Origin of the sequence: Solibacillus sp. NPDC093137, from assembly GCF_050280445.1 — a bacterium.
Lineage (GTDB): Bacteria > Bacillota > Bacilli > Bacillales_A > Planococcaceae > Solibacillus > Solibacillus isronensis_B.
In genome coordinates this window covers 57672-519044 of record NZ_JBNNVH010000001.1, presented here as the reverse complement: position 1 = coordinate 519044, position 461373 = coordinate 57672, and the positions used below count along the sequence as shown (strand labels likewise).

The 461373-nt window shown below is 38.9% G+C and carries 454 protein-coding genes, 1 tRNA gene, 1 other RNA gene, 5 riboswitches and 7 other annotated features (2 of these 468 running past the window's edge); of the genes, 89 read left to right on the top strand and 367 right to left on the bottom strand.

From position 1 onward, the window contains the following. From glpK to ACQKN3_RS02555, 5 genes are all read right to left on the bottom strand, one after another. Positions 1 to 456: the 5' end (the start) of a glycerol kinase GlpK gene (glpK, locus tag ACQKN3_RS02575; RefSeq protein WP_427709142.1), read on the bottom strand. Its footprint begins 1035 nt before the window's first position; the window shows 456 of its 1491 coding nt (coding positions 1–456); it begins with the start codon at positions 454 to 456; the stop codon falls past the left edge of the window. Continuing rightward, complete coding sequence (locus ACQKN3_RS02570) at positions 456 to 1265, bottom strand: MIP/aquaporin family protein (RefSeq protein WP_079527606.1); 810 nt, start codon at positions 1263 to 1265, stop codon at positions 456 to 458. Before ACQKN3_RS02570 ends, glpK begins: the two co-directional genes overlap by 1 nt. Before the next feature lie 18 nt (positions 1266 to 1283). Beyond that, positions 1284 to 2924, bottom strand: coding sequence for a glycerol-3-phosphate dehydrogenase/oxidase (locus ACQKN3_RS02565; protein WP_427709139.1), 1641 nt, complete (start codon positions 2922 to 2924; stop codon positions 1284 to 1286). 173 nt (positions 2925 to 3097) lie between these two features. After that, the gene (locus ACQKN3_RS02560) at positions 3098 to 3502 is read right to left on the bottom strand and encodes an Asp23/Gls24 family envelope stress response protein (RefSeq protein WP_008404246.1); all 405 of its coding nucleotides are present in this window, start codon (positions 3500 to 3502) and stop codon (positions 3098 to 3100) included. Between the two features lie 144 nt (positions 3503 to 3646). Next, positions 3647 to 4708 (bottom strand): mechanosensitive ion channel family protein, encoded by a 1062-nt coding sequence (locus ACQKN3_RS02555; RefSeq protein WP_427709136.1) that lies wholly within the window; start codon positions 4706 to 4708, stop codon positions 3647 to 3649. 115 nt (positions 4709 to 4823) lie between these two features. Between ACQKN3_RS02555 and ACQKN3_RS02550 the strand changes: the two genes are divergently transcribed. After that, on the top strand, positions 4824 to 5168 hold the full coding sequence (locus ACQKN3_RS02550) for a DUF4440 domain-containing protein (protein ID WP_427709134.1): 345 nt from the start codon (positions 4824 to 4826) through the stop codon (positions 5166 to 5168). Between the two features lie 35 nt (positions 5169 to 5203). Here the strand turns inward: ACQKN3_RS02550 and ACQKN3_RS02545 are convergent, their stop codons facing one another. The 17 genes from ACQKN3_RS02545 to ACQKN3_RS02465 all read right to left on the bottom strand — a co-directional run bounded on the left by ACQKN3_RS02545 (position 5204) and on the right by ACQKN3_RS02465 (position 19958). Beyond that, on the bottom strand, positions 5204 to 6199 hold the full coding sequence (locus ACQKN3_RS02545) for a VanW family protein (RefSeq protein WP_427709132.1): 996 nt from the start codon (positions 6197 to 6199) through the stop codon (positions 5204 to 5206). Between the two features lie 146 nt (positions 6200 to 6345). Next, positions 6346 to 7347, bottom strand: a complete 1002-nt coding sequence (locus ACQKN3_RS02540) for a M23 family metallopeptidase (protein ID WP_427709130.1) — start codon at positions 7345 to 7347, stop codon at positions 6346 to 6348. Next, entirely contained in the window at positions 7347 to 8114 is a 768-nt protein-coding gene (locus tag ACQKN3_RS02535) for a polysaccharide deacetylase family protein (protein WP_251687036.1), read from the bottom strand. The genes ACQKN3_RS02540 and ACQKN3_RS02535 overlap by 1 nt, the downstream gene beginning before the upstream one ends. Before the next feature lie 211 nt (positions 8115 to 8325). Further along, on the bottom strand, positions 8326 to 9627 hold the full coding sequence (locus ACQKN3_RS02530; protein ID WP_079527624.1) for an NCS2 family permease: 1302 nt from the start codon (positions 9625 to 9627) through the stop codon (positions 8326 to 8328). Between the two features lie 310 nt (positions 9628 to 9937). Continuing rightward, positions 9938 to 11464, bottom strand: coding sequence for an SH3 domain-containing protein (locus ACQKN3_RS02525; protein WP_427709127.1), 1527 nt, complete (start codon positions 11462 to 11464; stop codon positions 9938 to 9940). A 256-nt stretch (positions 11465 to 11720) separates the two neighbouring features. Then, positions 11721 to 13085 (bottom strand): acetyl-CoA carboxylase biotin carboxylase subunit, encoded by a 1365-nt coding sequence (gene accC, locus ACQKN3_RS02520; protein ID WP_251687032.1) that lies wholly within the window; start codon positions 13083 to 13085, stop codon positions 11721 to 11723. Between the two features lie 15 nt (positions 13086 to 13100). Continuing rightward, the gene (gene accB / locus ACQKN3_RS02515) at positions 13101 to 13604 is read right to left on the bottom strand and encodes an acetyl-CoA carboxylase biotin carboxyl carrier protein (protein ID WP_251687030.1); all 504 of its coding nucleotides are present in this window, start codon (positions 13602 to 13604) and stop codon (positions 13101 to 13103) included. A gap of 193 nt (positions 13605 to 13797) precedes the next feature. Further along, positions 13798 to 14331, bottom strand: coding sequence for a SpoIIIAH-like family protein (locus ACQKN3_RS02510; RefSeq protein WP_251687028.1), 534 nt, complete (start codon positions 14329 to 14331; stop codon positions 13798 to 13800). Further along, on the bottom strand, positions 14328 to 14705 hold the full coding sequence (locus tag ACQKN3_RS02505) for a hypothetical protein (protein WP_251687026.1): 378 nt from the start codon (positions 14703 to 14705) through the stop codon (positions 14328 to 14330). The genes ACQKN3_RS02510 and ACQKN3_RS02505 overlap by 4 nt, the downstream gene beginning before the upstream one ends. 66 nt (positions 14706 to 14771) lie before the next feature. Continuing rightward, a complete protein-coding gene (locus tag ACQKN3_RS02500; RefSeq protein ID WP_285848697.1) occupies positions 14772 to 14906 on the bottom strand; it encodes a hypothetical protein in 135 nt (44 codons plus the stop codon). Then, entirely contained in the window at positions 14903 to 15814 is a 912-nt protein-coding gene (locus ACQKN3_RS02495) for a stage III sporulation protein AE (protein ID WP_251687024.1), read from the bottom strand. Before ACQKN3_RS02495 ends, ACQKN3_RS02500 begins: the two co-directional genes overlap by 4 nt. Beyond that, entirely contained in the window at positions 15814 to 16191 is a 378-nt protein-coding gene (locus ACQKN3_RS02490) for a pyruvate formate-lyase (protein WP_251687022.1), read from the bottom strand. The genes ACQKN3_RS02495 and ACQKN3_RS02490 overlap by 1 nt, the downstream gene beginning before the upstream one ends. Before the next feature lie 4 nt (positions 16192 to 16195). Next, positions 16196 to 16402, bottom strand: a complete 207-nt coding sequence (locus ACQKN3_RS02485; RefSeq protein WP_251687019.1) for a stage III sporulation protein AC — start codon at positions 16400 to 16402, stop codon at positions 16196 to 16198. 105 nt (positions 16403 to 16507) lie between these two features. Then, a complete protein-coding gene (locus ACQKN3_RS02480) occupies positions 16508 to 17512 on the bottom strand; it encodes an NAD(P)H-dependent flavin oxidoreductase (RefSeq protein WP_427709123.1) in 1005 nt (334 codons plus the stop codon). Positions 17513 to 17671: 159 nt separating this feature from the next. Then, on the bottom strand, positions 17672 to 18229 hold the full coding sequence (gene efp / locus ACQKN3_RS02475) for an elongation factor P (protein ID WP_008404273.1): 558 nt from the start codon (positions 18227 to 18229) through the stop codon (positions 17672 to 17674). Between the two features lie 17 nt (positions 18230 to 18246). Next, positions 18247 to 19305, bottom strand: a complete 1059-nt coding sequence (locus tag ACQKN3_RS02470; protein WP_427709120.1) for a M24 family metallopeptidase — start codon at positions 19303 to 19305, stop codon at positions 18247 to 18249. A gap of 245 nt (positions 19306 to 19550) precedes the next feature. After that, complete coding sequence (locus ACQKN3_RS02465; protein ID WP_427709118.1) at positions 19551 to 19958, bottom strand: DNA helicase; 408 nt, start codon at positions 19956 to 19958, stop codon at positions 19551 to 19553. A 229-nt stretch (positions 19959 to 20187) separates the two neighbouring features. Between ACQKN3_RS02465 and ACQKN3_RS02460 the strand changes: the two genes are divergently transcribed. The 3 genes from ACQKN3_RS02460 (at position 20188) to ACQKN3_RS02450 (ending at position 24753) form a co-directional block, all read left to right on the top strand. Next, the gene (locus ACQKN3_RS02460; RefSeq protein ID WP_427711568.1) at positions 20188 to 21075 is read left to right on the top strand and encodes a DUF1385 domain-containing protein; all 888 of its coding nucleotides are present in this window, start codon (positions 20188 to 20190) and stop codon (positions 21073 to 21075) included. 166 nt (positions 21076 to 21241) lie between these two features. Next, positions 21242 to 22957, top strand: coding sequence for an ABC transporter ATP-binding protein (locus ACQKN3_RS02455; protein WP_427709116.1), 1716 nt, complete (start codon positions 21242 to 21244; stop codon positions 22955 to 22957). Continuing rightward, the gene (locus tag ACQKN3_RS02450; RefSeq protein WP_427709114.1) at positions 22957 to 24753 is read left to right on the top strand and encodes an ABC transporter ATP-binding protein; all 1797 of its coding nucleotides are present in this window, start codon (positions 22957 to 22959) and stop codon (positions 24751 to 24753) included. Before ACQKN3_RS02455 ends, ACQKN3_RS02450 begins: the two co-directional genes overlap by 1 nt. An 82-nt stretch (positions 24754 to 24835) precedes the next feature. On the opposite strand, the gene ACQKN3_RS02445 is transcribed toward ACQKN3_RS02450, so the two are convergent. Further along, positions 24836 to 25708, bottom strand: coding sequence for a CPBP family glutamic-type intramembrane protease (locus ACQKN3_RS02445; protein WP_427709112.1), 873 nt, complete (start codon positions 25706 to 25708; stop codon positions 24836 to 24838). Positions 25709 to 25869: 161 nt separating this feature from the next. Here ACQKN3_RS02445 and ACQKN3_RS02440 point away from each other — a divergent pair, with 161 nt between their 5' ends. The 4 genes from ACQKN3_RS02440 to ACQKN3_RS02425 all read left to right on the top strand — a co-directional run bounded on the left by ACQKN3_RS02440 (position 25870) and on the right by ACQKN3_RS02425 (position 29111). Next, complete coding sequence (locus ACQKN3_RS02440; protein WP_427709110.1) at positions 25870 to 26574, top strand: response regulator transcription factor; 705 nt, start codon at positions 25870 to 25872, stop codon at positions 26572 to 26574. Further along, positions 26564 to 27916, top strand: coding sequence for a sensor histidine kinase (locus ACQKN3_RS02435; RefSeq protein ID WP_427709108.1), 1353 nt, complete (start codon positions 26564 to 26566; stop codon positions 27914 to 27916). The genes ACQKN3_RS02440 and ACQKN3_RS02435 overlap by 11 nt, the downstream gene beginning before the upstream one ends. Next, a complete protein-coding gene (locus tag ACQKN3_RS02430) occupies positions 27906 to 28454 on the top strand; it encodes a PepSY domain-containing protein (RefSeq protein WP_427709106.1) in 549 nt (182 codons plus the stop codon). Before ACQKN3_RS02435 ends, ACQKN3_RS02430 begins: the two co-directional genes overlap by 11 nt. A 90-nt stretch (positions 28455 to 28544) precedes the next feature. Then, complete coding sequence (locus ACQKN3_RS02425; RefSeq protein WP_251686995.1) at positions 28545 to 29111, top strand: PepSY domain-containing protein; 567 nt, start codon at positions 28545 to 28547, stop codon at positions 29109 to 29111. A 55-nt stretch (positions 29112 to 29166) separates the two neighbouring features. Here ACQKN3_RS02425 and ACQKN3_RS02420 read toward each other — a convergent pair whose 3' ends face one another. Then, positions 29167 to 29907: a class I SAM-dependent methyltransferase gene (locus ACQKN3_RS02420; RefSeq protein WP_427709104.1), complete on the bottom strand. Its 741-nt coding sequence runs from the start codon at positions 29905 to 29907 to the stop codon at positions 29167 to 29169. A gap of 229 nt (positions 29908 to 30136) precedes the next feature. Here ACQKN3_RS02420 and ACQKN3_RS02415 point away from each other — a divergent pair, with 229 nt between their 5' ends. Together ACQKN3_RS02415 and ACQKN3_RS02410 are read left to right on the top strand one after the other, a co-directional pair. After that, complete coding sequence (locus tag ACQKN3_RS02415) at positions 30137 to 30769, top strand: heat-shock protein (protein WP_427709102.1); 633 nt, start codon at positions 30137 to 30139, stop codon at positions 30767 to 30769. Between the two features lie 14 nt (positions 30770 to 30783). After that, the gene (locus ACQKN3_RS02410; RefSeq protein ID WP_427709100.1) at positions 30784 to 31233 is read left to right on the top strand and encodes a cAMP-binding protein; all 450 of its coding nucleotides are present in this window, start codon (positions 30784 to 30786) and stop codon (positions 31231 to 31233) included. Positions 31234 to 31291: 58 nt separating this feature from the next. On the opposite strand, the gene ACQKN3_RS02405 is transcribed toward ACQKN3_RS02410, so the two are convergent. The 16 genes from ACQKN3_RS02405 to ACQKN3_RS02330 all read right to left on the bottom strand — a co-directional run bounded on the left by ACQKN3_RS02405 (position 31292) and on the right by ACQKN3_RS02330 (position 46356). Next, positions 31292 to 32773, bottom strand: coding sequence for a methyl-accepting chemotaxis protein (locus ACQKN3_RS02405; protein ID WP_251686987.1), 1482 nt, complete (start codon positions 32771 to 32773; stop codon positions 31292 to 31294). Between the two features lie 154 nt (positions 32774 to 32927). Next, positions 32928 to 33557, bottom strand: a complete 630-nt coding sequence (gene kynB, locus ACQKN3_RS02400) for an arylformamidase (RefSeq protein WP_427709098.1) — start codon at positions 33555 to 33557, stop codon at positions 32928 to 32930. A 10-nt stretch (positions 33558 to 33567) separates the two neighbouring features. Next, a complete protein-coding gene (locus ACQKN3_RS02395; RefSeq protein ID WP_251686983.1) occupies positions 33568 to 34914 on the bottom strand; it encodes a sodium-dependent transporter in 1347 nt (448 codons plus the stop codon). Between the two features lie 32 nt (positions 34915 to 34946). Beyond that, the gene (gene kynA, locus ACQKN3_RS02390) at positions 34947 to 35804 is read right to left on the bottom strand and encodes a tryptophan 2,3-dioxygenase (protein WP_251686981.1); all 858 of its coding nucleotides are present in this window, start codon (positions 35802 to 35804) and stop codon (positions 34947 to 34949) included. A gap of 11 nt (positions 35805 to 35815) precedes the next feature. Further along, positions 35816 to 37075, bottom strand: coding sequence for a kynureninase (kynU, locus tag ACQKN3_RS02385; protein WP_427709095.1), 1260 nt, complete (start codon positions 37073 to 37075; stop codon positions 35816 to 35818). A 136-nt stretch (positions 37076 to 37211) separates the two neighbouring features. Beyond that, on the bottom strand, positions 37212 to 38099 hold the full coding sequence (locus ACQKN3_RS02380; RefSeq protein WP_251686978.1) for a signal recognition particle: 888 nt from the start codon (positions 38097 to 38099) through the stop codon (positions 37212 to 37214). After that, on the bottom strand, positions 38092 to 38568 hold the full coding sequence (locus tag ACQKN3_RS02375; protein WP_427709092.1) for an RNA polymerase sigma factor: 477 nt from the start codon (positions 38566 to 38568) through the stop codon (positions 38092 to 38094). Before ACQKN3_RS02375 ends, ACQKN3_RS02380 begins: the two co-directional genes overlap by 8 nt. A gap of 117 nt (positions 38569 to 38685) precedes the next feature. Beyond that, a complete protein-coding gene (locus ACQKN3_RS02370; RefSeq protein ID WP_427709090.1) occupies positions 38686 to 39429 on the bottom strand; it encodes an SDR family NAD(P)-dependent oxidoreductase in 744 nt (247 codons plus the stop codon). A gap of 203 nt (positions 39430 to 39632) precedes the next feature. Next, positions 39633 to 39815, bottom strand: coding sequence for a hypothetical protein (locus ACQKN3_RS02365; protein WP_251686974.1), 183 nt, complete (start codon positions 39813 to 39815; stop codon positions 39633 to 39635). A gap of 130 nt (positions 39816 to 39945) precedes the next feature. Further along, on the bottom strand, positions 39946 to 40656 hold the full coding sequence (locus tag ACQKN3_RS02360) for a response regulator transcription factor (RefSeq protein WP_427709088.1): 711 nt from the start codon (positions 40654 to 40656) through the stop codon (positions 39946 to 39948). Positions 40657 to 40894: 238 nt separating this feature from the next. After that, a complete protein-coding gene (gene phoU, locus ACQKN3_RS02355; RefSeq protein WP_251686970.1) occupies positions 40895 to 41548 on the bottom strand; it encodes a phosphate signaling complex protein PhoU in 654 nt (217 codons plus the stop codon). A gap of 15 nt (positions 41549 to 41563) precedes the next feature. Beyond that, the gene (pstB, locus tag ACQKN3_RS02350; protein ID WP_427709086.1) at positions 41564 to 42376 is read right to left on the bottom strand and encodes a phosphate ABC transporter ATP-binding protein PstB; all 813 of its coding nucleotides are present in this window, start codon (positions 42374 to 42376) and stop codon (positions 41564 to 41566) included. Positions 42377 to 42392: 16 nt separating this feature from the next. Next, complete coding sequence (gene pstA / locus ACQKN3_RS02345) at positions 42393 to 43217, bottom strand: phosphate ABC transporter permease PstA (protein WP_079527682.1); 825 nt, start codon at positions 43215 to 43217, stop codon at positions 42393 to 42395. 1 nt (position 43218) lies between these two features. After that, complete coding sequence (pstC, locus tag ACQKN3_RS02340) at positions 43219 to 44133, bottom strand: phosphate ABC transporter permease subunit PstC (protein WP_251686966.1); 915 nt, start codon at positions 44131 to 44133, stop codon at positions 43219 to 43221. Positions 44134 to 44154: 21 nt separating this feature from the next. Further along, positions 44155 to 44982, bottom strand: a complete 828-nt coding sequence (locus tag ACQKN3_RS02335; RefSeq protein ID WP_427709083.1) for a phosphate ABC transporter substrate-binding protein — start codon at positions 44980 to 44982, stop codon at positions 44155 to 44157. Between the two features lie 420 nt (positions 44983 to 45402). Further along, complete coding sequence (locus ACQKN3_RS02330) at positions 45403 to 46356, bottom strand: rhodanese-related sulfurtransferase (protein WP_427709081.1); 954 nt, start codon at positions 46354 to 46356, stop codon at positions 45403 to 45405. A 184-nt stretch (positions 46357 to 46540) separates the two neighbouring features. Here ACQKN3_RS02330 and ACQKN3_RS02325 point away from each other — a divergent pair, with 184 nt between their 5' ends. Continuing rightward, positions 46541 to 46690 carry a hypothetical protein gene (locus ACQKN3_RS02325; protein ID WP_251686960.1) on the top strand — a complete coding sequence of 50 codons (150 nt, stop codon included), beginning with the start codon at positions 46541 to 46543 and terminating at the stop codon, positions 46688 to 46690. Between the two features lies 1 nt (position 46691). Here the strand turns inward: ACQKN3_RS02325 and ACQKN3_RS02320 are convergent, their stop codons facing one another. Next, positions 46692 to 47054 (bottom strand): VOC family protein, encoded by a 363-nt coding sequence (locus ACQKN3_RS02320; protein WP_427709079.1) that lies wholly within the window; start codon positions 47052 to 47054, stop codon positions 46692 to 46694. 313 nt (positions 47055 to 47367) lie between these two features. Between ACQKN3_RS02320 and ACQKN3_RS02315 the strand changes: the two genes are divergently transcribed. After that, complete coding sequence (locus ACQKN3_RS02315) at positions 47368 to 48003, top strand: 2OG-Fe(II) oxygenase (protein ID WP_427709077.1); 636 nt, start codon at positions 47368 to 47370, stop codon at positions 48001 to 48003. A gap of 55 nt (positions 48004 to 48058) precedes the next feature. Beyond that, a complete protein-coding gene (locus ACQKN3_RS02310; protein ID WP_427709075.1) occupies positions 48059 to 48835 on the top strand; it encodes a YqjF family protein in 777 nt (258 codons plus the stop codon). Between the two features lie 66 nt (positions 48836 to 48901). Here the strand turns inward: ACQKN3_RS02310 and ACQKN3_RS02305 are convergent, their stop codons facing one another. Further along, positions 48902 to 51469 carry a vitamin B12-dependent ribonucleotide reductase gene (locus ACQKN3_RS02305; protein WP_427709073.1) on the bottom strand — a complete coding sequence of 856 codons (2568 nt, stop codon included), beginning with the start codon at positions 51467 to 51469 and terminating at the stop codon, positions 48902 to 48904. Positions 51470 to 51732: 263 nt separating this feature from the next. Continuing rightward, the gene (locus ACQKN3_RS02300) at positions 51733 to 52512 is read right to left on the bottom strand and encodes a lipoate--protein ligase family protein (RefSeq protein ID WP_427711566.1); all 780 of its coding nucleotides are present in this window, start codon (positions 52510 to 52512) and stop codon (positions 51733 to 51735) included. 153 nt (positions 52513 to 52665) lie between these two features. Here ACQKN3_RS02300 and ACQKN3_RS02295 point away from each other — a divergent pair, with 153 nt between their 5' ends. Further along, the gene (locus ACQKN3_RS02295) at positions 52666 to 53049 is read left to right on the top strand and encodes a rhodanese-like domain-containing protein (protein WP_079527702.1); all 384 of its coding nucleotides are present in this window, start codon (positions 52666 to 52668) and stop codon (positions 53047 to 53049) included. 171 nt (positions 53050 to 53220) lie between these two features. On the opposite strand, the gene gcvPB is transcribed toward ACQKN3_RS02295, so the two are convergent. The 10 genes from gcvPB to comGA form a co-directional block, all read right to left on the bottom strand. Then, complete coding sequence (gene gcvPB, locus ACQKN3_RS02290) at positions 53221 to 54702, bottom strand: aminomethyl-transferring glycine dehydrogenase subunit GcvPB (RefSeq protein ID WP_427709071.1); 1482 nt, start codon at positions 54700 to 54702, stop codon at positions 53221 to 53223. Next, positions 54695 to 56041: an aminomethyl-transferring glycine dehydrogenase subunit GcvPA gene (gene gcvPA / locus ACQKN3_RS02285; RefSeq protein WP_427709069.1), complete on the bottom strand. Its 1347-nt coding sequence runs from the start codon at positions 56039 to 56041 to the stop codon at positions 54695 to 54697. Before gcvPA ends, gcvPB begins: the two co-directional genes overlap by 8 nt. A gap of 103 nt (positions 56042 to 56144) precedes the next feature. Beyond that, complete coding sequence (gcvT, locus tag ACQKN3_RS02280) at positions 56145 to 57254, bottom strand: glycine cleavage system aminomethyltransferase GcvT (protein ID WP_427709067.1); 1110 nt, start codon at positions 57252 to 57254, stop codon at positions 56145 to 56147. 160 nt (positions 57255 to 57414) lie between these two features. Next, a riboswitch (glycine riboswitch) is annotated at positions 57415 to 57524 on the bottom strand. Between the two features lie 3 nt (positions 57525 to 57527). Beyond that, a riboswitch (glycine riboswitch) is annotated at positions 57528 to 57620 on the bottom strand. Between the two features lie 126 nt (positions 57621 to 57746). Beyond that, positions 57747 to 58259 (bottom strand): shikimate kinase, encoded by a 513-nt coding sequence (locus ACQKN3_RS02275; RefSeq protein WP_251686944.1) that lies wholly within the window; start codon positions 58257 to 58259, stop codon positions 57747 to 57749. A gap of 309 nt (positions 58260 to 58568) precedes the next feature. Then, a complete protein-coding gene (gene comGF, locus ACQKN3_RS02270) occupies positions 58569 to 59024 on the bottom strand; it encodes a competence type IV pilus minor pilin ComGF (RefSeq protein WP_427709065.1) in 456 nt (151 codons plus the stop codon). Next, complete coding sequence (locus ACQKN3_RS02265; protein WP_427709063.1) at positions 59021 to 59314, bottom strand: type II secretion system protein; 294 nt, start codon at positions 59312 to 59314, stop codon at positions 59021 to 59023. The genes comGF and ACQKN3_RS02265 overlap by 4 nt, the downstream gene beginning before the upstream one ends. Beyond that, complete coding sequence (locus ACQKN3_RS02260; protein ID WP_427709061.1) at positions 59223 to 59774, bottom strand: prepilin-type N-terminal cleavage/methylation domain-containing protein; 552 nt, start codon at positions 59772 to 59774, stop codon at positions 59223 to 59225. Before ACQKN3_RS02260 ends, ACQKN3_RS02265 begins: the two co-directional genes overlap by 92 nt. A 2-nt stretch (positions 59775 to 59776) precedes the next feature. After that, entirely contained in the window at positions 59777 to 60091 is a 315-nt protein-coding gene (gene comGC / locus ACQKN3_RS02255) for a competence type IV pilus major pilin ComGC (protein ID WP_427709059.1), read from the bottom strand. A 15-nt stretch (positions 60092 to 60106) separates the two neighbouring features. Then, the gene (gene comGB, locus ACQKN3_RS02250) at positions 60107 to 61180 is read right to left on the bottom strand and encodes a competence type IV pilus assembly protein ComGB (protein WP_427709057.1); all 1074 of its coding nucleotides are present in this window, start codon (positions 61178 to 61180) and stop codon (positions 60107 to 60109) included. Then, positions 61161 to 62177, bottom strand: a complete 1017-nt coding sequence (gene comGA, locus ACQKN3_RS02245; RefSeq protein ID WP_427709055.1) for a competence type IV pilus ATPase ComGA — start codon at positions 62175 to 62177, stop codon at positions 61161 to 61163. Before comGA ends, comGB begins: the two co-directional genes overlap by 20 nt. A gap of 183 nt (positions 62178 to 62360) precedes the next feature. On the opposite strand from comGA, the gene ACQKN3_RS02240 reads away from it, so the two are divergent. Then, positions 62361 to 63059: a helix-turn-helix transcriptional regulator gene (locus ACQKN3_RS02240; protein ID WP_427709053.1), complete on the top strand. Its 699-nt coding sequence runs from the start codon at positions 62361 to 62363 to the stop codon at positions 63057 to 63059. 117 nt (positions 63060 to 63176) lie between these two features. Then, positions 63177 to 63419 carry a DUF2626 family protein gene (locus ACQKN3_RS02235; RefSeq protein ID WP_008404362.1) on the top strand — a complete coding sequence of 81 codons (243 nt, stop codon included), beginning with the start codon at positions 63177 to 63179 and terminating at the stop codon, positions 63417 to 63419. A 51-nt stretch (positions 63420 to 63470) separates the two neighbouring features. Here ACQKN3_RS02235 and ACQKN3_RS02230 read toward each other — a convergent pair whose 3' ends face one another. Further along, entirely contained in the window at positions 63471 to 64115 is a 645-nt protein-coding gene (locus tag ACQKN3_RS02230; protein WP_251686929.1) for an MBL fold metallo-hydrolase, read from the bottom strand. 172 nt (positions 64116 to 64287) lie between these two features. Here ACQKN3_RS02230 and ACQKN3_RS02225 point away from each other — a divergent pair, with 172 nt between their 5' ends. After that, a complete protein-coding gene (locus ACQKN3_RS02225; protein WP_008404364.1) occupies positions 64288 to 64464 on the top strand; it encodes a DUF2759 domain-containing protein in 177 nt (58 codons plus the stop codon). Between the two features lie 85 nt (positions 64465 to 64549). Here the strand turns inward: ACQKN3_RS02225 and ACQKN3_RS02220 are convergent, their stop codons facing one another. The 4 genes from ACQKN3_RS02220 to rpmG form a co-directional block, all read right to left on the bottom strand. After that, the gene (locus ACQKN3_RS02220; RefSeq protein WP_251686927.1) at positions 64550 to 66454 is read right to left on the bottom strand and encodes an LTA synthase family protein; all 1905 of its coding nucleotides are present in this window, start codon (positions 66452 to 66454) and stop codon (positions 64550 to 64552) included. Positions 66455 to 66765: 311 nt separating this feature from the next. Then, entirely contained in the window at positions 66766 to 66966 is a 201-nt protein-coding gene (locus ACQKN3_RS02215) for a YqgQ family protein (protein WP_251686925.1), read from the bottom strand. 17 nt (positions 66967 to 66983) lie between these two features. Continuing rightward, a complete protein-coding gene (locus ACQKN3_RS02210) occupies positions 66984 to 67547 on the bottom strand; it encodes a 5-formyltetrahydrofolate cyclo-ligase (protein WP_251686923.1) in 564 nt (187 codons plus the stop codon). A 143-nt stretch (positions 67548 to 67690) separates the two neighbouring features. After that, the gene (gene rpmG / locus ACQKN3_RS02205; RefSeq protein ID WP_008408521.1) at positions 67691 to 67840 is read right to left on the bottom strand and encodes a 50S ribosomal protein L33; all 150 of its coding nucleotides are present in this window, start codon (positions 67838 to 67840) and stop codon (positions 67691 to 67693) included. A gap of 221 nt (positions 67841 to 68061) precedes the next feature. Between rpmG and ACQKN3_RS02200 the strand changes: the two genes are divergently transcribed. The 3 genes from ACQKN3_RS02200 to ACQKN3_RS02190 all read left to right on the top strand — a co-directional run bounded on the left by ACQKN3_RS02200 (position 68062) and on the right by ACQKN3_RS02190 (position 70314). After that, entirely contained in the window at positions 68062 to 68535 is a 474-nt protein-coding gene (locus ACQKN3_RS02200) for a hypothetical protein (protein ID WP_251686921.1), read from the top strand. Beyond that, complete coding sequence (locus ACQKN3_RS02195) at positions 68532 to 69020, top strand: hypothetical protein (RefSeq protein WP_251686919.1); 489 nt, start codon at positions 68532 to 68534, stop codon at positions 69018 to 69020. The genes ACQKN3_RS02200 and ACQKN3_RS02195 overlap by 4 nt, the downstream gene beginning before the upstream one ends. An 88-nt stretch (positions 69021 to 69108) precedes the next feature. Beyond that, positions 69109 to 70314 (top strand): MFS transporter, encoded by a 1206-nt coding sequence (locus tag ACQKN3_RS02190; RefSeq protein WP_427709048.1) that lies wholly within the window; start codon positions 69109 to 69111, stop codon positions 70312 to 70314. A 19-nt stretch (positions 70315 to 70333) separates the two neighbouring features. Here the strand turns inward: ACQKN3_RS02190 and ACQKN3_RS02185 are convergent, their stop codons facing one another. Continuing rightward, a complete protein-coding gene (locus tag ACQKN3_RS02185) occupies positions 70334 to 71185 on the bottom strand; it encodes a DegV family protein (protein ID WP_251686915.1) in 852 nt (283 codons plus the stop codon). 238 nt (positions 71186 to 71423) lie between these two features. Between ACQKN3_RS02185 and ACQKN3_RS02180 the strand changes: the two genes are divergently transcribed. Next, entirely contained in the window at positions 71424 to 71894 is a 471-nt protein-coding gene (locus tag ACQKN3_RS02180) for a glutathione peroxidase (RefSeq protein ID WP_427709046.1), read from the top strand. 54 nt (positions 71895 to 71948) lie between these two features. Here the strand turns inward: ACQKN3_RS02180 and ACQKN3_RS02175 are convergent, their stop codons facing one another. From ACQKN3_RS02175 to cymR, 11 genes are all read right to left on the bottom strand, one after another. Beyond that, entirely contained in the window at positions 71949 to 72809 is an 861-nt protein-coding gene (locus ACQKN3_RS02175) for a TIGR04104 family putative zinc finger protein (protein WP_427709044.1), read from the bottom strand. Beyond that, positions 72802 to 73296: an RNA polymerase sigma factor gene (locus ACQKN3_RS02170; protein ID WP_427709042.1), complete on the bottom strand. Its 495-nt coding sequence runs from the start codon at positions 73294 to 73296 to the stop codon at positions 72802 to 72804. Before ACQKN3_RS02170 ends, ACQKN3_RS02175 begins: the two co-directional genes overlap by 8 nt. Before the next feature lie 109 nt (positions 73297 to 73405). Then, entirely contained in the window at positions 73406 to 73777 is a 372-nt protein-coding gene (locus tag ACQKN3_RS02165) for a DUF5071 domain-containing protein (protein ID WP_427709040.1), read from the bottom strand. Then, positions 73774 to 74355: an anthranilate synthase component II gene (locus ACQKN3_RS02160; protein ID WP_427709038.1), complete on the bottom strand. Its 582-nt coding sequence runs from the start codon at positions 74353 to 74355 to the stop codon at positions 73774 to 73776. The genes ACQKN3_RS02165 and ACQKN3_RS02160 overlap by 4 nt, the downstream gene beginning before the upstream one ends. Next, the gene (gene trpE / locus ACQKN3_RS02155; RefSeq protein WP_427709036.1) at positions 74352 to 75740 is read right to left on the bottom strand and encodes an anthranilate synthase component I; all 1389 of its coding nucleotides are present in this window, start codon (positions 75738 to 75740) and stop codon (positions 74352 to 74354) included. The genes ACQKN3_RS02160 and trpE overlap by 4 nt, the downstream gene beginning before the upstream one ends. A gap of 53 nt (positions 75741 to 75793) precedes the next feature. Beyond that, positions 75794 to 76002, bottom strand: a binding site (T-box leader). Positions 76003 to 76052: 50 nt separating this feature from the next. Then, a complete protein-coding gene (locus ACQKN3_RS02150; protein WP_427709034.1) occupies positions 76053 to 77420 on the bottom strand; it encodes a hypothetical protein in 1368 nt (455 codons plus the stop codon). Next, positions 77417 to 78058: an ATPase gene (locus tag ACQKN3_RS02145; RefSeq protein ID WP_427709032.1), complete on the bottom strand. Its 642-nt coding sequence runs from the start codon at positions 78056 to 78058 to the stop codon at positions 77417 to 77419. The genes ACQKN3_RS02150 and ACQKN3_RS02145 overlap by 4 nt, the downstream gene beginning before the upstream one ends. A gap of 155 nt (positions 78059 to 78213) precedes the next feature. After that, positions 78214 to 78879, bottom strand: a complete 666-nt coding sequence (locus tag ACQKN3_RS02140) for a tetratricopeptide repeat protein (RefSeq protein WP_427709030.1) — start codon at positions 78877 to 78879, stop codon at positions 78214 to 78216. Positions 78880 to 78937: 58 nt separating this feature from the next. Further along, positions 78938 to 80056: a tRNA 2-thiouridine(34) synthase MnmA gene (mnmA, locus tag ACQKN3_RS02135; protein WP_427709028.1), complete on the bottom strand. Its 1119-nt coding sequence runs from the start codon at positions 80054 to 80056 to the stop codon at positions 78938 to 78940. Positions 80057 to 80115: 59 nt separating this feature from the next. Beyond that, positions 80116 to 81261 (bottom strand): cysteine desulfurase family protein, encoded by a 1146-nt coding sequence (locus ACQKN3_RS02130; RefSeq protein WP_427709026.1) that lies wholly within the window; start codon positions 81259 to 81261, stop codon positions 80116 to 80118. A gap of 25 nt (positions 81262 to 81286) precedes the next feature. Beyond that, positions 81287 to 81706: a cysteine metabolism transcriptional regulator CymR gene (cymR, locus tag ACQKN3_RS02125; RefSeq protein ID WP_008408540.1), complete on the bottom strand. Its 420-nt coding sequence runs from the start codon at positions 81704 to 81706 to the stop codon at positions 81287 to 81289. Positions 81707 to 81844: 138 nt separating this feature from the next. Here cymR and ACQKN3_RS02120 point away from each other — a divergent pair, with 138 nt between their 5' ends. Next, positions 81845 to 83125 carry a replication-associated recombination protein A gene (locus tag ACQKN3_RS02120; protein WP_427709024.1) on the top strand — a complete coding sequence of 427 codons (1281 nt, stop codon included), beginning with the start codon at positions 81845 to 81847 and terminating at the stop codon, positions 83123 to 83125. A 68-nt stretch (positions 83126 to 83193) separates the two neighbouring features. Here the strand turns inward: ACQKN3_RS02120 and ACQKN3_RS02115 are convergent, their stop codons facing one another. The 6 genes from ACQKN3_RS02115 to hisS all read right to left on the bottom strand — a co-directional run bounded on the left by ACQKN3_RS02115 (position 83194) and on the right by hisS (position 88917). Continuing rightward, positions 83194 to 83688, bottom strand: coding sequence for a GTPase (locus ACQKN3_RS02115; RefSeq protein ID WP_427709022.1), 495 nt, complete (start codon positions 83686 to 83688; stop codon positions 83194 to 83196). A 144-nt stretch (positions 83689 to 83832) separates the two neighbouring features. After that, positions 83833 to 84237: an aminopeptidase gene (locus ACQKN3_RS02110; RefSeq protein ID WP_427709020.1), complete on the bottom strand. Its 405-nt coding sequence runs from the start codon at positions 84235 to 84237 to the stop codon at positions 83833 to 83835. A 316-nt stretch (positions 84238 to 84553) separates the two neighbouring features. After that, positions 84554 to 85315 (bottom strand): tRNA threonylcarbamoyladenosine dehydratase, encoded by a 762-nt coding sequence (locus ACQKN3_RS02105; protein ID WP_251686884.1) that lies wholly within the window; start codon positions 85313 to 85315, stop codon positions 84554 to 84556. Between the two features lie 192 nt (positions 85316 to 85507). Continuing rightward, positions 85508 to 85705, bottom strand: a non-coding RNA gene (gene ssrS, locus ACQKN3_RS02100) — 6S RNA. Positions 85706 to 85861: 156 nt separating this feature from the next. Then, positions 85862 to 87634, bottom strand: coding sequence for an aspartate--tRNA ligase (gene aspS, locus ACQKN3_RS02095; protein ID WP_427709017.1), 1773 nt, complete (start codon positions 87632 to 87634; stop codon positions 85862 to 85864). 14 nt (positions 87635 to 87648) lie between these two features. Further along, positions 87649 to 88917 carry a histidine--tRNA ligase gene (gene hisS / locus ACQKN3_RS02090; protein WP_427709015.1) on the bottom strand — a complete coding sequence of 423 codons (1269 nt, stop codon included), beginning with the start codon at positions 88915 to 88917 and terminating at the stop codon, positions 87649 to 87651. Positions 88918 to 89002: 85 nt separating this feature from the next. Further along, positions 89003 to 89238, bottom strand: a binding site (T-box leader). A 153-nt stretch (positions 89239 to 89391) separates the two neighbouring features. Here hisS and ACQKN3_RS02085 point away from each other — a divergent pair. Then, on the top strand, positions 89392 to 90996 hold the full coding sequence (locus tag ACQKN3_RS02085) for an N-acetylmuramoyl-L-alanine amidase (protein ID WP_427709013.1): 1605 nt from the start codon (positions 89392 to 89394) through the stop codon (positions 90994 to 90996). Positions 90997 to 91068: 72 nt separating this feature from the next. Here ACQKN3_RS02085 and ACQKN3_RS02080 read toward each other — a convergent pair whose 3' ends face one another. The 18 genes from ACQKN3_RS02080 to ACQKN3_RS01995 all read right to left on the bottom strand — a co-directional run bounded on the left by ACQKN3_RS02080 (position 91069) and on the right by ACQKN3_RS01995 (position 106882). After that, positions 91069 to 92268, bottom strand: a complete 1200-nt coding sequence (locus tag ACQKN3_RS02080; RefSeq protein WP_427711564.1) for an iron-containing alcohol dehydrogenase — start codon at positions 92266 to 92268, stop codon at positions 91069 to 91071. Between the two features lie 137 nt (positions 92269 to 92405). Continuing rightward, complete coding sequence (locus ACQKN3_RS02075) at positions 92406 to 93191, bottom strand: vWA domain-containing protein (protein WP_427709011.1); 786 nt, start codon at positions 93189 to 93191, stop codon at positions 92406 to 92408. A 167-nt stretch (positions 93192 to 93358) separates the two neighbouring features. After that, on the bottom strand, positions 93359 to 93580 hold the full coding sequence (locus ACQKN3_RS02070) for a phosphate-starvation-inducible protein PsiE (RefSeq protein ID WP_079527783.1): 222 nt from the start codon (positions 93578 to 93580) through the stop codon (positions 93359 to 93361). A 214-nt stretch (positions 93581 to 93794) separates the two neighbouring features. Next, complete coding sequence (locus ACQKN3_RS02065) at positions 93795 to 94358, bottom strand: NUDIX hydrolase (RefSeq protein ID WP_427709009.1); 564 nt, start codon at positions 94356 to 94358, stop codon at positions 93795 to 93797. A 115-nt stretch (positions 94359 to 94473) separates the two neighbouring features. Beyond that, positions 94474 to 94902 (bottom strand): GatB/YqeY domain-containing protein, encoded by a 429-nt coding sequence (locus ACQKN3_RS02060; protein WP_251686870.1) that lies wholly within the window; start codon positions 94900 to 94902, stop codon positions 94474 to 94476. Positions 94903 to 94985: 83 nt separating this feature from the next. Next, positions 94986 to 96206: a hypothetical protein gene (locus ACQKN3_RS02055; RefSeq protein ID WP_427709006.1), complete on the bottom strand. Its 1221-nt coding sequence runs from the start codon at positions 96204 to 96206 to the stop codon at positions 94986 to 94988. Beyond that, complete coding sequence (locus ACQKN3_RS02050) at positions 96199 to 96696, bottom strand: sigma-70 family RNA polymerase sigma factor (protein ID WP_427709005.1); 498 nt, start codon at positions 96694 to 96696, stop codon at positions 96199 to 96201. The genes ACQKN3_RS02055 and ACQKN3_RS02050 overlap by 8 nt, the downstream gene beginning before the upstream one ends. Positions 96697 to 96798: 102 nt before the next feature. Beyond that, positions 96799 to 97455, bottom strand: a complete 657-nt coding sequence (gene phoU, locus ACQKN3_RS02045; RefSeq protein ID WP_251686864.1) for a phosphate signaling complex protein PhoU — start codon at positions 97453 to 97455, stop codon at positions 96799 to 96801. 18 nt (positions 97456 to 97473) lie between these two features. Beyond that, positions 97474 to 98247, bottom strand: a complete 774-nt coding sequence (pstB, locus tag ACQKN3_RS02040; protein WP_427711562.1) for a phosphate ABC transporter ATP-binding protein PstB — start codon at positions 98245 to 98247, stop codon at positions 97474 to 97476. A 54-nt stretch (positions 98248 to 98301) separates the two neighbouring features. Beyond that, positions 98302 to 99180, bottom strand: coding sequence for a phosphate ABC transporter permease PstA (gene pstA, locus ACQKN3_RS02035; protein ID WP_427709002.1), 879 nt, complete (start codon positions 99178 to 99180; stop codon positions 98302 to 98304). A gap of 1 nt (position 99181) precedes the next feature. Further along, the gene (gene pstC, locus ACQKN3_RS02030; protein WP_427709000.1) at positions 99182 to 100126 is read right to left on the bottom strand and encodes a phosphate ABC transporter permease subunit PstC; all 945 of its coding nucleotides are present in this window, start codon (positions 100124 to 100126) and stop codon (positions 99182 to 99184) included. Between the two features lie 105 nt (positions 100127 to 100231). After that, the gene (locus ACQKN3_RS02025; RefSeq protein ID WP_350477656.1) at positions 100232 to 101203 is read right to left on the bottom strand and encodes a PstS family phosphate ABC transporter substrate-binding protein; all 972 of its coding nucleotides are present in this window, start codon (positions 101201 to 101203) and stop codon (positions 100232 to 100234) included. Positions 101204 to 101362: 159 nt separating this feature from the next. After that, on the bottom strand, positions 101363 to 101776 hold the full coding sequence (locus ACQKN3_RS02020; RefSeq protein WP_427708998.1) for a response regulator: 414 nt from the start codon (positions 101774 to 101776) through the stop codon (positions 101363 to 101365). 52 nt (positions 101777 to 101828) lie between these two features. After that, positions 101829 to 104039: a peptidoglycan D,D-transpeptidase FtsI family protein gene (locus tag ACQKN3_RS02015; RefSeq protein WP_251686855.1), complete on the bottom strand. Its 2211-nt coding sequence runs from the start codon at positions 104037 to 104039 to the stop codon at positions 101829 to 101831. A gap of 191 nt (positions 104040 to 104230) precedes the next feature. Further along, entirely contained in the window at positions 104231 to 104674 is a 444-nt protein-coding gene (locus ACQKN3_RS02010; RefSeq protein WP_251686853.1) for a universal stress protein, read from the bottom strand. A 165-nt stretch (positions 104675 to 104839) separates the two neighbouring features. Next, complete coding sequence (locus tag ACQKN3_RS02005; protein WP_251686851.1) at positions 104840 to 105277, bottom strand: DUF1801 domain-containing protein; 438 nt, start codon at positions 105275 to 105277, stop codon at positions 104840 to 104842. Positions 105278 to 105560: 283 nt separating this feature from the next. Further along, positions 105561 to 106166: a superoxide dismutase gene (locus tag ACQKN3_RS02000; RefSeq protein WP_251686849.1), complete on the bottom strand. Its 606-nt coding sequence runs from the start codon at positions 106164 to 106166 to the stop codon at positions 105561 to 105563. Positions 106167 to 106402: 236 nt separating this feature from the next. Further along, positions 106403 to 106882 carry a DUF456 domain-containing protein gene (locus ACQKN3_RS01995; RefSeq protein ID WP_251686847.1) on the bottom strand — a complete coding sequence of 160 codons (480 nt, stop codon included), beginning with the start codon at positions 106880 to 106882 and terminating at the stop codon, positions 106403 to 106405. A gap of 144 nt (positions 106883 to 107026) precedes the next feature. Here ACQKN3_RS01995 and ACQKN3_RS01990 point away from each other — a divergent pair, with 144 nt between their 5' ends. The 4 genes from ACQKN3_RS01990 (at position 107027) to ACQKN3_RS01975 (ending at position 109775) form a co-directional block, all read left to right on the top strand. Beyond that, entirely contained in the window at positions 107027 to 107533 is a 507-nt protein-coding gene (locus ACQKN3_RS01990; RefSeq protein WP_251686845.1) for a DUF1189 family protein, read from the top strand. Between the two features lie 74 nt (positions 107534 to 107607). Further along, positions 107608 to 107943, top strand: coding sequence for a hypothetical protein (locus tag ACQKN3_RS01985; protein WP_251686843.1), 336 nt, complete (start codon positions 107608 to 107610; stop codon positions 107941 to 107943). Between the two features lie 128 nt (positions 107944 to 108071). Then, a complete protein-coding gene (gene ispG, locus ACQKN3_RS01980) occupies positions 108072 to 109181 on the top strand; it encodes a flavodoxin-dependent (E)-4-hydroxy-3-methylbut-2-enyl-diphosphate synthase (protein WP_079527831.1) in 1110 nt (369 codons plus the stop codon). Positions 109182 to 109199: 18 nt separating this feature from the next. Continuing rightward, positions 109200 to 109775, top strand: coding sequence for a 5' nucleotidase, NT5C type (locus tag ACQKN3_RS01975; protein WP_251686840.1), 576 nt, complete (start codon positions 109200 to 109202; stop codon positions 109773 to 109775). 78 nt (positions 109776 to 109853) lie between these two features. On the opposite strand, the gene ACQKN3_RS01970 is transcribed toward ACQKN3_RS01975, so the two are convergent. From ACQKN3_RS01970 to ACQKN3_RS01920, 11 genes are all read right to left on the bottom strand, one after another. Beyond that, on the bottom strand, positions 109854 to 110666 hold the full coding sequence (locus tag ACQKN3_RS01970; protein WP_427708993.1) for a C40 family peptidase: 813 nt from the start codon (positions 110664 to 110666) through the stop codon (positions 109854 to 109856). Next, entirely contained in the window at positions 110663 to 111448 is a 786-nt protein-coding gene (locus ACQKN3_RS01965) for a serine hydrolase (protein WP_427708991.1), read from the bottom strand. Before ACQKN3_RS01965 ends, ACQKN3_RS01970 begins: the two co-directional genes overlap by 4 nt. A gap of 4 nt (positions 111449 to 111452) precedes the next feature. Further along, a complete protein-coding gene (locus tag ACQKN3_RS01960) occupies positions 111453 to 112391 on the bottom strand; it encodes a S66 peptidase family protein (RefSeq protein WP_251686834.1) in 939 nt (312 codons plus the stop codon). 3 nt (positions 112392 to 112394) lie between these two features. Next, on the bottom strand, positions 112395 to 113345 hold the full coding sequence (locus tag ACQKN3_RS01955) for an oligopeptide/dipeptide ABC transporter ATP-binding protein (RefSeq protein WP_427708988.1): 951 nt from the start codon (positions 113343 to 113345) through the stop codon (positions 112395 to 112397). After that, a complete protein-coding gene (locus ACQKN3_RS01950; RefSeq protein WP_427708986.1) occupies positions 113338 to 114384 on the bottom strand; it encodes an ABC transporter ATP-binding protein in 1047 nt (348 codons plus the stop codon). The genes ACQKN3_RS01955 and ACQKN3_RS01950 overlap by 8 nt, the downstream gene beginning before the upstream one ends. Before the next feature lie 15 nt (positions 114385 to 114399). Continuing rightward, positions 114400 to 115386, bottom strand: coding sequence for an ABC transporter permease (locus tag ACQKN3_RS01945; RefSeq protein WP_350477640.1), 987 nt, complete (start codon positions 115384 to 115386; stop codon positions 114400 to 114402). Then, positions 115386 to 116330, bottom strand: coding sequence for an ABC transporter permease (locus ACQKN3_RS01940; RefSeq protein WP_251686827.1), 945 nt, complete (start codon positions 116328 to 116330; stop codon positions 115386 to 115388). Before ACQKN3_RS01940 ends, ACQKN3_RS01945 begins: the two co-directional genes overlap by 1 nt. A gap of 180 nt (positions 116331 to 116510) precedes the next feature. Then, the gene (locus ACQKN3_RS01935; RefSeq protein WP_251686826.1) at positions 116511 to 118325 is read right to left on the bottom strand and encodes a peptide ABC transporter substrate-binding protein; all 1815 of its coding nucleotides are present in this window, start codon (positions 118323 to 118325) and stop codon (positions 116511 to 116513) included. 18 nt (positions 118326 to 118343) lie between these two features. Next, on the bottom strand, positions 118344 to 119429 hold the full coding sequence (locus tag ACQKN3_RS01930; RefSeq protein ID WP_427708983.1) for a dipeptide epimerase: 1086 nt from the start codon (positions 119427 to 119429) through the stop codon (positions 118344 to 118346). 13 nt (positions 119430 to 119442) lie between these two features. Beyond that, complete coding sequence (locus ACQKN3_RS01925; protein WP_427708981.1) at positions 119443 to 120237, bottom strand: M55 family metallopeptidase; 795 nt, start codon at positions 120235 to 120237, stop codon at positions 119443 to 119445. A 308-nt stretch (positions 120238 to 120545) separates the two neighbouring features. Beyond that, positions 120546 to 121592: a P1 family peptidase gene (locus ACQKN3_RS01920; RefSeq protein WP_427708979.1), complete on the bottom strand. Its 1047-nt coding sequence runs from the start codon at positions 121590 to 121592 to the stop codon at positions 120546 to 120548. 536 nt (positions 121593 to 122128) lie between these two features. On the opposite strand from ACQKN3_RS01920, the gene ACQKN3_RS01915 reads away from it, so the two are divergent. From ACQKN3_RS01915 to ACQKN3_RS01905, 3 genes are all read left to right on the top strand, one after another. Further along, positions 122129 to 122629 (top strand): 23S rRNA methyltransferase, encoded by a 501-nt coding sequence (locus ACQKN3_RS01915; RefSeq protein WP_427708977.1) that lies wholly within the window; start codon positions 122129 to 122131, stop codon positions 122627 to 122629. 80 nt (positions 122630 to 122709) lie between these two features. Then, complete coding sequence (locus ACQKN3_RS01910; RefSeq protein WP_008407565.1) at positions 122710 to 122910, top strand: CsbD family protein; 201 nt, start codon at positions 122710 to 122712, stop codon at positions 122908 to 122910. 201 nt (positions 122911 to 123111) lie between these two features. Further along, complete coding sequence (locus ACQKN3_RS01905) at positions 123112 to 125295, top strand: EAL domain-containing protein (protein ID WP_427708975.1); 2184 nt, start codon at positions 123112 to 123114, stop codon at positions 125293 to 125295. 23 nt (positions 125296 to 125318) lie between these two features. On the opposite strand, the gene ACQKN3_RS01900 is transcribed toward ACQKN3_RS01905, so the two are convergent. The 6 genes from ACQKN3_RS01900 to yneA all read right to left on the bottom strand — a co-directional run bounded on the left by ACQKN3_RS01900 (position 125319) and on the right by yneA (position 130200). Further along, a complete protein-coding gene (locus tag ACQKN3_RS01900; RefSeq protein ID WP_427708973.1) occupies positions 125319 to 125966 on the bottom strand; it encodes an alpha/beta hydrolase in 648 nt (215 codons plus the stop codon). 13 nt (positions 125967 to 125979) lie between these two features. Beyond that, entirely contained in the window at positions 125980 to 126543 is a 564-nt protein-coding gene (locus ACQKN3_RS01895) for a DNA helicase (protein WP_427708971.1), read from the bottom strand. A 231-nt stretch (positions 126544 to 126774) separates the two neighbouring features. Continuing rightward, positions 126775 to 128769 carry a transketolase gene (gene tkt, locus ACQKN3_RS01890; protein WP_251686810.1) on the bottom strand — a complete coding sequence of 665 codons (1995 nt, stop codon included), beginning with the start codon at positions 128767 to 128769 and terminating at the stop codon, positions 126775 to 126777. A gap of 139 nt (positions 128770 to 128908) precedes the next feature. Continuing rightward, entirely contained in the window at positions 128909 to 129145 is a 237-nt protein-coding gene (locus ACQKN3_RS01885; protein ID WP_079527868.1) for a DUF896 domain-containing protein, read from the bottom strand. A 64-nt stretch (positions 129146 to 129209) separates the two neighbouring features. Next, entirely contained in the window at positions 129210 to 129866 is a 657-nt protein-coding gene (locus ACQKN3_RS01880) for a YneB family resolvase-like protein (protein ID WP_251686809.1), read from the bottom strand. Then, a complete protein-coding gene (yneA, locus tag ACQKN3_RS01875; RefSeq protein ID WP_427708968.1) occupies positions 129853 to 130200 on the bottom strand; it encodes a cell division suppressor protein YneA in 348 nt (115 codons plus the stop codon). The genes ACQKN3_RS01880 and yneA overlap by 14 nt, the downstream gene beginning before the upstream one ends. A 160-nt stretch (positions 130201 to 130360) precedes the next feature. Between yneA and lexA the strand changes: the two genes are divergently transcribed. Beyond that, a complete protein-coding gene (lexA, locus tag ACQKN3_RS01870; protein ID WP_079527874.1) occupies positions 130361 to 130984 on the top strand; it encodes a transcriptional repressor LexA in 624 nt (207 codons plus the stop codon). A gap of 83 nt (positions 130985 to 131067) precedes the next feature. Here lexA and ACQKN3_RS01865 read toward each other — a convergent pair whose 3' ends face one another. The 3 genes from ACQKN3_RS01865 to ACQKN3_RS01855 all read right to left on the bottom strand — a co-directional run bounded on the left by ACQKN3_RS01865 (position 131068) and on the right by ACQKN3_RS01855 (position 133211). Next, positions 131068 to 131763: a gamma-glutamyl-gamma-aminobutyrate hydrolase family protein gene (locus ACQKN3_RS01865; RefSeq protein ID WP_427708965.1), complete on the bottom strand. Its 696-nt coding sequence runs from the start codon at positions 131761 to 131763 to the stop codon at positions 131068 to 131070. A 115-nt stretch (positions 131764 to 131878) separates the two neighbouring features. After that, positions 131879 to 132424 carry a 5' nucleotidase, NT5C type gene (locus tag ACQKN3_RS01860; protein WP_251686803.1) on the bottom strand — a complete coding sequence of 182 codons (546 nt, stop codon included), beginning with the start codon at positions 132422 to 132424 and terminating at the stop codon, positions 131879 to 131881. A gap of 79 nt (positions 132425 to 132503) precedes the next feature. Then, on the bottom strand, positions 132504 to 133211 hold the full coding sequence (locus ACQKN3_RS01855) for a DNA alkylation repair protein (RefSeq protein WP_427708963.1): 708 nt from the start codon (positions 133209 to 133211) through the stop codon (positions 132504 to 132506). Between the two features lie 258 nt (positions 133212 to 133469). Here ACQKN3_RS01855 and ACQKN3_RS01850 point away from each other — a divergent pair, with 258 nt between their 5' ends. After that, positions 133470 to 134015 carry a gamma-type small acid-soluble spore protein gene (locus ACQKN3_RS01850; protein ID WP_427708961.1) on the top strand — a complete coding sequence of 182 codons (546 nt, stop codon included), beginning with the start codon at positions 133470 to 133472 and terminating at the stop codon, positions 134013 to 134015. 122 nt (positions 134016 to 134137) lie between these two features. Here the strand turns inward: ACQKN3_RS01850 and glnA are convergent, their stop codons facing one another. The 3 genes from glnA to ACQKN3_RS01835 all read right to left on the bottom strand — a co-directional run bounded on the left by glnA (position 134138) and on the right by ACQKN3_RS01835 (position 137325). Further along, positions 134138 to 135472 carry a type I glutamate--ammonia ligase gene (glnA, locus tag ACQKN3_RS01845; protein ID WP_251686797.1) on the bottom strand — a complete coding sequence of 445 codons (1335 nt, stop codon included), beginning with the start codon at positions 135470 to 135472 and terminating at the stop codon, positions 134138 to 134140. A 62-nt stretch (positions 135473 to 135534) separates the two neighbouring features. Then, positions 135535 to 135915, bottom strand: a complete 381-nt coding sequence (locus tag ACQKN3_RS01840; RefSeq protein WP_008407589.1) for a MerR family transcriptional regulator — start codon at positions 135913 to 135915, stop codon at positions 135535 to 135537. Between the two features lie 162 nt (positions 135916 to 136077). Next, positions 136078 to 137325, bottom strand: coding sequence for an aminotransferase class I/II-fold pyridoxal phosphate-dependent enzyme (locus ACQKN3_RS01835; RefSeq protein WP_427708959.1), 1248 nt, complete (start codon positions 137323 to 137325; stop codon positions 136078 to 136080). Positions 137326 to 137442: 117 nt separating this feature from the next. Here ACQKN3_RS01835 and ACQKN3_RS01830 point away from each other — a divergent pair, with 117 nt between their 5' ends. Next, the gene (locus ACQKN3_RS01830) at positions 137443 to 138051 is read left to right on the top strand and encodes a trimeric intracellular cation channel family protein (protein ID WP_008407591.1); all 609 of its coding nucleotides are present in this window, start codon (positions 137443 to 137445) and stop codon (positions 138049 to 138051) included. A gap of 49 nt (positions 138052 to 138100) precedes the next feature. On the opposite strand, the gene ACQKN3_RS01825 is transcribed toward ACQKN3_RS01830, so the two are convergent. From ACQKN3_RS01825 to gpr, 14 genes are all read right to left on the bottom strand, one after another. Beyond that, complete coding sequence (locus ACQKN3_RS01825) at positions 138101 to 138403, bottom strand: rhodanese-like domain-containing protein (protein ID WP_014823385.1); 303 nt, start codon at positions 138401 to 138403, stop codon at positions 138101 to 138103. A gap of 79 nt (positions 138404 to 138482) precedes the next feature. After that, positions 138483 to 138707, bottom strand: a complete 225-nt coding sequence (gene hfq, locus ACQKN3_RS01820; RefSeq protein ID WP_079527893.1) for an RNA chaperone Hfq — start codon at positions 138705 to 138707, stop codon at positions 138483 to 138485. A 77-nt stretch (positions 138708 to 138784) separates the two neighbouring features. Continuing rightward, positions 138785 to 139693: a tRNA (adenosine(37)-N6)-dimethylallyltransferase MiaA gene (gene miaA, locus ACQKN3_RS01815; protein WP_427708956.1), complete on the bottom strand. Its 909-nt coding sequence runs from the start codon at positions 139691 to 139693 to the stop codon at positions 138785 to 138787. Next, entirely contained in the window at positions 139686 to 140603 is a 918-nt protein-coding gene (locus tag ACQKN3_RS01810) for an alpha/beta fold hydrolase (RefSeq protein WP_427708954.1), read from the bottom strand. The genes miaA and ACQKN3_RS01810 overlap by 8 nt, the downstream gene beginning before the upstream one ends. Before the next feature lie 22 nt (positions 140604 to 140625). Further along, complete coding sequence (gene mutL / locus ACQKN3_RS01805; protein ID WP_427708952.1) at positions 140626 to 142524, bottom strand: DNA mismatch repair endonuclease MutL; 1899 nt, start codon at positions 142522 to 142524, stop codon at positions 140626 to 140628. Positions 142525 to 142538: 14 nt separating this feature from the next. After that, the gene (gene mutS, locus ACQKN3_RS01800) at positions 142539 to 145151 is read right to left on the bottom strand and encodes a DNA mismatch repair protein MutS (RefSeq protein WP_427708950.1); all 2613 of its coding nucleotides are present in this window, start codon (positions 145149 to 145151) and stop codon (positions 142539 to 142541) included. Between the two features lie 180 nt (positions 145152 to 145331). Beyond that, positions 145332 to 145919, bottom strand: coding sequence for an outer spore coat protein CotE (gene cotE / locus ACQKN3_RS01795; protein ID WP_251686784.1), 588 nt, complete (start codon positions 145917 to 145919; stop codon positions 145332 to 145334). Between the two features lie 225 nt (positions 145920 to 146144). Next, positions 146145 to 148334 (bottom strand): EAL domain-containing protein, encoded by a 2190-nt coding sequence (locus ACQKN3_RS01790; protein WP_427708947.1) that lies wholly within the window; start codon positions 148332 to 148334, stop codon positions 146145 to 146147. Between the two features lie 154 nt (positions 148335 to 148488). Then, positions 148489 to 148926 (bottom strand): RicAFT regulatory complex protein RicA family protein, encoded by a 438-nt coding sequence (locus ACQKN3_RS01785; protein WP_251686780.1) that lies wholly within the window; start codon positions 148924 to 148926, stop codon positions 148489 to 148491. Further along, positions 148923 to 150458, bottom strand: a complete 1536-nt coding sequence (miaB, locus tag ACQKN3_RS01780; RefSeq protein WP_251686777.1) for a tRNA (N6-isopentenyl adenosine(37)-C2)-methylthiotransferase MiaB — start codon at positions 150456 to 150458, stop codon at positions 148923 to 148925. Before miaB ends, ACQKN3_RS01785 begins: the two co-directional genes overlap by 4 nt. Before the next feature lie 76 nt (positions 150459 to 150534). Next, a complete protein-coding gene (locus tag ACQKN3_RS01775) occupies positions 150535 to 150879 on the bottom strand; it encodes a hypothetical protein (protein ID WP_427708945.1) in 345 nt (114 codons plus the stop codon). Between the two features lie 90 nt (positions 150880 to 150969). Next, positions 150970 to 152799, bottom strand: coding sequence for a translation elongation factor 4 (lepA, locus tag ACQKN3_RS01770; RefSeq protein WP_251686772.1), 1830 nt, complete (start codon positions 152797 to 152799; stop codon positions 150970 to 150972). Between the two features lie 334 nt (positions 152800 to 153133). Further along, complete coding sequence (gene spoIIP / locus ACQKN3_RS01765; protein WP_251686770.1) at positions 153134 to 153955, bottom strand: stage II sporulation protein P; 822 nt, start codon at positions 153953 to 153955, stop codon at positions 153134 to 153136. Between the two features lie 84 nt (positions 153956 to 154039). Further along, positions 154040 to 155074: a GPR endopeptidase gene (gene gpr / locus ACQKN3_RS01760; protein ID WP_251686768.1), complete on the bottom strand. Its 1035-nt coding sequence runs from the start codon at positions 155072 to 155074 to the stop codon at positions 154040 to 154042. A gap of 164 nt (positions 155075 to 155238) precedes the next feature. On the opposite strand from gpr, the gene rpsT reads away from it, so the two are divergent. After that, on the top strand, positions 155239 to 155487 hold the full coding sequence (gene rpsT, locus ACQKN3_RS01755) for a 30S ribosomal protein S20 (protein ID WP_251686766.1): 249 nt from the start codon (positions 155239 to 155241) through the stop codon (positions 155485 to 155487). A gap of 71 nt (positions 155488 to 155558) precedes the next feature. On the opposite strand, the gene holA is transcribed toward rpsT, so the two are convergent. Next, entirely contained in the window at positions 155559 to 156569 is a 1011-nt protein-coding gene (gene holA / locus ACQKN3_RS01750; RefSeq protein WP_427708941.1) for a DNA polymerase III subunit delta, read from the bottom strand. Between the two features lie 245 nt (positions 156570 to 156814). Here holA and ACQKN3_RS01745 point away from each other — a divergent pair, with 245 nt between their 5' ends. Then, the gene (locus ACQKN3_RS01745; RefSeq protein WP_079527924.1) at positions 156815 to 156988 is read left to right on the top strand and encodes a YqzM family protein; all 174 of its coding nucleotides are present in this window, start codon (positions 156815 to 156817) and stop codon (positions 156986 to 156988) included. A 51-nt stretch (positions 156989 to 157039) separates the two neighbouring features. Here ACQKN3_RS01745 and ACQKN3_RS01740 read toward each other — a convergent pair whose 3' ends face one another. The 12 genes from ACQKN3_RS01740 to ACQKN3_RS01685 all read right to left on the bottom strand — a co-directional run bounded on the left by ACQKN3_RS01740 (position 157040) and on the right by ACQKN3_RS01685 (position 166767). Next, positions 157040 to 159358 carry a DNA internalization-related competence protein ComEC/Rec2 gene (locus ACQKN3_RS01740; RefSeq protein WP_427708939.1) on the bottom strand — a complete coding sequence of 773 codons (2319 nt, stop codon included), beginning with the start codon at positions 159356 to 159358 and terminating at the stop codon, positions 157040 to 157042. Beyond that, positions 159327 to 159902, bottom strand: a complete 576-nt coding sequence (locus ACQKN3_RS01735) for a ComE operon protein 2 (protein ID WP_079527928.1) — start codon at positions 159900 to 159902, stop codon at positions 159327 to 159329. The genes ACQKN3_RS01740 and ACQKN3_RS01735 overlap by 32 nt, the downstream gene beginning before the upstream one ends. 85 nt (positions 159903 to 159987) lie before the next feature. After that, complete coding sequence (locus ACQKN3_RS01730) at positions 159988 to 160635, bottom strand: helix-hairpin-helix domain-containing protein (protein WP_427708937.1); 648 nt, start codon at positions 160633 to 160635, stop codon at positions 159988 to 159990. 124 nt (positions 160636 to 160759) lie between these two features. After that, complete coding sequence (locus ACQKN3_RS01725; RefSeq protein ID WP_427708935.1) at positions 160760 to 161497, bottom strand: class I SAM-dependent DNA methyltransferase; 738 nt, start codon at positions 161495 to 161497, stop codon at positions 160760 to 160762. After that, positions 161490 to 161843: a ribosome silencing factor gene (gene rsfS / locus ACQKN3_RS01720; RefSeq protein ID WP_427708933.1), complete on the bottom strand. Its 354-nt coding sequence runs from the start codon at positions 161841 to 161843 to the stop codon at positions 161490 to 161492. Before rsfS ends, ACQKN3_RS01725 begins: the two co-directional genes overlap by 8 nt. Before the next feature lie 6 nt (positions 161844 to 161849). Next, positions 161850 to 162410 carry a bis(5'-nucleosyl)-tetraphosphatase (symmetrical) YqeK gene (gene yqeK / locus ACQKN3_RS01715; RefSeq protein ID WP_427708931.1) on the bottom strand — a complete coding sequence of 187 codons (561 nt, stop codon included), beginning with the start codon at positions 162408 to 162410 and terminating at the stop codon, positions 161850 to 161852. After that, positions 162379 to 162972 (bottom strand): nicotinate-nucleotide adenylyltransferase, encoded by a 594-nt coding sequence (locus tag ACQKN3_RS01710; protein WP_427708929.1) that lies wholly within the window; start codon positions 162970 to 162972, stop codon positions 162379 to 162381. The genes yqeK and ACQKN3_RS01710 overlap by 32 nt, the downstream gene beginning before the upstream one ends. An 11-nt stretch (positions 162973 to 162983) precedes the next feature. Further along, positions 162984 to 163289 (bottom strand): ribosome assembly RNA-binding protein YhbY, encoded by a 306-nt coding sequence (gene yhbY / locus ACQKN3_RS01705; protein WP_251686737.1) that lies wholly within the window; start codon positions 163287 to 163289, stop codon positions 162984 to 162986. Continuing rightward, the gene (aroE, locus tag ACQKN3_RS01700; protein WP_427708927.1) at positions 163276 to 164118 is read right to left on the bottom strand and encodes a shikimate dehydrogenase; all 843 of its coding nucleotides are present in this window, start codon (positions 164116 to 164118) and stop codon (positions 163276 to 163278) included. The genes yhbY and aroE overlap by 14 nt, the downstream gene beginning before the upstream one ends. Before the next feature lie 155 nt (positions 164119 to 164273). Further along, positions 164274 to 165377 carry a ribosome biogenesis GTPase YqeH gene (gene yqeH / locus ACQKN3_RS01695; protein ID WP_251686733.1) on the bottom strand — a complete coding sequence of 368 codons (1104 nt, stop codon included), beginning with the start codon at positions 165375 to 165377 and terminating at the stop codon, positions 164274 to 164276. Between the two features lie 57 nt (positions 165378 to 165434). Further along, the gene (locus ACQKN3_RS01690; protein WP_008407628.1) at positions 165435 to 165950 is read right to left on the bottom strand and encodes a YqeG family HAD IIIA-type phosphatase; all 516 of its coding nucleotides are present in this window, start codon (positions 165948 to 165950) and stop codon (positions 165435 to 165437) included. Positions 165951 to 165984: 34 nt separating this feature from the next. Next, positions 165985 to 166767, bottom strand: coding sequence for a phosphatidylserine decarboxylase (locus tag ACQKN3_RS01685; protein ID WP_251686731.1), 783 nt, complete (start codon positions 166765 to 166767; stop codon positions 165985 to 165987). Between the two features lie 311 nt (positions 166768 to 167078). Here ACQKN3_RS01685 and pssA point away from each other — a divergent pair, with 311 nt between their 5' ends. Continuing rightward, on the top strand, positions 167079 to 167618 hold the full coding sequence (gene pssA, locus ACQKN3_RS01680; protein ID WP_251686729.1) for a CDP-diacylglycerol--serine O-phosphatidyltransferase: 540 nt from the start codon (positions 167079 to 167081) through the stop codon (positions 167616 to 167618). Positions 167619 to 167703: 85 nt separating this feature from the next. Next, positions 167704 to 168405, top strand: coding sequence for an RNA polymerase sporulation sigma factor SigK (gene sigK / locus ACQKN3_RS01675; protein WP_079527948.1), 702 nt, complete (start codon positions 167704 to 167706; stop codon positions 168403 to 168405). A gap of 88 nt (positions 168406 to 168493) precedes the next feature. Here the strand turns inward: sigK and mtnN are convergent, their stop codons facing one another. The 14 genes from mtnN to ACQKN3_RS01605 form a co-directional block, all read right to left on the bottom strand. After that, positions 168494 to 169186: a 5'-methylthioadenosine/S-adenosylhomocysteine nucleosidase gene (gene mtnN, locus ACQKN3_RS01670; RefSeq protein WP_251686727.1), complete on the bottom strand. Its 693-nt coding sequence runs from the start codon at positions 169184 to 169186 to the stop codon at positions 168494 to 168496. 40 nt (positions 169187 to 169226) lie between these two features. After that, on the bottom strand, positions 169227 to 169904 hold the full coding sequence (locus tag ACQKN3_RS01665; protein ID WP_427708923.1) for a DUF1510 family protein: 678 nt from the start codon (positions 169902 to 169904) through the stop codon (positions 169227 to 169229). Positions 169905 to 170037: 133 nt separating this feature from the next. Beyond that, positions 170038 to 170523 carry a transcription elongation factor GreA gene (greA, locus tag ACQKN3_RS01660; RefSeq protein WP_251686723.1) on the bottom strand — a complete coding sequence of 162 codons (486 nt, stop codon included), beginning with the start codon at positions 170521 to 170523 and terminating at the stop codon, positions 170038 to 170040. Positions 170524 to 170788: 265 nt separating this feature from the next. Continuing rightward, positions 170789 to 171424 carry a uridine kinase gene (gene udk / locus ACQKN3_RS01655; RefSeq protein WP_251686721.1) on the bottom strand — a complete coding sequence of 212 codons (636 nt, stop codon included), beginning with the start codon at positions 171422 to 171424 and terminating at the stop codon, positions 170789 to 170791. Next, positions 171425 to 172702 (bottom strand): peptidase U32 family protein, encoded by a 1278-nt coding sequence (locus ACQKN3_RS01650; RefSeq protein WP_427708921.1) that lies wholly within the window; start codon positions 172700 to 172702, stop codon positions 171425 to 171427. Positions 172703 to 172721: 19 nt separating this feature from the next. Further along, positions 172722 to 173654, bottom strand: coding sequence for a peptidase U32 family protein (locus tag ACQKN3_RS01645; protein ID WP_427708919.1), 933 nt, complete (start codon positions 173652 to 173654; stop codon positions 172722 to 172724). A 5-nt stretch (positions 173655 to 173659) separates the two neighbouring features. After that, complete coding sequence (locus tag ACQKN3_RS01640; protein ID WP_251686715.1) at positions 173660 to 174292, bottom strand: O-methyltransferase; 633 nt, start codon at positions 174290 to 174292, stop codon at positions 173660 to 173662. A 216-nt stretch (positions 174293 to 174508) separates the two neighbouring features. Beyond that, positions 174509 to 175627, bottom strand: a complete 1119-nt coding sequence (mltG, locus tag ACQKN3_RS01635; protein WP_251686713.1) for an endolytic transglycosylase MltG — start codon at positions 175625 to 175627, stop codon at positions 174509 to 174511. Between the two features lie 187 nt (positions 175628 to 175814). Beyond that, positions 175815 to 176327, bottom strand: coding sequence for a DUF1292 domain-containing protein (locus tag ACQKN3_RS01630; RefSeq protein WP_427708917.1), 513 nt, complete (start codon positions 176325 to 176327; stop codon positions 175815 to 175817). A gap of 69 nt (positions 176328 to 176396) precedes the next feature. Next, entirely contained in the window at positions 176397 to 176687 is a 291-nt protein-coding gene (locus tag ACQKN3_RS01625; RefSeq protein ID WP_014823362.1) for a DUF1292 domain-containing protein, read from the bottom strand. 107 nt (positions 176688 to 176794) lie between these two features. Beyond that, a complete protein-coding gene (gene ruvX, locus ACQKN3_RS01620; RefSeq protein WP_251686709.1) occupies positions 176795 to 177211 on the bottom strand; it encodes a Holliday junction resolvase RuvX in 417 nt (138 codons plus the stop codon). Continuing rightward, positions 177208 to 177480, bottom strand: coding sequence for an IreB family regulatory phosphoprotein (locus tag ACQKN3_RS01615; RefSeq protein ID WP_014823361.1), 273 nt, complete (start codon positions 177478 to 177480; stop codon positions 177208 to 177210). The genes ruvX and ACQKN3_RS01615 overlap by 4 nt, the downstream gene beginning before the upstream one ends. A gap of 117 nt (positions 177481 to 177597) precedes the next feature. Beyond that, entirely contained in the window at positions 177598 to 180270 is a 2673-nt protein-coding gene (gene alaS, locus ACQKN3_RS01610) for an alanine--tRNA ligase (protein ID WP_427708914.1), read from the bottom strand. A 137-nt stretch (positions 180271 to 180407) separates the two neighbouring features. Beyond that, positions 180408 to 180615: a binding site (T-box leader), on the bottom strand. 54 nt (positions 180616 to 180669) lie between these two features. After that, on the bottom strand, positions 180670 to 181818 hold the full coding sequence (locus ACQKN3_RS01605; protein ID WP_251686705.1) for an MFS transporter: 1149 nt from the start codon (positions 181816 to 181818) through the stop codon (positions 180670 to 180672). Positions 181819 to 181921: 103 nt separating this feature from the next. On the opposite strand from ACQKN3_RS01605, the gene yeiL reads away from it, so the two are divergent. Then, on the top strand, positions 181922 to 182590 hold the full coding sequence (gene yeiL, locus ACQKN3_RS01600) for a transcriptional regulator YeiL (protein ID WP_251686703.1): 669 nt from the start codon (positions 181922 to 181924) through the stop codon (positions 182588 to 182590). A 52-nt stretch (positions 182591 to 182642) separates the two neighbouring features. On the opposite strand, the gene ACQKN3_RS01595 is transcribed toward yeiL, so the two are convergent. Then, positions 182643 to 183854 carry a NupC/NupG family nucleoside CNT transporter gene (locus ACQKN3_RS01595; RefSeq protein ID WP_251686702.1) on the bottom strand — a complete coding sequence of 404 codons (1212 nt, stop codon included), beginning with the start codon at positions 183852 to 183854 and terminating at the stop codon, positions 182643 to 182645. Positions 183855 to 184188: 334 nt separating this feature from the next. Beyond that, entirely contained in the window at positions 184189 to 186684 is a 2496-nt protein-coding gene (recD2, locus tag ACQKN3_RS01590) for an SF1B family DNA helicase RecD2 (RefSeq protein ID WP_427708911.1), read from the bottom strand. Between the two features lie 162 nt (positions 186685 to 186846). On the opposite strand from recD2, the gene hisA reads away from it, so the two are divergent. Then, entirely contained in the window at positions 186847 to 187608 is a 762-nt protein-coding gene (gene hisA / locus ACQKN3_RS01585) for a phosphoribosylformimino-5-aminoimidazole carboxamide ribotide isomerase (RefSeq protein ID WP_251686697.1), read from the top strand. Between the two features lie 100 nt (positions 187609 to 187708). Here the strand turns inward: hisA and ACQKN3_RS01580 are convergent, their stop codons facing one another. The 9 genes from ACQKN3_RS01580 to ACQKN3_RS01540 all read right to left on the bottom strand — a co-directional run bounded on the left by ACQKN3_RS01580 (position 187709) and on the right by ACQKN3_RS01540 (position 198156). Then, the gene (locus tag ACQKN3_RS01580) at positions 187709 to 188602 is read right to left on the bottom strand and encodes a manganese catalase family protein (RefSeq protein WP_251686696.1); all 894 of its coding nucleotides are present in this window, start codon (positions 188600 to 188602) and stop codon (positions 187709 to 187711) included. 65 nt (positions 188603 to 188667) lie between these two features. Continuing rightward, complete coding sequence (locus ACQKN3_RS01575; protein WP_251689991.1) at positions 188668 to 188874, bottom strand: YuzF family protein; 207 nt, start codon at positions 188872 to 188874, stop codon at positions 188668 to 188670. A gap of 70 nt (positions 188875 to 188944) precedes the next feature. After that, positions 188945 to 189391, bottom strand: coding sequence for a D-aminoacyl-tRNA deacylase (gene dtd / locus ACQKN3_RS01570; protein ID WP_427708908.1), 447 nt, complete (start codon positions 189389 to 189391; stop codon positions 188945 to 188947). 18 nt (positions 189392 to 189409) lie between these two features. Further along, positions 189410 to 191605, bottom strand: coding sequence for a RelA/SpoT family protein (locus ACQKN3_RS01565; protein ID WP_251686694.1), 2196 nt, complete (start codon positions 191603 to 191605; stop codon positions 189410 to 189412). A gap of 195 nt (positions 191606 to 191800) precedes the next feature. Continuing rightward, on the bottom strand, positions 191801 to 192313 hold the full coding sequence (locus tag ACQKN3_RS01560; protein WP_008407673.1) for an adenine phosphoribosyltransferase: 513 nt from the start codon (positions 192311 to 192313) through the stop codon (positions 191801 to 191803). Between the two features lie 16 nt (positions 192314 to 192329). Then, a complete protein-coding gene (gene recJ, locus ACQKN3_RS01555) occupies positions 192330 to 194651 on the bottom strand; it encodes a single-stranded-DNA-specific exonuclease RecJ (protein ID WP_427708905.1) in 2322 nt (773 codons plus the stop codon). A gap of 235 nt (positions 194652 to 194886) precedes the next feature. Continuing rightward, entirely contained in the window at positions 194887 to 195252 is a 366-nt protein-coding gene (locus ACQKN3_RS01550; protein ID WP_427708903.1) for a LapA family protein, read from the bottom strand. A gap of 106 nt (positions 195253 to 195358) precedes the next feature. Further along, on the bottom strand, positions 195359 to 197632 hold the full coding sequence (secDF, locus tag ACQKN3_RS01545; RefSeq protein WP_427708901.1) for a protein translocase subunit SecDF: 2274 nt from the start codon (positions 197630 to 197632) through the stop codon (positions 195359 to 195361). 215 nt (positions 197633 to 197847) lie between these two features. Beyond that, positions 197848 to 198156 (bottom strand): post-transcriptional regulator, encoded by a 309-nt coding sequence (locus tag ACQKN3_RS01540; RefSeq protein WP_251686690.1) that lies wholly within the window; start codon positions 198154 to 198156, stop codon positions 197848 to 197850. Between the two features lie 132 nt (positions 198157 to 198288). On the opposite strand from ACQKN3_RS01540, the gene ACQKN3_RS01535 reads away from it, so the two are divergent. After that, positions 198289 to 199758 carry a putative polysaccharide biosynthesis protein gene (locus ACQKN3_RS01535; protein ID WP_251686689.1) on the top strand — a complete coding sequence of 490 codons (1470 nt, stop codon included), beginning with the start codon at positions 198289 to 198291 and terminating at the stop codon, positions 199756 to 199758. Here ACQKN3_RS01535 and ACQKN3_RS01530 read toward each other — a convergent pair. The 8 genes from ACQKN3_RS01530 to ACQKN3_RS01495 form a co-directional block, all read right to left on the bottom strand. Then, positions 199738 to 200379: a DUF421 domain-containing protein gene (locus tag ACQKN3_RS01530; RefSeq protein WP_251686688.1), complete on the bottom strand. Its 642-nt coding sequence runs from the start codon at positions 200377 to 200379 to the stop codon at positions 199738 to 199740. The genes ACQKN3_RS01535 and ACQKN3_RS01530 overlap by 21 nt on opposite strands. Before the next feature lie 97 nt (positions 200380 to 200476). Next, positions 200477 to 200737, bottom strand: coding sequence for a preprotein translocase subunit YajC (gene yajC, locus ACQKN3_RS01525; protein WP_251686687.1), 261 nt, complete (start codon positions 200735 to 200737; stop codon positions 200477 to 200479). Positions 200738 to 200866: 129 nt separating this feature from the next. Continuing rightward, a complete protein-coding gene (gene tgt, locus ACQKN3_RS01520; protein WP_251686686.1) occupies positions 200867 to 202021 on the bottom strand; it encodes a tRNA guanosine(34) transglycosylase Tgt in 1155 nt (384 codons plus the stop codon). Between the two features lie 117 nt (positions 202022 to 202138). After that, entirely contained in the window at positions 202139 to 203176 is a 1038-nt protein-coding gene (gene queA, locus ACQKN3_RS01515; protein ID WP_427708897.1) for a tRNA preQ1(34) S-adenosylmethionine ribosyltransferase-isomerase QueA, read from the bottom strand. Between the two features lie 15 nt (positions 203177 to 203191). Continuing rightward, positions 203192 to 204196 (bottom strand): Holliday junction branch migration DNA helicase RuvB, encoded by a 1005-nt coding sequence (gene ruvB, locus ACQKN3_RS01510; RefSeq protein ID WP_427708895.1) that lies wholly within the window; start codon positions 204194 to 204196, stop codon positions 203192 to 203194. A 15-nt stretch (positions 204197 to 204211) separates the two neighbouring features. Further along, entirely contained in the window at positions 204212 to 204832 is a 621-nt protein-coding gene (ruvA, locus tag ACQKN3_RS01505) for a Holliday junction branch migration protein RuvA (RefSeq protein WP_427708893.1), read from the bottom strand. A gap of 153 nt (positions 204833 to 204985) precedes the next feature. Then, positions 204986 to 205768: a phosphotransferase gene (locus ACQKN3_RS01500; protein WP_251686683.1), complete on the bottom strand. Its 783-nt coding sequence runs from the start codon at positions 205766 to 205768 to the stop codon at positions 204986 to 204988. Between the two features lie 50 nt (positions 205769 to 205818). Beyond that, positions 205819 to 206976 (bottom strand): LysM peptidoglycan-binding domain-containing protein, encoded by a 1158-nt coding sequence (locus ACQKN3_RS01495; protein WP_427708891.1) that lies wholly within the window; start codon positions 206974 to 206976, stop codon positions 205819 to 205821. Positions 206977 to 207079: 103 nt separating this feature from the next. On the opposite strand from ACQKN3_RS01495, the gene ACQKN3_RS01490 reads away from it, so the two are divergent. Beyond that, a complete protein-coding gene (locus ACQKN3_RS01490) occupies positions 207080 to 207628 on the top strand; it encodes a transcription repressor NadR (RefSeq protein ID WP_427708889.1) in 549 nt (182 codons plus the stop codon). 52 nt (positions 207629 to 207680) lie between these two features. Here ACQKN3_RS01490 and ACQKN3_RS01485 read toward each other — a convergent pair whose 3' ends face one another. The 24 genes from ACQKN3_RS01485 to ACQKN3_RS01370 form a co-directional block, all read right to left on the bottom strand. Then, positions 207681 to 208973: an FtsW/RodA/SpoVE family cell cycle protein gene (locus ACQKN3_RS01485; RefSeq protein ID WP_427708887.1), complete on the bottom strand. Its 1293-nt coding sequence runs from the start codon at positions 208971 to 208973 to the stop codon at positions 207681 to 207683. Continuing rightward, on the bottom strand, positions 208963 to 209358 hold the full coding sequence (locus ACQKN3_RS01480; RefSeq protein ID WP_427708885.1) for a helix-turn-helix transcriptional regulator: 396 nt from the start codon (positions 209356 to 209358) through the stop codon (positions 208963 to 208965). The genes ACQKN3_RS01485 and ACQKN3_RS01480 overlap by 11 nt, the downstream gene beginning before the upstream one ends. Next, on the bottom strand, positions 209351 to 209896 hold the full coding sequence (locus ACQKN3_RS01475; RefSeq protein WP_427708883.1) for a sigma-70 family RNA polymerase sigma factor: 546 nt from the start codon (positions 209894 to 209896) through the stop codon (positions 209351 to 209353). Before ACQKN3_RS01475 ends, ACQKN3_RS01480 begins: the two co-directional genes overlap by 8 nt. A gap of 421 nt (positions 209897 to 210317) precedes the next feature. Then, complete coding sequence (locus ACQKN3_RS01470; protein ID WP_251686672.1) at positions 210318 to 210707, bottom strand: thiol-disulfide oxidoreductase DCC family protein; 390 nt, start codon at positions 210705 to 210707, stop codon at positions 210318 to 210320. A gap of 10 nt (positions 210708 to 210717) precedes the next feature. Further along, positions 210718 to 211590, bottom strand: a complete 873-nt coding sequence (pheA, locus tag ACQKN3_RS01465) for a prephenate dehydratase (RefSeq protein WP_427708880.1) — start codon at positions 211588 to 211590, stop codon at positions 210718 to 210720. A 175-nt stretch (positions 211591 to 211765) separates the two neighbouring features. Beyond that, the gene (locus tag ACQKN3_RS01460) at positions 211766 to 212221 is read right to left on the bottom strand and encodes an ACT domain-containing protein (protein WP_008405215.1); all 456 of its coding nucleotides are present in this window, start codon (positions 212219 to 212221) and stop codon (positions 211766 to 211768) included. 17 nt (positions 212222 to 212238) lie between these two features. Next, positions 212239 to 213528, bottom strand: coding sequence for a GTPase ObgE (obgE, locus tag ACQKN3_RS01455; RefSeq protein WP_427708878.1), 1290 nt, complete (start codon positions 213526 to 213528; stop codon positions 212239 to 212241). A gap of 12 nt (positions 213529 to 213540) precedes the next feature. Then, positions 213541 to 214056 carry a Spo0B domain-containing protein gene (locus ACQKN3_RS01450; RefSeq protein ID WP_251686665.1) on the bottom strand — a complete coding sequence of 172 codons (516 nt, stop codon included), beginning with the start codon at positions 214054 to 214056 and terminating at the stop codon, positions 213541 to 213543. A 201-nt stretch (positions 214057 to 214257) separates the two neighbouring features. Beyond that, a complete protein-coding gene (rpmA, locus tag ACQKN3_RS01445; RefSeq protein ID WP_008405208.1) occupies positions 214258 to 214554 on the bottom strand; it encodes a 50S ribosomal protein L27 in 297 nt (98 codons plus the stop codon). Between the two features lie 13 nt (positions 214555 to 214567). Next, positions 214568 to 214909 (bottom strand): ribosomal-processing cysteine protease Prp, encoded by a 342-nt coding sequence (locus ACQKN3_RS01440; RefSeq protein ID WP_008405207.1) that lies wholly within the window; start codon positions 214907 to 214909, stop codon positions 214568 to 214570. A 16-nt stretch (positions 214910 to 214925) separates the two neighbouring features. Further along, a complete protein-coding gene (gene rplU, locus ACQKN3_RS01435; protein WP_251686663.1) occupies positions 214926 to 215234 on the bottom strand; it encodes a 50S ribosomal protein L21 in 309 nt (102 codons plus the stop codon). A 14-nt stretch (positions 215235 to 215248) separates the two neighbouring features. Continuing rightward, positions 215249 to 215326: a sequence feature (ribosomal protein L21 leader region), on the bottom strand. Between the two features lie 45 nt (positions 215327 to 215371). Next, a complete protein-coding gene (locus ACQKN3_RS01430; protein WP_251686661.1) occupies positions 215372 to 215983 on the bottom strand; it encodes a site-2 protease family protein in 612 nt (203 codons plus the stop codon). Further along, positions 215984 to 216532, bottom strand: a complete 549-nt coding sequence (locus ACQKN3_RS01425; protein WP_251689990.1) for a M23 family metallopeptidase — start codon at positions 216530 to 216532, stop codon at positions 215984 to 215986. Between the two features lie 111 nt (positions 216533 to 216643). Continuing rightward, the gene (gene minD / locus ACQKN3_RS01420) at positions 216644 to 217441 is read right to left on the bottom strand and encodes a septum site-determining protein MinD (RefSeq protein WP_251689989.1); all 798 of its coding nucleotides are present in this window, start codon (positions 217439 to 217441) and stop codon (positions 216644 to 216646) included. A gap of 87 nt (positions 217442 to 217528) precedes the next feature. After that, positions 217529 to 218197 carry a septum site-determining protein MinC gene (locus tag ACQKN3_RS01415; protein WP_251686659.1) on the bottom strand — a complete coding sequence of 223 codons (669 nt, stop codon included), beginning with the start codon at positions 218195 to 218197 and terminating at the stop codon, positions 217529 to 217531. Between the two features lie 91 nt (positions 218198 to 218288). Further along, on the bottom strand, positions 218289 to 218807 hold the full coding sequence (mreD, locus tag ACQKN3_RS01410) for a rod shape-determining protein MreD (protein ID WP_251686658.1): 519 nt from the start codon (positions 218805 to 218807) through the stop codon (positions 218289 to 218291). Continuing rightward, positions 218807 to 219724, bottom strand: coding sequence for a rod shape-determining protein MreC (gene mreC, locus ACQKN3_RS01405; protein WP_251686656.1), 918 nt, complete (start codon positions 219722 to 219724; stop codon positions 218807 to 218809). Before mreC ends, mreD begins: the two co-directional genes overlap by 1 nt. A gap of 12 nt (positions 219725 to 219736) precedes the next feature. Continuing rightward, complete coding sequence (locus ACQKN3_RS01400; RefSeq protein WP_079528052.1) at positions 219737 to 220753, bottom strand: rod shape-determining protein; 1017 nt, start codon at positions 220751 to 220753, stop codon at positions 219737 to 219739. Between the two features lie 386 nt (positions 220754 to 221139). After that, positions 221140 to 221841, bottom strand: coding sequence for a RadC family protein (gene radC / locus ACQKN3_RS01395; protein WP_285848679.1), 702 nt, complete (start codon positions 221839 to 221841; stop codon positions 221140 to 221142). A gap of 11 nt (positions 221842 to 221852) precedes the next feature. Further along, positions 221853 to 222446, bottom strand: coding sequence for a Maf family protein (locus ACQKN3_RS01390; protein WP_427708872.1), 594 nt, complete (start codon positions 222444 to 222446; stop codon positions 221853 to 221855). A gap of 106 nt (positions 222447 to 222552) precedes the next feature. Continuing rightward, the gene (locus ACQKN3_RS01385) at positions 222553 to 223152 is read right to left on the bottom strand and encodes a translation initiation factor 2 (protein WP_251689987.1); all 600 of its coding nucleotides are present in this window, start codon (positions 223150 to 223152) and stop codon (positions 222553 to 222555) included. Positions 223153 to 223359: 207 nt separating this feature from the next. After that, on the bottom strand, positions 223360 to 224607 hold the full coding sequence (locus ACQKN3_RS01380) for a bifunctional folylpolyglutamate synthase/dihydrofolate synthase (RefSeq protein WP_427708870.1): 1248 nt from the start codon (positions 224605 to 224607) through the stop codon (positions 223360 to 223362). Continuing rightward, on the bottom strand, positions 224604 to 225875 hold the full coding sequence (locus tag ACQKN3_RS01375; protein ID WP_427708868.1) for a bifunctional folylpolyglutamate synthase/dihydrofolate synthase: 1272 nt from the start codon (positions 225873 to 225875) through the stop codon (positions 224604 to 224606). The genes ACQKN3_RS01380 and ACQKN3_RS01375 overlap by 4 nt, the downstream gene beginning before the upstream one ends. Positions 225876 to 225969: 94 nt before the next feature. Next, positions 225970 to 228612 (bottom strand): valine--tRNA ligase, encoded by a 2643-nt coding sequence (locus ACQKN3_RS01370; protein ID WP_427708866.1) that lies wholly within the window; start codon positions 228610 to 228612, stop codon positions 225970 to 225972. A 57-nt stretch (positions 228613 to 228669) separates the two neighbouring features. Then, positions 228670 to 228975: a binding site (T-box leader), on the bottom strand. A 117-nt stretch (positions 228976 to 229092) separates the two neighbouring features. On the opposite strand from ACQKN3_RS01370, the gene ACQKN3_RS01365 reads away from it, so the two are divergent. After that, positions 229093 to 229284: a hypothetical protein gene (locus ACQKN3_RS01365; protein ID WP_079528065.1), complete on the top strand. Its 192-nt coding sequence runs from the start codon at positions 229093 to 229095 to the stop codon at positions 229282 to 229284. Between the two features lie 52 nt (positions 229285 to 229336). Here the strand turns inward: ACQKN3_RS01365 and ACQKN3_RS01360 are convergent, their stop codons facing one another. The 16 genes from ACQKN3_RS01360 to ACQKN3_RS01285 form a co-directional block, all read right to left on the bottom strand. Then, on the bottom strand, positions 229337 to 229924 hold the full coding sequence (locus ACQKN3_RS01360; RefSeq protein ID WP_427708864.1) for an alanine racemase: 588 nt from the start codon (positions 229922 to 229924) through the stop codon (positions 229337 to 229339). A gap of 63 nt (positions 229925 to 229987) precedes the next feature. Further along, the gene (gene hemL, locus ACQKN3_RS01355; RefSeq protein WP_427708862.1) at positions 229988 to 231277 is read right to left on the bottom strand and encodes a glutamate-1-semialdehyde 2,1-aminomutase; all 1290 of its coding nucleotides are present in this window, start codon (positions 231275 to 231277) and stop codon (positions 229988 to 229990) included. A gap of 1 nt (position 231278) precedes the next feature. Next, positions 231279 to 232259 (bottom strand): porphobilinogen synthase, encoded by a 981-nt coding sequence (gene hemB, locus ACQKN3_RS01350; RefSeq protein ID WP_251686642.1) that lies wholly within the window; start codon positions 232257 to 232259, stop codon positions 231279 to 231281. Further along, on the bottom strand, positions 232256 to 232999 hold the full coding sequence (locus ACQKN3_RS01345; RefSeq protein ID WP_427708860.1) for a uroporphyrinogen-III synthase: 744 nt from the start codon (positions 232997 to 232999) through the stop codon (positions 232256 to 232258). The genes hemB and ACQKN3_RS01345 overlap by 4 nt, the downstream gene beginning before the upstream one ends. Next, positions 232989 to 233921 (bottom strand): hydroxymethylbilane synthase, encoded by a 933-nt coding sequence (gene hemC / locus ACQKN3_RS01340; protein ID WP_427708858.1) that lies wholly within the window; start codon positions 233919 to 233921, stop codon positions 232989 to 232991. The genes ACQKN3_RS01345 and hemC overlap by 11 nt, the downstream gene beginning before the upstream one ends. A 23-nt stretch (positions 233922 to 233944) precedes the next feature. Beyond that, positions 233945 to 234772, bottom strand: a complete 828-nt coding sequence (gene ccsA, locus ACQKN3_RS01335; RefSeq protein WP_251686639.1) for a cytochrome c biogenesis protein CcsA — start codon at positions 234770 to 234772, stop codon at positions 233945 to 233947. Positions 234773 to 234911: 139 nt separating this feature from the next. After that, the gene (gene hemA, locus ACQKN3_RS01330) at positions 234912 to 236267 is read right to left on the bottom strand and encodes a glutamyl-tRNA reductase (protein ID WP_427708855.1); all 1356 of its coding nucleotides are present in this window, start codon (positions 236265 to 236267) and stop codon (positions 234912 to 234914) included. A 347-nt stretch (positions 236268 to 236614) separates the two neighbouring features. After that, the gene (locus ACQKN3_RS01325) at positions 236615 to 239575 is read right to left on the bottom strand and encodes a vWA domain-containing protein (protein ID WP_427708853.1); all 2961 of its coding nucleotides are present in this window, start codon (positions 239573 to 239575) and stop codon (positions 236615 to 236617) included. Between the two features lie 12 nt (positions 239576 to 239587). Continuing rightward, entirely contained in the window at positions 239588 to 241021 is a 1434-nt protein-coding gene (locus ACQKN3_RS01320) for an S-layer homology domain-containing protein (protein WP_427708851.1), read from the bottom strand. Between the two features lie 77 nt (positions 241022 to 241098). Next, positions 241099 to 242793, bottom strand: coding sequence for a phosphate ABC transporter ATPase (locus tag ACQKN3_RS01315; RefSeq protein ID WP_427708849.1), 1695 nt, complete (start codon positions 242791 to 242793; stop codon positions 241099 to 241101). Positions 242794 to 242935: 142 nt separating this feature from the next. Further along, a complete protein-coding gene (locus ACQKN3_RS01310) occupies positions 242936 to 243109 on the bottom strand; it encodes a YjfB family protein (RefSeq protein WP_427708847.1) in 174 nt (57 codons plus the stop codon). 123 nt (positions 243110 to 243232) lie between these two features. Next, positions 243233 to 243814, bottom strand: a complete 582-nt coding sequence (gene yihA / locus ACQKN3_RS01305; RefSeq protein ID WP_079528090.1) for a ribosome biogenesis GTP-binding protein YihA/YsxC — start codon at positions 243812 to 243814, stop codon at positions 243233 to 243235. After that, positions 243814 to 246156 (bottom strand): endopeptidase La, encoded by a 2343-nt coding sequence (lon, locus tag ACQKN3_RS01300; RefSeq protein WP_427708844.1) that lies wholly within the window; start codon positions 246154 to 246156, stop codon positions 243814 to 243816. Before lon ends, yihA begins: the two co-directional genes overlap by 1 nt. Positions 246157 to 246414: 258 nt before the next feature. After that, positions 246415 to 247686, bottom strand: a complete 1272-nt coding sequence (gene clpX / locus ACQKN3_RS01295) for an ATP-dependent protease ATP-binding subunit ClpX (protein WP_251686632.1) — start codon at positions 247684 to 247686, stop codon at positions 246415 to 246417. 385 nt (positions 247687 to 248071) lie between these two features. Continuing rightward, positions 248072 to 249361 carry a trigger factor gene (gene tig, locus ACQKN3_RS01290; RefSeq protein ID WP_427708842.1) on the bottom strand — a complete coding sequence of 430 codons (1290 nt, stop codon included), beginning with the start codon at positions 249359 to 249361 and terminating at the stop codon, positions 248072 to 248074. Positions 249362 to 249470: 109 nt separating this feature from the next. Further along, a complete protein-coding gene (locus ACQKN3_RS01285; RefSeq protein ID WP_251686630.1) occupies positions 249471 to 250460 on the bottom strand; it encodes a DUF3196 family protein in 990 nt (329 codons plus the stop codon). Between the two features lie 343 nt (positions 250461 to 250803). Between ACQKN3_RS01285 and proC the strand changes: the two genes are divergently transcribed. From proC to nspC, 3 genes are all read left to right on the top strand, one after another. Beyond that, positions 250804 to 251613: a pyrroline-5-carboxylate reductase gene (gene proC / locus ACQKN3_RS01280; protein ID WP_251686629.1), complete on the top strand. Its 810-nt coding sequence runs from the start codon at positions 250804 to 250806 to the stop codon at positions 251611 to 251613. Positions 251614 to 251813: 200 nt separating this feature from the next. Further along, complete coding sequence (locus tag ACQKN3_RS01275) at positions 251814 to 253043, top strand: saccharopine dehydrogenase family protein (protein ID WP_427708839.1); 1230 nt, start codon at positions 251814 to 251816, stop codon at positions 253041 to 253043. 32 nt (positions 253044 to 253075) lie between these two features. Then, positions 253076 to 254236 carry a carboxynorspermidine decarboxylase gene (gene nspC, locus ACQKN3_RS01270; protein WP_251689986.1) on the top strand — a complete coding sequence of 387 codons (1161 nt, stop codon included), beginning with the start codon at positions 253076 to 253078 and terminating at the stop codon, positions 254234 to 254236. A gap of 131 nt (positions 254237 to 254367) precedes the next feature. Here nspC and ACQKN3_RS01265 read toward each other — a convergent pair whose 3' ends face one another. Then, positions 254368 to 255831, bottom strand: coding sequence for a protein adenylyltransferase SelO (locus ACQKN3_RS01265; protein ID WP_427708837.1), 1464 nt, complete (start codon positions 255829 to 255831; stop codon positions 254368 to 254370). A 202-nt stretch (positions 255832 to 256033) separates the two neighbouring features. Between ACQKN3_RS01265 and ACQKN3_RS01260 the strand changes: the two genes are divergently transcribed. Together ACQKN3_RS01260 and ACQKN3_RS01255 are read left to right on the top strand one after the other, a co-directional pair. After that, on the top strand, positions 256034 to 256624 hold the full coding sequence (locus tag ACQKN3_RS01260) for a biotin transporter BioY (RefSeq protein ID WP_251686625.1): 591 nt from the start codon (positions 256034 to 256036) through the stop codon (positions 256622 to 256624). A gap of 108 nt (positions 256625 to 256732) precedes the next feature. Further along, positions 256733 to 257182: a universal stress protein gene (locus ACQKN3_RS01255; RefSeq protein ID WP_251686624.1), complete on the top strand. Its 450-nt coding sequence runs from the start codon at positions 256733 to 256735 to the stop codon at positions 257180 to 257182. Positions 257183 to 257225: 43 nt separating this feature from the next. Here the strand turns inward: ACQKN3_RS01255 and ACQKN3_RS01250 are convergent, their stop codons facing one another. The 3 genes from ACQKN3_RS01250 to ACQKN3_RS01240 all read right to left on the bottom strand — a co-directional run bounded on the left by ACQKN3_RS01250 (position 257226) and on the right by ACQKN3_RS01240 (position 262187). Next, positions 257226 to 260411, bottom strand: coding sequence for a DEAD/DEAH box helicase (locus ACQKN3_RS01250; protein WP_427708834.1), 3186 nt, complete (start codon positions 260409 to 260411; stop codon positions 257226 to 257228). A gap of 196 nt (positions 260412 to 260607) precedes the next feature. After that, a complete protein-coding gene (locus tag ACQKN3_RS01245; RefSeq protein ID WP_251686622.1) occupies positions 260608 to 261651 on the bottom strand; it encodes an acyl-CoA dehydrogenase family protein in 1044 nt (347 codons plus the stop codon). A gap of 20 nt (positions 261652 to 261671) precedes the next feature. Then, positions 261672 to 262187: a DUF4242 domain-containing protein gene (locus ACQKN3_RS01240; RefSeq protein WP_251686621.1), complete on the bottom strand. Its 516-nt coding sequence runs from the start codon at positions 262185 to 262187 to the stop codon at positions 261672 to 261674. A gap of 163 nt (positions 262188 to 262350) precedes the next feature. Here ACQKN3_RS01240 and ACQKN3_RS01235 point away from each other — a divergent pair, with 163 nt between their 5' ends. Next, positions 262351 to 262779, top strand: a complete 429-nt coding sequence (locus ACQKN3_RS01235; protein ID WP_251686620.1) for a winged helix-turn-helix transcriptional regulator — start codon at positions 262351 to 262353, stop codon at positions 262777 to 262779. 15 nt (positions 262780 to 262794) lie between these two features. Here ACQKN3_RS01235 and ACQKN3_RS01230 read toward each other — a convergent pair whose 3' ends face one another. The 3 genes from ACQKN3_RS01230 to ACQKN3_RS01220 are packed head-to-tail and all read right to left on the bottom strand — an operon-like array spanning position 262795 to position 265302. Next, positions 262795 to 263556: an ABC transporter permease gene (locus tag ACQKN3_RS01230; protein ID WP_079528125.1), complete on the bottom strand. Its 762-nt coding sequence runs from the start codon at positions 263554 to 263556 to the stop codon at positions 262795 to 262797. Between the two features lie 19 nt (positions 263557 to 263575). Beyond that, on the bottom strand, positions 263576 to 264514 hold the full coding sequence (locus ACQKN3_RS01225; RefSeq protein WP_251686619.1) for an ABC transporter substrate-binding protein: 939 nt from the start codon (positions 264512 to 264514) through the stop codon (positions 263576 to 263578). A gap of 11 nt (positions 264515 to 264525) precedes the next feature. Then, the gene (locus ACQKN3_RS01220; RefSeq protein ID WP_251686618.1) at positions 264526 to 265302 is read right to left on the bottom strand and encodes an ABC transporter ATP-binding protein; all 777 of its coding nucleotides are present in this window, start codon (positions 265300 to 265302) and stop codon (positions 264526 to 264528) included. Between the two features lie 206 nt (positions 265303 to 265508). Between ACQKN3_RS01220 and ACQKN3_RS01215 the strand changes: the two genes are divergently transcribed. Then, positions 265509 to 266072: a GNAT family N-acetyltransferase gene (locus ACQKN3_RS01215; protein WP_251686617.1), complete on the top strand. Its 564-nt coding sequence runs from the start codon at positions 265509 to 265511 to the stop codon at positions 266070 to 266072. A gap of 34 nt (positions 266073 to 266106) precedes the next feature. On the opposite strand, the gene ACQKN3_RS01210 is transcribed toward ACQKN3_RS01215, so the two are convergent. After that, positions 266107 to 267900, bottom strand: a complete 1794-nt coding sequence (locus ACQKN3_RS01210) for a carbon starvation CstA family protein (protein WP_427708829.1) — start codon at positions 267898 to 267900, stop codon at positions 266107 to 266109. Positions 267901 to 268267: 367 nt separating this feature from the next. On the opposite strand from ACQKN3_RS01210, the gene ACQKN3_RS01205 reads away from it, so the two are divergent. Both ACQKN3_RS01205 and ACQKN3_RS01200 read left to right on the top strand, forming a co-directional pair. Next, positions 268268 to 268558 (top strand): KGG domain-containing protein, encoded by a 291-nt coding sequence (locus ACQKN3_RS01205; RefSeq protein ID WP_427708827.1) that lies wholly within the window; start codon positions 268268 to 268270, stop codon positions 268556 to 268558. A 282-nt stretch (positions 268559 to 268840) separates the two neighbouring features. Then, positions 268841 to 269392, top strand: coding sequence for an integrase (locus tag ACQKN3_RS01200; protein WP_251686614.1), 552 nt, complete (start codon positions 268841 to 268843; stop codon positions 269390 to 269392). 104 nt (positions 269393 to 269496) lie between these two features. Here the strand turns inward: ACQKN3_RS01200 and ACQKN3_RS01195 are convergent, their stop codons facing one another. After that, complete coding sequence (locus ACQKN3_RS01195; RefSeq protein ID WP_427708825.1) at positions 269497 to 271161, bottom strand: ribonuclease J; 1665 nt, start codon at positions 271159 to 271161, stop codon at positions 269497 to 269499. Positions 271162 to 271324: 163 nt separating this feature from the next. Between ACQKN3_RS01195 and ACQKN3_RS01190 the strand changes: the two genes are divergently transcribed. Then, positions 271325 to 272008, top strand: coding sequence for a TraR/DksA C4-type zinc finger protein (locus ACQKN3_RS01190; RefSeq protein ID WP_427708823.1), 684 nt, complete (start codon positions 271325 to 271327; stop codon positions 272006 to 272008). A 50-nt stretch (positions 272009 to 272058) separates the two neighbouring features. On the opposite strand, the gene ACQKN3_RS01185 is transcribed toward ACQKN3_RS01190, so the two are convergent. Together ACQKN3_RS01185 and ACQKN3_RS01180 are read right to left on the bottom strand one after the other, a co-directional pair. Next, positions 272059 to 273150, bottom strand: coding sequence for an NAD(P)-dependent alcohol dehydrogenase (locus tag ACQKN3_RS01185; protein ID WP_427708821.1), 1092 nt, complete (start codon positions 273148 to 273150; stop codon positions 272059 to 272061). 164 nt (positions 273151 to 273314) lie between these two features. Further along, positions 273315 to 274619 (bottom strand): protoglobin domain-containing protein, encoded by a 1305-nt coding sequence (locus ACQKN3_RS01180; RefSeq protein ID WP_427708819.1) that lies wholly within the window; start codon positions 274617 to 274619, stop codon positions 273315 to 273317. A 201-nt stretch (positions 274620 to 274820) separates the two neighbouring features. Between ACQKN3_RS01180 and ACQKN3_RS01175 the strand changes: the two genes are divergently transcribed. Further along, positions 274821 to 275813 (top strand): EAL domain-containing protein, encoded by a 993-nt coding sequence (locus ACQKN3_RS01175; protein ID WP_427708817.1) that lies wholly within the window; start codon positions 274821 to 274823, stop codon positions 275811 to 275813. An 84-nt stretch (positions 275814 to 275897) separates the two neighbouring features. On the opposite strand, the gene ACQKN3_RS01170 is transcribed toward ACQKN3_RS01175, so the two are convergent. The 9 genes from ACQKN3_RS01170 to ACQKN3_RS01130 form a co-directional block, all read right to left on the bottom strand. Next, positions 275898 to 276806, bottom strand: coding sequence for a glycine betaine ABC transporter substrate-binding protein (locus ACQKN3_RS01170; protein ID WP_427708815.1), 909 nt, complete (start codon positions 276804 to 276806; stop codon positions 275898 to 275900). 140 nt (positions 276807 to 276946) lie between these two features. Continuing rightward, positions 276947 to 277861, bottom strand: a complete 915-nt coding sequence (locus ACQKN3_RS01165; protein ID WP_427708813.1) for a glycine betaine ABC transporter substrate-binding protein — start codon at positions 277859 to 277861, stop codon at positions 276947 to 276949. 199 nt (positions 277862 to 278060) lie between these two features. Then, entirely contained in the window at positions 278061 to 280424 is a 2364-nt protein-coding gene (locus ACQKN3_RS01160; protein WP_427708811.1) for a bifunctional 2',3'-cyclic-nucleotide 2'-phosphodiesterase/3'-nucleotidase, read from the bottom strand. Between the two features lie 125 nt (positions 280425 to 280549). Further along, entirely contained in the window at positions 280550 to 281167 is a 618-nt protein-coding gene (gene thiE / locus ACQKN3_RS01155; protein ID WP_427708809.1) for a thiamine phosphate synthase, read from the bottom strand. Further along, on the bottom strand, positions 281151 to 281963 hold the full coding sequence (thiD, locus tag ACQKN3_RS01150; RefSeq protein ID WP_427708807.1) for a bifunctional hydroxymethylpyrimidine kinase/phosphomethylpyrimidine kinase: 813 nt from the start codon (positions 281961 to 281963) through the stop codon (positions 281151 to 281153). Before thiD ends, thiE begins: the two co-directional genes overlap by 17 nt. Further along, positions 281960 to 282703 (bottom strand): hydroxyethylthiazole kinase, encoded by a 744-nt coding sequence (gene thiM, locus ACQKN3_RS01145; RefSeq protein WP_427708805.1) that lies wholly within the window; start codon positions 282701 to 282703, stop codon positions 281960 to 281962. Before thiM ends, thiD begins: the two co-directional genes overlap by 4 nt. Beyond that, positions 282681 to 283373 carry a thiaminase II gene (tenA, locus tag ACQKN3_RS01140; RefSeq protein ID WP_427708803.1) on the bottom strand — a complete coding sequence of 231 codons (693 nt, stop codon included), beginning with the start codon at positions 283371 to 283373 and terminating at the stop codon, positions 282681 to 282683. The genes thiM and tenA overlap by 23 nt, the downstream gene beginning before the upstream one ends. Before the next feature lie 77 nt (positions 283374 to 283450). Next, a riboswitch (TPP riboswitch) is annotated at positions 283451 to 283549 on the bottom strand. Between the two features lie 66 nt (positions 283550 to 283615). Continuing rightward, a riboswitch (TPP riboswitch) is annotated at positions 283616 to 283714 on the bottom strand. 137 nt (positions 283715 to 283851) lie between these two features. Then, positions 283852 to 284832 carry an NAD(P)H-dependent flavin oxidoreductase gene (locus ACQKN3_RS01135; RefSeq protein ID WP_427708801.1) on the bottom strand — a complete coding sequence of 327 codons (981 nt, stop codon included), beginning with the start codon at positions 284830 to 284832 and terminating at the stop codon, positions 283852 to 283854. A gap of 122 nt (positions 284833 to 284954) precedes the next feature. Continuing rightward, a complete protein-coding gene (locus ACQKN3_RS01130; protein WP_014823223.1) occupies positions 284955 to 286211 on the bottom strand; it encodes a glycoside hydrolase family 18 protein in 1257 nt (418 codons plus the stop codon). 205 nt (positions 286212 to 286416) lie between these two features. Here ACQKN3_RS01130 and ACQKN3_RS01125 point away from each other — a divergent pair, with 205 nt between their 5' ends. Beyond that, a complete protein-coding gene (locus tag ACQKN3_RS01125) occupies positions 286417 to 286857 on the top strand; it encodes a cell wall hydrolase (protein WP_008405114.1) in 441 nt (146 codons plus the stop codon). A 78-nt stretch (positions 286858 to 286935) separates the two neighbouring features. Here ACQKN3_RS01125 and ACQKN3_RS01120 read toward each other — a convergent pair whose 3' ends face one another. Then, a complete protein-coding gene (locus tag ACQKN3_RS01120; protein WP_008405113.1) occupies positions 286936 to 287139 on the bottom strand; it encodes a hypothetical protein in 204 nt (67 codons plus the stop codon). Between the two features lie 134 nt (positions 287140 to 287273). Here ACQKN3_RS01120 and ACQKN3_RS01115 point away from each other — a divergent pair, with 134 nt between their 5' ends. Further along, entirely contained in the window at positions 287274 to 287435 is a 162-nt protein-coding gene (locus ACQKN3_RS01115) for a hypothetical protein (protein ID WP_008405112.1), read from the top strand. Positions 287436 to 287498: 63 nt separating this feature from the next. Here ACQKN3_RS01115 and ACQKN3_RS01110 read toward each other — a convergent pair whose 3' ends face one another. Further along, positions 287499 to 287651, bottom strand: coding sequence for a YpzG family protein (locus ACQKN3_RS01110; protein ID WP_008405111.1), 153 nt, complete (start codon positions 287649 to 287651; stop codon positions 287499 to 287501). Between the two features lie 196 nt (positions 287652 to 287847). Between ACQKN3_RS01110 and ACQKN3_RS01105 the strand changes: the two genes are divergently transcribed. Continuing rightward, on the top strand, positions 287848 to 288132 hold the full coding sequence (locus tag ACQKN3_RS01105; protein WP_008405110.1) for a hypothetical protein: 285 nt from the start codon (positions 287848 to 287850) through the stop codon (positions 288130 to 288132). 43 nt (positions 288133 to 288175) lie between these two features. On the opposite strand, the gene ACQKN3_RS01100 is transcribed toward ACQKN3_RS01105, so the two are convergent. Beyond that, entirely contained in the window at positions 288176 to 289366 is a 1191-nt protein-coding gene (locus tag ACQKN3_RS01100) for a M14 family metallopeptidase (RefSeq protein WP_427708797.1), read from the bottom strand. A gap of 196 nt (positions 289367 to 289562) precedes the next feature. On the opposite strand from ACQKN3_RS01100, the gene ACQKN3_RS01095 reads away from it, so the two are divergent. Further along, positions 289563 to 290192, top strand: a complete 630-nt coding sequence (locus tag ACQKN3_RS01095; protein ID WP_427708795.1) for a hypothetical protein — start codon at positions 289563 to 289565, stop codon at positions 290190 to 290192. 391 nt (positions 290193 to 290583) lie between these two features. On the opposite strand, the gene ACQKN3_RS01090 is transcribed toward ACQKN3_RS01095, so the two are convergent. The 20 genes from ACQKN3_RS01090 to ACQKN3_RS00995 all read right to left on the bottom strand — a co-directional run bounded on the left by ACQKN3_RS01090 (position 290584) and on the right by ACQKN3_RS00995 (position 312381). After that, positions 290584 to 291120: a hypothetical protein gene (locus tag ACQKN3_RS01090; RefSeq protein WP_427708793.1), complete on the bottom strand. Its 537-nt coding sequence runs from the start codon at positions 291118 to 291120 to the stop codon at positions 290584 to 290586. A 164-nt stretch (positions 291121 to 291284) separates the two neighbouring features. Further along, positions 291285 to 292154, bottom strand: a complete 870-nt coding sequence (locus ACQKN3_RS01085) for a T7SS effector LXG polymorphic toxin (protein ID WP_427711558.1) — start codon at positions 292152 to 292154, stop codon at positions 291285 to 291287. Positions 292155 to 292383: 229 nt separating this feature from the next. Continuing rightward, positions 292384 to 292848, bottom strand: a complete 465-nt coding sequence (locus tag ACQKN3_RS01080) for a DUF600 domain-containing protein (RefSeq protein WP_427708791.1) — start codon at positions 292846 to 292848, stop codon at positions 292384 to 292386. Between the two features lie 51 nt (positions 292849 to 292899). Beyond that, entirely contained in the window at positions 292900 to 293685 is a 786-nt protein-coding gene (locus ACQKN3_RS01075; protein WP_427708789.1) for an ABC transporter ATPase, read from the bottom strand. A 314-nt stretch (positions 293686 to 293999) separates the two neighbouring features. Next, positions 294000 to 295058, bottom strand: a complete 1059-nt coding sequence (locus ACQKN3_RS01070; protein WP_427708787.1) for a YkvI family membrane protein — start codon at positions 295056 to 295058, stop codon at positions 294000 to 294002. A 173-nt stretch (positions 295059 to 295231) separates the two neighbouring features. Then, positions 295232 to 295882, bottom strand: a complete 651-nt coding sequence (locus tag ACQKN3_RS01065; RefSeq protein WP_427708785.1) for an SIMPL domain-containing protein — start codon at positions 295880 to 295882, stop codon at positions 295232 to 295234. A gap of 256 nt (positions 295883 to 296138) precedes the next feature. After that, positions 296139 to 297095 carry a sensor domain-containing diguanylate cyclase gene (locus tag ACQKN3_RS01060; protein ID WP_427708783.1) on the bottom strand — a complete coding sequence of 319 codons (957 nt, stop codon included), beginning with the start codon at positions 297093 to 297095 and terminating at the stop codon, positions 296139 to 296141. 206 nt (positions 297096 to 297301) lie between these two features. Further along, the gene (locus tag ACQKN3_RS01055) at positions 297302 to 297934 is read right to left on the bottom strand and encodes a precorrin-2 dehydrogenase/sirohydrochlorin ferrochelatase family protein (protein ID WP_427708781.1); all 633 of its coding nucleotides are present in this window, start codon (positions 297932 to 297934) and stop codon (positions 297302 to 297304) included. 2 nt (positions 297935 to 297936) lie between these two features. Then, entirely contained in the window at positions 297937 to 299676 is a 1740-nt protein-coding gene (cysI, locus tag ACQKN3_RS01050) for an assimilatory sulfite reductase (NADPH) hemoprotein subunit (protein ID WP_427708779.1), read from the bottom strand. Positions 299677 to 299728: 52 nt separating this feature from the next. Continuing rightward, positions 299729 to 301552, bottom strand: a complete 1824-nt coding sequence (locus tag ACQKN3_RS01045; RefSeq protein ID WP_427708777.1) for an assimilatory sulfite reductase (NADPH) flavoprotein subunit — start codon at positions 301550 to 301552, stop codon at positions 299729 to 299731. Between the two features lie 24 nt (positions 301553 to 301576). After that, positions 301577 to 301720, bottom strand: coding sequence for a YezD family protein (locus ACQKN3_RS01040; RefSeq protein ID WP_251686585.1), 144 nt, complete (start codon positions 301718 to 301720; stop codon positions 301577 to 301579). A gap of 20 nt (positions 301721 to 301740) precedes the next feature. After that, positions 301741 to 302469, bottom strand: a complete 729-nt coding sequence (locus tag ACQKN3_RS01035) for a sirohydrochlorin chelatase (RefSeq protein ID WP_427708775.1) — start codon at positions 302467 to 302469, stop codon at positions 301741 to 301743. A gap of 21 nt (positions 302470 to 302490) precedes the next feature. After that, positions 302491 to 303270, bottom strand: a complete 780-nt coding sequence (gene cobA / locus ACQKN3_RS01030) for a uroporphyrinogen-III C-methyltransferase (RefSeq protein ID WP_251686583.1) — start codon at positions 303268 to 303270, stop codon at positions 302491 to 302493. 202 nt (positions 303271 to 303472) lie between these two features. Beyond that, positions 303473 to 304291, bottom strand: a complete 819-nt coding sequence (locus ACQKN3_RS01025) for an ABC transporter permease (RefSeq protein ID WP_427708773.1) — start codon at positions 304289 to 304291, stop codon at positions 303473 to 303475. Positions 304292 to 304325: 34 nt separating this feature from the next. Continuing rightward, positions 304326 to 305105 carry an ABC transporter ATP-binding protein gene (locus ACQKN3_RS01020; protein WP_427708771.1) on the bottom strand — a complete coding sequence of 260 codons (780 nt, stop codon included), beginning with the start codon at positions 305103 to 305105 and terminating at the stop codon, positions 304326 to 304328. A 17-nt stretch (positions 305106 to 305122) separates the two neighbouring features. Further along, on the bottom strand, positions 305123 to 306130 hold the full coding sequence (locus tag ACQKN3_RS01015) for an ABC transporter substrate-binding protein (protein ID WP_427708769.1): 1008 nt from the start codon (positions 306128 to 306130) through the stop codon (positions 305123 to 305125). Between the two features lie 62 nt (positions 306131 to 306192). Beyond that, positions 306193 to 307641 carry an aryl-sulfate sulfotransferase gene (locus ACQKN3_RS01010; protein WP_251686579.1) on the bottom strand — a complete coding sequence of 483 codons (1449 nt, stop codon included), beginning with the start codon at positions 307639 to 307641 and terminating at the stop codon, positions 306193 to 306195. 417 nt (positions 307642 to 308058) lie between these two features. Beyond that, positions 308059 to 309243, bottom strand: coding sequence for a PqqD family protein (locus ACQKN3_RS01005; RefSeq protein ID WP_427708767.1), 1185 nt, complete (start codon positions 309241 to 309243; stop codon positions 308059 to 308061). 117 nt (positions 309244 to 309360) lie between these two features. After that, positions 309361 to 310536, bottom strand: a complete 1176-nt coding sequence (locus ACQKN3_RS01000; protein ID WP_251686577.1) for an HD-GYP domain-containing protein — start codon at positions 310534 to 310536, stop codon at positions 309361 to 309363. A 393-nt stretch (positions 310537 to 310929) separates the two neighbouring features. Next, the gene (locus tag ACQKN3_RS00995) at positions 310930 to 312381 is read right to left on the bottom strand and encodes an aldehyde dehydrogenase family protein (RefSeq protein WP_427708764.1); all 1452 of its coding nucleotides are present in this window, start codon (positions 312379 to 312381) and stop codon (positions 310930 to 310932) included. A 318-nt stretch (positions 312382 to 312699) separates the two neighbouring features. Here ACQKN3_RS00995 and ACQKN3_RS00990 point away from each other — a divergent pair, with 318 nt between their 5' ends. Genes ACQKN3_RS00990 through ACQKN3_RS00980 form a run of 3 tightly spaced genes read left to right on the top strand, consistent with a single transcriptional unit; the run spans position 312700 to position 314919 of the window. Next, complete coding sequence (locus ACQKN3_RS00990; RefSeq protein ID WP_251686576.1) at positions 312700 to 313578, top strand: carbon-nitrogen hydrolase family protein; 879 nt, start codon at positions 312700 to 312702, stop codon at positions 313576 to 313578. After that, the gene (locus ACQKN3_RS00985) at positions 313568 to 314248 is read left to right on the top strand and encodes a GNAT family N-acetyltransferase (RefSeq protein WP_427708762.1); all 681 of its coding nucleotides are present in this window, start codon (positions 313568 to 313570) and stop codon (positions 314246 to 314248) included. Before ACQKN3_RS00990 ends, ACQKN3_RS00985 begins: the two co-directional genes overlap by 11 nt. Beyond that, entirely contained in the window at positions 314248 to 314919 is a 672-nt protein-coding gene (locus ACQKN3_RS00980) for a GNAT family N-acetyltransferase (protein WP_427708760.1), read from the top strand. The genes ACQKN3_RS00985 and ACQKN3_RS00980 overlap by 1 nt, the downstream gene beginning before the upstream one ends. Before the next feature lie 126 nt (positions 314920 to 315045). Here ACQKN3_RS00980 and ACQKN3_RS00975 read toward each other — a convergent pair whose 3' ends face one another. The 5 genes from ACQKN3_RS00975 to ACQKN3_RS00955 form a co-directional block, all read right to left on the bottom strand. Beyond that, positions 315046 to 316398: an LLM class flavin-dependent oxidoreductase gene (locus ACQKN3_RS00975; protein WP_427708758.1), complete on the bottom strand. Its 1353-nt coding sequence runs from the start codon at positions 316396 to 316398 to the stop codon at positions 315046 to 315048. 39 nt (positions 316399 to 316437) lie between these two features. Continuing rightward, positions 316438 to 317451, bottom strand: coding sequence for an ABC transporter substrate-binding protein (locus tag ACQKN3_RS00970; RefSeq protein ID WP_427708756.1), 1014 nt, complete (start codon positions 317449 to 317451; stop codon positions 316438 to 316440). Between the two features lie 84 nt (positions 317452 to 317535). After that, complete coding sequence (locus ACQKN3_RS00965) at positions 317536 to 318357, bottom strand: ABC transporter permease (protein ID WP_427708754.1); 822 nt, start codon at positions 318355 to 318357, stop codon at positions 317536 to 317538. Positions 318358 to 318390: 33 nt separating this feature from the next. Further along, positions 318391 to 319173: an ABC transporter ATP-binding protein gene (locus ACQKN3_RS00960; RefSeq protein WP_427708752.1), complete on the bottom strand. Its 783-nt coding sequence runs from the start codon at positions 319171 to 319173 to the stop codon at positions 318391 to 318393. 269 nt (positions 319174 to 319442) lie between these two features. Continuing rightward, complete coding sequence (locus ACQKN3_RS00955; RefSeq protein WP_251686570.1) at positions 319443 to 320519, bottom strand: aldo/keto reductase; 1077 nt, start codon at positions 320517 to 320519, stop codon at positions 319443 to 319445. Positions 320520 to 320832: 313 nt separating this feature from the next. Here ACQKN3_RS00955 and ACQKN3_RS00950 point away from each other — a divergent pair, with 313 nt between their 5' ends. After that, entirely contained in the window at positions 320833 to 321333 is a 501-nt protein-coding gene (locus tag ACQKN3_RS00950; RefSeq protein ID WP_427708749.1) for a nucleoside-diphosphate sugar epimerase, read from the top strand. A gap of 384 nt (positions 321334 to 321717) precedes the next feature. Here the strand turns inward: ACQKN3_RS00950 and ACQKN3_RS00945 are convergent, their stop codons facing one another. From ACQKN3_RS00945 to ACQKN3_RS00885, 13 genes are all read right to left on the bottom strand, one after another. Next, positions 321718 to 321861: a hypothetical protein gene (locus ACQKN3_RS00945; protein ID WP_251690054.1), complete on the bottom strand. Its 144-nt coding sequence runs from the start codon at positions 321859 to 321861 to the stop codon at positions 321718 to 321720. Positions 321862 to 322351: 490 nt separating this feature from the next. After that, entirely contained in the window at positions 322352 to 322507 is a 156-nt protein-coding gene (locus ACQKN3_RS00940; protein ID WP_427708747.1) for a hypothetical protein, read from the bottom strand. A 139-nt stretch (positions 322508 to 322646) separates the two neighbouring features. Further along, positions 322647 to 322720: transfer RNA gene (locus tag ACQKN3_RS00935), tRNA-Arg, on the bottom strand. A 172-nt stretch (positions 322721 to 322892) separates the two neighbouring features. Further along, on the bottom strand, positions 322893 to 323393 hold the full coding sequence (locus ACQKN3_RS00930) for a metallophosphoesterase family protein (protein ID WP_427708745.1): 501 nt from the start codon (positions 323391 to 323393) through the stop codon (positions 322893 to 322895). A 106-nt stretch (positions 323394 to 323499) separates the two neighbouring features. Further along, complete coding sequence (locus tag ACQKN3_RS00925; protein ID WP_427708743.1) at positions 323500 to 324093, bottom strand: XTP/dITP diphosphatase; 594 nt, start codon at positions 324091 to 324093, stop codon at positions 323500 to 323502. Next, positions 324093 to 324845: a ribonuclease PH gene (rph, locus tag ACQKN3_RS00920; RefSeq protein WP_427708741.1), complete on the bottom strand. Its 753-nt coding sequence runs from the start codon at positions 324843 to 324845 to the stop codon at positions 324093 to 324095. Before rph ends, ACQKN3_RS00925 begins: the two co-directional genes overlap by 1 nt. Positions 324846 to 324969: 124 nt before the next feature. Further along, positions 324970 to 325770: a glutamate racemase gene (racE, locus tag ACQKN3_RS00915; RefSeq protein ID WP_251686564.1), complete on the bottom strand. Its 801-nt coding sequence runs from the start codon at positions 325768 to 325770 to the stop codon at positions 324970 to 324972. 16 nt (positions 325771 to 325786) lie between these two features. Further along, positions 325787 to 326230, bottom strand: a complete 444-nt coding sequence (locus ACQKN3_RS00910) for a MarR family winged helix-turn-helix transcriptional regulator (RefSeq protein ID WP_079528245.1) — start codon at positions 326228 to 326230, stop codon at positions 325787 to 325789. Between the two features lie 73 nt (positions 326231 to 326303). Beyond that, entirely contained in the window at positions 326304 to 326525 is a 222-nt protein-coding gene (locus ACQKN3_RS00905) for a helix-turn-helix domain-containing protein (RefSeq protein ID WP_008405041.1), read from the bottom strand. Between the two features lie 69 nt (positions 326526 to 326594). After that, positions 326595 to 327038: an acyl-CoA thioesterase gene (locus ACQKN3_RS00900; protein WP_251686563.1), complete on the bottom strand. Its 444-nt coding sequence runs from the start codon at positions 327036 to 327038 to the stop codon at positions 326595 to 326597. A 141-nt stretch (positions 327039 to 327179) separates the two neighbouring features. Continuing rightward, the gene (sdhB, locus tag ACQKN3_RS00895) at positions 327180 to 327956 is read right to left on the bottom strand and encodes a succinate dehydrogenase iron-sulfur subunit (RefSeq protein WP_251686562.1); all 777 of its coding nucleotides are present in this window, start codon (positions 327954 to 327956) and stop codon (positions 327180 to 327182) included. A 16-nt stretch (positions 327957 to 327972) separates the two neighbouring features. Beyond that, a complete protein-coding gene (gene sdhA / locus ACQKN3_RS00890; protein WP_251686561.1) occupies positions 327973 to 329718 on the bottom strand; it encodes a succinate dehydrogenase flavoprotein subunit in 1746 nt (581 codons plus the stop codon). Between the two features lie 95 nt (positions 329719 to 329813). Beyond that, a complete protein-coding gene (locus tag ACQKN3_RS00885; RefSeq protein WP_079528254.1) occupies positions 329814 to 330428 on the bottom strand; it encodes a succinate dehydrogenase cytochrome b558 subunit in 615 nt (204 codons plus the stop codon). 271 nt (positions 330429 to 330699) lie between these two features. Here ACQKN3_RS00885 and ACQKN3_RS00880 point away from each other — a divergent pair, with 271 nt between their 5' ends. Next, entirely contained in the window at positions 330700 to 331116 is a 417-nt protein-coding gene (locus ACQKN3_RS00880; protein ID WP_251686560.1) for a YslB family protein, read from the top strand. Between the two features lie 95 nt (positions 331117 to 331211). On the opposite strand, the gene ACQKN3_RS00875 is transcribed toward ACQKN3_RS00880, so the two are convergent. The 13 genes from ACQKN3_RS00875 to zapA all read right to left on the bottom strand — a co-directional run bounded on the left by ACQKN3_RS00875 (position 331212) and on the right by zapA (position 346419). After that, the gene (locus tag ACQKN3_RS00875) at positions 331212 to 332444 is read right to left on the bottom strand and encodes an aspartate kinase (protein WP_427708736.1); all 1233 of its coding nucleotides are present in this window, start codon (positions 332442 to 332444) and stop codon (positions 331212 to 331214) included. An 86-nt stretch (positions 332445 to 332530) separates the two neighbouring features. After that, positions 332531 to 332709, bottom strand: a riboswitch (Lysine riboswitch). Positions 332710 to 332741: 32 nt separating this feature from the next. Then, positions 332742 to 334532, bottom strand: coding sequence for an excinuclease ABC subunit UvrC (gene uvrC, locus ACQKN3_RS00870; RefSeq protein ID WP_427708734.1), 1791 nt, complete (start codon positions 334530 to 334532; stop codon positions 332742 to 332744). Positions 334533 to 334667: 135 nt separating this feature from the next. After that, a complete protein-coding gene (gene trxA / locus ACQKN3_RS00865) occupies positions 334668 to 334982 on the bottom strand; it encodes a thioredoxin (protein WP_079528262.1) in 315 nt (104 codons plus the stop codon). 285 nt (positions 334983 to 335267) lie between these two features. Next, a complete protein-coding gene (locus tag ACQKN3_RS00860) occupies positions 335268 to 336245 on the bottom strand; it encodes an electron transfer flavoprotein subunit alpha/FixB family protein (protein ID WP_251686557.1) in 978 nt (325 codons plus the stop codon). A gap of 56 nt (positions 336246 to 336301) precedes the next feature. Continuing rightward, positions 336302 to 337075 carry an electron transfer flavoprotein subunit beta/FixA family protein gene (locus ACQKN3_RS00855; RefSeq protein WP_008405030.1) on the bottom strand — a complete coding sequence of 258 codons (774 nt, stop codon included), beginning with the start codon at positions 337073 to 337075 and terminating at the stop codon, positions 336302 to 336304. 61 nt (positions 337076 to 337136) lie between these two features. Further along, positions 337137 to 337910, bottom strand: coding sequence for an enoyl-CoA hydratase (locus tag ACQKN3_RS00850; protein ID WP_427708731.1), 774 nt, complete (start codon positions 337908 to 337910; stop codon positions 337137 to 337139). Between the two features lie 14 nt (positions 337911 to 337924). After that, on the bottom strand, positions 337925 to 338506 hold the full coding sequence (locus ACQKN3_RS00845) for a TetR/AcrR family transcriptional regulator (RefSeq protein ID WP_079528268.1): 582 nt from the start codon (positions 338504 to 338506) through the stop codon (positions 337925 to 337927). 104 nt (positions 338507 to 338610) lie between these two features. Beyond that, positions 338611 to 340302, bottom strand: a complete 1692-nt coding sequence (locus tag ACQKN3_RS00840) for a long-chain-fatty-acid--CoA ligase (protein ID WP_427708729.1) — start codon at positions 340300 to 340302, stop codon at positions 338611 to 338613. 426 nt (positions 340303 to 340728) lie between these two features. Next, positions 340729 to 341142 (bottom strand): DUF350 domain-containing protein, encoded by a 414-nt coding sequence (locus tag ACQKN3_RS00835; RefSeq protein WP_251686553.1) that lies wholly within the window; start codon positions 341140 to 341142, stop codon positions 340729 to 340731. Positions 341143 to 341212: 70 nt separating this feature from the next. Further along, positions 341213 to 343579, bottom strand: coding sequence for an endonuclease MutS2 (locus tag ACQKN3_RS00830; protein ID WP_427708727.1), 2367 nt, complete (start codon positions 343577 to 343579; stop codon positions 341213 to 341215). A gap of 109 nt (positions 343580 to 343688) precedes the next feature. Continuing rightward, positions 343689 to 345398, bottom strand: a complete 1710-nt coding sequence (gene polX, locus ACQKN3_RS00825; protein WP_427708725.1) for a DNA polymerase/3'-5' exonuclease PolX — start codon at positions 345396 to 345398, stop codon at positions 343689 to 343691. A 215-nt stretch (positions 345399 to 345613) separates the two neighbouring features. Beyond that, entirely contained in the window at positions 345614 to 346153 is a 540-nt protein-coding gene (locus ACQKN3_RS00820) for a CvpA family protein (RefSeq protein WP_251686550.1), read from the bottom strand. 5 nt (positions 346154 to 346158) lie between these two features. Further along, positions 346159 to 346419, bottom strand: coding sequence for a cell division protein ZapA (zapA, locus tag ACQKN3_RS00815; RefSeq protein WP_008405018.1), 261 nt, complete (start codon positions 346417 to 346419; stop codon positions 346159 to 346161). Between the two features lie 261 nt (positions 346420 to 346680). Between zapA and rnhC the strand changes: the two genes are divergently transcribed. Further along, positions 346681 to 347610: a ribonuclease HIII gene (rnhC, locus tag ACQKN3_RS00810; RefSeq protein ID WP_427708722.1), complete on the top strand. Its 930-nt coding sequence runs from the start codon at positions 346681 to 346683 to the stop codon at positions 347608 to 347610. Between the two features lie 37 nt (positions 347611 to 347647). Here the strand turns inward: rnhC and ACQKN3_RS00805 are convergent, their stop codons facing one another. Together ACQKN3_RS00805 and ACQKN3_RS00800 are read right to left on the bottom strand one after the other, a co-directional pair. Further along, positions 347648 to 348019 carry a VOC family protein gene (locus ACQKN3_RS00805; RefSeq protein ID WP_427708720.1) on the bottom strand — a complete coding sequence of 124 codons (372 nt, stop codon included), beginning with the start codon at positions 348017 to 348019 and terminating at the stop codon, positions 347648 to 347650. A 97-nt stretch (positions 348020 to 348116) separates the two neighbouring features. After that, entirely contained in the window at positions 348117 to 349640 is a 1524-nt protein-coding gene (locus tag ACQKN3_RS00800; protein ID WP_427708718.1) for a DHA2 family efflux MFS transporter permease subunit, read from the bottom strand. A gap of 230 nt (positions 349641 to 349870) precedes the next feature. Between ACQKN3_RS00800 and ACQKN3_RS00795 the strand changes: the two genes are divergently transcribed. Continuing rightward, positions 349871 to 350764, top strand: a complete 894-nt coding sequence (locus tag ACQKN3_RS00795) for a TetR/AcrR family transcriptional regulator (protein WP_251686546.1) — start codon at positions 349871 to 349873, stop codon at positions 350762 to 350764. Positions 350765 to 350829: 65 nt separating this feature from the next. Here ACQKN3_RS00795 and ACQKN3_RS00790 read toward each other — a convergent pair whose 3' ends face one another. Further along, complete coding sequence (locus tag ACQKN3_RS00790; protein WP_427708716.1) at positions 350830 to 352275, bottom strand: DEAD/DEAH box helicase; 1446 nt, start codon at positions 352273 to 352275, stop codon at positions 350830 to 350832. Between the two features lie 22 nt (positions 352276 to 352297). Beyond that, positions 352298 to 353191, bottom strand: coding sequence for a LysR family transcriptional regulator (locus ACQKN3_RS00785; protein ID WP_427708714.1), 894 nt, complete (start codon positions 353189 to 353191; stop codon positions 352298 to 352300). A 153-nt stretch (positions 353192 to 353344) separates the two neighbouring features. On the opposite strand from ACQKN3_RS00785, the gene ACQKN3_RS00780 reads away from it, so the two are divergent. Then, positions 353345 to 354535, top strand: coding sequence for a coenzyme F420-0:L-glutamate ligase (locus ACQKN3_RS00780; protein WP_427708712.1), 1191 nt, complete (start codon positions 353345 to 353347; stop codon positions 354533 to 354535). Positions 354536 to 354654: 119 nt separating this feature from the next. Here ACQKN3_RS00780 and ACQKN3_RS00775 read toward each other — a convergent pair whose 3' ends face one another. The 4 genes from ACQKN3_RS00775 to ACQKN3_RS00760 form a co-directional block, all read right to left on the bottom strand. Beyond that, a complete protein-coding gene (locus tag ACQKN3_RS00775; RefSeq protein WP_251686542.1) occupies positions 354655 to 355542 on the bottom strand; it encodes a glycine betaine ABC transporter substrate-binding protein in 888 nt (295 codons plus the stop codon). Position 355543: 1 nt separating this feature from the next. Beyond that, the gene (locus ACQKN3_RS00770; RefSeq protein ID WP_251686541.1) at positions 355544 to 356407 is read right to left on the bottom strand and encodes an ABC transporter permease; all 864 of its coding nucleotides are present in this window, start codon (positions 356405 to 356407) and stop codon (positions 355544 to 355546) included. Further along, entirely contained in the window at positions 356400 to 357599 is a 1200-nt protein-coding gene (locus ACQKN3_RS00765; protein ID WP_251686540.1) for a quaternary amine ABC transporter ATP-binding protein, read from the bottom strand. Before ACQKN3_RS00765 ends, ACQKN3_RS00770 begins: the two co-directional genes overlap by 8 nt. Before the next feature lie 226 nt (positions 357600 to 357825). Next, positions 357826 to 358476 carry a TrkA C-terminal domain-containing protein gene (locus ACQKN3_RS00760; RefSeq protein WP_079528304.1) on the bottom strand — a complete coding sequence of 217 codons (651 nt, stop codon included), beginning with the start codon at positions 358474 to 358476 and terminating at the stop codon, positions 357826 to 357828. 320 nt (positions 358477 to 358796) lie between these two features. On the opposite strand from ACQKN3_RS00760, the gene ACQKN3_RS00755 reads away from it, so the two are divergent. Both ACQKN3_RS00755 and ACQKN3_RS00750 read left to right on the top strand, forming a co-directional pair. Beyond that, positions 358797 to 360182 carry an amino acid permease gene (locus tag ACQKN3_RS00755; RefSeq protein WP_427708708.1) on the top strand — a complete coding sequence of 462 codons (1386 nt, stop codon included), beginning with the start codon at positions 358797 to 358799 and terminating at the stop codon, positions 360180 to 360182. Between the two features lie 227 nt (positions 360183 to 360409). Beyond that, the gene (locus ACQKN3_RS00750) at positions 360410 to 360949 is read left to right on the top strand and encodes an ECF transporter S component (RefSeq protein ID WP_251686538.1); all 540 of its coding nucleotides are present in this window, start codon (positions 360410 to 360412) and stop codon (positions 360947 to 360949) included. Positions 360950 to 361057: 108 nt separating this feature from the next. Here ACQKN3_RS00750 and ACQKN3_RS00745 read toward each other — a convergent pair whose 3' ends face one another. Continuing rightward, complete coding sequence (locus ACQKN3_RS00745; RefSeq protein ID WP_008404996.1) at positions 361058 to 361597, bottom strand: hydrolase; 540 nt, start codon at positions 361595 to 361597, stop codon at positions 361058 to 361060. A 126-nt stretch (positions 361598 to 361723) separates the two neighbouring features. Here ACQKN3_RS00745 and ACQKN3_RS00740 point away from each other — a divergent pair, with 126 nt between their 5' ends. After that, positions 361724 to 362200 (top strand): nucleoside-diphosphate sugar epimerase, encoded by a 477-nt coding sequence (locus ACQKN3_RS00740; protein WP_427708705.1) that lies wholly within the window; start codon positions 361724 to 361726, stop codon positions 362198 to 362200. A 45-nt stretch (positions 362201 to 362245) separates the two neighbouring features. On the opposite strand, the gene pheT is transcribed toward ACQKN3_RS00740, so the two are convergent. The 7 genes from pheT to ACQKN3_RS00705 form a co-directional block, all read right to left on the bottom strand. After that, positions 362246 to 364651 carry a phenylalanine--tRNA ligase subunit beta gene (pheT, locus tag ACQKN3_RS00735; RefSeq protein WP_427708703.1) on the bottom strand — a complete coding sequence of 802 codons (2406 nt, stop codon included), beginning with the start codon at positions 364649 to 364651 and terminating at the stop codon, positions 362246 to 362248. A gap of 17 nt (positions 364652 to 364668) precedes the next feature. Beyond that, the gene (gene pheS, locus ACQKN3_RS00730; RefSeq protein ID WP_014823150.1) at positions 364669 to 365706 is read right to left on the bottom strand and encodes a phenylalanine--tRNA ligase subunit alpha; all 1038 of its coding nucleotides are present in this window, start codon (positions 365704 to 365706) and stop codon (positions 364669 to 364671) included. 126 nt (positions 365707 to 365832) lie between these two features. Continuing rightward, positions 365833 to 366062, bottom strand: a binding site (T-box leader). A 68-nt stretch (positions 366063 to 366130) separates the two neighbouring features. After that, complete coding sequence (gene qoxD / locus ACQKN3_RS00725) at positions 366131 to 366412, bottom strand: cytochrome aa3 quinol oxidase subunit IV (protein ID WP_008407695.1); 282 nt, start codon at positions 366410 to 366412, stop codon at positions 366131 to 366133. A 3-nt stretch (positions 366413 to 366415) separates the two neighbouring features. Beyond that, the gene (qoxC, locus tag ACQKN3_RS00720; protein ID WP_014823149.1) at positions 366416 to 367015 is read right to left on the bottom strand and encodes a cytochrome aa3 quinol oxidase subunit III; all 600 of its coding nucleotides are present in this window, start codon (positions 367013 to 367015) and stop codon (positions 366416 to 366418) included. Further along, a complete protein-coding gene (gene qoxB, locus ACQKN3_RS00715; protein ID WP_427708700.1) occupies positions 367015 to 368979 on the bottom strand; it encodes a cytochrome aa3 quinol oxidase subunit I in 1965 nt (654 codons plus the stop codon). Before qoxB ends, qoxC begins: the two co-directional genes overlap by 1 nt. A 37-nt stretch (positions 368980 to 369016) precedes the next feature. Continuing rightward, complete coding sequence (gene qoxA, locus ACQKN3_RS00710) at positions 369017 to 369904, bottom strand: cytochrome aa3 quinol oxidase subunit II (RefSeq protein WP_251686533.1); 888 nt, start codon at positions 369902 to 369904, stop codon at positions 369017 to 369019. 603 nt (positions 369905 to 370507) lie between these two features. Next, complete coding sequence (locus ACQKN3_RS00705) at positions 370508 to 371269, bottom strand: TrmH family RNA methyltransferase (RefSeq protein ID WP_427708698.1); 762 nt, start codon at positions 371267 to 371269, stop codon at positions 370508 to 370510. A gap of 123 nt (positions 371270 to 371392) precedes the next feature. Here ACQKN3_RS00705 and sspI point away from each other — a divergent pair, with 123 nt between their 5' ends. Next, positions 371393 to 371602 (top strand): small acid-soluble spore protein SspI, encoded by a 210-nt coding sequence (gene sspI, locus ACQKN3_RS00700; protein WP_251686531.1) that lies wholly within the window; start codon positions 371393 to 371395, stop codon positions 371600 to 371602. A gap of 267 nt (positions 371603 to 371869) precedes the next feature. Here the strand turns inward: sspI and argF are convergent, their stop codons facing one another. Next, complete coding sequence (argF, locus tag ACQKN3_RS00695; RefSeq protein WP_251689983.1) at positions 371870 to 372835, bottom strand: ornithine carbamoyltransferase; 966 nt, start codon at positions 372833 to 372835, stop codon at positions 371870 to 371872. Between the two features lie 274 nt (positions 372836 to 373109). Here argF and ACQKN3_RS00690 point away from each other — a divergent pair, with 274 nt between their 5' ends. Then, positions 373110 to 373562, top strand: coding sequence for a CoxG family protein (locus ACQKN3_RS00690; protein ID WP_427708695.1), 453 nt, complete (start codon positions 373110 to 373112; stop codon positions 373560 to 373562). Between the two features lie 390 nt (positions 373563 to 373952). Here ACQKN3_RS00690 and ACQKN3_RS00685 read toward each other — a convergent pair whose 3' ends face one another. The 5 genes from ACQKN3_RS00685 to ACQKN3_RS00665 all read right to left on the bottom strand — a co-directional run bounded on the left by ACQKN3_RS00685 (position 373953) and on the right by ACQKN3_RS00665 (position 379724). Beyond that, positions 373953 to 375083 carry a Ger(x)C family spore germination protein gene (locus ACQKN3_RS00685; protein WP_427708693.1) on the bottom strand — a complete coding sequence of 377 codons (1131 nt, stop codon included), beginning with the start codon at positions 375081 to 375083 and terminating at the stop codon, positions 373953 to 373955. Beyond that, positions 375080 to 376183, bottom strand: coding sequence for a GerAB/ArcD/ProY family transporter (locus tag ACQKN3_RS00680; RefSeq protein ID WP_427711556.1), 1104 nt, complete (start codon positions 376181 to 376183; stop codon positions 375080 to 375082). The genes ACQKN3_RS00685 and ACQKN3_RS00680 overlap by 4 nt, the downstream gene beginning before the upstream one ends. A gap of 5 nt (positions 376184 to 376188) precedes the next feature. Beyond that, entirely contained in the window at positions 376189 to 377796 is a 1608-nt protein-coding gene (locus ACQKN3_RS00675; RefSeq protein WP_427708691.1) for a spore germination protein, read from the bottom strand. Positions 377797 to 378069: 273 nt separating this feature from the next. Further along, positions 378070 to 379158, bottom strand: a complete 1089-nt coding sequence (locus tag ACQKN3_RS00670) for a M42 family metallopeptidase (RefSeq protein ID WP_427708689.1) — start codon at positions 379156 to 379158, stop codon at positions 378070 to 378072. Between the two features lie 83 nt (positions 379159 to 379241). Then, positions 379242 to 379724, bottom strand: coding sequence for a dUTP diphosphatase (locus ACQKN3_RS00665; protein WP_251686525.1), 483 nt, complete (start codon positions 379722 to 379724; stop codon positions 379242 to 379244). A gap of 90 nt (positions 379725 to 379814) precedes the next feature. Between ACQKN3_RS00665 and ACQKN3_RS00660 the strand changes: the two genes are divergently transcribed. From ACQKN3_RS00660 to ACQKN3_RS00650, 3 genes are all read left to right on the top strand, one after another. Continuing rightward, complete coding sequence (locus ACQKN3_RS00660) at positions 379815 to 380195, top strand: sigma-w pathway protein ysdB (RefSeq protein ID WP_251686524.1); 381 nt, start codon at positions 379815 to 379817, stop codon at positions 380193 to 380195. Between the two features lie 91 nt (positions 380196 to 380286). Next, the gene (locus tag ACQKN3_RS00655; RefSeq protein ID WP_427708686.1) at positions 380287 to 380964 is read left to right on the top strand and encodes an ABC transporter ATP-binding protein; all 678 of its coding nucleotides are present in this window, start codon (positions 380287 to 380289) and stop codon (positions 380962 to 380964) included. 2 nt (positions 380965 to 380966) lie between these two features. Beyond that, positions 380967 to 382019, top strand: a complete 1053-nt coding sequence (locus ACQKN3_RS00650; RefSeq protein WP_427708684.1) for an ABC transporter permease — start codon at positions 380967 to 380969, stop codon at positions 382017 to 382019. 38 nt (positions 382020 to 382057) lie between these two features. Here ACQKN3_RS00650 and ACQKN3_RS00645 read toward each other — a convergent pair whose 3' ends face one another. From ACQKN3_RS00645 to infC, 5 genes are all read right to left on the bottom strand, one after another. Next, positions 382058 to 382648 (bottom strand): peroxidase-related enzyme, encoded by a 591-nt coding sequence (locus ACQKN3_RS00645; protein ID WP_427708682.1) that lies wholly within the window; start codon positions 382646 to 382648, stop codon positions 382058 to 382060. A gap of 127 nt (positions 382649 to 382775) precedes the next feature. Further along, positions 382776 to 383036 carry a DUF1294 domain-containing protein gene (locus ACQKN3_RS00640; protein ID WP_251686520.1) on the bottom strand — a complete coding sequence of 87 codons (261 nt, stop codon included), beginning with the start codon at positions 383034 to 383036 and terminating at the stop codon, positions 382776 to 382778. A gap of 70 nt (positions 383037 to 383106) precedes the next feature. Next, positions 383107 to 383466, bottom strand: coding sequence for a 50S ribosomal protein L20 (gene rplT / locus ACQKN3_RS00635; protein ID WP_251686519.1), 360 nt, complete (start codon positions 383464 to 383466; stop codon positions 383107 to 383109). A gap of 75 nt (positions 383467 to 383541) precedes the next feature. Beyond that, entirely contained in the window at positions 383542 to 383742 is a 201-nt protein-coding gene (gene rpmI / locus ACQKN3_RS00630; RefSeq protein WP_008407727.1) for a 50S ribosomal protein L35, read from the bottom strand. Positions 383743 to 383777: 35 nt separating this feature from the next. Further along, positions 383778 to 384281: a translation initiation factor IF-3 gene (gene infC / locus ACQKN3_RS00625; RefSeq protein WP_039967350.1), complete on the bottom strand. Its 504-nt coding sequence runs from the start codon at positions 384279 to 384281 to the stop codon at positions 383778 to 383780. A gap of 457 nt (positions 384282 to 384738) precedes the next feature. On the opposite strand from infC, the gene ACQKN3_RS00620 reads away from it, so the two are divergent. Beyond that, positions 384739 to 385575: a manganese catalase family protein gene (locus ACQKN3_RS00620; RefSeq protein ID WP_427708679.1), complete on the top strand. Its 837-nt coding sequence runs from the start codon at positions 384739 to 384741 to the stop codon at positions 385573 to 385575. A 64-nt stretch (positions 385576 to 385639) separates the two neighbouring features. Here ACQKN3_RS00620 and ACQKN3_RS00615 read toward each other — a convergent pair whose 3' ends face one another. The 16 genes from ACQKN3_RS00615 to ACQKN3_RS00540 all read right to left on the bottom strand — a co-directional run bounded on the left by ACQKN3_RS00615 (position 385640) and on the right by ACQKN3_RS00540 (position 407665). Further along, positions 385640 to 386464 carry a manganese catalase family protein gene (locus ACQKN3_RS00615; protein WP_427708677.1) on the bottom strand — a complete coding sequence of 275 codons (825 nt, stop codon included), beginning with the start codon at positions 386462 to 386464 and terminating at the stop codon, positions 385640 to 385642. A 130-nt stretch (positions 386465 to 386594) separates the two neighbouring features. Continuing rightward, a complete protein-coding gene (gene thrS, locus ACQKN3_RS00610; RefSeq protein WP_251686517.1) occupies positions 386595 to 388526 on the bottom strand; it encodes a threonine--tRNA ligase in 1932 nt (643 codons plus the stop codon). Between the two features lie 549 nt (positions 388527 to 389075). Then, complete coding sequence (dnaI, locus tag ACQKN3_RS00605; RefSeq protein WP_427708674.1) at positions 389076 to 390035, bottom strand: primosomal protein DnaI; 960 nt, start codon at positions 390033 to 390035, stop codon at positions 389076 to 389078. Continuing rightward, the gene (locus ACQKN3_RS00600) at positions 390028 to 392769 is read right to left on the bottom strand and encodes a DnaD domain protein (protein ID WP_427708672.1); all 2742 of its coding nucleotides are present in this window, start codon (positions 392767 to 392769) and stop codon (positions 390028 to 390030) included. The genes dnaI and ACQKN3_RS00600 overlap by 8 nt, the downstream gene beginning before the upstream one ends. Positions 392770 to 392791: 22 nt before the next feature. Next, the gene (nrdR, locus tag ACQKN3_RS00595; RefSeq protein ID WP_251686514.1) at positions 392792 to 393259 is read right to left on the bottom strand and encodes a transcriptional regulator NrdR; all 468 of its coding nucleotides are present in this window, start codon (positions 393257 to 393259) and stop codon (positions 392792 to 392794) included. A gap of 247 nt (positions 393260 to 393506) precedes the next feature. Next, a complete protein-coding gene (locus ACQKN3_RS00590) occupies positions 393507 to 394526 on the bottom strand; it encodes a glyceraldehyde-3-phosphate dehydrogenase (protein WP_427708670.1) in 1020 nt (339 codons plus the stop codon). 183 nt (positions 394527 to 394709) lie between these two features. Further along, positions 394710 to 395306 (bottom strand): dephospho-CoA kinase, encoded by a 597-nt coding sequence (coaE, locus tag ACQKN3_RS00585; protein WP_427708668.1) that lies wholly within the window; start codon positions 395304 to 395306, stop codon positions 394710 to 394712. Between the two features lie 12 nt (positions 395307 to 395318). After that, positions 395319 to 396191, bottom strand: coding sequence for a bifunctional DNA-formamidopyrimidine glycosylase/DNA-(apurinic or apyrimidinic site) lyase (mutM, locus tag ACQKN3_RS00580; RefSeq protein WP_427708666.1), 873 nt, complete (start codon positions 396189 to 396191; stop codon positions 395319 to 395321). Between the two features lie 12 nt (positions 396192 to 396203). Further along, positions 396204 to 398834 (bottom strand): DNA polymerase I, encoded by a 2631-nt coding sequence (gene polA, locus ACQKN3_RS00575; RefSeq protein WP_427708664.1) that lies wholly within the window; start codon positions 398832 to 398834, stop codon positions 396204 to 396206. A 534-nt stretch (positions 398835 to 399368) separates the two neighbouring features. Then, a complete protein-coding gene (locus ACQKN3_RS00570; protein ID WP_427708662.1) occupies positions 399369 to 401051 on the bottom strand; it encodes a methyl-accepting chemotaxis protein in 1683 nt (560 codons plus the stop codon). Positions 401052 to 401107: 56 nt separating this feature from the next. Next, on the bottom strand, positions 401108 to 402274 hold the full coding sequence (locus ACQKN3_RS00565) for an ATP-grasp domain-containing protein (RefSeq protein WP_251686509.1): 1167 nt from the start codon (positions 402272 to 402274) through the stop codon (positions 401108 to 401110). A gap of 240 nt (positions 402275 to 402514) precedes the next feature. Then, on the bottom strand, positions 402515 to 402955 hold the full coding sequence (locus tag ACQKN3_RS00560; protein WP_251686508.1) for a DNA polymerase I: 441 nt from the start codon (positions 402953 to 402955) through the stop codon (positions 402515 to 402517). Positions 402956 to 403118: 163 nt separating this feature from the next. After that, positions 403119 to 404192, bottom strand: coding sequence for a protease modulator HflC (gene hflC / locus ACQKN3_RS00555; protein ID WP_251686507.1), 1074 nt, complete (start codon positions 404190 to 404192; stop codon positions 403119 to 403121). Next, positions 404189 to 405160 (bottom strand): FtsH protease activity modulator HflK, encoded by a 972-nt coding sequence (hflK, locus tag ACQKN3_RS00550; protein ID WP_251686506.1) that lies wholly within the window; start codon positions 405158 to 405160, stop codon positions 404189 to 404191. Before hflK ends, hflC begins: the two co-directional genes overlap by 4 nt. Before the next feature lie 256 nt (positions 405161 to 405416). Next, the gene (pnpS, locus tag ACQKN3_RS00545; RefSeq protein WP_427708659.1) at positions 405417 to 406955 is read right to left on the bottom strand and encodes a two-component system histidine kinase PnpS; all 1539 of its coding nucleotides are present in this window, start codon (positions 406953 to 406955) and stop codon (positions 405417 to 405419) included. After that, a complete protein-coding gene (locus ACQKN3_RS00540; protein ID WP_427708657.1) occupies positions 406955 to 407665 on the bottom strand; it encodes a response regulator transcription factor in 711 nt (236 codons plus the stop codon). The genes pnpS and ACQKN3_RS00540 overlap by 1 nt, the downstream gene beginning before the upstream one ends. A 358-nt stretch (positions 407666 to 408023) precedes the next feature. Here ACQKN3_RS00540 and ACQKN3_RS00535 point away from each other — a divergent pair, with 358 nt between their 5' ends. Genes ACQKN3_RS00535 through ACQKN3_RS00525 form a run of 3 tightly spaced genes read left to right on the top strand, consistent with a single transcriptional unit; the run spans position 408024 to position 410535 of the window. After that, positions 408024 to 408803 (top strand): ATP-binding cassette domain-containing protein, encoded by a 780-nt coding sequence (locus tag ACQKN3_RS00535; protein ID WP_427708655.1) that lies wholly within the window; start codon positions 408024 to 408026, stop codon positions 408801 to 408803. Between the two features lie 13 nt (positions 408804 to 408816). Further along, the gene (locus tag ACQKN3_RS00530) at positions 408817 to 409755 is read left to right on the top strand and encodes a sulfonate ABC transporter substrate-binding protein (RefSeq protein WP_251686502.1); all 939 of its coding nucleotides are present in this window, start codon (positions 408817 to 408819) and stop codon (positions 409753 to 409755) included. 12 nt (positions 409756 to 409767) lie between these two features. After that, positions 409768 to 410535 (top strand): ABC transporter permease subunit, encoded by a 768-nt coding sequence (locus tag ACQKN3_RS00525; RefSeq protein WP_427708653.1) that lies wholly within the window; start codon positions 409768 to 409770, stop codon positions 410533 to 410535. Positions 410536 to 410582: 47 nt separating this feature from the next. On the opposite strand, the gene mdh is transcribed toward ACQKN3_RS00525, so the two are convergent. From mdh to citZ, 3 genes are all read right to left on the bottom strand, one after another. Continuing rightward, complete coding sequence (gene mdh / locus ACQKN3_RS00520) at positions 410583 to 411521, bottom strand: malate dehydrogenase (RefSeq protein ID WP_251686500.1); 939 nt, start codon at positions 411519 to 411521, stop codon at positions 410583 to 410585. A 211-nt stretch (positions 411522 to 411732) separates the two neighbouring features. Beyond that, the gene (gene icd / locus ACQKN3_RS00515; RefSeq protein ID WP_008407755.1) at positions 411733 to 412995 is read right to left on the bottom strand and encodes an NADP-dependent isocitrate dehydrogenase; all 1263 of its coding nucleotides are present in this window, start codon (positions 412993 to 412995) and stop codon (positions 411733 to 411735) included. A gap of 79 nt (positions 412996 to 413074) precedes the next feature. Beyond that, the gene (gene citZ, locus ACQKN3_RS00510; RefSeq protein WP_008407756.1) at positions 413075 to 414190 is read right to left on the bottom strand and encodes a citrate synthase; all 1116 of its coding nucleotides are present in this window, start codon (positions 414188 to 414190) and stop codon (positions 413075 to 413077) included. 262 nt (positions 414191 to 414452) lie between these two features. On the opposite strand from citZ, the gene ACQKN3_RS00505 reads away from it, so the two are divergent. After that, a complete protein-coding gene (locus ACQKN3_RS00505) occupies positions 414453 to 415421 on the top strand; it encodes an AI-2E family transporter (protein ID WP_427708650.1) in 969 nt (322 codons plus the stop codon). Here ACQKN3_RS00505 and ACQKN3_RS00500 read toward each other — a convergent pair. The 8 genes from ACQKN3_RS00500 to ACQKN3_RS00465 all read right to left on the bottom strand — a co-directional run bounded on the left by ACQKN3_RS00500 (position 415405) and on the right by ACQKN3_RS00465 (position 425583). Further along, complete coding sequence (locus tag ACQKN3_RS00500) at positions 415405 to 415794, bottom strand: FxsA family protein (protein WP_427708648.1); 390 nt, start codon at positions 415792 to 415794, stop codon at positions 415405 to 415407. The two genes, ACQKN3_RS00505 and ACQKN3_RS00500, sit on opposite strands and share 17 nt — an antisense overlap. Positions 415795 to 415917: 123 nt before the next feature. Next, positions 415918 to 417678, bottom strand: a complete 1761-nt coding sequence (pyk, locus tag ACQKN3_RS00495) for a pyruvate kinase (RefSeq protein WP_251686497.1) — start codon at positions 417676 to 417678, stop codon at positions 415918 to 415920. 28 nt (positions 417679 to 417706) lie between these two features. Beyond that, positions 417707 to 418666, bottom strand: a complete 960-nt coding sequence (gene pfkA, locus ACQKN3_RS00490) for a 6-phosphofructokinase (RefSeq protein ID WP_251686496.1) — start codon at positions 418664 to 418666, stop codon at positions 417707 to 417709. 155 nt (positions 418667 to 418821) lie between these two features. After that, positions 418822 to 419778: an acetyl-CoA carboxylase carboxyl transferase subunit alpha gene (gene accA / locus ACQKN3_RS00485; RefSeq protein WP_251686495.1), complete on the bottom strand. Its 957-nt coding sequence runs from the start codon at positions 419776 to 419778 to the stop codon at positions 418822 to 418824. Beyond that, positions 419771 to 420643, bottom strand: coding sequence for an acetyl-CoA carboxylase, carboxyltransferase subunit beta (gene accD, locus ACQKN3_RS00480; RefSeq protein ID WP_251686494.1), 873 nt, complete (start codon positions 420641 to 420643; stop codon positions 419771 to 419773). Before accD ends, accA begins: the two co-directional genes overlap by 8 nt. Before the next feature lie 26 nt (positions 420644 to 420669). Further along, positions 420670 to 421305: a FadR/GntR family transcriptional regulator gene (locus ACQKN3_RS00475; protein WP_251686493.1), complete on the bottom strand. Its 636-nt coding sequence runs from the start codon at positions 421303 to 421305 to the stop codon at positions 420670 to 420672. 239 nt (positions 421306 to 421544) lie between these two features. Then, positions 421545 to 424619: a DNA polymerase III subunit alpha gene (gene dnaE, locus ACQKN3_RS00470; protein WP_427708644.1), complete on the bottom strand. Its 3075-nt coding sequence runs from the start codon at positions 424617 to 424619 to the stop codon at positions 421545 to 421547. 19 nt (positions 424620 to 424638) lie between these two features. Then, complete coding sequence (locus tag ACQKN3_RS00465; protein WP_427708642.1) at positions 424639 to 425583, bottom strand: DHH family phosphoesterase; 945 nt, start codon at positions 425581 to 425583, stop codon at positions 424639 to 424641. Between the two features lie 92 nt (positions 425584 to 425675). On the opposite strand from ACQKN3_RS00465, the gene ACQKN3_RS00460 reads away from it, so the two are divergent. Next, positions 425676 to 425987 carry a YtpI family protein gene (locus tag ACQKN3_RS00460; protein ID WP_251686490.1) on the top strand — a complete coding sequence of 104 codons (312 nt, stop codon included), beginning with the start codon at positions 425676 to 425678 and terminating at the stop codon, positions 425985 to 425987. A gap of 47 nt (positions 425988 to 426034) precedes the next feature. Here ACQKN3_RS00460 and ACQKN3_RS00455 read toward each other — a convergent pair whose 3' ends face one another. The 3 genes from ACQKN3_RS00455 to ACQKN3_RS00445 form a co-directional block, all read right to left on the bottom strand. Continuing rightward, entirely contained in the window at positions 426035 to 427342 is a 1308-nt protein-coding gene (locus ACQKN3_RS00455; protein ID WP_251686489.1) for a DRTGG domain-containing protein, read from the bottom strand. A 270-nt stretch (positions 427343 to 427612) separates the two neighbouring features. Then, a complete protein-coding gene (locus tag ACQKN3_RS00450) occupies positions 427613 to 427747 on the bottom strand; it encodes a hypothetical protein (RefSeq protein WP_427708640.1) in 135 nt (44 codons plus the stop codon). Positions 427748 to 427859: 112 nt separating this feature from the next. Then, positions 427860 to 428540, bottom strand: a complete 681-nt coding sequence (locus tag ACQKN3_RS00445; protein ID WP_427708638.1) for a metal-dependent hydrolase — start codon at positions 428538 to 428540, stop codon at positions 427860 to 427862. 117 nt (positions 428541 to 428657) lie between these two features. Here ACQKN3_RS00445 and ACQKN3_RS00440 point away from each other — a divergent pair, with 117 nt between their 5' ends. Together ACQKN3_RS00440 and ACQKN3_RS00435 are read left to right on the top strand one after the other, a co-directional pair. Next, complete coding sequence (locus ACQKN3_RS00440) at positions 428658 to 429746, top strand: M24 family metallopeptidase (RefSeq protein WP_427708636.1); 1089 nt, start codon at positions 428658 to 428660, stop codon at positions 429744 to 429746. Between the two features lie 205 nt (positions 429747 to 429951). Beyond that, the gene (locus ACQKN3_RS00435; RefSeq protein ID WP_251686485.1) at positions 429952 to 430587 is read left to right on the top strand and encodes a 5,10-methylene tetrahydromethanopterin reductase; all 636 of its coding nucleotides are present in this window, start codon (positions 429952 to 429954) and stop codon (positions 430585 to 430587) included. Positions 430588 to 430658: 71 nt separating this feature from the next. On the opposite strand, the gene ald is transcribed toward ACQKN3_RS00435, so the two are convergent. Continuing rightward, a complete protein-coding gene (gene ald, locus ACQKN3_RS00430; RefSeq protein WP_413078505.1) occupies positions 430659 to 431792 on the bottom strand; it encodes an alanine dehydrogenase in 1134 nt (377 codons plus the stop codon). Between the two features lie 332 nt (positions 431793 to 432124). Between ald and ACQKN3_RS00425 the strand changes: the two genes are divergently transcribed. Beyond that, positions 432125 to 432571, top strand: a complete 447-nt coding sequence (locus ACQKN3_RS00425) for a universal stress protein (protein WP_427708633.1) — start codon at positions 432125 to 432127, stop codon at positions 432569 to 432571. Between the two features lie 108 nt (positions 432572 to 432679). Here the strand turns inward: ACQKN3_RS00425 and ACQKN3_RS00420 are convergent, their stop codons facing one another. The 9 genes from ACQKN3_RS00420 to ezrA all read right to left on the bottom strand — a co-directional run bounded on the left by ACQKN3_RS00420 (position 432680) and on the right by ezrA (position 442519). After that, on the bottom strand, positions 432680 to 433621 hold the full coding sequence (locus ACQKN3_RS00420) for a class I SAM-dependent methyltransferase (RefSeq protein WP_251686483.1): 942 nt from the start codon (positions 433619 to 433621) through the stop codon (positions 432680 to 432682). Positions 433622 to 433763: 142 nt separating this feature from the next. Further along, positions 433764 to 434270, bottom strand: coding sequence for a thiol peroxidase (gene tpx / locus ACQKN3_RS00415; protein ID WP_251686482.1), 507 nt, complete (start codon positions 434268 to 434270; stop codon positions 433764 to 433766). A gap of 189 nt (positions 434271 to 434459) precedes the next feature. Next, the gene (locus tag ACQKN3_RS00410; RefSeq protein WP_251686481.1) at positions 434460 to 434951 is read right to left on the bottom strand and encodes an RDD family protein; all 492 of its coding nucleotides are present in this window, start codon (positions 434949 to 434951) and stop codon (positions 434460 to 434462) included. A 14-nt stretch (positions 434952 to 434965) separates the two neighbouring features. Continuing rightward, on the bottom strand, positions 434966 to 435976 hold the full coding sequence (gene sppA, locus ACQKN3_RS00405) for a signal peptide peptidase SppA (protein ID WP_251686480.1): 1011 nt from the start codon (positions 435974 to 435976) through the stop codon (positions 434966 to 434968). Positions 435977 to 436225: 249 nt separating this feature from the next. Beyond that, positions 436226 to 437788: an acyl-CoA synthetase MbcS gene (gene mbcS, locus ACQKN3_RS00400; RefSeq protein WP_427708629.1), complete on the bottom strand. Its 1563-nt coding sequence runs from the start codon at positions 437786 to 437788 to the stop codon at positions 436226 to 436228. Positions 437789 to 437954: 166 nt separating this feature from the next. Next, the gene (locus ACQKN3_RS00395; protein ID WP_008407794.1) at positions 437955 to 438161 is read right to left on the bottom strand and encodes an alpha/beta-type small acid-soluble spore protein; all 207 of its coding nucleotides are present in this window, start codon (positions 438159 to 438161) and stop codon (positions 437955 to 437957) included. A 110-nt stretch (positions 438162 to 438271) separates the two neighbouring features. Beyond that, positions 438272 to 439483, bottom strand: a complete 1212-nt coding sequence (gene thiI / locus ACQKN3_RS00390; RefSeq protein ID WP_251686478.1) for a tRNA uracil 4-sulfurtransferase ThiI — start codon at positions 439481 to 439483, stop codon at positions 438272 to 438274. Next, positions 439480 to 440628: a cysteine desulfurase family protein gene (locus ACQKN3_RS00385; RefSeq protein WP_427708626.1), complete on the bottom strand. Its 1149-nt coding sequence runs from the start codon at positions 440626 to 440628 to the stop codon at positions 439480 to 439482. Before ACQKN3_RS00385 ends, thiI begins: the two co-directional genes overlap by 4 nt. Positions 440629 to 440815: 187 nt before the next feature. Continuing rightward, positions 440816 to 442519 carry a septation ring formation regulator EzrA gene (gene ezrA / locus ACQKN3_RS00380; protein WP_251686476.1) on the bottom strand — a complete coding sequence of 568 codons (1704 nt, stop codon included), beginning with the start codon at positions 442517 to 442519 and terminating at the stop codon, positions 440816 to 440818. A gap of 141 nt (positions 442520 to 442660) precedes the next feature. Between ezrA and hisJ the strand changes: the two genes are divergently transcribed. Next, the gene (gene hisJ / locus ACQKN3_RS00375) at positions 442661 to 443464 is read left to right on the top strand and encodes a histidinol-phosphatase HisJ (RefSeq protein ID WP_427708624.1); all 804 of its coding nucleotides are present in this window, start codon (positions 442661 to 442663) and stop codon (positions 443462 to 443464) included. Positions 443465 to 443476: 12 nt separating this feature from the next. Then, on the top strand, positions 443477 to 443956 hold the full coding sequence (locus ACQKN3_RS00370) for a GAF domain-containing protein (protein ID WP_427708622.1): 480 nt from the start codon (positions 443477 to 443479) through the stop codon (positions 443954 to 443956). Positions 443957 to 444003: 47 nt separating this feature from the next. On the opposite strand, the gene ACQKN3_RS00365 is transcribed toward ACQKN3_RS00370, so the two are convergent. Further along, positions 444004 to 445866 carry a sensor domain-containing diguanylate cyclase gene (locus tag ACQKN3_RS00365; protein WP_427708620.1) on the bottom strand — a complete coding sequence of 621 codons (1863 nt, stop codon included), beginning with the start codon at positions 445864 to 445866 and terminating at the stop codon, positions 444004 to 444006. Between the two features lie 485 nt (positions 445867 to 446351). Here ACQKN3_RS00365 and rpsD point away from each other — a divergent pair, with 485 nt between their 5' ends. Then, complete coding sequence (gene rpsD, locus ACQKN3_RS00360) at positions 446352 to 446954, top strand: 30S ribosomal protein S4 (protein WP_251686472.1); 603 nt, start codon at positions 446352 to 446354, stop codon at positions 446952 to 446954. A 167-nt stretch (positions 446955 to 447121) separates the two neighbouring features. Further along, entirely contained in the window at positions 447122 to 447277 is a 156-nt protein-coding gene (locus ACQKN3_RS00355; protein ID WP_251686471.1) for a YjcZ family sporulation protein, read from the top strand. A gap of 252 nt (positions 447278 to 447529) precedes the next feature. Here the strand turns inward: ACQKN3_RS00355 and ACQKN3_RS00350 are convergent, their stop codons facing one another. The 3 genes from ACQKN3_RS00350 to tyrS all read right to left on the bottom strand — a co-directional run bounded on the left by ACQKN3_RS00350 (position 447530) and on the right by tyrS (position 450774). Continuing rightward, the gene (locus tag ACQKN3_RS00350) at positions 447530 to 448141 is read right to left on the bottom strand and encodes a YIP1 family protein (RefSeq protein ID WP_427708617.1); all 612 of its coding nucleotides are present in this window, start codon (positions 448139 to 448141) and stop codon (positions 447530 to 447532) included. A 96-nt stretch (positions 448142 to 448237) separates the two neighbouring features. Further along, positions 448238 to 449410 carry a substrate-binding domain-containing protein gene (locus tag ACQKN3_RS00345; protein ID WP_427708615.1) on the bottom strand — a complete coding sequence of 391 codons (1173 nt, stop codon included), beginning with the start codon at positions 449408 to 449410 and terminating at the stop codon, positions 448238 to 448240. Between the two features lie 92 nt (positions 449411 to 449502). Then, positions 449503 to 450774 (bottom strand): tyrosine--tRNA ligase, encoded by a 1272-nt coding sequence (gene tyrS, locus ACQKN3_RS00340; protein ID WP_427708613.1) that lies wholly within the window; start codon positions 450772 to 450774, stop codon positions 449503 to 449505. 74 nt (positions 450775 to 450848) lie between these two features. Continuing rightward, positions 450849 to 451056 (bottom strand) — a binding site (T-box leader). A gap of 102 nt (positions 451057 to 451158) precedes the next feature. On the opposite strand from tyrS, the gene ACQKN3_RS00335 reads away from it, so the two are divergent. Next, entirely contained in the window at positions 451159 to 454032 is a 2874-nt protein-coding gene (locus ACQKN3_RS00335; RefSeq protein WP_427708611.1) for a transglycosylase domain-containing protein, read from the top strand. A gap of 51 nt (positions 454033 to 454083) precedes the next feature. On the opposite strand, the gene ACQKN3_RS00330 is transcribed toward ACQKN3_RS00335, so the two are convergent. The 5 genes from ACQKN3_RS00330 to acsA all read right to left on the bottom strand — a co-directional run bounded on the left by ACQKN3_RS00330 (position 454084) and on the right by acsA (position 460231). Further along, positions 454084 to 455235, bottom strand: a complete 1152-nt coding sequence (locus ACQKN3_RS00330; RefSeq protein WP_427708609.1) for an acetylornithine transaminase — start codon at positions 455233 to 455235, stop codon at positions 454084 to 454086. Then, on the bottom strand, positions 455232 to 456008 hold the full coding sequence (gene argB / locus ACQKN3_RS00325; protein ID WP_251686465.1) for an acetylglutamate kinase: 777 nt from the start codon (positions 456006 to 456008) through the stop codon (positions 455232 to 455234). The genes ACQKN3_RS00330 and argB overlap by 4 nt, the downstream gene beginning before the upstream one ends. Beyond that, the gene (gene argJ / locus ACQKN3_RS00320) at positions 455971 to 457194 is read right to left on the bottom strand and encodes a bifunctional glutamate N-acetyltransferase/amino-acid acetyltransferase ArgJ (RefSeq protein ID WP_427708607.1); all 1224 of its coding nucleotides are present in this window, start codon (positions 457192 to 457194) and stop codon (positions 455971 to 455973) included. The genes argB and argJ overlap by 38 nt, the downstream gene beginning before the upstream one ends. Positions 457195 to 457270: 76 nt before the next feature. Continuing rightward, on the bottom strand, positions 457271 to 458305 hold the full coding sequence (gene argC, locus ACQKN3_RS00315; protein ID WP_427708605.1) for an N-acetyl-gamma-glutamyl-phosphate reductase: 1035 nt from the start codon (positions 458303 to 458305) through the stop codon (positions 457271 to 457273). A gap of 198 nt (positions 458306 to 458503) precedes the next feature. Next, complete coding sequence (gene acsA / locus ACQKN3_RS00310; protein WP_427708603.1) at positions 458504 to 460231, bottom strand: acetate--CoA ligase; 1728 nt, start codon at positions 460229 to 460231, stop codon at positions 458504 to 458506. Between the two features lie 164 nt (positions 460232 to 460395). On the opposite strand from acsA, the gene ACQKN3_RS00305 reads away from it, so the two are divergent. Then, positions 460396 to 461028 (top strand): GNAT family N-acetyltransferase, encoded by a 633-nt coding sequence (locus tag ACQKN3_RS00305; RefSeq protein WP_427708601.1) that lies wholly within the window; start codon positions 460396 to 460398, stop codon positions 461026 to 461028. Positions 461029 to 461053: 25 nt separating this feature from the next. Continuing rightward, positions 461054 to 461373: the 5' portion of an acetoin utilization AcuB family protein gene (locus ACQKN3_RS00300; RefSeq protein ID WP_427708600.1), read on the top strand. 328 nt of this gene lie beyond the right edge of the window; 320 of the gene's 648 nt are visible here — the first part of the coding sequence; it begins with the start codon at positions 461054 to 461056; the stop codon falls past the right edge of the window.

The window sequence follows — 461373 nt, the reverse complement described above, 5'->3', positions numbered from 1 at the left end:
TTCTCGTGTTCCTTTTACATTGTCCAGTATCCATTTTACTTTCGTGCCAGAAAAATAAGCATCGATGAGCAAACCGGTTTTATTACGGAACAGCTCATTATGCCCTGCTTCCTTTAAAGAATCACAAATTTCCGCAGTTTGGCGTGATTGCCATACGATGGCATTATATACCGGTTCACCCGTATTTTTATCCCACACAACAGTCGTTTCGCGCTGGTTTGTAATCCCGACTCCTTCGATTTGTGACGCCTGAATATTATTTTCCGATAATACTTTTGCGATTACCGATAAAATTGAACTCCAAATTTCCTTTGCATTATGCTCAACCCAACCCGATTTCGGGAAATATTGTTTAAATTCCTGTTGTGCTGTATGAACGATATCCCCTTTTTTATTGAATAAAATGGCACGTGAACTCGTCGTACCCTGATCTAACGCCATAATATACTTGTCCATTATACGATCTCCTTTTTAGCGGATTTAGATTGTGTGATAAATGCAATGACACAAATGACAACAAATAACGTTGTAAACAACCAAAATGCCACTGAATTTTCATTTAAAAAGAATTGTTTGTAAAACAGTGCGCCTGTAACGCCACCTATAATCGGCCCGACAATTGGCACAAAGGCATAAGACCAGTCCGAATCTCGCTTACCTGGTATCGGTAAGAAGAAATGCGCGATGCGGGGTCCTAAATCACGGGCAGGGTTGATAGCATAGCCAGTAGGTCCGCCTAAGCTCATACCTATGGCGATCACAATAATACCAACAAGCAACGGATTAATACCATCCGCCAATGAATTACCACCTAATGCCAAAATTCCTAATAATAATATAAAAGTCCCTATCATTTCTGTTACCATGTTTGCCAAAGGATGACGAATGGCAGGAATTGTAGCAAAAACGGCTAATTTTGCATCTTGATCTTTCGTTTGTGACCAGTGTGGCAAATAGGCAATATATACGATAATTGCGCCGATAATTGCTCCTAATATCTGTGCAATAATATACATCGGAACATCCGCCCATGGGAAGTCACCAATTGTTGCAAATGCTATTGTCAATGCAGGGTTTAAGTGGGCACCACTTATTCCGCCTACAGTATATGCCGCGATTGCCACGGCAAAACCCCAGGCGATCGTAATTACGACCCAGCCGCTATTTTCCGCTTTGGAAAATTTCAGCAAGGAACCAGCAACAACCCCGCCTCCTAAAATAATTAAGATCATCGTTCCTACTAATTCTGCTAAAAATGTTGACATTCCCTTCGCCTCTTTTCACTAATTCATTGTTACGTCTAATAGTTCCTGTTCTAGTTGGTCTGTATGCTGCTGCTTTTCTTCTGCTGTCCAGTTTAGGTAGTCGCTCATTTCATCAATAACAAGCTGTTTATATTGTTTCACTAGGTGGATATTAAATAGTAGTGCACCGGTACGACGTACGAAAAAGTCGGACGGAGTACATGCACTTTCCTCGTTTATCGCATAGTACAGCTGACCGTAAACGATCGGCGGTAAGTTCCCTTTTGCCTGTTTAATATAATCGAATACTTTGTCAACATTAGTACCGTAGAATTTTGCTAAATAACGGCTCTTCTCTTCCGTTAACCCAAGGTCCTGACCTTTCTCCGTCCGTTTTTCAACAAACGATTCAAAAAATTTCGAGCCGCTCGTTTCCCCGCCCGAAATAGGAAGATTTTTTGTAATGGATTTGCCGTATATCATCTGATATTCGTCGTTTAATTGTTTTACGACAAGATCGACAATTTTTTCCGCCATTTTACGATAGCCTGTCAGCTTTCCTCCTGCAATCGTTATCAGTCCACTTTCCGATTGCCAAATTTCATCTTTACGTGAAATTTCCGACGGTCCCTTACCTTCTTCGTGGATAAGCGGTCTTACCCCAGCCCATGCCGATTCGATTTTATCTTCTTTCAGCTGCAGTTGAGGGAACATATAATGAATCGCATCCATAATATATTGTCGATCCTCTTTTGTTACTTTTAGGTCTGCAGGATCCCCTTCATAAAATGTATCTGTTGTTCCTACATATGCTTTGCCATCCCGCGGAATCGCAAAAATCATACGTCCATCTTTTTCGGTATCAAAATAGATCGCCTGCTGCAGCGGGAAATCATCCTCGTCGAAAACGAGATGCACACCTTTTGATAAAATAAGATGTTTATTATTAAGTTCTCCATCTAATTTTCGTACATCATCAACCCATGGACCTGCCGCATTGACGACTTTCTTTGCTCGAATTTCATATTGTTCGCCAGTGAGTTGATCTTCCACTGTCACTTTAGAAAAGGCCACGTTATTTGCTTCAATACCGACAACTTTCAAGTGATTCATTGCGATTGCCCCGTTGGCAACAGCTGCCTTCATTACTTCAATTGTCAGTCGCGCATCGTCTGTACGATATTCGACATAAACGCCGCCACCGAGTAGACCGTCCTTTTTAATAAGTGGTTCACGGGCAATCGTTTCATCTGCAGAAAGCATAAAACGTCGTTCATCCTTTTTGACATTCGCTAAAATGTCGTATACTTTCAATCCAAGCGCTGTCGAAAACGAACCAAATGTCCCTCCTTTATGGAAGGGAAGCAACATCCATACAGGTGTTGTTACATGTGGTCCGTTTTCATAAACAATTGCCCGCTCTCGACCAAGCTCGGCAACCTCTTTTATTTCGAATTGTTTTAAGTATCGCAGGCCGCCGTGCACAAGTTTTGTCGATCGGCTACTCGTTCCTTCCGCAAAGTCCTGCATTTCTGCCAACCCTACTTTCAGCCCTCGTGTTGCTGCATCAAGTGCAATCCCTGCACCTGTAATACCCCCACCAATAACAAATAGATCAAAGGTGTCTTCTATAAATGTTTTTTTCAGTCGCTCTCTTGCATTTGCAGAAAAGTTTCCCATACCGTTTTCCTCCTTACCAAATGAAGCTTTAAATCTATACCCTATTTTCACCTTGTTCATATCCTAAAATTCACAAAAATATGAAAAAACATTTTAAATTAAAGCCTTAGCTCTTTAGGAGACGAAAAAAAACCGAGCCTCAATTTAATTGAGCTCGGTTCATGTTTATACGATTATTCTGCGTCTTTTGAAGTTTCGAACTGGATCCCTGTAATGTGGATGTTCACTTCGCTTGTTTCGATGGCTGTCATATTTAAAATGGCTTGTCGAATCGTTGTTTGCACTTCTTTCGCCACTTTAGGAATGGCATAACCATATTTTACAGTGCAGAATACATCAATGACAATATTGCCTTCTTCAGACATCGCTGACTTGATGCCTTTCGAATGGACTTTTTTACCGAAACGCTCGGCAACACCTGATGCGAAATTTCCGCGTGTTGCTGCGATTCCTTCCACTTCTGTTGCAGCGATACCTGCGATAACTTCAATTACTTCTGGCGCGACTTCAATCTTCCCTAATTCTTCTTTACCAACCGGTGTTGGTTGTACGAATGCTACTTGTTGTTTCTCAGCCATTTGCGATACATCCTCTCTTATGTAAACTAATGGATTTCTAACGCTTGTTACTTTAAATCCTTATGTTCAGTATACTACAATTATAGACTGGATGTAGAACCGTTACGCCACATTTTCTAAATTTGGCACTGGTTATCCATTATTCTATGCATACTGTCCGTCATTCGGATCAACTAATTTAATGTCATACACTTCACAGTAATGTTTTGCTACAAATAATATTTCCTGACGCACTTGAAGCATAATACCGGTATCATTCGTCTCGACAAAGTATCGGATGAGAATACGACAACTTGTCGGCATCAGCTCATCCATCGCCACATGAATGATTTTTTTCGAGATTTTGGGATGTAATGAAATTTGCTCACGTACCGATTCCATAAATTTCACAATACTTCCCTCATTATTTTCATTAGAAATATGCAGGAAATGCTCCACTTTTCTTTCTGTCCGATTCGACAAATTGTAAATCGGTCGATTGACCAAATACGAGTTTGGTACATATACAGTCCCTTTATCAGATGTTTGAATGACCGTACTGCGCAAATTAATATCCTGTATCGTCCCGTCGATTTTTTCGTCACTCGACATAACCCAATCCCCGATCTGGAATGGTTTATCCAAAGCAACACTCATCCCGCCGAATATATGTGCGAGCGTGTCACGAATACCAAATGCAAGCGCAACACCAGTTAATCCAATCGCAGTTAAAAACCCGTTTAAATTAAAGTTCCACAGTGACGCAATTGTAAACATGGCAATTACCATAACCGCAACTTTACTCATCCTTAAAAAAAACGGTGTTAAAATATCCTGATCTTTCCCTGTTTCAAACCGGTGCGGATTTTTTAAATAAAAACCGAGTACATCATACAGCGCTTTAAACGCAAAAAATACATACACTGAATCGATATAAATACCGAGTTTCGCATTATCAAATAGCCATACTTCCACTAATAGGGATGCGGCCATCACAATCAGGCTGAAAATAATGGCATTACGTATTGATGGATATACACTTTTAGTAATGTCACCCAAAACCGGATGATTTTTTTTATTGAACAAATCCGCGATTTTGAATAGCAGCGGCCGGATCATGAATCGAATGCCGAGTAAACCAACGACAATTATTGCAGCAGCCGCCAGACCATCTGCTACAGTCGGTGCGGTAACAGACGGAATTAACCATTTTATCGATTCCCACATAACAATCACCTTCTTAAACCTTCTTTACAACTACAAGACAAAATCATACCATGTAAAGAAACGATTTACATCGAAAATCGTTCCACTGATAGTCAATTCGAATGGAGGGTTATTTATGACTGAACTTAACAATCAATTTCTGCTTTTAGAACAACAACTTATGTATTACAAAAAGGAGGACTTTATCAGCCTTTTGAGTGAGGATTTTATAGAATACGGATCATCCGGAGGCATTATGGAGAAACCTTTCCTACTGAATGAATTAACAGATCAAGGTATTGAAGAATGTTTATTTACAGTTACGAATTTCCAGGCAATTCCCATTGCAGAGCAGCTTGTGCAAACCCGATTCGTTACTACAAATCGCACGAATGGCAACAGTCAAAACCGCAGTTCCCTTTGGCGCAATGAAAACGGGACATGGAGGATGTTCTTTCACCAAGGCACACCAATAAAATAAAAAAACCGCCCTTATGTGTAAAGAGCAGCATTTCATTACTTTTTTAATATTTCTTTATATTGATGCGATGTTGTGATAGCGATTGTCAGAGCACCCTTACTGTAATACGATTTAATTAAAAACGGAGCCCCGCTCGTATTTTGAAACTTGAAATCGAGCGATCCGTAAGAAACTGTCGCATCCCTGCCTGTCGGGACATAACCGATATTCAATGAATGGTGATGCCTTTCTGTAATGCGAATTCCTAACTGGTCGACGGCATTAAATAATGTAGAGGACGTTTGGCAAATTCCACCACCAATCCCCATTACAAGCTCCTTATTAATAATTTCAGGTGCCGGTTGATAACCTTTTTCCATCGTTCGCTCTCCAACCATTGTGTTAAAGGAAAAATAATCTCCATCCCCAACTAATATATTATGGATGGCATTTGAGGAAAGCTCGATATTTTCACTTCTTCCGCTTTGTGCCCCATTAAAATAAGTCGTAAACGATGCAACGGTCACATCATCTAAGGAAGGAATGTCTATATCCAGATCAGTTTCCAATATATACAGCGGTAAAAAAATATGATCTCCTTTTGGTGAAGCTGTTAATATTTTGTCGACCAATTCACTTTCTTTTAATACGATACCTGGATTTCCTTCAACAATAACGTCCCCGTTCTCCCCGACTTTATGAAGCACCATTATCTGATCATAGCCGGTCCTTTCTTTAGTCCCTCCGGCTAAATCTCTCGCTATTTTTTTTACGTTAGCTTTGTACAGTTCGCCATCCGTACCGTAACCTAATAATTGTGGTGTGAACGACTTCACGATTTCCATTGTTCTCGGATCGATCAATGTAATGACAGCTGGATAGATAAGCGGATATTCTCCGACAATCGCTTCACTTTCAGGCAACGGTGCGGTAGTTGAAGCTTCAATTTGCTGTTCTTCACCGGTTACGGAATCACCAGAATACGACGCTTTTTCACACCCTGTAAGTAAACAAAGACCGATTAGTACTAAATAAATGAAGTTTTTTTTCATTTTATTTCCCCTATCTATAAAAGCAAAGATCTCATAGCTTATTCAGAAATTCAACTTCTGTTAACAGAAGCAATGCCACTAAACGTCCATGTATATTGAATATGGGATACCGTCACTTTTATAGACAGCGAGAATGGAATCCATCCTTATTGTTTTCTTTGCTTTGCTTCTTTTTCCCATCTTGCCAAGGCTGGATATGGATCAAATGCCCACTCTGTACGACCATTAAATTTATAAATTCCATAATGGAGATGTGGAGGGAATTTTCCAGCTGTTCCTTCTTTTCCGTATCCTGTGCTTCCAACATAGCCGATAATTTGTCCTGCCTCGACAATATCGCCTTCTTTGAGTCCTTTTTGGAAATAAGCGAGGTGTGCATAATAATGATACGAGTTATGGTTATCACGAATACCGACACGCCAGCCACCAAACTGATTCCAGCCCATGACTTCAATTACACCGTATGACGTTGAATAGACCGGTGTGTTGTACGGAGCAAAAATGTCTGTTCCTTCATGAATTCTTCGGCCACCCCATCCGCGATTCGCTCCCCATGTCCCTCTATAGCTGTAATCGGCATAAGTTGCTAGCGGAAATGTATGATTATCTAAATTGATTGTTCCGAATTTCTCATATAATTTTGCAATAACAAGTATTTGATTCACTGAGAGTTCATTTTTATAATAGTCCCATAATGCCAACTTAAAATTATCCTCACCATAGCCATACTGTCTTAAATATTTCGCTAATGTAAACAACACATCCCTATCATCGGATCGGTCTGCCACCCCATCTCCATTTCCATCCATACCACTTCCATGAAAATAAGCAATTGAGACCGGGGATGTATCATCGCCCGCCGGATTTAAAATACCGGACCAAAATTCATCCGAAAATTGAATGGCAATGACACTTTCCCGTTTTGGTATATCCTTTCGCACTTCCTGAATATTACGTTCAAACTGATCGACGGCAGCTAAATAATACCAGGGCAATAATATATTTTCATTCTGAATATAGTAGTCCATCCTTTTTTGCATTAGCTGTTCTTTTGTCAAGGTGGTGTCCTCTTCAGAAGAAGCATCGGCAACCGGCATAAATCCTAAGATAAAAATGGCCGACATCATCAATGCAATACGGTATTTCATCATTTTCCCTCCTCTACGATATGTTGTTTCGTATCATTTTGTAATCGGATCATTTGTGAAATTGTGATAAATCGGTAGCCTTGTTTTTTTAGTTCAGGCAAAATTTTCTCCAACGCTTGAACCGTCTGTTCACGATTGCCTCCTCCATCATGGAACAAAACAACATTTCCATTTCCAAGACCGTTCAATACCGTATTTACTATTTTATTTACACCTGGATCTTTCCAGTCTTCTGTATCCTGATGCCATGACCACATAACAATCTTATAGCCATTTTTGACGGATTCTTTAACGAGTTCATCTGTATAATAACCTTCAACCGGCCGGAATAAATTTGGTTTCACCCCTGTTATGCTGAAAATTGTATCGGATGTTTGATTAACCTCTTCTATAATGGGTGAAACTGATTTTGTAAAAGGATGTGTGTACGTATGATTGGCGATCTCATGTCCACTTTCATGCATCCGCAAAACGAGTTCGGGGCTTTTTTCAGCCAATTGCCCCACGATAAAAAACGTTCCCTTCGCCTCATATTGTTCAAGTAAATCGAGTATTTGACCGGTATATTTCGGATGCGGCCCATCATCAAATGTCAGGGCCACTACCTTTTCATCCGTTTCAATATCCCAAATAATCTGTCCTGTTTCTTCATAATAGTCCCGTCCTTTTGCTTCACCAAGACTATTGAAAACATACATAGCTGCAAATATAAATAAAAGGACTAAAAATAAAATAAAAGCAATTCTTTTCCATTTTTTTCTTTGCATTTAATCACATCCTTAATTGATTTCCTCTGCATTAGTATTTAAAGAAAAGCTAAAAAGATGTATTCAATTTAAAGTGAAAATAAACCATTTGTGTTTTTAAAATAAAAACAGAGCCTGACGCGCCACTTTTATAACTAGATAATCCTTTTTATGTACAATAGGAAGTCATTAATCAAAAAAAGTGCCGCTTCAGTAAGAAGCAGCACTTTTATTAATGTGGTAAATAGATTAACTGTAAAATAAACAGAACGGCAAAAATATATACGAGCGGATGTACTTCACGCCCACGCCCTTTTACAAGCATAATTAACGGATAGCTGATAAAACCGAGTGCAATCCCTGTAGAAATACTTGATGTAAGTGGCATTGATAAAATAACTAAAAATGCCGGGAACGATTCTTCAATTTCATCCCAATTCATATTTTTTACGACACCGATCATTAAACTACCAACGATAATTAATGCAGGTGAAGTAATAGCAGCAACACCTGACAATGAACCGACAAGCGGTCCGAAAAATGAAGCAATGATGAACAGTACGGCAACAGTTAATGCAGTTAAACCTGTACGGCCGCCAACTGCAACACCAGAACCTGATTCCAAATATGCTGTTGATGGGCTTGTCCCGAACATCGCACCAGCAGTTGTTGCAAGTGAATCGGAAACAAGTGCTTTACGTGCACGCGGCAGTTTTCCGTCCTTCAATAATCCTGCCTGCTTTGATACACCGATTAACGTCCCAGTTGTATCAAATAAAGTAACTAAAATGAATGAAAAAATCACACCGTAAAGACCGTATTCAATCACTTCAGAAATCGCAGTTATTGGATTGAATACGATCAATCCTTCCGGTAAATGCGGAAGCGCCACTACTTTATCGATTGTAAGCTGTCCTGTGAACATCGCAATAATTGCAGTCACGATCATCCCGATAAAAATTGCACCGTTCACTTTACGTGCCATTAACGCGACTGTAATGAACAACCCGATAAACGTCAATAATGGTGCCGGCTCTGAAATATTACCAAACTTAACTAAATTCGATTCATCAGCTACGACAATACCGGACATACGCAGCCCGATGAACGCGATAAATAATCCGATCCCCGCAGTAATCGCCAATTTCAGGTTTTCCGGAATGGCTGTAATGAGCTTTTCGCGGAATGGCGTTAAACTAATAATAATAAATATAATACCTGCAACAAATACTGCTGAAAAGGCAGTAGTATACGTAATCTCTCCATTTGAAGCTAATACAACAGTATAAGTAAAATATGCGTTTAATCCCATACCCGGAGCAACGGCAATCGGATAGTTCGCACAAAGCGCCATCCAGCCAGTTCCGATAACTGCTGCGATAATTGTAGCCATAAATACTTGATCGACCGGAACTCCAGCACCTGATAAAATAATCGGGTTAACAATGATGACATATGCCATCGTTAAAAATGTCGTTAATCCCGCAAATAATTCACGCTTAACTGTTGTCCCATTTTCTTTTAACTGAAACATTTGCAATCCTCTTTTCAAAACACGAACAATTTTTAAGAACTTATATATAATATTCGTTTCTATAGTAAAATGCAATCCATTCTGAGCATTTTTTTAAATAGGGAAAATTGGTTATTTTCAGAAATTTATTTTGTTGTTCTTTTAGCTCTCTCTTTGAGTTTTTTCTTCCTTTAAATAACGAGAAAAATTTCCTTTATCCTTCTGCTGAAATCTGCTCATTTCTTCTATCATACTTTACCCAAATTATGATATTTTACAGCTATAAAATAAGAAAAACGGTTGCTGAGGACGCAACCGTTTCCGATATTCATTATTTTTGCTTTTCTACAAATGATTCATATCGCTGGATAAATGCAGATATATGCGCACGAGTTAAAATATCGTTAGGCTTGAATTCTTTGATTGATGGTTGTGTAGTAAGCCCATTCTTGATAAAAAATTGAATCGCTGTGTCTTCACTTACTGCTTTCCCATAGTAGTAAGAAACCATCAACTGTGCCAGTTTCCCGCGTTTGATGCCTTGCTCCGCTAGGGCTCTTGAGGCTTTCGTTTTTTCGCTTGCCACTACAGGCATATTATACTTTTTCGCCAAGTTGTATACATTACTATTACCCCAAGATGATGTGCTCTTTACATTAGCTAATGCATCTTTTTCAGCATAACGGAAGAAGATTGTCAGGAAGTGCGCTTCTGTTAATTGTTTGTTCGGTAGTAAATGTGTTTCTAACTTATTTGTTTTTGCGTTTCGAATTGTGCTGTCACCTTGAATGTAACCTCTATCGATTGCCCAGATCATGTCATCTTTCCACCAAGCTGTAGTACTGAAATCAGCATACTGTTTGATATAAGACGAGTAGTCCGGTTTAGGCTCAACAGGAGTTACAGGTGTCGATGTCGATTCTACATAATCTAAATAACTTGATGCTACATACCCTTCTGACCCGTCACTTCTTTTCACCGGATACCAGACAAAATGGTTTTTCTTCGTTGCTACCTCATCGTAAACAAATGGACCAGTAATGGTAACCACTTCGCCTTTAGTTAAAGTACCTTTTTTAGAATCATCTCCCGTTGTAGGTCTAGATCTAAATGCAGGATTTGCTGTAGCACTTACTTTTTGACTTTTTTCAAAAGAATACTTTGATTTTGTTAAAGGTAAATCAAAGTTATAGTTCATCTCTAAAAACTTAATATTATCTCTACTGTTAGAGTCATATTGGAAAGTATCGCTTGTAAAAGGCAGCTCTTGTAAGTCGATTAATTCATACTTCTCAACAAACCCAAGAATCTTTTCCTGATATGCTTTTACATTTCTTTCACCAGTTGATTGCTCAATCGGGCTATTTACTGGCTTCGTACCATTATAAGCCATGATCGCGAAGTACCAAGATTCCAGGTCGTCTCTGTCACCACCATTGATTTTAGGTAAATCCGATCGATCAAACATTTTATCAAGAATTTTCACACCCGATTCAATATTATAAACAAGGTCGCTTTTCAATCTTTCTTCATTGTAGCCTACCTGGTTTGTAATTTGCATTAAGCCAATTCCATTATCAGCAGTTACAATTGTTTTGCCGTTGTTATCGAAATGACGCCAATTTCCACTTTCACCTTCCGCTATTGCCTTAACAATTTCAGGCGGGACATTATAATTCAGTGCTGTTTCAGTTAATAAGCAGTTCGTAGTGGCGTAATCCGGGTTTACATTTGATGCCGTATCATAGTCACATGCAGTTGCTATATCTTTCGCGAATACGTTGTTATCATTATTAATAGATAGAGTGATCGCACCAATGGCAATTGCGCCTAACAATGGTTTGAATATTTTTTTCATATGTACTTATTACACTTCCTTTTATATTTTCTAAAATTAAAAGATTCAGATATATGTTAACATATACCAAACTTTTCAGATAGGGGTAACATTCCGGTTACTATAATCCCTGAACAGCTATTTGCCTCTTTGCCTCCTCCCTTAGTCTTTTAATAGCTATCCCACCTACAGACGGTAAAACTGTAAAATAGTTTCAAAAAAATATAAAAAACCCTCTAATTTAAAATTAGAGGGTTAAATCGTGAGTAAAAGCCGATTAAGCCTTTGCTTTCACATCTAAAATATCATTCTCTTCCAGGAACTTCGTGTTGAATTTCGCTGATTTGAATACGTCGTTGTTCATTAAAGCTTGGTGGAATGGAATTGTAGTGTTAATTCCAGGTCCAGCTACTTCAAATTCCGATAACGCGCGGTTCATTTTCGCGATTGCTTCTTCACGAGTGTCAGCATGAACGATCAATTTTGCGACCATTGAATCGTAGTATGGTGGGATCGTATAACCTGCATAAACTGCAGAATCGATACGCACACCATATCCGCCTGGTACTACATACGTATCTACAGTACCTGCTGAAGGCATGAAGTTTTTGTATGCATTTTCGGCGTTAATACGGCATTCAATTGCCCAGCCGTTAATTTTGATGTCTTCTTGCTTGAACGGCAGTTCTTGACCAGAAGCGATTTTTAATTGTTGTTGTACTAAGTCAACACCTGTGATCATTTCTGTTACAGGGTGCTCAACTTGAATACGTGTGTTCATTTCCATGAAGTAGAAACGATCTTCCTGGTAATCGTAGATGAACTCGATAGTACCAGCACCTTCATAGTTACAAGCTAATGCTGCTTTAACAGCCGCTTCGCCCATTTCTGCACGGCGCTCTTCAGATAGTGCCGGAGATGGCGCTTCTTCTACAAGCTTTTGCATACGGCGTTGAACCGTACAGTCACGTTCGCCAAGGTGTACAACATTACCGTGGCTGTCCGCTAATACTTGGATCTCGCAGTGACGGAAATACTCGATGAATTTCTCTAAATATACACCAGGGTTGCCGAATGCAGCCGCTGCTTCTTTTTGAGTAATTTCGATTCCTTTTACAAGATCTTCTTCTGTGCGTGCAACACGGATCCCTTTACCGCCACCACCAGCAGTTGCTTTAATGATGACTGGGTAACCGATTTTTGCAGCCCATTCTTTACCTGTTTCGATACTTGGCACAATGCCTGTACCAGGAACTAACGGAACGTTTGCCGCTTCCATTGTGTCACGTGCAACGTCTTTAATCCCCATGATTTTAATCGCATCCGAAGAAGGACCGATAAATTTAATACCCGCGTTTTCACAAGCTTCAGCAAATGCTGCGTTTTCCGCCAAGAAACCATAACCTGGGTGGATTCCGTCAGCACCTGTTTTTTGTGCTACCCCTAAAACTGCTGGGAAACTTAAATACGAATCTTTCGATAACTTTGGTCCGATACAATATGCTTCATCCGCAAGCTTTACATGCAATGCATCCGCATCTGCTTCAGAATATACTGCGACCGTTTGAATACCTAGCTCTTTACATGCACGAATAATACGTACTGCAATTTCGCCTCGGTTTGCGATTAATACTTTTTTCATTGGTATATACGCTCCTTATTCAGCTTTTACTAAAAATAATGGTTGACCATATTCTACTAATTGGCCATCTTGAACTAAGATTTCTACGATTTCACCTTTAATTTCAGCTTCGATTTCGTTGAATAATTTCATTGCTTCTACGATACATACGATTGACTCGTCGCCTACTTTGTCGCCTACTTTTACATATGCTGGTGATTCCGGGTTTGGAGACTGATAGAATGTTCCAACCATTGGAGACGTGATTTTATGTAAATCAGCCGTGTTTTCTACTGGTGTTGCTGGTGCTTCTGCTTTAGGAGCTGGTGCTGGTGCCGCTTCCACTTGTACTGGAGCAGGTGCTGCAACTGCTGCTGCAACCGGTGCTGCTTCTTGTACTTTTTTAGGAGCCGCTACTTCTGTAACACCGTTGTTTTTCTTTAGTTTAACCTTTGCGCCGTCCGCTTCATATACAAACTCGTCGATTGATGAAGCATCTACTAATTTAATAATTTCTCGGATTTCTTGAACTTTGAACATCTTTAACTCTCCCTTTAAAAAAAGTAATAACAATACAAACCCTATTTTATAATTTTTCGGACTATTTTGAAACAAATAATTTTAAATAGCTCAAAAATAGGCATAAAGCAGAACAATCGTATATTAAGACAAAGAAAAATATTTGCAACTGCTATATAACACATTTACTGCTTTACTATAATATGACGTCCTTTTAATTAAAAGGTTCGAATTCTACGCTAACATTTACATAATCCTTAAATTCAGAGCGCACAACGTATAAAATTTCATCTGCCAATTTCTCGGATACTTCATCTGACATAACTCGTACAGCAACTTTATCTCCTTCAATACGGACAAGGGCATCTGAATAGCCGATTGATTTAATAAGCATTTCCAGCATCGCTTCCGATGATTCTAATTTGATCAGTTCATCCATTTCATTGAATGCCTCATTCTTTTCTTCTGCTGTAAATTCATCAGCAGCAATCTTTTGTGTCAGCTGTTCTTTTTGTTGGCTGCGTTTGTTTGCTAACTCTAAACGTACTTCTTGGAATAAGTTGCTTTCTGAGTTCACTGGTTGTGTCAAGTTTTGATTAACCCCTAAAATATCTGTTTCATCAATCGTTTCATCAGAGAAGATCGTTAAAATATTCGGCGTATTGTCTTCAAAAATATAGAATACAGAAATTACCGCAGCTAAACTTACTACTGTTAAGAACCATACTGTTCGCTTTTTCACTTTCACTTGTTTTCCCCCTTAATTTGCATTGGCACTACTTGAATACGATGCGACGGAATTTGCAGAACATGCCCGACTGTTTCCTTTAGCATGGTTTTCACGTCGGTGCTATTCGCTCCTTGTGCCACGATGATGACACCGGATAGCTTTTTCTGTTGTGAGACAGACAAAAATTGCTGTTCACTTTGTTGATCATAGTGAAAATAAACCTGAACTTGTCCGACTGACTGAATTTCACTTAATAATTTTGCAAGCTGTTCCTCATTCGACTTATAACTTTCTCCTTTCTCCGATGGTGATAGAAACATGAATAAAAAGATAATGAATACTACGGCAATGACAATTAATAAGATAGGACGATTCGCTTGTTTCTTTTCCACATTATTAAGCGTATACGCCCCCTTCTCTACTAGATTTCAACATAATGTATGAACGAAACAAACCGGTTATGCAAAGAATGAAAGAATTGTGCTTGCGACGAATAAATACAGTGCGAGCTTTACATATACTTGCCATTGCCGCTCATCGGCAAAGATGAGAAGACTGCTGCCCAGTAAAATAAAAAGAAATAATTGGATCACGTTTTTCCCCCCATGGACATCTGCATAAAGAAAATAAATAACAGTACGATAAACATAATTGCGAAGCCAAGCAAAAATGCAACTGCACATAATACAAACATCGTCTTTCCAACATCATCAAACAGACCGCTCATACGCATATTTGTAAACGGTTCAATAATGGCACCAATAATTTTAAACAGCAGTGCATGCAGCAAAAGCACCGTCGCCGGATAAAAAGCCGCACCCCAAATAATTGTTAAAAAGGACAGTCCGACAAAGGTTGATACGGTTGACTGGGTTTTTTGGAAAAAAGACAGTCCTTCAACAATCAAGCTGCCGATTAGCGGAATATTTTGCTCGATTAATTTTTTGATAGGAGATTTTAATGCATCATTCAGCTGAATAAAGGCGATACCGGAAAGCGTCAAAATTGAAGTCAATGCTACGACCGACGCAATCATGACGCTTAATATGGAGGAACGTATTAAATCTGCAGCTTTTGAAAAGGAAATGGCCGGATATATTTTTGTGCATACATCAAATACTAGTGCGAGGACAAGAGCAGGTATTGTTACTTTTGTACTGACAAATAAAATAACTTGGACAAATAGGATGATAATCGGGTTCCACGCAATCGCCGTAAACACGGTTTGAATCGTCAACAGCATAAATGACATAATCGGCAAAATAGCCATAAAGAAATTTTGAAGTATGGCAATGAGCTCATACAACACAACAAAGGCATCAACGACATTTTGCGCAAATACTACGATAAACAAAATAATAAATAACTGTTCAATCAACACGGTTTCATTCGGTACTAAAGCAAGTAGCAGTAAATACATCAAAATATAAATCGCTACAAGCAGCAAGGAAAACAATAAAGATTGAATAGGTTCTGTAAAAATCGAATAAATTGTCTGCATTACTGTAGCCTTTCTAATAATTGGATTAATAGCTGAAATTTCGGTTGTAGCAGATTGATCCAATATAACACTGCGGTCATGCGAATGGACAACGTAACTAATGTCGCAAAAGCTTCATATTCAAATTGATCTAATAGCTGACAGATTAATTCATTCAGCAAAAAGAGTAATGCCGTGAAAAGCAGTCCCTTACTGTATGGAACATTATTGAAAATAACTGCGAGTCGCTGCCAAAGCGGGATGAGTTGCTCTCGGACAACAAATTGGAAAAAAATAAAGAAAGCGATGACGACAATGATTGAATGCAGCTTGTCCATCGTCTGTTTCAAAATTAAAAACAGAACTAAATAAATGACACTTGCAAATAGCGCAATCATTTAGCTAGACTGCCGTCAACCATTGAAAAAATACGACAATTTCTTGAAAGAACAAGCGCAAAAATCGAATTAATTCCATCGTCATATATAGGTACGCAATGAAAAACAAGAAAAACGAAAACTCTTTTTTTCCTAAATGCTCGAAGAATAAATGAAGAAGTGCAATAATCAACCCAATCCCTGCAACACGAAGCACATCTTGTAATTCCAATAAAGCCCTCCTTCCTTAACGAAACTATATGCAATATCCAAACAAATAAGCACAAAAAAACACTAACGAGAAAGTTTTTATCCTTTGTCGTCAGTGCAAAATTTTTTACGGTAAGAGAGTTTCGATAATCTCTTTAACGGATGCTTCTTTAGCCAAATAACTATTTTCTCCCATCCAAAGAGACATATATTCACGGTTGTTTTGGCGGGCACTTTCTTTTCGGATCGGCTGTGTCAAATAATGCTGGATCGGATATGGAGCAGTAGTCGCTTCTTTTAATTGCTCGGTAAATTTATTTCTCAAACCGCGCGCATATTTGCCGGTAAATGCTTTTGTCAATGTCGTCGCTTGTTCTCCGGAATTTAAAATTGCCTCTTTATGTAGTTTTGGAGCCTCACATTCTGCAGCTGTCAATAACGCGGTACCGATTTGCACATATGATGCCCCTAACGCAAGCATGTCAGTAACTTGTGGCTTAGTCATAATTCCGCCTGCTGCAATGACAGGGATTGAAACATTTTCTTTTGCGGCTTTCAGCAGATCAGCCGTTGAATGAAGTGCCATTGGTTCTATAAATGACCCCCGGTGTCCGCCGGCTTCTTTTCCTTGGACAACGACTGCATCCAGTCCAGCCTGTTCGACTGCAATCGCTTCTTCCACTGAAGTTGCTGTGCCGATCAAGTATACGCCCTTTTGTTTAAGTGTTGATACAGTTCCGCCATCGGGTAAACCAAATGTAAAGGAGACGATCATTACATCTTCTTCAAGAATTGCCTGTACTTGGTCTTGAAAAACGTCGGTTGTTGGAATAGCTGCCGGAATATCGATGTTCAACTCCTCATAGATGGGCTGTAATGCCTCTCGTGCATATTGTAGTAATTCGGGATCTGTTTTCGGCTGTTCCGGTACAAACAGATTCACACTAAAAGGTTTTGCAGTTAATGCTTTTACTCCCTGTATAAATTGCTTCGTTTCTGCGCCGTTCAAATACCCTGCGCCAATTGAACCTAATACACCTGCCTCACAGCATGCCGCTACAAATTCAGGGGTTGTAATGCCTGCCATTGGTGCCTGTACAATCGGTTTATCAATCGGTAATTTTTCCATCAAAAACAATCCACTCCTTTCTTTGATTATACCTACCCTTCCATTAGCAAGCTATAATTTGGGATATTTTTCATTGCTTTTCTAAAGCAGCACAACAAAAAAGACAGAAATATTGTATTCCTACAATACCCCTGCCTTTTTTTCTCTTTTGTTTTAGTGCAATTATGCGCGTGAAACGTAAGTACCTTCAGTTGTGTTGATGATTAATTTGTCGCCTTGGTTAACGAAGAATGGTACGTTTACCATTAATCCAGTTTCCATTTTAGCTGGTTTTGAACCGCCTGAAGCTGTATCGCCTTTAATACCAGGCTCAGTTTCAGCAACTTCTAAAGTTACTGTATTTGGTAATTCAAGACCTAACATTTCACCTGAATATGTTTGGATATGAACTTCCATGTTCTCTAATAAGTAGTAAAGTTCGTCTTCGATTTGAGCAGCAGCTAATGTTGTTTGGTCATATGACTCTAAGTCCATGAATACGTGCTCATCACCCTGTGCATATAAATATTGCATTTTGCGGTTTTCGATCATTGCTTTTTCTACTTTTTCACCAGCACGGAAAGTTTTTTCTGTTACGTTGCCATTACGTAGGTTACGTAATTTAGAACGTACGAATGCAGCACCTTTACCTGGTTTTACGTGTTGGAATTCTAGTACGCGGAATAAGTTACCGTCAACGATAATTGTTAAACCTGTACGGAAATCGTTTACTGAGATCATGAATTATTTCCTCCAAATTATAAAATGATTAATTCTTTAGTCGAATGTGTTAGTACTTCATTACCCGTATTTGTGATTAAAATATCGTCCTCAATTCGAACGCCACCAATTCCAGGAATGTATACTCCCGGTTCAATTGTTACAACCATATTAGGCTCCAGCACTGTATTGGAACGGAATGATAACCCAGGTCCTTCATGCACTTCAAGGCCGATACCGTGACCAGTCGAGTGACCGAACGCTTCACCTAAGCCTTTTGATTTTAAATAATCTCGTGCTACAGCGTCCGCTTCGATCCCTGTCATACCCGGACCAACTTTTTCAAGCGCAAGAAGCTGAGACTCGAGCACAGCATTGTACATTTCTACCAACTTATCTGATGGTTGGCCAACAGCGATTGTACGTGTAATGTCCGAAATGTATCCATTATAGTAAGCACCAAAATCAAGTGTTACAAAATCGCCTGTTTCAATAATTTTGTTTGTCGCAACACCGTGCGGCAATGCAGAACGTAATCCGCTTGCAACAATAATATCAAACGAAGAACTTGTAGCACCTTGTTTACGCATGAAAAATTCTAATTCATTCGATACGTCAAGCTCTGTAATGCCAGGCTTGATGAAATTTAAAATATGTGTAAATGCATTGTCTGCAATTTCACATGCAACCTTAATAATATTAATCTCTTCTTCAGTCTTAATCAAGCGAATTTTTTCAATTAAACCTGAAACTGGCACGAAATCAACATTCACTGCCGAATTGTATACTTCATATGTACCATACTGCATGGCATCTTTTTCGAATGCCAATGATTTTACACCCATTGCCGTCACTTGTTTTGCCACTTCTTCATGGATCGGTCCGCTATGCTGAACTACACGGAATTCCTTTACTTGCTCTGATGCTTGTTCTGTATAGCGGAAATCTGTGATAAATACAGCATCTTGCTGTGAAACGACTGCTACACCAGACGTACCAGTGAAGCCTGTCATATAACGGCGGTTGTATTCATTCGTAATGAGTATTGCTTCGACATTGTTCTCGATTAGTGCTTGACGTAGTTTAGTAAGTTTCATCTGTTTTCATTCCCCTTTTGTTTGTTGTAAAAACTTGCAGCTGGCAATTAAATTGCCGGATCTGCAAATTTGTCCTGCCTTCATTCACAGAAACTTTGGCGTCACGCGATGCAATACTCCTATGTCTTTAAGCCCCTGAAAATACACTTTAAAAGGGACCTGAATACAAGCAGCTTCATTGTGAACGCTTCTTTTTTATACTGTCCCTATTTTATCACAGACTTTTCAGACATCAATACTTTCGACTAACGAAATAATGTGATTGTACGGTATCTGGCCGTTTCTACGATTAATCGCATCGAAGTCACAACTACAATGAAAAATGGAATCGAGAATTTTTTGAATGATGACCATTCAATAGGTAGATTTAAGATTTGCCACTCCAGTATTGCTGCAATGACAATTCCTAAAATAAGTGAAAGTAAAAAAGGCGGTACCATAACGAGCAGCTGTGTTACAACCAACAATATAAAAGCAACAATGGCTATAATTAAAAATAAAATGACCCAACGCTCGAAAGCCGTCCATTCGAACCATTCCAATTTTTTTAAAAATGAAACCGGATGCCATTTAATAAAATCAAATAAGTGCAAGCCTTTTAAGCTTACTGTCACAATAAATGATGTAAATAATGCCGTGACAAACAAATGCATGACAAAAACTCCTTTTTTTGACTCAGTATGACCGAATGTAAAAAAACTATTCGAATGGATAGTGCTTTTCTCCAAAATTTAGTACAATATGAGGGTATAACAAAGAAAAGAGATGGATAGATTCCATTCTCCCGACTAAAAATAGATTGAAATTTTATAAGAGAGTGGTGTCGAGCAAGTGAGTAATAATGCGCCAGTATATGGTGGGCAAGCGCTTTTAGAAGGTGTTATGTTCACTGGTCAAGATCATATGGTAACGGCAATCCGTCGGAATGACGATTCCATCGATTATTTCCATGTAAAAAAAGAGAAAAAGCCTATTTTTCAAAAGCTGAAGAAAATTCCGTTCGTACGCGGGGTTGTCGCATTAATCGAATCGGCAGGATTTGGGTCGCGCCATTTGCAATTTGCTTCTGACCGCTATGATGTTACACCAGGCGAAGAAGAGGAAAACAGTGGTGAAGAGCCATCGAAGTTAATGATGATTTTAGGAGTAGCCGTTATTGGTGTGCTCTCATTTTTATTCGGTAAATTTGTCTTCACATTAGTGCCGATGTTTTTGGCAGAATTTTTAAAACCTTGGTTCCCAGGCAAAATGGTTCAAATTTTTATCGAAACCGGCTTTAAATTAGTTTTGCTTCTTGCCTATTTGCAAATCATTTCGATGACGCCGTTGATTAAACGTGTTTTCCAGTACCATGGTGCCGAGCATAAAGTAATTAACTGCTATGAAGCAGGTCTTGACTTAACGGTCGAAAACGTTCAAAAACAATCACGACTTCATTATCGTTGCGGTTCAAGCTTTATTTTATTTACCGTAATTGTAGGTATGTTTACATATTTCTTCGTACCTGTTGATCCGCTTTGGGTTCGTCTTGTAAGCCGTATTTTACTAATCCCGGTTGTCATCGGTATTTCTTTTGAAGTATTACAGGCGACAAATGCCGTTCGTGAAATTCCGGTTTTACGTTACTTGGGCTATCCTGGATTATGGCTGCAACTGTTAACAACAAAAGAGCCGAAAGACGAAATGGTGGAAGTAGCAATCGCATCTTTCAACAAGCTGCATGAAGTCGAGAAAAATCCGTCCGTTGCCCAAACATTAGTACATGATTAATTGAAAACTCGGGGAGTTATGTAAAAGGAAATTCACTTTTGCGATAACTCCCCTTTTTTAATGGCTTTAATATATTTAGAGTCTCGAAATATTTTCATTGAGTTCCAATAGATGAAATGGCATAATAGAGTTAAAATTCAGTGAATTCATTATAAGGAGTTAACAAATGAAAACGATTTTTCAATTTATGAGGCGCTATAAATGGCCAGCAGCAATCGCCTTTTTTCTCATGCTATTGGAACTTGCGAGCGATCTGATCCAGCCGCTGTTCATGGCGAGAATGATTAATGAAGGCCTTCTTGAAGAAAATTTACATAATGTCGCATTTTGGGGTGGCTGTTTATTTGTTTTAGCCCTATTCTCTTTCATAAGCGGAGTACTCAACTCCTTCTTCTCTGCGCATGTCGCCCATAGTTTCGGTTTTGATTTACGCAAAGCCTTGTACAGTAAAATACAATCACTGACGATGGCGACCTACCTGACATTCCCTACTTCCGGGCTTATTACGCGCCTGACAAGCGATGTTACACAAACGATGAACATCGTCTTTATGATGCTGAGGATTGCGATGAAAGCACCTCTAATGACTGTTGGTTCGCTTATAATGGCATTTGTCATCAATGCGAAACTTGCGCTCATTTTATGTGTCAGTTTTCCGTTTCTGCTTATCTTCCTTGTATGGATGGTATCAGTCGGAATCAAGCTGTTCGCACAAGTACAGCAACGTCTTGATTTTGTGAACCGCCAGCTTCAGGAAGGATTGCAGGCTGTCCGATTGATTAAAGCATATATGCGTGGTCAGTATGAAGAAAGCCGCTTTTTATCCGTTGCAGAAAATTTGAAGTTCGATACGATCAAAGCGACTCGTGTTATGGAAATTGCATTGCCTGTTCTTCAGTTTGTTATGAATATTAGTTTGCTTATTGTCATTTGGGTTGGTGCAGATGCGATCCGTGACAATGATATTCTTGCCGGTGACTTGGCCGCTATTATTAACTATGCATTCCGTATGACAGCATCATTTTCTATTTTTTCATTTATCATTATTGCTTATGCCCGCGCCAAAGCGTCTGCTGAGCGTATCGAAGAGATTTTAAATGTCGAGGAAGGTGTCGAAGAAGTACAGAAAGATAAAGCTCCAGTCCTTGAAAATTTCTCGATTCGTTTTGACAATGTCTCATTCCATTATCCAACAACGGAGCAGTATACGCTTCAAAACTTGTCATTTTCTATTGAAAGCGGTGAAAAAATAGCCATAATGGGGGCAACCGGCTCTGGAAAATCGACTATTTTACAATTGGTTGAGCATTTTTACGAACCGAATAGTGGTGACATTTTTATTAATGATCAAAATATAAAGGATATCCCGCTGCAGCAGTTACGCCGCTCAATTTCCTATGTCCCGCAGCAATCCCTTCTGTTTTCAGGTACAATTGTGGACAATTTACGCTGGGGGCAAAATGATGCGACAATTGAGCAAATTATTGACGCGACGAAAAAAGCGCAAATTCATCACTCAATCGAAAGCTTTGATGAACAGTATGAGACGATGATTGGACAGCGTGGTATTAACTTATCCGGTGGTCAAAAACAGCGTCTAGCGATTGCCCGTGCCCTGTTAAAACCGGCATCATTATTGATATTAGATGACAGTACTTCAGCGCTCGATGTCGCGACAGAGCAGAAATTATGGGAGGCACTCGATCAGGAGGCTATCACAATGCTCGTTGTAACCCAAAAAATCCAGACAGCACAAACGGCCGATCGTATACTGCTTATTGAAGAAGGCCGGCTACATGGGTTTGGCACACATGAACAATTAATGGCAACGAACGGTCTTTACGCGAAAATTGTAGCTTCACAGCAGGAGGTGCTTGCCTAATGAAGTTTTTTAACTATGAACCGATCATTACAAAAGAACAAATCAAAAATGCAAGCGGCAAGAAGAAAAAAGGTGAACGTGCCCAAAACTGGACGTATACATTGAAGCGTATTTTCGATTTTGTAGCCGAACAGAAAATGCTCCTGTTTATCGTTCTGCTGCTTGTCGTGTTAAGTTCAGCGTTCGCGTTGATCGGACCATTCATCATCGGACGACTGATCGACCAGTTTATTGATGGCAGTTCACTTAGCCAGCTTTCCTATTGGCTATACGGGCTAGCGGTCGTATATTTACTTTATAGTTTGGCGAGCTATTTCCAAAACTATTGGATGGTCGGCATCGCCCAGCAAACTGTATTTCGAATTCGTACACAGCTATATGGTCACTTTTTCAAGCTCCCTCTTCGCTTTTTCGATAAACGAAAACACGGGGAATTAATGAGCCGTGCGACGAACGATATTGAAACAATCAGCTCGACATTAAACAGTGCCTTTATCCAGGTTGTATCAAGTATTTTGACATTAACAGGTACGGTTGCCGTTATGCTTTGGCTCAGTCCCTTATTGACACTGATCACAATGCTGATCGTACCTCTTATGTTCTACGGGATGCGCTGGATTACTAAACGCACAAGTCTGCTATTTAAACAGCAGCAGGCAGCAATCGGGGAAATGAACGGATTAATCGAAGAATCCATTACCGGTCAGCATGTCGTTAAAGCCTTTTCACAGGAAACGGAAATGCTGCGTCAATTTGACGAGAAAAATACACGCATCCGCACAGTTGGTTTTTGGGCATTAACGTATTCCGGGTTCATTCCGAAAGTGATGAACACATTAAACAGTTTAAGCTTTGCGATCGTGGCATTAGCCGGTGGTTTATTTGCCTATTACGGTCATATCTCAATCGGTACTATTATTATTTTCACGGAATATGCCCGACAGTTTACCCGTCCTTTAAATGATTTGGCCAACCAGTTCAACACCGTCCTTTCAGCATTGGCCGGAGCGGAACGTGTTTTCTTGATCATGGATGAAAATGAGGATGAAATTGAAGGGGAAAATGTGGAACTGCTCGGGAATGTGCGTTTCCAAAATGTTTCGTTCCAGTATGATGCACAAGCTTCCTCCCCTACCCTCTCAAATGTATCCTTTGAGGTGAAATCGGGGCAGTCGGTTGCACTGATCGGTCAAACTGGTGCCGGGAAAACAACGATTATGCAGCTGTTGACCGGACTTTATGAGAAAACGGACGGGAAGATTGTATTTGACGATATGGAAATAGAAGAAATTTCAAAAGCGAGTTTGCGCAGTCAAATGGCATTCGTCCTACAGGATCCGTTCCTCTTTGAAATGTCGATTAAAGAAAATATCCGCTACGGAAAGCTTGATGCAACAGATGAGGAAATTTATGAGGCTGCGAAAAAAGCGAATGCCCATACCTTTATCGATAAGCTGCCGGAAAAATACGATACGATTTTAAGTGCGGACGGCAGCCAGATCTCTCAAGGACAAAAACAGCTGTTATCGATTGCCCGTGCGTTTGTGGCAGATCCGAAAATTTTATTATTGGATGAAGCGACAAGCAGTATCGACACTGTGACGGAGCTGCATATTCAGGAAGCACTCGAGAAGCTGATGGAGGACCGTACGAGCTTCATCATCGCCCACCGCCTGAACACAATTCGCAAAGTCGACTATGTCATCGTCTTAAATCAAGGAAAAATCATCGAACAAGGAAAACGCCAACAACTAATTGAAAACCAAGGCGTGTTCGGTCAAATGCTTAACGTGTAATATTAAATAAAGTGAGAAAATAATAAATCGCCCATTTTGCCTTATTCAGCAAAATGAGCGATTTTATTTTGTATATTACTAGCTAAACCGTTTCGATATCCGTTTGTTCCTCAGGCTTCGGCGCTGGATTTTTTAACTGACGGAAGTTTTTATAGTATTTGACGAGCAAGAAAATAATTACAGCCGTCAATATGAAAAAGAACGCCACATTTATTAACAATCCTTGTCGGGCAGCTTCTGTTGTCGGTAAATCCATTTCTGTCGTTTGATTTGTATAAACAAACTGGATATATGCCAGGAAATTATTAAAACTATGTAATAACATTGGTATCACGATATTTTTAGTTTTAAGGTAAGTATAGCCAAGCACACAGCCTAATGCAAAAGCAAATACAATATTGATCGGGTTGAGGTGGATAATGCCAAATATAATAGAAGAAATAATAATACTCTTTTGCGGGCTCCATCTCAATGTGAATCGACGAAGCAAGATCCCTCTGAATAACATTTCCTCATAAATCGGTGCGAGAACGCAAATATTAATAAAAAACAGGACGTATACGAGTAGCGATGGACGCACTTCTTCCAAATCCATCATCGGAAAGAATGAAAACAGTTCCCGTATATGCTCTTCAAAAACAAGATATACAATCGTTAACAAAATCGCTGTAAACACAACAGTGATCAGTTGGAAGCATGCTGTAATCGATAAATACTTTGCCCAGCGCCCTTTTGTCATTGTAGTATGAATCGGCTGTTCATTGTATGTGAAATTCCATTTTTTTGTTTGATACATCAAATACATTAAACAGCTGACCGAAACAAAAAATGTAATCCACTCTTCACTGGCTGGGATATCGGTTACAAATAACAAGATAAAACTTGCTATGAATATACCAATCGCAAACAGTATAAAATAGCGCAGCTTGAAGTTTTTCAATTCAATATAATCCATTATTTTACACCTCCTGTAAATAGAGTAACATGAAATGGAAGTTTTATCCCAAGCATCGCTACCCCTTTTCGATCATTTTTCAACGAATAACATTTCTCCATTGCCAATACCGCCTCTTTTACAATACGATGGATACAAAACAGATAGAAGTAGGTGTTTGCATGTCTAAAATTTTAATTGTGGAAGATGAACAGCAGATTGCACGTGTATTACAGCTGGAACTGGGATTTGAAGGCTACGAAACAACTATCGCCCCTACCGGCACGGACGGCTTGCTGAAATTTCATGAAGACGAATATGATTTAATATTGCTTGATGTGATGCTTCCGGAGCTGAACGGTTTGGAAGTGCTAAAACGAATTCGCAAACATAACGAAACCGTTCCGGTCCTTTTATTGACTGCTAAAAGTAATATAGAAGATAAAGTGACAGGGCTTGATTACGGGGCAAATGACTATATAACAAAACCTTTTGAATTCGATGAACTGCTTGCACGAATTCGTGTGGCGTTGCGATTTTCACACAAATCTGCTCCTGAAGCAATAACTTCGACTGTCCACACATTTCAGGATTTATCATTAAATGAGCAAACACGTGAAGTCACAAGACAAGCACAGCAAATCGATTTGACTCCCCGTGAGTTTGACTTGCTGCTGCATTTTATGAAGCACGCGAAACTTGTGCAGTCCCGTGAGCAGCTGCTGAATGCGGTTTGGGGATTTGACTATTACGGGGATACAAATGTAGTTGACGTATATGTACGATATTTGCGTCAAAAACTAGAGGTAAATCTGAATTTACCGTCACTGCTACATACTGTTCGCGGTGTCGGCTATGTATTAAAGGAAGCGACAAATGAAACTTAATACGAAAGTGAATCTGTTTTCCATGTTATTGACTTCGGTTATATTAATCGGCAGTTTTACTGGTATTTATTATTTGTATAAAGAATTTGCCTTTTCAACAGAGGCTGAACAATTACAGGCACGGGCAAATGAATTAACGACTGCCATTAGCGCACTGGACACAACAGATGGAATCGATTCGATTTTCGGAGCATATCTTCCGACTGACGGAGCGATCATCGTTCATGACAGCGCAGGTAATACAATTAAAAGGCTTCAAAAAACATCCGAACAAATTGATTATGAACTTGATCCGTCCCAGCATTACACGGAAAAAACAATACGTGATATCCCTCATATCGCGCTTGCTACGCCTATTATTTTGCCGAATGATGAAATTGCCGAGGCAAAGCTGATCCAGCCATTGCCGACAATTACCGAAAATATGAACCGGCTGCTAATAATCTTAGTGCTGATGACACTTGTTGCACTCATTCCGATTTATTTGGCGAGTCAGCTATTTGTTCGACTGATTGTAAAACCCGTTCAGCAACTGACGACTACGATGGAAAAGAATATTCAGCAGTCCAGCTATGAGCAAATCCCGGTCCGCAAGCAATCAAACGATGAAATTGCACAAATGGCCACGACGTACAATCATTTAATGGCACAGTTGGAAGATGCCCATGACAAACAGCAGCAATTTGTCGGCAACGCTTCACATGAACTGAAAACACCATTAACCGTCATCGAAAGCTATACGAAGCTGTTAAAACGCCGCGGCACACAAGACGCGAAAATTACGGCAGAAGCATTGGAAGCAATTTTAAAAGAGACATCCAACATGAAGGCAATGATTGAACAAATGCTCGCACTGGCAAAGACGAATGAAATGACGAAGATCAATATGACGACATTTGCATTGCAGCCTTTTATCGAGCAGATTGTGCAAAGTATAAAAACCGCCTATCATCGTGAGATTCTCGTTAACATTCCTGACGTTGAAATTACAACAGATGAAGCAAAATTAAAACAGCTGCTCTTTATCTTTATCGATAATGCACGAAAATACAGTGATGATGTCATTAAAATCCACGCCTCTGTGAAAAATGATTTGCACATTTCCATTCAGGATTTTGGTGTTGGTATACCTAAAGAGGATCTTCCGAATTTGTTCCACCGCTTTTACCGGGTTGATAAAGACCGAAACCGGAAAACCGGCGGCACCGGCATTGGCCTATCGATTGCAAAGGAACTCGCAAATCGTTTAAATGCCGAGGTTTCCATCGACAGCGAACTAGGAAAAGGAACGACCATTTTACTCATTGTTCCACTTTCAGGAGGTGCACAGCATGAAAGCTAAATGGATTATACTATGCATCGCTGTCATCCTAATCGGATTTTTCATTACACTGACAGTCAAGCAATTATCAACACCGCATGAACTGAACACGAATGAACTGGAATTGAAAATTAAAGATATTTATAATGCGGAAGTCCAAACATTGGTCAAAGAAAAAGATCATTTTGTCGCTTCTTTCAATAAAGACGGTTCGATTTTTGAAGTGAATGTAAATGCCGTAACAGGGCAATTTACCGAGTTGAAGCTTATTCATAAAAATGAAAATAAACAATCCGAGGTACAAACGAATTCGGAAACATCAAAAGAGGAACAAGCCACAGCAAATAAGCCAGCTGAAAATGCTACAAAGCCGTTACTTTCAAAAGAGCAAGCTGTAGACATTGCTTTAAAGGAAGTACCTGGTGAAGTCGATTCTGTTGAGTTTATAAAAAATGCGGAAGGTGGCATTTATTTTGTGGAGATTGAACAAGAAGATGATGTTACTGTTCAAGTACATGCCATTACCGGTGAAATTATCGTGATAAAATATGATGATTAATTTTCTCATCAATTTCTAATAATTCTCTCAGACCGTTTTCATATTCGCTCGTTATACTGACATTACAAACAAGAAAAGGAGCGAGTGAATATGAATAAAAAGTTTTTAGCAATCCCTGCATTACTAGTAGCAATCGGTGGAGGTGCTGTATTCGCACAATCTGATTTATTTGCGCAAGCCGAAAACAACCCAAGTATTTCAGCTGGTGAGGCAAAGAAAATCGCGTTAAAACAATTGGACGGAGAAATTATCGGTTTTGAATATGATAGCGATGACCGCACACCACATTATGAAATCGACATCGTGAAAAACAATGAAAAAATCGAAGTTGAAGTGAATGCTGGCACAGGTAAAGCGGTAGTAACGGAACGTGAAAAAATTAGTACAGTGAAAGCAGTAAAAACAGACGATACAGTAAAAGCAACAGATTCAGTGAACAATTCTGCTATCATTACTGAAAAGCAGGCAATTGAAATTGCTCAAGCAAAAGCAAAAGGAACAGTAACAGACATTGAATTGGATGAAGATGATAACCGTCTTATCTATGAAATCGAAATCCGTAACGGTAAAATGGAATACGATTTTGAAATCGATGCAAAAACTGGAGATATTATTAAGTACGAAGAAGATCTAGACGATGACCGTTTTAATGACTAATGGAATAACAAGCAATAATTAAATGGAGCGCAGATTTATTTCTGCGCTTTATTTTTTATATTGTTTTTCTCGCCTTCACGATTAAAAAAGAAGGGCGATGCTGTTCTTTTTGTAGACTTGGTAGTAATTCGATTGCTTCGTCTGTCGGCATTGGCTCCACTATTTTCTCGATTTGCAGCCCATTAATAATTAATGTATTAATAATTGTTTCTATAGTGCGATGATACATCACGACATGATCTACGAGCCAATTTTGTGTTCGTTTCCCTTCATCCCGGTAACGAGCAACTGCAAAATGAGAGATTGTGCGCGTCTCGTCCAAAATCCATTGCTCCACACCTTTATTTGCAGTCGATATTGGATGCTCAATAGAAAATAGGAATACCCCTTCCGGACATAATGCTTGACTTACCTTTTGTATTACCCCTTCAAAATCTGCCACATAATGTAGTGCCAATGCACTTGTAATGAGATGATAATACGATTCCTCTAATTGAATGTCTTCAATTGAAATGTTTTGAAAATGGAGACGATCACTTCTATAGCGCTCTTTTGCTGCGGTAATCATGTTATCCGAAATATCGATTGCATCGACATGCTGTGCCCCATTTAAAACACAGTCAATTGCAAACTCCCCTTTTCCACATCCTAAATCTAACAATATTTTTCCTTTAAAATCCGGCATTAACACTAAAAAATTGGGCCGCTCCAGCAAATTATTATAATTGAATTTCCGGTTACGAATTTCTTCATATCCTTTAAAAAATAAGGCATTATCATAAATATTTTGCTTCATTTTTCTCCTCGTTTCACCATAACGTTATGACTTTTTTGCGCAACTTCATTATCACATGGCTGGAAAATTTTAAATAGACTTATATTTCAAATTTTAGTAAGATGTAGATAGAGGCATGTCTAGTTTTACTAATTCAACTTTTTTATAAAAACTATGCAAATTCCTTAGCGATTTGCATAGTTTTTGTTTTAATGCCTTCTTCACAATCCTTTGGAACTGGGGAAAACTTATGAAAAACAATGATTCGAAAAGCATCCTACTCTTTTTACTATTTGCTTTTATCACCAATTTAGTCTATGTCGCTTCTCAACGCATAGAAAATCTGGAGCTGCCTTTAGCGCTCGTCATATTTGCTCTATTTATATTATTTATTGTGCTTGTTTTAAAGCTCAACTTAAGAACAATTGTCATTACACTGGCAACAATCTCAGCTTTGCTCGATATTAATTCGATTTTCTATTTGGCTCTTCCTGAATTTTATACAATCGGCTTTACAATCGGAGTCCTAGTATTTCTTGGTTTTTACTTTAAAAAGTCTAAAGATGCCATACTGGCCGCGATTGGTTTTTGTATAATGAACATACTGATTAATATAGAATTTTTCATACAATGGGAATGGGTTTACCTTTTAGTGTTACATAGTATTCTATTTATCATCGCCAGCAGATTAAAATTTACGATTACGAAAAGAATCTATTTAGGATTTTTCAGTGTGACTTTCATTTTTCTCGTTATCGGAATGTTGGTTGATCACAATTATTTAGCCACATTTGGACTTCTCCTGTATTTGGCGGTACTTATTGCGATTTATTTCGTTATCCGAAAACAACTTGAACAACAACCTACTTATAAATTACATTGAGGTGAAACATCCGGATGAAAAATGTAAATCGTTTATTTCTCATTATCGCCATCATAATTCTTGTTATAATTGGCCGTTATTTTATGGCCCAAAATGAAGTGACGGTAATTCCTGACGTAACAGCAGCAACGAATGAACAGACGATTGAAACAGTTCGAGGAAGCTATTGCTGGCATTCAGCAGGTGAAGCAGAGTGTGTGGATACTGCTGCCCCGCATGAAATTATAAGTACGCGAAATACCCCTTACGTAAAAGTACAGCCAGGGGAAGAACTGGAGTTTCAATATAGTCAGAATGTAACGAGTGTATCCATACAACAATGGATTAAAGATTACGATTATAAAGAAATTGCCACATCGGCACGCTTTACTGCCCCAACGGAAAAAGGAAAATATATCATTTCCAGTATGGCTCGCTTTAGCAACGGTGATGTGACAGATAGTATTGCAATAGAAGTAGAATAACTAAAAAGGGAAGTGTCCGTTAAGTTTGGACGCTTCCCTTTTTGTTTGCGGTTTCTACTTATTGTCGCTTCGTAATTTCCGCCAATTCGCTTTGCAATTGCTGAAGTTCATTACTCGCATCTGCAATTGATTTCATCATGACATGCTCTTCATGTATTGAACTCGCGATTTCTTCAGTCATAGCGGCATTTTCTTCAGAAATAGCGGACAGATTTTCAATTTGATTCATTACTTCTTCAACAAGTTCGTTCGTATACGAAATAATCGACATGTTTTGATTAATTTTCCCTTGAATACCATTAAATGATTGCTTAATGCCATCAAATGAACCAGTAATATTGTTCAATGTGCCAACACTTGAATGGACCGCTTCTTTTCCTTCATATGCTTTTAACTGGGCAGTTGTTGCTCGTTCAAGCAGCTGCTGAGTAACAACGGTAATACTCGTTGCAATATTCGCACTCTCTTCCGCCAGTTTTTTCACTTCTTCTGCAACAACGGCAAAACCTTTCCCGTGCTCCCCTGCTCTTGCCGCTTCAATTGAGGCATTTAAAGACAGCAAATTCGTTTGATCAGCAATGGCTTTAATACCATTTAACAGGTTATTGACATTCGCAAGGCTCTCTTGCATATTGTCAATTGTCGTTGTCGTTAAATCAATAGAGTCACTTAATGTTGCCATATCCGCTGTCACATCATGTACCTGTTTCCAGCTCTGTTCAATCGCTACTTGCACTTCATCCGAATCCTTTACAGTCGATTCAGAGGACTCCTTCGTTTTCACCATATTATCATGCGATAAAATCATTTGTTCATTAATCTGCTGAATCATCCCCGCTTCATTATGAATAGCTGCTGCCATTTGATTCGAAGACTGTAAAATCGTCTCGCTCGCTACATTCAATGTACCAACATTGTCATTTACATGTGTAATGCTAGAAGCAAGCTGGTTTGAACCTTCCTCAATTTTATTTAAAATAGAGGATAAATTTTCTAACAGTTCATTCGCTTCCCGCTCTTTTTCCTGAGCATCCTTTATTAATTTGTTGCCCCATTGTGTTAATCGGTAAAGCAAAAAGTTACAGCCTGTCATACTTACAAAAATCGTAATAAATACCGAGAGATTTGCATTTACCCCTAATAAATTTTCCGGTACTGCTATGTATAATAAAATATAAGAAATACTGGCGATCAGTAAAAATATTTTAATCATTCGTTCATTAAAATACATTGCACACATAATAAATGTTACAAGCAGCATGTAATGTTTATTTATAGAATATCCATCCAGGTAAAATAATAAAAATACGACAAATGCTGGTATCAGTACAAAAATTAAACCTTTAGCGAAGTTGGATATATTCAGGAAATAATTGGCCGACGATAATAAAATGACACCGCCCCCTGCAATCACATAAGGGATTGAATTACTAAAACCATTTGCAATAACAAGCGGTGAAACAATTAAAATTGCCAATACTATCGTAATAATTAGATTGAGTTGATGAATCCAATTAACTTTTCCGTTGCGTTTCTTCAAGCTGTTTTCCTCCTAGGAACAATTGATTATTTCCATAATAGTTTATAGGTATATATTACAACCCTTTTTTATACAATACAATGGACTTTTGTATTGAGAAGGGAAAATTTTCAAAAAAAGAGCTCACGAATATTTAATCGTGAGCTTCTCATCATTATTCTGCTGAATCAACTTTTTTACGAACGACCGCACGAACAGGTGCACCGTCAGCACCTGCTATTTTTAGCGGCAGTGCGATCAGTTCATAAAGACCTTGCTGAACTTGCCTTAAATCGAGCCCTTCCAGAATATGAATGCCATGTTCGTACAACTTATGATGTGCCAATACTTCCTTGCTGTCCAACGGATCAACGGAAGGATTGTCAATGCCAAGCAATATTACACCGCGCTCTTTTAAAAATGGCACGACATCAGGAGAAATTACGGGAATGGTTCCCGGAAATTCTTCACCGAGCTGTTCCACTGTTTTAAATAGTACACGCTTTACACTATGGAAATCCATCGATGCCAAAGATTGAGCTGTAATGACTTCCTGCCCAATACAATCCACAATCACGCAGTCACCGATATACACATTTACATCCAATTGCTCGATTGTCTCAGCTTCACTGTTAAAATGAAACGGTGCATCTGCATGTGTACCCGTGTGCAGCGAAGTCGTGATTCGCCCGATATTGACCGAGCCCGTCTGTTGTTTCGTAAACCCGACTTCAAAAGAAAACGGTGTATCCCCCGGCCAGTTCGGCATCCCATTTTTCATCGTCTGTGTAATATCAATCCACATGGCTTCACCCCTAATATTGAATGACTAAATATGCAAGAACCACGACAATGACTGTCGGTACAACGAAGGTCATTAAAAAGCGATATGTTTTATAAAAGCCTTCACCCATTTTACTTCCTTGCAACAGCTCGCTTTTCACAAGATTTTTATCCATAATATGCATTATAAAAATCGCGATTAGCAAGTTGCCGACCGGTAAAATTATATTCGAAACTAAAAAGTCGGTGAAATCAAAAATATTGCGTCCAAAAATCGAAACATCACCTAATGTACTGTACGTTAATGTCGAAGGAATCGAAGCGATAAATACAAAGATACCGATGATGATTGTAATTTTTGCACGGCTAATTTTCCATTTTTCAATAATGGCAGCAACGATAATTTCATACATACTAAACGCTGACGTTAATGTTGCAAATAAAAACAGAATTAAGAATAGCGCTAAAAACAGTTCACCAAACGGCATTTGCGAGAACGCTGCAGGCAATACCATGAACAATAATGGTGGTCCGCTCGCCACTTCCATATCAAAGGCAAAAACAACCGGGAAAATCGCCAGTCCCGCCAAGAACGATACGAAAATACTTAATCCTACAACAGAACCTGCTGAATTCGGTAAGCTCACATCTTTCTTTAAATAAGAACTATATGTAACTAAACATGAGAATCCAACAGCCAGCGCAAAAAATGATTGCCCTAACGCATACAAAATTGATTCACCGGTAATGTTCGAAAAGTCCGGATACAGGAAAAACTTAATCCCTTCCATTGCTCCGTCCAATGTTACGGCTCTTACAACTAAAACGAAGAACATAATAAACAGTAACGGCATCATGAATTTATTTGCCTTTTCAATCCCGTTTTGAACACCAAGCGCAATGATTACAACATTCGCCAATGTAAACAATCCCAAACCGAGTAAAGCAATCCAAGGTGTACCTGTTACTTGTCCGAAAAATGCCCCTGGTTCCACAGTCGGCGCGATAACTTCTCCCACAACCGAAACTCCGCTGTAAACAAAAATCCAGCCGCCAACTACACTGTAAAACGATAATAATAAGAAACAGCCAATAATGCCGAGCTTACCAATCCAAGCCCAAGCCTTCGTATTCGGCGCCAATACTTTATAGGCAGTAACCGCCTCTTTTTGTGTGGCACGCCCGATAATATATTCCGATAAAAGCATTGGCAGCCCGATAATTAATGTCAGCAGCACAAAAATCAGGAAGAATGCGCCACCTCCACTTTGACCGGCTACATAAGGCATTTTCCAAATTGCCCCGAGCCCAATCGCTGCGCCCGCTGACGCTAATACAAATCCTAACTTACTTGACCACTGTCCTTTACTCTTCTCCATCTGTCTCACTCCACTCATCTGTCTAACCTAAGCTATAGTACTGTCCGCAAATCCCAAAGTTCCGGGAAAAAGCGGTGATCGAGCACTTTTCGCAAATAATTGACCCCTGATGAGCCACCTGTGCCCACTTTAAAGCCAATGATGCGCTCGACCGTTTTCATATGACGGAAACGCCACTGCTGCAAGGAATCTTCAATATCGACAAGCTTTTCACCAAGCTGGTATAAATCCCAGTATTTATCGATATTTTCATAGACGGTCTTCCATGCGGCGGCAACAGAATCGTCACCACTATATACTACCGAAAAATCACGATTTAGCAAAGCTTCAGTTATTGGCAATCCTGCTTTAGCCAATGCTTGAATCGCTACATCATAAATACTCGGCGCATCGTACGCCTCTTTAAGAACTGCGAGAATGTCCGGTTCTTTCTCATAGATTTTGAGTATATATGGTGTTTTATAGCCAAGTGCAAATTCGATTAAGCGATACTGATAGCTTTGGAACCCCGATGCTTTCCCCAGCTCATCCCGAAACTCCAAATATTCCGCCGGAGTCATCGTTGCTAATACATCCCACGCCTGAATAATCTGCATTTGGATTTTCGATACGCGTGCGAGCATTTTAAATGCTGGCTGCATTTCACCTTTTTCAATCGCTTGTATCGCACCGCGCATTTCGTGGATGATGAGCTTCATCCACAGCTCACTCACCTGGTGAATAATAATAAACAGCATCTCATCATGATGGTCGGAAAGACGATTTTGACTGTTTAAAAGAGGGGCCAGACTCAAATAATCGCTGTACGTCATTTCTTCACGGAAATCCGTATGAATCCCCTTTTCATCCTTTAGCTTGTGCTGCAAATCCGAAATTGAACGTTTATCCACTAAACCACCCCTTATGCAATGATGTCTCGTTTATTTTCGTGCTTCTCATAAGTTTTGTTTGTAATAATTTCTTTTAAAATCTGCACTGATTGCCATACTTCCTCATAGGAATTATATAGCGCAACCGGTGCCAGGCGGATGCCATTCGGTGCACGGAAATCAGGTACAACGCCGTACTCTTTTAATGTTTTACAAATTCTTGCCGCCTCGTCATGCACTAAAAACAGATGGCCGCCACGTGTGTCATCAAGCGGATTGCCGAATGTAAACGTATTTGGTAACTCCTGCTCAATACAATCCATCATAAATTGTGTCAACGCGAGTGATTTTTCACGAACCGCTTCGATGCCCGCCTCTACAAACAGTGATAGTGCGCCTTCAATCGGTGCCAAGCTTAATATATGCGGTGTACCGATCTGGTAAGCCCCTGCATGCGGTGCAGCGGTAATTGTTACATCCAGATCAAACTGTTTTTCCTTTGCCGAGCCAAACCACCCAGCCAGACCCGGTGCTGTTCCAAAATGCTTTTCATGAACGTACAATCCTGCAACTGAACCCGGTCCACCGTTCAAATGCTTATAATTGCACCAAAATGCAAAGTCCGCACCGATTTCATGAAGATGATGCGGAACGGAACCGATCGAATGGCATAGATCAAATCCGACCAATATGCCGCGTTCCTGTGCTGCTTCCGTAATCGCCTGCAGATCCAACACTTGGCCACTCCGGTATAAGACAGCAGGCAAAACCGCAACCGCCACATCATCTGTCATCGCTTCGATGATGGCTTCTGTCGTAATTGTTTGCCCGTCTTCACTTTTCACCAGCTGCATACTGCTTTCCGGCAAATTGTGCAAAGCAATTTGACTGGCAATCGCATACAAGTCCGACGGGAAGTTCAGTTCATCTGCCAAAATTTTATAGCGTGCCGCAGTCGGTTTGAAAAACGTAGCCAACAGCTGGTGCAAATTCGTTGTTGTCGAACCAGTCAGCATTACTTCTTCACTTTTGGCACCTATTAAAGGAGCGCACATCGCCGAAAGCTTTTCGGAGAAATAAAACCAAGGATGCTCCCCATTTGTCCAACCGTCAATCCCGTAATCTTTCCACGAGTTAAGCAGTGTATGCACCGACTGTTCCGCCCGCTTAGACAGCAACCCGAGCGAATTGCCGTCCAAGTATATCTGTCCTTCTTTTTTATAAAACTCATCTGCATATTTCTGCAGTCCATCCAATTCGTCAAGTTGTCTTGCTTTTTCAATCGTTGTCATGCTTCCACCCCTTCTAGTAACTTATTAATATCGTACGGGGGAGAGAATAGGTTGTCAAAGTATTCCGAAAGATAAAAATACTTAAGAACCTGGAAAATAGTCCAAAATCGCTACTTCTGTCCTAATCTGGTTGCACTTAAATTAAAGGCCATAAAAATATATAAATATAAACACCTGCATATACTTTCACCAATACAAACTGGAATATGCGCCATTTATTTTTGCCATGCTTTACTTCTAATAGGATATTAATAAGTGCTGTCAGCAACAAAAACGAGATGAGCACAAACAGATGTAGTTGTGGTGCGAAAATAAGTAAGATTAGGATTAATAATGTCAGGATTTCCACGACGCTTTGCCAATAGGTAGAATGCATCGGAATGTACCGTTTCGGATCGTCCGGGTCACGCATCTTCTTTTTCACCTTACTCGTCGCAATCATTGCAAACGTCAGGAATACTATGCCAATAATTAAAGATAATGTTCGATCAGCCGGTTCATGAAAATTGATAATTTCCTGCAATGAATTTTCACTTAATAAATATATTTCCCCCGTATCTACATTACGATAATACGTTACTTCGCTTCCTGGGTATTCCTGTATACGCATCACCTGATCATTTTTAAAGCTTAGCCTGTAGCTTTGTTGAATATATGGGTCTTCTATTTTAATATCAGTTTGCTGAAACTGTTGCAGCGCTGTTTCAATCTCTTTTAATGTTTCTTCATTTTTCACCTTTCTCACACCAGCTTGAAAGACGGACTCCGGATCCCCTTCCCATTGCATAAAATAAACCGCTTGTAATGCGCTACGATCCATATTGTCAGACGTGATTTGCTGCTGTATCGGAAATGTACCAACCAAAAACATCGTAATACACGCAATCGCTATCATTACTGCAGGGATTTGCCAGTTAAAAGATTTATTGTTGAGTCGCTGCTGAATTTTATTGAAGTCCTCTTGCTTTTTTTCCGGATCGACTTGAACCTTTTTGAGCTGACTTAACTTTTCGTCATCAAACATCCTCTTTCCCTCCTAACAGTTCCCGTAATGCTTTTAAACCGCGCGACGTATTATTCTTCACCTTCACTTCACTGCAGCTTAAGATCATTGCCGTCTCTTTTACCGAGTACTCTTCTATGTATCGCAGCACAATCACTTCACGATAATTCCATTTAATTTGCTGGAGGGCGGCATACAGATTTTCATTTTCCGCATTTCGCTCGACTACTGCTTCCGGCAAATCGTCCACTGCAACGGGTTCCGTTTTCAACTGAAAAAAACCAATAATCTTTTTCCTTCGATAATGATCGTATACAAGATTTCTGGCGATTTTTAATAAATAAGTCCGTTCATGTTCAGTATAATTTTTCTGATAAAAGCGGTAAAAGGTTTCTTGCAGTAGATCATGTGTTAAGTCTGTATCATTCGTTAAATAGCGTATATATTTATAAACAGCGTCGTAATGCGCTTCAAAAATTTCCCGTCTCACTCTATCAGCCTCCTTCCTTCTTAAAGACGATTAGCGAATGATTTGGAATCACTTTTACATAATAATATAAAAAACCCCAACATTTACATGTTAGGGCTAATCATTCTATTCTATTACTTATAAATCTGAAATCATACCGCCATCGACTACGAATTGAGCACCTGTTGAATAGCTTGAATCATCAGAAGCAAGATATACAACTAAATTTGATACTTCTACTACTTCTGCTCTTCTTCTTAATGGAATGTCTTGTTCAAGTTGTTTTAAATATTCTTCAACATCTGGCTGATCGGCCATTGGTGTTTTTATAATACCCGGGTGAACCGAATTGACACGAATATTATATTGCCCCAATTCAGTTGCAGCACCTTTTGTCATACCAGTTACTGCATGTTTTGAAGCACTATAAGCTATTGCAGTAGGAGCACTTACTAAACCATCAACGGACGAAATGTTTACAATTGAACCAATACCAGCCTTCTTCATTGAAGGAAGAACTTTTTGCATCCCCAGGAAGACACCAAGCTCATCTATTTTAAATGTCAGTTCAAAATCTTTCACTGTAAGTTCTTCCAATGGTTTGAAAATACCGATTCCGGCATTATTAACCAAAACATTGATTGGGCCAAAAGTTTCTTCTGTTTTAGCGACTACTTCAATCCAGTTGTCTTCACTTGAAACATCTAATTTAAGCGCGATTGCATTTTCACCTAATTCATCGGCCAGTTGTTTCGCACCGTCCAAATTTATATCTGTAATCGCTACTTTGGCACCTTCTTCCACGAATTTCCGAGCATGCATTGCCCCCATTCCTTGTGCAGAACCTGTAATAATTGCTACTTTTCCATCTAATTTACCCATTTAAAATTGCCCCTTTCGAAATAAAATCTATTCTAATAAAACCAGTACGTATGTTATTATGTGCTCTTTATTACAAATTAATAATACAATACAATTAAAATATCTTCAAATAGAGAGTCTTGAATTAAAGATAATTACCTGTAACTTTTTCAAATAAAAGAGACCGAAGCAACTTTTCGTTTGCTTCGGTCCCTTTCAGTGCATTACACACCCATTTTACGACGGGTATTGCTCGTTTTCTTTGATTGTTGACTCTTCATCTTTTTCGTTGATGTATCACCTTTTAAATTACCTTTGTTGCCAGCTGCATTATTTTTCTTCGCTTCCAGCTGTTGCTTCACTAATTCCTGCAGGCTTAATTTCTTTTTTTCATTTTGTTCAGACATATTCAGACCTCCTCATCAATCTACTTTTCTAAGTATAATCCGTTGCCGTTCCATTTGTAAAAGAAATGATGTAAATAACCTCATAAAAAAACATCTTGAAACTTTCACTCGCTCCAAAATGTTTTCTAATTTATGAACTGTACGTCACTTCCTGTGATGAAAGGTTGAAATAATACCCTAACCCGCTTTTTGTTTTAATCCACTTCGGTGAGCTCGGTTCTTCTTCAATTTTTTCCCGAAGCCTGCGTATATGTACATCGACTGTACGGCGATCCCCTTTTGTAAAGTCCAGTATATCAATAATTTCTTCACGCGATTTAATATTGCCCGGCTGCTCCAGCAAATGAAGCAGCAATTTAAACTCGCGCTTTGTCAAAGGAATTTCCACTTCGTCTTTATACACTTTGAACATGATTAAATCTACTCGAAACGGACCAATCAACATTTGGGAAACACGCTCTTGCTGCTGTATTTCTCTTTCGTAGCGTTTTAAATGAATCCTTAAGCGTGTCAGCATTTCTCGGAATCCAAACGGTTTTCGGATATACTCTGTCGCCCCCATTTCAAGCGCCAGTACAATATCCAATTCATCCGTTCGCGCACTAATCATGATAATCGGAAAATCATGCTCGAAGCGGACTTGACGGCAAATCTCGATTCCTTCCATATCCGGAAGCATCCAATCAAGCAGCATCGCATCCGGTTCAAACGTTGGGATTGCAGCCAATGCTTCTTTACCTGTTCGTACACTATGGACTTCATAGCTGTCCTTTACTAAATAAATATGCAGTAAATTCACTAAATTTTCGTCATCTTCAACGACTAATATTTTTTTCGTCATTAATGATTCCCCGCTTCTCTAATCAATTACGCCTCGGCGTAATTGTGTCCAGATTCGGTTTGCTTTCGCGCAAAGTATTCCTTACCGAATCTGTGACATCCGCCGGAGGCATTAACTTCTTTCAGCAGGCATTTGAACACCCGATGAAAATTGACCAAAAATTATATTAACATCTATATATATATAGATAGACTCTGTGCCTACTGCTTCGCCTAAGCATAAAATCTGCTGAAGGAAGTTAATTTAAATCAAATAGCTGCCCTTTAATAAAGTAAGCTGTTGACTCCGCCATATTGGTAATATGGTCCGCTGCTCGTTCAACAAAACGGTTAATGAACAACAATTGCAATGTTTGTTCGATCTCTTGAGGACTTTCTTTTAAATACTCAGTTAAAAGTGCATAGTTTTCATGATTATTGCGATCTACGATATCATCAAGCTCTCCTACTTCTTTCGCCAATGCGATATCCGCATCGATAAATGCTTTCATTGATTTTTTCAGCATATCCATCGCGACATCTTTCATTTCAACTAATGATGTTCTGTCTAAAATCGTTTCGGCTTTGCTGATGCGAATCGTTGCTTTTGCTGTATTTACCGCAAAGTCGGCAATTCGCTCGATATCGGACGACATTTTGATGACACTGATAATTCGGCGCATGTCGCGGGCTACCGGCTGTTCTTTCGCCATCAGCCAGATCGCCATTTGATTGATTTCATTTTCCAGATCGTCAATGTAGTTGTCCTCTTCAATGACATCCAGTGCCAACACCATATCCTGCTCCTGAAGGGCTTTGAATGCCTTTTCCATCGCAACAACCGTCATGTCGACCATTTCACCCATTTTGTCCTGCAGTTCAAGCATGTTCTTTTCGAAATTTTCGCGAATCATTCCCAAATCCCCCTCTTATCCGAATCGTCCTGTTACGTAATCTTCTGTACGCTCATCTTTTGGTGTTGAAAAAATAACATTCGTATCATCATATTCAATGACTTCCCCATTTAAGAAGAATGCCGTCTTATCGCTAATACGCGCTGCTTGTTGCATGTTGTGCGTTACAATAACAATTGTATAGTCTTTTTTCATTTGTGTAATTAGTTCTTCTACTTTCAATGTAGAAATCGGGTCAAGTGCCGAAGTCGGCTCATCCATTAAAATAACATCCGGCTTCATTGCGATTGCACGTGCGATACAAATACGTTGTTGCTGACCACCAGAAAGGCCTAATGCTGATGATTTTAGACGATCTTTTACTTCATCCCAAATTGCTGCACCGCGTAGAGACTCTTCTACAATTTCATTTAGGAGCTTTTTGCTTTTAATCCCCTGCATACGTGGACCATAGGCAACATTGTCATAGATGCTCATTGGGAACAGATTCGACTTTTGGAATACCATCCCGACTCTTGTACGGAGCTTGATGACATCGCTTGTTTCATATACATTTTCACCATCAATATGAATATTCCCGATTACGCGTACACCGTCGATTAGATCATTCATGCGGTTTAATGTGCGTAAAAATGTTGATTTACCGCAGCCTGAAGGACCGATTAATGCCGTTACTTCTTTTTCTTTAATGTCCAGATTTACATTGAACAACGCTTGCTTTTCACCATAAAACAAGTTTAAATCATTTACTTTAATTTTTGTTGGTAAAGCGCCTGTAGAAGTCGTCGTTGATTTAAAAATTGATGCTTCAGAAATAGTCATAGTCATATAGGTTTCGCTCCTTTTAATAGTCCGCTTTGTTTAGTTTTTTCGAGATATATGTTGCCGTTAAATTCAATACTAATATAATGACGATTAAAACAATTCCGATTGCTGCTGCAAGTCCGATATCGCCGGCTTCCTGTGTTACTAAATACGAGTGAACCGTCAGTGTACGGGCAGACGAGAAAATACTTGATGGCATTGCCGCTACTGTCCCTGCAGTCAGGAAGATCGCTGCCGATTCACCGACAATACGGCCGATTGATAAGATGATTCCTGATAAAATTCCAGGCATTGCACTTGGCAAAATAACTTTAATTAATGTTTGTAATTTTGTAGTACCTAATGCCAGTGAACCTTCACGATATGTTGCCGGCACTGTTTTTAATGCTTCTTCTGTCGTACGAATAATCACCGGTAATACGATAATCGTTAATGTTAAGGATGCTGAAATAATCGACATTCCCAGTTTTAAAATCACAACGAAGAACACGGCACCGAATAGACCATAAATAATCGATGGAATCCCTGTTAAACTTTCAGTCGCATAACGAATGATGCGTACAAGTCGTCCTTGTTTTGCATACTCGCGTAAATAAACAGCTGCTAAAATTCCGATTGGTGTTGCGATTAAAAGTGAAATGACAATCGTTAAAATCGTTGTAACGATCATCGGGAATATTCCGCCGCCACCTGTTGGCGAATAATCACCGAATATGAAATCAAAACTGATATATGAAAAACCTTTATAGAAAATATAGCCAACGATTACAACTAATACGGCTACTGATACGAATGCGGAACCCCAAAGTAAGCCGCGAAACATATTATCTTTAAATTGTCGCATGTTACTGAGCTCCCTTCGCTGTAATACGTGCTAATACAAAGTTTAAAATTAAGATGAATGAGAATAACACAATCCCTGTTGCAAACAGCATTTCCTGATGTGTTCCTGCTGCATAGCCCATTTCAAGTGCAATATTTGTCGTCAATGGACGTACACTGTCTGTCAGGCTTGTCGGGATAATAAGTGAGTTACCTGCAACTAAAATGACGGCCATCGTTTCACCCAATGCACGGCCTAATCCAAGAACGATTGCTGCCATAATACCTGACTTCGCAGCCGGTACAACAACTTTAAAGATTGTCCCGATTTGCGAAACACCTAAAGCAAGTGAACCTTCTCGATATGTTTTCGGCACTGCACGAATCGCTGTTTCAGCAACTGTTACAATTGTCGGTAACATCATAATCGCCAATACTAAAATGACCGCGATTAAACTTTGTCCGCGTGCTAATCCAAGATTGTCCTGTAAAAATGGAACGATAATCGCTAAACCGAATACCCCGTATAATACTGATGGAATACCGGCCAATAGCTGAATTGCCGGAGATACGATTTTAGCTACGGATTTCGGTGCAATCTCCGCCAAGAATATCGCTGTTAATAATCCGATTGGTACCCCGATTACAAGTGCTCCGATCGTTGCGTAAATCGATGCAACAATCATCGGGAAAATACCGAATTTATCTTCTGATGGTACCCAATCACTGCCAAAAAGGAAGTCGAAGAAGCTATAGCCGCCTGTTACGAATGGGTTTGCCCCTTTATAAAATACGAATCCTACAATTAGTAGTAAGCTCACTACTGAAAGAAGCGCACATGCTAAAAATAGTTTCGATGATAAGCTTTCTAAAAAGTATTTTCGCTTATTGCCTTTGCTTATTTGCTGTTCTACTTCGTTTCTGTTTTGTGTGTTCACAAATTTATCCTCCAGCACTAATTATTTCGTTAATGGAATCGCTCCTGCTTCTTCCACAATCTTTTGTCCATCAGCAGTTAAAATGAATTCCATAAACTTTGATGCTGCTTCCGGAACGCTCTCTTTATAAACAAATAGGAATGGACGAGATAATTTATAGTTGCCATCCAATACATTGCCCGCTTCTGCCTTAACGCCATTAATGTCCATCGCTGAAACTGTTTCATCGATATATTCGAATGAGATGAATCCTATCGCATGTTTGTTCATCGCAACCGTTGTTTTAATATTTCCGTTTCCGCTTGCTACGATTGCATTACGAATCAGTTGTCCAGATTCATAGCCGACGATTTCCTGGAATGCATCACGTGAACCAGATCCGTCCTCACGTGAAACAACGACGATTTCCATATCTTTTCCGCCAACTTCTTTCCAGTTAGTGATTTCCCCTGTGAAGATTTGTTTTACTTGTTCCATCGTTAAATCTTTAACTGGGTTTGATGGATGTGCAACAACTACAATCCCATCATAAGCAATAACCAACTCTTGAATACCGGAATCGATTTCTTCCTGCTTAAGATCACGAGACGACATCCCGATTTGTGAGACATCGTTGATCGCATTTGTAATCCCTGCTGATGAACCGATTTGATTTATTTCAATTTTAACGTCTTCTGTTTCTTCATATTTTGCTGCTAATTTCTCTGCTAAAGGTCCAACTGATGTAGAACCTGAAATCGTTACTAAGTCTCCGCCAGAAGAGGACTCCGTAGAATCTTCATTACTGCAAGCTGCTAATACTACCATTAGAATTGTTAACCCAATGAAGTAACGTGTTTTTTTCAACATACTTCAATCCTCCATCAACATGAATGTTTTCTACCTGCTTTAACAATACATTCATAAAATTAATATCATGTATTAAACATGTAAACCTTATGTAAATTATGAAGAAACGGTCTTTTTATTATGTAGAATTATTCAATTAAATCTGAAAATTTAAAATAATAGGGCTGAATTGTAAATATTTATGAGATTTTTTAACAAGTTAGAGGGAATTATTATGAGGATTTAAATAATTAATTTATAAAGGAAAAGGAAATATGTCGATATTATGTTCAAATCTTTATTGAACAATGTAAGAAATACAGAAAACAGACAATTTGCAATGAATATTTAGAAAAATCTATTTACATTACATTTACAAAAGGGTGTTTTGTTTACAAAAAAGAAAAATGCATCCCTATAAAGAGATGCATTTAAAATCTATTATACTGTAGCTTCAGCTTCTAATAATTCAATCGCTTGCTGTACTTGCTCTTCCGTTAGGTTATGACGGACGATATAACGATTGCGTTCATGTTTTGTACATTCGATTGTACAGCCACCTAAATGCTTCGCTTCGTTTTCCTCTGATGCAATGATTTGCTCATTACATTCAGGGTTAGCACAATTAATATAGCGTTCACATGGTGTTCCATCAAAGTGGTCACGTCCAACAATCACGTGTTCTACCTGGTTGATTGGCACTGTCAGACGCTCATCGAATACGTACATTTGACCATCCCATAGCTGACCTTTAGCAACCGGATCTTTACCGTATGTTGCAACGCCGCCATGTAATTGACCAACATCACCGAAACCTTCTCGCTTCATCCAACCTGAGAATTTCTCACAGCGGATTCCGCCTGTACAATATGTTAATACATTTTTACCTTCGAATAATTCACGGTTTTCACGTACCCATTGCGGTGTATCACGGAAATTCTTTACTTCTGGACGAATTGCGCCGCGGAAGTGACCGACATCATATTCATATGTGTTTCGTACATCGAGTACGACTGTGTTTTCATCTTGCATTTCTTCCAGGAATTGCTCCGGAGATAAATAGCGACCTGTTAATTCATGCGGGTTCACATCTTCTTCCAGGCCTAAGTGCACAAGCTCAGGACGTGGACGTACATGCATTTTTTTGAACGCATGGCCTTCTGCTGGATCAATTTTGAAAACAATCCCTTTGAATAATGGATGTGCTTCCATCATATCGATATAGCTTTGTGTTTGCTCAATCGTACCTGAAACCGTACCGTTAATCCCTTCACGGGCAACTAAAATACGACCTTTTAATCCAATTTCCTTACATGCAGCTAAATGCTCTTCTGAAAAAGCAGCCGGATCTTCAATCGTTGTGTAATGATAATACAATAATACTTGATAATTCATTTTTTTCACCTATCATTCAATATATTTGCAGGATATACCTGATAGTTTAAAACTACCTTACAATGATACGCGATTTTCGGTAAATTTACCATCATTATTTAGGTGGAGGTTTTTAGAAATAATTAACTATTCTTTTTAATATTAGTATAATAGATGTAATACTAATTTGAATGGAGGTATTTTTGTGGGCTTTTTAATTTTCGCACTACTAATCATCATTACCTTTACCGCATTGGCAATTGAAAGAATCCTAAAAGATATACGATCACAGAACAAAGAAATTATTGAGCTATTATCAAAAGCTGATGAGAATAAAAATAATAAACTGGAATAGATTAAACTGGTTGAATCATCTCCACTCTATTTCCAAAAGGGTCTCTAAACTCAAAACGTTCATAATTAGGAATGGGTACGGAGTCCAAAATCTCAATTTCATTTTCCATCAATACTTCTCTCCAATAGGTAATATCCTCAACTTCGTAGGCGAGGTGCGCTTTAGTTGTAAGCCGATTAAAGCCATCTTCTGTCCCTACGTGTACTTCCCGGCTTCCTACTTGCAGCCAAAATCCTCCTCGCCCCTTCAGTACAGAAGGTTTTGAAATTTCATTTAAACCTAAAATTTTGCAATAAAAATCTTTCCCTGCTTCCTCCGTACCTTGGGGAATTGTTATTTGTGCATGGTGTAATCCAATAATCATTCGCTTTCCTCCTCCATAGCTTCCTCTTCTACCATTATCTTACTTCAAATATGACATAAACAAAATGATAGGTTATTTATGTAAATCCATAACTTTTTCTTATCCTCCTTAAATGCTAGTTGAATTCCCCAAATACTAGCACTTAGGAATCAGCCACCAATTTTTTTTATTATTAATCCATCACTTAAATACCATTAAATTCAATTAAATGGTATAATATGTATTGGAGTAGAAATACATTCTTAACCTACATAAAAGAGTTAGAGTAATGTTTTTGTACTAACTTTGAAGGAATTGCGGAAGGATATAACATATGACAACAGAAATTTCGATTTTATCTATTCAATCTGTTTATTCAATTGACAACCGTACGATAACAGGAGAAGTTCTTCATGAAGAGCCGCTCATTGTAAAGTTTTCGAATGTTTTAAGTGATGAAGAATGTCAGAATATAATCGATTGTGCTTCTTCGCGTTTGGAAAGATCCAAATTAGCAAAAAAAGAAGTAAGTCCGATTCGTACGAGCAGTGGTATGTTTTTTGAGGAAAATGAAAATCCGCTTATTTCAGAAATCGAAAAACGGATTAGCAGCCTGATGCATCTTCCAATCGAACATGCCGAGGGTCTACAAGTTTTACATTACGAACCCGGTCAGGAATTTAAGGCACACTTTGATTTTTTCGGTCCAAATCACCCTTCAAGCAGTAATAATCGCATTAGCACGTTAGTAGTCTACTTAAATAATGTTGAAGAAGGAGGCGTTACAACGTTTCCTAATCTGGGTATCCTAACTGTACCGGAGAGGGGTTCAGCGATTTACTTTGAATATTTCTACAACGATCAAAAATTAAATGAACTTACCCTACATAGCGGTGAGCCAGTAATACGAGGCGAGAAATGGGTTGCTACCCAATGGATGAGGAAAAAGCAAATCCGCGAACGTTTTTAATCCTTTTCAAAAGGATTTATATAAAATATGATAGATGTGAAGGAAGTGACGAACTATGGTGGAACTCCTATACATACAAGAGAACAAATGGGATGACAGTCATCGTCCTTGGCCGCTGCCTAATTTGCCTTGGGGGATGAAACAAACGTGGAGTGATTTATTATTCGCCCATTATCCGGTTAAATACGAGGTTTTGCGGAAGTTAGTTCCAAATGCGTTGGAACTGGATACGTACGACGGTGTGTGCTGGGTTGGGGTTGTTCCGTTTCGCATGTCTGGTGTGAGACTTCGGGGATTGCCCCCAGTTCCAGGTACCGACGAATTTCCGGAACTTAATGTGCGCACCTATGTAACGATTGACGGAAAACCGGGCGTATACTTTTTCAGTTTGGATGCGGATAATTGGCCGGCTGTAAAAGGGGCCAGGACATTTTTCCATTTACCGTATCATTACGCTAAGATGGATATTAAAAACTTTGGCGATACAGTATTGTTTGAAAGTAAAAGACGCGATCAATCAGACATAGTTTTCGCAGCCCGTTATAAACCCGTTTCTGAACCGTTCCTTGCGATAAAAGGGACCTTTGAGGAATGGATTACCGAGCGTTACTGTTTCTACACATTAAATACTTCAGGTGTCCCGGTACGCTGTGATATTTTGCACCACCCATGGATTTTACAGGAAGCAGAAGGTGAAATCACCCTTAATACAACTCTGTCCAAACAAGGGATTATTGTGGAAAACGATCAGCCGATTCTGCATTTTTCTAAAAAAATCGATGTTCGCGCATGGCCATTAGTAAGTCCTGCTACCGGCCGATTACATTTTTAAAAAGATAAGTCTTACTTTAAAAAGCAAAAACGCAACCCATATTATATGAGTTGCGTTTTCTTTATTTTATAAACCGCATTTCAGCTGTGCACCACAGTTTGTACATGTGTTGCAGCCACCCATTTCTTCTACCGTACCTTGACGGCAAACCGGGCATGTATTGCCAACTTCCGAACCAATTGTCACATCTGTATCTGTTAACGGCTTAATTGTATCCACTAACACTACTTGACGTTTCACTTGGTCTTCTGTTTGTTTTAATTCTTCAAACTCTAATTGCTCATCCGAATTGGCTTCTTCAGCTTTTAAAGTCAGTACTTGTGTATCACGAGATCCATCGACATACACGGTACCGCCTTTCGCACCGCCGCGGTATAAACGCTCGTACACTTTTTGTACTTGCTCTACTCCATAGCCTTTTGGTGCGTTTACTGTTTTTGAAATGGATGAATCAATCCAGTTTTGAATGATGCATTGAACATCTGCATGTGCTTCAGCAGAAAGCTCCATTGATGATTTGAACCAGTCCGGTAAATTATTTTCATCCACACCCGGGTTCGCATCTAAATACTCTTTTACAATTTCAGCTTTTACTTCAATAAACTTCCCAAGACGACCTGAACGGTAGTAAGTGAAGCTGAAGTAAGGTTCAAGCCCTGTTGCAACTCCGACCATTGTACCTGTAGATCCCGTAGGTGCAACCGTCAATAAATGCGAGTTACGAATACCGTTTGCCACAATATTTTCGCGAATATGCTGCGGCATTTTTTTCATGAAGCCTGTGTTAATGAATGCTTCACGTAAACGTGCTGTTTCAGCTTCTGTTTGTCCTTCAAGGAACGGGAAGCTGCCGCGCTCTGTTGCCAGTTCAACCGACTCTTCATACGCTGCAACCGCAATCGTTTTGAAGATTTCATCAACTAGTGTATTGCCCTCTTCAGAACCGTACTCTTTCTCACAGTAAATCAACAAATCGGCAAGACCCATTACACCAAGACCAACTCGGCGTTCACCTAGTGCCTGCTTTTTGTTTTCTTCCAGGAAGTACGGTGTTGCATCAATTACATTATCCTGCATACGTACGCCAACTTTTACCGTTTTGCGTAACGCATCAAAATCAACTGTTTTCGTTTCTTTGTTTGCAAACTTCGCCAAGTTAACAGCAGCCAAGTTACAAACAGAATATGGTGCGAGTGGTTGTTCTCCGCACGGATTTGTCGCAACAACTTTCTGACCGTACGCTTTTGCGTTTGTCATGTCGTTTGCGTTATCAATGAAGAAGATACCAGGTTCTGCCGCATATGTTGCGCAGACATTGATTAAATTCCAAAGTTCTTTTGCTTTGATTGTACGATACGTACGAACTGGATAACCAAGTTTCTCCCATTCGCGAACATCGCCAACTTCATGCCACTTTTCGTTGTAATCCAGCATTTGTGCCGGAGTATAGTTTTCTACATCCGGGAAGCGTAATTCGAAGTCCTGATCGTTTTCTACAGCATCCATAAACTCTTTCGTTAATGTAACCGAGATGTTCGCACCTGTCAGGAAATCCGGATTATGGACTGAATACGTTCCACCATCGCGTAGCTTCGTTTCAGCGTCACGAATAATCGCTTCGTTAAATCCGCCGAAACCTTCAATATTTTTATAGTTCACAATACCTTGATACATCGCATCTTCCTGCTGTGTTAAAGGCTTGAATTTTAATTTTTCTTTTGCTAGACGAATAATTGATTCATCTGCTGTATTCTCGATCAGATAACGCAGAATACGCGGATTTTGCATTTTGGAAATGATAAACTCCACAATATCCGGATGCCAATCGGCCAGCATAATCATTTGAGCGCCGCGTCTCGATCCACCTTGCTCAACAAGATGTGTCAGCTTGGCAATATCATCAAGCCAGCTTACTGATCCGCTAGATTTACCGTTTACACCGCGCGCCAATGTGTTACGCGGGCGAAGTGTCGAACCGTTCGTACCAACACCACCACCACGGCTCATAATTTCCATTACTTGCTTGCGGTGATCACTGATACCTTCACGGGAATCGGCTACAAATGGCATTACATAACAGTTGAAGAATGTTACTTCAGTTTCTGAACCTGCCCCGTAAATTACTCGTCCTGCAGGGATAAAGTTCATCGACACAAGCTCTTCGTAAAACTTTCCGAACCATTCTTTGCGCTTTTCTTCTGTTTTCTCAACTGAAGCTAAACCTGTTGCATTACGTTTTGCAATTTGCTCATAAAAAATTTCGAGCGGCTTTTCAATAATATCCAATGAGCGTTCAATAATACCCGTCTCTTGTTCTTCGCCTTCCAATACATGACGGTAATCTTCATCAATTTTAATAAGAGCGGTATTCTTTTCCGGATTAATCGAATGAATAATGCCAAGTCCACGTGCCGGGAATTTCGGATCTTGTTTCACTGTCAAAACAACAAAATCCCCTGTTTTTAATGTTTTCTTTTCCGTATCTTTAAAAGAATAACGGTCAATCATAACAAGACGTGATACACCTTTATGCGTAATATGCATGTCCGGTGTAATCGGGTGCACTTGAGGAAATTGCTCAATATCTTGATTTAACTGATTGACTTGGATGGATTGCTCTAAAACACTTGCCACCGCGTAAGCCCCCCTTTGGACGATTTAATAATTTTAAGTTTCCCTTCACGAATGTAAACTAAACACATTTTATACCATATATTGTGCTAATTTCTTAAATATCATTCTATATGTTGGGTTATATAATTACACTTAAAAAAGATTACAATAAATCTTTTTTTCAAACAAGGGGTTGATTTTTTTTTCTTTTTGTTAAATCCATCTATATCAACGTTTCGGGTATAAAAATTTTTTTACAAAAAATAAAAACACACGTTCGCAATCTATTTTTTGAAATTCCATTCATCTGTTAAATATTTATTTTCCATCAATTGTTCTACATATTGGGTTTGCTGCTCTGTTAATTCATAAGGAATTAGTTCTATATCCAAAGCTACTTCAAACCCTTTAGAAAACGCGTCAACACATTGCTCGATTGTAAATGGTGTGTCGACAAACTGATTCATCGCAACTGCTTTTTCTGGCAACTTTTTTCGCATTCTTTCTTTTGCTTCAGCTGTAGCAAAATTAAATACCGATAACAGCAGTTCTTCATTCAGATCAAGTAAAATAGCGCCATGCTGCAAAATTACACCTTTTTGACGTGTTTGCGCACTGCCGGCTACTTTTTTCCCTTCAACAACTAGCTCATACCAGCTTGGCGCATCAAAACATACCGCGCTTTTCGGTTTCTTCAGATCATCCAGTTGTTCCTTCGTCTCCGGCACACTAAAATAAGCATCCAGTCCTAAAAGGCGGAACCCTTGTAAAATTCCTTCGCTAATGACACGATATGCCTCTGTAACGGTTTCCGGCATATTTGGGTAGCTCTCTGTCACTATCACTGAATATGTAAGCTCCTGGTCATGTAAAACGGCACGTCCGCCTGTAGGTCTACGGATGAAACCTAAGTTTTGCTTTTTTACAGCTTCTAAATTAATATCTTTATGTACTTGCTGGAAATAACCGATTGATAATGTTGCAGGGTTCCACTCGTAAAAACGAATAACCGGCGGAATTTCCCCTTGGCTATGCCAATCAAGCAACGCTTCATCCAGTGCCATATTATAGGCTGGGCTGCATGGGCCCGAATTTATAAAATACCATTGTTTTTTCACAATTTCTCGCCTCCACTAATTCATTTTAACAAACTCGCTCGACTAACTCTAGTTCATCTCTTATAATAGATAGTACAGATAGAAAGGGGCAATATCGCAGTGACAATTTTATATACGATACTAGTAATTTTAGTAGTAATCGTTGCTTACGTAGTAATCAACTCTATGCGCTTAAAAAAATCCGTAACAAATTTAACACAGGAGCAATTTATTGAAGGCTACCGTAAAGCACAATTAATCGATTTACGCGAACCTAAAGAATTTGAAGCGGGACACATTTTAGGTGCTCGAAACATTCCGATGACGCAACTTAATACACGTCATAAAGAAATCCGTCCGGATCTGCCTGTATACCTTTACTGCCAAAACTCTGGTCGTAGTGCACGAGCAGCGTTGACATTAAAGAAAAAAGGCTATAGCCAACTGTTCCAATTACAAGGCGGTTTCAAAACTTGGACAGGCAAAGTTAAATCGAAAAACTAATTCTAAAAGTTCTCTACATTGTAGAGGGCTTTTTAATTTTCATTCACCGGCCCTACGAATCGAAATTGTCTGATTATCAGTAGTTTCTACCATTATATAGTCACACGTAAGAAGTCTAACTTTTCTCATAGAAAAAAGGTCAGAAAACAGCTCTGACCTTTTTGTCACAATTTATGAAATTGTTACTTCTTCTTTTTTTGTATAACGTAATACAGGTGTACGTGCAGCACGTGTTTCATCTAAGCGGCTGATTACCGTAGTATGTGGTGCTTCTTGTACGATCGATGGGTTATCGATTGTTTCTTGAGCAATTTGAATCATTGCATCACAGAATGCATCCAATGTTTCTTTTGATTCTGTTTCTGTTGGCTCGATCATAATACCCTCTTCCACGTTTAACGGGAAGTATACTGTTGGTGGATGGTAGCCAAAGTCAAGAAGGCGTTTTGCGATATCCAATGTACGAACACCTAATTTTTTCTGACGACGGCCTGATAGCACGAATTCATGCTTACAGTGACGGTCGTATGGTAAATCAAAGTGCTCTTCCAAGCGGCGCATCATATAGTTTGCATTTAATACAGCATATTCTGTTACAGCCTTTAAGCCATCTGGACCCATTGAACGGATATACGTATATGCACGGACATTAATGCCGAAGTTTCCGTAGTAAGGTTTCACACGACCGATTGATTGTGGACGGTTGTAATCGAAGTGGAATGTACCATCTTCTTTTTTCACTAATACTGGTTTAGGCAGGAATGGGATTAAATCTGCTTTTACCCCTACTGGACCTGAACCCGGACCACCGCCACCGTGTGGACCTGTAAATGTTTTGTGTAAGTTTAAGTGAACACAGTCAAAGCCCATGTCGCCAGGACGTGCTTTACTCATAACAGCGTTTAAGTTTGCGCCGTCATAATAAACTTTACCGCCGACACCGTGCACGATTTCAGCCATTTCTAAAATGTTTTCTTCAAATAAACCTAAAGTGTTCGGGTTTGTCAGCATAAGCGCTGCTGTATCAGGACCGACAACACGGCGTAAATCTTCCAGATCAACTAAGCCGTCTTCACCAGATCTGATTGTAATTGTTTCAAAACCTGCCACTGTAGCAGAAGCCGGGTTTGTACCGTGAGCTGAGTCCGGTACTATTACTTTGTTACGGTGACCTTCACCATTTGCCTCATGGAATGCACGGATCATCATTAATGCTGTCCATTCACCATGTGCGCCTGCTGCCGGTTGTAATGTTACTTCATCCATACCCGTAATTTCCTGAAGTGATGTCTGCAGATCATATAATAATTCCATTGCACCTTGTACTGTCGACTCATCCTGTAATGGGTGAACATGGGCAAAACCAGCGTAACGTGCAACTGTTTCATTGACTTTCGGATTGTACTTCATCGTACATGAACCAAGTGGATAGAACCCTGAATCCACACCATGGTTACGTTTTGAAAGTGCTGTATAGTGACGCATAATATCTAATTCTGCAACTTCCGGCAGTTCAGCCGCTTCTTGACGTACTAACTCTTTCGGCAGAAGTTCTTCTAAATCAAAATCAGGAACATCCAATGGCTCTAAGTTGTAGCCGACACGACCTGGTTTTGTAATTTCGAAAATGAGTGTTTGGTTTTCGTTATGCATTGTAAGCCCCCATTTCTGCAACTAATTGCTCGATTTCTTCTTTTGTACGGATTTCCGTAACAGCAATGAGTGCATGATTTTTTAATTCAGGATAAACACGACCTAAGTCAAAACCGCCGATAATGCCTTTTTCGATTAATGCTTTGTTTAGCTCTGTCACATTATGATTTGTCTTAACGACGATTTCGTTGAAGTGTGCGCCTTGATAAACAACTTCAAAACCAGCTGCTTCAAAGGCATTTTTAGCAAAGCGTGTCTTCACGATATTTTGTTTCGCCATTTCCTGCATACCTTGCTTTCCAAGAGCTGTCATTGCTACTGAAGAAGCAAGTGCAAGCAATGCCTGGTTAGAACAAATATTAGATGTCGCTTTGTCGCGACGGATGTGCTGCTCACGCGCTTGTAATGTTAATACATAACCACGGCGACCCTCTTGGTCTACTGTTTCCCCAACAAGACGGCCAGGTACTTTACGCATTAATTTATTCGTTACGGCGAAATAGCCACAGTGTGGACCACCGAACGCTTCAGCAATTCCGAATACTTGTGCATCCCCAACTGTAATATCTGCGCCTAATTTTCCTGGTGGTGTTAAAACGCCAAGAGCTAACGGGTTCGCAGATACGATAAACAATCCTTTTGCGTCATGTGTAATGTCTGCAAGCGGCTGCAGGTTTTCAACTTGACCAAAGAAGTTCGGATATTGAACGATTACGCCGGCTGTTTGGTCATCGATCAGGCCTTTTAGTGCTTCGATGTCTGTCACACCGTCTTTTGCAGGAATTGTAACGACTTCTATTGATTGTCCTGTAGCATACATTTTCACAACATCTTGATACTCCGGATGTACAGCTCCTGAAACAAGTAACTTTCCGCGACGTGTATGACCTGCAGCAAGCATACCTGCTTCTGCCAATGCCGTACCGCCATCATACATAGAAGAGTTTGCAATATCCATGCCTGTCAGTTCTGCGATCATCGTTTGGAACTCAAAAATCGCTTGAAGTTCACCTTGTGAAATTTCCGGCTGATATGGCGTGTATGCTGTATAGAACTCCGAACGTGAAATAACGTGATCAACAATTACCGGTTTATAGTGGTTGTATACACCTGCACCTAAAAACGATACATTGCTTGCTGTATCTTTATTTTTTGAAGCAAGTTGTGCCAGTTCCTTCATTAAAGCGGCTTCTGACTTGGCAGGTTTAATATTGTAGCTTCCTTGGAAGCGAACTTTCTCAGGAATATCCTCGAAAAGCTCATCAATTGTCGCAACCCCGATACGGTCTAACATTTCTTGTTTATCTTGTTCCGTCATTGGTAAATAACGATGTTTCATTGTTAACCCTCTTTTCAAAAGTTTTATCCCGTATTAACGGGTAGTAAGCTTGGTTCAACTACCAATCTAGGGGATGAAGACCCCCACTGATTGAAGTTTCATTTTATTTTGCACGCTTGTAAAATGGAGTTTCTACAACAACTGCTTTTGCTCTATTTTTTCGTACTTCAATTTCTAATTCAGTTCCAACTTCTGTGAATTTTGCGTCAATTAAAGCTAAGCCGATATTGCGCTTTGTCATTGGTGACTGAGTTCCTGTAGTTACAAAACCAATCTCTTCACCATCTTTAAATACTTTATAGCCATGGCGGGGAATACCTTTATCAATCATCTCGATGCCTACAGATTTACGTGTTAGGCCATTTTCTTTTTGGTCAATTAATGCTTGCTGACCGATAAATTGCGGATCCTTTGCCAATTTCACCGCAAAGCCAATTCCCGCTTCCAATGGTGAAATCTCTTTTGAAATCTCTTGGCCATATAATGGTAAGCAAGCTTCAAAGCGAAGTGTATCACGTGCTCCTAAACCGGCCGCTACTACACCTTTGTCTTTTCCTGCTTCCAAAATTTTGTTCCATAGATCGACAATCGCTGCTGGTGTCCCGTAAATTTCAAATCCGTCTTCACCTGTATAGCCAGAGCGAGAAACTAGAACCGAATGACCGCCTACATCCACATTGTCCTGGAATTTAAAATATTTAATTGCCGTTAAATCTGTTGCTGTTAATGTTTGCAGAACTTCCTGAGATAATGGTCCTTGCAATGCGATTTGAGCATAGTCATCTGACACATTTGTCACTTTGACATCCCCTTCGACATGCTGCTGTAACCATTCAAAGTCCTTTTCAATATTCGCTGCATTAACACATAGTAAATAACGGTTATCTTCCAAACGGTATGTCAGTAAATCGTCAACAACACCGCCATCTTCATAACATAGTGCACTGTATTGTGCGCCGCCAACTGCAATTTTAGAAATATCGTTGGAAAGCATCTTTTGTAGATAAACTAGTGCATTCGGACCTTCTACGATAATTTCCCCCATATGGGATACATCAAAAAGTCCTGCACGGTTACGAACCGCATCATGCTCCTCTTTAATCGAAGAAAATTGTACCGGTAATTCCCAGCCGCCAAAATCAACTGTTTTTCCACCATACTTTGCATATTCATCAAAAAGTGGTGTGCGCTTTAGCTTTAATTCATTTGTCATGTTCATTTCCTCCTTTAGTTATGTATGTTCATTTTGCTTTGTAAGGGGAAACAACATTACACCTATCAAAGTGTAAATCTATCTTTTTATTAGAATCATCAGAATATTAAAAGCCGATTTCTCCACAAAAAAAGACAGACGAATCCCCTTTACCGAGATTCTCTGTCCTTGCACCTGAAAGTTACACCCAAATTTGATCCACTATCACAATTTAGGCTTTCCCCGTTGGTGGCTGTTCGCAACAATAGCTGATTACAGCACTCTCCAGAGTTGCGTCCAATACGAGTCTTTTTGCCTGAGAGATTCATAGCATAGCTATTTGCTCCTTCGGCGACGTGACATCACGTTCTCTCCCCGTACCATCATCCGCGTTAGATTATTTACTTCATGTTATTGCTCTTCTTAGCAATATCCTAACATTGAATATAATGCAAACGCAATCTTTTTTTAATTTTATTCAAAATACGAACATTAAGTGCAATTATCCAGTGATCATTCGCCTTTAAGACGTTTCACTTGAAAGCCGATGTACTCAACAATTTGTCTTAACGTTCTCCCGGCTGTCAGTACTTGTATATGGCCAGCTAGTCGATAATTCTTTCTGCGTTGGTGATACAGATTTTCCAATTCTTGCTCCGTTGATGATTGAACAATGGGACGGTTTTTGTCATTCCGAATACGCATATAAATATCTTCAAATTTTGCATCAAGAAAAAATACAAGCCCTGTCTGGCGCATAATTCTCCTGTTTTCTTCATTTACGGCTACCCCACCGCCTGTAGCGATAATGCATGCTTCATCACGAAAGTTCTTTAAAAATTCCGTCTCGATTTTTCGGAAGTGTGCTTCGCCGTATTTCTCGAAAATTTCAGGAATTGTCATACCCTGTTGTCGTACAATTTCATGATCCATATCGTAATACGGCATTTTCAAGAAAAAACTTAAACGTCTTCCAATCGCACTTTTTCCGCACCCCATAAATCCTACTAAATAAATTTTACGCATGCTGTTCACCTTCTTCTATTACGGACTACTTAATCAATTACGCCTCTACCTATTCTTTCGTTTCTATTTTGCTACTTAAACAGAAATATTTTTAGGTCAAACAAAATCGCATTATGCGACATTTTTTCGACTTTGCAAAAAGAAGTCGAACTTTAAGGTAAATTTAGTATATTTATCGTAGCACGAACGTAAATAGATTCCAATGAATTATATACTTTTATTTGCGCAAAATATGCATTTGTAAAGAAAACAGCAGCTCCGGAAACTATGAACAATAAAAATACAGCCAGCAAAAATAATGCACCCTTCTCATTTTGGAGGCAATGGTAACACGAGGTCTCTTTCTCGCTTTGTTCCATTTTTCATCACTACCCTCATATTCACATCATTTTCATCCACCGCCAACTCCCATTTCTCAACAAAAGGCAGCATAATTTCATTTCCCCCTTTATTCGACCTTTTACGCAAATGCTGTTCTGATTTATCAAAAACAAACAAACGCTCCTCGGGGTCATTTGATATTTCCAGTTGCAGCATACCAGAGCTGAGCACCATCCCAGATGCTGAATTCATATTGTATTGATGAAGATCATAAACGAACAATTCCCAGTTCACCTCATCTTTCATCGTCTCAAGCTGTTGAAGATCCCGAACCCATATAAGGATAAGCAGGCTTATTGCGGTAAAAAGTACAAATACGGTTAACTGAAACAAGCTTTCCAGTAGTGTAAAACCCCGCTCATTAAATATTTGCCACAATTTCATATACACAGTTCCTCTTCTTTTTCATTGTTGTCATAATGGACACATACTTGGTACCCATCGTAATTCCATTGAAACTGAACCCCGTCAATGTGTTGAACTCCGGCGGATTGTCCAAATCTTTTATATTTCAGCGCTCCTATAAAAGCTACTTCTGCAGCATGAGCTTGTACTTTTTGTATAGCTATTTGCTGTTGCATATTAAATGTGAGCGGAATGATTGTCGACGAAAGGAAAAATAAGATGACGACTGCTAACAGTGTTTCTACAAGAGTTAGTCCTTCCTGGCTCATTAAAAACCTCCTTTTCCAAAATCCTGGCTTTGCCGATATTCACAGAGTATTGATGGCTTGTATTCTCAAAATGATACGTTAGCCGTCCAAAGGCCTGGACATTTCCTCTCGTATTAAATAACAGCCGGTTATGCGGAGTGGATAAATACATGTCAATTGGCCGCGCTATTCGCTGGTCGTAAATAATATTAGAAGTAGTCCAATCCATTACTTGTATTCGGTGACAGTTAATAATTTCAAAGCTATGGGACGTTCCGGTCTCAATGGATAACAATTGTGTCATGCGTATTAACATCTCATTTTGATTCATTACCTGTTTTTCTGTATAATCCATTAACGGCTTTTGTGAAAGTGAGAGGATTGTTGAATTGACGACCAAAAAGATAAAGAGAACAATGAGCATTTCCATTAATGTAAAACCTTTTTCATCCGTTAACAGTAATTTTACTTTCTCTTTCATCGTTACGTTTCGCTGTTCCCCGGTCCAATGACTTTACCATCCACTATTTTAATTTCCGTATTATCCGGACATTTTAAGTCCTTTTCCACAATATACCCCTCGTCAATTAAATCCGAGACCGAAGCTGGATAATCATTTTTGTTCAGTTTATATGCTTCTACTTGTCCTTGAAGCATGAGAACATAAGCGTTACAACCTTTTTCATCGATTGATGCGAAGTGTTTTGAAACGTTGGGAATTGTAACCAATATTAAAATGGAAATGATTAATAAAACAACAAGCATCTCTACTAACGTAAATCCTTTTTCATTTTTCATCTGATCCACCTCTACTTATATAAAATCAATGACATCATACATCGGAATTAAAATACTTAAATATGCAGCAATTACGCAAATGGCAATGATCACAAATAGCAGCGGCTGAATTATCGCCAAGATTTGTTCAATTACTTTCTGAAGCTTTTCATCCAAAAGCTCGCAATATAAAATAAGCTCCCGTCCTAACAAGCCGCTCGCCTCACCGTGGGCAATAAAATGTTCAAATTTCGGATAAAAGTAGCCGACGATTTCAACTGCACGCTCCAATGAATCGCCAATAAGAATGCGTTCTTGGAGTATACCTGCAATATACGCAATGTGCTTTTGGTGATGTTGGGATTTTAAATGATCGAATGCTTTTTGGAGCGAGAAGCCGGCTAATAATAGATTGCCTAAATGGCGGGCAAATTGTCTCGTCAGAAATAGGCGCCAAAAAAGACCGATTAACGGGAGCCTAAACAGTAGATGGAGCTGCAAATCAATTCGTTTCTTACGGATTTGATAAATAAAAAGGGAGAGGACAATGCCGAGAGCAATACCAACTGCAATAATATAGTCTGGCATATGGAGGAAAAACTTCGACCACTGAATGCTGGCGGACGATCCACTTTGGACTCGGGATGTAATAACTGAAGACATATTCGGCAGAAAATATGTTCGAAAGGCTAAAAACAGTATTATTAAAAATGTAAATAAAATGAGCGGATACGACATCACTTTTATTAGTTTCATTTTCGCCTGCTGTTGAAAAACGAGCTGCTTTGCGACAAGACCAATCGCTTCACTTAACTTGCCCGTCACTTCTGCCAACTCAATTGACACTAAATATTGTTTATCAAGACAAAGCAGCTGAAAAACTTGTGTTGCACTGCCACCCCCGCGCAATATATTCGAAATTTCCTGTTGGACCGGTTCATAATGTTTTACATGATAAGGCAACAGCATTTCGATACTGTGGGCAAATGTATAGCCTTCATTTAACAGTGTGGAGATTCGTTGGAGTAATGTAGGAAGCTCAGAGGACTTTATAATAGGTTTTTTAAACAAAGCAGCTGATGTGGCATTTTTAAGGAGTGGTATATTCATAGTAATCCTCATGAAGTTTTGCGATTTGACCTGCCAATGTTTGATCAAAAGGTAATGTAAATGATTTTTCTTGGATGATGGATTCAAAGGCAAGCTGTAATTGATCATCTGTTAAAAATTCAAAAATAGCTTTATAGCCGTTATCCTCTGTTTCGATTAGACGCTGAGAAACAACAGCTCTTAGCATCTGCCGCATTTCCTCAAATGAAACCGACAAGTCATGTAGACGGTAAATACAGTTCACCGTATCCTTTGCATGTATCGTCGAAATTACGAGGTGTCCGGAAAACGCCGCTTCTATTGCGACCTTTGCTGTTTCTCTGTCCCGAATCTCTCCGAGCATGATCACTTCGGGAGAATGTCTTAAAATTGCCTTTAGACCTGCTGAATACGTCATTCCGGCTCGCTCGTTCACTTGAATTTGCAAGAGCTGTTCTTGCCTGCTTTCCACTGGATCCTCCAAAGAAATGACATGTCGAGATAAATGCTGCGAACAATATTGGAGCAATGAATATAATGTTGTTGTTTTGCCCGATCCGGTCGCACCGCTAAGTAATAATAACCCACTCTCCAGTCTGGACAATCTATACAACTGTTCAACACTTTCCCGGAAGTGACATAATGTCTGTAACGGGACGGTGTAGTTCTGCCGTAATATTCGAACTGCTAAACTTTCTTTAAAGAAACTGGAAGGTAACGTTGAAATCCTGAAGGCATACATGGACCGGTCGATAAATTTTTGGAAGGAACCACTTTGAGGCTTTCGCTTTTCACTAATATCAAGCGAAGAAAGAAATTTAAAATAGGAAATCATACGGGTAGCGAGCTCTGTAGGGAGTTCATCTTCCTTTTCAAAACGGCCGTATTTTCTCATTAACAGATCATAGCATCCTTCTCTAGGGAGTAAGTGGATGTCTGTAACGTTAAGCTGTGTTGCCTTAGATAAAAGCTCCAAACAATTTTGTTCAATGATCGATAATTGTTTTATGGTAATCACCCCTTCATCAATTAGTTAGATGTGACTCCATTATAAATGGATTGTCCAATATTTCATATAAAAACAGATAAAATTTCTTTTTAGTAGGAATTTTCTTTCAATATTAACAAATTTACTAATATTTCATGTAGAATAATATTAAAGTTAGTATATTTAAATTTTTACCGTATTGGGGGTTTACATATGATACATCCGATTAAAATTTCAAGTACTTTTGCAGATGAAACACGGTTTTCTATTTATGAATTTATGCTGCAGCAAAAGCAATTTTTATCCGTCCAGGATATTGCAGAACAATTTAAAATCCATTCCAATGTAGCACGTTTGCATCTAACTAAACTTGCAGAAATCGGCGCCATTTCCTCCGAACATTTAAAAACCGGAAAAGGCGGGCGACCTGGAAGAGTATATAAAGCAAAACAAGAAGGAATCAATTTAAGTATTCCTAGACGCGACACATCTTCATTAATTAAATGGTCACTTGAACTTATTCGCGAGCTTGGTGACGCAGCGTTGAGTAAAGCACAGGAAATCAGTTACCGTGACGGAAAACAATCGATGCTTGAACAAATGAATTCACATAAACGAAAATCTCCCTATACATTTGATGAGAAATTGGCCATGTTAACTAAAAGTGCGACATTAATAGGTTATATACCGGAAGTTATTGAAGATAATCAATCCAAATCCATTATATTCTCACTTTTTAACTGTCCCTTCCAGGAACAGTTAATGAACTACGGAGAAATTGTATGCCAACTCCATGAATCCTTTTTGTATGGACAAGTTGATACACTGTTTGAAAGTCATGAAATTACAAAAATAGAAAGTATGGTACATGACTGTGACTTCTGTAAATACAAAATTTCCGTACACAATTAATGGAAAAAACATGCGTTTGTCACAACTCTTCCATATCTCCCAGTTTACATTATCCAGAAACTTGATTTATAATGAATGAGAGACTATTCTATTTTTTTAGAAAAGGAGGGATATTTCATGAGCAATATGTATAAAGTTATGGCATTCTGGACTGCTATTTTCGCCGTTATGTTCTACCTTGGTGGTATGAACGAGGTTTCGCTATTATTCGTAGGTAATACAGGTTTATTTTTATTATTAGGCTTCTTAAATCTTTCAGAACGCATGTACATGTACATTTTTGGCGCATACTTAACTGTTTTCTTCGCCGGTTTCACCTATTACACAACATTCATACACACTCCAGGTGGAGGACATTAAAAAACGACACGCTCTTTAATAGAGAGCGGTCGTTTTTTATTTACAAGCAAGTTAAAAGCCATTTAAAAACGGGTTGGAGTCCATTTCTGCAGCAGGTGTCGTGTAGTCACCATGCCCTGGATAAATAATTGTATCTTCCGGTAATGATAAAAGCTTGTCGTGAATCGATTTCAACAAGATATTCATCGAACCACCGATTAAATCAGTCCGTCCAATGCTTTGTTCGAATAATGTATCGCCTACAATCGCAAAAGCGTCATCTTTAAAAATAAAGGATACACTTCCCGGAGAATGCCCTGGTGTATGGGCTACCGTAAAGGTAAATGCACCGATTGTCATTTCCCCTTCTTTTCGTATAATATGTTCTCCTTCAGGCTTTTTCACGATATAATTTGGCAATTCCGCATATTTGCCGGAACCATTTTTCATCGGATCAGCAAGCCAGTCCACTTCTTTTTCATGGACATACAGCGGAATATTATATATTGCCCGTATCGCATCCACTCCACCGATATGATCAAAATGTGTATGGGTTAATAAAATAGCTAATGGGTTTAAGCCATTTTTACGTAATTCATTTACAATGCGTGCCCCTTCTTCACCTGGATCGAAAATTAAGCAGTCTTTTTCTTTATTGCTGACAATGTAGCAATTCGTTTGGATCGGTCCTAGACTATATTTTCTAACATTTAACATAAATCATCACCTCAGTTTCCATTATACATTTTTTCTATCGTTCTCATAGTGAAAGTTATCGTTCAAACAAACTCCACTTTTAGTTCTCGACAAACGATTTGGAAACCTTTACAATAAAAGAGGAATATTGTTGAGACATTTTTTGGAATGTCGAAAGGAGTGTCAATTTTTTATGAACTTATTAATGGTTATTTTTGGTCTAGTTGCAATTTTTGGCGTAATTGGCATATTCCAATCAATCAAAGAGAAAAACCTTTTAGCTGCTGCCTTCAACGCTTTAGCTGCTGGTGTTTTCGGTTGGTTCGTCATTATGACGGTATTAAATCAAGGCTATCCACCAACTCATTAATTGCAACCAAAAAACGTATTGCTTTAGAAGCAATACGTTTTTTATATGGAGAAAAAAGCTGTTCCCGGATTTCTCCGGGACAGCTTTAATTTTTATAGTTCGTATCAATCAGCAAGTTCCCAGTTTCTGTATCATAGAAACGCAACAGGTCACCATTAATAATCTGATCCGAGTATTCTAGTTCTTGAGTTGCACGATCAATAAATGGCTGACATGCTTCCGTATCGATTGCTTCTCCCGTATCACGGTCGTAGCATACTTCACCTGCATACACATATTGATTTGTTACGAAGCGACCATCACGGAAAATAACGAAATCCTCATGTTCTTCCGAGAAAAGGTCAGCACCTAATTGCATATCTTTTGAAGTCTCAATACCTAACAGATGCAGTAATGTCGGACGAATATCCAACTGACCCGCTGCATTATCCATCACTTGTCCATCATTTGAACCAGGAATGTGGATATATAATGGGACAGCCTGTAAAAGCGCACTGTCATATGGTGTGATTTCTTCTTTATTTAAATATTTTGCCATTGCTTTATTATGATTTTCGGAAATTCCGTAGTGGTCCCCGTACATCACGATAATCGAATTTTCATATAAACCTTGTTCTTTTAAATCATCGAAGAATTCTTTCACCGATTCATCCAAATAGCGAACTGTTTGGAAATAGCGATTTAATGTACCTGAATTTGAATCATATTCAGGAATCATTATATCTTCCGGGTCCAAATAGAACGGATAGTGGTTTGTTAAAGTAATTAGACGGCTGTAAAACGGCTGTGGCATTTCTTTCATTAATGCTGCAGATTGTTCAAAGAATGGAATATCCTTTAATCCCCAGTTTACAGATGTTTCTTCTGTAACATTGTATGATTCGAGATCATAGAACTGATCTAATTTAAATGATTTGTAAATCATATCACGGTTCCAGAATGATTTGTTGTTCGCATGCATAACATTTGTAAAATATCCATTTTCCCCTAAGCGCTCTGCAAAGGAGTTATACGTATTTTCACCATGTGTAAAGAATACTGCACCTCGACCTAAGCCATATAACGAGTTTTCAAAAATAAACTCAGAATCCGAAGTTTTTCCTAATCCAGTCTGGTGGTAAAAATCACTGAAGTAATACGTATCTTTATCGTTTGTCAATGAATTCAGGAACGGTGTTACTACTTCCCCATTCATTTCCTCATTAATAACAAATGACTGCAATGATTCCAGGGAAACTGCAATTACATTGCGGCCTTCATACTTGCCGAACATTTCAACATTAGGTTCCGCCTGGTTTGCGCGAACGTAGTTGCTCACTTCAACAAGCTCACTGCCATCTGCCAACGCACGCTGTGCAGACGATTTCGACTGAACATATACATCGTAAAGATGATAGTTATATGTTCCGATATTTTTCACTAACAATTCACGGTCAAATGCACGTGTCAATAATTGCGGACGCTCTGTTTCTGCTAAACCTAAGTTTAAAAATAAAATAGCTGCCGTCATAACAAAGTATGCTTTTCGCGCATCTTTACGTATTGGCAGTAACTGCTCTTCCACTTTCGGTAAAAGTTTCACAGCAATAATAATCAGTAATACATCAACAAAATAGAACAAATCCATCCAGCTGATGATTGCTGCAGCTGATGTACCTAACTCTCCAAAATTACTCGTTTGGAATAAAACAGGCAATGTTACAAAGTCATTGTAGAAACGGTAAAAGGCAACATTTCCGTATAATACTAAGGCCAGTAAAATACTACTGCCGACAATATAGCGATTTCGTGCTTTTTGTGATTTCAAGAATAATGACAATCCATAGAAGAATAATAAGAAACTTAATGGATTGATAAACAAAATTAACAATTGCATTGCATTTTCTATCTTCATATCAAAGCTAGTTTCATAAACAATTACAGTTTTAATCCAGGTTGCTATTACGGCAATCGCTAATATCGAATGTTTAGGCCATTTAAAATCTTTCATATCCTATACATCCTCTCTTTACATATTCGATTTTTTTTAAATACATTGTTTTATTTGTGTAAAATCCATTCAAACAAAATCTATGTTAAAGCTTTTCAAACAAATCCGCAACAATATTTCATTTAAACAGTTTACATTCATAAAATAGCACTATTATTTAGTACGTATTAAACTTGAAAAGGTTTCGTTAAATATGAAAACAGCGGTTTATTCCCGCTGTTTCACTTAGGGTATGTTCGTCAAAAAGTTTAAAACCCTGAGTAAACAAGCATACCTCTATACGATTCATACTATTATACGCTAAATTCCAGTTATTTTCCTGCTTTAAGTCTTTGCTCTTCCTGACGCAGGATTAACAAAGCCATCTGAAAATCTTTCGTATCAATAAATTTCGATTTATATAATTCCTTAATTTCATCTTCCATTAAGTATAAATCCCCAATACGGTCCTTTGTATAAATGTAAATGCCGTATTGTTTTAAGATGCCCAGCACATCCAACATTGACTTCATTCTCGTTCCTCCACCAATTATTCGCAGATAATGCGATTTTTGTCTGTAAGTAGTATATGTACCGGAAGATCATGTGATTCTCTCGGTATTTCGTTTAACAACTGCTCCTCAAATGCTAAGGATATCCGCATTCCATTAAAGCCAACTAAATAGCGGTCATAATAGCCCCCGCCAAATCCGATGCGGTAACCGTGATGATCGAAGACAACCCCCGGCACGACCATGACATCAATTCGTTCTTTTTCGACCAGTTCCGTTCTTTCTCGTATCGGTTCTAATATATTTTGATAAGCTCGTTCGGTTTCATCAAAACTGTTAATTTTGTAAAACTCCATCGAGCGATCTTTCGGATTACATTTCGGAACTGCAACATATTTATTTAATTTCCATAATTCTTCAATAATAAACGTCGTATCCACTTCCGGCTGATTTGATAAAGTAATTGCTATAATATTTGCTTTTTGAATAGATGGTTCCTGTAATAATTGCTGAGCGATTTCCAATGAACGTTCACGATATTCCTGATCGGTCATATTGGACAACTTTTCCTGCACTTTAATACGATAGTCTCTTTTCTCCAAACAAATCCCTACTTTCAATAAAGCTGTTTTAAGTTAAACATTACTATCATAAATCAAATTCGTTGAATCATCATAGTAAAATTTAATAGGATACCAAGTAAAAAGCCAAAACCAACGAGTGGTTTTGGCTAAATGAGCGATTATTACTTTGTTTCACGGTGAAGAGTGTACTTCTTCTCGCGAGAGCAATATTTTTTAAGTTCAAGACGCTCTGGATTGTTACGCTTGTTCTTTTTTGAAATGTAGTTACGTTCGCCGCAGTCTGTGCAAGCTAAAGTAATGTTTACGCGCATCATTAACCCTCCTACTCTAAATTAAGAATAAATTTATTTGAGCATGATTTATACGACTTACCTATTATAACACACTGTTTTAAAAAATCTAGTATGATTTCTTAATAAGTTTTACTATGTTAAAATAAAGGGAATCCTGCAGTAAGAAAACGATTACTCACTTCAATTGCAAGTTTACGGTCAATACAATGACATAGATAACAAGAAATGGAGGACTTCATATGGGACTTTCTTCAATATTAATGATTGCTGGAATTGCTGTCATTATTATATCCCTATTGTTTAAAGATAAATCAGCAAAAGTTGAAAGAGATGTCGAAGATTTATCGATCAATATTTATCAGGAAACAAATGCTTTAAAACGACGCGTAAAAGCATTGGAAGAGGAACTGCTTGTAGAACCAAATTTTCAAGTACGCAAACCTTCTTCTGTCCAACAACAGCAAAATTCAGAACAGCAAGCTGCCTTTTCATCTTTCCAGCAAGTAGCAGCCCAAGTAAAAGCGGCCCAAAGCTATGGTACGGCTTCTAAGGCAGCTCCGCAAAAGAGCGCGAAACCGACGATTAACGGTATTTTAGTTAGTCAGGTGCTCGCTCTCAATAGCCAAGGCCTATCGATTGAGGAAATCAGTAAGCGTTCAACATTATCACATGCTCAAATCCAATCGATTTTAGCAAATGGAGGTCAACAATGAAATCATCGTTGCGAGCATTTGGTATCGGTCTTTTTGTGGCAGGTGCAAGCATGGCATTGTTCGACAAGTTGCCTTCTGATTCCAGTCAGAAAGAAAATGCTGCTTACGAAAAGCAATTAGACGACTATGAAAAACAGATCGCAAAATTGACAAAACAGTTAAATGAGCAAAACCCGGATTCCGCCAAGTCTAAAAAAGCGGACGTGCAAACAACTAGTACAACCGAAGAGAAAACAGCCTCTACAAAGGAAGAAAACAATTCAGACGTTGTGCAAGAGACCATTTATATTTATGAAAATGTCTCTATTTATACAATCGGTCAACAAGCGGAAGACCTAGGTATTGTCACTAACGGCCGAGAGCTTGAGCTTTATTTGGCCAAACCGGAATTTGCGCGTTCTATTCAAAAAGGCGCATTTGATCTCCGCTCCGATATGACAATCGAAGAAATTGCCCAAGTGCTAACAGGGCAACCAACCGAATAATTGTAAATTTAAATTATAGATAGCAAGCAAGCCTTCTTCCATACTAAACTACCAATTATCCAAAAGTTTTCAAGATTGAAGGGATTAAATGGACTATATAAAAAGAGGAACAAAAGCTTTTAAAATGACGAATATCGCGTTATTTGCTGCAGGTTTTATTACCTTTGCCAACCTTTATATTACGCAGCCGCTAATGCCCCAGTTTTCAAATGATTACAATGTCTCTCCTGCGGTAGCCAGTTTATCGTTATCTGCTGCTACCTCTGTTTTGGCATTTAGCCTATTACTGTTCGGTTCATTGTCGGAAGCTTGGGGGCGAAAAAAATTGATGACCGCTTCCATATTTGCGGCATCCGTTTTAACACTCGCACTGGCATTTGCTCCTAATTTTGAATCGATTCTCGCACTGCGAATCATTCAAGGTTTTGTGTTTGCCGGGGTTCCTGCCATTGCAATGGCTTATTTAGGAGAAGAAATGGAACCATCAAGCTTAGGTGTGGCAATGGGTCTTTACATAAGCGGAAATGCGATTGGCGGATTATCGGGCCGTATTATAATCGGCACGATGAGTGATTTATTCAGCTGGCAAATCGGAATGATCGTACTCGGGGTTTTAAGCATTATTATCAGTTGTTACTTCGTCTGGGCATTACCGGATTCCACACATTTCACACCACGTCCATTACAATTTCGATTACTGACTAAGACACTGTTTCAGCATATAAAAGATAGACGACTTGTTTTATTGTTCGGGATTGGGTTTACTTTAATGGGCAGCTTTGTGACAATGTATAATTATATCGGCTTCAAGCTGGTCGAATCTCCCTATAGTTTAAGCATGACATTCGTAAGTTGGCTATTTGTTGTTTATTTAGTAGGGACTTGGAGCTCCACATGGTTCGGAAGCTTGTCTGATCAATATGGCCGGCAAAATGTTCTATACAGCGGCATTATCATTATGATCTTAGGTGCAGTTCTTACCTTCCCTGTAAGTTTGCCTTTAAAAATCAGCGGACTCATTATTTTTACTTTTGGCTTTTTCGGCGCGCATTCCATTGCAAGCGGCTGGGTCAGTCATTTAGCCAAAGTCGATAAAGCCCAGGCTTCCTCATTGTATTTGTTCGCCTATTATATGGGGTCAAGTATTGGAGGAACGCTCGGCGGTATCTTTTGGATGCACTATGGTTGGACTGGCGTTGTCCTTTTCATCGGATCAGCACTCGTATTAACATCTATTTTTGCAGGCTTTATTCAATACTTTCAATCTAAATACGAAAAAATGCAGAGCGCCTAGAAAGAGGCCCTGCATTTTTTTATTCCCGTACCCAAGTCAAACCTAATGTTCCTTCTCCTGCGTGGACACCTACACAGGCAGAAAGTGGCATAGTGGTAAATTGAATGGATGGAAATTCCTTTAGTAATTCCTTTTTCCACTCGATAGCCCCTGCTTCATTATTACAGTGAATAATCGCGGCTTCTTTTACAGGTGACTTTAAAATAGCTCGCTTAAGTTTTTCTATGACGGCTTTTCTGGCACGATTATCAGCCCGCACTTTTTTTGCCACTTCAACGCCGCCTTCTTTATTGTATTCAATGACTAGTTTAATATTGAGCAAGTTGCTGAGAAACATTGCCATCCCTGAAACACGTCCGCTTTTATGCAATTGCTCCAAGCTTGCAGGAATAAAAGCAAGTTCCGCCTTGCCACGCATTGCTTCTATTTTCTCCACGATCGCTTCCGGGGCATGTCCTTGTTTTTCAAGCTCAATTCCGAGTGCCAACATGACTTGCATTGGATAGGAACCGATTTTCGCATCAATAACATAGCTTTTGAAACCCGCCTGTTCTGCAGCCATTGGAGCACTTAGTACAGTACCCGATAGTTGCTCTGAAGTATGAATCGCAATGGCACAGTCATAGCCCTGATCTTTTAATTTTTCATATAAAGCTACATGCTCTCCGAATGCAGGCTGAGATGTTTTTGGATGCATTGTTGAATTTCTTAATTTATCGTAAAATTCATCGTGCGTCATGTCCACTGTTTCACGAAGTGCGCCTTCTTCAAAAACGATGTTCAATGCAAGCACATGAATTGAGTGTTCTTTAATAAAACTTTCTGGTAATAATGCTGCAGTATCTGTAACCCATGCAATCTTTTTATTCATTATAAAACTCCTTGATGTTAAAATTTTATGTCTCCCAAGAATGTAAGCGCAATCATAGTATCGGCACAGTGACACATGTCATATTTGAACGGATAAGTTCCAGGGCCGACATCATTTCGACAACATTCGAGTTTTATTTTCATTTTCAAGTGATACCGATTATTTTACATATGGGCTTTATTTCCGTACGATAAAAGTACAAACAATTATATTAGTAGTTTCGAGGAGGAACGAAAGCATGAATATTTATGATATTCCTGTTAAGACAGAAAAAGGCGAGCAATATGAATTAGACCGCTATAAAGGCCAGGTAATGATGATTGTCAATACAGCAAGCAAGTGCGGATTTACAAATCAGTTTTCAGAGCTTGAAGAATTATATGATAAATACAAAGAGGAAGGATTTGTCGTACTCGGTTTCCCTTCTGACCAATTTAAACAGGAGTTGTCTTCCAGTGAGGAAGCTGCCGAGTTCTGCCGCCTGGATTACGGTGTCACGTTCCCGATGCACGAAATGGTGAAAGTGAACGGTTCAGAAGCACATCCTTTATTTAAACATTTATCATCTGAAGCTAAAGGTCTTTTAGGACAGTCAGTTAAGTGGAATTTCACGAAGTTTTTAGTCGACCGTGACGGTAATGTCATTAAACGTTACGCCCCACAGGATTCACCGACAAAAGCAGAAAACGATATTGCGAAATTGCTTTAAAGTATATTTTTATAATAGAAGTGAGCAGCCGAAGATTAAATTCGGCTGCTCTTTTTAATATAAAAATACTTCTTCATCTGTTACTTCCAGATATAATGGCATAACTACAAAAAACATAGTCAGTACATAAAATGTCAGACATAGAATCGTTAATAAAATCGGTAACCCAAAAGAAGAAGAGAAAATAATTGTTGGCGATGTAAGCATCGAGATTCCGCCGATTATTTGACGGTACTTTTTAGAATAAAACAATTTTTCATTGCACGTTGGACAACGCAATTCCATTCTTAATTTACATACAATTTTTATTTGCTCTTTTTTTGAATACGAATGGCGGCAATGTGGACAGCTTACCTCTCCCGTTGTATTGCGGGCAAAATAAAATAAAACTACGATTTGCAAAAGAATGACAAGTACGAAAATACAAAGATTCAGCCACTGAATGTCTACTTCAGACTTTTGGATTGCGCTCCCAATTGCATAGACGACAAATGGCGAGAGTGTGATAAGCAAATAGCGCAATCTATAAACTGTTTTACGAAGTTTATGCATTTCTATTTTTTTCCATCTTTTCATCGTAAAGAAAACTATTGTGGCGAAAACCCCATTGATAATCAGCAATAAACTGATGATGGCCACATACTTGCCTCTTCTTATAGCTTCGGCTAATTGCTCTCGTTCATTTTTTTCAACTAACGGACTGGATGCCTGATTAGGAGACAACACGATCCCATCATTAGTGAACAAGTATAGGAAAAATACTGCTGTAAAAACAAATATCGGGGCAATTATAATGGTCCAATTCGTTTGTCGTTTCGGGCGTTTCGACTGATCAATTGTTTGCTTTAACTTTGACTTCTGTTGCTCCGTTAATTGTAGTTTGCTTAACTCTTGCTGCCACTTTTCCTTAATCATTCTCCATCACCTCCATGCTTAATTTCGGCTTCAACTTCGCTCTCGCACGCTGCAAACGTGATTTAACAGTCGATACCGCCAATTCCAATAACTCAGCGATTTCAAACACGGTCATTTCCTCATAATAATAGAGTAATAATACTTCCCGATCTTTTACCGGTAATGTAAGGACCGCGGCGGTTACTTCACCATGTAACTCTTTCTCGACATAAATCTGTTCCACTCCTTTTTCATGCTGCTGAAAAAACTGGGTAATGACGAATTTCTTGTTTTTCCAGCTTCGTAAATAATCATAGCAGCGGTTAATTGTCATCTTCACTAAATAGGTTTTAATCGATGCTCTCTGTTCAAATTGTCCTGATTTATGGTAATAGTTTATAAATACGTCTTGGACGACTTCTTCAGCTGTTAAACGATCCTTCGTATAGATAAAGGCAATGCGGTACAAATAATCACTGTATGTATCAATTAATTTCTCGATTTCCACTAGCCGCCCTCCTTTCACCCTTTTAGACGGAAACAAATTTAATTTGGACGCATTTCTCGAAAAGATTATTAAAAAAATCGCCTAACCAATGTATGATTAGGCGACTCTATTATGGCTGAAAACTTAGTAACGCTTCTTGAGCAGCTTCAACATTATCTTCATTGAATGGTGTTTTCTCCATTGCGGCAATTTGTTCGACGGCATCTACCAATACGAGCTTCGAATAAAACGGCAGCTTCGGTACTATCTCAACGAGACACCAGTAAATCCACATGTCATCGTCCCCGCGTAGCACTTCATCAACAAGTGGCGTCAGCTCATTTGGATAGTGAAGCAGCAGCTCAACCATTGGCTCCGCTACAGGCCAGTTCATATCTTGCACCCATTCAAGCAACTTCGGCAGTAAAGGAATGACCGCTTCGGCTTCCGCAGTTTTCAGTTTTTCCACTGCTGCTATGTCATGTTTATCTTTCGGTATCATGCCAATACCTCCACCTTCTTTAAAAACTCGCTGATCATGGATGTACCCAGTTCTGTACCGATGGATTCAGGATGAAACTGCAACCCATATACCGGATAGTGAGCATGTTGAATAGCCATAATTTCCCCATCATCTGCACTTGTAGCAACAACTTGGAAATCTTCATGCAATGTTTGCCTTTCAATAATAAGCGAATGGTAGCGCATCACTTCGACTTCTCCTTCGAACCGTGAAAACAAACCTGTTTTTTCATATTGAAGCATGCTCGTTTTCCCATGCATAATATTTTTTGCCCGGCTCACCGTTGCACCGAACGCTTCACCAATCGACTGATGGCCAAGGCAGATTCCCAAAATCGGAATCTCTTTATAAAGCTGTCGGATCATTTCAATGACAATACCTGCATCTTTCGGTTCCCCGGGTCCCGGAGAAATAACAATCGCTTTCGGCTGCAGTGTGCGGATTTCCTCAACCGTCATGGCATCATTTCGAACAATTTTTACGTCTTCCCCAAACTGTGCGATTTGGTGATACAGATTATACGTAAAGGAATCATAATTATCGATAAGTAAAATCATTTGCGCACCTCCAGCAACGCTTTTGCTTTATTTAATGTTTCTTCATATTCCATTTCAGGGACCGAATCATAAACAATCCCTGCACCTGCCTGAACATACGCTTTTTCATCTTTAATTACCATTGTACGGATCGCAAGGGCTAAATCCATATCCCCTGATGCCGATAAATAACCAATTGCACCCGCATAAATTCCGCGCTTTCTCTGTTCCAGCTCATTAATAATCTGCATTGCACGAATTTTCGGTGCACCCGATACCGTACCGGCTGGCAGGCTTGATGCAATAACATCGACTAAGTGGGCATCGTCTCGTAATGTCCCTGTTACCTCAGAAACGATATGCATCACATATTTATACTTTTCGATTTCCATATATTTTGTAACAGCTACTGTTCCAATCTGCGCAACACGGCCAACATCATTACGTCCTAAATCAACAAGCATTTTATGCTCGGCAATTTCCTTTTCGTCTTGCAGCAATGCATTCGCGATTGCTTCATCTTCCTGTATATTCTGTCCTCGCGGCTTCGTTCCGGCGATCGGATTTGTAGTTACAAGTCCTTTTTGAACTTTCACTAGACTTTCAGGTGATGTGCCAAGTACCGTATAGTCCCCAAATTCCATAAAGAACATATATGGCGACGCATTTGACGTCCGTAATTTTCGGTAAAGCGTCAATGGGTTTTCTTTGTAATCTGCTTCAAACGTTTGAGATAAAACGACTTGGAAAATATCACCACACCTTATGTGCTGTTTTGCTGTTTCAACCATTTCAATAAAGCGTTCTTTTTTAATAGTCGGTGTGAACTGTACATCGATTTCTGGTGTTTGTTTATATGATAAAGATGACATCATCATTTGTTCGATATCATCCACTTTTTGCTGCATCAACGCCATCGTATGACCCGCCTGAAACAGATCCATTGCCACAATGGATACTTGCTGTAACAGATGATCGATGACGATAAACGTTTCGTAAAAATAAACATGAACATCCGGCATATTGTATACATCGCCTACAATTTCCCCGATTTGTTCAAAATGATAGGCTGTTTCATATCCAAAATAACCGATTGCCCCGCCAAAAAAGGCGAACGGAGCGTCTTCCTTTTGAATTGGCAATAGCTCTTTCAACAAAGTTAATACCGGTTTCTGTTCTGTCTTCAGCTCCTGATTATGGATAGAATAAGAACCGGATTCCGCATTTCCTTTCAGTTCACCAACCGGATTAAAGGCGATGAAGGAATAGCGTCCATTTTGCTTAAATTTTGCATTGGATTCGAATAATACTTTTTTCTTTCCAATAATGGATTCAAAAATCGAAATAGGCGTATAAGTATCGCCATTTACCTGTTTCATTACATATTTGTCTGTCTTTACTGCCATGCTCATCTCTCCTCAGCTTTTCTTTTCGGGAACACAAAAAGGCCCTTTCGCTTTTAAAGGACGAAAGAGCCGTGGTGCCACCTTTATTGACTAAATTAAATACATTTAGTCCACTCAAAACTCGTAACGTGAGTGCTACGGCACAGCATTTCCTCTGTGCAGCTAGAAAGTCCATTCATAAAGTACGCTTACTGACTTCCACCAACCGTCAGCTCTCTAAAAAAACGCCGCTTTACTACTATTTTTTCATCATCGCTTTTACTATACTTGCTATTGTATCGTTTCAGCCCGAATTTTACAAACTATTTTAAATTAACTGTAAATGTATAGTTGCCCGTGTGATTTAGCATAATACAGACTTGCATCGGCAAAGGCTACTAATTGTTCATATGAAACTTCTTCTTTTTTTAATTGGTCTGAATGGATAAACCCAAAATGAATCGGGATTTCTACGACTCCTGATGTCGAATGAACAGCAGTTGTTCGAAGTTTCTCCTCCAACTTCATTAACAACTTGAAAAAGTCGCTTTCGGAAATATTCTTTATAATCGCTTCTCCTTCATTTTTCGATAATACATTAACCTTTGCCTCATACTCGAAAATATTCGAATAAATCGACTCAAATAAAGTAAATAATAACTGCTCAGTAAATAAGGTGCCGAACAGCTCTTCAATTTTATCTGTGATAAAGCACCAATGAATACAGTAAATTGCCTCATTGTTCATAAGCGCATGTTCCACAAACTCGATGGTGCTCTCTTTCGAAACGACATGCGGGAATTTTACTGTAAGCGCAGTCGTTTCCTCTTCGAAAAAAAAGTCAGCATGTATGTGACGTACTTTACGTACACTGATGGGCTCATTTTTATACTTTTCAATCAGATGCTGCAATTCCTTTTTAAAACGAAACTGCTCGATTAGTCCAAAACGTAGAAGGTATCTTTCAACTACGGACAATAATACATAATTCTGTTGTTTCTCCAATTGAAAAAACGTCTGCTCAAACATTTCCAAGCTTTCATTCCCATAGCCAGCCCTATAGTTTAAAATCGCTTCCGCAAACAGTATATTCCCCGCATAGTAAGGGGGTTTGCCTTCCAGATGCTGCAAAATGTCATGCTTTATCTGATTAAACATGATGTCATTACTCGTTGAAGCATAATAATAGAGCGCTCCTAAATAACCTCTAACAATTGTTGCGTTGACAGCAGGATTTTTCCGTTTGTAATACTCCGCCAACTTTATAGCGATATGTGCATTTTGCTGTTCTTCTTTATAACGGTACTGTGCTGCCAGATTGCAATAATTAATGATAATAAGTTCATCGTTTTGCAAAAGATGCGCATATTTAAGCGATTTTTTTGCTGCTTCTATTGATTCATCATGATGTTTCGTAAAGATATGTTCAAGACTGTACAAATAGTAATAAACCATCTTATTTTCGTCTTTTCCATATGTTAAACAAAGCTTTTCATAATCATCCATGACCGCATGAAAGTTCTGATAGCTGCCTATTTCAAAATAAGTTGATGCCAAATATTCATAGCATAGTAGTGCTTCTGCATACCTTTTTTCTTCAAGTGTGATCGGCAATGTAATGGTGCTGAATTGAATCAGTTCCATATATCGCAACTCATTGAAGAGATTTCGTAAATGTTCAATCTGGTTTGAAATTTTCATGTCACTCGTCCACCCCAGTCATTGATTAATCCAAATACGGCTTCGTAAATCTCACTTGCCTCGGCAATTCCTTGTTCATATAGGTTAAGAAGAGACGTTTCAAATTCCATTACAAGCTCCTGCAATTCTTTTAATACAGTACTTTGCAATAAAGCGAGCTGTTGCGGGTAATTTTCAACTTCAATATATTTTGAATCATAATAAGGTCTTAAACTTTTACTGCTGAAGCCTTTCAACGCTTGGAAATTTGCCGCTACTTCCTCGTTTTCTGCTAATTTTTGCACGATAAACTGTTCCTGCTTTAAATAAATATAAATTGCACAAATGAACGCCAGCTTTTCGTTTTCTAATAAAGCAAGCTGAATATAGCGTCTTATTTGAAAGGTTTTAATTTTATCCAAAAAAAATTTTCGAATTGGATAAATCATCGTATTTTCCGGATTGGAAATACGATCGATTTCTTCAGTAGATAATAAATACCAAATATCAAATATGATGACTGAACGTTGGTAAGACTCCTCACTGAATGGAAGTATTAATGTGAATAGATTAAGTTCATCGATCAACTGCTGAAATCGGTACATTGTCTCATCAGAAATTAAAAACATACAATCTGCTTTATCTATTTTAGCCTGCATGCTACATACCTCACCTCAAGTAATTGTCAGTTTCATCCATCATATCATAAACTTACTGTTTTAAAGTATTTCATTTTATTATCATTTTATTATAAAAAAAGTGATGGTTGAAAATTCTCTTTTCAACACATCACTTTATATTTTCGTCTATTAGATTAATTCGAACGTTGGCAAATCATATCATATAAATACTTCGCCTGATCAAACTCAGGCTGAAGTGTATAAGCTTGTTTCAAATGATATTTTGCTTTATCTGTATCTGATGTAGCTACCGCGTAAAGTACACCTAAATTATAATGCGCATCTGCATTGTTCCAGTCCTCTTCAATAACATACTCCAGCTCTGGCTTTGCAAAATCGAACATTTCCAAAGAGCAAAGCAAAATGCCATATGATAAACGAATTTGCAGATCTTTTGGTGCAAGCTCTGCCGCACGTTGCATAAATGGCAGGGCCAACTTGAATTGCTGTTCGCGTTCAAATGATTTTGCCAGCATGTAATAGGCATCTGCCCCTTCGATCCCGTAATCGATCGATTTTTGATATAGTTTTGCGGCTTCTGTATAGCGTTCCGCTTCATAATATAAATTTGCTAATCCGTAATACGCTGTAGCAGCTTTTTCATCTACTGTGATCGCCTTTTGGAAGAAGCGTTCAGCACGTTCGATATCCCCCATCGCAGCAAGCAATGTACCGAAGTTTACATAGCCGATCGCATCGTCCGGCTGTGCCTCAATTGCCTTTGTGAAAGCTTGTGCAGCCTCTTCATAATGCTTTTCCTGAAATGCTTTAATCCCGATTTCATTATAGTTTGTATCCATTCTTTCACCTCTATAAATATGTATAGACGCTCATTTTTAAATGAACGTCTATCGTCTATTACCCTACATATGTTAACTTTTCACTATTTTTAAACACACCATCGATTGTACCGCCACCTAGGCACTCTTCGCCATCATACAGAACAACAGCTTGTCCTGGTGTAATTGCTCGAACCGGTTCTGCAAATTCAATATACGCTGTACCGTCTTCACGCATTGTCACTGTTACCGGCGAGTCTTCCTGGCGATAGCGGAATTTAGCTGTGCAGCTAAATGTGCCCGCTTTTGCTTCCCCTGTAAAGCTCATTTTTACCGCAGTCAATGCATTCGAATACAGTGCATCGTGATGGAAACCTTGGCCAACATACAATACGTTTCGTGTTAAATCTTTACCGACAACAAACCAAGGTTCGCCGTCTCCGCCGATTCCTAGACCGTGACGTTGCCCTAATGTATAGTACATTAAACCGTCGTGCGTACCTTTTACTTCACCATCAAATGTTTCCATATTGCCTGGCTGTGCAGGAAGGTACTGGCTTAAAAATTCTTTAAAGTTACGCTCACCGATGAAACAGATTCCTGTTGAATCTTTTTTCTTTGCTGTAGCCAAACCTGCTGCTTCCGCAATTTTACGAACTTCAGGCTTCGGTAAATGTCCGATTGGGAACATGACCTTTTCAAGCTGTTCTGAAGTTAACTGATTCAGGAAATATGTTTGGTCTTTATTATTATCAATGCCTCGAAGCATTTTCACACCGTTTTCGTCATGCGCTACACGTGCATAGTGGCCTGTCGCTAAATAATCCGCTCCAAGTGCCAGTGCGTGCTCCAGGAAGGCTTTAAATTTAATCTCTTTATTACACATAACATCAGGGTTCGGTGTACGGCCTGCTTTGTATTCTTCCAGGAAATACGTAAATACTTTGTCCCAATATTGTTTTTCAAAGTTGACCGCATAATATGGAATGCCGATTTGGTTGCATACTGCGATTACATCATCATAATCTTCTGTCGCTGTACATACTCCAAATTCATCTGTGTCATCCCAGTTTTTCATGAAAATACCGATTACATCATAGCCTTGCTGTTTCAATAGATACGCGGCTACTGATGAATCTACTCCTCCACTCATTCCAATAACTACTCGAATTTGAGATGGATCTCTTGTTTCTACCATTTACTATTCACCTTTTCTTAGACAAATCGCGTAAAAGGCGCGAAGTCTTTCTTATAAATTTACGAAGTTAGCCGTTTCACAATTTCAGCAGTACGCTTCCCTGCTTCCCCTACTAACTCATCTGTTAATCCTAACCCAAAACTGAAACGAATGGAACTACGAAGCTCAGGGGCGTTCTGTCCATACATCGCAACAAGTACATGGGACGGGTCAATCGAACCTGCCGTGCAAGCAGAACCGCTTGATACGAGTACTCCTGCCATATCCAAATTGATCAAAAATGATTCAACATCCGTTCCGGGGAAAGTGACATTCAATACATGCGGTAAAACGCTATTTTGATGACCATTCAGTTGAAAATCAATATTCGCCTGCTGGAACTGTTCGATTAAAATATTTTTATAACCGTTGTACTGCTCTCTACGCTGTTGTGCAGATTGTCCTGCTAATTCGGCAGCTTTTGCAAACGCAATAATCGCTGGGACATTTTCCGTTCCTGCACGACGTTTTTTTTCCTGGGAACCGCCGTATAGGATATTTGTTAATTTGACTCCTGTTTTTGCATATAAAAAGCCAATTCCTTTAGGACCGTTAATTTTATGGGCAGAAACACTTAACAAATCAACATGGAGTGCTTCTACATCCACTTTTTCCAGTCCGAATGCTTGGACAGCATCTGTATGGAATATAGCGGTATGTTCTTTTAAGATCGCTCCAATTTCTGCAATAGGCTGGATTGTGCCGACTTCATTGTTACCATACATAATCGTAACTAAAATCGTATCATCACGTAAAGCCTCTTTCACCTGTTCAGCGCGGATTCGCCCTGTTTTGTCAACGGGTAAATACGTCACCGTGAAACCTTCTTTTTCAAGCTTTTCACACGCATGTAAAACGGCATGGTGTTCAATTGCTGTTGTAATAATATGTTTTCCTTCTTTTTGGCGTGCATACGCTGTTCCAAAAATGGCCATATTATCGGCTTCTGTTCCACCGCTTGTAAAAATAATTTCAGAGGGTTTCGCATTTACTTTTGCTGCCAAACTTGCCCGAGAGTCATCCAGTGCTTTACGTGCACTACGTCCAACTGTGTGAATACTTGATGCATTACCGCTTTCCTCGGCCATTGCACGTGCCATTACATCAATTACTTCAGGGGCAATGGGTGAGGTTGCGGCATGATCAAGATAAATTGTATTTTTCAAAACAAACTAACTCCTTTAAATAACACTAAATGTAAAACATATAGCCGTCAGATACTTCATTATTTGTATATTTTGCCAAATCGTCAATCGTCGTTGTATCCAAGACATTTTTTACTGCATCGCGAATACGCATCCATAATTCACGCTGTGGCGCTTCTTCGTTTTCAATTCCCTCAACCGGCTGAATCGGCCCTTCCAAAACACGGATAACATCAGCTGCAGAAATTTCATTTGGCTTATGTGCCAACATATAGCCGCCATATGCGCCACGGACACTTTTCACAAGGCCTGCATTGCGTAGTGGTGACACTAACTGCTCTAAATACGCTTCCGATAAATCTTTATCCGCAGCAATTTGTCGCAGCGGAATCGGTCCTTCACCATAATGCTTTGCCAATTCAATCATAATCGTTAAACCGTAACGTCCTTTAGTCGATATTTTCATCGTTACACCTCTTATTTTCTAGTCCTTTAATATTATTCATTATAACACAACTCCTTTTAAACCACTCGGAAATACTTTATGATTATGATTATTAACAAAACCATTTTATTCAACTGAAAAGAAAAGGAGCGAAAAATTATGCAAAATGAACCGCTCGCCTATAAAATGAGACCACGTACAATTCGCGAAGTTGTTGGTCAGCAGCATATTATTGGACCGGCAACACCATTATTTAAAATGATTGAAAAAGGACATGTACCTTCGATGTTGCTTTATGGGCCTCCCGGGGTAGGAAAAACATCGATTGCAAATGCGATTGCCGGCAGCTCAAAAATTCCTTTCTTTGCATTAAACGCTACACATGCCGGGAAGAAAGATATTGAACAAATCGTGATGGATGCCCGAATGAGCGGTAAAGTCCTATTGTTTTTAGATGAAATCCACCGTTTTAACAAACTCCAGCAAGATACATTGCTGCCGCATGTAGAAAACGGTTCAATCGTCTTGATCGGGGCAACTACGGAAAATCCTTTCCATGATGTAAACCCTGCCATCCGTTCACGCTGCGGGGAAATATTACAATTAGAACGCTTAACAGGCGCTGATATTGTCCAATTGCTCAATCAGGCATTATCAGATAAAGAACGCGGTCTTGGACATTTAGAAATCGATATTACCGAACTGCAAATCGAAAAAATTGCTAATGCCTCAAATGGCGATGCCCGTAAAGCATTAACCCTACTAGAATCGGTATATTATGCTTCAGATGAAAAAGACGGGGTAACTATTATTAATGACAATGCGATTGATGCATTAGCAAAAAGGATCGGGGTTTTTGGGGATAAAGGCGGTTCCCATTTCTATAACTTATTGTCGGCTCTTCAAAAATCGGTACGCGGCAGTGACCCAAATGCTGCGCTATATTATTTGGCTCATTTACTCGAAAATGGGGACTTGGTTGCGGTATGTCGAAGACTGCTCGTCATGGCCTATGAAGATATTGGACTTGCGAACCCTAGTGTTGGGGCACATGTGCAGGCAGCAACAGAAGCAGCCGTGAAACTCGGGTTGCCGGAAGCGCGTATTCCACTCGCAACCGCTGTTGTTGAAATGTGTTTATCGGACAAATCAAATTCAGCCTACAAAGCTTTGGATACGGCGATTACAGCAATTCATGAGGGGAAAACCGGTGATATTCCGAATCATCTAAAGGACGCCCATTATGCAGGTGCGGCAACACTCGGCCATGTCGGATATAAATACCCGCACGACTCCCCTATCGGAACATTCGGCGGCTGGGTACAACAGCAATATTTACCGGATGAACTTGCAGGAACCGAATTTTACAAGCCCGTCATAGCAGGTGAAGAAAAAAGAATGGCTGCCATATATGAAAAGCTAAAATCTTTTAAGAAATAAGCGGCATTTATTAAGTACACAAAAAGAGTCATTTTCAACTCAATGAAAATGACTCACTCTTTTATAATTTACTTTTCGTATGACTCGGCAAATTGCTTAAATGCTTTAATACATTGTTCCACATTATCGGCAACAGTCAGTTTAATTTCTTCTTCATTTAATTGATGAATACTCTTTTGAATTTCCGAAAGTAATTCTTCATTACTTTCAATATGCGCGTTTGGAATACAGCTCGCACTTAATTCATATAGCTTAATTACATGTGCACATGCATCCGCATCATCTTTTGCTATTAAATTAGCATGCGCTAAACCCGTAAAGTATAACAGTTTTGAAGTAATATCCATATAAAGGATCCAATAAGTATTGCTTGATGGCAGTTCCCCGTTATTTCTCGCGATGTAATCATTAAAATTATTCGCTACTTTATGCAATAATTCATCAAGCTGCTCAAAAGCTTTCGACCAATTTGGTTTCGTATCGATATTTTCAAAAACGATTCTATCCATTTTCAACTGTAGACTCGGCAAATTCAATAAATCATTTTTCATTTCAATTGTCATTCTATCGTCCTCCTTGCATCCCCATGCATATTATCAATACTTTATTAACTATAGCAAAAAAAAGGAATTTTTCTGCAAAAACGAAAAAATCATTAAAATCCTGCCATATTTTTGCCATAATTAATCTCTTAATAGAATATTATGTCATTTGCTATTCAAAGATTCATCTGTCAAACGGGAAAAGTATTTTTCATATAATAACTTCTCGTTATCAATATAACCGATTTTATAAACAACCATTACACCTTGTTTATATATTTTTATTGACTGACCTGAACTATAAAAGACCCATTTAAATGATTCAATCCATCTATCTAATCTTTTTTCATCATTGCTCAAAAATAATTGCTTTTCTTTTATTACACTGGCCATTTTCCAGAAACCTTCACTCAGCTTGAAGTTTTTCGTTAAAAAATTATATTCAGGTTCAACAATATGATCCGTATCATAAATATGGATCATATTTAAATCAGCATCAATCGCAATTTCCACCGACCCGATCACATCATGTAAATTCAAACCCCGGTATTCCATTTGTTGAATTACCATTTTTTAGCTCCCTTCCTCAAACATTTTTATCATTTTACCACAATAGTAACAATCTATATTAAAAAATGAATACTCATTCATAATGTTATAGTTTTCTTAGGAAATTTTTGTATAACTAATTAAAGTATGTAATTTATTGCGCAATATAGTGACTGATGGAAAGCTAAGTTTGTTGTTTGATCAATTCCACAATAAAATAATAGATGAAAAAAAGCGTTTAAATTAGTCCTTATCAATAGCAAATATCCACTAAAAAAAGATGTGTAAAAAGGTCCGAAAACCCCTTTACACACCCTTTATTTAAAGAAGTCCTTGCTTACCCTTGAACGCGGTTAATTTGGACATCTTTTAAAATCGTATTAATTACCCAGCTTGCTGCAATTAAGCCCGCAACAGATGGTACGAATGCATTTGATGAAGGCGGTAATTGTGCTTTGCGGATTTCAGCTTCAGGTTTTCCTACATATTGTGCAACATCAGGACGCACAACAATTGGAGATTCATCTGAAAATACAACAGTTACACCTTTTTTAATGCCTTCTTTACGAAGCTTTGTACGAATTACTTTTGCCAGTGGATCTGTATGCGTTTTTGAAATGTCGGCAATTTGGAAACGTGTAGGATCCATTTTATTCGCAGCACCCATGCTTGATATAATTGGAATGTTGCGTTTTAAACATTCTTTCATAATATGGATTTTGTATATTACTGTATCGGATGCATCGATTACATAATCGATTCCTTGCGCGAAAAATTGTTCATAAGTTTCCTCTGTATAAAACATATGCATATCAATTACTTCGCACTCCGGGTTAATATCTGCAATCCGCTCTTTCATAACAGCAGATTTTGATTTTCCGACTGTTGATAGATAGGCAACCAATTGACGATTAACATTCGTAATATCCACATTATCTTTATCTACTAATATAATACGGCCAATCCCGCTGCGTGCACATGCTTCCGCTGCAAACGAGCCTACACCGCCCACACCTAAAATCGCGACTGTCGTTTCTTTAAGTTTTTCTAACCCTTCTGTTCCAATAGCTAATTCATTTCGTGAAAATTGATGTAACATCTAATTTTACCCCTCAATCTTTATCATTCTACTAGGCATTATATCGACATCAATTACGAGATGCAAGCAACAATATAATGACAGAAAGTAGCATTAATAATATTTTTGCTTCATGAATGCTTTAATCCTAGTTATGAAAGCAAAATAAAAATACTCTTCTACATGAAAGTAGAAGAGTAAAATTAGAAATGGACGAATCCCAAATATGCCGTCTTGCTACAACATCGTTTTGATCCCGCGTCTATAGCAAGGGGGTGCACTAATCGCAGCGTTAAACTTCCCGCTCCAAATGGGGCATGTTTGCTTCTACGGTAATAGTAGCTCCCAACGATTTATTGTTCGGTCAAAAGTGTTTAGTAACAAATATAGCGACGAACACTTCAGGATTCGTATTAATGATATATTAACACCAATATTCTGATTATTCAATCGAAAATATCCCATTCTTACAAATTATTAAAATTGTACTAACTTTTTAGAAATATATGGTACCTTTTTACTTTTAAAAAAGGTACTTCTTCCCGAGAGAAGAAATACCTTAACGTGTTATTTTTTGGCTGTTGCTGCGATACGTAAGCTTAACTCTTCAAGCTGTGCATCGGAAACTGCTGATGGTGCATCTGTTAATAAACAGCTTGCAGTTGCCGTTTTCGGGAATGCGATTGTATCACGTAAATTTGTACGACCAGCAAGAAGCATTACTAATCGGTCAAGACCCATTGCTAAACCGCCATGTGGAGGAACGCCGTAGTCAAATGCTTCCAGTAAGAAACCGAATTGTGCACGCGCTTCCTCTTCACTGAATCCTAGCAGTTCAAACATTTTTGCTTGTAAATCCGGCTCATAAATACGAAGTGACCCGCCGCCAAGCTCATAACCGTTTAATACGATATCATAGGCTTGAGCACGAACTTCTTTAGGGTTTGTATTCATTAACTCTAAATCTTCATCGAATGGACGAGTGAATGGATGGTGAGCCGCATAATAACGACCTTCCGCCTCATCGTATTCGAATAATGGCCAATCAACAATCCATAAGAATTCGAATTTCGACTCATCGATTAAGCCTAATTCTTTTCCTAATTTTAATCGTAATGCGCCTAGTGCGTCTGCGACTACAGAAGATTTATCTGCAACGAATAATAATAAGTCACCAGCTTGCGCTTCTGTTGCTTGGATAATTCCGTCCGCTGCTTCCCCTTCAAAGAACTTCGCGATTGGACCATTCAAGCCTTCTTCCGTCACTTTTAACCAAGCTAAACCTTTTGCTCCGTAACGGCCGGCAAATTCGCCTAATGCATCAATATCTTTACGAGAATAGTTTGCTGCCGCGCCTTTCACATTGATCGCCTTCACTTCGCCGCCATTTGCTACCGCGTTCGCAAATACACCGAAAGCAGATTCTTTCACGATGTCTGAAAGCTGTTTTAATTCCAGCCCAAAACGTACATCTGGTTTATCTGAACCGAAACGATCCATTGCTTCTTTATAGCTCATGCGTGCGAATGGTGTAACGACATCAATACCTTTTACATCTTTCATAACTTGTGTAAGAAGACGCTCATTCATTTCGATAATTTCATCCATTGATAAGAATGATGTTTCAATATCGACTTGTGTAAATTCCGGCTGACGGTCCGCACGTAAATCTTCATCACGGAAGCATCGAGCAATTTGGAAGTACTTCTCAAAGCCACCTACCATTAGAAGCTGTTTAAACAGCTGTGGTGATTGCGGCAATGCATAAAATTCGCCATCATGTACACGTGATGGCACTAGATAGTCACGTGCTCCTTCTGGTGTCGATTTCGTTAAAATTGGTGTTTCTACTTCCAGGAAGCCTTCGTTTTGTAAGAAATTACGGATTGTACGTGTTACATCAGATCGCATTTTAAATGTGTCATACATTACAGGACGACGTAAATCTAAATAACGATATTTTAGACGTAATTCTTCCGAAACTTCCGCATTGTTATCGATTGCGAATGGAGGGTTTTTAGCTTCGTTAATAATAGTCAGTTCAGAAGCTGACACTTCAATTTCGCCGGTTTTCATATTTTTATTTATTTGAGTTGCATCACGTAAAACAACTTTACCTTTTACTTCAATGACAAACTCATTACGAATCTTATTTGCAAGTTCTAATGCGTCTTTCGCTTGATCACCGAAAACTACTTGTACGATACCTTCACGGTCACGCATATCTACGAAAATTAATCCGCCTAAGTCACGACGTTTTTGTACCCAACCTTTTAATACAACTTCCTGTCCCGCTTCTGCAGCTGTTACTAAACCGCATGCATGTGTTCTTTGCGCCATTGTTATTCCTCCAACTATTTGTTTTCTAAAACGTATTGGACAAGCTGACCGAATTCCACTTTTGTCTGATCGCCTGTTTCCATTGTTTTGACGTTTACTGCTTGCTCTTCTAATTCTGACTCACCTAGTACAATGACAAATTTTGCATTTGCACGGTCGGCAGCTTTCATTTGCGCCTTCATTTTTCGGTCTAAATAATCCATATCTGCTGAAATGCCCTTTGCACGGAATGAACTTACAAGCTCCACTGCTTTTAGTTTTGCCTCTTCGCCCATTGCTACAACATACATTTCCAGATTATTACCCGTAGCAAGCTCAATATTATTAGCTTCCAGCGCTAATAATAATCGTTCAATTGATAGGGCGAATCCGATACCAGGTGATTCCGGTCCGCCAATATCTTCAACTAAACCATTATAGCGGCCGCCACCGCAAAGTGTCGTAATTGAACCGAATCCATCACCGGTAATCATAATTTCAAACGCCGTATGGTTATAGTAATCAAGACCCCGTACTAAGTTAGGGTCCACTTCATAGGAAATGCCTAGCACATCTAAATATTGTTTTACTTTTTTGAAGTATTCAGCCGAAGAATCCGTTAAATAATTTGTTAGCGCAGGAGCAGTTGCCATCGCTGGGTGTTTTGCATCTACTTTACAATCTAAAATGCGTAAAGGATTTTTCTCCAGACGGCTTTGACAATCACTGCAAAGTTCTCCAACGACCGGAGTAAAATGCTCGATTAACGCACTACGATGCGCATCACGTGTTTCTTTGTCACCTAATGAGTTAATGACTAATTTTAAATCCGTCAAGCCAAGTGTTGTATACACATCCATTGCAAGTGCCATTACTTCCGCATCAATCGCTGGATCGGCTGAGCCGATAGCCTCTACACCAAACTGAACAAATTGACGATAGCGGCCTGCCTGTTGACGTTCATAACGGAACATTGGACCTGTGTAGTAAAGCTTAACAGGCTGATCTGCCTGACCAAACATTTTATGCTCCACATATGCACGTACCGCTGAAGCTGTTCCTTCTGGACGCAATGTTAACGAACGATTTCCCTTGTCCGTAAATGTGTACATTTCTTTTTGGACGATATCCGTTGTATCGCCTACACCACGTTGAAATAGTTCTGTTGACTCAAACATTGGTGTGCGAATTTCGTTATAGCGATATTTATCACATAAATCACGAATGACACGTTCTACATACTGCCATTTTTCAGATTGACCCGGTAAAATATCCTGTGTTCCTTTAGGTACTTTAAAATTCATAAAAGCACTCCTCTCTTAGTTGACCAAACTGTTCGCGTGCTAATTAAGAAGAAAATAAAAAAAGCTCCCGCCCCTTGCAAAAACTGCAAGGGACGAAAGCTTGTATAATCTTCCGCGGTTCCACCCTAATTGATGTATGACTACATCCTCTCGAATTCGGATAACGGCCGATTCCGTCTTCCCCTACTAGAAAAAATTTTTTCGAGGAAACGCCTCTCAACTGTTGTTCACATGTTACATACTGCAGGAAAGATTCCAGCCTAAGTCTTTCCCTCTCTTTTCAGCATTGGCAACCGCTACTTGTTTGGTCATTGGCAATGTTACTTTTGTTAAATTAACACTAATCTTAATGATGTCATGACAAGTTGTCAACCATTTTCAAAAAAACGCTATATTTTTTGTCATAAATGCTTTTATAATATAGGGGTATATAGTGAAAGGTCATTTAACTAAATTATTATAAAGGAGGAAACTATGAAAAAAAATAAAATAATAATAGGTTTATCATTTTTATTATTATTCACAGCGATTGTTCCGTATTATTTTTCCGCTCGCCCTGCTCATGCCAACGGGGAACCATTATATGTAAACGCGGAAATTTTATATTTACGTGAAGGTCCAGGTCTTTCTTATCCGATTCTCGATACATTAAAAGAGGGAACTGAGATGATTTCGATTGAAAAACAAGGTGATTGGCACCATGTTCAAGTCGGACAACAAAAAGGATGGGTTGCGGCATGGCTTGTGAAAACAGCAATCGGTCAAACAGACTCGTCAACTGAAAAGACAGTCATTTCTCAAGTAAACTCTTTAAATGTTCGTGTAGCACCATCATTATCCGCTTCTGTACTGACAAAAATCTCTTCCGGGACGGAAAGTAAATTTTTAAAACAAGAACAGGATTGGATTCAAATTCAGTTCGGCGAGATGACAGGTTGGGTATTTGCGGAATATGTCACAGTCAAAGAAGCGAATACGGAAAAGCCGGCCCCCCCTTCTGATAACGGACAACAGGAACAGTCAAATGAGCCAATACAACAAATTGACCCGAATACATTTACCGTTAACGTAAATGCTGTCAACATCCGAAAAAAACCTGATTTAACATCTAAAAAATTAGGGCTTGCCACTGAAGGACAACAATTTAAAGTTGTCAGCCGAGATCATAATTGGGTTGAAATTGAATATGAAAAAGGTAAAAAAGGTTGGATATACAATTTTTATGGAACGTTTACAAAACAATTGAAACAAAATCCTTCATCTGAAAAAGAAGAAACGAAAAACTTTGTTACGATTATTTATAACGGGACAAATTTAAGGGAATCCCCTTCGACTTCTTCAAATGTTGTTGTCATTGCAGATGCTGGTCATACATATCCGATAGTGGAAAGTGAAGGCGACTGGTTTAAAATCGCAGTAAATGATCGTCAAACCGCGTACGTCGCAAACTGGGTTGTCAGTGAAAATGATTCACAAGGAACTACATCTAAAAATAATACAAGCGAGGCAGCCGAACGTAAAAAAGGTACATTAAAGGGCTTAACAATCGTACTGGATGCGGGTCACGGCGGTAACGACCGTGGTACTACCGGTGTTCGTGGAACAGACGAAAAAGAGATTAATATTATTACAGCAGAACTGCTACGTTCCAAATTACAGGCTGCCGGTGCAAATGTTGTCATGACACGTGAATCCGACATTTTTGTCGACTTGCGAAAGCGTGTTGCAGTATCTCATCAGGCAGGTGCCGATGCGTTTATCAGTATTCACTATGACGCAAATGAAGATAGTTCAGTGAGCGGCTTTACGACCTATTATACGAACGGTTATCAGCAAAAGCTTGCGGAATATGTTCATGAAGGATTGGCATCAAAAGTTAGCTTGAAAGATCGCGGACCACGCTTCGGCAACTATTTAGTACTCCGCGAAAACCGTCAAAATGCTATATTACTTGAGCTTGGCTATTTAAGTAACCCTTCTGAAGAAAGGGCAATTACTACAGATTATTATCGGGAACAAGCAACACTTGGCATTTATCAAGGGTTATTAAACTACTTCGACGACCAGCTTGAACAATAACATATAACAATAACAAACCCCGATTTTCTTTAAAAGAAAATCGGGGTTTACTTGTTTAAATAGCTCTATCCATTATTCCTGAATGATTTGGTATAAATAAAACATTTCATCTTTATTTACAATGCGCGGTACCGGGTAAAGCGGATTCGCTTCTTGTAATGCGCGCTCCACCATCAATGGCACATCACGGTTGATGATTCCTGTTATTTTTGGAGGAATTTCCATCTTGTTATTCAATTCTTCAATTGCTTCGATAAATAACTCTGCCTTTTTTTCATCACTGTCTGTTATTTTTCCGATGCCTACAATTGTCGCAAGTTCTGCTAACGGCTTTGCAGCGCTTTCCCCGTAAAATCGAAGTACATGCGGCAGGATCACCGCATTGGCAAAACCGTGCGGAACTTGATAAAATCCGCCGAGTGTATGAGCAATGGCATGGACGTAGCCTACATATGCACGAGTAAATGCAAGCCCTGCCAAATAAGAGGCGCGTTGCATTTCCGTTCTAGCTTTCATATCTGTCCCATCTTCATAGGCACGTACTAAATACTTAAAAATAAGAATAACAGCCTCGCGGGCATATTTCCTCGTCTCCTCAGTATTGCTTTTTCCAATATAAGCTTCCACTGCATGTGTCAATGCATCCATTCCTGTTGTAGATGTAATATGAGGAGGCAAATTAATTGTTAATACCGGGTCCAATACAGCATAGTGCGGTACAAGTACCGGATCCATAATGGCGAATTTCTCATGTGTTTCACTATTTGATACGACGGCGGCAATCGTCCCTTCGCTCCCCGTACCAGCCGTTGTCGGAATAGCAAAAAACGGCGGCATTTCTTTTCTTACTTTAAATAAACCTTTTAAATCAGCCAGTGATTTTTCAGGGCGTGCGATTCTTGCTGCAACCGCCTTGGCACAATCCATCGGTGACCCTCCGCCAAATGCTATAATGCCATCACAATGATGCGCATAATACAATTCCAGCGCTTCTTCAATATTTGTGAAAGTTGGGTTTGGAACCGTTTTATTATAGACCACAAATGCAATATTTTGCTCCTGTAAGCCCTCTAATAACGTATCCATAAGCCCCAGCTTGTGAATTCCTTCATCGGTAATCACTAAAAGCATATTTAAATCTAAACTTTTCACAAGTTCAGGCAATCTATCGAGGCTGTTTTCCCCTTGGAGTAATTCTGGCTTTCTCCAGTTCATAAGCTTCATACCGACACGCATGGAACTTTGGACGGTTCTGCAATAGGCTGTATACATTGAACGAAACACTCCATTTCTCTCTATTTATGTATCCTTTCTTTAAATATTCCGCATCTTCTTTTAAAATTCCTTGTTTATAACAAAATCCGCCCAATTAAAAAACGAACCCGTAACGGATTCGTTAATAAAAATCATTAATCGTTTGCAAAAAATACTTTGTCGGCAAATGCAATCGGCTGACTTTCAAAATTGGTCTCGCTCATTGCGATGACGGCCAGGTCGATATCAAGCTCCTGCATTTTTCCTGCCGTAACTTGTTGTTCAAACTTATGGAAATCGGTAAATTGATTGTCCGTAATAATCATGAGGTCCCGCTGATTATCGATATTATCTTGAGTAAAGAATTCAATCGCCTTGTCTATTGCCGGTATAATCTGGGCATCTCCAGGTAAATACTGCTGTAAAAATTGGTCGAACAATTCAATATCAATTTTTCCATTTTTAAAAAGAAGCGGTTGAGCAGGTTTATTACTAAACGGAAGAATAATTAAATCCCTCTTCTGGACAGCACATAAGTTAAATAGCGGTAATATGGTCCCTTTAGTAAAGGCTTCATACTCCTGCATGGCGTCAGATTGCTGTACGATGACAATCATCGGCGAATAACGATTTTTCATCTCATCAAACGATACATACAATACATTTCCATCTATAACCATCCGATCTTTCAGCAATTGCTTTTGTTGCTCAATCGGAAATAAATAATCTTTATCCTGTATTTTTGGCATCGTTGCTTCCACTTCTGCAATCATTTCTTCCACTGCAATTGCAATTTCGATAACCTCTATAAATAGTGGTTGTTGACCAAATTTCTCAAGAAACTGTTGCTGCTGATTTTCATCTAAAGCTTGAAAAGATGCGTTACGATATAAAAAATGAAGAATTTCATCGGTTAAAACAGTCTTATATTCATTTGTCATGTGAAACCCCTCCATCTGTTTTCAAATCAATACCGATAGTATAGCGAAAATCAATATTAAAAAGTAGTAATTTAAACTTCGCACGAATAACTCACTTTATATTCGTGTTTTTCTGCATAAAAAAAGCGGTATCTCTAGGATACCGCACCACACATAAATGTATGTAATTATAATTTTTGAGTTAAAGCGTGTAAAGTATCTTTCAAATCACGATCGTTATTTGAAAGCTCGATTAAGTTTTCTAAACGTTCGTGTAAGACAGGACGTTCAATTACTAGTTGCTCATCTAAAACTTGAACAAATAATTCAATAAGCATACGATTTTGAATTAATAATGCTTCTTCCACTCGGTCTGGGTTAATTTTATATTCTTTTACTTTTTTCGCCATTTGAAAATAGCCTCCCTTTTGTTTATACAACGTTATTTTAGCACACGGCTGTTTAATTTTGTGAAATTATTTCATTTTCAGCAATCGTTTGTGTTTTTCTGTACATCAGTCAGTTGTATCCAGAAAATCTTCGTATGAAAAAACTTCATCCCATGGCATGAAGTTTTGAAAAGCTATATTGTTAAATACCAATTTCATCAGCCGATCTTTGCGTTTAACAGCCGATTTTTTTTACCTTTTCAATAATTTTCTCATAGATTGGAATCATATGCGCTTCTGTACATTTTTCAGCAACTTCACCCAATTCGATCCAGCCGACTTCACTGTTTTCATCGAGCTTCGCCTGAAACGTTGCTTCATCTCCGACTTCAAATATATAAGTCACATTGAAATGTAAATGTGCCGCAACATATTTCCCGTTCTTCATATGTCCGATAACCGGCAGTATATCAAGCGAAATAATATCTTCCTGGATTGCATTTGCTTCTGGAAGACCTGCTTCTTCCATCAGCTCTTTTTTGGCTACATTAAATAATTCCGGATCACCGTCTGCATGACCGCCCATCCAGCCCCATGAATTATAAATATTATGATGAGCCATTAGTACGCGAGTACGGTCCGGGTTGAATACAAAAGCAGAAGCTGTAAAATGCAGAACTTCATTGTTTCGTGTCAGGACATCCGACAAAGTTGCCATTGCACGTAAAATGATGTCCCGATCCTTTGCTTCCTGTTCATTATATGGTACATACTGTTTAATCTGTTCATGTAAGGTCATTGTAATCCTCCCTATTCTAATCCTTTTAAATTGTAAAAAGTAAGTATAGAAATATAGCGAAAAGGACGTGACCGCAAAATAAATGCGGCACACCTCCTTTTCATAGATTTTCGATTTAGGAAATGAGCGTTTTGACAACTTTTGAAATTGTCGCCCCATCTGCTTTTCCATCAAGTAATGGCTTTGCAATTTTCATTGCATCTCCCATATTCATTCCTGAGGCAATACCTGCTGCCTGAAGCTCAGCTGAAATTTCTTCCTCTGTTAACTGTTTTGGTAAAAAGCTTTTCAAAATAACTAATTTTGCTTCTTCTTTTTCTATTAAGTCTGAACGTTCCGCTTGCTTAGCACCTTCCAGTGACTGGTTTGTCTGCTTAATTTCACGATTAATGACAGCAGTTTCTTCCTGTGGCGTCAATTCCGCGCCCTTTTCCTTTTCTGCAGCATCCAATGCGGACTTCACTAAAGTCAATACTCCTTTAGCTAACGCATCTTTGTTTTTCATCGCTTGCTTTAATTGGTCAAATACAATTGTTTTTAACATGCTGTCTACCCCTTTACACTTAAATAAGTACGTAACTTATTTGAATTACCTTTATTGTACCATGTACCCTTTCATTTCATAAATTATTCATAAATAAATTGTTGAAATAAAGTTAATATTTTTTTTGAAGTAGATTCCGTAAATGTGGCCAACTCTTTCTTACCAAACTGAAGGATATAAAGCAGATCTTTCTCGTTCTGCCAAACCGTATAGGATTTCCCTTCAATATGGACAATACAAAGCGGCGGCTCCAGTATTTCGATTGCCTCTTCATTTATAAGTGTAGCTTTCCCGTATATCTCGTTAAATTCTTCAAGAACTGGTTCGGTTAATGATATCTCTTTTATTTTTTGGGCGTGTTCTTTAGGCAAAAGTATTTCCAGACCATAATGAAGACCTACACCTGCGAATTCAGTTCCTATTCTGTCTTCTGAAATTACCGTTTCTTTTAAATTTACATAATCGCCTACTTGAACCGGCTTTTGCGGATCGTTTATAAACCATGCAGCAAATTTATCTACAAAAATACGAGGGGACATCTGATTATATTCGTTTGTTGTCATATTTTTAACAAATAAAAACATATTATCCTCTACCGCTACTACTGAACCAGAAGTACTTGAACTTTTATTAGCTGAAATTATAATATTATGTTGTTCTTTAAACTGATCTAATTGTGATTTATAATGTGCTTCCATGTAGGAGGATCCCATGAAATCTCCATAGGAATTAGCAATTCCCGGTAGCATTTTCGCGTAATCCTGATACATTCTCTCTTCTAACTTTTTAGCATAGGCAAACCTCTCGATTAATAGAGGGGCAATATTTTCATCAAATTTCCCTTTAGAAATATGAGCAGAAGCTGATGCCAATACCCCTGCAAAATCTCTTTCTCTCCATTTTTGTTCTAGGAGATTTTTCGCCTGCTGACGATCCTCATCTGAAATCGTAATTCCTGTACTCTTTGCATATTTAGGTATTCCTATAATCTCCACCATTTGTAAGTAAGCATTAGCACGACTAGTCTCTATATCGCCTTTATAATCCATTTCTTCAAGTGCAGTGATAAATTCAAATAAATCTTCATTCGTAGGTTGGTCAGCTTGCTTAATATCCATCATTTGCGGAATAAATAACTGCCAGGTAAAAAGGAATAGAGACACAATTACTACAGGCAATAAATAGTAGCCTATTTTTACTCTTTTGTTACGAGGCTTTTTAAGTAATAGAGCATTTTTTACAGCAGTTTCACTTTCCGTTAAATCTCCTGCAACATCCATTAATGCTTTTTTGAACTCATTCATGACGAAGCACCTCCCATTCTCCTTCCAGCACTGGCCTTAATTGTTCGCGTCCCCGTCTTAAACGGGTCTTTACAGTATTTTCGTTAATCTGCAATATGGCTGCCACTTCCAGGACACTCATTTCTTCGTAGTAATACAATATAATTGGTTCCCGGTATTTCAATGGCAGCTTTAAAATAGCTGCCCCGATATTGGAACGTTCTTCTTGCTGGATGACATGATCATGGTCCGTCGCTTTCATCCACCATTTCGTTTCAAATTGTATTTTTTTATACGCCCAGCTCTTTAAGTAATCTTTACTTTTATTAACCGTCATCTTTGTTAAATATGCTCTTAATTGACCGCTTTCCGAGTAGTCGGACTGCATAAATTTTATGTAAACATCCTGTACAATGTCTTCGGCAGCATGGCGATTTTTTGTGTAAAAGTATGCGATGCGCAATAAATGCTTACTGTATTCATCAATAATTTGCTCGATATCCTCATTCATATTACGCCGCCCCCCTTTCTTACATTGTAAACGATTGCCAATTACCCGACGTTTCAAAAAAACAAAAAAGTATAAGAAGTTTCCTCCCTATACTTTGGACATTTAATTATTCAGCTCATAATGCTTCCCTTTTACAAGGTAGAATAAATGCTCGGCAATATTTGTTGCATGGTCTGCCGCACGTTCAATACAGCGGCATACGTAGGATAAACTTGTCACTTGCGCCACATGTTCATTGGAAACAGACAGCTTCATTAAGTTACTGAGCGTATTGCCTGTTAATTCGTCGACTTCATCATCAAGATTCGCAATTTCTTTTGCCTTGATTGTATTTTCCTCTATAAATGCATCGACAATTTGGCGCAGCATTAAAATCGTTTTATGGAACATTTCCTCAATCGGTTCCACGCTTGTGACAAAAGGTGCATTCCCTATGCGTATCGATTCCTTTGCAATATTGACCGCATGATCCCCGATTCGCTCCATATCTGATGCTGCTTTGATGACAACGATTAAGCGACGCAAATCAGTCGCAACAGGCTGTTGTTTTGCAATCAGTAAAATCACACGGTCATTGATCAATTCTTCCAACCGATTAATTTTCGGATCGGTATCAATTACCTGTAGAGCTAAATCAATATCCTTTTTTAAAAAGGCTTTAAAAGACTCCTGTAATGCATGAATACTTAAATCACACAGCTCCATTAAATCTTGCTGTACCGCTATTAAATCTTGTTCAAAGCGTTCTCGAATCATCATATCATTCTCCTTTTCTCATTATCCAAAACGACCGGAAATATAGTCTTCGGTGCGCTGATCTGACGGCGTCGAGAAAATGATATCTGTTTTATCAAACTCCACGACTTCCCCGTTCAGGAAGAAGGCCGTTTTGTCGGAAATACGTGCTGCCTGCTGCATGTTATGTGTCACAATGACGATCGAATACTGTTCTTTCATCTGCTGTACAAGCTCTTCTACTTTTAATGTCGAAATCGGATCAAGCGCTGATGTCGGCTCATCCATTAAAATGACATCCGGTTCGATTGCCAGGCAGCGTGCGATACAAATACGCTGCTGCTGACCACCCGATAATCCATAGGCATTTTGGTTTAAGCGATCTTTTACTTCATCCCAAATGGCTGCACCACGTAATGACTTTTCAACAATTTCATCGAGAATTTTCTTATTTTTAATCCCATGAATGCGTGGGCCGTATGCGATATTATCGTAAATCGACTTTGGAAACGGGTTTGGCTTTTGGAATACCATACCGACTTTCGTTCGAAGTTCTTCCACTTCATAGCCGTTCGAAAAAATATTGCGGCCACGGTAATTGATCTCCCCTGATGTACGTACGATTGGCACAAGTTCAACCATCCGATTTAATGCTTTAATATAGGTCGATTTCCCGCAGCCAGAAGGCCCAATAATTGCCGTTACTTCATTTTCTTTCATGTCCAAGTTGATATCTTTTAAAGCATGGTGATTCCCATACCATAAATTAAAGTTATTCGACTGCATGACATTCGCCTGATTCGATTCGATGCCCATTGCAGGTTGACGCACATTATTTTTCGTTAATAGTTGGACCATTCCATTTCACTCCTAATATCGTTTTTGGAATTTATTTCGAATAAAGATTGCAATGGAGTTCATCGTTAACAGGAAAATCATTAATACGATGATTCCGGCAGATGCCACATACTGGAACGCTTCTTGCGGACGTTTTGCCCAGTCGAAAATCTGCATCGGCAAAGCGGTAAATGTATCGAGATAACCCGTTGGCAAAAATTGTAATATCACTGGGATTCCGATTACTACTAATGGTGCTGTTTCACCAATTGCGCGTGATAACGCTAAAATACTACCCGTTAGAATTCCCGGTATAGCAGCTGGAAGAACAACCCGAACAATCGTTTGCCATTTCGTCGCACCCATTCCGTACGAAGCTTCACGCTGTTCGTTCGGTACCGCACGGATCGCTTCTTGAGCCGCTACAATGATTACCGGTAATATAAGTAAACTCATCGTCAATCCCGCGGCCAAAATACTTTTTTCAAAGCCAAACAGTCGAACGAAAATTGTTAGTCCTAGTAAACCGAAAACAATTGAAGGAACTCCTGCCAAGTTAGAAATATTTATCCGGATAAAATCATTTAATTTGTTTTGCTTTGCATATTCCTCCAAATACAGCGCTGTACTTACCCCTAAAATAATCGAGACAGGAGCAACTACGCTCATTAGCCATAAAGATCCGACCAGCGCTGCTTTAATCCCTGCATTTTCGGGAATACGTGACGCGAAGTTTGTAATGAAATTCATATCTAAAAAACCAAGTCCCTGCGACAAAATTCGGTAAAGTAACATACCTAAAGAAACAAGGGCAAAACTCGTGGCAAGAATGAAAATGATTTTCCACAATTTATTCGAATTGAGGCGTTTATTCATCCGCTTCATTACTAAATCTTCTTGAATATAGCGCATATTAATACTCCTCTCGGAAGCGTTTTGAAATATAGGTTGCGAGTAAATTCATCGCTAATGTGAAAATAAACAATGTGAATCCAACAGCGTAAATCGAGTAGTAAATTGTTGTACCATAACCGGCATCACCTGTCGTAACTTGCACGATATAGGCGGTCATCGTTTGAATCGAATCCGTAAAGCCAAAGTCGAATTTTGGTGTAGATCCGCCTGCCAGTGAAACAATCATCGTCTCCCCTATTGCCCGGGAAATACCTAATACGACAGAAGCGACAATTCCAGATAATGCGGCTGGCAGAACAACTTTAACTGCTACTTCGAATTTTGTTGCACCTAACCCTAATGCACCTTCCCGAATCGACCTTGGAACTGAGCTCATCGCATCTTCGGACATTGAAGTGATCATTGGAAGTATCATAATTCCGACAACGATCCCAGGACTGATTGCGTTGAAAATTTTTAAATCTGGAATAACCGCCTGTAATATCGGTGTAATGAATGTTAAGGCAAAGAACCCGTAAACAATCGTCGGTACACCTGCAAGTACTTCTAAAATCGGTTTAATGATTTTTCGTACACGTTCTGATGCATATTCACTCAGATAAATGGCAGCGCCTAAACCGAATGGCACTGCTACAATAATAGCAATCAGTGTTATTTTAAATGTCCCGAATATTAATGGTAATATCCCATACAACGGCTCCTTACCTGAGAACGGCAGCCATTCTGTACCAAATAAATAATCTGTAATCGACACTCGCTTAAAGAATTCGAATGTCTCGAATATTAGTGTAAATACAATCCCAAACGTCGTAAGAACCGAAATCGTCGCTGCTAGAAATAACCCCATAGGTACTAACTTTTCGATTACTTTCTTTCCTTTGCGATTGCGCGAACGCTCGATTAATTGTTGGACACTTACTTGCTCCTGTTGTTTAAGAGCCATGTGCGAAAACTCCTTCCAGTCATCTATATAAATTAAATCAATCAATTTTCAGAATTAAAAAATGTGTGGGGCATGAGAGCCACCCCACACTATTAAACATCGAAATTATTTTAGTGTTTCCAACTCTTTTAAAGCTTCTTCATACTTTTCATCTGGCAGGCTAACATAACCTACTACTTCTGCCATTTCACCAGCGTTTTCAAGTGTGAATTTCATGAAGTCATATGTAGCTTCATTGTCTTTAACTGCACTGTTTTTCACATAAACGAATAGTGGACGTGATAATGGAGAATATTCACCTGATTCGATTGTTTCGTTTGTCGGTTCCACTCCGTCTACAGTTACAACTTGTAATTTGTCTTTATTTTCCAGGTAGTACGCATAACCGAAATAGCCGATTGCATTTTTGTCTGCTGTTACACCTTGTACTAACACGTTGTCATCTTCAGATAATGTTGCCGATTTAACAATGTCTTCACCATCTAGAATGATCTCATCGAAGTAATCATACGTACCTGAGTCAGAACCTGGTGAGTAGAATACGATTTCTTCATCCGGCCATGAAGGATCAATATCAGACCATTTTTTCGTAGAACCGTCTTCAACCCAAATCTGTTTTAATTGATCAACTGTAAGATCTTTTGCCCAAGTATTTTCAGGATGTACAACTACTGATAAACCATCGTAAGCAAGCTCAAATTCTGTATATTCTACTCCTGCATTTTTAAGCTCTTCCATTTCAGTATCTTTGATTGGACGAGAAGCGTTTGAGAAATCCGTTTCACCATTGATAAATTTTTCGAATCCGCCGCCTGTACCAGATACACCAACTGCTACGCGCACATCTTTTTGTACCGCAGCGTATTCTTCAACTAACGCTTCTGTAATTGGAGCAACTGTTGATGAACCATCGCCTACTACATTACCTGTTAATTGTGCGCTGCCAGCTTCTGCTTGTTCTGTGTTTGTTTGTGCTGAAGTTGACGTTTCATCACTATTTTCTTCTCCGCCACATGCTCCTAAAAGAATTGCTGAACCTAGTAAAGCTGTTGATGTTAAGTACTGCCACTTTTTCATTTGTAATTCCTCCGCTTGTTTAATAGATGTTTTTCTTACATTTCCAACTATAGAGAAAATTTATTAAGCTTATATAATTCAGCCGTTAATTGAATGTAAAGCTTTGTAAATAAAAAAGACAATTTACGGTAGCTCTCCGCAAATTGTCTCATTTTCTTCTTATTGAATCTTTTTTACACTTTTTATGTTAATAAGTTTAATAGAATGTTCTGTAAATGTTGGCATTTCCTTTTTTGTCTTTACTTTATGTACATAAAGTAAAATCGTTTTTGCATCTTTTGGATGGGCATAGCCTTCAAACGTCGCATTATATAACACCGAACCATCCCGCAAAGTAACCGTCGCTTTTTTAGCATCGACCAGCTCCCTCAAAAAGGGAAAGGCTTTAATATTCCGTTCACGTTCAGCACGGACTAAGCGTGGTTCCAGTATTAGCAGGAGCCCTTCAAACATAACGATATATATAACCGACATTAAGATTATGAGCCACACCGGCATGTCCATAAATGCTAAAATCGCTGCATTACTTAAGGCACCGACGATAACGACAATATGTAAGATTTTCTTTCTCATCGAATCTTCCCCTTAAAAAAATCCCGTAGCTAGACACTACGGGATCTTTATTTTATTCATTTACTGTTTCGACTTCTTCGTCCTCATCCAGCTTTTCATCAGAATGCTTAATGATTGGTTTTTCTACTTTACTTGTAGATAAGCCCTCATCCGCATATTTGTTTTTTAACTCAAAATATGAATCAACTAATTCACGAGCCGTCAAATTCGCCTGTGGTAAATAGTTATTGTTAAAGTTCGTCGTTGCCCATGGATAGATGACTGCATATGCAATCTCTGGGTCATCGTACGGAGCAAAACCTACATGGACAATGTTAATCGTGTTCGTTTTCCATTTATCACGCTGTGGTCCATAGTAAACTACCTCGGCTGTACCTGTTTTACCAGCTGCTGTATAGTCTGCCGTTTCAAATTGACGACGAGCAGATCCATTCGCACCGAAGTAAACGCGGCGTAAACCTTCTTTAACATGATCAATTTCCTGTTGGCTGTTTTCAATTTTGTTTAAAATTTTAGGTGTTACTTCTTCCACAACTTGCCCTAAATATTCTCCATCTTTAGACGGGTTGCGAATTTCCTTTAACATTCTTGGTTGGATGCGGTAACCATCATTTGCAATAGTTGAAATATATTGTGCCAATTGCATCGTTGTATACGTATCAAACTGTCCGATTGCCAAGTTTAATAGTTTTACATCGGTATCCGGGTCAGCCTGATAGCCAGTTGATTCACCAGGAAGGTCAACCCCCGTTGGTACACCTAGTCCAAACTGCGCATATTCATTTCGCATTGTTTGCAATGTACCTGATGCTAAACTAAATCGCATACCAGGTGAATACGTACGACCGCCAATACCCATCGCAATTTTGAACATATAGACGTTTGATGAACGCTCTAATGCCGTCAAATCATTCAGCATAACACTACCAGTCTTGTTGAATAGTGTATTTAAGGTAATGTTACCGATTCGCATGGGTGAATCGAGCATGACAGTTCCTGGCTTAATAACTCCTTCATTGTATCCCATTAGGACGGTTGCTGCTTTTACAGTTGACCCAGCTTCATATGCAGACGTAAATGTACCGTAAGAATAGTCAACGATATAAGGTTTGCCCGTGTCTTTATCTTTTTCAATTTTTTTACCAACTACCGATAAAAGCTCGCCGGTTTTTGGATTCATTGCAACTAAAAAGCCGCGATCCAGTAATTGGGAACCACCTTTAGCTTTCAATTCCAATAAATATTTTTCTAAAATTTCATCAGCTTTTTGCTGGAGTTCCACATCGATCGTTGTTACTAAATCTTTACCGGGCTCCCCTGCGAAAGTCGTCATCGTTTCAACCACTTGACCTTTTTTATTCGTGATGTTTTTAACGACCGATTTTTCACCTTGCAATATTTCTTCATACTGTGCTTCAAAATAACTTTCCCCAACACGGTCGTTACGAGAATAATCACGAGCTAAATAATGGTTCAGTTTCGATTTAGGCACACCTTTACTCGGTACCGTTGTTCGGCCTAATATTGCCAACGGGGATAATCGTACGCGTTTCCAATCGGTTGTCGTATTCACACCAGGCAGATCCGCCAACTGTTCTGAAACTCGGGCAAATTCTTCTGGTGTAACATTCTCACCTTTAATAATTTGCGGTGATAAATTATAGCCCGTCATCATTTCACGATAAATGGCCAGAACTTCCAGGTCAAATTCTGTAAGCTGTTCCAATTCTTTATCTGTAATCCGATCCCGAATCCGTCGATCGTATTCTTTATTGATTTCCTTCGTTTCTAAATCTTCATTTTCAAGTTGGAATTTCGTCATTTCCTTTGTTGTAACTTTTTCTTTTGCCTTTTCCGGATTCCGTAAAATCCAGAAATCTAATTTATCTCGATGGGTCACTTTTTCTGTCGGCTGCTCGATGATATGTGCAAGTTTTTCTGCAATTTCAAGCATTTCAGCGGATTTTGTCGTTTGCATTTTTGTATACGTAATCGCATTTTCCGGCTGATTATCAACTAAAATACGACCATAACGGTCAAAAATACGGCCACGGGGTACACTTGTATTCACCCGTACTTCCTCTGTACGCTCTAATGCGCGGACATAATCTTCACCTTTTACAATTTGTATATATCCTAGACGAAAAATTAGTAATGAAAACAAAACAAATATTGAAAAGAAAAGGACATTCATCCGAAAAGTTAAACTTGCCCGTTGCTTTGCCTTCGGATTTTGCTGACGATTTTGCGTAATTTTGCGCAAAGAACACTTCCCCTTCCTTACTTTATGTAGCGTGTACATGAATGTATAGTCATAGCTTTTAGTATAACACTGAAAACTCTACGAAAAAAGAGTTCAGATTTTAATTATTCATCTTTTAGACGGCTGTGCTTTTATAAAGTTTCATAAAAAAAGAAGCTTCACGAAAATAAATGTGGAGCTTCGGCATTTAATTAAGTATTTCTTACAACAAGGACGTCACAGCGGGCATTTCTTAAAATCCCTTCCGATACGGAACCTAGGAAAAAACGGGCTAATTCCCCTTTTCCTGTTACGCCGCAAATAATTAAATCAATTTCTTCCTGCTGAGGGATATCTCGTGCGATAACGTGCTTCGGTGTCCCGTATTCAATAATTTTTTTGATATTTGTAAACCCTGACTGCTGCGCTTTTTTCTCAAAAGAATCTAAAAGATCCTTTTTATTATTCGTAAACTTTTCCGCCATCTCAAAGTTATAGCCTTCTGAAAATGCAAAGGAACGAGTATCAATTACATGAACGATATACAGCTTACTTCCGACATTATTGATTGCAACTTGCACAGCTCTTCTAAAGGCAATCAGCGACTCCTTTGATTCATCCACGGCAACCAGTATATTTTTGTACGTCATGCTCATCTATTCCTCACCTCTTTATAGTTTATTCATCTGAAGTTTGGTTTAGGTGTACTTACGACTAGAAGAGAAGGAATAATCAAGAAAAAAAGCCTTGCAACCGGAGTTACAAAGCACGTCAGAAAATTTAGAACAATATTGGAGTATACTTATTTAACCAGGTACTGTTTATTTCTGCAATGCATTTTCATAGGTAGTAATCCACTGCTCCACCGTAATCTTTTTACTTAGTTCCCCGATCAATTTATATGGTATATGTTTTGTTGATGTAAAACGAATACAGCTTTTCCCCATATTCAGCTTTGTTGGAACCGCTTCGGCATAGGATTCCTGAAACCATTTGAGAAGTTCAGGATCACTGTAGATGCCCATATGATAAAGCCCAATATGGCGTTTTTGTGGAGCAAGGGCCAAAAACGGTAGTGGTGTACCCGGTGTTACATGATACCCTTTTGAATAGGTTGTTAATGGCACATTATATACGATCATATTCCGGTCAATTGATTTTTCAAACCCTGGAGGCAAGTTTTCATCAATTGTCTCCATTAATTTTATATAAGCACCGTGCCACTTCTCATCAATTTGTGCGATAAATTCATCAATCATGCACTGCACCCCAATTCTGTTTATTACTTTTGAGCGTAGCAGATTACTGTAAAAAAATACATAAAAAACGCATGGAAGTAACGAAACTTCTCATGCGTTTATGGTTAACCTATTTTGTACCTGCAGCTTCGCTTTTGGTACATAAACAATTAAATTTGAGTGTTCAAATTTAATTGTTTTGCTGCTTGGAATTTAGCTTCTACTACGTCCCAGAAGTGCTCCTGTCGCTTCGCTTTCGTCGCAAACTGGTAGTCCGTTTAGTATATAGCTACTTCTTCGCATATTACTTTGCAGCTTGGTATTTAGCTTCTACTACGTCCCAGTTCACTACGTTCCAGAATGCACCGATGTAGTCCGGACGACGGTTTTGGTAGTTTAAGTAGTATGCGTGCTCCCAAACGTCTAAGCCTAGGATTGGCGTTTTGCCTTCCATTACTGGAGAGTCTTGGTTTGGAGTTGAAGTAACAGCTACACCGTCACCATCAACGATTAACCATGCCCAACCTGAACCGAAACGAGTTGTTGCAGCTTTTGCGAATTCTTCTTTGAAAGCGTCAAATGAACCGAATTTCGCATCGATTGCAGCAGCTACTTCACCTACTGGAGTGTTAGAACCGCCTGGAGCGATTAATTCCCAGAATAATGAGTGGTTAGCATGTCCGCCACCGTTATTACGTACAGCAGTTTGTTTGTCAGCTGGTAAAGCATCGATGTTAGCGATTAACTCGTTGATGTCTTTGTCAGCGTATTCAGTACCTTCTACTGCTGCGTTTAAGTTTGTTACGTAAGTATTGTGGTGTTTAGAGTGGTGAATTTCCATTGTTTTTGCATCGATATGTGGTTCCAATGCGTCGTAAGCGTAAGTTAATTCTGGTAATTTGAATGCCATGATAATATTCCTCCCTGGAACAAGTAATTAATGTTGATTACAATACTAGGTTATCAAAAAATGATTCCTCATTCAATGAAAAAAACAGTAATATTTGCATTTCAGTCTTTTGACGGAAAGGCTCGCATTACTTGTCTTACCTGTTGTTAGTAATCTTTCCTTTACTAGTGTAAGCGATATCTATTTGATTTTACAAATATTTGCTCCTTATCAATTCAATATCCTTCAATCCTAAACTAAATGGCAATAAAAAATAAGACAATCATAACCACTTGAATAATCCCTTTTGTTACGACCGATGTTAAAAATCCTACAACTGAACCAACACCAACTTTAATTGCCTGCTGTAGATTGCTTCGTGTCACAATTAATTCACCGATGATCGCACCGATAAACGGCCCCGCGATAATACCCGCAAACGGAATAACAAATGGACCGATCAATAGACCAATCGTACTTCCCCACATCCCAGCTTTTGATCCGCCGAATTTTTTCACTCCGACGAGATTTGAGATCGTATCCGCTGCAAATAACAGTGCAACAAAGAGTAGCTCAATTACCCAGAACCACCACGGCAATTCGGTAAAACTGTAAAATAGCCCATAAACGATAAACCCGCCAAGTAAAAATAAGACGGATGGGATAATCGGATATACTAAACCGATAAACGCAATCACAAACAGCGCTATAATAAGTGTCCATGCAATAATATCCACTCATTTCACATCCTTTCAAATCTTCTTCCTATTATGTTTTCACAAATTATACGTAATGTACGAAGAAAAGATTCAATTTATTTTTCCGAGTTCAAATCAAAATTTTTTCATGTTACACTACTTTTAAAGGAGTATTCGATTATTATGAAAATTTCACATATGCAGTTATTTATACATAGTTTAACGAGCCCTAAAAAATTGGGTGCATACCGAATTCTATCAATCGGTAAAGTGATGCAGTATGCCTTTTTAATGATTACCCTCATTACCGCTTTTTCATTCGGTCAATTTATCAATACCGGTACAGCCGAGATTTTCGGCTATTCGGAAATTGAACAATATGCCAAGAATATAGAGTGGATTGTTTATCCGATTGCCATTGTATTTTTATTCGTACTGAATACGTCGATTTATTTTATTAAAGTAAGTTTATATGCACTTGCAGGTCTGTTTTTCGTTAAGCCGATGAGACGCCGCGGCGAATATCGGCAAGTATGGCGAACAGCTGTTTTTGCAAGTACTTGGGGAACATTTATAACGATGTTCGGAAATCTGTTTATATTCTCACAAACAGTTATCACAATTAGCAGTATTTTTATTACAATGCTCTTTATAATCGTTGCATTAACAAAATATCCCGTACAAAAATAATAAATTCTCCTTATGAATCATATAGTTTAACAATCTATTAACGAGTTGAACTGTAGAGATAAGGAGGATTTTTTTTGCGCTTTTTAATAGCTTCCATTGTGCTTTTGCTGTTTGCGTTTGTCATTAAAGTAGATTTACAGGAAGGTACGCTCCCATTAGCCTCCTTTTATGCTGCTCCGCAATCGTGCGAGGAAGCAGAAAAAGGAAGCTATGTAGTCGTGAAAATTCAGCAGGACGATACCATTTACAGCCTATTTTCAGCAACACCCTCACCTATTAAAACTACTTTCCCTGAAAGACTTGCCCAATTTTATCAACTTAATCCGCATTTAAATTTACAGCCACTTGTACCAGGAGATACTGTCCTAATCCCAATCATCTCGAACGTGAAGGAAAATTGTCTAAATTGACTTCAAAATGTTTCTTCCTTGTTCTTCTTTTCATACACTGATAAAATAAGGAACAGTGACGGCTTACATATCGTTATATCTATTAGGAGATGTAACACATTAAAAGCCTGAAAAGGAGAGAATTTTTCATGAGTGAAATCGTTCACCGTACGAAAACACGTCCTGTGCGTGTCGGTAACTTAACAATTGGTGGTAATAACGAAGTCGTAATCCAAAGTATGTGTACGACGAAAACACATGATGTAGAAGCAACAGTTGCCGAAATTAAACGTTTAGAAGAGGCAGGTTGTCAAATCGTACGTATTGCAGTACCAGATGAGCGTGCTGCAAATGCAATACCTGAAATAAAAAAACAAATTAATATCCCATTAGTAGCGGATATTCATTTTGATTACAAATTAGCATTAAAAGCCATTGAAGGTGGCATTGATAAAGTACGTATCAACCCAGGTAACATCGGGCGCCGCGAAAAAGTAGAGGCAGTTGTAAATGCGGCAAAAGCAAAAGGTATACCAATCCGAATCGGTGTTAACGCCGGTTCTTTAGAGCGTCATATCCTCGAAAAATACGGTTACCCTACTGCAGATGGAATGGTAGAATCTGCATTGCACCACATTAAAATTTTAGAAGACTTGGATTTCCATGACATTATCGTTTCGATGAAAGCATCAGACGTAAACTTGGCAATTGAAGCATATGAAAAAGCATCAAAAGCATTCAATTATCCACTTCATTTAGGTATTACAGAATCTGGTACATTATTTGCCGGTACTGTTAAATCAGCTGCCGGTTTAGGTGCGATTTTATCTAAAGGTATCGGGAATACTTTACGTATTTCTTTATCTGCAGATCCAGTGGAAGAAATTAAAGTAGCTCGTGAATTATTAAAATCATTCGGCTTGGCATCAAATATGGCGACATTAATTTCTTGTCCGACTTGTGGCCGTATCGAAATTGATTTAATTTCAATTGCCAACGAAGTTGAAGAATATATTTCAAAACTGAATGTTCCGTTAAAAGTAGCTGTTTTAGGCTGTGCAGTAAACGGTCCTGGTGAAGCACGTGAAGCAGATATCGGTATTGCCGGTGCACGTGGCGAAGGGCTTTTATTCATGAAAGGTAAAACAGTTCGTAAAGTTCCGGAAGAAACAATGGTGGAAGAACTGAAGAAAGAAATCGATAAATTAGCTGCTGAAATGGTGGCAAAGCGTGAAGCAGAAGCAAATGCAACTGTTTAAAGAAATGAGGTAATGGAAATGACAAACTTAAAACATCGGTTCGGCATTGATATTGACGGGACTGTTACATGTCCTGCCACATTGATTCCACATATTAATAAACAGTACAACATTAATATGACGCTACAAGATGTAACGGAATATGATTTTTTAAGTGGCTTTCCGCACCCTATAGACCGCGCACAGTTTCAGGCCTGGTTTAAAGAAAACGAGCCACGAATGTATGAAGTGAGTGAGCTTGCTGCAGATGCACACCGTATTTTAACAGCCTGGCAAAACCAGTATGAGCTTTATTATATTTCTGCACGTGGAGAAAATGTTTTCGATATTACGAAAAACTGGTTTGACCAATTTAAAGTACCTTACGACCATATCGAATGTATCGGCAGTCATAACAAAATTGCCATCGCAAAAAAACATGCAGTAGAAGCTTTTTTCGAAGATAAACATGATAATGCAGTGGAAATTGCCGAAGAGCTTAAAATCCCTGTCATTTTATTTGATACACCGTACAATCAAATGCCTGTACCGAATAACGTCATTCGCGTTAATAATTGGGTAGAAGCTAACGATTGGATCCTTAAAAACTTTTAATTGAACTAAACCAATTTCCATTGAAACTAGAAGGGCCAACTCAGTGTAATCTTGCTGAGTTGACCCTTTTTTGTTGGATTAAAAAATACTGCCGTACTCCGTAATCGTTGTGGCCAAGTCTTCACGGTAATTCTCATGCTGCAAGTTCAAGCTATTCACATTGACCTCGTTCCCGCCTAGAGAGGAATGGATATACTCGTCATTTCCAATATACATCGCTACATGGCCAGGGAAGAAAATCAGATCTCCCAGCTTTAAGTTGTCGCCTTCTATTTTCCTTAATGGGAAACCTTCCTCTATTTTCGCATCACGGTAAATGTAAGCACCGTTCAGCATATACGCCATTGATATAAGACCTGAACAGTCAATACCTATAGGCGTCTTTCCACCCCATCGGTATGGTGTCCCTATATAGCGAAAAGCTGTTTCCACGACTTGCTTGCGAAATACTTCTTCATTTGTCGTATATACTTTAATACGATCCTGAATCCAGGCTGCCCGTACATACCCTTCTTCCCCTGTAACAAGCTGCACTTTTGCCCATGTAGGATCAAGACCTGCTTCCAGTACCACTTTAATAAAGGCGCCTCGTGTCAATGTGATAATGTTTTCACTTTGTATTTTTGGTACTTTAAGGACATCGGCAAAGCTTTGTATTACGACATCATTCGCTTCATATACCCAGTTTGCAGTAGGTTCACTTCCGAGATACAAGTTGGATTTTAGTGTGTAGCCTTCGTAACGGTAAAACGTTCGTATTTTGACCCAATTTTCATCAATTTCTTCTTGTACTTCGACTGGCATCCCGTACAACGCTTCATCGATTAACTCAGAATGTCGGTCCGGTGCTGCATGTAAACTCGCAATTTTCATTTTCACAACGGCATTCAATCGATTCCCTCCTCCTGTTTTGTAAAATAGTCATAGACGATTTTAGAAATAGTACCAATCATTTGTCTCGCTTTGTCATTGTCGGTCACTTCTGTAATGAAAACTCCGATAAAATAATCGCGTTCTTTTGCAAAAATAATTCCAGTGTCATGGTCGACCGTATCGAGACCGCCTGTTTTATGCGCCATTTTCACATCATCTACGATATAGCGTTTGAGTGATTCATTACTGCGCTGCCTGCTTAAAATATCGAGTGCAACGGCATTCCACTCTTTTGTTAGTAGCGTACCTCTATATATTTGCCGGAAAAGGTGCTGCATATCCTGCGCTGTTGTTTCATTATCAAAGCCAAGCTTTTGACGTTCAAAATCCATCATTTTCCGCTGGACCCGAGTATTATGTAAGCCGATTTCTTTAAAATAGTTATTGAATCCATCCATGCCTAATAGATCGATACATACGTTTGTTGCTGTATTGTCACTCGTAATCGTCATCCAAAGTAATAGCTCGTGCAGTGTAGCTCGAGTTTTTCTCTGCTCAGTAATCACACTGAACTCGACCATGTTTTCCGGCTCAATCTCGTAAACGTGATTCATATTGCCATTCGTTTTTTGCAGATGAGCCAAAATAGCAATGAGAATCGGCACTTTGATTATACTTGCACTGCTGAAAATTTCCTCGTCCCGATTTTTCCAGACGATATCGTTAGTATTGTAATCTTCTACAATGACATGCACTTTATATGGGGACTGTGCAATAATACGATTAAGTTGTTCATGCATCAAACTAACCTACAACCCGAATTGATTTATTCGTCGCATCGATTGTGACGGTTTTACCAAGCGGCAATGACATCGTCGGCAGCACATGACCACATGTTACATCTTTTAATATTGGAATATTCAAAGGTACTAAAATTTCTTCAAATACCATATCCAAACTCAAATTATTTTCTGCGTTATTTAAATCCATTGGTCCACAATCCGTCCAACCACCCAGCAAAATACCTGACAGCTGCTGAAGTTTCCCCGACAATGACAGCTGTGTCAGCATCCGGTCGATCCGTTGCACATTTTCATCGATGTCTTCCAAAAAAAGAATCTTGCCTTTCAAATCAACCTCGTATGGTGTCCCAAGAGATGCCGCAACAAGTGTTAAATTCCCTCCAGCTAGTTCTCCTGTAGCAATACCGGGCACAACCGTGTTCATTTTCTGGCCATTTGCATTTTCCAGGAAATAATCATTCCACTCAGTATTCGTCACACTGTTGATGAAATATCCCCATGTATAGTCATCCATTTCAGGACGAATAAATTCAGTTGATGGCATCGGTGTATGGTACGTTACAAAACCGCATTGCTGATTGAAAACAATATGCAGTGCTGTCACATCACTATAGCCAGCAAATACTTTCGGGTTTTCTTTAATCATCTTCAGATCAAGCATTGGTAAAATACGTGTCGCCCCATAGCCTCCACGAATACAAAAAATACCGTCAATTTCAGGATTCCGGAACATGTCATTTAATTCTTTTGCCCTCAGTTCATCACTGCCTCCAAAATAACCGTGACGCGCTCTGCACGTTTCCCCCACAACAACACGGAAACCCAACTTCTCCACTGCCTGGATAGCACGTTCGATACGATGTTCGGGTGTTGCTCCGGATGCGCTAATTAATGCTACAGTATCGCCTTTTTTCAGTGACCTTGGAATTATCATTGCCATCGTCTACACTCCACTTCCGGCAAGCACCGTCCGATACTGTGCCTGCTCTTCTTGATTGGCCAATACGAAATGTCCTTCTTCAATTTCAACAAATTCAGGTGGATCCATTTCATACTGATGAACATTTGGATCGTACACTTGCAGCTTTTTTCTGCGCTCTTTTAGCGGGTTCGGTTCTGGAACGGCTGCCAGTAATGCTTTCGTGTAAGGATGCAGCGGATTGTTGAACAGCTTTTCCGTTTCACCCAGTTCAACGATTTTCCCCTTATAAATGACCGCCGTCCGATCTGTAATAAAGCGGACAATCGACAAGTCATGGGCGATAAATAAATACGTTAACTCACGATGTTCCTGTAAGCTGGACAATAAGTTCAAGACTTGAGCTCGAATCGAAACGTCCAGTGCAGAGATCGGTTCATCCGCTACGATAAATTCCGGTTCCATGACTAGCGCTCTGGCAATGCCGATCCGTTGACGCTGCCCGCCTGAAAATTCATGCGGGAAACGTGAAGCAAATTCCGGCAGCAGCCCGACTTCCAGTAATGCTTTTTTTACTTTATCGATCCGCTCCTGTTCATTGCTGTACCTTTTATTATTGATCAGGCCTTCCGAAACAATATAGTCAACCTTTGCCCGTTCATTCAAAGATGCGCCCGGGTCCTGGAAAATCATTTGAATCTTTTGTGTAATCTCACGGTCCCATGCACTGGAAATACGGCCATTAATCGGTTTTCCATGGAATAGAATTTCTCCGTTTGTTATCGGGTTAATACGCATAATCGCACGGCCGATTGTCGTTTTCCCGGAACCGGATTCCCCTACAAGCCCGAATGTTTCACCTTTATATATATCGAAGCTCACGTTATCTACCGCTTTGAACTGTTTTTTACCTTGTCCAAAAACGATATCAATATTTTTCACTTCAATCAGTTTTTCTTTATTAATTTTAGTCATTTGCATATTGTCTCCCTTCTGCGAAAAAGGCTTGCAACACTTCAGGCGGCTCTACTTTCGGTGCCTTTGGATCAAGCAGCCACGTGCGTGCATAATGGGTATCGGTCACTTTGAAAAAAGGCGGACGTTCAACAAAGTCGATTTTCAATGCATATTGATTCCTAGGTGCAAACGCATCCCCTTTTATTTCTTTAAACAAATTCGGCGGTGTTCCTTTGATTGAATATAATTCCTCGCCCTTATTTCCTAATTGAGGGAGTGATGAAATCAATGCCCATGTGTACGGATGTTTCGCGTTGAAAAATACTTCCTCGGTTTGTCCAACTTCAATAATATCCCCTGCATACATAACCGCAATTCTGTCCGCGACTTTTGCAACGACTCCTAAATCATGGGTAATATAAATTGTCGACAGCAAATATTTCTCCTGTAAATTGGTTAACAGCTGCAATATTTGTGCTTGTATCGTTACATCAAGTGCTGTTGTCGGCTCATCACATATTAGGATTTGCGGATTGCAGGCAACAGCAATCGCGATCACGATTCGCTGACGCATCCCCCCGGAAAATTCATGCGGGTATTGCTTATAGCGGCGCGCAACATCATGAATTCCAACATCGCGCAGCAGCTGCAATGTTTTTTCATACGCATCATTGCCCTTCAAACCTTGGTGCAGCACGACACTTTCTTCAATCTGCTTTCCGATTGTTTTCAGCGGATTAAGCGATGTCATCGGGTCTTGTGTAACCATGGCGATTTTTTTGCCGCGAACTTTCAGCCAATCTGCCTCTGTTTTAAATTTCGATAAATCATGACCGTCAAAGTGGATTTGTCCATCCGCAATATAGCCGTTTTTATCAAGCAGACCCATGATTGATTTTACTAACACTGATTTCCCTGAACCAGATTCTCCAACGATTGCAAGACTTTCTCCTTTATATAAATCGAGCGAAATATCACGGATAGCCGTCAATGTTTGTCCACGCAGTTTAAATTTTATGACAAGATTTTCGATGGATAATATTTTTTCCTGTTCCATATAACGCCCTCCTCTTTAAACATGATTTTTCGGATCTGCCGCATCTGCAAATGCATTCCCGATAATATAAAAGGCAATCGTAATGACACTCAGCACGATACTTGGGAAAATAAGCTGATAACGTAAATCCGGTGACATCATCAGTACCCGTCCTTCATTGATCAAGTTTCCTAATGATGGCTCACTAACCGGTAATCCAAGACCGATATATGTTAAAAATACTTCCGCACCAATTGCTGCCGGCACTGCTAAACTCATTCGCAGCATAATGACCGAAATTAAGTATGGGAGCAGGTTTTTCAAGATGATTTTGTAGCCGGGTGTTCCTAATGTTTTCGATGCCAGATTGTACTCACGGTCGCGCAGTATGACGATCTGATTTCGCAGGAAGCGCGCCATTTCAACCCAGCCGGTTATACACATGGCAATAATGATCGTCGATATGCCAGGCCGTAAAATATATGCCATTAAAATCAGCACAATCGTTGTCGGAATATTATCCACGATATTGTATAGCTGGGTGATCGGTACCTCGAGCTTTCTCGAATAGCCCCACAAAGCCCCAACTGTAAAGCCGATCAGAACTTCGATAATCGCCACTGCAAAACCGATAAATAAAGAAGTTCTTGTCCCTTCCCAAATTCGGGACCATAAATCCTGACCGATTGAGTTTGTCCCAAAAATATATTCATCATTTGGAGCAACATTCCGGTCCTGCATTCCTGTATCCGGATTTAAATAAATCTGAGTCGGCGATTTCTGATCTGGTAAATAAGGTTGGACAAATGTAAATGCAATCAATACGATGACAAAGACAAGCAAAAATACTGCAATTTTATTTTTACTAAAGGAGCGGAAGGTCGAACGCCAATAAGAGTAATTGGAATAAGCTGTTTCTTCCGCTTTTGCATCATCGACAGCGGCAAAGTCAAACATATGATCATGCAGCTGTTCTGTTGATTTTTCCGAAATATTCTGAATCTCTTTCGTGAAAATTCCCATTAGCGTACACTGTCCCCTTTCCCTAGTTTAATTCGAGGGTCAACAATTGCCATCAGTAAGTCCCCTAAGATTAACCCAATGATCCCTAGTGAAGAAAATACAAGCACTAAACCTTGTACGACATTATTATCCTGGCGCTGAATCGCATCTACGAGCAACCCACCCATACCTGGAATCGAAAATAATGATTCAATGTAAATCGAACCGGTAATCGTAAATAAAATTGTTGCCGGTAAATATTGAGCCATTGGTATGAAGGCGTTTCTCATCACATGGCGGAACATAATCGTACGCTCTGTCACACCTTTTGCACGTGCCAGCTTAATATAATCCTTGTTCAGCTCATCCACCATATAGCGTCGCATCCACATTGCATATGAAGCAATCGGACCAAGTGCCAAACAGATTAACGGTAAAATAAAACTCCGGGGATTGTATTCATCAAACAGCATCGGCAAATTGAGCCATTCCGAAATATACATCTGAATCATGAGGAAATAAACCATCGCCGGTACCGCTACTACAATAACGATATAGCCTGTGCCAAGCCTGTCGAGCCAGCGTCCTTTAAACTGCGCCATTAAAATGCCCAACGGTACACCAACTAGTAATGAGAGTGCTACAGCCCCTAATCCGAACAATATGGAATACATCATTTTATCTTGAATAATGTCAAGTACTGGTACATCTGTACGGTATGTAATCGATTTTCCTAAGTCGCCTTGAATAAGGTCAATGTAGAAGTTTTTTAGTTGGACTAATAACGGATCCCGTAAGCCAAGATTTGTTAAATAGATTTCCTGTTGTTCTGGCGACATTTTTTCTGCTGCCGCGCCTAAATAGCCTTCATCAGGCATTAATCGTAACAGGGAGAAAACTATTGTTACAATGATAAATAACGTCAATATGGATTGCGCGAATCGTTTCGCAATATACTTTAACAAACACGTTCCCTCCTCAGTAATTCCTCGGCGTAATGACGTCCGGTGTCTTGTTTGTCGCTTGCGCCAATTACTCTTTTAATGAATCCGTAACATCATCCGAATGAAGTATATAAAAGCAGAAAGGAGATGCAGAAACATCCTGTCATCTCCTAATCTACCTCCATTTAAAATGCCTACGTATTAATTAGAAGTGTTTGCTAATGCTTCCGCACGTTCTTTTTCCCATGCTTCTTTAGCAGACTTGAATTCTTCATTACTCATTGGCTTTTCTAGGATAGACTGACCTTTAAACTTCTCGGATGTAACACCAAATGGCGAATATTGTGATTCAAATGGATTTAATTTTGAAGCAGTATAACCACCGCCGCCTACAGCGTACGGAATAACAAATGCTTCCTCAATTAAAAATGCCTCTGCCTTTGCAAACAGCTCATAACGTACTGCCGGATCTACTTCTGCTTTTGCAGCTTCGACTAGCTTGTTGTATTCACTGTTATAACCTTCTGCCATCTCCGGCTTGTTATATGTTCCGCCTTCTGAAAATGGATCTGTATACGTTGACGGGTCAGCAAAGTCCGGACCCCAGTTTGCTTCAAGCATCGAGAACTTACCAGGGCGACGTACTTCACCAAGGAATCCCGTAGCAGGACCTGCATATAGTTCCACATCGATGTAATCTGCACCTAAAAGGTTTTCAAGCTGCTGTTCCACTACTTGTGAACGGTTTGCCCATTCAGGTGAACCTGAGTTGTAAGGTAATAATACCTTTACAGGGAATGTTGCTTTACCAGCTAACGCAGCCAATGCCGCCTCTTTATGTTCAAGAGCTAAATCTTTGTTAAATGAATCTGTTTCTGTAATTGCTTTTAATGGTTCAAGCATTGTGTAATCTACACCTTCAACATCCACAAAGTTCTTTGGTGTAATTGTATTTGACAATAAATCTTGTGGATTGTAAGGCTCAATTGTTAACATCGCGGATACACGATCAAGCGCATGATAAAGCGATTTACGGAAATCTTTATTATTGACTGCCACTTTCCAGTTTTCAGGCTCATACTCTGCATCATATTGCGGATCAAAGTTTAATGCATAGAAGTATGTGTAGAAGTTATTTGTGTTTTGGCGTACTAAATCTTTTTTGTCGTCACTGTTTAACCATTCATCCAAAATGGATGTTGGAATTAGTGCCCCATCAATTTCATCGCGTAGGAACAGTTCAGGTGCAACTGTTGCCGCTTCCTTATTGTATTTATAGCGGATACGATCGATTTTCACTGTTTCTTTATCCCAGTAAGCGTCGTTTTTCACAAGTACACGCTCATTCTGAGGTTCGAATTTATCTAAAATATATGCGCCATTATATAAAATATTCTCACGAGTTGTTCCGAACGTATCGCCTTTTTCAGCTAAGAACTCCCCGTTTACCGGGAAGAAACATACATAGTTCAGCATCGATAAAAAGTATGGCGTCGGTGCTTCCAATGTATATTCAAGCGTTGTTTCATCGATCGCTTTGATACCTACTTGCGAGAAATCCGTTACTTCGCCGTTGTAGAAGGCATCACCGTTTTTCACGACTGTTGCAATCCACGCTGTCGAAGATTCGTTTTTCGCATCAAGCACATAATTCAAACCGTCTACAAAGTCCTGTGCAACAACATTTTCTACATCTTTACCTTCATGGTCTACCCACTTTACATCATCACGAAGTTTGAATGTCCATACAGTTGCATCTTCATTGGATTCCCAGCTTTCTGCTAATCCTGGCTTAACAACACCGTATTGGTCATATTCTATTAATCCTTCTACTAAATTTGCTGATAATGCAAATTCATTTGTTTCCGCTGTTTTTAAATAGTTCAGCGTTTTAATTTCACCGGAATACACTGTTCGATATTCCGATGTTTCACCAGAATCCGATGAATCACCACAAGCTGCCAGTACGAGTACAAACATACACAGTAACGCTAACAAAGATTTTTTCAAAGTCATTTCCCCCATTTCTCTTTTCTATCTGGCTAAGAAAGCCTCTATTAATAACCCGATACCGGGAGCATCGGTCATCTGAATATTCTCCCCTTCGAAAATCGGCCCCCCTTCAATTGGATCTTCACTGCACAAACTTGGTCCATCTAAATCGACCATTGTGACATTTTTGCTGGCCGCTGCAAAATGCGCAGCTGCACTGACACTAATTTTTGTTTCAAGCATACAGCCAATCATACAAGCGACACCATTTGCCTCTGCAATGTGATTAATTTGTTGAGCTTTTGAAATACCCCCTGTTTTCATCAGCTTAATATTTATTAAATCTGCGGCCCGCTTTTCAATGACCTCGATCGCTTGCTTTGGAGAAAATACACTTTCGTCAGCCAAAATATTTGTATACGTATTGCTCGTAACATACTGCATGCCCTTCACATCGCTATAGTGTACAGGCTGTTCAACGAGTTCGATATCTGCCCCTTTATCTTCAAGCTGTCCAATGATTTTTACAGCTTCTTTTGCTGTCCATCCTTGGTTGGCATCTACTCTTAACTTAATATCAGGCCCTACTGCTTTTCGAATTGCCATAACCCGTTCCACATCTTCTACCGGATTTTTCCCGACTTTCACTTTTAAAATGGAAAAGCCCCGTTTGAGAGCTGCTAAACTGTCTTTCACCATTTCATTCGTTCCGTTCACACTAATAGTGATGTCCGTTGTTATGTTCTTTCGGTAGCCCCCTAGCAATTTATATAGGGGAGCATTGTATTGTTTCGCCCATAAATCATACAGCGCAATTTCGACCGCCGCTTTAGCACTCGTATTCTGGTAGAGACCCGCATCGACCTTTTGACAAAGCAGTGCAATTTCATCAATTTCAATTCCGATAATCGACGGTGCAATGACTTCTTCTATCGCATAGCGGATTGATGAAAGAGTCTCACCTGTAATGACATGGGTCGGTGCAGCTTCGCCCATACCGATTAGCCCATTGTCTGTATAAATAAAGACAGCGATATTTCGTATACTATTTACTGTGCGTAATGCTGTTTTAAACGGGGTAATAAGAGGTGCCTCAACAAGCCCTACCTCAACCTTTGCTATTTTCATAAATTCACCTGCTTTATGTTAAAAATTGTAACAGTCTCAACACTTCAAAATATTCGGTTGTTTCGAACTGGACTGTATTATGCGGCTTAAATGTTGCGCCCGGATAAAACGAATTCCGGTATGCTTTAATATGATCCTTGTAAATAATTTCTACGGTAAAATGCTTCGGCAATTCAATTTGAAGCTTTGTTCGATCAATCTTCATTGATTGTTCTACAAGATATTTCGTCTTTTTCAATGTCGTTTGCGGACTTACATTAATTGTTGCATGACCGACTCCTTCTTTTGTCGCGAATGTGAAAATTTGGTCATTGTAACGGGCGATATGTTCTGTCAATGCCTGATCTCCGCTTACAAAAGCAACCGGTACATCATGGAGGGCTGCTGCATATGTATTTATTAAAAACTCACTAGCATATTCACCGTTTATTTTAATATCCGCCAGTAAGCTCAATGTATGTGCAAGCGGATTCTTCTCACTGCCGCCCTCACTGTGATAGCCAATAAAAATCGCCCGGTCAAAACTGCTGTCTAATCCTGCAACCATGCACATCGGCTCTTGTGTCCAGCCGCGAATGATTTTTACATTCTCCGGCATGTTTTCAATAAGAATATTTCGGCCGGAATCATGTGCATCTTTCAATAAAATTTCAGTAGCACCACCTGCAAATGCTCCTTCAATTGCGGCAAGCACTTCTTTTGTCATTTGTTTTTGAAACTGGGCGTAATCCGGAGCGCTCAGTTCGGTTTCGCTCCATACCGTTGTGCCTGTAATTCCCTCGATATCCGCACTTATATATACTTTCATTTTTTTCGATTCTCCTTTCATTTTTATTTATTCATCAGTCCAGAATAACATTTTTGAAGATTTAGATTTTTCTGTCTTTTATTTATAATCTATAAAATACCATACTTATTTCGATTGTGGAAGTTTTTTCTAATAGTTTTCGAAATAAAATAATAAACTTATAAAGCGCTAAAACCTTTGCTAAATAGCATTATTTCAAGAAGATTTAAAACAAATTATCCCAATAGATATTATATTTTAATAAGAAAAAAGCCTTCTACATTGATGATATGTAAAAGACTCAATAAACTTACTAACGAAAGAATACATTATTCGACAAAATTATAACTTTGGACTTTGTGATTATTTCTTCCCGTTGTTGTTGTTGCTTGTGACAAAGCATTCAGTATTGCTTCTTCTGTCGCTTCGGCAGCTGCCATAAATAATGTGTTCATGACGTCATGATCTTCTCTAATCTGCCGGCGACTTTCGAGTTCTCCATCGAATTGATGTTGTATTGTACGAGCTGTTGTGAAACCAATGACAATATCTCCGCTTCCATGAGAAAAGTGGCTCCCTGTTCTCCCTAACCCTATTCCGCAACGTTTTATAACTCGTTTCAGCTGGCGGCTGCTTAATGGGGCATCTGTCGCCATTACAATAATAATAGAGCCGTCTGTAGGGCTAATGGTCGATTCACCGTTGGCAGCCGTAACGTTATACCGGTTTGTCAAAAATTCGCTTGCCTTCCCAAAGTTACTCAATACAAGGCATCCGACAGTATATTTTTGGGCAGCTTTATCTTCAACGATGCGTGAAGAGCTGCCAATTCCTCCTTTATAGCCGAAGCAAACCATACCTTTTCCTGCTCCGACCGCTCCCTCTTCTATAACATCTGTTTTAGCTTGCTGTATCGCTTCAATTGCATGTTCAGGTTTTACTGGAAAATGACGGATGGAGTTTAAATGGCTATCATTGCATTCTCCGACAATGATATTAACTGTACCAGTCGAAATTCCTATCTCTTCATTCTGTTCAAGTAAATATTGGAGTGTCCCTTGTGATACATTAGGTACCCCAAATGTATTAGTTAGCATAATTGGCGACTCGATTACACCAAGTTCGTCCACTTGAACGAGACCGGTTGTTTTTCCGAATCCGTTTAATACATAGCTGGCGGCTGTCACCTTTTCCCGGAAAAGATTGCCTTGATGAGGTAAAATAGCCGTTACTCCGGTACAGGCAGCATCACCTGAATCATTTATCGGATAATCCAAGGTCACATGCCCGACACTAACACCTTCAATATCGGTAATGCAGTTTTTATCCCCTGGAGGCAATTGTCCAATCGTTATACCCAATTCACGTACTTTCATTGTCTGTTCTCCTTTAGTTGTTTATGTATTAGTTTCATCGTAAACAACTTTTTCCAAAAAGAAAACAGAAAAAAAGACACGTCCTCCCACTAGGTCGCATCTTTTTCATCAAGTGAAATGAATTTATGTTCGATTAATACTTCTACTCACGCAAAATTATATTTCCAGAATTCCTCTTGTCCAACGATCAACAAAGCTTTCAAAAGTAATGCCATATTTGTTATACACTTCATGATAAACAAAGTAAATTCCAAGTTTGTCTAGCAATTCATCATTAATCCGCATTCTACCACTCACTTTCGATTATTTAGATGATGGACTTTTCAGCGCCAAGCGATTCCTATCTAGTTCTAATCATACCCAGAGTTGCGAACGTTATTCATGAACAGACAATGCAAACAATTTCGGAAAAGATTTTCCTTATTCAACTAATTAACGAACTGTTACAATTTATTCACAATCTGTTTCAAAATCAGTGCGAATCTTTCATCACAATTTAGTAAGATGAATGAAATAACAGCATTGGAGGGACTCTAATGAGGAGATTTAGTTTAGTATTATTTTCTGTAATTTTTTTGGCAGGATGTAGTGATACGGTATTGAATTTAAAAGAGGCGGCAGCCGGAATTAATGCAAAGGCAAATGAAGCAGCATCAGCGATTTCAATCGATGTCCATTCCATTCGAGCTACTGAAATTGAATTCGACAATCAAACTTTTACGATTAACGACTTATTTAAGACTATATTACGCGATGTCGAGTGGAATTATGACGACAGCGGTGAAACCCAGCAATTGAAAATCACAGGTACTTGGCAAGATAACGGTTTATTCGCCGAGCATTCATTTTCTGCGAACCAAAAAGAACTGTTAAAAGAAAATGGCGAAGTGAAAGTTATCGTTACATTTAACAATGGCACATTGGATGAAACAAAAACAAAAGTATCCATGATAATGGATAGTGAAACAATTATAAAAGAAGTGGGTCAGGAGATTCTTCATCACTTGTATAAAACCTACACACAAATTTTGCTCTAATCCTACTTTTTAATCCACTTTGTTTAGTATTGATAAACGAGGGAATATGATTATCATCTAAACTTTTGGGAGGTCATATTATGTCAAACGGATTTACAGATAAACTAAAAGGCGCAGGCAATAAAATTAAAGGTGAAGTAAAAGAAGAAATCGGTAAAAATACAAATGATCCTTCTTTACAAGTCGAAGGTCAGCGCGATCAGCTAAAAGGGGAAACACAGGAAAGAGTTGCTGATGTAAAAGATAAAATTACAACTAAAATCGATGAATATCGAAAATAAGGTTCACAGAAACTAGTAAATTCCATATTTACTAGTTTCTTTTTTTTGCGTTAAAGTAGTTAATATACTTTATTTTTTATTAAGTACTTTAGACTTAATTGAAAGGGATGTTTTTATATTAATATAATCTCACTTTAAATTTATAGGAATTTTGTTATACTTTAGTTAAAATACACATTACTTTTTAAAGGGGAAGTTAGAATGACCATTGATCAATTTATACCCCTATCAAAAGACCGCTTATTTAATTGGCTAAAAACCTTAAGTAACCAGCTTTCGAAAGGATCGCTCATCATTGATATAAATGATGAAAATTTACCTATTTTACATGCTAATCCACACTTTTTAAAATTTACATCATTCGAAATGAAAGAATTGCTTCATCAAAATATCAATATTTTGAATGGACACAGAACGAATGAAACCTCTATTGAAGAATTAAATTTACATTTAAAATCAGGTGTAGCGAAAAAATTTACGATTTTGCATTATACGAAAGAAGGATCCGCTTTTTGGAACACAATTATACTGCATCCGATTCGAAATGAAGACAACGTGATTCAGTATATTTTATTAACTTGCGAAGATACAACGGAAGCAGAGTTAAATAAAATGGTTTATAAATTGGAACATGAAGTTTATGAAGCGATTGATCATGAAGATAACCTGCAGTCCATTTTAAATTTAATTACCGAGAAGATTGAACTTTTCTATATTCGCGATGTGTATTGTGCCATTCACATTTTTAATGAAAATTGTGAAATTAAATCGTTAGGTACGCATTCATTGCCATTGGAAATTATTAATGAACTTAATATACTGGAAATCACACCTAACACTAGCCTGAATTCAAACGCAGTTTATTTAAAAGACTTTGCTCCCAAAGATCACCATATAGATCTTTTTAAACATTGGCATCTTAATTTTGTTCAAGGTTCATGGACAAAGCCTATTTTAACTCCTCAAAATGAAGTAAGCGGCATTTTGACCCTGTTCAATCAGGATCCAACAGAATTAAAGCAAATAGATATTAATTACTTAAATCGATTGGCCTTACTGATCCAATTAGCAATTAAGTATGCTGAACAAAAAATTGAGCTTAGCAGACTCGCCTTTTTTGATGTTGAAACAAATTTACCAAACCTGCATTATTTCAAATCTGAATTATCAGAATGGATTAATGTTGGCAACTCGGGATTAGTTGCAATTCTACATCCTACTGAATTTAATAAAGTCGTTGATTTATACGGAAGAAACGCTGGAGCCGATTTACTCCGTCAAGTCGCGGATCGTATGCAAATATATTTTCCGGAAAGTGATTCACTGATTTCACGCTTTTCAAATTCGCTTATTTTCGGAAAAGTTGACGAAAACGATTGCTTCCTTGCCTATAATCAGCAGCTTGAATCAATAACACAATTGCCATATATTATCGATGGTAAAGAAATCTATATTACATTAAAGATCGGTTATACAGTCTTTAATGAGTCGATGACAGTCGAACAGAGCATTCATCAGGCAGATATCGCCTTATCCAATGCACAGAAGCGTACTGGGACGAGCTATGCAGTATATGAAGATAATAGTACGAAACAATTGACGGAAGAAATGGATATCCTCAATCAATTGGCTTATGGGCTTCAACATGAAGAATTTGAAGTTTATTTGCAGCCTAAAATTAACTTCCAGACAATCGAAGTGGAAGGTTTTGAAGCATTATCTCGTTGGAATTCGAGCAAACTTGGTTTCATTTCACCGGTAAAATATATCCCAATCGCTGAACAAACGGGAAAAATTAAAGCGATTGATTTACTAAACTTTAAACAGATCCTTATCTGGCTACAAAATCGTATAAATGAGAATAAAAAGATTTTACCGATTGCGCTCAATATTTCGCCGGACCATTTTTACGATCCGGACTTCCTGCAAAATATAAGGGATATATTTTATCAATATAATGTCCCGCCGTATTATATAAAGCTGGAAGTAACGGAAAGCATTGAGTTGGTGGATTTTAAAAAAGCAAAAGAGATTCTAAATCAACTAAGACTTATGGGCATTGAATGTTCAATCGACGATTTTGGTATCGGCTTTTCTTCATTAAGCTATTTACCGCAGTTGCCCTTTTCTGAAATCAAAATTGACCGCAGCTTTATCAGCGCAATGGATGAACCCGGGATGTATGCAATCGTACAAACGATTATCCAATTGGCGAAAAATATTCAAATGCGCCCCATTGCCGAAGGAATTGAAACAGAAGAACAGCTGGCAATGCTTCAACAACTTGGCTGTCCTGCTGGTCAAGGCTATTATTTCTATAAACCGATGTCTATTACCGAAGCAGAACAATTGCTGGACACGAAAAAAACAGCTGACGGGAAGTAAATCACCTTCCATCAGCTGTTTTCTTAGTTTATAGTGTTCGGTAAATCTTTCGATAAGAATACGATTAAATCATGTAGATTTTGCTCGCTCACTCCATGACCTACCGGATAGGTTCTGAATGTAACGTCCGTGTCATAGTCATTGAAGAAACGAACGGCATGCTCTGCCCATTCAATCGGAAAATCATAATCATATTCCCCGTGAGAAATAAAGATTTTAGATTTATCCATCGTTTTTTTACTATATTCAAGCGCAACGAATTCCGGTAAATAACCGCTTAATGCTGCTGTTCCACGAATGGCATTGCCCATCACCATCGCAAGTGACTGTGCCATCGCTGCCCCTTGGTTGAAGCCAACAACATAAATTTGCTGTTCATCCAAATTGAATTCCCAAATAGCTTCTTTAATAAATAATTCTATACCTTTCAGCACTTTATCGAAAATGGCACGATTCGGCTTACCCTCTTCTTCAAATGTATAAAATGCATAGCCCGGACGATGTTTAATCGGTCCTTGCAAACTAAAAATATGACAATTTGTTGAAAACGAATCAACAAGTTGTAGTAAATCATTTTCATCGCTCCCTAATCCATGCAGCAAGAAAATCGCCGGTTGCTTATCTGCATCTACTTTAGGTGCTTTGTGTAAATAAATAAATGGTGTGTTCATTTTATATCTCCTTTTAAGAAAGCGTCATTTTATTGACAAGCTGGTCCGTGTAATAAGCCATGTAGCCATCCAGCAATTTGATTGTTTCCTCGATATCGCCTTCTGTTAAAATATTTGCATTTTTAGCACAGGCAACTGTCAAAAAATCAATACGGTATGCATGCTCCACGGATGCATAAGCATAATCGTAAATCACATCTTCATCCTCTACCTTTAATGCATTATATTGCTGATGGAATGCTTTCTTGTAATCGTCCATTTTCTCTCCGACACTGTTGCGGATTTGCATTTGCTGTGCCATTAATTCATTTTCGATATAAGAAACGGTTGGCACTTTTCCTGAACTGAATGTTTCCCGAACAAGATCTGTCCATGCCATTTTATTCTCCACATAATACGCAATATTTAACATTAATCGATCATAAAAATCAGTCGTTGACGTGGAGGAAGCTCTTTTTTCATCGATATTTTTTTGAAGCATTGTTTGGAATTTTTCAAGATCCGCTTTATTCGATAGGAAATAAAGTGTCTGTTCGATATATGTAGTAATTTCTTTTTGCTTATTTTCTGCTGTCATGATTCATCCACATCCTTCATCTGATACTTCCATATTTCTTTATTATCGTACCATTCCTTCAGTAAAATCGCACGTTATCCTATTATCTGTATGGGCCTATTGTATCTGAATTCAGCTCTTTTTGCCAAAGCTTTTTTCTTGTCACCTATACAATAAGTCGGGCTTCCGATTGATTTAGAAATAAAAAAATGCCACTTGCCATAGTAGACAAGTGACATTTTGAGCTTCGAATTAAAGTGCTTTTACTTTCGCAACTACATTTTCTACTGTGAAGCCGTATTCTTTTAACACAATTTTCTCTGGAGCCGATGCACCAAATTTATCGATTGCCAATACATCGCCTTCAAAGCCAACATATTTATGCCAGCCAAGTGATGCACCCATTTCAATTGCTAAACGCTTCGTCACAGCTTTTGGTAATACAGATTCTTTGTATTCCTTGGACTGTTTTTCAAAGCGGTCCATTGATGGCATTGATACAACAGATGCATCAATTCCTTCTGCAAGTAGTGCCTTTTTAGCTTCTACTGCCAAGCCAACTTCAGAACCTGTTGCAATTAACAGGGCATCCGGAGTTTCTTTAGATGAAGCTGAAACGACATAAGCACCTTTTTCAACACCATCGTATACTGTCTCTGTCGCAAGATCCAATACCGGCAAGTTTTGACGAGATAATACTAATACAGTTGGCGTTGATTTGCTCTCTACAGCTAATTTCCATGCAGCTACAGATTCATTTGCATCTGCAGGACGGATAACAGAAAGATTCGGCATTGCACGTAATGATGCTAAATGCTCAACTGGCTCATGTGTAGGACCATCTTCCCCTACTGCAATTGAGTCATGTGTAAACACATATGTTACAGGTAATCCCATTAATGCAGATAAACGAATTGCTGGACGTACATAGTCAGAGAATACAAAGAAAGTACCGCCAAATACGTTTAAACCGCCATGTAATGCCATACCGTTCAGTGCAGCGCCCATTGCAAATTCACGAACACCAAACCAAATGTTACGGCCTTCCGGAGTTTCTGCAAAGAAATCGCCAGCGCCTTTAATAGTTGTCTTGTTTGATCCTGCCAAGTCAGCAGAACCACCGAAGAATGATGGTGTTGTTTTTGCAATTGCATTGATTGCATCACCAGATGATGAACGAGTAGCTACTGCAGTACCTGCTTCATATACAGGTAACTCAGATGCAAAGTTCTCCGGTAATTTGTTTTCCATTGCGTTTACAAATTGTGCAGCCAGTTCTGGATATTCGTTTTTGTAGCTTTCGAATAATTCATTCCATGCTGCTTCTGCTTGTACACCTTGTACTTCGCTAGCTGCTTTAAATGTATCATATACTTCAGTTGGAACGAAGAATGGCTCATGTTCCCAAGCGTATGCAGCTTTTGTTAAAGTAACTTCATCAAATCCTAGTGGCGCACCATGTGAATCTGCTTTACCAGATTTGTTAGGAGAACCAAAACCGATAACAGTTTTCACTTCGATTACAGTTGGGCCGCCAGTATTTTGTTTCGCTTTTTCAATAGCTGAATTAATTTCCACGATATCTGTACCGTCTGCAACTTTTAAATAGTTCCAGCCGTATGATTCGAAACGTTTTTGGATGTTTTCCGAGAATGACTTTTCTAAATCACCATCAAGTGAAATATCATTTGAATCATATAGTACAATTAATTTATCCAATTTTAAGTGACCTGCAAGAGAAATTGCTTCTGCAGCAACACCTTCCATTAAATCACCGTCACCGCATAGTGCAAATGTATAGTGGTCTACAATGTCTTTACCTGGCTTGTTGTATGTTGCTGACAAGTGACGTTCAGCCATAGCCATACCTACTGACATTGCAATACCTTGTCCTAATGGACCAGTTGTCGCTTCTACACCAACTGTATGACCATATTCAGGATGTCCCGGTGTTTTTGAATTCCATTGACGGAAGTTTTTGATTTCTTCCAACTCTAAACCGTAGCCACCTAGATGCAATAAACTATATAAAAGCATGGATCCATGTCCAGCTGATAATACAAAACGGTCGCGGTTATACCAATTAGGATTTTGAGGGTTATGGCGTAAATGCTTCGTCCACAATGTATAGGCCATAGGTGCAGCACCCATTGGTAAACCTGGGTGACCTGAATTTGCTTTTTCAATTGCGTCGATTGATAGTGTACGGATTGCGTTAATTGCTAACTGATCCATCTGTTGTGTCATTATGTGACATCCTTTCCTCGTACGATATTTATACATTTTATAGTGTAGACAAATTTTCACAAGAAAACAATAATTTCTAAAAACGTCCTATAAAATATGTCATACTTTATATTAAATGTGACATATTAATGAAATGTTATTAGTTTAAGAATTTCTTCTGTGATTTAATTTGTTTTAATTTTTCAGGTGTCACATCATTGCCTTCTTCATCAATTACTTTTACATGCTCGATTGTATCACGCATTGTAGTACGGAAAGTATCTAAATATTCTTTGCGCAGCGCTGTACGTTCCTTCGCCTGCTCTTCCGTCAATTTACCTTCTCTCGCTAATTTAGAAAGCTCGTTAATGCGAGCTAATTTTTCTTTTGATAACATTTGAATCTCACCTTTCTTCCTACCTACTACAAAGGTATAAAAAAAACGACTTGAAAACAAGTGTTTACTCTTCAAGTCGCTCCATATATTCAATATATCTTCTATGTACGGTCGCTTTACTGATAGAAATGCCCAAGCCAGACAAAGTCGTAGCAATTTCTGCAAAGGTTAAGCCTTTCTGACGCAGTTGAACAATTTCTTCGACAGGCACTTCTTTTCGTTCACGCCCTTCAATATTACCGCGGTTTTTCAAATTATTTTGCGGCTGGTAGCCATTTTCTACAGCGCGGCGCATTCCCCGGCGGATTTTTGCATTATGCATACGACGCTGATACTCTTCGACAATCGCTAAAATTTCGAGCAGCATTGTATCCATTTCGTTTAATACGACAGGACCTGCATCATTCAATGTATATACTGTCGCTTCATATTTTTGCAGTAGGTGCAGCACTGCCATACGGGCATTCCCTCGCCCTAAACGGGTTTCATCCTGTACAAATAATGCTTTAATACCGTACTCTTTCATGTAGTCAAGCATGTCGAGTAATCCGTCTCGATCGACATCATATCCACTATGCTGGTCCATGAAAATCTCCACATCTTTATAGCCGAATGATTTTGCGTATTTTGTCAGCTCCTCCTGCTGACGCACTAGCGATGTTTCTTGTGTATTTTTATCCGTACTGACACGGCAATAGATTACTGCTTTAGTTTTTATCATTGTTCCCTCTCGCTACTTTAATCAATTGCATATCGGAGGATTCATTCAGCTGAGCAATGTATTGTGAATCTTTTTCTACAGGCACAACCAATACTTGTCCTAAAACAACTTTTTCATCCAGCATTCCGTTTTCCTTTTTTACTTCATTGATCCAATCATGCTTAGCCATTTTACCACGATATTGTTCTGCCAACGACCATAAAGTATCGCCATGCTCTATGCTTACGTGTTCGTATAATTCAATTTTATCATCCTGCATCATGAATAAAGCAATCATAAGTACAGAGAATAGTAGAAACATTGATGTGAAGCCATTTAATTTAACTCTTTTCATTTGAAAAACCCTCTTTCGAATGTATGTTCGGAATGTTTGTTCTCATAATAATACGAACGTATGTTTTTGTCAACCGTTTTTTCGAACTTATGTTTGCATTCATGTTCGCATACTGCTATACTTACTTTAAGAAAAATAGCATGATAAAGAGGTGAGTTAGTTGACACAAAAAATTTCAAAGCGGCAGCAAGCTATTCTAACTTTTATAAAAGAGGAAGTTCGTGCTAAAGGCTATCCGCCATCAGTTCGCGAAATTGGAGAAGCAGTAGGTTTAGCTTCCAGTTCAACTGTCCACGGGCATTTAGCTCGTTTAGAAAGTAAAGGGCTTATCCGCCGTGATCCTACAAAGCCGCGTGCCATTGAAATATTGGATCAGGAAGAGATGAATATCGCAAAACAAGGTGTCATTCATGTTCCGTTGATCGGTAAAGTTACAGCTGGTCTGCCTATTTCTGCAATCGAGGATATCCAGGAATATTTCCCGTTGCCGGATGCTTACGGCTCACCGGAAGAGGAATTATTTATGCTTGAGATTATGGGAGAATCCATGATTGAAGCCGGGATTTTAAATGGGGATTATGTGATCGTTAAAAAAACGTCTACTGCGAACAATGGAGAGATTGTCGTAGCAATGACGGAAGACGATGAAGCAACTGTTAAGCGCTTTTACAAAGAAAAAACTCATTTCCGTTTACAGCCTGAAAATAGCTCAATGGAGCCAATCATTGTCAACCAAGTTTCTATTTTAGGTAAAGTGGTCGGCCTCTATCGAAATATCCATTAATCATCAACTTGCCATTCTAATAGAATCGGCAAGTTTTTTATTTACAAAATAAAAAGCTCAGCCGCGAACGACTAAGCCTTTCGTTATTTATTGCATGCTTCTACAAAACTATTAAATAAGCGCTGTGCATAAACATCACCGTTCGGAGCCAATTCTTCCGGATGCCATTGCACCGCGACACAATATGGATGCGATTCATGTTCAATCCCTTCAATGATGCCGTCCTTAGCAAGTGCCGAAACAACGAGCCCTTTCCCCAGCTTTCCAACCGATTGATGATGAAATGTATTTACACGGAATGAGTCTTCTTTAAAAATCTCTTTAAATTTAGGTGTCTTTACTTCAACGGTATGTGCCAGTTCCCCTCGCTTTGAAGGCTGTTTATGTAAAATTGTGTTCGCTACTTGTGAGGGTATATCCTGAATTATCTTCCCCCCGAATGCGACATTCATAATCTGTTGTCCGCGGCAAATACCGAGAACAGGCATTTGTCTTTTATAGGCTTCATTCATCAATAAAAGATCGCTGTCATCACGTTTCCGTACAACACTTCCGATATGACGGTGCGGTTCTTCATTAAACAACAATGGATCTATATCCGCTCCACCAATTAATACGAGGCCTTCAATTAGATCTAATAACTCATTTACGTTTTCTTCTGTAGCATTCGGTATACAAATCGGTATACCTCCCGCTTGTTCAATTGAAATTAAATACGTGTTATTAATATCCAACTTCTTGTCAAAATCATACATTGTTAATCCAATAATCGGTTTCATTCTTTTTATCCCCTTATAATTTATAGATAATTCCAATAATTTAAATTATACTATTGCGTTATACGAAATGACTACAAAAATAAAAAAGGATTGCAGAATCGCAACCCTTTACTTATTAAACACTTTCCATTTGTTTTATAAAATACTGTTTAATTTCTTTCCAGTTATGAACACGCATGAAACCTTCTTCTGATCGATTGTACGGCATCGAATACAATATACCTGTCCCTTTGAATGCTGCGAGTTGGCGTGGGCTGTCATCAATTAAATAATCGGTATGTATTACCGCTTTATTTCCGCAAAACACAATGTTCTGTGTTTTAATAAAGGGTAAATGCTCCATTAACCAGTCGTATTTCGCTGTAAATGAACCCGGTACATCCATTGCAGCTGTCGCAATAAAAATTTCATAATGTTCCTGCAACTCTTGAATGACTTTAATCGCATCTTCATCCAGTACTTTTAAATCTCTGAAATAGTCAGGCTCATTTAATATTGCAAATAATTTCTTCGCATCTTCTCGAGGCAAATCGCGCTGTGTCGTCAGAAGAAACTCTTCATCTGTAAAATTTGTTCCGAAATTTTCGTTATATGTCACACGTAATTTCGAATAAAAATCAGCTAGTACCTGGTCCATATCGATAGCAATACTTTTTTTCATGTAATAAGCCTCCTTGAAATTCCCATAATTTTAGTTTATACAATTGTATTGTGAAAAAACAAGGTATAACTCTTTACAATTAACAACGTACATATTTACGTTTAAAACCGATTCGCCCTTTTTCCACCTGTTTTTCAATTTCCTCATATGCATGAAGCAAACCCGGTTTTTTCCCTTCCCGTTTCGTTTCAATTGGTCCGATCTCATTTGCAATTTGCACTGCCTCATCATGTAAAGGTTTAAATGAAACACCGACTGTCATGACAAAATTGTTCATCGCCACCTGTGTGCGCTGCGGTGCTTGACGGATATTTTGTTTTACATACTCGAGCATGTCCATTAACTTTTCCTTTGAAAATTCCTCATCTTTACGATTGCCGAGAAGCCAGCAGTAGCAATGCCACCCTGCCGACATTTTCAGATCCTCACCACTGGCAATCCACTTATCGCTTACTTCTTGCGCAATATCAGATTCCGCCAGAGTTACTGCCACAACATAATCCGAAATCATATAGAAATAGGCCTGTTCCATCCAGCGGTCATAATCTTCCTCAGTCATTGCATTCGGATCCGCAATAATTCCTGCGAAATACATAGCATCATAGTTGCCTGTAGCATAGAGCTGTTCGGCCAGTTCCTGGTCTATTTTTATTTGTTTTACATACGGTTTCATCGAGCCAATCGTTACACCGAACAACGGCTCCTTTGCCCCATTGGACATATAAATCTTTTTTGTACGCTCTTTCCCAAGTGCTTCTAACTCTTGCATCATTGTATCGAGTTTCATAATTTCCTCCTTTTTTATTATTATTTTTGTCTTATACTATTATATGATTTAATCGCCAAACATACCTAGCGTTCTTCTCAATAAGCTTGCTGGTATATATTTCATTTAAAACAGTATTTACGGGATATATACGGCGACATACACTCAAGCTTCAGTGTCCTTTTATTGTTGCCCTGTACTTTAATAAAAAAATTGGCAAATTATTTAACCGAATAATAAAACAACCTCTGAACAGAATAATCTCAGGAGGTGATATTGATGTCAAAAAATAAAAACAACATCAATAATAAAAACGTCGAATTCGGTATGGAAACGGACGTTAATCAAGTAAAACAGCAAAACCAAAAAGCTGAAGCTAAAAAGCAACAATCTTCCGGTTTGTTTGCAAACAGCGGTTTACAAAAGCAATCAAGTTCCTTGAATGCTGAATTCGGGATGGAAACTAACGTAAACCAAGTGAAGCAGCAAAACCAGCAAGCTGAAGCCAAAAAGCAACAATCTTCTGGATTGTTCGCGAATAATGGTTTACAGAAAAACTTCTCTTCCATGAACGCCGAATTTGGCATGGAAACAGATGTTAACCAAGTAAAACAGCAAAACCAGCAGGCCGAAGCCAAAAAGCAACAATCTTCCGGTTTGTTCGCAAACAGCGGTTTACAGAAGAAGCTTTCTTCAATGAGCGCTGAGTTTGGCATGGAAACAGATGTTAACCAAGTGAAACAGCAAAACCAGCAGGCCGAAGCTAAAAAACAACAAGCATCGGGTCAATTTGGTAAGAACAAATTCCAAAACGGCAATAAATAAAAAATATTGAACCGGCAATTTTTATTGCCGGTTTTTTTAGTTCAAAATTATATTGGTTATAATTTTAAATAATATGTATACATATAAAAAAAACGCTAGAATTTTAACTCCAGCGCTTTCTCTTAGTACATCTTCATATATTGGTCGCGTTCCCACTGATGGACAGTAGAACGGTACATGTCGAATTCGATTTCTTTTGCTTCTTTAAAGTTAGCATAGATGTGGTTGCCTAATGCTCGTTGAACAACTTCATCTTTTGCAAGTAAGTTTAAAGCGTCGTCTAAAGCTGCAGGCAGGTTATCAATGCCGTTTGCTTTACGCTCTTCTTCGCTCATTACATAAATGTTGCGGTTAATTGCTGGTGGTGGCGTTGATTTTTTACGAATCCCTTCCAGACCAGCCTCTAAAATTACTGCCATCGCCAAATATGGGTTAGCTGATGGATCGACCGAACGAACTTCTACACGTGTTGAAACTCCGCGAGAAGAAGGAATACGAATTAAAGGTGAACGATTTTGTGCAGACCATGCTACGTAACATGGTGCTTCATAACCTGGTACTAAACGTTTATAAGAGTTTACTGTCGGGTTTGTAATTGCAGTAAAGCCTTGAACATGATTAAGTACACCTGCCATGAATTGCATCGCTGTTTCAGAAAGACCTAATTCAGTAGACTCATCAAAAAAGGCGTTTTCTTTTCCTTTAAATAACGAAACGTTGAAGTGCATTCCTGATCCGGCTTCACCGAATAAAGGTTTTGGCATGAATGTTGCGTGTAAACCGTGTTTACGTGCAATTGTTTTAACAACTAATTTAAATGTTTGAATATTGTCGCAAGCTGTAATTGCATCCGCATATTTAAAGTCAATTTCATGTTGTCCCGGTGCAACCTCATGGTGAGATGCTTCAATTTCAAAGCCCATTTCTTCTAGTTCTAATACGATATCACGACGGCAGTTTTCACCTAAATCTGTCGGTGCTAAGTCGAAATAACCCCCGTGGTCATTAACTTCCAAGCTTGGCTCGCCTTTTGCATCCAGTTTAAATAAGAAAAACTCCGGTTCTGGCCCTAAGTTGAAATCTGTGAATCCTAGCTCTTCCATTTCCTTTAATACACGTTTCAGGTTGTTACGTGGATCTCCTGCAAATGGTGTACCGTTCGGATTGTAAATATCACAGATGAAACGTGCTACTTTCCCTTTTTCAGCAGTCCATGGGAAAATCATAAATGAATCATAATCAGGATATAAGTACATATCTGATTCTTCAATACGCACAAAACCTTCGATTGATGAACCATCAAACATCATTTTATTGTCCAATGCTTTATCTAGTTGGCTTACAGGAATTTCTACGTTTTTAATTGTTCCTAAAATATCTGTAAACTGTAAACGAATGAATTTTACTTGCTGTTCTTCTACTAGACGTTTAATATCGTCTTTTGTATATTTGCCCACTAAATTCCACACTCCTAAATTTGTTCAGTACCGATTTTACTCGATCTTTTATAATTTACACACTATTGGTAAAAGCGTGATAAATCCCCTTGTCGAATAGATGTTTTTTGCATGCGCTGTGCTTGGCGCATTTCTTCACGTAAAATTTTTCGTAAGTCCGAATCTGAAATTTCTTTGCTCGCTTGTTGGGCGGCCGGATCATTTTTCAAAGCAAACACTTTTTTGATACCTGCCATATTAATACCCTGCTCAAGCATATCTTTGATTTCAAGTAAAGTATCGACATCATTTAAAGAAAACATCCGTCGATTTCCTTCTGTCCGGTGCGGCTGAATTAAATCATGCTCTTCATAATAACGGATTTGTCTTGCTGTCAGATCCGTTAGTTGCATGACGATACTTATCGATAATAGTGGCATTGAACGTCGAATTTCACTACTCATTTAATTCACCTCCCTTATCGCTATATTACGACTTGTTATTTACAATGTCAAATGTATGTCAGAAAAACTCACATAACTTATGTAAATGAGCAAATAGTTGACAGAATAAAGCGAATTCTATGCACAATAAAAATCGCCCAATAAATGGACGATTTCTATAAACTATTTTAGTTTTTGGACAGCAGAACATATGGCATATTTTACATGTTCATATGTTAAACCGCCTTGGATAAATGCAGTATAGGGAGGGCGAATCGGACCGTCTGCTGTTAATTCAATACTTGATCCTTGGACAAATGTACCTGCCGCCATAATAACATCATCCTCATAACCAGGCATATAGGCAGGCTCCGGCGCAAAGTGAGCGTTAATAGGTGAAGCAGCTTGAATTTCACGACAGAATGCCACCATTTGTTCAGCCGTTTGGAAAGAGACTGACTGAATGAGATCTGTGCGAACATCCGTGTAATGCGGGGATGTCGTCATACCGATTTCTTCAAGCATAGCCGATGTAAAAATTGCACCTTTTAAACTTTGTGCAACAATATGCGGTGCCATGAAGAAGCCCTGATAAAAATCTGCTAACGTATTTAATGAAGCCCCTGCCTCCGCACCGATTCCCGGTGACGTCATACGATATGCACATTTTTCCACTAAATCCGCGCGACCTGCAATATATCCGCCAATTTTTGCAAAGCCCCCACCCGGATTTTTGATTAATGAACCGGCCATTAAGTCAACACCAACTTCTGTCGGCTCAAGCAACTCTACAAATTCACCGTAACAGTTATCAACAAAAATAACGGTGTTTGGTGCAATTACCCGTATTTTTTCAACCATTTCAGCAATTTGTTCAATCGTAAATGATGGGCGCGTCGCATAGCCTTTTGACCGCTGAATTGCAATCATTTTCGTATTTCCGTTTACTGCCTGTTTTACACCTTCCCAATCAATTTCCTTATTATCGATTAAATCTACATGGGAATAGCCAATTTTATAGTCCTTCAGGGAACCTGTATCCTTTTCGCCCCCGTCAACGATCGACTGAAGTGTGTCATAAGGCTTACCTGAAATATAGAGCAATTCATCACCAGGACGTAATACACCAAATAAACTTAATGTGATTGCATGTGTACCTGAAATGATTTGAGGACGGACGATAGCTGCCTCTGACCCGAAAGTTTGCGCATATACACGCTCTAAATTATCACGGCCTTCATCATCATAGCCATACCCTGTTGAAGGATGCAAATGAAAGTCGCTTACTTGATTTTCTCGAAAAGCTGCCAGCACCTTTTGCTGATTATAAAACGCACGTTCATCCACTTCCTGATGATAAGTGCGGACTTTTTCTTCCACTTTTGCTGCAAGCGTTAATGTTTCAGCTGTTAATATTGATTGAAATGCCATTTTTACTACTCCATTCTGTTCAAACTGTATCCATTATACATGAAAAAAAATAGTTTTGACGAATGTTTGAAAAACTGCTATCGTCATGGTCGAAAGGACATTAAGGGAGAGATGTTTATGGCGTGGGATGTATTTAGTTTGATCGGAACGGTTGCCTTTGCCATTTCCGGGGCAATTGTGGCAATGGAAGAAGAGTATGATTTATTTGGGGTGTACATATTAGGTATCGTTACAGCTTTTGGCGGCGGGGCTATCCGTAATATATTAATCGGTCTGCCGGTTTCGACATTATGGAACCAGGAGCTTATGTTTCAATTCGCGCTTCTTGCGATTACGGTGTTCTTTTTAATTCCGCATCATTTATTTAAACAGTGGAGTCGATGGGGATACGTTACCGACGCAATCGGATTATCCGCCTTTGCCATTCAAGGTGCAATGCATGCTGTCCACCTGGAGTTACCGATTGTAGCAGTAATTGTAGCTGCCGTTTTAACAGGTGCAGGCGGTGGGGTGGTTCGGGACTTGCTTGCCGGTAGAAGACCCATTATACTGCGTCACGAAATTTATGCCGTTTGGGCGGCCAGTGCAGGTTTCTTAATCGGCCTTGAAATTTTTAAGGGGGATTTGTTTTTATACTTTTTATTTGTTTCCATTACTGTCCTGCGGATATGTTCATACACTAAAGGCTGGAGCCTGCCATCAAAGAAAATTTATTATACAAAGTAGGATAACTAAAGGGAGTGCCGAATCAATCGGCACTCCCTTTTTTTGGAAATTATTTAAATTCTAATTCTCCATCATAGGCCATCATTCCGCCATCTAAATTCGTTACATCAAAACCTTGCTCTGCCAGATATTCGCATGCATTCGCACTGCGTACGCCGCCTTTACATACGACGATATAGGATTTTGAATTATCCAGTTCATTAGTACGTTCAGGGATTGAGCCAAGTGGAATATGTACAGCACCTGGAATCATTCCGTGTTCCACTTCAAAATCTTCACGAACATCGATTACATTTAAATCTTCATTTGCATCGAGTAAGTTGATCAGTTCATCTGTTGTCATCGTTTTCATCAAAAATCCTCCAATACTTATAGCATCTTAGTCATTATAATCAATCAGACCAAAATTCGCTACAAGTTTGGCTGTGTTGTTACTCTTCTTCCGATAAAGCTACATTTTTTGACGGTACAAAAGTAGAAATTGCATGCTTGTAAATAAGCTGCTGTTTTCCTTCCGACTCCAATAATACGGTAAAATTATCATATGATTTTATAAGTCCTTTTAATTGGAAGCCATTTAACAAAAATACCGTTACAAAAACATTATTTTTACGTAAATTGTTTAAAAAAGTATCTTGCAAATTAATCGATTTCATCGTCGTTCAATCTCCCTTACCATAAAATACATGCAATAGTTACCTATTCGTTATACGGACAAAATTTCCCTTTAATTTTAATGATTTTCAAATAAACTTTTTATTTTACTCCAATCATTTCCGATCCACGCAATATCCATTTTGTTTCGGAAATAGGTAAGCTGGCGTTTTGCATAGCGTCTGGAATTTTGTTTAATCTGTTCCACTGCTTCATCAAGTGAAACCAGTCCATCGAAATGGGCATACAATTCTTTATAGCCTATTGCTTTAATCGCCTGAACATCACGTATCCCAGCATCGTATAGCGCCCTAACTTCTTCAACAAGACCTGCTTCCACCATCAAATCCACACGTAAATTAATTCTTTCATATAACTTTTCACGGTCCATATCCAACCCGATGATTAAGTGGTTATATAGCGGAATGTCCCCTCGATTGAATTGCTCTTCCGCTCGAGAAACCCCTGCAAGTTCTGCCATTTCCAGTGCCCGAATAACACGTCTTGTATTATTCGGATGGATGGACGCTGCAGCTGCCGGGTCTATTTGCACAAGTTTTGCATGCATCGCTTCAGGACCTAAAACTTCAAGTTCTTTATAATAGTTTTCGCGTGCTGCTTCATCAACTTCCTGTTTGGCAAATTGAAAATCATACAAGACAGATTGTACATATAGCCCCGTTCCGCCAACAATAATCGGCATTTTACCTCGCGCTTGAATCTCTTCAATTTTCCCGCGAACAAGCTGCTGATATTCCGCAACCGAAAACCCTTCCGTCGGTTCTTTAATGTCGAGCAAATGATGCGGAACACCTTCCATTTCGGCTTCTGTAATTTTGGCCGTTCCAATATCCATATGACGATAAATCTGCATGGAATCTCCGTTTATTATTTCGCCGTCAATCTCTTTTGCCAAGCGGACACTTAGCGCTGTTTTTCCTGATGCTGTAGGACCGATAATGGCCACGACATCGATTTTATTATTCATCTTTTAACCACCGTACAATTATTTCTCTTACTTGTTCTTTCTTTTTTTCATTTAGAATTTCATGACGCATCCTTTCAAATATATGCACCTTCACATGTTCCACACCGGCACGTGCAAGCAGTTTCCCTACTCGAAACGCTCCTTCTGCTTCAGGTCCGGCGATCGGATCATATGTCCCGTTTGCAACGAGTATTTTTAAATCAGAGCGGATGCGCGCATTTGCATATTCATCCTCCATCTTAAGCATGCCTCCTGTTAGATCAACGAAAAATTGATTCGTCGGAATCACACCGCAAAATGGATCATCGATATATTTTTGTACTTCTTCTTCATCGGTAGTAAGCCAGTCAAAATTTGTTTTTGCATCTTTAATTTTTCGGTTAAAACTGCTAAAACTAAGATCATTCATGAGATCACTTTGGATTTGTGCTCCCTGCAGCTTTACCAGCTGCTTCGCGATAATATGCCCTGCCTTATGAAGCAATGTCGGTGATCCCGATCCCGATAAAATCAGCCGTTCAATTTTATCGCTATGCTGTTGAATAAAGCGGCGTGCTATGAACGACCCCATACTGTGACCGAATAAAATAGGCCGTTCCGTTGTTTCTTTCTTTAAAAAGGAAAGCACTTCTACAACATCATCAACAACAAGTTCAAAACCTTTTTCAGGTCCGAAATAGCCGAACATGCCGTTTTTTTGCGCTGTATAACCATGGCCGCGATGATCATGTGCTGTTACAAAATACCCTTCATCACATAGCTTTTCTGCAAAATTTTCATAACGCCCACTATGTTCCGACATCCCGTGTAAAATATGAATATGTCCAATACGCTTCTTACTCGGTGCATAAGTACGGACGAAAATATCATGCCCGTCTGACATTGTGACAAAAAATGACCGTTGTTCCATAAAACCATCCCCTTTTTATGAATTACATAACGCGTTTAAACATTTTTTCCACTTCATATGACGTAAAATGAATTAATACAGGTCGTCCATGCGGACACGTAAACGGATTGTCGGCATTTCGCAAATCATTGATCAGCCTTTCCATCTGTTCTTTATTTAAATAATGATTCGCTTTAATCGACTTTTTGCAGCTCATCATAATGGCCGCATCTTCACGTAATTTTTTTATATCGGTTTTCCGTGCACTTAACACTTGCTCGATCAATTCCTCGATAATTTCCTGTTCCTCGCCTTTCGGGAACCAAGTCGGGTATTCCCGTACAACAAATGAAGAAAGTCCGAATTCTTCCAAGAAAACCCCTACTTCTTCAAGTGCCTCTTTCGATTCTTTTAGACGCAATGCCTCATCTGCCGCATAATGGAATGTTAATGGCATGAGAAGTGTCTGACGTTCGTTTGCATTCACTTCTCCGACTTTATCACGGAAATATTCATACTTAATCCGTTCCTGTGCTGCATGCTGGTCAATTAAATAAAATCCGTCTTCCATTTGGGCTACAATATACGTTCCGTGAATCTGACCGACAATTTCAACTTGCGGGAAATGCCGTTTTGTTTCATCTTCTTCCATTGGTACCTCTTCCGGATAGGTTTCCTCTTCAACAGTTGGAAGTTCATCGAAATCAGACCGATTATGCTGTTCCCTGCTTTCCGGCACAGGTGAAGCTGTATGCGCGACCGGTTGTTGCTTAGTCGGAACCGGCGCATACGGCTCTTTTACAACAGAAGCCTCACTTGATAATCGCTCAACGATTGTCGATAGCTTTTCTTCATTGAATACAGGCTGTGTTGAAGGTGCCGGTGCAGGGTTCCAAATATTCATCTGCTCAGTCGGCGTTCGAATTGGCTTCTCCTTTTTTTCAGCGAGCGGAATGCGGATAACATCCCGAATCGCAGAACGGATCGTATCTTCAATAAGCTTCAATAGTTCCGGCTCTTTACTTAAGCGTACTTGATGCTTCGCCGGATGAACATTGACATCGGTTAATTGCGGATCTCCCTCAACATACAAAAGTACGATGGGAAAACGCTCAATCGGTAAATACGTATGGTATGCATCTGTAATTGCCTTCTGAATCACGAAATGTTTGACCCAGCGTCCATTGACGAAAAGTGACATATAGTTTTTTGAAGCACGTGTCACCTCAGGCAAACTTGCAAAACCATGAATTTTATAATCTTGATTTTGACCTTCAAACGGCAGCATTTTCTTTGCATTATGTGCACCGTAAATGGCTGCCAATACTTGTTGAACTTGGCCGCGCCCGTTCGTTTGCAATAATGTTTGCCCATTATGCACTAGTTTAACCGCAATCGATGCGTAGCCAAGTGCAATCCGGTTAACAAAATCGATTGTATGCCCAAGCTCGGTCTGAATCGTTTTTAAATATTTTAGGCGTGCAGGTGTATTAAAGAAAAGCTGAGCAACAGTAATATCTGTCCCCCTGCGAAGTGCGGTCGGCTGATGCTCCTTCAAATGACCGCCTTCCATATACAAATGCACACCTCCATTTCCGTCCGATGTGCGTAATGTTAACTTGGAAACCGAAGCAATCGATGCCAATGCTTCACCACGGAAACCAAGCGTCCGAATGCGGAACAGATCCTGTTCTTTTTCTATTTTTGATGTGGCATGGCGCGAAAAGGATTTAAGCGCGTCTTCCTCGTCCATACCACTTCCGTTATCTATGACTTGTATTGAATGAAGGCCAGCTTCTTCCAGGAAAATTTCGATTGACGTACTGCCAGCATCGATTGCATTTTCAACTAGTTCTTTTACAACAGATGAAGGGCGTTCGACTACTTCACCGGCTGCAATTTTATTTGATAGCCACTCATCCATTATTTGAATTTTCCCCAAAGCCGTTCCCTCCTTTATTGATTGCCTAGTAATTTTTGCTGCAGTTCATGCAATAATGTCATGGCCTGCATCGGTGTTGTACCCATCACATTCAGTTTTTTCAATGCATCGAGTACTTCTTGTTGTTCTGGTGCAATTGATGGTTCTTCTTCCATTGTAAACAATGAAAGCTGCAAATCGTTCTCCGCCACCTGTTCCACTAATTGCGGATTTTGTGGGGGTTCTTGTTCAAAAATAGCTTGTGGCTTTTCTGCATTCGTTGCTTCAAATTGTTCCAGCAACAGACGTGCACGCTGTAAAATCGTTTCCGGCATTTCCGCAAGCTCTGCCACATGAACACCGTAACTTTTATCTGCGGCACCTTTTTTCACTTTATGCAAAAATACAACTCGGCCGTCTTGCTCGGTTGCACTGACATGAACATTTTGCAGTCGTGCCAGCTCGTTTTCCAAATCCGTCAGTTCATGATAGTGAGTTGAAAATAGTGTGTTTGCTCCGATTTCATCATGAATATATTCCATCATTGCCTGTGCCAGACTCATTCCGTCATATGTTGAGGTGCCGCGTCCGATTTCATCAAATAACAGCAAACTGTTTTTTGTTGCATGTGTAATGGCATGCTGTGATTCAAGCATTTCTACCATAAATGTCGATTGACCTGCTGCTAAGTCATCAGCTGCACCGATTCGTGTGAAGATCTGGTCGGTAATCGGTAGTATCGCTTCATCAGCCGGTACATAGCATCCCATTTGAGCCAAAACGACAATTAGTGCGACTTGGCGCATATACGTACTTTTACCCGACATGTTCGGACCGGTAATCAGCATCATATTTTTATCCTCTGTTAGCACACAATCATTCGGTACATAGCTTTGTTTATTGAGCATTTTTTCAACGACCGGATGTCTTCCTTCAATAATTTTCAAAGCACGTCCTTCATGGAATTCCGGCTTTGTAAAACGGTACTTATCGGTTACCGTTGCAAAGCTCATCAGAACATCAAGCTCACTGATTTGGGCAGCCAATGCCTGAACCCGAGGTATATACCCTTTTAACTGTTCTCGCAATGCTACAAATAAATCATATTCCAATGCAAGGCTCTGCTCTTCAGCATTCAAGATCAGTGCTTCTTTTTCTTTTAATTCTTCTGTAATGAAACGCTCGGCATTCGCTAAAGTTTGTTTTCGTTCAAAACGTGCCAGGTCCGTATTATTCAAATGGGATTTTGTAATTTCAATATAGTACCCAAACACGCGGTTATAGCCGATTTTTAAATTTTTGATCCCTGTCAGTTCACGTTCTTTCTGCTCAAGCTGGGCAATCCAGTCTTTCCCGTTTCGGGATGCATCACGATATTCATCCAGCTGTGCATTGTAGCCATCGCGAATGACATCGCCTTCTTTGATCGAAATTGGCGGATGATCGGTAATCGCCTCTGCCAGCAATTGTTCGATATCGGCACATACGTCCAGCTTTTGACCAAGCGTCACACATTTCTCCAACCCGCTGTTTACAAGCTTTTGCTGAATCTCGGGTACTTGTCGTAATGATTCGCGCAGCTGTGCCAAATCGCGCCCTCCAACAGAACCAAATGCTACACGCCCTGCCAGACGCTCTAAATCATATACATTTTTCAGCAGTGTCGTTAATTCGTCGCGCAAGAAGAAGTCTTCCAGTAATTCCGTAACAATCGCCTGTCGTGCTTCAATAGCATTTTTCTTTGCGAGCGGCTGGTGCATCCATTGTTTCAGTTTTCGGCCTCCCATCGCTGTTACCGTTTCATCCAAAAGCCAAAGCAATGTACCTTTAGCATCCCCGCCCCGTATCGATTGGATTAACTCCAAGTTACGTTTGGAATTTGTATCGATACGAAGGAAATTATCGGCTTTAGTATAGGAAAACGGCTGAATATGCGATAAAGAACGCATTTGTGTACGTTCCACATATTGTAGTAGTCGCTTTGCCACACCTTGCAGCTGAACCGGCAAATGTGCAACATACTGATCTGCCTTTACCGGATCCATTTCTTCTGTTTCAAGTGATAGGACGATACCTCCTGCTTCCGCATAATCGGCAAGCAGTAACTGCAGCTGTTCTGTTACAATCAGTTCTTTTATCGCATATGCTTGTACTTGCTGAATTAATTGTTTTGCACTTCCTTCAATTACCGAACAGTTTGCTTCGCCTGTTGATACGTCCAAATAGGCAAAGACGATTTCATCATCTTCATTACTTTCAGCAGCAGCAATAAAATGATTGGATTTCCCGTCAAGCGCTTTTCCCTCTGTAATCGTTCCCGGTGTAATTACTTGTACAACTTCGCGTTTCACAACACCTTTTGCATGCTTTGGATCTTCCGTCTGTTCGCATACTGCCACTTTAAAACCTTTTGCGACAAGTGTTTCTATATAGCCCTGCGCAGAGTGATGCGGTACCCCACACATCGGAATTGGATTATCTGTATTGCCGGCACGCGCTGTTAATGTAATTTCCAGCAGCTGTGACGCTTTAATGGCATCATCAAAAAACAGTTCATAAAAATCGCCTAAACGGTAAAATAAAAAAGCATCTTTGTAATCTTGTTTTACGAGCAAATATTGTTGCATCATCGGTGTATATGTAGTCATGGTTATTTCCCTCACTTGCTAAAACTTGTACAAGTATTATACCATTTGACTCGCAATTTGCCTTCCAAACGCAAAGAAAAGGAATTGTCTGAAAGTTATCTTCAAACAATTCCCATCTGTTTACGATAGAGTTTTACAATTTTTTACGATTAGACATTTGTTGTTAAAAGATGGATGCTTTTACGAAAATGACGAGGAATCATAATCTTTGCCAAAATCTTTGCCGCCAGAGTCGGACGATGATGACGATGAGGATGAGGATGAAGAACTGCTGGATGGTTGTTGTGAACTTTCTTCAAACGACCATTCATCTTCAAAATCCATTGGGTGTACATTAATGACAATTGTTGTTTCCCCAATAATCTCCACTAAAAATTCACGTTCAACCGTTACTTGGATTTTGTCGCCTTGCTTTGTAATAATTGCTTCAATACAATTCGGCGCTTGTAATACACGGACTTTTACATCATTTGAATCAATTTCTTCTCCATCACGGAATGACAGTTTGACACGATCCTTATAGGAAATTGTCTCTGTATGCACTGCCGTTTTTGAATGATTGCTATATGCATACCACACATTCACATCGAACTTCCCTGTCACCTCAACAAATTTACCGTTACGTTTCGCCTGGTGTTGATGGTTAATTACCCAACAACCTAATATGCTCGTTGGCGCATTCGGTGGACAGAGCGTTTCTACACATTCGGTACGCTTCTTCCCTTTTGCAATAACTGCTTTCGTCACAATTTGACGTAAACGCTTCACCGAACATCTCTCCTTTCTTCAACTAACTCGACTTATTGTATGCGGCAGGTGCCTAAAGGGTGAAATGAGTTTTTAGAAAAGAAAAAACTACTACAAACCTTTGTTGCAGTAGTGCTTTTCCTATTACCTCGCTCAAATGATTCTCAGTGCTGTCGTATCCGTATACGGGATATGGCCTACATAGTGCTTTGTTGTTTAGCCCATATTTTTATTTTACTGTGAGTTTCATTTGCTGAAAGTAATTTTTATTTCGTTATCGAGTAGTTCATTTATTTGTTTAATTGGCATTGGTTTATAATAATAATACCCTTGCCCGACCTGACAGCCTAATCGCTTCAGCTCAAGATGCTGCTCTTCTGTTTCGATCCCCTCTGCTACCGACACCATGTTCAAGTTATCCGAAAGCTGAATAATGGTTTTTATGACGGCATTCATCCTTGGATTCGCTAAATTATCGACAAAACTTTTATCAATTTTGATTTCTTTAAATGGCAGTTCCTGCAAATAGCTGAGTGATGAATAACCAACACCAAAGTCATCAATCGATGTTTCAATCCCCAGCTGTTGCAACTCGTCGATTATTTTTTTTGCTCTTATGACATTTTCCAGTTCGACACTTTCGGTTATTTCAAATTTTATAAATTTCGGATCTATTTTATAGCTTTCTATAAGGGCAATGGAACTTTCTACAAATGCCGGATTATAAAAATGGCTTGGTGAAATATTGATCGATACTTGATACAATTTCAATCCCGCATCGTGTCGTTGTTTTTGCCATTGGAGCACCTTCTTGAAAATTTCGAGGTCTACTTTATAAATATTGCCGGTATTTTCTACAACCGGTATAAATAACGTCGGTGAGACAACACCTAAATCCGTCGAATTCCAACGTGCCAAAGCTTCAAAACTTTCAATTTCCCCTGTCATCAAGTTCACTTTCGGCTGGAGCATCGGAAAAAATTCACTATTTTTTAGACCGCGTGCAAAATGGGCCAGTACATTCATTTCCTGTTCTACAGATTCAATTAAACTCATATTAAAATTTTTAATAACAGTGCCCGTTCCTTTAAGTGCACTTGATAACGCAATATCCGCCTGGCGGACTGCTTCTATGTAATTAATACGGGAACTAAAAGATGAAGTTCCTATTTTTAATGTTAAGTATACTTCTTTTCCATCAATATAATATGGCTCTGATAAAAACTGTTCAGCTACAATGGGCGGAATCTTCATTTCCCGTAATGATAAACGTGTCGCTACAATAATCGCTGAATGGGTATACCTCGCAATGATCGAGTCTGCGAATGATGGGATATTCTGTATTCGATTTGCTAACTGACGCAGCACTTCATCCCCGCCCTGCCGGTCATACAAATCAATAATATTTTGATATTCTCCCGGTTCAATAATATATAAATGCCCCATCGACTGATTTGCAGTAAAATCATTTAAAATGATTTTAAAGCGTTCATAATTATTTAATCCGGATGCAACATCACAAAAAGCAAGACGGTGAATCGCACTTTTTTGGTCAAAATATTTTAATGCGAGTGTAACAATCGGTGCGATTCGGTTCATGAATTTTATTTCAATCGTTTTTGGTTCTGCCAGTTGTTCAAAGTACATTGTAAATAAACCGATCGTTTTTTCTTCTGAATTTAAAATTGGCTGACTCCACATTGAAACTATACGATATTTATCGATAATCGGTCTATATGCTTCATGATAAATCGATTGCTCTAAGTCTTTTAAAATGAGCGGTTTATTTATTTTCCTATTGTCTTTCATATCCATCAATAAAACTTTCTCATCGAGCTCCTTCAAATCTTTCCACATTTCACCGTAAATATTAATCATCCGGTCATTTTCATCAACAAGGACGATGGAACAATGGCATTTCTTTCCGAAAGTTATTTCAACCGATTTGCAAATATTACGTAATACATTTTCAAGTGGATGCCCTGTTTCCAGACTAAAGTAGACTTCACGTTCCAGCTCAATCAACGACTCTATGTTCATGGAGTCCGTTACATCTTTCATTATGATCACACAATATTGGAGTATTCCTTGCTGATTAAACATTGGTAAATGCCTGACTTCGTTCCAAAATGCATACCCATCTTTCCGGTAATGAAAGGATGATGTTTTAAATGTCAGTCCATTTTCAATACTTTCCTGAATCGAATTCTCATTTAACATGTCAGTAAGAGGTCCCTGTAGTAAAGAAAGTGTTGACCCGAGCACATCATCTTCCCTGTACCCTGTTGTTTGCGTAAAGATCTGGTTTACAAATTCAATTGTATACCCTTTATTCGGGTTAATAATTGCTACTGCCAAATCAATCTGCCGAGCCATCTGACATAACCAATCGTACAATCCTTCATCACTTACACTTAGATTATCAAATTCGTTCATTAGTAAAGTCCTTCCTATATAGTTCTAACTAACTTAAATCATAACAAAAAATAGTAGGAATATCGACATATTTATTGTCACATATTGCTAAACTTTTAGAATATTAACTCTACATAAAAAAAGATATCCACGTGGGATATCTTTAATAATTATTTTAAGAACATGAGCCTGGTGTACTATTACGTACTTTTGATCCTGTTTCGCCTTTTAGAACATCGCCGCCTGTAGAAGCAATGACTTCATCTGTGACATTATTCGCAATGGCATTTGATACTAATTGTAACAATTCATTTACTTCTGTCTGTGATTGTTTAAATTGTTGAACGACTGGTAATTCGTCGATTTCTGTTTCAATTCCTGTAATTTTACCTTCGATCATTTTAAGCGCTTTTTCTTTCCCTAAGTGCTGGAAGTTAACCGCCTGCTTTTGCAGTGCTTTCAATGAGGCAATCTTTTCGCGTACAAATTGGTTTTCGTTAATATGTTCTTCCGCTTTTTTGAAAAATTCTACTTCTTCGGTATTCGCAATCATATGGGCAATTTCTTTTGCTTTCTCTACAATCTCATCTTTTGTATACAATTTTGTTGTCATCTTACGAACTCCCCCTCTTTTGTCACTTCTTCTACAAACTCACCCATTAAAGAATAAGATTTTGCTTCTAAAATTTTTACATTTACAAGCTTACCAATATATTTTGGATCTGCCTTAAAGTTAACAAGACGGTTTTTACGCGTATAGCCAGCTAACACATCATCGCGTCTTTTACTGCTGCCTTCAACTAAAACTTCTACTGTTTGACCTTCCAAGTCTTTGAGCGCTCTTGCAGAATACTCAGAGACAACCGCATTCAAGCGGTGCAGACGGTCTTTCTTTTCTTCCTCTGTTACATTATCAATCATTTTTGCAGCAGGTGTTCCTTCACGAGGCGAATAAATATACGTGAACGCCATATCAAAGCCGACTTGACGATACAAATCAAGCGTTTCCTGGAATTGCTCTTCTGTTTCATTCGGATAGCCTACAATGATATCTGTTGTCAGTGTTACTCCCGGAATTGCCGCTTTAATTTTATCGACTAATTGCAGAAAATGCTCACGGGTATATTTACGTGCCATAATTTTCAAAATTTCGTTTGAACCCGACTGGACCGGTAAATGGATATGATCGACGAGATTGCCGCCTTTTGCCAATACTTCGATTAATTGATCATCAAAGTCGCGCGGATGACTTGTTGTAAAGCGAATACGTGGAATATCGATTTTACGGAGTTCATCCATCAAATCACCAAGTCGGTATTCCATATCATCAAAGTCTTTCCCGTATGCATTGACATTTTGGCCTAAAAGCATAATTTCTTTATAGCCTTGTGCTGCCAATTCACGCACTTCCTGAATAATTTCTTCCGGGCGGCGTGAACGTTCTTTGCCTCGTGTATATGGAACGATACAATATGTACAGAACTTGTCGCAGCCGTACATAATATTCACCCAAGCTTTAATCGAACCAATACGTTTTTTCGGAAGGTTTTCGATAACATCGCCTTCTTTTGACCATACTTCGACAACCATTTCCTTAGACATATAAGCGTCATGTAAAATATTCGGCAATCGGTGGATATTATGTGTCCCGAACACCATATCAACATGCTGATACTGTTTTAATATTTTGTTCACGACAGATTCTTCTTGCGACATACATCCGCAAACACCAATCAGCATTTCCGGATTTTTACGTTTATATTTTAACAGGAAGCCTAGCTCACCGAATACTTTATTTTCCGCATTTTCACGGATCGCGCACGTGTTTAGTAAAACGACATCCGCTTCTTCAATCATCTCAGTCGGTGTATAGCCAAGCTGCATGAAAATACCAGCCATTACTTCAGTATCGTGCTCATTCATTTGACAGCCGTATGTTCGAATATAAAACTTACGATCCTGTCCCATTCCTAAATATTTTTCTTCGATATCAAAATCTTTATGATACTTTACTTCTTCTTTACCGCGTTTTTTCGCGTCTTTTAGTGAAGGAGCCGTAAATACTTTCTCGAAATATTTACTATAGTCTTTTTCTTCCTTAGGTTGTTTAATCTGCTGACTAGCTAGTCGTTGTTCTTCATTCATCGACTACTTGCCCCCCTATCATTTATTACCTTTACTCATTTCATCATTATAGCGAACTGTTGCTGGTTGTTACAAGCTAGTCGATAAATTGTTTGTAACTATTCAAGTCATTATCGCGTAAAATTGTAAAAAATGTGACACTCAATTTGATTACTTGCGCCCAGTTCATTTCATATTTTGCTTCGAATTGATGCTTTGGCAGGCGCAGAACATCTTGGAAAAGTCGTCTCGCTTCAATATTTTGCTGCGCTAAATACGCTAAAAACGCCAAGAACAGCTTGTGGTCTTCCAGTTGCAATGCTTTGTTTTCCAGCAGGGCATCTACCCGGCTCCCCGGAGAGTTGGCACGTTCAAACAATTTATTTAATTCACTTTCCAGTTTTTCATTTTTATAATGCAAAAAATTTAAAATATCGGTCATATTTTCTACCTCATTTTTAAAAAACATTTCAGTAAACTAACCTCTAAAAATAAAAGGCAGAAAGATTGCTCTATCTGCCTTTTACAAATATTATTTACTATCATCCATTTTCAGTACAGCCATAAATGCTTCTTGTGGAACCTCTACTGAACCTACTTGTTTCATACGTTTTTTACCCGCTTTTTGCTTTTCAAGTAATTTACGTTTACGAGAAATGTCACCGCCGTAACATTTTGCAAGTACGTTTTTACCCATCGATTTAATTGTCGAGCGGGCAATAATTTTTTGACCGATCGCTGCTTGCACCGGTACTTCGAATTGTTGACGTGGAATCAGCTCTTTTAATTTTTCTACAATTATTTTTCCGCGTTCATATGCAAAGTCTTTGTGTACGATGAAGCTTAACGCATCGACTTGTTCACCGTTCAGTAAAATATCCATTTTGCTTAACTTAGAAGGCTGGTATCCGATTAATTCATAATCGAATGACGCATAGCCTTTCGTATTTGATTTCAGGAAATCAAAGAAGTCATATACAATTTCCGCTAAAGGCATTTCATAAACGATTTTTACACGTGTGTCATCGATGTAATCCATTCCTGAGAAGTTACCGCGCTTTTTCTGGCAAAGCTCCATAACAGCCCCTACATAATCGTTTGGTACCATAATTGTCGCTTTTACATATGGCTCTTCAATACGTTCGATTTTTTGAGGATCCGGCATCATTGACGGGTTATCTACTTTTAATACCGAACCATCTGTTTTTGTTACTTCATAAATTACTGATGGCGCAGTCGTGATTAAATCAATGTTGAATTCACGCTCAATACGTTCCTGAATGATTTCCATGTGCAATAGTCCTAAGAATCCGCATCGGAAACCGAAGCCTAATGCCTGAGAAGTTTCTGCCTCATATTGTAGTGCAGAGTCGTTTAATTCCAGTTTTTCAAGTGCTTCACGTAAATCGTTGTATTTGGCTGTATCAATCGGATAAAGACCGCAATATACCATCGGATTCAGTTTACGGTAACCTGGAAGCGGTTCTGTTGCAGCACGGCTGCCCGCGTATGTTACCGTATCACCTACACGTGTGTCCTGAACATTTTTGATTGATGCTGTTAAATACCCAACATCGCCTACTGTCAATTCAGCTTGTGGTATCGATTTCGGTGTATGAACACCTACTTCGATTACTTCAAACTCTGCACCGGTAGCCATCATTTTGATTTTATCTCCGGCTTTAACAGTACCATTTACGATACGAATTGAAATGATAACACCTTTATACGCATCATAAACAGAGTCGAAAATCAATGCTTGTAATGGGGCATCCGGATCACCTTGTGGAGCAGGTACTTTTTCAACAATCTGTTCCAAAATATCCTGGATCCCAATTCCTGCTTTTGCAGAGGCAAGTACTGCTTCAGAAGCGTCCAGCCCAATTACGTCTTCTACTTCAGCGCGAACACGCTCAGGGTCTGCAGCCGGTAAGTCGATTTTGTTGATAACCGGTAAGATTTCCAGATCATTGTCCAATGCCAAATATACGTTAGCAAGTGTTTGCGCTTCAATTCCCTGTGCAGCATCCACTACTAGAATAGCACCTTCACATGCCGCTAATGAACGTGATACTTCATATGTGAAATCGACATGGCCCGGTGTATCAATTAAGTGGAAAGTATAAATTTCGCCATCTTTAGCATTATATTTCAATTGTACAGCATTTAATTTAATTGTAATTCCGCGCTCGCGCTCCAAGTCCATAGAATCCAGCAGCTGTGATTTCATTTCGCGTTGTGTAACAGTTTGCGTCGATTCTAAAAGACGGTCTGCAAGTGTTGATTTCCCGTGGTCGATATGTGCAATAATCGAGAAATTTCGGATATTTTCTTGTCGTTTTAAACGTTGTTCTCGGTTCATGTATAATTCCTCTCCTAATTAGAAAAAACACCTGAGCCCATTTGGCGTTGGTGTCACTACATATGTAGATTATTCATCCATTTACTTTTCTACTAAAATACAGCCTCTATCTCCACCAATTTTAAGTAATGGAACAATAGAGGCATAACTTATTTTAAATTATACTATGAATTGTAGTGAAACGACAACAGCGAACCTTCACCTACAATAGGAAAACCGCATTTCGCGCCTAACTTTTGCGAAATGCGGTTTTTCATATTGGAGCGAATAGCCGTGCTGAAATTGTTCAACATGTCTCACACTACCCGCCTGCTATTTGTAAACCAATTAATACCTACGCTGCTGATTCAACGAAAGCAACCCGGATTGCCTGAGCTAAAATCGCCATTGTTCGCTGAAGCTCTTCTTCCGTGTTGTCAATACCGCCAAATTCAATCAGCAATACATTTGTTGCAAGATCCTGATTATAAACACCGTCAACACCAGTACCCGACTTTTTAATAATACCGCGTGAAACGCCTGGCACAATACGGTTCACTTGCTCACTTAACATTGTTGCATAAGCTAAATTCGCTTCATATGCAGGATGTTCAGCGCCGACAACAAAAGCAATCTTTGCATATTGTTCATTGTTTGCTGTAAGTGTCGTCACTTTTTTAGGGGCTGAATCCCGATGGAAATCGATTATAAGATCATATTCGCTTTCCTCCAAATACTGAGCCAATACAGGTCGAGCCACTTTGTATGCTTGGTGAAATGTTGCATCAACCTGTTTCATTTCGGTCATAACATCAAAGTCTACAATATGTGGGGTTAAATCGTTTAATTCAAGATAATGCTGCATCATTTCTTGTAGTGAAAAGATATTCATTTCTTCATCATAAACTGCCTGCATCCCTTTTGTTTTTTTGACGATCGGCTTATAGGACTCGTGTGAATGTGTGAACATCAACAGTACATCGAATGGATCGACTTTCGGTTCTTCAGGTACTGTGACAATTGGCTCTGCCGCTGCATAAACAACGTGTGGACGTTCACTTTTGCTTTTTTGTGTAGTCATTTCATTATTTGGAAAAGGGAATTGCCCAATAATGATAGGCAGTGAAAATAAAAATAAGAACAATAATGAGAAGCGTTTTAGTTTCCGCAAACACATCACCCTTTCTCCAATACAATATGGGAAAAGAGTAAAACTTAGAACGTATAACTAGTTTTTATTGTTCAGAAAATAAATTGCCTGTTAATTACCGGCTTTTTGTTTTTCTTCAAGCCATGTAAACAAGCTTTCACCTAGTAAAAATGCATATTGGCTTAGCCAGAAGTCGACTTCTTTCGGTGTAACCATCAATCGCTCCGGATGGGTACTGAAAACTTCTTCAAATAATTGTCTGCGATCTTCAGTCGGCCATGTCGCCCACTGACCGAAAATCGGTTCAACTTTCGTTAAATCGACTTCCTCGTTTACAGGTGTCCAGTTTGTTACTGAAAGCTTGCCCGACGGTTTATCTCTTTCCTGTATTTTAGCCGCAATTGATCTGAATGCTACGTCAATTGCATCGGCGATTAAAATTGGTGCTTCGACAACTGTCGGAACTCCGATTGCTGTTACCGGGACGCCGAGCACTTCCTTGGAAACTTCCTTACGATGGTTACCGACACCCCCTCCTGGATGAATTCCGGTATCTGTCAGTTGGATCGTCCGGCATAAACGTGCACTTCCGCTTGTTGCAAGCGCATCGATAATAATGACAAGTGCAGGTTTAATTTTTTCTGCCAATGCATGGATATAATCACTTGTCTCAAATCCTGTTTGGCCGGTTACACCTGGCGCATACAAAATAAACTTTGGTGAATCCAGTTCCGACTGTTTTTTATGCATGGCATCAATCGTATATGGACCAATTGCATCTGGGGTAATCGTCTTGTTCCCTAAACCGATCACTAAAATTTTTGAATCCGCCGTAATTTTTACGTCTTTGTGCAAATCGTGCAAGTAATGGATTAAAGATTCCTGCATTTGCTCAAAACCATGGCGGTCTTCTGATGTTAGTGTAGGGATCGACAACGTTATATACGTCCCCTGCTTTTTACTTATTCTTTCTTCCCCTGTAGCATTCACTTCAACTTTTGTGATTTTGACACGATTTTGTTGGGATTCTTCCATGTGAATGCCACGTTCTTGTTCCAATGTTTCCTTTTGCTGTTTTGTTTGATGTTGGACAACTTCTGCTGTTTCATCAATTAAATCTGTTCGATTCCAATCGATTTTTTTCATAATGCACCTCCACAATTCAGTTTGTTCAAACTGTCAAGTAAATATTCTTTGCGTTTATGTATTGCAATTCCTTCAATCCTTTGGTAGAATGATTTTTGTTGTATTGACACATGAAATAAGTGAGAAAATACTCATCTCGTACCTAAATCTAGGAGGTGAAAGAAATGCCAAACATTAAATCTGCTATCAAACGTGTAAAAGTTAACGAAAAAGCTAACGCTGCTAACGTACAAGCAAAATCTGCTATGCGTACTACAGTTAAAAAAGCTGAGCAAGCGATCGCAACAGGTGCTGAAAACGCACAAGAATTAGTAGTTGCTGCTTCTAAAGCATTAGATAAAGCTGCTTCTAAAGGTCTTATTCACAAAAACGCGGCTTCTCGTAAAAAGTCTCGTTTAGCGAAAAAAGCTTAATTGTAAACTTATAAAGCCAACTGTGCATTTGCACAGTTGGCTTTTTTCATTGTTTCCTAGAATATAAATTTCTATAGTTTCTTCATTAAAAACAGTTCTAGATGTCGCTCACGGTTACCACCTGTTGTTTTAAGCTGAAGATCTACTTCCGCCAGACTATAGAGCGCTTGAAGTAAACGCTGGTCGGATGGGCGGTTTCTTTGACCTGAAATGACCTGCACTCGGTACGGATGAATTTTAAGCTGTTTTGCAATCTGTTGCTGATGGTACCCCTTTTTTTGCAAATAGAAAATATTGGTCATCGTCCGGATATTGTTCGCTAAAAGTCCTACAAGTTTGATCGGTTCTTCTTTTTGACGTAAAAGATCATGATAGATTTTGAGTGCCTCTTCCTGATTGTGCTCCAAATAGGCATTCAGCATTTTAAATGCATCATGTTCAAGTGTTTTCGCCACTAAATCCTCTACAAGTTCATGTGTTATTTCATAATCTTCACCTAAATACAAGGCCATCTTTTCTATTTCCATCTGAAGCTGGAGCATATTCGGACCGACCATTTCCAGCAGTTTACCGACAGCTTCATCGGCGATCGCTTTTCCATGCTGCTCTGCCTCACTTTTTACCCATATATTCAAATCGTTGTTTTGTGGTGTTTCCGCTGCGATTACTGTACATTTTTCTTTCATAAGCTTCGTTACTTTTTTACGCTCATCCAACTTTTCGTATGGCGCGATAAATATGGTGATGGCTGTATCAGTAGGATGCTGCAGCCAGCTTTCAAGACGCTTTAAATCATGGTCAATCTTTTCCTTGCCTTTTTCAGTCGCTTTTAAAAATGATGCATTTTTAGCTATTATTAATTTACGTTCCGAGAAAAACGGAATTGTATCCGCTTCATCAATAACATAATCAATCGGCTGTTCATTTAAGTCAAAGGTCATGACTTCCGCATCTTCATTTTTTTGAAGAGCCGCCTTCAACTGCTTAATTGTTTCATCTACAAAATAGGATTCTTCTCCTACAAGCAAGTAAACCGGTGCGAAATTCCCCTTTTTAAAATCTTGCCATACTTTTGTTATCATACTGGGAACCTCCTTTACTTTCGTAGTTCTAAGTATACCATTTTTTACGTTATTGAGGATGTCCAGTTTCACATCACAATATGCCTTGAAGAAGAATTTATATGGCCGACCTCTTCACTATTTACTTATGGATTTTTCTTGAAGCTCACACCGATTCAATAAACCAATAAAAGGAATAATTAGCATTTCATATAGCATTTTTAGTTAGAATATTCTATAATTATTGAAGATTAGGAGGGATACTTATGGCAGGACATCAAGATCCAAACTATGTAGCTGAAAACCCATTTGAAGGTCGTGGCCGAGCGATGAAAAGCAATGACTTCCCAGATGCCGGTTACGGTTTCGCCATCGGTGGCGGATTCTTCATCGTATTGTTTATTATTGCAACAATCGTAGAAGCAGCTACACGTCTGTAATTCCTTAAAAGTGGGATGGTTTCTTGTTAAAATGAGAAACCATTCCATTTTTTATTTCATAAAAAGAGAATTCAATTTTTCAATATACATTTGATTTTGTGAGACAAAAATTTCTACCGTACCATCTATTCCTGTTGTCGAGTATGGAATTTTTTTCGCCTCAAACCGATTGACAACATCAATATGCGGATGATTATAACGGTTATTTTCACCTGCCATAAACACAACAAATTTAGGGTTTGTTACTGTTATAAATTCCTCGGTGCTTGATGTTTTACTGCCATGATGCCCGGCCTTCAATAAATCGATGTTACGTAATTTCTCGTTATAAAGCCGAATCAGTTCCCTCTCGCCTTCCTGCTCCAAATCTCCTGTAAATAATGCCCGAAATGCCTCATGCTTTACGAGTAGAACGAGCGAATCATTATTTCCTTCATATTCGATTTCCAATGGCCATAAATATTCAAAAGCTGTTTCTCCTATTTGCCACTTTTGACCAGCCATTTTCTCAATCAGTTTCGTATTTGTTTTCTCCAGCTCATGCAAAAAATCGTTCATAACCGGTTTGGTGATCGAACCTGGTGTAACGTGCACCTCCTTTACAATCACTTCCCGCAACACTTCTTCAGCCCCCTCTACATGATCCGCATCCGCATGTGACAGCATAAATGTATCGATTGTTTGGATTCCTCGCCCTTTTAAATAGGGAACGACAACTTGACGCCCAACCTCATAGGGAGTTTTCCGCTCTTTCCATGTTTCCTGTTCAAATCTCAACAAGCCCCCTGCATCGATGACAATGACCGATTTTCTGTACGGCAATTCAATGACAATGCAGTCCCCTTGACCGACGTTGACAAAGGCCATTTTCAGATCACTATGCAAAAATGGCTGTATATGAAATATAAATGCAGGCAGTACTAAAGCAAAGATGGCTTTCTTTAACGGAGCTTGCTGGTCAAGCAAATAAAAAGTGAAAAAAACCGAACCGTATAAAACCATAAGCCATATCATCGAAGGTTTCCCGGGGTTCCACATTTGGACAATCGGCTGCTGAATGAAGAGAATGAAATTTGTCAGCGCTGTACGCAGCGGCTCATATATAAAGAACAGAATGGAGTCAAATGGGAGTGGCAAATAAGTCAGCACAAGGACAAATAGATTGGTCGGTAAAACAATAAATGAAAAAAGAGGGACGAAGAAAATATTGGCGATAAAAGAGGATAGGCTAATTTCGTAAAAGTGGAACAGTAATAAAGGATAAACGAGGATTTGGCAAACGAACGTAATGTAGAAGGATTGTACCCAAAAATTTGAGTAGCGAGCTAAAATACGGCTGGAATAAACTAAGCTGTAAGTGGCCAAATAGGATAGCTGAAAGCCGACTTGAAAAACTGCACCCGGCTCTAATAAGACAAACATAATAAAGCTGAGCGACAATGCATCATCCATCGGTATGTTCCAACGAACATACTGTGCTAGCAAGACAAATTCCACGACACTTACTGCACGCCAAATAGACGGTGCCCCTCCTGCTAAAATTGCATACAACGGCAATAAAATAAGCAAAAATACTGTAGCGACCTCTCTACGTATCCTCAAGCGGAGCAATAACTGAAAAAACAGGAATGAGACAAGTGCGACATGCAAACCCGAAATTGCAAATAAATGGGTAATCCCGAGTTTTTGATAAGCGCGATTTAACTGTTCGTCGACATTTTCCTGGAAACCAATCAAAAGGGCTTGTGCCTCTGCGGCAAGTGATGGCGGGAACGTTTCTTCAATATGCCTTTTTAACTGAAAGCGCTGTTCATAAATAGGTTGCATGAAACTTTTATTTTGCCGAAAATATTGGAGCTGCTGAATTTCGATAATACCTCTTGCATTCTTACCTTGCAAATAGCGGGCCATAGAAAAGCCATAGCGGTGTGCGGGGATTGATAGGGATACTTGCTCCCCAGTTACAATAAAACTTGTACCAGCAAGCTGCTGTGCCTCGAAGCGTTGTTTTTCCTTTTCAGTTTTCAATTCATAGGTGACATATACTTTGTCGCCGGATTCATCAAGCATGAACCCCCTTAGCATCACACCATTTATATTGTACTCGTCGGTCCATGTTAATATTGCCGGTAGTTCAACCGGTAGTGAAAGCTTATTGATTTCATAGGAAAAATAACTGTAACTCCCAATGCCAACTATTAAAATAAACAGCAAATGAATGTTTGCCAGTCGTTTATAAAGACTAAACACCAACAATAATGCCAGCAAGAAAAGAAGCCTTCCCGATTCCAATGCAGCAAGTGCACTGATACAAACCGACAAGGCGTAAAATATCCAGTTATGCTTGAACAAGTTTACCAAATAAAGCATGCATCTTCTCCTCTAATGGGAGCAACTGATCACGGCTTGCACCTAACTCACGAAGCTTTTCGAGCATTTCAGCAGTTAATGCGAACTTTTCATCTTGCAGAAAGTCGATTTTTGCCTCATCAAATGGAATATGCGCAACATGGACATCTGCTTTTTTGAACAATTCCATTGCGTACATATTATTTTTATAATCTTTTGCATAGTACACATTTTTGATACCGGCTTGAATGATTGTCTTCGTGCATGGCAGGCATGGGAAATGTGTGACATATAGATCCGCTCCATTTGATGGCGTACCATATTTCGCACATTGCAGTAATGCATTTGTTTCGGCATGCACTGTGCGGACACAATGGTTGTCCACAACATAGCAACCTTCTTCAATACAGTGTTCGTCACCTGAAATGGATCCATTATATCCGCCGGCAATGATGCGCTTTTCCCGTACAATTGTCGCACCTACCGCAAGACGGCTGCATGTGCTTCTTAATGCGAGTAAATGACTTTGCGCCATAAAAAATTGATCCCAAGTAATTCGCTCCATATGATAACCCCCAAATGTTTTGTCACCTATCAGTTTATACGTAGTTCCTGACATTCGCAATGTAAGATCAATCAGAAATTTCGGTTTATTTTACGTCGATTAAGTCCTTTAACTGCTCAAATGTTTTATCCCCGATTCCAGTTACTTTTTTTAAATCCTCTATAACTTGAAAATTCCCGTGTTCGGACCGATGCTGAATAATCGCCCCTGCTTTGGATGGACCAATTCCCGGAAGCTGGGTTAACTCCGCTTCCATCGCTTTATTTATATTAATCTTTCCGTTCGTACTTCCGCTGCCTGAGCCGGTCGCCGGACTCGCCTGTATTATCTGTTCCATTACCTCCGCAGGCTCTTCGCCAGTTTTAGGTATATAGATCACTATTTCATCCTGAAGCCTTTGGGCATGGTTAATGAGCACCGGATTGGCATCGTCTGTGTACCCTCCTGCTGCTTCAACGGCATCGACAATCCGTTGATCTCCGGATAATGTATACACACCCGGATATTTTACCGCTCCTTTTACATCCACCATTATTGGCTTATGTTCGTTTTCGATTTCCGTTTCCGGATTTGTGGAAGGTTCATCAATAGCAGGAATTGTCATTTGGTCAATTGTTTCAATCGCAGCACTGTGCGAGGAATCATCGAGGAATAATAAGTAGATGAATATTGCAGCAACGACTCCGCCCAGAATGGCGAGTTGCTTTTTATACTTCTCCAGAAATGGCTGCAAAATAAAAAACACCCTTTCATAAAGAAGGTTTTATATATGGAGCTTACATCCACTATACAAATTCCGCTTCTTTATGAAAAGGTATTTCCATCAAAACTGCTGAAACTTACTTTTTCAGCTATTTTTATTTAACCGCCCGAATAAAAATTCGTTCGCTTTCATCAGTCGGTTGTGTTGTCATCCAGTCTGCCGTCACTTCAACGTGAGAAAAACCGATTTCTTTCAGCCATTTCACATATTGCTCATACGCAAATGTGCGCTGATAATGTTCTTCATCAAAGCGTTCATATAGACCGCTTTCTGTTAGTACAAAAAACGTCATTTGATGGTACACAGAATGGGGTTCTTCACCCGGCTCTGTATGCCAAACATATGAAATTTCGCCGTCGTCATACGTAAACGGACCATCCAGAAAAATTTCGTCCATTTTATATAACGAATGTACATCAAAGAATAGTTGTCCGCCTTCCCGAAGACTGTCAAATACCCGTTTCAATGTTTCCACGACATTTTGCTGCTCTTTTACATAATTGATCGAGTCAATTGGAATGATCGCAACCTCCAAATTGCTGAAACCTTCCAGTTCGTCCATTGACATAGCATATAGAGGCATTGAAACTTTTTCATCCTCCATACGCGCACTTGCAATGGCAAGCATTTCTTCCGATAGGTCAATCCCTGATACAGCGTAACCCGCTTTATTCAGTAATAATGCAAGCGTTCCTGTACCACAGCCAATATCGAGCAGATTTTTATAGTTCTGTGCAGGTGCATATGTCTGAATCCATTCCACATATTCCGTATACGGGATATCGGTCATCAATTCATCATAAACTTCCGCAAAACGCTCATAACTATTCATTGTCCATATGTGGCGCGTCTAATTGTGGTGCATCTCCCCATAGACGTTCCAGGTTGTAATAGGCACGCTCATCTTTATGGAAAATATGTGCAACAACATCACCCATATCGACTAAAATCCAGCGTGCAGTATCAAAGCCTTCAAGCTTACGTACTGTGTAGCCCGCTTCTTCTGCTTTTTCTTTAATTTCACGTGCAATTGCCTGTACTTGGCGCTCTGAGCTACCTTCTGCAATGATGAAATAATCAGCTAAAAGTGAAATTCCCTGCATATTTAATGCAACGATATCCTCTCCTCGCTTGTCATCGATTGCTTTGTACGTAATATTTAATAACGTTTCATTCATGTATGTTTATTCCTCTCTTATTAAGCTGTTGTAGCATTCAATTGAAACAGGATAAATTGCCTGCTGTGACGAAACTAAAAAACTGAGCGTATGTGTCACACATGCCCGGAATGCATCCTCTAAACTGATGTCTGCCAACGTTCTTAGTTCCTCAACACCCTGAAATTTACGATTTGGTTCAATCATATCTGCTACATAAATAATTTTCTCAAAAGTTGTCATATTCGCACGTCCGGTAGTATGATAACGAATTGCATTTAAAATGCCTTCATCATTAATTTGGAATTCCGTCTCGACAATCCAGGCACCGACCGGACCATGCAATATTTCAGCATTCCAGTCAAGCAGACGCGCATCCAACTGCTGTTCAATCACGACTTGCTTCATCCAGTCAACATCCGCATATTTAGCTATATCATGGAAGATAGCCGCAATCTCTGCTTTTTGTGGATTTTCACCGTATTGTTGAGCTAAACGGATCGCTGTTTCCATTACACCAATGGTATGAATATACCGTTTTTCAGGCATTCGATCTTTAATCGCTGCCAGCATCGTTTGACGTTCCATACAAACCTTCCTTTCGAATATACCGTTCAACTGCAGCAGGCAATAAAAACTGTAAAGGTGCCTCTGTTTGCTGTAACCGGTTTCGAATATATGTTGAAGAAAGGTCAATTTGCGGGGCTTCCACCATACACACGTCGTAGGATGATTTTGCTTCACTGCCCGGGCGCTTCACTCCAACAAATGTGACAAGTTCCATTAATTCATCGATACGGTGCCATGTATGCAAAGAATCGATCATGTCCCCGCCGATAATAAAATAAAACTGTATTTGTGGTTCACGTTCACACAATGCTTTCATTGTATCGAATGTATAGGATACCCCTCCGCGCTCAAGTTCATATGTTTCCACATGAAAATACGGAATATCCTCGATCGCCAGCTCAACCATCCGCAGACGCTGAGCATTTGTTGCAGAGCGGGCCAAATCCTTATGCGGCGGCTTTGCGTTCGGCATAAAGCGTACTTCCGTCAAACCAAGCGCTGCATACACTTCATTGGCCATCATTAAATGTCCAATATGCGGTGGATTAAAAGTTCCGCCAAAAAGACCGACTTTCTTCATTACACTTCACCTTATTTCGTAGCTACTTTTGGTAATACGATTTTTTTGTTGTTGCGCGATTCTTTATATAAAACAACTGTCAACCCGATCAGTTGAACAAGCTCGGCACGTGTACCGGCAGCCAGTTCTTCCGCCACAACTTTTTTGTCTTCTTCACAGTTGTCTAAAATGCGTACTTTAATAAGTTCGCGTGCTTCCAATACATCACGTAATTGTGCAATCATTGCATCATTTACGCCACCTTTCCCAACTTGGAAAATTGGATCTAAGTGGTGTGCCTCAGCACGTAAAAAACGTTTTTGTTTACCTGTTAACATAATTTCCTCCTAATTGCGCCGTTAAACGGGCAATCATTGCATTTGTATTTGGATAATGACCTAACCAGTGTTCGTATGCAATCGCACCTTGATGCACGAACATGCCTAACCCATTGACAATTGTCGCCCCTTTTTGCTCAGCCGCTTGCAAAAATGGCGTCATTAATGGATTATACACAATATCTGCAGCAATTGCGCCTGCCGGGAACTTTCCAAGCGAAAATGGTAATGCAAAGTCGCCCGTAGCCATTCCTGCTGGTGTTGTTTGAATAAAAATTTCATAATTAGCCAGGCTTTGTTCTGCTTCTTTCATCGAAACAGCTTGGCCGGCATGTAATTCATCAATAATTTGCTGTGCTTTTTCAACTGTTCTGTTGGCAATTGTTATATTCGTATAACCTGTTAGTTGAAGGGCAAATGCAATACCGCGGGCTGCGCCACCTGCTCCGATCAGTAAAACCGGTGCATTACGTTTTGTAGTACCGATCACATGCTCAAGTGATTTCACAAAACCCGGACCGTCCGTATTATAGCCCTTTAATTTACCTTCTGCAGTACGCACGACCGTATTGACCGCACCCATCTTTTCGGCAAGCTCGTCAAGTTCATCCAGGAACGGAATAATCGCTTGTTTATGCGGAATCGTTACATTCCAGCCGCTTGTCCCTAACAGTTTGAAAGATGCAACAGCTTGTTGTAGATGTTCTGGCTTCACGTGTATCGGGATATACGTCGCATCCACATTCGCTTCTTCATACCATGCATTATGCATCTCCGGAGATTTTGAGTGTGCAATCGGATCCCCAATAACCGCAAACCATTTTTTCACCGACATTTCCCTCTTTCCTGCTACCATTCATTCACTGTAAAATAATTGACTTGATAAAAAGAAGGCGAATTTGCCCGCCTCCCCTTCATACCAATCAACTAACTTCACTTCAGATGTTAAAAATTTTTCCCTAAATTAGTTGAAGAGACGTTCTATTAAATCAGTGATGGACGAATGAATACTTCTACGCCTTTTGGTGCGTGTGCTGCTACGACAACATTGGCATGCTGTACTGTAACCCAGCCTAATCCTGAAATAACTACATCAGTTTTCGGTTCTTTGATCGAAAACTCGTGACGTACTAATGGTGGTAATTGATCAATATGTTTAGACGTTGGAGGTGCCAATAACTCACCTTTATGTTCTTCATATAATTGATCCGCACGTTCCAGCTTCGTACGGTGGATCGGCAAATCATTTGCAACATGTACAGTAAATGCCGAACGCTCGCCTTGTATAAAATCAAAACGGGCAAGAGCACCGATAAAGAGTGTTTGTCCAGGATTTTGCTGATACACTTTTGGTTTAATTTCTTTTTTTGGCATAATATATTTTAATTCACTTGAATCGATATGGTGTGCCATTTGGTGATGATTGATAATACCAGGTGTATCATATAAAGATGATCCGTCATCTAACGGAATGCCAATCATATCAAGCGTAGTTCCCGGGAAATGAGAAGTTGTAATAATTTCTCCTTCACCTGTAGCTTGCTTAATAATACGGTTAATAAACGTCGATTTACCGACATTTGTACAACCTACAACATATACATCTTTACCATTACGGTATTCTTCAATCGCTTCAACGACTTCCTGCATGCCCATTCCTTTATGTGCCGAAACAAGCTTCACATCAATCGGCTTTAATCCAAGTGCTTTCGCTTCACGTTTCAACCAGTTGATCACTTTCTTTTCTTTTACCGATTTTGGTAAAAGGTCTGCTTTATTTGCTACTAAAAGAACTGGGTTATTTCCAACGAATCGGTGTAAACCTGGTAGCCAGCTGCCATTAAAATCGAAAATATCCACGATTTTCACGATCAGACCTTGCTGTTGTCCAAGACCGTTTAAAATACGTAAAAAATCATCATCCGTTAAGCTAACAGGTTGGATTTCATTATAGTTTTTTAAACGGAAACAACGTTGACAAATAATCATTTCCTTTTCCAGCGAGGACGCAGGTGCATACCCTAATCCATTTTTATCTTCAGTTTGAATCACTGTTCCACAGCCAATACATTGTGGCATTTCATTCATTCAATATTTCCTCCTAACTACTATTGCACCTTCATGCAAAAAAACTTGGGTCGCTTTTTAGTCTTCCCAAGGATACTTTCCTTTTCGCTTTAAATCGTTGTATACACGACGTTCGACGAAGCGGTTAAATTTTGTGACGAGTCCATCAGAGTCAGCAACAGGACGAACTAAAAACGTATAAAGTTTTTGACGTTTTGCGCCCATCACATCTGTTAATAGCTGATCTCCCAGCATCGCAACTTCATGGCGACGTAGACGCAGCTGAACAAGGGCCGCATAGTATGCTGCTCCTAATGGTTTTTTGGCACGGAAAATAAACGGTATGCCATGCGGTTCTGCAAACTGGCGCACCCGTGCTTCATGATTGTTTGAGGCAATGATAATTTTTATGCCTGCTTCTCGCATCATTTCAAACCATTGTACAAGCTCTTCCGTTGCATCAGCACGGTCCCATTCAACAAGCGTATTATCTAAATCTGTTATGATCCCTTTAATGCCTAAATCCTTTAATTTTTCCGGTGTAATTTCATATACACTGCGAATAAATTCATCTGGTAATAAAAAGTTGTACAAAGCCGTAACCCCTAACTCAAAATTTATTTATTCATTATACCATAGTAGCAAAAGCTTCTCCCATTTTTATCTTCGCCCCATTTGTAACATTCTCGGTAAATTCAATTGCATTTTGTTCAAATAACATCACAACGGTTGAACCAAACGCAAAATAGCCGACTTCTTGTCCTTTTTTCCACTGTGTTGACGTATTTGTAAGTTCAATTGAATTCACAAATGTCGCTCCTACTTTAATGAATGCTGTATAATGTTGTTTTTCATAGTTAATTTCGCTTATCATACGATAATTATGACTGATTGGTTTTTTTCCATATTGTAAGCCCATCTGGTTTACAGGATAAGACTTTTGACCAAGTATGTATTGTCGCTTAACAATACCATCAATCGGACTATGGATACGGTGATAATCTGCAGGACTCAAGTAAAAAACAATATACTTGCCATTATTATACCTCTTTGCCTGTATTTCATTTCCCATTAAATCAATTAAAGAATACGGCTTATTTTTCACAGTAAACATTTCCTGATCCTCAATATTGCCGAATGCTTCTATTTTTGCGTCAACTGGACTTGCAAATATATTTTTGCGAACATCTACCGGACGTACTTCTTCTTTCAACTGGCGAACAAAAAAATCATGCAGGCTAGTAAATTCTTTTGGAGATTTTGAAACTTCTTGTATGTTAATTCCGTATATTTGACTATAGCTACGAATAAAATTTTTACTTAAACGTGATTGTGCAATTTGTTGTAAAATTTTCGAAGAGATTTTACCATTTGATAGTTCTATCATATTCCGGTATAATTTTTCCTTCATTCTAGGTCCTCCGTTAAGTATTGAATAAAGTGAGACTTCAATCAGTTGGGCGCTTTCCTCATCCCCACTGATTAGAAGGAACACAAGCTGAAACCGTCACGTCCAGTGACAACGCTTGTGTAATCAACATCATGTTGGCCCGAACCAATCGGGCTTTTACAGGTAGTTTTACTACTCATTAATGCGGGATAAAAGTAAATTATATAATGACTGGCCAAACAAAGATAGGTTTTAATATGAATTAACTATTACCTTTTTTTAATAGAACAAGTATAATAGAATATAGCCGATGTGCAAGGGAGTGTTTTCCAATGTTTCTACTTCAAAAAGTTGATTCAACGTTTAAAAAAATAAAAGCAAACGCTGCTAATATCATTACAATTACAAATATGTCGTTTGGTGGGGCTGCAATTATGGCTACACTAAATGAGTATCATAGCTACAGTGTACTATTAATTTTTATCGCTGCTTTTTTAGATCGTTATGACGGTAAAGTTGCCCGTAAATTTAATCAGGAGTCCGAATTGGGAAAACAGCTTGATTCCATGGCGGATATTATTTCTTTCGGTGTAGCACCTGCCCTATTAATGTATGAAATGGCATTAATGAATGCAGGATTTACAGGTATGATGATGCCCGTATTATTTATTGCTGCCGGTGCGTTGCGTTTAGCTCGATTCAATGTGATGGATTCAACAGGTTATTTTGTAGGACTGCCGATTACAGCGGCTGGTACATTACTAACTTTTTCTTATTTCTTTACAAATATGTTATCCGAAACGTTTTACTTAATTCTTTTCCCGGTATTGGCACTATTGATGGTAAGTACCTTTACATTAAAAAAAGTGTAAGAGCAGAAATATCGCTCTTACACTTTTTTCATTTCTGCGCAAATTTCATCATATACTGTCGAAAAGATGAAAGGATGTTAATTGCTTGAGCGGTTTTGTGACAGCATTGGTTCAACTTTGGCTTGAGCTTCCCGCATTACTAGGCTATTTAAAAGGGCAGACGTTTTATAAACCGTTATCACGCGAGGAAGAAGAAGAAGTCATCAATCGTTTTATAAAGGGGGATGAAAGCGCTCGTGTCGAATTAATCGAGCGAAATATGCGGCTTGTTGCGCACGTTGTAAAAAAATTCCACCCTTCACACGATTTACTTGATGATTATATTTCAATTGGCACGATTGGTCTTATGAAAGCCGTAAGCAGTTTCACACCAGAAAAAAAGACCCGTCTCGCCACATATGCCGCCCGATGTATCGAAAATGAAATTCTGATGCATCTTCGCGCACAAAAAAAAGTGCAAAAAGATGTCTCGTTATTTGAGCCGATTGGTGTCGATAAAGATGGGCAGTCTCTTCAAATCCGTGATTTACTGCAGCTTGACGAACCTTCCACAATTGAAAAAATTGAACGACAGGAGGATTTTGCCCAGCTGTATCGCTATTTGGATACATTAGATCCACGTGAGCTCGAAATTATTTCCTACCGTTATGGGCTCCAAAACTTCGACCCGCATACCCAAAAAGAAATTGCCAAAAGGCTCAATATTTCACGCAGCTATGTTTCACGCATTGAAAAACGGGCACTTATTAAGCTTTACCAGCAGTTTAAACATGGTGAGAAAGAATAAGCCATATGAAAGGCAGATAGATTTTCAACATACAATAAAGAAAATGCCCAATCCTTTAATGCGATTGGGCATTTCTACGTGATCCATATTATAACTTTGTAATTGCGTTTAATACGATTTCCGTTGAGTGTTTCGCTGCTACAGGTAAAAACTCATCAAATGACATGCTCGATTCTTGTCCTGCAATGTCTGATAATGCACGAATGACTACAAATGGTGTATCGAATTGGTGGCATACTTGCGCTACAGCCGCCGCTTCCATTTCCACGGCTTTCATTGTAGGGAAATCTTTTCGCACTGCCTCAACACGCTCAGGGTTACTCATAAATACATCGCCTGAACAAATAAGGCCTACACTGTAATTATGCTCTCCCACTTCTTTAACTGCCTGTTTCGCAACTTCCATTAATTGTTCATCTGATTTATAAGCTGCCGGCATCCCAGCCATTTGACCGATCTCATAGCCAAAAGCTGTAACGTCGACATCATGATGACGTACTTCATCCGAAATGACGATATCCCCAACCTTTAATGCTGCATCAAAACCGCCTGCAGATCCTGTATTAATGACAACTTTCGGATTAAACTTTTCCAATAAGATCGTCGTAGACATTGCCGCATTCACTTTACCGATACCGCTTTTTAACAGTACGATTTCTTTGCCTTCATATGTACCTGTTGTGTATTCACTGTTTGCTATTGTTTCTGTTTTTGTATTTTGTAGAGCACCGCGTAATAATTCTACTTCCTGCTCCATTGCACCGATTACTGCTATTGTCATTTAGTTCATTCCTCCAATTAAACTTGCTAACTATTCTACTTTATTGTGAACCTTCTAATGTTGTCAAAACTTCTATTTGAACCGGTTTCCAGCCTTCATTGTCAACCCATTCTATACTTACACGATATTTTTGTTCTTTGTCCATCGATGTGACAACGGCAATTGCACTTTCCGTACTACCGTTATTATTCACACGCAGTACAATACTGTTTTCCTGCTGTAAATCAATGACGCTGAAAATTGCTTTTAGTTTTTCTTCGTAATCAATATGCCCTTTTTCATATGTCGACACATGTTCTCCTGTTTGTGCCGTCGGATAGGCCGGCCAATTTGGATTTGTAATGACTTCTTTTACTGACGGATCGTTGGAAGGACTCACCATGTCACCCGATTCAGATGTTGGCTGTTCAGTTTCATCTGTAGCGTTATCTTCCTCATCTACTTCTTCCGGTACATTTGTTTCTGTTTCATTATCTTCCGTTTCTTGTCCAGCGTCATCTTCCGGGACATCAGTTGCTACTTCTGCCGGTGAATCTTGCTCTGCTTCGTTTTTAGGTTCCGGCTCTTGTGTAATGATAAAAATTAATGTTGCCACAATTAACACAGCGACAATAGCGATTAAATAATTTAATCTTTTATCCGCTTTTTGAAATTTCGTCTGTTTTGTTTTTTGTTCAGCATACTGTTGTCGTGTTTGAAATCGTCTTTTTCGTTCCATTTCAATTCCTCCTATGCACACCTATTTTAGCATTAGAACAGCAAAGGTTGCACGGAAATTGAACATTGGAAACTCTTCCAAATATATCAACATAACAAAAGCAGCTAGCAATTTGATGCTAACTGCTTCATAATTATTTTACTTCTAAAATAATAACTTCCATATCTCCGCCTGGTGTTGTCAGTTTTACAACATCGTCCACATGCTTGCCCATTAAAGCTTTAGCAATCGGAGAGTCATTCGAAATTTTACCTTCCATCGGATCGGCTTCAGCTGAACCAACAATTGTGTATGATTCTTCAAAGTTTGCACGTTTACCGTTGATCAGTTCATCAAATGTAACTGTTTTACCTAAAGAAATTGTATTTGATGTTTCGTCCTCAGTAATAATAACAGCATTGCGCAGCATTTGTTCAATCAAAGAAATACGACCTTCCACAAATCCTTGCTCTTCTTTTGCTGAATCATATTCAGAGTTCTCGGAAAGGTCACCGAAGCTGCGAGCTACTTTAATGCGCTCTACTACTTCCGGACGCTTTACTGTTTTTAATGTGTTTAATTCATCTTCTAATTTTTGTTTTCCATCAAGTGTCATTGGATATTGTTTTTCGTTTGACATTATTCCCACTCCTTAGTATTAACTTGAAAACGTTTACTTTTAGCGTTTTCTATTTCTATTCTAAAAAATACGTATAAATTAAATGTTATTTTCACGTATTTTGTTCATAAATAACAGAAAACCCGACTACTAGTTTACGGTATGTGTAAATCCCTTCTTTTAGAAGAAGTTTACACCGTAATACGGGCAGCCGAATTTTATGATTAATTATTTATGTTGTTCTATCAATTTAAAATGTAATTAATGTAAATACTACATCATCATATTACAAGTTTGATTCAGTTTCAAGAATTGTTTTTATTTTCGTTACCATTAAGTCAATTGCAACGTTATTTTCTCCGCCTTCAGGGATAATTACATCTGCATATCGCTTAGTCGGTTCGATAAACATATTGTGCATTGGACGCACTGCTGTTAAATACTGATCGATTACCGAATCAGCTGTACGACCGCGCTCTTTAATATCACGTTGAATGCGTCGGATAATACGTAAGTCAGAGTCTGTATCCACAAATAATTTAATATCCATTAAATCACGCAGACGCTCGTCCTCCAGCACTAAAATTCCTTCGACAATGATTACATCTTTAGGTTCCACATGAATGACTTCATCTGAACGCGTATGCTGTACATAATCATAGACCGGTTTTTCCACTGATTCATAGGCAAGTAAACGATGAATATGCTCGATCAGCAAATTATTGTCAAATGCAAGCGGATGATCATAGTTTGTTTCCAGACGCTGTTCAAACGTCATATGGCTTTGGTCTTTATAATAATAATCCTGTTCGATAACAACTACTGAATGTTCACGGAAAACATCGTATATAGAACGTGTCACGCTCGTTTTACCTGAGCATGAACCACCGGCAATTCCGATTACAACTGGACGGTTTGACATTTAATTATTCTCCTTTCGCATCATATCAAAATGTGATAATGAGCGATCAACTTTAAATTTAACGATTTGTAGTGGGTGGCGGGCAACATCTAGTTCATTGCCTTTTTCATCCCAAAGCTGGCCAACCGTCATTTTGAATGCATCCATATTAGGGCCGAAAAATTCAACCGTATCGCCTGTCTTGAAATAGTTGCGTTGTTCCAATGTAACTATTTGTGTTTCGGCATCATAATCCATTACAAAACCAGCAAAATCCCACTTCATTTTATGTGAATGGAAACCAAACATTTGTTGTTTATAGCTTGGCTCACCTTCAAAGAATGACGAAGCAGTCGCACGGTTTGCACAGCGCGCCAGTTCTTCCAGCCATTCTTTTTCGAATGTAAAGTTTTCCGGGTCTGCACAGTAAGCATCAATTACTTTACGATAAACGGAAATAACCGTTGCGATATAGTGAATCGACTTCATACGGCCTTCCACTTTTAATGAATCAATCCCTAACTCAATCATGTGAGGAATGGATTCGATCAATTTCAAGTCTTTCGGGCTCATTGCAAACGGTGCTTCACCTTCGTTAAACAATGCTGTTTCTTTACCGTCGTTATTTTCATATAAATCATAATCCCAACGGCAAGACTGACAGCAGCCGCCACGGTTTGAGTCTCGGGCCGTCATATGGTTTGAAAGTGTACAGCGTCCGGAATAAGCGATACACATTGCACCGTGCACGAAGGCTTCGATTTCAATGTCTACCTCTTCTTTCATTTTACGCATTTCTTCCCCGCCGACTTCACGTGCTAAAACAACACGTTCCAAACCTTCTTCTTTCCAGTACTTTACCGCTTTCCAGTTGGATAAAGACTGTTGTGTAGAAAGATGGATTTCTAAAGAAGGGGCACACTTTTTACAAGTTTCAATAATTAACGGGTCTGCAACGATAATCCCTTTTACGCCTGCTCCCTCGATTGCCTGCAAGTATTCTTCCAAACCGTCCATATTTTCGTTATGCGCAAAAATATTTGTCGTTACATATACAACGGCTCCGTATTTATTGGCAAATTCAACGCCTTCCTTCATTTCTTCAATAGTGAAGTTCCCTGCGTTAGAACGTAAACCAAATTCCTGACCACCGATAAATACAGCGTCAGCACCGTAGTGTACGGCTACTTTTAATTTTTCCAAGCTTCCTGCTGGTGCTAGAAGCTCTGGTTGTTTCGTAATTACTGTTTTTCCGTTAATAGTTTCACGGATCTTTTCATTTTGAATTAATTGTAGCATACTGCGTTAGTTCTCCTTCCTAGTAGACTGTTTCCTTGTAGATGAAGCCAGTATCCAGTGGACGTAACGCTGGCTGAATTGCTTCGATTTGCTCAAATAGCTCGGATTTAATGTCATCGTACGCATCTTCGCCTTGATCAAAATACGTATCAATTGCTTGACGGTAAAGTTCTGTAACTGTCACCGTATAATCAAACGTTTGAAGGACACCATCAATTTTGAATGAATCGATACCCGCCTCAAACAATTCATTTAACTCTTCAATAATGCACATGTCATTCGGAGAGAAAATATGTGTGCCATTCATATCCTCATAGATCGGATATTTATTTTTACGCTCTTTATCGTGAAGGAACATATTTTTGTTTTCTTTACGATTTTCGATTTCCATCGCTTCGTCACGGTACAGGAAATAGTTCCCTAAAAGTGCGCGCTTAGATTGGAACATACAAGTCATACCATGTACTTGTACTTCGATTTCATGCTTTGTATTTTGTTTAATTTCGAGCACTTCATCGACTGAAAGTTCACGTGCCAGTACAGCACGCTTACTTCCGCGTTCACCCCAATAGTTCACTTGGAAGAAGTTCGTTGCAGTCGTTTCCGGATTCCAATGCAACGGAATGGTTACATTGTTTTCACGCACTGCGATAATTACTGCTGGGTCCCCGAATAATAATGCGTCTACCCCAATACGCTGCATCTGTACTAAATATTCATCCAATGCATCTAAACGATCGTTGTGGAATAATGCATTGACCGCCACATAAACCTTTTTACCTGCAGCGTGAATCAGTTTTGTTGCTTCTTCCACCTGTGCTACTGTAAAGTCTCCAGCTAGACGTAAGCCAAATTTTTGTTCACCGATCACAAAAGCATCAGCACCTGCCTCAAGTAGTGCTGTAATATGCTCAATGGATTGTGGTGTTACTAATAATTCTGGTTTTTTCACACTAATCACCTCTTCAAACAAATTAACAAACCATCACCGACAGGGAAAAAGGCACTAGAATAATCCGGATGTGCCATGATCCAGTCTGAAAATGTTTTTAAATTGCGGATCATCGTTCTTTTTCTTCTAGGTACTTCTTTTATATCTAAATCTGATAATCCGTGCATATACATATTATCGATGTATAAAACGCCACCCGATGGAACGAGTGTTGCGTACTTTTCGAAAAACTTCATGTATTGCCCTTTTGCCGCATCAATAAAAACAGCATCAAAAGTAGTAGGAAGTGTTTCCATGTCTACCTCTAACGCATCGCCCTCTATTACTTGTATGCGGTTTGCCACCTCTGACCTTGCAATGAATTCCTTGGCATACTGAACTCGCGACACATCGCGTTCAATCGTCACAATATGACAATCTGGCAGCGCTTGAGCCATTCGTATAGCAGAATAACCAATTGCCGTCCCAATTTCTAAAATCGATTTCGGATTTTGAATTCGCAAAATTTGATTCAGTGACTCAATCCCGGCAAGCTGCATGATTGGGACATGATTCTGTTCTGCGAAGCGTTCCATTTCCATTAATAATTCATCACGTTCAGGAATGAAAGAAGCAATATAAGCGTCTGATAATTCCATTCGTCATTCTCCCTTTACCTGGTTGTTTGCGCCCATCTTTCATTCACAAGAAAAAAGACGAAACGAAGATGTTTGCGCCTACAAAATTGTTATATAAGGACAAAAAATCACAATTTATAATAGCATGAAAAGAAAAGGAATGCGAACAATTTACTGAATTCCATCGTAAAACGGAAATTTCAAGCCATTCGATCCCTTTTCCACAACTTAACTTTCTTAACGTAAATATTTTTCGATGTTCGCTAAATGTTCATCATACGTTTTAGCAAAATGATTTATGCCTTCTTTATCTGCCAGGAAGTATAAATAATCAGTTTGTGAAGGATTCAATGCCGCTTCAATTGATGTTTTTCCGGCTCCCGCGATTGGTCCTGGAGGCAATCCAACATTTTGATACGTATTATACGGGTTGTCTACTTCCAAATCTTCATACAGCACGCGGTCTTTATGGGACCCTAATGCATACAGTACGGTTGGGTCTGTTTGTAAAGGCATCTCAATTTCCATACGGTTATAGAATACACTCGCAATTGTTTCACGGTCCGTTTGGGCAGTTGCCTCTTCTTCAAGCAGTGATGCAAATGTCAATAGTTCATGAACAGATGTTTCACGTTCTTCCAATACCGGAGTATATTCGGAAACAATCGTATTCATCGCAGAAAGCATTGTATCGATAATTTCCTCTATCGTTGGGTTTTCCTCAAAGAAAGGATATGTTGCCGGATATAAATAGCCTTCTAACGGATGACGAATATTCTCCTTTAAAATAGCTTCTGACAATAATTCAGGATATTCAGTGATTAATTGCTTGACATAAGCGGCATCCGTCACTTTTTTCATGAAGTCCTCTGCTTTATGAGAAGTATTTTTCTGTACAACATCTGCTACTTGCTCAAGTGTTAACCCTTCTGGCACTGTCATTGTAAATACAGGCTCGCGATACACACGACCTGTCTTTAAGCTTTCAATAATTTCGTCGAGTGTCATGGATTTCGTTAAAGAATAACTGCCGGCTTGGAATTCCGATTCATTTTTAAATTTAGTGTAATATTTAAAAATCTGTGCATTCTTTACAATGCCCTTATCTTCTAGAATAGTCGATATTAATGTAATACCTGAACCCATCGGAATTTCGACTTCAACTTTTTTGTTCGATTCCGGGTCCATTGGTTCCAATGCCGATGTCACATAGTTGTATCCTACGAAACCGACAATGGCAATAATCAGAAGAGCCACAAGCGCGATGATTCCCACAATTTTACGCACCGTTCTGACTTCTCCTTTACGCTCTTTCATCTTATTGAACATTTCTTGCTTCTTATTTTCGTCTAGCACGGGAGTCCCCCCTTTTTCTCTCCCATAATGATACATAAAAATCTCTTTCGACACAATATAGAGCCATGAAAGGTATGGAAATTCTCACTATTTGCGACGTTTTATAATAGAAAATGTTCGTTTTTGTCTAAATTTGAACAATAAAAAAACCCTACTGCCGTATAAATCGTCAGTAAGGTTCTTGAAATTAGTTTTGTGCCAATGAGTTTAATACTTGTTCTACCATTTCCCACTCTTCGTCTGTTTCGATAGGAAGCAAGTCCACTACTTCACCGTTATCGCCAGCGATATAGGCAGAAGCATATACTTCCTCCAGTACAGGCTCATCGTCTTCCATAATTGCATAGAATAAGTAATTTTTGCCGTTGCTTTCAAAGCGGTGTAATATTTGGCACATAACTTCTTCATCATCTTCATTCGTGATTGTGAAGTAATTTGTCTGATCCGAGCCAAATTCGTCTAGTACCGTATTCATAACTTCTTCAACCATTGACCATTCTTCATCTGTTTCAATATCCGAAAAGCCGCTCATTTCGCCATTCTCGTCGAGAACATAGCGAAGTGCAGAAATACCTGCTTCTTCATCACCGATTAATGAGAATAAAACATATGAATGATCTTCCGAATCAAATGTAAATACAACGCGGCATTGTTGCTCTCCGCCGTCTTCTTTTTGCAAAATAAAAATATTTTCTTCCAAACTAATTCCTCCCAATGAATAAAACAGAGCAGGCTCATCACCCACTCTGTTTTTATTGTGTCAAATGAATTATTCTTCTTCGCCTAATTCGTCTTCAATCTGATTTAATACTTCTTCGATTAAATCCCATTCTGCTTCTGTTTCGATCGGCGTTAATTCGCCATCTTCACCGTTTTCAGCAGGAACGAATGCAGATGCGAAAATTTCAACTGCGCCATCTTCGTCTTCTTCTGCGCCTACTAAAGAATATAATACGTATGATTTACCGAACTCTTCTGAATCGAAAGTGTGTAAAATTTCGCAAAGTTGTTCGTTGCCGTTTTCATCGACTACTGTAATATGATTTTGTTGTTCTGACATGATCGTCACCTCTTCATAATATTTAGGCATTGGTGCCTGTTGCTGCTCAATACATTATACATAAAGCCTTTTCGGATAAGTACAAAAAAGCCTCATGTAGAGCAACTTTAGTTTTTACTATCTAAATAACCTTGTAAAATCATGACAGCAGCCATTTTATCAATAACTAGCTTTCTTTTTTTACGGCTTACGTCTGCTTCGATCAGCATACGTTCAGCAGCCATCGTTGTCATACGCTCGTCCCAAAGCTTAACAGGAAAACCAAATGTATCTTCCAGCAGTTTTTTATAGCTTTCAGAAGCTTCCCCTCGGGGACCGATTGAATTATTCATGTTTTTCGGGTAGCCTACAACAAATTCTGTTACATTGTGTTCCTTTACAAGCTCATTGATACGTTCAATACCAAATTTACCTGCCGCTTCATCGATTTTTATCGTCTCGATTCCTTGCGCTGTCCACCCTAGCGCATCGCTAATTGCAACGCCGACTGTTTTCGAGCCGACGTCTAAACCCATAATTCTCATTTATCCGCCTCAGTATTCTTTCTAATATAAAATCTAACGAGTTCCTCTAAAATCTCGTCACGTTCAAGCTTGCGGATTAAATTACGTGCGTCCTGGTGGCGAGGGATGTATGCCGGGTCGCCAGATAATAAATACCCTACAATTTGATTTGTTGGATTATACCCTTTTTCCTCTAAAGCCGTATACACCTTCAGCATCACTTGCTTTACTTCTTGTTCCATGGATTCTTCTGGAAAACTGAATTTCATTGTTTTATCGAAAGAACTCAAGACCAGCACCTCGCTTTCAGCAATGAGGAGATGAATCACACTCTCCCATCTCCATTTATATCATTATAACTTATTCCTGCAAGCACTTCAAATATGCCAGTAGTAAAATTTAGATGTTTAGAAAGATTTTACATGTTCGTAAACAGCATTTAATGCTTCTTCCAGTTTGGCAGCATCTTTTGCACCGGCCATTGCCATATCCGGACGACCGCCGCCTTTACCGCCGCAAGCTTCAGCAACTTGCTTCACAATGTTCCCAGCGTGATAGTTTCCACCTACGATATCTTTCGTTACACCCGCGCATAACATTACTTTCTCGCCATCAACAGCCCCAAGAACAATAACGGCTGATTCCATTTTTCCTTTTAAATCATCCATCATCTGGCGTAATTGATTATTGTCTTTTGCTTCTACACGAGTAGCAAGTACTGTCACATCACCAATTTTTTGTGCTGCATCCAATACTGCGCCAGCTTGTGCATTTGCGATTTTTTGAGACAATGTATCATTTTCGCGTTGAAGTTCTTTGTAATCCGCTTGAAGTGTTGCAACACGAGTTGCCACGTCTTTAGCATTTGATTTTAAAAGGCCAGCTGCTTCATTTAAGATCGCTTCTTCTTCTTTGATTGCTTCATATGCCGCTTTTCCTGTAACAGCCTCGATACGGCGTGTACCTGCACCGATACCGCTTTCAGATACGATTTTGAAAATGCCGATTTCAGATGAACGGCTTACATGCAGTCCACCGCAAAGTTCAATCGAATAATCCGAAACAGCTACAACACGGACAACATCACCATATTTTTCACCGAACAGTGCCATTGCACCCATCGCTTTTGCAGAATCAATATCCATTTCCTGAATAACGACTTCGATATCTTCCCAAATTTTTTCGTTCACCGCACGCTCAACTTGCGCAAGTTCTTCTTTCGTTGCAGCGCCAAAGTGAGAGAAGTCAAAGCGTAAACGGTCCGGTCCTACATAAGAACCTGCTTGTGCTACATGGTCACCTAATACATCTTTTAATGCACGGTGCATTAAGTGTGTTGCTGTATGGTTTTTAAGGATTAATTTACGTTTTGCTTCATCTACTTTTGCAGTAGCCAAATCGCCGACATTCATTTCACCTGATTCTACTACAACAGTGTGCAATGGCTGGCCATTTGGTGCTTTTTGAACATCTTTTACGATAGCAGTGAATCCGTCTGCTTCAATGATACCTGTATCGGCAATTTGTCCACCCATTTCAGCATAGAACGGTGTTTCGGATAGAATAACCAACGCTTCTTCACCTTCAGAAGCAGTTGAAGTTTCTTGTCCGTTGACAACAATTGCAGCAACTTTTGCAGAAGCTTCAAATGCATCATAAATAAATGTAGACTGCTGTGTTAAATTTGACAGCACTTCGTTTTGTACTTGCATTGAATCCACATCAGCACGTGCATTACGAGCACGTTCACGCTGTTGTTCCATAGAAGTTTCAAAACCTTCATGGTCAACTGTCATGCCAACTTCTTCGGCATACTCTTCCGTTAACTCAATCGGGAAACCGAATGTATCATACAGACGGAATGCATCAGCACCAGGAATAACTGTTTCGCCTTTTGCTTTTTGGCTTGCTGCAACTTCGTTGAAAATTGCTAATCCACCATCAAGTGTTTCATGGAAGCGCACTTCTTCATTTTTAATAACACGTTGAATAAATGCTTCCTTTTCTTTTACTTGCGGATAGAAATCATGCATAATCTCTCCAACAGTCGGCACTAATTCATACATAAACGGCTTTTCAATGCCGATTTTCTTCGCATATCGAACAGCACGACGTAATAGACGACGCAATACATAGCCACGGCCTTCATTTGATGGCAATGCACCGTCCCCAATAGCAAATGCTACTGTACGGATATGGTCGGCAATTACTTTAAATGGTGTATTCACGTCTTCAGTTGATCCGAAAATTTCATTTAAATCCACTTCATGCGGACGTTTGTACGTACGGTTTGCAAACATTTCTGTTTTTTCAATGATTGGCATGAAAAGATCTGTATCAAAGTTTGTTGGTACGTTTTGTACTACAGAAACGATACGTTCAAGACCCATACCTGTATCAATGTTTTGCTTTGGAAGTGGTGTATATGTGCCATCCGGATTGTGGTTGAATTGAGAAAATACAAGGTTCCAAATTTCAAGGTAACGCTCATTTTCCCCGCCTGTGTACATTTCTTCCGCCGGTGCACCAACACCGTACTCTTCACCGCGATCATAGAAAATTTCAGAGTTTGGACCAGATGGACCTTCGCCGATATCCCAGAAGTTGCCTTCAAGTCGGATTAGGCGCTCTTTCGGAATCCCGATTTCATTGTGCCATACGTCATATGCTTCCTGATCTTCAGGGTGGATTGTTACCGATAACTTTTCAGGGTCGAAGCCCATCCATTTTGGATCTGTTAAAAACTCCCAAGCGTAATGAATCGATTCTTTTTTAAAGTAATCTCCGATAGAGAAGTTCCCTAACATTTCAAAGAATGTATGGTGACGTGCTGTTTTACCTACGTTTTCGATATCGTTTGTACGAATCGATTTTTGTGCGTTTGTAATACGCGGGTTATCAGGAATGATACGTCCGTCAAAATACGGTTTTAATGTCGCCACTCCTGAGTTGATCCATAAAAGTGATGGGTCATTAATTGGAACTAATGGTGCCGATGGTTCAATATGATGCCCTTTTTCTTTAAAGAAATTCAAATAAAGACGACGAATTTCAGAACCTGTCATAATTTTTGTTGTCATGATTTTTTTCCTCCTAATTTTTATTGAAGTCGATGAATTTTGGTACGAATTAATTACATCCTTCACGTAAATAAGTGCTTTGTTCACCGGAAATCCCAATGATCCGCTGAAGAAAACAAAAAAAGCCTTCATCCCGGTAAAGGGACGAAGACTATTATTTCGTGGTACCACCCTAATTTATAATGCGCAATGCATTATATCTCAAGTGCTTGTAACGTAAGCAAACGGCAGTGATTAGCTGCACTCTGGAGTAGCTTTCAGTATTTATTCGGGGAGATTTTTTCAGCCGGGAAATCTCTTTCTGCTCACGAAATTCATACGTACTTGTTCCATCATCGTTTTCATTTTATTATGCTCTTCATTATAAAAAATAGACACCGTGCTGTCAATCGGCATTCCTTAATAATTAAAACGTTTTTTCGTCAGTAAAATTAAAAGGATTGCAGGCACTGTACAAATGATCATTCCTAAGAACGCCAGACCTGGCTCGATTTCATAAAGTGCACCACCTAATAATGTAAGAATCGCTGCACTTAAACTCATTGCAAGTGCCGAATAAATCCCCTGTGCATTTGGGATCTGCTCCTGTGGTAAAGCTTTTGAAATATAGCGGATAAAGGCATAATGCGCCATCGCAAATGACAGAGCGTGAAGTGCCTGAGATATGATAAACATCGGCATATTCGGAAATGCGTAAACTAAAATCCAACGAACGCTCGAGCCAATTGCCGCAACAAGCAATAATGAAGAAGGTTTCCATTTTGTTAAAATTGTATCGGCCTTGAAAAAATAAAGAACTTCAAATATTACTGCGACATTTAAAATCATGCCGATATAAAACGGATTGACATTCAGATCCTGTAAATAAATATAGCCATAGTTATAGTACGATGCATGTGCCCCCTGAAGTAAAATGACGACAAACAATACGATGATAAAGCTTTTCACTTCAAATAGACCCTTCATTGAGAGCGTTTTTCCATCCTCTTTTACAGGCACTATACTTAAAACTTGAGGTGCAGGCATGAATTGAATGATGAGCAATGCCGTTAAACCTAAAATCATCATCCATAAGATCATTTGCTCCCCGTACATCCCGCTGATCATACTGATGATTAATACAGCGACGACAAACCCGAAAGATCCTAACGAACGCGCTTTCCCATAATGTATGGTTCCATGTTGCATTAATGTGGAAGCACTGCTCTCAACAGCCGGTAATAAAGCCGGGTAAAAAGCACTGAACAGTAACGTCATTAAAAATAAGCCGCCGAATGAATTGATCGGTATGTATAGCAGCGTCACAATTAATGAACTTGCAGTAAAAAAGATCAGCACATTTTTGTTGCTCATTACTTTAGAAACAAACGGGAAAATAAACATCGTCGAGATGGCCCGTGCAACCAGTCCAAAGCCCATTATAATGCTCGCTTCCGAAACCGTAAGCCCTTTATCATTAATAAGCCAACCTGTCCAGTATGGCAGGAAAATACCCCATGTAATAAAGAACATAAAGAAGTTTTTCGCGAGCCAACGCTGATTATTCATAGTCTTCATCCTTTTTCTTTTTTATTAAGTTGAATATTAACATGAGAAATACTACAATAATGTGAGAAATCTCATATTTAATTGGAAGGAGTTGCTTTATAATTTGAGAAAGTTACCAATAGATGAAAGTCTCTCATATATCGAACAATACCCGATTTCCCAATATTTTTCTTTTGATATTGTTCCATTTATCCATGTGTATGAATTCGATAAAGGCGAATTTATTTTCCATGAGCATTCCTTCCCTGACTATTTGTATTACATGGTTGAAGGGAAAGCTAAATTATATATTACCCATAAAAACGGGAAAATTTCTCTTATCGATTTTATTACAGCCCCAACATTTATGGGCGAAATGGAACTGTTAAATGCCGAACGCTATTCAAAAGGCATTCAAACTTTATCAAAGTCAGTATGTTTTGCGATTTCCATTCAGGAAGTGAAGGAAAAATTATTGGCAGATCCTGTGTTTCTGAAAATGCTCTGTATTTTTTTAAGTCACAAAGCAACGACAGCCACAGCAAAATATACACAAAACCAGGCCTATCCGTTGGAAAACCGATTAGCCTCATTCATTCTACTATCATCGGATCAACAATTCTATAAAGAAAAACATACAGAAGTATGTGATTACTTAGGTGTATCGTATCGCCACCTGTTATTTGTCCTAGCACAATTTAGTGAAGCCGGCTATATAACGAAACAAAATCGCGGGTATGTACTGAAGAATCGGTCTGAACTGGAAAAACTCGCATCAGAAATTACGTATTAAAAAAGACTGCGCTAAAATATTTTTAGCACAGTCTCTTGAACACTGAAAGATTTTAAATAAACATACCAGCAATTGCAGCTGATAGTAATGATGCTAATGTACCTGCAGCAACCGCTTTAATCGCAAGCTTTGCAATCATTGGACGTTTATCCGGTGCCATACCACCTAAACCACCGATTAAAATACCCATTGAGCTTAAGTTTGCAAAACCACAAAGTGCAAACGAAATAATAATGGCTGTTTTGTCAGAAAGCTCGCCGATAACCGGTCCAAAGTTAGAGTAGGCAACAAATTCATTTAAGATTAATTTTTGACCGATAAATGAACCTGCACGTACTGCTTCGTCCCAAGGTACACCGATTAAAAATGCTAATGGAGCAAATACATAACCTAATAAACCTTCAAGTGTTACATTTTCAAAACCGAATAATCCTGTAATACCACCTAAAATACCGTTTAATAAGGCAATTAATGCGATGAAACTTAAAAGCATTGCTCCAACATTTACTGCTAATTTCAATCCGTCAGATGCACCTACTGCAGCTGCATCAATAACATTTGTCGCTTCAGAATTACGCTCTAATTTAAAGTCATCTTCATTTACTTCTTCTGTTTCAGGAATCATTAATTTCGCCATTACAAGTCCAGCTGGAGCAGCCATGAAACTTGCCGCCAGTAAGTATTCAAGTGGAACACCTAATAACGAATAACCGATTAATACCGAACCTGAAACCGATGCAAGTCCACCTGTCATAACTGCGAACATTTGCGATTTCGTCATTTTATTTAAAAATGGACGAATTACAAGCGGTGCTTCTGTTTGTCCAACGAAAATATTGGCAGCAGCATTTACTGATTCCGCTTTTGTTGTACCTAATACTTTTGATAAGAATCCACCAATAATCTTAATGACAAATTGCATAATTCCCAAGTAATAAAGGACAGAGATTAAAGATGAGAAGAAAATAATAATTGTTAAAACGCTCATCGCGAATACAAATCCAACATTATCCGGATTTGCTAAACCGCCGAATACGAAGTTAATCCCTTCGTTGGCATAACCAATCAGCTTCTGAACACCTTCAGAAAGTTGCATAAGCTTCTCGCGGCCGAAAGACCACTTTAATACGATAAATGCAAAAATCAACTGGACAACTAATCCTGAAATAATAATTCTCCATTGAATTGCTTTACGGTTATTAGATAACCCTATGGCAATCGCTACGACTCCCAGAATACCTATGATTCCCCATACGAAATCCATGTATGTGCACCTCTTCTTTTAGTTTTGAAAACCTTTTCATTTTGTAATATTTGACATCAAACTTCGGATGTCATATAAGTTTTTTTTCATACTAACATATCCAGCAAACTAATATTAATTAATAGTTTCTTTCAAAATTTCTGATTTTTCCGCAAAAAGTTATCATTATTTTATTATGCCCTGTTTTGTTTCAAACTTTTATTATAATTAAAACATTTTCCCTCTACCTTTGAATATAAACACAGCATTTTATAAATTTGTCCAGAATTGTACTTTTCCATAAGCAATAAAAAACTAGTCATTTCCATTCAAACATGAACGAAAATGACTAGTTCTATTCTTCATTGAAGTCATATGGTGAAATATTCGCCATACCAATTAAAGGATGAATATAAGGTGCTGTTTCTGCCGTTAAGTGATTTGGCAGAGATTCACCGATTTTATGCGAATCCGACACATTCAAGAGTCCAAGCTGCTCTGTTGAAGAGTTTTGTTTCACTCCTTTAACGGACGCTTTTTTCTCTTCTATTTCCGGTGACTCTTCTGTCTTTTCTTCAGTGATAAATTCCTGATTTAGTCGTGCCTTTAATGTTGTTAATCGGGTTAAATCATCTGTTTTTGCTAAACCGTTCGCTAATACATCCGGCTCACCACATAAAATTAAAAAGTTTTTAGCACGTGTAATACCGGTATAAAGTAAATTTCTTCGAAGCATTTTCGAATAACCTCGGACAATCGGCATAATGACCGTTTGAAATTCCGAACCTTGTGATTTATGGATCGAACAGCAATAGGCCAATGTTATCTGATTTAAATCAGCACGCTGATATGTCACTTCGATTCCATCATAGCTGACGATAAGCAAATCCTGCTTTTCCACTGTTTCCTTTGCACGGATTATGGAAATCACTTCACCCATATCTCCGTTGAATACATTATTATCCGGTTGATTCACTAATTGCAGCACTTTGTCCCCGATACGGTAAATCGTATCACCGAAAACCAGTTCTTTTCTTGTCCCATCATTTGGATTAACAAGCTGCTGAATTTCTTTATTTAAATTATCGATGCCTGCAGGACCTTTGTACATCGGCGCCAATACTTGAATATCTCGAATTGCCTGACCTTTTGCAAGCGCACCTTTTACAATTTGAGTGACAACGCTCGTTACTTGTCCTGCTCCTGCCTGAATAAACGAGCGGTCCGTTGTTTTGGCAGTCAACGTATCCGGGACTTTGCCTTTTTTAATTTGATGGGCCATCTCGATAATTGTAGATCCTTCAGCCTGACGGTAAATATCCGTTAATTCAACGGTCGGGATTTGCTTGGATGCAAGCAAATCCTTTAATACTTGTCCTGGTCCAACAGGCGGTAACTGATCCTGGTCTCCTACAAAAACGACCTGTACATCTTCATGCAGCGCTTTTAAAAGCTGATGTGCCAGCCATGTATCCACCATTGACATTTCATCGATAATGATGAGTCGCCCTACAACTTCACGCTCTGTTTCTTCATCCTTTTCCTGCCCATTAAAACCTAATAAACGGTGTATTGTCATTGCAGGTAAACCAGTCGATTCTGCCAACCTTTTTGCTGCACGTCCTGTAGGTGCCGCAAGGACAATCGGAAACGGTTCCTCTTTTTCGGCATATGTCTTAGGATTTAATGATAACCCGTGAAGCTCAGCATATACCTCGACCAAACCTCGGACAACGGTCGTTTTTCCCGTCCCCGGTCCGCCTGTTAAAATCATCACCGCGGAATTGATCGCCGTTTCAATCGCCTGTGCCTGTGTTGGCGCATATGTCACATTATACTGTTCTTCAATATCTCCAATCGCTTTTCGGATTTCATCTTTCGAGAAACTTTCGGCTATTTTATTTTTTTCTTTCAGTTCATTAATTTTACTTGCAATGCCCACTTCACTAAAATAAAGTGACGGCAAGTACATGCGTGTTTCTTCACCGCATATTTTCGATTCCTCACGCATTTCGATAGCCGCTTTTGAAATCGCATCATATGGAATTTCAATGCGCTGACTTTGTTCAAGTATGTCTTTCACCATCGGAAGCACCATTTCCGCATCCAGATAAACATGTCCATCTGATAATGCTGCATTTGTCAGTACATGAAAAATGGCTGCTTTTATTCGATCCGGATGATTCCCTGTTATCCCCAGTTTCGCACCAAGTTCATCTGCACGTATAAATCCGACCCCTTCTACTTCCTCAATCAAACGGTAAGGATTTTCTGTCAGCAGCGAAATTGTTTCTTCACGATATGCCTGATAAATTTTCATTCCCAGCTGTGGCCCGAAGCCCCAATCATTCAGCCGCACCATCACCCGTTCCAGTCCAAGGTTTTCCTCGATCGTTTGGCGAATATGTAATTTCTTTTCAGCAGATAAACGGGGTACTGCATCAAGTGCTGAAGGATCTTCCAGTATTTTCGTAAGGGCATCCATTCCAAGCTTTTCTACGATTGTCTCCGCCGTTTTTCTGCCGACCCCTGTAAATAAGTCACTTGATAAATAATGGACGATCCCCTGCTCTGTTGTCGGCACTTCTTTTTCAAACGTGTCAATCTGAAACTGCATCCCGTATTTCGGATGACTTTTTAACTGTCCTGTAAAGCGGTACTGTTCGTCATTTACTAATTGAGGAAAATAGCCGACAATGATGATCTCTTTCTCGTCATACTGAATATTTGTTTCTTGAATTTTGACACGAACAATGGAGTACATATTCGTTGCATTATGAAAAATTGTTACAATTGGTCGACCTAAAATAAAAAGCTTATTTACGTCAAACAAATTTAGATTTTCCGCCATTTTCATGCCACGCTTTCTAATAAATTGTAAGCCCATTTTATCATACCGATTAAAGCCTGTCCTACAATAATGCAAACAAGCCATTACGTCTGATTTTTCTATTAATTTAGCTCACTAAAATGTTATGATACATATAGAATGTAAGAGAAAGTAGTGATGAACATGAATTTTAGACCTTGTATTGATTTACACGACGGAAAAGTAAAGCAAATTGTCGGAAGCACGCTTGGCTATGACAATAAAAAAGTGGTTGAAAATTTCACTTCTGACCAGGATGCCTCGTATTACGCTTCATTATTTCTGCAAAACAAACTGACGGGCGGACATGTCATCATGCTTGGTCCTGGCAATGAAGAAGCGGCGATTTCTGCATTGCAGGCTTATCCGAACGGTCTTCAATTAGGCGGCGGTATTACAGTCGACAATGCACAGAAATATATCGATGCAGGTGCTTCGCATGTCATTGTGACATCCTATATTTTTCATGATGGGCAGCTTGATATGGATCGCCTGCAGCAATTGGTTAAAACAATCGGCAAAGAAAAACTTGTCCTTGATTTGAGCTGTCGAAAACGTGATGGTAAATGGTATGTTGTAACAGACAAATGGACAAAATTCAGCGACTTCGAAGTAAATGCGCAGTCGATTAAGGAAATTGAAGAATATTGTGATGAACTGCTCATCCATGCGGTTGATGTGGAAGGAAAACGCAATGGTATGCAGGAAGATTTAGTACGTGATTTAGCTGAATGGACATCGATTCCGACAACGTATGCTGGAGGCGTACGTTCAATTGATGATTTGAAAAAATTCGAATCACTTTCTAATGGTAAATTACACGTAACAATCGGCAGCGCCCTTTCTATCTTCGGCGGTGACCTGGACTTCCAAACAGTAGTGAATTATTGCGAAGGTATTGAATAGCCAGAACGGATATAAAAATTTTAAGAAATACCATAAGAAACAACACTAAAAACCCATTTTTCGTCAGAGAAAAATGGGCCTTTTTTTTATCACGCTTCTTTTACATATTGAACATGAGACGTTTTGCGATCATCTGGAACTCTTCCGGACCGATTCCCGGTGCAAACTCTTCCGGTAATTCATCTAGATCCGGCATCTTTGCACCTTTTGGCGTTCCCTCTTCTACAATGAGCGGTGCATTCGTCAATGGATGCGGCCCTTTCCAGATTTTATTTATATCCTGATAATCCCCTACGTAATTCCACGTAAATAATACATTTCCATAGCCGCGCTCTTCATATTTTCTCGCGTGGTCAAATACATGGTTATCAAGGCTAGGAATCGGAAGCATCCTTGTTACATCCACACCAGTCGCCATTTCCAGCGCTTTTGCATAGGCAACAACATGTGTCCCGCCGCGCACCAGTAAATAGCCAATCATTTCACGGGCTGTCGGATGATCCGTCATTTCATAAACACGCATTTTATGTGTCCGCGCGCCGCACTCCAGGAAGAAATTATGCAGTAAATCGAGCACGAGATTTCCGCTGGAAAATACGTATTCCCCATTCCAAGGTTTCCCCATCGAATCGACAGGCAAAGCTGTCTGCGCAGAAGCGATAAAGCTCTGCGTATTGCGCATATTTTTGGCGTTCATCATCGGTCCCAGATTTGGGTTCCCGGAAAACGTCGTATCTTTGCCGAGTAAATTGATTGTCGTCGCTACAAGTTCCACATGCCCAAACTCTTCTGCTGTAATACTCGCAACTAAATCATAAAAAGGCTTTAATTTCTTTTTTCCACGGAAATTGAATGACTGATACATATAGTTATTCAAAGTCGACATTTCGCCAAACTTTCCGCCTAATAATTCCTGTACCGCACTTGCAGCGTTTGCGTCTCCATATTCAACCTGTGGTAAATCTATAAGTAATCGATTGACGCGTTGAAACAATAAAGCACCCCCTAATTGTCATAGTAAGCTTATGACGAATTGGGAGTGCGTAGACCACATTCATTTCATTTTTTTAAAAATGGCATAATCCAAACTATTTTGTCGATACGGATATAAAACGGCGTTTGGCAAACATCAAGTACAATATAGTCCGGACAGATTGCGGCCAATATCCCTTGCTGAACACGATTTCCCTCTTGCTGGACGGCAACCATCTGCCCTAAATAGTTTTGGATCGCTTCAAGCCAGTACGCGTTTGGATATGTGTTCATTTGAACCAAAAAATCACTCCTTTGTATGCATACTGTACAATATGCGAAAAAGGAGTGATCCGTTCATCGATTATTTGGCTTTAGACTCAATTGTAATCGTTACAGGACCATCATTAATGAGTACAACATCCATCATCGCACCGAAAACACCTGTTTCAACATGCAGTCCATTCGCTTTTAATTGTTCATTGAATGCTTCCCATAATGGCTTTGCCTGTTCAGGTCTTGCCGCTTCCACAAAACTGGGCCGCTTCCCTTTGCGAGTATCCGCATAAAGGGTAAATTGGGAGATTGATAAAATATCGCCGCCTGCATCAACAATGGAACGATTCATCTTGCCGTCCTCATCTTCCCAAATACGCAAGTCGGTAATTTTTTTCGCTACATATTTGATATCTTCTTCTGTATCGCTATGTGTAATGCCGACAAGCAGCACATAGCCTTTTTGAATGGAACCTGTTACTTGTCCATCGACTGTAACAGAGGCCTGTTTTGAACGTTGTAATATTACGCGCATCTTTTCCCCTACTATCTATTAATTAATTACACGCTGAACGGAGTAAATATCCGGAAGCTGTTTAATTTTTTCGACAACACGATGTAGTCCTGAAATATTGGTAATAGCAATCGTTAAATGAATCGTGGCAATTTTTTCACGATCCGCACGACCTGTAACTGCCAAAATATTTGTTTTCGCTTCACTGACAGCATGCATGACATCATTTAAAATGCCTGGACGGTCGAATGCCGAAATCTCGATATCCACCGGGTAGTCTTTACGGATTTGTGTGCCGTCATTTTCCCATTCTACTTCAATAAGACGCTCCACGTTTCCATCTTCCTGGATATTCGGACAATCTGCACGGTGTACTGAAACACCGCGGCCTTTCGTAATAAAGCCGACAATATCATCACCCGGTACCGGTGTACAGCAACGTGATAAACGGATTAATAAATTATCTATTCCTTTTACAATAACACCTGATTCCGTTCGCTTTTTCGGTGTCGGATTGTTCATGCTTTTAACGATTTTTTCAAGCGCTTCTTCCTGTTCACGCTCTTTGCGCATTTTTTCAGCAAGACGATTGACGATTTGCTGAGCCGTAATTCCGCCTACGCCTACAGCCGCATATAAATCATCTTCATGTGTATAGTTGAATTTTCCAATCACACGTTTAATATTTTCTGTTGTTAAGACTTCCTTCATATCAAACTCTTGAGCCTTAATTTCTTTTTCAACGAGTTCCTTTCCTTTTACAACACTTTCTTCACGCACATGCTTTTTGAAAAATTGCTTGATTTTATTTTTTGCCTGCGAACTTTGTGCAATTTTAATCCAGTCTCGGCTCGGGCCGAATGATTGTTTCGATGTTAATACTTCAACAATATCGCCTGTTTTTAAAGGCGTATCAAGCGGTACCATTTTACCGTTTACTTTTGCTCCAATTGTTTTATTCCCGACTTCCGAGTGTACGCGGTAAGCAAAGTCAATCGGTACAGAACCTGATGGAAGCTCAATAACGTCCCCTTTTGGCGAGAAGACATATACCATGTCCGAGAATAAATCGAATTTCAACGATTCCATAAACTCAGCAGCATTTGATGATTCATTTTGGAACTCGAGAATTTCACGGAACCAAGTCAGCTTCTGGTCAATTGTTTCTGCATTTTGTTCTACGGTTTTACCTTCTTTATAAGCCCAGTGTGCCGCGATACCGAACTCTGCTATTTTGTGCATATCCTTTGTTCGGATCTGCACCTCAAGCGGATCCCCATATGGTCCGATAACAGTTGTATGCAGGGATTGGTACAGATTTTGCTTTGGCATCGCAATATAATCTTTAAAGCGTCCCGGCATTGGCTTCCATAATGTATGGATAATACCGATTACCGCGTAGCAATCTTTAATACTATCAACTAAAATACGTACCGCCAGTAGATCATAAATTTCATTAAACTGCTTTTTTTGAAGTACCATTTTGCGGTAAATACTGTATAAATGTTTCGGACGGCCAAAAATATCCGCTTCAATTTCCACTTCTTTCAGCTGGGAATTGATTTCGTCCATTACGTTATCCAAATAAGCTTCACGTTCATCACGCTTTTTCTTCATCAAGCTGACGATCCGGTAATACTGCTGCGGATTTAAATAGCGTAATGCCGTATCCTCCAGCTCCCATTTCACTTTCGAAATCCCTAATCTGTGCGCTAATGGTGCGAAAATTTCCAGTGTTTCCTGAGAAATACGACGTTGTTTTTCAGCCGGTAAATGCTTTAATGTCCGCATATTATGCAGGCGGTCCGCCAACTTAATTAAAATTACTCGGATATCCTGAGCCATCGCAACGAACATTTTTCGGTGGTTTTCAGCTTGCTGTTCTTCTTTTGACATATATTTAATTTTCCCAAGCTTTGTTACCCCGTCCACAAGCTTGGCTACTTCTTCGCTAAATTCATTTACTAGATCTTCGCGTGTCACTTCCGTATCTTCCACGACATCATGCAAAAATCCTGCTGCTACTGTTTCAGGATCCATCTGCAGCTCAGCCAAAATCCCCGCCACTTGTACCGGGTGAATAATATATGGTTCTCCAGAGCTGCGGAACTGCTCTTTATGTGCTTCTTTCGCTACCTCAAATGCTTTAACAACAAAGGTAACATGTTCTTCGTTCATATAAGATTTGACGAGCTCGAAAACATCTTCGGGCGCCAATATTTGTTCTTTCGCCATTATGAGTCCACCTGTTCTTTCTATTTTCGCTTTAAGTATAAGTTCAATTGTATAAAATATATCTACTAAATGTAAAGGCACGTGGGCATTTAGTTTTGCAGAAAGTCGAAATTTGTAGAATTATTGAACAGCTTCTAGTAGATACTTCATTGAAAAAAACTATCCCGCAAAGTTTATACGGGATAGTTCTGTGGATTAATATTGAATTAAAGTTTTAATTGGAATATTGTTGATTTTGTTGCGGCCATTCAATTCTGTAAGCTCGATAATGAATGCTGCACCTACTACTTCGCCGCCTAATTGCTCGATTAAACGAACAGTTGCTTCTACTGTACCGCCTGTTGCAAGCAAATCATCACAGATTAAAACTTTTTGACCTGGTTTTACTGCATCTTTGTGCATTGTTAACGTGTCTGTACCGTATTCTAATCCATAATCTGCAGAAATTACTTCACGTGGAAGCTTTCCTGGTTTACGAACTGGTGCGAAACCGATTTCTAATGCATAGGCAACCGGACATCCAATAATAAATCCGCGTGCTTCAGGACCTACGATGATTTCAGCGCCAACTTCTTTTGCATATTTTACAATTTCATCAGTCGCATATTTATATGCCGGACCATTATCCATGATTGTTGTAATATCTTTAAAGCTGATGCCCTCTTTCGGCCAATTTTCAACTGTTGTTACGTACTGTTTTAAATCCATTCTTCCTATGTCCTCCTCAAGAACTCAATCGTTCATTAAACCATTGCTTAAGTTCACTGTATGTTGCATATAACAGCTTCTGCTCAAGTTCAATCTGTTGTGAACGCAATTTATATGACGGTGCTTCGGATAATGCTTTTTTCGGTGCATTTTCGTTTACTGTCGTCAAACCATTCTCTATTGTAACAAATCCTAGCTCAAAAAACACTTTTGTCATAAATTTAATTACTTCTATATTTAGTCCGATATGTTCGGATAATTGTCGAATATGTTGTTTCAAGTTAAAATCCGGACGTTTTTTCAGGAATCCGTAATACCATTTAAAGTGTTCCCTTGTCGGCATTCCATTAAAATATGCAGGTTGATCGGTATATAAATGTGCATAGATTCGTTCAATTTGTACATCTTGCAGTAGTTTCTCCAATGTGGATACATTTTCCGGCAAATCGAGTAATACGATATTTCTGTGTAATTTTTCGGCTTCTGTCCCACCTGTAAAATATATTATTTCTTTCGGAATTTCCTGTTCAAAATGTAACTTTGTCTGTTCGGAAAAAGCAATAAAATCCGTTTTTTCCACGTTAATTTTTGCAAGCCAGTTTGCTGTCTTGCTTTTCCCTCGGTAATCATATAGCTGCCATTCATTAACCCGGACATCCTGAATCATGAATTGCGGTTTTTTATTGCCCTGCCATTCATTGATTTGCAAATCCCCAACTAATGATAGAGCAACTCCATATGATATCTCATCATGTAAAGTCCCTTTGTTGAATCCAATTGCATCAAGGGAGCGATACGGATCTTCCAACTCCATCTTCAGATGATTTTCGCCGGAACCAATTTTACGCATCGATTTTACTTTTACATCCTGAATGCCAAAAACCGGCTTCGGAAATTCTGTGCCAAATGGCGCCAATTGCCGCAGTTCTTCAATCGCATCAACAGTAATTTCACTTAGCTCTATCGGCACATCAATCTGCATCTTTTGTACAAGCTGTTCTTCGGTTAAACAATGTCTGGCCTGTTCATTTAAACGTGTACGCAATGATTCCACATGCTCAATCGGTAATGTCATCCCTGCCGCCATTGGATGTCCGCCGAAATGCGGTAAAATATCACGGTTTTTCGCCAACTCATTATACAGATGGAACCCTTCAATACTTCTCGCGGAACCTTTCGCAATTGCTTTTTCATGATTAAGTGAAAGAACGATTGTCGGACGGTAATATTTTTCAACTAATCTCGATGCAACAATCCCGACAACACCAGGATTCCAGCCTTCCCCTGCTACTACTAGAACAAGGGAATCTTTTAATGAAGCATCATCATCAATCATAGCCATTGCTTCATTTGTAATGTCTTCCACAATTTTTTTCCGTTCCGTATTTTTATCATTCAATTGGGTAGCCAGTGTATTTGCCTGAAGCGGGTCTTCGCTCATTAAAAAGTGTACTCCCGGTTCGGCACTGCCTAGTCGTCCGATTGCATTCAGGCGGGGGCCAAAATAAAAGCCAACAGTTTCTTCATTGATGTCTTTCTTGTTTGCCCCTGATGCATCGCAAATGGCCTTTACCCAAGGATTTGGAGACTGCTTTAACGCCTGTAAACCGCGCTGTACTAAATAGCGGTTTTCGCCAACGAGTGGCACTAAATCGGCAATCGTCCCTACTGCCACATATTCAAATAGATGATCAGGCAACTCGCCGTACAATGCATGTGCCAATTTAAAGGCTACCCCTACGCCTGCGAGTTCTCCAAACGGATAATGACCTTCTGGCACACGCGGATGGATGATGACGTTGGCATCCGGTAAAATATCACCCGCTTCATGGTGATCGGTAATAATCACATCCATACCAAGCTCTCTTGCCATTTTTACTTGTTCAATCCCGCTTATCCCATTATCGACCGTAATAATTAAATTTACGCCATCTTCATATGCTTTTTTGAAAAGTTCTTCGTTCGGTCCATATCCATGAATAAAACGATCCGGAATAACAAAACTGACATCTGCCCCCAGATCAAGTAAAGCATTGAGCAGCACAGTTGTACTTGTAATACCATCTGCGTCGTAATCACCGTATACGAGAATCTTTTCACCGTTATCCAATGCTTGTTCAATACGCATAACCGCGTCTTCCATTCCAGCCATTAGAAACGGATCATGATACTGGGTTTCATCAATTTTCAGAAATGGCTTTGCTTGTTCTATCGATATGCAGCCACGGGCAATTAAAATTTTTGCTGCGATCGTTGAAATATTCAGCTGTTCACTAAATTGTTTTACAAGTTGCTCATCTTGCTTTGTTATTGTCCATAATTTTTGTGACTGTATCATATATATTCACTTCCTCACGCAGTTCATTATAACGGAAATCTATTGCGTTTCCCAAAGTTTCTTCCGATATTAATAGAAAAATTGATATGTAATTTCAGGAAGAGTGTTTATTAAAATAGATACATTACATTGTTATCAAACGGTTTCTTTACCGAATATGCTAAACAATTAAAATAGCTATTTGAAACGTTTTTTGCGTTTCAGATAGCTACTAATGGTAAGCATCACTTTTTGTTTACTTTTTCGGCATTTCATCATTATCCGGAATTTCTTCAGTTACAAATGCGGAAGCACCCCGTTCACGAAGCTCGTTTTTCAATCGGACAATCTCAGCATCCTTTTCATTAATCAGTACGTGTGCAGCTTCAAGATCTTTTCGAACTGCTTTCGTTTGCCTTTTCCCTCCGTACATACGGAATGCCGAAAAACAAAAGCTGATGATAAAACCGATTAATACTGACCCTAAAATAACTAATATCAATGGCCAGCGTGCTTCTGCAAAGACATAATTAACCTGTACGCTATCCACATTAACTGTAGCAAAAATGGCAATAATAATAGCAAAAATAAGTCCAACTACCAATGTCCATTGAATTTTCATATTAGTCTCCTCTCACGCTTTAGTTAAGAAATTTATTCCTTTTTTTGAAAAAGGGTAAACAAAAAACCGCGTAATTTGCAAAATGCAATTACGCGGTTTAATATTTTTAAACTTGTGGCTCGTCTGAACCCCATTGTTTTTTCTCTTTTTTCACAACAGAAGTACCTTTTTTGTCCATTTCACGGCATTTCAGTGAATACCAAACTTGTGCCGCGATACAGATTGAAGAGTAAATCCCTGTAACTAGCCCGATCAATAAAGCGATTGAGAAGTTTTGAATTGATGGAGCACCTAGGAAAATCAATGCTATAACTACTACAATAACCGTCAATACTGTATTCACGGAACGTCCCATAGTTTGACGAAGAGATTTGTTGACGATCAACGCAAGCTCTTCTTTCGTTGTAATTTTTTCGTGACGGTCAATATTTTCACGGATCCGGTCAAACGTGACAATTGTATCGTTAATCGAATAACCGACAATTGTTAATACCGCAGCGATAAACGTAATATCTACCTCTAGACGCAGCATACTGAAAATAACAATAATGAAGAATACATCATGCAGTAATGAAACAATCGCCCCAAGACCCATACGCCATTCAAAGCGGATCGCCACATAAATAATGATACCGAGTGCCGCAAGCGCCAATGCATACATTGCATTTTTCGCCAGTTCTTTTCCGACTGTATCCGATACTGTACTTAAGCTTGGCTCATGTCCGTATTTTTCGTTTACCTGCCCTTTAAAATCAAGTACTTCTTGTTGAGAGAAGTCATCTTTATATCGCATTACAGCGATTGTCTGATTATCGCCTGAAATAACAACATCCTCGTTAGCAAAACCGATTTCATCCAGATAATTCTTAACTTCTTCTTGTACTAGTGCTGTATCCGATTTAATCTCTACACGTGTACCACTTGAGAAATCGATCCCTAAATTCAGTTTGAATACACCTAGCACAACAATACCTGCAACTAAAATGATTGTAGATATCGCATAGAACTTTTTACGGTTTCCAACGAAGTCCAATTTATCAAATTTCGTTGTTAAATCCAATGAAGTGATCCCTTCATCAAGTGAATGCTGTTTCGATCTGCTAATTCCGAACCATGCCGGATTATTGAAATAGCCGCTGTTTACAAGAAGCCCCTGCAACATACGGGAACCCCATACAGCTGTTACAAATGATAGTAAAATCGAAATAATTAATGTTGTAGCGAAACCTTTAACAGAACTTGTCCCGTAGTAGAATAATACGACAGCAGCAAGTAGAGTTGTCAATTGCGCATCAATGATTGCTGATAGTGATTGTTTTGAACCTAATTTGAATGCATCTTTTACAGAATGGCCAACACGTAGTTCTTCACGAATACGCTCGGCAGTTAAAATATTTGCATCAACGGCCATCCCGATCCCTAATACGATCGCGGCAATACCCGGTAATGTTAATACAGCATTAATACCGTTAAAGACGATTAACACTAAATATGTGAATACCGATAAAGTAATAATTGAGATAAACCCTGGTAAACGGTAGTAAAGCAGCATGAACAGGAAGATTAGCAGTACGCCGACTACTCCTGCGAATACTGTATCATTTAAAGCATCTTCACCGAATTGTGCCCCAACCGATGTTGAATAAATCTCCGTTAACTTAACAGGTAATGAACCTGCATTAAGTATAGATGCAAAGTTTTTCGTTTCATCTACTGTGAAGTTACCAGAAATCATAACATCTGTAGTATTTAATACTTGTGTAACAGATGCCGCAGAAACAAATTTTTGCTCTTCAGGAGGCTTTTTGCTTTCTTCAGCGTAAGAATCTACGCCCTCTTCAAAATCCAGCCAAACAACTAATAAGTTATTCGGTGCGCCCATGCTCATGACTTTTTGCGTCACTTCTGCGAATTTCGCTGCGTCTTTCAAAGTTAAAGTTACAATTGGTTGGTTTTGCTGATCAAATGAAGGCGCTGCGCCACCTTCCTTTAAATCTGTCCCATCGAGTAAAATATTATCATTTACGTCACGGAAAGTTAAATTCGCTGTACTCGATAATAGCTCACGTGCAGAATCCTGATCCGCTAATCCTGCAAGCTGTACACGAATTCGGTCTTCCCCTTCAATTTGAATGCTTGGTTCACTAACCCCGAATTCATTAATACGATTATCTAATGCCGTAGTCGTATCTGCCAATACATCTTGGGTAATCTTTTGTCCATCAACAAGTGATTCCACTTCATAAAGTACTTCAAATCCACCTTGAAGGTCCAATCCAAGTTTTACATCGTTTAAAACCTTCTCTACCGTTGTGCCCATCCCTGTAAATAGCAATGCTACGACAAGAACGAACGTAATGATACGGTTTGCTAATTTCATTAAAAAATCCTCCTCAATATCACACGAAACGCGGTGTGATGTAAAACGTAAAAATTACCTTCCACAAACTATGTATTCATTTCAATAATTTTCTGAATCACTTTTCAAAAATAACATTCCGATAGTTTGAAAAGCACAACACTCTCATTATGAAACAGCTTATGGAAACTGTCAAATTATTACTAGATAATTTATTATATTATTCTTATTTTTCCCTACTCTTTAAGCACATGGAACAAACCTTGCAGCTCTTCATTGGAAAGCTTTAAGTTCAATTCATTGCGCTTAAAATCCTTTATTTGCATATAGCTTAGCACTTCCGAAGCAGTAGCACGGAAAATGCCGGCTGTCAGCTCATGCAATCGCATATTTTGCACATCTCTTTTGCGCCACACCTTATCAATGCAATATTTCCATAAATCCTGTTCTGTTATCGAATCATATCCATAGTAATGGAATTCCTCGATTTTGTTCGTCAATATAAGCTGTACCTTTTCGTAAAGGCTGAAAAATGGAATTTGCATGTCGATCACTCCTGAACTTAGGTTTTAACTGCGATTACTACTGCATACTTTATTGTATATGAATGAAATTAAATTGAGAAGGGAGAAAGTAGAAGTTATTTGGGCTCATTTCTAAAAGGAACATTATTTTTAATGTTTGTTATATTTATTTCAAAATGTCTTGGGTTTATGTACAGAATGCAGTTTATGCGTATTGCCGGGGAGGAAGCGGTCGGGCTTTATATGACGGCTTATCCGACATTTATATTTTTCATTTCGCTTATTCAATTAGGTATTCCGATTGCCATTTCCAAGCTGATTGCAGAATACCATGCGAAAAAGAAAACGGAACATGTCACATCCGTAATGAAAACGGCAATCAAAATTTCGGCTATTTCAATTATTTTATTTAGCCCATTCATTTATTTTGCTATTCCGTATATCGCAAAAGTGCTTTTACATAATGAAAACCTTATTTTTACTCTTTATATTAGCCTTTTCACAATTCCGATCGTAATCTTTTCAAGTTTAATAAAAGCATATTTGCAAGGTTTAGCAAAAATCGCACCAACTGCATGGGCACAGCTTCTTGAGCAGCTTGTACGGATTGGTCTCATTGTCGTATTGTTACCTTATTTCATTTCGGAATCGCCTGCATTGACAGCAGCAGCCGCTATGGGGATAACAGCAATTGGTGAGATTTTTTCATTACTGTTTTTGGCAATTTTTTATAAACGCTCGAGTAGAATGTTCAAGAAGGGATCAACAGGCACTTCCTTTACAAAACCGATTTTTAATATTGCATTGCCATCAGCCGGCAGTAAATTATTTGGTACCTTTACATGGTTTTTGGAACCAATCATTTTCTTAAAGGCACTGACGGTTTCAGGATTGGCTGCAGGCGCGGCAACTACATTGTACGGTATCATCTCAGGTGTGCATATACCATTACTCTTGTTTCCGGCTTTCATACCTGCTGCATTGGCAATTGTACTCATTCCTGCCGTTAGCAGCGCACTAGCCAGCAATAATTACCCGTTGCTGAATAAACGCATTACACATTCATTACGACTATCTTCTTTAATTGGCTGTATGGCCGCTACTGTGTTTTTCATACACGGCGATGAGTTGACTATGGTACTGTTCCATCTTGAGGAAAATCGTGGCTATATGAAAATATTGGCTCCTATTTTTTATTTTTATTATATACAGAGTCCGCTTCATTCCATCTTACAAGCACTAGATGAAGCACAGGCTGCCATGATGAATTCCATCTATGGAGGAATAGGGAAACTGTTTTTACTGTTTTTCCTTGCCTCACAACCTGCCATTCAGGAAAAAGGCGCGATTATCGCTATAGGCTTTGGCGTATTAATTACGTCCTTCTTACACATTGCTTCCATTAGGCAGCAGAAAAAGATTAATGTAGGTTTCCGCTTCTTCGTTCTGCCGTATGGTATTTTCATCCTTACTTGTTTTGTACAGCCGATTATCGCTGCCGGCATGCCGCTTATCGTAAGCGTTGCAATTACGATTGGGTTTGTCTTGCTGTTACTGTTCATTACAAAACAAATCCGTTTTAACGATTTCCATTATCTTCGTTCAATATTTTCGCGCTCGTAATTGGACAAACCACTTTCCGTCTTCATAACTGCAGTAGAATATATCGCGTATATTGGGATAACCGTTTACCAATAATTCATGAACGAGCCATTTTTCATCTTTACCAATAATTTTTAAATGTCTTTTGTCAACATAGCCATCCAAAATGAGAGGTAAAATAAATCCGCCCTGATCTTTTTGGTAAATCGATAGCTTTCCGGATTGCTCCAAAAAAGCGTAGGCAACATCCTGCACAGAGCATACTCCCTGTTCACGTAATTGCTGGAGTAAATCATCGAGATTATAGCGCTGCTTTTTCATTTCCGCTTCACAAATATATCCGTCGCGGATAACAAGCGACGGATCACCTTCAATAAAATCGCGCAGTTTTTTATTTTTTAATATGAGCCAGGAATTTAAATATTGAATCAAAAATAATAAAATTATCGGTAAAATGGCTTTAAAGAACTGCCTGTCATAATCGTCTAAGGCGATTGCAGCTACTTCAGCCATCAATACGAATATTGCCAAATCCACAATACTGAGCTCACCAACTTCACGTTTGCCCATAAGGCGGAAAACAACTAGTAAAATAATATATAAAACAATTGTTCGAAATATAATTAATGTATAATCTTCCAATTGATTCACCTCTCATACAATAGCTTGTTCGAAATTGCATGAAAAATACAAAAAAGCTTGTGGAAAATTAAAATCCACAAGCTTTTTTATGTAACGTTTAAACCGATTCTATACGGCCAATTGCTTGGCGTTCGAATTTTAAACGTGTATTTCCGTCAACTAATAAAAAGACAGTCGTATCTTCAATTGCATCTACTTCTCCGTGTAAGCCACCTACAGTAACTACTTTATCACCACGTTTTAAGCTGTTTTGCATAGTAGCAGTTGCTTTTTGACGTTTTTGTGCCGGACGAATTAAAATGAACCACATCGCAACGAACATTACGATAATCGGTAAAAATTGTACTAAACCTTCCATTTTCAAATTGCCCCCTTTCTCTATCTCTTTCTCACTTACCTAGTATAGTATAGAATTGCACGTTTTTGCGCAAAAAAACTCTTTTTTTTCTCAAAAAATTATATTGAATTTCGAATTTCGAACATATTTTTAGAAATTTTTAGCATTCGGTTTATTGTAACCGTACTTTTCAAAGAACTCTTCTTTGAAATCGCCTAGACGGTCTTCGCGGATAGCCTGACGTACATCTTCCATTAATTTAATAAGGAAGCGCAGGTTATGGTATGACGTTAAACGTAAACCGAACGTTTCTTCCGTACGTAATAAATGACGCACATAAGCGCGCGTATAGTTTTTACATGTGTAGCAGTCGCAATTTTCATCGATTGGCGTAAAGTCTTTTGCATATTTTGCATTTTTGATAACCATACGACCTTCAGATGTCATTAATGTACCGTTACGTGCAATACGTGTTGGTAATACACAGTCAAACATATCGATGCCGCGCATTGCTCCATCGATTAACGAATCCGGTGAACCAACACCCATTAAATAGCGCGGTTTATTTGCCGGCATCATAGGTGCAGTAAATTCCAATACTTTATTCATAATATCTTTAGGTTCACCAACTGATAAACCGCCGATTGCATAACCCGGGAAATCCAGCTCCACTAAAGCTTCAGCCGATTTACGGCGCAGCTCTTCATATTCTCCGCCTTGAATAATACCGAACAGTCCTTGCTCGTCAGGACGTTGGTGTGCTTCTTTGCAGCGTTTTGCCCAACGTGTTGTACGATCAACAGATGCTTCCATGTATTCGTATGTCGCAGGGAATGGTGGACATTCATCAAATGCCATCATAATATCAGAACCTAAGTCGTTTTGGATTTCCATCGCCTTTTCCGGTGATAAAAACAGCTTGTCTCCATTTAAATGGTTACGGAAATAAACGCCTTCTTCTTCGATTTTACGGAATTTTGATAATGAAAATACTTGGAAACCGCCTGAATCCGTTAAAATTGGACGATCCCAGTTCATGAATTTATGCAGTCCGCCTGCTTCTTTCACGATATCATTTCCTGGACGCAACCATAGATGATATGTGTTTGACAGAATAATTCCTGCATTCATTTCTTTTAATTCTTCTGGGCTCATTGCTTTTACTGTCGCTTGTGTACCGACCGGCATAAAAGTCGGTGTTTCAAATGAACCGTGTGGTGTATGGACAATACCTAGTCGTGCACCTGTCTGGGCACATGTTTTAATCAATTCATAGCGAATTGGTGGTTGTTTTGTTTCAGTCATAATATAAAAATCCTCTCGTTTCTAAAGTAAACACAGTACTTCGAATGAAAACACCTACTAAATTTAGTAGGTGTTGCACAAATCATTATTGTATATAGGTTTTTGTTTAATTGCAAATTACTTAGCCGGGCGGATAAACATGGCATCGCCAAAGCTGAAGAAACGGTATTTTTCCTTAACTGCCTGTTCATAAGCGTTCATAATTGTTTCCTTTGAAGCAAGTGCGCTGACAAGCATTACTAATGTCGACTTCGGTAAATGGAAGTTTGTAATCAGGCCATCGATTGCTTTATATTCATATCCCGGATAAATGAAAATATTTGTCCATCCTTGAGAAGCGACAATTTTACCGTCATTTTTCGATGCGACAGTTTCAAGTGTACGAGTTGAAGTTGTCCCTACCGATATAACTTTGCCCCCTGCTTGTTTAGCACGTTCAATTACAGCCGCTGCCTCTTCTGTCACACTGTAAAATTCAGAGTGCATATCATGGTCCTCAATCGAGTCCACACTTACAGGGCGGAATGTACCAAGTCCTACATGCAGTGTAATAAATACGACTTCAACACCTTTTGCTTTAATCGCTTCAAGTAAAGGCTGTGTAAAATGCAGACCCGCTGTTGGTGCAGCTGCAGACCCGCGCTCTTTTGCATAAACCGTTTGATAACGGTCTTGGTCATCCAACTTTTCACGGATATATGGCGGTAATGGCATTTCACCAAGCTGATCTAAAATTTCATAAAAGATTCCGTCATATGTGAATTTAAAAGTACGGCCGCCATGATCCAGCTCACCCGTACAAATTGCCGTTAATAGTCCATCGCCAAAAGTAACGACAGTGCCTGTTTTCACACGCTTTGCAGGCTTTACTAACGTTTCCCACTCATCGTCATTTGTCTGTTTTAACAGCAGTAACTCAATGTTCGCACCTGTATCAGCTTTGACACCCATTAACCGTGCCGGCAATACACGTGTATCATTTAATACAAGGCAATCCCCTGCATTTAATTCATCTAAAATATGACCGAATGTGTGATGTTCCACTTCAAGCGAGTTCGGATTTACTACCATTAGACGACTCGCTGTACGGTCCAATAGTGGTGTTTGGGCAATTAATTCCTCTGGTAAATAAAAATCAAAATCTTCTACTTTCACGTTCAAAACTTCCTTCTATTCATTTTGTGTCGGCGGATAACCGAAATGGTCGTAACATAGATTTGTCGCAATTCGACCGCGTGGTGTTCGTTGGATAAATCCGATTTGCATTAAATATGGTTCATATACATCTTCAATTGTAATACGCTCTTCCCCGATTGATGCCGCTAATGCATCCAATCCGACAGGACCCCCGCCGAAGCGTTCAATCATTGACTGCATCAGTTTATGATCAATATGATCAAGGCCACGAGGATCAACTTGCAGCAGCTCGAGTGCCTGCTCAGCCAAACTTGTGGAAACAATGCCATCTGCCAATACTTGTGCATAGTCTCGGACACGTTTTAACAATCGATTTGCAATACGAGGTGTCCCACGGGATCTGCGGGCAATTTCAAATGCCGCATGCTTATCGAGCGCAACACCGAATAATTCGCCGGAGCGGACAACAATCTCAGCGAGAGACTGCTCATCATAATATTCCAAGCGCGATAATACACCGAACCGATCACGAAGTGGAGCAGATAAAGCACCCGCTCTCGTTGTTGCACCGACGAGTGTAAATGGCGGCAATTCCAATCGGATCGAACGGGCTTCAGGACCTTTTCCGACAACGATATCAAGACAGAAGTCTTCCATTGCAGAATAAAGCACTTCTTCAATCGCTCTAGGCAGGCGATGAATTTCATCGATAAAAAGTACATCCCCTGCTTCAAGGGAGCTTAAAATCGCTGCTAAATCCCCAGGCCGTTCAATTGCAGGACCGCTCGTCATCTTTACATTTACATCCATCTCATTTGCAATGACGATCGCTAACGTCGTCTTCCCTAAACCTGGTGGACCATAAAGGAGAACATGGTCAAGACTTTCCTGACGTAGCTTAGCGGCTTCGATAAAGATTTTAAGGTTTTCTTTCACTTTATCCTGGCCTATGTATTGCGCTAGACGTTGTGGTCTTAAAGATAGCTCAAACTGCTGCTCGGCATCTGTTGCTTCACCAGAAAGTACACGGTCTGACATGATTCTCACTCCTTTTTATTTCAATTTCAACAACAGCTTTAATGCCTGTTTAATATAGGCGTCTGTCGTCGTTAACTTTTCGTCTTCACTTAATTGGGATCTGATTTTATCTAATTCTTTTTCTGAATAGCCTAAAGCGACAAGTGCCAGCATCGCTTCCTGCAACTCATGCTCATTCGGATTCACTCCAAATAATGGCAGTTCATTTTCGGCGCTCGGTAATTCGACGTGATCAAGCAGCATGTCCAGTTTCCCTTTTAAATCGAGAATCATTTGACGAGCTGTTTTCTTCCCGACACCCGGGAAACGGATTAAAAATGCTTCATCTTCCATTTCAATTGCCTGGATGACTGAAGTTGGATTTCCGCTCGCTAAAATAGCAAGCGCACCTTTTGGACCGATACCTGATACTTGAATCAGTTTTTTAAATAATTCACGTTGCTCCAAACTATTGAATCCATATAAATTTTGGGCATCTTCACGTACTTGTAATGACACATAGATTTGCTGTTCACTTGCAGATGTACGGAATGCAAATGGATTTGGTGTATAGAGCATCCAGCCAATGCCTTGTTGCTCTAATACAATATATTCTGGTGTAACCCTAGTAACCTGTCCCTTTAAATAATCATACATCGTTTTATCCCTCACATTTCTCGCTCTATTATAGCATAAGAACTGTGAATTACCGAACGTATGTTGCACCAAAAAAGAAAAGACCGTCTTTAAAGACAGCCTTTAATAGTTTATCATATTCTTCTCCATCTAACATCGATTATAAACTGCCAATCAGTTTTGCAATGAATCAATTTGTCTTGCAAAAGAATCATAATTTTTCATCCAGTCATAAACAATCGATTGAATAAACGGATAGCAGGAAAGCTTTTGTCGATCGCTGAGTTTCAAATAAAATAGACATTCCCTTAATATTTCATTCGGGAAAAACAGATAATGAAGCTTTTCCTGCGCTTTATGCAAATAATGATGGTCATTTACAAGTGGCTGGACCTCATACTGAACATGTGGTAATACGCGATGAAGCCATAAAATAATTTCATCTGACGCCTCTCCTAAAGAAGCTAAATCAAAATCAATAAGTTTCACGTCTTCACCACGTAGCATCACATTATGATGAACAACATCCCCATGTAAAATCGTTTGCTTTTCACTCGGAACTGTAATTTGAGCCATTAAACCTAAGGCATAGGAAGCATGATTGACTAAAATATCATAATTGCTTTTTAATAAACGTCTTAGTTCTCTTTCATGATTGATAAAACGTTCAAATCTCCTCGTCCACTTCTCCTGTAATTGATACGTGGACAAGATGCCCGTTTCCGCCCAAGGAATGACTTCATTTGTTTCATGCAGTTTTTCGATTGCATGGAGGGAAAGCTGCTGATGTTCAAAACGTTTATACTCCGCACTTTTTCCTTCAAACCAAAACTGCTTTAATATATGTGGCTCTTCATTTTCTATAAGTGGAATATGATATGGAAATTGTATATTTTCAAGCTCTCGATGAATCGCTTTAACTTTCTGCGCAACAAAACCATTCTCATAGTACTTCATAAAAAAGGACCCTTTATGTGTATCCCACTTCCAGCAATTTTCTTTAATTACTATTGACATGATTTCGGCGGATGTGGCATTGGTTGCATTTGAGGCATCTGATTTGCTGGATATGGCATCATTTGTGGCATGGTATTTTCATGATATGGCATCATTTGCGGCATGGTATTTTCTTGGTACGGCATCATTTGTGGCATGATATTTTCTTGGTACGGCATCATTTGTGGGTGACAGCAAGGGTTTGGTTGACGCATCATGTGATCAATCTCTTCATAATACTGGTGTACTAGGTGATCCTTATCCTGGCAATGATCTCTCTTCAACGATGATTCTTCATGGAAAATCGGCTGCATCTGCATTTGCATAGGCACCGACATCGGCATTTGTTCCATATACATATTTGGCTGCATTTGCATTGGGGATTCCATTGCCATTTGGTTACATTTCGAACATCCAGGCATTTGTGGCATTGACATTGGTTGCATCTGCATTGGAGATTCCATGGCCATTTGATGACATTTTGAACATACAGGCATTTGTGGCATCGGCATTGGCATTGGCATGTGATGACATGTTGGACACATAGGCATTTGTGGCATTGGCATTGGCATGTGGTGACACGTTGGGCACACAGGCATTTGTGGCATTGGCATTGGCATCGGCATCGGCATTGGCTGGATATATTGCGGTTGTTCGATAAAAATCGGATGCTGTGGTTGCTGCGGAGGTGGTTGAACAACCGGTTGCTGTGGCATTGGCATTGGTTGCGGTACTGTCACCGTATTTTCAAATGTCGGCTGAACATGTACATTTGTTTGCCAACTCGGCATTGGCATCGGCTGTGGTTGCTGGAAATAAATAATATCCCCTTGCCAAATTGGCTTTTGCGGCTGTGGCATCGGCATTGGAGCTGGTGCTGGCGCTGGTGCCGGCTTAACCATTTGCTCTTTTTTCGGTGCTGGGGCTGGTGTTGGCGCTGGTGCCGGTGTTGGTACCGGCTGCTCTTTAACAGACTTTGGCTGTTCCTTCACAGGATGGTGCATTTCTTTTTTCGCTGTCGTGTCCGGTAAATAGATTTCCATTCCCGGAACAATATAGTCAGGGTTTGCTAAATGGGCATTTAATCGCTTTAACTCATCAAAGCCAACCGCGTATTGCTTCGCGATTTTCCACAAAGTGTCTCCCTTTTGAACAATATGAACGCGCACTTCTTTCCTCCTTTTCTCGTAATAGCATATGCACAAATTGTGCTATTGCCACAATGTTCACGCTTAGTTAGTGGTAAATATGATAAGATGAAAAGGAACTGGTATGCTAATTGAGGTGAATATATTGAAAAAATTATTAGGTGAAGAACGGCGTCTGGAACTGCTTGCATTGTTAAAAACTGCTGAACTGCCAATGACAGGTACAGAATTGGCGAAGCATACAAATGTTTCAAGACAAGTCATCGTCAATGATATGAATTTATTGAAAGCACGAAATGAACCGATTGTAGCAACAAGCCAAGGGTATATTTATATGCACAATGTCCAACAAACACGCCTTCAGCGAAAAATTGTCTGTATGCATAATCCAAATGAGGCAAAAGAAGAACTTTTCATACTGGTCGATTGTGGGGTTACGGTCGAAAGCGTTATTGTCGAACATCCGGTATATGGAGAAATTACCGCTTCGATCATGGTATCTAACCGCTTGGAAGTTGAGCATTTTGTGAAACGCGTCCAGGAAACTAATGCATTGTATCTTTCTGCATTAACGGATGGTACACACTTACACGTTATTAGCTCGGCTTCGGAAGAGAGTTTGAATCTGGCTGAAGCGAAATTACGCCAGCGCGGCTTTTTAATTGAAAACTAAGTTAAAACAGCTTATTCAAAAAGACACTTGTCAGATGAATAAGCTGTTTTTCTTATGAATAATCCCGTTGTAATCCATTTCTAAACAATGTTTTCCGGCGATAAACACTTAATGCAATCCCGATAACAAATGAGTTTAATAGGAGCGGTGTAAAACCATAACTTATAAAAGGAAGCGATAATCCGATAATCGGTAACCAGCCAAGTATCATGGCAACGGAATATCCAAACTGCATGCAATAAAAAGATACTGCTCCAATTACAAGCATTTTGCCATAGGAACGGGTTAATCGGTTCACTTTCCAAAGTATACGAATGGCGATTGCAAATAATACCGATACGATAACAATCCCCGCAATATATCCAAATTCCTGAATTAGCAGTACTAAAGCAAAGTCTGTATGCCCTTCCGGAATATAACGAATTTTCTCTGCCCCAAACCACCCTGCTTCATTTAGTGCATTTTTAACTGCCAAATAAACATAGCCTTCCGTTGTTGCATAGCTAGATGGATCTAAAAATGCATAAAACCGTACAAGCTGATAATCGTGCAACCGAGGAATGATCAAGAACATGCTACTCACTATGAACCCGATTACCGCTAAACTTGTCACAAGTTTTGTCTTGGCGGAATAGTCGCTAACAAAAAATAATACCGTCACTACCCCTGCATAAATGAGGGCTGCTATCAGGCTTGGTGCACTTAAAATAAACCATAACGGCAAAACAAATAACACGATTAACTGCCAGCTTTTAAGTTTTCTCTGCGTAAAAAAGCCTGCCCAAGCAATGAGCAGCAATGGTAAAACGGTCCAAGCTTGAATCTGTATCGGTCCTACCATTAAATAGCTTTGCCCTTGTACCATAGTTGTCGGAAAATAATTTAATATCATTAACAAAATAAGGGCACCAAAATATATAGCTAGACTGAAGCGCTCCAGCTTCCGATAATCGATATACATCAGTGCTGCAATCAATATTACGGCAAATAGAAGGTGCAGCCATTTATTTCGAATAAAATAATCGGTCATATCAACTCCAAAAATGATGGTACTGTCAAATGATAAAATCGGGATAAAACTTGCACCTAAAAGAATGGCAACTAAACTAATCAGCAACCAGTCAATTTTCGGCCGGTGGATTTTGTCCATGGATTTTCCGATTTCAGACGCCGACCCCATTTCTTCGATTGCTTTTCGTTCGGCCTCCTCCGGTGTATACCCTTTTTTCATCCATGCATTTTTCGAATGTTCTATATGGTGCTTTAATTCGCCATATACATGAACCTGAGCTTCCTTTGACCGAATAAAGGCGGTTACTTTACTTAAAAACCTTTCACTCTGCATGCATGCGCACCCCCAATAGACGTTCCTTCATTGTCAGTTTCACATGCCCGCCTTGCTGTAATTGTTTTTTACCGGTCTTCGTTAACTCGTATCGCTTAACGCCTTCCTTCCAATTGGCAAGCACATATCCATCGCTTTCCTGTTCGTGAAGAATTGAATAGATCATCCCCTCATTGTTGACAACATCATGTATCCCCCTTACATGGAGTAATTGCGTAATTTCAATACCGGACTTCGCTTCAAAAAGTAGTGATAAAATAACCTTTTTCAACTCCTCAGCGCTTAACTGTCGCTGAACATTTTCTTTATGCTGCTCTGTGAACTTCGTGCTGGAAAATGCAGTGCGATCCATCGCTTTTTTCAAATTTTTTAAACGATCATCCATTCTCTTCACGCTCCAGATGTTTTTTTAATAGTTGCTTCCCTTTTCGAAGCCTCGTTTTTACTGTGCTCTCGTTAATTTGCAGTACATCAGCCATTTCCTTCATCGTCTGATCTTCGTAATAACATAAATAAATAACTTCACGGTATTTAATCGGCAGCGCCATGACCGCCTTTACTAAGTTATCATCTTCCTGTTGCTGGATGACCTCCTGTTCAACGGAAATACTGCTTTCCACTTGTATAAAAACTTCATCATCTTTAGCTTCAACATTTTTGGCATACCAGCTTTTCAGATAATCTTTTGAATGGTTAATTGCAATGCGCCAAAGCCATGTTTTTAACGATGATCCGTATTGGAAAGAAGGAAGTGCCCTGTAGCATTTCACGAAAATTTCCTGTGTCAGATCCTCGGCAATCGAGTTGTTATGTACATATTGCATGACAAGCTTTAATACGTCTTCTCCGTAATGTTGCATTAGTTCATCTATAATCGCTTCATTTGATAAGTTAGCGGTATCATTTATTAAATAACCTTCCACCGGAATACCTCCTTTCATCAATTAGACGAGCTCCGTTATTGGAAAGTTTGATTTCTTGACGGAATTTCTAATATATTTGCAGATTTTCTAATATAAATTTTATCTTCTAATAAAATGGCGATTTTCTAATATATCGCCCGGATGTTCTATCGCAGCAGGATGTACAAATATCCGTATGATTTGTGCTAATATCCCGCAGCAAAGTTCTAATATATTCGATACGCCTATTTTTTTCAGCCCTATACGTATTAAAATACTGTAGTGCGTATCCAAAATTCTCCCGAGTTCTAATAACATCATTTCTTTTTCGAATAAATACCTACATTCTTCTAATAATAGGCAACATTGTTCCATTAAAAACCTGATCGATCCTAACAATCAAAAAATGCACTCCGCATAAAGCGGAGTGCACCTGTACATTTTATAAAAATCGTTTTCGCTGTTCTGGTGACGGTAACATGCATTCCTGCTTTTTCCCGAACCATTTGTAGCGGTTTTTTGCAATCCAGCGATACACAAGATCGCGAACCGGTTTTGGTACAACGATAAATACATAAAACAACTTCCATAAACCTGATAAATTTCGTGTAATATTAAGTGCGGCCGTCGATTCCGTATAATGCCGGTCATTTTCTATAAACACAATGCTGTCCGTTGTTTCCGGCACATCATACTTTTTCAATAAAGCTACTCCAATATCACTTTGAAGCGAGGCAAACTGAAACAATGCTTTCGGGTCACGTTTTATAATAAATTGGACACTTGCATCACAGACATTGCACTCTCCATCAAATAATAAGATTCGTTTCATGCTTTTCACCTCATTCCGGAGTGGCATATGTATAATATGTACCGAGTGATTTTACTTTGCAGCCTAGCGCAATCAATTCTGCCATAGCGCCTTTCATCATCGGTTCCTCTTCATCTGCTAGTATATCAGTTATGAAGAAATAATTCCCGAGTCCTGTTTTCAGTGGTCGTGATTCAATTTTGCTCAAGTTCAGTTTACGCCATGCAAATACCGAAAGTACTTGATGAAGCGCACCAGACACATCTGTAGGTAATGTAAGCATAAATGTTGTTTTCGGCTGTGCCTGCAACGGTACTAAACCATGCTTTATATTTTGCTTCGATAAAACGAAGAAGCGCGTATGATTAAAATGGAAATCATGGATATTATGTTCGAGTATATGTAAATTATATTTCTCAGCGGCAGAAAAGTTCGCGACAGCAGCGATACATCGGTCTTCCGTACGGGAAACAAGTTCAGCTGCGGCAGCTGTTGAAGAATACGATGTCTGTCTTACGTCACCATGATTGTAATATAGATATTTATGACACTGTGCCAAAGCATGCGGATGTGAATAAATCTCCTCGATTACCTCGTTATTTTCTGCGAATTTTTTATTTACTAATAAATGTTGCTGGATTTTCGACATGACTTCTGCTGTAACGAAAAGCTCGGATTCATGATACAAATAGTCAATTGTCAGTGGGACAGAACCTTCCAGCGCATTTTCTACAGGGACAACCGCCAGTTCGACTTTCCCCTCAGATACAGCTTCAATGCATTCCGGGATGGATTTGTACGGGATATGCCAATCATGCGGGAACAATCCCTTTGTCGCCAAATATGTAAATGATGCTTCCGGACCTAGGTAAGCAACTCTTTTTTCCCAATTTTTTTCTGACATTAATAAGCACCTCGATTATAAGTTCTAAATTTTCTGGAAATTCATCCTATAAGAAAAGCTGTCCAATATGCCCTAAAACCTATTGGACAGCAATTTTTATTTAATTATATTCTGATGGAATTGCACAGGGACATCTCACTTTTCCCTACAAGCAACATCGCGCTTTGAAGAATAGTTAAAATGCGCCTGAACTGATTACTTCAGCAGATTCGATAAATTCAAGTTGATTTAAGCTGCGAATAAGTTCATCCAGCTCATAAGACATGCTTGTCACATCTAAAGAAAGCGTCACATTGGCACGTCCTTGAATGGGAATCGTCTGGTGAATCGTCAGTACATTGCAATGGGCATCAGATACAGTTTCGAGTAATTTGGCAAGTGTACCTTTTCGATCTTGCAATTGAATGAAAACCGTTAAAATACGCTCTTGCACAATCGAATGGAAAGGAAAAACTGCATCCCGATATTTATAAAATGCGCTGCGAGATAAATCCACTTCTTTTACCGCATCCCAAATGGATGAAACAGATCCTTTTTGCAATAATTGTTTTGCTTCCAATGTTTTTTGCATCGCATCTGTCAGGACATCTTCACGCACTAAATAATATCGCTGATTTGCTACGTTTTTCATCGTCATCCCCCACTTAATTAGTCGACAAAGTCAAATTCGAATTCCATTAAACGTACAGTATCGCCATTTTGAGCACCGCGTTTACGTAACTCTTCATCGACACCCATCGCACGTAACTGGCGAGCAAAGCGTCGAATACCATCTTCACGGCTGAAGTCTGTCATTTTGAACAGGCGTTCGATTGTGTATCCTGATAGAACATATGCACCATCATCATCACGTGAAATTTCGAAGTCGCCGCCTTGACCTTCATGCTTGTACATTACGACTGCATCCGACTCTTCTTCAAGAACATCATGTAATAAGAACTCCGGTGTCACTTCTAAAAGATCCGCAATTTCAAATAGTAATGGCTTTAACCCTTGACGTGAAACTGCTGAAACAGGAAAGATTTTTACATCCTCTCCTACTTTCTTTTTAAACTCTTCCAAGTTTTCTTCCGCATTCGGCATATCCATTTTGTTCGCAACGATAATTTGAGGACGCTCAAGTAATCGTAAATTATATTGTTCAAGCTCGTTGTTGATTGTTACATAATCATCATAAGGTTCGCGGCCTTCCATACCGGACATATCGATTACGTGTACGATGACACGTGTACGCTCAATGTGACGCAGGAACTGCATCCCTAATCCGACACCTTGGTGTGCGCCTTCGATTAGACCAGGTAAATCTGCCATTGCGAATGAACGGCCATCATCAGTTTCCACCATACCTAAGTTCGGTACTATCGTTGTAAAGTGATATGCGCCGATTTTAGGTTTTGCAGAAGAAACAACAGATAGTAATGTTGATTTACCTACTGAAGGGAAACCAACTAATCCAACATCCGCCAATACTTTTAATTCTAAAATTACTTCCAGTTCCTGACCTGGCTCGCCTTTTTCGGCTAATTCCGGTGCAGGGTTAGAAGGTGTCGCAAAACGGCAGTTACCGCGTCCGCCACGGCCTGCTTTAGCAATAATTGCTTGTTGGCCATGTTCAACTAAATCGGCAATGACTGTTTTTGTTTCAGCATTCATTACAACTGTTCCCGGTGGCACTTTAACGATTAAATCTTCTGCACGACGACCGTGCATCCCTTTACTCATTCCGTGCTCTCCACGTTCAGCTTTGAAGTGACGTTTGTAACGGAAATCCATTAACGTACGTAAACCTTCTTCTACTTCAAAAATAACGTTACCGCCACGTGCTCCGTCTCCACCTGCTGGACCACCATTTGGTACATACTTTTCACGACGGAAGGCGACCATTCCATCCCCGCCGTCTCCACCTTTAACATAAATCTTTACGTGATCGACAAACATTTCTTTCACTCCTCATATGTGAAGAACATATTTCCAACTTGTATTCGTTTGTTCATATGTTTCCACATTAAAAATATTCTGTTCTATTGAAAATGGCGTCTGTTCCCATTTTCCCTTTAAATGAAATGAAATATTCCATTTATCTTCATATGTTTCGATGTTTAACAGTAATTGATGCTCTTCATATGGATCAAGCTTGTCGTAAACATGAATAATTGTGTTTTCCAAGTATTGAACAATCGCTTCATCGTACTTGCTTTGTATTGGTGTACTTACATCACTTGTCATGTTTAGCTGTAAAGCCGGATAACGCCAACATAGGGTATGAAGCCATTCAACTGTTTTTGTTAATTGAAGTCGATTGATGTTCGAAAGTATTTTACAATGTTCAGACTGGTCAAAAATCACCTTTTTTGCCTCGTCCACTCGTCCTAAATCTAAGTTCATCTGGATCAAATGAAGCTGATTCAAATAATCATGATTTGCAAAGCGCAATGCTTCACTTACAGTTAATTTTGAAACGGTCATTTCACACACTCCGTATTCCAATATTATTAGTATAACAAGTATTTCATCTATTTTCCTTCCATACTTCATACTCATACATATTCAATACTTAAGAAAATTTCAATCATCCATTTCCATAAAGGCATCTCTGTACTCAACTATGAATTTGAGTAAAAACTTAAAAAAAGGACTGCAATAAATGCAGTCCTTTCATTGCAAGAATTATGCTTCTTGAGCTGTAGGGTATACAGATACTTTTTTCTTGTCGCGACCATAGCGTTCAAATTTAACAACGCCGTCAACTTTTGCGAATAATGTATCGTCACCACCGCGGCCTACGTTTGTACCTGGGTAAATTTTTGTACCGCGTTGACGGTAAAGAATTGAACCACCAGTTACGAATTGACCATCAGCGCGTTTAGCACCAAGGCGTTTAGACTCAGAGTCACGTCCGTTTTTAGTAGAACCTACACCTTTTTTAGATGCGAAGAATTGAAGATCTAAAGTTAATAATAACATTCTGTTCCACCTCCTAGATCATTTTATATTTCAATTCGATATATTCTGAATAGCTCGCAGTCATTGTATAGAACTGTGTCACCATTGTGTTCAGAATAACTTGTAATTTAGCGTCTGTTTCATCATTCAGTTCAGCTTGTGGAACAGTTACTTTCAAGTAACCACCTTCAGCACCTTGTTCGATTTCAGGAGTAATTCCTGTAATTTGCGGGATTGCGTTTACTGCACCAAAGGCAACAGCAGAAGCACCTGCACAAACTAAATCACGACCATAGATATCCGATAAAGCATGTCCTGAAATTTCAAATCCATACGATTTACGATTTTCATCACTATAAATAGTTACTGTAATCATGTCCGTCACCTACTTATTAAGCGTTGATAGTTTCAACTACTAATTTTGTATATGGTTGACGGTGACCTTGCTTACGACGGTAGTTCTTTTTCGCTTTAAGTTTGAAAACAGTAATTTTCTTTTGCTTACCTTCTTTAACAACTTTCGCTGTTACAGTAGCGCCAGCAACTGTTGGAGCTCCAACTTTAACTGTTTCTCCACCTACGAATAAAACTTTGTCAAAAGTAACGATTTCGTCAGCAGCCACACCTAGTTTTTCAACATAGATTTCTTGACCTGCTTCAACTTTGATTTGTTTACCACCAGTTTCGATAATTGCGTACATTAAAATGCACCTCCTCTTAGACTCAGACTCGCCCGGAATTGCAGGTGACCTATAAAGGTACTTAAACCTGTTCAGCGCGGTTGCAGTAGCACGGGTGCTACAAACAATAACATTAAAATACTACCACACCGAAATTATCAAGTCAACCGCTTCATTACTATTTTTTCAAAAGCAGCACGGTATTTTCGATATTTCCAATCTCCAATTACTTTGCTCCATAAAAAGAGGCTTATAATTGCTAAAGATAAAGTTTGCGGCAATAAATATAATAGTACGATAATTGTTACCGTAAGTAAATAAAAAGAAGCCGTTAAATAAAATTCGAAAATTTTAGAAAACGGCCGCCGTTTCAAAATGCTGAAACATACTATTCTTCCACCATCAAGGGGCCAAATAGGAATAAGATTAATAGCTAAAATAAATAACTGCACCTCTATTAACCTCGCACTCAGCATATCAGGCAGAAATAAACTGATAAAAATCCCCACACATGTTGCAACCGGTCCACCAATAGCGATAATGATCAGCTGCTGATAGGATAACTGCAATTCATCCTTAATCGTCATCTCCCCGCCATACGGAACAATTTTACATTGCGTTATTTTGGCTCCGACTAGCTTTGCAGCGATAAAATGACCTAATTCATGAAATAAGAGCGAAACAATAATAATACTGTATAAAGCAATATCACCATATAAAACAATTGATAAGAGCAGTAACAAAAATAATGGATGAATCGTGACTTTCATCTAAATTGGCTGTTCCTTTAGCCAGCGAATCGTTTCTTCCATATTTAAAACTTCCCCGTTACGTTCAATCTGAATGTAGAGTTCCCCGCTTTTTTTCGTTGCGACGACAGTTCCTTTTGTTACTGTCGTGTATGGTAATACATAGAAGTCGTCCACAAATCCAAATGTAACCGTATCCCCTGTATCATAAACAACCGAGACCGTTTTTCCGTTATATTTTGTATGGCCCGTAAACACAATCAATCCATCATACAATGCATTTAATACGAAAGGTTCATCATACACGAGTAAATATCCGTCATTAAAACGATCAATCGTCTCAAACAGCTGTAATTGACTAATCGATACATCTGCACTAACAGGGAGCTGCTGGTCTTCATTAGACAACATATTCACAACCGCTTTTCGCATCATGACTAAATCATCTGAACTATAGACAATGGAATGAATGACACGTTTTGTAGCGATATCCCCATAATAATTACAGCTATAAATAATAACAAAGACAATACTCGCGATGAGCCACTGCCATTTTTTCAAGCTCACCATCCAATCTTTTTGCACTAGTATATGTCAGGAACGACAATACAATTCAAGAATGCCTGTACATAGAAAAAAAGCTGCAAAGGATAATTGATTTTATCCCATACAGCTTACTTCTTATTTAAATAATGCTTTTATTTTTGCGAAAACGCCTTTTGGCTGATCATCTTCCAAGGACATTAACGGCACAGAATCACCTAATATACGGCGTGCGATATTACGGTATCCCAATGACGCTTTGTTGTTCGGATTCATGACAATTGGTTCACCTTTATTGGATGAACTGATAACATCTTCACTATCGACGATGATTCCCAATAAATCAATCGATAAATGAGTAGTTACCTCTGTGATATCCATCGCATCTCCGGTGTTCATCAAACTTTTACGGATTCGGTTAATAATAAGTTTCGGCGGTTCGATCGGCTCCTGCTCCAGCAAACCGATAATTCTATCCGCATCTCTTACTGCTGAAATTTCAGGTGTCGTCACAACAATGGCACGATCCGCACCAGCGACCGCATTGCGGTAGCCTTGCTCAATACCAGCCGGACAATCAATTAAAATATAGTCAAACTCACGCTTCAACTCATCAATTAAAGCTTTCATCTGTTCAGGATTGATGGCGTTTTTGTCTGTGTTTTGGGCAGCAGGCATCAAGTATAGACGTTCATCTACACGTTTGTCCTTTACTAATGCCTGATGCGTTTTACAGCGGCCTTCAATTACGTCCACTAAATCATAAATGATTCGATTTTCCAAGCCTAATATAACGTCTAAATTACGCAGTCCGATATCCGTATCGACTAGACAAACTTTCTTTCCTTGAAGTGCCAATGCCGTTCCTAGGTTTGCAGTCGTAGTAGTTTTCCCTACTCCACCTTTTCCTGAAGTTATAACGATTGCTTCTCCCACATTAGCGGCCCCTTCCTTATATAAGGTAGCTTTTTGAGCTCCAGTTTCATCAGTATTCTTAGAGAATAATAATTCTTCATCACTCATTTAGCTTCCTCCTTTGAATGTTGATAAATTCGGTCGTACATTTCTTATTTCCTGGATTCTATCATATGCTATTACATTATTTTCTCCAAGATAGGCAAAAATTTGATCGGTATTGTCTAGTATATATTGCGTCTCGTTCGTCATTACTTCCACATAATTCCCAATTAATATATGTGTTGGTTCAAAATGTGACGCGGATACAATTGCTTGTTCATTGCCACCCATGCCTGCATGCACAATGCCTTTTAACTTACCCGCAATATGTACATTACCCCCTGCCTCAATACGTCCGTTTGGATTGACATCACCTAACACAAGTATATCACCCGTTACACGAATCGTTTGTCCGGAACGCACAATGCCTACATATGTTTCAAAGCGACTTGTCTCAAGCAATTTATGGCTTTCTTCTAATGTAATGACATCACTTTGAATTTTTTTCACACATAGTTTTTGCTGTTCTTCCACAATATCAGTAAGCTGGTCTTTTTGCTCTTGTGTACAGTAACGTTTTCCTAAGTGCAATTGTACATCTATTTTACCATCAAGATGGCCGTCTGTAACTTTTTTTCCAAGTTCTTCTACCAATTCGGTAAAAGAACATTGGTCATCCAAACGAAGAACTAACCCATCTTTTGTTCCTTTAATATGGATAAGTTGTTTTTTCATAGCTTTTTCAAGTCACCTCGCGCTACATAATAACGAAAAGAAAACAATCGGATTATAGGTCCGTTTTGTTTCTTTTCGTTTTTTTAAAATGCTATTGTGCCCGTTGAAATACACGAGCGTTAAGACAATATTTAAACGCCCATGCAAGCATTATCAAAAATAATAGATTACCAATTGTTGTCGGAACTAATCGATTCACTAGAAACGGCTGAAGCGCCATCGTTGTAAATTGGAGCATATAGAAAAATTCATATACAACAAATTCGAAAACAATCATTAGCAATAATGCCAAAATCGTAGAAAATACTAAATGTGGATGAACACGTTTTACACACCATGCCGCAATATAGCAGATAGCGGGATATAAAACCGTATAAAGACCAATAATATTAATATAAAACACATCAAAACAAAGTCCAAAAATAAGACCATAAATCATGGCTTTTTTTCGGCTGTAATAAATGGCTAGAAAAATTAAATATAAAATTAAAAAACGCGGAATCAAATAATAGATTCCTTCGCCCAACTGCAATGGGGAGAATACAGCAAATTCAGATTCAAGCAAAAACAGCAAGACAGCAACGAAGCCAATTAAAAATCGAGCGAGCATTACTCATCCCCCTCATTTTCATCGGCTGGTCCGTTTACTAAATCTTCATTTGTACTGCCACCGTCAGAACCATCTACCGAAATTGTTTTGCGCTTAGCAATAATAACATGTTCAATCATTGAAAAATCTGCTGCTGGTTTGACATAGGCCATTTTCGTTAAACCGAAATCATCAGTTGTTACTTCTGTAATCTCTCCGATCAAGATACCTTTCGGGAAGATTCCACCTAGTCCGGAAGACAATACTTTTCCGCCTTCTTTCAAGTCAACTTTGGAATCGATACGCTTTAATAATAATTCGTTACGCTCAACGTCATAACCTTCTACTAAACCATGAATTTCCCTATTCTTTTCATCATGTACTACTGCAGATACACGATAGTTTTCATTATTCGTATAAAGCAATTCCACTTCTGAAGTATAAGGTGTTGCGATGACAATTTTACCAACTAGCCCTCGCGAAGTCATAACAGCCATGTTTTTTTCAACACCGTCTGCTGTCCCTTTATTTAAAATAATTTTTTCTTCCCACTGATCAGGGTTTCTCGCGATGACCGTCGCCTGAATTGGGTCGAAATCACGCAAACTTTCCTCGATTGATGCGAGTTCACGCAATGAAGAATTTTCGGCCTTTAATGTACTTACTTCCGCCTTCAGGACGGCAAAGTCTTCTAGACGCATCTTTAAGCGCTGGTTCTCTTCATACGTATTTAACAGCGAATCAATATTGCTAAAAATACCTGTTATGTAATTAGCCGGCTTTGCGACAAGCGATTGTGCAAAGCCAACTGTATCTTTAATAATTTTCTCGGGTAATGTTGCGTTATGACGATCACGTAAAGAGAAACCAATCAATGCCACTAGAAAAATCACGCTTACTAATAGGACAATTAATTTTTTATTAGAAAAATGTGGCACTGCCAGTCCTCCTTACTTCAATTGTTGCGCTCGAATTAAAGCGATGTTGTCTAATGCTTTACCCGTTCCGATCGCAACACAATCCAACGGATCTTCAGCAATAAATACAGGCATTTTAGTTTCATCACTGATTACTTTATCTAAATTGCGTAATAATGCACCACCGCCTGTTAAAACAATGCCGCGCTCCATTACGTCTGCAGATAATTCAGGTGGTGTTTGTTCCAATGTTTTCTTAACGCCATCTAAAATAACTACAATAGCTTCATGTAAAGATTTTGAAATTTCGTCTGATGTAATTTCAATAGTTTTTGGTAAGCCTGTTAACAGGTCACGTCCACGAATTTCCATCGTTTCAGCAGGTCCTTCAGCACGTGCCGTACCAATTTCTACTTTAATGCTTTCCGCTGTACGCTCACCAATTGTTAAGTTATATGTTTTACGGATGTAAGCAATGATGGATTGATCCATTGCATCACCACCAACACGTACTGATTCACTTGTTACAATACCACCAAGAGAAATTACAGCTACTTCTGTTGTACCTCCACCGATATCTACTACCATCGAACCTGTTGGCTCCCATACCGGCAAGTTAGCACCGATTGCTGCTGCAAACGGTTCTTCAATTGTAAATGCTTCTTTTGCGCCTGCTTGACGGCTTGCATCAATAACCGCACGTTGCTCAACTGAAGTAATACCATATGGCACACAAATCATGACATTCGGTTTCTTCCAGTTAGAACCCGATGCTTTCATTGCTTCTTTTAAATAATATTGAATCATTGCTGTTGTAATTTCAAAATCAGCAATAACGCCATCTTTCATCGGGCGGATAGCCACGATTGAACCCGGTGTACGACCGATCATATTTTTTGCGTCGTTTCCGACTGCTACAATATCGCCTGTTTTTGTATTTTTCGCTACTACTGAAGGTTCACGCAATACAATTCCTTTACCTTTTACAAATACTAATGTATTAGCTGTGCCAAGATCGATCCCGACATCTTTATTCCCTAATCCAAACAAATTAAGTACTCCCTTTCTTATTAAAACAATTTCTAATTTATGATGCTAGCAAAATCATACGCTCTATTATAACGAATTACATCAAAAAATTATAGTGTTACAAGCACCGAATCGCGACTTTTGTCGAATGTTTTTTTCTACAACACTACTTTACTATTGTATTTCTATTTCTGTTACGAAACAAATAAAATTAATATGTAAGATTTAACAAAATCGCCACATGCTTATGACGAATATAACAAATAAAAGTTGCAATTGCGAAAATTGTCGACGAATTTTTAAATCCGTAATAATTGTTATCGCAATGTAATAATTCCTAATTATAAAATAACTACAAAATAAAAAGACAAACGCTTTAATACGTTTGTCCAATTATCTAGAATTCCCTAGAAATATCCCTTTTCCTTCATGCTTATAAACTGATGATCACCAATGATGACGTGATCGAGCAAATCGACTCCGACTATTTTGCCCGCTTCATAAAGTCTTGTTGTGACATCGATATCTTCAGGACTGGGTGTCGGAATGCCGCTTGGATGGTTGTGGGAACAAATGATAGAAGCAGCGGAACGTTTTACAGCTTCGCGGAAAATTTCCCGGGGATGGACGATGCTGGCATTCAAGCTCCCAACAAATATGGTTTGTTTATGGAGCACCTGATTTTTTACGTTGAGAAAAAGACAGACAAAATGCTCCTGCTGTAATGACGTCATATCCTGCATTAAAAAGGTCGCTGCATCTTCCGGCGAGCGGATCGTAAAGCGTTCTTCCAAATCTTTCGATGCGAGTCTTCTTCCAAGTTCGATCGCAGCAAGCAGCAAAACTGCTTTTGCTTCCCCTATTCCTTTAATCTCGGTCATTTCTTCAAGTGTTGCATGCTTTAAATTATGCAATTTTTCGAAGTTGATCAATACCCGATTGGCTACTGTCAATACAGACTCACTTTTTGTTCCGGTACCGAGCAATATGGCAATCAGCTCCTGATTCGAAAGACTTCTTGCGCCTTGGCGGATGAGGCGTTCCCGCGGGCGGTCTGCTTCATGAACGTCATGGATTTTCATATTCAATAACGGTTGTTGGACCGTCATTTACATCACTCCTAAAATGGTAGTTTTAGTAGTTGTAATGTAAGCATTTTTTGAACTAATGTAGCAATTGGTAAACCGACGACATTATTATAGTCCCCTTCAATACGGTCAACGAGCATGGCGCCACTCGTCTGTATTCCGTATCCGCCTGCTTTATCAAAAGGATCTCCTGTCTGAACATAGGCCTTGATCATTTGCGGAGAAACATCTTTAAATAGCACCGATGTTATTTCAACAAATGTATGCTCTGTTCCGTCCGCCAAAATAAGAGCTACAGCTGTCATCACTTCATGTCGATTTCCGGCAAGCTTCGTTAAATGCTCTACGGCTTCTTCCTCCGAAACAGGCTTGTGCAGTAGTTGGTCATTAAACACAACAATTGTATCCGCTCCGATAATACAATGATTCGGACATTTCTTAGCCACATCACGCGCTTTCAATAATGCCACTTCTGTCACATATTCATGAACCGTTTCGCCCGTGACGCTTGTTTCGACAACATCGCTTGTCACAATCTCAAACGGGACATTCAGCATTTGGAGCAATTCCTTTCTCCTTGGTGAAGCAGAAGCTAATATAAGTTGTTCATTTGTAGTAAAATTCATTTCCAATCCTCCTACATACTATAGTAACTGAGAAATGGAATTTTGAACAACAGCCAACTCTATATGCAAATATACGAAAAACAAAATTTCATTATATTTTCCACGATTAAAATGTTACTTTCAAGCAATCAAGACTCTCAAAATAATTTATAAACATATGCAGACGAACAACATTAGGATTCGTCGAAAGCTTTGAAACTTCTGTCATAATCCCTGTCCAGTCTTCCGGTACCTGTTTTTTGTCAATTGCTTTAGTATCCTCAGCCGAAAACAATTTCGGATCTTTCAATGTGACCGGCAGCTGGAGTTCTGCAGGATTAGGACAGCTGCTCGCAATCTTAATTTTTTTATAAAAACCGGTAGGCACAATTGTTAATGCCGTTTCAACTTTTTCTGTATCCAGTCGGGACCAGACAAAATACTGATCGCCCACTTTAACAACTGCTGCTTTATTTAACGTAGGATAAGTCCCCAAAAATTGTGCTGCACTATCAAAATTTGAAAAAACACCGTGCTGCAATGCAAAATACTGTTGCTGTACTTGCTGCTCCTCGGGTGTTTGAACAGTCGTCGGGATTGTTTCTGCAGCTTCTTCGGTTGTCGTAGGTAGTTGCAGAATAAAAACAAATAGTATGACGCCAGCAAGCCCTGTAATACTTCCAATGAACATTGCTTGAAAAATGGCATTATTCCTTAAAGCTTTCATTGTTGCCACAGCTCCATCTCTTTTTCATACAACAATAGCAAAATAGCGTTAAAAAAAGAGGAGACTGCTGTCGCCTTCCTCTAAAAAGTTTTCGATATTATTCTTCTTTATTTGCAACCCGATTTTCTTTTACAGCAATTCATCCTTTTCAAATTGACGCAGATCGCAATCTGCACGCTTTATCCCGGGTTTGGTGCCTGGTTGGCATCAGTGCATATTTCGTCGAATTTCACTTAGTAAATAGAGTGAACCGGTAACAATTCGTACTGTTTCATCTATTACCGGTCGCTGTAAAAATTCGTTTACATCTTCTATTATTTGTTTTTCCTCCGCTCGACTAAGTTCGTAAAGGGTCATTGCCTGCATTGCCCGTTCATTATGAATATTGGCGAAATAAAAAGCGTCACCGACTTCTTCCAGTAACTTTAGAATTGTTTTGACATCCTTGTCCGCCAGTAAACCGATGACAAATTCGATTCGCTTGTTCGGAAAGTGCTCTTTTACCGTATCCACCAATGACTGAATACTTGCAGGATTATGTGCCCCGTCAAAATAAAGTTTCGGCCGGATTTGTTCAAAGCGCCCGGCAAGTATTGCATTGTTCACACCCGTACGGATTTTTTGAACATCTAGCGGCAAGTCAAATTTCTTTAAAACTTCCAGAAATGCAGTAATGGCCAATGCCATATTATGCCCTTGATGTTTCCCTAGTAACTGACGCTGTAATTTGGATATATTTAGTTGCAGTAATGGATACTCATATACTTCGGTTCCTTCATTTTTTGAAACGAAAAAGTCGGTACCAAACTTGAATAATGGTACATTTTTCTGAACGGCTTCCTTTGCGAAAACTTCGGTAACCTCTTCTGTCATTTTCCCAATTACCGCCGGACGATTTTCTTTCAATATGCCGGCTTTATGATACGCTATACTTGTTAATGTATTGCCTAAAAAATTCGTATGTTCCAAAGCGATACTCGGGACAACCGAAACGATCGGTGTCACTACATTTGTACTGTCTTCTCTGCCACCCATGCCTGCTTCGATTAATACTAAGTCCGGCTTTTGCTCAGCAAAGTATAAAAGTGCCACCGCCGTCAATAATTCAAAGTCTGTCAGTTTTCCGCTAAGTCCGGCTTTTGCCAACTGCTGAAACTTCCGGTCCATCTGCTCATTAGTGATTGACCGGCCATCAATCTGTATTTGATCATGGACATCTACAATACAAGGTGACATAAACTTCCCGACTGATAAACCGTATTCGCGAGCCATCCCTTCAACAAATGCCAATGTTGAGCCTTTTCCGTTCGTTCCCGCTAAATGGACTACATTCAGCTGTTTCTCAGGCTGTCCAAGCAGATTAAGTGCGGATTCAATCGCTTCTAAACCCGGCTTGATCGCTCGTTCACTTTCTACCTGCCAACGCTCTTTGTATAACTCCAGTAATGGAATCATGAAATCCACCCTCTTTCTGTAAACAGACTGCGTACTTCAGCGATAAAATATAAGGAGCCGGTAATAACGAGCAGCTCATCTTCAGCCAAATGATTCATTTCTTTTTCAATTAGCTCCTGCCAATTTGAATGCATAAACTTTTTTGAATGTGTGCTTTGTTCATAAAGTTGCTTCGCTGTCGCCGCGCGCGGCAAATCAATTTGTGTGAAGTGCATTTCAGATGCGACCTCATCCATTAATTTTATACTGATACCATGGTCCTTATCCTGTAAAGCAGCATAGACAAACTTCACTTTATGCTGTGGTGCAGTTTCCTGTAATGTATTAATGAGGGCAGTCGTCCCTTCCGAATTATGGGCACCGTCCAAAATAATATTGTCGTGCACTTTTTCAAAACGCCCTTCCCACTTTGCATGTTGCAAGGCCAATTTTACTTTTTGCGCATTAAAGGATTCAAGATATAAATATGCTGCCGTAATGGCAAGCGCGGCATTGGCCATTTGATGTTCCCCTGCCATCGCAAGTGCAATTTTGTCGATCATAATATTTCCTCGGTAGTCAAAATAAGCACCTTTTTGATTTTCCACATAAAAATGTTCACCCAACGTAAAGATCGGAGCATGGAGCTGTGCTGCCGTTTGCTGAATTACCGCCAGCGCTTCCACATTTTTCACTCCGACAACAACCGGCTTTCCTTGCTTAATAATTCCTGCTTTTTCTGCGGCAATTTCGGCATATGTCTCACCGAGCATATCCGTATGCTCAAGCGAAATTGTTGTAATCACACATACTTCCGGTGTCACAACATTCGTTGAATCCAAACGCCCACCAATACCGGTTTCAAGCAATGCGATATCCAATGACTGCTCCGAGAAGTATTTTAGGGCAAGCAATGTCATAAACTCAAAAAAGCTTGGGAATTCCCCGCCCAATTTATTTTCAATAACTTCCGCAATTTCATTTGCAATACGCAGAAAGTCTTCATCGGAAATTTGCTGTTTATTGATTGTCACCCGTTCATTGGCACGCTCAAGATGCGGAGATATGAAGGCGCCGACCGTTAAGCCGTGCTTGATTAAAATCTCACGCGTTGCATTCAATGTTGAACCTTTTCCATTGGAACCTGCAAAATGTATGAATTTCGTTTTTTGTTCCGGATTGCCAAGTGCATCCAGGATAATCTTCGCCGACTGTAATGGTTCGCCTTTATATTGGCTTGCTTTTAACTTAAAAATAAAATCTGTGCATTGCTTCATCGTTTGAAACATTATGTCCTCTCCCTAATACGGCTAATATGTAATATATTTTATTATAGCTGAATTAAAAGAAAGAGGTACCGTTATACGGTACCTCTCTTTGGCATTACATATTTTTCAGTTCTGCAATGCGTTTTTCAACTGTTGCGTATTTTGCTTCATAGTCCGCCAGTTTTTCACGCTCTGTTGCTACTAATGCTTCCGGTGCTTTTGAAACGAAACGTTCATTCGATAGCTTTCCAGAAACTAATTTTACTTCTTTCGCCCATTTGTCGAGCTCTTTTTCAAGACGTGCGATTTCTTCTTCAATATTGATTAAGCCTGCAAGTGGCATGAAGATTTCTGCGCCTGAAACTACTGCTGACATTGCCTGTGCTGGTGCTTCAAGATTCGCCCCGATTGTTAAGCCATCCGGGTTACAGAATTTTTCAATATAGCCTTTGTTCACTTCAAGCACTGCCGATGTTTGTTCATCTTTTGCTGAAATCGTCATCGGTACTTTTTTGCTCATTGGTGTATTCACTTCTGCACGAATATTACGTACAGAACGAATAATATCCATTAATAGCTGCATATCGCCTGCTTCTGCTGTAAAGTTGAATGCCGGATTAACAGTCGGCCATGCAGCAACTGTAATTGACTCCCCTTCATGCGGCAAGTGCTGCCAAATTTCTTCTGTTACGAAAGGCATGAATGGGTGCAGTAAACGCATCGTGTTGTCTAAAACGTAAGCAAGTACTGAACGTGTCGTTAATTTAGCCGCTTCGTCTTCACCATATAATGGCAATTTCGCCATTTCGATATACCATGAACAGAAATCATCCCAAATGAAATTGTAAAGTTCACGGCCAACTTCACCGAACTCATATTTATCAGATAATGTTGTTACACGGTCAATCGTTTCATTCAAGCGTGATAGAATCCATTTATCCGCTGTTGAAAGGTTACCTGTTAAATCAATTTGCTCATATGTTAGGCCTTCCATGTTCATCAAAGCAAAACGAGAAGCGTTCCAGATTTTGTTTACGAAGTTCCAAGTAGATTCTACTTTTTCTGTAGAGTAACGTAAATCCTGACCTGGAGATGAACCTGTTGCAAGGAAGTAACGCAATGAATCCGCACCATATTGGTCGATTACATCCATCGGGTCAACCCCGTTACCAAGTGATTTGGACATTTTGCGTCCTTCAGCATCACGAACTAAACCATGGATTAAAACGTCTGTAAATGGACGCTCGCCTGTAAATTCTTTCCCTTGGAAAATCATGCGGCTTACCCAGAAGAAGATGATGTCATAGCCCGTTACTAACGTATTTGTCGGGTAGTAGCGCTTGAACATTTCGGATTCTTCATTTGGCCAATCCATTGTAGAAAACGGCCATAAAGCAGATGAGAACCATGTATCTAGAACATCTTCGTCCTGTGTCCAATTCTCAGCATCTTCAGGTGCTTCTTTTCCTACATAAAGCTCGCCTGTTTCTTTGTTGTACCAAGCTGGAATTTGATGACCCCACCATAATTGACGCGAAATACACCAGTCATGAATATTTTCCATCCAGCGGTTATATGTGTTTTCAAAACGATTTGGTACGAAGTTTACTTTTTCATTTTCATCTGCTTGCATTTTTAATGCTTCTTCAGCAAGTGGAGCCATTTTTACGAACCATTGCTTAGAAAGATACGGTTCTACAACAGCATTCGTACGCTCTGAATGGCCTACTTGGTGTACATGTTGTTCGATTTCGATTAATACGCCTGCCTCTTGTAAATCTGCAACGATTTGCTTACGGCATTCGAAACGATCCATACCCGCATATTTACCAGCTAAGTCATTCATTGTACCATCTTCGTTCATAACTAAAATACGTTCTAGATTATGACGGTTCCCAACTTCAAAGTCGTTCGGGTCATGTGCTGGTGTCATTTTTACAACACCTGTACCGAATTCCATATCTACGTAGTCATCTGCAACGATTGGAATTTCACGACCTACGATAGGTAAAATGACAGTTTTCCCTACTAAGTGTGCATAGCGCTCATCTTCAGGGTGTACAGCTACACCAGAGTCACCCAGCATTGTCTCTGGACGAGTTGTTGCAACGCGTAATTTACCTGAACCATCAGCAAGCGGGTATTCCATATGGTAGAATGCGCCTTCTACTTCTTTGTGGATTACTTCGATGTCTGAAAGGGCCGTTTTGGCAGCCGGATCCCAGTTAATAATACGCTCACCACGGTAAATATAGCCTTTTTCGTATAATTTAACGAATACTTCTTTTACAGCATCCGATAAGCCTTCATCAAGTGTAAATCGCTCTTTTGAATAGTCTAATCCTAAACCTAATTTCGACCATTGTGCACGAATATGGGATGCATATTCTTCTTTCCATTCCCATGTTTTTTCAAGGAACTTTTCACGGCCAAGATCATAGCGGGAAATACCTTCACCGCGCAATTTCTCTTCTACTTTCGCCTGTGTCGCAATACCTGCATGGTCCATACCTGGCAACCATAGTGCATCAAATCCTTGCATGCGTTTCATACGAATTAAAATATCTTGCAATGTTGTATCCCAAGCGTGGCCAAGGTGCAGCTTACCTGTTACGTTTGGCGGTGGGATAACGATAGAGTATGGTTCCTTATCGCTTGTTGGATCTGCTTCGAAAAATTTGCCTTTTAACCACCATTCATAGCGGCCGGCTTCAGTTTGCTGCGGATCGTATTTTGTTGGCATTGTAATTTCCGTCATGATGAATCTCTCCTTTGTCACCTTATTATTGGACATAAAAAAACTCCCTTCGTCTAAAAAAAGGACGAGGGAGTTAATTCGCGGTACCACCTTTATTTCCGATCGGGTTTAGTCAAGCGTTCGCATTCCTTACCCACAAACGCTTTCTTTAAATTTAAAAAAGCGCAAGCAGTCAATATGCAGCGTTGGAATGCCCAATCGGCACTTCATTCGATAACGGTGTTTAACCGGACCCTAGCTACTGTTAGTTCACTAAGTCAGCTCCTAGGCTACCTTCTGCATGGTTGATGGAGAAACTTTTCAGCTACCGTTTCCTCTCTTGCCATCGATCTCATACGTACTCTTCCTAATCTTCGCTTCAATTATATAGTTGCACTTTATTTTAAGCTGTTTTTAATGAAATATCAAGCACGAATGGGGAATATACTTTAACACGTTATCTGCGCTCTTCACATATACTATGCAAAAGGAGTCTGGACATTGCGAAAAAACTACAATCCTTATTTATTGCCTCCATGGCTGCGAAAATTCCGTTTCTTTATGCGTCATTGTATTTTGCCGATTACGATTTTTCAGGCGATTCGAACGGTCTTACTTCCGACAACGGGTGATATATTATTGCTGGCCATTCTAATTTTATTTACTTACTTATTACTCACAGATTTCATTTAAAATTCACAACAAAAAAATGTTCCGTAAGCTTCAATTCTTACGGAACATTTATTTATTTTTTCAATTGTATTTGAACGCGACTATATGCATCAGCCAACTGTTCCAGGAAATCAAGCTCATGGGGAACGGTTTGAGCCATCTGCGTTGATTCTACTTCTTTTTCCGCTTGAAGTCGGGGTTGTACTTCTTCTACAGGCTTTTCGACGACGATCTCTTCGACTGGTGCCGGTTCCTCTACTTCAACAATTGCTTGTACTTTCTTTTCCACATCACAATGGACTGCCCAGCTACATGAGCAGTAGCCATTATTCGGCTCCACTTTAATATCATTTATGCGAAGTGATACAGCTTCAATGTCATCGTTCGGAAAATCTACTGAAAAAGGCAGGGCATATTCGAAATAACCATGATCTTTTTCAATATCCATATGCTCGATATAGATACCTTCCTCAATTTCATCCTCGCGTGCTACATGATCAAATTGAATATTGCCTTTTACTACATAAATTCCTCTTACTACGACGGAATCTTCGCTAATCTCTTCATGCCATTTCGGTTCTACTACTATTTTAGAATTCTCTTGAACATTTCCTAATTGCTTTGGAAATGTAAATGTCTCTTTCATTTCCCACTGTTGCATAAAAAATCCCCTCCCTACGCTTACATTATGCATAGAAAGGGAATTTATGATTTATTTATGAGATTATCTCGCTAATTTTTCAAAAACATTATGGAATGCCTGAACTGTTTTTGCGATATGTTCTTCTGTATGCGCCGTTGAAATAAATAGTCCTTCAAATTGTGATGGCGGCAGGAAAATTCCTTCTTCGGCCATTAGTTTGAAGTATTCTGCAAATAGCTCTAAATCCGAACTTTTCGCCGATTCAAAATCGATTACATCTTCGTTTGTGAAGAAGAAACCAATCATCGACCCTGCACGATTCACTGTATGTGGAATATTGTATTTCGTCGCTGCCGCACGGAAACCTTCTTCCAACTGGTCACCCAGTTTGCGGAAGTATTCATATGAGTCTTTGTTCAGACGGCTTAATGTTTCATGGCCGGCTGTCATTGCAAGCGGATTACCTGATAACGTACCTGCTTGATAAATCGGACCTGACGGAGCGATTTTCTCCATAATTTCGCGCTTTCCGCCAAATGCACCAACCGGTAAGCCTCCGCCGATTACTTTACCTAAACAAGTAAGGTCAGGTTTAATTCCGTAATATTCCTGTGCACAGCCATAGTCTACACGGAAGCCTGTCATAACTTCATCGAAAATTAAAACCGTTCCATTCTCTTCTGTCAGTTTACGCAGCCCTTCAAGGAAACCTGGCTGTGGCGGAACAACACCCATATTGCCGGCAACCGGTTCTAAAATAACTGCAGCTAAATCAGCGCCGAATTTTTCAAATACTAATTTTGCAGATTCCAAATCATTATAAGCAACCGTTAATGTATTTTTGGCAATATCAGCCGGAACACCCGGTGAGTCAGGTAAACCAAGTGTCGCTACACCTGAACCTGCTTTAATCAGCAGTGAATCCCCATGACCGTGATATGAACCTTCAAATTTTAAAATCTTGTCGCGTCCAGTAAATCCACGCGCTAAACGTAGTGCAGACATTGTTGCTTCTGTGCCTGATGATACAAAACGAATCATTTCCACTGACGGCAAACGGTCCATTACAAGCTTCGCCAATTTGTTTTCTGAAACAGTAGGTGCACCGAATGATGCGCCTTTAGCTGCCTGATCCTGAATAGCCGAAACAACTTCCGGGTGTGCATGTCCTAAAATTAACGGACCCCATGATAAGACATAGTCAATATATTCATTGCCATCAATATCTTTAATAACTGCACCTTTGCCTGAATCCATAAATATCGGATCCAAGTTTACTGATTTAAATGCACGTACAGGAGAGTTTACTCCCCCTGGCATTAAATCAACCGCTTCTGTAAATGCTGCTTTTGACTTTTCATAACTACGCATATTATTTTTCCTCCAACCAACGACAAACGTCTTTTGCATGATAAGTAATAATTAAATCGGAACCTGCACGCTTCATACCTAATAATGTTTCCAGTACAACCGCTTTTTCATCGATCCAGCCATTTTGTGCAGCTGCTTTTACCATTGAATATTCGCCCGATACATTATACGCTACAACAGGTAATGGGAAGCTGTTTTTCACATCACGGATGATATCCATATATGCTAATGCTGGCTTCACGATTAGGAAATCTGCACCTTCTTCAACGTCCGAAGTTGCTTCGCGAATCGCTTCCATTCGATTGGAAGGATCCATTTGATATGTTTTGCGGTCACCGAACTGTGGTGCTCCTTCTGCCGCTTCACGGAATGGACCGTAATAGCTTGAAGCGTATTTAACCGCATAAGACATAATCGGAATATGCTGGAATCCTGCTGAATCCAATCCTGCACGAATCGCCGTTACAAACCCGTCCATCATGTTTGATGGTGCAATAATATCGGCACCAGCTTTTGCTTGTGAAATTGCTGTACGCGCCAGCACATCAAGTGATGGATCATTTAACACTTGATCGCCTTCAATAACACCACAATGACCGTGATCTGTAAATTCACACAAGCAAGTATCTGCTACGACTAGAAGCTCTGGATGACGTTCTTTAATTAAACGTGTCGCTTCCTGTACGATGCCGTGATCATGGAAAGCACCAGTACCGACTGCATCCTTTTCTTTAGGAATTCCGAAAAGTAATACCGCACGAATGCCTAAGTCTACAATTTCATCTACTTCAGCTGCCAAGTTATCTAAAGATAATTGGAACACGCCCGGCATTGAACTAACAGGGTTTTTAATATTTTCGCCTTCAATAATAAACAACGGATAAATAAGGTCTTCTTTTTGTAGGTATGTTTCTTTTACGAGTGCACGCATCGCTGCATTTTGACGTAAGCGACGGTGACGTTGGAAATATAGTTCTGTCATTTTGTCTGTTCCTCCAGGATGAGCTGTTCAATTACAGCTTGCATCGTATAGATTTTAGGTTGCACAATTGGCTGAACCCCGTATTTTTCAAGGGCTGCTGTTGTTACATGACCAATCGATGCAAATTTCACATTTTGCCAATCTACATGCGGCACAATATGCTCAGCATAAATATCTACCGCAGAAGGACTGGCGAATATTACAATCGGATGTTTTTCTGTCAGTAGGCACTGTGTTAATTGCGAAAAATATTTTCTGCACGGACGTGTTTCATAAACCGTCCATTCATCCGCCCCAGTACCTTCATGAATCGTCTTTTTCGCCATCGATCCGCGCACAAATAAGGCACGTTCACCTGGCTCCATCGAAAATTCCTCCACAAATACATCAGCACTGTAAACAGTTGGCATAAAATGAATTTCATAACCGTGCTCCTGCAATAAAGCAGCTGTCTTTTCACCGACAGCTGCAATTTTCATTGTGGCCGGAATCGTCTGTTCATGCCGTATACATTTATCGATAAAGCTTTTTACCGCATTTTGGCTCGTAAAAATGAGCCACTGATATGCAGGTAATTCACGAAAATAGTATTCATCTTCCTTAGAAACCTTTTCTACTGTTTCGATTAATGGATAATTATAAACTTTCCCGTCATGTTGCTCAATCAATTGCTCTACAGACCTTACAACCGCCGAGCCTGTAATAATTAATGTTTTTCCTAAGAGTGCATTACTCGGCATCTAACTCAGCCTTTACTTTTTGAATTAAGTCAAAGGCACCTTGCTCAGTTAATTTTGCGGCAACAGCTTTACCAACTGCATCCGCGTCTGTCCCTGTTAACATTTCCTTATAAGTTACAGAAGCATCCGGTGCTGCCACTAAACCTGTTAAAGTAATTGTGTCACCGTCTACTGTTGCATAGCCGGCAATCGGCACTTGGCAGCCCCCGTCCATCGCAGCTAAAAACGAACGCTCGGCATGTGCTGTAGCCCATGTTGTAGCATCCGTTAATTTTGCCAGTTGCTCAAGCAGCTCCGCATCATCCGCGCGGCATTCAATCCCTAATGAACCTTGTGCAACAGCTGGAAGGCAAATTTCCGTATCTAAATATTCAGTTACGACTTCATCACTCCAGCCAAGTCGTTTCAAGCCTGCTGCGGCTAAAATAATCGCATCGAAATCTTCTGTTTCCAGTTTTTTTAGACGTGTATCAACATTTCCGCGAATCCACTTAATCTCAAGATCTGGACGTGCTTGTAATAATTGTGCGCTACGACGTAATGAACTCGTTCCAACGATTGCACCTTTTGGCAAATCGGCAAATTTCACATGACCATTTGAAATAAAGGCATCTCGCGCATCTTCACGTGGAGGAATACAGCCAATGATCAGCCCTTCAGGCAATACGGCAGGCATATCTTTCATCGAATGCACAGCAAAGTCGATTTCTTTATCATAAAGAGCTTGTTCGATTTCCTTAACGAATAGACCTTTACCGCCAACTTTAGAAAGCTGTACATCTAAGATGCGGTCGCCTTTTGTTACAATTTCCTTGATTTCAAAATCAAATGGTACGCCAGCTTCTTTCAGCTCATTAATAAACCAGTTTGTTTGTGTTAATGCTAATTTACTTTTTCGAGATCCTACAATAATTTTTCTCACGTTACTCCGACCTTTCTATTCTGCTAAACCCACAGATGGAAATTTGATAATTTGCTGCCGAGAAAGAAATTAATCACAACGAGTAAAAATAAATAAATATGCACCTGTGCATACACCATGCCGATTAATTTTCCTTTCCGATGCAGCAAAAAAATAATTAAGTAAACAATCGATACGATAAACGAGCCTAAAATTTTTACATCGAAAACGGAAACATTCTCTAATGTTAAAAATGCCCATTCTAACCCTAAAATTAAACTTATTAATAGCAATGGAATACCAATAATGGTCGATAAATTAATCCACTTAACCATTTGCTGTAAACTAGGCAATCGTGACCATAAATTCGTAAACTTTTTTTGCTTTAATATGCGATATAAAATTAAATACAGCAGCGAGAAGACAAACGCAACCGAAAAAGCGGCGTATGACACAATCGCAAAACTAATATGGATTAACAGCATTTCCGAAACTAATGAATCACCGACAATCTGATCATTCGTTTGCGGTGCAAATAAGTGAATTGTCATAAATACAAAGCTCAATACATTAATGAAAAACACCGGTAAATCAACTCGTACAATACAATGAAGGACGATTGAAAGTGTTGTTAAGAGCCATGCATAAAAGAATACCCCTTCATACAATGACAAAATAGGAAATCGTTTCGTTTCAATGATAAACAAGACGATAAATAAAGTTTGCAACACCCAGACGATGGAAACAAACCAGAAGGCTACACGCCTGAATTTTATATTTTTATAAAGGTAGTCTGAAAAATAAAGTACGATACAGAGCCCATAGAGAATGATCATGAGCTCGTATAATCTTGTCATTACCATTTCTGTCATATGCACCTTCTCCTGATGGAAACTTACTAAAAAAAGCGCTTTCGCTATCTATAATTTTACCATATAGATACGAAAACGCTTATGATTTATTTGAATAAAGTGCTTCAATAAGGCTCAATGTCTATTGGCTATTGTTCAATTAATAAGAGAAACCTGGTTTTAAGGTTACCTCTTGTGCTGCTTCACTGTTTTTAACTTCCGGGCGTAATTGCTGTACTTCTTGCTTCACTTCGTCTTCAATACCGAAGATTTGTTGGAATAATGCAAGCTGTGCTTCCGCATTTTTCTCGTTCGCAAGTTCTTTTGCTTGGAGAATCGGCGTTTTCAATAGCTGATTAATAATCGATTTTGTATGCTTGTTTAAAATTTTGCGTTCGCGCTCTGTTAAATTCGGCATTTTGTTTTCGATACTCATCATCGTTTCTTCTTGAATAGATGCCGCTTTTTTACGTAAGGCAGAAATAACAGGCACGACTCCAAGTGTATTAAACCAATCTTTAAATTGAATAATTTCCTCTTGAATCATCGCCGTAATTTCATTTGCCGCACGTTCGCGCTCTGCCAAGTTGGCTTGTACAATTCCTTGAAGGTCATCAATATCATAAAGGAATATATTTGGCACATCGCCAATACGAGGATCTAAATCACGCGGTACCGCAATATCGACCATAAACAATGGGTCGCCTTTACGAAATTTCGCTACATCTTTCATCAAGTCATAATCGATGACATAGTCTGTTGCCCCAGTTGAACTGATTAAAATATCCGCTTCAAGCAGCGTACATTGCAGCTCATTCATTGCTTTCGCATCGCCATCAAACTTCGCTGCCAAGTTTTGAGCTTTTTCAAATGTACGGTTAATCACCGTTACTTTTCCTACACCATTTCCGTATAGGTTTTGAATTGCAAGCTCACCCATTTTACCGGCACCTAAAATGGCTACATGCTTATCTTTTAAGGACCCAAAGATTTTTTTGGCAAGCTCCACGGCAGCATAAGAAACAGAAACAGCATTTTCCCCAATCGCTGTTTCGCTATGGGCACGTTTTGCGAATGTTACGACTTGCTTAAATAATTGGTTGTAAACTGTACCAGTTGTACCAATTTCCTGACCTTGTAAAAAACTTTTCTTTACTTGTCCTAAAATTTGCGTTTCCCCAAGCACCATGGAATCAATACCAGCCGTCACACGGAATAAATGGTTTAATGACTCATCTTCTTCACGGATGAATAAGTGATCCTCAAACTGTTCCATTGGTATGTTAAACCAGTTCGCCAAAAATTGTTTAATATAGTAGCGACCAGTGTGTAATTGATCAACAACCGCATAAATTTCAGTACGGTTACAAGTAGAGATTATTACATTTTCCAATATGCTTTTTTGGTTTTGTAGCGCTTCCATAGCATTCGGAAGATCCGATTCGATAAACGAGAGCTTTTCACGAATTTCTACTGGCGCTGTTTTATAATTCAGGCCTACTACTAATGTATGCATGAACCCCCACACCTCACACGTTCTAATTCATTGATTTTATTGTAGCATAATGACAGCATGATTCTAGTTTAGTTTGTGAACATGCTTTGAAAGTATTTACTAAACATACTTAATTAAATCCAAAAAACAACTTTTAAATTGTCATTGGATGTTTAAACCTTTGTATCTATACCCTAACTTCAGAAAAATACATCTTGTCACAAATAGCGCAAGATGAAGTCTTTTCGGAAAAGGATTTTGAATTGTTATATTAGAATTATTCTAATGTAAGTTTAACAAAGTTCGACATAGATTTCAATCATTCAAACCAAAAAAGAAGCCCACTTTATAAGTGAGCCTCTATTTTGTCACATATTATGAATTTTAGTCCCAATAACTTTTCCTGTTGCATCGATTGCCTGGAATTCAACTTCTACATATAAATCAAATTCCGGGAACTCATAAAGGTTCGGTCGATGCATATAGCGCGAAGAACCCCGTGCCGGCAAGTCGTATTTAACATCTCCACTCGGTGATATAAATACAACGCGTACACCTTTTACATTGTCGCATCCTGTATTCACATCCGCCAAAATTGTTACTTTTGATGTTTCGATACGCACATCAGTATTGTTAAAGATTGTATCCCCTACTAGACAACTATTGTTCATAACAGGAGTTTTACATAAAATCGTTGTAATGATCGCCTGTAGAGAGCTGTGCAAGTTTTCAATCGATGTGATATTTTGATATGTGCCCTTTGTTTCGGATGAAATATCTTTCAGTAGTTTTTCATTTACCGTTGTATATGATCCAACCGAAACAGTGTGGATAGCAATGCCTTTTTCTCTTGCATCGTTCAGCACGTTAGTGAGTCCGCTGCTGTTTGAATAACCGTCTGTCACAAGGACAATGGCTTTACTTGTATACTGGTTTGTCGTGAAATTACTGATTGCTGTTTCAAGTGCTTTCACAATATTTGTCGATCGATTTTCGTTTTTATACGTTAACAAACTATCGATACTAGAAACGATATCCGCTTTGTCTGTTGCTTCGTGATTTGGACGATTATTGAAGCGATATACATGACTTGGGTTTGCCCCGATTTGTTTAATCGTTTGCTTCACTTTATTCGCTGTATAATTTTTCGCATCGCGCGCTTTCATCGAACCAGAGTGGTCTACAACAAACATAACTTCCGATTCAACGGAACATAAATTGTTTTCATAACGCGGGTTTGCAAAGATTTGTTCAGAGACTGTTGTATTTTTCAGACTTTGTACGACTTTATCATAACGTGGATCCAGATCGATCAAGCGTGCCTTAACCTGTGATTTACCATATAAAATATCGTCAAAGTAAACTACAGCAGATCCGCGGCTACCTGTGCCGTTATTATAGTCTTTCGTATTTGTATCAAATGATACGACACGCGTTTTTCCGTTAAATGTTACTTCCACCGTTCCTTTATAGTCGGTAATAATTACCCCGCCAGGTGCGACAAGGTTTACGATTACCTTCGTATAACGGTCCATGCCATCCGGGCGCTGCTGCAGTTCTTTTCCTGCAAGCAATACTTTAATTTTCGCAGCGGCACCTTCCAGCTTCCCGATTACGTCCGCATAATCTTTTCGCAATAAGTTTTTGTCGATTTGACCTAAACGATCATACATTGCCTTAATGACCTCAACCGATTCTTCATGTGCTAATGTTACTTGATCAGCAATCGGTAGAAACTTATCTGTCAAATAAATAATGACCGCATGGAGCATTGAATCGAATGCTTCAGTATCTTCTTCACTCATAACACCTTGCAAATCATATGTGGCACGTCCCTCATTGTTGACCGTGTACATGACTTTAGCATTGCCGAGACCGCCCCAAGAAGACTCCTCTTTTGGTCCTTCGATCATATAGTCGAGAATTTGTTCGAATAGCCAAACCGAAATAATTTGACCTTCCAGCTTTAGATCTGCATTCCCGTATTGAATTTCCTTGGAAGTAACCTGACCTTGTGTCAATTTCCCGTCAGCAGTTGTATAGTTTTCCCATTTAGACCCTGTCATCACTTTTAAATCCGGATCGTAATCTGAAATTGTAATAACCCCGTTTTGTGTAAATGGTACTGTCGTTGTCCCTACCACACCTGAAGGCAATGCAGGTAATGGTTTTACCCCAGGATCAACCGTTCCTCCATTCCATTCCGTCTGTTCTGGATCAAACACTTCATAAGTAATACGCAATTCCGCTTTTGGCACATAGCGGACAGACGCTTCAATAACCTGATTTTTGTATGTGTAATACTTTTCTGATGGATTAATCATCTCAAAGCGAATTGTATCAACTACTGACTTCGTTAAAGCAGGAGCCGTTACATATACGCTAAGCTGTGGTCCATCGGTATAAACCGTTGTTGATTGACCGCTTGTACTTGTATTCGTTTCAGAAACTTTTGCCCCGGCTTTTGAAGTCACTTTAAATGCCAATGATTCATCATATGAAATGTCGTTGCCGTAGCTATCGCGCAAATCAATTGTAATTAAAGTTGAATCCACGCCGTTTGCTGTAAGCTCTTCGTTTTCAACATTAATTTTTTTAACCGCTTTATAAACATCCGGACGTGTCGCTTTATCATCCGTGTTTTTACCAGGAGTTGTCGGAATCGTCACAGTACCGTTTTTACTCTCAACAAAGTTCACCGGTAATGTAATTTTATTATTGTCTTTGCCGGCAGGTGTACTTGCCAGACCTTCGACCGCCAATTTCCCCTGCTGATTGATACGGTACATGAAGACCGCCATATCACCGCGATTAATGTTGCGCGTCGGCTTATAGTCTTCATATGTGCGCTTTCCGGTTGTACCTGTTGTAATTTCGTTCATATATAAATATCTGACTGCCTGGATCTCGGATAAATCGAGACCATTTACCGCCGCATAAAGCTTTGCAAAGTGGCCGCGTGAAATATTGGCATTGCGCTTTGACTTATTATTCACGCCATATAACGGAATATTCAAGTCACGATAATATTCATAGAGCATATCTTTATCATTTGTATTGAAGTGATAGTTTTTGTCCATCTTCGCTAAAAACTGCAGCATCTGCCATTCCATCACGAGTGTACCGGACTGGAACTTATTCCCTTTATATAACTGCAAATAATCATTATCTATTGTCCATTTGGCTGCTTTATATTTCGAATTTTTTTTCGCTATATCCGAAATTTGCTTGCTTGCAGCTTCCGTTTCTGCAGCACCGAACGGAAATACCACGGAAAATACTAGTAGGCAACTGAGCAGCATGGCCATTAGTTTCTTCATTTTACTCATGTTTGCATCCCCTTAGTTAAAGAACAGAATATTGTCTCGGTAATTCTCTTTTAAATCTGCTTCTAAATAACGTAAAAATCGTTCAATAATCGCGGAAGACTGTGCACGTGTCAGTGTTGCTTTCGGATTGAAATAACCGTCGCTGCCTGACATTAGCCCTAACTGAGTTGCGACATAAATTGCATCGCGTGCATAATCCGTAATTTTGTAATCATCTTTATAGTCTGTAGAATAGCCTGGATCAGGTGCTTTTCCTTCCAGTCCAAGTGCGCGCACTAAAATTGTCGCTGCCTGCTGGCGTGTTAAAAAACCATCCGGATCAAATGTCGTAGGATTTTTTCCTTTAATAACTCCTTTATCAACCGTTGCCACTAAGTAATTGTAATCCTTTACTGTACGTTTCACGTCTTTGAAAATAGAAGGCTGTGTCTTTTTGCGGTTCGTTTCTTCCAATACACGCAGATCAATTGCTTTACCAATAGCAACTGCAAAATCATAGCGCTGTACAGGTGTATTAGGTGAATAGAAGTTCGATTGATCATCCAATATCCCAAGTGAATACAATTTTTCAATTTGCTCACGTGCCCAGTTGGAAGATAAATCACGGAATTTTGGGATTTTCAGCATTTCCAGCTTCGGCATATAATCGATATTGCTTGCGACCGTTCCTTCGCTACCAGGTAAATCGTATTCGTATTCCGAAAGCGAATCGGCAGAGCTAATCGTTTTATAGTTGCCGTTAAAACTTGATAAAGATGCATCGTTTTCGTTATATTCTAGTGTTCGTGACTTGGATGTCGATACTTTGTTTTTCACTGTACCGATCGTCCCGTCATCATATTCAATCTCGAAATCTGTAATTTGTGTTTCAGTAGCTCCCCAGAAATTTTCATATCCTTCATTTCGGCTATCTGCATGTACCGTTATCGTTTTTGTAACAGCATTCTTGCCTCGGCCTGTCGTTTCGGTATATGTTTTGCGGGCAATCGCATTTCCTGAATAATAGTCAGATGCCGGACGCTTGTCTGTAATCGTACTTTTAGAAAGCTGGTAATCCGCCAATGTAAATGTTCTGTCGCCAACTGTAATTTTTTCGGTAAATTTTGTAACCTCACCCGTTGCTGAACTTTGCCCTACTTGGTCATAGTTTGTAACATCGTATGTATACGTAAAATTCCGCGTCAGCTTTTCTCCATTTGGTCCAGCCAACGTAAACTTGTATGTCTCGGTTAACTTGCCTTTAGATTCTCTCGTTGAAATCGTTACATTTTTATTTGTGCCCGTAAATTTAATCGGTTTTCCTGTTAAGAAAAAGTATTCTTCATACTCATATTCGTTTTTTATACCGCCTGTTAAATCGATAGATTGTGCGGAACTTGATGAAGGGAGCAGCATCAGAAAAAATGAGCATGCCAATAGGAAGGTGAAGCAAAGTTTCTTTCTCACAAATTCGTCCCTCATTTCTTTAAAATTCACTTTTGTTTAAATGGCATGCGAGAAACTTGTCCCGCATGCCTTTTTAATTAGTTTACTAATAATACATAAACTTCCGATGTTGAACGTGCAATTGCTGTTACATGATCTGCCTTATGAATATCAGTAATATCGATTACTTCACCATCTTTAATAACCATCGCTTTTGATAGGTCGAGTGAAAGCGAACCGAAACGGTAGTTCCAGTTACCATCTTTGCTCCACTGGCTGCTGTTAACAACAGATATCTTTTTCGTATTAAAATTAATCGAACTTACACGGCCTGTTAATGTTAACGTAGCCAGTTTTTCATTTGGCACAAAATGAATGCCCTCAATATGACCTTCGTTTACAAAGAAATATCCATAATATGGATTTGGTGAATTTGTATAATTATCATATAAATCAAGATCCAGTTCCGGAATGACTTTGAATTGCTTTGTTCCGTCCAGTTCAGATGCGATTGTAGAATTACTGTAAGCAAATGATGTAATGGTCTTATCCATAGTCCAGAAATGATTATCGAAACGTTGTAAATCTGATAACTCCACTTCATATGCATCTAAATCCGCTACATCAATTCGACCAAAGTAAAGTTTATATTTTGATAGATTCGGTGCTAAATATGCATCATTTGTTATATTGACGATATGAGCATAATCACTCTTAGCCGCACCATCCGTTAATACAAATGCCGTTGTCGAAATCGGTTTTTGCGCTAAATCAAGAGCAATAAGGCCTTCAGGTTCTACTAAACGGCCATTGCGGATTAAAATCGAACCGTTATGATAATTTAATTTCAAAGAATTTTTAAGTTGCAGTGTATTCACACCAAGATTGACACTAGTAATAGGTTGATAGAATGTACGCTCATTTTTAGCTAATACGATAATCTTATCGATTACTTCCTTGCTGAACTGAGTTTTTGTTACAAAATAAAGCTCACTATTTTTATATTTTTTTAATTGGCTTTTTGAAATTTTTTTATTTCCTACGTAAATACTTGTATTGTTTGTAAAATTAAATGTTGCCTGTGTCTTCGTTCTAACCGTCCCAAAGCGCCAGTTTAGTAAAGGATGCGCATTCTTAACATTTAGCGAATTTTTGTTTGTATTAACCGTATTTAAATCTGCTTTATATAATTCTGTCACCATATTGGCTGTACTCATAATCGTAATTTCAGCGATACGGGAAGTATTGGCTGTTGCAAATTTTAAGCGGACACGGTCTCCTACGTAAAGTGAACTTAAATCTACTGATGAGTTTCCTTTGAACACTTCCGTATTGTTTGTCACTGTATAATTTTTCGTTGAAGCGCCGTCGATTTTTACACGGAGCTGCAAACCGTTCGGATCAAACTGTGTCACAGCACCGGTTACTTGTTTGCTGTTTTCGACGATTGAACCGCCTTCTACATTTGTAGATCCACGCATTTCTGTAATTTTTCCTAAGTTTAATTTAATCGTGACACTCATGCCTGCTTTAAATCCTGCAATTGTTGTCAGCGTATTATTAATATAGTATTTCTGCGTATTCGCAAGGTTAAATGTTGCGGTTTTCCCTGCACTGTTTTTTAATGTGACACTTTTTAATGTTCGTGTGATATTCCCTTTCTTATCTTCAGTTTCATTATAATTTGCTTTCATAAATGTATATGTATTTGATGCTTCAGCTTGCTGCCCTGTTGGTAAGATTGCTAAAGCAAAAGTAATTGCCATTAATACGGTAATGATTTTTTTAAGCAATTTTTCCGCCTCCTTCTCTCAGTAACTTTTCTTTTAATTCATAGCAAACGCCTGAAATATTTGTATTTAATCCCAAATATTGTTGTAGGACCTATATAGTGTAACAAATTTGCCGACTATTGGCATTGGTTGTCGAAATTATTTATACGGAAATATCGATTAATTTACCTAATACGGGGTGTGACGCATCGATCACTTCGACTATTTGTTCCGCATTTTCTTGCTGAAACTCCATCACTTTTTTCGTCATGACCAATGAAACATCTTGCATTAATTCAGTATATTTCATCGACATCGCTAATGCAGCAATATCCAAATGTACACCTCCTATTTACCTTTATCGGCTAAATACTATGAATATCAAGTAATTATTATTATTTCTGAGAGTAAATTGGCCAAAATAAAAACAACCCCGAAAGTTAATTCGAGGTTGCGTTGTTTACATGCGTGATTCAATTTCGGCCCAGGCCTCTTCAAAACCAAGACCTTTTTCAGAAGAAAACACAATTAATGGATCTTGCTTTTCCATTTGTAATGTTTCGCGGACAATCTTTTTATGCTTATCCCATTTCCCTTTCGGAATTTTGTCGGCTTTAGTTGCGACAACTATTACCGGGATATTGTAATGCTTTAAAAAATCATACATCATGCAGTCATCTGAAGTCGGGTTATGGCGAATATCAACAATTAAGACAACCGCTTTTAACTGTTCGCGACTCATAAAGTACTGCTCGATCATTCTTCCCCATGCTGCACGTTCTGATTTTGAAACTTTTGCATAGCCGTATCCTGGTACGTCAACATAATAGAGCTGTTCTTCAATTTTATAGAAGTTCAGCTGTTGTGTTTTACCAGGTTTTGACGAAATACGCGCCATTGCTTTACGGCCAATCATACGATTGATAAACGAAGATTTGCCGACATTTGAACGACCCGCTAAAGCGAATTCAGGTAGCCCGTCTTCCGGGAACTGTTCTGGTCGGACAAAGCTGCCGATCATTTCTACGTTATGGACTTTCATTACTTATTAAAACCTCCATCTAGTGCGAGCGCAAGAACTTCTTCCGCTTGTGAAACTAGTTTAAATGTGAGTTGCTCACGAATTGTTTCAGGAATATCATCAATATCACGTTCATTGTCTTGCGGAATGATAATCGTCGTTAATCCCGCGCGGTGGGCACTTAATGATTTCTCTTTTAAGCCGCCGATCGGCAGTACACGACCCCGTAATGTTACTTCTCCAGTCATTCCAATTTCGCGTTTAATTGCTTTTCCAGTTATTGCAGACACAATAGCAGTCGTCATCGTAATACCTGCTGATGGACCATCTTTTGGTACTGCGCCTTCCGGAACGTGGACATGAATATCGTGCTGATCGAAATAATCAGCATCCACACCTAAATCTTTTGTTAATGTGCGGACAAATGAAAGCGCAATTTGTGCAGATTCCTTCATTACATCGCCAAGCTTCCCTGTTAAAATTAATTTACCTTTACCAGGTGTTAATGAAACCTCGATCTGCAATGTATCTCCACCGACTGTCGTATAGGCAAGTCCTGTAGCAACACCTACTTGGTTTTCCATTTCCGCCTGTCCATAGCGGAAGCGGTGTTTCCCAAGCATATCCACCAATACTTTCGAATTGACCGTTACTTTTTTCTTTTCGCCAGATACGATTTTTTTCGCAGCTTTACGGCAAACAGTCGCAACTTGGCGTTCCAATCCACGAACACCAGCTTCACGTGTATAGTAACGAATTAAATCCGTAATCGCTTCGTCTTTCATTGCCATTTGCGTTTTCTTCAAACCATGTTCCTTCATCTGTTTCGGAATCAAATGGTTCTTAGTAATTTCTACTTTTTCGAATTCTGTATAACCTGCGATATTAATGACTTCCATACGATCCAGTAACGGTGCAGGGATTGTACTTAAATCATTTGCTGTTGCAATAAATAATACATCTTGCAAATTGTATGGTTCTTCGATGAAGTGATCACTGAATGTATTATTTTGCTCCGGATCCAATACTTCAAGCATTGCAGCCGATGGGTCTCCACGGAAGTCATTTGACATTTTATCAATTTCATCAAGTAAAAATACAGGATTTGTCGTGCCTGCTTTTTTCATTCCTTGAATGATACGTCCTGGCATTGCGCCGACATACGTACGACGGTGACCACGAATTTCAGACTCATCACGCACACCGCCAAGTGAAACACGGACAAATTTACGGTCAAGGCTTTCTGCAATAGAACGCGCTAAACTCGTTTTACCTACGCCCGGAGGTCCTGCTAAACATAAAATCGGACCGCGCAATGAATTCATTAATTGACGTACTGATAAATATTCCAAAACACGCTCTTTCACTTTTTCCAGGCCATCATGATCGCGGTTTAAAATTTCTTCAGCATAGGCAATATCGATACGGTCTTCCGTTTTTTCTGTCCAGGGAATCGATACAAGCCATTCCAAATAGTTGCGGATGACACCACTCTCTGCACTTGCAGCAGGCAGCTTTTCGTAGCGGTCCAGTTCTTTTAACGCAACTTTTTGTGTAGACTCCGGCATTCCGGCACTATCGATTTTTTTACGAAGTTCAGCAATTTCACCCGTTTTTCCTTCGCGATCACCAAGCTCTGTTTGAATTGCTTTCATTTGCTCACGCAGATAATACTCTTTCTGTGTGCGCTCCATCGCCTGCTTCACTTTTGTACTGATTTTTTTCTCGAGATTTAAAATCTCCTGCTCGTCATGCAAACGAATCATCAAGTGGTCTAAACGCTTTTTAATGTTCGTAATATCGAGCACTTCTTGCTTTTCATTAATTTTGAAAGGTAAATGAGAAGCAATGACATCTGCTAATCGGCCCGGTTCTTCAATATCAAGCACCGATTCGATTGTTTCCGTCGTAATTTTATTTGAAGATTTTGCGTATTTTTCGAAATACGATAATACAGTACGCATTAAAGCTTCCGTTTCCGCATCTTTGTGCAGCTCATCTTCAAATAGTTCCAAATCTGCAGTTGTAAATTTACCGGAATCTTCATAACGAACCATTTCCGCACGGTTTAAACCTTCAACCAGAATACGCAATGTTCCATTCGGAAGCTTTAGCATCTGTTTTACTTTCGCTAATGTCCCCATTTTATAAAGATCTGCTTTTCCCGGTGAATCAACACGTAAATCTTTTTGAGTTACCAAAAAGATTGTGCTATCTTCAAGCATCGCATGTTCTAGTGCAGCAATAGAACGTTCTCGACCCACATCAATATGTAAAACCATCGTTGGGTATACAAGAAGTCCTCTTAACGGTAAAACTGGCATATTAGTTAATTTTTTTGTCACGCGGGTATTCACCTCCATCCAAATCTTAAAAACAACCCGCAATATAAGTATGTGTTAGTTTCTTGTCAATTACGCCTAAGCGTAGCTGTGTCCAGATTTTTCCGAGTTTATGTGCTCTAAATACGGGAGCAAACCATAAATAACGCTTCAAAACCTGTATCATTCGGCTAAAAATACCCGAAACTTTATGTATATACGTTTTGTAAGAAAAAGCTGACTTTGGACTTGCTTGAGAAGTCTAAGTCAGCTACATAGTTGGAATCCATTCAGCTAAAATTAAGCTGAAGTTTTTTTGTTGTCATCTTTTTTCAATTCAGACCCATCATCCAAAATTAATTTTGGATCTGCTTTATCACGAATTGTTTCAGCTGTGATGATACATTTTTTAATATCTTCACGTGAAGGCAATTCAAACATAACATCAAGCATTGTCGCTTCGATGATTGAACGAAGACCACGGGCACCTGTTTTACGTTCGATTGCTAATTTAGAAATCTCGACAAGTGCATCATCTTCAAACTCAAGTTCTACATCATCTAGCTCCAGCATTTTTTGGTATTGTTTTGCTAAAGCATTTTTAGGTTCAGTTAAAATTTGTACTAATGCATCAACATTTAACTGTTCTAAAGTAGCCAATACCGGTAAACGTCCGATAAATTCCGGAATTAAACCGAATTTCAATAAGTCTTCAGGAATTAACTGAGACATAATTGAAGCTTCTTCATCAATATCTTTATTTTGTGTTGAAGCAAAGCCAATTACTTTTTCGCCTTGACGACGTTTAATAATTGTTTCAATTCCATCAAATGCTCCACCTACGATAAATAAGATGTTCGATGTATCGATTTGAAGGAACTCCTGGTGTGGATGCTTACGTCCGCCTTGTGGAGGAACACTTGCAACTGTACCTTCTAAAATTTTCAGTAATGCTTGTTGTACACCTTCACCTGATACGTCTCGTGTAATTGAAGGATTTTCAGATTTACGAGCAACCTTGTCAATCTCATCAATATAAATGATACCCTTTTCTGCACGTTCTATATCGTAATCTGCAGCCTGGATTAGTTTTAAAAGAATATTTTCAACATCCTCACCAACATAACCTGCTTCAGTTAAGCTTGTCGCGTCAGCAATTGCGAATGGTACATTTAAAATACGCGCCAACGTTTGAGCAAGTAAAGTTTTACCGCTACCAGTTGGTCCGATTAATACGATATTCGATTTTGATAATTCAACATCATCAATTTTTGAATTCGAATTAATACGTTTATAGTGATTATATACAGCAACTGCCAATGCTTTTTTTGCACGTTCTTGTCCGATTACATATTCACCTAAAATATTTAAAATCTCTTTAGGTTTTGGAATTTCATTGAACTCGATTTCCTCTTCGATCCCTAACTCTTCCACTACGATCTCTGAGCATAGTTCGATACATTCATCACAAATATATACGCCTGGTCCTGCAACCAGTTTACGAACTTGTTCTTGTGGTTTACCACAAAAAGAGCATTTTAAATTGCCTTTTTCATCATTAAATTTAAACAATTTGGTTCACCCCTATTCAAGCAACAATCTTACAAGATTCTAGTTGTTTTATCAAATAAATTGATTGCGCGTTGTTACTAGCTTATTTTATGTCCTATTAAACTTTGCTGGCTGTTCAATAGTTAATGAAATTATATTGTAACTTTTTATCATTAAATATTCAAATGAACCAACTATTATATGTATGTATTCAAAGGTAGAAAACAAGGCACGGGAATACCGTACCTTGTCAAAATCTCATTTTATTCAATCCGTACTAGTTTTATCTTTATGTTAGACGGTAGCCCAGGAATTAAACCGGTACTTGTCGGTACTGATTCTTGCTTCACCATGGTCATGAATCAGTACAGGATTGAATTCGAACTCGATTATTCAAAACAAATAATTAGTTAGAAATTTTAGCGTTTTCAACTAGGAATTCAACTGTTTTTTGAGTGCGGATATCGTTCTCAAGAACTTGAGTTCCACCTAAAGCAGTTAAAATTTGGTCGTTTGACATACCGAATTGAGCAGCCATTTTTTCAACTTCTGTATTGATATCTTCTTCAGATACTTCAATATTTTCAGCTTGACCAATTGCTTCTAAAACTAAAGATACACGTACACGGTTTACAGCTTCTTCAGCCATTTGAGTGCGTAATGCTTCTTCGTTTTGACCTGAGAATTGGTAGTATAGGTCTAAGTTCATGCCTTGCATTTGTAAACGTTGGCCGAATTCTTGAACCATACGGTCAACTTCAGTGTTGATCATACCTTGTGGAATTTCAACTTCTGCATTAGAAGCTGCTTTTTCTACTAACTCGTCGCGTAAAGAAGCTTCAACGTCTGCTTCTTTGTTAGCTAAAGTTGTTTCTTTTAATTTAGTGCGTAATGCTTCTACAGTTTCAACTTCTGGATCGATTTCTTTAGCGAACTCATCAGTTAAGTCTGGTAATACTTTTGTTTTAACTTCTTTAACTGTTACAACGAATTTCGCTTCTTTACCAGCTAATTCAGCAGCATGGTATTCTTCTGGGAAAGTAACTACTACATCTTTCGTTTCACCAGTTTTAGCACCTACTAATTGCTCTTCGAAACCTGGAATGAATGAACCAGAACCGATTTCTAATGCGTAGTCTTCACCTTTACCGCCTTCGAATGCTTCTTCTCCAACAAAACCTTCGAAATCGATTACAGCTGTATCGCCTTCAACGATTGCTTCATCTTCTTTAATTTCTAATTCCGCTTTTTTAGCTAATTGAGCGTCGATTAAAGATTGAACTTCTTCGTCTGTTACTTCAGCAGATTGTTTTGTTACTTCTAAACCTTTATATTCACCTAATTTAGGTTCTGGTTTCACAGTTACTGTAGCAGTGTATGTGAAGTCAGTACCTTTAGCGAAATTCTCAGTACCCGCGATTTCCGGGTAGTCAACTGGCTCAATACCAGCTTCGTCTAAAGCAACTGGGTATGAAGAATTGATAACGATTTCTAAAGCATCTTGGTAAAGAGCTTCTACACCGTACATTTTTTCAAATACGTTACGAGGCATTTTTCCTTTACGGAAACCTGGTACATTAATTTGTTTTACTACTTTTTTGAAAGCTTGGTCTAAAGCTTTATCAACTTCTGCAGCTTCTACAGTAACCGTTAATAAACCTTCGTTACCTTCTTGTTTTTCCCATTTTACTGACATATATATTACCTCCAAAGTTAACATTCGTTTGAATAAACAAACTCGTCATATATATTGTTTGACAACCATTTTAGTATAACATAGATGCTCAATGTTTCAACTTTTTTCACTACTCTTGCAAATCCGACATTTTTTCTATGTTTTGTAAAAAAGTTACTATTTCACCATTCTTTTCGCTGTCTTCACCGAACATTGTTTTCACGTAATCGATATAGCCTGCTGCAACTTCTTCACTGGAATACCCGGACCATTCATACGGATAAAGAACAATTGCATGCTTATCGATTAAGTGCAGCGCAAACTCTAATGTTGAAGGTTCCTGCGCCAATTTTCCCGCTATAATTTCCGTAATTTCCGTATATTGAGGCAGCTTCGTCGGCAACGGAAAATTCACCGGATTTAATTCTATGGACTGATCAAGTTTTGTTACAGTAACTGTCATATTGATTTCCTGTTCAACAAGCAGGATGAGCAGTAAACTTTTTATAAATGGTTCGATTCCATCGTTTTCAATGATTGCTTTCAATTCATCTGAATAAGGACGGATATTCTTTTCTGTAAGCTCATGTATTAGGATCATTTGCTGTTGTGCGGACTTTTCTAAAAATTCTGTTGCCGTAAATTCTTCAAGTTCTTCATCTTCTATAATTGTTGCTTGAAAATGGGATTCCTGATTTTCGGCAATATGGGCGTTCAAGTTTTTTAAACGTTCGAATTTCCCCACTTCATGATCAGGAATTAACTGTTCGTCAAACAATGACTCAATGATTTTTTCGACTTGTTTAAACTGGCGTAATTGCATGCAGATCGTTAAGTACAATTCCATTACTTCAAAGTACATGTTAGGGCCTATCGCAAGCAATTCCTCACATACTTGTTTCGCACGTTCGAAATTTTTTTCTTCATATAATGAGTACGCAAAAATACTAAGTGACATTTCATCCCCTTCACCCAGCAACAAAGCTTGCTCAAATAACTCATTCGCTTCTTTGTATTGGTTATTTTCAGCCATATGTTTTGCTTCATTAAATAACCGGTCCGTCATCCCAGGGAATAAAATTACTTTTCCATGACCTTTATTCTTTTTATTTTCTTTCATCTAATCACTCCATCGGCGACAAAGTAATGCTAATGCACTCTTCGTCCATTGCATTTATTTTAACGTTGTTTTTTCATTCCAACAATAAGTACTCAAAAATTATAGTTATATACAATTGATTACTCGTATGCGTGTTTTAATTCGAAGTTGTTACCCTTTTTCCTCAATGTTCCCGTTCTTACTTGGAAATAACCTATTTTATTGATAATATCAGCAGATTGAAGGTATTTTTATGTGTGAAAAAAGTCGTTCTGGTTGCATTGACCGAGCAGTGCGGTATACTAAGCGCTATGAATATTTACGTAATAGATATAATTAAATTAATTGAAAGAAGGATTTATAAATGAAATTTGGATTTATCGGCCTTGGAAACATGGCTGGCGCGATTATTCACGGCATGATTACAAGCGAGCAATTTAATGCTGCCGATGTACACGGGATGAATCGGAGCCGCGAAAAAACCGATGACCTTGTACATAAATACGGCATTCAGGCAGCCGATACGATCGAACAGCTAATGGAACAAGTTGACGTTATTGTCATCGCTGTAAAGCCCCAAATGTTTGAAGATGTTTTACCCGCAATTAAAAAACACCTGACAAATAAACACATCGTCATTTCAATCGCTGCCGGTAAATCACTCGATTATTTACACGAGGAACTTGGAAGCGAAACGTCTATCTTCCGCGTTATGCCAAATATCAACGCTACCATCGGGGCATCGACAAGTTGTTATTCAACTCAGAAAGCTAGTGACAATCAAAAAGCCATCGTCGAGAAGCTGTTTGCTACAGTCGGAACAATTGTTGAACTTCCTGAAAGCCTATTCTCAATCTTTACAACAATCGGTTGTGCTTCTCCTGCCTTCACTTACCTTTATATCGACTCATTAGCACGTGCGGCAGTTCGTGAAGGAATGCCAAAAGATATGGCACTTCAAATTGCAGCAAGCTCTGTATTAGGCAGTGCGCAAATGGTATTACAATCCGAATCACACCCATGGGCATTGATCGATCAAGTATGTTCACCTGGAGGAACGACAATTCAAGGTGTCACTTCCCTTCAAGTCAATCACTTCGAAAGTACAATCTACGAAGCCGTTGATGCCGTTACGAACCGTGATACATTTTTGCAAAAACAGACAGTTAAATAGAAATGCCAGCCCAGTGGATTTGACTTCTCACTGGGCATTTTCTTTTTTAGACAAAAATGATAATAATTTATGTTTATAATTTCTCTCAGTTCTCAAAAAAAATATGAGAACATAATTGCTAACTACCGTACTATTCTATATAATCAATCTTGTTTCAAAAATGAAACCAAAAAATTATAGATTTGGAGCGTGACAAGAAATTGGGTAAAGCATTGATTATTGGAGCTGGCGGTGTAGCTAGCGTTGTCGTACATAAATGTGTACAAAACTCAGAAGTATTCGAAGAGATTATGATCGCAAGTCGAACAAAATCAAAATGTGATGCTTTAAAAGATAAATTAGATGGTGGAAAAACGATTATTCACACAGCACAAGTGGATGCGGATAACACTGAGGAACTAATTGACCTAATCAATGGATTTAATCCAGATGTGGTGATCAATGTAGCTTTACCATATCAAGACTTAACTATTATGGATGCATGTTTAGCAACAAAGACTCACTATGTAGATACAGCGAACTACGAGCCTTTAGATACTGCTAAATTCGAATATAAATGGCAATGGGCGTATAAAGAACGTTTTGAAGAAGCAGGTATTACTGCGCTTCTAGGTTCAGGTTTTGACCCAGGTGTAACAGGCGTATTCACAGCGCATGCACAAAAGCATCATTTCGATGAAATTCATTACATCGATATCGTTGATGCAAACGGTGGAGACCACGGACTTCCATTCGCGACAAACTTCAACCCTGAAATCAACATTCGCGAAATTACTGCGAACGGACGTTTCTGGAAAGATGGCGAGTGGGTTGAAACGGAGCCTTTAGAATATAAAACAGTTTATAACTTACCGGAAATCGGTGAAAAAGATTGCTACCTTCTATACCATGAAGAGTTAGAATCTTTAGCGAAGAATATTAAAGGTTTAAAACAAATCCGCTTCTGGATGACGTTTGGCGAAAAATACTTAACACATTTAAATGTACTTGAAAATGTAGGTATGACTTCAATTGAGCCAATCGAATTCCAAGGACAAATGATTCAGCCAATCCAGTTTTTAAAAGCTGTTTTACCAGACCCAGCTACATTAGGTCCTCTTACAAAAGGTAAAACAAACATCGGCTGTATCGTTCGCGGTATTAAAGACGGTAAAGAAAAAACTTACTATGTATACAATGTATGTGATCACCAAGAATGCTACAGAGAAGTTGGCTCACAGGCGATTTCATACACAACTGGTGTACCGGCAATGATCGGCGCAATGCTTGTAATGAACGGCGAATGGCAAAAACCAGGTGTATGGAATGTAGAAGACTTCAATCCAGACCCATTCATGGATGCATTAAATAAATGGGGATTACCATGGCACGAAACAGAAAACCCTGAATTAATCGACTTGGAATTTACTTCTGCTGGAGAAAAAGCATAATGGCAGATATTAAAAATACGAAAAAACCTGTGATGGCGGCTGCTCTTGCAGAAGAAACAGGCATAGACTGGTCACAGGCACCATCTCCAGCCTTCGTAGTGGACGAGCGATTACTTGAGCGCAATTTAAAACTATTAAAATCCGTACAAGATCGCACGAATTGTGATATTTTACTTGCACTTAAAGGCTTTTCTATGTGGTCAACATTTCCGATGGCGCGCAATTATTTAGCGGGAATTACATCTTCCTCACTATTTGAAGCACGTCTTGGTTTTGAAGAATTCGGCAAGGAAGTACACGCTTACGCTCCTGCTTATGCAGAGCATGAAATCGATGAGTATTTAACTTATGTCGACCATATTGTATTTAACTCTTTTGATCAGTTAAATAAGTACAAAGACAAAGTGTTAAATCACGAGAAAAATATTTCTATTGGTTTACGTGTAAATCCTGGTTATTCAGAAGTGGAAACACCTCTGTACGACCCTTGCTATATTAACTCGCGTTTAGGTATTCCGGTGGAGTCATTCCGTCCGGATGAACTTGACGGTGTTGAAGGCATTCACTTCCATGCTATGTGTGAGCAAGGTGCTGAAGTTCTGGAGCGTATTTTAGTACACTTTGAAGAGAAATATGGTGAATACTTGCATCAAATGAAGTGGATCAACTTCGGCGGCGGACACCATATTACGAAACCAGGTTATAATGTTGAGCTATTAGTCAGCTTAATCAACCGCATCCAAGAAACATATGGCGTAAAAGTAATTTTAGAGCCAGGCGAAGCAATTGCGCTTAATACAGGGTATTTAGTCGCGACAGTGCTTGATATCGTGCATAACGGCATGGAGCTTGCAATTGTCGACTCTTCAGCTACTTGCCATATGCCGGATACACTTGAAATGCCTTATCGCGCGCATATTATCGGTTCGGGTCAGCCAAACGAAAAAGCTTACACATATCGTTTAGGCGGCATGACTTGCTTAGCAGGTGACATTATCGGAGACTATTCTTTTGATGAGCCGCTTAAAGCAGGCGACAAACTTGTCTTTACGGACATGGCCCATTATACAATGGTAAAAACGCATATGTTCAATGGTGTAAATTTACCAAGTATTTGCACTTACAATGAACAAGATGGTGTGAAAGTAATTCGTACCTTCCAATACGAAGACTACCGTAACCGTCTATCTTAATTAATAATACAGGGTAACAAAACATCCATTTTCTCCTTGAGGAAATGGATGTTTTTCTGTTTCCCGAAATTGCCAGAATACATAAAAACAAGCACGGCAACAACTTTTACGTTGTACCATGCTTGTTTTTTTTAAGTTCCACAATAGCTTACAAACGGTGGTTCTTCGTCTGTTGGTGGCTCTGTATATTTTTTGTACTGCTCCGTTATATTAAACGGACTTGTCAGCACTTGCAGCATCTCGGCAAACATTGACGGGTCGCCTTCTGCAAATTGTTCAATTGCCTGTTCCACAAAATGATTTCTTGGAATAACGGCCGGATTAACAGACTGCATTACTTGCATCGTTTCATCAATCGTCGTGTCTTGCTGTTCAATCCGTTCAAACCATGTTTTTTCCCACTGTTTAAATGCCTCTGACTGGAACAAATCATTATTCGGCCGCTTACCTTCCGACAATGCACGGAAAGTATTTGTATAATCCACTTCATGTTCTTCCATTAAATTCAGCAGATCATCAATCAGCTTCTCATCCTGTTCATCAATTGAAAGAAGACCTAATTTTTCCCGCATTTCGCTATAATAATATGCTTCATAAATTGATGGGAATTTCCCAAGAATATTTTGTGCTAGCTGAACTGCTTCCTCTTCATTTTCATGAAGGAGCGGCAGCAAGCTCTCAGCAAAACGTGTTAAGTTCCATGATGCGATCGGCGGCTGATTGCGGTAGGCATAACGCCCCTGACGATCAATCGAACTGAATACAGTTGCCACATCATACGTATCCATAAACGCACATGGCCCGTAATCGATTGTTTCACCGCTGATTGTCATATTATCGGTATTCATTACACCATGAATAAAGCCGATACTTTGCCACTTCGCTATAAGGGCAGCTTGTCTATCAAGTACCGCTTCGAGCAATGCAAGATAGCGGTTTTCCGCCTGCAATAGCTCGGGATAATGGCGCCGGGTTGCATAATCTGCCAAAGCTTTTAAGTCGCCAGCTTCGCCAAATGCAGCCGCATACTGAAACGTTCCGACCCGCAAATGACTTGCGGCAACCCGAGTTAAAACAGCGCCTTCCAAAGCCGTTTCACGATAGATAATATTGCCAGTTGCCGTAACGGCTAGGCTGCGTGTTGTCGGGATCGAAAGCGCATGCATTGCCTCACTGATGATAAACTCCCGCAACATTGGACCGAGTGCAGCACGTCCATCGCCACCACGAGAATATGGTGTAAGACCGGATCCCTTCAATTGAAGATCAAATCGTTCCCCATTTGGCGTGATGTGCTCTCCGATTAATAACGCTCTTCCGTCGCCTAGCATATTAAAATGTCCGAACTGATGTCCCGCATAGGCTTGAGCAATTTGCGCTGCACCCTCCGGCATTTCATGTCCCGCCAAAATAGCGGCACCATACTCTTTTAATTCCTGAGCCTTTAAACCAAGCTGCTCTGCTAATGTACGGTTAAAGATGACGATTGAAGGTGATGTCACTTCATTAGCCGTTACATGGGAATAAAAAGTTTCCGGCAACTCCATATAACTGTTATTAAAACGAAAACCAAAATTCTGCTTTTTATCTGTCATTGTTTTCGCCTCATTTCTTTCAAAGATGCACTTATTATAAACTTTTTTATACAAGTTAACCAAAATTACGCCCGGTTATATTTATATAAGCACGCCCCTCATATGTTAACCTATTAAAAATAAAAGTTGACACAAAACAAAACTCATTTTATATTTATGTTAACCAGAATAATATAGAAGTTAACGACAAGGGGAGTAATGTATGGAGACTGTTCATAAAACACAAAGCTTTAAAACAATCGATTTAATTTACAGTGCACTTTTTGCGACACTTATTATGGTAGGAGCAAATATTACATCATTCGTACCTTTTCTGACGGTCGGTGGTGTACCGATAACATTACAAGCATTTTTTGCAATATTAGCAGGTTTAGTACTTGGATCAAAAAAAGGAGCCATTGCATGTGCAGTGTATATGTTTATCGGGTTAGCAGGGGCACCGGTATTCTCTAAATTCACAGGCGGATTTTCGGCGATTCTACTACCGACTTTCGGCTTTATCGTAACGTTTATTATTAGTGCATATATTGCCGGTAAAATTGCCGAAAAGTTTCAAACGCGACTTGCCTATATTATTGGCGCACTTATTGCGATGGCAGTTAACTATATTATAGGAACAACATGGATGTATTTCGCCTATACATTATGGGCATCTGCTCCAGAAGGTTTTACATTTAAAATGGCATGGCTTTGGATGATTCCTCCAATGCCAAAAGATATTATTCTTTCAATTTTTGCCGGGTTTTTTGCTTATCGTATCCAAAAGATCCTGAAAATCCTGCCTACAAAATAATATAAAAGATTGCAGTAGAACTCCTCATCTAATGTTATCGGCGTCATCATTATACCGAGATTCATATATTTGATATACTTTATTCAATAGATGAAGGAGGAATTTCATATGGCAAATCATTATCAAAATATAGTTGTTGCAGTAGATGGTTCAGAAATAAGTGATCTCGCTTTTCAAAAATCGATTGATATAGCAAAACGAAATATCGGCTCGACTTTACATATTATCCATGTAATCGATACGAGCTTCTCCACATCTTTTGATATGCTTTATGATAATATGGTTGAATTGGTTCGAAAACATGGTGAAGTTTTATTGGACCGCTATGAATTGGAAGCAAAAGAAGCAGGCATTCCTACAATCAATAAAATTTTAACAAAAGGCACACCTAAGACGATTTTAGCGAGAAAGCTTTCAGAGCATGCGCCAGCAGATATTATTATTTGTGGGGCAACCGGATCAAATGCGGCAGAGCAGATGTTCATGGGCTCCACTACAGAAGCAATCGTTCGGCATGCAACATGTGATGTATTGATTGTACGTACACCAGAAAAATAAAAAAAGGGGTTATGAGGTGCACAAAAACGTCCTCATAACCTTTTTAAATCATTAAAATTTCCCGGATATCTTGCTCGGTTAATGTTCCCTTCGACGATTCATCACCGTCCAATATATCCGAAATAAGCATTTTCTTCTTCTGTTGAAGCTCACTCATTTTTTCCTCAATCGTTCCATTTGCAATAAGCTTAATAACTTGTACAACTTCCTTTTGCCCCATACGATGGGCACGGTCAGCTGCTTGTTCCTCGACTGCCGGATTCCACCATAAATCATATAAAATGACGGTGTCCGCCCCCGTTAGATTCAGTCCAGTACCACCTGCTTTTAATGAAATCAAAAACATATCCCGCTCTCCATCATTAAAAGAGTTACAAAGTGCAATACGCTCTTCTGAAGGCGTTTGTCCATCAAGGTAAAAATATTGTTCTCCGCGCTTGGAAAGCTCTGTCGCAATCATTTTCAACATTTGTGTAAACTGTGAAAATATTAATACCCGTCGGCCGGATGCCTTCGATTGTTCCAATAGTCGGAACAGCTGCTCAAACTTTGCGGAACCACCTTTATACCCTTCGACAAACAATGCCGGGTGACAGCAGATTTGACGCAGTCTCGTAATTCCCGCCAAAATACGAATTCGGTTTTTATGAAACGTTTCTTTGTCCAGATGCTTCATTGTATCAACACGCAACTTGGCCAAATAGGCGGCATACAACGCTTTTTGCTCCGGTAACAGTTCAGCTTTTTCAATCATTTCCTCTTTTTGAGGTAATTCCCCTAATACATGTTCTTTCATTCGGCGAAGGAGAAACGGCCGTACTTTTCGTGCAATATCTTTTCGCTGCATATGGCGGAAATCCTCAAGCTCGCGGAACAGCTGCGGAAAGATGACACGGTAAATCGACCATAATTCCGATAATGAGTTTTCAATCGGTGTTCCTGTTAAACCAAAGCGATTTGTTGCATTGATTCTTTTTACCGTTCTTGCTGTCTGAGTAACCGGATTTTTAAAGGCCTGTGCCTCATCAAAAAATACCGTATGGAAATGCTGACGTTCATAAAATGCGCTATCTTTACGTAATAACGGATAGGTTGTAATAATAACATCATGATCTTCCATTGTACGCAGTAAATGACGCCGCTCCGCTACTTCCCCATCAATGACAATCGCTTCGGCTTCCGGTGCAAATTGCATGAACTCATAAAGCCAATTGTATGAAAGCGACGATGGACAAACGATTAGAACCGGCTGTTTGTTAGCACGGATTATCGGCAATTCTGATACAATAAAAGCAATACTCTGGACTGTTTTCCCAAGCCCCATATCATCGGCAAGCACACCGCCGAATCCATAATTCGAGAGCAATTTCAACCAGTTAAAACCATGTTTCTGGTAATCCCGAAGAATTGGTTCCAGGCTTTTTGGAACTTCAAATGTCAATGATTCAGGATGTAATAACTGACCTGTAAACTGTTTAAACGATTCTTCCGCTTCGAATATATCACTTTGTTCAAATTGCTCCAAAAACGGTAGACTATCCGTTATTGGCATATTAAACGTTAATTCATACTCATCATCCTGAGCTGGAATTGCTCTAAGAAAACGTTGAATTTCTTCGATTTCCCTCGTCTCCAAAGACAGCAATGCCCCATCTTGTAGACGATAATATTTTTGCTTCACTTTGATTGCCGCTAAAATTTCTTTAATTTGCTTATTCGAAACGCCATCCATTTCAAATTTAAATTCAAGCCAATTTGTTCGTTCCTTTTGGACATTCACCCGGATTTTTGGAAAGTTATTTTCTTTGGCAATCCGCAGCTTAACAGAACTTGTTGCATAGATTTTAGCGAGTTTTGTGAGCTTTGGAAGCTGGTGATATAAAAACTCATATTCAAGTTCTTCATTCTGCATATAGTAGCCGCCATCCGTTTTTGTAAAGCCGCTTTCATCCATCAACGCTAAAACTGCCGCTTCCTTTTCGATATCCCGAATGATGAACACGTCATCTGAAAGCTTTTCATCCAATGGTTGAATGACAAATTGCCCGTACTGAAATTCCACACCTGCTAGGAAACGATTTTTCAGACGGTCTAAATAAACGTTTACTACTAATGGGTTTTCCATCTGTTTTACCGAAAGCTCCCGAGCCATTTCGACAACGCCTATTTTTTTCAGTTTAGGTATCACCTGTTCCCGGAAGTAATCCCAGTGTGAATGCTCAATTGTTAATAAAGATTTTTGCTGAAGCATTTGCTTTAATTCGAAAAGCTGCTTCATGCTGTCTTCACTCATTTGCGTCAATTCACCTTCAAATAGCACTAACCGGTAACTTGGAAGCAAGACAGCACGTTCAATTCCTTCTATATAAAGCTGATACTCTTCTCCTTTTGCTTCAATGAAAAAACGAAGTGCTGTAGGCTGTGTTACAATCTTTAATTCGCTATAGCTTTCGTTTTGATAAAATAACAAAACATTTTTCGTATTGGAAATCAATGAAGAAAGTATATACCAGGATGAAGGCGGAATGATCAGCAAATGCTGCTCCTGACTTTGTACAGGCATATCATTATAAAGTGCATCATCTTCTACAATTTTTATAAGGAGCTGTAAGATGGCATCATGCTGTTCGTCAAAACAAAACTGTTCAAAATTATAGGTTGTGTTATGGGAAATCCGGTATGGCTTTTTATTTTTTATATGTGTTAAGAACTCTCGAATAGATAAAATTTGATCTCCATTAACTTGGAGCTGCATTCCAATAACCGGGTCTTGTTCTGTAAATTGAACAGGTGTTATTACGAACTGTACATCCATTACTTCCCGCTTTTCAAAGTGACGCTGCTGCTTTGTCGTTTGTACTGTCTGTTGTTTAAAAATAGAAAGAAAACTGTTTTCAGAAATAAAACTTTCATCGTACTCATCATCTGGCAGCGATTGAGCCTTATTCTTGCTGAGATTATTAATAGCGATAAGAACCGCCGCTACATGTTGACAGCTTTTACTGAAATCACCCAATGTCGGACAACTGCACGATGTCTTAAATTGATCTGTTCCCTCTTTTTCTATCCGGACAACGAATTGTTCCGTGCTTTTTACAACCGCTTCTCCATACATATCCGTATATTGCAGGAAATTCACTTTTCCTGTTTGATAAAAAGTTTGCCCTTTTTTAAAAGAAACGGTTCCGCATAGATTTTTTATTTGTTTTTCCGATAGTTTAATATCCATGCCGTTCCCCCTTTTCTATTCAATCCATTTTCTCATGTCACTCATTGAATTACTAGTTTGAAGCGAAGATGAAGAAAACCTTTAATTCTTCAATAATTACGTTATGAGATGAGTAAATGAAAAAATTAAGAGCAAAAAAATATCATTTCCCCTTAGAGAAAAATGATATTTTTGGGTTATCTTTGCCTCTTCAAACTCAAGCAAAAGATGATTTGATTTTTTCTAGATGTCGGACTGTTGGCGTCAAGTTGGCAAAGAAGTATGCTTCACGCAGTTTGCGTGATGGTACACTTCCTGCAACATAACCGGCAGCTCCATTGTGTATCATGTTCGCCTGTACCGCAGCTAATGTATCATGCACTGCTTGCAGACGTGTGTTGACAATTTCCTTCAATGACAAATTGCCTGCCAAGTTGTTCAACTCTGAATTAATTCTATCATATTGATCCCGCAGTTCAGTTGCCTGTACTTTTAAGTATTCATTACAGCCATTTTGCTTCGCTTTTACTTTTTCAATACCTTCAACTGCTGCCGCAATAACACCTGCACCAAGCGGAACTTGATAATAAATAAACGTAGGGCGAATAATATCGCAAAATGCTTTTGCATCCTCGGAAATGACAAAGTCTTTCGAAATTACAACTTGATTAAATTTACATGAATAAGTCGCGCTGCCATTCACTCCAAGGAAACCAAGTCGTTCATTCATTTCAAGACCTTTGATATCAGTTGGGACAAGCACCAGAACTTCACGACTATCGACTGTCGCAACTGCACCAAAGTAATGACGGTTCCCCAAATTTGATACAGCAGGCAATGTTCCAGTAATAACATAGCCTTCTTCTGTCTTTTCTGCCTTCAGATGAAGTTTTTCTAATCCAGAATAGTACTTCATCGCATTTGATAAACCTGTTGCACCAAGTTTTACGCCGTTTTCCAGCTCAGGTAATATTGTTTGCTTTAAATACGAGTTATTACTATTACGCAAATAAGTTAATGCGGCTAAATGGCACCAAACACAAAACGCTGTTGTCATACAAACCTTTGCTGTTTCACGAACAACCGCTGCCTCATCTTGTAATAGTGTCGATTGGTCCTTATTTGCCGAATGGAAGAATCCAGCCTCACTTAGCGCTAAAATATAATCTTCTGCATAATGTGCCTGTTCATCGACCTTCTTCACTACGGGCTTCAGTTTTTCATCGATGATTCGTTCTAACAATTCTTTGTTCAATGCCATTGTCCCCGCATCCTTTCCTTTTAGTCTGCCAATTCCGTTAATGATGTGATCGGTGTTTGCACTGCTTCACGTGCACGTTTTACAGCTGCTTCATCTGGTGCATCATAGAAACATAAACATTTTGTCATATCTTCACATACATAAGTACGAGAGAATTTTACATCTGGAACTTCTTCGTATTTTACCGAATTTTTCTTTTTACGCTCTAAATATTTTTCCATTGTGATTTCTGCAGGAATTTCCCATTCCACTAGGTAGTTCACTTGCTCGCCGCCTGCTTTGACTTCATCAAGTTCTTTACCGATTAAACGTACTTCCTTTACTAAATCAATAGCAACACCTTGTGTTTGTAATGCTGTTTTTGCTGCTTCCTCATCAGATGCTTCAATAATGAAATAGCCACGGGAAAAATCTTTTGCCACTTGTACTTCGATAACCCCAACACCTTCCGTTGCATGCACTTTTTCGACTAATGCCGCAAATGCTTCCTTTGAAGAAACCTCGTTAATTGTTGATTCTACTAAAAATAAACTCATTGTATTATCCTCCTAATAGTAAATGTTAGATTGTTCTATATTCAAATAGGCGTTCTGATAGAGCGCACTATGAATACCCATTTTTAATGCCTTTTACAGGTTAAAAAAATTAACTCGCATTGCATAAAATTAATGTTTATACTTGTATCAAGGAGGCGAAAACATGAAAACACGTTATGACTTACCTTGTAACATTGCACAAACATTAAATATTCTTGGTGATCGTTGGACGCTTCTCATCATTCATGAACTGCTGATCGGTGAAACGAACTTCAATGATATTAAGCTGAAGCTTCCAGGTTTGTCAGCAAATATTCTGTCAAACCGGTTAAAAGAATTGGAAGAAGCACAGATCGTTCAAAGTGAGCTATATTCCGCCCATCCCCCACGCTACCGTTACACATTAACGGAAAAAGGTACCGCCCTTGAGCATGTTTTCAATTCGATGATTATATGGGGTGCTGATCATCTGGAAACCTGCTATAAAGAAATCGTAGGTCCTGATGAACAGCGTGTAGAAGTCGGATATTATTCTACTGACACTGGCGAACGTGTCGATACGATTCATATACGGCCGTTAAAAACTGTCTAAAATCATTAGGCAGTTTTATTTTGCGCCTCCCCAGATGCGGTTTACCCAGCTTTCAAAATAATGAATGCCTTTATCCAGTAAAAGGCCAAGTACCCCGATTACAACAATACTCGCCATGACTAAATCCAGACTCAAAGAATTTCGTGCATCGACAATTAAAAATCCTAAACCCGATTGCGCACCGACCATTTCCCCGGCTACGAGGAAAATCCATGCAGAACCTAGCGCCATATGCAGCCCATTGGCGATCATCGGAAATGAAGCCGGCAATATAATTTTTCTCATTGTCTCAAAAGGGCTCATTTCAAAATTCGATGCAATGCGTAAATACGTTTTGTCGACTTTTTTTACCGCTGATACCGTTGACAATAAGACCGGGAAAAATGCAGCGATAAAAATAATCACAATCGCCGGCATATTGCCGATGCCGAACCATAAAACGATAAACGGTGACCATGCAATCGGCGAAACCGGTCGCAATACTTGAACTACTGGATCGAGCACTTTCCAGACAGCCGGCAACCTTCCTAAAATCAACCCTAACGAAATGGCTGCAACAACTGCAATAAGATAACCTGAAAAAAATCGTAATAAACTAATTTGTATATGTGCAAACAGCGAACCATCGGAAATGATCGCAAGTAATGCTTCCCCCACTTTTAAAGGCGGAGGGAAAAGTGCCGACTGATGCCCACCTATCATAATTGCAGCTTGCCAAACGACAAGTAATAATAGAAAGCCAAGTGCAATCGGGGACAATTTCTTCACTATCGCCATAATATCCCTCCGTCCTCTACTAATTTACAAAGCTAGCATCAACAAAATCTTCATAGGAAGGCGGGTTTTCGGATAATCCCATTTCCAATAATGCATCACGTAGAATCGCATAGCTGTCTTGTTCAATACTTAAATTGTCGTAGGAAATCCAATCTAATGATATATCCAGTACATTTTTTTCAACTGTTAAATATTGACCAACGACTTCATGCATATGGTCGTCTTTCCCTTGTGCAAGCTCACCGCCTGCTACATAGTCATCGACAAACTTCCCTGCCAATTCTTTATTGTCTTTAATAAACTGACCGCGCAATACTAAACCGCAATCAATCGAATCTTGCCAAATTTCTTCTGACTGATAAAGCACTTTCCCGTTTTCCAATGCAACCGATATCGCACCAAATGGCTCAGCAACTACATAACCAGCAATACGCCCTTCCGCTAAAGCTGCAGGCATTTCCGCTGGCGGCAATTCGATCACATCTACTTCATCGTAAGCAATGCCATGTTTTTTCAGCATTTCATACAGCAAAATATTGTGTGTTGAAAATCTGCTTGGAATCGCAAAAGATTTCCCTTTCAGTTCTTCCACGGAATTTATATCCTTACCTCCAATTAATACATTGCCATCACGGTGACCAAGTGCCACTGCTTTTAGATCAATGCCTTTTTCCTTTGCATTCATCGCTAGCTGGATCAATACAGATGCCCCATCAATTGCACCAGTATTCAGTGCATCCATCAGCTCAGGCCAAGACCCGAATTTCACGAGCTCTAAATTGTAATCTTCATACTTTTCATCATTCTGCATATATAACGGAACTGCATGCGTAATCGGTAAATAGCCGATTTTAATCGTTGGCTTTTCCCCGTCACCTGCAGAACTTCCTTCATTCGTCCCGCATGCCGACAACACTGCCACGAACAGCATTGTCATGATTAACACTACCTTTTTCATCTACTATCCTCCTAAATATTAAATTCGATTGCTGCTTTATCATGAGTAAACTGGAATTCATTGAATATAATTTCGCGGTAATGCTGAAAATCCGTATCAGCACGATTGCGTTCCTTTGGCAACTTCAGCACAACTTCTTTATGAATTTCACCAGGATTAGGCTTCATAATAAGGATGCGATCTGCTAAATAAATTGCTTCATCGATGTCATGGGTTACTAATACAATCGTCATTTTCTCGCGTTGCTGGATTTGTTTTAATTCATCCTGTAAATAATAGCGTGTAAAGGTATCAAGCGCTCCGAACGGTTCATCCATTAAAATAACTTCCGGTTGAATGGCTAGCGCACGGGCAATTGCGACGCGTTGCTGCATGCCACCCGACAGCTCGCCAGGCAATGCATTTGCACGGTCTTCCAATCCGACCATCTGTAAATAATGGGCCGCTCTTTTTGTAATTTCAGCAGTCGATAAATCTGAATTCTCAATCCCGAGCTCCACATTTTTCCGAACAGAGCGCCATGGCAGCAGCCCGTAATTTTGCATAAGCATAATACAGCGTTTACTAGGTTTTGTAACGGCAGTCCCATCAAGCAGGATCTGTCCTTGATTAGTCGTTTCAAAGCCACCGATACAGTTCAGCAATGTACTTTTACCGCAACCGCTTTTCCCCAGAATGGCAATCACTTCGCCGTGTTTTATATTAAAGGAAACATCCTTTAATACTGTCGGACCTTTTTCTCCATACGACTTTGAAACCTCATTAATTTCAATCTTAGCTGTCGACAATTATTTTTCACCCCAATACCGATTATTCAACTTGGTTTTATATTATATGAGTTATATTATTATACTTACTTAAATAAAACAACCTTATTTTTTAATTAATTTTTATTTTCTAAAAAATAATCGGATATTTTTAGAATATAATGTAAAATAGAGCAATCTACTCTTTGTAGATTTCGTTTGTTTTATCGGAAAGTGAGGTTATATGAATGAAAAAAGTAACATTAGTTCCACAAGCGCTTAGCTATGCGAAAGAAATCCATCGATTATCAATGGCGCCCGAAGTAAAGAATGCACTCGGGCTCCCTACACAATCTTTAGAGGATACGGAAAACTTTATTATTAATACACTAATGGAGGAATCTGAAGGGAAAACTATATCCCGTTTAATTTTGAATGAAGAGGACCAATTGATTGGTATTACGACACTGATGTTTATCGATCAGTCCAATAAGCAATGCCATATCGGAAGCTGGATTGGAGTCGATTATTGGGGACAAGGTTATAATCTGGCCTCTAAAATAGAACTATTGAAAATAGCATTTGAATACTTGCATCTTGAGGTAGTTTTTGCCGGTGCACGCACGGTCAATTTGCGTTCTCAAAAAGCACAGGAAAAACTCCCGTTCATATCTTTAAATATCGAACAGCAATTTCCCGAAGAACATTTGCTGCTGGAAAAAAGACAAAAGCAGCCGTGTATTTTAAATGCTGTTTTCAAGGACGACTTTCTCAACTATTTATATCCAACACAAAAAGAGCGGAAAATTTAGAGATTACTCTAATTTTCCGCTCTTTTTATTTATTTTAGTTAGCAGCTGCTTGTTTTGTGAAACGAGGATGTGCCCAAAGTTCACGCCATTTTATGAATGATGTAATTACAATGATCAATCCCAATGTCAGCATAATAATCGATAGAATACCGTTTAAAATATTGTAACCACCGGCCATTTCGTTCCAGTAAACATTTTTCACCATCCAGAATCCTGCTACATTTACCGTAATATATAAATACACTAATGGAATAAAGCAAGTTAAAGCATAAATACGTTTATCTGCTACTTTCAATACGAATGTTACACCACATACTAGACCAATGGAGGCCATCAGCTGGTTGGATACCCCGAATAACGCCCAGACAGAAGCAATATCCCCTGAATTTAATAAGTATCCCCACATGATACAGGCCAATGCACTTGCTCCAATTGCCCCTGGTAGCCAATCCGTCTTTTTCAGCGGCTTATAGACATTCCCTAAAAAGTCTTGAATTAAGTAACGTGCTGTACGTGTACCTGCGTCAATTGCAGTTAAAATAAATACAGCTTCAAACATTATAACAAATTGATAGAAGTAAGCGGTTAGATGGCTAAACCATTCTACCCCTGCAAATATGGATGCCATACCGACTGCAAGTGTTACGGCACCACCAGTACGTCCCTCCAGATCCATACCAATCGCTTCTGACAGCACCGGTAAATCAACTACCGTCATTCCTAATTTCGCGAATGCTTCAGGTGATGAGTTAATCGCAAAGTAATCTGCCGGATGCAGTACAGTTGCAGCGATCAGTGCCATAACTCCAACGACACATTCTACGAGCATTGCACCAAAACCAACTACGCGAATATCATCCCATCGGTTCAGCATTTTCGGTGTAGTACCTGATCCTACAAATGCATGGAAACCAGAAATAGCTCCACAAGCGATTGTAATCGATACGAATGGCCATACTGGACCTGCAACAATTGGACCCCCTCCTAGGAATTCAGGAATAATCGCAGGGAATTGAATTGTAGGGTTAATAATAAACACTCCAATGATTAAAGCAATAAACACCCCTATTTTCATGAAACTGCTCAAATAATCGCGTGGTGCCAATAAGAACCATACTGGTAAAGCAGCCGCAAAGAACGCATAAATCGGCAATAGAATCGATAATGTTTCACGATCCAATGTTAGTACATCACCTAACCAAGTACCTTGAATAGATGGTCCGTAGAAAACGGCCCCAACAAGGAGGATGACCCCAAGTATTGTTGATATTTTCAAGTTCCCTGTAAATTTATTGATCAGGCCCATGAGCATTGCAATCGGTATCGTTGCAGCAACCGCAAATGTTCCCCAAGGGTTTTCTGCTAAAGCACCTAAAATAACCATTGATAAACCAGCCATTGTAATTGTAATAATGAACAGCATTGCTAATCCTGTACAAAAACCAGCGACAGGCCCAAGCTCTTCACGCATAACTTCCGATAATGACTTCCCGCCTTTTGTCATCGAAGCAAATAATACAACAGCATCGTGTACAGCTCCCCCAATAACAGCACCAATTAATAACCAAAGGTAACCCGGTAAATAACCGAATTGCGCGGCTAAAATTGGTCCAACTAACGGTCCTGCAGCTGCAATTGCTGCAAAGTGATGCCCGAATGCTACCCAACGATTTGTCGGCACATAATCTTGTCCGTCATTTTTTTCGTTTGCAGGTGTTGGCGTATCTTCATTAATCTTTAATACTTTTTTTGTAAAGAAAATTCCGTAAAAACGATAGGCAATTACTAAAATACATATTGCCCCAATTACTAGTGTAATCGCATTCATTTCACTTTCCCCCTATGTATATCTCTTTTGTTGTAATACAACAATAACAAAATTAAGAACTGTTGTATCACAATATTTAAAATTAACTGAAAATTATGCATAATAGCTATTTTATCATACTAGACTACTTAAATTATGGTAATTATCAAAACAATAGAAATAAATTCCCCTTACAATACTTCACATACCTATGTTACGTGAAGATTCTCTTCTAAAGAATGAACTGCTTTTTTTGTTTCTAATAACTTTACATCATTTTTTTGTAATATAAATGAAATATAATTTATGTTTAATATAAAGTGAGATGGGAATTTAACTAGTAAGCTTAGCAATAAGCTAAAAAATTTTCACTAGGAGGATGTAAGAAATGGCTAACAACAACAAACGTAATCAGAATCAGAATGACGGATCAATGACGGTTCAAGAAGCGGGTCGTAAAGGCGGAGAAGCTACATCTAATAACCATGGTAGAGAATTTTACGAAGAAATCGGCCGTAAAGGTGGAGAAGCGAGCAGCGGAAACAACCAAAACGGTAACAACAACAATAACAACGGCGGCGGCAAAATGAGCCGTGAAGAAGCTGGCCGCAAAGGCGGAGAAGCAAGCCGTAAAAACAATAACAATAACAGTAACAATAACAACAAAAATAACTCATAATTATTTAATTGACCTTGAAGATAGGTTAATGCAAGATGTAAATATTAATAATTTACATTAATAAGGGATGTTTGCCGTTTAGAAGAATGGCAAACATCCTTTTTTGCATGCTTTTACTCGCCTATCCAAAATTTCTCTCCAACAGCATACATAACCAAACAAATTACTTGAAAATATTATATAGGAATTATATATTATTTTATGCTTGCTTTAATTATAGCGAGCGTTTTATTGTGTTTTCTTATTTATTTTATATATATAGAAAAGGAAATGAGCGCATACATGCAACAATCTACAAACAAATTTTTATATGAATTAATTTATTCCACTATAAAAGCTACCGGCCTCAATACAATGTTGGAAGAGGATCATACCGGAGTAAATATGAGCTATAACTTTATAACGAATGTTGTTAGTTTTGATGCAAACCGTTTAGTAAAAGCAGCTGGAGAACTATCAACCATTCCATTTGATCAATATGTAAAAACCATTACACTTCATGAACTAGGTCATGCGATTGACCGCCCTGCACTAGATGCTTCTTTAACTAGAACCTTCGATTATTTTGATATGCGAGATCAATATTCTACTAAAGAAATTTTTAATAATCCCGAATTGTTAGGTATGATTATTGAAGAACATCAAATGAACATTGCTTTTGAAGAAACAGCATGGGCTAATGCAGAAATTCTGAATCAAAAATTACAATTCATCGATCAAAATTCATTTGAAACGATAAAAAAACATAGTCTTTCCACATATATTAGAAATTATGAAGAAGATTTAGCAGCTTACAAACAGTTACTGGAACAAACAGAACTTCAGCCTGCTTAATTTTAGTGAGCCCAAACAAATAAAGAATAAAAAGCATGTAATAAAACAACGATCTTGAAAGCGAACATTTCCTTTCAAGATCGTTTTTCTGTTTTAATTTAATTTTATATTTCAATAATTATCGGCAAAATCATTGGCTTTTTCATTTTTAATGTAAAGATATATTGATCTACCGCGTGTTTAACCGCTTTTTTCATAGCAAAAGGATTGGCTTCATTAAAGTTTTCTACAGCTGCTTGAGCAATTTCGTTAATATCATTTATTAATCCTTCTGATTCCCTTGCATAGACGAATCCTCGTGAAATACTATCCGGACCTGAAATAATGGAACCATCGAATTTACTGATTGTGACAACAATAACTAGCATCCCATCTTCGGATAGCTGCTTTCGATCCCGCAGTACAATTTCACCGACTTCATCACTTCCAGTACCATCCACATACGTATCTCCTGCCGGAATTGAACGTGTTTGCCGTGCTTCCCCGCCTTTAATATCAACTATATCACCATTTTTCAAAATAAATGTATGCCCTTTTTCAACTCCAACCGCTTCGGCCAATGAACGATGAATATGAAGCATGCGATATTCTCCATGAATCGGAATAAAATATTTTGGTTTCATGAGTGTCAGCATCATTTTTAAATCTTCTTGATAGCCATGTCCAGAGACGTGCATACCGGTAATACTTGAATTTCCGTAAACTACATTTGCGCCAAGCTGAAACAGATTATCAACTATTTTTGAAACATCTTTTTCATTTCCCGGAATAGGAGAAGCTGCGAAAATAACCGTATCGCCTTGGACAACTTTGACATCTCGATTACGACCAGTTGAGAGGCGGGAAAGCGCAGCTAATGGTTCCCCTTGGCTTCCCGTACATAATATTACTGCCCGTTCCGGCGGCAACTCTTTTAACTCTCTTGGTTCGATAAGCATCCAACCTGGAATATCCAAGTAGCCTAGTCGCATCGCTACAGACGTAACATTGACCATGCTGCGGCCTAATAATACAATTTTTCGATTCGTCTTTTTTGCTGCTTCGATAATTTGATGAATACGATTCACATTGGATGCAAATGTAGAAATGAAGATTTTTCCGGTCGCCTTTTGAAACGCCTCATCCAAATGACGTCCAATTACTTGCTCGGATGGTGTAAATCCCGGACGTTCAGCGTTTGTACTTTCGGAAATAAGCGCAAGCACCCCTTCTGAACCGAGTGCTGCCATTTTGTGAATATCCGACGTTTGATCATTAACAGGTGTAAAATCAAATTTAAAGTCACCTGTATGAATGACTTTCCCTTCAGGTGTATGAAAAACAATCCCTAAACAGTCTGGGATGCTGTGACTCGTCTTAAAGAATGTGAGTGATAATTGGTCGAAACTAATTTTAGATTCTGCATTTATCTCATTTAATTCTGAATCACGTAGCAATTTATGCTCTTTTAATTTCAATTCAATTAACCCGAGTGTAAATCTGGTAGCGTATATCGGCATATTAATTTTTCTCAGCAAATATGGGATACCGCCAATATGATCTTCATGCCCATGGGTTACAACTAAAGCCTTGATTTTATGTTTATTTTCCTCCAAATAACTTAAATCCGGGATAATTAAATCAACACCTAATAAACTTTGATCCGCAAATTTACCGCCACAGTCAACAATAACTAATTCTTCTCCATATTCAATGACATACATATTTTTTCCGATTTCATTAATACCGCCGAGTGCGAAGATGGATAGTGTATTTTCAGTATTTAGCAACTTCGAGTCCTCCTATAGGATGGATATTTTTATGTGTGCATAAAATTTCGCCTTATACATTAGTATTTCTAATTTAAAAAGAAACTATACGAACGCAGTTCACGATGTTTTGAAATAATTCATCGTATTTCGCCCATACTATTATTGAAAGGAATTGATTATGATGCTTAGTGAAAAACAGCTTACTAAATTAAAACGACTGCTCATCGAACAAAAAAGAGAATTAATTGGTGATGTCAATACAAATGAAAATGAAATTATTGCACGTGCCAGTTTAAGGGATTCTACTGATGAACTCTCTACTATCGACAATCATCCCGCAGATTTGGCGACCGAATTGTATGACCGTGAAAAAGATATGGCGTTAAAAGTGCATAGTGATGACTTATTGGGCCAAATCGAAGCAGCATTTGAACGGATGAATGACGGTACATATGGAGTTTGTGCAAAATGCCAAACAGAAATCCCATATGATCGGCTGCAAGCAATTCCGTATACGACTTTTTGTATTGAGCATAGTGATGCAAAAGCTCCTGCAACAGATCGTCCGGTTGAAGAACAACTGCTCCATCCGGCTGTAGACAACTCCTTTTCAAATCGGGAAAAGGATGATGAGCTTCAAGATAACGAAGACTCTTTCCAAATCGTAGCACAATATGGAAATTCCGATACACCCGCGGATTTTGAAGGGGATTTCGATCACTACAATGATTTATATAAAGACAAAGATGATGAAGATACGTATTCTGCATTGGAAATATTGCATGTCTCAAAAGAAGATTATCTTCAGGGGCAAATTTCCAAAGAGTATGCAGATGAAGCACGTAAATATGATTATTTAGAATGACCGCAATAAAATCAAAAAGCCGAGAATTTTTGTGTACTCGGCTTTTACCTTTATTTCGCGATTTTTAAAATGGGTTTAATCGTAATCCCTTTTTTAGAGTCTTCAAAAGCTTCGTTAATTTGTTCAAATTCATAAAACTTAACGAGTCGATCAAACGGGAATTTACCATCTTTATAATAGTTGACTAACTCCGGAATAAATACGCGAGGTACCGAATCGCCTTCGATGACACCCATCATTGTTTTCCCTTCCGCCATAATATCGTTATGGACATCAATTGCCATCTCAGGTGTTACGCCTACAATGGCACAAGTACCTAATGGGCGTAATGCATTTAGGGATTGTTTCACAACGGGCGGCACACCTGTCGTTTCAACAGCAAAGTTTGAACCTCCGTTTGTAATCTTTTTCACCTCGGCAACGACATCAACATTTCGTCCATTTAATACATGTGTTGCCCCGAGTTCTTTTGCAAACTCCAATCGGGAATCATGAACGTCCACGGCAATAATTTGTTTACAGCCGACAATTTTTGCTGCCATTAATGCAGACAAACCTACAGCTCCGCATCCGTATATGACAATTGTGGAACCAAATTGTGGTCGCAGGCGATTTAATACTGTACCGGCACCTGTTTGAATCCCACAGCCAAGAGGACCAAGCAACGCTAAGTCGACATCTTTATCTACTTTTACAACATTTCGCTCATGTGCAATTGCATATGTTCCGAATGAAGACTGGCCGAAGAATGTCGCTAACTCAGTACCATCTTTTGAAAGACGTGTTGTATAGTCATTTTGGACACCGCCAAAGTTTAGTGGATTAAACGTATCACATACTGTAGGATGTCCAGTCAAACAGTTTGGACATGAACCGCAATGTGCAAATGAAATAACGACATGGTCACCTTTTTCTAAACTTGTTACGGCTTCACCCACTTCTTCCACAATTCCTGATCCTTCATGACCAAGAACGGCTGGAAGTGGAGCAATTGCTAAATCACGTGCTACCGAATCCGTATGACAAACACCAGTTGCTACAATTTTAATCATTACTTCATTTGCTTTTGGAGATGCAAGTTCCACTTCCTGCAAGACGAAATCTTTTCCTTGTGCTTCAGTTACAGCTGCTGTAATTTTCATTCTTTGTGTCTCCTTATTTGTTAATTTATTCTCACCTACCTTACTATTCCCAATCATTTTGTAATTACACTTAATTATAAAAGGCAGCTCAGAAAACAAAAAACTGTGTAAAAGCAATTGCACTTTTACACAGCCTTATTCATTTCATAATACTTAAACAATTTTTACAGGTGGGTAGTCATTTGGTACAGTTCATCTGCAGTAGTTGCAACATCTCTCGTCTCTTGACCGATGTTGCTAATGACACTTGTTAGGTTTGTTATATCCAATGCGACTTCTTTAATTTGTGCTTCATTCTGTTCGATTGCCTTTAAAATTTGCTGGAATTTTGTTTGCGTACTTATTGATACGTCCAGACCTGAATCCACCCTTGACTGGACAGCATCAATCATTTGAACAGCAGTCGACGTTAACAACGTGGATGTCTGGATAAGGTTTGTTATGTTCTCTACTGAACTTTTCGATTGCTCTGCCAGTTTACGTACTTCCTGTGCGACAACTGCAAAACCTTTTCCATGGTCCCCTGCTCTTGCTGCTTCAATCGAGGCGTTTAATGCCAGTAAATTTGTCTGGTCGGCAATATTTTTTACTAGCAACACAATATTGATAATCTGTTCTGAAGAGACCTTTAAATTTCCGATTAGTTGTCCCATTTCAACCGCGCTGTCTTTAATTTCAATCATTTCCTGCTCCAGCCTTGAAACTTCATTTTTCCCTGTCAATGCATCTGTATGAATATGTTGGACAATTGCGACATTCGATTTGATTGTATTGTTTATATGTGATGTATGATTGTTTACTTGTTCAATCGATTGGTTCGTTTCTTCTGTTAAATCAGCCAGATTTTGAATAACGGCCGATAATTTATCCTTTAATTCAAGTTTGACAACATTATATTGCTCTCCTCGTAGATTTTGATTTTCCTTTTCGTATTCCTCCAATACAATCTGCATTTCCAGGTTAATAAGTTTTGACACATTTAATGTAATTTGTTCCCTAAGTGCAAGGTCCGTTATATCTTTACTAATGAGCACAATCATCGTTTCCTGCAATTTTTGAAATGTACCCATATACCACTTCGGGTCCAAACCGATTTTGAAATGCATGCGGGCGAGTTTTCGTTTTGCTTCAATTGTCTCTTCATTAAAAACGCCATCAAACATAGAAATAATGTACAAATTCAATGTTTTCTTTAAGCGATCAATTTTTGTTCGTTCTTCAATTATTTTTTTTAGTGATGGCACAGCCAATACATTTTCATAAAATACATCCGTTATCTCTGATACGCCTGCAGTAATTGCAGGTTGATACGATTTTATACAACGTAAATTATTTTCGTCTATTCCGATTAATTTCATCTGCTGCTCTAACTCCGGCATGCTTGTAAATTGTATAATAGGCTTAAAGTAATTCATTTCTTCTAATTTACTATCTTCATTTACCGATTTCCGCTTCCACCATATCACCATTATCGTCACCCTTACATTATGTATAGTATTTGTACAACGTTATACTCTATTTTCTGTAAATATTATCGCTATTTAATCTATTTAATATACAAACATTGTACACCTTATATAAGTAAATGTATATATTATTAATTTTTTTTATAGTATATTTGTACTTAATGGTATACAGTAAAATTAAAACTAAGAAGTGAGGGAAAGCTCATGTCCTGTAAAAACTGTGTCGTATCTGAATTACAGTTTGATATTTTATTAGAAGGCGAAAATAATATAGCTATGATGGATATGATTATCGATCACTTTAAGCGTCGGAATTTAACGATTACTAAAAAGGAACAGCTCGTATCGATACAAGAATCCGGTGTAAAGGAATTTCTTGACTTTAGCAGGGATTATATGGAACCCGAACAGATTTATTTTAGAATAGATGAGATGGCTTGGAAGACTATTGCTGAAATTGAATCAGTTTTGGAAATGCAATGGATTGATGATGTCATACATAGAAATGCGATTGTCAGCTATTCACAACCTATCGTAAATAACAAGAAAGAAATTTATGCTTACGAAGTGTTGTCACGCTTTACCCGTGAAGATGGTTCGCTTATATACCCAAATGAAATTTTCACGGCAGCAAAAACTCGAGGGCGCTTGTATGCATTGGACCGTTTATGTCGTATGGCTGCCGTAAAATATGCTGCTGTGCTAATGAAAAAAACATTTATCAATTTCATTCCTACATCGATTTATTCTCCGGAATATTGTCTGCAGTCAACGGTGAAGCTTGCTAAACTTCTGCAAATTGACCCGAGTCAATTTGTCTTTGAAGTCGTCGAATCGGAGCAGGTCGATGATATTGAGCATCTAAAATCGATCTTGAATTACTATAATGATAAGGGCTTTCAATATGCTTTGGATGATGTAGGAGAAGGGTATAACACACTGGAAATGCTCGACGACATGAAGCCGCATTATATGAAGCTTGATATGAAGTATGTACAAGGTGTTGTAAACGATAGTCAAAAACAACATACCGCTAAACAGTTTTTAAAGAAAGCACTTGAAATTGGTGCAACACCACTTGCTGAAGGTATTGAAACCGAGGAAGACTTCGAGTGGCTAAAACAAATTGGCTATGAGCTTTTCCAAGGCTATTTATTTGGAAAACCAAGCGTCGAACCACAGCGTTCCATCCGATAAGAAAAAGCTATGTGCAAAATGGTTTCCCACTACTGCACATAGCTTTTTTCATATTAGATTTACTCTAAAGATCTTATTCGTAATTTACTTCTTTGGATCCAAATCCTCAATTGAATCGATATCCATATATGCTGGTACGACTAAACCATTTTGTGTGCCTTTTAAGTTCTCTCCTAAATCCACTATATCTTCCTTATGCTTTTTGTAAAACGCATCATGTGTGGTTGGAAGTGCTGCAGAAAGCGATGCATCTCCCTCACCGCTACCAATAGCCTGGAACATAATGGCTGGATCAACAGGAATCACATTAACTTTATACCCTAAATCATTAATTACTTGTTTCATGACACTGCTTGATGCTAATTCAGAATCCCAAGTAGTAGTAATTAACTTTAATTCTTCCCCGTTTCCTTTTACAATACCTTCAGTCCATTCATTCACTTTATCTTCATTATTTTGAATCCACTCCGCTGCAGCCGAATCAAAATCACTATTTGAAGCTTCCAGCATTACTTGTTCTACATCTTCCGGTTCCCAATAAAATCGGTCAAGAACAGTATACAAATCAGGTAAATCTTCCTCTAACCCTTTTCTTACAAGTGTATTCGTATATTCTTCCCCACCTAAAGCTCCTTTTGGATCCTCCAATATCTTTAGATCGTAAGCTGAGAATTTCCAATGAGGCTTCCAACCTGTAACAATAATTGGTTCTTCATTACGAATTGCTTGATCTAAACTACCTATCATACCGGCTGTCGAACTTTCCTGTAATGTCCAGCCTTCCAGATTTTCATATTGTTCTAATGCGTCATATGTAAGACCTGTTAATCCAGCACCAGGTTCAATTCCAACTATTGTATAGCCCACTTCTTCACCAATAGTGGCTTCTTTTCCATTTGAATTATCACTGCTGTCTGTATCATCCCCGCATGCTGCTAATAACAATGCTGCAGACACCCCCATAGTTAAACCTAAAGCTTTAAATTGTTTCAAAATACTTCATCCCCTATAATCTGAATTTATCTACTCCCGAAAATCGACAACTCCATTTTAACTACAAGTTGTTACTCGTGTCAAACTAGAGATACAAATAAATAAAGCCCCGTCTAGACTATTACGGGGCATATCTATATTTATTCTTTCGGTTTTAAATCTTCAATCGAATCAATCTCTACATATGCCGGGACAACAAAACCATTTTGCGTGCCTTCCAGATTTTCACCTAAATCAACAATATCGTCTTTATGTTTGTCATAAAAGGCTTTGTGAGTTGTCGGTAACCATGGTGCAACCGTTACGTCTCCTTCACCTGTTGCAATCGACTGGAACATAATAGCCGGGTCTACCGGAGTCACCTCAGGTTCGTACCCTAATTGTTCCAGTACAGTTTTTATTACACTACTAGATGCAAATTCAGAATCCCATGGTGTAGAAATGATTTTTACTTTCTCGCCATTTCCTTGTGCTATATCTTTTGTCCATTCACTTACTTTGTCTTGATTACTTTCAACCCAATCGGCTGCTGCTACATCAAAGTCTCCATCTTCTTGTGCATCATACATTACTTTTTCCATATCTTCCGGTTCCCAATAGAAACGGTCAAGTACTGTATATACATCAGGCAGGTCTTGTTCTAACCCTTTTCTTGCAAGTGTTTGAATGTTTTCAGCACCGCCTAAAATACCTTTAGGATCTTCAAGTATTTTTAAATCATAAGCCGAGAATTTCCAATGTGGAGTCCAGCCTGTCACAATAACAGGTTCTTCATTCCGTATTGCCTTATCCAATGTACTCAACATTCCGGCAGTTGAACTTTCCTGTAATGTCCAACCTTCCAGATTTTCATATTGCTCCAATACATCATGTGAGAGGCCAGTCAGACCTGCTCCAGGTTCAGTGGCAACAACGGTATAATTCACCTGTTCACCAATACTGGAGGACGATGCGCCTGTTGTATTTTCTTTATTTTCCGTATCATCTCCGCAAGCAGCAAGTAGAAGTGCTGAAGATACCCCTAAAGTAATACCTACTGTTTTTATTTTGCTCATTTTCTCATCCCCTAAATTGAAATTTATATCTAAAAAGTAACAACTCAATATTAACAACAGGTTGTCACTATGTCAAACGGATCTATCTCAAAAATAGTTACTATATAGTCCGCCGTTCTTACTCATGACTGGAATTTCAAAACACAAAAAAACCTGCAGACAGAAGAAAGGTATTCTTCGCCTACAGGCATTTTTATAATTATTTTGTTTTTAAACCATACTTTCCAAAGCCGTCTGTACCGTCTCCAATATACTTAATAGCGCTGTTTTCATCTAAAACATCCACTGCTTTTTTAGAAGATTCAAATACAACGTTTACGCTATCCGGAATCGAAGCAAATTTCCAGTTACCATCTGCTGTCGGATCGATTGTTTTTTCGGCTAAAATATAGTCGATAATTGCCTGACGGTTTTCATCCGGATAAATTTCAACCGCTGTTGCATTACGTACACCCGGGAATGTACCGTTTGCACGATAGTTATTTGTCGCTACGATAAATTCCTGTGCTTCATCAATTGGCTTTCCGTTATATTGCAGATTGACAATACGTGATGCTTGTTCGTTTACTACATTTCCGCTCTCATCGTATTTTGCCGGTTTTGTTACATCGATTTCATATGTCACACCGTCAATCACATCATAATTGTATGAACGGTATTCTTCATTGATTAATTGCTGCTCATCTGCTTTTGCTACAACAATTTGATTGAATTGGCCTGCAGACATTTCCAGCCATTCTTTCACATCCGCCCCTGTTACTTTCAGCATAGCAAGTGTATTATCATATAAATATAAATCTGCAACATTTTTAATTGCAAGCTCGCCTTTTGGTACAAATGTATAGTATTCCGGATCGCTTCTTGTTCCTGCTTTGAATGGTGCACCCGCTGATAAGACAGGAAGGTTTTCATACGCTGTACCTTTCAGCTTTTGTTTCACATAAATTGATTGAGCATCCGTTACAATTTGAATAGAAGGATCATCCTGTACTTGCGAGAAGTAACTGTGAATGTTAGCTGTCGTTGTCCCCACTGCCTGACGCACATATTTAATTGTTCCTTCATGTGCTTCTTTTACACTTTCTACAACCGTAGCGCTGACAGCATCATTATCTTTTGCGATTTCACGCACCGCGCCCGTTCCTGTTGTAACATCCCATGCATCGTCTTTTTTCTCAAGCTCTAGATCAATGACCCCTAAATGGCTACCGAATTTACCGGCCATAACAATCGGCTTGCCGTTCATTGTTCCTTTTTCAATATCCACATTTGTTATAGAGCTATCCACTTTACCAGGGAATACGCCATGGGCATGCCCAGTAATGATTGCATCCACATCTTCAATTGTAGATAGCAAATACGATACATCCTCTTCGCCATTTTCATGTGTAGCATCTCCCATACCTGAGTGTGAAAGTACTACGACAACATCCGCTCCTGCTTCTTTCATTTGCGGAACGACTGTTTTAACAGCCTCTACGGAATCATCAACTGTCACTTTTCCTTCTAAATTTGCTTTATCCCATTTTAAAATTTGAGGTGGTACAATACCTGTTACCCCAATATTAATTGTCGTTTTTTCACCGTTTGAATCAACTACATCTTTTTCAATCATAACATATGGCTTATACATTAATTCCTTTGTCGCTGCATTGCGCACATTGGCATTAACATACGGGAATGGGGCATCATCTGTTACTTCATCAAGAAATTCCAAACCGTAGTTAAACTCGTGGTTACCGAATGTCGCTACATCATAATCAAGTGCGATCATGGCCGCAATCGATGGGTGAACTTCCCCGTCTTTTAATTTCGTTACGGACTGAATATATGAGCCAAGTGGTGTTCCTTGTATTGCATCTCCATTGTCAAACAGCACTGTATTTGGATTTTCCTCACGTGCCTTTTCGATTAGCAGCGCAGTTTTTGCCAAACCTAAACTGTTCGTTGGAGTATCTTTGTAATAATCATAGTTTACAATATTAGTATGAATATCCGTCGTGCCTAAAATACGTAAAGAAACCGTCGTATTTGCTTTTACAGGACTGTATTCTTCCAAAAAGCGCTGAAGAATTTTTTGCATCTGTGCTTTTGTTACAAAATCGTTCGGGCGAATCGTTCCGTCATTAAAGCCTGTCAGTAAGCCTGTTGCTACGGCTTTGGCCATTTCCTGGCGATTGCCTTGTCCAATTTTGTTTGCATCTTTAAACTGATCCAATACCTTTTCAGAATATGTTTCCTCATCTTGTAATCCTCTCGCCGCAATAAGGAAAGCATGAGTACGTGTCAATTTTTCGTCTGGTGCAAATTTAGTTGGAGTTTTTCCTTTAATTAACTTTAATTCTACCGCTTTTTCAATATAAGGCTTAAGCGACTCAGGTACATCCTGGAATTTTACAGACTGTCCCGTACCGACCTCTACTCCCAATGCATCAATTACGGCCTTCACAAACTCTCCACGTGTCATATCTTCATTCGTAGATGCTGGTGCCGCTGAAACTGCTGACATGCCACTTGCTAAAAGTGTTAGCGTTAGGGCTGAAGCAGATAGTTTTTTCAACATTTCTTTCACTCCCAAATTCTGTAGTGTATAACAGAACTATCATACTAAATTGCCAGAATAGTAGAAAAGAGTAATTTGGTACAGGTTATTCCAATTAAAATAGTACTTATATGACAGAATTTAACTTACAGTGAATTTACAGCTTCTTTTATATTATCGCTATGACTGATTGCAGAAATAACGGCGACTCCATTTACTCCGGTTTGTCTAACAATGAAACTGTTTTCAACAGAGATTCCGCCAATTGCTACAATCGGAAATTGAGGGTACTGAGATTTCGCTTCTTCCAGTAACGTCAGCCCTACCGGTGCTCTCGCATCATCTTTTGTGGAAGTTTCATAAATTGGACCAATTCCCGCATAATCCGCCCCATTTGCAATGGCAAATTCCAGTTGTTCCATTGTATGAACCGATACTCCAACGATTTTATTTTTCGCAAAAGATCTAAATTTTTCAACTTCGGTATCTTCCTGCCCTACATGAATCCCATCTGCATTTAATGTTAATGCAAGTTCAACATCATCATTGATAATGAATGGTACTTTATATGTTTGGCATATCTTTTGGCATTGACGCGCAAACTCTGCATACGCATCGCCTTTTAAAGCATTTTTGCCTTTTTCCCTCAGCTGGAACATCGTGATTCCTGCCTGTAGCGCTTCTTCTAAAACAAGCAGTGGGTCGCGTTTACAATTAACTGTTCCCATAATAAAATATTTATTTAAATCAAAAAACATGGACATCACACAACCCCCGCTGTTCATGATAGGCGAAATGATTTGTCGGGCCAAACCCTTTGCCAATATTGAGCGGATGACGAATTGCCAGCTGCACATATTTTTTTGCTTCTATTATGGCTGCCTCTATCGATCTGCCTTTTGCCATCTCCGCGGTGATTGCTGCCGAAAATGTACATCCTGTTCCATGGGTATGCTTAGTATCCACTCTCTCGGTTTTCATTTTAAATGGTTGCTCCCCGCGAATGAAAACCGTATCTGTCGCATGCTTACTGTTTAAATGACCACCCTTAATGACTACACATTCCAGCCCTAGACTTAATAGATGCTGCGCCGCTAAATTGATATCTTTTTCATTTTGTATTGTATAACCAGTCAGGATTTCCGCTTCCGGAATGTTCGGTGTACAAACAGTTGCAAGCGGCAATAACTTTTCCTTAAGGGCCGTTGTTGCTTCCTGTTCTAGTAAACTGGCACCTCCTTTTGCAATCATGACCGGATCAACGATAAGCGGAATATCCGTATTTTTTAGTAAAATCACAATGGCTTCGATAATTTCAGCACTAAACAGCATCCCTGTTTTAATTGCCTTTACGTCGAAATCTTGAAGTACTGCCTTTAGCTGAGCTTGAACGAAATCAGCCGTTGTCGGAAAAATTCCATGCACTCCTTCAGTATTTTGAGCGGTTAATGCGGTGATTACTGATGTACCGAATACACGGAGTTCCTGAAACGTTTTTAAATCGGCTTGGATGCCTGCACCGCCACCGCTATCCGAGCCTGCTATCGTACATGTAATCATTGTCGTCCCTCCGCTAAATTTTCTAGTTCATTCAAGAAATTTGTGTGGAAAGTTCCTATAGCTGCAACAGAATTGGCACTTGCCTGTTTATATTCATTCAGCAGCGTTTGTAAGTCATCAAACGGTTCTTTACTGTTTGCAAGCACCGCTGCACAAAAGGCACTAAGCAAGCAGCCACTCCCCGTCATTTTTGTCACCTTTTCATGACCACCCTCTACAAATTCCACTCTTATCCCATCAGTAATAACATCTTGTTCTCCTGTTACGATCACAATACATTGATAGTTATTAGCCAACTTTTTGGCAGTCACTGCAACATCGATATCTCCTTTGCCACTATCCACACCTTTAGACGCCCAATTTACTCCCGCAAGAGCCGCCATTTCTCCAATATTGCAACGGATTACATTAATCTTTAAAAGGTCGAGCAATTGTTGTGCTGTCTCAGCTCGAAACTTCGTTGCCCCTACACCTACTGGATCCAGAACAACCGGAGTATTATGCATGTTTGCGCTAAGTCCTGCTTTCTTCATCGACTCTATTGTCCGTTCATTCAAAGTGCCCATGTTTAAAAGCAAAGCATTGGCCTGGGCAGCCATTTCACCCACTTCTTCTATTGCATCCGCCATTACTGGTGAAGCTCCTACCGCCAGCAAGCCATTCGCTGTAAAATTTGCGACAACATAGTTGGTAATACAATGAACTAATGGTTGTTTATTATAAATTGCTTGCAGACTCATTTATATACACCCCTTGTTCCCAGCTTTGCTTTGTCCAAGGCATCTCCCAGAACATCCATTCGTAATAACAGCTTTTCTTAAAATGCTCCTGCAATACTTTTAGCTTTGCAGGTTGTTCTTTCGCATATCGATCCAGCATCGATTTTTGTACTTCAATATTTTGAAGCATCTCCTCGGAAGCATATAATGCAATCCACTGTTCATAAAGAGGTATATTCGGGCATGCATCTTTTAATCTTTGCCCAATTTCCTGATACAGCCATGGGCATGGCAGGATTGCCGCAAATGCTTCTGCTACATCTCCGTTATGCACTGCATTGTACATATGGCTCACATAGTTATAGGCTGCTGGTGCCGGTTCGAATTGTTCTAAATCATCCACAGTCACACCTAATTCTTTAAACGTTGTACGGTGTAACTCAAGCTCGGCATCATGGATAAACTTTGCTGTTTGCAGAAAATATTGAACATCATCATCCGTTGTCGCTTTTGCAGCTGCAAGGGCTAATACTTTCGTATAATGTTTTAAATAATACGCATCCTGCAGCATATAAAACTTAAACTTCTCCAGCGGTAGACTCCCATCTGCAATCCCTTGTACAAAAGGATGATAGAAGCTAGCCTCCCAATAAAAATCCGTTTCTTTCCTTACTTTTTCACAAAATCCCATTGTTACTCCTCCTTTTTGTTGGCGGAAGCACAAAAAAGACGTCTCAACATATAGAGAGACGTCCCCAAAAAGTGTACGTACCACTTTTCATTGCTCCCTACGTCCGTATTAACGGCCAGGTTCCAAGGGTCAGGTTTTAACCTTCTCAACACTGATGTGTCCCCCCGCAAATCAAATGCTTGTATATTTGCAAAAGAAAGACTCCACGTAAAGGATACGCGGAGCCAAAGTAAGTACATATGTATAGCGTGTACTTTGCTCCCTACGTCCGTATTAACGGCCAGGTTCTAAGGGTCAGGTTTTAACCTTCTCAACACTGCTGTGTCCCCCCGCAAATGCATTTAATTACCCCGAGTGTAACAAATTAATTCGACCCGGGCAAGTGAATTCACAAAATTACGAAATTAATAGTTCAATAACAAATTCACAAAATAGCGCATCGTTAGTAAAAATTTTGTTACTAATGATGCGCTGACATCTATTGTAGATGGGTTACTGCAGATCTTTTACCAGTCAGTTCCTGATAAGCCTGAGCATATTCCTCGGCCAGTTTATCGACATATTGTTTTGTGGAAGTAATCTCTTTAATCGCGCCAATTCCTTGCCCGCTGCCCCAAATATCTTTCCAGGCTTTTGCGGTATTATCGTTAAAGTTCATTGCTGAAGGATCACTTTCTTTTAAATTACTCGGGTCCATCCCCGCGTTCATGATAGAACCTTTCAAATAATTACCGTGAATCCCTGTAAATAAATTGCTGTATACAATATCTTCTGCAGTACTATCAACAATCATCTGTTTATATTCTTGACGAGCAAACGCTTCTTCGGTCGCGATGAATGGTGAACCGATATAGCCAAAATCAGCCCCCATCGCCTGTGCAGCCAATACCGAATGTCCTCGTGCGATTGATCCTGATAAAGCTAATGGGCCGTCAAACCATTCACGGATTTCCTGTACAAGCGCAAATGGGCTTTGCTGACCTGCATGGCCACCTGCACCTGTTGCTACAGCAATGATGCCGTCTGCACCTTTTTGAATCGCTTTTTTTGCAAAATGATTGTTAATGACATCATGGAAAACGATGCCTCCATAACGATGTGCTGCCTCAAATACTTCTTCACGTGCCCCAAGTGAAGTAATAATCATCGGAACTTTATATTTCACACAAAGCTCCATATCCTGTTCCAGACGTTCATTTGTTTTATGAACAATCTGATTAATGGCAAATGGCGCAGCCGGATGATCCGGATTTTTGGCATTATAGCTGGCCAACTCCTCTGTAATTTCAGCTAACCATTCATCCAACTGGCTTGCCGGTCTTGCATTTAACGCAGGCATTGACCCGACTATTCCTGCCTTACATTGTTCAATGACCAATTTCGGATTGCTAATAATAAACAATGGTGCCCCGATCACTGGGATACGTAAGTTTTTTAAAATTTCCGGAATATTCCCCATCTATAATCCCCCTTTTATTCAGCTACTACTAATACTTCATCAGCTTCAATAAAATCTCCTTCTTAATTTAGATGACAATCAAAAAGTCAGATGTTTTTTCATCTGACTTTCTTTCCTTTTTGCTATTTCTTCACTACATTAAAATTAGCCCCGATGAGCTGCCAATTTTGCGGGAATGGCAGACCGAGCTTCCAATAGCCGACTCCGCGCAAATTTAATCGCTTTACTAAATCGAACTTCGCCTGAATCGAACGTGCATCTTCAAACCAGACAATATGTGAACGCCCTTGCTCATCATAGTAGTTAAAGTAGGGTGCCTGTGCTGTATAGTCAAATTGGATTGCTGCGTTGTAGCGTTTGGCCACTTCAATTGCACGTTGCGGGCTTATCGCTTCTGCGTAATCTCCTCCTTGTACAAAAGGTAATGTCCAATCGTAACCATACAAATTTTGCCCAAGTAAAATTTTATTTGCAGGAATTTCTGTTAATGCATATTGTACTACTTGTTCGACTTGAGGCAGCGGAGAAACGGCCATTGGAGGTCCAGCAGAATAGCCCCACTCATATGTCATCAACATAACAAAATCCACTATTTCGCCGTGCGCCTTATAGTCATGGCCCATAAACCATTCCCCTGGCTGATCGGCTCTCGTTTTTGGAGCCAATGCGGTAGAAACGGTATATCCTTCCGCATGCATACGCTCGACAGCTCTTCGGAGGAAATTATTATAAGCTTCCCGCTGATCGCGTGCAATCCGTTCAAAATCAAAATGAATATCCGAAATATTTCCGATACGCTTTGCTTCAGCAATGATATTGTCCAGCAGTAAATTTTGAACAGCAACACTTTGGAAAATATCACGTGCTAGCTCAGCACTAAACTGATAATCCTCGAGATTAGTGATTGCCATTGCTATTCCTGTATTATTTTGTTCAGCAATTTCCGGTAATGGGTTAATTGTAGGCGCTTTTAATGAACCATCCCGTCTTGCTTCAAAACTGAAAATAGCTAAATACGTTAAATAAGGACTTGCCTCCCGAACTTGGTCGAGCAGCGTATCACTTATTTCATCGCCTCTTGGTTCTACATATGCCAAAATTTCTGCGGACCTTTTAGTTGGTTCCGGTATATACAATGAGGTGCCAATCATCAGCAACGCATCTGGATTCAAGCCATTTGCTTGTGCGAGCGTTAAATAATTCACCTGAAAACGTTGACCAATTGACCATAAACTATCCCCTGGCTGTACAATATAATACTGCCCTTTCAATGGAACGACCAATGCTTGCCCGACCACTAACCGGGCCGGCTCCGGAATTTGGTTGGCTTCCACTAAACTCTGCACCGTTGTTCCATAAGCCTGTGCGATTGCCCACAATGATTCTCCCGGTTGTACTACATGAATTTGAATTGTCCGTCCTCCTTTTCCTATGTACTAATTTATGAACTATATACCGTATTAATGCGGAAAGATAGGTTAGAAATATATAAGTAACCATGACAAAAAACAATATTATACATTTTCATTCATTCATATGCGCAACCAGGTTGACTGTTTCATACTATAGTTGTGAGGTGAAAAAATGCCAAGAGTAAAATACCGGGATTCCGATGTGGATTTGATGGCACGAATGATGCGGGCTGAGGCTGAAGGTGAAGGAAAACAAGGGATGCTGTATGTCGGAAATGTAATTGTGAACCGAGCTGTTGCTTCATGCCTGGATTTTAATGATGTGAGAACAATCGAGCAGGTTATTTTCCAAGTACAGGGCAATAACTATTCTTTTGAGGCGGTACAAAAAGGAAACATGTTTTATCAGAGGGCTAGAGAGACTGAAAGAAGATTAGCAAGACAGACGCTGGACTATTGGCGAGACCATCCGGCGAAATATGCACTTTGGTATTTTAACCCATCCGGCCCATGTCCTCCTACTTGGTACGATCAACCATTTACAGGTCAATTTAAACAGCATTGTTTCTATGAGCCTATAGCAGGAACATGTGAAAGTGTTTATATGGGCTAGCATTACCTATTGCTCAGCTATATAAAAAAAAGCCTTGTACATTCTATGTAGCGAGGCTTTTTCATTTTTCTTTATCCGTTACTTTTTATTGGATTGCTGGTTTTTATCATGGTTTGTTTTATTATTTTTATTTTTTAATTTCGAATCGAACTCTTCGGCAAATTCCGCTGTATTATCTTCAGGATTCCGGTTGTGACTTGTTGTATTTCGGTGTAATTCTTTATAAGTAGAAAAAGGATTATGTGTTCGCGTATTCATCGTTTCTTTACTGTTTTTGCTCATTTCATCACCTCCTACTGGCTTAATGTGCTCAGGATAGGAGGTTTTATGCTTTTTTCAGGCTTCCTCAATTTTTGTAATGAAAAAAAGTTGTAAAGCCATATTAAGAAGGAACCAATATTGAAAGGAGCATTTAAATGGGCAGAGATGATAGTAAAAGTAAAGGAACGAATAAACAATCATTACCGCAAACACCGAAAAACATGAAAATTGCACCAAACAAAGTAAAGGAAGAAATTGCGAATGAACTAACCGAGCTCCATCAGCAAGCAAAAAAAGGAAAAAGAAAAATGTATTGATATGTAAATGGCCTTCATTCCAGTATGTCTGGAATGAAGGCCTGATTTACTTCAAGACAAAGGTTAGAACTGTCTCGCCTTCGCATTAATTCTCAAAATCTGGTTATGCAGAGTTACCTCTGTTTCCCCTTTGATTTGAGACTTTTGATGCTTGTCGCTCGCCCAGTTTTGGTGGATCTTCTTAGATTTTGGATCTGTGAAACCCTTCTTATCCATTCGTTCCGCCTCCCTATGTTTAAAAGTGAATCAATTTTAGTATGGCTGTACTTGCTGCAGTTATTCCCTATAAAGATAAAAATTGATATCGACACATTTCCTAACAATTCCGAATTTCTTCCGCGTATGGAATCATTGCATCCACCAATACTAAACGTGTGAATCAGTCAATTTTCGCAAGAAAGGATGAGGAACAGTGGCTAAAAAAAGTTCAGGTACACCTAGCTGGAAACAAAATCACCCGATTACTTTATTATCCAACTCCGTTGAACGAACAGAACGTGCAGTAAAACAGGCAATGTCCCACCCGGAGGAATTTGCGGTGGAACATGCTTTTAATTCAATGGAACGTACCGAAAATGCACTTGCCAATGCAGAGCAAAGGCAGGAGCATTTGGATATTGTCGAGCAGAATAAATCCAAACTAGATGAGCTAAAGCAAAGCATCCTTGAAATTGATGAAACCTTGAGGGATTCATAAAAGTTCCCCCGTTACCTCTAAGGACGTAACGGGGGGACTTTATTTACATATATAATGCACTTAAAAAAATCCCTAATGCTTCTTCATAAATTTCACCGAATTGGCTGATTGGTAAAGGATTCGTTCCAAGCCCCAGTTCAACGGTAAATCCGGGGCGGCGCCAATCTTGAATAAACCAGTCTTTGTAACCCGCATAGCTTTCTATTGTCTGCACAGGCTCATATCCGCTTACCCTCGCAAATTCATTGACAAGCTGTTCTGTTTCAGGAGGTTCCAATCCCATGAATCCCCAATAAATAACTTGACCTTGTGTATGGAAAGCCAAAACCCGAGCAAAATCCCGCTCTACTGTCAAATCGGCCATTGCAATGGATTCCGGTTCCGATAGCGGACTTTGCCCACCATAATCCCGCGGCCCAGGCGTTTTCGGGTTTCTTTCTCTTTCCCGTTCCCATTCAGCAGGAAACTGGTCGTTCAGATCAACCCCATTAATATTCGCTTTCCAACCCGAGAAATCTGTACTACCATTATTCCATTCGATTACGTTTTTACGAATTGTTTCATCTTCCGGAGGTCCGTTCAGCACTAAATCCACTCCGTCGGGATTTACCATTGGCACAATATTTAAACTGGTTTGAATATACAATGGCAATGTATATAGCCCTCGTATTGAAGCATTATTCGTAAGCGAAATTAAATAATCATTAAGAAACGTCATGACAATCGACGTCGTAATCCACTCATTGGCATGAAAAGAAGCATTAAAATGAACACGTTTCTGACCGTTCCCAATCGTGAGCCCCGGAATTTCTTTTTCCAATACGGAATTGCCAATCGGCTCATTTGCTATAAACGGATAGATTGCCTGCAATGACCGAATATCCTGCACCATTGTCCTATAATCGTAATCCTGTTCACCGTTCACAACTCTCCATGTCACACGAACAGGCAACCGCAACCGTAGACCGACCTGAAGTACGTATGGATTGAGTACCGGATTGACCAGAAAAAGCGCATCCATCGGCATATTAATTCTTTGTGCAATCGACCAAACCGTATCTCCCCGTTGAACCGTATACTGACTTGTCACATAACCGGGAATCTGAACGGGTTGGTTGGGCATCAGGGCTTGTGCATTCAGATTCCGATTCGAATCAAGAATCAGCTGAAAAGGAAGATTAAAAACTTGGCTATAATACCAAAAGGAATCACCCGGTCTTACGAAAATCTCCACAAAGCTCCTCCCTCAATAAAATCATCAATAGGAAAGTATATGAATGCGGTGGGTGATTATTAACACGGTTCGAGAAAACTGATTATTAACTTCAATCGCTTCTTTATTAACTAATATTTTCCCTATATATATGAAATTGAGAGAAACTATATGTTATACTAGAATTTACTAAATTTTTATTGTATGGGGGTTCATCTTGGAGACGAAAAGAATATCGCTGCATCGTGCACTATCTGAATTAAAAATGCTTGGTGAACGGATCCAATCGGCTACGTACCGTGTAGTGCTGGCTCGAGCAAACAGAAAAAGCAATGAAAAAATTGAAGGTATGTCAATTGATGAGTACAAAAAAGAAATGCAAGGTTCTTACGACAAGGTCACAAGTCTTATTCAATACCGCAATAAACTAAAAGCACTCGTTGTTGAGTCGAATGCCAAAACAATCGTTAAAATCGGTGCAGATAAAATGACAGTTGCTGAAGCGATTGAACGCAAACAATCGATTACATATGAGAAGGATTTACTAAATCATCTGCGCCGACAATATTTCGAAGCAATTGAAGAAGTAACAGCTGCGAATGAGGCGCTCCCTGAAAAGCTTGAAAATTATTTAATTAATATTTTAGGGAACAAGGAAAAACAATCATCCTCAGATGAAGTAAAACTCCATACCGAAACTTTTATGAAGCGCAATGAATACGAACTGATCGACCCGATGCAAGTAAAGAAAACCATTGACGAGCTTGCAGCGAAAATTGAGGAATTTGAGTCAGAAGTAGACGCTGTATTATCAGAATCAAATGCTATAACCTTTATTGAGATATAATTAATAATTTGCATAGCGTAGCGAAAACAGTAAACGGATCGGCGCTCGTGCTTTGACTGTGTGCGAGTTGAAACAACCAAACAGTCACTCAACCTACAATTAATAGTTGAATCTTAATAGAAAAGTTCAACGCTTAAAGGTCAAAGCTGAAATATTAAATTTCAAAGCTCTTAACTTTTAAAGCTCAATGTTCAAATGATAAAGCTCATTCAAATCCTGGAGTATGGTTTAGGTATGTCGATACATGACCGTCTGTGGCCCCACCAGGCAGCTATTGTTGTGCAAAATGAAATACCGAATTCGCTTTCTTGGCGAATTCGGTATTGTTTTACCTCTCCTATATACCGGTGCATATTTTTCGAAATAAATATGGAGCACAAAAAAGAAACAGTCAATTACAACTACCTCCCTCCAAATTTAATAGATCAAACTCATTTTCATCATACCAGTACTTTTCTGCTCTATCTATGTATGATAAAAAATCTTCATAAACTCCTGTCCAATTTTCAGGTACAAAATCCTCGTAGGAAGCTGGTTCTGAATAAAGGGAGTACAGTTCTCTTTTATCGAAATTTACGAATAAAGAAGGCATAAAACTATAAAAAGTGTTCTCTTTCGTTTCAGTAAGTAAATTTAACTTAAGGCTTTCTCTTAATTCTTTTGTTGAAACAGCATACTTCACAATTCTTGGCGCAAATGCTGCATATGAATCCTGATCTAATATATCTATGTCTTTCCTTTCATCATCTTCTTCGATAAAAGGACCCATATTTCCAAGTCCCACTTCTTTAAGTTTCTTTCTATATGCCTCTTCTAGTTTTTTTCTATCTAAAAACCACAAATCTTTCTGTGAAACATACCATTTGAAATGATTATCAATTAATACACCTACAATAATATTCTCAAGTGCTTTAGGTTCCAATAACATATGTTTCAACTCCGTTTTATTATTTTTCTTACTCTACGTTTTCGAACTATAATCATTAGAAATTACTAATTCCCATCAATTACTTGTATTCCTTTAACATGAGCACGGTTATTAATTTTTATGGCTTCTATTAGAAGGGCTGGCTGGTATTCTTACTACCCTTCTCAACAACCTGCTACCTCATCCACGTTACTATCAACAATTTTATCAATTGCTTTCGGGATTTTCAAAACTTTTCCTATTGGGATGAAGGATGCTAACGCAATACCTTTATCAAGGCCCGAAGCATTTTTATCAGCTAGCGTGCTCACGTCGTCCAATAGTAAGAAATCCAACAAACCTTTTCCAACTTTTGTAGCGCCACTTCCGACATCTCCTAGGAAATTAAGAAAACCATTCCCCTCTTCTTTCACATTATCTACTTTTGGGGCTGTAGCGGAAAGCTCTTTTGCGATTTCTTTTTCTTTTTCTTTTTGCTTCATAAATGAAACGAAATTTGTTGAAACCATTGCGCCGCTGAGACCGAAAGTACCTAAAGGCTGTTGACCGGTTAGATAAATACCCGAAAGTGTGTAAGGATTCGCCCCTCCGATTCCTCCAGGATTAAATAGCGGATTCATATTAATTACTTGATCCAACGATTGCGTACGATAGGCCAGTGCAATCATTAACGGATTCTGACTAGCGAATGACTGCCATTGTTCTGCCGGGAAGTTAACATCTGTTACCCCTTCTGTCATCATCGTTTCTATGTTGGTAATCCATGTTTTCATGTGCATCAGGTCTGTTTGAATTGTCGTTAATGCATCTGTTTGGGATACGTCAAATTCAATGAGTTTTTCAACGGTTTCGTCCCGATGGCGTTTCGCGTCATGTACACCCAGATGGACTTCACTATCATCCAGTTTTGGCAAGTTCACGATATCTGACACTTGGTCCATGATATTATTGGCTTCATCTGTCAGCTCTTCCGTCACTTGTTTGGCTCGGTTTAAGCCTTGCTCGATTTCGCCTTCTAATGCTGCTTGGCGAATAAAGCCCGACTAATTCGGTTCGAGAGATGAAGTGCTATTTCTCCTGTAGTTAATCGATGTACTTTACGAAAATAAGAGCACGATTTTTACAACGAATGTAAACTTCAAGGCTTGGAAAGGGATACAGGGGTTATCTACATTTTAAAAATAATAGCGCTTTATTCGGCGCTAGGTATTCACCTAAAAAAGAAACCTTGAAAGGCATATAGCCAATCAAGGTCTTGTTTTACTAATTACTTCCCTTCACTTCTTCAAACCATAAATCAAAAATATCATCTGGTAATAGTTCGTAATCATTCGAATAAACTAACTCATATCTATATTTTCCTTTTAAGCTATTTTGTTTTACATTATAATAAAGTTTCATTTCTGTCGGCATATCTTTTTTGAACTCTTCACATTTTTTATGAATATGCTTTAAATTTTGATTACCAATTCTTAGTGCAGCCTTTTGTCTTTCTTTAGAAACATCATAAACCTGATTTTGTGGACTATTCGATCCTTTTACAGTCTCGTTGAGTTGATGTTTATGAACAACCTTACCATTAATTTTATAGAAAAAATCAAAAACATACATTTTGGGTTCATATGAACAATAAATAAAGATCTCATCTGCTTTATTATCGACGTACTCTAAACAAATAGCCACCATGTCTGTTTGTAATTCTGAAAAATAATCCTCAAATACCTTCACATAAACACCCCTAATTCTCTATACTTGTAAACCTCATACGACCATGTCCTCCTAACTTTGTTTTACTTTTCTATTATTTTTGACTGCTCTTTCCGTGTTCAGATAACCGTTTATATCAAAATTGAAGCTTTTAAATCTTATTTTGCAATACAGTATGACAAGCTGCTCCGGCAATACGAAGATGAGTGTATAAAATATGCCAAAAGGCAAAAAGACGAGCGTGATTGTTTCATATAAATCGGACGAACCGAATTTCACAACAAATTGAATAAGAAAAACAAGGGCCGTACTGCCAATGATTACAATCGGAATATAGGATTTCGTTTCAAATTTACCACGCATTTCTTCGCTCCTTGACCCTGCTCGGTAATGCCCTTTTTTAAGAAGTAAATAAAAGCGGATCCATGTAGCGATAAACAACAGGCCTGCGATGGAAAGTGTAATCCAAGTTAAGTTTAGTAGTGTTTCAACTGTTGCACCGTCCTGTTCCCCTAAAAGAAATAATGGGGACAGGAAGAAAAATACGGAAAAGTTTTGTGTCATGATAATCGACAGGAAGTACTGCAGCTTCTCCATCTTTTTAAAAACGACAGGAATAGCGAATAGAAGGGACAATAAAATAATGATTCCTGTAAGCCACATATGAATTGTTTTAATGCTTTCGAAATTTGGATAGATTGTGTATTTACCTGCAATATTATAAGTTAGATAGAAAAACAGTGCCTGCAGGAAAATGCCTAATACAAGCACAGATGCCAACGAATTTGGACTTTGTCTACCAGACTCCAGCGATCCCCTTAATACTGCGAAATCTTGTTCAGATAGTTTTTTTAGCATGCGGTGAATACCTCCATTTCATCTCAATACTATATAACCTTAATTAATCAGGTCAATAAGGATCCTACAAAAGAGGGAGTTTATACTAAGTATTAAATTTTAAATAAGTAAACTATCTCATTTTATGTATCTTCATTTTGGAAATATTAATAACCTATGTCCTTTCATTTTCCAATGAAATCAAAGTAAGTTCTTAACCATAAATTATTTAATAGCCAATTCAGAACTCACTTTGACATCTTGATATTAAAAAGCCGACTAATATACTTCAGGTCTTTCTGACAATCTTGCGGCTACTAAGGAGTCTTCTGCATTCAACTCACCTTCTGATTACTCGATTTAAATAATGCTGAAATTAAAATACAAAGGATCAGCCCTATACCTAAATACCCCATTACGACATATAACTTACTGATCAACGTTGTAAAGCCGACTAAACTAATCGCAAAGCCAACGATGCAGAGCAGATTGACTACAACCTTAAATGCAAAACGATCCGATTTTACGATTCGTACAGCCAGTATATAAAGGGTTCCTACAGCAGTACTGTAAATCATCGCCAACAGCACGAAGGACATGATGATTCCTACAGCGGGATGAATTTGTTTTGCCAGTTCCAGTGTCGGCATCTCCACACCCGCCACAATATCCATTTTGACAAATAAGGCAATATTAATGAGCAATATAAGCAAACCTAGAAAAATGCCCCCTAAAGCACCTCCTCTTCTTGCAATATTTCTATTTGGAGCCGTGCCCCCCATTACAATAAGCATCGCCGCGCCACCCGCAATATTATATGAAACATATATGACTGCACCAGAAAACCAGTGCGGTGTTGCAGAAGGCTGACTTTTTGCGATTGCATTAAGTTCACTTATTGGATAATTCATCGTAAACAATGAATAAATTAATAGGATAAAAATGATACCAAGTAAATAAGGCATGAGAGCCGCCAGCATTTTAATGATACTTTCCGCATTAAGCATCAGTGTCACTACGACGAGTAACGCCATTAACAAGCTGCCGACCGATGCATCCATACTGTACATCTGATTGAATGTAGAGCCAGCCCCGGCCAGCATAACAACCGCAATGCCGAACAGCACAAAGGAAATCATCTGGTCCAGTACCGGACCAAAAAAGCGTCCACCAATAAAATGAATACCTTCCTTATGGGAAGTCGTCTGCAAATCTGAACCAATCTGTGCAAGCGTCATCCCCAACATCGTAAAAATAATTGTTGCTACAATACAGCCAAAAACACTCATTAACCCAAAACTTGTAAAGTACTGCATTATTTCCTGTCCTGAAGCAAATCCTGCACCGACAACTAAACTGACAAACGCCCCTGCAATTTGAATACTCTTTTTCAATTCGCACCTTCTTTATATTTCTATTTATCATAGATACTTTATGTACAGGCATGTAGAAAACATGCTTGAATATAAAAAGAAGAGAATGTGAATGAAAAACGCCGCAATAAAAAAATACCTTAACCGCTATTTTTCTAGACGGTTAAAGTATTATAGAATGTAATATAAATTTTCTAATAACTAAACTTTACACGAACTGATGCGCTTACTGTCATTGTGCCAGGTTCTATCGGTGTCACTACCTGTTGGCTGCTTAACTGCATCGCTTTGTACGGAATTGGAGCAATCGTTTGCTCTTCGATTATTTCCACCGGCACCATGTGTAATGTAATGCCCATCGTTTTAGCCATAGCTGTTGCTTTCCCCACGGCATCAATCAGGGCAAACTGAAGTGCCTGCCTGTAGTAAACATCTGTATCCGTTATTTTAAACTCGATAGCAGATACATGGTTTGCTCCGTTTCGAATTGCCGTATCAATTACCGAACCTACTTGACCAATATCGGCTATTTTCACTGTTATGGCGTTTTGTACTTCGTAGCCCCTTAACACCTGTCTTCCATCTATAAAATCGTAGTTTGGAAAGATATTATAAGCAGCCGTCTGAATCGATTCTTTTGGAATCTTTAAAGCGATTAGTGAGTCTATTACACGATTCATAATGACCGCATTTTCCCGCTGAATCGTGCTGACATTTTCCCCTTGCGTCCGAACTTCGATTTGCACTTGCGCATAATCAGGCTGAGCAACGATTTCACCAGTCCCTGTAACGGTCAATTCCCGTATACTGGCGACTGGTTGAAACATCATTTGTGGGTGATACAAGAGCTTCCACCTTTCTTATAGCCGGTTTCTGTTATACTATGCACTTCATTCCTTAGAGTTGTTTAAAGATGTGTGTGAGTTGCAATAACCAAACAGTCCCTCAACCTACATCAACATTTTATTGTTCAATAGAAAAGTTCAAAGCATAAAGCTCGATTAACTGATAGCGTTTCCTCTGCACTGAATTTAGTCATAAAAAAATACACCTCCAATTGAGATGTATCTAACAATTGGGGTGCAGTTCATTTTGGAGAATTCAATCCACATTAGCCTCAAAAAATTTATAATTGTTCTTACCCGCCAATTTTGCTTGATATAGTGCTTTGTCCGCATGTTTTAGGATTGTTTCCAGGGCAGACGTATCTTCTGCCGTATAATGGACTATGCCTAGACTTGCGGAAAGTTGATATTCGTTATCCCATGTATTGAGATACTCAAGAAGTATTTCAGCCTGTTTGGCAGTTTCTTCTTTAGAAGAAATATGAGGTAAATTTATAATAAATTCATCTCCTCCCAACCTCACTGCAAATACATTTTCGTGATGTTTTATAAATTTTTTAATTTTAGAAGATACACTTTTTAAGATTTGATCCCCTGCATCATGGCCATACAGATCATTTATCTTTTTAAACCCATCCAAATCAAGAAAGAATAAAGTCCCTCCTAATTCTGAATATTCCTTGAAAAACGCGAAAAGAAACTCTCTATTGTAAAGTCCTGTCAAAGAATCTTTATAGGCCAGTTTTTCCAACATTAAATAATATGAAAACATCTTCGCTACCTTTTGAAGCAAACTGATGCTTTTTGTATCAAAATGAGCAGCATCATGATGTACCACACATAATGTGCCAAACTTTTCCCCATTTATAAGGGAAATTGGGATACCCAAATAGGAATTAATATTAATTTTTTCGCTTATTTTTTTCAGCTCTTCAAAATCCGTTTCTTTACTGATATCTTCATATATTAACGGTCGATTATTTTCAAAATCAATTTGATTACAAGCCGTTTGATTAAGCTTAATTGCCATTCCTTCAGATAATAAAATATGTGAATCTACATTTGAAAGCCGAAGAATAACTTGCTCATTTTCGGTGAATGAACTTAAATAAATCAGTTTGTCAGGCATAATTTCTTTTGCTAGTTCTAATACATCACTGGCGAGTTCATTAAAATTTTGATACATCTGTAATTCCTGCATTGGTATCACCATGAAATTACCTCCATTCCAGAATATCCGTTTGAAGTTATAGATTATGGAAACATTCAAAGTTTTTATAGTAAAGATTTATCATCTTCCATTAATAGTAACATAAATAAATATGTCTTTATCTATAATTAGATTTCTACTGCTTTACCCAGTTTTTTCTATAAATACAGAAATAAAAAAGAAGCAGTCAATTGTAACTGCTCCCTAATTTATCTTTTATTTTTTTGGCGGTGATAGTATAAATCTAGAATCTTTTCCATAAAAATTGACCGTTGTATAGAATTGGAATGATAACATTCTTCCAAGCATTCCTTTAACAGAATACGCTTCTGTTCTTTTGTAAATTGACCCTCTTTCACCAGATGCCGGACTTCTTTTAAAAACAATAAATACTCCGGATCTATCCCATCAACAATTGCTGCGAAGTCGTCCCGCAGATTTTTGGCAAGCATTGGGCTTATACCACTCGTCGTCACCGCGATCGTAATTTCATTTTTCTCATATATTGCCGGAAAATGAAACGAACTATTTGCCGGATCATCGACAATATTGATCAGCTGATTGGTTTGACAGCATTCCTTAACCCTTCGATTTACCGCTGTATCATCTGTAGCTGCAATGACGAGAAACGTACCTTGCACATCACTTTTATGAAAGGGTCTTGCAATATGCTTGATTACATCACTTTTCACAAGGTCATGTAAACGTACCTCAAGTACCGGACTTACGACTGTAATATTCGGTTGAAAGCGTAATAACGACTCGATTCTCTTAGTCGCTATTTTTCCGCCTCCTATTACAATTACTTTTTTATTTCGTATATTGACCATTATCGGTAACATTGTCAACTTTTCACTTCGCTCATTCCATGAAATTGTCGGCCATCTGTTACTGCTTCTACATAACCTTTACGAATCGTGAAATCACCGAAATGTTCACCATCGAAACGTTCTTTTGCATACTCAGAAAAAATCGGTGCAAGGATACTCAAAATTTCTTCTTCACCAATATTTTCTTTATAGATTTTGTTTAAGCGCTGTCCTTTAAAATCGCCGCCCAAGTATAAATTATATTTGCCAGGTCCTTTTCCGATAAAGCCGATCTCACCCATTGCTGCACGTGAACAGCCGTTTGGGCATCCTGACATACGAATACCGATTTCGGTTTCACGCAGCCCGTTATCCGCCAGTATTTCATCAATTTTTGTAATTAATGAAGGCAAATAACGCTCCGCCTCTGCCATTGCCAAGCCGCATGTCGGTAATGAGACACAGGCAATTGAATTGCGGCGCAGTGCTGAGTAATGTGCACCGTCCGTAATGTTGTAAGCTTTTAACAACTTATCAATGACTGCTTTTTTCTGTGGTGTTACATCCGCGATTAAAAGATTCTGGTTTGGTGTTAAACGGAAAACCCCTGTATGCACTTTCGCAATTTCACGCAAGCCTGTTTTTAACTGATAATCCTCAAAATCTTTAATGCGCCCGTTTTGGATAAATAATGTAAAATGCCATTTTCCATTTTTTCCTTTTATCCAACCGTACTCATCTCCTGTACGATTGAATGTGTACGGTCTTACTTCTTCTAGCTCCCACCCTAAACGGTGTTGCAGCTCTTGTTTAATAAAATCCAATCCTTTTGTATCTACTGTATATTTAAAGCGGGCTTTTTTACGTTCCGCTCGATTTCCGTAGTCGCGTTGGATTGTTAAAATTTTCTCGGCTGTTTCAAGCAGTCGTTCTTTTGGAATATAACCGATTAAACGTCCTAATTGCGGATATGTTTCTTTATCACCATGTGTCATACCCATCCCGCCGCCTACCGCGACATTAAAGCCTAGCAGCTCGTCATTTTCGACAATGGCAATAAAACCAATATCCTGTGAAAATACATCAATATCATTGCTCGGTGGAACGGCAATACCAATTTTAAATTTACGTGGTAAATACAGGGCACCGTAAATCGGCTCTATTTCTGTATCTTGTGTTCCATCGTAAACTTTTTCCCCATCGAGCCATAGTTCATGATATGCACGTGTACGAGGCAGTAAATGTTCACTTAATCTCGCCGACCAATTATACACTTCTTCATGAAATGCCGATTGATTCGGGTTAACATTACACATCACATTCCGGTTTACGTCACCGCAAGCTGCGATACAGTCAAGAAGTGCTTCATGGATTTCTGACATATACTTTTTGACATTCCATTTTAAAATGCCATGCACCTGGAATGCCTGACGAGTCGTTAATTTTAGTGACCCATTCCCGTACTTTTCCGCCATTTCATCCATTACAAGCCACTGTTCCGGTGTTGCCGCGCCTCCTGGTGTTCGGACACGTGCCATAAATTGGTAGGCTGGCTCCAGCTTTTGCCGTTCACGTTCTGTACGCAGATCCCGATCATCCTGCAAATAGCTGCCATGAAATTTCATGAGACGGTTATCATCATCCGGAATTCCAGAACTAATTGGATACTGCATTGTTTTTTCTAAAGTCCCTCGCAAATAATTACTTTCGTCTTTAATACGTTCAACATCATTCGGTTTACCCGGCTGTTGGGGAAGTACGATTTTCTGACTCATATGCCTATCTCCTATCTCTGTTAAAATTAACGGTCAATAACTGCTAAATTGTTTAATAAACGTCTCGCTGATAACGTTTTTGACTTTTAAGCTCATTAAAAAATAATGAAACTTCTTCATCTGTTTTGCCGCCTTGTTCTGCAACAATTTGGCGCAATGTTTGATCCACATCATGTGCCATATATTTCTCATCACCACATACATAGATAACCGCACCATTGTTGATCCATCTATATACTTCTGCAGCATTTTCGAGCAGGCGATGCTGTACATATACTTTCTGTTCTGTATCACGTGAAAAGGCTACAGATAAATTCGTTAATATCCCATCTTTGAGCCAGCGCTGCAGTTCAGTTTGATACAGGAAATCTGTAACAAAATGCTGGTCACCGAAAAACAGCCATGCATTGCTTTCAATTCCTCCCTCAGCACGTTCTTCCAAAAATGAACGGTACGGCGCAATGCCTGTGCCGGCACCAATCATAATAATTGGTGTTGTTGTATCTTCAGGCAGACGGAAATTCGGGTTTTTATGAATATAAACCGGAACCTTATCCCCGATTTCAATTCGCTCTGCCACTTGTCCCGATACAACCCCTATGCGATCACGCTCATCTACTTCATAAAAAACTTTACCGATTGTTAAATGCACTTCTTCTTCATTCGCCTTTTGGCTGCTTGCAATTGAATAGAGACGTACCGGATTTTTACGTAGTTGATCAACAAATTGTTGGGCAGTCCAGTTGAACGGTCCAAATGTTTGCACAACATCCAGCAGGTCGCGTCCATAAATATATTCTTTCAACTTCACATCATCTTCCAACAACTTCTTAAGCTTTTCATCCGTTGAAAAGACAGCAAGCTTTTGTAGTAATGGTTTTGTCAGTACAGTAATTTCGAAATGGGAAATGAGCGCTTCACTTAATGTATTAGACTGGTTTTTCACAGATACTATTTCCGAACCTTCAAACCCAAGTGATAATAGTAATGCAGTTACTAAGTTTGCATCATTTTCCGGTAGAATGCCGACACTGTCACCCGGTTCATAAGTTAAACCGGATCCTTCCAATGAAAGCTCCAAATGCTGCGTTTGCTTATTCGATCCGCGGCCATTTAAATTGATGCTTTCCAGAACTTCCGCATAAAAGGGATTATTTTTGTTGTATACGGATTCTTCAGATGCACTTACCGCAACCGGAGACTTTTGTAATTCCGGCAGTTTGTTCGGCGTATTTTGTGCCAGTGCTTCTACGACGCTCCCGATCCACTCTGATGCAAGATCATCAAAATCCAAATCACAATCAAAGCGGGGAACTAAACGCTTTCCGCCCAATTTTTCTAATTGTTCATCAAAATCAATTCCTGTTTTACAGAAAAATTCATACGAGCTATCGCCTAACGATAATACAGAGAAAGATACATCCTCCAGTTTCGGCGCACGTTTACCATATAGGAAACTATGGAAAGAGATGGCATTATCTGGTGGATCGCCCTCACCATGTGTACTTGTAATGACGAAAATATTTTTCTGTTTTTTCAGACTATTCACCTTAAAATCGGACATTGCAGACAGAGAGACTTCGACTCCCTGTGATTCTAAAGCCGTTTTCAATTTTTTTGCGACACTTTGTGCATTGCCTGTTTGGGAACCGTATAAAATGGTTGCCTCCTGTTTGACTGCTTCCAGTACTGCAACGGTTTGCCCTTGTTCAGTAACCGTTACTTCAAGCGGCTGACTGGAATCTCCAATTGTTTGTATTGCGCTTAAATAACCGTTCAACCAAACTTTTTGATAGTCCGTTAATGTTGGATAAAGCTCATTGATTAATTTTGTCTGTGCCTCGGAAAATGGGCTATTATGCAGATTTAACGTCAAAACTTCCACCTCGCGAATCTTGTTTTATTTCAATCTTATTTTTTCGTTTTTTTCAATTTGTACAACATGACCGTCCTGAATAACTAAAGTAACTGTTCCATATTTAACGGATGCAACCGTATCTTTAATTTTCTCAATTGTTTGGGTAAGATCATTTGATTTTGTCATTATTAAATGCCTCCTAATTTTCAGATAACCTCTTTCACTCTTTCCAGCAAAACATTCCGTACTTTTTCGTTATAGCCTAAATGGTTGCATAAAATAACGGAAGCTGGATCAAGGTCAAGCGCCAGTATTTTCTTTTCGATTCCTACACTTAAAAGTCCTGAAAACAATAAATAAGGTACAATAAAAACTTGCTTTATCTGCTTGGTTTTCAGTTCAACTAATGTCTGTTCAAAAGAATGACCTGCACCATACAAAAAACAAGATTTCACTTCCCGGAAGCCATAAGTTGCCTTTAGCTGTTCACTGATTATCGCCATATCTCTTACAACGGCATTGTCGCTGCTTCCTCTGCCTATCAATATAACTTCTGCATCTGCATTAATCGGCACCTGTTGTTCTTCAATTCTTTCAAAAACTGTCTCAATTAAAGATGAATGAATTCCTAAAGGACGTCCGATTGTAAACTTCAAATGCGGAAAACGTTCTTTTGCAATTTTTATTTCAGCAGGTATATCTTTATTAGCATGCTGGGCAGTTAATAATAAAATCGGGACAACCGATATATGTGTTGCACCTTGATTGACACAATTTGCAATGCCTTCAACAATATTCGGCTCGACCAGTTCCAAAAAGGCGGTTTCCTGAATTTCAGCTTCTACAAAAGACTTTGTTATTTCAATAAACCGTATCGCTTCATCAACACCTTTTTTCAAGCGTGTGCCGTGTCCTACATACAAAATTGCCTTCATTAGAATCACCTGCTTCCTGCTTTACACAATTTTTTCCTTCAATCTTTTATCCTGTTGTACGGTTTGCTCATACCATGCTATTTTTTCCCGTAATGCTACGACTTCACCCACGATAATAATGCTTGGGTTTTTTACGTCGTTTGCTCTGGCAATATCAACAATCGTACCAAGTGTGCCAGTTATCGTCTGCTGTTGTTCGAAAGTTCCCATATGTACTAATGCAACGGGTGTTGATGCGTCACGTCCATACGTTAAAAGTTGCCGGCAAATATAAGGTAAATTACCTACCCCCATATAAATAGCAAGTGTATCAATACCCTTTGCCAAACTTTCCCATTGGATGGAATCGTCCTTTCCTTCACGCATATGTCCTGTGACAATCGCAAAACTGGAGCCCAATTCACGATGCGTAACCGGGATACCTGCATAGGCGGGTGCCGCAATGCCAGATGTAATTCCCGGCACGATTTCAAAAGGTATGCCATTTTCCGCTAATACTTCCGCTTCTTCAGCACCACGACCAAAAACAAATGGATCGCCGCCTTTTAATCGGGTCACCGTTTTACCTTGCAAAGCATGATGAACTAATGAAAGATTAATATTTTCCTGAATCATTGCATGACGGTTCGGCAATTTGCCGCAAAAGATTAACTGTGCCCCACGCTTTGCATAAGAAAGCAGCTCATTGTTAATTAATCGGTCATACAAAATTACGTCTGCTTCCTGTATACAACGCAAACCTTTTACGGTGATTAAATCGACATCACCAGGTCCTGCACCAACAATATATACTTTCCCCATTAAGTTACTCTCCTTTATAAAAACAAAAGTCCAAATATTTGTATAATAAATCATATGATACATGGAAATTTTCTACAAATCAATAATACCAAGTAAAAAAATATGAATAATTAGATTAATAGTACAAACTTATTATTTTTGAATTGCACTAATAGTCTCTCATAAAAATAAGCTAAACAAATTCGTTTAGCCCATTTTTATGTTACACAACTTTATAGCGACCAAGCAGCTTGCGTCCTGCATATGCGAAAATCCGGTCCATAATAAAGCCCATTAACCCAAGAACGACAAGCCCTACAAAAATCCAGTCTGTTTTAAAGTACAGTCGTGCATTCCAGATCATAAAACCGATCCCTTCATTTGCAGCGACCATTTCCGCACCGACAATCGCCATGAACGATGAACCCATTGCAAGCTTTGCACCTGTGAAGATGTACGGGATTGTTGCCGGAATAACGACATAAATAAGCGTTTGGAATTTCGAAGCCCCCATACTTTTAGCAGATAATAATTTATCATTCGAAATAGATAGGACCCCTGTTAATGTATTAATCGTAATGACAAAAAATGTTGCATAAACAATTAAAAATACTTTTGACTGTTCGCCAATCCCAAACCACAGCATAAATAGTGTAATGAATGCAAGCGGCGGGATGAAACGTACAAAGTTAATAACCGGTTCAAATAGTGCCCGCACAAACTTATTCGTTCCTATAAGCAAGCCAAATGGTACAGCAATTAAGAGTCCGAGTGTCCATCCTGCCAGCACCCGTAAAAAACTGTATCCCATATAGAGAAACAACGTCCCATCACTGGCAATTTCAATTGCCCCGATTAAAGTTAAATATGGGCTTGGCAAAAACATCGGTTCAGAAAACATTGAAGCAATTTGCCATACGAGCAGAATAAATAACCAGCCGATAATACCGGACTGTAAAATCAATTTACCGATTCGGCTTTTCTTTTTTACCTTTACGACAGGTGCCACTTGCTGTCCTTTTTTTAGTTCAATCGTCGTCATAAGCTGCCTCCCTTAATTCTAAACAAAAGTTTTATTAAATCGTGAAGTCCTCAAAATGTGTCTGAACTTGCTTATAATGGTTGTTGAAATCGACACTTGTTATATCTCGAGGATAAGGCAGGTTTACATCATAAGTCGTTTCGATTCGTGAATTCGGACCGACAGACATAATACCAATCTTCTGACCTAAAAGAATCGCTTCCTGAATGTCATGTGTCACAAAGATAACGGTTTTATTTGTTTCTTTCCAAATTCGAATGAGCTCATTTTGCATTGTTCGTCGTGTCATCGCATCAAGTGCCCCAAACGGCTCATCCATTAATAAGATTTCCGGCTCATTTGCCAAAACACGGGCAAGCTGTACACGCTGCTTCATCCCGCCCGACAGATTATCAGGAAACTTTTTCGCATGGCCAAGTAAACCCGTTAGCTTTATGAAAGTATTGGCTACCTTTTTTCGTTCTTCTGCAGGCACCTTCTTCATTTTTAAGCCAAATGAAATATTCTCCTCAACTGTTAACCAAGGGAACAATGCTGAATCCGCTGACTGAAAAACGAAACCACGTCCATCTCGGTTTTCTTCACGAGAAGTCACAATTTGCAATTCGCCAACTGACATATCCAAAAATCCTGCAATAATATTCAGCAATGTCGATTTACCGCAGCCACTTGGTCCGAGAAGTACATAAAACTCGCCCTTCTTTATCGATAAATCTACATTTTTTAATACATATGTCGGATTTTCAATATCTGTTTTAAACGTTTTGGCACCATTTTTAATTACAATTGCTTCTTCTGTTATCGTATTCAGCATTGCCTTTTCCCCCTTAGTTAGTAAGTTACTTTGTCTTTCAATACTTGCTTCGCCGGATCTAGATACAGCTTTTCATCCAAATCAAAATCTTCATCCAAAATACCGCGCTCCAGCAAATACTCTTTCATGTTGGATAAATGTGTATAATCTTCCTTCGTAAAACCGAGCGTATAGTTCACTCGTTTTAAATCAAGCATTATATCTTCTTTTGCGATTTTCAACTCTTTATAGCCGATGTCAGCAGTACCTTCCGGATTCCCCTTTACATATTCAACTCCTTGTTCAATGCCTTCAAGGAACTTCCCGATTTCTTCTGAATTTGCTTCTGCAAATTTACGGTCCACAATTAAATAGCTCGATACACTTAAATCAGGTACAGTACTCAATCGGTCGATTTCATGCACACCATCAATATTCTTGAATTTCTCTATTAAAGCACCCGTTCCAATAACGACATCGATATCCCCTTTTTTCATTCCGACGATAGCTTCATCAGGTGTACTGTATGGTACATATTTAATGTCGTCCTCGCTAATACTGTAGTGCTCTAAATATTTAGCCCATTGGTATTCAGATACCGTTCCTTTTGCAACACCGATTTTTTTACCTTTAATATCCGTCGGTACTTCTATGCCCTTTACTGCCAAAATTTCCGACAGACTGACAGAGTTGAAGTGCTCATCGCTCCCTGTCAATGAAGAAACGACTACGAAATCACCTTTACCAAGTGAGTTCAGTAATGCATAATCTGCTGCCAATCCTGTATCTGCCTGCTTTGTCAAAACAGCGTTCACAGTATCGATTCCGTAGGCAAAATTGGAAAGCTCTACATTCAATTCTCTATCCGAAAAATAACTGTTATTCGCAGCTGCCCGAATTTGGAATGAACCCCCTGCTGCTGTATCAATCGCTGCCCGAATTGTATTGCCGCCAGCATTGGCTGAATTTGCATTATTACCGCATGCCCCCAATATAAGCGCCGTTATTAATAAGAGCAGTAGATGTATTGATTCTTTTAATTTCATATTTTCACTCTTTCCATTAGCAAACTATTTTTATTTTTATACTAGGAATTATTTCAGAGAATTTATGTTGTAATTTTCTTCGCCACTGTCTCATCATAACGCGCAACGCAAAGGGCTCCTTCTCCATAAGAAAAAGCTTCTTTAATTTCAGCAACAGAATGTGCACCGCCTTCTGCCGCATTCGGCACTCGGAAATCTTTCACATCAATCGGCTTAATCTCAACTTCAACCGGTGTTTCCAATTGAGGTACCCAGTTGTATGGAACACGGTATGCGCGGTAAACCATATTTGACCCTCGTTCATTTTTATAGGCAGAAATATATTCCCATACAATTTCATGGTCTGCCGTTACTTCAAAAATACGTCCATTCGAGCCTTCTGTAATTAGCGTATTGCCATTTTCCAAACGCTGTGCCGAACTTATATAAGGACTGTAGAATTTATAGGAATCCGTTGGTACCGAAAACTTCGCTTCAAGTCCAGTATATTGCCATACAATTTCAAGTGTAATCGGATCGATTTCCAAAATGCGGGAATGATCGCGGATGGCTACTTTATTACCGTCAACCGAGTTTGGATTCGGTGCGCCGTATCCTCCCCAGCCTCCGTTGTCAAATACTAAAACATTGCCCTCACCTGGCAAACCTTTTGGGATGATATGTGCATGATGCTGTCCGATAATCCATCCTAAATGTTTTGTCTCCGGTGTGTCATAATCCGGTCCAAGTTGCCATACGATTTTCCCTGTTTCTTTGCTTGTAATCGCGATAATATTTGCCTCACGCGCATCCCATATAATATTGTCCGGATGGAAACGCTCATCACCATTATCATAATGGCGATTCGGACCAACTAATGAAATGGAATTAATGTGAAGCCAGTCGCCTGAATGATTACCGAAGAAACGTCGATTCGGTTCTTCATAAATCGCCTTTTTTGCTTCCTCACTAAAGTTAAGCTCATCGAAATGCTCATGTGCGTTCCATTCCCATACGATATTGCCTTCCCAATCGACCTCAATAAATGCATCATCCAATAATGGGTGTTTGGAGATTTTTTCGTTCGCTACATCACGGTGAACTAAAATCAATGTATTTCCACCTGTTGTTTGCGGCTCCTGACCTGGTGCCGGATAACCTACAGGGCTGCCAGTACGCTGATAGTCGTGGTGTGCACGTGCAACCCATCTTGCCTCATGACCCGGATCTTCAATAAACTGATGCTTATCAAATTTCCATACAACATTACCTTCAAAATCAATTTGTACTAAATCGCCCTCATCTTGGAAACCATACTGTGGATCACGATTAAACGTGTGCCCAAGTACAAAACCACCTGGAAATACTTTGTTCGGGAAGCCGCGTAGCCCTTTCCATAAATGAACTTCTTTCCCGTTCATATCAATCAGTAATGCCCCTTCATTTGCTGCCTGAAAAATTGTATAACCGCTTGCCGCCTTTTCAGGATTGTAAACTGTTGCCCCTGTCGGATGAATTGTTGGATTTCCCATATATACCGCTCCCTTTTCATTATTTTTTCAAGTTAACCGTGTATTTTATGTCTTAATAAATTACCATTCAATAGTTATCAATTGCTTGCTTTGTTTAAATTCCATTCCTCCTTCCAAGACAACCTTTTAACAAAGGTTAAAAAGAAAAGGCACTAAAAATACAGCCTCCTCCAATGTGTTTGGTGAGAGTAATGTATTTTTAGCGCCTTTAGTTGTCTAATCAGCACTTTATTAAATTATTTTTTAAAGTAGAAGTTCACTTACTCAATCCCTAGTAAACTACTTAACTTTAAAAGTATTAACAGTATCGTACCGATTTAATTCTTATTCGTCAAGTAGGTTTTTAAAATAATTTAAAATTTTCGGAAAACTAACAAGAAAACGCTAAACTTATATAATCGAGTTTAGCGATTTTTCTCAGTTTTCATGCTTCTGTTTTCTTGCTACAAAAACAAGCATGATAAGCATGAACATGGTCATTACAAAAAATGCAATAGCATCCCAAAACGCTGCAGGATCACCTGCTCCGAGAAGGTTCATATAAATAGTAGCGTAAGTATAATAAAGCTGTGGTACTAAATACATCACTGCCAAAATTAACGTTAAAACAACTCCAACTATGTAGAATACACTATACAGGCGAATCAAATTCCATTCATTTTGAAATATTTCTTTATAATTTTCTCCATCTTTTCGTTGTTTTTTAAATAAGGAATTCAAATAGATTTTGCCGTTTTCCATCAAGTTATAACAGCCTGTTATATTTTCCATAACATAATAAACATCTGTTTTCATATAGAAGCAGCATTGATAAATAAATTTAATGAAAATATCCAACACGATGATTCCAAGAATTCCTATAATACTCACATCCGGAAAAAGAAGCATTATACCGAATGAAAGGAAAAGAATGACCTGCTCAAAAGATATTCCGGCAAGATACAGGATATTTCTCTTTTTTGGATCGAGCTTCCAAGCTTGAGTGAGATCTGTTTCAAAAACTATAAATAGGAGCCGATTTCCAATGCTTAATTTAGCCGGCAAATCATGTGATCGAATAGCAAGAATATGTCCGAATTCATGAAGTAAAATTAATACTAAAGAAACTGATAGATACATAAGAATATTCAGCATCATAGAATCGAATAGGAATATATCTTTGTAATGAGGAAAAAGTTCCGGGTTCAGTATGAGAATGATGATGTTTGCAATGAGCAGCAGCAAGTAGATCTTGTTCATTGCTCCATTAAAAAATAAACGCCCCACCGATTGCGGAATCCATAAGAAACCACCCGAACGTGATGTGGATTTAGACTGCTCTTTTTTAACGAGCACACCATCCACTTCTTGAACAAGCCCTAACTCCAACAGCTGTTCAACAAAATCAACAATATCCACTTCTTCATCTGGATATGAATTTTTTAATGCATGTTCAATGGAAATGAGTTCCTCACCTTGTTCCAAACGTTTGATAGCATCAACACCAATCTCAGGCAATTCAAAGAAATCACCGGAAATCGGTTCTTCTACGATATAATGTTTTTTATCTTTCCGAATGGATAACGGATATAACGTTATTACGGATTGTAAGGATACCTTCAATATATAGCCTCCTCTTTAAATTAAAATAGGATGCTATAATTATAGCATCCTAAGTAAGTACTTACTTATCTTGGAATAAGGAAACACCAAAAGCAAGTAACTTTAATTTTATTAAGTTTACGAATTTTCATACTTCTTACCCCCTCTCAAGTTTGCTCCCTTACAGTAGGTTTTAGAAATGTTTACCCAATCAGGGTAGATCTGTTTAAATAATTTTACCATTTGAGGATCGAATTGGCTACCTTGTCCATCGATAATTCGTTGATATGCTACTTCAAATTCAAGTGCAGGACGATACGATCTGGATGAAGTCATTGCATCAAAAGCATCAGCTACCGCAGTAACTCTAGCTAAAAAAGGAATATTTTCTCCAGCAAGCCCGTCCGGATACCCTTTACCATCCCATCTTTCATGGTGATGAGTAATTACATCAATATTATCTGCAATACCTTCAACGTCCCGGATAGCTTCTGCTCCAACAACTGGGTGTGTCTTAATAATTTCAAATTCTTCATCCGTTAACTTCCCGGGTTTGGTTAAAATAGCATCCGGAATATTTACTTTTCCAATATCATGTAATAGACAGGCATAATAATAATTGTTTAATTCAGAAGGTTTAAATCTCCCTGTAGCCTCAGCCATATTCATTGCATATGCAGCAACCCGTTCACTATGTCCACGAGTATATGGGTCTTTCAGTTCCAGTGTAGCAATAACTCCTTTAACAATACCTTCCAACTGTTCATCATATGAATACTTCAACGCTTTGATATAATTTAATATTCGATGTAAAAGGATAAAGGCAATAAATGAACAAACCATCATAATGATAACCGGAAATAAAACAATAGGGCTCTGTATAAATAATCCTACCAAAGCATATTTAATGATCAAACCGAATGTTACATAATATGTAAATTTCTTATTTACAAAAATCGGTGAAAAGAGGATGAAAATAACTTCCACTAGATTTCCACTAGTGTATGCTAGTGAACTGTCTTTATAATATATAATATCTGAAATTAAATGAGTGGTAAAATACCCCAAAAATATTATATATTTCACGATTTTTATTTTGTTAATTTTAATTAAGTATATGGATAAAGGAATCATCCCAACTATAACTCCATATTTAAAATACATAAAATCATACCAAACAAGCTCATCGTGCCATGGAAATGCAGGAAAAAGATCATAGTATAATATATCATATACAAAAAATACTACAAAAAATAACCATAAAAATAGTTTTGTTGAATTCTTTTCTTCTTGTATAAATGTAGTTTTCTTCATTTTTTACCTCACAATTAAATTACCAATCAATAGACCTTATGTTCCACATATTATTATAACATGAGATTGGTAATTAGTTCTATATATCCATGATTTAAATTTCTCATTTTTTTGTTTTTTTACTCTTTTAACCAAAATATATTCACTTTGTACCTATAAGTTATAAAAATGAAAATTTATTTACTATTTTTTCAATAAGGCTATCTTAACAATATTCCTATATACCCTGCAACACAATTCCTAATTTCAATCATTTCTATTAACTTGGGTTCATTTAAAACTCTAATAATAACTAAACCAAAAGTCTCACTTCAATAAAACGGAATGTATCCCCTTAAAATAAAAAGACCTAACCTTAAATGTCGATTAGGTCTAATCTTATTGATTTAAATATTAAAACGGGTATTCTCGTGGGTCTGTCTGAACAGAAATCCATTTTGTCGTTGTAAATTCATGGATTGCCCATTCGCCGCCATATCGGCCTAAACCTGAAGCTTTCTCTCCTCCGAAGGCAACGATCGGTTCATCATTTACTCCCTGATCATTGACATGAATCATTCCTGTAATAATCTGTTTAGCCACTTCAACACCATGTTCTGTTGTTCCGGCATGAACGGCGCCGCTCAGCCCATAGTCACTGTCATTGGCAACGCGAATCGCCTCTTCTTCACTATCTACAACGATTACACCTACAGCAGGTCCGAATATTTCTTCCTGGGCTATCGGCATATCATTCGTAACATTCGTTAAAATAGTAGGAGCCAGTACATTACCTTTCACTTCCCCTTGAAGGGCGTATTCTGCTCCTTTTTCAATACTCTGGTCAATTAATCGTTGAATTCGGGCGATTTGTTTATTATTAATAAGCGGACCGACAACCACATCATCATTTTTTGGATCCCCGTATTTAATTTTGGATGCTCTATCCACAAATGCTTTTATAAACGTCTCGTATACCGGGCGTTCAACAACAATCCGATTCAGAGACATACAAATTTGTCCGCTGTTTAAAAATTTACCGAAAGCGGCAGAAGCAGCTGCTCTTTGAACATCAGCATCTTTCAAGACGAGCATGACATTGTTTCCGCCAAGTTCTAAAGCTACACGTTTTAAGTTTCTTCCGCATACCTCTCCAATATGGCGCCCTACCTCTGTAGAACCGGTAAAAGAAATGATTTGAGGAATAGGATGCTCAATAAATGCATCTTTAATTTCAGATGAGCTGCAAACTGTAACATTTAACAACCCTTTAGGAATGCCGGCCTCCTCAAAAATTTCAGCTAAAATAAGTCCACCTGAAATCATCGTCTGCAGATCCGGTTTAAGTACAACTCCATTCCCCGTTGCTAAAGCAGGAGCAAGGGAACGCATTGTTAAATGGAACGGGAAGTTAAATGGACTAATAATCCCCACTACCCCAGCCGGATTATGATATACTCGGTTCTCTTTCCCGGGAATAATGGATGGCATGATTTTCCCATGCATCCGGAGTGGGAACGTAGCCGCCTCTTTCATAATGCCGATCGCGCCACTAATTTCAATATTGGCTTTCGTATGGGAAGCACCATTTTCCTCCACTAAAATTTGCACGATTTCTTCTCTTTTTCGCTCTACAATTTGAGCAGCTTTTTCTATGATCGCTTGTCTTTGATAGGCATTGACCTGTTCCCATTCTTTTTGTGCTTCTTTGGCCGCTTGATACGCCTCATCTATGTCTTTTTCATTTGCCAACCGAATTTCCGCAATCGTTTCCTCGTTGTAAGGATTCTGGTCTACGTATACTCTTTCACTGTTTCCTTCTCTCCATTCTCCACCAATATACTGCTTATTCCATTTTTTATTCATCGGTATCATCCTTTCCAACGTTAAATGCCATAGAATTTCACTCAAAATGCCATACGTCTTACTTTAATGCGTGTACATATATCACTTAGTACCCTTGATTCGCCGTTTTATTACCATAAATATCGTTTTCTTATATTTTTCCTATAAAATCATTCTCTTCTACTTAAGCTTTTTGCCACGTTAGTATAAGTGAAAATCTTCACAATATACGTGAGTTACGGATGCATTTCCAAATTCGCATTGAAATTAACTGAAAAACATACTATTATAGCTAGCAATATGATGGTAATATTATGAAAAAATAGTAAGGGGGTCCATATGAAACTACGTGTATCAACCGTTCAATATCATCTTCATACGATTCGATCATTTGAGGAATTTGCTCAGCAAGTAGACCATTACGTGCGAGCCGCCCTAGAGTTCGAGACGGATTTCATTTTATTTCCTGAGTTTTTTACGACGCAGCTGTTATCAATAGGCAACGATAAAGGGGAGCCACTTTCCATCAATGAGCTTCCTGATTTTACAGTGCAGTACCTTGATTTATTTACAGGTTTAGCCGTTAAAACAAAGACGCATATTATCGGTGGTACCCATGTCATACGGAACAATGACAAACTCTACAATGTCGCTCACTTATTTTATCCGGATGGCACGGTTGCCACACAGGCGAAACTTCATATTACCCCAACAGAGGTAAACGAGTGGAACATGGCGGCAGGTGATGAGTTACACCTTTTTGATACAGAAAAAGGTAGAATTGCAATTTTAACGTGTTACGATATCGAGTTCCCTGAAATCGTACGAATGGCAAAAGCTCGTGGCGCAGATGTTATCTTTTGCCCATCTTGTACCGATGATCGCCACGGCTTCCATCGTGTTCGATATACAAGTCATGCCCGCGCTATTGAAAACCAGGTATATGTCGTTACCGCTTCTACTGTCGGTTCGCTCCCAACCATTGATTTTATGCGCATGAATTTTGGACAGTCCGCGATTATTGCACCAAATGACGTCCCGTTCCCACCGCGTGGAATCGTAGTTGAAGGAGAGCTCAATAACGATATGGTTGTTACGGGGGATTTAGATTTGGCACTGCTTTATCAAGTACGCGAAAAGGGCTCTGTAACAACGTGGCGTGACCGTCGTACCGATTTATACAATGACTGGGAAAGCAGTTTTATCAATGTACAGTAAACAGTTTTATGTGTTTCAAGACAGCAAGCCGATCCTTGCGACAGTCCGGAATTACACGCCTGCAGATTTTGATGCCCTTATCCGTATTCAACAGGATTGCTTCCCTCCCCCATTCCCTTCAGAGCTATGGTGGAGTGAAGAACAACTTATAAGTCATGTCACACATTTCCCGGAAGGTACACTTTGCATTGAAGTGGATGGGCAAATCGTCGGTTCCATGACGTCCTTGCTCGTTGATTTTGACCCAAACAATCCCCTACATACGTGGGAGGACATAACCGATAACGGCTATATTCGTACTCATGATCCAAATGGCGATACACTCTACATTGTTGATCTTTGTGTGCGCCCAGCTTCTCGCAATTTAGGGCTTGGCAAATGGCTCATGCTTTCGATGTATGAAATCGTCATTGAGCAAAAGCGCGTTCGTCTGCTTGGCGGCAGCCGGATGCCGAATTATCATCACCATGCCGGCCAGCTTTCACCAGAAGCGTATATTGAAGCCGTTTTGCGTGGTGAAATACACGACCAGGTCATTTCCTTTCTACTACGCTGCGGTCGCATGCCGATACAAGTTGTACCCCACTATTTAGAGGATGAAGAGTCGCATCATTATGGTGTATTAATGGAATGGCGCAATCCTTTCGTCCAAATCAAGGAGGCTTATTAATGGATTATCATCGCATTACATCGATTACCGACCCACTGTTTGCAGATATGTATGAACTATTAAAAACGGTATTTCCACCGGAGGAAGTATTAGCATTTGATTTATGGAAAGAACCGCTGGAGGATCCAAGCATTCGCGTATTTGTCGCTGTACATGAAGGTGAAGTCGTTGGGACAACAGAGTACCGCTATTATAAAGATTTAAATGTTGGCATGACCGATTTTACAATTATCGGCCGGGAAGGTATTGGCGTCGGCCGTTTCCTAGCAACAAAACGTGCAGCAGATTTACAAGCATTGGCACAGGAAAACAACAAGCAAATGGCAGGCATGTTTGCAGAAATCTATGATCCGTATCGTGTAGACGATCACGGCTTTGGTGGAGTAAAACCAATGGACCCGTTTGTACGCCGTGAAGTGTTATCACATTTAGGCTACAAACGGCTAAACTTCCCGTACGTCCACCCATCATGGCAGTTGGACGGGACAGCTGTAAGCGGACTTGATTTATGCTTTATGCCCGCTGACTACGAACAAACCGATTTAAATGCATCACTGATTGCGACATTTTTAAAGACGTACTATGCAGTATTGCCCGAGAAGCCAGATACATGGGTAGAGATGATCGAGTATCTTGATGCAAAAGAAAGTGTGGAGTTGGTGGCAATTTAACATTTTCTATTATTGTACTAATCGTGCACTACAGGTTTATCGATTTCTTACAAACAAAGCACTTCAGATTCTAAGTACAATAGAAACTGAAGTGCTTTTAAATTGTCAGAAACGCTAAATTACAGATTAAAGTGGAACTTCTTGTGGAGCTTTTTGCTGTATATATGGATTAACCGGACGTTTTAAACCAAGATTTTCACGTAATGTCGTACCAGCATACTCCGTCTTAAATAATCCCCGCCGCTGTAGTTCTGGAATTACTAGTTCTACAATGTCGTTGAAGCCTTGCGGGAAAGTTGGTGCCATTATATTAAAACCATCAGCCGCTTCATTTTCAAACCATTCCTGCAACTGATCGGCAACTTGGGTTGGCGTCCCGATAATTTCTCGATGCCCGCGAGCCCCTGCAATATTGTTGTATAATTCTCTCAAAGTTGTTAACCCTTTTGCCTCTACAATACCTTTCACAATACTCGCTCGAATATTCGGATTCGTGCCATCAATTTGCTGGCCATTAAAATCTGGAATTTGCCCTTCAAAGTCGTACTCCGATAAATCTACCCCCGTAAAACCGGATAGATAAGCCAAGCCTACTTCTGGCGTAATATAGTTATTTAATTGCTGATGTTTCGCAATTGCTTCCTCTTCTGTTGCAGCTACAACAATGAAAGCCCCTGGTAATATTTTTAGATCTTCAGAATTACGACCGTATTTTGCTAAACGGCCTTTAACATCTTTATAAAATGCTTGTGCATCTTCCAATGTTTGCCATGCAGTGAAAATAACTTCAGCTGTTTTCGCAGCTAGCTCTTTTCCTGCCTCCGAAGAGCCTGCCTGTACGATTACCGGATGGCCTTGTGGTGTGGACGGCGCATCCAGTGTTCCTTTTAGTTTAAAGAATTTCCCCTCATGATCTATTTCAGTCACTTTATTTAAGTTGTAATAATGACTACTTTCCTTATCAATTACCAATGCCTCTTCGTCTATCGAATACCATAGCTTTTTCACCACATCTACAAATTCATCGGCGCGCTCATAACGTTCTGCGTGTTGAAAGTGTGCATCACGGCCAAACAGCAATGCCTCTCGCTCATTGGCTGAAGTCACAACATTCCAGGCTGCACGACCGTTTGATAAATGATCAATTGCTGCAAACTTACGTGCTACATGAAACGGTTCATTATACGATGTTGTTAATGTTGCTGTTAAACCGATATTTTTCGTGACAGCTGCTAATGCAGAAATAATGACGACCGGATCCAGCTTCAATCCTGAGTGTGCATTTTCTAAAATCGGTTGACCAAATACATCTGCAAAAAATAAATTATCAAACTTGCCGCGCTCCGCAACTTGCGCGATTTCTGTTAAATAGGCTAAATCTGTTACTTTACGCACTTCGGTTTCGGGATGTCTCCAGCTCGCAACATGGTGACCCGGCAGATTAATAAACGCACCTAAACTTAATTGTCTTTTTGTCATTTTAATATTCTCCTTTTACGTTGAATTTAGTTAAAAGCTTTATTTGCCATATGGATTGTATTCATTTGTGAATAGATTCTCTAACTTCACTTGACCTTTTTTTAAATCACCATTCTCCACTAACCAGTCGATCCAGATTTGGAATTCCTTTTCTGCAATTTGTCCACCTTCTTCAGCAATCCCTGTGCTCTGCCAGTATTTTAAATTTTCTGTCGTTTCATTACCTTCACGTGCAGAAACAATTTCCTCAAACTTTGCAACGACTTCTTCACGGGGCGTTGTTCTAGCCCATTCAATTGCTTTCGAAACTCCTTCTACAAATGTTTTAACTGTGTCCGGATTTTCTTCAATATACTTTTCAGTAAAAAAGAATTCACCTGCTGTAAATTGACCAAATAAATCGGTATCTTTAAATACCGGATAAATGACACCATTATCTAAAGCACGTTCTTTCCCAATACCACTAAGTGCTACAACATCGATTTGACCAGCCCGTAAAATTTGTTCTGCACTCGCGCCCGGTACAACGACTAATTGAACTTCTTGAATTTCATCTTCTGTTAAACCGCCATCACGTAAAAATTGTTTTACTGCAAACTCAGAGTGCGCCCCTAATGTGTTCATTCCGATTTTCTTGCCGATTAAGTCTTTCGCTGTTTTAATGCCACTGTCGTCCAATGTATAATAGCCAATAAATGTATTTTCATCACTACCGTAAGAGCCTACAACCGATTTAATCTTTACACCTTGTGCATAAGATTTAATAATGGCACCGTTAAATGCTGAACCGAAATCTATTTCGCCTGTTGCTGTTAGTTGAATACTTTCTGGACCGCCGACCATATCACTTACTTTTTCCAGCTCTATATCCCCCAGATAACCAAGGGCCTCTGCTAATTCAGGGAATATTACATTTCCAGGAGTGCTTTGATATTGTATAACTCGATCTTGACCATTTGCGCTTGCTGTACTACGTGAATCATTATTTGAGCACGCTGTTAAAGCTCCCAGACTTACACTTAATACGACTAATAACAACCACATCTTTTTCATGCTAAGATTCCCCTTTTCTTGTTTAAAAACAATATACATGACTAAACAAATTAAATTAGTAGGTTTTAATTAAAAATAAAATACTTACTGTTTCCATCGCGAGAAGTAGCGCTCTGCACCGGAAAGGCCATAGTTAATCAATAAGCCTAATAATGCAATAGTAATAATGCCCGCATACATTTCAGCAATCAGGAAATTGTATTGCGAATACGTAATAAAATAACCTAACCCCGCTTTTGCACCAATCATCTCAGCAGCAATTAATACTAAAATCGCACCCGTCCCTGCCATACGAATACCAGTAAAAATTGTCGGTACCGATGCAGGTAAAATAACTTTGTAAAACAATTTAAACGAAGAAATATTCATTGAACGTGCTGATTTAATTAATAACGGATCCACACTTTTTACAGCAGAAATAGTATTTAATAAAACGGGCCAAGTACATGCATATAAGACAATTGATATTTTAGAAACTTCACCAATTCCTAACAGTAAAATAAATACTGGTAACAGCGCTAATGCTGCTGTGTTACGGAATAGCTCCAAGATTGGTGTTAGTAACTCTCTTGCTAACGGATACCATCCAATTAGCAGACCTAATGGTATCGCTACGACTAATGCTAAAGCAAAGCCAAAAAGTGAACGTAAAATACTCGCCTCAAAATGTCTCCATATTTCCCCTGTTATAAGTAGGTCCCACCATGCATGAATAACCTCGGAAAATGGCGGCAGAAACGTCCTATCGACAAAACCTAACTGTGGGGCAAGCTCCCAGAATAATACAAACAAAATAAGTACGATTGATTTCTTAAAGACTTTCAACATGATTGAAAGTGATTTACCGGAAGTCCTAGGTCGTTTACTCGTTTCTTCGATTTGCGTCGGTTTATTTAATGTTACCATCTAAAAACCCCCTTCTTAAATGTGTGCGCCTTGTTATTCCGGTTCATGCAGTAAACTCCATACCTCATGCCTCGCTTTTACGAATGCTTGGTTTGATTTAATATCAGCGTCAGCTAAACGATTGTTCAGTGGAATATCTATAATCTTTTTGACAGTACCTGGATTGGCTGAAAGAACAACAACCCGTTCTCCTAAGTACACTGCCTCATCAATTCCATGTGTAATAAAAATAATTGTCTTACCTGTCTTCTTCCAAATGCGCAATAATTCCGTTTGTAATGTTTCACGAGTTTGTGCATCTAATGCGGCAAATGGTTCATCCATTAATAATACATCTGGATTGAATGCTAAACTCCGCGCAATTGCTACGCGCTGCTTCATTCCCCCTGATAATTCATGCGGATAGCGATCAGAATAGTTTTTCAAGCCTACTAAGTCCAAATAATAATCGGTTCTCTCTTGCCACTCCTTTTTCGGAATTCCTTTCGCTTCTAAACCAAATTCAATGTTGCCGCGTGCTGTTTTCCATGGAAATAATGCATATTGTTGAAAGACAATTCCACGATCCAGCCCTGGTCCGCTTATTTCACGACCATCAATAAGAATCCTGCCTTTTGTCGGATTCGTTAAACCTGTCAGCAAATCGAGTAATGTAGATTTCCCACATCCACTCGGCCCTACTAAAGTAATGAATTCACCCTCCTTTACTGAGAAGTCAATACCTTGAATAGCGGTAAATTCACGTTGAGCCCCTTTTTTGTTTTCATCTCGGACTAAGAAGTTTTTGGAGACTTGTTCAAATTTGATTTTTTCCATTGTTCACACTCCCATTTCATACAATTCCAATTAAAATAGTATGTTTATTGTAAAAAATTTTTTATATGAATCGTCCACTCACAATTAGTAAATCCCCCTTTCAGTTAAAACAAAAGGCTCCCTTATCAATTAGATAAGGGAGCCTCTAGTATATCTAGTGAGCTTGCTAAGCCATATATTGAAATTAATAATAAATAAAACTAATTTAAATGTCAACTAGTTTTATTGGAATTATCAGATTTTTTTACGCTATGCTTGGAGTCCATTAATTATAATCCAGTCTGATTTTTTCTATCCATCAACTTAATGTATTCGTCCAAATAGACCTTTTCTGCATTTGAAGCTCTATCCACTGTATTCATAGCGCGGTGCCATAATGGATAAATAGGTTCCAGTGCTGTTAAGTTATTAATTTGTGAGATATCTTCGTTTGTTAATTTTAAATTATAGGATGCAATATTCTCATGCAATTGTTCTTTAGTTCTTGCAGACAAGATAATTGAATCAACATTTGGTCGATCACGTAACCATGCAAGAACAACTTGCGCTACTGTCGCTTTATGTTTAGACGCAACATCTTGCAATAAATCGATTAGATTATAAAACAAATCCGGATTTTTAATATATGTTTCCGGCCAGCCATTCTCTTGTCTTGTACCTGGTTCGAACATTTTGTTTCTTGTAAATTTACCAGTAAGCAGCCCCTCACCAAGTGGCGATCTAATACTATTAGCAATGCCCAATTCTTTACCGGCCGGCAAAATTTCGTACTCTGCTTCACGAGATTCCGGTGTGTAATAGATTTGTTGTGCAATTGGCGGTATCATATTATTTTCTACTGCCCATGTATGTGTCTTCGCAAGTGCCCAGCCGTTGTAATCGGATACTCCCCAATGACGAATTTTCCCTTTTTTAATTAAATCATTCATCTCTTGGACCGTTTCACTAACCGCTACTTGGCCGTCCCAACAATGTACATAATAGAGATCAATATAGTCTGTACCTAGTCTTTTTAATAGCGCATCTATCGATGAATCAACGTTGATTAAAGCTCCCGTATCGGTTGGTTTATCGATCAGCTGAAATCCTTTTTTACTGCTGATGATCATATCCTGGCGTTTATCTCTTATCGCTTTGCCAAAAATAACTTCCGCATCACCTTTTGCGTACATATTTGCTGTATCAAAATGGTTGATGCCTTGATCCAGTGCGTAATCCACCATATAATTTGCGGTTGTCTGATCCATTGCACCCGCTTCCTCAAGACCATTTGTACTGAACATCACGGTACCCAAAGCATATTTAGAAACTTTCAAATCTGAATTGCCAAATAAATTATAATCCATCATGATCCCTCCTATGCATTGTGTTTTCCCATGTTCCCTATTAAATAAAACATTCTACGACCTTTTCACGAGATATTGCACAATCATGTTATAGAATGGGTGCGTTAAAAAGCGCCTTCAATATCTTTTTAAGTCTATTTAGGAACCTTTGTATTACCGCTAAAATCCTTTACGTTATTTGATTGTGTCAAAAAATAGTTGGTTAATTTAAAAATTCGGGTAAGAAAAAATAGGTAACTTGTTGCACAGGGGTATTGGAGCGAGTGAGCTTCCCTTTTGCTATTAAATCCAATTATTGAAAGGAGTGTTTGAATTGAGTAAAAAGAAAGAAATCAAAAAGTTAAAAGATCATGCATTTGCTGATCTTTGTTTAATCGAAAAAGAATTTCAGCAAATTGTAAAAAATACTTCGAATAAATCAGGTGCTTTTAAATGGGTGGAGCTATTGAGTGATTATGAGTTGGAAGAATTTTATGGACGCCGTAGGGACCGAAAATATGCAACACTCACAGTAGAGTTGTATTCATTAACTGAACAACTGCTAAAAGACATTTATAAAGTTTACTTTAATCATAAATATAAAAATAAGTCCGACATTAATATAATTCTCGATCTAGAGAGGAAATTGGGTGATTACTTAACTTTTAAAAATAATACTAAATTATTGGCGAACCTCAGAAGTTGTATTGTTCATGAAGAATTTTCTTTAAAGTCTGCAAGAAAAAAAATAAATATCAAAAAGAAAAATAGAATTTTATTTAAACAATTGATGAAAGATGTTGATCTGTATATAGAAAATATAGAATTGAAATAAAATGTCGTGCCCCTTATTTATAAATACATTTTTTCTCCGGAACTAATTAATATATCCGCTACTAATTACAGTCCGTTAAAATAAAATAGGTCAGCCATGAAATTGGTCGACCTATTTCATGGGAGTATTCATTAAAACAAAAAAACTTTAATTATAACAATTGGAGGCTGATTGCAACGATAAACTCCCACACGATAAAGCAATAGACAATGAAAAAGATGACTCCAGCAACATGCCAAAGTCATCTAATCGCTGCCTTAACAACTTCCACTATTCATCATCACACATGGTCAACTAATAGTCTGTTTGAATTCGACAGGTTATGATAATTTGTATGTTTAAATCATGGGTATGTTATCAATTTCCACGGTTTTTATGTGAAGTTCACATTGTAAGTACATAGTAAATAACATAGAGCCAACCGAACAAACCATGTATTATCGCCCACACTACAGATTTATTAACGCTCCATGAAATAATGATAGCAAGCACCATACCAAAACTTACACCACCAATTTCAATCTTCACAACCGCCCCATCCTCTCTGCTGTCTTGTCAATCAACACATTGCGCTTACATAATACTTAATTTCGCGCATGTATAATTTATCTGCATCATCTTCCCATTCATAGCATCCTTCTTTATCCCCATAGCGAATAGAACAATGTTTTTTAGATCATCGTCTAATTCTTTATATAATCCTTCAATGGCATCAATGGTTTTCTTTAAATGTTGGTACCGTTTATCTTCTGATATAACATTATTGCTTTTCTTTCCGTTGGATTAAAATGTTATTAATTTTACCTCCGCCAATATTGCCATCTGCTTCATGGTATGGATATATCAATACCAATTCACGAAAGTGTAGAATACGTTTACTTTTCGTTATGATAAATCCAAATTTCTTCGATGGTTTTATTTTGCCCTGGTGACAGTTTATTCATTTTGCCCTCTACTAATGAGGATTATAGTTGTGCAATTGCATCTCTAATCTTGTCATTAGAATCATACTCCGATTTTAAAAACGATTCCAAGCTCTCGACGCTTTCTTTTTTATTAACATTTCATTCTTCAAGTGCTTTTCCAACTGCCATTCCTTTTGCAATTGTTTCTTTTTTCGGTTTTGTATTTCAGTAGATACTGTAACGTCAAAAACACCTTTTTTCTTAATCAAAACAAAAAACCTCCAATTATTATAATTGAAGGTTTTTTTGCAACAATTTTTTGGTGAATTTTTAACGGTTAGAATCCCGCTAGTTATACCCACACTAGTCAAATCGTTTATACTATTGAGTTTTCTCAAAATTACTTTACGTCCCAGGAGGGATTCGAACCCCCGACCGACGGCTTAGAAGGCCGTTGCTCTATCCTGCTGAGCTACTGAGACAATTTCTTTAATCCAATTGGTAATAAAGACAATTTTTATTATATGGTATATTATATTTAAAGTCAACAAACAAATTCAATAAAATTATTATTTAACTAAAATAATTTTTTGTTCTCTCAATTCTGCATAAAAAAAGTGAAGTCCTCATTAACTCAAGGCTTCACTTTGATAATTAACGCTCATAAAATAATTCATCGATCAAATTATTATTATCGTCATAACATTGTAATGTAAAATGTGTGGAAGTTATTGTTAGGGTAACAAATGACTTTTCTTCTATTCGACGGGGCTTTAGTAAGCTGCCCGGATTGATAAATAAAATGTCGTCAATATATTCTGCACCAAGTACATGTGAATGACCAAAACATACGATTTGTGCGCTGACTTCCTTTGCGCGGTAAATCAGTTTCATTGGAGAGTTTTTCACATCGTATAAATGCCCGTGTGTCACATACACACGATCTCCATTTATCTGAAACAGCATCTCCTCTAAATAGTTATGGTCATGATCACAGTTCCCTTTCACACGCTCTACTCCTTGCAGAGCAGGATGTGCATACGGTAATTCACTATCACCACAATGGATCACTTTATGCGCATCTGGATGGTAGCCCTTTACACGTTCAATGATTTCCTCGTCACCATGTGTATCACTCATAATCAATAGCTTCATTCGTATCCACATCCTTTACATTTCTATACTTAGTGTGACAGCATTGAAACGAAAATTCAATCGTTATTAAACAAATTTTTACAATTTCCAACAATTCTCGCAATTGCTATTTCAGAAATTCTGCTAACTGTAATGCCAGTTTACGAATAGCATTGCCTCGGTGTGAAATGGCACCTTTTTCTTCTGCAGAAAGCTCAGCCATATGTTTTTCCAAAGCAGGCACATAGAAAATCGGATCATAGCCGAATCCGTTAGTCCCTTTCTTTTCATGTGCAATCATACCTTCACAAGTGCCGAATACTGTTTTCGTTTCCATATTCGGTCCTGCAATTGCCAATGCACAGCAGAAACGGGCTGTACGCTGTTCTTCCGGTACATCCTTCATGTTTTCCAGCACTTTCACAATATTCGCTTCATCGTCATGATCGCCGGCATAACGTGCTGAATACACTCCAGGTTCACCGTTTAATGCATCGATCGCTAAACCACTGTCATCCGCAATCACGATTTGGCCAAGCATGTTTGCTAATGTTTTCGCTTTTAAAATTGCATTTTCTTCAAAAGTCTTACCTGTCTCTTCTATTTCCACATCCGGAGCAACGTCAAACATTGTGACAACTTCATAGCCGAATGGTCCGAATAGTGCTTCAAAGTCTTTCGCTTTTCCTTTATTCTTTGTGGCGATTACTACTTGTTTCATTATGCTTCCACCTTTCCGATCAAGTTTGCGATTTCACCTAGTGCTGTTTTTTGCATTTCGATTAGCTGGGCAATTCCCGATTCTCCTAAATCAAGTAATTCATTCAGTTCTGAACGGCTGAATGTCGCTTCTTCACCTGTACCTTGTAATTCCACAAATTCGCCGGCACCTGTCATAATAACATTCATATCGACTTGTGCAGATGAATCTTCCACATAATTTAAATCCAAAACTGCGCCAATGTTTTCTAATTTTCCCACACTAGTTGCAGCTAAATAATCTGTTACAGGGAATTTTACGAATGGCTTGTCTACACCTAGTTTTGCAATTGCCTGTGTCATCGCTACAAATGCTCCTGTAATCGATGCCGTACGCGTTCCGCCATCTGCCTGGATCACGTCACAGTCAATCCATACCGTTTTTTCACCTAGCGCTTCTAAATCAACGACAGCACGTAATGCTCGGCCGATTAAGCGTTGAATTTCCATCGTGCGGCCACTTACCTTCCCTGCAGAGCTTTCACGGCGTGTGCGTTGCTCTGTAGCGCGTGGTAGCATGGAATATTCAGCCGTAATCCAACCTTTACCTTGTCCACGTAAAAAACCAGGTACTTTTTCTTCAATTGTTGCAGTACAAATCACCTTTGTATTTCCAACTGTTATTAATACCGAGCCTTCCGGATGCATTAAATAATTATTATCAATTTGAACTGGACGTAATTCATTCACAGCTCGTAAGTCATGTCTAGTCATTCGTGACCTCCTCAATTTGTTCGCGCACTTATCTTATCACAATTTAAGGAGGGTCTAAAGCAGAAAAGCAAGACATAGAAGGAAAAAGCTCAAATTAGACAAAATGCCTAATTTGAGCTATCAACTATTTTTCGAATGTAATTTTACGTATATCCAATTCACCTTTTTCCAGCCAACGTTCTGCTATGGAACGGAAAATCGGCACGGAACCAGATGCATGCAGAATATGCTGCGGTGGTTCTTCATCTGTTCGTAATTGTCCTGTATAGCTTAAAATCGCTTCGACATCTTTAGCCGTTTCTTCGGCAGATGACAGGACGTGAACATGTGAGCCTACTGCTGCCTCAATTTGCTTTTGTAAAATAGGATAATGTGTACAGCCTAAAATGACTGTATCAAATCGCTCATCTTCAAGCGGCTTTAATCCTTTTGCAACGAGGTCATACGAAAATTGGCCTTCGTATTCACCACTTTCAACGAGTGGCACAAATGTCGGACAGGCAAGTGGAATTATTTTCGCTTTTGTCGATAATGATTTCACCGCTTCTTCATATGCGCCGCTTTTGATCGTGCCTTCTGTCGCTAATACGACAACTTCATTGCGCTTTGTCTTTTTTATGGCCGCTCGTGCCCCTGCATTAATAACTCCTAAAACCGGAAATGGCATATGTTTTTGCAGACTTTCCAATGCAACGGCAGTCGCAGTATTACATGCAATGACAAGCATCTTCACATTCATCTTTTCGAGTGCTTTTGCCATCTCCCATGTAAAATTGCGGACTTCTTTCTTTGTGCGTGGCCCGTAAGGACATCGCGCCGTATCACCTATATAATATATTGTTTCATTCGGCAAAAGCTCCATAATCGCCTTTGCCACTGTTAATCCGCCAACTCCGGAATCGATAACACCAATTGGGGCATTCACTTGTACCGCCTCTATCCTATTTCATTAATAAATGTAGTTTTTGCAATGTTCTTGATAATTGTTCAAACTCTTCTGCGTTAAATTCCTGTGTAATATCCCGCAAATAATTTTGACGCTTAAAAATTACTTCCTGTATAATTCTTTCGCCTTCAGGTAAAAGATGAATCCGTACAACACGTCGATCATTTTCGTCACGTACACGCTGTACCAATTCATTTTTCTCCATCCGGTCCACTAAATCTGTCGTTGTCGAAAACGCTAAATACATTTTCGTAGACAAGTCACCGATCGTCATATCACCCGATTCATGCAACCATTGCAATGCAATAAATTGCGGAGGTGTAATCGTATAATTGCTTAAAATTTCTCGACCTTTTTGTTTGATTAAGTGTGAAATATATCTTAGTTCTTTTTCCAGGATTGCTACAGATTCAGAGCTATGTGTGCTGTGATCTTTCATCTACTCCATTCACTCCTCGATGCGTTTCATAGTTCTATTTTGAAGTTTTTTTTATAAAATAGCAAGCATCGAATCAGTATATCGACAATTCCTGAAGTCTTAATAGCTCAAGAATTGCTTGCGTACGACTTGATACACCCAGCTTTTGAATCGTATTGGAAATATGATTACGAACGGTTTTTTCACTAATGCCTAGCTTAGTTGATATTTCCCGTGTTGAATAGTCCTTTATTAATAGCTCAAAAATCTCGCGTTCTCTTTTTGTTAACAGCGAACGATGCTGCGGACGATTCATTTTGCAACACCCTCCTATCCTCTTCTTTGTACATTATGTCGAAAATACAAAGCAGGTGAGGGCATTTAACTATTTCCCAAGCAATAATTTTTTTTGCTCTTCCAGTAACGGGACACCTTTCCCCGTGTCACTGCTCAATTGTACAAGCGTTCCGCGTCCTGTATAGCATGCTTCATCTTTTTCATTTTTCACCAAATAATGCAAATCCATGGAAGAAGTGCCGATCGACGCCGTTTTGACAAATACTGTCAATTCTTCATCGAAGAACACTTCTTTTAAATAATCACACTGAATATCTGCCACAACGAGCATATTTCCCGTATCCGATCCTGCTGTAAAATCAAATCCTAATGCTTTAAAATATTCGATACGTGCATACTCGAAATAGGCAAATACTTTTGTATTATTTACATGCCCATACATATCTGTTTCCGAAAATCGTACCTTTACCTTTGTCGAAAACGAAAATCCTGCCATCCATTCTGTTGCATCCTGAATATATGTAGCTCGCATAAAAATTCCCCCTTTGTTTGATTACATCATCATCCCCTGATAATGAATACTCATTCATTATAGCATAATTTGTAAGAAATCAAAAAGCGATCCTAAACAAAAAGACCCCCACCTAGGTGAGGGTCAATTATATTCATTCGATTAGTCAACCATGTGGTCAGAACCGAAGAAGTTTTTGAACATTTGAACTGTTGTTTCACGGTTAAGTGCAGCGATAGATGTTGTCAAAGGAATACCTTTTGGACAAGCAGCTACACAGTTTTGAGAGTTACCACAGTTTGCAAGACCACCGTCGCCCATGATAGCATTTAAACGCTCGTCTTTATTCATTGCACCAGTTGGGTGTGTGTTGAATAAACGTACTTGTGATAAAGCAAATGGACCGATGAATGATGCTGATTCAGAAACGTTTGGACATGCTTCCATACATACACCACAAGTCATACATTTTGATAATTCATAAGCCCATTGACGTTTGCGCTCCGGCATACGTGGACCTTCACCTAAATCATAAGTACCATCGATTGGTACCCATGCTTTAACTTTCTTAAGTGCGTTAAACATGCGCTCACGGTCTACTTGTAAGTCACGGATAACCGGGAAAGTTTTCATTGGCTCTAAACGAATTGGTTGAGTTAACTTGTCTACTAATGCTGAACAAGATTGTTGCGGACGTCCATTGATTACCATTGAACATGCACCACAAACTTCTTCCAGACAGTTCATATCCCATGCTACTGGAGTCGTTTTTTGACCATCAGCAGTAACAGGATTTTTTTGAATATGCATTAGAGCAGAGATAACGTTCATACCAGGACGGTAAGGAACTTCAAACTTCTCAACGCGTGTAGCACCATTCTCATTGTCTTGACGAACGATTTCTAACTTAACTGTTCTATCAGTATTTACTGTTTCCACTGTTTAGTTCCCCCTTCTACGCTGAGTAGTCGCGTTTACGTGGTGGAATTAACGAAACGTCTACTTCGGCATAAGTAATAATTGGTTCGCCCGTTGCCGGATCGAACTTCGCCATAGTTGTTTTTAAGAAGTTCTCATCATCACGTTCTGGGAATTCTGGCTTAAAGTGAGCGCCACGAGATTCGTCACGTAATAATGCACCCTTCGTCATAACTTTAGCTAAATATAACATGTTCTTTAACTGACGAGTGAAGTGGGCACCTTGATTCGACCATTTTTGCGTATCGTTAATGTTGATGTTTTCCCAACGCTCTTGAAGCTCAGTTAATTTCGCATAAGTTTCTTCTAATTTTGCGTTTACGCGTACAACAGTCATGTTGTCAGTCATCCACTCACCAAGCTCTTTGTGTAGCAAGTAAGCGTTTTCCGTACCATCCATTTTCAGGATAGCTTCCCATTTCTCTGTTTCTTCCTGTACGCGACGCGTGTAGATTTCTTCAGGTAGATCTTCCGCATGCTTTTGAAGTCCTTTAATGTACTTAACAGCATTTGGACCTGCAACCATACCACCGTAAATCGCTGATAATAATGAGTTCGCACCTAAACGGTTTGCACCATGTTGTGAGTAGTCACATTCACCTGCAGCGAATAAACCAGGAATTTCAGTCATTTGGTCATAGTCAACCCATAATCCGCCCATTGAATAGTGTACCGCAGGGAAGATTTTCATCGGTAATTTACGTGGGTCATCACCTACGAATTTCTCGTAGATTTCGATAATACCACCTAATTTAATATCTAATTCATGAGGATCTTTATGGGATAAGTCTAAGTATACCATGTTTTCCCCGTTAATACCCAACTTTTGGTTTACGCACACGTCAAAAATTTCACGTGTTGCGATATCACGTGGTACTAAGTTACCGTAAGCAGGATATTTCTCTTCTAGGAAGTACCAAGGCTTACCGTCTTTATACGTCCATACACGTCCACCTTCACCACGAGCAGATTCAGACATTAGACGGTTTTTGTCGTCTCCAGGAATCGCTGTTGGGTGAATTTGAATCATTTCACCGTTTGAATATGTTGCACCTTGTTGGTAAACAATCGATGCTGCAGAACCAGTGTTGATTACTGAGTTTGTTGTTTTACCGAAGATAATCCCAGGACCACCTGTTGCCATAATTACAGCATCAGAACGGAATGAGCGAATTTCTTCTGAACGTAAATCTTGTGCTACGATACCGCGGCAAACGCCTTCGTCATCAAGCACCGCACCAAGGAATTCCCAGTGCTCATACTTCGTAACTAAACCAGCTACTTCGTGTGCACGAACTTGCTCATCTAGTGCATATAATAATTGTTGACCCGTTGTCGCACCAGCGAATGCTGTACGGTGCATTAATGTACCACCGAAACGACGGAAGTCAAGTAAACCTTCTGGCGTACGGTTGAACATTACTCCCATACGGTCCATTAAGTGGATGATACCAGGAGCGGCATCAGCCATTGCTTTAACTGGTGGTTGGTTCGCTAAGAAGTCTCCACCATATACTGTATCGTCAAAGTGGATCCATGGAGAATCCCCTTCACCTTTTGTATTAACTGCTCCGTTAATTCCGCCTTGTGCACATACAGAGTGTGAACGTTTAACTGGAACTAACGAGAATAAATCAACTTCAGTACCAACTTCAGCTGCTTTAATCGTAGCCATTAAGCCAGCAAGACCGCCACCAACGACGATAACTTTACTTTTTGCCATGATTATTTCTCACTCCTCATTAATTGCTAAAAACTCTTACTCATATTCCATTCCTTCTAGGATCTTAACTATGTAGTAGTGATCAAGTTAAGGGATTAGACGAATGCTAAGATAGCTGCAACACCAACGATTGCTAATACTACGAAAATTAACAACGTAACATAAGTTGCGATTCGTTGAGATTTGTTAGATTGCGTAATACCCCAGCTTACTAAGAACGACCATAAACCGTTCGCTAAGTGGAATGCTGCTGAAACGATACCTAAGATGTAGAATACTAACATTAATGGATTGTCAACGATTTCAACCATCATATTAAATTCAACTTCAGCACCTAATGCTTTTTGGATACGTGTTTGGAAAATATGCCACGCAATGAAGACTACAAGGAAAATACCTGTGAAACGTTGCAATGCAAACATCCAGTTACGGAATGTGCTGAAACGTCCAGTATTGTATGTTGCAGTGAAAGCAATATACACTCCATAGAATCCGTGGAACATTAATGGAATATAGATAATGATCCATTCCATCGCTAACAATAACGAGTGTGGAAGTAATTCCATAACACCTGTTGCGTTATTGTAAGTTTCTTCACCGCCAACTGCAGTGAAGTTCAGAAATAAGTGGAACACCAAGAACAACCCGACAGGAACTACACCTAATAACGAGTGTAAGCGGCGCCATAAAAATTCACGATCTTTCGACAAAACTGTTACCCCCCTTAGTACTTGAAATACACATGCGCAACGCCTCAAAATTGTAAAAGTTGGGATGTTGACTGCGCATTTCATCATGGTACAATATTATGACATGTCCATTGTACTCTCAACAGATACTAGCGTCAAGGCAACGCAGGATATTTTATAATCATTTTAAAGACGGTTTTACGCTGTTTTAAGAACCGTTTTTTCTGCTTATAACTCATTTCTTCATGAAAGAATGAAAATTATAAGAAAATTTATGAAAGAGGTTTTTTATATGGAAGGGTACAAAATGAAAACGATTCCAACTTTTGGCTACGAAATCATTCGTGACCATCTTCTTCCTTCTATTCTAGGTAAGCATGAAGAAGATGTTTTATATTGGGCAGGTAAAGAAATTGCAAGAAAGTTCCCATTATTTTCAATGGATGAACTCCCTTCCTTTTTTATGGAAGCTGGCTGGGGTCAGTTAGTTCTGGAAAAAGAAACGAAGGACGAACTTCATTACATACTTTTGACAACAGAGGAAGTGCCACTCAATATTGTACAACGTTGCTTCCGTCTTGAAGCTGGCTTTTTAGCAGAGCAGAAACAAAAGCAGCTAGGCTATTTGACGGAATGCTATGAAGAAAAAGATAATGACAAACATGTCGTAAAATTTACGTTAAAATGGGATTTAAAAGAGAAAATTTAGCCTTCAACTTATAATAAACAACTATTGCTGAAGCAGCAAATTTACTCAATAAAAAGCTGGAAATAAGCTACTACAGCTCATTTCCAGCTATTACTTTAAGAAGCGGTTACTTCTTTCATCGCCAAATTGAATTCCTCATGCAACACATTCGCAGCACGAACCATTTCTTCCTGTGGTACAACGACAGACACTTTAATTTCCGAAGTGCTGACCATTTTTACAGGAATATGTTCGCGACCTAAGCGTGCAAACATGCGAGCCGCAACCCCCGGATTGGATGCCATCGCAGAACCGATAATAGATACTTTCGCTAAACCTACTTCAAAATCTGCAAAACTAAACCCAAGTGACAATTTACTAGTTTCCAGTACCCGTAAAGCTTCCGCAAACTCATCTTTGGAAATTGTAAAGGAAATGGTCGGCTTCACGCCATCAATGACTGCTTGAACAATAATGTCCACATTGATATCATTTTCTGCTAAAACACTAAACACTTCTGCCAATGACGCGGTTTCATAAGAATCATAGCCGATCGTCAAACGAATAATATCCGATTCGTAAGCTACCCCGCGTACAAGTAAGTTTTTCTCCATGTCTACATCCCCTTTAATAAAAGTGCCTTCCACGTCCTGTACGAAAGAGCGTACAATGAGCGGTATATTGTATTTTTTGGCAAGTTCAACCGCGCGTGGGTGCAAAATTTTAGCCCCTAAATTTGCAAATTCCAACATCTCATCATAAGAAACTTCCGGTAGTTTCCTAGATCCTTTTACAATTTCTGGGTCTGCCGTGAAAATCCCTTCAACTGATGAAAAAATCTCGACACGCTCTGCTTCGAGGGCAACCGCAAGTGCAACTGCTGAAGTTTCAGAACCCCCTTTGCCGAATGTTGAAATATTGTCTGTCCCCGTAACTCCTTGAAAACCTGCTACTACGACGATTTCACCTAATGCCAAATGTTCCTGAATTCGTTTACTATCCACATGATCGATTCGTGCGTTGCCATGTTTTTGATTAGTATGGATACCTGTTTGCCATCCAGCAAGTGACACAGCTTTACCTCCATGCTCCTGAATTGCCATTGCAAGCATTGCACTAGTTATTTGTGTTGCTGATGAGGCCAGTGCATCCATTTCCCGTTTCGACGGCTCATCGGTAATTTCAGCAGCATATTGTCTCAATTCTCGTCGTATAGCGGGTATTGAAGAAACGACAACGACTAAGTTTATGCCACGTCCTTGCTCTTTTATCACTTTTTTGGCTACCTGTACGATTTTTTCCGGTGTAGTCAATGCCGGACCGCCAAACTTTACTACAACTGTCTCCATTCTTTTCCCTCCTTAAATTGTAAACAAAAAGACGACTTCCCATATTCATGGAAAGCCGCCGTCAATACAAATAATAATTATAAGTTTTTCAGGATAGCCCTCCAGAACATAAAGCTCTGACAGTTTTACATCTCTTAAATGCAAAACCAGCAAACTGCGCGAACAATACGCACTTCACTTCGGCAGGGTCCCCTTTCGATTGCTGTCAATGGAATTGTTCTTCCTCGAGCAATTTACTGTTGAATACTGCGCCTCTATCTTAGTAAATATTGAATTGTCTTATATATTAGCACACCATTATTCTTTATTCAATGGTGCTTCATGAAAATGCCGATATATGACATCCGCCAGCTTTGCCGGCACACCGGACTCCTGCAGCTGCAATTCGCTTGCCTCGCGGATTTTTTTTACTGATCCAAAATACTTCATGAGTTGCTGCTTCCGCTTCGGACCTACACCTTCAATCCCATCAAGAACTGAAGTGATGGCATTCGTCTGATGTTGCTGACGTAAAAACGTAATCGCAAATCGGTGTACCTCATCTTGAATGCGCTGCAATAAATAGAAACCGTCACTTGTTCGCTTTAATGGGACAACTTCCGGAGGCGTACCAAATAATAGCTGGGACGTATTGTGCTTTTCGTCTTTAGCCAATCCTGCTATCGGAATGACTAACCCAAGCTCGTCTTCAATGACTTCACGTGCGACTTCCATTTGTCCTTTTCCTCCGTCGATAAGAATCAGATCAGGCAATGGCAGATTTTCCCGCAGTACACGTGTGTAACGACGTCGAATAACTTCCTGCATCGCACCATAGTCATCATGTTTGGCCGCTTCCCTTGTTTTATATTTCCGGTATTCCTTTTTCGCAGGCTTCCCGTCTATAAAAACAACCATCGCCGAAACCGGATCCGCACCGTGCATATGACTGTTATCAAACGCCTCTATTCTAAGCGGCAATGGAATTTGCATCGCTTCAGCAAGTGCTTCACAAGCCCCGACTGTCCGCTCTTCTTGACGTTCAATCAATTGGAACTTCTCATGAATGGCGATTTCAGCGTTTTTCATTGCTAGATCAACAAGCTCTTTTTTGGAACCGCGCTTCGGTGTCAGCACCTTCACATCCAGCAGTTTTTGTAAAATTGTTTCGTCAATCGACTTTGGCACAAAAATTTCCTTTGGCAATAAATGATGCGGCTGTTCGTAAAAACGGCCGACGAATGTTAAAAATTCCTCTTCCGGCTCATTATAAATCGGGAAAATCGAGACATCCCGCTCAATGAGTTTGCCTTGACGCACGAAAAACACCTGGACACACATCCAGCCTTTTTCTACTGCATAGCCAAATACATCCCGGTTGCTCAAATCATCCGTGACGATTTTTTGCTTTTCCATAATTTGATCGATATGAGCAATCAAATCCCGGAATTCCTTTGCCCGCTCAAACTCCAGATTTTCGGCAGCATCCATCATTTTTTGCTGAAGGTCTTGTTGTATTTCTTCAACGCCCCCGTTTAAAAACTTCGAAATCTCATCAATCATTTCGTCATACACTTGTTTTTCAATATCTTTTACACACGGTGCCAAACATTGACCTAAGTGATAGTACAGACAGACCTGGTTAGGCAGATGTGTACATTTACGAAGCGGATACAATCGGTCCAGTAATTTCCGCGTTTCGTTTGCCGCATAGGCATTCGGATACGGACCGAAATATTTTGCTTTATCCTTCTTCACTTTTCTTGTCGTAATAATACGTGGGTATCGTTCATTCGTTATTTTTATATAAGGATACGTTTTATCATCCGTTAGTTTCACATTATATTTCGGATCATGAAGCTTAATTAGATTCAGCTCCAGTATAAGAGCTTCCAAATCACTTGAAGTCACAATATACTCGAAGTCTTCAATCTCACTAACTAGTCTCGCAGTTTTACCGTCATGACTTCCCGTAAAGTAAGAACGCACTCGATTTTTCAATACTTTAGCCTTACCAACGTAAATAATCGTGCCTTGACGGTCTTTCATAATATAGCAACCTGATTCATTCGGTAGTATTTCTAGTTTTGCTTTAATGATTGCATTCATATTCTCACCTGTCTAATATGTCCTTTCCTATAGTTTAACTGATTAAGGTATAAGAAAAAAGCCGTACACCTTGTATGGCATACGGCTTTCAACATATCAATTATTCCTTGGTCATATGAGTGGCCAGAGGTTTAATTATTTGTTGTCGTTAATGAAATCAATTAACGCTTCTTTTGGCATGAAGCCAGCAGTTTTTGCTTTTACTTCACCATCTACGAATAATAGTAATGAAGGAATTGACATGATTTGGTATTCTGCAGCAGTAACTTGGTTGTTATCAACATCCACTTTCACGATTTTAACATCGTTACCGATTTCTGTATCTAATTCTTCAAGAACTGGAGCGATCATTTTACATGGTCCGCACCAAGTAGCCCAAAAGTCTACTAAAACTGTGCCGTTTGAAATTTCTTGTGGGAAAGTTTGATCTGTCGCGTGTACAATTGCCATATTAAATAGCCTCCTTAAATAACATATGGTTGTAGTATAGCATGTTTTCCCAATTAAACAGTAGTAAAATGCTTGGGAATATAAATACACCTCAAATTTAGCGGTTGTATCTGATGCCGTATAGATACTTATTAGCATTTTTTGAGGTTTTAAGAATACTTATATCCTTTATTTAAACATTTTAAAGCTTTATACGAAATCCATCACCATTCGCACCATCCATACCACAGCACTTTGGAAATTAAAAAGGGCTCCCTTCAAAAGAAGGAAGCCCTTAATCGCTTTTTATGCATTTACTTTAAGTGCTTTAAACTCTTCGATTAACATTGGCACTACTTCGAATAAGTCTCCAACAATACCGTAGTCTGCTACTTTAAAGATATTTGCTTCCGGATCTTTGTTGATCGCAACGATCACTTTTGAGTTCGACATACCAGCTAAATGCTGAATCGCACCAGAAATCCCCGCTGCGATATATAGGTCAGGTGTTACAACTTTACCAGTTTGGCCGATTTGTAATGAGTAATCGCAATATTCAGCGTCACAAGCACCACGAGATGCGCCAACTGCTCCACCTAGTAAATTAGCAAGCTCTTTTAATGGCTCAAAACCTTCTTCAGATTTAACACCACGACCACCTGCAACTACTACTTTCGCTTCTGAAAGGTCTACACCTTCAGTAGATTTGCGCACAACTTCTTTGATGATTGTACGTAAATTTGTAATATCAACTGATACTGATGATACTTCACCAGTACGAGAATCGTCTTTTACTAATGGTGGAATATTGTTTGGACGGATTGTCGCAAAAATAATACCATCTTTGATTTTTACTTTTTCAAATGCTTTACCAGAATAGATTGGGCGGACGAATACTGTATCATCGCCAGCACCCTGAATTTCCGTAACATCTGAAATTAAACCGGATTGTAAACGTGAAGCAATTTTTGGTGATAAGTCTTTACCTAATGAAGTATGACCGAAAACGATTGCTTCTGGATTTTCTTGTTCTATTACTGCTAAAATTGCTTGGCTGTATCCGTCAGATGTATAGTTTTTCAAGTGCGGATGTTCTACTGTAATAACACGACTCGCTCCATATGCGATTAATTCCTGCGTTAACCCAGCTACTGCATCCCCTACTAATAAACCTACTACTTCACCGCCGTCAGCGATTTGTAAACCTGCTGCAATTGCTTCGAATGAAACGTTACGTAAGCTCCCTTCTCGAACCTCACCTAACACTAAAACTTTCTTTGACATAGAATATCCCTCCATTACCATCTTCGTAAAAATTTCCGTACTCTAGTTGACTTCTATTAGACTACTTTTGCTTCGTTATGAAGTAAGTTTACTAATTCTTTTACCTGTGCAGAAAGGTCGCCTTCTAATACACGACCAGCCGCTTTTTGTGGCGGTAAGTAAATTTCAACTGTTTCTACTTTTACTTCAACATCGTCTTCATCGATATCTAAATCATCCAATTCCAGTTCTGCAAGCGGTTTTTTCTTCGCTTTCATAATACCTGGTAAAGATGGGTAACGTGGCTCGTTTAAACCTTGTTGAGCTGTTACTAATAATGGTAAAGATGTTTCTAATACTTCAGCGTCCCCTTCGATATCACGCACAATCTTAACGTTCGTGCCGTCGATTTCCAATGAAGTAATTGTTGTTACGTAGTTAATGCCCAGAAGGTCTGCTAAGCGCGGGCCAACTTGTCCTGAACCACCATCGATCGCTACATTTCCTGCTAAAATTAAATCTGCTTCTTTGTCTTTTAAATATTCCGCTAAAATATAAGCTGAAGAATACTGGTCAAGCTCATCTAAATCATCTTCTGTATTAATCAATACCGCTTCATCGGCACCCATTGCTAAAGCTGTACGTAATTGCTTTTCTGCATCTTCGCCACCGATTGTCACAACTGTTACTTTACCGCCTAATGCGTCGCGCTTTTGAATTGCTTCTTCAATTGCGTACTCATCATATGGGTTGATGATGAATTCTGCACCATCTTCTTGAATTTTACCGCCGGATACGACGATTTTTTCTTCTGTGTCAAAAGTACGCTTTACTAATACAAAAATATTCATAATCTAGACCTCCTAAAAGCTTTTTAATTTTAATCCCGAAAAACAGGGAAGAATACATTTTTTATTTGCCAGTAAATACTGGCTCACGTTTTTCAATAAATGCTTGGATTCCTTCTTTAGCATCTTCAGAAACAAATACTTCACCGAAGCTGTTTGCTTCAGCATTTACTCCCTCATAATAAGATGATGGTTTCGAGTAATTCAGCATTTGGATCGCTGCTTTAAGAGCAATTGGTGATTTTTTCGCAATTTTTTGAGCGATTTTCAATGTTTCAGCCATCAGCTCTTCATCGGAAAAAGCACGGTTTGCTAATCCCCATTCAACAGCTTCAGTCCCCGAAATCGGGTCGCTTGTAAACATCATTTCCGCTGCTTTTGCTACACCAACATATCGTGGTAATCGCTGTGTTCCTGCAAATCCTGGTATTAAGCCTAATGAAAGCTCTGGTAAGCCTAATTTTGCCGATGCAGTTACAAAGCGCATATGGCATCCCATTGCAAGTTCCAAGCCGCCGCCTAATGCTGCACCGTGGATCGCGGCAATAACCGGTTTACTGAATGTTTCGATACGTTCGAAAACATCTTGTCCATTTTTTGCCAACCCAGTAAATGCTTCTCCTGACTGTACGCTCGTAAACTCTTTAATATCCGCACCTGCAGAGAAGAAACGTCCTTCGCCATGCAAGACGATGACACGTACATTTTCATCTTCTTCTACAGCGTCTAAAAGTGCATTCACATCTTGGATCAAGCCTTGTGAAAGTGCATTTGCTGGTGGTCTTGAAATCGTTGCAATTGCGACCCCTCCTTCTACTTTCCAACTTAGAAACTCCATCCTCTACATCCCCTTTATGCTTTAAGTGCGTTTAGCAGTAATTGCTTTACTTTCGGAGCTTGCTCTAATAAATCATATCGATTTTCATTCATTACCCAAGTTGTCGTAATTTCGTCAATGGTACCAAACACCATTTGTCTCGCAATACGAACATCCATCGTCTGGTTGAATTCACCATTTAGCATACCTTCGATTAGAATTTGATCCAGTAAAATCAAGTATTCTTTTAGAATAGAATTAATTTTCAGTCTAATTTCTTTATTCGATTGCCGTAGCTCAAGCTGAGTTACAGTTGCCAAGTGGCGATCACTTGATAGAACATGGAAATGATTTTCGATCATTTTACATAACTTATCTGAAGCAGTTTCCCCACTTTTTATTATAGCCTGTAAATTCTCTACGAATATACCCATTTTTTCCTGAAATACAGAAATTAAAATATCTTCTTTGTTTTTGAAATATAAGTAGATTGTACCATCAGCAACCCCAGCTTGTTTTGCTATTTTTGATACTTGGGCTTGATGATAGCCGTTTTCTGCGATAGCAATGACTGCTGCGTCTACTATTTGCATATATTTGGGTTTGTTTCGTTTCAAGCAGATCACCACCAAAAAAAATATGAAAACATGAATGACCATTCATTCATGTTTTCATATTATAGTTTGTTCTGCATTCTGTCAATAGTTTGCTAAACAATTAATTATTTTGCTTCTTGTTGTGCCATTTTCTGTTTTTCTTCTTCAATAAGCGTACGACGTAAAATTTTCCCGACTGCTGTTTTCGGCAGCTCTTGACGGAATTCATAGATACGCGGCACTTTATAAGCAGCTAGGTTTTTACGGCAATACTCGTTCAGCTCTTTTTCTGTAACAGTTTTACCCTCTTTAAGAACAATATATGCCTTTACGGTTTCTCCACGATACGGATCCGGTATACCGGCTACGACACATTCCTGAATCGCCTCATGCTCATACAGCACTTCTTCTACTTCACGCGGATAAATATTAAATCCGCCTGCAATAATCATATCCTTTTTGCGGTCAACAACATAGAAATAACCCTTTTCATCCATATAACCTAAATCACCCGTTAAAAACCAGCCATCTGCAAATGTCATTGCTGTTTCTTCAGGACGATTCCAGTAGCCCTTCATAACTTGTGGTCCTTTTACCGCTATTTCACCAATTTCTCCTACAGGCAATACTTCTGCTTCACCTGAACGTAAAATAACCGCTTCTGTATTCGGCCAAGGTAAACCGATCGAACCGTTGATACGGTGGTCCCAAATTGGATTGGCATGTGTAACCGGAGAAGTTTCGGTTAAACCGTATCCTTCTACTAAACGACCGCCTGTCAATTCTTCAAACTTTTCCTGAACTTCCAGTGGTAATGCAGCCGAACCGCTTAAACACGCTTTAATTGACGATAGATCATATTTTGCTAAATCCGGGTGATTCAACAAGCCAATATACATTGTTGGGGCGCCGGGGAATAAAGTTGGTTTTTGTTTATCAATCGTTTTCAACGCTTGCTCTGCATCAAATTTCGGAAGTAATACCATCTTGCCTTGCTGCATGACAGATAAAATTAATACAGTTGTCATACCATATACATGGAAGAATGGAAGTATGCCTAAAATTGTCTCTTCACCTTTTTTACATTTATACATCCATGCATCACACATTAATGTATTTGCAATCAGGTTTTTATGCGTTAACATAACACCTTTCGGGTAACCTGTTGTCCCGCCAGTGTATTGCAATAATGCTAAGTCATTTTCAAAATCAAATTCTTGCTCGATTTTATCGGTTTTGGCCATTTTCATGATTTCCGTGAACAGGTGATTCGTTCCGCTATGTTCCACCCTTACACTAAAACCGTACTGTTTCTTTTGGATGAACGGATACACTAAATTTTTCGGGAATGGCAAATAATCTTTAATTCCTGTAACGATGACATTTTCAATATTTGTCTCATATAATATTTTCATTGCTCTTGGATATAAAATATCCATTACTAATATTACTTTTGCTCCGGAATCCGCCATCTGATATTGCAGCTCCCGTTCTGTATAAAGCGGATTCGTCTGTACGACAACCCCACCGGCATACATCGTACCATAATAGGCGATGACTGCTTGCGGACAGTTCGGCAGCATAATTGCAACTCGATCCCCCTTCTCCACCCCTAGAGAATGCAGGTAGTTCGCAAACTTCAACGCCGATTCATAAAGCTCTTTGTACGTAAGCTCGCGCCCCATGAAGTGAATTGCCACTTTATTAGGCATTGACTCAAATGCTTGTGTTAAAAACTGGTGTACAGGAATTTCCGGCAGCTCAATAGAATGTGGTACTTCCTTCGGATAGCTTGCCAACCAAACCTTTTCTGTCATAAAACTCCTCCCCTTCGATAAAGCTTTACTTGTTTACATCATTATAATGAAAATTGGAAATGGTTTCAAACTATTTTCATAGATATACACATTATATTCTCGTTCATGCATATATTTTCTCGTTATTTATTTTGACTTTTATAGTATTATTGTATTTAAAACATATAGGACTATTCGTTTAGTATGGAAATATACTTTTTCAATAAAGTATTAAATAGTTTAAATATTTTTTGTTAACGGTCCTAAAAGTTTATTTTATTCGATTGATATAAATCTGCTCAGCTAATGAAAAAAGCAAATGAACTAACTAAATGCTAGTTCATTTGCTTTTATGTTTAGAGTGTCATCATGTAGTAAATGCCGACTGCAAGAAAAATGAAACAGACGACGAGTAAGATTTTCGATAATGTTTCCATGTGTATGCTCCTATGAAATACTTGCTCCGATAACAAATGACAAACCAAGAGAAATTGTAAATGAGATAAATCCAACTGAACGGTTGTCAGCAGCAATCTCCTCATCCACATTAAATCTCGGTGTTAAAAACTCAAATAAAAAATAGGCAAAAATTAATAACGTAAAACCGAACAAACCCCAACCGAGCATTTCAATAAATGATGTATGCTGATTAATTGAATATCTGAAAATATTACAGACGCCTAAAATTTTTCCTCCAGTAGCTAAAGCGACCGCGACATTTCCCTTTTTTATTTCATCCCAATTTTTATACTTTGTTACGACCTCAAATAAAATCATCGATACGAATAGGCAAAGGACTACCACACTAAAATAGCCTGCAGTTTCTACGAGAGGATGGTGCCAAAAGTTTGATCCTAGCAATCCATTTTACCCCCTTTAATTATTTTCTTTCTATGTTTAATATTAGCGCATAATTTAAAAGGAGCAACAACTATTTTAGTTCTACGACTGTAACACCGAATCCGCCTTCGCCCGCTTCACCATATCGGTATGATTTAACACGCTTATGATTTTTCAGGAAGCTTTGAATCCCTTGGCGTAATGCACCAGTCCCTTTACCGTGAATAATCGATACACGCGGATAGTTCGCTAATAACGCATCATCTAAATATTTTTCTGTGCGAATAAGTGCTTCTTCATATCGTTCTCCACGTAAATCAAGTTCAAGTTTTACAACGCTGTTGCGGTTTTTCACATTCATCATCGGACGAGTAGCCTGCTCTTTTTCTGGTTTCAAATACTCTAAATCTGATTCAGGCAGTTTCATTTTCAAAATACCGATTTGAACAACCCACTCATTTCCTGCTTTTTGCAGGAGTGAACCTTTTTGACCGTAGCTTAATACCTTCACTTCATCGCCCACTTGCAGATTTTGCTTACGCTCACGGGCAGCGACAGCCTTTTGAAGCACTTTATTGTTATCAATCGGTGCTGCATTATCTAAACGCTTTTTCGCATCGATTAACTCATGCTCTTTCACCGATAATGCGGCATTTTCTTTCATTTTTCTCAACTCTGTAATAATCGATTCCGCTTCTTTCTTCGCCTCATCGACAATTTTACGAGCCTTATCTTTCGCTTTTTTCTCCAGGTTTTCCTTTTTCTCATCATAAATACGAAGACGTTCTTCCAGCTCTGCCCGGATTTTTTGTGCGTCCTCCAGTAAAAGGTGAGCTTCGTCCGCTTCACGTTCAGATCGTAATCGGCTTTCTTCAAGTGAAGCAATCATAGACTCTACTTCATGACGGTCAGTACCCGTAAAGGATTTTGCATGGTCAATTACATTTGAACTTAATCCAAGACGTTTGGAAATTTCAAATGCATTCGAGCGACCTGGCACCCCGATCAGTAATCGATAAGTAGGGCTAAGTGTTTCAATATCGAATTCTACACTCGCGTTGACAACAGATGGACGGTTATAGCCATATGCCTTCAACTCCGGATAGTGAGAAGTTGCCATAACACGCGCACCGCGATCAACTGTTTCATCCAATATAGCAATTGCGAGTGCCGCACCTTCCTGCGGATCGGTACCTGCGCCAAGCTCATCAAATAAAATTAACGATTTTTCATTAAATTTGCTTAAAATGTCTACTATATTCACCATATGAGAAGAGAAAGTTGATAATGACTGTTCAATGGACTGTTCATCACCAATATCAGCAAAAATTTGCTCAAACACACCCAATTCAGAACCATCTAGTGCCGGAACAGGCAGTCCGCACTGTGCCATGATTGTACACAGTCCCACTGTTTTCAATGTTACTGTTTTACCGCCTGTGTTTGGTCCAGTAATAACAATAGCTGTTACATCTCGTCCAAATTCAATCGTGTTTGCAACTGCTTCTTCAATTGGCAATAGCGGATGTCGTGCACGTACTAGTCGTGTATAACCTTCTTTATTCATTTTTGGCATTGTGCATTTATTTGCTTGTCCGTATTTCCCTTTTGCTAAAATAACATCCAATTCTCCAAGTAACTGCACAAGAACAAATATTTCATGACCGACTTCCTGTACCTTTAATGTTAGCTCGGATAAAATGCGCTCGATTTCAGCCTTTTCTTTCACTTTAAGACGCTGCACTTCATTGTTCGCTTGAATCACTGCATCAGGCTCGATAAACAATGTTTGACCTGAAGCTGACTGGTCGTGGATGATTCCACCATAATGTGAACGATACTCTTGTTTAACTGGGATTACGAAGCGGTCATTACGAATAGTAATAATCGCGTCAGACAGCATTTTTGTTGCATTCGAACCACGTGTGAGACTTTCCAGCTTTTGACGCACTTTAGATTCTTCTGAACGCAAGGACTGGCGAATTGAGCGTAATGCAGGACTCGCTGAATCAAGCACCGTACCATTATCATCGATACAATCATTAATTTCGTGCTGCAATGCCGTCAAGACAGGCATTTGTTCTTTACGTTCGATAAAGTGCGGGATTTCAATTGTCTTTTCTGATTCGATATCTTCAATGAAATTTCGTAAAATTCGGCTTGCTCGTATTGTGCTTGCGATTTCCATTAATTCCATCGGGCTGAGCATACCGCCGATTTGTGAGCGTCGTGCATGTGGACGTACATCGAAAATACCGCCCAAAGGTACATTGCCTTTCACACGCAAAATCGCGAGTCCTTCGTCCATTTCTTCCAAAAGTTCTACAACTGTATCGTAATCCGTTTCCGGTACAAGTTCATCGATCGCTTGTTTACCGATAGAGTTTGTACAAAATGCCGCTACTTGCTCACGTACTTTATGAAATTCTAGTGTTTTCAATGCTCGTTGTTCGATCATGAGAACACCTCCTATTACTTTTCTTTATTTTTTAGTACACCTGTACTATGGAGTTGATTTCCATTCCGGGTTGGACGCTTTCCAATCAACTCGCTTTATCAACAATTAATCATTTATTTTTCGCAATAAATGCTTCGAACTTTTCTTTTGACCATGTGTTGACGATCAGGTCTTTTTTCAGCCATGCTTTTTGTGCGTATTTGACACCGATGTCCATAAAGCGCAATTGGTCAATTGCATGGGCGTCTGTATTGATGGCGATTGGTACATTTTTCTCCATTGCCAGCATCAAATATTCGATGCTTAAGTCCAGGCGGTACGGATTAGCATTGAGTTCCAATATTTTACCATATTCTGCTGCCCATTCGATCAATAACGGTACGTCCGGGTCATAGCCTCCGCGCTGCCCGATGATACGTCCTGTCGGGTGAGCAATCATATGGACGTACGGATTTTCTACCGCTGTTTTTAAGCGCGCCATAATTTTGTCCTGCGATTGTGTAAAACTTGAATGAATCGATGCAATAACAAAATCCAGTTCTTTTAAAACATCATCACCAAAGTCTAATGTTCCATCAGGCAGAATATCCATTTCCGTACCTCTGTACAGTCGGAAACTTGGATTTGCTTCGTTAAATGCATAAATATCAAGCTTTTGCTGCTCAAGTCGTTCAGGTGTTAATCCATTTGCCACTTTTAAATATTGAGAGTGATCGGTAATGACTGCATGTGAATATCCGATATCCATTAAAGCTTGCCCCATCTCGCTAACTGAATGCGCGCCATCTGACCAAGTTGTATGCATATGAAGATCCGCTACGATATCTTTCAGCTTCACTAACCCGCTTAGCTCGTTCAGACGATCCAGCTCTTTCCCGCTTTCACGCACAGTCGGCGGAATAAATGGTAAGTTGAAATGCGCAAAAAACGCTTCTTCCGACTCAAATGTTACGACAGTACCGTCTTCTTGCTCGACACCATATTCACTGATTTTCTTCCCCATAGATTTAGCAAGCTGACGCATGCGTACATTATGGTCCTTCGATCCGGTGAAATGATGAAGTGCTGTTGCAAATTCTTCCCGAGTCACTAAACGGAAATCCACACTTACCGGTTCTTCACGGTCCAATATGACAGATACTTTTGTATCCCCTGCTGCAACGGTTTCTAATATTGCGAGTCGCGTTAAAATCGCTTCACGTACAACTTCATATTCCTTTGTTGCTATGATGAAATCAACATCTTTACTCGTTTCTGCAACGCGTCGGAAGCTCCCTGCAACCGAGAACAGCTCCACTTCAGGTAAACTTGCCAAAAGCTCGTTAATCTCCAATACGACAGGCTCGAGCTGCCAAATAGGTAAACGTTCCGCGCGGGAACCAAATGTTTCAAGCTCTTTTAAAATTTTTTCCTCTGTTTTTGCCGCAAATCCTGCAAGTCCCCTTACTTGACCTGCCTCACAAGCTGCCTTTAATGTGGCCGCATCAACTATGTTCAGTTCCTGATACAATTTGGCAAGCTTTTTACCACCTAATCCCGGTAGTTTCATCAACGGAATAAGCCCTTTCGGTACGATTGCCTCAAGCTCTTTCAATACAGTCGATTCTCCGATTTCCATCAGTTCCGTAATAACCGCTGCTGTTCCTTTACCGATCCCTTTAATTGCTGTAATATCATCGATTTCGCTTAGACTCCGCTCATCTGCTTCGAGAGCCGCTGCCGCTTTTCGAAAGGCGGATACTTTAAATGGATTTTCTGCCTGCAGTTCCATATATAACCCGATTTTTTCCAATGTACGAATAATAATTTTTTTGTTCATCATTATCTCTCCTTTAAAAAAGCTCCTCCCGAAAATCGAGAGAAGCATTCGCATGATTTTCAAATCAATTACGCCTCGGCATAATGGTGTCCTGAACCGGCTAAATATCTACGGTGCGCGGATAAGTCAGCTGTATTAGCATAATGCGATGCTTTTAGGTTGACTTCTTTTTTTAATAACCCCTTTTCCGAATTTAGGACACCCGCTGAAATAAGTTAATTCTTTTGTATATACCACCAATTTTGGAACATGCTCGTAATAAGCGGTGTATGCTCAAGTATGAGTCCTGCCAAAATTGAGCTGTCGATGAATGTTTGAATCGATTCCACCGGCAGTAATGCCACAACATACAGTCCAATAAATAGTACAAGATACATTTCAATAAATCCAAGAACTGCACCTAATACATAGTTTAACGAACTCAATACAGGTAAATACGTTAAAAAATCAAACATTGACCCGACAATTTGGAGGGCAATCTTTACTGCAAAGAAAATAATGGCAAACGCAAAGACGCGATAAAAAGTACGGTCAACATCGAGTGAATCCAGAACGAGCGTCATTGTTGAACCTTCTGTAAAGCCAGGATACGGAATCCATAAAACAAATTTTTCTGCTAGCGGCTTATAATAAATAATCGCTACAATGAGGGCAACAATAAAACTTCCGATATTAATAAGCTGAACAACGAACCCTCGTTTCGCTCCAACTATAAGACTAATGATAAAGACTGCGATAATAATTAAATCCAACATGTATGTCAACCCTTCAAATGTTTCAATTGTATTTCTAGTTTTTCAAATTGTTCTTTTAATAATAGATAATCGTGCACAGAATTAACGGCTGTTAATACAGCTAGCTTCGCTGTATCTAAAGATGGATTATGGGCACTGATTTCCCGCATTTTGTCGTCCACTAATGAAGCAACAAGACGCATATGGACCGATGATTCTGTTCCTACCATTTTATATGTATTACCATATATCTCTACGGAAATGCGATTCTTTTCTTGCTCAGCCAAAATAATCCCTCCAGAAAAATAAGTGAACAGTAACGAAAAAACTTTCTTCGTTTTTGCCCAATAAAAGATTGAAAGCAAACCTGATTGATTCTATTATATAACGATGCCATTTTCCTATTGTACATCATAACATTTCCAATTTCACTATCGCAACACCATGTCCCGAATGTTCCTGTGAAAGAAGCATACATATGTAAGTTCCCCTTTTTTATTCAAAAAGCTATACTACATAGTAATACATTGTTTTTGAAAGGATCGATTATGACAAATATCGTTTTACTTTGCAGTGCTGAACAACAGCAATCAATTCAACATTTCTATAAAGACGCTCTTATTGAACGAAAGGCTCCTGGTGTTATTTTTGCGGTAAAGCTTGCCGATACAGCTATTACTGCATATAAATCAGGAAAAGTTATGTTTCAAGGGGCTGGTGCAGAACGTGAAGCAGCACGCTGGGGGCAAGCTGGTGCTCCAACGGCTAAAATTGCCTCCACGAAAGGTGATACACTCCCGGACAATTTTGCAACATTATCTGTTTTAGGTTCAGATGAAACCGGAACAGGCGATTACTTTGGTCCTGTAACTGTAGCTGCTGTCTATGTACCCGCAGATAAAATAGCGCTCGTCCAGGAACTAGGTGTGAAGGATTCCAAACAATTGACTGATGACTATATGCGACAAATTGCTCCGGATTTAATGAAGGTGTGCGTTCACAGTATTTTGACGCTGCGCAATGATAAATACAATGCAATTCAGGCACGCGGGTACTCGCAGGGAAAAATAAAAGCGCTGCTGCACAATCAGGCATTAAAGCATGTATTGACAAAAATAGCACCCGAAGCCCCGCAATATATTTTAATCGACCAATTTGCAGAGCGCGGAATTTACTATAATCACATTAAAAATGAAAAAGAAATTGTCCGCCAAAATGTTCTGTTCTCGACTAAAGCCGAAAATCTGCATGTAGCTGTTGCTACTGCCTCGATATTGGCACGTTATGCATTTCTTAAAGAAATGGATCGTCTTGCAAAAGTGACAGGGTTCCCTCTTCAAAAAGGAGCGAGCGGCAAAGTCGATGAAATGGCCGCTAAAATTTGGCGAAAGCATGGCGAAGAGACACTTCGTTCTATGACGAAATGGCATTTTGCCAATACCGAAAAAGCACGTAAACTTCTGCAAAAGAGAAAATAGAAAAGGAGCTGCCGCCATTATTGGCACAGCTCCTTTTCTATTTTTCCATTACTGCAAAATAATTTTCCTCTTCATCGGCAAAGTTGAACACTTTCCCGAAAGGCATCTTCATGAACTCCCCAACCGTAATTCCCTTTGCTTTAAAATCTTCATACAGTTCCTCTAAATTTTGTGCATAAAACATTAGTGAAGGCGTAGATAAATTCAATTCTGGAGACATTTCTTCTATTTTCTTTTTATCATGCAATACAATGCTTGTTTGCGCTTCATCTTTTGGTGCAACCGTAATAATTCGCATGCCGTTATTGATGTCGGAAATTACAGTAAATCCTAATTTTTCAGTCCAAAACTTTTTTGACTGTTCCTGGTCTTCTACATACAACATAACTTGCCCTAATTGTTCAATCATTTTTCGAACTCCTTTTTATACAGCGTACTTTACTTTACCCAAGTATAACAAATAAAAAAAACGGCAGGAATAGAAAACACCTGCCGTTACAATCATTTTATTTCTTTTCAGGAACTGGTCCCGTATAATCTTCACGTTTCGTCACATCAACGCGTTTAATAAATAAAGCTAACACTAATGCTACCACTGTAATCCCTGCTGCTACGAAGAAACTGTACGTAATTCCGTCCAGCATGGCCTGTTGCATTACTTGTGCTTGGGCTTGGGCGATTTTCTCAGCAGTCGGTTGTACTGCAGATGAAGCATTCGCTTGCATATCTGCTGCAATTTCTGCTGCACGTGTTTTTGTATGCGAGTTGAAAATTGTTACTAAAACAGCTGTACCAATTGCACCTGCTACTTGCTGAGCAGTATTGTTCATCGCTGTACCGTGCGGATTTAAACGGTTCGGCAAAGCATTTAAACCGTTTGTCATAATCGGCATCATAACCATGGAAATACCAAACATACGAATTGTATAAACTGAAATAATAAATAAATAAGATGAATCAGCTTCAAGATAACCTAATCCAACAGTTGCTAATGTTGTAATCGTTAAGCCGATAACAGCCAAAATACGTGGCCCAAACCGGTCGAATAATTTTCCTGTAATTGGCGACATAATCCCCATTACAATTGCACCTGGCAACATCATTAATCCTGCTTCAAACGGTTCGATTCCGCGAACATTCTGCACATAAGCAGGTGTTAAAATCATCCCTGAGAACATCGCTACTGATAATACCATTGATACGACAGAAGCTAATGCGTATGAAGGGTATGTGTAAATACGTAAATCTAGCAACGGCTGCTCTAAACGGAATTGGCGAATGATAAACCATGCTAAACCAATTGCCCCTACAGTAATTGTTCCCCAAACTTCTACTGCTGACCAGCCAGCTGAACTAGCTGTACTGAAGCCGTATAATAATCCGCCAAAACCGATTGTAGACAATCCAATTGAAAGTATATCGATTTTAGCATCTCGGTTAGGAAGGACATCCTCCAGTTTCCAAACTGCCAGTAAAAGTGATAAAACGGCAATTGGAAGAATCATTTTGAAAAGAACGCTCCAGTCGTAATGTTCCACAATATACCCAGATAGTGTTGGTCCAATTGCTGGTGCCAGTACCATAACTAACCCGAACATCCCCATTGCCTGCCCGCGTTTTTCAACAGGGAAGCTAATAAGCATTACGTTCATTAAAACCGGTGCCATTGTTGCTGCACCAGCAGCCTGAATCATACGACCTGCCAATAAAAAACTGAAGCTAGGTGCAAATGAGGCCAATGCCGTACCAATAACGAAAATCGTCATTGATATAATGAATAAAGGTCGTGTTCTGAATTTTGTAATTAAGTACGCCGAAGCAGGAACCAATACCCCACTTACAAGCATATAGCCTGTCGCTAACCATTGTACTGTCGAATAATCTTTAATATCAAAAGCAGTCATAATAGACGGTAATGCTACGTTTAATAATGTGTTATTTAAAAATGCTACAAACGCCCCGACAAATAATACGGCTATCATTAAATACGGGGGTTTTTTAAATGTTTTTACATCTTGTGTCTGTTCCATAATTTTATTTCCCTTCCTCAATCTTTTAATCTTCCTATTTCTGTACTCGAACTATTTTATACTCAGAGTCCATTTAATTCAACAATTTTATACTCGCAGTCTAAAAACATTGCGAATACACGCTTTAAACAGTAGAATGAGAGTACAATTTAGTGTATACAGTACAAAAAAACTCACTTTTATTACGTTATATGCACAGCAAATCGTTTTAATTGTTATGGAGGAAGTTCATGAATCAACGAAAAAGACAGGTACTTGATAGTGCATTGCAGCTTTTTATCGAAAAGGGCTTTCATGAAACATCAATACAGGACATTTTAGACAAAGCGCTTATTTCAAAAGGGACATTTTATAATTATTTCTCATCTAAAGTGGAATGTTTTATATCGATTATGGAGCAGACCCGATACGAAGCAAGCTTATTACGCCACGAAATGCTGCTAAATCAAGATATTACCGATGAAAACTTATTATTGGAACAAATTCTCGTTCTTATGCAAATTAATAAAAAGCAAAACTTAGTATCCGTGTTCGAAAATATCTTTCAATCAAATGACAAGGAGCTCCGTCAATTATTGGAACGCTATCGCCAATTGGAAATCGAGTGGGTATCCAATCGTTTCACAGATATTTTTGGCGAGGAAGTCCGCCCTTATTCTCTTGAGCTTGCCATTTTATATTTTGCGATGGTTCACCATTTAACCTATTCCCACCGTCTCTTCTACAGTGAAATGATCGACCAAAAGAAAATTTTGCGAATTGCATTACGTAACGTTAAAGCAATTTATCCAATTATGTTGGAAAATGGTGAAATCCTCATTACACAGGATGCCCTTCAACTTGTCGAAGAGAAAAAAATTTACCAGTCGATTACAAAGAACGATTTAATCGAAAAGGTCCAAGGATTCCTTGACCAGTTAAAACTGGATACTGACAATGAGGTAGGGGCTCAATTCACTGAAAGTATTCTGGATGAACTGCAGCGTAATGAGTTACGTCTTGCTGTTATCGAAACTTTGCTTAAACCTTTCCGTGAAGCTTTTGCAAACACACCGCATGCCGGGGAAAATGTCGAACTTGCAAATTTATTATGGTACTTTATCAAAAACGGGGACAAGAAGTAACTCGTATCTGATTCTCTCAACAATAAAAGTCGTATTGAACGTTATCTGTTCAATACGACTTTTTATTAGTTATTGCTCGTCGAGATGTGTACTTTCAATTGCTTGCCCTTAATCGGCGTTGTTTTCATCGCTTTTAACACAAGATTGCCTTTACCATTTAAAATTTCTACGAATGTAGAGGTATCCAGAATCGTAATAATGCCGATATCTGCAGCGGTCATCCCCGGAATTTTTGCAATCGTTCCGACAAAATCAACAGCACGCAGCTTTTTCTTCTTACCGCCATTAAAATAGAGCTTCGTAATATTTGCATCGACTTTGGCATTCTTTTGTTTTTTCTTTTGTGGTCGGCTTTGCATTTTTTTGTCAAATGCCTCCGCCTTTGCCTCTACTTCTTCATGTGTCGGCAAGTCCATCTTCGGAATCGAAAATCCGATCAGGTCTTCAATCCCTGCCAGGAAGTCATGTTCAAACGGGGTAACAAATGTAACAGCCTTCCCTTCCTTGCCGGCACGTCCTGTTCGGCCCGTACGATGTACATATGCTTCCTTTTCCATCGGCAAATCATAGTTAATTACCAACGAAATGTTCTCGATATCAATACCGCGCGCCGCAACATCTGTTGCCACTAAATAGCGGAAGTCACCGCGCTTATAGTCATTCATGACAAGTAGACGAGTTGACTGGTCCATACCCCCGTGCAGCTTATCGACGCTGTATTCACGGTCATATAAATAATCGTGCAATGCATCGACACGATCTTTCGTACGGCAGAAAATAATACACGTATCCGGATTTTCCACAACCGCAATTTTTTCGACAGCAGCTGTTTTTTCATCGTCCTGTACTTCAATAACCGCATGCTCAATTTTTGGCGCAGCCTCTTCGGAATGTACTTCAATATCAACCGGGTCTTTTAAATAATTGGATGCCAGCTTTTTTATCGTATCCGGTACTGTCGCTGAAAACAGCATTGTTACTTCACGATGTTCCACATGAGCCAATATCGCTTCAACTTGCTCGATGAAGCCCATGTTTAGCATCTCATCTGCTTCATCAAGGACAACATAGCGAATTTTATCAAGCTTCAATGTTCCCTTTTCGATATGATCCAGTACGCGTCCCGGAGTACCAACTGCAATATGTGTTTTTTGCTTCAATTCGTCCTGCTGATAACGGAACGGCTGCTTTCCGTATAATGCTGTAGCTTTAATACGTTTGTAACGTCCAATATTGGTAAACTCTTCTTTTACTTGGACAGCCAATTCACGTGTCGGTGTTAGTACTAGTGCTTGTGGCTTGTTTTCAATCCAATCAATATTTTCGCAAATCGGGATTGCAAATGCAGCAGTTTTTCCGCTTCCTGTTTGTGCTTTAACAATTAGATCTTGTTCCTTTAATGCATGGGGCAGCACTTTTTGCTGAACTTCAGTCGGTGTGCTGTAATCCAAATCTTTAAGCGCACGCTGTAATTCTGGTGATAATGGATAGTCGTTAAAATTAGTTGTCATATTTATTCCTCATTTTCTTCTATTAATGAATGATTCCCGGATCAACAATAGCGATAAATTTTCTCGTTGCTTTTGAAAGTGAAACATTTTTTAAATGGACAATCCCTAAATTACGCTTAGGAATTGGTTGTTGGAGTTCAATTTCATATAAAAGCCCTTTATCCAAGTAATCTGTCGCAAATTCCTTTGTTACACTTGCGACACCTAAATTAATTTTTGCAAATTCCAATACTAAATCATGTGACCCTAACTCGAATTCAGGTGAAATTGTATAGCCCTGCTCTTTTAAATAGTTTTCCACATAATTACGAGAGTTTGCCTTTTTCTCCAAAAAAATTAACGGCAGCTTCATGAGCATATCTAGGCGAATTGGCTTCTTTGATAAATTTTTATATTTTTGTCCGCACACAAATATATCATGAATTTCCTTACAAGGGATAACTTGAAGCTGTGGATCTTGAATCGGCAAGTTGCATATGCCCAAATCCGCTTCCCCAAATTTAATAAAAGCTAATATTTCATTCGTTGTACCGTTTAAAACCTTTAGTTTAATGCCAGGATATTTAATATGGAATGCCTCTAAATAAGGCAGTAAAAAGTATCTTGAAATCGTATCCCCAACTCCGATACGTAAAACGCCTGTACGCAGATTTTTAAATTCTGCGATTTTCTCTTCACCCGCGTCTAAAATACCAAGAGCGGAATTGACATATTCGTGTAACAATTCGCCTTCTTCAGTTAAGGTTACCCCTTTTGGCGTTCGGTTAAATAAAATTGTATCAAGTTCTTTCTCAAGTTTTGAAATAGACTGACTAACGGCCGGCTGTGTCATATATAAAGCCGTTGCTGCCTTTGAAAAACTTTTACTTCGACTTACTTCATTGAAAATACGATATGCTTCCAATTTTATTATCATATAACCCTCACTTATATCTGATATTAGAAATATTAATTTTACTTATATCACATGAACAGGTTATAGTAAACATTGTGAGATTACTTATGTTTTGCTTAACAGTAAGCAAAAGCAATTAAAATATAACTTACAGCTATTGAAGGAGAGATTATTTTGGAACGTGTAGTAGGAACGGTTGTACGAGGTCTTCGTGGCCCAATTATTAATGAAGGGGACGATATTGTTCAAATCGTTGTTGATACAGCGTTAAATGCTGCAAAGACAGAAGGCTATGAAATTGAGGATCGTGATATTGTGACAGTGACAGAATCTGTTGTTGCACGTGCACAAGGTAACTACGCTAAAATTTCAGATATCGCATCTGATGTAAAAGCAAAATTCGGTGATGACACTGTAGGTGTGATTTTCCCGATTCTTTCGCGTAACCGCTTCTCTAACATTTTAAAAGGAATTGCAGCAGGTACAAAGAAAATCGTCCTTATGCTAAGCTACCCATCTGATGAAGTGGGCAACCATTTAGTATCATTGGATGAACTAGATGAAAAAGGTATCAACCCATGGACTGATGTGCTGACAGAAGCTGAATTCCGTGGCCATTTCGGTTATAACAAACATACATTTACAGGTGTAGACTACATCGAATATTATAAAGAATTAATCGTTGAACAAGGTGCTGAAGTTGAAGTCATCTTCTCGAACAATGCAAAAACAATTTTAGATTATACGAAAAGCATTTTAACTTGCGATATTCACTCTCGCTTCCGTACAAAACGTATTTTAAAAGCTGCTGGAGCAGAAAAAGTTTATGGTCTTGATAACATTTTAGCTGAATCTGTAAACGGATCTGGTTCTAACTCTAATTACGGGTTACTTGGATCAAACAAATCGACAGAAGATAGCGTGAAATTATTCCCGGACAACTGTCAACCAATCGTTGATGACATCCAAGCGAAAATTTTAGCGGCTACAGGGAAACTTGTAGAAGTAATGATCTACGGTGACGGTGCATTTAAAGATCCAGTTGGCCAAATTTGGGAACTTGCAGACCCTGTTGTATCACCTGCTTACACGCCAGGTCTTGACGGTACTCCGAACGAAATCAAGTTGAAGTATTTAGCGGACAATGATTTCTCTAACTTGCATGGTGAAGAATTAAAATCAGCAATCAAAGAATATATTAACAACAAGGAAGAAGATTTAACTGGTAATATGGCGGCTCAAGGTACAACACCTCGTAAGCTGACCGATTTAATCGGTTCATTATCTGACTTAACTTCAGGTTCAGGCGATAAAGGAACACCAATGATCTACATCCAAGGGTATTTCGATAACTATACAAAATAAAAAACATAAAGACTCATTTCCGTCAGTGGAATTTGAGTCTTTTATTTCGTATTTAAATAGATAAAAAAAAACGGTGCAAATTTTAAATTTCAAAATTTGCACCGTTATTTTATTTAATCTTACTTTTCAATACCTTCTGTCCATTTGTTTACAACATCCTGGTTTTCTTCAACCCATTGTTGTGCTGCTTCTGCAGGTTTTGTTCCTGAGTAAATGTTCAGCATAACTTCTTCGATATCTTCTGTTGTCCATTCAAAGGCATCTAAAATCTTGAAAGCGTCAGGTGACTCTTTTTCTAAGTTTTGACGCACAAATGTGTGAATGCTTTCTTCTCCGCCGAATACGCCTTCAGGATCTTCCAAATATTTTAAATCATAATTGGCAAATTTCCAGTGTGGGCTCCAGCCTGTCACAACGATATCTTCCTCATTTTTAATCGCTTGTTCTAAAGCAACTGTCATCGCACCCGATGATGATGGTTGTAATGACCATGATTCCAGGTTTGGATATGTTTCAAGTGCTCTTTCAGCAGCTGCAACTACACCTGCACCCGCTTCAATACCTGTAATTGTTGAGGCCGCTTCTGTCGATAAATCAGCAATTGATGTTGCTTCCATATAACTTGGTACAACTAATCCAATTTTCGCACCTTGTAAGTTTGGTCCTAAATCTTCTACATCTGCCCCGTATTTTTCATACTGTGAAGCATGTGTAGCAGGTAACCAGCCAGATACCATTGCATCTGCTTCACCTTTAGAAACTGCTTCCCACATGATGGCATTATCCAATGGTGTAATGTCAACTTTATAGCCGACACTTTCCAGTACTTCTGCCACTACATAAGTAGAGGCAACTTCTGAATCCCATTCTACATAGGCTAATTCGATTGAACCTAGATCTTCTTTAGATGACGTTTCTTTTTTCTCTGTTGTGTCATCTCCACACGCAGCTAATAATAGCGCCGCACTCATTGCTGTTGCTGCAGGCATCCATTTTAATTTTTTCATTTTACTTTCCCCCATTTGATTTTTGTTTATTTAAACTTTGTGTTAAACGGTCTACGATAATAGCGAAGATTACAAGACTGATCCCCGCAACAAATCCATTACCGATTTGCGCTCGTTGTAGAGCCGATAATACTTCTCGACCTAAACCAGGTGCACCGATCATCGATGCAATAACGACCATCGATAATGATAAAAGTACCGTTTGGTTAATACCGGCCATAATTGTAGATTTTGAAAGTGGCAATTCTACTTTTACTAATTTTTGAGTGAAAGTACTACCATAAGAGTCCGCCGCTTCGATTAAATGAGTCGGAACTTGACGGATACCGAGATTTGTAAAACGTACAGTTGGTGGTAATGCGAAGATAACTGAAGCAAATACACCTGGTACGACACCAATCCCGAAAAATGCAACGGCTGGGATTAAATATACGAACCCTGGCATTGTTTGCATAAAGTCTAAAATTGGTTTTAATATTTCTTCTACTACTTTTGATTTCGACATTAGAATTCCAAGTGGTATACCGATTACAATCGCGATTAAACTAGAGAACAGCACGAGTGTAAATGTATTCATAAGCTGATCCCATAAGCCTTGGTTTAAGATGAACAGTAAACCAATGATTGAAAAGAGGGCTAAACCGAATTTTTTGCCTGTTGCGAAAAACGCTAGTACAGCAATGATTAAAATAAATACATACGGTGGAATCGCTGTTAATGTGGATGTTACAAAATCCATTAAATCTTCACCGTTGTTCTGAATGAAACGGAATTGAGCAGAAAACGTATCTGTAACAAAATCCATCAGTTTCTCAACATTTTCTGCAATCGGTAATGGTGTTGCCAAATTTAAAAGTTTACTCATTGTCTACACCCCCGTTTTTTTCAGAGGCTAACGACTCTAAAACAACTCCACGGATTAAGACTCCGCGCAGTTTTCCCTCTTCGACTACTGCTAATGGTGTCGGAGAATCGGAAATAACCGATAAAACATCCTGAATAATTGTAGATGGCTCCACTATCGGCATATCGTTACGTAAAATTGATTGCAGTGATTTTTCACCGGATTGCGCAAGCTCCAGAGCATCATTTGCAGTAATATAACCTAAATATTTTCGGGCTTTATCTACTGCGAGCAGGACACTAACTTTATCTTCTCTCATACGCTGCAACGCAACTTTTGGCCCTTCATGATCAATTTGAATGGTCATCGGACGAATCATCGCATTTTCTGCCGTCAATACTTTCGAACGGTCTACATCTTCCAGGAATGAACGGACATATTCATTTGCAGGGTTTGTCAAAATTTCTTCCCCTGTTCCTACTTGCATGATCTTTCCATCCTTCATAATGGCAATACGATCTCCTATACGAAGTGCTTCATTTAAATCATGTGTAATAAAGACAATGGTTTTTTGTAAATTAGCTTGTAACTCCAATAGCTCATCTTGCATCTCTTTACGAATGAGCGGATCAAGAGCAGAAAAAGCTTCATCCATTAATATGATTTCTGTATCATTTGCCAACGCCCGTGCAAGTCCTACACGCTGCTGCATACCACCTGATAATTGATCTGGATACTGGTCTTTATAGGAGAGCAACCCTGCATTCTGTAAAGCCTTTTCTGCTTTTAATCGTCTTTCCTCTTTTGGAACGCCTCTGACTTCCAGGCCATACTCTGCATTTTGTAAAATGGTACGTTGCGGGAATAATGCGAAGTTTTGAAACACCATGCTCATTTTTTCCCTGCGAACTAGCTGCAGGCTCTTTTTATTGAGCTTTGTAATATTTTGATCATCTATATAAATATCACCACTCGTTGGTTGAATGAGACGATTGAGTAAACGGATTAATGTAGACTTCCCACTTCCTGAGAGCCCCATGATTACGAAAATCTCACCCTCTTCAATTGTCAAACTAGCTTCATATACACCTACAGTAGCATTTGTCTCTTTTAATATCTGTTCTTTGGATTTTTCTTGCTTCACGAGCTTTAATGCCTGTGATGTATTTTTTCCAAATACTTTAGTGACTCGGTCAATTTTAATTTTCCCCATAATCCACTTCCTAATATAATTAATTTCACGCTAGTAACAACTTTATATTTATCTCAGGTTGTTAAAAGCAACAACTTTTATATTAATATACGTTGTTACTATTGTCAAATAAGAATTGATTTTTTTGCTCCTCTATCTAGAAATAAAGTCCCTTAAACAGAAAAAACTACCCCCGAAATACAATGAGGGAGTAGTTTGTTTTTGTTATAAATTTGACGACCTTTATCTATTCTGATCGAAAGTTGTTACTTTCTAGCTGTAAAAAGTGTTTTACATTCGAATAACATTCTTCTTTACCAATAAAAAATAATGTATCTCCGGCAGAGAGTGTTGCGTATGGACCAGGCGAAACAATTAGCTCATGATCTTTTTTGATGCCAATTATTGTAGCACCCGTTTCCTGCCAGAAATTGATTTCGCCAACATTTTTCGATAGGAATGGGCAATTTTCAGTAATATCGATTTGAAAAGGTACAAACGGGTTTATCGATTGATAGCGGCTAGTCCGATTGACCATTTCTCCTAATGTATCCTGGAAATGATGCAACTCATCAATTTGGCGTTCAATACTGTCGGTTAATTGTTTTTGTAAATCTCTTATTGATTTAACGCCAGTTAACCGTTGAATGTATTTAGCAGCATTTTCATAGGAAACGATGACAACACCGCTCCCCTTTGTCGCTTCTACTATATTTAGATCCTGTAGAACGGCAATCGCTCGTCTCGCGGTTTCTGATGAAACACTGTATTGAGATGCCAGCGATGAACGGGCATAAATCTTTTCCCCGACAACATATTTTTTTTCAACAATTTTAGCGGCAATATCTTCTGCTATTACTTGATATTTGGGCTGCTTAATTTGGATTTTCTTCTCCATTATTTGCACTCCTTTGTGCTGTGTTCAGTATGCATAAGCAAAATTCCTATATTTATACTATATCGAAATTATATACCTTTTTATAAAAACAACAAATAGTTCGCTGATTTTAAACAGTTTCATTTCAATAAATTGAATTAAAATATAGGTATTTTTTTCTGTTAAATACTAACAATAACATTATTAACTTTTTTATTCGAGTTATTTCTCATTTTTTCGACAAAACTAACACTTTAGCACTTTAACTCAATAAACTTGTTTATTATCCAGAAAAATGATGATAAAATTTTGACTATTGTAAATTAGAAATAGGTGTGAAAATGGAAAAATTATTTAGAAAAAAACCAATCAATGACCTTTTACTTAAAAGCGGAAACATGCAGTTACCTAAAACAATCGGTCCTTTTGATTTGATTATGTTAGGTGTCGGTGCCATTGTCGGTACAGGCATATTCATTTTACCGGGCACGGTCTCTGCGCTCCATGCAGGCCCCGGAATTGTATTCTCCTTTACGATTGCTGCAGTCGTATGTGCATTAGCCGCACTATGTTATTCTGAATTTTCTTCTACTGTACCCGTTGCAGGTAGTGCCTATTCATATAGCTATATCGTTTTTGGAGAAATCATAGCATGGCTTGTCGGCTGGGCATTATTATTGGAATACGGTCTCGCAACTGCTGCCGTGGCAACAGGCTGGTCAGGTTATTTCGTTTCGCTGCTGGAAGGATTGAGTATCCATTTGCCGGTCGCTTTGACAGGGGCATTTAGTCCTGCAAACGGTACTTATATTAACTTACCTGCGATATGTATTATCTTTGCGATAGGTGCTTTACTGTCATTAGGAATGAAAGAATCGACACGTTTTAATGCATTATTGGTCGCAATTAAACTTGGTGTTATTTTATTGTTTATTGTAGTAGGTGTCTTTTATGTGAAGCCTGATAACTGGACACCTTTCCTGCCATTTGGAATGAGCGGTGTTTTCACAGGTGCCGCGCTCGTATTTTTTGCTTACTTAGGGTTTGATGCCGTATCTTCTGCTGCCTCGGAAGTAAAAAATCCACAGCGGAATATGCCAATCGGAATTATCGGTTCCTTGCTTGTCTGTACTGTCTTGTATGTAGTAGTTTCACTTGTACTGACAGGGATTGTTCCATATACAGACCTGAATGTAACCGATCCTGTATCTTACGCGATGCAAGTAATCGATCAGGAATGGGCAGCTGGAATTATATCACTCGGGGCTGTCATTGGCATGATGACCGTTATATTAGTGATGATGTACGGCGGGACACGATTGTTAATGGCGTTTGCCCGTGATGGCTTAATGCCAAAAATGCTTGCACACTTAAGTGAAAAGCGTAAAATGCCTGCTAAAAATACGTGGCTATTTACAGTAATTATTTCATTTTTTGCAGGGTTTGTTCCATTGGATTTGTTGGCGGAACTTGTTAATATGGGGACACTGGTCGCGTTTATTTTTGTTTCTGCCGGCATTTTATCTTTACGTAAAAATAAAGAATTGCCACAAGATCGATTCAAAGTACCTTTTTATCCCGTTTTACCAATATTATCATTTATTTTATGTATTTTACTGATTACACAACTTTCCTTGCACACATGGATCGCTTGCGGTATTTGGTTTATTATCGGTATAATCGTTTATTTTGCGTATGGAAAAAAACATTCTACGATGAATTCTTAATCTAAATAGTTGAACAGAGTTGGTACTATAACCGCTCTATATAAAAAGCGCAGCAAATTAGTTCCGATAATTTGCTGCGCTTTTATTTTCTGAAAAATTCCCTGTCTTTGAAAAAAGCGATATGCAAATTTTCTGACCTTATCAAATTATTTGTTTTTGAACCTTTTACAGATGCCAACGAATTGCTAATATGAAAGATAATTTCAAGCAAGGGAGCGTCATTTACTATGGAATCATCACGACCACTCACTACTTCATCAGAAAAAACAAAAGATTTAATTATTACGAGCCTTCTCATTTCACTCGTGTTCGTAGCCACATTTTTTATTAATATCCGCTTGCCGATTGCTGCAAATGGGGGGCTCGTTCATTTAGGTTCTGCCATGCTTTTTATTATCTCAATTTTATTTGGTCCGAAGAAGGGCGCAATGGCCGGGGCATTCGGTATGGCACTGTTTGATATTTTATCCGGCTGGACATTATGGGCACCATTTACATTCATTACTCGCGGTCTTCAGGGCTATATTGTTGGTAAAATTGCGACGATGCATGGAAAAAATGGCGGAAGTTTTATTTATAACTTTGCGGCTATCGTTATCTCGGTTCCCTTTATGCTTGGCGGTTATTATATTTGTGAACGTGTTCTCTACGGAAACTGGGTCATTCCACTTGCATCAATTCCAGGAAATCTCGTTCAAAATGCAGTGGGTCTTATCATTGCAATACCAGTATGTATCGCTTTGAAAAAACTGCCCCTTTTTAAATAAAATGAAACTTTAATTAGTGGGGGGTTCCTCATCCCCTATAGAGACGGGACCCCGTTAATGAGGATAAAAAAATTGGTTAGCGGCCAATTTCGCTAACCAATCCTATTTTTATTTTACTAATTTGCTAATTGCTTTAAATGCATCGCCTTTTGCTACTTGCTGCATTTCGAATAATGCCATTTCCACACTAGTTACGCGTGCACCAAGCTGCATCATTTTCTGGATGCCTATCTCTCGATTACTCGCTGTGCGTGAAGACACACAGTCTGCCAGCACTTCGACTTCATAACCGTTTTCCAGTAATTGAGCTGCTGTTTGATACACACAAATATGGGCTTCAATTCCGGCCAATAAAATCTTCTTGCGTCCTGTTTGCTGTAATGCTTGTACAAATTCCTCAGTATCATAAGCACTGAATGTAATTTTTTCAATCGGTTTTTCATCTGTTAAATGCTCCGCAACTCGCTCATCTGTCGGACCAAGCCCTTTTGGATATTGCTCAAGCCATAAAATAGGTAATTCCAATAATTTTGCCCCTTGTACCATTGTGGCGATATTACCTACAACTAGTGCACTTTCCTCAACAACTTGCGCCAATTTCCCCTGAATATCAATCAGTACTAATACTGCTTCTTCTTTTTTTAACATGAATATACCTCCCCTAAGTTGCATTCTTCTCTATTATACTGAACTTTTCCACTAAATGAATAGTAGATCCTCCATTGAAACGAAATGGATGACAATGTATAGTGAAAAGAGAAATGGAGGATTTATATGTTGCGTCTTAGTTGGCTCATAAGTATGGGCATTAGTTTATTTGGAGTATTAATTATTCAGCACTTTTTTACGGTAAAACCGGACGATGTTGCAAATGGAGGAAATCTTGGGGCACTAGGTTTAGCACTAGTTGCACCATTTATTATACTTAGTTTATTTATTACGTTTCGCTTCTTTACTGAAAGTGCAAGAAACGCAAAAGATCAACTTATGCGTATGATTTATTTAGTATTTGGAGTGGCGCTGTTAGTGGCGTTCATCTATTATGCTATTGATTTTTCAAATAGTGTGTATGCATCCCTCGGCGGTGATACGAAGACACCCGGTTCCACAATTTATCGTTTCCCCCTATTAAATGAGTACACGAATCACGTTTTTCTTAATTTTTATACATTTGGAATTGTCCATACTTTAAGTGCTTTAGTCGGTGCTGCTACAGGAATGGTCAAGCCTGCCAAACAGTCTCCGCAATAATAAAAACCCGAATGGTTTGAACCATTCGGGTTTTGTTATTGTTAATTAGCGTACTTCTGCACCAGCTGCTGCTAATGCTTTTAATACTTTATTGTGCGCTGTGACCACTTCTTCGTCTGTTAATGTACGCTCTGGGTCGAAATATGTTAATGAGAATGCTACTGATTTTTTACCAGCCGTCATTTTCTCCCCTGCATAAACATCAAATACTTTTACTTCTTTCAATAAAGAAGTTCCTGCACCTTTAATAATGCTTACAATTTCACCAGCTGGAGCTGCTACATCCAATTCTAATGCGATATCACGACTCATTGCCGGGAAGCGAGGAATCATTGAATAAACAAGCTCTTCTTGTGTTGCACTTAAAATGGCATTTAAGTTCAGTTCGGCTACATATGTTTCTTTTACATCAAATGCTTTTTGTTCTTGCGGATGAAGCTGGGCAATGACACCCACTTTTTCGCCATCTAATAATACATCAGCTGTTCGACCTGGATGTAAACCGTCTACTTGCGCTTTTACATAGCTTACTCGAGCTGTTAAGCCTAATTTAGCAAATACCGCTTCAACAATACCTTTTGCAACGAAGAAATCAACATTTTTCTTTTCGCCCTGCCATGTATTATCTATCCATTTACCTGTTAACACAAGCGCTAAGTGCTCTTCTTCAAATGGAAGTTCTTCAGCAGTTTGTCCAAGGAATACTGAACCAATTTCATATAATGCTACTGTTTCCGCTTGACGGGCTACGTTATAGCTTGCTGCCTCTACTAAGTGAGGAATTAAGCTTTGGCGTAATGTTGAGCGTTCTTCAGACATAGGCATTAATAATTTTGTTGTATCTTCAGCTTTTAATGCAAACTTTTGAGCGTGTGCTGCTGAAGTTAATGAGTAAGTTACCGCTTGATAAAGACCGGCACCTTCCATTACATTGCGTACGATACGGCGTCCTGCCTGATAAGGCGTTAACCGGCCAACTTGATCACTCGCCGGTAAGCTTACAGGAATCTCATCATAGCCATACATACGTGCAATTTCTTCAACGATATCTTCCGGAATTTTAATATCTTGTCGTCGCGTTGGAGCATCAATGATCAATAAGCCATTTGCTGCTTCCACATCAAATTTTAAACGCTCTAAAATAGACAGCATATCCTCTAACGAAATCTTCATACCTAAACGGCCGTTAATAAAGTCAGGTGATACAACAACACGGGCAGGTGACTTATCAAGTTCATCAACTAGCACTGTACCTTCAAGTACTTCACCGCCTGCTAATTCAGCAAGTAATTGTGCTGCACGTTCTGCTGCAGGAAGGACACGATTCGGATCAACACCTTTTTCAAAACGCGCTGAAGAATCTGAACGTAAGCCGATCTCTTTTGAAGTACGGCGCACAGAAGCCGGATTGAAGTATGCAGATTCGATTACTACTGTCGTTGTAGTATTTGATACTTCTGATTTAGCACCGCCCATAACACCTGCAACCGCTTCAGCTTCTTGACCATTTGTAATGACAAGATTGTGGTTAGCCAATTTACGCTCCTGATCATCAAGCGTTGTCATTACTTCACCATCACGTGCTATACGCGTTACGATTTCACCAGTTGCCAATTTATCGTAGTCAAATGCATGTAATGGTTGACCGTATTCCATTAATACGTAGTTTGTAATATCAACTACGTTATTATGTGGTCGTACTCCTGCAGACATAAGCGCATGCTGCAGCCATAATGGCGATTCTTTTACTTCAATGTTTTTTACAACTTTTGCTGCGTACATCGGATTTGCTTCTTTATCTTCTACCGTTAACTTTAAAACGTCTTCCGCTTTTTCAGCTGAAGCTGTATAAACGATTTCCGGTAATTTTACATCTTGGGATAAAATCGCAGCTACTTCATAAGCAACACCAAGCATGCTCATTGCATCCGAACGGTTCGGCGTTAAACCAAGCTCAAGTACTGTATCACGTAAGCCTAAAACTTCTAATGCATCTGCACCTGGAGTTGAATCGGCAGGTAATACATAAATCCCATCTGCATAAGCTTTTGGCACAAGACGGCCTTCAATGCCCAACTCTTGAAGTGAACAAATCATTCCGTTTGATTCTTGCCCGCGTAACTTCGCTTTTTTAATTTTAATGCCGCCTGGCAATTTTGCCCCTGGACGCGCTACGATGACTTTTTGACCAGCATCAACGTTTGGAGCCCCACACACGATTTGTTGAAGCTCTTCTTCCCCAACATCAACTTGACACACATTTAATTTATCTGCTTCCGGATGTTTTTCTTTTGATACAACATGACCAACAACAACATTTGACATGCCTAGTGAACGGTCAATTACTGCATCAACTTCAATACCCGCACGCGTAATTTTTTCTGCTAATTCATTTGCTTCTATAGAAGAAATGTCTACATATTGACTTAACCATTTTAATGAAACTAACATTTATATTGTCCTCCTTCTTACACTTCTGCCTGGTGGAATTGTGATAAGAAGCGTGTGTCATTTGTATAGAAATGACGAATATCATCCACACCGTATTTTAACATTGCGATACGTTCTGCACCGATACCGAAAGCGAAACCTGAAAGCTTAGTTGAATCGTAGCCAGCCATTTCAAGTACGTTCGGGTGTACCATACCAGCACCTAAAATTTCAATCCAGCCAGTTTGCTTACATACATTACAGCCTTTACCTGAACATTTATGACAAGATACGTCAACTTCTACAGAAGGCTCTGTGAATGGGAAGAATGATGGTCGCAGGCGGATTTCGCGTTCTGCTCCAAACATTTTCTTGGCCAATGCATCAAGAGTTCCTTTTAGGTCAGACATGCGGATATTTTCCCCGATTACAAGACCTTCAATTTGCATGAATTGGTGAGAGTGTGTCGCATCATCTGTGTCACGACGGAATACTTTACCTGGGCAAATCACACGAATCGGTTCGCCTTTTTTAGCTTCCATTGTACGTGCCTGAACTGGAGAAGTATGTGTACGCAATAATGTTTCTTCTGAAATATAGAATGAATCCTGCATGTCACGGGCCGGGTGACCTTTAGGCAAGTTCATTGCTTCAAAGTTATAGTAGTCTTTTTCTACTTCAGGTCCTTCTACGATTTCGTAGCCCATACCTAAAAACAGGTCTTCGATTTCTTCGATTACACGTGTTAACAAGTGACGGTTTCCTGCACGTACTTTTGCACCTGGTAACGTCACATCGATTGACTCGTTTTCAAGCTGAGCTAAAATTGCAGCTTCTTCTAAAACAGCAACCTTTTTCTCAAGTTCAGCTGTTACATTTTCACGTACAGTGTTAACTAGGGCACCCATTTTCGGACGTTCTTCTGCAGAAAGTTTCCCCATTCCTTTTAATAGATCCGTGATCGGTCCTTTTTTACCTAAGTACGCAACACGAACGTCATTTAATGCTTTTAAGTCAGCTGCATCGGCAATTTTAGCTAATGCTTCTTGTTCCAATTGCTTTAATTGTTGTTCCATTTACAAAGTCCTCCTTAATAAAATCCAGTGTCATAGTGCCTGGTCTGAACCCGTTGCTTTAACAAATTTACATATACGCACTATAATAATCACCATTTCTGAAAATAAAAAATCCTCGCCCCCTAAGAAAGGGACGAGGACGAGTTTCGCGGTACCACCCTAGTTATTGCAAAAAGCAATCACTTCATTGGAGCTAACGACTATGTCTAGCCGGCAATCCTTTCACCACAAGTGGATCCCGGATGCTGCTCGCGGGGTGAACTTCACTATACAATTTGTTAGCAAGCTTTCAGTCATTGGCTTGCATTCCCTAAAACAAATGGTGTATACCTACTCTTCCCGGTCAACGCATTTCGTAATATATTCTCCAACTAGTTTAATGTATTTTCGTACATTTATCAACTAGCTGGAGCGTTTTTCATCATTACATATCCCAAAGAAGGATTAATAAAGAACCTAAAACAGTCAATACTACTAAACCGATTCCGTATACGATGTTCGAGTAGATAGCCCACTTGTCATTTGTTTCACCAGCGTGCATGAAGACAATAAACTGTAAACCTGCTTGAATGAATGCTGTCACTAAAAGGATAACCATTCCAGTTGTGAATGACATATCTGTGAAGTACACAAGCATTGCAATCACTGTTAAAATCAGTGAAAATACGAAGCCCATAATTTGGCCTATTGGGAAGAACTTAGCCATAGATTACATCATTCCTTTCAAGTAAATGAAACTGAAGATGAAGATCCAAACAACATCCAGGAAGTGCCAGTATAGTGAGAATACAAATGTTTTCCCTGCTGTTACTGAGTTAAGTCCGCGTTTGGCAATTTGGATCATAATGAAGATTCCCCAGAATAAACCAAACGTTACGTGAAGACCGTGTGTTCCTAACGTTGTTAATAAAGCAGATGTGAAGGCACTAGTCGTAATACCTGCACCAACATGTACATAGTGTACAAATTCGTAAATTTCTACAGAAATGAACGCTGCACCAAGTAATAACGTAATACCCATAAATGACAATGTCGCTTTTTTACTGCCAAGACGCATAGCATGAATAGCTAAACCGATTGTAAAACTTGATGTTAAAAGAATAAATGTTTCTGCCAATACTGGACCGATTTCGAAAATCTCAGCAGCAGTTGGACCGTCACCTGTACGACCCGAAAGGACAAAGTATGATGCGAATAATGTACCGAATAACATAATTTCCGCACCTAGGAAAGTCCAGAATCCGAAGATTTTCAGGTTATTTTCCTCTGTTGAATATTCCAATGGAACATTGTTATTAACTTTACCCATTATTTCGCACCTCCTTCTTTTTCATATTTTTTCTCGATTAATTCTACTTCTTCTTTATGGATATGGTAGCCATGGTCGTCTTCTAGAGAACGGTAACCCATGCAAGCTAAAATACCGATTAAGCTGATGATTGCTAAAGTGAACATGCTGAATACTAAAGCGAAACCACCGATGAAGAAGAATATTGATAAAATAAATGTTTGACCTGAGTTATTTGGCATGTGAATATCTTGAATTTCACCTTTGAATAACTTCGTGCCGTTTTTCTTAGAATCCCAGAATGCTTCTGAATTTGAATCAGTTACGTCCGGAGTGATTGCAAAGTTATAGTGTGGGATTGGTGTATGTGTCGCCCACTCAAGACCACGTGCATCCCATGGATCTGAACCGATGTCTCGTGGAGAGTTTTTGAAACTGTACCAAATGTTCCATACTAGCATTAAGAATGAAACAGACATGATTCCGGCACCGACGAACGATACCATGTTTAAAGTACTGAAACCTGCAGCATCAGAGTATGTGTACATACGACGTGCTTGACCATCTAAACCAGTGATATACATTGGAATGAATGATAGTACGAAACCTATAGACATTACCCAAACAGTTGCTTTACCAAGACGCTCATTTAACATGAAACCGAACATTTTTGGCCAGTAGAACGTTAAACCAGCTAACATCGCGTAAACAACACCAGGGATGATTACGTTATGGAAGTGGGCTACTAAGAACATTGTGTTGTGGTATTGGTAGTCAGCTGCTGACATCGCAAGCATAACCCCTGTAACACCACCAAGTGTGAATAAAGGAATGAAGTGCAATGCATACAACATTGGTGTTGTAATAACAATTTTCCCTTTATAAAGTGTGAATAACCAGTTGAAAATTTTAACCCCTGTTGGGATCGCAATTGCCATTGTTGTGATCGAGAAGATCGAGTTCGTGAATGCACCTTGACCCATTGTAAAGAAGTGGTGAGTCCATACAGCGAACGAGAATACTGAAATTAAGATCATTGACCAAACCATTGATGTGTAACCATATAAGTTACGACGTGCGAATGTCGAAATAACTTCAGAGAAAATACCGAATGCCGGTAAGATTAAGATATATACTTCAGGGTGACCCCAAACCCAGAACAGGTTGGCCCAAAGCATGTCCATACCACCGTCACCGATAGCAAAGAATTTAGTATCCCATAGACGGTCCATTGTACCCATAGCTAATGCTACTGTTAATACTGGGAACGCGAATACGATAATTAAGTTTGCAATAAGTGCTGACCAAGTGAACATTGGCATTTTAAATAATGTCATGCCTGGAGCACGCATTTTCATGATAGTCGTAATGAAGTTAATACCTGTCATTAATGTACCAAGACCCGCAATTTGAAGTGCCAGCATGTAATAGTTTGTACCAACTGATGTACTGAATTCATTATCCGCTAATGGGAAATATGAAGTCCATCCAGAATCAGGAGATCCCCCAACGATGAATGAGATATTGAATAATCCCATACCCATGAAGAATAACCAGAATGCCAAGTTGTTCAAACGTGGGAACGCAACGTCACGTGCCCCGATTTGTAAAGGTACTAAAAAGTTAAAGAAGAATGTAATGAATGGCATTGCCATGAATAAAATCATGACTACTCCGTGAGTTGTAAATACTTCGTTATAGTGCTGAGCGTCTAAGAAACCGTTTTCTGGAATAGCTAGCTGTAAACGCATCATTACGGCATCGACACCGCCGCGGAAAAGCATAACTAAAGCAGTGATTAAATACATGATACCGATTTTTTTATGGTCAACAGTTGTAATCCATTCACGCCATAAGTAGCCCCACAATTTAAAATAAGTAACGATCGCTACTAACGCGATTGACCCTAAAACGATAGAAGCCATTGCGATATAAATTAATGTGCTTGGGTGTGGAACTGCAAACTGTGCAAAGAATTCCGACATAGTAGTACTCCTTTCGAAAAGTTGTTACTTTCAAAAATTAGTGTGAAGAATGGTCCTCTTCATCCTCTTTTTCTTCGTCTGAAGATTCATGGTTGTGTTCCGGAGCTGGTGAGAACTCTAGATGTGTACCAGTATAAGTTTGTTTACCAAGGTGACCTGGCTCTAATAATTCGTCAAACTTCTCTTCTGTTAATGGAGCAGCCGTTTCATGAACTTCTGTTACCCATTCGTCGAATTCAGTTTGAGTTAATGCTGTTACATCAAAAATGTTTTCTGCTGTACCACGACCTGAGAAGTTCGCGTTACGTCCCCAGAATTCACCTGGGTTGTCAGCAGCTAAGTGTAATGTTGTTACCATGTCTGCCATTGCGTATTTCTGACCACCAAGTTGTGGAATCCAGAAACTTGTAATTGGACCATAAGAATAAAGTTTAAATTCAACCGAGCGTCCAGCAGGAATGTATAGGTAGTTTACTGTTTCAATACCTTGTTCTGGATAGCTGAAGTGCCATTTCCAGTTAGATGAAGAAGCATAAATAACTAAAGGTTCCTGATCTTCATATTCTTGAGGAACATTCTCAACAATGTAGTTACTCTTAACAGAAACAAATGATAAGAAAATAACGATGATTACAGGAATACCAATCATAATTGTTTCTACAAGCCAGTGACCATGAATATGCGGTGGCTCGTAATCTGGACTTTGTTTTGATGCACGGTATTTAAATAACATAAACACCAAAATTGCTAATACTGTTAAAACAATCCCTGACATTAAGTAAATTAATAACATTGTGTCATCGGCTTGTCTTTGAGCTTGAGGACCTTTAGGATCAAGTACTGCTAACTTATCGTTACAGCCTGCTAATAGAATAGCACCTAGTCCCATGAAAGAGAGTAATGTTCCCTTCATATTTACTTTCATAGTTGGACTCCTTTCCAAATAAATAGAGCTTGTTAGATTTTGCTTAAGCGCTTTCATGTGAGAGCGAAAATAAAATAATGACAATAGTGTTACTACGAATGAATAATTTCACTTATTACCATTTACACTATGCATATAGTGGCAAATAACCAGAACATCAATTCATCACCATTTAGAACCTTTAAATTGAATCCCATAATTAACAGTTTGCTCACTATTTCAAAAAGCATTATTTTATTTTTTTGTTGTGACAACTTAAGGCGCCTGTCTAACCTACTTAGATTTTAGTTAAACATCAAATAAGTGTCAAAACATCAAATTGGAAAATACCCTTATTTCTGCCATTTTTCGAGCAATTCTTTTTTAATATTTTAAAATAATGAAGACAAATGCAGTAAAACAAAGCAATTACGAGCTAAAACACGCCTTCATTTCAAAAATGACATTTCTATGAACTCGTTAATGTTCATATTTTGCGACTAATCAGAAAGCGCTTAATGTTTCATATTATGGGTTTTATTTCCACTTTTTACCTAATATTTTAAAAGAAATGGGATTTTATAAGTACTTACTTACAAAATCCCTCGTTAACTTTTCGACTGTTTATTTTACAAATGCATACAGTAAAATTCCTGTTGCCACCGCAACGTTCAATGATTCTGCCCCGCCAAATATAGGAATGATGATGTTCTGGTCTGTTTTTGCCAAAATTTGAGGATTAATACCACTCCCTTCATTACCCACAATTAATGCAAATGAATCACTTGGTTCCACTTTTTTGTAAGAAATAGATTCGTCCAATGAAGTTCCATATACACGAACATTATCAGCCTGCAGGTTTTCCACCCATTCCAACAAGTCGCCACGTACGACTGGAATATGGAAATGAGAACCTTGTGCAGAACGCAAAGATTTCGGATTAAATGCATCGACACTACCTTTCCCTAATATAACTGCATCAATTCCAGCTGCATCTGCAGTTCGGATCATTGTGCCGATATTTCCCGGATCTTGAACCGCATCGACTAAAAGTACTTTGCGCCAATTTAATTGTTCATCTTCGGAGATTTGGCGTTGCTTACAATGGGCAAATACCCCTTGGGAATTTTCAGTTTCCGCAATTTCTTTTGAGACTGCATCATTTACGTGTACTAATACCACTTCATCAATTGCCCATAATAAAGGTAGATCAACACCATCACGCACAATGATTTGCACGATTTGATCTTTATGTTTTAACGCTTCTTCCACTAAATGAAAACCTTCTACTATATATTCCCCTGTTTTTTCACGTTCTTTTCGTTGTGTCACAAGCTTTTTCCAATGCTTCACTAGCGTATTTTGTATCGATTCGATTCTTTTCATGATTTCCCGTCCTTTTTTACGTACTCGATTGTATATTTTAGCACAATTATTTTGTAATCCATAATGCAATGCCATGTATAAAGTTTATTATTTTGAACAAAGTATGGGAAAAGGAGGTTTCATATGGATTTTCAAATTCGACAAGCAATTACTGCCAATGTAATGGGCTCAGATGCCGCTGAATTTCAGGATATCGTCAATGATGCAATTGCACGGGGGGAGGAACATTTACTTCCAGGCCTTGGTGTATTCTTGGAAAAATGGTGGAACGGTGCAAGCGAAAGTGAGCGAAACGATTTTTCACAAAAATTAGCAAAACAATTTGTCAGCTAACATTTAGCATAACCACCCATCATTCAATTATGATTCCATACAAAAAAGCAATCCAGCGTCTCCCGGATTGCTTTTTCTATGTAGTGATGGGGCATTCCATCTTGAATACAGACATCACTTGTAGTTCTTCATGAATCGTCACAGCGTCTCCCGTTGTTATTCATGTTGGACTACTACATTATTTATTTGCCCTTCCTGCACATAAATAATGTATGGTTCGCAGTGGCGACTACAACCCGTAGTATAAAGCCAACTGCCTGTTACTTTTTACGCCAATAAAGATACTAAAACTGCTTTTTGTGCATGCAGACGATTTTCTGCTTGCTCAAATATATAAGAATTTGGGCCGTCAATAACTGACGTCGCAACTTCTTCCTCTCGATGTGCCGGTAAACAATGAAGGAACATATAATCCGGCTTTGCATGGGCAACCAATTCATCATTAATCTGGTATTTCGCAAAATCCTTTAGTCGCTTTTGCGTTTCTTCTTCCTGCCCCATAGATGTCCATACATCTGCATAAACAGCATCTGCATTTGTAACAGCTGCCACAGGGTCATTCGTTACAACAATGGTACTGCCGTTTCGAGAAGCAATCACTTGTGCTTTTTCAATAATACGCGTATCGCATTCATATCCTGGTGGTGTTGCAACTGCTACATGCATACCAACATGTGCTGCAGCAACAATAAGCGCATGTGCTACATTATTGCCATCACCTACATAAGCAATTTTTAATCCTTTCAAATCCCCTTTATTTTCGGCAATTGTTTCAAGATCAGCTAATGCCTGACATGGATGATCAAGATCCGTTAAACCATTAATGACCGGAATCGATGCGTTATCAGCCAATTCTTCCACCATCGTATGGGAGTTGGCACGAATCATAATTCCGTCTAAATAACCTGACAATACTCTTCCTGTATCGGAGATTGGTTCACCACGGCCAATTTGCATATCACGTGCATTCATATACATGCCATATCCTCCGAGCTGCTGCATACCTACTTCAAATGATACGCGTGTACGCGTTGAGCTTTTCTCAAAGATCATGCCCAGTGTTTTACCTTCCAATAATCGTGGACATTTGCCTGCTTTTGTTATTGTTTTCAACTGTGTCGCAAGTTCAAGCAGTTGCTTCACTTCTTCACTCGTATAGTCAAGCAGTGTTAATAAGTCTTTTCCTTGTAAACTTTCAACGGGCTTTAATTGCACCTCTTCTAATAACTTCATCATTACACACCTCTGTGAGCTTTATGTTGATTTTATTATACAAATGAATAATTATAAAATCAAGTGAATTATTATAAATTATTTAAATTAATTAAATTGTATAATAATTACACTCATTCCTTAACGATGAGATAACTCACTTGAAGGATATATTTTATGTTTTTTGGAGAATATTTTCGATTTTTATTGAATTCTAATTCATTTTTAAGCATACTATTTACAGCAGTATATTTTGGAAATAATTTACTCTATAACTGATTTAGGAGGAATCATTATGCCGAACGCGATCCACACAGTGGAATTACCATTATCTAATGAGATAATATGGCATTTTCTAAAGGACTATAATAATTGGGCACCATTAATTCCAGGTTATATCGAGCACGAAGCAATACATGATACGCAGTTCACTTGGACTTTACTTGCAGATTTAGGGTTCACGAAAAAGAAGATTATTCTTCAAGTAGATATAACTGATTCTGTTGAACCAACTAATGTAAAATTTAACATAAAAGGTTTGTCCGACAACTTTGATGGGAACGGCTATTTTAACATTGCAACCGGCAATAACGAGTCTACTCAAGTAACAGGCAGCCTGGATTTATCTGCTGGCGGTTTTATGGGGATGATGATCAACCCTGTTTTGGAAAGTTTCGTACCTAAAGCGACGTCTGATTTAACGAACTCAATTGAAACAAAGCTTACTGCCCTACATGATGTAAAATAAACAAAAAACCATTAACTTTCCTGACAATCGGAAAATTAATGGTTTTCGCTTATTTTAATGGAGATTGTACAGCAGGTTTCAGCATACGATGCACAATTCCTTCATCATATTCACTGCAGACACTAATACAAACTTTCATATATAATGTAAGTCACAGTAAAATTCGTCGTTTGATAACTGCTAAACTCATTCATCTTTTCTTGAATGCCTTCTCTAGTACATTTTAATATAGCTACTTTTCTCGTCCAAACTTCTGAAAACGCCGTGCCATTAGCTATTCTTCTTTTTTCCTTCAAACCCTTCTACAACTATTTCCGGCTGTATTCATAAAGTCCCCTGTTCCAGGCCATCCTCTAAAAACATTTCCCAAATTGATTCATTTATAGAGATCTATTGAAACACACCATCGCGTATAATTGTAGTATTTACTGTAACGTTCACTTTCATTTCGGAAAACATTTCATCCCACTTTTTTTTATCAATATCCGCATTTCGATTCTGTGCTTTATAATATTCGCCAAACTGGAATATATCGGTATTGATTTCATGGCTATAGTCTATAATTTGATTAATTTCACTTTCAATTTTCTTGTTGATTTCTTTCTCAAGTTTATGAATGATGCTCGGATTATCCATGCTCACATCTGAATCAACTTCCAATAACCGACATTCAATTTTAATCGTTAAATTGAATTCAGGCACTGCCGAATCTACTAGTTTAATCTTCCGCTTTGAATTTATAGAGTCAATGGCTATTGGTAGTCCTTCCGAGGAATCAGGGGGGGATTTTTCCAATGTTGTTATAGGTATTTCCATTTCAAGCGTTCCATTATGAGTCTTCCCTTTAACCATCAATATATAAATTGCTTCCTCTGCCGGGAGTTTGCCGACTATTTTCCCTTCGTTAAAAAAAGCTATACCAGATATTTTGATATTATTTTCTTCTCTTTCTAATATCGGCATGGAATAACTATCTATAAATGATAGTTTATCTCTGTTGATTTCATGGAGAGTCGATGAAATAATATACTGCTTGTCTACATTATATTTAATTAATTGATAAATATGTTGTCCAAGATCAGATATATTTTCATACTTATACTCTAATAGTTCGTTCAAATCCCCTTCCACAGAAGCTATATATGTTGCATTGCTGATTTCGGAATTCATTTTTAAGATATGAATGTTCTCATTTAAACCTACTTTAGCCAGCTCTTCACCGTATAACACAACCCGTAATTGCCCTGAGCCAATAGTCTTCGATGTTTTTAAATCAATTTTTGAACGTGCCCCCCTACTTGTTAATGCAGTTGCAGATTGCAATTCAATTTTACTTTCTAAATCCGGATTAATTTGTCGGATAACAGCAATGGCGGCCAACTTATCCTCATCAGCTAAATCAAAGCCTACCAATGTTGTTAAACTGATTCTTTCAAGAATTTTCTGTTCTGCACAACCTACCAAAACGATAATACAGGCGAACAGCAAAATCAGTTTTTTTAACGTAGTCAGCTCCTTCATTCCCTTCTCGCTTGTCGTTTAAAGACTTTTTTCTTTAGGAGAGCAATGAAATATAATAAGACAGGGTAAGCAAATACGATATAAAATGCGTAGTACCCAAAATAGTTGTTGAATGTATTAATCTCAAACCGTGTCTCCACAATCAACGATCCTATAAATATAAAAAGGGAGAAAATAATAATAAATTTCTTATCGGTTATATTTATTATTCGGCTAACCCCCCTATAAGCAGACCATGCAAATAAACAAAGGTTCGGCAAGATTATCATCATCCAGTAACAGACCGTTATCAGTTCAATCCGTTCAAGAAATGGCAAACGGACAATGCTGAATAATGATAATGTTGCCCAAATCGTTTTCTCAAGCTGTTCCCCACTAAAAAATGTTAATGTAACCAACATAACAAACAAATAAATAGCCAATGTAAACAGCAATCCAAAATGTACAAATTTTTGCGCCTTATTCTTTTCTTTGACATATGGATAAACCGTATTAATTATTTCAAAACCTACAATCGTAAGCGTCATCGAATACGCTCCTTTGAGTAGACTTATAAAATCATTATCTAGTACAGGTAACAGGTAATTAACATTCGAATATTCAATAGGAAATAACAGTACAATTAAAATCCAGAGACTTAAAAAAAAGCTAAAAAAACAGACTCCAATTATTACTCGTAGGCCGCCCGTGAATGCATAACTTACAGTTATAAGCAGTGTAATGGTAATAAACGAAGAACTTAAGCCTGGAAATACCCATGTATTAATAACATCTGTATAATTTTTAATAATGGCAAAATACGCCAAACCGCAATAAACAATATAGGTCAAATTAATAAAATTCCCTAAGTATTTACCAAATAAATCCAAATTCACCCCATAAATATCATTTGCTTCGTACAATTCCAGCGTTTTAATAATTATAAAGACAATAAAATGTGCTGCAATAAAACTAATAATGATGGAAATCCAGGCATCTTGTTTCGCATCTTTATAGATAATGCTTTGAAATCCATGAACTCCTACACCTATTTGAGCAGAAGAAATGATGAAAAAGAGAAGAGGGGCATTGAATGTTTGAGTGGGATTAATTTGCAGCATATTCTTCACTCTTTCACCTTCTCCTTGTCTCCCTTAAGATTTACACGCATTTTTGAATAATCAGGATTCTCCACTCTCGCATTTAATGATTTCCGAGCGATGAACGGATATGGTAGACGAACAAGGCTATCACCCAAATCTTTAAGTCTAGGTGGGTATAATGGCGCCATATAAGGAGCGCCTAAACTTGTTTGTCGTAATAGATGAATCACAAGAATACAAAGGGCAAGCATTATACCATAGTAACCCCAAAATCCAGCTAAAATGATGATTGGAAAACGTAGCAGCCTAATAACATTTCCCATCATATAACTCGGTGTTATAAAGGAAGACAGCGCACATAGAGCGACAATAATTATAAGAATATTACTCGTAATCCCTGCCTCCACTGCTGCTGTACCAAGTACGATCCCACCGACAATCCCAATTGTTTGTCCTATTTTTGTCGGTAATCTTGCCCCAGCCTCACGAAGCAATTCCATAATCAGCTCCAGAAATAGCGCCTCTAATATAGGAGGAAACGGTACTTTAGCCCTCGATTCACTAAGCGGAACTAAAAGCGGCTGTGGGATCACTTCATAATGAAAAGTTAATGATGCAACATACAGTGGTGTAAAAAAAATAGAGATAAAAATGGCTGCAAATCTTAGCCATCTTACAAATGTTGCAATTGGCCACCTCAAGTTTTTATCTTCTCTACTTTGAAAAAACTCAATAAATGAGTAAGGGCAAAGTATCCCCATCGAACTGCCATCAACAAGAATGCCTATTTTTCCACCCAATATACCATCGCAAAATCGATCGGGGCGCTCCGTTAATAACATCTGAGGAAAAATAGACAGGGAACTGTCATCGATTAACTCTGCCAGTTCCGCACTATCAATTAAATCTTCAATATCGAGAGCTTGTATTCTTTGTCGGACAGTATTTATATTTTGTTCTGATGCAACACCATCTAGATAAAGTATAGAGAGCGATGTATTGGTCTGGTTTCCTACCTTTAATTTTTCATTACTAAGATTTTTACTTAAAATAAACCGTCTAACAAGCGAGATATTTGTGGAGAGACTTTCATTAAACCCTACTTGCGAACCGATAACTTGCGATTCATTTTCAGGTGCAGACAAACTCCGTGATTCTCTTGCTGGAATAATGACCATAGTGACCAGTGCATGTCCCGCCACATGAATCATAACAGCGCCAGTTAACATAGTATCGATACTTTGATTTAATTTATTTTCCACGTTTACTTGTGGCAGAGGTAACTGACTCTGGATACTATTCGGGGTTCCTTCTTGTATATTCTGCAGAACAGGTAATATTTTACCGTTCATTATATCTTCTTTTATTAAGTTATCGATATACAAAATAGTAATTGAATCTGTTACATATCGAATTACTAAATCAGCCGGTGAATGAATTTGCTCTTTTACTTTTTTTATAAAAACATCAGTTGAATCGGAAATGGGTTGCCAATCATCCTTTTTGGTAGTTACTTCGGAAGTTGATGAAGTAGATTGTTTTTTTTCTCCCAGATTATCTTTTGAAGGCCTTGTTAAATCTCCTGTTTGTTTTTTGAACGTTGCCTTTTTATTCTTTTTTTCAAAAAACATAATCTTCCCCCATTTATCTAAAATTATATTTTTCGCTTACTCTATGTTTCGCTGAATAATGAATTCATTATCGCCAGATTATAGTCAAATATTCAAAAAGTACTTATTTAATTAAGAAAATAGGTCGGGTTGCGGAATTTACAGGGAAATAAGAGGTTGGTAGTTAAAGGGGGCCTATTTAAAATAAAATATCCATTTCCTTATAAGGAAATGGATATTTTTTCATATTATAATATTAAACAGCTAATAATTGTCCTTTCTGCAGTTTTTATATTATTCAAATATAATTTTTTTTACTGTGTCACGGTCTAATCGTTTAATTACTTCTACGATTAATTTCACCGCATTATCATAATCATCACGGTGCAGGATACCTGCGTGTGAGTGAATATAACGTGTTGCAACACCGATTGCCAATGATGGTACACCGTTTGCTGTAATATGGATACTTCCTGCATCCGTACCGCCGCCAGCCATTGCTTCGAACTGGTATGGAATACCTGCTTCCTCAGCTACATCAAGGACAAATTCACGTAACCCTGTATGTGATACCATTGATGCATCATATACGACAATTTGTGGACCTGCGCCCATTTTTGAAGTCGATTCTTTCGGTGTCACGCCCGGCGTATCGCCAGCAACACCAACATCTACAGAAAAACCGATATCCGGCTGTACTTTAAATGTAGAAGTTTTCGCGCCTCGAAGGCCGATTTCTTCCTGTACATTCCCGACACCATATACGATGTTCGGATGCTTTTCATCTTTTAATGCTTTCAGTACATCAATTGCAATCGCACAGCCAATTCGGTTGTCCCATGCTTTCGCCAATAGATGTTTTTCATTTTTCATCACATTGAATTCAAAATATGGTGTAATCATATCGCCAGGACGTACGCCCCACTCCATTGCTTCTTCTTTTGAAGTGGCACCGATATCAACGAACATTGATTTTATATCGACTACTTTGTTACGAACATCAGCCGGTAAAATATGTGGTGGCTTTGATCCGATCACACCAATAATTTCTTCCCCTTTTCGCGTTGTAATTGTCACACGTTGGGCAAGCATTACCTGGCTCCACCAGCCGCCTACTGTTTGGAAGAATACGAACCCTTTGTCATCGATGCGTGTAACCATGAAACCAACTTCATCCAAGTGACCCGCAACCATAATTTTCGGACCTTTTTCATCGCCTACTTTTTTTGCGATTAAACTGCCTAAGTTATCTGTTTCCACTTCATCTGCATATGGTGCGATGTACTTTTTCATCACTTCACGTGGTGCACGTTCATTTCCCGGTATACCGTTTGCATCTGTTAAATCTTTGAACATTTGTAATGTAGCATCGAGCTTTGTCATGTCGGTTTCCCCCTAATAATTACTCATCTTTATTATAGCGACAATATTTCGAAATGTGAAATAGTTTCTCGCCATTATGTAAATTAGTAGCCATTTCGTTGTCGTTCATAATTCTTTTCATTCTTTAATTTATATGCTTGGAAAACGTCATCGATTGTAAAGTTCAAGTTGTAGGCAATTAAGCTATACTGTTCCCACATTGCCCTGTAATTTTCTTCTGTTTGGTGCTGCAAAAACGTAAGAATCGTCTGTGTCGTATTAAGAAATGTTTCAGTTAACTCTTGCTTCTCTTTTAAATAGGGCCACTCCACTAAAAGAAAGCCGCGCATATTTCCAAGTGAAAGCATAAAGTGAACCGAATCTACAAACTCTTCTAAAAGGACAGCTCTTTTTGATGGCTCCTTTGTTGACCAATACTTGAAACAGCGTGTTTCGTTAGCAAGTTCACTTAACTCAACTAATAATGCGAGGCCTTTTTCGGCAAATACATCTTTTTGTACTTGTTGGTTTTCTTCAATAAATCGGTCTAGTTGCCGTTGCTTTTCAAATAATTGACGAAATTGCATTAAAACATCCCTCTTTTTCAAAATAAAATGAAACTTTTTATACTACTCAATCGTATAGGAGGGAATCACCGTAAGCAAGGAGGAAGTTTTATGGCTTTATTGTTACGAATTGCCATCATCCTTCTCATCATTTACATATTTTACAGAGGGGTACGCTACTTAATCGACCCAAAGCGTAAATTGGATGAGGCCTATGAAAATGGACAATATTATTTTTATGATGATGTAAAAAACATTCGGAAAAACTTTTTCATATCATATAAGGGGGCATTATTTGAAGGAGAAAAATATTTAGGTACGACGGACAATGCATTTGAAGTCGTAAGTATTTTCGTCTTTGTCCATGATGCGATGAAACTTCAAGGGTTTACGAAAGAGGATTTTATGTATTTGGAAAACGAGATTCTCATGAATTATCCAAACGCTTCGATTAATTGGAAAAATCCGATAGAAAAACTGATGAAAGCCTAACTGGGGACAGCGAACCGTAGATTGTACGGTTCGCTTTTATGTTTGAAACCTTTTTCATATATATCCGTATAAATGGATGAGGTGGAATATTATGGAAATTCATATTAAGAAAGCAGGTTATCTTGCAAATCAATCAAGCATTGAGCAAATTGATTTTTCAATGCAGCCTGGAACTATTACTGGTTTAATTGGGGGAAACGGTGCAGGGAAAAGTACTACAATTCAATCAATGCTTGGTGTTATTCCTTATTTCGAAGGGGCAATCACCATCCCCTCCTACGGTTATGTTCCAGAACGTCCATTATTATATGAGCATTTCACACTGCGCGAGCATCTTCAATTTTTAATTGATGAATATAACGACAAAACACTTTGGGATAAAGCAGAGCAGTTACTCAAACTCTTTCAAATTGACAAGCGGCTGGATGATTTGCCGATATACTTTTCAAAAGGAATGCAGCAAAAAGTGATGCTTGTGCTGGCTTTTTTAATCGAACGACCACTCTACATATTGGATGAACCATTCATGGGACTTGATCCGCGAGCTATACGGGAACTGCTCGTTTTAATCGAAGAACGTAAACAGCAGGGTGCATCCTTTTTACTTTGCACACACCAATTAGAAATGGCTGAAATGCTTTGTGATCATTACATTCTCCTTCATGAAGGAAATATCCAGGCTAAGGGAACATTGCGTGAGCTTCAACAAATGATCGGACAACCTATTTCTTTACTGGATATCTTTTATGAATTACAAGGCAGGTTATAACGATGTTTACAAAACGCCTTTATTGCTCGTATCAATTTAATTTAAAACTAATTAAATCAATTACAGATTGGATAGTCCTTCTATACCTTGTAGTGCCCAGTGTCATTATCGGCTTTTTCTTATATCGCGATACTGCTGGTAATTTTCAAGTATTTGAGCTTCAGCCAATTCCCTTACTCCTTCTGTTATTTGGGATTAGCTTCTTGTTAGTTAAATCAGCTTTACGCCTCTTTATATATGATGCAGATCTGTTATTTTATAAGCAGCAGGGAAGTAAAATTCATCATATTAAACTATGGGGTTATTGTTATACATTTTTACAATATAACTTTGTACTTGTAATTCTATTATTGCTCGCTTCGCCTTTTATCTTATTTCCATTTTGGAAAGTCCTTTTGTCTTTAAATATAATAAGCGTACTCCATATATGGATACAGTATAGATATCAAAAGTGGTTTACAAAATGGCCGTTACTTTTCATTGTTCATGCACTCATTATTTTTTGCCTCGGCATTTTGCCATTATGGGGATTTTTCATACTTCTTCTTGCTGTTCATCTACTTTTACTAAATACTGTACTTAGCAATCGTTACTGGACAATCGAAACGAGCTGGGAATATGAGGCCCTTTACAGTTGGATGAAGCGCATTTATCAATTTAGCTTGGAAATGCGATATTATATGCCAGCTAAGACAAAGCAGCCGCTTATTTTACTTGCCAAAAAGAAAGTATTAAGTACACACCGGATCGATAATTTAATTTACAAAACATTATTGAGAAAACTGAATTACTTGAAATCGCCCGTTCAACTCATTGTCATTAGCATCGGCCTTCTCTTCGTTCTACCTATCTGGGCAAAAGCAGTTGTCCTCATATTTTCTTTTATCGGTTTAAACGTTGCCCTTAGTTCTATCCTGAATGAAATTAAACAAGCTCCTTTTTTTCAACTAATGTCTGTTCAGGAAAATGAGTGGTTTCAGGCAAAAAAACGTATCAAATACCGTTTTTTTGGTCCGATTAGCGTTGTCTTGATGCTCCTATTTTTTATCATTTAACACAGAATTGGATGCTGCATTTTACTGCAGCATCCATTTTAACGATTATGTCCATAATGGCCAGGATTCGCGACTGCACCAATCGTACTTACCCAGCGGTTTGTATAATTGAAGAATCCGGCAACATATGCGGCTTCCAATATTTCATGATCATTAAAGCCAGCCTCACGTAGTAGATCGACTTCTTTAGTCGTTATTTCATTTGGATATCTTGTTACCCGGTAGGCATAATCACATAACGCACGCTGCTTTACCGTAAGTTTTGCAGAGCGGTAGTTGTATGTTAATTGGTCAACCCACCCAGGATTTTTTGTTATCCCGCGAAGTACATCACTATGTGAAGTGAGGCAATAATTGCAATTATTTGTCGAAGAGACAACGAGCCCGATCATTTCCTTGTCTGCTAACGACAAATAAGTTGTTTCTTCATTGAACAAAGAATATTTAAATTCCAAAAATCCTTTATACTGTAGCGCATTCAATGGAAGAATTTTAAATAAATTATTTACAAAACCATTCTGCTCCAGCTGCTTTTCAACATGTTGATCGAAAAGTTGCTGTACATCTCCCGGTATTTCCTCTTCATTTGGCTTCTGTAAATAAGACAACTGCTCTTCGTATTTGCTCATTTCACTACTCCCTGCTTTTTAATTTACTGAATTTATTATAAATTACAACTATTAAACTAACAAACGAATAATCTGCTAACTGTATAAAAATAGCATAGACAAACTTAGTCTATGCTTCGGGATGATATTAAAATAGCTGAACGAGTAAGAATACATGGATTGCTCCAAGTAATGGAAAGCCAAATGCAAATTTATTGTGCTTTGTTTTATGACGGAATAAATACATTCCTAATACACCGCCAAGTGCACCTCCCAGAACACCTAATGTTAATAAAGTCCTTTCGGAAATACGCCATTCCTTCTTTTTTGCACGTTCTTTATCTATGTACATATATACACATAATACGAGTGAAACAACTGCAACATATGAAAGTGCTGCTAATTCCATCTGAATTCCCCCTAATCAAAAAAAGACTGATAAGGAGCAAATCCCTATCAGTCTTTATTATATACTAAAATTATTTAGCAACTGCTTTTTTAGCTTCTTCAGCTAATTGAGCGAATGCTGAGCTATCAGTTACAGCTAAGTCAGCTAACATTTTACGGTTAACTTCGATACCTGCTACTTTTAAGCCGTGCATTAAACGAGAGTAAGATAAACCGTTCATACGTGCAGCTGCGTTAATACGAGTGATCCATAATTTACGGAAATTACGTTTCTTTTGACGACGGTCACGGTATGCATATTGACCTGATTTCATTACTGCTTGGTTAGCTACTTTGTATAAAGTATGTTTTGAACCGTAGTAACCTTTAGCTAATTTTAAAACTTTTTTGCGACGAGCGCGTGTTACTGTTCCGCCTTTTACGCGTGGCATAGTAATTACCTCCTGCTAATTCTTTCGAATGCTTAATTTTATTTTTGTTTTGTATAATCTTTTAACGGTCAAAGATTATTTCATGTAAGTTAATAATGTACGAATACGCTTGAAATCGCCTGAAGTAGCAACTTTCGCTTTACGTAAGTGACGTTTTGCTTTAGTTGATTTGTTAGCGAATAAGTGAGAGCCATAAGCACGGTCAAATTTTAATTTACCAGTACCTGTTTTTTTGAAACGTTTCGCAGCTCCACGGTGAGTTTTCATTTTTGGCATGTCGATTTCCTCCTAAACTTGTTACTACATACGTATTATTTCTCTGTCTTCGGTTGAAGAACTAAGAACATGCTTCGGCCTTCCATCTTCGGTTTTTGTTCAACCGTAGATACTTCAGCACAAGCTTCAGCAAAGCGATCTAACACACGCTGACCGATTTCTTTGTGTGTAATTGCACGACCTTTAAAGCGAATTGACGCTTTAACTTTGTCACCTTTTTCAAGGAACTTAATCGCATTACGTAATTTCGTTTGAAAATCATGTTCATCGATCGTAGGGCTCAAGCGAACCTCTTTCATTACGATTACTTTAGAATTTTTACGAATTTCACGATCTTTCTTTTGCTGATCGAACTTAAATTTACCATAGTCCATGACACGAGCGACTGGTGGCTTGGCTTGAGGGGCCACAAGGACAAGATCCAAGTTAGCACGAGCGGCAATTTCCAACGCTTCAGTACGCGTTTTTAAACCAAGCTGATCACCATTGTGATCAATTAGACGAAGTTCTCGCGCGCGGATGCCTTCGTTTACATACATGTCTTTGCTAATATTAATCCACCTCCAAGTGTTTGTCGCGAATACATGAGTTGGTGTAAAGTATAACCCTGTCGAACGGTACACCTCTGCGTGATGTCCATATGTTCTTTTCATTTTTACAAACAAAAAGGACGGACATTTGAGATGTCCGCCCGCTATATGTGCATACGCATTCATGCGTAAAACAATTCAACGTTTCTGATACCTGCTCGTAACTTTTATAAAAGCACTTGTCAGGTGAGAAGCGGGCAGCCTCTACTTTCAAACTTTTGTATTCATAACTTAAATAATCTTACCACGGGACCAAAGTAACGTCAAGCATTTTTATATGATTAATTTTATTGTTTCTCCGTTTTTAAAAAATAAATGAAATTAATTTTCATTTCCAGGTTTCACTTAAAAAATTCGTGGTATCTAATTAAGGACTCACATTTTATCGATAGGAGGAATTTTTAATATGTTCAGACATCAAAAAGAATTACAATTTGAGGTAAAAGTTGAAAGACCGGACCCATTATTAGCGAAACAAATTCAGGAAGTTCTTGGCGGTCAGTTCGGTGAAATGAGTGTCATGATGCAATATCTGTTCCAAGGTTGGAACTGTCGTGGCGAAGAAAAATATAAAGACTTATTAATGGATATCGGTACCGAGGAAATTGGTCACGTTGAAATGCTATGTTCTTTAATTAGTCAATTACTGGACGGTGCATCACCGGATGACCAGCAGAAAATTGCAGAAGACCCAATGATGAATTCAATTATGGGCGGCATTAATCCGCAACATTTAATTGTTAGTGGTTTAGGAGCTACTCCGAAAGACTCTAACGGTGTACCATGGAATGCTGGTTATATTGCAGCGAGTGGTAACCTGCTGGCAGACTTCCGCGCAAACTTAAATGCTGAATCACAAGGCCGTCTACAAGTTGCGCGTTTATACCATATGACAAAAGATGAAGGTGTACGTACTGTATTCAGAAAAATGCTGGCACGCGACCGTTATCACCAATATCAATGGATGGCGGCTATTAAAGAGCTTGAAGAAAAGAAAGGTGTTGTCGTTCCCGCTTCATTCGCACCGGAAGACGAGTTGGAAGCTCAGCCGCATGCCTATGAATTATGGAGCTTATCAGAAGGAACAGCATCTAAAAATGGTCCGTGGGCACAAGGTACAGCACCAGACGGAACTGGGGAATTTGTATTCTTGGATAACCCGGCACCAATGGGACAAGTACCGAACCCGGCCGTACCACCAACAACTTTACACCATGATATCGATGTAGATAAAAAATTATAATCTACGATAAAAACTGTTCTCGACTTGTTATGAATTACATACAATTCGAGGACAGTTTTTTGTTTTACATCATATTAGGAGGGGTGTCGAATATAGTTGGCGGTGCTGGCCGTAAAACAGGAGCCGGCGCAAAAGGTTGCGGGTGTTCCACATAATTAAATACACCTTCCCCGTCCATACTCGGCCCGTGCGCCCAACGTCCGTGCGCACTTTCATTTCCACGGGAGAAGTTAAATAATGTATAGGCTACTTCTCGTCTTTCAAGCTCTTTAGGGAAAGTACTTGGCACGACAATATTTTCCTGTGCCTCTAATTCTTTAATCGCTGCAACCCACTGATTTTGATGCATTGTATCTCTTGCAAGCAACCATGAAAACATATCACGTACCCCTGGATCATCCGTTTCATAATAAAGACGCGCTACCTGTAGACGTCCTTGTGATTCGGCATTCAGATTCGCACGGAAATCCGCCAGTAAGTTGCCGCTTGCTGCAATATACCCGGCATTCCATGGCACACCATTGGAATCCTTCGGTGCAGCCCCTAGACCACTAACGATTATATGTTGCGGATTACTGCCTCCTAAAATTGCCGCTATCAGCGGGTCCTTTGCAGCCTCATCTAATATTATCGGTTCTACCCCATCCAACAATCTCGCAATCATTGTTGAAATCATTTCTATATGAGCAAGCTCTTCCGTGCCTGTATCCATCAGTAAGTCACGGTATTTTTCATTGCCTCTCGTATTCCAGCCTTGAAATAAATATTGAAGTGCTACCGACATTTCTCCAAATTGACCTCCGAGAATTTCTTGCATTTTCCGTGCCATAACCGGATCCGGTTTACACGGCTTGGCTTCATACTGCAGCTCCTTTATATGATAAAACATTTATTCACTCCTTTTATATTTCCTACTATATGCATTTACCTAAAAAATGCTTTTAAAAAATATAAAAATCGTAGCTTTCATTTAAAAAACCAAAAAGGCGTCCCACAAAGTGCGGGACGCCTTCTTCTTCTTATTTCTTCACTTCTGCTGTAATGTCTGCAAGGAACTGTTCAAAGCTGATTGTTTCTGAATCCTTTGAACCGTAACGGCGGATATTTACCGCATTTTCTGCAACTTCTTTATCTCCAAGTACAAGCATGTACGGGATTTTTTGCATTTGTGCTTCACGGATTTTATAACCTAGTTTTTCTTCGCGGTCATCCATTTCCACACGGATACCAGCTGCAGCTAATTTTTCTTGTACTTCGCGTGCATAATCATAGTGCACTGCATTTGATACAGGAATAATTGTTGCTTGCACCGGTGCCAACCAAGTCGGGAATGCCCCTTTGTATTCTTCAATCAAGAATGCTACGAAGCGTTCCATTGTCGATACAACACCACGGTGGATAACAACTGGGCGTTGAGGCTGACCGTCTTCACCAATGTAAGAAAGGTCAAAGCGTTGTGGCAATAAGAAGTCAAGTTGTGCAGTCGATAATGTTTCTTCTTTACCAATTGCTGTTTTTACTTGAACGTCTAGCTTCGGACCATAGAATGCTGCTTCATCTTCTGCGATGAAGTAATCATAACCAAGCTCATCCATTGCTTCTTTTAACATCGCTTGTGCAGTTTCCCACATTTGATCGTCATCAAAGTATTTCTCAGTGTTATTCGGGTCACGGTAAGAAAGGCGGAATGAGAAATCTTTAAGATCAAAGTCTTTATATACTTCTAAAATCAATTCCACTACTTTTTTGAATTCTGCTTTAATTTGATCCGGACGTACGAAAATGTGCGCATCATTTAAAGTCATTCCGCGTACTCGTTGCAGACCAGATACGGCACCACTCATTTCATATCGGTGCATTGTGCCAAGTTCTGCGATACGGATTGGTAAGTGACGGTAAGAGTGCAGACCGTTTTTGAATACCATCATATGGTGAGGACAGTTCATTGGACGTAAAACAAGTGTTTCATTGTCCATTTCCATTGGCGGGAACATGCCATCTTGATAGTGCTCCCAGTGTCCTGATGTTTCGTATAATTTTTTCGAGCCAAGTACTGGTGTATAAACGTGTTTGTAACCTAAAGATAATTCTTTATCTACAATATAGCGTTCAATAGTACGGCGGATTGTTGCACCGTTTGGTAACCAAAGTGGTAAACCTTGACCAACTGTTTGGCTAGTCATGAATAAATCCAATTCTTTACCGATTTTACGGTGGTCACGTTCTTTTGCTTCTTCAAGCATTTGAAGGTGGTGCTTCAACTCGTCTTTAGTGAAGAATGCAGTACCGTAAATACGTTGCAGCATTTTGTTGTCTGAGTTCCCGCGCCAGTAAGCACCAGCTAATGATAATAGTTTGAACTCTTTTAACTTGCCCGTAGATGGTACGTGTACACCACGGCAAAGATCAAAGAAATCGCCTTGGTAGTAAATTGATACTTGATCATCTGCTGGAATTGCTTCAAGTAGTTCTAATTTATACTCGTCGCCAACTTCCTCGTAAATTTTTTGTGCTTCATCACGAGAAACGTTTTTACGCTCAATTTCGATGTTTTCGGAAATAATTTTTTTCATTTCTTTTTCAATTGCCGGTAAATCTTCTGCAGTGATTGGTGTTGGTGAATCGATGTCATAGTAGAAGCCTGAATCGATAACTGGACCGATACCTAATTTTGCGTCCGGGTATAGACGTTTTACTGCCTGTGCTGTTAAGTGGGCAGTAGAATGACGAAGAATTTCTAATGCTTCGTCTGATTTATTTGTAATGATTTCGATTGCACCATCTTGCTCGATTCCTGTTTTTGCATCGATTAATGTGCCGTTGATTTTACCTGCTAATGTTGATTTTTTTAGACCTGGGCTGATTGAGCCTGCAACGTCCAATGTAGATGTTCCCTTGGCAAATTCCTTTACTGCGCCATCCGGGAATGTTAATTTGATCATTTCTGACATGTTGTTGTCCTCCTTATAAGGTTTTTATTTAATTGAGAGTAGCAAAGTGTCATCATTCTAATCCGTTGATTTCCGTTTCGGGCGGACGCTTTCCGCGGGCGTGGCCTTACACGAGCGTCTCAGGCGTCACGCTATTCCCGCTGGAGTCGCCGCCCTACACTACAATCAACTAATCTATAGCTATAAATTAATTTGCTCCCAATATTTTTTATCAGCCAAAATATATTAAGGCAAAATAAAAAGCACCGTCCCAACAAAGGGACGATGCTGTATGCTCGTGGTGCCACCCTTCTTCCTTCTTCGTTAAAACGAATCAGAAGCTCTCGGTCAGTTAACGTACTGAGAAACGATGACGGATTGGCCCCGTCACAGCTCCAAGGTAGTAAAGTATAACGCTTGTGCTAGGAAGCTTGCAGCCGTGTCTTCCCTCTCTAAAAGCCAGTTCGTTAAACTTGTTGTCCTCTTCAATGCATTTATTGTTTATTTACGTACAAAGTATACGCTCGATTTTGCAGAAATGCAATATTGAAAAATAAAACTTTTAATATTTTATTTTCTGCGGTTTGTTCCTGTAATTTCAAGCGGTGTCGTCAATGCTTGTACTCGCTGTAAAATACGGCCCGATTTCATTTCATCGATTGCCCCATGTTCAGTTACGGACCATTGTTCTTCCAGCTGTTTGTAATTAAAGTTTGAAGAGATGAATGTCGGCAATTTTTCCGCCATACGATAATGAAGGATTGAACCGATAATTTCATCTCTTGTCCATGTTGAAATCGGCTCTGAACCTACATCATCGAGCATTAATACCGGCACTTTTTTTACAAAATCAATTTTCTGTTCAATCGATCCTTCTGTTACCGACGACTTTAATTCACGGATGAATTCCGGCATATATACTAATAAAGTTTGAATACGTTCTTTCGACAAAGCATTAGCGATGGCGCCTAAAATATAGGTTTTCCCAACACCAAATGTGCCGTATAAATACAGCCCTTTTGCAGGAAGCTCTTTCGTTTCACGATATTGTTTCCTGAATTCAACCATAAACTGTGTCGCAGCCATGCGGGAATTATCATTCATATCCATTTCATTAAAATCTGCCTTCAGGACATCTTTCGGCATATACATCGTCTTCATCATTGAAGCTAGTTCACGCTGGTCATCTTCTTTAAGCATTTGTTCGCACTTGCGGTAGATAATATTAATCTGACCATTCGAAAGCATTAACTGCGGAACATGACCTTTATAGAAATTTTGACACTGCGATGTAGAACCGGCTCCACAGCAAGTGTGCTTTTGCTCTACAAATTCAAAAAGAGTCGTCATTCCATATTGAATAACAGCCGAGTTTTCCGTCATATTATGGTCATTCATAAACTGTATTACACTTGGATGTGAAAGGACCCGGGTTTTTAATTCATTATATTTTTGCTCAAATGATGGGATATTTATTTTATTGAGCGAATCTTTTATTGGTTCGATAGTACTCACCTGCTTTTTAATCACTATTTAATTGCTCTAATAATTTTTTGCGCTGCTCTTCAAAATCAATTTGGTTTTGAGTATTGTTGGAATTAGCTTGTTGTACTGGTTCCTGATCTTTTTCTTTAAACCAATCCGGAACTACGCCAACTTTTCTCGCCCCGCGCTGTTTGTTTTTCTTATCTTGCATTTCAGTATAAATCTTCGCTTGATTAATTGTCTGAATTTTGTTGTTTCGCCATGTATTTGCGACACTGTTAATATATTTTTCAGGCAATGCACCTTCTGTTTTTTCCATTACATACTCTAACATGTAATTGACGACAGCCGGGATCATCTTATAATGCAGGATCAATTTTTCCGCTGTTGCAACAACATACGCAAACGGCTCATGACCATCGTTTAACTCTTTTGTAAATGCATATGGCGTCTGTTTTTCATAGCGGGCCAATTCGGGTGTAAACACATAATCCCCTGGATAGTATTTCAGTAAATCCTGCTCGGTAATTTTCACGTCTACTTTATTTTCTTTATAATTCGATTCAATGTAAGCAAGTGCATCTTTAGCCAATAAGATGTTTTTCAACTGCATATTCAATGCAAGTGTCTGAATTTGATTACGTCCAAAACGGCTCGTTTTATTCGTTAATATAAATTCAAGAATGGCATTGACAACTCCGACTTTAATGCCATGTTTTAATACAAGATCATCCACTTGCTTCACTAACATTTCAACCGGTTCTTTACCGTTAAGTAAATTTCTCATGAAATCATATGGCAATGTTTCGTCGAAAGCCGGAATCCATTTTGACATATCTTTTACGGTAACTTTAAATGCGAGCGGTGTATCCATCGTAATTTTAGATGCCTTCAACTGAGATCCATCGCTTTCTTCTACAATACGAAGAGCTTCTAAAGCGTTTGCCGGAGGGTTTAACATCCAGTTTCCGGCGATAGACTGCACAAAGTTTTTCGTTAGTTTCCCATTGCTCTCATTATAGGCATATTCCATCAGCACATTGACTGCACCTACCGAGAGGCCTTGCTGCAATACGAGTTCCTCGGCTAAATCAACAATAAATTTCACCGGTTTTTTCCCTTTATACAGTGATTTCAGGAAATAATAAGGTACCGTTTTATCATAGTGAATCGACTGGTCATCAACCGTTAAATAATCTTCTGTAACTTTAATAAGATTGCGTTCATTTCGCTTTTCAATATAGTCTAATGCTTGTTCGGCCGTTTTAATTTGATTGTACCGGATTTCAGAGGCCAATGCTTCTACAAATGATTCCGGCAAGTTGCCTTTTGTCGAATCCCACACATGACGAATGATGACGTTTGCCACTTCTATCGGGATATCATAAGAACTGTAAAGCGATTCTGCTATTTTTACATGCCCTGAAAATGGTTCTTCACCATGAGTCAAAATCAGCAAATACTGATAAGGTGTAGAATTTTTAAAATCAACGAGCGCTGAATCAGGAGAATCGGTTTTCGAGTTATTATTTTCTTCAACTTTATTCAAATCGTTATTCGTAACCGTAATTTGCGATAAGTTTTTCGATTTACGATCACGGTAGCTATGTTCAACCTTTGCAATTTCCATTGTATTTTCAGCGGTTTTTGCACCTTTTTTAAGCCAGTTATTCATGACTACCTTCATAAAGTTTTTATTATAATTTAATTCGTCATTCATTGAAATATAATGGATCAAAACATTCAATGTACCGTAAGAAACCCCTTTTCTAAGGAAATAATTAAATTCCATTACAACAGATTCCGGAGGCAAATAACCATTAAATTTTTGGAAAACTTCAATCGGTGAGGTTTTTTCTAAATACTCGATTAAACCTTCTTTATCATTAATATTTTGCTGTGTTTTCGCAGGCGCAGAGTTGATTACTTCCACCGAACGGAAAATGTCCTGTTTTTTAATCAGTTTCGGCTTTGCGACACCTACGTTCAGCTGGTAGTACTCTTCACAGCGTTTTTCAAGCTCTTTTTTCGTAAGTCCTTCATCTGTATCCCATGCCAATAACACTATTCTTTGCATATCCGTCACAGAGAAATTATACATAAACGCTAATTTAGCAATGGCAATCTTAATATCCAGTGTAAATAATTTACTTGGGATTAAGTTTTGGCTCATACCCATCATGAAGCTTTTAAAATCAAATAAGTCATACTCAAACGGGTACGACATTTTTGAACGTTCATTTACCGAACCTGTATTTTCCTGCATGACTTGCTTTAGCTCAGTTTCTGTTATTGCAACAAATGCATCATTAAAGCTGCATGTGACATCTTTATAGCCATGTAAGGAAATATCATGTTTCGATAAGTTATTTCGTAATGATTCATACTGTTCGCGCCCGATTTTCCGTAAAAGCGCTACAGAAAGAATCGAATCGTCAAAGAAGTCATGGCCAGTCAATGGCGGATATAAAATATACTTCATCGATTTATATGAATCCATCATCTTCTCAAATGACTTCACTAAACCAATTGCTTCTAATACGATTCTTGCTTGCAGTAGTTGCTTCGGTTTAAAACTTAATGAATCGAGCAGGTTGCTATGAAAACAAGTTGCCTTTTCGTGTTGTTGTGTTTCAACCCATAACTTTAAATATAGTGCCGTAGCTTCAACACCGATAATCGGCTGATAGCATAATTGCAATGCAAGCTGATGCTCACTAGTGATAGTTTGAGGGCAATGAATTTCACAATGGTCATATGGATTTAGCTGATTCATCATTACCATTTATCCCTCCTAACACTTATTTGTCATTTGACTGACGGGTCATAATTTCTTTCAGTTCCTCGATAAATACAGTAATATCTTTAAATTGGCGATAAACAGATGCGAAGCGTACATAGGCAACTTCATCGATTTTCGCAAGTCGGTCCATTACCATCTCCCCGACATCTTCCGAACGTACTTCAGCATTGCCTAATCGGCGCAATTCTTTTTCAATCGATAAAACAATCTCTTCTAATTGATCTAATGCAACCGGGCGTTTTTCACATGCGCGTATTAGACCACGCAATACTTTTTCACGGCTAAACTCCTCGCGTGAACCATCCTTTTTCACAACGATTAACGGTGTTTCTTCAATTTTTTCAAATGTCGTAAAGCGAAAGGCACATGATTCACATTCACGACGTCTGCGAATTTCTTTATTATCATCAACAGGTCTTGAGTCTACAACGCGTGTCCCATTGTATTGACAAGCTGGACATCTCATATAATAATTTCTCCTAAAAGTTAGTTTAATTCTATTATAACAAAAACAACGCGCTTGAAATAGTGCTTCACGCGCGTTGAAATTTTCCAATGGAAAGTCATTCAATTATATAGTGCATTGTTGCTTCACACAATAGAAAAAGCCTTTTGCAAAAATGATTTACTTTCTGCAAAAGGTTCTTTCTGTGTTATTAGGTCGCGTATTTATGCCTTTTTAAAGTGTTTAATCACACTAATAAAGCAATAAATTATGCATTTACTGTTGCTAATTCATTTGCAATTTTCTTTGTTAAGTCTACTACGCGAGCAGAGTAACCCCACTCATTATCATACCAAGCGATGACTTTTACTTTACGGTCACCTAATACAATTGTAGTTAAACCGTCTACAGTAGATGAGTATGTTGTTGTATTGTAGTCAGAAGATACTAATGGCTCCATAGAGAAGTTTAAAATACCGTTCATTTTGCCTTCAGCTGCCTCTTTAAATGCTGCATTTACTTCTTCTACTGTTACGTCTTTTTCTACATCTACAACTAAATCAACTAAAGAAACGTTTGGTGTTGGCACACGTAATGCCATACCGTGGATTTTCCCATCCAATTCCGGTAATACAAGACGCAATGCTTTTGCTGCACCAGTTGAAGTCGGGATAATAGATGATCCGCAGTTACGCGCACGACGTAAATCTTTGTGTGGGTTATCGATGTTGTTTTGATCGTTTGTATAAGCGTGAACTGTTGTCATTAAACCGTTTACAATACCGAACTCATCGTTTAATACTTTTGCTACAGGAGCTAAACAGTTTGTCGTACAAGATGCATTTGAAATGACATCATGCTTTGATAAATCCAATTTATCGTCATTTACACCTAAAACAACGGTAATATCTTCATTTTTACCAGGAGCAGTTAAAATAACTTTTTTCGCGCCAGCTTCAATATGTTTTGCTGCTTTTTCACGTTCATTGAATTTACCAGTAGCTTCGATTACGATATCTACACCCATTTGAGCCCATGGTAATTTTAATGGATCACGTTCACTAACTAATTCAACACGTTTGCCGTTTACAATTAAAGCACCTTCGACTGCTTCTACAGTTCCCGGGAAAACACCATGATTTGTGTCATACTTAATTAAATGTGCTAACGTTTCAGATGGATAGCTTGCGTTCACTGCTACGATATTCACGTCACCACGCATCATTGCTTGTCGGAACACCATACGACCAATGCGGCCAAAACCATTAATTGCAATAGAAACTGTCATATTATTTAAATCCTCCTAAAAGTACGATTCATTCGTTTTATTTATTCGTTGATTAGTATAACACATATTATAAAAAGTTGAACATATTTAATCCGCTTAATTAAATTTGTTATTTTCAGATAATACATACCCTCAAAATAAAAACCTCAACCAACTTTTAATAAAATTAGTTGAGGTTTTATTTTACTTCAGGACGTTCCACTCATACAAAATATTTTGAAGCTGAATTGCTGTATCTTCCAGCGTGCCATTATTATGAATAACTGCATCAGCTAACTGTTCCTTTTCTTTGACCGGAATCTGTGTCGCTATACGGGCATTTGCTTCTTCTTCCGTAAAGCCATTTCGTTCCATTAAGCGCTGTAGCTGCACTTCTTTATTTACAGAAACTACAATAATTTTTTCTACGAAATGTTCCAGCTTACTTTCGAATAGCAGCGGAATATCCATGAAAACATTTTTTTCACCAAACGAGATAAATTCATCACGCTGACGCAGCATTTCTTCACGAATAGCCGGATGTATGATGCCATTTAAAGTTTGCCGCATTTCCTCATTATGAAAAATAATACTTCCCACTTTTACACGATCCATTGAACCATCTTGTGCAATGACTTCCGGTCCAAATGCTTCTGCAATTTTTTTCAATGTCGGCGTACCAGGCTCGACTACTTGTCGTGCTACTACATCTGCATCAACAATCGGCAATCCGTATGACTTAATCATTTTTGCAACTGTGCTCTTTCCGCTGGCAATACTACCAGTTAAACCTATAATCACAGCAATTCCCCTTTACTTTTGACATTGCGGACAATATGTTGATGTTCTACCCGCGATAACGAGAGATTCTGTATTTGTTTCACATACAACACATTGCTTTTTCCCATACATTTTCAGTCGATGCTGCATTGTTCCTGCACCACCATTAATACTCCGGTAGTCTGAAATTGTCGATCCGCCCGAATCAATGCTTTCCTGCAATACGTCACAAATTACATGAAAGAGTTTTGTCTTTTGCTCACGACTTAACTCACCCGTTGTTTTCCCCGGATGAATAAGCATTTTGAACAATGCTTCGGTGGCATAAATATTGCCGCAACCCGAAATCACCTGACCATCCATGATGACCTCTTTAATCGGTTTTTTTGCGAATTTGGATTTTTCACTTTGCATGAGGAAAAAATCACAGGCGATTTCATCAAAAGGCTCCGGTGCCATTTTTAACAATGGCGGATGATCGGCGATTTCTTTAATAAAGCGCAATTCACCAAAACGGCGGATATCAGCATAGGCAAGCAATTCTCCGCTTGCCAATGTAAATATCGCATGGATATGCTTACGGAATTTTTCTTCCGTTATCTCCACCACATCATTCACAACAAACCATGCGCCACTCATCCCTAAATGGTTCACTAAAATAAAACGTTCATTATTTTTCTTTAGATGAAAGAATATATATTTTGATCTGCGCTCCAATTTCTCGATTGTCATATTGCGTACTAATAGTTCAAATTGAGAAGGCTTTGCGTTTTTTACAATCGCCTGTTTACCTGCCTCATGCGATGTATAAACGACATCCGATAAAGAGACAGATTCAATCGTCTTCCCTTCTACGATTGGCCGTAAATCACGTACGACCCCTTCTACTTCTGGTAATTCTGGCATAAATGGTACTCCTTATTTCGCATCGTACCATGTAGGACCATATGAAAATTCAACCTTTAACGGCACGCTTAACTTAATTGCATTTTCCATAACTTCAGGTACGATACGTTCTAAAATTTCAACTTCTTCTTTTGGTGCTTCAAAAATCAGTTCATCGTGTACTTGCAATAATAGCTTTGTCTGTAGTCCTTCTTGTTCAAGGCGCGCATTCATATCAATCATTGCTTTTTTTATAATGTCCGCGGCACTTCCTTGAATCGGTGTGTTCATCGCAGTACGTTCAGCAAAACTTCTTAAATTGAAGTTCGAGCTTGTGATGTCCGGCAAGTAGCGGCGGCGATTTAAAATCGTTGTAACGAAACCTGCTTTCTTTGCCTCTTCAATACTTGTATCCATATAGTTTTTTACACCAGGGAAGCTTTGCAAGTAGTTTTCAATGAAAATCCCCGCTTCTTTACGTGTAATATCAAGGCTTTGTGATAAGCCATAATCACTGATTCCATATACAATACCAAAGTTTACAGCTTTTGCTGTGCGACGCATTAAGCTTGTCACATCATCCGGATTTTCAAGATTAAACACATCCATTGCCGTCCGTGTATGGATATCCATTCCTTGCTGGAATGCCTCTACAAGCGCATCATCCCCGCACATATGAGCCAATACGCGCAGCTCAATCTGTGAATAGTCCGCCGCAAACAAAATCCAATCCTTTTTCGACGGAACAAATGCTTTTCGAATTTTGCGTCCTTCTTCTAAACGAATCGGGATATTTTGTAAATTCGGGTTTGTTGAGCTTAAACGCCCAGTTGAAGTTAATGCCTGCTGGAATCGGGTATGCACTTTTGAATCTTCTTTATGCACTTCTTTTATTAAACCTTCAATATATGTTGACTGCAGTTTCGCAAGCGTTCGGTACTCAAGAATATGCTTCACAATGTCATGCTCGGACTGTAACTTCTCCAGTACATCGGCTGCTGTTGAATATCCTGTCTTTGTCTTTTTAATGACAGGTAAGCCTAATTTATCAAATAGGATAACACCAAGCTGTTTCGGTGAATTAATATTGAATTTCTCGCCTGCCAGCTCATAAATTGTCGCTTCCATTACTTCAAGCTTTGCCTTCAAATCATCGCCCATTTGACGTAATGTATCAATATTGACAGTTATCCCTTCGCTCTCCATTTTCCCTAAAATATGTGCAAGCGGCAGCTCCAGCTCTTTGTATAATTCAAACTGTTCATTTTCCTTCAGCTTTTGCTCTAATAAAGGCTGCAGCTTCCAAACTGCTACTGCTTTTCGGCTCACATGTTCAGCTACATGATCCGCACCTGGAACAACCCACTTCGCCCCTTTTCCGTAGATTGCTTCATTGGATTGTACATCCTGGTAACCGAATTCCTTTGCAAGTGTTGCCACATCATCACCTGATATCGACGGCTTTAAAATGTACGAAGCTAACAATAAGTCAAACTCCACGCCTTTAAGCTCAATCCCTAAACGATGGAGCATTGCTTGTGTTGCTTTACTGTCCACAATATACTTTTTCTTAGTTTCATCTTGCATCCATGCTTTTAAGTCCGCATTATCAACTACATTATCAATCGCTGTGTAAACCGTACGTTCTCCGTCTGACAAGGCTAAACCGAGGGCATTACAGCTATGGTAATGTTCATTTTCCAACTCGAGGTGGATTGCCATCGTTTCTTTTAACATGTCGCCTGTAATAGCCTGTACATTTTCAAATACTAATTCAGCTTGTTCTGTTTCTACTGTTTCAAAATCACTTTTTTCGATTAAAGATTTAAAGCCAAGCTCTTGCCATACATTAAGAAGTGCTTCCTCATCCGGACCTGCATATGCTAAATCATCAAGTGAAATTGTTAGTGGTGCATCTGTATGAATTGTCGCAAGCTTTTTTGATAAGTGAGCCATTTCTTCATTGTCTACCAGCTTTTCTTTCATTTTCGAAGCTTTCAATGAATCCATCGCTTCATATAATTTTTCAATCGTCCCGTGTTCCTTCAATAATTTAATCGCTGTTTTTTCACCAACGCCTGGAACTCCCGGAATATTATCGGATTGATCACCCATAAGCCCTTTCATATCGATAATTTGCTCCGGTGTCAGTCCATACTTTTCTTCAATATGTGCCGGTGTATATTTTTCAATATCGGTAATCCCTTTACGGGTAATATAGACTGTGACATCCTCAGTTGCGAGCTGCGTTAAATCTTTATCTCCCGAAACAACGATTACTTCGATCCCTTGTCCAGCAGCCTGTTTTGCTAACGTTCCGATAATGTCATCTGCTTCGTACATTTCCAGTTCATAGCGTTTAATGTTGTATGCATCAATCAGTTTTCGAATATATGGGAATTGTTCGGAAAGCTCTGGCGGAGTTTTTTGACGTCCCCCTTTATATTCACCGAACGACTCATGACGAAAAGTCGTTTTCCCGGCATCGAAAGCAACAAGCATTTGTGTCGGATTTTCCTCACCGATAATTTTTTGCAGCATCGTCGTAAAACCATATGTCGCATTTGTATGAATCCCACTGTCATTTGTAAGCAGCGGCAATGCAAAAAAGGCACGATAAGCCAATGAGTTTCCATCTAGTAAAAGCAATTTTTGTTTTGTCATGCGCGTTCCTCCATTAATCAATTTCACCTCGGTGTGATTACACCCGGATTCGAGTCAGGTTCACAGGATACGAATCAGTCATCCAACGCTTTTAACCTGAATTTCTTTTAAATACTCTTTGCCGAATCTGTTGCTCCACCCGGAGGCATCAACTTCTGGCGTGTATTCAAAACGCACCGAAAGAAGTTAAGTTACGATTGTATGTTCTCCTTCTACTTTAGCGATTATTGCGATGAATTGCCAACATAAACGCAAATTCTTCTACAATAAAATTCTTATTCACCACAATTAAGCCGGACGCAAAGCGACTGTCCCTACCAAGGACTTAAACATCAGCAGGCAATACCCTTTAATCGCAATGACTCATATCTAACTCTATCTTAAAATCCATGTAAACAGAAACTTTCCGCAACATGTATTCCACGCCTAAAAAGAAAAAATCCAGAGGAATGCAATATAGCATAATCTGGATTTTTCCATCATTGAATTAAGTTCATATTAGTTTAGAAGTTATTTATACAACTAAAAAATTCTTTATATTTTGAAGTGATTAATTTGTCCTTTTAACTTAATAATCATTTCATTCAATTCGTGTGCGATGCTCAGCATTTCTTCAGTCGATGCTGTCTGTTCTTCTATTGATGCAGCAATACTTTGAGAATGCTCATTGGTTTCTTCCAATGAGTGAACCGTTATATCCGTTGTTTCAAGTACCCGATTAGAGTCCGTTGCGATTCCTTGGAATGCATCTGTTACATTTTGAATTTCATTTTTCATATTATCCACTAATTTAGAAATTGTATTAAATGTTTCAACAGCCGAGTAGATCGTCACGCTTTCCTGCTCGATTTTCGTTACAACATTATTAATTGCAACAACAGATTCATTTGAATCTTTTTGCATTTCATTAATCAATGTCGTAATATCACTCGCCGAATTCGCCGATTGTTCTGCCAATGAACGAACTTCATCCGCTACTACTGCGAAACCTTTCCCGTATTCCCCAGCTCTTGCCGCTTCGATTGCCGCATTTAAAGCAAGTAAGTTGATTTGATCTGAAATACTTGAAATAATTTTCGTGATTTGACCAACTTCTAAAGAACGGCTATTCATTTGTTCTGTTTTCATTAATGACATTTTCGCCGTTTCATTAATTGTTTCGATTCCTGCAACAGACTTATGAATAACTTCTATTCCTTGTGTTGCGACAGTATTGGTATCTATCGCCTCCTGAGCCACTAATTTCGTAACATTAGAAATTTCTTCAATTTTGAATGCGATCTGTTCCACTGCCACCCGGTTTTGTACAGCGCCTTCTGTAATTAGCTCAGTGCTAGAAGCAATTTCCTGTATCGCGCCCGATACCTGATTCGATGTAATTGTTAACTGTTCTACCGTCTCTTTTAATATCGAAGAACCTTCCTCAACATGGTCGGATGTGTCGGTTACATGGTAGATAGTCTCTCTCAATTGCGTTTGCATATCCGAGAAGCTAGTTGTTAAACGCCCGATTTCGTCATCACTGTATACTTCCAATTGTTTTGATAAATCACCCTGTGCCACAATTTCAGTGTGGTTTAAAAGCTGATTTAAAGGATTCACAATTTTTTTTGAAACCATAACCGCTATAATTGAGCCTATAATCAATGCAACAAGCAGTGAAGCAACTATAATTATAATTAACAATCTATTCAATTCATCAATAAAATCCGCATCCGCATCCAATCCCAGAACAGAATCCGTCCCAGGAATTTGAAGAAAGGTTGATTGGTGTTTTCCATAATCATCTTCATAGATATCGCTCGCCACTGTTTCCGTTGTGGAAAGTGCCGCTGTCTGTTCTTCTGTAAAAGCAAGCGGTGTCAGGTAATCTTCCGAATTCCCCAATACCAGAATAACTTCCTCTCCATCGACTTTACTCATAATATAGGCATTTTCCAAATCAAAATCATTTTGGAAATCGGTTGTGGCTTCCAGTAATTTTTCATATGAAGCCTTGTTTTTCTTAGCATCATTCACTATATCCGCGTCAAAAAGCGTACTGAATTTTTCCATACTCAACAATAAGTTTTGGTTGTGCTGCGGAATGATCTGGTTATTAATTAAGTTGCTGGAAACCAAAAATAGAATCGAACTAAAAACAACACTTAATAAAATAATTGGAACTAAAATTCCTAATAAAATCTTGGTTTTTACTGAATTAAATTTTTTTAACATTTACATTGCTCTTTAAAACAATTATGAAATTGTTTTAACCAAGCTTCCCCCCAAATTTAATTTTTCACATACAACTTTTCTTCTTTTTCTACATATTCCATAAAGTCCAACGATAAGATATGGTCATTTTGGGCCAACGATTCACTGCTAAAGAAAATGACAGCAAACGTCGCACCCTGACCGTACGGAATATGACGATATTCTAAAATATGGTGGAATTGTTTCTGCAATAATTCATGGTGTATCACAAGCCCGTCATCAATCTTTATCTCACCTTCAAACTCGGCACAAGTAAAGCTGTAAATTTTATTGTCCATTGCGTTTATTAAGGCAGCCCAATCCGGTTTTTTCTGTTCGAAGAAATAGTCGTACGAGTTAACCCCATATGCAAAACTTCCTAATTCGGTCGTACCTGCACCAGCAAAGCGTAATGGATTCACTTCAATTGGTATAATTGTTCCTTCATCATCCATGCGCAGTTCTACATGCAGCGGCATTTTCCGTAAATTGAAGATCTCCCCAAGTCCTTGCAGATACTCGGTAATCGGAGCTAAGTAATTTTGCAGCACTTGCTTGCTCGTATAATAAATACGATCACTCATATCTTTTTCGTCTTTGAACATACGTGCAAATAAATTGAGCACAACCGGATCATTCTTTTCATCGTAGAAAAGATCGATTGCAAATTCCTGCCCCTCAATATAACTTTCAACGATAAAGGTTTCGCTACCCAAAACATCCTTTGAATCGTCTTCACTCGATTGTTCCATCGTCTCTTCCATTTTATCGATTATGCTTTGGAATTCTTGTGGATTCTCTACCCTGTAAACCCCAACACTTGAGTAACCGACTGTCGGCTTAAAGATTAACGGATAGGGTAGTGAGGATAGATCAAGTTGCCCTAACTCACCTGAAGTAGTTTCTAAAAAAAAGAAATTAGGATAACTCTCAGCTAAACGCTTTCTGAATGCAAATTTATTTTTAAATAAATTCGCTGTTTTTGTTACATGTGATTCTGCATAATATTCATTTAGAATCTGAATGGCTTCTTCAGAATTCATGATGATTAAATCCTCTTGTTGAAATACTTTCACCAGATTTTGGTCATCTTCTGATTTGTGATTTAGAATCAACTGTTGTTGAATATCCAAAACCTTTACTTTCTTTTCGATCAATGTTTCTGCTAAGAGTGGGGATACATAAGCTGTATCTAATAGAATCAAAACTTTCACTTCCTTATATGTATGAACTAATAATTAATTAACGTGCATTATTACCTAATTTTTCTGAATATATAAGTATTTATACCCTAAAAAAATTATTGCATTATATGCACAAAATACTACACTTGTTATATTATACACACTTATTCAAATTTTCCTATTTATTTTCAATTTTATTTAATTAAACTTGCTATAATAAACAAAAACCGCGTGGGATAAAATCCCGCGCGGTCTAAATATTTATTTAATTTTATTTTTGAACTTCACTACATGTACACCGTTTTTTTCTTCTTTATAAAAAATCTCTTCAAAAATAACCGTTAATAAAAAGGCATTTAAAAATGGAATGATGACATACATCGGCATGCCGCCTAAATCGTATGGCATCAACCCGCGTGCAAATACTTCTACAAAACCAATTTGTGTGAAGTAAAAGATCATACCAATACCAACTTGCCAGATTGGACGTTTATCTTCACGTTTTTCAAACCACAGCACTTTCTTGAACGAATCCCGTACATCTTCTGCAATAAACAAACTTAATACTAAAATAGCAATAAACAAAATTGGTATATGAAAAATTTCCACCTTCACGAAATTAATATTAGATTGATAAAAAAGCGCCGTTACAGATGTTGCCATAATAAAAGCGATTAAACTATTCTGTATTACTTTACTCAAACTTTGCCACTCCCCCTGTATGAACTAACTATACTATAGTATAACAGCAAAATAATAGTTTCCAATAATATAATTTGAAAATTTAATGAAGTTAAATAATGTAATTTTTTCCACACAAAAAAGCCATTTAGAACGGTTACATTCCAAATGGCTTTCATACTTTTTAATCCAATCGTCCGGATAACAGTTTTGCATATGGCGAGTCTGACGGGATGATAATCATCGTCTCATTGCCGATTGTTTTCTTGTATGATTCTAACGTTCTGAATAAACTGTAGAATTCCGGGTCTTTCGAGTAGGCAGCATTATAAATTTGTGCGGCCTGTGCTTCTCCTTCTGCACGGATGACAGATGCTTCTTTGTTTGCTTTCGCAAGAGTCACTTGAACTTCCTGGTCTGTTTTCGCCTCTTTACTGCGCTTTTCCGCATCCCCTTCAGACAGATACTTTTGCGCAATCGATTGACGTTCCGAAACCATTCTTGTATAAACAGACTGCTCGTTTTCCTCAGGTAAATCTGTACGGCGAATACGTACATCAATTACTTCAATACCGAAATTGGCCGAATCGATTAATTCATTGACGCGTTGGGTAACACGGTCATTAATGTTCCCGCGTTTCGAATCCTTTTCATTAATAATATCGCCGTATTCCGTCTGACCGAATTCTGTACGAAGTGCCGAATAAATGAACTCTTCCATACGACTTTCCGCATTGAGCAACTGTCCTGCATTTGAAATTAACGCTTTTGGATCCGTTACACGCCAAACAGTATAGTTATCAATAATAATTCGCTTTTTATCCTTTGTACTGATCTCTTCTTCTGTCATATCATGTGTCATTAAATTGCTTGGTAAAGTTGTCACACTTTGAATGAACGGGATTTTCATATGAAGTCCCGGTTCACTTTCGTACTTCACTACTTCCCCGAACTGACGAACTACTTTATATTCATTTTCTTTAACAATATACAGATTCGCAAATACGACAATTAACGCTGCAAACACAACCGTTAATACAATAGCAGAAGAAACCCATTGTTTTACATTTATCGGCTTCTTATCTTTCTTTAATGGTGTTGGTGCTTTTTTTCCATTTGTATTACTGCTATTTACTTGTTGTTCAGCGTCGTTTGCTTTTGGTACTTCCTTCACTTCTTTCGACCCTTTTTTGTTGCCGAACAGTTTTTTCACAAACTCATCTAAATCGCCGTCAAAGTTATTTTTGTTGTTACTCATTCACTTTTGCTCCCTTCTTTTTTCTCTTCTGTAGAAGGAGGTGTCGTTTGCATTGGCTGGATCGGCAAGTACTTCATCGTACCGCTGCCGTCATCATTCATAATATAAATTTGGGCATTCGGTAAAACTGCCTCCAATGTTTCGAGCACTAATCGTTCACGTGTAATATCTTTATTCAGACGATATTCATCATAAAGCTGGTTAAATAAAGCTACTTCACCTGTAGCTTGCTCGATACGTGAAGCCTTTTCCCCTTTTGCCTTCGAAAGAATTGCAGCTGCTTCACCAACCGCTTCACTTACTCGCTGGTTTTCGTATTTTTCCGCTTCGTTAATCTTTGTATTTTTTGTCTCTCGTGCATCGGTAACATCTGTGAAAGCTGCACGCACTTCTGCATTCGGCACCTCTACATCTTGCAGCTTTACTCCCAGAACCCCAATACCGATATCGTATTTTTCGATTAACGATACAAGCAATTCGCGTGTCTCTGCTTCAATATCCGCTTTACCATCCGTTAATGCCTCATCGATTGTTGAGCTGCCTATGATGGAACGAATCGCACTGGATGTCGCATTATGTAAAATCGCTCGCGGCTCCTGTGAACTAAATAAATATTTTTTTGGCTCAACAATACGCCATTGGACAACAAGATCTGTTAAAACAATATTTTCATCACCTGTAATCATTTTTGTTTCTTTATCGAATGCTTCAACCGTACCGTCCGGGTTTTGCTTATAGCCGAACTGTAAACTGTACGTTTCTTTTGATAAAATTTCTACAGACTGTATTGGCCACGGTAATTTAAAATGAAGTCCTGAATCTTGTATTGTTTCATCCGCTTGACCAAATGTAATCACTACTGCCTGTTCCGATTCATCTACTGTATACCAGGATGTCGTCACAACAATAATACCTACGACAGCCATGAGAATAAGCGCTACCCACATTAATGTTCTTTTTACACTCATCATATAAAGCCTCCTTACTTTTCAATTCCCTCTTATTCTACGGGTAATGAATTGTAAAAGTTTCATATTTTTTCAAAATAAGATATCAACAAAAAAACCGCACAAAAAGCTTCCAACTTTTCACGCAGTTTCTTCATTATTATATTTAGTTTTCTCGCTAAGCGTTACCTTCTTTTAGAAACGGGGGTTTCTATTAAGAACTATAACACCGCAATATAAAGTTCAATTTAATGATTTGTAAATTTACTGTTAAATTTTAATCCTTCAAAGGTAGGAACACTTTAATACTCGTCCCTTTTCCTACTTCACTATCTACCATGATTTTACCGTTATGTGCTTCAATCAAATGCTTTACAATGGACAAACCAAGACCTGTCCCACCAGAATTTCGGCTTCGTGCCCTGTCTACCCTGTAAAAGCGCTCAAAAATACGTGATATCTCAGCTTTTTCAATACCGATTCCTTCATCTTTCACTTCAAATATTCCGTATTGATCATTGGCACTAATTCGTAGTGTAACGGTAGTTTCTTCTTTAGAATAAGCGATCGCATTGTTAATTAAATTTGTAAAAATTTGCATTAGACGATTTACATCACCTAAAATAACCGCATCCTGCACTATCTCTACATCAAACTGCATATTTTTATTTTCTAATTGTGAGCTTGTCAAATCAACAACCCGTACTAAAATATCCTGCAACTTTGTTGGCACCACATCGAGTGTAAATCCATGCCGCTCAATTTTGGATAGCTCAAGCAAATCATTGACGAGAACCTGAATTCGATTGCTCTCATCGTGTATAATAGTCAAAAAGGACAACAGCATCTGCTCATCTTTAAATGCCCCGTCTAGAAGTGTCTCTGAAAATCCTTTAATCGAAGTAATCGGTGTCCGCAGCTCATGCGAAACATTCGCAACGAAATCTTTTCGAATTTGCTCCAATCGCACAAGTTCACTCACATCATGCATAACAATTACAACACCAAGCCAGCGTCCATGTTCACCAACAACTGGTGCCCCATAAACTTGCTCATAATATTCTTCATTTGCGATTTCCATTTCAAGCTGCTGACGATATGGTAATTCCGTTAAAAATACATGATCGATAAACTTTTCAAGCTCTTTTGGCAAACCGAGCATCATGAAATTCTTACCAATAAGCTTCTCTTTCGGCAGCTCGAACAACGTCTGGAACTTCCTGTTAACAATCGAAATATTGCCTTCACGGTCGATCATCATTAATGCACTGCCCATATTTTCAATCAATGTTTTTAAACGTTCTTCTTCAATAGCTCTTGTTTTCGTAATATCCTGTAAATTGCGCGCCAAAATGTTAACTGAATTTCTTAACTCAACAATTGTATTCGGTCCATTCGCAAAAGCACGCGCACGATAATTACCTTTCGAGAGCTCTCTCGCAGTTTTTGTAATATTAACAATCGGCGTAATAAAATTGCTTACAACCCGGTATGCCATAAAACTCATAATAATTAAACCGCCTAATAATAATGCAGCAATAATCAAATATATTTTCTGCTTCGTGCTTTGTAGTCCTTCAGCCTGTCTATCTATTGCATAAGTGCCTAATATGGCTTCTTTCTGTGTCTCAGTAAGTTCAATCTGTTCCTGCTCGATCACTTGCTCCAATTGCTGCTCAGAATCCTTTGTCACTTCATGAACAAACTCATCTGCGAAAAATGGAAAAAGCTGCCCTATGAACAGTCCTAGAACAGCTAAACTTGATCCAATTACTAAAATAAACGAATAAAATAAACGATTTTTCATTGCGTTCATTATTTTTTTGGCTCCTCAAATTTATAACCTAAACCACGGATTGTTTTAATATACAGTGGTTTACGACTATTTTCTTCAATTTTATCCCGCAGATGGCTAATATGTACGTCTACGATTCGAGTATCCCCGGCAAAATCGTAGTTCCATACGGCACTAAGCAGCTGGTCGCGTGTTAAAACACGGTTTTTATTTTCAAGCAAGTAAACAAGCAATTCAAATTCTTTCGGTGTGAATTCCAAAGACTCATCATCGATAAATGCTTCAAATCGTTCCGGGAAAACTTTTAAATTACCGAATGAGTAAACTACTTCACTCGATTCGACTGTTTCTTCCACAACCGGTCCAGAGAAACGTCGCAGCACAGCCTTCACTCGGGCAATTACTTCACGTGGGCTGAATGGCTTTGTCATATAGTCATCCGCACCGAGCTCTAAACCTAATACTTTATCAAATTCATCGTCTCTCGCAGTCAGCATAATAATCGGTATATTGATGCGCAAACGTCGTAATTCCTTACAAACTTCAACACCATCAAGTTTTGGCAGCATTAAATCCAATAAAATCAGATCCGGTGTTTGTTCTACTGCTGTATCAAGACCCGCCTGACCATCATGAGCCAATAGAACTTCAAAACCTGCTTGTTCCAAGTTATATTTTAATAATGTTGCAATTGGCATTTCATCTTCTACTACTAAAACCGTTTTAACCATTATAAGTTCCTCCAAAATCGATTTGAAACCCCCATCTCAAAATCAATCTTCCAGTGGTTGGCTATCAACTATTTTGTTAAATATGTACTGATTAAAGCACTATCTTCATAGTAACAACTTTTTTTGAAAAGTACAATTATTCCTCTGTTCAGTTAAGTCTAAGCTCTTTCTTACTTGAAGAAAATTTCAATTCATATTATTTCGATAGGGAAAATAATTTTTACTATTGACTGAATATTTATTATTATGGTAACATTTAGAAAAATTGTTTATACACGCTTACAAAAGTGTAATTTTTTTATTAAGAATCCCTAGTAATTCAATATGTTAAGTATTTTAACAGAAAGTAGGTGCTTCCATGACAAATGGAATCAATATCGAGTTAGTAAATTTAACAAAAAGTTTCGGTGAAAAACAAGTATTAAAGGATATTAATTTAACAATCCCCGCTGGACAATTCGTTGCGATCGTCGGGAAAAGCGGATGCGGAAAAAGTACGCTTCTCCGTATCATTGCAAATTTAGAACATAAAACGGCAGGAGAATCTTTAAAAGACGGTATTCAACAGGAGGACTTTTCAGGCGTTCGTGTCATGTTTCAGGAAGATCGTTTACTTCCATGGCTGTCTGTTATAGAAAATGTAGGGGTTGGCACAGAGTTGAAAAAGGATTGGCAACCGATCGCATTAAAATCACTTGAACACGTAGGATTAAAAGACCGTGCAAAAGAGTGGCCACATGTACTGTCAGGAGGCCAAAAGCAACGGGTTGCATTAGCTCGTGCGCTTAGTGCACAGCCAAGACTTTTGTTATTGGATGAACCGCTTGGTGCATTGGATGCACTGACACGACTGGAAATGCAAAATCTAATTGAACAATTGTGGTTAAAACAAAAATATACGTCGTTACTCGTGACACATGACGTGGCAGAAGCAATTACATTGGCAGATCGAATTATATTAATCGAAGACGGAAATGTCGCTTTAGATTTGCCGGTAAAACTTCCTCGTCCAAGAACACGTTCAAATCCGCATTTTGCTGAGCTTGAGGAAATTTTGCTTCAGCACTTATTAGGAAAACAAACAAAAACAGAAACACAAACGCAAACGAAACAAAAAGAATTACAAGCGATTATTTAAGGAGGTATTACAAATGAAAAAACTATTATCTGTCTTTTTGCTATTAACTTTATCAATTATTTTAGTCGGGTGCTCATCATCGAATGCTGAAAATAAAAAGGTTCGAATCGGCTACCAGAAAAATGGCACAACATTGCTATTAAAGGCGAATGGCGAACTTGAATCACGTTTAAAAGAACTGGGTTATTCAGTGGAATGGTCTGAATTCAATACCGGAAGTTCAGTTCTGGAAGCTTTAAACTCCGGAGCTATCGATTTTGCCAATGCAAGTGATGCCCCTTCAATGATGGCATTATCAAAAGGAATGAATTTCAAGTACATCGCAGGTGAAGAATCATCTCCACAAACAGAAGGAATTTTAGTGAAAAGTGATAGCTCTATCCAATCAATCGAACAATTGAAAGGCAAAAAGATTGCGTACAATAAAGCTTCCATCTCCGAATATTTATTAGTTACTGCTCTGGAAACAGTTAATCTGACACTGGATGATGTAGAATCTGTTATTTTAAGTCCAGCAGATGCGACTATTGCATTTCAAAACGGCGAGGTTGATGCCTGGGTTACTTGGGATCCGTATATGACGGTTTCCGAAAGTAAAGGCAATCAGATTTTAGCTACAGGAGAAGGCATTGTAGAACACCGCGGCTTCTACTATGCATCTGATAAATTTATCGAATCCAATAAAGATGCAGTCGTCGCCTATGTGGAAGAACTATCTAAAGTCGGTGAAGCCATTGATACTGATTCAAGTGATGCAGCAAAAATTCTTGAAGAGAATACAGGTATAGCCGCAGATGTTTGGGTAACAAGCTTAGCTCGACGTTCATCTGTTGCTACTTATTTGGATGAAGCTGCACAGGCAGATTTACAAAGATTAAATGAAGATCTTTATGACATTGGATTAACAACTAATCTTGTAGAAAATCTCGAAAACTATATTTGGAAACCATAAGAGGTGAGAAAAATGAAGAAGAAAAAATGGTTTCATTTGATTGAGCCATGGATCATTCCTATTTTAATTATTGTCATATGGGAAGTATCGAATAAAACAGGTATCCTTGCCAATACAATTTTGCCTGCCCCTTCCGATGTAGTAAAAGCAGGCTATGAACAAGCAGTTTCCGGTGTTCTGTTTGATCATCTTCAAATTAGTACGACACGTGCTTTAATCGGTTTCCTGATCGGCGGGATTATCGCTTTTGTCATCGGTATTTTAAATGGAATCGTACCTTTTGCACAGCGTTATTTGGAAACAACTATTCAAATGCTGCGTAATATTCCGAATTTGGCACTCATTCCATTAGTTATTATTTGGTTTGGAGTTGGTGAAGAAGGAAAGATTTTCTTAGTGGCAATCAGCGTATTTTTCCCGATCTATGTCAATACATACCATGGCATCCGCAATGTCGATCCACGGTTAATCGAAATGGGAAAAATTTATAATCTTTCGAAATACAAACTGTTCTTTAAAGTGATTATTTTAGGTGCAATGCCATCCATTTTAGTAGGTATTCGCTACTCCTTAGGAATTATGTGGCTTACTTTAATTGTTGCAGAAACAGTTGCGGCAAGTTCCGGAATCGGCTATATGTCGATGAATGCACGTGAGTATATGCAACTTGATATTGTTGTATTAGCCATTATTTTATATGCTATTTTAGGAAAAATTGCGGATTCCATTGCAAAACTATTAGAGAAAAAGTTATTAAAATGGAATCCCGTGTATCAGTAAACAATAAGGGCATTTCGGTATAAATAACCGAAACGCCCTTTTTTTATTTATTTCAATGCTTTCATCACATCTTTAACAGCATCTGCAGATTGATCAAGCGCTGTTTTTTCATCTTCTGTCAGCTCAAGTTCGAAAATTTTCTCAATACCGCCAGCACCTAATAATGTCGGAACCCCTAAGTATATCCCTTCATATCCATATTCGCCTTCTAAATAGGCAATTGCCGGCAATACTCGTTTTTGATCTTTTAAAATTGCCTCTGCCATTTCCACCATTGCTGCAGCCGGTGCATAATAAGCTGAACCATTTCCTAACAGATTCACGATTTCACCGCCACCTACACGGGTACGCTGCACAATTTCTTCTAAACGTTGTGCTGGTATTAGACTTTGTAAAGGAACCCCACCTACCGAAGCATACCGTATCAAAGGCACCATTGTGTCTCCGTGACCACCTAATACAAGGGCAGATATATCTTTTACCGATACATTCAGTTCCTCGGCAATAAATGCGCGGAAACGGGCAGTATCCAATACACCCGATTGACCAATAACCCTTTGTTTCGGGAAGCCTGATTCTTTAAACACTGTATAAGTCATTGCATCTACTGGATTTGTAAGTACAATAATTGTTGCATTAGGTGAGGTACGGGCTATTTCCGTTGCAACGGCTTTCATGACACCTTGATTAATCTGTACTAAATCATCACGACTCATTCCTGGCTTACGGGCAACACCCGCAGTTATTAAAACGATATCCGAGTTTGCTGTATCCTCATAATCGGAAGAGCCTTTTACATAAGAATCAAAGCCTTGTACTGGCGCTGCTTCCCACATATCCAATGCTTTTCCTTTCGTAGGATTTTCTGCTGTTGGAAGGTCAATAATTACTACGTCGCCTAATTCTTTCTGTGCTGCTAAAAATGCTGCGGTTGCACCTGTAAAACCACTACCGATAACTGAGATTTTTTTACGTTTTAATGTCACCAAGAACCACTCCTTCATCGTAATTATATTTCATGAAAATTATATACAAAAAAAGGGAGAAAACATAATGTTCTCTCCCTTTTTTATAAATATTGATTTCAGATAAAAAGTAAACTATTTCCATTAATGTAAAATTATATAACGATACTATTCATTGCTAAACAATTTGTTCATAATTTCACATATATAGGCAAATGAGTAAAACTTTTAATTAGAAGTTTTCGATTAATTTTGTAGCGAACTCAGAACATTTAACTTCTGTAGCGCCATCCATTAAACGTGCGAAGTCATAAGTTACATATTTAGAAGAGATTGTTTTCTCTACTGAGTTTGTAATTAAGTCCGCAGCTTCTTGCCATCCTAAGTGCTCAAGCATTAATACGCCTGATAATAATACTGAAGATGGGTTTACTTTATCTTGACCAGCATACTTAGGTGCAGTACCGTGAGTAGCTTCGAAAATAGCGTGTCCAGTTAAGTAGTTAATGTTAGCACCTGGAGCGATACCGATACCACCAACTTGAGCAGCTAATGCGTCAGAGATGTAGTCACCGTTTAAGTTCATAGTTGCTACTACGTCGAACTCGTTAGGACGAGTTAAGATTTGTTGTAAGAAGATATCAGCAATAGAATCTTTTACGATAATTTTGCCTTCTGCAACAGCTTTAGATTGTGCTTCGTTTGCAGCAGCTTCGCCTTGCTCAGCTTTGATTGCATCGTATTGGTTCCAAGTGAATACTTTATCGCCGAATTCAGCTTCAGCTACATCGTAACCCCATTGTTTGAATCCACCTTCAGTGAATTTCATGATGTTACCTTTGTGTACTAAAGTTACTGATGGACGGTTGTGTGAAATAGCGTACTCGATTGCAGAGCGTACTAAACGTTCAGTACCTTCTTTAGATACTGGTTTAATACCTAAACCAGAAGTTTCTGGGAAGCGAATTTTGTTAACGCCTAATTCGTTTTGTAAGAAGTTTAATAATTTCTTTTGCTCGTCAGAACCAGCTTTGTACTCAATACCAGCATAGATATCTTCAGTGTTTTCACGGAAGATTACCATGTCAACATCTTCTGGACGTTTAACTGGTGAAGGAACACCGTCAAAGTGACGTACTGGACGTAAGCAAACATATAAATCCAACTCTTGACGTAATGCTACGTTTAGAGAGCGGATACCGCCGCCGATTGGAGTTGTTAAAGGACCTTTAATAGCGATTAAGTATTCGTTGATTTTTTCTAAAGTTTCAGCTGGTAACCATTCGCCAGTTTTGTTGAATGCTTTTTCACCTGCTAATACTTCTAACCATTCGATTTTCTTTTCACCGTTATAAGCTTTTTCTACAGCTGCGTCAATTACGCGAGATGCTGCAGCCCAGATATCTGGACCGATACCGTCACCCTCGATGAAAGGAATAACAGGATTGTTTGGAACGTTTAATTTACCATTCTCTACTACGATTTTGTTAGTCATTGGAAATTTGCCTCCTAATAATCATAAATCTAGGACTGTGTCAAATCACAGTCCCAGATATTTTAACATACTTTTTTGATTAGCGCTCGTTAATTGGAACGTATTTTTGCATATCTGGACCAACATACTCCGCACGTGGACGGATTAGACGGTTGTTTGCATACTGCTCTAAAATGTGCGCTACCCAACCTGAAGTACGAGATACTGCGAAGATTGGTGTGAATAAGTCATGCTCGATACCTAAAGAATCATATACTGATGCTGAGAAGAAGTCTACGTTTGCAGGTAATTTCTTTTGCTCAACGATCATATCATGGATTTTCACTGACATATCGTATAATTCTGGTTTGCCTGTTAATTTAGTAAGCTTTTCAGACATTACACGTAAGTGAGGTGCACGTGGGTCGCCTTTGCGGTATACGCGGTGACCGAAGCCCATGATTTTTTCTTTGTTATCTAATTTGTTTTGAACCCAAGACTCAACTTTATCGATTGAACCGATTTCAGTTAACATTTTCATAACTTGCTCGTTAGCACCACCGTGTAATGGGCCTTTTAATGCGCCAATTGCAGAAGTTACACCAGAGTATACATCTGATAATGTCGCAACACATACACGTGCAGTAAATGTAGAAGCGTTTAATTCATGGTCAGCGTGTAAAATTAACGCTTTATCGAATGCTTCAATTTCGATTGCTGCTGGTTCTTCACCTTTCAGCATATATAAGAAGTTTGCTGCATAACCTAATTCTGGTTTTGGAGCAACTGGTTCTTTACCTTGACGTACACGTGCAAAAGTAGTTACTACTGTACCAATTTTCGCTTGTAAACGGATTGCTTTACGGTAGTTTGCTTCTGCTTCCATAACATCAGCTTCTTCGTCAAATGCACCTAACATAGATACTGCTGTACGAAGTGCTGCCATTGGGTGCACTGTGTTTAAAGGCATAGATTTGAATAAATCTGTGATTGCCGCTGGAATTTCCATATTTTTAGCTAGTTCTTCTTTTAAGTTAGCTAATTCTTCAGCGTTTGGTAAACGCGTGTTCCATAACAAGAATACTACTTCTTCAAAAGTCGCATTGTTAGTTAGGTCGTCGATGCCATACCCTACATATGTAAGTGTATCATCGATAATTGAAGAAATTTTCGATTCTGCTGCTACGATACCTTCTAAACCTTTTGTTGCTGACATAAAAAATCGCTCCTTCACTTAGTAAATTAGTTTTGTAAGTGCTTTCTTTTTACTCTATTAAAAAGTCGCACACTCATATCGTTCTGCTCAATTGAACCTATAAGTAAATCGCTTACAAATTTCATTATAATCAATTTTGACGGCTTTGTGAATGAATTAGTAGGATTTTAGGAAAAAATCACATAGATGATAGAATTCACGCAAAAAAGAGAATTTATAATTTGTAATGAGTTATTAAAGGTATTAATTAGGAGTGAGATAAATGGATTATACAAATAAAACAAACCCATGGCTAGTAAAAAGTAGGAATATTATCGTTCTTCTACTTTACTTTACCCTTTTTTATTTCATTCCGCCTATAATTTTCGGTCTATTTTTCGCCTACTTACTATTTCCCGTCTTCCTCTTTTTCAAGCAGCAATTTAGACTGCCATTCTTTCTCGTAGTCATTATACTTTCCGTATTTCTATTTTCGGTTGTCGTCTCGGTTATCATGCTCATCATTCACAGCTTTATCACAATTCTTCCTCAGCTGCAGTCAACACTTTTATCTTTGGACAGCACCTATATGAAACATCCGCTTCTTCCGTTTATTGTAGAAAAACTTCAAAGTTTAATAAGGGACTTGCTGTTCTATACGATCAACTTTATAAAAAACAGTTTTCAATCTATCTTTGAATTTTTCATTTTCATTGTAACATTCTACTTCGCGTTGATGGAAAGCTATAAAAACCGTTTATGGTTTTTCGCTTATATTCCGAAAGCTTATCGCACTACATGGGCTCGCTACTTCCAAAAAGGAATGGAGCTTATTGGCCGCTTTATCGTAGTGGAAATGCAATTGTTTACACTGACGTTTATCCTGCTTTGTATAGGGTTTTACTTTTTGAAGTTTGAAGCAATTGTAATTAAAGCCTTTTTAATTGCCTTTGCAGACTGCCTGCCTTTTTTAGGAATCGGAATTTTTCTGATTCCAGTTTCTGTTTATTATTTTATTGTAAACGAACCGATAATGGGCAGTGCCATTTTGATTCTGTACTTTGTTGTACAAATGATAAGACAGCTAACTGAATCAATGCTCTGGTCACACACGTTGCATTTACGTATGATCCACACATTTCTAATCAGCGCTGCCTCAGTATTATTATTCGGTTTTTACGGAATCATCCTCAGTCCAATACTATTGATGATTGCCATTAAAGTGAAACAACATGCTATTTTTGCAAAATAACGACTTGTCCTCTTTTCATTTTTTTACGTAAAAAGTAGAAGATGACCGGCTTAAACAGGTTACGTGTAATTCCTGATACAAATAGTAATCCGAGAATATCCGTAATGAAGCCCGGTACTGCTAAAAGAATGCCGCCAACAAAAATCATAAATGTTTCAATGACCGAAACTCCAGGTGGCTGACCTTGCTGCATGCTTTTTTGAATATCCTGTATAGATTTTGTACCGCGTTTTTTGGCAATCAACAGTCCTGCAATGGATGTGAAAATGATTAATAACAATGTATAGAAAACACCGATTGCATTTCCAATTACGATAAATACCGCAATTTCGGCAAATACGAGTGCGAGTAATCCAAATAAAATCTTCTTCATTTATGAACCCCCTCTTGTAATTTATACGAAACAGCGAAGAAAAAGTTTCAAAATGTGTTTATAACACAAAACAAACCACCATTTTCATTGTAAGAAATGGTGGTTTTGCTGTACTTATTAATCTTAAAGAACGCTCGCGTGTCCTTTATAAATGACACCTGTTTCAGCATCCATTGTAATTTCCTGTCCATGCTGGATTAGAGTAGTTGCTTCTTTTACACCGACAATTACAGGAATACCTAAGCTTAAGCCGACTACAGCAGCGTGTGATGTTAATCCGCCTTCTTCAGTAATAATACCTGCGCATTTTTCGATTGCTGGCATCATTTCACGGTCAGAGCCTACTGTTACAATAATTGCTCCTTCTGTGTCGTAAGCTAATGCTTCTGCTGCATTGTTAGCGATAATTGCATTACCAACTACTGACAGTTTACCAATACCTTGACCACGTGCCAATAAGTCACCAATTACATGTACTTTCATTAAGTTCGTTGTACCCGCTTCACCAACCGGAAGACCAGCAGTAATAACAACTACATCACCATGGCTGACAAATTCATATTTTAGCGCTTCATCAACTGATAACTCTAAAATCTCATCCGTTGTAGATACACGCTGCGTTAAAATTGGTTTTACGCCCCATACCAATGTCAATTTCTGAGCAACATTTGGCTGACTTGTAACAGCTATGATCGATACACCTGGACGATATTTTGCAATCATTCTTGCAGTATTTCCGCTTTCAGTTGGAGCTAATACGGCTTTAACACCAAGGTTAATCGAAGTATAGGCAACTGCCTGAGAAATAGCTTCTGTCATATTTGCTTCTTTTTCACGGCTTCGTGTTGATACAATTGCTCGGTAATCCAAAGCATTTTCTGTACGAATCGCAATTTTGTTCATTGTCGCTACAGATTCTACCGGATAAAGACCCGCTGCTGTTTCCCCAGAAAGCATGATTGCATCTGTACCATCCATAATTGCGTTTGCAACGTCTGATGCTTCTGCACGAGTTGGACGTGGATTGCGCTGCATTGAGTCCAGCATTTGTGTAGCTGTAATAACAGGCTTGCCGACTTGGTTACATTTTCGGATTAATGATTTTTGTACTAATGGTACTTCTTCAGCAGGAATCTCTACACCTAAGTCCCCGCGTGCCACCATTAAACCGTCTGAAACTTCGATGATTTCATCGATGTTGTCAACGCCCTCCTGGTTTTCGATTTTAGGAATAATTTGAATGTGGCTGCCGTTATTTTGCTCCAGCAGCTCACGAATTTCGAGTACATCCTTTGCAGTACGAACAAATGAAGCTGCGATGAAATCGATACCTTGCTCAATTCCGAATAAAATATCTGCTGCATCTTTATCTGTAATACCAGGTAATTTCACAGAAACGCCCGGTACATTAACACCTTTTTTATTCTTTAAAATACCAGCGTTTTCAACGATTGCATGGATTAACCCTTGCTCCGTATCTTTCGCAAGTACACGCAATTCGATTAAGCCGTCATCCAATAAGATAATATCGTTTTGGTCTACGTCTTCAATCAGCTGATCGTATGTGATGGAGAAACGTGATTCATTTCCTAAAACTTCTGTCATCGAAATATCGATTACTTGTCCTGTTACTAAATGTAACTCACCGTTTTCCATTGAGTGTGTTCTGATTTCAGGTCCCTTTGTGTCCAATAAAATTCCAACCGGTTTTTTCATGCGTTCTGCTGCATCACGAATTGCGGCAATACGGTTTGCATGTTCTTCATGATTTCCGTGTGAGAAGTTTAAACGGGCAACATTCATCCCTGCATCAATTAACTTTTCTAACATTTCTGGTGATTCACTAGCTGGTCCAATAGTACAAACAATTTTAGTTTTTCTCATAGTTTTGTCATCTCCGTTTTTATGCACTTTAAATTGAAAGCTCTTTTGATAATGTATACAAACTTAAGTCTGCTTGGTGCTTAGTTTCAAATGCTTTTCTTAAATCATAGTCGATTATAGCGTGATTTTTCACGCCAACTGCTCTTCCACCTTTGTTTTCCAACAATAGCTCTACTGCTCTTGCACCAAATCTACCTGCTAAAACGCGGTCCCGAGCAGATGGAGATCCTCCTCGCTGTATATGACCTAATACAGATGTCCGAATTTTAATTCCTGTGCGTTCTTCCAAAAGCTGCGCAAGTTTATGACCATTCATTACCCCTTCAGCGACAATAATAATACTATGGCGCTTTCCACGAGCCACCCCGCGCTCAAGACGTGCTACAATATCATCCAGCTCATAGGACTCTTCCGGTATTAAAATCGATTCCGCACCAGCGGCCAAACCTGCCCAAAGAGCAATGTCTCCAGCGTCGCGGCCCATTACTTCAATAACAAACGTATTTTCATGACTTGTTGCCGTGTCTCGGATTTTATCGATTGATTCAACTACTGTATTAAGTGCCGTATCAAAGCCAATCGTATATTCTGTACCAGGTACATCATTGTCAATTGTACCGGGAATCCCTACACACGGGAATCCTTTATCTGATAATTGCATGGCTCCACGATAAGTACCATCTCCGCCTATAACAACTAACCCTTCGATTCCCTCTTCTTTCATGCGTTCGATTGCTCTATATTGAATATCATCCTGTTTAAATTCAGGGAACCTTGCTGAATACAGTTTTGTTCCGCCTCGTTGAATAATATCGCCAACAGAACCAATATCTAAAAGTTCAAAGTTCCCATTATAGAGTCCTTCATAACCATGATATACTCCGACAACATCTACATTATGAAAACTCGCTTTACGAACGACTGCACGAATAACAGCATTCATTCCCGGTGCATCTCCACCACTCGTTAAAACTGCAATCTTCTTCATACGACCTTTTCCTCCTATTACGCTGTTACTATCCACATTAACAGAAAATACGCTCATATGTAACTATTCTAGAAAACAAATTGTAAAGCTTTTGAAAAAAATGAAGAATGCGCTCACACGCATTCTTCAAAGTATAATACTGTTATAAAACAACCTTATTGTTCTATATACTGTCCAATATTTTTAAATTTCATATAGCGATTTTCAACTAATTGATCTTCGCTCTCTTTATTTAGGTCATTTAGAACGCTTGTAAGATATTCTTTCATAAATATCGCCTGCTGCTCAACATCCTTATGGGCACCTCCGGCTACTTCCGGTATAATCCCATCAATAACTTTAAGCTGTTTTAAATCAAGGGCTGTTATTTTCATCGCTTCAGCGGCTTCTTTAGCATAGCTTGCATCTTTCCATAAAATTGATGCAGCTCCTTCTGGAGAAATTACCGAATACGTTGAGTTTTCAAGCATCAAAATTTTATTTGCAACTCCAAGTGCAAGGGCACCGCCACTTCCACCTTCACCAATTACAATACTAATAATTGGTACCCGAATACCTGCCATTTCAAACAAATTACGCGCAATCGCTTCACTTTGACCACGTTCCTCAGCTGCTTTGCCCGGGTACGCACCTTTCGTATCGATAAAGCAAATAATTGGGCGTTTGAATTTCTCTGCCTGTTTCATTAAACGTAACGCCTTGCGGTAGCCTTCCGGATGAGGCATTCCAAAATTGCGGCGAATATTTTCCTTTGTCGTTTTCCCCCGCTGGTGACCAATAATCGTAATTGGCTGACCATTGAATGATGCAATCCCGCCGACAATTGCTGCATCATCTTTAAATGTACGATCCCCATGCACTTCGATAAAATCTTCAAAAATACGTTCAATATATTCAAGTGTCGTTGGACGGTCAGCATGGCGGGCAACTTGCACACGATGCCAAGGCTCCATATTTGCATATACGTTTTTTTCAAGTTCCTGCAAACGTGTTTCCAACTTTTCAATTTCTCCGCTCATATCTACATCTGCTTCCGTGGCAATTGTTTTTAACTCTACAATTTTTTCACGTAGTTTTACAACCGGTTCTTCAAATGCCATTAATTTAGACATGTGATACGCCTCCCTGTACATGCAGCTTAACAATTGTTGCAATTTTGTCGCGCATTTCTGTACGGTTAAAAATTGCGTCAAGCTGTCCATGATCTAATAAAAATTCTGCTGTCTGGAAATCATCCGGTAACTTCTCACGTACCGTTTGTTCTATTACACGACGTCCCGCAAACCCGATCAGACTTTGAGGCTCTGCAATATTATAATCACCGATCGATGCAAAACTTGCCGATACACCACCTGTAGTCGGATGCGTCAAAATTGAAATATATAGTAGGCCTTCCTCGCTATGGCGTTTTAAAGCAACACTCGTTTTTGCCATTTGCATTAATGACAATACCCCTTCTTGCATACGTGCACCGCCACTTGCCGTGAAGATGATGAATGGCACTTTCAGCTCTGTCGCCTTTTCTACAGCGCGTGTAATTTTTTCACCAACAACCGAACCCATAGACCCCATACGGAAGTTCGAATCCATTACCGCAACAACAACCTGCATCCCTTTTAATGCACCTACACCTGTTAATACAGCTTCGTTTAACCCGGTTTTCTTAATATCCGCTTCCACTTTTTCCACATATGCAGGGAAGTTTAAAGGATTGGTAGTTTGAAGATGATCGTCCATTGAAACAAAAGAGCCTTCATCTAAAAAACAGGCAATTCTTTCATTAGCATTTAAAGTAAAATGATGCTGACATTTTGCGCATACTTTCAAGTTTTTTTCGAGTTCTTTTGTGACATGAATCGTTTTACATTTAGGACATTTCGTCACGATGCCTTCCGGAAAGGATTTTTCATCTTCTTTTCTAGTAATATTATCAGTATTTTTTTTACGACTAATTGTAAACAAATCACGAATTGCCATCGTAATCCCCCTTTATATTCACGTAATCATTCTTTAATAATGACCATCCATTTTTCATATGAATCAATTGCTTCATGTAAATAACCCATTTGCAATGAAGCAAGCAGTATTTTTAATTCCATTTTCTCTTCTTCTGTAATTTCATTTGCCAATAAATTATTGCTGAAAGAAAGAAGCTGGAGCCAAATTTTTAATGCAAGCCGGTTACCTGAAACGATCATACACTCACGAAGTATGTCTTCTCTTTTTAACTCCTGCCCAAGCTCTACCTTTACAAAAAAGCTCTCCCAAATCGGTAATGCCTTCAAATTGTCTGATTGGCAAATAATTCGAATCGCTTCTTTTTCGTGCATTTCTCTCGTTGCATGCACATCCGCAATCGATTTTTCGTCCTGCAAAATAAATGATCCGACAATTTCTACAAACTGATGGTGCTGCATACTGGCCAAATATGTACCACCGCCATGCCTTGTTTCAATTAAACCCAGCAACTCCAGACTGCGTAAAGCCTCCCGAACCGAAGACCTTCCCACTTGCAGCTGCTCGCTTAACGTTCTTTCTGAAGGAAGCTTTTGCCCTTCCTGAATATTTTGTTCAGCAATTAAATCGTGTAATTGCTTAACAATTTGAATAAACATCTTTTTTGCGGGCTTATCTTCCACAATTTTCACCTCACCGTGACTAACGCTTTCAATTATTATTAACAAAAGTGGTCAGACCAGTTACTAAAGTAAGAATACAAAATGTTTTTGACATTGTAAAGAGAAAATATAAAACTTATATTTTATATATAATAAAATTTGCGAATATATAACTAGATTTACGTTTTTTCGATAAATTTAGATGAACCCATATAAAAAGAGCGCCTCCAAAGCTATTAGAAGGCGCTCTTTAATACTATTTATTTTATAATAATCTGTTTAACTTTTATTTGTTGTTTATTAAATCGCTGCTCGTAAAAGCCTTCGATATAAAGCAGTCCCTCTTCCCGGATTTTCCCGATAACTTGCTCGTATTCTTTCGGAAATAATGTTAAAGAGACAGTTCCAAACTCATCTTCCATTTGAACAAATGCCATCAGTTCACCGCGCTTTGTGCGGAGCTGGCGCATTTCCCGAACCTGACCGATCATTTTTACGAATGCATTGTCTTTTAGATGCGCCAAATTTTGAACAGTTGCCGTAACTTCCGGAAAATGGCTTCGTAATTTTACGATTGGATGATCAGATAAATAAAAACCGAGCACATCCTTTTCGTACTGCAGTTTGATTTTTTCCGGTATTGGCGATGTTTCGCTATATTTCGGTTTCCCGAATGCTAGCAATGCCCCTTCAAACAAGTCATCCCCGCCCGGTCGCACGAAATCTGCCTGTTTCTGTGCACCTTCGATAGTAGCGAGTAATGTTGCACGATCTTTGCCGAATTCATCAAGTGCACCTGCTTTAATAAGCGGTTCGATAATTTTTCTGTTGAAATTCGCTGTCGTCAATGTCACAGCCAAATCAAATATAGAGTCAAACGGCTTTTGTCTTTCTTGACGCGCAATTAACAGTTTTTGCATAAAAGGCTGCGGTACACCTTTAATCGCTGACAGACTAAATCGGATTTTCCCGCCTTCCACTTTAAAATGACGCATACTTCGATTAATCGACGGCGGCAATATTTCGATTCCCCTTGCTTTTGCCTCCATTATAATTTGGGCAAGCTTTTCCGGATTACCCGTAGCATTTGTCAGGAGGGCAGCATAAAAATTGACCGGATAATTGGCTTTTAAGTACGCCATCTGATAGGAAATAACACTATAGGCAACGGCATGGCTTTTCGGGAAGCCATAATCGGCAAACCGGACAATTAATGCATACACTTCTTCCGCTGCCTGCTGTGTATAGCCTTTTGTTAAAGCACCTTTTACGAAAGATGCCCGCTGCTGTTCTAGTACATCCCGCTTCTTTTTACTGACTGCACGACGGAGCAAATCAGCCTGTCCAAAAGAAAAGCCCGCCATCACATTCGCAATGCGCATTATTTGCTCCTGATAAATAATAACGCCGTATGTCTCTTCCAAAATCGGTGTTAAATGCGGATGCGGCATGATAACCTGCTCTTTTTTATGTTTTCTTCTTGCATACATCGGGATAAATTCCATCGGACCCGGTCGATACAATGCATTGACCGCCACAATATCTAAAAAGTGGGTCGGTTTAATTTCACGGAGTGCATTTTTCATGCCATCCGACTCTAGCTGGAAAATACCATTAGTGTCGCCATTTTGTAAAAGCTCAAATGTCTTCTCGTCATTGAGCGGAATTTGATTAAAATTGATTTGTGTATTATGAGTAAACTGAATCGACTTCCGGATTTGCTCTAAAATCGTTAAATTACGGAGCCCTAAAAAATCAATTTTCAATAATCCGTTTTGCTCTACTTCCTGCATAGGCCACTGTGTTAAAAATATCCCGTCATGTCCTTCTTCAATTGGTACGACATCGACTAATGGAACAGGACTCAATACGACCCCTGCTGCGTGTGTCGATGCATTCCGTGGAAGTCCCTCCAACCGAAGTGATGTTTGAAACCATTTTTGGCGGATAGGCTCTGCTGTAACCCATGCTCTTAAGTTTTCCGACATTGCATATGCTTCCTTCAGTGTAATGCCGGGTTTATTCGGAATCAGCTTAGAAATCATTTCCAATGCTTCACTTTCGAAATTAAACATACGGGCAACATCACGGGCAACCGCTTTGGCTGATAATGTACCGAACGTAATAATTTGTGCGACATATTGTTTGCCGTATTTTTTTGCAACATACTGAATGACTTCATGCCGTCTCGTATCTAAAAAGTCGATATCGATATCCGGCAGTGTAATACGCTCCGGATTTAAAAAACGTTCAAACAGCAAATCGTATTGCAATGGGTCCACCTGTGTTATCTCGAGTGCAAATGCGACAAGGGAAGATGCGGAAGAACCACGGCCCGGTCCTGTTAATATTTGTGCCTCACGTGCAAACTGCATAAAGTCGGCAACAATCAGAAAATAATCTGAATAACCCATCGACTGAATAACATGAAGCTCATAGTTCATCCGTTCAACATAGTGTGTTGGCAATGTGTGCATATTTAAACGTCGCTGTAAACCAGTCACTACTTGCTGCTGCAGCAAGTTTTCCGACGTCTCCCCTTCACCAACCGGAAACTTCGGCATATAAACATTATTTGTGTTTATTTCAATTTGACAGCTCAGTAATAAATTTTCCATTTGGATGAGCCATTGTTGCTGATCATGGAACTTCTGCTGCCACTGTTCTGTTGTCAGTAAATGATTTTCCTGCTTATTGCTTTCTACAGCATCACTCAGTTTTACCCCGGTATGGATGGCTTGTGCCACTTCATAGGCAAAAAAGTCCTCGTCATTAAGAAACAGACTTTCATGTGTTGCAACAATTGGAAGAGCATTTTTTTCAGAGAGCTGCACTGCCGAACTTTCCAAACCCGCTGTGTCGGATAAACGAGAAATCCCGATATACACTTCATGCGGATAGGCCTTAATAATTTCTTTCAATAGCGGCTCCACTTCCTGTTGCAACCATATTGCCTGCTGTTCGAGCGCGGGAATCATAAAAGCAATTCCCTTACCATATGCGAGCAGCCATCTTAACGGAATCGTCTGCTCCGGACGAATGGAGATACTGCTGGAGATTTTCAACAAATTACGATACCCTTCGTTTGTTTTTGCATATAAAACAAGCGGCAATGATTGATCTTCAGTCAATTCGAGCTGAATCGTCAAGCCTATTACCGGATGAATACCGGCCCTTTTCATTTCAAACCAAAAAGGCAAAAGTCCGTACAATTTCGTATTAACAATTGCACAGCTTTTTGCCTCTTGCTGATGTAAGAAAGGGATGAGCTCTTCGATACGAATTGTACTTTTCAATAAATCGGCACTTGTCCGTACTTGCGGATATACAGTCACCCGTCATCCCTCCATCATATTATTTATATTCACTGCAAATGACTTTCAAATCTTCAATTACTTGATCTGCCTCTTCCCAAGAATATGCTGTAGCACCAGATGCCAGCGGATGCCCGCCGCCATTATACTTTTTCGCCAGGCCGTTGATAACCGGACCTTTTGAACGGATACGAACGCGAATCGTATCATTGTCTTCAATGAACATCACCCATGCACGGATATTCTTTACATTGCCCAATGAACTAACTAATAGGGAGGTTTCGGAAGGGGTAGCATCAAATTGCTGTAAAATAGCTGCAGGCAATTTAATCGAAGCCGCACCGTTTTCATCCATTTCGAAATGCTGGTATATATAACCTTGGAGATTTAATAGTTTACGTTCCATTTCGTACATACCATCAAAAACTTCATTTCGGTCGAAATTATATTGTACAAGTTGTCCTGCTGTTTCAAATGTTTTCGGGCTCGCACTCGGATATAAGAAACGCCCTGTATCACCGACAATTCCCGCAAATAACAGGCGTGCCGCTTCATCGGACATATCCCAATCCGCATACGTTTTACCTTCTTCATAAAGCTCATAAATCATTTCACTGCATGAACTAGCATCCGTATCCACCCATAATAAATCACCATAAGCATCATCATTCGGATGGTGGTCGATTTTAATAAGATAATCGCCGTTAACATAGCGCTGATCATCTATACGTTCGGTATTCGCAGTATCTGTCACAATGACAAGTGCATTTTTAAACTGTGCATCTTCTACTTGCTGAGGAGATGCCATGAAAGATAATGAGTCGTCATGTTCACCGACCGTGTATACTGCTTTCTCCGGATAATTTGCCCGAATTAACTCAGCCAGACCTATTTGTGAACCGTACGCATCTGGGTCCGGTCGTACATGGCGATGCAGTACAATTGTTTCATATTGTTTAATTTTGTCAATAATTTGACGTTTCAATACATTTCCTCCTCGTCCATAATGAATACCTATATCATTTTCCATTAAAAATCGTTACAATATTTAGTAGTTTGGCTATTAGGAGGTTCAATATGGTCTATTTAAATTTTCTGTTTGTTGCCTGTATTATAGCATCACTAGTATTTTATTTTTATTTCAAAACTAAGCAATTCCGTTCGACACTGCCTATTCGTCGTAAATGGTATACTGCGAAAGCCGGAGTTGCGCTTGCCGCATTTCTCATCTTCTTTGGTCTGAATGCAACGATTCTGTATCCGGATATTCTCGGGTTTGCCGTTGCAGCTGTTTTCTTTATCATTGGTGCAGGTTTAGGTGTTAATAACTATAAACGCATGCAGCATGAAGGGCGATACATAAAAGAAGAATACGAACTAAACAGGTAAAAGAACGGGGTCAGCTGAAAGCGGTTTACTTTCAGCATGACCCTTTTTTATCGTTCTAATAACTGGAATGTCATCATCGCTTTTCCTACAAGAATTGTCGCGCTGTATACTTCAAAATCCATTTTGACGAATTTACGTGACATGTCCAAAATTCTAGGACGGACAGTTAATACACTTTCCATCTGTACTGGCTTGATAAAATATATATTCATATTTTCAACAACCGCTTCTCCGCGCTTACGACGCTTCAATGCAAAAGCACCGACTTCGGATAACAGGATTGTAAAAGCACCATATGAAATTGCACCAAACTGGTTTGTCATTTGCGGTGTAACAGTAAATTCCACTTCAATATCCTCTTCACCCATGACACGCATTTCATTTTTCACTAAATCATCGATTGTCTCGCCATGCTGAGGCTGACGCTGTGCTAACTGTATCGCCTTTAATACATCCTGACGACTGATAACCCCTTTTAATAACCCTTCCTCATCAATGACAGGAAGCAAATCGATTCCTTCCCAGATCATTCGGTGTCCGGCTGATGCGACACTCGTTTTCATGGAAGCAGCGATCGGATTCTTTGTCATCACTTTATCAACCGGCTCTGACTCTTCTTTACCGATTACGTCCTTGCTCGTAATCATTCCGACAAGCCTGTTTTGACCTGTTACAACAGGGAAAGCACCATGTGTCGTACGACGGTTCTGTCTATGAAAATCTGCAATCGTATCATTATTTTTTAATACAGCCGTATCTTCCATCGGGACATATATATCTTCAATCAGTAATATATCTTTTTTAATCAGCTGGTCATAGATGGCACGGTTGATCATCGTCGCCACTGTAAACGTATCATACGTTGTTGAAATAATTGGAAGATCCAAATCGTCTGCCAGCTCTTTATTGGATTCAGTTGTATCAAATCCGCCGGTAATTAATACAGCAGCCCCTGTTTTCAATGCGTATTCATGTGCCTGTGTACGGTTACCGACAATGAGCAAGCTCCCTGCATCTGTATAGCGCATCATATCATCAAGCTTCATCGCACCAATTACAAATTTCGTTAAAGTTTTATGGAGACCTGTCTTCCCTCCTAAAACTTGACCATCTATAATATTTACAATTTCAGCAAATGTTAAGCGTTCAATGTTTTCCTTCTTTTTCTTTTCAATTCGAATCGTACCTACACGTTCGATCGAGCTTACAAGACGTCGGTTTTCAGCTTCTTTAATCGCTCGGTAAGCTGTCCCTTCACTCACTTGCATTTCCTTTGCAATTTGACGAACCGAAATTTTATCGCCAACTGGTAGTGATTCAATGTATTGTAAAATCTTCTCGTGTTTCGTTGACAATTACATCACCTATTTCTCATCATTCATTTATGTCTTTAGTGTACCATATTTAAACGGCGCAATTATACTATTTTCAATACATATACCCGTATAATTGCTTATAAATGTAAGAAAAAGCTCAAGAAATTAATAAGATAAAGTTTGCCTGGCCATAACCAAAAATACCATTTTTCTCTTTTGAGAAAAATGGTTTTTTTTTACTGTGAGTAAAATTGATTTCCATTCCGGGACGCTTTCCGCGGGCGTGGTCTTACACGAGCGTCTCAGGCGTCAGTGCTCCTGACGCTTCGCTTTCGTCGCAAAATAAATTTCGCTATTCCCGCAGGAAGCTTTGCTTGTAGGGAAAGGCATAGCCGTCAGCTGGTGTTTTAACAGTGCGAAAGGTGAAACCGTCAGCACGAACACTCGCCCTCCATTCCAATCAATTTTATAAAGTTTCCGTTTCTTAAATAGTGTTACTAATTTGTTTCAACCTTAAGAATAAATCATATCAAATGGATATGCGTTCAATAGTAAATTAGAATTTCACAAATTCTCCTGGCTTCAATACTTGTACTTCTGCGCCTTCAACAAGTTTCGCAAAGTCAGCCGGATCTTGTTCAATCGGCGGGAATGTGTTGTAGTGGACCGGCACAACAATTTTCGGCTTCAATAATGAAACCGCATAAGCTGCATCTTCAGGTCCCATTGTAAAGTTGTCACCAATCGGTAAAAAGGCAATGTCAATTGGATGGCGCTTTCCGATTAACTCCATATCCCCAAATAATGCCGTATCACCAGCATGATAAATTGTTTTACCTTCTGCCGTAAATAAAATTCCGGCCGGCATTCCCGTATAGATAATTTCGTTGTTTTCCGTTACATATGAAGAGCCGTGGAACGCCTGTGTAAATTTCACTTTTCCGAATTCAAATTGGCGTGCACCACCAATATGCATATTGTGGACTTTGCAACCTTGCCAGCCTAAATAGTCTGCAAGTTCATTTGGCGCAACAACAAGTGCATCGTGTGTTTTTGCTAATTCCACAGTATCTCCAACATGATCATTATGTCCATGCGTCAATAAAATGACATCCGGTTTTTCATTTTCAACCTTTAAATCTGTTTGTCCATTTCCATTAATGAAAGGGTCAATTAAAATCGTAGTCCCATTTGTCACAATTTTTACGACGGAATGTCCGTGAAATGAAATTTGCATATAACATACCTCCTAAAATAACCTTCCCTGTATCATTCGATATTTATGCATAATTCTCCTTTTTTTGATATGCTTATACCGCGAATTCATTAATTGAATAACAAAGGAGTTTATACAATGTCGAAATTGAAACAATTACAAAATCATTTAATTGAAAATGGTTGGGATGCTGCTTTTATTACAACACCTGACAATGTCTTTTACTTTTCAGGTTTTAGAAGTGAGCCGCATGAACGCTTACTTGGTGTTATGGTATTTAAGGATGCAGAACCGTTTTTAATTTGCCCGAAAATGGAAATGCCTGATGCAGTAGCTGCAGGATGGGCTTTCGAAGTTGTCGGACATGAAGATACTGAAAATGCCTGGGATGTTGTTGCAAAAAGTGTAGCGGCTCGCAACGTTACATTCGATACATTGGCTATTGAGAAATCTCATTTAACGGTTGAGCGTTTAGAAGCGATCCAAGAACGTTATGAGCAATTGAAATTTGCAGGTATTGATGAAAAAATTAACGCGCTTCGTATTTCAAAAGATGAAGTGGAACTTGAAAAATTACGTAAAGCTGCCGAATTAGCGGACTACGCAATTCAAGTTGGCTGTGATGCAATTGCAGAAGGCGTAACAGAAATGGAAGTTTTAAATACAATCGAATCAGCAATTAAGGCAAAAGGCTATGCGATGAGCTTCGATACGATGGTATTGGCTGGAGAAAAAGCAGCTTCTCCTCATGGAACACCCGGAAATCGCAAAATTAAAAAAGGTGACCTAATCTTATTTGACCTAGGTGTTATTTACGAAGGGTATTGTTCGGATATTACACGAACAGTAGCATTCGGCCAGCCAAATGACGAGCAAATTAAAATTTATAATGCTGTTCGCCTTGCAAACGAATCAGCAATTGAAGCAGTTAAACCAGGCGTCCGCGCAATGGACTTAGATAAAATTGCCCGTGATGTTATTACAGATGCAGGCTATGGCCAATACTTCACACATCGTTTAGGTCACGGTCTTGGTATTTCTGTTCACGAATTCCCGTCGATCAACGGCGCCAACGAATTTATTCTAAATGAAGGTACAGTATTTACAATCGAACCAGGTATTTATAAAACGGATGCTGCAGGCGTTCGTATCGAGGACGATGTAGTCGTAACAAAAGATGGTGTGGAGGTACTTACATCATTCACAAAAGAACTTGTAATTTTATAATATATTAGTTCATTTGATTGTATAGAAACTATTAAATTTGCATAAACTAAGCGAGCAGTCCCTTTTCAGAGGATTGCTCGCTTTTTAATATTTATAGGCTTATTAACAAATTAATTACTTTACAATTTTTAACTTGTTTTCTAAAAGCAAAAATGAGGAATAGACTATTAATTACATAAAAATAACCGAAAGGAAGTGGTGCATTATGAAAAGATGGTCATTTACAACGCTACTTATAATTGTGCTTACTCTATTGCCAATAAGTCAAATTGAATGGAATACGGAAGCTGAAGCAAGTCAAACAAGTAAGGTAAATAATGAAGTCATTTCAAAAAGTGCATCACCGAACAAAGCGGTAAAGGAAAAAGCCCCTGTCTCGAATACAGGCTTTATGCCAAAAGTGAATCGCAGTTATACGTATAAACCATCATTCGAAGATGCCGGCCCAAGAACATATACCGCTTCTAAAAATAAATCGATTGAAAACTCGGTAGAATTGTTGGAAGATGACTATATCGGCTATACGTATATTGAAGATCAGCAGCAGTTTGCTTTAGGTGTTGCCTATTCAGATATATTTTTCTTCTCATTAAGCTACCCGATGAAAGAAAAGACAACAATTACCGATACGGATTATTTATATGACGGTACTACGGAAACAACACCAGTTTATGTTGAAAGTACAAGTACAACAGTTAAAACAAAAGCAGGAACATTCCAAAATGTAGTAGTTTTAAAATATCCAAACGGCACGAAAATCTACCTAGCAAAAGATCATGGTATTATCCGTATTACTGATTTTGAAGGTAATATTACAACTGAATTAGTCTCGGTTAAATAGAATGACCCATCAAAAAAATCCGCTACGTTTGGTTTTGCCAATCGTAGCGGATTTTTGCTGTAAAATATTTATTAATTTAATCCTGTCAGTGCACCTAATACATCTTCTACTTCTGCAAATTCAAGCCCTTGTGCGTCTGCTACTGCACGGTATACAACTTTACCGTCCAATGTATTAACGCCGCGCTTTAATGCAAGATTGTCTAGGCATGCACGTAAAAAGCCTTTATTCGCAATTTGTAATGCATAAGGAACCGTATTATTTGTTAACGCGATTGTCGATGTACGTGGAACTGCACCTGGCATATTTGCAACCGTATAGTGTACAACACCATGTTTAACAAATGTAGGATTGTCATGTGTTGTTACTTTTTCAGATGTTGCAAAACAGCCGCCTTGGTCAATCGCAATATCAACCACTACAGAGCCAGGTGACATCGATTGGATCATTTCTTCAGTCACTAATTTTGGTGCCTTCGCCCCTGGAATAAGCACGGAACCAACTACTAAATCAGCAGAACGAACAGCATCTGCAATATTATACGGATTTGAAATTAATGTTTGAACATCACGTCCGAATAAATCATCAAGCTGACGTAATCGTTCAGGATTCAAATCGATAATCGTAACATCCGCTCCCATGCCGACTGCTACTTTAGCTGCATTTGTTCCCGCAATACCACCGCCAATTACCGTTACTTTACTGCGAGGAACACCTGATACTCCACCAAGTAAGATCCCTTTACCGCCCGGCAATTTTTCTAAATAATGTGCGCCGATTTGTGTTGCCATTTTACCTGCAACTTCACTCATCGGTGTTAATAATGGTAAAGAACCGTTTGGTAATTGCACTGTTTCATAGGCGATACCGATTACTCGATTTTCAAGTAAAGCTTTAGTCAATTCAGGCTCTGGTGCTAAATGTAAATACGTAAATAATATTAATCCCTCACGGAAATACTTGTATTCACTTTGCACAGGTTCTTTTACTTTTAAAACCATTTCCCCAGCCCATGCTTCAGCTGCTGTTTGTACAATATGGGCACCTGCTTCAATATAGTCCTGATCCGTAAATGCAGAACCTAATCCTGCACCTGTTTCAATATATACTTCATGACCATTTGCGATTAATGACAATACTCCTGCTGGTGTCATCGCAACTCGATTTTCATTGTTCTTTATTTCTTTCGGTACCCCTATTTTCAACGTAATTCCTCCCTTTAACAATCACTTAGAAATATGCTTTACATAAATCAAATCCATTTTACCAATTTTACCAGCAAATTAGTAGAGGATTTTGAATGTAAATTCTATTCTGATAAATGAATCACTAGTCATATCTTGCAACTGCAGGAAAACTGCTATTATTTTACTGAGAAAAATATTTTATAATAGTAAAAACTATTATTTCCTAACATACAAATTTGTGACCATTTCATGGAAGTTATTGTATTTTGCCTATATTTCAGCGCAGGAATTATGCCCTTTGGAAAATTATTTGGTATAATATAGTTATAGATAATTAGGAGGTATGTAAAATGGCAAACCATTATAAAAGCATTGTAGTAGCAGTAGACGGCTCGAAAGAAGCAGAATATGCATTCCGTAAATCAATCGATGTTGCAAAACGCAATGAAGGTGCAACAATCAACCTAGTAAATGTTATCGATACACGTTCTTTCGCAGCTATAGAAGCTTATGACCGTTCAATTGCTGAGCGTGCTCAACAGCATTCCGAGGAATTGTTAAACGGCTACAAACAGCAAGCTGAAGCAGAAGGCGTAGAAAACGTTAACCTGATTATTGAATATGGCTCTCCTAAAAATATTATTACAAAAGAACTTTCAAGTGTTGTAGAAGCAGATTTAATTATTTGTGGTGCAACTGGTTTAAATGCTGTTGAACGTTTCCTGATCGGTTCTGTATCAGAAGCAATCGTACGTTCAGCTACATGTGACGTATTAGTTATCCGTACACCAGAGTGATTTAATTAAATAAAATGATAAATGCCATCTTCTCAAACTGAGTCGATGGCATTTATCATTTATATGCATTAAAGCTTATCGCCAAAGGCAATACTCCCGCTTTATACTTTATCGTTTCTGATTATTGCTTTCTTTCCACATGCTTACTTTTTCGAAGAACATCGCCAGAGCATCACGGTTTGACATATTCGGTACTTTTGCCAATAAAACTTCACGCGGTGCTTTTAACTGTTCACTTTGCTTTTGTAAAATTAAAATGCTTTTCTCATGCGCTTTTGATGAGAACAGGTTTTCCGGCAATTGGATGACCGCCTGAATCCATGCATGTCCTTTAATATACTGGTGAAGCTGTTTTGCCTGATCAGATTCGAATAAATTTGCCGGAATCAGGAAAAATCCAAACCCACCTTCTTTTGTATAGTTTAAAGATTGCTCGATAAACAAATGGTGTGCGTAGCTCATTCCCTCTGCCGCGCATAATTCGTAGTCTAGTGCTACTTCTTCGTTTGGATAGTATCCTACAGGCAAGTCGCAAACTACTGCATCAACAGGATCGACTAACAGTTTTTCCAGGGCATCTTGACGGAAAAGTGTAACAGGTTGTTCAATAAGGTCTCCTGTCGCTGCTGCCAACCGAATTAATAAATCATCGACTTCCACTCCTGAAGCAACTACTTTCCCTTCCAGCGCATTCATGACTGTAAAGAGTAAATTCCCTGTACCGAGTGCCGGATCAACGATAGAGAGCGTCCGTTCCGTCAATTCCTTGTCAAAGCATTGCTCTACAAAATGGCTTACAATAAGCCCCAGTGTATCAGGTGTCATTTGGTGGTTCGGCTGCGCACTTTTACGCATCCCTTTTAAAATCGCAATTTGGATCGCTTTACGCATATCTTCCTTCGTTGCACCTTCAACTTGCCACTCAAATTTCCCGTCCAGTGTATCTTCCAATGTTTGCAGTAACGCTTCCAAATAATCCAGCTCTTGCTGCGCTGCAACTTTTTCTGCGTTGTCATTAATATATTTAAAAATTTGTTCAAACTTTTCCATTAGACTAACTCCCTCATTCCATTCATTTGGATTTCTCGCTAAATTGCGACATATCCACTAAATGAACAACCCACTCAATGATCATTGAGTGGGTGTTAATTATACATGTAATTACTTTACAACAAAATCATTCAAAACGAAATTATTTTGCAAGAGCTTTTACTGCTTCGATTGCAGCATCATAATTCGGATGGTCTGTACCTTCAGGAACATATTCCACATAAGCAACTTTGCCTGATTCATCAACAACGAAAATTGAACGTGCTAAAAGGCGTAATTCTTTCATATGTACGCCATATGCTTCACCGAATGATGCATCACGGTGGTCTGATACTGTTACAACATTATCGATACCCGCAGCTCCACACCAGCGTTTTTGAGCAAATGGTAAATCCATTGACACTGTGTAAATTACAACATTGTCACCTAAGTTAGCCGCCGCTTCGTTAAATGTACGAGTTTGCTTATCACAAACACCTGTTTCCAATGAAGGAACAACCGAGAATAAGCGAATTTTACCTTCAGAATCTTTTAAAGTTACTTCTGATAAATCATTGGCAACTACTGTGAAATCCGGTGCTTGATCACCAACTTTTACCTCATTACCGATTAGTGTTACTGGACTGTTTTTAAATGTTACTTGTGCCATATTAAACGCCTCCTTTATATTCCCTAATATTACTAAAAAAGATTTAGCAATTGCAACTAACTGAGCTTATATTCATTTAAATAAAGAAAACAAAAAGAAAAGAGCTGTTTTATAAGAAGTATCTTACAAAACAGCTCTTCTCTTGCTTAGAAGGTGTCGATAGTAAATTATTTCCCCTTCTATTCTTTTTTAAACATCTTTTGAATAAATATTTTCATGAACAACGACCGTATCGGCAAAATAATCGGCAATGCTTTTATTGTTTGGTGAAAAAGCGACAATTAAATACGGTAAGTATAATAATGTACCGTTGATAAATCGGCCTACCCCTTCACGAAACAGAACTGTCATCCAATCCAGTGCTTCCCCGTCATCTTTTTCAACCTTTATTCCAAACGTCATTTTCCCTAAAGTTTGCTTAAAAAATTTTGTCATGAGCACAAAATAAGCGTAGAAAATAATTCCCGAAAGAATTGTCATTGGCGCATACCACACATCGCTGGCAACACTCCAATTCATCAATGCAAACACCGGCTTAATCGAGACGCCGATAATCGCACTTATGACAATTGAATCTAACAGAAATGCCCAGAATCGCATCCAGAAGCCGGCTGTTTTTTGTTTAATAGAAGGCGGCTTTACGACAGATGCTTCATCCACTACTTCGATTATGTCAGTCATCGTAATCCCTCCTATTAGTAGTCACCATATAAATACATCATACGAGGCGAATTTGTCGTTGAAATAATTTTGGACAATACTTCAGACTCAGCAGATGGTCGCAGCATAGAACCTAGTTTTACACCTAATAAAGAACCCCAGCTTGATGTATCCATTGTATATTCAAACAGCTCTGCATCTTCCAATCCAAAATCCGCGCGTAATGCATTAATTGTCGCTTCTTCATTTCCAATTTCATCCACCAACCCTGCTCGCAGTGCCTGAGTACCGCCTAATACACGGCCATCCGCCACTTTCTTCACTTGCGCTTCAGACATATTACGCCCAGCTTCGATAATATCGACAAAATGCTCATATGATTCATCAATCATTTCCTGCAGCATCGCAAGTTCCTCTTTTGTAGAAGGTCGTACACCGCCAAACATGTCTTTATGTTCGCCTGATTTGATTGTTTCAAACTCGACCCCGAAATTTTCGGCTAATTTCCCATAATTAATCGATTGCATAATAACACCGATTGAACCGGTAATTGTCTCGCGTTGAGCAAAAATCTTATCTGCCGGTGCTGAAATATAATAACCGCCGGAAGCAGCCATTGATCCCATTGAGACATAAATTGGAATTTGTTTTTCTTCTTTAATTTTCAATAACTTTTGGTAAATTTCTTCTGATTCAATGACACCGCCACCTGGAGTGTTTACAGATAATACAACGCCTTTAATTGTATCGTCTTCCAGTACAGCATCCAATTGTTCCATAAACAGCTGGTGGTTGTAATCAACCGTTTCCCATATACTTGGTTCCCCTACATCCTGGATTACACCATCTACCGTCAAATGGGCAATTCGACTCGTTAAGTCTCCTGTTTCCACGACGTTTTCGTATGTGAGCGATTCCGTACCCATTAAATTGTCGATACTAGTAAAGAAATCGGTCTTAAAAATCGAAATGATCGTATTGATCCCAATAGAGAAAAATAATAATACGGCAGCAATAATGAGTGCCACAACTCGTTTTGTATTCATATTCACGCCTCCTCAATATATGTACGAAACTATTTTACAAAAAGTTTCATCGAAAACCATTTCCTACAGCGATTTTGACATAATCCCACTTGATTAAGCAACCATACTTTAGGTTTTATCAAATGGCGAAGCCTCATTTCTATTAATTAAGCTCGGTTTAAACATGAATACTGGCAGAAAAAAAGGCGGCAAATTTCGCCACCTTTTATTCATTACCCGGGAAATATTTGTCGAGCAATGGTATTTCCCTTACTTTACACGCAATTCAACACGACGGATTTTCCCTGAAATTGTTTTAGGTAATTCATCTAAAAACTCTATAATTCGAGGATATTTATATGGTGCTGTCAGCTGTTTTACATGATTTTGCAAATCTTCTACAATTGTTGGGCTTTCTTTTAATGTAACATCTTTAAGGACGACAAATGCTTTTACAACATTCCCTCGAATTTCATCCGGACTTGCAACAACAGCACATTCCTGTACAGCAGGATGCTTCGTTAACGCATCTTCTACTTCAAATGGTCCGATTGTATAACCAGATGAAATAATAATGTCATCATTTCGGCCTTCAAACCAGAAATAGCCGTCTTCATCCTTTATTGCGCGGTCGCCTGTTACATACCAATCTCCACGATACTGAATCGCTGTACGCTCCGGATCTTTATAATATCCTTTAAATAATGCAGGAGTCGATTTGTGCACTGCAATATCACCGACTTCACCAGGCGGTACAAGGTCACCATCTTCATTGATTAAATCAATGATATTTCCCGGAGTCGGTTTCCCCATCGAGCCAGGGCGTAATTCCATATTTAACAATGTCCCGATCAACAATGTATTTTCTGTTTGACCATAACCATCACGGACAGTTAATTGGTGCTCACGTTCAAATGTTTCGATCACTTCACGGTTTAAAGGCTCACCAGCTGAAACAGCGCTGCACAATGAAGATAAATTAAATGAATTTAATTGATCTAATTTCGCCATCATACGATATTCTGTCGGCGTACAGCAAAGCACATTGATTTGTTGCTGCTCAATTAAATGTAAAAACTGTGTTGGTTCGAACTTCCCTTTGTACACAAATCCTGTTGCACCACTACCTAATACAGCAAGAAACGGACTCCAGATCCATTTTTGCCATCCTGGAGCTGCAGTTGCCCATACCGTATCGCCATCACGTACACCAAGCCACTCAGCAGCCGTTGTACGTAAATGTGCATATCCCCAGCCATGTGAGTGCATTACGGCTTTTGGATTCCCTGTCGTGCCTGAAGTATAGGCTAAAAACGCCAAATCATTAGCCGTCGTCTCAACAGAATCGAACTCGTTTGACTGCTGCTCTGCAAGCTCCATTAATGAAGTCCATCCTTCTTTTTCATTCCCTACAATAAAGCATTCTACATTCGCTAAATTTTCTACATGTTCGAATTCATTTACGAACTGCTCCATCACGATAATTGCCTTAGCCTCTGAATGGTTTAGACGATAATCAATATCTTTAGCTCGCAGCAGCTCCGAACTTGGAATAATGACCAATCCTGCTTTTAATGCTCCAATATAAGAAACATATGCTTCTAAACAGCGAGGCAGCATAATCAAAATGACATCACCTTTTTTTAAACCTTGTGCATAAAAGGCATTTGCAGCCTGATTTGCTCTTTGTAGTAACTCTTCGTATGTATAACGCTCTTGATGTCCGTTTTCTTCCTGAAATACTAATGCTGTTTTTGAGCTTTTATTTTCATGCTTTTCAAATTCATTTACAATATTATATATTTCCGGTGCAACTAATTGATTTTTATTCATTTTGATACTCCCCTTTGTTTGAAAAAAATGAGCCTTACATATTTAGTATAATAATCCTTTTCATTAATATCAAAATATTCCGCACTTTTTATTGCATAACAAAAATTATTTATTAACAAAATAAAAAGAAACGCTACTTGAAAGTAGCGTTCTTTTTTAAAACGTATTATTGGTTTTGGTTGCCGCGTAATTGCTGCTCAGCCATCTGTACTAGGCGTTTCGTAATTTCGCCACCTACAGAACCGTTTGCACGAGATGATGCGTCTGGACCTAATTGTACACCAAATTCTTGTGCAATTTCATATTTCATTTGATCTAAAGCTTGTTGTGCACCAGGTACACGTAATTTGTTTGAGCTGTTGTTGTTTGCCATCTGTCTCTCACCTCCTTGTGACATTAGAATGTGCCGGGAGGAGAGATTAATACATAAAAAACATAGGTAAATTATAGCTCGATTAGGAAATCATTATCAGTTCCTAAAAATTATAGTAAATCAGCGAATTTATCTTCTTTTACTTCCTTCTGAGGGAACTGATATACTTCGCGGTTTTTAACGGCACGATCAATTAGTTCATCGAATTCCGTAAAGCTTTCAAAACGCTGAACTTTTTCTAATTTCGGTTTTGTTTTCGGACTAGACGGTGTAAATATTGTACAGCAATCCTCAAATGGCTGAATTGATGTTTCGTATGTGCCAATATCTTTTGCAATTTTGATGATATCGTTTTTATCTGCCGATATTAACGGACGTAAAATAGGTGTATTTGTCACATCATTTATTGCAGTTAAGCTTTCCAAAGTTTGTGAAGCGACTTGCCCTAAGCTTTCACCTGTTACAATACCTAATGCGCCAATGTCTTCACGCACTTTATCTGCCACTTTCATCATCATACGGCGTGTTGAAGTCATTGACATATTGTCTGGCACCGCATCTTTTACTGCTACTTGCAGTTCTGTGAACGGAATGACATGCAGGCGAATATTTGCACCGAATTTTGTTAATTCATTTGCAAGTTCTTTAACTTTTTGTAATGCATTATCGCTCGTATATGGAGGACTGAAGAAATGAATTGCATCCAGTCGAACGCCGCGTTTCATCATTAAGTAACCGGCAACTGGGCTATCAATACCGCCTGAAAGCATTAGCAGCGAACGTCCGTTTGAACCAATCGGCATACCTCCAGCACCTTGGATTACTTGAGCCATCATATAGATCGCATCTTCACGAACTTCAATACGAAGTGCGAAATCCGGATTTTTCACCTGTACTTTAAAGTTCGGGAAATTCGGTAAAATCGTAGCTCCCATTTCACGCTGTAATTCATGCGTGTTCAACGGGAAAGTTTTATCTGTACGATGTACTTCAACTTTAAACGTTAAATCGCCTTTTTCACGATAGTCTTCTAAAATTTCAAATGCCAAAGCTTTCATCACATCTAAATCTTTTTCACAAGATGCAACTGGGCTGATTGATTGAATACCGAAAACATGTGGTAAACGATCCATTAGTACATCAAATTTTTCTTTATTTTCAACTTCAATAAACATACGGTCACGCTCTGCACGAATTTTCAATGGTGCAATATCGTTAAATGAATAGCGTACATTATCGCGTAAACGGCTGATAAAATCTTTTTTGTTTCGACCTTTTGTTGATAATTCACCATAGCGAACTAAAATTTCTTTAAAAATCATTGCGTAATATCTCCTTTTAATTCTTTCATTACGATTGTGAATTGCTTTTTGAATGAAGCAATATCTTCATCTGTGTTGATTGCGCCTAAGCTTAAACGTAGTACACCGTTTTTATAGCGGCTATCGATATTTAATGCTTCCACAACATGGCTTGTTTTCGTCTGTTTTGACGAGCAGGCACTTGATGTTGAAACGATAATATCACGTTTTTGTAACGCGTTTATTAAAATTTCACCTTTTAGTCCTCTAACACTGAACGATAAAATATGCGGCGCTCCATCTTTCGGCGACAGGACATATACTTCCTGACCGAATTGCCCAAAGAAATGATGAAGTTCTGCAGACCATTTTTTAAAGTTTTCAACATTTTCCGGCATGCCTTCAACAGCTAAACGGGCCGCTTTTGCCAATGAAACAGCTTGCGGTACTGCAACCGTACCACTTCTTAATCCAAATTCTTGTCCACCACCGACTATAAATGCCTTCAGTTGTGGTTTTTTGCGGAATGCTAACAAGCCGCTTCCTTTTAAACCTTGAATTTTATGTCCGGAAATTGAAATGACATCTGGACCATTGTCTCCGTCAAAAATGACCGGTAGCTTTCCGAAACTTTGAATTGCATCAACATGGAACATTGCCTGGCATGTACGATGAATGATTTGAGCTGCTTCCTTAATTGGCTGGACAGCTCCGATTTCGTTGTTTACATGCATAATGCTCACAATAATTGTATCTTTGCGAAGTTTTTGCTGTAATTCCTCTAAAGAAATGACTCCATATTTATTTACCTTTAGGTAGTCAATTTCATAACCCTCTTCTTCCAAACGTTTGACCGCTTCCAAAATCGAAGGGTGTTCTATTTCTGTCGTAATAATATGCTTGCCTCTAAATTTGCTAGATTTTGCAAGACCAAAAAGCGCTGCATTATTCGATTCCGTACCTCCGGATGTAAATAAAATATTCTTTTCGTCAGTATGAAGAATATTTGCCAATTGCTCACGAGCTTTTGTTAATAAAGCATTTGACTCGACTCCTGCACGGTGAATCGATGCAGGGTTGGCATAATATTGTTCATTCACTAACATAAATGTAGCCAAGACATCTTTGTGCGGTTTTGTTGTCGCACTATTATCTAAATATATCATCTATACTCAACCTTCTTTTTTAAAACTAATTTCCCGTAATCATATTTCCATTACAGTGTCCTGTTTTTTATCATTACTTACCAAAGAGAGAGGTTGTGTTAATAGTCAAATTGACTACTAACACAACCTCATAAATGTGCTTATTTATTATAACGCTAAATGGACCAACATGTAACCGTTATGCTTATTATTTTGTAAGCAGCTGCTCCTGAACGAGCTCCTCAATACGTTTGATTGCATTAGGATCGATAATTTCAACCGCCTTTGCTGCATCTTCCAGTGCTTTTATGTAGCGGAACTTCTTGAATGCGTCTTCAGCTTCAAGTAGATTTTCATGTACTTGTCGATTTGTTGCACGGTAGCGGTTTCCAAACTGAATAAGACGCTCAATAATTAATACATTCTCAATCATTTCCTGTGCTTTATCATGTGTTTCTTCAATCGATTGCTTTGCATTTAGTAAATGCTGGTTCACTTGGATAATATTCAACGGTACTTCCTGTAAACTTTGAACTACAACAAAAATCTGTTCTGCCGCCTCTTCTAATCTTGCATCCATTTCTTCCGGAATCCCAGGAATATTGGCACGTCCAAGCAGGCGCTCTGTATCTTGCAATAATCGCTTTAAAGCTTCCAATTCAGCTCTTGCTTTATTTTCATCAATACGGAGGTTCTTTAGTTTGTTCGAGAAGTTTTCCTGTTCCTCAGCAATTTGCTCAATCTCATCAGTAATTTCTTTTAGCTCTTCCTGTAAGCTTGAGTATGCGGATCTTTCTTCTTGAACACGTGTCGATAACAATTCATAGCGTTTTTGTAATACTTCCAAATGTTTTAAGCCCACTTTTGGAATTTCCGCTTCTTTGTCCTGTAAACGGTAGCTATGCTGCACATAAGCGACTTCATCATTAATGTCCTTTGTAAGGCGCATAACATCATTGATCACACTGTACATGCCTGAACAGTTACGTTCAACATATTTTCTTGCCATAACTTCTTTTTCTAGCAAATTATAAAAATGGTCGATTTCATCATTAATTGTTTGAATTCGTGGTGAAACAGCTGGCAAGTTAAGTTCAGCGATTTCTGCTTTTAACATTTCCAGTTCACTCTCAAGTCCATTCAAATATTCAGTCATTTCTAAATGGCGTAAATAATACTTTTGTTCTTCCATTTCACGCTGCCCGTTACGAAGTTCATGAATTGCGGTTGGGATTTTAGTTTGAATTTCAGTCAGCAGTGTCGGCACATCATTTAATAAACTGAAAATTTCCTGTGCTTCACTGTTCAGCTGTAGAACAATTTCACGTGCCTGCAAATAGTTGCCGTCTTTCGTTAACTCATCGAACTCTTCAAATTTCGGCGTAAATTGCTCCAGCTTCGTTTCCAATGCTTCCAAAGCTGGACCAAATGAATGCTGGTGTGCCAAAATCGTCTTGCGTGCAGAACGGTAATATTCTTTCAGCTGTTCGATTTCAATACGGTTTTTCTCTTCACTGCCAATCAATTCATCCAGCTCAGTAATAATCTGTACACGTACTTGCTCACATTTTGCAAGTTCCTGTTCGATATCGCGTTCTGTATGTGTTGCTTTGTTAAATTTAAATCGGTCGACAAATTCTTCCGCATCAAACAACAATTCGTCAATTTTCGGAATTTGCTTATCGACAACATCCAACCAACGATTACGCCAGTTTTCAAACAGCTCTTCTGTTTGACCGTTCATATTAAGGGCCTTTACTTTTGCGAGCTCCTCAAAAATCGGGTAATGTTGTATTTGTAGTTTTTCCTTATCTAATCGTCCTATTTCTGCATTATGCTTGCGTCTTACTACTAAGCCTGCCATTAATAATGCTAATAGTACGACGACAACAATGATGATATACTTTATCATTGTAAGCCCCCTAATCCCAAATAAAATCAATATTTTAGCTATATACGTACTATTTATAATAACATGTTTTTTTATATTTGTTTAACTATTTCCAGCTTTTTTTACTTTTAAATACCATATTTTTGAAGGAAGGTCATTCAATTGAAACGAGACGGTCATATACATACACCTTTTTGTCCCCATGGTTCTACAGATTCGATAGAAGAATATGTCGAAAAAGCGATAGCAAGCGGATTTAAAGAAATCACCTTTACGGAGCATGCGCCTTTACCTGAAAACTTTGTCGACCCAACACCTGACAAGGATAGCGGAATGAACCCTGTCTATTTAATGGATTACTTTAAACAACTGCAGCGCGCAAAAGAACAGTATCAATCGCAAATTAAAATCAATATCGGCTTAGAGGTCGACTATATTGTTGGCTTTGAACAGGAAACAAAACAATTTCTGAATGAAGTCGGCCCTTTACTGGATGATGCGATATTATCCGTACACTTTTTGAATTTCCAAGACGAGTATGTATGTATTGACTTTTCACAAGAAGTATATTTACAATTTGCCAATAAGGTTGGCGGCATTCTTCCTATGTATAAGCTATACTACGAAACTGTGAAAAAGTCGATTAAAGCAGATTTAGGCTTATACAAACCTAAGCGTATAGGACATCCAACATTAATTCATAAATTTCAGCTTGCCCACAACAAACAGATCGATGATGCAACTGACATTACTGAATTGTTGAAGATGATGCAGACCGGTCATTATGAGCTTGATTTTAATAGTGCTGGTCTAAGTAAACCGTATTGTAAGGAGCCATACCCGCCTTATCCATTTGTGAAACAGGCAATTGATTTACAAATCCCAATTGTTTTCGGCTCGGATGCCCATACGGCAGCGGATTTACATCAGCATTATGATTTACTACAGAAAAAAATAACTTTTTAATTGGAGGTTTCTATGTTCGGAAATATTACTTATAACGGGACATTAACAGAACAGTACAATCAGCTATCAAAACAGCTGGATGCATTGCTGGAAGGGGAAAATAACTTAATCGCTAACCTAAGTAACGCTTCAGCTTTATTAAATACTTTTTTAAAAGAAATTAACTGGGTTGGGTTTTATTTAATGAATGAAGGCGAATTGGTGCTTGGACCATTCCAAGGCTTGCCTGCTTGTGTGCGAATTCCTGTAGGGCGCGGCGTTTGCGGTACAACGGTGGCGAAGGAGCAAACAATGGTTGTAGACGATGTTCACGCTTTCCCTGGTCATATCGCTTGTGACGCGGCATCAAAATCGGAAATCGTTATTCCTTTAATTAAAAATGGTGTCGTTTTAGGTGTTTTAGATATCGATAGCCCGACTGAAGCACGTTTTACTTCTGAAGATAAAGATGGTTTGGAAAAATTTGTGAATATACTGTTAAAACATATTTAATTGCTAAAATGGGAGTGCCCGAAAAATTATTATTCCGGGTACTCCCATTAATATTGTAGTTCCATAGGTTTTTCATATACACATAGACGGTTTTTTCCGTTTCGCTTTGCATGGTATAGTGCAATATCTGCTTGCAAAAACATATTTTTGAAATCCGGACGGCTCCTCTTATTCCACGTAATCATTCCCGCAGATACCGTAACTGAAGGATTTGTTACATTTGGTACCATTTGTACAATTGCATCTGAAATTTCAATTGCTTCTCTGTCAGAAATGTTCGGAATATAGATGGCGAGTTCTTCACCGCCCCAGCGCGAGCAAATACCTCTTTTCCCTATTTCATTTTGCAGTCGTCTGGCAATTTGTACAATGACATCATCCCCGACTTGATGCCCGTATGTGTCATTAACCTTTTTAAAGTTATCAATATCAATTAAAAGAAACATTCCTGAATCGTCCTTTTGAATAGCCTTTTCCACGTATGAATCAGAGTAACTTCTTGCGTAAAGCTTTGTTAAATGGTCTTGATCCACCATCTCCTGAAGCTGTTCACGTAATACCGAATTGGAAATGGCTAATGACGAATGGTGAATAAGCGATTGCATTAATTTGAAGCTATCAAAGGAGAAAAAATACGGCTCTTTATGCAATACAAGGCTAAACCCGATAATATCTTCTTCTACAATCATTGGAATGGCCATTATCGACTTATACTCAATGTCTCCTGAAATAAGACGGCTGAAATCAGCAATAAACAATGGGTCTTGTGTCGAATGAAAATGTTTTTCCACATGCTGAATATATACGTTACATGCTATACGATTGAAAAGTTCTGTACACGCTTCAGTCATGATATACTTTTCATCTTCCTTAAACAGGAAGCCAATTTCCAAAGGCTGAAAAGATTTCAACATTTGCTTTTGTAAAAATAAAAGCATTTCACTAATCGTCAATTTCATATTTAAACGATGGGAAGTTTCATTAATTAACTGTAAATCCGTGATAAGACGATGTGATTGATGATAGAGTTTCGCGTTTTCCAAAGCATTTCCTGAAGCTTGGGCAAGCATACGGATAAATTCTTTTTCTGGACTTGTAAACGAGTAATTGACGGGTGCTTTCACCTGTAAAATCCCGTAGATTGCTTGTCTCCCTTTTATAGGCACATTTAATAATCGACGGTTTTGTTCAACGGCTATATCCTCTTTCAATTCACCCGACACGAAAGATTCGATTGTTGCAGGGCGTTCCGATAAATAGTCGAAAGGCTTTATTTTCACTCTCGTTTGGCGATCTTGGTCATTTGACAAGATCAGTTCAACTTCCAGCCCTGGAAAATTTTCTTCTATTGTTATGAGGACATTTTCCAAAATTACATCGATATCCATCGTCGAATGGAAAAGGTCTGTCATCCCGTATAATTTACGGTACTTTTGCTCATTCGAATAAACTTCATAATTTTGAGTTAAAAATGAATAGGAAGCAGATATCGCTCCTACAATTTCTTCTGTCAGCACTGCTTGTACTGGTGCGTTTTCAGGATTATATTTAAATATAATAATAGCTTCTATTTTATCATTTATTATAAGTGGCATAACATCCGTATGATTTTCAAAAAACGGCTGTTCTCTAAAAAACCCGGGTAACTTCACAACTTTATTACCGTTAAAATAGGGTTGTATTAAATCTAATGTTACATCAACATTCATTAATTCTAAGTTGTCGATCGGTTTCAATTTATTCTCGCTTACATGAAATAAATAACAATGTTCCATATTAAAGTGTTTAATTAAGTTTTCTTTTAATAGGAAAAAGTAATCATAAAATTTACTTCGTTGTAATTTCGTATTCATACAAAGGCTTAAAATATCCGATTTAAATTGATCAATCTTTTGTTGATTTTCCACCATTAAATCACCTTTTCTTTTACTATTGCGATGTCGGTTCTTTTCACTTAACATCAAGTATACACATTTTATGTCTTATTGACTATTTAAATTTGTTATATTTTTCTAGTAAACACCCCAATTTGAATTGTTTTTTGAATATTAAAGTATTTTCCCATTCTTATCTACTACCCGCTTTTATGATTAAATACCCATAAAAATGAAAATTTATTTTTGTTTTTCTTTCCCTCATATTTTATACAAAAAGTAAAACACCTTTGTTGACGGATAGATAAAAAAAAGATACAATAGCCTTTGTGTAAAATGAATGCAGTAGTTGTATAACTTAAATGTAGTATTTTATTCCTTCTGTTTAAACAGAATGGTGTATTGTGTAACCCTTTCGGCTGCATGGGCGAAGATACATGAAAATAGAATACCGTTTAATGTCGGGTACAACTGGTTTTTTCTTTTACAACAAAAACCAATTTTAAGGAGGAGACACAATTATGTCTCGTTATACAGGTCCATCTTGGAAACTATCTCGTCGTCTTGGTATTTCATTAAGCGGCACAGGTAAAGAAATCGCAAAACGCCCTTACGCACCAGGTCAACACGGCCCGAACTCTCGTGGTAAAAAATCAGAGTACGGTCTACAATTAACTGAAAAGCAAAAATTACGTCATATGTACGGTATGACTGAACGTCAATTCAAAAATACTTACCTACGTGCTGGTAAATTACAAGGTGTACACGGTGAAAACTTCATGATCTTACTTGAAACTCGCCTTGACAACTTAGTTTACCGTTTAGGTTTAGCTCGCACTCGTCGTGCAGCTCGTCAATTAGTTAACCACGGTCACATCTTAGTTGATGGTAACCGCGTTGACATTCCATCTTACTCAGTAAAACCAGGTCAAACGATCTCTTTACGTGAGAAATCAGCTAACCTTTCAGTTGTTGCTGAATCAATCGAAGTAAACAGCTTCGTACCAGAATATTTATCATTCGATGCAGACTCTAAAGTAGGTACTTTCGTACGTTTACCAGAGCGCTCTGAATTATCTGCTGAAATCAACGAACAATTCATCGTAGAGTTCTACTCTCGTTAATCTTTCGAGTTTCAGATATATTCGAATCAAACCATCAAGCCCTGTTCACAGGTGCTTGGTGGTTTTTTTATTAATTTAATTTCGGCAAAATTTTTTTAAAATTTGTTCAATCGCCCCGATCAACCTTTCTTTGTTGAATAGGATAACGAGGAAAGGGGGTGAATTTAATGGGTTACGGATATGAAGGGTATCAAAATCAAGGAAACTACGGTGGTTACGGCTGTGGTGGCGGTGGTTACAGCGGCGGTAATAGCTCAACTTTCGTTCTGATCGTTGTTCTATTCATTCTTTTAATTATTGTCGGCGCTACTTTTGTTTACTAATAGCATCGATTCACAAAAAATTTTTAGCTAGCCAGGAATAATTCCAACTACTTATTACTGATTTTCGCGCCATTAGGGTCACTTCCCCCAGTGACCCTTTTAATTTTTAGTTCAGTGACAATGTATTTATCTTTTTCCTGACTCAGACAATGCAGACCGCTAACAATAAAAAAGATGCTGTACGCTTATATAGCGGCAGCATCTTTTAATTTAAACGTAGAATTAGAATACGTTACAATTTAAAAATGTCTTTTAAAATGCAAAGTAAGTTGCTCCTAGTACAGCAATTACTATAAACGAAGCAAAAAATGCTTTCCATTTAGAAATGCGGTGGACTTCTGAAATTCCAATAACTGTGATGACATATGTCCAAATACTGCTAATGATAATTAGTGTTCCGCAAACAAATTGCAAAATCAAATCACCTAGTGACGTCTCCATATAGGAGATCGTGAAAAATGACTGTGGTGCGAATTGCATCCAGAAAAGCAGAACCGGCAATATCCAAATATAAGGAATCATTGTCACACTGATCATGCGGAACATTTCTTTAAATTTCCCTATACCACCGAAAACTTTTGCTGAGAGTGTCAATACGCCTGCTGATAAAACTGTAGAAAGAAAATACAGTATTAAACTAAATAGAAATGTTGAATAAACGATATCCCCTAGTGTAAATTGCCCTGTAAATTCACTACCGATAAAGCTAATTAAATTGCTAGCAAACACTCCGATAATACCAACGAAAATGAAATAAGATAACTTTTTGGTTGTTAACACATAACGAATAGTATCTCGGGGTTTAACAGCAATGCTTAATATGGTATGTCGATCATCGACTGTACCTGTTAATTGCTCACTCAAAATAACATCCCCCTAAAAATATGTATACAATCTATTATACTGATATTTTAAGGTGATACAAAGTTATTGCTCCTTTAGTAGCATACCAATCTTTTACTATTCGGCAGATTTAAGAGATACATAGCCAGCCTTTTCCACTAATGCCTGCCCTTCTTCCGACAGTACCCATTCAATCAGTTTCTTAACATTTCCTGTCGGCTCGCCTGCTGTCACAATATAAAATTCGGAAGCGATCGGATACGTATTGTTGCGAATCGTTTCTCTTGTCGGTGCAACTCCATTGATTTCCAAAAGTTTGATTTCTTTATTTTTAACCATTTCATTTGAATAGTAACGGAAAGTATAACCGATAGCATTTTTATAATTTTTATATTGGGACACTTCATTGATAATTCCGCCCATACCTGTCGCTATATCTTCCGTTGGTGCTTCCATTAAAGGGGTATCCCCCATTAGACGTTGCAGTGCAGTTTGCGATCCGCTGTCCTGAGGTCTTTGGAACGCCCGGATTGCATCATCTTTTCCGCCCACTTCTTCCCAGTTTGTAATTTTCCCAGCATAAATTCCTTTAATTTGATCGAGTGATAGATGATTGACGTTATTTTTACTGTTGACGAAAAAGACAAACGCTTCTTTTCCGATCGGCGTCAAATGAAGTTTAATACCCTGTTGTTCGGCTTGATTAATTTGCGAATCTGAAGGACCAGCTGCAAAAATCATGTCCGTATTTCCGAAAATCAGATTCGTATAGGCTTCATGAGTCTGGTTGACCACCACTTCGCTCTTGTACGGATTGTATTCTTTTTCCGGATATATATGCTCAGTAATGGCGGCATACAATGGATACAAAGCCGTTGCACCGTCGATTTGAGGTAAAGGTTCCGCTAGCTTTAAAGTCGGCTTCTTATCCAATTGAACTAATTCATTTTTATCTGTAAACGGCTCATATTGATAAATATTCACTTCTGAGTCTACAGTAGGTACCCGATCATCGAACCATTTATAAACAGGTTGGACCGTACAGGCGACTAAAACGATTCCGGCAATTGTCCAAAAGATTTTTACACGTTTACTGTTTTTATAAAACACATCAAAAATCACAAGGACAAAACCAATATATAATATGACCGCAGCTGCAATTACTAACGGTATATAATGAATGTTACCGCTGAACGCCACAATAAATAACAATATGAAAGTAAAAAAGCAAACAGTCAGTAATACAAAAATCGAAATGACAATTTTCCCTAAATACGATTTATTTTCCATACTTTCACCCCTAACCTCTACGTTCTTTATGAAACATGAAATTCCTTTTAAAAAACGTCTTGGAAAACTGCTTTCCAAGACGTTTTAATTAATTAAGCAAATTTCACCATATGGTATTTTTTCTTACCGCGACGGATAATTGCAAAAGCATCTTCCAAACGGTCTTTCGAATCAATTACATATTCAAGATCCGTAATTTTTTCACCGTTCACACTAATTGCACCGTTCGTAACATCTTCACGTGCTTGACGCTTTGATGAAGAAATCCCTGCTTCTACGATTAGTTCCACAATATTTTTATCCTCTTTTACCACTTCTACAGAAGGTACACCAGAGAAGGCTACTTTCATTTCTTCAACTGATAATGCTTTTAAATCACCAGAGAATAATGCTTTTGTAATACGCTCTGCTGCTTCCAGACCTTCTTCACCGTGGATCAGACGTGTCATTTCTTCAGCCAGCGCTTTTTGTGCTTTACGTAAATGCGGCTCTTCTTCAACACTTACTGCAAGACCTTCAATCTCTTCACGTGTCAGGAATGTGAAGATCTTCAAGTATTTCACGACATCGGCATCCGCTGTATTGATCCAGAACTGGTAGAACTCGTACGGAGATGTTTTAGCAGCATCCAGCCAAACAGCGCCACCCGCTGTTTTACCGAATTTTGTACCGTCTGCTTTTGTTACAAGCGGTATGGTAATACCAAACGCTTTCGCATTTTCATCATGTGTTTTACGAATCATTTCCAAGCCTGTTGTAATATTGCCCCACTGATCCGAACCACCTACTTGAATTCGAACGTTGTGATGATCGTATAAATGATTGAAGTCAATACCTTGGATTAATGTGTAAGCAAATTCAGTAAATGAAATACCTGAATCCAGGCGTGACGCTACTGTATCTTTATTTAAGATGTAGTTTACATTGATCAGTTTCCCGTAATCACGAAGGAAATCGATTAATGTCATTGGACCTACCCAGTCATTATTGTTTACAAGGACAGCACTATTTGCCGCATCCGATGAAAAGTCGAATAAGCGCTCCATTTGCTTTTTAAGACCTTGCACATTTTTTTCGATTTGGTCCATCGTCTGTAATTGGCGCTCTTCTGAACGGCCAGATGGATCCCCTACAGTACCTGTCGCTCCACCAACTAATAAAATCGGTGTATGGCCTGCTTTTTGGAAACGGCGTAATGTAAGCAATGGTACGATATGTCCAATATGCATCGAGTCCGCTGTCGGGTCAACACCTACGTATAGAGAAACCTTCTCCTCGTTTAAAAGCTTTTCCATACCTTCCGCGTCAGTTTGTTGGTATAACAAACCGCGCCATTCCAAGTCTTGCAGTAATTCGTTTGTCATTTGTTTTCTCTCCTTTTACATGATGCGTCATTTACTTGTAAGGAAAATAAAAAACGTCCCTACACGCAAATGCATGCAGGGACGTCAAATTTTAATTTAACGCGGTACCACCCGGCTTGAAGAAATTTCAGTCTCTTTCTTCCACTTTAAGCGTCTATAACGAGACGATCCGTTCAGGCTCCAAGTACGTAATTCATAAATGCGCTATGTCTAGCTTTCACCAACCGCTAGCTCTCTATGCAGGGAACACATTTATTACTGCAAACTCTTCGTTGCCTGAAATTTATATTTTCTATTCTACCTAGAAAATAGTTGATGTCAATATTTATATTCGTTTATATATCAAATATGCTATAATAAACAAGATTTTAGGAGGTCGATGATGTGAGAGAATGGCTCGAAAAATTAAATAAAAAAATCGATATCCTTGCTTCTTCAGAACGAATGCGCTACGTCCGAATTGGAGGCGGTGTATTCTGGAATTTAACTTTGCTGGCGATTATTTTTATAGCTGCGACACTGTTGTTTGTTGGAGGTGTAGGCGCAGGTTACTTCGCATCATTAACAAAGGATGAACCTTTGCGATCGAAAGAAGAAATGCGCGAACAAATTTTCAGCTATGAAGAAACAAGTGAACTTTATTTTGCGAACGATATTTACATAGGAAAGATTCGAACAGATTTAGACCGACGTGAAACATCGCTTGCCAATATATCCCCATCTCTGATTAATGCAGTACTTGCTACGGAGGATGAATATTTCCGGGAGCATACCGGCATTGTGCCAAAAGCGGTATTACGGGGATTACTGCAAGACGTATCCAACTCGTCAACACAGACAGGTGGCTCTACGCTTACACAGCAATTAATAAAAAACCAAATATTAACGAATGAAGTTTCATATGAACGTAAAGCAAAGGAAATTTTACTTGCTTATCGTTTGGAGCATTTTATGACTAAAGAAGAAATACTCGAAGCCTATTTAAATATTATCCCGTACGGCCGAAATTCTTCAGGTCGTAATATTGCCGGCATCGAGACGGCTGCACAAGGTATTTTCGGTATTTCCGCATCTAAATTAAATTTACCGCAGGCTGCCTATATTGCCGGTATCCCTCAGGCACCTTTCACATATACACCTTTTACAAATAAAGGTGAGCAAAAAAGCGCGGAAGGAATGCAGCCAGGTATTGACCGGATGAAAACGGTTCTTTATCGTATGCAGGAGGCGGGTTATATTACCGAGAAAGAATATAACAAAGCAATTGCGTACGATATTACGAAAGACTTCAAAGGGTATGAAATCCGTCCGGAAGAAAAATATCCTTGGTTAACAGCTGAGCTTGAGCTCCGTTCAAAAGAGATTTTCGCTAAAATTCTCGCGGAAAAAGACGGCATTGACCCGGATCGTTTAAAAGAAGAAGAAAATTTAAATGAAAAGTATACTATACTGGCAGACCGTACAATACGTTCCGGCGGTTACCGTATTTACTCAACGATCAATAAAGATATGTATGATTCCATGAAAAAAGTGACGGAGGAATTCACTTTATACGGACAAACATACAAGAAAAAAGAAAAAGATCCTGAAACAGGCGAAGAAATCGAAGTGGATGTACCTGTACAAACAGGAAGTATTGTTATTGAAAATAGTACCGGCCGTATTTTAAGTTTCGTTGGCGGTCGCGACCATAATATTACACAAGTAAATCACGCAACAAATGCATTCCGTTCAAACGGTTCAACAATGAAACCATTACTTGCCTACGCACCAGCACTTGATTACGGTGTCATCGGAGCAGGAAGCCCTGTTGTCGATGTGAAATTCAAACGTCCATCTGACGGCTATGCCCCTGTAAACTATAACCCGAATCAGGAATTAGGAATTATACCAGCACGCCAGGCGGTTGCTTCATCACAAAACTTAGCCGTCCTAAGATTATATAATTCAATTTTAGACCGCAGTCCGGCAACCTATTTGGAAAAAATGGGATTCTCCAAGCTAGACAAAAAGGACTATGTAAACCTTTCTACAGTTCTTGGAGCTTTGGATATTGGTGCTTCAGTTGAAGAAAATACTAATGCCTATGCGACATTTGCCAATAACGGGCAATTTATCGATGCCTATATGATTGACCGCATTGAAGATTTGGACGGCAATATTATTTATGAACATAAAGTAGAGCCAGTGAAAGTATTTGCGCCTGAAACAGCGTATATGATGACAGATATGCTGCGTGATGTGCTGAAGCAGGGCGGAACTGGAACATTGGCAAAGAGCCAGTTGAAATTCTCATCTGACTTCGCTGCTAAGTCTGGTACAACACAGGACCATAACGATGTTTGGTTTGTCGGATATAATCCGAATATATCGGTAGGTGTCTGGATGGGTTACGAAAAATTGCGTACACTTTATGCATTTAATAACCGTTACCAGCATCCAAGTCAGCGGGTAAACCGTTTATGGGCAAAATACCTAAATACACTTTATGACATTGACCCGGAATTAATCGGTACGAAAGAAACATTCAAAAAACCTGAAGGCGTTGTGACAAGATCATTTTGTGGTATTTCAGGCCTGGCACCTTCTACTTCATGTGCCAATGCCGGTTTAGTCACTTCCGATTTATTTAATAAAAATGTATTTTTACCGACACAGCCGGATGATAGCTTTGTATCTTCCACATCGGTTGTAATTAACGGCAACACGTATGCTGCATTACCGAATACACCTACTGAGTTTGTTCAAATGAGCGGTTTCGGATTAAATCAGGCCTTTGTTGATCGCATGTTAGGCAAACTGGGTGGAGACGCTTCAAAATTATTGTCATTCAATTCAGGTAAGGGTGTTGTAACCGGTGCTCCATTCTCGGCAGACAGTGCACCACCGCAACCTGTTTTTGCTACATTGGCAAATGGTTCACTTTCATGGACAGCCTCTGCATCAAATGATGTTGTTGGCTATCGCGTATATAGCGTTACCGACCAGGGCAGATCGCTTGTACGTTCATTAAAATCTTATGAAGGATACCGCGTGTCTGTTTCACCAGGCGTTCGCTACATCGTTGTAGCAGTCGATATTACTGGATTGGAATCCGGTTATTCGAATGAAGTCGGAGAAGTAGTGGAAACTGCTCCACCTGCTCCACCGGAAACAGAAGAAGAGGAAGAAAATGTTGTCCCTGGGGAAATAATTGAAGACCTGGACGAAATTGAAGTTGACGTTGATCCGGTCGAACCAGAACCATCAGGAGAATAAAAGCAAAAACTCACCAACTAATAATAAAGTTGGTGAGTTTTTTTAATGTAATTAAATTGATACTTGTTCGGCTTTTAATACATCTTTTAGTAAATTGACTGCTTCATCAATTTCCTGTTCACTCACTGTTAAAGGAGGTAATAATCGAATTACTTTCGGGCCGGCTGCAACCGTTAATAGACCCGCTTTATCCAATGCTGCCACATATGGCGCCACATCCTCGCCACCAAGGCTTAGACCAAGCATTAACCCTTTTCCTTGAACTGAATAGTTATCTTCCGGAAAAGCTTCTTCCAGTTTATTAATAAAATACGCCGACTTTTGTTTAACATTATCCAAAAAGGCATCATTGAATATTTGATCGATAACTGTTTGTGCAACGGCAACACCTAATGGATTTCCGCCGAATGTCGTACCGTGTGTACCGGCATTAAATGTGTTAAACAGCTTTTCTGTCCCGAGGATTCCCCCAATAGGGAAACCGCCACCAAGACCTTTTGCCATTGAAACAATATCCGGTTTGATAGCTGTCTGTTCATATGCGAAACGTGTTCCTGTACGTCCGATACCTGTTTGTACTTCATCAATGATAACTAAAATATCCGATGATTGCTGAATTTCATGAATAGCTTTCGCGAAATCCTCCGTTACAGGATTTACTCCGCCTTCACCCTGAATCATTTCAAGCATAATCGCAGCAGTATCTGCATCAGCTGCAGCTTTTAATGCTTCGACATCATTAAACGGCAATGTAATAAACTCGCTTACTAAAGGACCGAAGCCATTACGTACTTTATCTTGTCCAGTTGCGCTCATCGCACCAAATGTACGTCCGTGAAAGCTCTGTTCAAACACAATGATTTTATGTTTTCCTGTATGCTTACGTGCTAATTTAATAGCTGCTTCGTTCGCCTCTGCGCCACTATTACAGAAAAATGCATACGATAAATGCAAATCTTTCACTAATGATGCAGCAAGTTTTTCCTGTCCCGGACTTTCAAATAAGTTACTAATATGCCACAGCTTTTGACTTTGTTTTTGAATCGCTTCAACGATAGATGGATGTGCATGCCCTAAACTACAAACAGCAATGCCGCTCGTAAAATCTAAATATCTTTTCCCTGTCGTATCAAATACGTCTGTTCCTTTTCCTTCGACAATAGCAAAAGGTCTTCTTGCGTAATTTTGGAATAATGCACTCATTTCACTAGCTCCTCACTTAAAATAGTCGTCCCGGTTAAAGTTTCATTAACAATTTGTACAGAAGGAATGCCTGCATTTAAACAATTAAGGGCGCCTTGCACTTTCGGAATCATCCCGCCGTAAATATGCCCTTCGCCAATCCATTGTTCAATTAAGCTTGGTGTCACTTCCGTCTGATATTCATCCTGTATGCGAATACCAGCTACATCCGTCACAAGCAGGAGACAATCTGCCTCGACAGCCAATGCAATTTCACTTGCCACTGTATCGCCATTTATATTCAGCGCCTGCCCATCCTTCGTTGCACCGATACACGCAATGACAGGAACAATTCCAGCTTCCGTCAAAGAGTTTAACATATTAATATTAACATGCTTCACTTCTCCTACATATGCGTAAGTTTCATAATCTAAAAATTCACTCTCTAGTAACCCGCCATCAAACCCATTCAGTCCAATGGCAGAAATACTTGCCGAATGGAGCTCATGGACGAGTGAAGGATTTACTTTCCCGATTAAAGTTGACTGTACGATATCGATCATTTCTTCACTCGTGACACGCAGTCCATTTACTGTATGGGACTCGATTCCGGCAGCAGCTAATTCGCGGTTGATCGCAGGTCCTCCACCATGGGTAATAATGAGTTGGATCCCTTGTTCCTGCAATGCTTTAAAATTGCGAAAGAAGGTCTCGTTAAGACCTTCTAATGTGCTGCCACCAAGCTTGATGACCATTTTACGAGCGGTATGATGCGTTGATTTGAACGTAGTCATAAGTCAAATCACACCCCCAGGCGAATCCGTGCCCTTTACCGACTTCAAGTGACACATATATTTTTACTTCATGTTGCTTTAAAATTTCGATGAGCTCTTCTTCGGAAAACTTAATCGGTTCGCCATTTTCCACCATTGTTGCTCCACCAATTTTGATTGTGATTTTATCAGGATCGATTACAGCTCCGGAATAGCCAACTGCTGCAATAATACGTCCCCAGTTTGCATCACAGCCAAATACTGCTGTTTTCACTAGTGGTGAACCTACAACTGTCTTCGCGATTTTACGTGCTTCTTCATCTGAAACTGCTCCATCCACTTCTACTTCAATCAGCTTTGTCGCACCTTCCCCGTCACGTGCAATTGACTTTGCTAGATCTTCTGATACGAGACGTAATGCTGTGTAGAAGTTATCCCAGTCCGGATGTGCAGGTGATAGCGGTTCATTTCCTGCTAAGCCGTTTGCCATTACAATAACTGTATCGTTCGTTGATGTATCTCCATCAACTGTGATCGAGTTGAATGTGCAATCCGTTACACTCGATAACGCTTTTTGCAGCTCTTCTGATGCAATATTGGCATCAGTTGTAATAAACCCGAGCATTGTCGCCATATTCGGTTCAATCATTCCAGAGCCTTTAGCTGTTCCTGAAACAATTATTTCTTTGCCATCAATGATTGTTGCATAAGTTGTATTTTTCATTACTGTATCTGTCGTTAAAATTGCTTGAGAAAAATCAATACCGCTTTCTAGCTTTGAATCCGGAGTTAATAGCTCCACACCTTTTTTAACTGGCTCCATCTTCATAATTTCCCCGATGACACCCGTAGAGGCTACCCCTACCAAATCAGATGCAATGCCAAGCTTTTGTGCAGCAAGAAGTTGCATTTCATATGCGTCCAATACTCCTTGTTTACCTGTGCAGGCATTGGCATTTCCTGAATTTACGATGATTGCCTGCATTTTTTTCGTTTCATATACAACTTCTTTTGTTACTTTTAACGGTGCTGCCTGGACTGCATTTGTCGTAAATACACCGGCAACGCTAGCTGGTACTTCACTTACTAGAATCGCTAAATCTTTTTTCTTATGCTTAAGTCCGCAATGAACACCTGCTGCAGTAAACCCTTTTGGTGATACGATATTTTTGCTTGATAATTTTTTCATTTCTATTGTTGAAGTCATCTAATGACCCTCCCTAAATTTAAAATGCTCGTCATAAAATGCGGGTTGATTTTCATCTATTACTCATCTTTTTAAATTAAATAAAATACGGAACGAGTTGTAAGCCTGTTTGCTGCGGGAGACCGAATTGGACATTCATGTTCTGAATTGCCTGACCGGCTGCTCCTTTAACTAAATTATCGATCACACCGATAATTGTTGCCCGATTTGTCCTTTCATCGAGCTTCACATATATGTCGCAATAATTTGAACCTTTCACGCGGTTTGTTCCCACTGCGGAAGCCTCTTGAATGACACGGACAAATGGATGATCTTTATACGTATCTGTTAAACAGTCCACTAATTGTTTTTGTGTTACACCTTCCGCTACTTGTGCATAGGAAGTTGCTAAAATACCACGTGTCATCGGGACTAGATGAGTATTAAATGTTATTGCTGTCTCGATATCGGTAAACATTGAAATCGCTTGTTCGATTTCCGGAATGTGCTGGTGTTCATTAATTTTATAAATCGAGAAGCTTTCATTTGCTTCACTGAAATGTGCTGCTTGTGATGGTTTATTACCTGCACCTGAAATTCCGCTCTTCGCATCAATGACCAAGAAGCTCGGATCAATTAACCGATGTTTTATAAGAGGTAAGATGGATAATAAAACAGCCGTTGGATAACAGCCTGGGTTGGCAATTAAATCGGCTTTTTCAATAGCTGGTTCATTCCACTCCGTTAATCCGTAAACACTTCGGTCCACTACTTCCTGTGGTGCCGGATTTTTTTTATACCAAGTTTCATAGCTTGCTAAATTTTTCAGCCGGAAATCCCCGGATAAATCAATTAATTTTGGTCCCCGTTCAACTAAAGAAGGGAAAATCGTACTTGATACCCCAGACGGCGTACTTGCAAATACAACATCGTATTCCGCCAATGCATCATCGTCCAATTTAAGTAACGGCTGATTATAAATATCCGTTAAATGTGGAAATTTATCCGAAAATAGAGTTCCTTCATCAGAGGATGTAAATAATCCGATTTCCTCCACTTCTTTATGATTATGCAAAAACCGCAGTAGTTCTAATCCACCGTAACCTGTTGCACCAATAATACCTGCTTTCATGTTGTCACCTCGTCATTTTTATATAGCTGAAAAATTTTTACGAATTCTAAATGATAAAAATAAGTATAAGTATGTATATTTATTTAGTCAACTGTATTTTTATATATTTGTAGATTATTCTAAATTATCGTTAAATAATAATACAAAAAGCGCCTACATATGTAAGCGCCCCGATTTAAGAAGTACTGGCATATAAAGTTAATCTTCCATTGTTGATAAGTCGCCTGCCGGTAAATCGAGTTCCCACGCCTTTAACACACGACGCATAATTTTACCGCTTCGAGTTTTTGGCAACTTATCTTTGAATTCAATTTCTCGTGGTGCTGAATGGGCAGATAATCCTATTTTTACAAAGTCCCGAATATTCGCTTCAAGCGCTTCACTAGGCTTTACCCCTTCACGCAATGAAATAAATGCCTTAATAATTTCACCGCGCACCGGATCTGGTTTACCAATTACACCTGCTTCCACCACATCAGGATGTTCAAGCAGTTTACTTTCCACTTCAAATGGTCCAACTCGTTCTCCAGCCGTCATAATAACATCGTCTACTCGACCTTGGAACCAGAAGTAACCTTCCTCATCCTTAAATGCGGAATCACCTGAAACATACCATTCTCCTTTTAAGAAATAAGATTCATAGCGTTCAGGATTCCCCCAAATTTGCCGCATCATCGCCGGCCACCCTTTTTTGATAGCCAAATTACCCATCGTATAAGGCGGCACTTCATTGCCTTGATCATCTACAATTGTCGCATAAATTCCCGGCACAGGTTTCCCCATTGAACCTGGCTTAATATCCATCGATGGATAGTTGCAGATAATATGGCCTCCCGTTTCCGTCATCCACCATGTATCGTGAATACGATGTTTTAAAATCTCCATTCCCCACTTCACTACTTCCGGATTTAATGGTTCACCGACCGATAAAACGTGACGAAGTGTAGAAAGATTATATTTGCCGATAATATTCGGACCTGCACCCATCAACATACGAAATGCAGTTGGCGCACTATACCAAACTGTGACACCATATTCCTCAATTGCTCCATACCAAGCTTGCGGACTGAAGCGGCCCCCGATGACTACATTCGTCACACCGTTTAACCATGGTCCAAAAATTCCGTAAGCTGTTCCGGTCACCCAACCTGGATCGGCTGTACACCAGTAAATATCGGCCTCCTTTAAATCCAGTACCCACTGAGCTGTCTGGTATTGCTGAACCATTGCATAATGGACCTGCAATACCCCTTTTGGTGCACCCGTTGAGCCGGATGTATAATGCAAAATGGAGCCATCTTCCTTATCGACCCATTCAATGTCAAAATCCTGAGATGCCTCTGCAAAATATTTATTAAAATCTACTATCTTATCTGTTTCTTCTATATTTTCCCCTACTACAAAAACCGTCTTTAAATGCGGCAGCTTTTCCAGCGGTACTCTTGTCAACAGTGCAGGCGTTGTAATGATTGCTGTCGCCTCACTATCCATTAAACGGTCATATACAGCACCTTCCATAAATGCTTCAAATAATGGCCCAACAATTGCGCCAATTTTCAATGCACCAATTAAGCTGAAATAAAGCTCCGGCGTGCGTGGCATAAAAATAAAAATACGGTCCCCTTTTTTTAAATATGCCTTTTCCTTCAACACATTCGCAGCTTTATTCGTATGACGTTTCATATCATAAAAAGAATATGCTTCTTTTCTATTCCCATCATTATAATAAAGAGCAACCTTATTTTTGCGGTGTGTTGTTGCATGTCGGTCTATTGCTTCATATGCAATATTGACCTTCCCCGTTTCAAACCAAGAAAATGCTGTTTCACTATGTTGCCAATCATGATTTGCAGCTGTTTCCTCATAATTTTTTAAATTATGTTCCCCTGGAATAACTGCTAGCTTTTCCATTGTTTTCATCCCCATGAAAAATCCCCTTTCATTAAAAACTACAATCATTTTACAATAAAAATACTATAATAGGCAAAATATTTAAAACTTTCAATCAATTTAGTTACATCTCGCGAATTTAAGCGTATTTTCGCATGAAATAGAGTATAATAGATGTATTAAAAGCAGGTGGTGTGATTATGATTCATGTGAAAAATTATTATCGTCTTGAATTCAAAACGAGAAATGGTAATGTTTTAGTAGAAGGACCTGTTTCTTCCGAAAAACTTGCTACCTACACATTACATGAAGATTTAAAAGCTTTTAGACCTTCCCATCAGCAGCATGAAGCACTTGTCGGAATTGCTCAGCTGGAAGAAGGACGCATTATCGTCATTCGACAGGATAACATAATCGTCGGCTATGTTACGTATCTCTATCCAGATCCATTGGAACGCTGGTCTGAAGATCGGATTCCAAATATGATTGAGCTTGGTGCCATTGAAGTCATTCCTGCTTTTAGAGGGTCCGGCGCAGGCAAAAAATTATTGGAAGTATCATTTATGGATGATGCAATGGAAGATTATTTAGTAATTACAACTGAATATTACTGGCATTGGGATTTAAAAGGAACAGGTTTATCTGTTTGGGAATATCGAAATATGATGGAGAGAATGATGACATCTGTCAATTTCGAATATTATGCAACAGATGATCCTGAAATTACTTCCCATCCTGCCAACTGTCTAATGGCGCGTGTTGGGGCACGTGTTGGAAATGAGACAATGGAGAGATTTGACAGACTTCGCTTTAGAAATCGTTTCATGTATTAATTCTTATCACAAAGGGGAATGAACTATGATTGTCGAAGAAATTATGCAAAGAGAGATACATACACTCCTGCCCGAAAACACAGTACGTGATGCTGTACGTCTTATGCGAGATAAAAATATCCGTCATGTGCCAATTGTCAACAAAGAGAAACTGGTTGTAGGAATCATTACAGACCATGACTTGAAAAATGCTTTGCCTTCTCGTTTGCGCGAAGAACCGGACTCTACGATTTATGATGCAACAATCGAGAAAATCATGGTCAAAAATCTGATAGTCGGTCATCCGCTAGACTTCGTTGAAGAAGTTGCCATGACTTTTTATGATGCTAAAATCAGCTGTTTACC

Bases quoted from the DNA above. Each gene is read 5' to 3' on its own strand.
- ACQKN3_RS01025 (WP_427708773.1), bottom strand. From the start codon at position 304,291: ATGACGACGATTGAACTAAAAAAAGGACAGCAAGTGGCACCTGTCGTA.
- yqeH (WP_251686733.1), bottom strand. From the start codon at position 165,377: ATGAATGAAATGCCACAATGTATTGGCTGTGGAACAGTGATTCAAACT.
- ACQKN3_RS01200 (WP_251686614.1), top strand. From the start codon at position 268,841: ATGCAACAATCTACAAACAAATTTTTATATGAATTAATTTATTCCACT.
- ACQKN3_RS01230 (WP_079528125.1), bottom strand. From the start codon at position 263,556: ATGGCGATAGTGAAGAAATTGTCCCCGATTGCACTTGGCTTTCTATTA.
- ACQKN3_RS02430 (WP_427709106.1), top strand. From the start codon at position 27,906: ATGAAAGCTAAATGGATTATACTATGCATCGCTGTCATCCTAATCGGA.
- ACQKN3_RS02560 (WP_008404246.1), bottom strand. From the start codon at position 3,502: ATGGCTGAGAAACAACAAGTAGCATTCGTACAACCAACACCGGTTGGT.
- ACQKN3_RS02225 (WP_008404364.1), top strand. From the start codon at position 64,288: ATGAACTTATTAATGGTTATTTTTGGTCTAGTTGCAATTTTTGGCGTA.
- ACQKN3_RS00905 (WP_008405041.1), bottom strand. From the start codon at position 326,525: ATGAATCGTCCGCAGCATCGTTCGCTGTTAACAAAAAGAGAACGCGAG.
- ACQKN3_RS02465 (WP_427709118.1), bottom strand. From the start codon at position 19,958: ATGCATTTGTTTGTCACGGCATTATTTACATCATTTATTGTGACAGTA.
- ACQKN3_RS01900 (WP_427708973.1), bottom strand. From the start codon at position 125,966: ATGAACACACCATTTATTTATTTACACAAAGCACCTAAAGTAGATGCA.
- nrdR (WP_251686514.1), bottom strand. From the start codon at position 393,259: ATGAGATGTCCAGCTTGTCAATACAATGGGACACGCGTTGTAGACTCA.
- ACQKN3_RS01225 (WP_251686619.1), bottom strand. From the start codon at position 264,514: ATGAAAAAGGTAGTGTTAATCATGACAATGCTGTTCGTGGCAGTGTTG.
- ACQKN3_RS02440 (WP_427709110.1), top strand. From the start codon at position 25,870: ATGTCTAAAATTTTAATTGTGGAAGATGAACAGCAGATTGCACGTGTA.
- mnmA (WP_427709028.1), bottom strand. From the start codon at position 80,056: ATGGTAGAAACAAGAGATCCATCTCAAATTCGAGTAGTTATTGGAATG.
- pheT (WP_427708703.1), bottom strand. From the start codon at position 364,651: ATGTTAGTTTCATTAAAATGGTTAAGTCAATATGTAGACATTTCTTCT.
- ACQKN3_RS02420 (WP_427709104.1), bottom strand. From the start codon at position 29,907: ATGAAGCAAAATATTTATGATAATGCCTTATTTTTTAAAGGATATGAA.
- hemB (WP_251686642.1), bottom strand. From the start codon at position 232,259: ATGACAGAACTATATTTCCAACGTCACCGTCGCTTACGTCAAAATGCA.
- ACQKN3_RS00775 (WP_251686542.1), bottom strand. From the start codon at position 355,542: ATGAAAAAATTAAAATGGATGCCTGCAGCAACAGCAATGAGTGCGGCG.
- ACQKN3_RS01265 (WP_427708837.1), bottom strand. From the start codon at position 255,831: ATGACAGATAAAAAGCAGAATTTTGGTTTTCGTTTTAATAACAGTTAT.
- ACQKN3_RS00420 (WP_251686483.1), bottom strand. From the start codon at position 433,621: ATGGAAAAGTTTGAACAAATTTTTAAATATATTAATGACAACGCAGAA.
- ACQKN3_RS01685 (WP_251686731.1), bottom strand. From the start codon at position 166,767: ATGAAGGAAAAATTATACCGGAATATGATAGAACTATCAAATGGTAAA.
- ACQKN3_RS01010 (WP_251686579.1), bottom strand. From the start codon at position 307,641: ATGGGAAATCCAACAATTCATCCGACAGGGGCAACAGTTTACAATCCT.
- ACQKN3_RS02180 (WP_427709046.1), top strand. From the start codon at position 71,424: ATGAATATTTATGATATTCCTGTTAAGACAGAAAAAGGCGAGCAATAT.
- rpmI (WP_008407727.1), bottom strand. From the start codon at position 383,742: ATGCCAAAAATGAAAACTCACCGTGGAGCTGCGAAACGTTTCAAAAAA.
- ACQKN3_RS00425 (WP_427708633.1), top strand. From the start codon at position 432,125: ATGGCAAACCATTATAAAAGCATTGTAGTAGCAGTAGACGGCTCGAAA.
- ACQKN3_RS01925 (WP_427708981.1), bottom strand. From the start codon at position 120,237: ATGAAAGTATATATAAGTGCGGATATCGAGGGAATTACAGGCACAACG.
- ACQKN3_RS00755 (WP_427708708.1), top strand. From the start codon at position 358,797: ATGGAAAAATTATTTAGAAAAAAACCAATCAATGACCTTTTACTTAAA.
- ACQKN3_RS02115 (WP_427709022.1), bottom strand. From the start codon at position 83,688: ATGACAATTGAAATGAAAAATGATTTATTGAATTTGCCGAGTCTACAG.
- cobA (WP_251686583.1), bottom strand. From the start codon at position 303,270: ATGGGGAAAGTATATATTGTTGGTGCAGGACCTGGTGATGTCGATTTA.
- accA (WP_251686495.1), bottom strand. From the start codon at position 419,778: ATGTCTAAATTAATGGCATTTGAAGAACCGGTTGTAAAACTACGTGAA.
- ACQKN3_RS02415 (WP_427709102.1), top strand. From the start codon at position 30,137: ATGAAAAACAATGATTCGAAAAGCATCCTACTCTTTTTACTATTTGCT.
- tkt (WP_251686810.1), bottom strand. From the start codon at position 128,769: ATGACACAACAGATGGATCAGTTAGCAATTAACGCAATCCGTACACTA.
- pnpS (WP_427708659.1), bottom strand. From the start codon at position 406,955: ATGAACGCAATGAAAAATCGTTTATTTTATTCGTTTATTTTAGTAATT.
- ACQKN3_RS02065 (WP_427709009.1), bottom strand. From the start codon at position 94,358: ATGACCTTACATGAACAGATTAAACAGTATGTACCATATAATGAACAG.
- ACQKN3_RS00665 (WP_251686525.1), bottom strand. From the start codon at position 379,724: ATGCAATTTCGTCAATTATTTGAAAAGCAACGGCAACTAGACCGATTT.
- ACQKN3_RS00860 (WP_251686557.1), bottom strand. From the start codon at position 336,245: ATGTCAAAGAAAGTTTTAGTGTTAGGTGAGGTTCGAGAAGGGAGCTTA.
- gcvPA (WP_427709069.1), bottom strand. From the start codon at position 56,041: ATGAAACATCGTTATTTACCAATGACGGAACAAGATAAACAAGAAATG.
- ACQKN3_RS00385 (WP_427708626.1), bottom strand. From the start codon at position 440,628: ATGATATATTTAGATAATAGTGCGACAACAAAACCGCACAAAGATGTC.
- ACQKN3_RS01830 (WP_008407591.1), top strand. From the start codon at position 137,443: ATGGCGTGGGATGTATTTAGTTTGATCGGAACGGTTGCCTTTGCCATT.
- ACQKN3_RS02025 (WP_350477656.1), bottom strand. From the start codon at position 101,203: ATGAAAAAGTGGCAGTACTTAACATCAACAGCTTTACTAGGTTCAGCA.
- ACQKN3_RS02120 (WP_427709024.1), top strand. From the start codon at position 81,845: ATGCAAAATGAACCGCTCGCCTATAAAATGAGACCACGTACAATTCGC.
- ACQKN3_RS01380 (WP_427708870.1), bottom strand. From the start codon at position 224,607: ATGATTCCATTACTGGAGTTATACAAAGAGCGTTGGCAGGTAGAAAGT.
- ACQKN3_RS02320 (WP_427709079.1), bottom strand. From the start codon at position 47,054: ATGATTATTGGATTACACCATGCACAAATAACAATTCCCCAAGGTACG.
- ACQKN3_RS01850 (WP_427708961.1), top strand. From the start codon at position 133,470: ATGTCAAAAAATAAAAACAACATCAATAATAAAAACGTCGAATTCGGT.
- ACQKN3_RS01450 (WP_251686665.1), bottom strand. From the start codon at position 214,056: ATGACCGTTTCAAAATTAACTGTAAGTGAAGCATTGCGCTTTGCAAAT.
- polA (WP_427708664.1), bottom strand. From the start codon at position 398,834: ATGACAAAACAAAAATTGCTTTTACTAGATGGAAACTCATTGGCTTAT.
- ACQKN3_RS00505 (WP_427708650.1), top strand. From the start codon at position 414,453: ATGGATTATACAAATAAAACAAACCCATGGCTAGTAAAAAGTAGGAAT.
- ACQKN3_RS01945 (WP_350477640.1), bottom strand. From the start codon at position 115,386: ATGGGAATTTTCACGAAAGAGATTCAGAATATTTCGGAAAAATCAACA.
- recD2 (WP_427708911.1), bottom strand. From the start codon at position 186,684: ATGGCGGAAAATCTAAATTTGTTTGACGTAAATAAGCTTTTTATTTTA.
- ACQKN3_RS02105 (WP_251686884.1), bottom strand. From the start codon at position 85,315: ATGTTACATCAATTTTCACGAAATGAATTAGCTATTGGAACAGAAGGG.
- ACQKN3_RS02140 (WP_427709030.1), bottom strand. From the start codon at position 78,879: ATGGATACAAACTATAATGAAATCGGGATTAAAGCATTTCAGGAAAAG.
- ACQKN3_RS02005 (WP_251686851.1), bottom strand. From the start codon at position 105,277: ATGATTGATGAATTTATCGCACAAATTGATGAGAAGTGGCACGGTGCT.
- ACQKN3_RS00705 (WP_427708698.1), bottom strand. From the start codon at position 371,269: ATGAAAAGAATCGAATCGATACAAAATACGCTAGTGAAGCATTGGAAA.
- ACQKN3_RS00820 (WP_251686550.1), bottom strand. From the start codon at position 346,153: ATGTTGGATTTAATTATTATCGCAGTCTTTATCATTAGTCTTATAGTT.
- ACQKN3_RS00525 (WP_427708653.1), top strand. From the start codon at position 409,768: ATGAAGAAGAAAAAATGGTTTCATTTGATTGAGCCATGGATCATTCCT.
- ACQKN3_RS01430 (WP_251686661.1), bottom strand. From the start codon at position 215,983: ATGAAAGTCACGATTCATCCATTATTTTTGTTACTGCTCTTATCAATT.
- ACQKN3_RS00645 (WP_427708682.1), bottom strand. From the start codon at position 382,648: ATGAGCAAATACGAAGAGCAGTTGTCTTATTTACAGAAGCCAAATGAA.
- ACQKN3_RS02555 (WP_427709136.1), bottom strand. From the start codon at position 4,708: ATGTGGGAATCGATAAAATGGTTAATTCCGTCTGTTACCGCACCGACT.
- ACQKN3_RS01880 (WP_251686809.1), bottom strand. From the start codon at position 129,866: ATGATAAAAACTAAAGCAGTAATCTATTGCCGTGTCAGTACGGATAAA.
- citZ (WP_008407756.1), bottom strand. From the start codon at position 414,190: ATGTCAGCAACAAAAGGTTTAGAAGGTATCGTAGCAGCAGAATCGAAA.
- kynB (WP_427709098.1), bottom strand. From the start codon at position 33,557: ATGTGGATTGATATTACACAGACGATGAAAAATGGGATGCCGAACTGG.
- ACQKN3_RS01565 (WP_251686694.1), bottom strand. From the start codon at position 191,605: ATGGCGAAAGAACAAATATTGGCGCCCGAAGATGTTTTCGAGCTCGTC.
- ACQKN3_RS00850 (WP_427708731.1), bottom strand. From the start codon at position 337,910: ATGGAGTTTCTAAGTTGGAAAGTAGAAGGAGGGGTCGCAATTGCAACG.
- ACQKN3_RS01560 (WP_008407673.1), bottom strand. From the start codon at position 192,313: ATGGATTTAAAACAGTACGTAACAACAGTTGAAAATTGGCCGAAAGAG.
- ACQKN3_RS00770 (WP_251686541.1), bottom strand. From the start codon at position 356,407: ATGAGTAAACTTTTAAATTTGGCAACACCATTACCGATTGCAGAAAAT.
- rpmA (WP_008405208.1), bottom strand. From the start codon at position 214,554: ATGTTATTATTAACTTTAGATCTTCAATTCTTCGCATCTAAAAAAGGT.
- ACQKN3_RS00925 (WP_427708743.1), bottom strand. From the start codon at position 324,093: ATGAAACAAGTAGTAATCGCCACAAAGAATAAAGGAAAAGCGAAAGAC.
- hisS (WP_427709015.1), bottom strand. From the start codon at position 88,917: ATGAATTTTAAAGTACCTAAAGGAACACAGGATATTTTACCGGGTCAA.
- recJ (WP_427708905.1), bottom strand. From the start codon at position 194,651: ATGATACAGTCACAAAAATTATGGACAATAACAAAGCAAGATGAGCAA.
- ACQKN3_RS00540 (WP_427708657.1), bottom strand. From the start codon at position 407,665: ATGGTTAAAACGGTTTTAGTAGTAGAAGATGAAATGCCAATTGCAACA.
- ACQKN3_RS01040 (WP_251686585.1), bottom strand. From the start codon at position 301,720: ATGACAAAATCAAATGATCTTACCCAAACAATTGAGAAAATTAAAGAT.
- ACQKN3_RS01500 (WP_251686683.1), bottom strand. From the start codon at position 205,768: ATGAAGTACTATGAGAATGGTTTTGTTGCGCAGAAAGTTAAAGCGATT.
- ACQKN3_RS01245 (WP_251686622.1), bottom strand. From the start codon at position 261,651: ATGGCATTGAACAAAGAATTGTTAGAACGAATCATCGATGAAAAACTG.
- mbcS (WP_427708629.1), bottom strand. From the start codon at position 437,788: ATGAATAAAAATCAATTAGTTGCACCGGAAATATATAATATTGTAAAT.
- ACQKN3_RS02060 (WP_251686870.1), bottom strand. From the start codon at position 94,902: ATGTTAAAAACAATTGTATTTGACCAATTAAAGCAAGCGATGAAAAAC.
- sppA (WP_251686480.1), bottom strand. From the start codon at position 435,976: ATGAATACAAAACGAGTTGTGGCACTCATTATTGCTGCCGTATTATTA.
- ACQKN3_RS01735 (WP_079527928.1), bottom strand. From the start codon at position 159,902: ATGGAGCGAATTACTTGGGATCAATTTTTTATGGCGCAAAGTCATTTA.
- ACQKN3_RS01425 (WP_251689990.1), bottom strand. From the start codon at position 216,532: ATGGTGAGCTTGAAAAAATGGCAGTGGCTCATCGCGAGTATTGTCTTT.
- ACQKN3_RS01605 (WP_251686705.1), bottom strand. From the start codon at position 181,818: ATGAATAATCAGCGTTGGCTCGCGAAAAACTTCTTTATGTTCTTTATT.
- hisA (WP_251686697.1), top strand. From the start codon at position 186,847: ATGAATTTTAGACCTTGTATTGATTTACACGACGGAAAAGTAAAGCAA.
- ACQKN3_RS02460 (WP_427711568.1), top strand. From the start codon at position 20,188: ATGTTCACTGGTCAAGATCATATGGTAACGGCAATCCGTCGGAATGAC.
- ACQKN3_RS02055 (WP_427709006.1), bottom strand. From the start codon at position 96,206: ATGAATGAGTTCAAAAAAGCATTAATGGATGTTGCAGGAGATTTAACG.
- phoU (WP_251686970.1), bottom strand. From the start codon at position 41,548: ATGATTCGCGAAAATTTCGAAAAGAACATGCTTGAACTGCAGGACAAA.
- comGF (WP_427709065.1), bottom strand. From the start codon at position 59,024: ATGAAATTGTGGCAAATATTTAATGAGCGGGGTTTTACACTACTGGAA.
- mtnN (WP_251686727.1), bottom strand. From the start codon at position 169,186: ATGACAATAGCAGTAATCGGTGCAATGGAGCAGGAAGTAGAATTATTA.
- miaB (WP_251686777.1), bottom strand. From the start codon at position 150,458: ATGAATGAAGAACAACGACTAGCTAGTCAGCAGATTAAACAACCTAAG.
- ACQKN3_RS01810 (WP_427708954.1), bottom strand. From the start codon at position 140,603: ATGGAACAACGGTCATTTTTTGTCACAATGTCAGACGGGCATGATATT.
- ACQKN3_RS00675 (WP_427708691.1), bottom strand. From the start codon at position 377,796: ATGTTTTTTGAAAAAAAGAATAAAAAGGCAACGTTCAAAAAACAAACA.
- ACQKN3_RS01390 (WP_427708872.1), bottom strand. From the start codon at position 222,446: ATGAATTTTACTACAAATGAACAACTTATATTAGCTTCTGCTTCACCA.
- ACQKN3_RS01480 (WP_427708885.1), bottom strand. From the start codon at position 209,358: ATGGATGATCGTTTAAAAAATTTGAAAAAAGCGATGGATCGCACTGCA.
- ACQKN3_RS02535 (WP_251687036.1), bottom strand. From the start codon at position 8,114: ATGCAAAGAAAAAAATGGAAAAGAATTGCTTTTATTTTATTTTTAGTC.
- ACQKN3_RS01625 (WP_014823362.1), bottom strand. From the start codon at position 176,687: ATGTCAGAACAACAAAATCATATTACAGTAGTCGATGAAAACGGCAAC.
- ACQKN3_RS00680 (WP_427711556.1), bottom strand. From the start codon at position 376,183: ATGCTGCAAATTAATCCCACTCAAACATTCAATGCCCCTCTTCTCTTT.
- obgE (WP_427708878.1), bottom strand. From the start codon at position 213,528: ATGTTTGTCGATCACGTAAAGATTTATGTTAAAGGTGGAGACGGCGGG.
- ACQKN3_RS01990 (WP_251686845.1), top strand. From the start codon at position 107,027: ATGAAAATTTCACATATGCAGTTATTTATACATAGTTTAACGAGCCCT.
- ACQKN3_RS01895 (WP_427708971.1), bottom strand. From the start codon at position 126,543: ATGACAGCAGAAAATAAGCAAAAAGAAATTACTACATATATCGAACAG.
- mreD (WP_251686658.1), bottom strand. From the start codon at position 218,807: ATGCTCGCTCGATTTTTAATTGGCTTCGTTGCTGTCTTGCTGTTTTTG.
- ACQKN3_RS00995 (WP_427708764.1), bottom strand. From the start codon at position 312,381: ATGAATAAAAAATGGAATAAGCAGTATATTGGTGGAGAATGGAGAGAA.
- ACQKN3_RS00855 (WP_008405030.1), bottom strand. From the start codon at position 337,075: ATGAATATTTTTGTATTAGTAAAGCGTACTTTTGACACAGAAGAAAAA.
- ACQKN3_RS00670 (WP_427708689.1), bottom strand. From the start codon at position 379,158: ATGACAAAGCTCGATGCTACATTACAAATGTTCAAAGATTTAACAGAT.
- rpsT (WP_251686766.1), top strand. From the start codon at position 155,239: ATGCCAAACATTAAATCTGCTATCAAACGTGTAAAAGTTAACGAAAAA.
- ACQKN3_RS00990 (WP_251686576.1), top strand. From the start codon at position 312,700: ATGAAACTACGTGTATCAACCGTTCAATATCATCTTCATACGATTCGA.
- ACQKN3_RS02455 (WP_427709116.1), top strand. From the start codon at position 21,242: ATGAAAACGATTTTTCAATTTATGAGGCGCTATAAATGGCCAGCAGCA.
- ACQKN3_RS00590 (WP_427708670.1), bottom strand. From the start codon at position 394,526: ATGACAGTTTCTATTGCAATTAATGGTTTTGGCCGCATTGGTCGTATG.
- ACQKN3_RS00930 (WP_427708745.1), bottom strand. From the start codon at position 323,393: ATGAAGCTATTGATTATGAGTGATACACATGGTGACGAGGAAATCATT.
- ACQKN3_RS02190 (WP_427709048.1), top strand. From the start codon at position 69,109: ATGGACTATATAAAAAGAGGAACAAAAGCTTTTAAAATGACGAATATC.
- tig (WP_427708842.1), bottom strand. From the start codon at position 249,361: ATGTCAGTAAAATGGGAAAAACAAGAAGGTAACGAAGGTTTATTAACG.
- ACQKN3_RS00985 (WP_427708762.1), top strand. From the start codon at position 313,568: ATGTACAGTAAACAGTTTTATGTGTTTCAAGACAGCAAGCCGATCCTT.
- ACQKN3_RS01160 (WP_427708811.1), bottom strand. From the start codon at position 280,424: ATGTTGAAAAAACTATCTGCTTCAGCCCTAACGCTAACACTTTTAGCA.
- ACQKN3_RS01165 (WP_427708813.1), bottom strand. From the start codon at position 277,861: ATGAGCAAAATAAAAACAGTAGGTATTACTTTAGGGGTATCTTCAGCA.
- ACQKN3_RS01910 (WP_008407565.1), top strand. From the start codon at position 122,710: ATGTCAAACGGATTTACAGATAAACTAAAAGGCGCAGGCAATAAAATT.
- dtd (WP_427708908.1), bottom strand. From the start codon at position 189,391: ATGCGCGTAATATTACAACGTTCAAAACAGGCCTCTGTTACAGTCGAT.
- nspC (WP_251689986.1), top strand. From the start codon at position 253,076: ATGGCGGCTGCTCTTGCAGAAGAAACAGGCATAGACTGGTCACAGGCA.
- phoU (WP_251686864.1), bottom strand. From the start codon at position 97,455: ATGATGATTCGAGAACGCTTTGAACAAGATTTAATAGCGGTACAGCAA.
- ACQKN3_RS02200 (WP_251686921.1), top strand. From the start codon at position 68,062: ATGGGACTTTCTTCAATATTAATGATTGCTGGAATTGCTGTCATTATT.
- ACQKN3_RS02310 (WP_427709075.1), top strand. From the start codon at position 48,059: ATGGTGGAACTCCTATACATACAAGAGAACAAATGGGATGACAGTCAT.
- ACQKN3_RS01855 (WP_427708963.1), bottom strand. From the start codon at position 133,211: ATGAAACTCGATACAATGATGCAAGAGTTAGAAGCACTTGGGAAAGAG.
- ACQKN3_RS00745 (WP_008404996.1), bottom strand. From the start codon at position 361,597: ATGTTAAAAAAAGAAGAAGCAGTATTAGTACTGATTGATATTCAGGGG.
- ACQKN3_RS00570 (WP_427708662.1), bottom strand. From the start codon at position 401,051: ATGTTAAAAAAATTTAATTCAGTAAAAACCAAGATTTTATTAGGAATT.
- pheA (WP_427708880.1), bottom strand. From the start codon at position 211,590: ATGTCAGAAAAAAATTGGGAAAAAAGAGTTGCTTACCTAGGTCCGGAA.
- trxA (WP_079528262.1), bottom strand. From the start codon at position 334,982: ATGGCAATTGTACACGCGACAGATCAAACTTTCCCACAAGAAATTTCA.
- ACQKN3_RS01000 (WP_251686577.1), bottom strand. From the start codon at position 310,536: ATGAAGAAAACTACATTTATACAAGAAGAAAAGAATTCAACAAAACTA.
- cymR (WP_008408540.1), bottom strand. From the start codon at position 81,706: ATGAAAATATCGACTAAAGGACGTTACGGTTTAACGATTATGATTGAA.
- ACQKN3_RS01960 (WP_251686834.1), bottom strand. From the start codon at position 112,391: ATGGCAATGATAATTCCAAGGTCACTGAAAAAAGGCGATACTGTAGCA.
- ACQKN3_RS02530 (WP_079527624.1), bottom strand. From the start codon at position 9,627: ATGTTTCAGTTAAAAGAAAATGGGACAACAGTTAAGCGTGAATTATTT.
- ACQKN3_RS00830 (WP_427708727.1), bottom strand. From the start codon at position 343,579: ATGATCGAACAACGAGCATTGAAAACACTAGAATTTCATAAAGTACGT.
- ACQKN3_RS01965 (WP_427708991.1), bottom strand. From the start codon at position 111,448: ATGCATGAACAACTTAATCGTATTATTGCACAGTCCCCATATAAAGTG.
- icd (WP_008407755.1), bottom strand. From the start codon at position 412,995: ATGACTAACAAAATCGTAGTAGAGAATGGTAAATTAAACGTTCCAAAC.
- ACQKN3_RS02370 (WP_427709090.1), bottom strand. From the start codon at position 39,429: ATGGGTAAATTAGATGGAAAAGTAGCAATTATTACAGGTTCTGCACAA.
- ACQKN3_RS02450 (WP_427709114.1), top strand. From the start codon at position 22,957: ATGAAGTTTTTTAACTATGAACCGATCATTACAAAAGAACAAATCAAA.
- ACQKN3_RS01185 (WP_427708821.1), bottom strand. From the start codon at position 273,150: ATGAAAATTACAGCAGCTGTAACTGAAGCACAAGGAAAAGATTTCGTC.
- ACQKN3_RS01215 (WP_251686617.1), top strand. From the start codon at position 265,509: ATGAAAAAAGTAACATTAGTTCCACAAGCGCTTAGCTATGCGAAAGAA.
- aspS (WP_427709017.1), bottom strand. From the start codon at position 87,634: ATGGCGCAAAGAACACATGCATGCGGTTTAGTAACAGCTGCAGAAGCG.
- ACQKN3_RS01485 (WP_427708887.1), bottom strand. From the start codon at position 208,973: ATGCAGAGTGAAAGGTTTTTAAGTAAAGTAACCGCCTTTATTCGGTCA.
- ACQKN3_RS01460 (WP_008405215.1), bottom strand. From the start codon at position 212,221: ATGAAAAACGTAGCAAATCAGCGATATTATTTAGTGCGTGAAGATGTC.
- ACQKN3_RS01060 (WP_427708783.1), bottom strand. From the start codon at position 297,095: ATGGTGATACCAATGCAGGAATTACAGATGTATCAAAATTTTAATGAA.
- ACQKN3_RS00365 (WP_427708620.1), bottom strand. From the start codon at position 445,866: ATGGTGGAAAATCAACAAAAGATTGATCAATTTAAATCGGATATTTTA.
- ACQKN3_RS00805 (WP_427708720.1), bottom strand. From the start codon at position 348,019: ATGATTGAACAATTAGGGCAAGTTATGTTGTATGTAGAAGACCAGGAA.
- ACQKN3_RS01955 (WP_427708988.1), bottom strand. From the start codon at position 113,345: ATGACTAAAATTAATAAAGAAAAACTGATTGAAGTGAAAAATATTGAT.
- ACQKN3_RS02070 (WP_079527783.1), bottom strand. From the start codon at position 93,580: ATGGCGAAAAAAGTAAAAGAATATAAAATTAACCCAGACCGAGTGGAA.
- ACQKN3_RS01950 (WP_427708986.1), bottom strand. From the start codon at position 114,384: ATGGAACAGGAAAAAATATTATCCATCGAAAATCTTGTCATAAAATTT.
- gcvT (WP_427709067.1), bottom strand. From the start codon at position 57,254: ATGACAAATGAATTAAAGCTAAAGCGCACACCACTTTTTGATGAATAT.
- ACQKN3_RS02020 (WP_427708998.1), bottom strand. From the start codon at position 101,776: ATGAGAAAGAAAATCTTACATATTGTCGTTATCGTCGGTGCCTTAAGT.
- ACQKN3_RS01915 (WP_427708977.1), top strand. From the start codon at position 122,129: ATGAGGAGATTTAGTTTAGTATTATTTTCTGTAATTTTTTTGGCAGGA.
- ispG (WP_079527831.1), top strand. From the start codon at position 108,072: ATGAGTGAAATCGTTCACCGTACGAAAACACGTCCTGTGCGTGTCGGT.
- ACQKN3_RS01415 (WP_251686659.1), bottom strand. From the start codon at position 218,197: ATGAAAAAACAACTTATCCATATTAAAGGAACAAAAGATGGGTTAGTT.
- ACQKN3_RS00785 (WP_427708714.1), bottom strand. From the start codon at position 353,191: ATGATAATAAAATTGGAAGCATATCGTATTTTCAATGAAGTAAGTCGA.
- ACQKN3_RS01115 (WP_008405112.1), top strand. From the start codon at position 287,274: ATGGGCAGAGATGATAGTAAAAGTAAAGGAACGAATAAACAATCATTA.
- ACQKN3_RS01575 (WP_251689991.1), bottom strand. From the start codon at position 188,874: ATGAACACATATCCAAACGCGTACTGGCTTGAAGCGATCCAAAACTAT.
- ACQKN3_RS02230 (WP_251686929.1), bottom strand. From the start codon at position 64,115: ATGTTAAATGTTAGAAAATATAGTCTAGGACCGATCCAAACGAATTGC.
- ACQKN3_RS02010 (WP_251686853.1), bottom strand. From the start codon at position 104,674: ATGAGCATGACGTACAAAAATATACTGGTTGCCGTGGATGAATCAAAG.
- hfq (WP_079527893.1), bottom strand. From the start codon at position 138,707: ATGAAATCGATTAATTTGCAAGATACTTTTTTAAACAATTTACGTAAA.
- ACQKN3_RS02050 (WP_427709005.1), bottom strand. From the start codon at position 96,696: ATGAATGAGGATATCGAGCAAATTATTGATGAATACAGTAAGCATTTA.
- cysI (WP_427708779.1), bottom strand. From the start codon at position 299,676: ATGAGTCAGAAAATCGTACTTCCCCAACAGCCGGGTAAACCGAATGAT.
- mutM (WP_427708666.1), bottom strand. From the start codon at position 396,191: ATGCCAGAATTACCAGAAGTAGAAGGGGTCGTACGTGATTTACGGCCA.
- ACQKN3_RS00500 (WP_427708648.1), bottom strand. From the start codon at position 415,794: ATGAAGAAGATTTTATTTGGATTACTCGCACTCGTATTTGCCGAAATT.
- efp (WP_008404273.1), bottom strand. From the start codon at position 18,229: ATGATCTCAGTAAACGATTTCCGTACAGGTTTAACAATTATCGTTGAC.
- rplU (WP_251686663.1), bottom strand. From the start codon at position 215,234: ATGTACGCAATTATCGAAACTGGTGGTAAACAAATCAAAGTTGAAGCA.
- ACQKN3_RS00440 (WP_427708636.1), top strand. From the start codon at position 428,658: ATGTCGAAATTGAAACAATTACAAAATCATTTAATTGAAAATGGTTGG.
- ACQKN3_RS02315 (WP_427709077.1), top strand. From the start codon at position 47,368: ATGACAACAGAAATTTCGATTTTATCTATTCAATCTGTTTATTCAATT.
- ACQKN3_RS02265 (WP_427709063.1), bottom strand. From the start codon at position 59,314: ATGAGCCAGGAAGGACTAACTCTTGTAGAAACACTGTTAGCAGTCGTC.
- ACQKN3_RS00330 (WP_427708609.1), bottom strand. From the start codon at position 455,235: ATGAGTGCATTATTCCAAAATTACGCAAGAAGACCTTTTGCTATTGTC.
- yhbY (WP_251686737.1), bottom strand. From the start codon at position 163,289: ATGTTAACAGGTAAACAAAAACGTTTTTTACGTGCTGAGGCACACCAC.
- udk (WP_251686721.1), bottom strand. From the start codon at position 171,424: ATGTCAAACCGTCCAGTTGTAATCGGAATTGCCGGTGGTTCATGCTCA.
- ACQKN3_RS00345 (WP_427708615.1), bottom strand. From the start codon at position 449,410: ATGGAAAATAAATCGTATTTAGGGAAAATTGTCATTTCGATTTTTGTA.
- ACQKN3_RS02145 (WP_427709032.1), bottom strand. From the start codon at position 78,058: ATGCAGGCTAAAATAGATAAAGCAGATTGTATGTTTTTAATTTCTGAT.
- spoIIP (WP_251686770.1), bottom strand. From the start codon at position 153,955: ATGTGTTTGCGGAAACTAAAACGCTTCTCATTATTGTTCTTATTTTTA.
- gpr (WP_251686768.1), bottom strand. From the start codon at position 155,074: ATGAAAAAAATCGATTGGAATCGAACAGATTTAATTGATGAAACAGCA.
- ACQKN3_RS01125 (WP_008405114.1), top strand. From the start codon at position 286,417: ATGCCAAGAGTAAAATACCGGGATTCCGATGTGGATTTGATGGCACGA.
- ACQKN3_RS01345 (WP_427708860.1), bottom strand. From the start codon at position 232,999: ATGCCGAGTAATGCACTCTTAGGAAAAACATTAATTATTACAGGCTCG.
- ruvX (WP_251686709.1), bottom strand. From the start codon at position 177,211: ATGAGAATTATGGGTTTAGACGTCGGCTCGAAAACAGTCGGCGTTGCA.
- sspI (WP_251686531.1), top strand. From the start codon at position 371,393: ATGGATTTTCAAATTCGACAAGCAATTACTGCCAATGTAATGGGCTCA.
- ACQKN3_RS01835 (WP_427708959.1), bottom strand. From the start codon at position 137,325: ATGGCATTTCAATCAATATTAACAGCTGAAACATTAACGCTTGCAGCA.
- qoxA (WP_251686533.1), bottom strand. From the start codon at position 369,904: ATGAAAGTAAATATGAAGGGAACATTACTCTCTTTCATGGGACTAGGT.
- ACQKN3_RS00620 (WP_427708679.1), top strand. From the start codon at position 384,739: ATGTTCAGACATCAAAAAGAATTACAATTTGAGGTAAAAGTTGAAAGA.
- ACQKN3_RS01640 (WP_251686715.1), bottom strand. From the start codon at position 174,292: ATGGAATTATCAGACGCTTATATTGCTTCTTTCATTCCTGAACGTGAT.
- ACQKN3_RS01325 (WP_427708853.1), bottom strand. From the start codon at position 239,575: ATGAGTAAAATGAAGAAACTAATGGCCATGCTGCTCAGTTGCCTACTA.
- ACQKN3_RS02495 (WP_251687024.1), bottom strand. From the start codon at position 15,814: ATGCAGACAATTTATTCGATTTTTACAGAACCTATTCAATCTTTATTG.
- accC (WP_251687032.1), bottom strand. From the start codon at position 13,085: ATGAAAAAAGTATTAATCGCAAACCGAGGCGAAATTGCAGTACGTATT.
- ACQKN3_RS02235 (WP_008404362.1), top strand. From the start codon at position 63,177: ATGAGCAATATGTATAAAGTTATGGCATTCTGGACTGCTATTTTCGCC.
- ACQKN3_RS02175 (WP_427709044.1), bottom strand. From the start codon at position 72,809: ATGATTAAGGAAAAGTGGCAGCAAGAGTTAAGCAAACTACAATTAACG.
- ACQKN3_RS02525 (WP_427709127.1), bottom strand. From the start codon at position 11,464: ATGAAAAAAATATTCAAACCATTGTTAGGCGCAATTGCCATTGGTGCG.
- ACQKN3_RS01135 (WP_427708801.1), bottom strand. From the start codon at position 284,832: ATGGGGAATATTCCGGAAATTTTAAAAAACTTACGTATCCCAGTGATC.
- ACQKN3_RS01775 (WP_427708945.1), bottom strand. From the start codon at position 150,879: ATGACCGATATTTTAAATTTTTTGCATTATAAAAATGAAAAACTGGAA.
- ACQKN3_RS00980 (WP_427708760.1), top strand. From the start codon at position 314,248: ATGGATTATCATCGCATTACATCGATTACCGACCCACTGTTTGCAGAT.
- ACQKN3_RS01285 (WP_251686630.1), bottom strand. From the start codon at position 250,460: ATGAAAGAAAATAAAAAGAATAAAGGTCATGGAAAAGTAATTTTATTC.
- comGB (WP_427709057.1), bottom strand. From the start codon at position 61,180: ATGAATATACCACTCCTTAAAAATGCCACATCAGCTGCTTTGTTTAAA.
- ACQKN3_RS02425 (WP_251686995.1), top strand. From the start codon at position 28,545: ATGAATAAAAAGTTTTTAGCAATCCCTGCATTACTAGTAGCAATCGGT.
- ACQKN3_RS00660 (WP_251686524.1), top strand. From the start codon at position 379,815: ATGGCTTTATTGTTACGAATTGCCATCATCCTTCTCATCATTTACATA.
- pstC (WP_427709000.1), bottom strand. From the start codon at position 100,126: ATGGCTCTTAAACAACAGGAGCAAGTAAGTGTCCAACAATTAATCGAG.
- ACQKN3_RS01930 (WP_427708983.1), bottom strand. From the start codon at position 119,429: ATGAAAATAGCAAAGGTTGAGGTAGGGCTTGTTGAGGCACCTCTTATT.
- qoxC (WP_014823149.1), bottom strand. From the start codon at position 367,015: ATGGGTAAAGTTAATAACAATGTTCCATTGGAATATTCAACAGAGGAA.
- ACQKN3_RS01180 (WP_427708819.1), bottom strand. From the start codon at position 274,619: ATGGTGATATGGTGGAAGCGGAAATCGGTAAATGAAGATAGTAAATTA.
- ACQKN3_RS01650 (WP_427708921.1), bottom strand. From the start codon at position 172,702: ATGCTACAATTAATTCAAAATGAAAAGATCCGTGAAACTATTAACGGA.
- ACQKN3_RS02335 (WP_427709083.1), bottom strand. From the start codon at position 44,982: ATGTTGAAAAAAACACGTTACTTCATTGGGTTAACAATTCTAATGGTA.
- ACQKN3_RS02550 (WP_427709134.1), top strand. From the start codon at position 4,824: ATGACTGAACTTAACAATCAATTTCTGCTTTTAGAACAACAACTTATG.
- ACQKN3_RS01860 (WP_251686803.1), bottom strand. From the start codon at position 132,424: ATGAAAAAAAGTATTGCTATCGATATGGACCAGGTACTAGCTGATTTT.
- sdhA (WP_251686561.1), bottom strand. From the start codon at position 329,718: ATGGCAAAAAGTAAAGTTATCGTCGTTGGTGGCGGTCTTGCTGGCTTA.
- mutS (WP_427708950.1), bottom strand. From the start codon at position 145,151: ATGACTACATATACACCGATGATGCAACAATATTTGCTCGTAAAACAA.
- ruvB (WP_427708895.1), bottom strand. From the start codon at position 204,196: ATGTCAGACCGTGTACTTTCTGGTGAAGCAACAGATGCCGAGCAGCAG.
- ACQKN3_RS01935 (WP_251686826.1), bottom strand. From the start codon at position 118,325: ATGACTTTGAAAAAATCTTTGTTAGCGTTACTGTGTATGTTTGTACTC.
- ezrA (WP_251686476.1), bottom strand. From the start codon at position 442,519: ATGATAAAGTATATCATCATTGTTGTCGTCGTACTATTAGCATTATTA.
- acsA (WP_427708603.1), bottom strand. From the start codon at position 460,231: ATGGGGATGAAAACAATGGAAAAGCTAGCAGTTATTCCAGGGGAACAT.
- miaA (WP_427708956.1), bottom strand. From the start codon at position 139,693: ATGAATAATAAAATCGATGTCGTGGCCATTATCGGTCCTACAGCATCA.
- ruvA (WP_427708893.1), bottom strand. From the start codon at position 204,832: ATGTATGATTATTTAAAGGGACAGGTTACTAGGGTTACACCAGAATAT.
- ACQKN3_RS02215 (WP_251686925.1), bottom strand. From the start codon at position 66,966: ATGAAGTCAATGTTGGATGTGCTGGGCATCTTAAAACAATACGGCATT.
- tgt (WP_251686686.1), bottom strand. From the start codon at position 202,021: ATGACTGAAACAAAACAACCACCAATTCGCTATGAATTGATTAAAACA.
- ACQKN3_RS00535 (WP_427708655.1), top strand. From the start codon at position 408,024: ATGACAAATGGAATCAATATCGAGTTAGTAAATTTAACAAAAAGTTTC.
- ACQKN3_RS02080 (WP_427711564.1), bottom strand. From the start codon at position 92,268: ATGTATACAGCCTATTGCAGAACCGTCCAAAGTTCCATGCGTGTCGGT.
- ACQKN3_RS00685 (WP_427708693.1), bottom strand. From the start codon at position 375,083: ATGAAGGAGCTGACTACGTTAAAAAAACTGATTTTGCTGTTCGCCTGT.
- ACQKN3_RS00965 (WP_427708754.1), bottom strand. From the start codon at position 318,357: ATGGTAACATTAAATAAACCGACGCAAATCGAAGAAACGAGTAAACGA.
- ACQKN3_RS00875 (WP_427708736.1), bottom strand. From the start codon at position 332,444: ATGGAGACAGTTGTAGTAAAGTTTGGCGGTCCGGCATTGACTACACCG.
- ACQKN3_RS00910 (WP_079528245.1), bottom strand. From the start codon at position 326,230: ATGAAAGATCACAGCACACATAGCTCTGAATCTGTAGCAATCCTGGAA.
- ACQKN3_RS01745 (WP_079527924.1), top strand. From the start codon at position 156,815: ATGGCAGGACATCAAGATCCAAACTATGTAGCTGAAAACCCATTTGAA.
- rph (WP_427708741.1), bottom strand. From the start codon at position 324,845: ATGACTAGACATGACTTACGAGCTGTGAATGAATTACGTCCAGTTCAA.
- hemL (WP_427708862.1), bottom strand. From the start codon at position 231,277: ATGCGTAGTTATGAAAAGTCAAAAGCAGCATTTACAGAAGCGGTTGAT.
- thiI (WP_251686478.1), bottom strand. From the start codon at position 439,483: ATGATTTTTAAAGAAATTTTAGTTCGCTATGGTGAATTATCAACAAAA.
- proC (WP_251686629.1), top strand. From the start codon at position 250,804: ATGAAATTTGGATTTATCGGCCTTGGAAACATGGCTGGCGCGATTATT.
- ccsA (WP_251686639.1), bottom strand. From the start codon at position 234,772: ATGACAGAAATGGTAATGACAAGATTATACGAGCTCATGATCATTCTC.
- gcvPB (WP_427709071.1), bottom strand. From the start codon at position 54,702: ATGCATAACGAAAACCAAACACTCATTTTCGAAATTACAAAACCAGGT.
- ACQKN3_RS00445 (WP_427708638.1), bottom strand. From the start codon at position 428,540: ATGCAAATTTCATTTCACGGACATTCCGTCGTAAAAATTGTGACAAAT.
- ACQKN3_RS00900 (WP_251686563.1), bottom strand. From the start codon at position 327,038: ATGCGAGCTACATATATTCAGGATGCAACAGAATGGATGGCAGGATTT.
- ACQKN3_RS02240 (WP_427709053.1), top strand. From the start codon at position 62,361: ATGATACATCCGATTAAAATTTCAAGTACTTTTGCAGATGAAACACGG.
- ACQKN3_RS02365 (WP_251686974.1), bottom strand. From the start codon at position 39,815: ATGTCTGAACAAAATGAAAAAAAGAAATTAAGCCTGCAGGAATTAGTG.
- ACQKN3_RS02300 (WP_427711566.1), bottom strand. From the start codon at position 52,512: ATGGCACTGGATGAAGCGTTGCTTGATTGGCATAGCCAAGGGGAAATT.
- ACQKN3_RS00970 (WP_427708756.1), bottom strand. From the start codon at position 317,451: ATGAAAAAGATGTGGTTGTTATTAGTCGTATTAAGTGTAAGTCTGGGA.
- tyrS (WP_427708613.1), bottom strand. From the start codon at position 450,774: ATGACAAACGAATTACTGCAAGACTTGGAATGGCGCGGTTTGTTATAC.
- ACQKN3_RS01905 (WP_427708975.1), top strand. From the start codon at position 123,112: ATGACCATTGATCAATTTATACCCCTATCAAAAGACCGCTTATTTAAT.
- ACQKN3_RS00955 (WP_251686570.1), bottom strand. From the start codon at position 320,519: ATGGATTATAATTTATTTGGCAATTCAGATTTGAAAGTTTCTAAATAT.
- ACQKN3_RS01440 (WP_008405207.1), bottom strand. From the start codon at position 214,909: ATGATTACAGTAACTATTTATAGTGATGAAAATCGTAAATCGTATGGA.
- ACQKN3_RS00395 (WP_008407794.1), bottom strand. From the start codon at position 438,161: ATGGCAAACAACAACAGCTCAAACAAATTACGTGTACCTGGTGCACAA.
- ACQKN3_RS01550 (WP_427708903.1), bottom strand. From the start codon at position 195,252: ATGAAAATTCAATGGACATTGGTAGTTGGACTTATTTTTGCTATTATT.
- ACQKN3_RS01075 (WP_427708789.1), bottom strand. From the start codon at position 293,685: ATGCTAAAAAAACTATCTGAACAAGATTTCGCAGTATTAAGGGGATCG.
- ACQKN3_RS01120 (WP_008405113.1), bottom strand. From the start codon at position 287,139: ATGAGCAAAAACAGTAAAGAAACGATGAATACGCGAACACATAATCCT.
- ACQKN3_RS02570 (WP_079527606.1), bottom strand. From the start codon at position 1,265: ATGTCAACATTTTTAGCAGAATTAGTAGGAACGATGATCTTAATTATT.
- polX (WP_427708725.1), bottom strand. From the start codon at position 345,398: ATGAACAAAAAAATTATTATTCGTACATTGGAAAAAATCGGGTTATAT.
- ACQKN3_RS01785 (WP_251686780.1), bottom strand. From the start codon at position 148,926: ATGACAACAAAATTGTATACAAAAGATGAGATTGTAGAGAAAGCAAAA.
- tenA (WP_427708803.1), bottom strand. From the start codon at position 283,373: ATGGGATTTTGTGAAAAAGTAAGGAAAGAAACGGATTTTTATTGGGAG.
- ACQKN3_RS01840 (WP_008407589.1), bottom strand. From the start codon at position 135,915: ATGAGTAGTGAAATTCGACGTTCAATGCCACTATTATCGATAAGTATC.
- ACQKN3_RS02395 (WP_251686983.1), bottom strand. From the start codon at position 34,914: ATGGAGAAGAGTAAAGGACAGTGGTCAAGTAAGTTAGGATTTGTATTA.
- tpx (WP_251686482.1), bottom strand. From the start codon at position 434,270: ATGGCACAAGTAACATTTAAAAACAGTCCAGTAACACTAATCGGTAAT.
- ACQKN3_RS01665 (WP_427708923.1), bottom strand. From the start codon at position 169,904: ATGGAACGAAAAAGACGATTTCAAACACGACAACAGTATGCTGAACAA.
- ACQKN3_RS01370 (WP_427708866.1), bottom strand. From the start codon at position 228,612: ATGACGGAAATTACAATGCCAACAAAATACGATCCGCAGCAAACTGAA.
- rpsD (WP_251686472.1), top strand. From the start codon at position 446,352: ATGTCTCGTTATACAGGTCCATCTTGGAAACTATCTCGTCGTCTTGGT.
- qoxD (WP_008407695.1), bottom strand. From the start codon at position 366,412: ATGGCTAAGTTCTTCCCAATAGGCCAAATTATGGGCTTCGTATTTTCA.
- greA (WP_251686723.1), bottom strand. From the start codon at position 170,523: ATGTCAAACGAAAAACAATATCCAATGACACTTGATGGAAAACAAAAA.
- accB (WP_251687030.1), bottom strand. From the start codon at position 13,604: ATGTTCAAAGTTCAAGAAATCCGAGAAATTATTAAATTAGTAGATGCT.
- pfkA (WP_251686496.1), bottom strand. From the start codon at position 418,666: ATGAAGAAGATTGCAGTTTTAACGAGTGGTGGAGATGCACCGGGAATG.
- ACQKN3_RS00840 (WP_427708729.1), bottom strand. From the start codon at position 340,302: ATGACAGAAAAGGTTTGGTTGGCAAGCTATCCGAAGGAAGTACCACAT.
- thiD (WP_427708807.1), bottom strand. From the start codon at position 281,963: ATGATTACATGTACGATAGCAGGCTCGGATAGCGGTGGCGGTGCAGGC.
- pheS (WP_014823150.1), bottom strand. From the start codon at position 365,706: ATGGAACAACAATTAAAGCAATTGGAACAAGAAGCATTAGCTAAAATT.
- ACQKN3_RS01535 (WP_251686689.1), top strand. From the start codon at position 198,289: ATGTTTGTTATATTTATTTCAAAATGTCTTGGGTTTATGTACAGAATG.
- ACQKN3_RS01865 (WP_427708965.1), bottom strand. From the start codon at position 131,763: ATGAAACCGATTATTGGATTAACAATGTATGATTTTGACAAGAAGTTG.
- ACQKN3_RS00760 (WP_079528304.1), bottom strand. From the start codon at position 358,476: ATGGAGAAGAAAATCCAAATTAAGCAGCCCAAATATCAAGTAATAGCA.
- accD (WP_251686494.1), bottom strand. From the start codon at position 420,643: ATGGCAATTCGTGATTTGTTTACAATTAGTCGTAAAAAAAATACTGAT.
- ACQKN3_RS01210 (WP_427708829.1), bottom strand. From the start codon at position 267,900: ATGAATGCGATTACACTAGTAATTGGGGCAATATGTATTTTAGTAATT.
- ACQKN3_RS00530 (WP_251686502.1), top strand. From the start codon at position 408,817: ATGAAAAAACTATTATCTGTCTTTTTGCTATTAACTTTATCAATTATT.
- pstA (WP_079527682.1), bottom strand. From the start codon at position 43,217: ATGCGACAATTTAAAGATAATATGTTTCGCGGCTTACTTTGGGGTTCC.
- ACQKN3_RS00615 (WP_427708677.1), bottom strand. From the start codon at position 386,464: ATGTTTTATCATATAAAGGAGCTGCAGTATGAAGCCAAGCCGTGTAAA.
- ACQKN3_RS02565 (WP_427709139.1), bottom strand. From the start codon at position 2,924: ATGGGAAACTTTTCTGCAAATGCAAGAGAGCGACTGAAAAAAACATTT.
- ACQKN3_RS00975 (WP_427708758.1), bottom strand. From the start codon at position 316,398: ATGACAAAAAGACAATTAAGTTTAGGTGCGTTTATTAATCTGCCGGGT.
- ACQKN3_RS02220 (WP_251686927.1), bottom strand. From the start codon at position 66,454: ATGAAAGATTTTAAATGGCCTAAACATTCGATATTAGCGATTGCCGTA.
- ACQKN3_RS00355 (WP_251686471.1), top strand. From the start codon at position 447,122: ATGGGTTACGGATATGAAGGGTATCAAAATCAAGGAAACTACGGTGGT.
- alaS (WP_427708914.1), bottom strand. From the start codon at position 180,270: ATGACAACAAAAATTATGACAGGTTCTGAAATTCGTCGTCTTTATTTG.
- ACQKN3_RS02110 (WP_427709020.1), bottom strand. From the start codon at position 84,237: ATGGTAATTCAACAAATGGAATACCGGGGTTTGAATTTACATGATGTG.
- argJ (WP_427708607.1), bottom strand. From the start codon at position 457,194: ATGACTTCAACAATAGAAATGAAAAAATTATCAAGCAAAAATATCGTA.
- thrS (WP_251686517.1), bottom strand. From the start codon at position 388,526: ATGTCAGAAATGATCAAATTAACATTCCCGGATGGCGCAGTAAAGGAA.
- ACQKN3_RS00370 (WP_427708622.1), top strand. From the start codon at position 443,477: ATGTTCGGAAATATTACTTATAACGGGACATTAACAGAACAGTACAAT.
- ACQKN3_RS01020 (WP_427708771.1), bottom strand. From the start codon at position 305,105: ATGCTGAATACGATAACAGAAGAAGCAATTGTAATTAAAAATGGTGCC.
- hemA (WP_427708855.1), bottom strand. From the start codon at position 236,267: ATGCATACATTAGTAGTAGGCCTGAATTATAAAACAGCGCCAGTAGAA.
- pstA (WP_427709002.1), bottom strand. From the start codon at position 99,180: ATGCGCTATATTCAAGAAGATTTAGTAATGAAGCGGATGAATAAACGC.
- ACQKN3_RS02165 (WP_427709040.1), bottom strand. From the start codon at position 73,777: ATGATACCGAAAGATAAACATGACATAGCAGCAGTGGAAAAACTGAAA.
- ACQKN3_RS02275 (WP_251686944.1), bottom strand. From the start codon at position 58,259: ATGCGTAAAATTTATTTAGTAGGATTTATGGGGTGCGGAAAAAGTGCG.
- ACQKN3_RS00640 (WP_251686520.1), bottom strand. From the start codon at position 383,036: ATGGAATTAGCAGCACTTTCATATGTTGCAGTTGTTTCACTCGTATTA.
- ACQKN3_RS01885 (WP_079527868.1), bottom strand. From the start codon at position 129,145: ATGTTATCAAAAGAAAAATTAGCTCGCATTAACGAGCTTTCTAAATTA.
- ACQKN3_RS02490 (WP_251687022.1), bottom strand. From the start codon at position 16,191: ATGATTGCGCTATTTGCAAGTGTCATTTATTTAGTTCTGTTTTTAATT.
- ACQKN3_RS01110 (WP_008405111.1), bottom strand. From the start codon at position 287,651: ATGGATAAGAAGGGTTTCACAGATCCAAAATCTAAGAAGATCCACCAA.
- ACQKN3_RS02445 (WP_427709112.1), bottom strand. From the start codon at position 25,708: ATGGATTATATTGAATTGAAAAACTTCAAGCTGCGCTATTTTATACTG.
- ACQKN3_RS01190 (WP_427708823.1), top strand. From the start codon at position 271,325: ATGCTTAGTGAAAAACAGCTTACTAAATTAAAACGACTGCTCATCGAA.
- hflK (WP_251686506.1), bottom strand. From the start codon at position 405,160: ATGAGTGTAAAAAGAACATTAATGTGGGTAGCGCTTATTCTCATGGCT.
- ACQKN3_RS00305 (WP_427708601.1), top strand. From the start codon at position 460,396: ATGATTCATGTGAAAAATTATTATCGTCTTGAATTCAAAACGAGAAAT.
- hflC (WP_251686507.1), bottom strand. From the start codon at position 404,192: ATGAGTAACAACAAAAATAACTTTGACGGCGATTTAGATGAGTTTGTG.
- ACQKN3_RS02435 (WP_427709108.1), top strand. From the start codon at position 26,564: ATGAAACTTAATACGAAAGTGAATCTGTTTTCCATGTTATTGACTTCG.
- comGC (WP_427709059.1), bottom strand. From the start codon at position 60,091: ATGAAAAATGAAAAAGGATTTACGTTAGTAGAGATGCTTGTTGTTTTA.
- ACQKN3_RS01260 (WP_251686625.1), top strand. From the start codon at position 256,034: ATGGAGACTGTTCATAAAACACAAAGCTTTAAAACAATCGATTTAATT.
- ACQKN3_RS01470 (WP_251686672.1), bottom strand. From the start codon at position 210,707: ATGAAACGAATCTTATTATTTGATGGAGAGTGCAATGTCTGTGATGCA.
- ACQKN3_RS00750 (WP_251686538.1), top strand. From the start codon at position 360,410: ATGGAATCATCACGACCACTCACTACTTCATCAGAAAAAACAAAAGAT.
- ACQKN3_RS00410 (WP_251686481.1), bottom strand. From the start codon at position 434,951: ATGACTGACATAATCGAAGTAGTGGATGAAGCATCTGTCGTAAAGCCG.
- ACQKN3_RS00435 (WP_251686485.1), top strand. From the start codon at position 429,952: ATGAAAAGATGGTCATTTACAACGCTACTTATAATTGTGCTTACTCTA.
- rplT (WP_251686519.1), bottom strand. From the start codon at position 383,466: ATGCCACGCGTAAAAGGCGGAACAGTAACACGCGCTCGTCGCAAAAAA.
- rsfS (WP_427708933.1), bottom strand. From the start codon at position 161,843: ATGAATGAAACGTTATTAAATATTACGTACAAAGCAATCGATGACAAG.
- ACQKN3_RS00690 (WP_427708695.1), top strand. From the start codon at position 373,110: ATGCCGAACGCGATCCACACAGTGGAATTACCATTATCTAATGAGATA.
- ACQKN3_RS01725 (WP_427708935.1), bottom strand. From the start codon at position 161,497: ATGAATAGTTATGAGCGTTTTGCGGAAGTTTATGATGAATTGATGACC.
- lon (WP_427708844.1), bottom strand. From the start codon at position 246,156: ATGGAGGTGAATACCCGCGTGACAAAAAAATTAACTAATATGCCAGTT.
- ACQKN3_RS00960 (WP_427708752.1), bottom strand. From the start codon at position 319,173: ATGGAAAAAATCAAATTTGAACAAGTCTCCAAAAACTTCTTAGTCCGA.
- ACQKN3_RS01360 (WP_427708864.1), bottom strand. From the start codon at position 229,924: ATGCAACAGTGGGAAATGAAAGAGACATTTACATTTCCAAAGCAATTA.
- rpmG (WP_008408521.1), bottom strand. From the start codon at position 67,840: ATGCGCGTAAACATTACTTTAGCTTGCACAGACTGCGGCGAACGTAAC.
- ACQKN3_RS02260 (WP_427709061.1), bottom strand. From the start codon at position 59,774: ATGAAAGAGAAAGTAAAATTACTGTTAACGGATGAAAAAGGTTTTACA.
- ACQKN3_RS00600 (WP_427708672.1), bottom strand. From the start codon at position 392,769: ATGATGAATCAGCTAAATCCATATGACCATTGTGAAATTCATTGCCCT.
- secDF (WP_427708901.1), bottom strand. From the start codon at position 197,632: ATGAAATTAGCAAACCGTATCATTACGTTCGTTCTTGTCGTAGCATTG.
- ACQKN3_RS00655 (WP_427708686.1), top strand. From the start codon at position 380,287: ATGGAAATTCATATTAAGAAAGCAGGTTATCTTGCAAATCAATCAAGC.
- thiE (WP_427708809.1), bottom strand. From the start codon at position 281,167: ATGTCCATGTTTTTTGATTTAAATAAATATTTTATTATGGGAACAGTT.
- ACQKN3_RS01055 (WP_427708781.1), bottom strand. From the start codon at position 297,934: ATGTTACCGATAATGGTCAATATACGAAATAAAAAAGTAATTGTAATA.
- ACQKN3_RS01920 (WP_427708979.1), bottom strand. From the start codon at position 121,592: ATGAAAGTACGTGAATTGGGTATAACGATTGGACAATTGCCTCCAGGG.
- ACQKN3_RS02410 (WP_427709100.1), top strand. From the start codon at position 30,784: ATGAAAAATGTAAATCGTTTATTTCTCATTATCGCCATCATAATTCTT.
- ACQKN3_RS01385 (WP_251689987.1), bottom strand. From the start codon at position 223,152: ATGAAAGCTTTAAGGAATAATGCCATTTTTCAAGCAATGTTCATTGGA.
- ACQKN3_RS01090 (WP_427708793.1), bottom strand. From the start codon at position 291,120: ATGTTATTGGAACCTAAAGCACTTGAGAATATTATTGTAGGTGTATTA.
- ACQKN3_RS00765 (WP_251686540.1), bottom strand. From the start codon at position 357,599: ATGGGGAAAATTAAAATTGACCGAGTCACTAAAGTATTTGGAAAAAAT.
- ACQKN3_RS01595 (WP_251686702.1), bottom strand. From the start codon at position 183,854: ATGGATTTCGTATGGGGAATCATAGGTATTCTGGGAGTCGTAGCGATT.
- ACQKN3_RS02545 (WP_427709132.1), bottom strand. From the start codon at position 6,199: ATGAAAAAAAACTTCATTTATTTAGTACTAATCGGTCTTTGTTTACTT.
- pstB (WP_427709086.1), bottom strand. From the start codon at position 42,376: ATGACTATGACTATTTCTGAAGCATCAATTTTTAAATCAACGACGACT.
- ACQKN3_RS00800 (WP_427708718.1), bottom strand. From the start codon at position 349,640: ATGGAACAGACACAAGATGTAAAAACATTTAAAAAACCCCCGTATTTA.
- yajC (WP_251686687.1), bottom strand. From the start codon at position 200,737: ATGGAAGGTTTAGTACAATTTTTACCGATTATCGTAATGTTCGTTGCG.
- ACQKN3_RS01710 (WP_427708929.1), bottom strand. From the start codon at position 162,972: ATGAAGAAAGTCGGTCTTTTTGGCGGAACTTTTAATCCACCGCATATT.
- argB (WP_251686465.1), bottom strand. From the start codon at position 456,008: ATGACTACGTTCAAATCAACGCATCATACCGCTCGTAAAATGGTCATC.
- pssA (WP_251686729.1), top strand. From the start codon at position 167,079: ATGTTTCTACTTCAAAAAGTTGATTCAACGTTTAAAAAAATAAAAGCA.
- argF (WP_251689983.1), bottom strand. From the start codon at position 372,835: ATGAAGTTATTAGAAGAGGTGCAATTAAAGCCCGTTGAAAGTTTACAA.
- ACQKN3_RS00880 (WP_251686560.1), top strand. From the start codon at position 330,700: ATGGAAGGGTACAAAATGAAAACGATTCCAACTTTTGGCTACGAAATC.
- yqeK (WP_427708931.1), bottom strand. From the start codon at position 162,410: ATGGAACGTCAAACGATGCTGGCAGCGATTAAAGATCGAATGCCTGAA.
- ACQKN3_RS00740 (WP_427708705.1), top strand. From the start codon at position 361,724: ATGTTGCGTCTTAGTTGGCTCATAAGTATGGGCATTAGTTTATTTGGA.
- ACQKN3_RS01740 (WP_427708939.1), bottom strand. From the start codon at position 159,358: ATGCTTTATTTGGTAAACTTGTTCAAGCATAACTGGATATTTTACGCC.
- ACQKN3_RS00795 (WP_251686546.1), top strand. From the start codon at position 349,871: ATGAATCAACGAAAAAGACAGGTACTTGATAGTGCATTGCAGCTTTTT.
- ACQKN3_RS01205 (WP_427708827.1), top strand. From the start codon at position 268,268: ATGGCTAACAACAACAAACGTAATCAGAATCAGAATGACGGATCAATG.
- qoxB (WP_427708700.1), bottom strand. From the start codon at position 368,979: ATGTCGGAATTCTTTGCACAGTTTGCAGTTCCACACCCAAGCACATTA.
- ACQKN3_RS00460 (WP_251686490.1), top strand. From the start codon at position 425,676: ATGGTCTATTTAAATTTTCTGTTTGTTGCCTGTATTATAGCATCACTA.
- radC (WP_285848679.1), bottom strand. From the start codon at position 221,841: ATGACGGTCCAACAACCGTTATTGAATATGAAAATCCATGACGTTCAT.
- ACQKN3_RS02185 (WP_251686915.1), bottom strand. From the start codon at position 71,185: ATGAATAAAAAGATTGCATGGGTTACAGATACTGCAGCATTATTACCA.
- yneA (WP_427708968.1), bottom strand. From the start codon at position 130,200: ATGAAAAGAGTTAAATTAAATGGCTTCACATCAATGTTTCTACTATTC.
- kynU (WP_427709095.1), bottom strand. From the start codon at position 37,075: ATGACAACGATTGAAAAAGCAAGACAACTTGACGAATTGGATGGACTG.
- ACQKN3_RS02075 (WP_427709011.1), bottom strand. From the start codon at position 93,191: ATGACAAATGAATATAAGACTGTTTTAACCGATGAAATTCTTCATTTT.
- ACQKN3_RS02085 (WP_427709013.1), top strand. From the start codon at position 89,392: ATGAAAAAAAATAAAATAATAATAGGTTTATCATTTTTATTATTATTC.
- ACQKN3_RS02160 (WP_427709038.1), bottom strand. From the start codon at position 74,355: ATGATTTTACTTATCGATAATTATGATTCCTTTACGTATAATCTGTAT.
- thiM (WP_427708805.1), bottom strand. From the start codon at position 282,703: ATGAGTCTGCAAGCAATTTATAATAAACAACCATTAGTTCATTGTATT.
- ACQKN3_RS02150 (WP_427709034.1), bottom strand. From the start codon at position 77,420: ATGAAAATTTCAAACCAGATTGAACATTTACGAAATCTCTTCAATGAG.
- ACQKN3_RS01375 (WP_427708868.1), bottom strand. From the start codon at position 225,875: ATGTTTCAAACGATGAAGCAATGCACAGATTTTATTTTTAAGTTAAAA.
- ACQKN3_RS01540 (WP_251686690.1), bottom strand. From the start codon at position 198,156: ATGCAAATTCCATTTTTCAGCCTTTACGAAAAGGTACAGCTTATATTG.
- ACQKN3_RS01825 (WP_014823385.1), bottom strand. From the start codon at position 138,403: ATGAAAACGATGACAACAGATGAACTGATCAACTTACTCGATGCAAAT.
- ACQKN3_RS01975 (WP_251686840.1), top strand. From the start codon at position 109,200: ATGACAAACTTAAAACATCGGTTCGGCATTGATATTGACGGGACTGTT.
- ACQKN3_RS01240 (WP_251686621.1), bottom strand. From the start codon at position 262,187: ATGAGTTTATTTTTAGTAGAATCAACAATTAACGAGGTTTCTTCAAAG.
- ACQKN3_RS01790 (WP_427708947.1), bottom strand. From the start codon at position 148,334: ATGAACGAATTTGATAATCTAAGTGTAAGTGATGAAGGATTGTACGAT.
- ACQKN3_RS01255 (WP_251686624.1), top strand. From the start codon at position 256,733: ATGGCAAATCATTATCAAAATATAGTTGTTGCAGTAGATGGTTCAGAA.
- ACQKN3_RS02000 (WP_251686849.1), bottom strand. From the start codon at position 106,166: ATGGCATTCAAATTACCAGAATTAACTTACGCTTACGACGCATTGGAA.
- ACQKN3_RS01250 (WP_427708834.1), bottom strand. From the start codon at position 260,411: ATGGATATTAAACTATCGGAAAAACAAATAAAAAATCTATGCGGAACC.
- ACQKN3_RS02470 (WP_427709120.1), bottom strand. From the start codon at position 19,305: ATGAAACTTACTAAACTACGTCAAGCACTAATCGAGAACAATGTCGAA.
- rnhC (WP_427708722.1), top strand. From the start codon at position 346,681: ATGACAAATATCGTTTTACTTTGCAGTGCTGAACAACAGCAATCAATT.
- ACQKN3_RS02330 (WP_427709081.1), bottom strand. From the start codon at position 46,356: ATGAATTATCAAGTATTATTGTATTATCATTACACAACGATTGAAGAT.
- holA (WP_427708941.1), bottom strand. From the start codon at position 156,569: ATGATAACAAAAGTATGGCAAGATTTTAAAAAGGGGAATTTCGCACCG.
- ACQKN3_RS01490 (WP_427708889.1), top strand. From the start codon at position 207,080: ATGCTAATTGAGGTGAATATATTGAAAAAATTATTAGGTGAAGAACGG.
- ACQKN3_RS02540 (WP_427709130.1), bottom strand. From the start codon at position 7,347: ATGAAATACCGTATTGCATTGATGATGTCGGCCATTTTTATCTTAGGA.
- ACQKN3_RS02195 (WP_251686919.1), top strand. From the start codon at position 68,532: ATGAAATCATCGTTGCGAGCATTTGGTATCGGTCTTTTTGTGGCAGGT.
- ACQKN3_RS02380 (WP_251686978.1), bottom strand. From the start codon at position 38,099: ATGTTTGATGACGAAAAGTTAAGTCAGCTCAAAAAGGTTCAAGTCGAT.
- ACQKN3_RS01015 (WP_427708769.1), bottom strand. From the start codon at position 306,130: ATGAAATTAAAAGAATCAATACATCTACTGCTCTTATTAATAACGGCG.
- infC (WP_039967350.1), bottom strand. From the start codon at position 384,281: ATGTATGTAAACGAAGGCATCCGCGCGCGAGAACTTCGTCTAATTGAT.
- yihA (WP_079528090.1), bottom strand. From the start codon at position 243,814: ATGAAAGTCCATAACGTAGAAATGATCGGCAGCTTTGTCCGACCAGAA.
- pstB (WP_427711562.1), bottom strand. From the start codon at position 98,247: ATGGGCATCGAATCGAATCAGGCGAATGTCATGCAGTCGAATAACTTT.
- pyk (WP_251686497.1), bottom strand. From the start codon at position 417,678: ATGAGAAAAACTAAAATTGTTTGTACTATTGGACCAGCTAGTGAATCA.
- ACQKN3_RS00790 (WP_427708716.1), bottom strand. From the start codon at position 352,275: ATGACAACTAATTTTAACGACTATCCATTATCACCAGAATTACAGCGT.
- uvrC (WP_427708734.1), bottom strand. From the start codon at position 334,532: ATGAATGCAATCATTAAAGCAAAACTAGAAATACTACCGAATGAATCA.
- ACQKN3_RS02360 (WP_427709088.1), bottom strand. From the start codon at position 40,656: ATGACGAAAAAAATATTAGTCGTTGAAGATGACGAAAATTTAGTGAAT.
- lepA (WP_251686772.1), bottom strand. From the start codon at position 152,799: ATGAACCGAGAACAACGTTTAAAACGACAAGAAAATATCCGAAATTTC.
- ACQKN3_RS01235 (WP_251686620.1), top strand. From the start codon at position 262,351: ATGAAAACACGTTATGACTTACCTTGTAACATTGCACAAACATTAAAT.
- ACQKN3_RS01175 (WP_427708817.1), top strand. From the start codon at position 274,821: ATGTCCTGTAAAAACTGTGTCGTATCTGAATTACAGTTTGATATTTTA.
- argC (WP_427708605.1), bottom strand. From the start codon at position 458,305: ATGAAAGCAGGTATTATTGGTGCAACAGGTTACGGTGGATTAGAACTA.
- ACQKN3_RS00650 (WP_427708684.1), top strand. From the start codon at position 380,967: ATGTTTACAAAACGCCTTTATTGCTCGTATCAATTTAATTTAAAACTA.
- ACQKN3_RS01035 (WP_427708775.1), bottom strand. From the start codon at position 302,469: ATGAAGGCAATTTTGTATGTAGGACACGGCACACGCTTGAAAAAAGGT.
- trpE (WP_427709036.1), bottom strand. From the start codon at position 75,740: ATGGCAGTAAAGACAGACAAATATGTAATGAAACAGGTAAATGGCGAT.